The organism is Pseudomonas sp. CH61 (assembly GCF_059429415.1).
On record NZ_CM182098.1, the window covers coordinates 2,467,430 to 2,924,693 of the forward strand.

Genomic DNA, 457,264 nt, shown 5'->3' on the forward strand with positions numbered 1-457,264 from the left:
CTGGAAATCAAAGTCTCGGAATTTTCATTGGGGGGCGCTTGCACACAAGAGTATTTGACGGGGTTGAGTTTTGGTTTGATTCCGAGCTGGTGCACAAGGCCAGACCTGTTCAAGTTTGATTTCATCCTGAATAAAGAAAACGGCGTTTGCAGGCAAAAAACCTATTCAGTAAACGCCACAACGGTTTCACATCTCGTTGTGATTCCATTTGCACTGTCGCAGCCCGACAATCGACCACTGACCCTTTATCAGGCTTCGCTAAAAGATTTCCTTCAAGCCGATCAATGTTCCAAAGGCTTGTGACCAGCGCATCAGGCCTTCAAAAATCTTGCGGCGTAGCTGACAAACAACAACAGGAAAACCAAGCCACCCAAAGCGACCACCAGCGTACTGAGATGCGCAACCATGCCGATAAACGCCGGGCCCATGAGAATGCCGGCGTAGCCCATGGAAATGATCGCCGGAATCGCCGTGCGCTGGGGCATGCGCTGTTGCCGACCCGCCGCGGTAAACAGCACCGGGACAATGTTCGAGCAGCCGATGCCGACCAATGCATAGCCCAGCAAGGACGCCTGCCAACTCTCGAACACCAGCGAAACCAACATGCCGGCCGCCGCGCAGATCCCGCCCAGCGCCACCACGCGAATGCCACCCAGTCGGCTGACAATGGCATCTCCGGTCAGGCGCCCGAGCGTCATCGCCGCCGCAAAACTCGCATAGCCCAAACCGGCGTAGCTGGGTTCCACTGCGCGTTGCGAGGCGAGGAAAACCGCGCTCCAGTCGAGCATGGCGCCTTCCGTCAGGAAAACAATGAAACACAAGCTGCCCAACAGCAGCACGATCCCCCGTGGCAGCGCCAACAACGGGCCGTCTCTCTCGGTGCCATAGGGCAACAAACTCGGCGCAGCCTTGTACAGCGCGGCGAGGATGATTGCCACCAGACACAGCACCGACAACAGCGGATCCAGCCCCAAGCTGAGCATCGCCGTCATGGCCCCGGCACCGGCGATACCGCCGACACTGTAGAGCCCGTGGAAGCCGGATTGCAGGGTTTCGCCGCTGTTCTTTTCAACGATGATGGACTGGATATTGATCGCGCAATCGAGCATGCCCATGCTGGCGCCGAACCCCAGCACCGCAAGCGCCAGCCCCGGCAGCCATGTCAGATGGCTCAGCATCGGCAGCACTGAACACAACGCGACAGTCGAGCAGATGATCACCGGTTTGCAGCCAAAACGCGCGGTCAGGTAACCGGCAAACGGCATGGCGACGATCGAGCCGATACCAAATCCCAGCAACAACAGGCCCAGTCCGCCGTCGTCCAGTCCGGTACGCGCTTTCACCAACGGAACGAGCGGTGCCCAGGCCGACATCACGATGCCGGTGATCAAAAATACGATGCGCGTGGACACGCGTTCGCCGTGGTTTGCATAAGCTGCCAAAGATGACGTCGAGGTGTTCATTGAGGCGGACATCCTTATCGGTGTCTCACGGCTTTTTTGGCGACGAGCCGGAATAACAGCTTTTCGGGACGAAAGATTCCCTTCCAGCATCCGTCGGGATGCTGGCAGGGAGCAGGGTTAACGCAGATCAGCCAACAGACTTCAACGGAATGGGGCCTTTGAGCCGATCCATCATGGTCGCGCAGTACCAGTCATCGAACTGGCAAACGCCGGTCTCGGCGGTTTCCGAATAAGGCCCCGGCTCATACGAAGGCGAGGTCACGCCACGCTGAGTGCCCTCGACCAGCGTGCGGTCCTGATCGTTGGTGGCAATCCAGACTTTGGTCAGGCGCTCGATATCGTAATCAACGCCTTCCACTGCGCTGTCAGGTACCAGCCATTTGGTGGTGACCAAGGTTTCGGTGGCGCTGATCGGCAGCACGCGGAAGCTCAGCGCATGGTCACCGAGGAAGTGATTCCAGGTGGAGGGATAGTGGAAGTACAGCAGCGCGCCGATGTCCGCTTCAGCTGTCTTGTCCAGGCGACCGGCAACGGCCGGTTTGCCATCCATGGTGTAGCTGACCGCACCGGATGACAGCGGAATACGGGTCATGCGGAACTGGCCGTTGATGTCCATCACCAAACGGCTTGGCAGTCCGGCGCTCTCGCACTTGGACCAGTAAGCCGACAGCTCTGGATCATCTTCGCCACTGACGCCGCCCACCGAAAGGTTATCGACGAACGAATGCAGCAGCTCCGGGTGTGAGCCGTCGCAGTGGTAGCACTCGCGATTGTTTTCAAAGACCAGTTTCCAGTTGCCTTTCTCGACGATGTTCGACTCGAACGCCACTTTGCAGTTTTCAAGGTAATGCGGCGCGATGAAAGGGCTGACGGCTTTGCGAAAGCCTTCGAAGTCGGGAGCCTTGGCGGCCACGCAGACATAAATGTAGGTATCAACGATCTCGCAGTGAACGTTTTTCAGACTGTATTGGGATTTGTCGAAATCCTGGCCCATGTTGCCGGCGAACAACAAGTTGCCATCCAGCTCGTACGTCCACTTGTGATACGGGCAAACCATCTTCGCCACTTTGCCGTGATCGGCCTCGCAGATTTTCGCGCCACGGTGACGGCAGGCGTTATGGAATGCCCGGACCTCGCCGTCTTTGCCGCGTACCACTGCGACGGGATAGTCACCGATCTGCAGCGTGAAATACTGCCCCGGCTTGGTAATTTCGAAGGTGTGGCCGGCGAAGATCCAGTCCTTGTGCCAGATCTGCTCAAGGTCCTGACGGTAAACACTTTCACTGCTGTAAAGAGCGCCTGGCAGCGAGTGCCAGGGTTTGCGCTGAGCGATCAAGTCAAAAACGCTTTCTTTATTGTTCATTTTTATCCTCCCAAAGGCGACATGGTTCTCAGCCTATATGGCCCAGGACAGACGTCACAAACGACATTTGCTGTGGGCAATTCATGCGTTGGCGTTATCGATGAGCACCTGGCTAGAGTGCCGGAACCGGGTGAAAAATCGGTTCCAGGGCGGTAATGGCGCAGCTGGATTGAGCGATGTGATTGATCGCCGCTTTCACCTCGGCACTGCGCTCTACACCGAGACCGCTGGCGAACAAATCAAACTTTTGGCTCAATTCTTCAGCGCTGAGGGCTGTTTCGGGATCCCCGCGCGCGGCGGTGACCGGACTCACCAATACGCCACCGTTCTTTAGGGTGATGGTCAATCGCGAGAGGATTTCGTCGGGGAATCGGGCCGAGATATCGGCGGCTTCGACGATTTCGATACGGCGGCTCAATGCCAGAATATCTTCGGCAAAAATCGCCGCCCCGGTGACCTCTTGCGGGCCGACCTTGCCGCGGACAATCAGTGCGGCCAGCGGAAAGGCGAGGGCGTACTGCGCCTGATCGGCATCACTCGGCGTATGCCCTTGCAAACACATCGACTCGTAGAACGTTTCCACCCGAACGCTTTCAATCGAGTCGGCATCGAGTGGCGGATTTTCCCGCTGCAGTTCGAGCATGGCGGTCAGCGCCGGTTGTGCCCAGCGGCAAACTGGCCAGGGTTTGAAGTACTGACTGTCGATCTCCCAGCGCGTACCGATGTCGCGCCAGTATTCAGCGACGGTGACGTCTTCAACCGTTTCTGCCGGCGCGCCGGTGATGCCTTCCCGGGCCATGAACAGCGCGTTCAAACCCGCAAATGCGCCTGCACCGTGGGCATCGCGCAGCATCGTCGGCGCTTGCACCACGCGCATCATCGGGCAGCGTGCGCTGAAGTACTCGGCGATGCCCAAGGCATGGCGAAATGTCGGTTCATCGAAGTCCAACAAGCGCGCCCCAGCGCAGACCACACCCAGCGCCGAAAACCCACCTGAGGCGTGATACGTCGGCGAGGTCGCCATCAAGGCAGAACCGGCCCGCAGCGCCGTTTCATAACCGATGCACAGAGCGGTGAGCAGGTCGTGGCCGCTGACTGAGTGGCCTTGATAATGCAGCGCATCGGCGAGGGCGAGCACGGCGGGAACCACGGTGGCACCGGCGTGACCCTTGGATTTGAAGTGGCCTTCGTGGGCGTCGAGGCTGTCAGCGCTGAACCCTCCGGCCCAGGCTGCGCCGAGCACGTTGACACGCTGACCGGCAAAGATCAGGCGACTGCTGTAAGCGCCCGCCGGGTAATGCCGTTCGGCAAAACGTCGCATTGCGCTGCTGGTGTCATTGCTGGCCGCACCGGCCATGACGCCGACGATATCCAGCAGACTGTCCTGCACAATTGCGCGGGTCTTGAGCGGGGCATCGAGGAAATCAAAGTCGCGACAGAATTCGAAGAGTGACATTCAACAATCCCTTCCTGTGAGTTGACCCGAACCGATCATGGCCGGCGCGGCTCAACAATGAGCCACGGGGAGGGTGCCGCTCTAGCAACATTTTCGTTGGGCTATTGATAACCAAATCGCCCGAGGCTTGTGCAGGCTGGATTAACGGCGGGGAAACTTCGCCAGAATCCATTCGCGAAAACGCCGCAGCTCGTCTTCGTTTTCGGAGCTTTCGCGACAGCTCAGGTAGTGCCAGCTGTTGCGCAATTGCACCTGTTGCTCGATCGGTCGCACCAGCAGACCTTGCTGCACCAATCCCGTGACCAAGTGATTCCAGCCCAACGCAATGCCCTGATGGGTCAGGACCATGCTGATGAGCAGGTTGTAGTCGTTGGCGTTGAAGATCTGCGGGCTGTTGGCCGGACGGTCATCGATATCGATGGCCTGAAACGCCAGCCACACGCCCCAGTCGACATGCTCGGCGACCTGCGAGCGGCCGTAGGGGCTCAGGTTGAGCAGGGCCGAATCGCGCACGCCTTCGATCGTCGAAATCTCTGGGTGCTTCTCCAGATACTGCGGGGTGCACACCGGGTAAATCACGTCGTGGCACAACGGGTAGCTTCTATAACCATCACGGATGCGCGAAATCTTGGTGATGAAGATGTCCGGCTGGACACCGGGTTCCATGGTCAGAAAGTTCTGCGTGGTGATCAGGTTGAGTTCGATGTCCGGGCACTGCGCGAAGAACTCTTGCAGATGATTCGACAGCCACAGTGCGGAAAAGGCCGGCGAGCAACAGACGGTGAGGACCTTCTTGGTCGACTGGCTGCTGCGGATGCGTTCGGCGGCCTGCGCGATGTTGACGAACGACAGTTGCGCGGCATCGAAGAACACCGCGCCGGCGGCCGTCAGTTCCACCGCCCGGCCGACGCGGGTAAACAGTTGTGCGCCCAGGTAGCTTTCCAGCTCTCGGATCTGCCGGCTGATGGCGGCTTGCGAAACGCACAACGCCTCGGCCGCACGGGTAAAGCTTTCGTATTTGGCGGCGGCCACAAATGCCTTCACAGCCCTCAAGGACGGCATTTTCAGCAGGATGGTGTCAGGGTCGACATGCTTGCTCATTCGTACACTCTCCTAACGATACAGCTCCCCAACGAAGCGCGAGGAGGGTAACGGAACCGTGCGGGGAGGGCTACGCGAGCGTCGCTGTGGGGATAGACCCGGTCGCTCATGGTGCTGACGCGGCACTCGGCAATGGCTGTCGTCGCAACCGATAACCCGACGTTATCGAATTGCCCCTGTAAATGTAGTTGGATTAAGCGGGGTGATGCTAATAGATTTGAAACATCCCTTTTTCCTGGGACCTCAAAAATAATAAAAGGAAGCCCGTCGTGAAGACATCTATTCATTACCGCTGCCGCTTACAATTATTTTTGCTCGTTTGCCTGTCGCTTAATGCGAAAGATGCACGATGCGAAGGAGGCAAGGTATGACAAGTTCCGACGAGATCATTTGCGTAAAGAATGTTTTCAAAGTCTTCGGTACGCAGCCAGCACTTGCCATGAAAATGGTTAAAGAAGGCGCATCAAAAGCTGAAGTGTTCAAAAAGACCGGTCAGGCGATTGGTGTTTTTGATGCCAACTTCTCGGTTCGCCGTGGTGAGATTTTCGTCATCATGGGTTTGTCCGGTTCGGGCAAATCGACCATGGTCCGATTGTTTAACCGGCTGATCGAACCGACCTCCGGGCAGATCTTTCTCAATGGCAAGGAAATCACCGGCCTGGGCGACAAGGACTTGTTACAGGTTCGCCGCAAAGACATGGGCATGGTCTTCCAGTCGTTTGCCTTGATGCCGCACATGAGTGTCATCGACAACGTCAGCTTCGGCCTGGAAATCAGCGGTGTCAGCGAAAAAGAACGCTATTGCCGCGCGATGGGCGCACTGGAGCAGGTCGGGCTTTCGGGGCAGGAGCTGAGCTTTCCTCACCAACTCTCCGGCGGCATGCAACAACGTGTCGGCCTGGCCCGCGCGCTGGCCAACGATCCCGCCATTCTGCTGATGGACGAAGCCTTCTCGGCACTCGATCCGATGATTCGCAGCGAAATGCAGGGCGAACTGATCAAGCTGCAGGCCGAGCAGGACCGCACGATCATTTTCATCTCCCACGATATAGAAGAAGCGGTTCGCATCGGTCACCGCATTGCGATCATGGAAGGCGGGCGGGTGGTGCAAATCGGCACGCCGCGTGAACTTCTGTGCAACCCGGTGAATAAATATGTTCGCGATTTCTTTAATGGCTTCGACACCAGTCGCATTCTGAAAGCGGGCGATATCGCGCAACAGGATGGCAATGTCGCTTATATACCGGGCGGGCAAACGCCGATTAAAGCGGAAGCGTCTCTTCGCGACATCTTTCATCTGGTTGCGGCCTCGGCAACTCCCATGCCGGTGGTGGATGAAGTTGGGCTTTATAAAGGCTCGATTTCGCAAGGCCATCTTCTGAGTTGTCTGTGTAACAGCTGAACTGCGAATAATCAGCATTGATATGCCGTTTCTGAGTGCGAGGTAGCATCATGTCAGACTTCAACTTTTTAGATCCCTTTCAAAGTCTCAATATTCCTTTGGGATCCTGGGTGGAAACCGCCCTTAAATACCTGGTGCATAACTTCAGGGAAGTGTTTCGCTCGATCCGCTGGCCGGTCGATCAAGTGCTCGACGGTGTGCAGTGGGGACTGCTGTCGGTTCCGCCGACGGTGTTCATCATCATCGCCGGACTGATCAGTTGGCAGATTGGCGGCAAACGCATCGCCATTTTCAGCGTCGTCACCCTCACCGGGCTTGGACTGATCGGTGTGTGGAGCGATGCGATGGTCACGCTGGCCCTGGTGCTGACATCGCTGTTGTTCTGCGCAGTGATCGGCATACCGCTGGGCATCCTGTGTGCACGCAGTGATCGCACGGAAATGATCATCCGTCCGGTACTGGATGCCATGCAAACACTGCCCGCGTTCGTCTATCTGGTGCCGGTGGTGATGCTCTTTGGTATCGGCAACGTCCCCGGTGTGATCGTCACCATCATCTTTTCCGTCGCGCCGCTGGTGCGGCTGACCAACCTTGGTATTCGCCAAGTCCCTGCAGACAAGGTCGAAGCTGCCCGCGCGTTCGGCTGCACGGCTACGCAAATGCTGATGAAAGTGCAGTTGCCGTTGGCGGCGCCAACGATGATGGCCGGCCTCAACCAGACATTGATGTTGTCGCTGTCGATGGTGGTCGTCGCTTCGATGATCTCGGTGGGCGGTCTGGGCTTGATGGTGTTGAGCGGCATCGGCCGCCTCGACATGGGCCTGGCTAGCGTCGGCGGCGCGGGGCTGGTGCTGCTCGCGGTATTCCTTGACCGACTGACCCAGGCAATGGGTGAGCGCAGCAGCGACCTGGCTAGCGGTCAGCGCTGGTATGAAAGCGGCCCGGTGGGGCTGGTGATGAAACTGAAGAAAAAGAAGAACGTTGCACGTCCAGTGACGAATTGAGTTGGCCTGCTCACCCCATTAAAAACTCCAAGCGTGGTGAAACATGAAACTGACAAATCTCAAGAAAAGCGTGGTTGCGAGCCTCGTGGCTTCAGTGTTTGGCACCTTGTTGTGCTCGGCGGTCTACGCGGCCGATGCCAACAAACCCGGTGCCGGCGTTTCGATTACGCCGATTTTCCCGACCATTGCTGAAGAACGCTTTCGTGGTGAGGTGGTGATCGCCGGCCTTAAGGAGTTGGGCTACGACGTCAAACAGCCGAAAGAGGTCGACTACCCGGCGATGTTTCTCGCGCTGTCTTACGGCGATGCGGACTTCACCGTGCATGAATGGGAACACCTGCACCAAGCGTTTTATGAGAAAGCCGGCGGCGATGACGTGATGGTCAAAGTCGGGCAAGTCATGAAAGGCGTGCTCCAGGGCTACATGATCGACAAGAAAACTGCCGACGCTTATCAGATCAAGGATCTGTCGGACCTGAAGAAACCCGAAATCGCCAAACTCTTCGACAGCAACGGTGACGGCAAGGCTGACCTGACAGGCTGCAACCCGGGTTGGGGCTGCGAGATCATGGTCGAACACCACATGAAAGCCTATGGCTTGGGCCCAACGGTGGTCGACAACCGCGGTTCGTACTTCGCGTTGATGGCAGACACCATTGCGCGCTTCCAGCAAGGCAAACCCGTGCTGTTTTTCACTTGGGTTCCGCAGTGGATTGCCAGTGTATTGGTGGAAGGGCGTGACGTGGTCTGGTTGCCGGTGCCGTTCACCTCGCTGCCGGATGGCAAGGAAAGCAAGGACACCTTCCATGACGGCAAGAACCTCGGTTTCCCGGTGGACACGATCAATGCCGTCATGAACAAAGAGTTCGCCGAGAAGAACCCGGTGGCGCGCAAGTTCCTCTCTGAAGTCAGCATCCCGACGGCCGCTGAAAGTGCGCAAAACCTGCGCATGCAGAACGGTGAAAAGTCGCTGGCTGACATCAAGCGCCACGCTGCGGAATGGATCAAGGCCAACCAGCAAGCCTATGACGGCTGGTTGAGTGATGCCCGGGCGGCAGCGAAGTAATCGGTTCGACCACGGTTTGGCGGCGGGCTGTGCCAGTCGCCAAGCCAAAAGGTTGTCGTTTCAAGTGAAGGCGAGCGGGTGACGCAAGATGGAAACGTTCCAGAGTCCGTTGAAGCAACAGAACATCGGCTTTCGCCCATCCACCGTGATGTCGGGTCATGAACATGTCGTGCGGGTGGCGTTCATCCTGCTCGATCATTTTTCGTTGACGACCCTTTCAACGACGATGGATGCCCTGGCCACCGGAAACCTGATCAATGGCGAAACGATTTACAAGGTGTCGACCTACTCACTGCCGGGCGGGCTGGTTGAAAGTGATATCGGCGTGTCGCTGGCCTCGCAAAGGCTGGTCGCAGAAGGCTTCAATCATGATGCGGTGATTGTCGTCGGAGGCCAGCGTGTGAGGCTTGCCACGCAGCCAGTGCTGCGCCGAGTGCTCAAGAAGTCGGCGAGCAAAGGGATTGTCGCCGGTTGCTGGAATGCCGCGTTTTATCTGGCCGATGCCGGTTTGCTCGAGGCTCAGGAGTTCGCCTGCCACAGCGACAGTTGCGGTCTGCTCCATGAATATTTCCCGCAGTTGAAGGTATCGACTCGCGAGTTTATTTGCACACAGCGCCGAGCCACTTGCGCCAACGCTCATTCGGCGCTGGATATGACCCTGGCAATCATGCAGGAACTGGGCGCGCGCAACGATGCGGCACTGGTCGATGAAATAAAACGGGTTCACCAGTCTGGACATCTTCAACCGAAGACTGCCGACAGCCTTCGCTGTTCAGCGATTTCCAAGCCTTTGAACATCGCGCTCGACTTGATGGAAAAGAACATTGAGGAACCGTTGGAAATCGACGTAATCGCCAGCCAGGTCGGCGTGTCACGCCGGCAACTGGAAAGACGGTTTGCCCGCTATCTGAATGCGGCACCGAATCGCTACTACCTGGAACTGCGTTTGACTCGGGCCCGGCAATTGATTGTGCAGAGTGATCGCTCGTTGACGGATGTCGCTCTGGCCACCGGGTTTGTCAGCTATCCGCACTTCTATAAACGCTTCAAGGACCTGTTCGGCTTACCGCCCATGACCTTCAGGGATTATTACTACGCCAACGACTATGCCAGCAGCGGCCGTTATGCCGTGGCGGCCGGTTTTTAAAACAAACAGTCAATCGTCACTGTTTGCGCAAGTGCCAGTTTTGCAAGTTTCCGGATCAACGCCACTGCGTGCGTTTGCTTTGTGCCGCGTGCGTTTTGCAACTTCAACGATTAACGGTTCAACACTATGAAAGTCAGTTCATTACCCGCCGATGATGATAGTTGTGGCTGGTTTCATTTGAGCAAGCCACGCAGTCCCGAGCCGGCGCACCGTGGGCACCGTTCCGCTCGCTGGGTGATCATCGGTGCCGGCTTCACGGGACTGGCGTGCGCGCGGCAACTGGCGTTGAATTTTCCCGATGACGAAGTGGTGCTCATCGAAGCGCAGGAAGTCGGGCTGGGGCCATCGGGGCGCAATGCCGGTTTTGCCATTGATCTTCCCCATGACATTGGCGCTGAGGATTACATCGGTGACATCGCGCTTGCCCGGACCAGTTTGAAACTCAATCTGGCCGGCCAATCGATACTTCGCGAGCTGGTCGATCAATACCGCATCGACTGCCAGATGAAAGCCTGCGGCAAATATCAGGCAGCGGTAGAAAACCGTGGGATCGCCGTACTCGATGCCTATCGCCGGGGCCTGGAAAAACTCGATCAGCCTTTTCAAATGATTGATGGCGATGAGTTGCCGGAACATCTGGGCACGCGGTTTTACCGCAAGGCGTTGTTCACGCCGGGCGCAGTGTTATTGCAACCGTCCGGACTGGTGAAAGGCCTCGCCGACAACCTGCCATCGAACGTCACGCTGTATGAGCGCACCCCGATTCTGGAAGTGGAATACGGCGCCAAGACGATCCTCAAACACGCTCACGGCAGCATCACCGCCGACAAGCTGATTCTGGCGAACAACTCGTTCGGCATGCGCTTCGGTTTCCTGCAAGGGCGCATGTTGCCGATCTACACCTACGCCAGCATCACGCGGCCACTGACCGAAGAAGAACAGGCACGGCTGGGCGGCAAACCGTTCTGGGGCGCGATTCCGGCGGATCCGTTCGGCACCACGGTGCGCCGCACCCCGGATAACCGCCTGCTGATCCGCAACAGTTTCACCTTCAACCCGGATGGCCGCAGCAACAGCAAATACAACGAACGTTTCGTGCGTCGGCACAAGGCTTCATTCGATCAGCGGTTCCCGATGTTGCCGGACGTGACGTTCGAATACACCTGGGGCGGCGCCTTGGCCATGTCGCGCAACCACAACGGCTTCTTCGGTGAACTGGCGCCCAACGTTTATGGCGCGCTCGGATGCAACGGTCTGGGCGTCACGCGCGGAACCGTCACCGGCAAGTTGCTCGCGGACTGGCTGGCGGGGCAGCGTGACCCGCTGATTGATTTCTTGTTGCAGGCGCCGGGGCCCAACAGCAACCCGCCAGAACCGTTTCTTTCGCTTGGGGTGAACATGAACCTCAAGTGGGGGCAGTACCGCGCCGGGAGAGAAAGCTGAGGCTCCGTTGACTAGTCGCTGAAACCTCGTCGCTCTGCTGCCGTCCTGAAGGCTTGCGCCGCCAATAACCACAGTTTGCCCGGCATGCCGTCGGGTGTACGGATTGAACATTGAACCACTGGAGAAAACGCTATGAACTTTGACGGAATCTTTACCCCTGCCATTACCCCGTTGTCCGCTGATGGCCAGATCGATTATTCGGCGTTCTCCGACGTGCTCGAATATCTGATCGAGTCCAAGGTTCACGGCATCGTTATTGGCGGCTCCACCGGCGAGTATTACGCGCACACCGCCGAGGAGCGCGTGGCCGTGGCCGAGCGGGCCAAAGAGGTGATCCGCGGACGTTTGCCACTGGTCATCGGCACCGGCGGCATTCGTACCGAAGACTCGGTGTACTTCGCCGAAAAGGCCAAGTCACTCGAAGCGGACGCCATCCTCGTCGGTTCGCCACCGTATGCGTTGCCGACGCAGAAGGAAATTGCCGCCCATGTGTTCGCCGTGGACAAGGCGGCCGGGCTGCCGATCATGCTTTACAACTATCCGTCGCGAATGGGCGTGGCGATGGGCGACGAGTTTTTCGAAGCCATCGCTGGCTGCAAGAACATCGCCGCGATCAAGGAAAGTTCGGGCGAGATGAGTCGCCTGCACCGCCTGGCTCACGCTCATCCGTCGATCCAGTTGTCCTGTGGCTGGGATGATCAGGCGCTGGAGTTCTTCGCCTGGGGCGCGCGCAGCTGGGTTTGCGCCGGCTCGAACTTCATCCCGCGTGAACACATCGCGCTTTACGAAGCCTGCGTGCTCGAAAAGAACTTCGATAAAGGCCGGCGGATCATGTCGGCGATGCTGCCGTTGATGGATTTCCTCGAGAGCGGCAAGTTCGTGCAGTCGATCAAACATGGCAGCGAGCTCAGCGGCCTGCGTGCTGGCGGGGTCCGTGCGCCACTGCAAGCGCTGGAGCCTTCCGAGAAGCAGACGCTGGAAGACGTGATCAAAGCCCTGCAGAAAAACGTCGCGCGTATCGTCGAGGAGGTTTGAAATGGCAGACCTGCTGAGTCAAGAGCAATACCGTGAACTGGCTGCGAAGCTCGAGTTTCGCAATCAAGCGTTCATCAACGGCCAGTTTTGCTCGTCGCGTTCAGGCAAGACATTCACCACGACCAACCCGGCTACCGACCAGGTGCTGACTGAGGTTGCCGCGTGCAACGCCGATGATGTCGACGAGGCCGTAGCGGCGGCGAAGGAAGCCTTCGACGACGCACGCTGGCATTCACTGGCGCCGTCCGCACGCAAATCGGTATTGCAGCGCTTTGCCCAATTGCTGGAAGACAACGCCCATGAACTGGCAGTGCTGGAAAGCCTGGACAGTGGCAAGCCGATTCGTGAATGCCAGAACATCGACGTGCCGGAGACGATTCATACGTTGCGTTGGCATGCCGAGCTGATCGACAAGATCTACGACGCCACGGCGCCGGTCGGCTCGGGTGCGGTGACCATGGTCGTGCGCGAACCGATCGGCGTTGTCGGCCTGGTGTTGCCATGGAACTTTCCGCTGCTGATGCTCGCCTGGAAAATCGGTCCGTCGCTGGCTGCAGGCTGTTCGATCGTGGTCAAACCGGCCAAGGAAACCACCTTGAGCACTTTACGCGTCGCCGAACTGGCGCATCAGGCGGGGATTCCCGCCGGCGTGTTCAACGTCGTGCCTGGGGGCGGGAAAGAGGCGGGCGAGCCACTGGGCCGTCACCCGGATGTGGCCATGGTCAGCTTCACCGGTTCAACTGACACCGGGCGACTGTTCCTCAAGTATTCCAGCGAATCGAACCTGAAACGCATCGTGCTGGAATGTGGCGGCAAGAACCCTGCTGTGGTGATGAATGATGTCGAAGACATCGACCTTGTGGCCCAGCATGTGGTGAATGGCGCGTTCTGGAACATGGGTGAAAACTGCTCGGCCTCATCGCGGCTGATCGTCCACGCCGACGTCAAGGAAGAACTGTTGCAGCGTGTGCAGGTTCATTTGGGTGACTGGAAAATGGGCGATCCACTGGATCCTGAGAACCGCCTGGGTTCGATGATCAGCAAGGCGCATTTCGATAAGGTGCGCTCGTACCTTGACGTGGCCCGCGACGAAAACCTGCGCGTGCTGGTGGGTGGCAAGACACGCAACGAGATTTTCGTCGAACCCACTATCGTTGACGGTGTGAGTCGCGATAGCCGTTTGTTCCAGGAAGAGATCTTCGGCCCGGTACTGAGCGTCACCACGTTCCAGACCGTTGACGAAGCCATTGCGCTGGCCAACGACACGGCCTACGGCCTGGCGGCATCGGCTTACACCGGCAACCTGCGCCACGCCCTGAAACTCTCACGCGGGATTCGCGCCGGGATCGTCACGGTGAACTGCTTCGGTGAGGGCGACGCCTCCACGCCTTTTGGCGGCTACAAGGAGTCGGGGTTCGGCGGGCGCGACAAATCGATCTGGGCACACGACCAATACACTGAAATCAAAACCATCTGGATTGATGCTTCCTGATAGTGCTTTGACGGCAGAAGTCGCATCGCCCCGACACTGGATTCAGTGGCGGGGCGAGTTACCCATTCCATGAGCTGATTTTGTTGGTGGCCACGCCAGCAAAAACCAATAGCAGCACAACTCGACCGTGAACAACCGCTGGCGAGAACCCCTCACGCACTGGCTTTAACCTCAGCCTTGACCACTGATTTACGATAGGTCAGCAAAACGATGCCCGTGACCACGATCACCCCGCCGAGAATCTGTCCGTTGCTGAGCATTTGGTCCAGCACAATCCAGCCCATCAGCAGCGTTGCCAATGGCTCGATGTTCATGACCGGCGCATTGCGCGGCATGTCGAGTCGCGGCACGGAAATGAACAGGACGATAAAACCTGTGCCGTACAGCACCACCAGAGTGGCGAGGGCCAGCCATCCGGTCGAGGTGGCGGGAAGGTTCAAGCCGCCGGGAAGGGCGCCCGTCAGCCCTGCCAGGTTGACGCTGCTGAACACGATGAAAATGGTCAGCAGACTGCGCACCGAGCCACGTACCTGAGACAACTTGTGGTCGGTGATCCACAGCGCGCAGGCGAACACGCTGGCGGCGCAGAACGCGAGCGCGACGCCCGTCAGCCATTGCGCACTGACGTCTGTCGTGGTCGAGAGACGCCCGGGGACGTCCAGCACAAACACCAGGCCCAATAGAATCAACCCCATTAACGTCGCAGTGCGTGCGCTTGGTCGCGGGCCACCCAGCGCCCAGGTGAGCAATGCCAGCAGAATAGGGAATACGTTCGCCACCAGCAGGGCCAGCGCCACCGGCACCCGTGCGACAGCGGAGTAAAGGCACAGACTCTGCGCAGTGATCAGCAGGCCCAGCAACAGTTGCCAGCGCCAGGCACCGGCCGGCAAGCGAAGGCTTTGTCTTTGCCACAGCACCAGGATGGCGAGCACCAGCAAGGTCCCGCCGGAACGCATCAGAATCGCCAGCAGCACACCCGCACCATCATCAAAGGCAACTCGCGCCGCCACATGATTGCCGGCAAACGCACAGCCCATGCACAACAGAATGATCACAGCCAGATAACGGGGGTAGGGCGGCGGTACGGTTTGCGTAGCGGTAGGGCGAGGCATGGCAGATCTCAGGATTGTTAGCCGTTCGAACGACTTGGTTTTTATTTGGTTGTCGTACAACTAGCCCGTTTTATCGCATTCAGCGACGTCGGGCAATAGACATGAAAGCGCACAGCTACGCATATTCTCTGCGTTAAGGTGGATTTTTACGTATTTGATTAAGCGTAGAGATCGTATGACTTAATAGGGCAGGGGCGTATCGGCCCCTGCTTCCAGGGATTTACACATTCATGACAGGCGGGTGGTCTGATTCTGCTCAAGCATGAAATGGATAATCGATATAGCCCCGCTGATCCCCACCGAAAAAGCTGCTCGGATCCGGCGCGTTGAGCGCCAGGCCATCATGCAGCCGACGCGGCAAGTCCGGGTTGGCCAGGAACGGCCGGCCAAACGCAATGATGTCGGCACGATCAGCAATCAGCGCCTGTTCGGCAGATTGCGCATCGTAGCCGCCCGCCAGAATCAGCACGCCGTTCCACGTCTTGCGCAACTGGGCAATGATCGCGTCCCAGCGCGGGTCGAAGTTCTCGTCTTTGACTGTGCCGACCATCGCCGGCTCGACCAGGTGCAGATAGGCCAGGTTCCATTGGTTGAGCGCCTCGACCAAGTGGCCGAAGGTCGCCTCCGGGGTGTCATCGCCCATGCCCATGAAGCGCCCCATCGGCGTCAGGCGTACGCCGACCCGTTCGGCGCCGACTTCTTCAGCCACGGCCGCAACCACTTCCAGCAGAAACCGCGCGCGATTCTCCACGCTGCCGCCATAGGCATCGTCACGCTGATTGCTGTTGCTGTTAAGAAACTGATCGAGCAGGTAACCGTTGCCGGCATGAATCTCTACACCGTCCATGCCTGCCTGCAATGCGTTGCGCGCAGCCACGCGGTAGTCCTCGACGATGCCGGCGATTTCCGCGGTTTCCAGCGCACGCGGCACCGGCACATCACCCCAGACGCCGTTACCGTTTTCATCGACGATAAACGTCTTGCCCGGTACCGGCAGCGCGCTGGGCGCAACCGGCAGGCCGGCATCGGGTTGAAAGCTGGGATGGGAAACCCGACCGACGTGCCACAGCTGCATAAAGATCAAGCCGCCGGCCTCATGCACCGCCGCGCTGACGTCACGCCACGCCTCAACTTGCTCTGGGCTGTAGATGCCCGGCGTCCAGGCGTAACCCTGAGCCTGCCGGGAGATTTGCGTGGCCTCGGTGATGATCAGCGCGGCACTGGCCCGCTGGCGGTAGTACTCGGCGTTCATCGGCGTCGGCACATCGCCCGGCTGGCCGGCGCGTGAACGCGTCAACGGCGCCATCGCCACGCGGTGGGCGAGGGTGTAAGGACCGAGTGCGAGGGGTTGGAACAGACGACGAGTCATGGGTAGCTCCAGATTTCAATAGAAGGAATTCAAGCGCGGCAGCGGTGCCGCAAACCAGTGCCGCTAACTTAACCGCGCTCAGCGGAGCTGATAATCAGTGACCGGCGCTACGCTGTTTTGCGCACGGCGCAATGGCGCCCGTGCTCATCAACGATGAACACGGGCGTGACTCAGGCGGGTGGGTTGGAACGGGTCAGCGGCAGGTTCAGCCAGCGCCGGCCGGTGGCGTTGGCGACGGCGTTGCCAAGGGCGGCGGCCATCGGCCCCTGAACGATTTCAGCGGCACCGAGGAAGGGTTCTCCCGGCTGGTCGAGCACATGCACATCGACTTTTTTTGGCAGTTGGGTGAAACGCAGAATCGGATAACCGCTCCAGTCGTAACTGCGAATGCCCCCCGCGTCGTAGGCGACTTTTTCGTACAGGGTCCAGCTCGCGGACTGCACGATGCCGCCCTCGACCTGATTGCGCAGGCCATCGGGGCTGACGATCTGGCCGACATCCACCGCCGTCACTACGTGATCGATGCGGATCTCGCCGGTCTGCGGATGCACCCGAAGTTTTACCGCGATGGCGCAGTAACCCATGATGTTTTTGTAGCGGGCAAAGGCGAAACCGATACCGGCGCCGGGCTCGCTGCTTTTTTGCGGCCAACCGATTTCATCACGCACACGTTCTACCACCGCGCGAGCACGCGGGTCGCTGAGATGGGCCAGACGCAACGCGACCGCGTCGAGGCCGGCCCTGATCGCCAGCTCGTCGATACTCGCCTCGATGGCGAAGATGTTGATGTGCGCACCCAGCGAACGCATGGCCGAGGTGCGAAAGGGCATTTCGGTGACGAAGGTCATGTTGATGCGCGTCGAGTTCAACTCGTACAGCGGCACCGCATTGCGATCACCATCGCCTTCGGGCTGGGCGATCGGCACGGAGGGCGCCGAGGCGAAGGGCCGCGCGAGCAAGCGTGCCGGCAGCAGACGCCCGGCATTGACGATGCGTTCGTTGTGCGGCGTGGTCCAGAGTTCGTAGGCCCAATCCTGCAAACGACCTTGGCTGAGGCCGGCGTCAACTTCGGTGACCATCGCCGAGCTATATGGCTCCCAAAGATTTTCCTGTTCGCGCATCCATTGCACGCGCACCGGCGTCCCGGGCACGCGCAGGGCAATCAATGCCGCATCGGCGGCGGCATCATCGGCGCCGTTGTGCCCGTAACACCCTGAGCCTTCGGTATGAATACAGCGCACCCGCTCAGGTGGCAGGCCGAGCATTTCGGCAATGCCAGCGCGCAGCGGGTAAACGCCTTGGGTGTGGGTCCAGACGGTGAGCGTGCCGTCCTTGAACCAGGCCACCGCACAGGACGGGCCGATCGAGCCATGCATCAAATACTGCTTGGTGATCCGCGCCTGAAAACGCGTGTCGGCCGCGCCACTCGGCGTGCCGCTGTGGCTGATCGGATAGCGCCGTGAGGGCAGGCGTTTGAGCAGGTCATGAATCTCGCTCGCCTCGGGAATCGCTTCGCCCTCGCTCCATTGCATCACCTCGTTGGCACGGCGCATGGCTTTGATCGCTTGCCACTCATCACGGGCGACCACCGCCAGATAGTTGCCGTCGCGGATCACCTTGACCACCCCAGCCAGCGCTTCGATGGACGCCGCATCGAATGCTTGCAACGTGCAGCCCGGACGGGGCGGGCGGATCACCCGCGCATGCAACATGCCCGGCAGGCGCATGTCCTGGACGAATGCTGCGCCACCGCTGACCTTCGCCGGAATGTCGAGGCGCGGCAACGAATGGCCGATCAGTTTGAAGTCAGCGGCGGCCATCGCCGGTGACTGCGCCTTGGCATATTTGTGCACATAGACATGCTTGACCGCGTCGGCATAACTCATCCGCTGAGCGGTCGGGCCTTCGATCACACCGTTGCGGGTGCTGAGCAGCGCCGCATCAACCTGCCAACTACGCGCGGCGGCATCGACGAGCATTTCGCGTACCTGCGCGGCGGCGTTGAACAACGCGGTGCCGCTGTCGAAAATGCTGTGGCTACCGGCGGTGTAGCCTTCGTTGGGCGTGAGCGCGGTGTCGGCAGTGAGCAGGTTGATGGAGGTGGCCGGCACCTGCAAACGCTCGGCGGCGATTTGCAGCAGCGCGGTTTTTACCCCGGTACCCAATTCGACCTTGCCGGTGTAGACGGTAATGCCGTCGGCGCCGATGCGGATCCAGGCGTCGAGAAACGGGTTGGTGCGCAGGCTTCCGGGCAGGTCGGGCGCGAGGACCACGGTGCCGAGCGTATCGACTTCCGTATCCGCCAACACACGTCGCGCGACCGGCATCAGGGTGAACGCCATCAGCAACGCACCACCACGCAGGAAGGCGCGTCGGCTCGGATTCAGTTCATTCGACTCGCTCATGTCAGGCTCCCGTTGTGCCCGGCCACCTGTTTGATCGCCTCGATGATCCGCAAGTGCGTACCGCAGCGGCACAGGTTGCCGGCCATGTGCTCGCGAATGGTCGCCTCATCCGGGTGGCGATTACGCTCAAGCAACGCTTGCGCGCGCATCAGCATGCCGGCGATGCAGTAGCCGCATTGCGCAGCCTGTTTCTCGATGAACGCCGCTTGCAGAGGGCCAGGTTGTTTCGCGCTGCCGAGGCTTTCCACGGTGCGGATTTTTTTGCCTTCGAGGCCGGCGCAGGGCGTCAGGCAGGCGAACACCGGTCGATCATCGACGATCACCGTGCAGGCGCCGCATTGGCCGAGACCGCAGCCGTATTTGGCGCCGTTGAGGTTCAAGTGATTGCGCAGCGCATACAGCAGCGGCATGTCCGGCTCCAGCTCAAGCGCTTGTGCGGCTCCGTTGACGTTGAGGGTGATCTGGCTCATTTCGTCTCCTGACGTAACGCTTCAATAGTGGAAGAGAGGTCGGCCCACGGCTGATCGGGCCTGGCTTGCTGACGCAGATACGCGGCCAGTGCGCCGAGCTGCACGTTGTCCAGGCTGGCGGCGAATGGAGGCATGACCGGGCCGGGCGATCCGGGTGTGGCGGGCAAGCCTTCGAGCACGGTTTTGAGGAAGTTGCGCGAACTGGCCGCTTGCAGCGCCGAGGTGATTTGCAACCCCGGGCGACCATCGATGGTGCGCATCGGCGCCGCCGGGCCATGGCAGCCGGCGCAGGCGCTGCTGAAGAGCAGGGCGCCGGTCGAGTGGTCTGCCGCTTCACTGGCAGGCGTCTTCGGTGGCGTCTCTGTCACCGAAGGCGGGTTTTCCAGACTGAGCAGGTATTCGGCAATCGCCTCGGCTTCACTGGCCGGCAAGCGGGCCAGACTCAAGCTGACCGGACGCATAGGGCCGGCGGGTGTGCCGTGGCCATCGACGATCTCGGCGCGCAGATAGCCGACCAGTTGCTCGCGACTCCGCGGGTTGCCGCGCTGGCCCATGCCGACCAGCGCGGGCGCTTGCCAGCCATCGACGCTGCCGCCCTGCAGATATTCCGAGGATTTTTCCGCGCCGATCAGGTTCAGCGGCGAATGGCAGCCGGCGCAGTGCCCCGGGCCGTCGACCAGATAACGCCCGCGATTCCACGCCTCGCTGCGCTGTGCCAGCGGCGTCAATGGCTCACCGTGTAGAAACAGCAAGTTCCAGAACGACACCAACGGACGAATATTCATCGGAAAATTCATCCGGTTCAGCTCGGCCGGCGCGTGCACGGCAGGGCCGCTCATCAAGTAGGCATAAGCGTCGGCGATGTCTGCTGCACTCATGCGCCGGTAGTGCACGTAGGGGAACGCCGGATAAAGAAAGTGACCATCGCGAGCAATGCCCTGACGCATCGCCCGCTCAAAGGCTGGCAGTGACCATTGGCCGATACCGGTTTCTACGTCCGGGGTGATGTTGGTGCTGTACAGCGTGCCGAACGGCGTTACCAGCGGCAGCCCGCCGGCCAGATGTTCGCCACCGGGACGGGTATGGCAGACCGCGCAATCGCCGGCCTCGACTACCCGCGCCCCGCGCTGCAACTGCGCAGTATCGAACAGCGTCGGGCGCTCGATCGGCGCAATTGCCGGGCGCCACATCAGCCAAACGGCGCCGATCAGACCGAGCACGGCGACGACTGCCACGCTGACCCATAGCGTTCTGGACTTCAGTAAAGAGCTGTTCATGGGACGGAGAAAAACGCGGCAGGCAATGGCAGAACGGATGGGATACGGGTCATGACAACGCTCCTTGTAACAGCCGGGGAAGGGCGCCGCTGGGGACGACGGCGCCAGAGGCCAAAGCGTAGAGAAACCACCAGCGCCGGAGAATCAGCGGCGCACGCAACAGCGCGTTGCGCGAGAAGCAACGCCTGCGCCGTTGCGCCGGACGCATCACTGCGTTGCCCACCGCGTGGATTCTGCGCATCGCCACAGGGCCGTAGCCTTGGCCGCACTTTCCTGAACTCAATGAGGTGTCATCATGCTCACGGGCAATCCGGCCGTTGCGGCAAATGCCGAACAGCCAACTTCACTTTCCGGCCTGATGGTCGCGTTCCTGGCATTCTGCTGTGGCGCGGTCGTGGCCAATCTTTATTACGCGCAGCCGATCGTCGAACTGATTGCACCGCAGATCGGTCTGTCCAGCGCCAATGCCAGCCTGATCGTTTCGCTCACGCAGTTTGGTTACGCGCTGGGCCTGTTGCTGTTGGTACCGCTGGCCGACCTGATGGAAAACCGCCGGCTGGTGGTCGGTTTCACCCTGGCGGCGAGCGTCACGCTGTTGTGCGCCGGGCTGACCCATTCGCCGTCACTGTTCCTGGTGTTGTCTTTGCTGATCGGCCTGACGTCCGTGGCTGTGCAGATCCTCGTGCCGCTGGCGGCGCACCTGGCGCCCGAGGCCAGCCGTGGCCGCGTTGTCGGCAATATCATGAGCGGTTTGTTGCTGGGCATTCTGTTGTCACGGCCACTGTCGAGCCTGTTGGTTGAAGTGTTCGGCTGGCGCGGGGTGTTTTACAGCGCAGCGGCCCTGATGGCGGTCATTGCGCTGATCACTGCGGTGGCGCTGCCGCGTCGGTTGCCGACGCATAAAGCTTCGTATGCTGCGCTGATCGGTTCGGTGTTTGCCTTGGCCCGGCGCTATCCGCTGTTGCGTCAGCGCTCGCTGTATCAAGGGCTGCTGTTTGCCAGTTTCAGCCTGTTCTGGACCCTCGCACCAATTGAACTGATGCGTCACCACGGCTTCACTCAGGCCCACGTGGCGATCTTCGCGCTGGTGGGTGCAGTGGGTGCCATTGCAGCACCGATTGCCGGGCGTCTGGCCGATGCCGGGCATGGTCGTCGCGGCACGCTGGTCGCACTGTTGCTGGCACCGGTTTCGCTGTTGATCGCCGCGCTCCCGGGCAGCGGTTATGTCTGGCTGGTGGTGTGCGCGGTGCTGCTGGATTTCGCCGTGCAATTGAACATGGTGCTCGGCCAGCGTGAGGTATACGCCCTCGATCCCCACAGCCGTGCGCGTCTAAACGCGGTGTACATGACCAGTATTTTCGTCGGCGGCGCCGTGGGCTCACTGGTCGCCAGTCCGCTGTACGAGCACTTCGGCTGGAACCTGTCCGCCGTCGCGGTGGCGCTGCTGCCAGCGCTCGCGCTCGGCTTGTTTCTGAGTCGCAAGGCCGATGCCTGAACACCCGGCGAGCGTGTTCAAGCACGGCGGTACAAGACGTCGGGGGAACAGTGATGCACAATCATCCGCGTTCCCTATCGACCGGACCCCGCTTATGGACAAGTTGCTGGCACTGAAGATGTTTGTGGAAACCGTGCGCTGCGGGGGCTATTCCTCGGCAGCGCGCAAACTCGGGATATCAACGTCGTCAGTGACACGGCAAGTCGCGGGGCTGGAACACGAGCTGGGCGCGAGCCTGCTCAATCGCACCACGCGCAACACAAGCGTGACCGTTGCCGGCCAGACCTATTTCGAAAAAGCCGTGGCGATTCTCGACGCGATCGACGAAGCCGATGCTGTTGTCGCCGATCGTGGCGCCGAAGCCCAGGGCCGTCTGCGCATCAGCGTGCCGGTGGAGTTCGGCCGACGCCTGATTGCGCCCCACCTGAGCCGCTTGCTTGAGCGGCATCCGGGTCTGGAGATCAGTCTGTCGCTGAGTGATCAGGTCAGCGACCTGCTCAGCGAGCAGATCGATGTTTCGGTGCGGTTGGGATCGTCGGTGGTCAGTGAAGACATCGTCAGCAAACGCGTAGGGCAGTTCGAACGCTGGGTGGTGGCCAGCCCGGATTATCTGGCGAGTAGCGCGGCGCTTGGTCACCCAAGGGATTTGCTGGAGCATCAATGCCTGCGTTTCGATTACGGCGTCACCCACCAGCACTGGACCTTCCAGAATGAAGACGCGCCCATTCAACTCAACGTCCACGGGCGCCTGCAAAGCAACAACGCCGATATCCTGCGCGAAGCTGCCATCGGTGGCGGCGGGGTGACGCTGCTGGCTGACTGGCTGGTGCGCGACGACGTCGCAGCCGGCCGGTTGACCCGCTTGCTTGAGCAGTACGAGGTCAATCCCGGCAGTGCCAGCACGTGCATCAACGCGTTGTATTTACCCAATCACCGTGGGTCCAGCCGGATCAATGTGTTTATCGATTTCCTGATGGAAATTCTCAGCCCGGCGCCCGCGACCACGCCCGCAGCGTGATGCTTGCGGCTCAACGGCGCCCGGTCCGCGTACTGACATCCACCCAAACCGCCAACACCAGAATGCTGCCCTTGACGATCATCTGCCAGTAACTGTCGACATCGAGCATGGACATGCCGTTGTCCAGACTGGTGATGACCAGCGCGCCGAGGAGGGCACCGTACACCGTGCCGGAGCCGCCGCGCATGGAGGTGCCGCCGATAAAGCACGCGGCGATGGCGTCGAGTTCGCCCATGCTCCCGGCCGAAGGCGAACCGGCGGCGAGGCGCGCGGTATTGACCACGCCGGCGAGGGCGCACATTACGCCCATGACCCCGAAGATCCACAGCTTCACCGCCTGCACATTGATCCCGGACAGGCGCGTCGCTTCCATGTTGCTGCCCACCGCATAAACGCGGCGGCCGAACACGGTCTGACTGGTCACGTAGCTGAACACGCCCAGCAGAATCAGCAGCAGCAAGACCGGCACCGGAATGCCGTCGTAGCTGTTGAGCGTCTGCACGAAAGCGGCGAGCACGGCGCCGATCACCACCACGCGGATGACGTCGCGCACCAACGAATGCGCCGCGAGGCCGTGCAGGGCGCGATTGCGCCGTTGTTTCCAGGTCAGGAATACCGTCAGCGCAAACAGCAGAACGCCAAGGCCAGCGCCGATCGCGTGGGGCAGGTAACCCTGGCCGATGTAAACCAGCTCCGGCGATACCGGCGCAATGGTCGTGCCACCGGTAATCCCCAGCAGAATCCCGCGGAACGCCAACATGCCGCCCAGACCGACGATGAACGAAGGAATGCGCAAGTAAGCCGTCATGTAGCCGTTGGCGAGGCCAATCATCAGGCCACACAGGGCGACCAGACTAAGGTTGGCCAGCAGCGGAATGTGATAGACCACATCAAGAATCGCCGCGAGGCCACCGAGCAGGCCGAGAAATGAACCGACCGATAAATCGATCTCGCCGCTGATGATTACCAGCACCATGCCGCAGGCGAGAATGCCGGTAATCGACATCTGCCTTAGCAGATTGGAAAGGTTGCGCGGGGTCAGAAATCCGCCTTCGGTCTGCCAGCTGAAGAACAGCCAGATCAGCACCACGGCAAACACCAGCGCGAGCATTTTGTAGCGGGTGAACAGTTGTTTGACCTGATTCATTTACGCGGATTTCCGATCATTATTGTTATGGCTGCCGGGCTGGCTGAGGGCGGCGGCGAGCACCTGTTCCTGGGTGAGCTCGTGGTTGACGAAGTCGCCGCGCAACTGGCCTTCGCCGATCACCAGCACGCGGTCGGACACGCCGAGCACTTCGGCCAGCTCCGACGAGACCATGATGATCGACACGCCAGCGGCGGCCAGCGCGCCCATCAACTTGTAAATTTCGTATTTGGCGCCGACATCGACGCCTCGGGTCGGCTCATCGAGAATCAGCACCCGGGGTTTGGCCAAGAGCATCTTGGCCAGCACGGCTTTTTGTTGATTGCCGCCCGACAGGCTGGTGATCGGCAGGAACGGGCTGGCGGTCTTGAGGTGCAGGCGTGAGATTTCCTTATCGATGCTGCCCAGTTCGGCTTCGGCATCGATGCGGGTCAGTTTCGAGTAGTTGTCGAGCACGGCGAGGGTGATGTTCTGGCCGACGCCCAGATCCGGAATGATGCCCTGGCGCTTGCGGTCTTCCGGCACCAGGCACAGGCCGGCACGGATTGATTTGAGCGGCGTGCGCGTGTCGATGGCTTGCCCGTCGAGCCAGACTTCGCCCTCATAGCGGCCGGGGTAAGCGCCGAACAGCGCGGTCACCAGTTCGGTACGGCCGGCGCCGACCAGCCCTGCGATGCCGAGGATTTCGCCGCGTTTGAGCACGAAGGAAATGTCGTCGACCCGTTTGCGCTTGGGGTTGTCGACGTCGTAGCAGGTGATGTGACGGGCCTCGAAAATCACCTCGCCAATGTCGTGTGGTTCGGTGGGATAGAGGTTGCTCATTTCTCGCCCGACCATCTGCGTGATGATCTGCGCAATGTCCATGTCGGCCATGGCGGTGGTGGCGATGTGTTTGCCATCGCGGATCACCGAAATGGTGTCGCACACGGCGGCCACTTCATCGAGTTTGTGTGAGATGTAGACGCAGGCAACGCCCTTGGCTTTGAGGTCGCGGATGATGTCCAGCAACACCTCGATTTCCGAACGGCTCAAGGCTGATGAAGGCTCGTCGAGGATCAGCAGGCGGGCCTTTTTGTTCAGGGCTTTGGCGATCTCCACCAGTTGCTGGTAGCCGCCGCCGTACTGCGAAACCGGCAGCGATACGTTCATGTCGGGGACTTTCAGTTCGCGCATCAGGGCTTCGGCGCGGTGGATCATCGCCGGGTAATTCATGCGTCCGCCGGGCAGCGTCAGTTCATGGCCCATGAAAATGTTTTCGGCCACCGACAGGTCGGGCACCAGCGTCAGTTCCTGGTGAATGATGACGATACCGGCGGCTTCCGTTTCACTGATCGATTGCGCCCTGAGCGGCTGACCGTCCCAGAAGATTTCGCCGTCCCAGGTGCCGTGCGGGTAGACCGCCGAGAGGATCTTCATCAGCGTCGACTTGCCGGCGCCATTCTCGCCGCACAGGCCAACGCATTCACCCGGCCTGACCTTGATGTCGATGCCGTTGAGGGCTTTGACACCGCCGAAGGTTTTGACGATGCCGTTCATTTGCAGCAGATAGTCGGACATGGACAGGGCTCGTATATCAAAGACTCACACACCACGAAACCTGTGGGAGTGAGCCTGCTCGCGAAAGCGTCAGTTCAGACAATGCTTCGTTGACTGACAAGCCGCATTCGCGAGCAGGCTCGCTCCCACAAGGGTTTTCGCATCACCGGAGATTTGTGATGTGATCACTTCCCGGCGATTTGCGCCTTGGTGTAGAAGCCGTCCTGTTCGAGCAGGTCGATGTTGTCCTTGGTCAGCGGGGTGGGCGTGAGCAGGATGGTGTCGACTTTTTTGCTGCCGTTGTCGTACTGCGAGCTGAAGGCGGGTTTTTCGTTGCGCGCCAGTTGCACCGAGAGCTTGGCGGCTTCGCTGGCGATGAGTTTCAGCGGTTTGTACACGGTCATGGTTTGCGTGCCGGCGATCACGCGTTTGACCGCGGCCAGGTCGGCGTCTTGCCCGGAAATCGGCACCTTGCCGGCCAACTGCTGCGCCGCCAGCGCCTGAATGGCGCCACCGGCCGTCGCGTCGTTGGAGGCGACGATGCCGTCGATTTTGTTGTCGTTGCGGGTCAGGGCGTTTTCAACAATGCTCAGCGCTTCGGTCGGGTTCCATTCCTTCACCCACTGTTGGCCGACGATCTTGATATCGCCCTTGTCGATGGCCGGTTGCAGCACTTTCATCTGGCCTTCACGCAGGATCTTGGCGTTGTTGTCGGTGGGCGCACCACCGAGCAGGAAGTAGTTGCCCTTGGGCGCGGCATTCAGCACGCCGCTGGCCTGCATCTCGCCGACCTTTTCGTTATCGAAGGAAATGTAGGCGTCGACATCAGCGTTAAGAATGAGCCGATCATAGGAGACGACTTTGATCCCGGCTTTCTTCGCTTCGGCCACCGCGTTGGTCAGCACCGTGGCGTTGAACGGCACGATGACGATGACATCGACGCCCCGGGAGATGAGGTTTTCGATCTGGGAAATCTGCTTCTGCTCGTTGGCATCGGCCGACTGTACGAAGACCTTGGCGTCCATTTTTTCTGCCGCCGCGACGAAGTAATCACGGTCACGCGACCAGCGCTCCAGGCGCAGGTCATCAATGGAAAAACCGATTTTCGGGTGGGCAGCGTCAGCCATCACCGGCAGTGACAGCAGCGCCAGGGCAGAGGCCAACAGCGTGCGTTTTACGTTCTTCATGGTGGGGCGTCCTTTTATTGTTTTTGGAAAGACACGGCCTGACGATGAGTATCGGGCTGGTAAAACTGTAGAGAATCCGCAGACGCCGCAGGCACAGATTTGTCGTAGAAATGTCACCGCGTGGATGCGCCCGCAGACTCCCTGTGTGATCAGCGATAGATGAACCGGTTAACGACGTTCTCGAGCATTTCCTGGCGGCCGCTGACGGCTTGCGGGTTCAACTCGTTGGTGAACGCGTGCTCGGCCAACGATTCAAGGTTGAAGTCGCCGGCCATCACCGCTTGCCCGAACGGCTGCTGCCAGCCGGCGTAGCGTTGATCCTTGAGCCGTTGCAGTTCGTCGTTCTGGACCATGGCGGCTGCCCGCTCCAGAGACAGGGCGAGCACATCCATCGCGCCGACGTGGCCATGGAACAGATCGATCTGATCCAGGCTTTGCCGGCGCACCTTGGAGTCGAAATTGAATCCGCCATTCTTGAAGCCTCCAGCCTTGAGGATTTCATAGGTGGCCAGGGTCATGTCTTCGACGCTATTGGGGAATTGATCGGTGTCCCAGCCGTTTTGCGGATCACCGCGGTTGGCATCGATGCTGCCGAAAATCCCCAAGGAAACGGCCGTCGCAATCTCATGATGGAAGCTGTGCCCGGCGAGGGTCGCGTGGTTGGCCTCGATGTTGACCTTGATTTCGTGCTCCAGCCCGAACTGCTGAAGAAAGCCGAACACGGTGGCGCTGTCGTAATCGTATTGGTGCTTGGTCGGCTCCTGCGGCTTGGGTTCGATCAGCAGATCACCGGTGAAGCCGATCTTGTGTTTGTGCTCGACCACCATGCGCATAAAGCGGCCGAGCTGTTCGCGTTCACGCTTCAAGTCCGTGTTGAGCAGGGTTTCGTAGCCTTCGCGGCCGCCCCACAACACGTAGTTGGCGCCTTTCAGGCGCTGGGTCGCGTTCATGGCGCTGAACACTTGGGCTGCGGCGCAGGCGAACACTTCCGGGTCCGGGTTGCTCGCGGCGCCGGCAGCGAAACGCGGGTTGCTGAAGCAATTGGCGGTGCCCCACAAGAGCTTGATGCCGCTGGCTTCCTGGTGTTGCTCGAGGTGATCAACCATCTGCGCGAAGTGGTTGCGATACTCCTTCAGAGAGCTGCCTTCGGGGGCGACATCGGTGTCATGGAAGCAGTAATAGTCGATACCCAGTTTGGAAAAGAATTCGAAGGCAGCGGCTGCTTTGCCGATCGCTAACTCCATGGGATCGCCGGCATGCTGCCAAGGCCGCTTGAACGTCCCCGCACCGAACACATCGGAACCCGGCCAGACGAACGTGTGCCAGTAACAGGCAGCCATGCGCAGGTGTTCGCGCATGGGTTTGCCGAGGATGAGTTTGTCGGCGTCGTAGTGACGAAAGGAGAGGGGAGAATCGCTGTCTGGACCTTCAAAGCGAATCGGCTCGATATCGGGGAAATACTGCATGGACCTTGTCCTTGTTGTTCTTGGCGGTGTCTCGATACTAGCAACGGCCCCGACCCTGCTGATTATGAAAAACATCAACACCGAGTGCGATTTTGCGTATTGAGCTTCTTCGGCCAGGCGCCTAGTCTGTGCCAATCGCCTCTGTGAAAAGGGGCCTGGGACAAACATAAGAACAATGAAAACCGTACCGCCTGTTCACCGCATCGCTCTGTTGTTCAACGGCAGCAAGATCTATGACCGTGGGATCATCAGCGGCATCGGCAACTACCTGAGCAGCACCCGTGCCTCTTGGGACCTGTTTCTCGAAGAGGATTTTCTCTGTCGCTTGAAAGGCATCGAGCGCTGGCAGGGGGACGGGATCATTGCCGATTTCGACGATCCGCTGATTGGCGAGGCGCTGGCCGATATCCAGATGCCGGTGGTAGCAGTAGGGGGCTCGTACGAGGATAAACGCGCCTATCCGAAAGCGATTCCCTACGTCGCCACCGATAACAACGCGCTGATGACACTGGCTTACACGCATTTGATAGAGGCAGGACTGCAACGTTTTGCCTGCTTCAGCCTGCCGGAAGCGCAGGCCAATCGTTGGGCTCAGGAGCGCGAAAAAGCCTTTCGCAAACTGATGAAACGCGACGGCCTGCACGGCGAAATCTATCGCGGCATGGGCACCAGCGCACCGCTGTGGGACAGCGCCGTCGAACAACTGATCGCCTGGCTGCACAGCCTGCCCAAACCCATCGGCATCATCGCCGTCAGCGACGCCCGCGCCCGCCAATTGCTGCAAGCCTGCCTGACCGCCGGCATCGCCGTGCCGGAGCAGGTGGCACTGATTGGCATCGACAATGATCCGCTGACCCGCAGCCTGACTCGAGTGCCGCTGAGTTCGGTCATTCAAGGTACCGAAACCATGGGCCGCACCGCTGCGCAACTGCTGCATCAGATGCTGCACGGCATGCCGTCCACCGGCACGCAGATACTGATTCCTCCGGATGCTGTCAACGTGCAGGTGTCGAGCTTGCACCAGCCGTTGGGCAATCCGTACGTCATGCAAGCGCTGCTGTTCATTCGCCAATATGCTTGCCAGGGCATCAAAACGGCACAGGTCGCGGCTTATGTCGGTGTGTCGCGTTCGTCACTTGAAGCGCATTTTCGTGCTGAGCGAGGCTGTAGCGTGCATGACGAGATTTTGCGTTTCAAACTGGCAGCGGCTACCAAGGGCCTGACAAGTACCGACTCGGTGATTGCCGACGTTGCGCGAAGTTGTGGGTTTAAATCTGCGCAGTATTTGCACACGGTGTTTCGACGGGAGTTTGGTTGTACGCCTCGGGAGTATCAGCAAGGCGCAGAGACGCGCTGATGTTTAAGCACGCGGTTGCAGATCACGACCGGGTTTTATGTCGTAACGAGGGAACGATTGAAGATGCGAAGAGGCAGGTGGTTGATGAGATCTACAAGGTGCTGGGGTGTTTGTCGAAATGGAGACAGGCGTTGCTGCTAAGGCGCATAGCGCAATACATAATTTAACATAATATACATTACACGTAACAAGATATTACGAGACCAGCCCGGTTGCACCGTGGATTTCAACCTGCAGAATTGCCCTGAATCCGATCCACCGCTTTTCCTTGAATTCGACGGCGCTCAACCCTCATCACGCGTCAGCTTTTCAATCAGCGTTCGATGCTGTGGAAATTGTTGCGTGAGTTTCTGCCGATCACCCATTTCCATATCGGCAAAATCAAATCCTGGCGAAACGGCTTCGCTGATCAGCCCAAATCCGTTTTCGCCTTCGAGCAACCGCGAAGCTTTCCATAGTCCACCCGGTACGTGTAATTGCAAAAATTGTCCTGCCAGAATGTCGGTGCCCATTACCAATGTCTGCAACGAGCCATCAGCATGAATCAGGCTGTACTCAATGGCGTCGCCCAGGTGGAAATAATGCAGGATGTCGGATCGATTGAAATGAAACTGGCCCACCGGTGATTGCTGATCCAGCAGATAGTAAATCGAGGTCATCAGATACCGTGGGCCGCTAGGAGTTTCGAGTGGGTCGCGATGATCGGCCTGATAGGTTCTGCGGAAGTAGCCACCTTCGAGGTGAGGCTGCAGATCCAATGTTCTAATAATGTCTCCAGCTTTGGCTTCATGTTTGATCATGGGCTCTTCTCCGCCGAATATGCTGCTAATTTACGTTAACTCGACTAAACGACCATTTAGTGTAGTTAAACATGAACTGCAAGCTTTCTAGTAAATATAGGGCCACGCTCGCGCCACTGCTTTTGAATTACGGACCAGGATGGGGGCTAAGTTCGATTGGTGTGGTTTCAATCAAGCGCTTCGACAGAATCATCGACTGCGTGGTAACGGCGTACTTTTTGAAGTGCGGCGATTCGATATGGCTTCGGTATGCCGAATCGCTGGCGTAGATTTCGAAGAAATGAAACCAGTTCGGGCGGTCGACTTCGGCGACAGCATAGATTGATATAACGCCCGGCTCTGTTCGAGTCGATTCTGAGATCTCTTCTTTGACTGCGGCTTAATAGGCCGCAACCTGTGCAGGATCGATTTCGAGTTGCGCGATGCGCACCACCAAGCCATTTTCCTCGTCGGCCACGGCTCCTCCTGCAAGTAATCCTGCCAATGCGACCATACCTAATAAACGTTTACCTATCATGTTTCCCCTCCTTCACTGCGGCAGCGCATACGCCCGCATTTCGTTTGTCGAGCGCTTCGAGGCCGCAGACTGACAGATTAACAACGCAGGCTGAAAATCCGCTTCATATCGCTATTTCCCACCGAGACTCCCTCCCCCATCGACGCTGATCACTTGGCCAGTAACAAAGGAAGCTCCCTCGCTCAACAGGAAGTTAATCAGCGAGGCCACTTCTGATGGCGTGCCCAGTCTTTGCATCGGAATCGTGGACAATATCTGACGCTCACCCTCGCTTCCCACGGGGCGGTTTTTTCGCAAAAGCTCGGTGTCTATAGGGCCCGGTGCGACTGCATTGACCGTAATGCCAATGGGCGCCAACTCAAGTGCCCACGTACGCGTGATACCCACCAATGCGCTTTTTGCGGCAGCGTAAGCGGTTCTGTCCCGAGCTCCAAAAATGGCACGGCTGCAGACATTCACGATGCGTCCTGCAGAAGATCGCTTCAGAGAAGGCAGGCAAGCCTGGGTGATTTGTACCGAGGCTCGGACATTCAGGTCAAAAACGTTTTGGAGTGTTTCAAGTTCAAGCGTTTCCAGGCTTTGCGGAGACGCAACGCCTGCGTTATTGACGACGGCATCAATAGAGGTTCGCTCCAGGAGTTTCTCAAGCATTTCCCTCGTTTGCTGAGCATCGCTTAAATCACAGAGCAACAGCTTTCCGGGAAAATCATCAACCGGATGCCTGGCGATGCCGACCACATTCCAGCCTGCCTGATTCAACTGAGTACTGAGTGCAAAACCGATCCCTTTGGTTGCACCAGTGACCAGTGCAGTTCGGCTGTTGTTCATGGTTACCCCTCTCATCAAAGATCATCTGCGCCGCTAGAAGCAGACGTTCCAGATAACTCACTCCAAGCAATATGACCGCCCTTCAGTGTCGGTGAATTTCAATCCATATCCCCTCATTCGTATCTGGAGCACGAAAGTAGCTCGTTATCAAATCGAACTCAGCGTCGCTTGCTCTAAACTCATGCTCGGCGCGGCCATTGCGCCGATGTAGCCTGCCCCGACAGGTCTCATCATCCACTTCGATGTAATGGAAACAGTGGGGAATTTCGGCAGCGTCAGCCAGACCGCGTAACCACTGCCGATCCTCTGGAGTGTTGGCCGGGAAATCCAGAACCACAGTCACGCCAGCCTTCAGCACATCGATGACAAGCGGGCCCACCAGTGCCCGAATCTGACGCGCAAGCCTCACGTAATCGGCCACTGACTGGATCTGATCAGGGTAAAGCCTTGAGAGCCAATAATCCTCACTCATCAAAATGGCCGACCGTTCAGACGCCAAGGACTTGGCCAACGTCGATTTACCGGATGCAATCTTGCCTGACATCAAATGAAGCATTGGCTTGGTCATGGGGGACGTCTCCTTGTCGAGTTCTGATGACGTTCATTGAAAAGCATCGAAGCAACCGCATACCCACCACTGTCAGCTTTGGACTGGGCCCCAGTTTTTCCAGCCAGAACTTCAGCCTTTCTTGCTTTTCTCTTCATCGTATTCTTCTTGGACCGCACGTAATCAGGATCCGAATAGCCTCACTCGGTCGAAGGGACGGAAGCTTTGCTGCCCAAGCGTATGAGTTCATTGGAGAAACACAGGCCGACTATGATCAGTACCGCTCCCGCGTAGAGGCTTTCGCGCGGTACTTCATTGAGCGCCACAAACGCCAGCAGCGCGGCAAACAGTGGCTCGGTCAATTCCAGCGCTTGTACTTGGGATGGCTTGAGATACTCGATGGCCTTGGTCGTGCAGAAGAAGCCCAGGATTGTCGGCAGCGTGGCCAACGCCAGCAGCGCGGCGATCGCCATCGGCGACAACTCGCCTATTACAAAACCATCGGCGGCAGCCGGCATCAGTAAGTACAGGCTGCCAAAGAACAGCAATTGGCGGGTGAAGTGCAGTCCTCCCGACACCCCCATACGCTTCATGGCCACCGAAAAGGCTCCATAGCCGGAACCGGCCACGGCGGCGAGCGCAGCACCTTGCAGTGTAAAGCCCTGCTGCAGGTCGCCGCCGAAGATTACCGAGATTCCGGCGATAGCCAGTGTGGCGCCAACAGTAGCGTTCGCGGTGATCGCGTCCTTGAGGAAAATGCGCCCCAGAATGATCGAGGAAATTGACGCGCTGGCCATCAGCACCACCACAACACCTGCCGCAGCGTAGTGTCGATAGGCGGACGTTTCGAAATGGAACAGCACAAAGATGCCAAGAAACGCGCAGATAGCCGCCTGCGTCCATTTGGTCGATGTCGCCGGGCGCTTGAGGAAAAACAACAGAATCGAGAGAAGCACGCAACCCAGTACGGTCTTGATGACAGCAACACTGGTAGAGGTGAAACCATTACTCATGAGTATTTTGCTGAGTACCCCGATCGTTGCGTTCAGTGCCGCAGCGGAGAGTGCAAATATGACGCCTTTCCTGAAAGTCGATTGCATGGATGACGATCCCTGTCGCTGAATGGTCGTTCGATAGAAAGCCGCCCTGTATCGACGGCGCAAAGTTTGAGGACACGAACAGCCGACTAATACCGATAGAGTGCTATTCGCCGTCATGTCGCCAACGGTCAGAGGGCCTGGCCTTTGGCGATGCAATACGAGTTGACGAACATGGCAGTGTGCTGCAGAGACTGACGTATATCCGGTTTGGCTATTCCATGTCTGTTGGCAAATTGCTCAACCGCCGCCGTATTAAAACGAGTGGTCTGGATAAAATCCAGGGCTTCGGGTTTTGAATTCAAGAACCTCGCTACGGGAGGAATACTCAGTAGCAGCTTCAGTAATCGAAGTGAAATGTGATGCTTGGGAGACTTTAATCCCAACGGTTGTGCAACCTGTGCCAGGAGCTCTCGCAGGTTTGGCGTCTGGTCATCAAGCGCCAGCAGTTCCTGACCCACCATGGCAGGATCAAACGCACAAACTGCCACCAGTTCAGCCAGGTAATCCACGGTCACCAGTGGCAGCCAGTGCCTGGCGGTGCCGGGCACCGCAGTCAACTTGCCGTGCACAAGGTTGCGTATCAGCTCCACCAGCGGCTGACCGTCAAGGATATGCCCCGTGCCGCTGTGGCCACAGACCGTCGCAGGGTGGACAACAGTAATCTCCCCGCCCTTGGCTGACATGACCTCCAGGGTCGCAAAATGCGCCTCCAGCTTGCTTCCCTCGTAACCACCGACACGCCGGTAGACGGCAGGCCAATTCGTCCGTTCCGGATAGCAAGGGTCAATGCCGATGCGTTGTAGATGTTCATGATTTTTCAGCATGTAGCCGCCGATCATCACTAAACGGCTTTTTTGCTCAGCCGCCAACAGCGCCACGCGCTTTGCCCCTTCTACGTTCACCGCACGAGACTGCTCCACTGAAAGCCCCCATGCGAAGTGCGCGCCCAAGTGGAACATGACGCTGGCGCGCCTCAGCACTTCTCGGTCAGCAGCGCTCAGCCCGAGGTTGTCGTGTTCCATATCGCCAGCGACGGCGAATACGCGGTTTGCGCACCCGCCCAAATGATCGACTTGCTCGCGCAAGGCAGCCAGTCGCTCCGGGCGACGCATCAACACCCGAACGGTGTGACCTTTTGCACTCAGGTTCGCCACTAAATGTTGACCGACGAAACCAGTCCCGCCTGTGACAAAGCACTCCACGCTCATTTCCCTGTTCCTTGTTGAAGGTGAGAAATCAAGCGTAAAGTATCGACCCCACTCTACAGTCAAGCGGTGTTTCCATGAAAATCGGCGAACTCGAAGCGCGCAGCGGCGCCAGCCGTCATACGTTGCGCTACTACGAGCAAATCGGCCTGATCTCTCCCCTACGGCAAACCAACAACTATCGCGTTTACAACGAGCAAACTCTGCAGGATCTGGACTTTATCCAGCGCGCGCAAAGCATGGGATTTTCTCTGGGGGAAATAGGCGAGATTCTGGATGCTCAGCGGAACAAGCTGATCGATTGTGCTGAAGGCGCGAAGCTGATTGAAAAGAAGATGGCAGACATCAAACAGAAAATCGCCAACCTCCAAAGCGTTTATCGGTATCTGGATGAAGAGCGCGCCACTCTGGAAGCCAGTGCCGCCAGGCAACTTGAGCTTCAGCAACTGAGCAACGCTACCAATCTTTAAACCAGCACGTTTTCCCGGCGCATCACGGTGACCTTCTCAGAGGAAGTTTGCGTTCACTCAGATTGAGCGCCTCCTTCCAGAATCTCGAACCCATCATCAATGGGAGCATATCCGACAATTTTTCTACTCTGATCAATAGAGAGGCGCTTATAGCGGTTATCTGAGACCCCATGAATAACGTGGAATCCCTTTAGCTCGGCTTCAACGCAATTATTGAGTAGCGCGACAACATCTCTAAAACTGATGAAGGCCGCGACGTCTCTCGGACTGTGGGTCTGCCCCTGTTGAAATTTGGCTACGTTGGCAATACGGACTGCGATGGTTGTCATCTGTCCATCGTTTGCATACATCGAAGCCAAAGCTTCTCCAAATGCCTTGCTGACGCCGTAAAGATTGCCTGGTTTAGGTGCCATGCATTCCTGTATCTGAACATCCGTTGGATATCCTTCGATCACTTGGGCACTGCTCGCAAATATGAAGCGCTTGCAGCCTTGTGCCTTTGCGGCGAACAGCATGTTGTAAGTGCCCACAATGTTCACTGGAAGCAGTGAGGCCATGAAATCGGCGTCCGGATTTGGGTCAGCAGCTAGATGGATGACGGTATGGATACCTTCGCAAGCTCGAAGGCAACTGGCTTGATCCGTGACATCGAGAGTGAAACGCTGTGCCGAGCCCGGAAGTGCTGTTACGTCTAGATCGGCCAAACGCAAATCGGATTTATCGTCGCGCTCTTGCCAAAAAGCATTGCCGATCTTTCCTGCCGCACCTGTGACGAGGATTTTTCCTGAGCTCATTTCGGCATGTCCGTATGGTAAATGTCACGCTAGCCTCCCAGCCTTTTGGGCGGTCTACAACCTCTGATCCAATGACCAAATATCAGCCGCCCGCCAACTCGCGTCGGGCAGCAGCCCTCAACGCCGATTTCACGCTAGTCTGCCGCGACTCACTCCTCACTCGGGTCGTAACTGTTCACATTAGGCACTTGCAAATGCAGGCGCCCAAGCAAGTCAACCAACGTATCAACTTCAGCCGGGGTCAATCCGCTGAGCAGACGCGACTCTCGCTCAAGTGCAACTTTGAGCACGCGGTCATGCAGTTCTTTGCCGCTGGCCGTCAATCGCACGGTGTAACGCCGTGCATCCTTGGGATCCAGCTGACTAGTGATCCGCCCCGCCGCTTCCAATGTCTGCAATGAACGACTGACCGCGCTCTTGTCGAGACCGATCGCCTGGCAGATTCGATTGGCGGTGATGTCGGATTCAACGGCGAGCATTGAAAGCATCCGCCATTCAACAACGCCAATTCCGAAGTGTTTGCGATAACACTGGGAAGCCCCGGTGGCGAGTTTGTTCGCCAGGAATGTCACCAGGCCAGGTACATAACGCGACAGGTTCAGTTGTGTATCGGTAGGCATCAAGAAACACCGTAGATCGAAGATCTTGCAATTTGGTTGACACCGCAACTAATTTATCTGAGGATTCACTCAGCCTGGCATTGCGGACGATGCGCCGCATGATACGCCGTAGCACAACCTCAAAAAAATAATTACAGGTCTTGCTTATGAACCCTCGCCAACCGTGCCCTTCCCTGGCGCCCATGATTAGCCACTCCTCCTGCTTCTTCGCGCCCGGCTGATTCGTCACCCGCTCGCACCCTTTTTTGCCGTTCGTTTTTCAGCAGCCACTTCAATGTGGAGGGAGAAGTCATGCTTCAAGTCAACGTCACCCGCAAAGTCGTTGAGGCCGAGGGTATTTGCAGTTTCGAGCTGTGCGCAGCGGACGGTCGCCCATTACCACCGTTCAACGCCGGTGCTCACATCGACATCCACATTGCCGGCGGCCTCACCCGGCAATACTCGCTGTGTAATGACTCCCGAGAACGTCATCGCTACGTCATCAGTGTGCTGAAGGATCCTGCCTCCCGCGGCGGTTCTGCTGCAATGCACGACACCATCAGTCAGGGACAGATTCTCAGCATCAGCGAACCACGCAACCTCTTCCCACTCGCCGATTCAGCGGAGCGTCACTTGCTGTTCGGCGGCGGCATTGGCATCACACCGATGTTGGCGATGGCCCATGAACTTCATCATCAAAGCGCAGATTTCGAGCTGCATTACAGCTTCCGATCCAGCGAGCGTGCCGCGTTTATCCAATGGCTCAAGCAAGCGCCCTTCGCCAGCCACGTGCATTTGCATGACGACAGCGGATCGCCCGAACAGAAACTCGATGCAACCGCCCTCCTCGCCGCGCCAGGTACCACGACGCACCTTTACGTGTGCGGCCCCGCCGGCTTCATGAATTTCATCCTCGACACCGCGCAGACCGCTGGCTGGCCGGAAGATCGCGTGCACAGAGAGTTTTTCGCCGCCGCACCTGTCGATGCAAGCGCGGATTCGCCCTTCGAAGTTCAACTGGCGAGTACAGGACAGATTTTTTACATCCCCGCCGATCGCACCGTTTTCGAAGTGCTCGATGAGGCCGGGATTGCCATCGAATCATCGTGCGAGCAAGGCGTCTGCGGCACCTGTGTCACGGGCTTGCTCGAAGGCATTGGCGATCACCGTGACCAGTTCATGACCGCCGCCGAACACGCTGCCAATGACCGTTTCACCCCGTGCCGCTCACGTGCCAAATCGCCCCGTCTGGTATTGGATCTTTGACCTGAACCGAGCATCGACCGCTCGCCGGAGAACATCATGACAACTGCTGCCCAACCCCTTGCCCATGAAATCGCCCCGGCCACCGTGCCGAGTTTCCCCCTCGATCAATGGTACGTCGCGGCCTTGAGCCGGGAACTGAAAGACCAGCCCCTTGGCCGTACGTTACTGAATAAACCCGTGGTGCTTTTTCGCACGGCGGATAACCAGGTCGCCGCGCTGGAAGATCGCTGCTGCCATCGAGCACTGCCGCTGTCCGGCGGCACGGTGGAGGAACGTGGTTTGCGCTGCGGTTACCACGGTCTGCTGTTCAATGAAGGCGGTAAATGCATCGAAATTCCGGGCCAGGACAAGATCCCGAGCAAAGCCAAAGTCCCTGCCTACCCCGTCCGGGAGCAGGATCAGATCATCTGGATCTGGTTTGGCAGCGCAGAGCACCAAGAGCCGACATTCGCACCACCGGTCTACGACGTGCACAGCAGCGGTAAATACCTGTTCGACGGTGATGTCTACCACTACGACGCGCCCTATCAACTCATCCACGATAACCTCATGGATCTCAGCCATCTGGGCTATGTCCATCTGCACACCATTGATGGCAACGCCAGCATTCACATGAACGCGCAGATGAACGTCGATGGTGATGACTCGATGGTTCGTGTGGTTCGCCACATGCCCGATTCCGTTCCGCCGCCGACCTACACCGCCGCCTACCCGTTCAAAGGCAACATCGACCGCTGGCAGGAAATAGAATTTCACTTCAATCACCTGCGCATCTGGACCGGCGCGACAGACGCGGGCACGGACGATCTGAACAACCCCGATCGAGGCGGTTTTCATATGCGCGGCTTTCACGGCGTGACACCGGAAACAGACACCACAAGCCACTATTTCTGGACCATGGCCACCAACCCTGAACATGATCCCGAGGCCGTCACAGCCAAAGTTCTGCATCAGACGCGATTGACGTTCGACGAAGACAAAGTGGTGATCGAAGCGCAGTACCAGAACATGTGCCGGTTCGGTACGCGCCCGATGATTGATATTCATGTCGACGTCGGAGCCAATCGTGCCCGCAGAATCATCGAGCGACTGCGCAATCCAACGGGTTGATGGCCTCAGAACAGTGGCGGCGGCAAACGCCGTCCACTGTGTTCAAAGCCTGCCGTTCTCTTACTGTCGTTAAAGGAATGCTTCAAACAGCCCGATCACTCTTCGAAAATGGCCACTGCGCGCACAAAACCTGCTGACGCATGCCGGATCTTGTAAGGAAAGCACGACACCGTGAAGCCGCTCGCTGGCAGGGACGCAAGGTTGGCCAGTTTTTCCATTTGCCCGTAGCCGATATCGCGCCCGGCCTTATGCCCTTCCCAGATGATCGAGGCATCGCCGCTGGCGGCAAAACGCTCACGGGTGTATTTGAACGGCGCGTCCCAGCTCCAGGCGTCGGTGCCGACCACGCGCACGCCACGTTCCAGTAGATACATCGTCGCTTCGCGCCCCATGCCGATGCCGGCATCGAGGTAACCCGGCTGACCGAACAGTGCCCCGGCGCGGGTGTTGATCAGCACGATATCCAGCGGTTGCAACGTGTGCTCGATACGCGCCAGTTCCGCTTCGACCTCTTCTGCCGTGACCACGTGACCGTCGGGCAAATGGCGAAAATCCAGTTTGACCCCCGGCTGCAAACACCAGTCCAGCGGCAACTCATCGATGCCAAACGCCGGCTCGCCGCCATCGGTGGTCGAGGCGTAGTGCCAAGGCGCATCCATGTGGGTGCCGCTGTGAGTGGTGATCTGCAAGCGCTCAGCGGCCCACGATTCATGCCCGGGCATCTGCTCAAGCTGCAAACCCGGAAACATCGCCGCCATCTCGGGCCAGCCTTGTTGGTGATCCATGTAATCGATTTTCGGCAACAGCGGTGGCGGATCTGTGTACGGGTTGTTATCGAGGGTCACCGAAAGGTCGACCAGACGACGTTTACGCTGGATGGGCTGTGACATGAGGCGTATCTCCGTTCAACGGCAGAGGCCGATAAGGGGCCGGATTGAGGGCGTTGCGAATAAGCGTGGCGACGTTGCCGTCATGGCAGAAACCGGCAGCGCGGGCCTGCGGGGTTTTCAAGGGCGGCATGCGCCCGAACAGTGTTTCGAGGTCACGGTCAGCGGCGAAACTGATCAGCGCACGGCGTTGCTCGCCGTAAGTTGCCGCCAGTGCATCGATGACCTGGGCGATGGACAACTGCAGCACCGGCAGTTGCCAGACCCGCTGTTGCGCGGCGGCGTTATCCAGTTCGGCAGCGTGGATCAAGTTGTTCACGCAACAGCGCGCCGACATCCACCACGCCGTAGCCTGCGGCGACACCGGGCAGCAATAGTCAGCGCCCTCGGCAAAGGCACGCATCAAGTCGCTCATGAAGGCCGAGCGCAAGCCGTTGGGTTCGCGCGGGCGCGCGACAATGCCCGGCAGGCGCACCGCGCGGCTGTCGACTTCACCGCGCCGACCCAGATCGATCAGCGCGCGCTCAACCATCATCTTGTGTGTGCCGTACGACAGTTGCGGGTGCAGTTCAGCCTGCTCGTTCATCTTCGCCGGCAGATCCGCGCCGTACACCGCGACGCTGCTGGCATACACCAGCACCGGTGGTCGCGCCTTGTTGCGCAGTTGATCGAGCAGTTCGAGGCTGGCCAGCAGGTTGACCTGATAACCCAGTTCGTAATGCGCCTCCGCCGCTCCGCCGGGGACGCTGACCAAGTGAAACACCACATCGATGCCATCGGCGAGGACACGGCGCATCAACGCCGCATCCGTTACGCTGCCGCTGTGCCGACGCAGGCGCGGATCGTCTGGCAGGTCTTGGACATCAGTGTCGAGCACCAGCAACGAACGAATGACTTGCCCGCGCAAACTGCCGCGCGCGAGCAGACAACGCAGCAGTTCGCGACCGACAAAGCCATTGGCTCCGGTAATCAGTACACGCATGGGCGTTCCTTAGCCGTTGGCTTTGACGACGCGTTGATCGATCGCACCAAACAGTGACCGGCCATCGCTGCCGGTGACGTCCATGCGCACACGATCATCGAAACGCATGAAGCCTGTCACCGGCGCGCCTTGCTCGATCATCTCGATGGCCCGGCGTTCGGCGATGCACGCCGAGCCGACGTTGCGCTCGGCGTTCGACACCGTGCCGGAACCGATCAGCGTACCGGCGCGCAGGCGACGGGTCAGGGCCGCGTGGGCGATCAGCTCGCCAAAATGAAAGTTCATCTGCGCGCCGTGCGGCTGGCCAAACCACTCACCGTTCCACTGCACTTGCAGGGGCAAATTGACGCGACCGTCTCGCCAGGCTTCGCCGAGTTCATCCGGGGTAATCGCCAGCGGGGCAAAACTGGAGGACGGCTTGGCTTGCAGAAATCCAAAACCGGTGCGCATTTCACGCGGTGCCAGCGCACGCAGGCTGACATCATTGATCTGCAGGATCAGCTTGATGTGTTGCAACGCGTTTTCCGCCGAACAGCCCATCGGCACATCATCGACCAGCACGACAAATTCGCCTTCGAAATCGATGCCCTGGCTTTCGCTCGGCAGTTCGATGTCATCGTGTGCGCCGATGAAGTCATCACCGGCGCCCTGATACATCAACGGCGTACGGTCAGCGCCTTCAATCGGGTCGAGGTTGAACGCCTTCTGCATCAGCGCGCCGTGGCTGAGAAACGCCGAGCCATCGCACCATTGGTAAGCACGCGGCAACGGTGCCATCGCCTGCGCGGGGTCGAAGGCAAAGGCCTCGCGGCAATCGTGGTTTTCAAGCTCACGCGCCAAGGCCTGCAAACGCGGCTCGGCTTCGCGCCAGTTTTCGATGGCGTGCTGCAAGGTCGGCGCTACCGAACGGGCGTCCAGCGCCCGGGCCATGTCGCGCGAAACCACCACCAATTGGCCGTCACGGCTACCGTTTTTCAGGGTCGCAAGCTTCATGATTTTTCTCCCGGGCAGTTTTGCAGTTCAGCGGCGAAACGCCCGTCCAGCAGAATAAACACCATGCGCGCCATGGCCTCGGTACGGTTGCTCCACGCGTGATTGGTGCCGCGCTGAACCACCACGTCGCCGCGTTTGAGGTGGACCTCTTCATCGTCGAGCACCAGCCAGACTTCGCCTTCGGTGACGATGCCGTAATCGAGGGTTTCGGTGCGGTGCATCAGTTTGTGCCGCGAGTTCGCTTGGCCGGTGCCGGCATGCGCCTGGCAAATCTCGGCGAATGCGGCCGCTGCATCGGCAGCGCTGACCTGGTTCTGCACGCTGTCTGGCGGAATATCGACGACGCGAATCACACTGCCCTGCGGGTCGGGGCTCAGCTGTAAAGGTTTGCTGGTTGGATCATCGGCATTGTCGAGCAGTGCCGGACTGCCGCTGCTGTTCCATATTTCATGAAACACCGTGCCCGGCACCGATTGCAGCGCGAAAACGTTGGCCGTTGCTGCGTGACTGGCGACGACGGCGCGGCCGTGGGCATCATGCCCGGTGACCACGCGCTTGAATGGGGGAAGCGCTTGCATGGAAAATCCTCGTTCAATGGCCGTTGCTGATGGAGTCGTGCCCGCCAACATTCGTGCGGATCAATAGACCACCGAGCCTCGGCACGGACAGACAAAACAGCGCCACGACCAGTTGCAGCCAACCGATCATGGCCAACGCTTGCGGCAACGCCGTGGAAGCCCCGGAAGTGATGGCGAGCACCACCAGCGGACTGATGAACTCGCCTGCGAAAATCGCGGCGGTGAAGCACCCCGCCGCTCGCCCACGCTGAGCAAACCCGACTTGCGCCATGATCCAGGTGATCAACGTCGGCAACATCAGGCCGATGCCCAGACCATTGACCAGAACCGCCACCACCACTTGCGCGTGGCTGCCGGCGGCGGCCATCAACAAGCCGCCAATGCCGGCCAGGCCATAGGCAATCAGCAACACATGCTGGCTGCGCAGACCGCTCAATAAACGAAAACTCAAGGCCCCGGCGAGCACACCGAGTTGATTGGCGCCCATGGTCATGCCGATCTGCTGCGGCGCATCCACGTGCAACAAGTTGAGCAAGTAGCCGGCCTGCACCGGCACGATGAACAGGCTCAGGCCCGCGAGCAGCGACAACGCATACAGGGGTGTCAGTGCGCGCCACGGAAACAGGCGCGGGACTGGCGTCGGCACCGTTGCTGCCGGTTGCACGCGGGGTTGCGGTTCCCAGAGTTTCCACGCCATCAGCGGCAGGAAAATCAGTCCGACTGCGTACAACGCAAACGGCGTGCGCCAGTCGTCCTGACCGAGAAACCCACCCAGCGCGATAAACACCGCAGCGGACAGTGAGGTCGCGACCATCTGCAAGGCGAACAAGCGCTCGCGTCGGGCGCCGCTGTAGTAGTCGCCCATCAGCGTGGTGCAACAGGTCATGATCCCCGCCTCTGCCAGACCGATACCAGCGCGGCTGGCGACAATCGCCGGCAGCGAATCCAGCCACAGCGGCAACACACCGCAGAGCGTGTACAGGGCCATACTCGCCAACAACAGCGGTTTGCGCCCGAGCCGATCAGCGATGACCCCGGCAAACGGCGCCAGTACTGCAATCATCAATGCTGGCAACGTCAGCACGATCGGCACCAGCACCGCGCTGCCTGCAACATCGGCAAAATGTGCCTGCATGCGCGGTAACACCGGTGCGAGCAATACCGCGCCGAGCACTGGCAGACAGCTGCCGAGCAGCAACAGCAACGATTGCGTCAAACCGGCGCGACGGCCGCTGTTTTCCAATGAAGACTCAACGGCCATGACAGGTCTCCCGATAACGCGCTTGATGAATATCTACCGCCACGGCTCGCGATGGCAGGCTCAGATCGATGGCCTCCGCCGGCGTTTCTGCGTCGGTGTTCGTGCGCCGTGCAGGCAGCAGGAAGTACGCCAGCGCTGGCAACAGCAGCAGCGCGCCGACCATGTTCCAGACGAACATGAACGCCAGCAGCACGCCCATGTCGGCCTGGAATTTGATCGGCGAGAAGATCCACGTGGCCACGCCAATGGCGAGCGTGATGCCGGTAAGCATCACCACTTTGCCGGTGGACACCAGGGCGCGGTAATAGGCTTCTGACAGGCTCGCGCCCTGGCGCAGATGACCAAGCAGGATGCTCATCACATACAACGCATAGTCGACGCCAATGCCGACACCCAACGCGATCACCGGCAACGTCGCGACCTTCACGCCGATGTTCAGCCAGACCATCAACGCTTCGCAGAGGATCGAGGTGACCATCAGTGGAATCACCGCGCACAGCGTGGCGCGCCACGAGCGGAAGGTCATCAGGCACAGGACGATCACCGCTCCGTAAACCCAGAACAGCATCTCGCGATTGGCTTGCTTGACCACGATATTGGTCGCCGCCTCAATGCCGGCATTGCCCGCTGCCAGCAGGAACTGCACATCCTTGTCGTTATTGGCTGCGGCGAATTGCTCGACGTGTTCGACCAGCCGCGTCAGCGTTTCAGCCTTGTGGTCGGTGAGGTAGGCGTACAGCGTGAGCAGGCTGCAATCCTCGTTGTACAAGCCGCGTGGCGCACTGGCGGTGATCATGTTGAGCATCGCCTGATTGTTCTGCAGCTCGTACCACTTGGCGCTGCCTTCGCTGAGGCCAACCAGCATGCGGCGGTTGAGCAAGGCCAACGAGTTGGTCGAATCCACCCCCGGCAGCGCGCGCAGTTGCCAGTCCAGCGCATCGACCTTGGCGAGGATGTCGTAACGCGCACACTGCCCGGCCGGGGTCTTCACCATCACTGCGAACAAATCACTGCTGGCGCCGTAATGCCGGGTCAGAAACGCATCGTCCTGGTTGTAGCGTGAGTCGGCCCGCAGCTCCGGTGCGCCGGCATCCAGATCACCGATCTTCAATTGCAGGCTGACCACAAAACCCAATGCCGCCAACGCCAGGCTGATGGCAATGCACAGGCTGGCCCAGCGACGTCGGGTAAACAGATCGAGAAAACGCCAGAAGCCATGACGCCGCGCGCCGGTCTGGTCGTTCTGCTCGCTCTTCAGGCTAAGTTGCGCCGCACGCGGCGTTACGCCGACATAGGACAGCAACACCGGCAGCAGAATCAGGTTGGTGAAAATCAGCACCGCCACACCGATACTGGCGATCACCGCCAGATCCTGAATCACCTGGATCTTGATCAGCATCAGCACGGCGAAACCCACCGCGTCGCAGAGCAATGCCGTCAGCCCGGCCAGGAACAGTCGGCGGAAGGTGAATCGCGCCGCCACCACCCGGTGCATGCCGCGACCGATGTCCTGCATGATGCCGTTCATCTTCTGCGCACCGTGGCTCATGCCGATGGCGAACACCAGAAACGGCACCAGCACCGAGTACGGATCCAGTTGATAGTCGAGCAACGGCAACAGACCCAGCTGCCAGACCACCGCCACCAGCGAACAGAACACCACCAGCACCGTGCTGCGCAGGCAGCGCGTGTACCAGAACAGCACGGCGGTGGTGATCAGGATTGCGACGGCGAAGAACAACAGGATCTGCTTGAGCCCGGCAATCAGGTCGCCGACCTTTTTCGCGAAACCGGTGATGTGAATGTCGATCCTGTCGTTCTGGTACTCGCTGCGCAACGCTTCCAGTTGCTCCGACAGCACCGAGTAATTCAGCGCCTGGCCGTCGGCCGTCGTCGCCAGCAACGGCACGTAAATGATGCTCGAGGTTTGATCGAACGCTACCAGTTGGCCGAGCTCGTTGGAGCGCTGCACGTTGCGGCGCAAGGCCTCGAGACTGGTCGGGGTGCCGGCATAATCGTCCGGAATCACCGGGCCGCCATCCAGTCCGTCTTCAGTCACTGCGACCCAGCGTGTTGCGGGCGTCCACAGCGACTTCATGTAGGCACGGTCGACGCCGGGCAGCAGGTAAAGCTTGTCGCTCAAGGCCTGCAAGGTTTTCAGATATTCAGCGTCGTAGATATCGCCGTGGCGATTGGCGACGACGATGCGCAAGGAGTTGCCCAGACCGCTGAGCTGCTTTTGATGTTGCAGATAATTGGCGATGTAAGGTTGCTGCGTGGGAATCATCTTTTCGAAACTGGCGTTCAGCTCGACGCGCGTGGCCTGATAGCCCAGGAAAAGCGTGGTCACCAGGCACACCAGCAACACCCACAACCGGTGATTGAACAAAGAGCGTTCCACGACCGAGCCGGAGCGCGGGTCGAAACTCGCCAGGCTGGCCGTGGCGTTGTCGAATGGTTTCATAACCTCACTCCGAAGCTGTAGCAGTGGGCGACGCCAGGCGCGTCACCCCGGTGAAACCGGCCAGCACCAGGCTGCCATCGGCGGCCTGCACGACGCTGGCAATCGGTTTGCCCAGCGGTTTGCCGAAAGGCTGCAGGGTGGGTGCGTCGCCCGTGGTGCGAAACATTGCGCCCGCCTGATTGACCAACAACAGCTGGCCGTCAGCGCTGCGGATCGCATCACTGAAGGACACCGGCATCGGTACGGGCGCGGGCACGAAGCTGTTGCCGTCGTCGGTGGAAATGAACGCGTTGCCTTTCAACCCAGCCGCCAGCAGCGCGCCGTCATCGCGTACTTGCAGGGCGAAAAAGCTGCCGCTGTACGGGCTGTCGAGCGCGACGAAGGATTGTCCACCGTCCTCGGAACGCGCCACATAGCCTTGCTCGCCGGCGATGAACCAACGCTCGCCTTGTTGCGCGATGGCATACAGGTGCGCGCCCATCGGATTGTCGATATGGCCCATCAGCGACTGCCAGCTCACGCCGCCGTCTTCGGTGGTAAACGCGAGGCCGTAGGCGCCGACGATCAGGCCGTGACGCGCATCGGTGAACTTGAGGCTGAGAAACGGTTTGTCCGCACCTTCGCTGACCATCCGTTCGGCGGTTTGCACGCGTGCCGTCGCTGCGTCGGGGTCAGTGGCTGTCGGCAGTTGTTCGCGTGCGGTGTCCAACTCCAGTTGCGCAGCGCGGTTGCCGTCCAGCTGCAACGCCCAGTTTTCCCCACCGTCGTGGGAGACCAGCACCGCACCGGCATGGCCGACCGCCCAACCCGTGCTGGCATCGACAAATTGCACCGCCGTAAGGCTGACGGAGACCGGTACCTGCGCCTGCCGCCAATTGATGCCGTTGTCATCGGAGAGCAAGACGATGCCGCGTTCGCCGACCGCCACCAACCGCGCACCTGCCCGCGCCAGATCAAGCAAGACCGCTTGGCGGGCCTGTGGCGCGCGCATCGCCGGGGTGTGCAATACATCGCCGACGGCAGCGGCCTGAGCCTGACTCACGGGTAATACGCAAGGCAGCGCCAGCAGCGCCAACAACCGCCCGAGCACCTGACAGATTCTGTTCATACCGACCTCGAAACCACCTGTGAAACCGGATCGCCACAGCGTGTGGCGATCCGGCCCGATTCAACGAACCCCGGCACCCGCCATCGCCGCCGGCGAGAATTCCGACGCCTTGTAGCGATCGACCACGCCGTATTGCTCAGGCAGACCGGTGTAGACGTTCTGGATAAACCAGGCGCCGGAGGTCAGGTCGTAGAAACCCGAAGACAGCTGTGCTTGCGCTGGCAGATCCGGCAGCACTGCTGGCAGCGACCACAAGGTTTTGGCGAGTTGGCCGTTGGCGTCCCAGCGATCGCCGAGCATGGCTTGCCAAGTATCTTCGTCGAGGTAGTAGCGGCCCTTCGGCAACTGGTGACGCTTGCCCGGCGCGAGTTCGGCGTCTACCACCCATACGCGGTGCAGTTCCCAGCGCACGTAATCGGGATTCATGTGGTGGGCCAGAAACAGGTCTTCCGGTTTGCCTGCCGTGAGGACTTTGTTGGTGTTGTAAGGGATGTACATTTCCTGCTTGCCGACCAGCTTCCAGTCGAAGCGATCGATGCGTCCCTGGAAAACGCTCAACTCATCGAACGACATCACCCCGGCGGTGGCCGGCGTCGGTGTGTCGCAGCAGGCATTCGGCAACTTGCGCACGCGGCGCTGGCCGGTCAGATAGACGTGGGCCTGGGACTTGTCGCCGTTGATGTTGGTGCGGCCCATGATCTGCTCGCCAGCACGCAACGGCGGGCCGACGTTAAGCAGGCGGAACAGCCAGTAATCACCGGCGAAACTTTCCGGCGTGCCGTCCTGGTAGTAATACGGCATGTCCTGAATCGCCTGGCCGTCGGTGGTCATCACCTGTTTGCCGTCTGCGGTCATCAGGTAATGGCGAAAGTGCATGGCCAGTGACGTGCCGCGCCAGTTGAGGATGTGGTTCCACATGGCTTCGGCGCCGTTATGCGGGATCGGGAATGGAATACCGCCAAACGCACCTTCGGGCACCGGTCCAGCGCTGCTCTCGACCAGCTTGGCGCGGGTGGCATTTTTCAGGGTGTTGTCATACACCCATTGCGGTGCGGCGGCGGTGCGACGGGTCGGATAGACATCGATGCGATAGGTGTCGGGAAAACGCTTGAACATTTCCTTGGTGCCATCGCTGAGCTTGGCGGCGTATTGCGCCAGATTCTTTGAGGTGATGCTGAACAGCGGCTTGTCGGCCGCAAACGGATCGTTGCGTTTGCCGCCCGGTTTGTACGCCGGGTCGACCTTGGTGTAACCGCCCTGCCAGGCCGGAATGCTGCCGTCGGCATTGCCTGCGCGCTCGGCACCCATTGGCGTGAGACTGCTCGACAGTTTGGCCGCCTCTTCTGCGGTGGCCGCCGTTGCAGCCTGACTCAGGACGGTCAGCGTTCCGAGCAAGGCAAAGCACAGGGCCGTAAGGCGCGGGACACGATTGTGGTGGTGAGAAGTCATGCGCAAGTCCTCTTAAAACGTGGTCTTGACGGAGAAGGCGAGGTAATCCCGATCCTTCAACGATTGCTTGTAATTGAACTGGCTGAGGCCGTTGAGGTTGGTGTCCTCGGCGCCGTAGTAATGCGTGTAGGTCAAGCCGGCCGTGACACGATCGAGGTAAGTGGCGGTGATGCCGATGTTGATGTCGCCACCGTTGTCCGGGCCGAACGAGCTGACCACCGCTGATTTGCCCAGCGGGAAATAACTGACGCCGACTGGAATGCTGATATCGATGCCGGAGAAGAACTGGCGGTAGGTCGGCGTGTAGACGACTTTGAAACCGAGGCCATCATCGGTGGCGTTCGGGTCCAGCGCGGCACGATTTTTAGTGACGCTGAGCAGGCGGTTCCACGCCACTTCGCCAACCAGTCCGGACTCGCGGGCGATGAAGTTCGGGCCAAACGAAGCCAATACGTTCAGGTTGACGTGAGCGGTGCGCCCGACCGCGTAGAGCGCGTCATCATCGTTGTCGGCAATGACGCCGGGCAGCACGGTCTGACCGTTCGAAACCAGCGGCATGTTCCAGCGCATCGACGCTTCACCGGCGAAGCTGTACTCGTCCACGGTGGTGGAAAAACTCGCGCCCAGCGCGCGAATGTCTTCGGGGTAAACCCAGTAGTACTCGCCGATCTGGCCGGTGCTGAAGTTCGGCGCCGCCGTCGACGGTTTCAGATACAGCTTCGGCGTCTTGTCGTGGTACTGAATGGCGTAGAGGCCGTATTCGACGGTCTCGGCGCTGTATTTCAGTTGCAGACCGCCCTGCCCCGAACTGCGCGCTTCCTTGTCATTGCCGTGGAAAAACGCGGCAGGACTGGCCGGGTTGCCGCCAAGAAATGCTGGAAACGGCGCACCGACGATCAAGCGCTCATTGCCTTCGCCAATGGTGTCGCTGGTGGAGAAATAACTGCCAGCGGCGGGCAGTCGGGTTTCTTCCCATTCGAGTTGGTAGTAGGCACCGAGCGATACGTCGTCAGTCAGTTGGAAGGTGCCAGACAGTTGATTGACCGGACGGGTGATTTCCTTGAACTGCGTGTTAGGCACCGACTGCGCCTTGACCACGTCAACCGGGGCCATGCCACCGGCAATACCGTTGGCGCCGAAGAACAGGCTTTCGCCCCAGATCAGCCCATGACGGCCGGCGCGCACCGAGGTTGCACGGTCGGCCAGTTCACCGTTCCAGTAGACGAACGCGTCGAGGATTTCGCCGTCGCCACCGTGCAAATGACGGGTGTCGTCGGTGAACTCGTCGTAGCCCACCGAACGTGCGTTGGCGCGGGACGGATCGTTATTGTCGTTGTTGCCCTGGTACTCGCTGTCGTACCACGCTGCACCGCTCAAACGTGCGCCGAAATCCTGAAACGACAGATCCAGCTCCGAGAGGATGTCGGTGCGATTGGAGATCAGGCCTTTTTTGAACGCGCGATCACCATCGTCCTGATTGAGCGCTACCTGACCCTCGGTCAATTTGCTGCTCGGATTCTGCGTGCGCCAGGCAGCGCTGTACTTGATCGTGTTGTCCCAGCGCAGCTTGAAGTCCGGGTTGCCGGTATCGATGTCGAAAGCCTGAGCGGCCTGGCTGCACAGCACCAGCAGCGCAGCAACGCTCAAACCAAAGGGTGCAGACGAGCAGACCGGGCGACGCGTGAGCGCCGCAGTCGTAGAACTAACCATCGCGTTAACCTCTTGTTTTTATAGTGGTAACTGCTGTGGATGAGTCGCAGGTGGGGCTTAGATTGGCTCGGCAGTGCGCGCGAGCATTTGCTTGACCAGGCCAATGCGATCGAAGGCGCGGTCGTGTTGCATTTCCTTGTCGCCGGCCAGCACCGAGCTTTCGCTGATGTATTTGCAACGTTCGAAGCGCCGCGCCATGAAGCGCTGCAGCTGCTGCTCGACGCTGCTGGAGGCGGGCTGCTCGCGAGTCAGTTCTTCGCTGAGCACAATCGCATCTTCGATGGCCATGCCGGCGCCTTGACCGAGGTGCGGCGTGGTCGCATGGGCCGCATCGCCAATCAGCAGGACGCGTCCGCGATGCCACGGCTCATCGACGAACACCACTTCCATCGGCTTGTAGACGACCTGGCTGTTGTCGGTGATTTGCTCGCGCAGTTCGCCGATCAAACCAGTAAAACCTTGCAGGCGCTGGCGCATCTGCGCGGCCAGATCGGCAGGATCCATCCACGGATTGGACGGTTCGTGGGAGGTCAGAAACAGGTACATCAAGTTGCCGGCCAGCGGCACCAGCCCGGCGTTGCCGTCAGCGCTTTGATAGTTGGCCAGATGGTCGATTTGTGGCGCGCGGGGAAAGTTGTAGCGCCACACCGACTGGCCAGTGAAACGCGGGGTGTAGGCATCGCCGAAGACCAGGCTGCGCACTTTCGAAAACAGTCCGTCGGCGCCGACCACCAGGTCGTAGCGGCCGCGACTGCCGTCGGTAAACAACACGTCGACCTCTGTGCCGTTGTCGTCCAGCGCTTCCACACTCAGGCCCAAACGCACGTTGGCACCGAGTTGCAAGGCGGTTTCGCTGAGGACCTTGTGCAGCGCCAAGCGGGAAATGCCGACGTTGGCAGGGTATTGCGGGCCGGCCAGTCGCTGACCCGGAATGCGCGCCAGTTGTTGCCCGCCCGGGCCGTAGATGGCGACGTCTTCGAAGGCATAAGCGGCGTCCAGATAACCGTCGAGAACGCCGAGCTTGGCCATCTCACGGACGACGTTGCTCTGTTGAATAATCCCGACGCCATAGACTGTCCATTCGGACTTGAGCTCGATCAGGTCGACCTCGATACCTTTACGCCGCAAGGCGATGGCCGCACACAAGCCGCCGATACCACCGCCCACGATCAGAACGTTGTTCACTGCACTCATGGTGTTCTCTCTTTTTATTCTTGTGATCGATGCTGCGTCGGGCACGGCATCGTTGGATGAAGCTTCCCGGCAAAGCAGGGATTTGACTAATCGCGAGTAAGGATGCGATGTATCGCCGTACGCGATACCTCGATTTATCCCTGCAGCGGCAACCCTTCAGGCATTTGCACCAGCAGCCAGCCATCCTTCTCGCAGAACGGCAGCGCCTCCAGTCTCTGGCCCAGGCACGGGCCGTAGATGCACTCGCCCGTCGCCGGCAGAAATTGCGCACCATGGGCGTAACAGACGATCAACTGGCCATCGGCGGACAAGAAGCGGTCCTTGCGATACTCCAGGCGCACGTCCAGATGCGGACAACGGTTGCGATAGACCCGCACCTGATCGTCATGACGCAGAGCAAACACGCTGTCGCGTCCCTGCGCCAACGGGTCGAATCCGCGCGCCCGGCCCTCCTCCAGTTCGTCCAGCCGACACAATGGCTGCGCAATAGCGCTCATGATCAGCGTCGCCCTCAACCGAGTTTTGGCGGCGGGCCACCGGGGGCCCATTTTTCTTTGGCACTGAACAGGAACAACTGCGAGTTATCCGCCGACAGCGGCGCGCGACGGGCCTCCCAGGCGTCATCGTGCTTGTCCATGTCAGCGTCATATTCGATGTGGCAGCCCAACGGACTGTTGAAGTACCAGAACCAGTTGGAGCCAAACAGGTGACGGCCCGGGCCCCAGAAACTGGTCCAGCCTTTTTGCTCGAAACGCGTCCCGGCCAGCAGCACTTCGGTGCCACTGCCCATGTGGAAGGTGAAATGTTCGCAGCCTTTCATGTGCGGCGGGGTCTGGATCATGAACAGGCAATGGTGATCATCAGAGCCTGCCGGTCGCATGAACGGCCCGGCGCCAATGAAGGTGTCGGTGGTGCGAAAACCCAAGCGCTCGGCGTAAAAAGCTTCTGCTTTCGCCGCATCGGGCACGAAATACACCACGTGGGACAAAGTGCGCGGAACAGCGCCCATATCGAGGGTAATGCCTGGCTGGTTAAGCGGCCGCTGTGGCGCATGGCCGGCGGCGTTGGTCAGGTCATCCGGTGCGCTGTACGGCTTGCGCACGCTGACCTGAAAAGCGATGGCGAAACCCATGTCGTCAACGCTGTGCAGCACGCCGTGTTGATCACGACGGACGATACGATCACGGGCCAGCTCATCTTCGATGGCATCCAGATCGCTGATCGCGCCGACCCCGTAGACCGTCTCGCGAATCGACGGCGCCGGGCCGATTGCCGCCGGCAAGTCAGGATCGTCGGCTCGGCGGATAATCACGGCGGTGCCGTCCAGCGCTTCGAAACGCCCGCCGTTGCTGTCAACGCCGACCGGCGCAAGGCCGTAGTCGCGCAGGCAATCGGTGCAGGCTTGAATGTCATCGACGCCAAAAATCAGGGCATCAAGGCCAATGATGTTCATGGCTTACCACTCCATTGAAATTATGATCCGGTGACTGTCGCCATGGACGCCTTGCAGCGCGCCGGGCCTGACTGGAAACCGGTGGTGGTGTCGGCGGCAGGGCCGACTGCGGCGAAGATTGGCGCAAGGGTTGGCAGCTGACTAATCGCGAGTCGGGATGCGACCTATCGGCAAACGCGATACCTGTGACGAAGGTTGACGCGCCGATGGATTCGTTCGAATGTATTGCGAAAATAAATACAAAAACGGACCTGCCCATGCGTTTCAACCATCTGGACCTGAACCTGCTGGTCGCGCTTGATGTATTGCTCGAAGAGCAGAACATCACCCGCGCTGCCGAACGCCTGCACATGACCCAATCCGCCACCAGCGGCGTGCTTGCGCGTTTGCGCACCTACTTCGAGGATGAGTTGCTGGTCCAGGTGGGACGCAAGATGCAGCCCACGCCTTACGCCACGGAACTGGCCAGACCGGTGCGTGAAGTCCTGCTGACGATTCAGTCCTCGATTACCGCCAAACCGGTGTTCGACCCGGCCACCAGCAAGCGCCATTTTCGCTTGGTGACTTCGGACTATCTGATCAGCGTGCTGTTCGCCCAGGTGATCCAGAACATTCACCAGCAAGCACCCAACATCACCTTCGAAATGCTTGGCCCCAGCGACAACTCCGGCGAGTTGCTGGTGCGTGGCGAAGTCGACCTGATGATTGTTCCCGAGCGCTACATCATTGAAGGCCACCCTTCGCGCCTGCTGTTCGAGGAAGAACACGTGTGCGTGGTGTGGCAAGGCAATACGCAAGTCGGCGACACCCTGACCCTTGAGCAGTACATGGAGATGGGCCATGTTTCGGTGGGCTTCGGCCGTACCCGGCACATGAGCATCGAAGAATGGTTCATGAATCAATACGGCTTCAATCGGCGCATTGAAGTGATCACCAGCGACTTCAATACCCTGCCGCAACTGATTGTCGGCACGCAGCGCATCGCCACGATGCACCAGCGCCTGGCGAACCTCTACGCGCACTATCTGCCGCTGCGCATCCTGCCGCCACCGGTGAAAATCCCGGTCATGCGCGAGTACATGCTGTGGCACCGCAGCGTTGACGGCGACCCGATGCACCGCTGGCTGCGCGAACGCATCAGCGAATCCATCCAGCATCTGCAACACGTGCCCATCGTATCTCGCGATACCTCGTATCCGCCGTCACGATTGGCCAATTAGTCGGGTGATCCTTAACGTGCCTTGGGAATGCCAAGGCAACCATAAGGACAACAATAATCATGTTTCGCTATTTCCCGACCAACTACGTTTGGAATCTCTCTGTCGACCTGGCCATTGAAATGGGCGCGCGTATGGGAGAAATCGAAGAGATGTGCGCCCCGCTGCAAGAGGCGGCCAAGCAGCCGGACGCGGCCGGCACCCGCGCCTTTCGCGAAACCTGGGCGAAAATGGCCGACAAGCTTTGCGGTCTGGCCGAGGAAGACGAAGGCAATGGCCGGATGCTCTCGGCTGGCGAAAAATACAACCGCGCCGCCACCTATTATCTGACCTGCGAGCGCCTGCAAGCCCACGGTGCGCCGGGCCGCACTGAGCTCTATCAACGTTTCCTGCAGACCTTCAAGCGCGGCGTCGAACTGTCGCGTGAAAACTGTGAACGGGTGGAAATCCCGTACGAGGGCAAACATCTTTCCGGCTTGCTCGTACGCGCCGAAGGCGTCGAGGGTCCGGCGCCGATACTGGTGCAGGTCAACGGTCTGGACTCGACCAAGGAAATGAAATACCGCGTGGGCCTGCCAGCCTGGCTGGCGAAACGCGGCATCTCTTCGCTGATCATCGACCAGCCCGGCACCGGCGAAGCGCTGCGCCTGCATGGCCTGACTGCACGATTCGACAGTGAACACTGGGCCAGTCGTGTGGTGGATTGGCTGGAAACCCGAAGCGACGTTGACGCTGCACGCATTGGACTCGAAGGTGTCTCGTTGGGCGGTTATTACTGCCCGCGTGCAGTTGCATTCGAACCGCGCTTCGCTTGCGGTGTTGTATGGGGCGCCAACCACGACTGGCGTGATGTGCAAAAGCGTCGACTGGAAAAGGAAGGCAGCTTCCCGGTACCGCATTACTGGGCGCATGTGTGCTGGGTGTGGGGCGCCAAGGACGTCGAAGAGTTCATGAGCATCGCCGAAAACGTCCACCTCGACGGCGTGCTCGACCGCATCAAGGTGCCGTTCCTGGTGACCCATGGTGAACAGGATTCGCAGATTCCGTTGAAATGGGCGCATCGCACCTACGAACAACTGGTCAACAGTCCAAAATGTGAACTGAAAATCTTCACCGAACGTGAAGGTGGTGTGCAGCATTCGAGCTTCGACAACAGCATCAATGCCGGGCAATACATTGCCGACTGGGTTGCCGAAACCCTGGGCGGTCGCACCGCCTGATCACTGAAAAGCACGCATAAAAAACGCCGGACAATCTTTCGATTCTCCGGCGTTTTGCATTAACGGATTCAAGCGCTGGCGCACCTATTGACGCCGTCAATACTCAGCCATCGATACAATCTGCTGGTCGTCCCCTCGCCTGCTCTCTAGCCTCTCTTTGCATAACAATCACATAGCGAAGACGCCATGACTGCCCTGCACCTGAAATGCCAGACCCTGTTTGACGGCACCGGACTGCAAACCCGCCAACAACAGACATTGATCGTCGAAAACGGTCTGCTCAGTTACGTCGGGCCCACCGCGTTGGCACCCGCTCCCCAGCCAGGCGATACACAGGTGGATGCGGGGGATGATTTCGTGATGCCGGGGCTGGTGGATGTGCACACGCATCTGGCCTTCGGTAACGCGCAGAGCGAAGAAGATATTGATCTGTGGACCAGCGACGAATTTCGCGCGTTGCGCGGGATGTTCTTTGCGCAACACGTGCTGGCCGCCGGCGTCACCAGCATGGTCTGCCCCGGCGACAGCGGCCAGCTCAGCATCGCCGTGCGCAATGCGGTGACCGCTGGTTTGTTCGAAGGCCCGAGGATCGCGGCCAGCAGCCGCGTCATCACCAATCGCCAGAGTCTGAACGATTGGTTCCCGAGTCGGGTGGGCGCCCCGGAATACTTCACCGCGCAGTTGGTCACCAGCCGTAGCGATGCGCTCGCGGAGATCCGCAAGCAGGCCAAGGACGGCGTTGACCTGATCAAGATCGCCATGGACGGCACGCACCGCCGCCCCAACGGCGAAATCATTGCGGCCTTCACTGCCGACGAAACCTTCGAAATGGTTGAGGAAGCGCATCGTCTGGGCTGCAAGGTCGCCACGCATGCTTACGGTCGCGAAGCCGTGATGTACGCGGCGCGCGCAGGCGTTGATCTGGTTTTCCATGCCTTTTACATGGACGACGCATGCATCGAAGCGTTGCTCGAGGCCGGCAGCATCCTTGCCCCTACCATGACGTTCCCGCAGAACACCGTGGATTTCTGCCAGCCCCATGATCCGGCGATCAGCACCGGTTATGCCGGTTATTGTGCTCGCACATTGGAGGTCGGTTCGGCGGTACTCAAACGCGCCAAAGCGGCCGGCGTACCGTTTGCCTGCGGCAGTGATAGCGGGTTCGCGGTAACGCCTTACGGCGAGTGGCACGCCCGTGAGCTGGAGCTGCTGGTGACCCGGCTCGGATTCACCCCGGCCGAAGCGTTATACGCGGCGACCGCTGTCGGCGCGCGCTGCATGCCGCGCGGTGAAACCCTCGGCTCGCTGCAGGTGGGCAAGCAGGCAGACTTTCTCTTGATCGATGGCTCGCCGCTGGATGACATCCGCATCCTCCAGGATCGTTCGCGCCTGAAGGCCGTTTACAAGGCCGGCCAACCGGTACGCATGGATCGCAGCCCCTACAACCCCAAGCAAGTGTCCGATTTCAACTCGCTGAAATGGACGGATCTTTACACCCGCGACCGCGTGGCCCAACTGGGCAAGTGGGCTGTATGAGGACTGAGGCCATGCAACGACTTGATTTACAGACTGCGACGAACATGGCCAGCGATGCCATCCGCATCGCTCGGGAAACCGGGATCAAACCGCTGGGCGTCGCCGTACTGGATGCCGCCGGCCATCCCTTGGCGGTTCTGCGCGACGAACACGCCACTTTCCTGCGCCCGCAAATCGCCATCGGCAAGGCGCGTGGCTGCTTGGGCATGGGTTTTGGCGGACGTGAGCTGGCGCGGCGCGCGCAGGCCATGCCGGCGTTTTTCGACGCGATCAACAGTTTGACCGGCGGCGAGGTGATTCCCGTGGCGGGAGGTGTATTGATCCGTAATGCCGAGGGCGTGGTGCTCGGGGCCATCGGCATCAGTGGCGATACCTCGGACAACGACGAGCGCTGCGCATTGCTGGCCATCGCCAAGGCCGGATTGGTCGCCGACAGCGGCGATCAGACAGAGGGTTGATCGAGCAACGCGGCCTGTTCCAGCAGCAGGCCGCGAAACCATTGCATGGCCGGGTCATGTTCTTGATAGGGATGCCATTGCAAAACTTGAACGGCCTCGGGAAAAGCCACCGGCGCCGGATGGACGCGTAATGGATAACACTGGGCGAAGCGTTGCGCCTGTCGTCGAAACACCGTGGCAATGCGTGCGGTACCGACAATGAATTGCGGCATCAGCACAAAGCTTTCAACGGTCACGGCCACTTGTCGCTCAATGCCGAGTTCATGCAGGTGCATGGCATCCATCGCCAGGTTGTGCCCGTCGGCAAACTCACGCACCACGTGCGCTGCCGCGCGATAGTCAGCCATGCTCAGTTGCTCGGCAAACTGTGGCTGTTGCGCGCAGACGATGCAACAGAGCTGGTCAGTCATGAGCGGCACATGGGGATAGGCCGGGTTCAGCCGTCGCTGCGGCACGATCACGCAATCACTGCGCCGATAATCCAGCGCTTCGCTGACGACATCACCGTCGCGCGGGACAGGCATGTCGCGCAGGCTCAAGCGAATATTCGGAGCGATACGCGCCAATGCATGGCTGACCGCAGGGAGCAGCACATCGGCGACGTAATCGGAGGCTACCAGAGTGATGTGTCGGTCGCAGTTCGCCGGGTCAAAGTTCAGCGGTGCGTTGACGATCTCCCGGGTCAACGCCAACGCTGCACGCACTTTTGGCAGCAACTCCAGACCCAGCGCAGTGGGTTCCAGGCGGCGGCCCACTTGTACCAGTAACGGGTCGTTGAAATGTTCACGCAGGCGGCCCAATGCCGAACTGGTCGCTGACTGTCCCAGGCACAGGCGCTCGGCCGCCCGGCTGACACTGCATTCGCTCAACAAGGCGTCGAGCGCAACCAACAGATTAAGGTCGAGGCGTCGATATCGCATGTGGGTTCCGCTGAAGGTGATGATGACGTCTTTGCCACTGTTTACGGGCAGGATCAAAAACGAATCATGACCTTAGCGAGCTGTGTATCAATGCGCCAATCGCGTGTTTGGTTGTGAGGTATCGTTTACGGAGATACCAAGCGCCACTGCGCGTAGTTAGTTACTCATGGGAAGCCACTTATAGAAGGGTCTACACCATCAAGTATCTAGCAGGTAAGCAAAAGCCCTGCGTTCACTTTTGATCGAGAGCAACTTATAGGTTGCTCGAAAATTGGTGCTCGTGGACGGCAATCGGCCAAAAGCGGCCCTTGGACAACCTGATTGCGAAACAGTAGCTTATGTAGCGAGACTGACGAAAAATACTCGGCGGTGGGGTTCCTTCCCATACCGTGATTCACCTTGGACGATGTCAAGAAATGGGACCTAAAACCGAAGAGCTGATCTGCGTTCTTGATCAGCTTGCAGCAATGCTTGAGAGCGATGGAGATACTCACTGGAGCCTGTGGATGCGTAAGGCAAGAGCACGCTTAATGGATTCTGATTACTCCGGAATTGAGTACCTACAGTCAGCCTATGGTGGAATGGGCTCATTCAATGATCTCATTCTTGGTCAAAGTGATGAGAATGGCGTCCTTTGCTGGAAGCCGGGTCATGTTGAGCTAAACGAAAGATTCGATGAATTGCGCAATGAAGCCGCGAAGCTCGTCGAGCTCATAAAGCGAACTACATAAAGGGGCGCAGTTATCAAACTACGGTATTCAAAAGGGTTAGGCCTGCCACCGACGCATCTCACTTTGATCAGCTCCGTCGACTCCGTTTCCGGCAGCCTGGTGTTTGCCTACACAGAAGTCGGGGATTACAGAGTGCATTACACATCACGTGCCGAGTTGTTGAGCATGCTCAACAGCCTTTTGCATCAGCGCGTGCCCATTGCTGTCGGAGGCATGCTCCCGGGACCTGCCGACGAAGTCGACATGTTAATAGCGAACGAAGTACTTGAAGGCCCCTACATAGAACTGTCATGGTCCGGCCCCCAGCAATGGACTCTGCGCGAAATCGACTCCTCCACTGATGAATGGCAACCCGTACCTGACACTCGAAGTATGGCCAATATGTCATTCGATCCGAAGTCCCTGAAATGCTCTGGCTGAACTGGCTAAGAAATTAATACAAGTTCAGGCGGTTCTTCGTATCTAGCACCAATCACCTACGGTCGCGACCAGCGGCAATCGGCCAGAAGCGGACGTAATTGCGTTTGTGTAGTATCTGCCTCTCTTCCATCCTATATGAGATGCCGATGTCTAGCCGACACTCCCCATCCCCTACAAGAGCTGTCCTAGACCTGCAAAACGCACGTTCGCTTTTGGGAAAACGGCTGAGCGTGCTGCTGCACGACCAGTACTATTTCAACGACGAGAAAGATCTGGGAGACACAGGCTCTCTAGAGTGGCGTTTTGGCGAAGGAGAAGTTCTATCCATGTATCTCTTGAGTGATGGCGAGAGAGTTGGTGCGGACTTGTTTCCTTCTGATACGCCGACTCCCTTCGAGATAGAGCCAAACGTGACCTGCTCCTGGAAGAGGGAAAACCTGCTTGCGGATCTGTCAGCAACCCACCTTGAGAACACAAAAATTTGCGCAGTTGAGGGAATTCTTGACTCTTTCAACGGACAAGAGCCTTGGCTGGCCGGATTCAGAGTTACGTTCGAGACCGGTGACTCGTTGGTCTACCTTAACCAGGGCGACGATGCCGTCGTATTGATTAATGCGCTACCGCCAGTAAGTGTAGGCCTCGAAACCCGCTTCGTTACCTCAATTTAATGACAGCTATGGGTCGACTGCGGACCTTCCCAAAGGCAGCAATCGGCCATAAGCAGCCATTCGTAAATATCCGTTTTCGACCCAATGCAGACGCTGACCAGAATTTGGCTAAGGGGCGGGCTTTAGCCCGTCCCAGCGAGCGAAGCGAACGGTTTGAACCAGTTGCTATGCATGTTTTACTAGCCGTTTCTTTAAATGGTACAAGTTAGTCCCGATTGGGCGGTCCTCAAGAACACCATAAATCTCATACCCATGCCGCTCATAGAACTGTTTCGCATCAACGGTTTTTAAGAATGCAACTACTGCCCCATTGTCGGCACCAATAGCTTCTGCTTTCTCCAAAAGCATAGAACCTACTTTTTTACCGCGATGAGATTCCTTAACCCAAAAAGTGTCAATTTCTAAGCCATCCCAGTAATAATTACAGCTTATTGCACCGATGTAGTCGCCTACTTCATCGTGTGCAACCACCATAAATATTTTATCTTCCGACTCTGGTGGTAGATTTGGATATTGAATTCGAAGATATTCTGAAAACCTGTTATTCAGAGCTCCTTTATCCTTTTCTGTTGGAGAACCCAATATATCAATCCTGATTTCCACTTTATTGCTCCTTAAATTCAACTTTTAGGTGCCGAACCGCTTTTGACATACATTCCATGTTCATGCGTAACCCCTTGAGCAATCAAAAAATCGAGTCTGTAAACGCGACATCCAGAAGGGGGGGGGGGGGGGGGGAGCGAAATATTACTTTGCACATTACTGACGTATTAGCTGCGTGTCGATGGTCCGCTTTTGGCCGATTGCTGCCGGTCACCAAGGCCGCAATCGCCCATAGCTCCCGGTGAGAAACGGTAGATTTTGGCCACAACCGGATACTCGACAGCCCCCCAAACGTTTGTTGAGTCCGTCTGATCATCTATGAAAGAAGCGCTCGCAACGGAGCTGGAATGGGTACAACTTCCTTACTTTCCGGTGAGACACAAACGTGTGTGACATTCGCGGTAAATGCCAGCACGCCTTCGCCTATAAACCCCTCAACCAAAAAAGTAAAAGAGTGCTCGCCCAACCTGGCCACGCCAACTTTAATAATCATTTCGTCATCCCACGTCACCGGAGCCAGCAACTCGATCGACATCGCACGCACCGGCGGCAATATATTAAAACTCATCACCGCTCTAAGCCCCGGACCCCCTACCCATCTGTCGAGTGCTACACCAATGGCCTCTACAGCAAAATATGAGAATCGCGGGGTGTAAACCACCCCTGCCGGATCACAATCTCCGAACAAAATAGTTCTGCTTACAAAAACCGCATCAGGCATTAACTCCCCCCTACTCGCCAGCGTCAGGCCGATATCGACGAGTTCTTCTCGCTCGGCCATCAAGGGCTTCTGCCTTTGATGGCGGCGATTGTCCCCACATCGGCGACTCAAAGATCTTCGCTTGGAACCTAAGCACTCAGCTGCTTGAACCAGTCAAGACTCTCAACGGTAGTTCCAGAAGGACGGTACTCACACCCAATCCATCCCGCGTACCCGCGCTGCTCCAGCGCCGCGAACAACGCAGCAAAGTCGATACTCCCCGTTCCCGGCTCGTGACGACCCGGGCAATCGGCGATTTGCACATGGACGGTTCTGTCATAAAACCGCGCCAGCACATCGGCTGCGTCTCCGGTCAAAAGCTGGGCATGGTAAAGATCAAGAATCAGCCCGACACTCGGGAAGGTCTCCAGTACCTGTTGCGCCTTGCTGAAGTCAGACATGTAATAGCCCGGCATCGCCTCCGCGCTGATCACTTCGATCAGCGGCCGCAGCCCCTGGTCTTCCAAGTACTTGACCGCATATTCCAGGTTGCCCGCGTAGGTTCGCTCAGCGTCATTCTGCGTGGTAACGCCCGACATGATGTGGACATCCGCACACGCCAAGGTCTTTGCGTAGCGGGCGGCCTGGAGCAACCCGTCACGAAACTCCTCGCCCCTGCCCTGTAACGCGGCGATGCCTTTGGTCACGCCAGCCGGGGCGGCGAACTGAATCAACGGCAAACTGTATTGGGCTAGATGGTCGGCAAGCAGACTGGCGTCGAATTCATACGGCGACGGGAATTCAACTGCCCGGAAACCGGCGGCTGCGGCGGCTTCGATGCGTTGCAGAAAAGGCAATTCATTGAATTGAAAACCGAGATGAGCATTGAACTTGAGCATTGGTAATTATCCATCCTGGGAAGAAACGACATCATCAGCCTGGAGCATCCTTCGCCGCTCCAGCACTGCACTATCGCAAGTACGTTCAACGATTAAAACCAGGTTTCCATCTGTATGCCGTATTGCCACACCCCTCCTGCCTGGAAATCGGACATGCCAAAGGCGTCTGTCGTACTGAACCGGTCCAGATCCGAAGACCAGTTCATGTAGCTGGCGAACACTCGCAATTCCGGACGCGTGAGGAGATCGCCAACATCCAGTTTGAATGTAGGGGCGACAGTGAACTTCCAGAAGTTACCGTCGACCGCATTGCGTTGTAGATAGCCCTTGGGGTCGAGGTTCATGGTTTGCCAGCTCATTTCGTAGGCCATTTCGAAGTTGCTGTTGATTTTGTTGGCCAAGCGCACGTTCAGGGTCAGCCAGCGGTAGTCGTCGCCTTTAACGTATCGATCCTTGCTCTGTTCAGCCAGCAAGCTGGGCCCGATGCGCCAGTCAGAGGTCAGCGGGGTCTCACCGTAAAGCGCCAGACGCAGCGCGCGGGCGTCGTCGATCAACTCACCGTCCGAGCCAACGTTCTTGACCTCAGCCCCCAGACCCTGGCCATAGAGCAGCGCCGTTTTGAAGAAGCCTTCCCTTCCGAAAAAGGTCTTCTGGTGATTGGCCAGCATGCTGTGCACGCCGGAATCCGCAGGCGTCAAACCGGCTTTATTGGTGCGGGTGCCGAAATCGTTTTTCTTGGCGCCGATGGCGTTGTACATCCACTGCCACTGGCCATCCGCAAAGAACTGGTTGGAGGTCAGGATGTAACTTTCCACATCGGCGTTAATACCGCCCTGACTGAAATCCCCGTAGCTACGCCCAATCAAGGAGTAATTCGAACGCCAATGCTTGTTCATCTGCACATCGTAAATTCCACCGCCGGTGCCGGCCAGGTAAACGACGTCCGAGTCCAGCCAGTGGATATCGAAATTATCTCTATCGAAGCGCTTGCCCGCCCACAGCGTAGCGTTCTCGAAGACTGAATTGCCTTTGAACGCAGCGACATGGTCGAGCGTTGTGAATACCTGGCGTACGTTGAGTTTGCTTTCGTCGGCCGTCCAGTCATTGGAGCTTTCCACACCGTCGGCGATGGAGACCGTGAATTTTGATCGGGTGCCGTTTTGCGCATAGATCTCTTTCGACAGGTCGATGCGCATGTAGGTGTCGTCCTCGTTGCCGAGTCGCCCGACTGCCCCGCCCACCGAACCGGCCGGCGTTGTGTAAGGGCCGCCACGGCCACCACCCAGCCCCTCGTCGACCAGTAACCCGGAGCGCGCATAGCCGTTGAAGCTGAATCCATCGGTGAGGTGTCCGGCACCGCCCTCCTTCTCCAGGCTTTGCTGACGGGCTTCGAGTTTTGCCAGTCGGGTATCCAGAGCCGGCGCCGAAATGGCTGTTGCGGTAGCCGCGACGGACTGCGAGGGAGGCGTCGCGAATTTGATCTGCTGCAATTCCCGGGCGAGTGCCTGGGTCTGCTGTTCGGCCGTGGCTGCACGCTTTTCCGCTGCACTGGCACGCGCTTCAAGTGCGGCCATGCGCTCTTCCAGCGTCGCGCCCTGAGAAGCCGCCGCCGATGTGCCGAGCACGCCGACCAGTAGCCAGCTTGATCCTTTCTGCATGTTGATTCCCTGTTTTGTTTTTATTTTTGGTTGCCGCGATTGCCTTTTTTTGCATGAGTCGCGAGTTGTCACAAACGACAAAAAAAGGATGCCTCCTCGCAAATACGCTGCTACATTTGGCGATGTTAACGTTAACTTTTCTAAAAACAAAAATAAAGGACGCTCGATGAAACACCTGAAATCGCTCCTGCCAATCGCATTCATCAGCCTGTCTGCCGCACTGCCATCCGTGTCGAACGCAACCGATCTGACGATCTCGTGCGGTGCGGTGGGTGCGGAACTGCAGCTGTGCAAGGAGGCTGTCGAGGAATGGTCGAAACAGACCGGCAACAACGTCGAGGTGGTCTCCACGCCTAACTCGGCGACCGAGAGGTTGTCGTTCTACCAGCAGATCCTCAGTGCGCAGTCCACCGACATCGACATCATTCAAATCGATATGGTGTGGCCGGGGATGCTGGCCAAACACCTGATGGATCTGCGTGAGGTGCTGCCCGCCAACGCGACCCAAGGCTACTTCCAGGCCCAGGTCGATAACGCCACGGTCAACGGACGGCTGGTGACAATGCCGTGGTTCACCGACTCGGGGCTGCTGTATTACCGCAAAGACCTGCTTGAGAAATACACCAAGCAGGTTCCTCAAACGTGGGAGGAAATGACCGCTACCGCCAGGGCTGTGCAACAGGCCGAGCGCGACGCCGGCAACGCCAATCTCTGGGGTTATATCTTTCAGGGACGTGCCTACGAGGGGCTGACGTGTAATGCGCTGGAGTGGATCAGCAGCCAGCCGCAAGGCGGACTGATCAATCAACGCGGCGACATCGTGGTCAACAGTCAGGCCTCAAGAGCGGCGTTGACCCTGGCGAAAAGCTGGGTCGGCGACATCTCCCCGCGTGGCGTGCTCAATTACACCGAGGAAGAAGGACGTGGCGTATTCCAGTCGGGCAATGCGCTGTTCATGCGTAACTGGCCTTATGTCTGGGCCCTGGTGCAAAGCCAGGACAGCGCCGTAAAAGACCAGGTCGGCGTCGCTCCCCTACCCCGCGGCGGCGAGACCGGCGAGCATGCTTCCACCCTCGGTGGCTGGGGCTTGGCGGTATCGCGTTACAGCGCTCATCCCAAACTTGCCGCCGAGCTGGTGAGCTACCTGAGCAGTGCCCAAGAGCAAAAACGTCGAGCGCTGAAAGGCGGCTATAACCCGGTGATCGAGTCGCTGTATCAAGATCCCGAATTGCTCGCGGCCATGCCTTATTACGCTCAGTTGCACAGCATTCTCAACGCTGGGGTCATGCGCCCCGCCGCCATCGCCGCCGATCGCTATCCACGAGTCTCCAATGCCTTCTTCGATCGGGTGCATGGCGTGCTGGCGGGCGAGTTGCCCGTCGATCAGGCACTGGCCGAACTGGAAAGCGAACTCACGCGCATCAAACGCCGGAACTGGTAAGCCACAAGGAAGGAAATCACCATGTCTGTCTCTACGACCCATGCCCCCTTTGACGAGCTGCTGCTCACGAGGGAAACGCCTGTACAACGTCGCCGAGTGCGCGCTGCCTGGCTGTTTCTGACGCCGATGCTGGTCTGCCTGGCTCTGGTGGCTGCGTGGCCGCTGCTGCGCACATTCTGGTTCAGTCTGACCGACGCCAGCCTGGCGGACACCGGTGGCGCAACCTTCATAGGCTTGAGCAATTATCTGTTGTTCAGCGATGCCGGCTGGTCGGGCATCCTCGTCGATCCACAGTGGTGGAACGCGGTGCGCAACACGTTGTATTTCACGGTGGTCTCGGTGGGACTGGAGGTCGTGCTGGGGTTGTTGGTGGCGTTGCTGCTGAACATCAAGTTCACCGGCCGTTCGCTGGTGCGGGCGTTGATTCTGATTCCGTGGGCGATTCCGACGATTGTCTCGGCGAAGATCTGGTCATGGATGCTGAACGACCAGTTCGGCATCATCAATCACCTGATGCTCAGCCTCGGCCTGATTGACGCCCCCCTGGCCTGGACGGCAGATGCCGACCTGTCGATGTGGGCGGTGATCATCGTTGACGTCTGGAAGACCGTGCCCTTCGTCACGCTGCTGATGCTGGCGGCCTTGCAGATGTTGCCGAGCGATTGCTACGAAGCGGCCAGGGTCGATGGCATTCATCCGCTGAACGTATTCTGGCGTGTCACGCTGCCACTGTTGATGCCTGCGCTGCTGGTAGCGGCGATCTTCCGCATCCTCGATTCCCTGCGGGTATTCGACGTCATCTATGTGCTGACCTCGAACTCGTCGAGCACCATGAGCATGTCAGTGTATGCCCGACAGCACCTGGTGGAGTTTCAGGACGTCGGTTACGGCAGCGCGGCGTCGACGCTGTTGTTTCTGGTGGTCGCGGTGATCGCCATGCTTTATCTCTACCTCGGACGCCGTCAACTGGAGGTCCGCGCATGAGCCCGCGCCTGCTGAAAAAAGCGCTGTTGCGCCTCGGATTCTGGTGCCTGATCGGGGTGTTGCTGCTGTATGCGGTCTTCCCGTTCTACTACGCCATCGTGACCTCGCTGAAGCCCTCCAGCGCCTTGTTCGAGGTGAGCTACTGGATCGAACATCCCGACTTTTCCAATTACGCGGCGGTCCTTCACCAGGCCTCATTCCTGCGAGCGATCGGTAATTCGCTGGTGGTTGCGCTGTGCGTGGTGACATTGGCGCTGTTCCTCAGCCTGACCGCTGCCTATGCCTTGGGCCGAGTGAAATTCCGTGGGCGTGGCACGGTGTTGATGATGGTCCTTGGCGTGTCGATGTTTCCTCAGGTCGCGGTGCTGTCAGGACTGTTCGAAGTGATCCGCGCCTTGGGTCTGTACAACACCTCGTGGGCGTTGATCCTCAGCTACACGATTTTCACCCTGCCCTTCACCGTCTGGGTGCTGACCACGTTCATGGGACAACTGCCCCATGAGCTGGAGGAAGCGGCAATCATGGATGGTGCTTCGCCCTGGGTAACGCTGACTCGCGTGCTGTTGCCGCTGCTCTGGCCCGCATTGGTCACCACGGGCTTGCTGGCCTTCATCGCCGCGTGGAACGAGTTTCTGTTTGCCCTGACCTTCACCCTCACCGACAGCCAACGCACGGTGCCGGTGGCCATCGCCTTGATCTCCGGTGGTAGCCCCCATGAGTTGCCTTGGGGCTTGTTGATGGCTGCCTCGGTGCTGGTCACCGTCCCACTGGTGATTCTGGTGCTGATCTTCCAGCGCCGAATCGTTTCCGGTCTCACTGCCGGCGCGTTAAAGGGTTGATGCCCAACAAAGACAAGGAACAGCATCGTGATCAAATTGAAACTGGACAACGTCAACAAACAATTGGGCGGCGCGCGGATTCTTCGCGACATCAACCTGGAGATCGCTGCAGGTGAATTCGTGGTCTTCGTCGGCCCTTCGGGCTGCGGAAAGTCGACACTGCTGCGACTGATCGCCGGACTGGATTCGATCTGCGCCGGTGATCTGTTGATCGACGGGCGCCGGGTCAACGATCTGGAACCGCGTGAGCGTGGCGTCGGCATGGTATTTCAATCCTATGCGCTGTACCCGCACATGAGCGTCTACGACAACATCAGTTTCGGTCTCAAACTGGCCAAGACTGAAAAGAGCAGCCTGCGCGAGCGGGTGCTGAAAACCGCGCAAATCCTGCAATTGGACAAACTGCTGCAACGCAAACCAAAAGAACTGTCTGGAGGGCAGCGTCAGCGTGTGGCCATGGGCAGGGCCATGGCGCGGGAACCGGACATTCTGTTGTTCGATGAGCCGCTGTCCAACCTGGATGCCTCCTTGCGGGTGCAGATGCGCAACGAAGTCGCCCGACTGCATGACCGATTGGGCTCGACCATGATCTACGTCACTCACGATCAGGTGGAGGCGATGACCCTGGCCGACAAAATTGTCGTGCTCAATGGCGGCCATATAGAGCAGGTCGGCTCACCGCGCGAACTCTATGAGCGCCCGGCCAGCCGCTTTGTCGCCGGTTTTCTCGGTTCGCCGAAAATGAATTTCCTGGCGGCCCGCCTACAGGCGCCGGGCGAAACCAGCCTGGTCGATGCTGCCGTTTTGGGGATGACCACCCTGCCCTTCGACAGCTCGAACCTGGCGGCAGACAACGCGCTGAGCCTGGGCGTTCGCCCGGAACACCTGTCGCTCAAAGCGGCGCCGGGAACGGCTGGCGTTGTCGTGACCGGTGTCGAATACCTCGGCAGTGAAACCTATGTGCACCTCGATACCGGGCAAGACGAGCCGCTGATCTGTCGTTGTGAAGTCAACGCCGGTTGGCAGGCAGGCGATCGGGTCGAACTGCAACTGGACATCGACAAGATCCACCTGTTCGACACTGACGGCACGGCATTGAAGCGCCAGCCGCACGCCATTGAATCCGTAGCGGATGACCTCTCTCCACGCTCAATCCGAGCACACGCCCTATGACCTTGTCTTTGAATACCGCGAGCGATCCCATGTCTTCGTCCCTTGACCTTGCGCAGCGCGCCCTGGCTGACAGCCAGTCTCGCCTCATCGAGGATTATCGACCCGGTTATCATATTGCCCCGCCGGCAGGCTGGATGAACGATCCGAACGGGGTCGTGTACTTTCGTGGCGAATATCACGTGTTCTATCAGCATCACCCCTTCGACGCGAAATGGGGCCCGATGTATTGGGGCCACGCCAAGAGTGCCGATCTGGTGCATTGGCAGCACCTGCCCATTGCGCTGGCACCCGGCGATGACTGCGACCGCGACGGCTGTTTTTCCGGGAGCGCCGTGGTCTGTGGCGATACCCTGGTGCTGATCTACACCGGGCACACGTGGCTGGGCGAGGTGGGTGACGAACGCTTGATCAAACAGGTCCAGTGCCTGGCAACCAGCAACGACGGCATCCGCTTCGTCAAACACGGCGCGGTGATCGACAGCGCGCCGCAAGACACCATCATGCACTTCCGTGACCCCAAGGTCTGGCAGGAAGATGGTTATTGGTACCTGATTGCCGGCGCACGTCTGGGCGACAGACCGCTACTGCCGCTGTACCGCTCCACGGATCTGCACGTCTGGGAATTCCTCGACTATGTGTCCGCCGGCAGCGAGGGTGATGGTTATATGTGGGAATGCCCGGACCTGTTTCGACTGAATGGACGCGATGTGCTGCTGTACTCTCCGCAAGGCATGCAAGCCGACGGTTACGACCGGCTCAACAAGTACCAGACCGGTTATCGAGTGGGCCAACTCGACAACCAGTGGCACTTCACGGGCGGGCCTTTTATCGAGCTGGATAACGGCCACGATTTCTATGCGGCGCAAACGCTGTTGGCCGCCGATGGTCGGCGCCTCGTCTGGGCGTGGCTGGACATGTGGGAAAGCCCGATGCCGAGCCAGGCCCATCACTGGTGCGGCATGCTCGGATTGCCACGCGAACTTGAGCTGTGCGCCGATCGTCTTTGCGTGTATCCGGCACGGGAGCTCAGCGCGCTGCGAATGACGCAATTGCCGGGGACGCCGTGGTGGGAAGCGTCGGGAGCCCGCTGGGTGCCGGAGTTAAACGGCGACATGCTCGAACTCCATGTGCATCTGGATCTGCTCGGCTGCACTGACGGCCACGTGGGAGTCGCTTTGCGTTGCAGCGACGATGGACGTGAAGAAACCCTGCTCTATTACGATGCGTCACTGCAGCGCCTGGTGCTTGACCGCAGCCGCTCGGGTGCGCAAGTCACCGGCCAGCGCAGCGTCTCGATAGACCCGACGCTAGAGCGTCTTGAGCTGCGCGTGTTCCTCGATCGCTCATCCATTGAGGTGTTCGACGAAAACGGCCGCTTCAGTCTCAGCAGTCGCCTCTATCCGCGCTCCGACAGTCTCGGCGTGAAGCTGGTGGCAAGCGGAAGTGGCGGGCGCGTCTCGATCCCCAAGGCATGGCCTCTGGGTTCTGGATGGTCATGAGCGGCCTCATTCGGGTCGCGAGAGGCCCGGGCCCTGTGTCATGATTCTGCGTCAACCTGACCGGCCGCACTTCGCATGACTTCAGTGAAAGACGTTGCACAACTGGCCGGCGTGTCCCTGATGACGGTGTCTCGAGCGCTCAATACTCCGGAAAAACTGAGCCCCGAAACCCTTCTACGGGTGCGTCGTGCCATTGATGAACTGCAATTCGTACCCAGCCTGTCAGCGCGCAAGATGCGCGGTGACAACCTCCAGTCGCGCACCATCGGTGTGTTCGCGCTGGACACCGCGACCACGCCCTTCGCGGTCGAGCTGCTGCTGTCCATTGAACAGACCGCGCAGCAGGCCGGCTGGAATGTCTTTATCCTCAACCTGCTAAGCAATCCGCCCACCGACCAGAACATCGACCTGATGCTGTCGCACCGTCCGGACGGTTTGATCTTCAGTGCCATGGGATTTCGCCAGGTCAGCATTCCCGAGCGCTTGAAGAGCAAGCCTCTGGTGCTTGCCAATTGCCTGGCAGATGACAGCAGCCTCGTCAGCTATGTACCCGACGACGAAATGGGCCAGTACCGCGCCGTACACCACGCATTGAGCCTCGGCTACAAGCGTCCTCTGTGTATCAATCTGCCGAAACAGAGTCTGGCATGGGGGCTGCGACAAAAAGGCCTGCAGCGTGCTTGTCAGGCATTCGGACTGGCGCCTGACACGCTCCTGCAATACGACCTTTCCGATCATGATGCCTACAGTGAAACAGCCGCTATCCTCGATCGGCATGTCATTGATGGTCGTCCCCAATTCGATATTCTGATCTGTGGTAACGACCGCATTGCCTTTTGTGCCTATCAGTTGTTGTTGGGGCGCGGCCTGAAAATTCCCGACGATGTCGCCGTGCTCGGCTACGACAACATGATCGGCATTGCCGAGTTGTTCATCCCGCCGCTGACCACCGTGCAACTGCCGTACTACGAAATTGGGTGCCAGGCTGCACGTCATCTGATCGAGACCCTGGAGCTATCGGGAACTCAGCGAGTTGACTGTCCATTGGTGGTCAGGACATCACTCTGAGAGTCGGTCAGCTCGCTGATAGCACTCCCGATTGCTTTGGATTTGCCGAGTGGAATCAGAAGTCCACCGTCGCTGAAAGCAGGTAGGTTCTCGGTGTCGACAACGTCAATCCCGGCTCACTGTCATCCGAAGCGCCTGCCGAACTCCAATAACGCTTGTCCAGCACGTTCTCGATATTCCCGCGCAAGGTGATGGTTTTGTCGTCAACCTTGAAGGCATAGCGCGTCCCTACGTCGAAGCGCTCCCAGGAATCGATTTCCTTCTCGTTCGACTGATCCAGGTACTGCGAACTCGAATAGATGCCACGGGTTGTCAGCGTCAGCCCCTGCACAGTCGGCACGTCCCACTCGGCGCCCAGATTGACATTGTATTTCGGCGTCGCCGGCGCGCGATTGCCGTCGAAGGTGCCATTGGTGGTCTTGGTCAATTCGCTGTCGATGTACATCACGCCACCGAGCAAACGGAAGCCTTTAAGCGGTTCGCCGAACACGCTCAACTCCACGCCATTGTTCTCGCGCTTGCCATTGGGCCCGAAGACTCGCGTGGTGGCGTTGGTTTCGTACGCCGGTTGCTTGATGCGAAACACCGCAGCGGTCAACGCGTAGGCGCCGGCATCGTACTTGGCGCCGACTTCAACCTGACGGCTGATAAATGGCGGGAAGATTTCGTCTTCGTTTATGGAAGTCGACGGCGCGATCTTGCCCTGGCTCAGGCCTTCCATGTAGTTGGCGTACAACGACAGTTTGTCGGTCGCCTTGAACAGAATCCCGCCCGATGGCGAAACCTTTTCTTCGTCGTAAGCCGTGTCGCCTTTGACGTCATCGCTCCAGTCATCAACTTTCACCCGTTGCCAGCGCGCACCGAGGGTCAGCAACAGTCGATCATCGAAAAAGCCCAGCGTGTCGGACAAGGCCACGCCGCTGAAGCGGTTTTCCGTGTAGACCTTGGCGTCATTGCGTGTCGGCGTGCCGGGTTTAGCCGTTTCCACCGGTTCATACAGGTTGCTGCGCCCTGCCGCGTAACGTGCGCCGCCGTTCTCGAAATCCATGTAGAAGTAGCTGGCCGCGAGGTTGACCTCATGGCTCACAGGCCCGGTATGGAACCAGTTGCGCACGCCTGCCGTGGCGGTACGGACATTCTCGTCGCGGGTGAAGTCGCGCGGCAGTACGCTGAAATCACCGGCATCGTTGGTGACGGAAACGGCGTGGCGCAAGAAGTCATGATTACTTTTGCGCGCGCCGACGCCGCCGTACAGCATCACCGAGTCATTGACGTCGAACTCGGCGTTGACTGTGCCGAATGTGTCCTCGGTTTTCGCCTGGCTCCACGGTTGCGCGTAGTTGCGATGCACCTTATTGGCGCTCGGAACCTTGGCATTGGCCGCAACCTGCACGCGCTCTTGCGGCGCGTCGGTATCGCGCTCGGTGTGGCCGATGTCGGTCGAAAGTCGCAAGCGCTCACCGCGAAAATCCAGGCCGAGCACGGCCATGTCACGGTCGACACTTTGATGATCCCACTCGGTATCACCGGATTGTTTGACGCCGTTGAAGCGCAGGCCGAACTGATTGTCTTCACCGAACCGCCGACCGACATCCACCGCGCCGCCGACCTGATTGTTCGACGCATAATTGGCCGTCAGCGAGGTGATCGGTTTGTCGGTGGCTCGCTTGGGCACCACGTTGATCCCCCCGCCGACACTGCCCCGCGGCGAGATCCCGTTAATGAGCTGGCTCGGGCCTTTAATGATATCCACACGATCGGCCATTTCCATGTCAATGGTGTACGTCGGCAGTACGCCATAGAGCCCGTTGTACGCCACGTCGCTGTTGAACAGACTGAAACCACGGATAGTGAACTGCTCGTAGCGACCACCGGCCGGGTTGGTCGCGCGAACCGACGGGTCGCTGGAAATCAGATCGCCCAAGGTGCGCGCCTGCTGATTCTTCACCGCATCGCTGGTGTAGGTGGTCATGCTGAACGGGGTTTCCATGAAGTCTTTCGACCCCAGCAAACCCTGTGAGCCGCGACGTGCAACCTGGCCGCCGGCAAACACATCGGCATCACTGGAACCGGTGGCACCAAGAATCGACGTCGGCGCCAGTTGCAGGCTGCTGCCCTCGGCGGCTGGAATCAGTGTGTAGGCCTGCTCGCCCAGGGGTTGCAGTTGCAGACCGGAACCCAGCAACAGGCGAGCAAACCCCTCCTCCACAGCGAATTCGCCGGACAAACCGTTGCTATTGCGGCCACTCACCAGTGCCGGATCGACCGACAGATTGACCCCGGCCAAACCGGCAAATCTTGTCAACGCTGCACTCAGGCTGCCAGCCGGCACCTGATAGCTGCGCCGGGCGTCTTCGGCCCAACTGGATTGAATCAACACAGGGCTGGCACTCAGGCTCAGCAGGAGGCTCAACTGCAACAACGGACGCAAACGACTTGGGAATACTGCGGGCATTGGAAGAAGCTCTCGATTTTGTTCACTTACCTGCAATGACCGGTGAGGCGAAAAAAAGGGACAGGCTTCAGACGATATTTTTTCGCGGCGCCAGCGTTACCCAGAAACGCGTGCGCGAATGCACCTCCAACGGCAGGCTCGCCGCCAGCAGGGCCAGCACTTTATCGGTGTCGTCGAGACGGAAACTGCCGGTGACACGCAGACGTTCAAGTGCCGGCTCCCAGCGCAGAAGCCCCGAGCGATAACGGCTCAACTCGCGCAGGAAATCCCCCAACGGCTGGTTTTGCGCCATCAAAACACCGTCACGCCAGCCCGGCATTTTGGCATCGAACAGCGCGACCGGTCCGGCGCCGGAGGCCTGCAAACTGACCTGTTGCCCTGCGTTCAACTGCAGCGCCGCCCCGTGCAACGGCTGCAATTGCACCGAGCCGCTGACCACCGACACGTTGCAGTCACGCTCGTTGAGGCGCACGCAGATTTCGCTGTGGCTGACAATGATCCGACCGTACGGCGCGTTGACCGTCAATGTCGTGCTACCCGGAACGTTGAGCGCCATTTCGCCGCGCACCAGCGTCAACTGACGGCTGGCCAGATCAACGTTCACCGCACTGGCGGTGTTCAGCTGCAAGGTGCTGCCGTCGGCCAGCCGTGTTCGCGTGTGCTCGCCGGTGGAAGTCTGCAAATCTGCGCGCCAGACGTCGAGCGGCAACTGGCGACTGATCAACCACGCCGCAGGCACCAAAGCCGCCAGACCCAGCGCCCTTTTCAGAGCTGCACGCCGCGCCAGATCCGGGCGATCGAGTGTGGCCATGGCCAATTCTGCTGGCAGACTGGAAAAGCGCTGGCGCAGCAATTGAATCTTCTGCCAGGCGTTTTCATGGCGGCTATCGCTGTCGCGCCAGTGCTTCAGTCGCACGTGATCGGCTTCACTGGCCTCGCCGGATTCGAGCAATGCCAACCACTGTGCGGCGGCACGTGCAACTTCGCGCGCTTCGGTGTTGGGTGCGACGCGCATCATAGATCCAGCATCAAACAATGCTCATAAGCCATTGCCATGTAACGTTTTATGCTGCGCTCCGAGACCTGCAACCGTTCGGCGATTTCACGGTAACCGAGGCCTTCGAGTTGACTCATGAGAAAGGCACGACGCACCGCTCGCGGCAAACCATCGAGCAGCTCATCCAGCGCTTGCAGGGTTTCCAGTAGCAGCCAACGTTGCTCGGGCGACGGCACGCATTCTTCAGGCAATTGCGCGAGGGCTTCGAGGTAGGCTTTTTCCAGGCTGCGGCGGGTGTAGAAGTTGCTCAGCAGGCGTTTGCCGACGGTCAGCAAATACGCCCGCGGCTCGCGCATATCGGCAATCGGCTGAGCGCTGCACAGCACGCGCAGAAAGGTGTCCTGACTCAAATCCGCCGCATCCCAGGCATTGCCCATGCGCCGCCGCAGCCAGGTTTCCAGCCAGCCCCGGTGATCGCGATACAGTTCGTGCAGGTGCTGCGGCGATGGCGTCGCTGCTTCAGTCATCTCAAGAGTCCTGCGCGAAGTCAGTTTCAAATGAGAGTGATTCTATTTAACTTGCGCGCCGACACAAAGCCTTTTTATCCACGACGGCATTCATGAGCGCTTCAAGGTCTCGCTCGGCAACTCCTTGAACAATGCCCGGTAACTGCTGGAAAACCTTCCCAAATGCCAGAACGACCACTGCATCGCCACTTCGGCGACGGTGGTTTCGGCGGGCCGACGTTTGAGCAATTCACGGTGTGCACTGTTCAACCGGCGCAGGCGCAGCCAGTGACTCGGGGTCATCCCGGTGTAGGCCTTGAACGCCTGCTGCAATTGCCGCAACGGCACCCCGGCCACTTGCGAAAGCTCCAGCAGATTGACCGTGTCTTCCGGCGAATCCGCCGCCCACTCTCCAACCCGTTTCATGATCATCCGTTCTTCGGTGCGCCGCTGTAAGCCACCACGATCGAGGCTGGCGTGAGCGTTGTCGAGAATAAACAGACAGTCTTCCAGCAGCTGTTTCGTCAGAGCATCTTTATCAAGAAGATCAATAGCTTGCGACACCTTCGTGAGAGTCGAGCTTAACCAGCGACTGAACAAGGCGTTCTGCCCGCAATTGAGTTGCGTCATGAACAACCCTTCGAGTTTCGCCACATCCAGACCGTGCTGACGGACAAACTCCGGACCGAACACCACGGCGATTTCCTGATAGTTCTCCGGGGTGATCCAGATGTTGCGGCTCTCTTCATTGAGCAGGTACAGCGCGTTGTCGCTGCGATCAAAACAGAACGCCAGAGCACCCGATGGCGCACTGAAATTCTGCTCGACCCGGGTGTTCATCTGCTCTTCATAGACCTCGACACCCTGCAGATCCAGATAGCGGATCTGCCCGGCGAAATGGCCCGGCGACATCTGTTGGTAATGCTGGACCCAGCCCGGTGTGGCGCGGACTTGCTCGGCGACATCGGCGGTGTTGAATGCTTGAACCTGGAGCGGATTGCACGTCGTCATGGGGTGACCTTGCGCACTCTTTTGGTGCGCTTTGGTGCTGCTTAAAGTGGATAGATGGAACTGCAAGGCTCGCCCAAGATAGTCGTCAACGCGCCACAGGGGAAGGGGCGGAAGATGAAACCCGCCCTCCCCGGCGTCTATAAAACCAATAACGAGGTCTTTATGAATGCCCCTTTCGATCAGCTGTTCACGTGGCTGAAAGATCACAAGATTACCGAAGTCGAATGTGTAGTCAGCGACCTGACCGGCATTGCCCGCGGCAAGATCGCACCGACCAACAAGTTCCTGCATGAGCGAGGCATGCGCCTGCCGGAAAGTGTGCTGCTGCAAACGGTAACCGGGGATTTTGTCGACGACGACATCTACTACGACCTGCTCGATCCGGCCGATATCGACATGGTCTGCAAGCCAGTGGCTGACGCGGTCTACGTGATTCCATGGGCGATCGAGCCGACCGCCATCGTCATCCACGACACCTTCGACAAGTTCGGCAACCCGATCGAACTGTCGCCGCGCAACGTGCTGAAGAAAGTCTTGCAGCTGTACACCGACAAAGGCTGGAAGCCGATTGTGGCGCCGGAAATGGAGTTCTACCTGACCCAACGCTGCGAAGACCCGGACTTGCCGCTGAAGGCACCGCTCGGCCGCTCGGGCCGTGCTGAAAGCGGTCGTCAGTCGTTCTCCATCGACGCCGCCAACGAATTCGATCCGTTATTCGAAGACGTCTACGACTGGTGCGAACTGCAAGGCCTGGACCTCGACACGCTGATCCACGAAGACGGCCCGGCGCAGATGGAAATCAACTTCCGTCACGGCGACGCGCTGGATCTGGCCGACCAGATCACCGTGTTCAAACGCACCATGCGTGAGGCTGCACTCAAGCACAACGTTGCGGCGACGTTCATGGCCAAGCCGATCGGCGATGAGCCGGGCAGCGCCATGCACATTCACCAGAGTGTGGTGGAGATCGCCACCGGCAAACCGATCTTTGCCAATGCTGACGGGCAGATGAGCGAGCTGTTCCTGCACTACATCGGTGGTTTGCAGAAGTACATCCCGAAAGTGCTGCCGATGTTCGCGCCGAACGTCAACTCGTTCCGCCGCTTCCTGCCGGACACCTCAGCACCGGTCAACGTTGAATGGGGCGAAGAGAACCGCACCGTGGGTTTGCGTGTGCCGACTTCCAGCCCGGAAGCCATGCGCGTGGAAAACCGCTTGCCGGGGGCCGATGCCAACCCGTATCTGGCGATCGCCGCGAGTCTGCTCTGCGGTTACATCGGCATGGTCGAAGGTATCGCGCCGAGCGCTGCGGTCCAGGGCCGCGCCTATGAACGCCGCAACCTGCGCTTGCCGATCACCATCGAAGAAGCACTGACGCAGATGGAAGAGTGCGAAACCGTGGCGCAATACCTCGGCGACAAGTTTGTCCGTGGCTATGTCGCGGTAAAGCGTGCCGAGCATGAAAACTTCAAGCGCGTGATCAGCTCGTGGGAGCGTGAGTTCCTGATGCTGAGCGTCTGAGCAAAGCCAAAAGATCCCCTGTGTCGATCGTTCCCACGCTCTGCGTGGGAATGCAGCCCGGGACGCTCCGCGTCCCATCCAAAGCCGAACGCGGAGCGTCCGTTGAGGCATTCCCACGCAGAGCGTGGGAACGATCATTATAAGAAGAGGTGTCGAAATGCGTCTGTTGAAATCCGTACTCCCGGTCGCCCTGAGCGTGCTGTTCAGCGCGGTAGCCCAAGCCCAGCCCCAGGTCAGCGTCTACAACTGGACCGACTACATCGGCGAAACCACCCTCGCCGATTTCCAGAGCCAAAGCGGGATCAAGGTGATCTACGACGTTTTCGACTCCAACGAAACCCTCGAAGGCAAACTGCTCGCTGGTCGCACCGGGTATGACGTGGTGGTGCCGTCCAACCACTTCCTCGCGCGTCAGGTGAAGGCCGGCGCGTTCCTCAAGCTCGACCGTGCGCAACTGCCGAACTTCAAGAACCTCGACCCGAAGCTGCTTGAACTGCTGGAGAAAAACGACCCGGGCAACCAGCACTCGGTGCCGTACCTGTGGGGCACTAACGGCATCGGCTACAACGTCGACAAGGTCAAGCAGGTGCTGGGCATCGATCACATTGATTCGTGGGCCGTGCTGTTCGAGCCTGAGAACCTGAAAAAACTCACCCAGTGCGGCGTGTCGATGATGGACTCCGCCGACGAAGTCTTCCCTGCCGTGCTCAACTACATGGGCATGGACCCACGTAGCGAGAACCCGGAAGACTATAAAAAGGCGGAAGCGAAGCTGCTGAGCATCCGCCCGTACATCACCTATTTCCATTCCTCGAAGTACGTGTCGGACCTGGCCAACGGCGATATCTGCGTAGCCTTCGGTTATTCCGGCGACGTGTTCCAGGCCGCCAACCGCGCCAAGGAAGCCAAGAATGGCGTGAACATCGCCTATGCGATTCCAAAGGAAGGCGCCAACCTCTGGTTCGATCTATTGGCGATCCCGGCCGATGCGAGCAACACCAAAGAAGCCCACGCCTTCATCAATTACCTGCTTGATCCAAAAGTGATCGCCAAGGTCAGCGCCTCGGTGGGTTACGCCAACCCGAACCCGGCCGCCAAGCAATACATGGATCCGGAGCTGGTCAACAATCCTGAGGTCTATCCGCCTCAAGAAGTCCTCGACAAGCTCTACATCTCTACCACCCCGCCCCAGGCGATCATGCGTCTGATGACCCGGTCCTGGAGCAAAGTGAAGTCGAACAAATGAATCAGTACACCCAGGAACACGCCCGCTCCTACTACGCCGCTTCGGCCCGGGCGAGCACACCGTATCCGTTGCTGGACGGTGACCTGAGCGCCGATGTCTGCGTGATCGGCGGCGGCTTCACCGGGGTCAACACCGCTATCGAACTGGCCCAGCGCGGACTGTCGGTGGTGTTGATCGAAGCCCGGCGCATCGGTTGGGGCGCCAGCGGGCGCAATGGCGGTCAGTTGATTCGCGGGATCGGTCATGACGTCACCGGGTTCGCCAAGTATGTCGGACAGGACGGCGTGCGTTATTTGCAGCGCGCCGGTATCGATTCGGTGGAGCTGGTGCGGCAGCGCATCGGCGACAACGCCATCGATTGCGACCTGCGCTGGGGCTTCTGCGATTTGGCCAATACCCCGGCGCAGTTCGCTGCCTTCAAGGATGAATTGGTCGACCTCGCCGAACTCGGTTACGCCCACGAAACCCGGCTGATCGGCCCGGAGCAGGTCCGCCAGCAGGTGGTCAACTCCGAGATCTATGCCGGTGGCCTGGTGGACATGGGTTCCGGTCATCTGCACCCGCTGGATCTGGTGCAAGGCGAAGCGCGATTGGCAGCGGCGCTCGGCGTGAAGATTTTCGAGCAGAGCGAAGTGCTGGAAATCATCCACGGCTCGACCGTGCAGGTGCGTTGCGCAAACGGCACGGTGCGGGCTGGCAGTCTGGTGCTCGGCTGCAATGCGCATCTGGACGAGCTCGAACAACAACTCAGTGGCAAGGTGCTGCCGGCCGGCAGTTACATCATTGCCACCGAGCCGTTGTCCGAGGCGCGCGCCGCGCAACTGATCCCGCACAATCTGGCGGTGTGCGACCAGAAAGTTGGCCTCGATTACTACCGGCTCTCGGCGGACCGACGCTTGCTGTTCGGCGGTGCCTGCCACTATTCCGGGCGCGACCCGGCGGACATCGCCGCTTATATGCGGCCGAAGATGCTCAAGGTCTTCCCGCAACTGGCGGACGTGCGCATCGATTACCAGTGGGGTGGCAAGATCGGCATCACCGCCAACCGCTTCCCTCAGGTTGGCCGGCTCAAGCAGCACCCGAACGTGTTTTACGCGCAGGGCTATTCCGGCCATGGCCTGAACGTCACGCACTGGTGCGCGAAACTGCTCGGCGAGGCGATTCATGCCGGCCACAGCCAGGGCATGGACGTGTTCAGCGGCGTGCCGCACATGACCTTCCCCGGCGGCCCGGCCTTGCGCTCGCCACTGCTGGCACTGGGCATGTTCTGGTATCGCCTGCGGGAAATGCTCGGCTGAACGCTCCTCCTCCCCTGTCTGATCGTTCCCACGCTCTGCGTGGGAATGCAGCCCGTGACGCTCCGCGTCACTGGACGCAGAGCGTCCCTTGAGGCATTCCCACGCGGAGCGTGGGAACGATCATCTGGCGCAGGGTCGCTATTCACATTTGCTCTATCGCCAAGCACTTCTATATTGATGAGGTGCTTTTGCGTTCCTGACGCTCAGTGCCCATTCAATCGAGGAGACATGGATGAAGTCGTCAGCCACCGACGAGCCGCGAGCACCAGGCCAAGCCCCAGTCAAAACCCGCCGTTTCGGCATTTCACTCGTCTGGATTGTGCCGATTGTGGCAGTGCTGGTGGGCATTTCGCTGGTGGTGCACAACCTGATGCAGGAAGGCCCTACGATCATCGTCAACTTCAAGACCGGCAGCGGCTTGACGGCGAACAAGACCGAGGTCAAATACCGCAACGTGGTCATCGGTCAGGTGACGGATGTCGAGTTGAGTGGCGACCAGAAAAGCGTCGACGCCACCATCAAACTGTCCAAACAGGCGGAAACCTTCACGCGCGAAGATTCACAGTTCTGGGTGGTGCGCCCGCGCATTGGCGCCGGCGGCGTTTCGGGCATCGACACCCTGCTTTCCGGGGATTACATCGGCGCCGACGTCGGCCAGTCCGATAGCCGCGCAAAGAACTTCAAGGGTCTGGAAAATCCGCCGCCGATCACCTATGGCGAACCCGGCAAGCGCTTCATGCTGCATGCGCCGGATCTCGGTTCACTGGACATCGGTTCACCGGTTTATTACCGCAAGATTCCGGTCGGCCAGGTCGTCACTTACGCCCTCAACCCGGAAGGCAAAGGGGTCGATATCGAGGTGTTCATTCACGCGCCGAACGACGCATTCGTCACCGAAAACACCCGTTTCTGGAATGCCAGCGGCATCGACATCAATGTCGGTGCCAACGGCTTTGCCGTGAAGACCGAATCGCTGTCGACCCTGCTGGTGGGCGGTATTGCGTTCCGTGCTCCGGATTACAGTCCCAACGATGTGGCCGCCGCCGACGACAAGGATTACGAACTGTTCGCTGACCAGCAGAGCGCCCTCGCCCCGCCGAATGGCAAGGCGCAATACATGGTGTTGCGTTTCGAGCAGTCACTGCGCGGACTCAAGGTCGATGCGCCGGTCGAGTTCCTCGGTATGGAAATCGGCCGGGTCGTGGGCATCAACCTGGATTTCGACGCAAAAAAACGCACCTTCCCGCTTAACGTCGGCATCGTCATTTACCCGCAGCGTCTCGGTCAGGCCTACAAAAAGATGCTCACCGAATTCAAGCACGACCCCAACGACGAAGCCGCCGGCATCCGCCTGCTGGGCACCTTCATCGATAATGGCCTGCGTGCCCAGGCGCGCAGTGGCAACCTGCTGACCGGCCAGTTGTACGTGGCCCTGGATTTCTTCCCGAAAGCGGAGAAAGTCGCGTTCGATCCGAGCGTTCGCCCGGTCGTTCTACCCACCGTGCCGGGCAGCCTCGAACAGTTGCAGGAAAAACTCGAAGCCGTGGTCGACAAGCTCAACAAGCTGCCGGTCGATCGCATCGCCAACAACCTCGACAGCAATCTGATCGAGCTGCGCAAAGGCTTGACCCAGTTCAACGCCAAGACCCTGCCGGGCGTGCAGAGCACCCTCGCCGACGTCAGCAAGACCTTGCAGTCCGCCAGTTCCACGTTGGCCGAAGATTCGCCGCAACGCGAGAAACTCACCGAGACCCTCGACGAACTCGGACGCATGTCGCGTTCGCTGCGTGAGCTGTCGGATTACCTGGGCCGGCATCCGGAATCGCTGATCCGCGGTCGCCCCGACAACGCCGCGCCTATCGATCTGAAAGGCCCGCCACGCAACTGAGCACAGGAGCTGAACCATGGCTGTACCGCTGAAAATCACCGTGCTCGCTGCGTTCATGCTGCTGGGCGCCTGCCGCAGCGACCCGATCAGCTTTCACACGCTGACGCCGGTGCAGATCGCCAACACACGGACCGGCGCGCAGATTCCGATTGAAGCGCTGAGCGTGCCGCCGCAGGTCGACCGGGCGCAAATCGTTATCCGCCAAGGCAACAGCGGCCTGGCGATTCTGGAAACCGATTGGTGGGGGGCGACACTGGCGGATGAGTTGCGCGGTGCGTTGGCCGATCAATTGAGCAATACCAGTGGCCAAGGCAATGTTTCGGTGCGCATCGAAGTGCAACGCTTTGACTCGATCCCCGGTCAGTACGGCCTGATCGATGCGAAATGGCGCTTGCGTCCCGTCGGCGCCACTGACAATGGCTCGCTGACCTGCCGTTCGACCCTGCAATCACCGTCCGGTCCGACAATCGATGATCTGGTGGGCGCCCAGCAGAACAACGTCAAACGCCTGGCTGCGGCGATCAGTCAGGCCGCCGGCAATTCGCGCGGCTGTCCGCCCTCCTCCTGAATCAGCGTCACCGTGAAACGACAGCCATTCGGCTCACGGGTGGTCAGTTGCACTTGCCAGTGTTGCTGGCTGCAGATCCGCTGCACCAGCGAAAGCCCCAACCCGAGCCCTTCGCCGCGTTGTTCATCACCGCGCACGAAGGGCTGGAACATCGCATGGCGCTGTTCTTCCGGGATACCAATGCCGCTGTCTTCGACCACGAAGCTGTTTTCGAGCAGGGTCAGGCGCACGTAACCGTGGTCGGTGTAATGCCAGGCGTTGCGCAACAGGTTGCCCATCACTGATTGCAGAAAGGTCAGGTTGAAGCGTCCGGCGCCGGCATGCAGCGGATCGTAGACAAACTCCAGGCCTTTTTCGCGGATCAAGCGGCCCCACACCTCTGTCTGCGCATCGGCGATTTCTTTCAGCGTGCACGTAGACTGCACGCGAACCTCTTCAGGCTTGCGCGCCAGCATCAGAAAGGTTTCGACCAATTGACGCATCTCGTGGCTGGCCCGGGCGATCCGGCTGACCTGTGCGCCTGAACGGGCATCAAGCGACGGGTTGGCCAACAGCAACTCGCAGGATGTCGTTAGCACCATCAAGGGTGTGCGCAGTTCATGGCTGACATCGCTGGTGAACAGTTTCTCCCGGCTCAAGGTCGCGCGCAGGCGTCCCAAAGTCTGATCGAACGACAGCGCCAGTTCGCCGACTTCATCGGCGGCGTAATCAGGGTGCAATGGCGGCGCGACCTCGATGAGCTGATCGCGATGGCGCACTTGTCGGGCCAGGCGAATCACCGGCGCCATGACCCGTCGTGCGAGCAAGCGGCCGAGGACCAGCGCCAGAACGATGCTGAGGATGAATCCGACGATCACCACAATAAACAGCAGATGCTCACGCTGTTCGAGGCTCTCTTGATCGCGCAGCAACACGTATTTGCGCCCGCCGACGGCTTCGACCATGGCGTAGAAGGCATCACCGTGGAAGGTGATTTCCTGAAAACCCAAGGGTAACTCGGCCAGTTGTCGAGTCAGTGCCAATGGCCCCTGCCCGCCCTCGAAGAAAAACAATTCGCTTTTTTCCGGTGTATGGCTCCAGAGACGGATGTCGTCCATTGCCAATAACCGGTGTAGCCCCCCGCTCAATGTGGTGGTGGTCAACTTGCGCTCCACCACGTGTACGGTCGCGACGATCCCCAATGCAAAGACACCGGCGACTAAAGCGCTCATCAACGCAAACACGATCACGATCCGTTTCGTCAGGCTTTGCTTGAGATCCATGCGCTTGAGTGGCTCCGTTGTTTGGCAGCATCGAGCTTCACCGCAAGAGTGGCGTCCTGGTAAGCCCCTGGACAAACAAAAACAGTATTTGAGTTTACTTATCAAATAGCCGCTTTAGTTGCCCCTCTCAACTTCTGGCAATTTTTTCACATGTTCTTCACCGCGACCCGACGAGCTTGAACGTAGTGTTCAGCCAGCCTTCAAGTAAACAGTCGTAAAGTTGCTCGCTGCCCAAGCCTTGCGTTGCACTGAATGAACTATCTGGCATTTAAAGAGGCAACATTGTGGCGCAATCATTTCAGTTGAAACATTTATTCCGCTACCGGCGCACGCCGCGCTTTCGGCTATGGATTGCACTGGTGTGTGTCGTGCTTGTGGCCATTCTGGTCAGCGGGTTTGTCTGGTGGCCACGCTCGCCGACCGACCTCGATCATGCCGGGCGCAGCACCACCGCTGAATGGATAAAAGCCTGGCGGGCCGGTGAAGTCGTTGCGCTGGTGCGGCACACCGAACGTTGTGACCGCTCAAGCAATACCTGCCTGGGCCCGGCGGATGGCATTACCGAAGTGGGCAGCACTGCGGCGCAAGCGGTCGGCCAAGGCTTTGTGAAACTGGGCATGCAACAAGCTCTGGTGTTGAGCAGCCCGCTGACCCGTACAGCGCAAACCGCGCATTACATGTTCGGCCACGATGCCCTTGCCGAAGACTGGCTGGCCACATGCGGGCCGACACTTCGCGATGAAATCGTCGCGCGCAAAGTGGCGCAGCAGAATCTTGTGCTGGTCACTCACAGCGGCTGCATCAGTGATTTTGAAAAACAGACCGGTTTTCCTCATGCGATTGCTGCCGAGTATGGAAGCACCTTACTTGTAAGAATTGATAACCGGAAACAACTTACAGTGTTGGGCATTATCAATACGCCGTTCTGGCAGATATTAGACGTTACACATAACCAATGAAAAAACCGCCACGGTTTCTAGTGTTTTAAGCCAGATACTTTTTATTCGTCACAAGGCTCAGTCATGACGTCCGATACCCTTCCGTTGCGCCACGCTGCCCGCCATTTGATACAACCTCCTTCGCTGATCGAACGCTGGGCGATCCCCGGGCTGATCCTGGCCTTTGTGCTGTTTTATCTGTTGCCGCTGATGACCCACGGTTTGTGGATCCCCGACGAAACCCGTTACGGCCAGATCAGCCAGGAAATGCTCCTGAGCGGCAACTGGGTCGCGCCGCACTTCATGGGCATTCGCTACTTCGAGAAACCGATTGCCGGCTACTGGATGATCGCCATCGGTCAGGCGATTTTCGGCGACAACCTGTTCGGTGTGCGCATCGCTTCGGCGCTCAGTACCGGGGTCAGCGTCTGGCTCGCGTACCTGTTGGCGCGCCGGCTCTGGAACAACCCGCGCATCAGCGCTGCCTGTGCCTTGCTGTACATGAGTTTTGGCCTGATCGCCGGTCAGGCAGGCTACGCCAACCTCGATCCGCAGTTCACCTTGTGGGTCAACCTCAGTCTGGTGGCGGTGTGGTTTGCCATCGACAGCAGCACCACAAAGGCCCGCCTCGGCAGTTGGGCATTGCTCGGCGCCGCTTGTGGCATGGGCCTGATGACCAAAGGCTTTCTCGCCCTGCTGCTGCCGGTGCTGATCGCCCTGCCCTACATGGTCTGGCAACGCCGCTTCGGCGAACTGCTGCGCTACGGCCCGGTGGCGGTGCTGGTCGCCGCATTGGTCAGCGTGCCGTGGGCATTGGCGGTACACGTGCGCGAGCCGGACTTCTGGCGGTTTTTCTTCTGGCATGAACACATTCGCCGTTTCGCTGCGGGCGATGATGCCCAGCATGCGCGGCCATGGTGGTTCTATCTGCCGTTGCTGTTTGCTTCGACGTTGCCATGGGCGCTGTTGTTGCCGTCGACGCTGATTCGTACCTGGCGTGAAAAACACGAGGCAAAAACCGCGTTTCTGGCGCTGTGGTTTGTGCTGCCGCTGATCTTTTTCAGCCTGAGCAGCGGCAAGCTGCCGACCTACATCATGCCGTGCCTGTTTCCTCTGGCCCTGCTGATGGGCTACACCGTGGTCAACTGGCTGGAACAGCACAACACCCAGGTTCTGCGCCTGAACGGGGTGATCAACACCGTGCTGGGCAGCGCTGCCCTGATCGCGCTGATCTACCTGCAAGCGAGCAAAGAAGTCTACGCAAACACCGAGATGTTCAGTCTGTCGCTGGTGTTTATCGTGCTGATCGGCTGGATCATCGCCAACGCCTTGCAGATCATGCGGCCGCTGACGATGTGGGCCATGCCCGCGCTCGGCATTGGTCTGTTGATTGCCCTGCTGCCGGCCGCCATGCCGGCGCAGATCGTCGACAGCAAAATGCCCGACCAGTTTATTGCCGAACATCAACAGACCTTGAGCGAGGCATCCTCGCTATTGAGCAATGACCTTGGCGCAGCGTCGGCCTTGGCGTGGCGTCTGAAGCGGCCGCAAGTCGATCTGTTCAATACCGTCGGTGAACTGAAGTACGGCCTCGACGATCCGGCCATGGCTGCCCGCAAGGTCGGTCTGGACGACGTCGGCCAATGGATGACCGACGCGCGCAAAAAAGGCTCGGTGGCGGTGGTGATGCGCGTCAACAGCACTCAGGAAGCGCAGGAAATCGAACTGTTGCCGGCAGATGGCAAGCATTACCAGCGCGGCAATCTGCAGATCTACATTTTCGCCAAGCGCCAGCCATGACTTCAACGGCCATAGAACGCACGGCATTATGGATGCTGCTGGCAGCGACTGCGCTGAGGCTGCGTTGTTCACCTGGCTGGAGCACCGCAGCGGTCAGCATTGGGATGCGCAACGCACCATCATCGTCGCGCAATACCGAAATGGCGATCCGCTGCCGCGGGATTATCTGAGCGCAGACCACCGCATCATCACCACCACGCCTACACGCGGCGAACAGGTTTTCCACGGCCACCCGGACCAGAGCGTCGCCTACCTGCCCAATCCCTCCTGAACACCTGACGCGGAATGACGCACGGCAACCGCGCGTCACCGAGTCGCTGCTAATCTGAATGGCAATGACATGTATTAACGGTTTGTTTGACGTTTTTTTCTCATTTGCCTCTCTACATTGCCTGCGGCTGAATATCTGCAAATCATTCGCATTGAAGACTGCCCGCGAATGCCTGCCCATAACGTCTAAAAAATCAGGAGCGTCACCGTTATGAATTCAAAGGTCCCGCCCTTTCTGAAACGCGCATTGCTGGTCAGCACCCTGCTCAGCGCAGGCTCAGCCGTTGCGGCTGACGGTGTTGGCTTGCTGGTTTACAACGCCCAGCACGAAAGCCTGACCAAGGCCTGGGTGGCCGGTTTCACCGAGGAAACCGGGATTCCGGTGACGATTCGCAACGGCGACGACACTGAAATGGGCAACCAGATCGTGCAGGAAGGCGCGGCCTCGCCGGCAGACGTGTTCCTCACCGAGAACTCCCCGGCGATGGTGCTGGTCGACAACGCCAAGCTGTTCGCGCCGATCGCTCCGGCGACGCTGCAACAAGTGGACTCTGCCTACCGCCCGGCCCATGGCCAGTGGATCGGCATCGCCGCCCGTTCGACCGTGTTCGTCTACAACCCGGCGAAACTGGCGGAAAAAGACCTGCCGAAATCCCTGCTCGATCTGGCCAAACCGGAGTGGAAAGGCCGCTGGGCTGCCTCACCGGCCGGTGCTGACTTCCAGGCCATCGTCGCCGCCGTGCTCGAGCAGAAAGGCGAAGCCGCCACACTCGACTGGCTCAAAGGCATGAAAACCAACGCCACCGTGTATCGCGGCAACAGCGCCGTGCTCAAAGCGGTCAACGCCGGGCAGATCGACAGCGGCGTGATCTATCACTATTACAGCTTCGTCGATCAGTCCAAGACCGGCGAAAACAGCAAAAACACCCAGCTCCATTACTTCAAACACCAGGACCCGGGCGCGTTTGTCAGTACTTCCGGCGCCGGCGTGCTGGCCTCCAGCAAACATCAGGAAGAGGCGCAGAAGTTCGTCAAATACATCACCGGCAAAGAAGGCCAGGAGATTCTGCACAGCGGCACCTCGTTTGAGTACGCGGTCGGCAAAGACGCTCCGTCGAACCCGAAACTGACGCCGCTGAAAGATCTCGACGCACCAAAAGTCGATGCGTCGAAACTCGACAGCAAAAAAGCCGTCGAGTTGATGACCCAGGCGGGAATCCTGTAAGTGCTCCCCGAAACCCTTCCTGCGCAGGTCGCTGCGGCCTCCTCCGCCAGCCTCAGGCTGAAACCCCGAGCCCTGACCGGGCGCGGTGGTTCTTGGGTGGTCGCGCTGGCCGTCGGTGTTTCACTGTTGTCGTTGCTGCCGATCGCGTTTGTGCTCGGTGTGTCGTGGGCGACTGGCTGGGCGACTATCGAAGCCTTGGTGTTTCGCCCACGGGTGGCGGAGTTGCTGATCAACACCGTGCTGCTGGTGTTGATCACCTTGCCGCTGTGCATCCTGCTCGGCACCGCATTAGCCTGGCTGACTGAACGCACCAACCTGCCCGGTCGACGCCTGTGGTCATTGCTGGCCGTGGCGCCATTGGCAGTGCCGGCGTTCGTTCACAGCTATGCGTGGGTCAGCCTGATTCCTTCGATTCACGGATTGCCGGCGGGCGTGCTGGTGTCGGTGATTGCGTACTTTCCATTTCTCTATCTGCCGGTTGCGGCGACATTACGCCGCCTCGACCCAGCAATTGAAGACGTCGCCGAATCCCTGGGTCTAAAGCCTTGGGCGGTGTTCTTCCGGGTGGTGTTGCCACAGTTGCGTCTGGCGATCTGCGGCGGTGCATTGCTGGTCGGCTTGCACTTGCTGGCCGAGTACGGCCTGTACGCAATGATCCGCTTCGACACCTTCACCACGGCGATTTTCGACCAGTTCAAATCGACCTTCAACGGCCCGGCAGCGAACATGCTGGCGGGCGTTCTGGCGTTGTGTTGTCTGGCCATGCTCACCGTCGAATCCGCCGCCCGGGGCAAGGCGCGCTATGCCCGCGTGGGTTCCGGCAGCGCGCGCGAACAACGCACGGTGCGGCTCGGTCGTGGCAGCGTGATCCTCGGGCTCGGTCTGCAAGGACTAACCTGTCTGCTCGCTCTCGGCGTGCCGTTGCTGACGTTGAGTCGCTGGTTGATTGCCGGTGGCTGGGACGTGTGGGGCGGTGATGAACTGGTGCCCGCGCTGTTGCAAACCCTGTCGTTCGGCGTCGCCGGTGCGCTGTTGACCAGTCTGGCGGCGATTCCGATTGCCTGGCTGTCGATCCGCGCGCCGGGCAAATTGCAGCGCTTGCTTGAAGGCTGCAACTACATCACCAGTTCGCTGCCGGGCATTGTTGTGGCACTCGCGTTGGTCACCGTGACCATCCATTTCGCCCGGCCGATCTACCAGACCACCATCACCGTGTTGCTCGCCTATCTGCTGATGTTCCTGCCGCGCGCATTGGTCAGCCTGCGTGCCGGTTTTGCCCAGGCGCCAGTGGAGCTGGAGAACATTGCGCAAAGCCTCGGTCGATCGCCGTTGCGTGCCTTATGGCTGATCACCTTGCGCCTTGCCGCGCCGGGTGCTGCCGCCGGCGCCGCGCTGGTGTTTCTGGCGATCACCAATGAACTGACCGCCACTTTGCTGCTCGCCCCCAACGGCACCCGCACCTTGGCCACCGGTTTCTGGGCCATGACCAGCGAAATCGATTACGCCGCCGCCGCGCCTTACGCACTGTTGATGGTGCTGCTTTCGTTGCCGCTGACGGCCATTCTCTATCACCAATCCAGGCGCACCGCTGGCCGATGAACGCACTCGAACTGATTTCCCTGAACAAGTCCTTCGGCGCGCAGAAAGCGCTGGATGACATCTGCCTGTCGGTACCGACCGGCAGCCGCACGGTGATTGTCGGCCCGTCCGGCTCTGGTAAAACCACACTGTTGCGGATGATTGCCGGTTTCGAATTCCCCGACGCCGGTAGCCTCACACTCAATGGTCAGGTGCTGGTCGACAGCACCCACGCCGTGCCCGCTTATCAACGGCAAATCGGTTATGTCCCTCAGGATGGCGCGCTGTTTCCGCACATGACCGTCGCTGCCAACATCGGTTTCGGCCTGACGCTGACCGGCACCGCCAGAGAGGAACGGATCAGGGAATTGATGGACAGCGTTTCGCTGGACGCCAACATGGCCAACCGTTGGCCGCATGAATTGTCCGGAGGCCAGCAGCAACGGGTTTCCCTTGCTCGGGCATTGGCGCAACAACCACGACTGATGCTGCTCGATGAACCGTTCTCCGCCCTCGACACCGGCCTGCGCAGCGCCATGCGCAAAATGGTCGCGCGCCTGCTCGAGGACGCTGGCGTCACGACGATTCTGGTGACCCACGATCAGGGTGAAGCGTTGTCATTTGCCGATCAGTTGGCAGTGATGCGCGGCGGGCGGCTGGTGCAATCCGGGCATCCGATGGACCTTTACCGCTTTCCCCACGACGAGCAGACCGCGCATTTTCTCGGTGAAGCCGTGGTCATGCCGGCGCGGATCGAATCCGGTCTGGCCCACTGCGATCTCGGCCAGGTGCCGGTGAACAGCAACGGCTTTATTGGCAATGCGCAGATCATGCTCAGGCCCGAACAGTTGCAGTTGTCCGGCGCCGTATTCGGCACGCAAGGCTGTCCCGCCGTGGTCACCGAACGCGACTTCGCCGGCAACACCTGCACCCTCACGGTTGAACTGCGCTCGCCGATCAATCAGGATCCCGGCCGCTCGCTATTGGTACGCAGCTCCGGCATGCACGCGCCACCCGCTGGCAGCGACGTGCAGTTATCGGTACTCGGTGCGGCTCACGTCTTCGCGATTCCCTGATCACAGATCGAAGCGATCCACCGCCCGCCGCCGCTCGTTGTCATCGCGCACATCGTAGTTGGCGGTGGTCTGGATGTTGCTATGGTGCGCGAGTTTCTGCGCGATCGACAGATCATGTTCCTCGATGACCCGCGTGATGAACGAACGGCGGAAGTCGTGGGGCATGATCTTCACCCCGACCTGCGTGCCACGTTGACGGGCGATGTAGTAAATCGCGTGCTTGGTGATGCGCTCGCGGGTGATATGGCTGCCGCGACGGATGCGGTTGAACAGAAAGGCATCGTCGCTCTCGCCTTCCTTGAGTTGTGAGCGTCTCAGTTCCAGCCACGCATCGAGTTTGGCGAACGCCCAGGCCGGCGCGTACTTGATCAGTTGTTTATTGCCTTTGCCGGTGACGGTCAGGCTGCGCTCAGTAAAGTCGACCTGATTCAAGTCCAGATCCACCGACTCTGATTTACGCATGCCGGTGCCGTACAACAACGCAATCACCGCCGCGTCGCGCAGCCCCTGCGGGCGCGGATCGGCAGCGCACACTTCCATCAATTCATGGATCAAAGTGCGCTTCAAGTTGCGCCCCTGCGACAAGCGCGTGCCGGCAATGGCTTTGACCGAACGCATCTTCAACAAATGATCCTGAGAAATCAGGCTCATGCGCCAGGCTTCATTCATCACACCGCGCACAGCATTCACATACAGCGAAGAAGTGTTCGGCGCATAGTTGTCTTCGCGCAAAGCGGCAACCAGCGCAACAACATCTTCAGGTTGTAATGCATGCCAGGGAATATCCTCGACATTCATGTCTTCAAAGCCGAGACGGTCGGCCGCATCCTGCAAAACATAGCGCATGGTCAGCTGGCTGGAGGGAGCCAGGCGCGCCAGATACAGGGTCATCGGATTGGTTTGGCGGGTTTGCAGCGGTACAACGGACAAGTCAGTCAAACGTAAAGGCCTTGAGTAAAAACAATTCAACACAGCAACTAACAACTGCAACATTTACCCTATAAAGGGAACACTTCTGTAGGACTTTTCTACTAAAAACGACGATAAACGGTAGAAGTCTGAACAGCGGCTGTATGAGTTCTAGATAAACGATTCGCCGACCGGTTTTTCATGTTCCTTTCACAAAAACGGGCATAACCTTAATTCCAACAGATCCCGTGCCGGCGCCGTCCAAACTGCCGCGCGAAGCCACAAAAGTCAACCGAACCCCGACGGTAAGTCGTATCAGCAACTTATTGATGCAAAGGTATTTTTTGCGTCTACGCTGAGATTGGATCCTGTTTGGTGACTTGGTTTTCTTCTGATTGTTTGTGATGAGGTGTTCATGAGTCAGGCGTTTCTCCCCTTCTCTCGCCCGAGTATCGGCGATGAAGAAATTGCAGCCGTTGAGCAAGTATTGCGTTCCGGCTGGATCACTACCGGACCGAAAAATCAGGCACTCGAAGAACAATTCGCGCAGTACGTTGGCTGTCGGCATGCGGTGGCACTTTCGTCCGCCACCGGCGGCATGCACATCACCTTGCTGGCCCTGGGTATTGGCCCGGGTGACGAAGTCATCACTCCGTCGCAGACCTGGGTTTCGACCGCCAACATGATCTCGCTGCTCGGCGCCACACCAGTGTTCGTTGACGTTGATCGCGACACCTTGATGACCGACGCCGCGCGTATCGAAGCCGCCATCACCCCACGCACCAAAGCGATCATCCCGGTGCATTACGCCGGCGCCGCATTTGATCTTGATCCGCTGTACGCGCTGGCCGACAAACACGGCATTGCAGTCATCGAAGACGCCGCCCACGCCGCTGGCACCCGTTACAAGGGCCGCCACGTCGGCTCGCAGGGCACGGCGATTTTCTCCTTCCATGCGATCAAGAACATGACCTGTGCCGAAGGCGCGATGTTCGTCACCGACGACGAAGCCTTGGCCAGCCGCGTGCGCATGCTCAAATTCCACGGTCTGGGCGTTGACGCCTACGATCGCCTGACCGGTGGCCGCAAGCCGCAGGCGCAAGTGATGGAACCGGGGTTCAAGTACAACCTCGCCGACATCAACGCCGCGATTGCGCTGGTGCAACTGGAGCGTCTGGACGCGATCAACGCGCGCCGCACCGAACTGGCCGCCGCCTACCGGCAAAAACTCGAAGGCCTGCCGGTGCAACCGCTGGCCGTACCTGCCTACGCCCAGACCCACGCCTGGCACCTGTTCATCCTGCGCATCGACAGCGAGCGCTGCGGCATGGATCGCGAAGCCTTCATGAAAGGCTTGCAGGACCAGGGCATCGGCACCGGTATCCATTTCATCGCCACCCACCTGCACACCTGGTATCGCCAGCGTGACCCCGATCTGTATCTGCCCAACACCGAATGGAACTCGGCGCGGCTGTGCTCGATTCCGTTGTTCCCCGACATGAGCGATCAAGACCTTGATCGCGTGGTCGGTGCCATCGCCACTCTTATGGACAAACGCCTGTGAAACCTTATCCGATCCGCTGTGTGTCGATCGTCATCCCGGTCTACAACGAACAGGACAGCCTGCCGGAACTGCTGCGCCGCACCGAGGCAGCCTGCCGGATGCTGCGTCACGACTATGAAATCGTCCTCGTCGACGATGGCAGCCGTGACGAGTCCGCCAACCTTCTGGAAGAAGCTGCGAGCCGTGAGGACAGCCCGTTTGTTGCCGTCATCCTCAACCGCAACTACGGCCAGCACGCGGCAATCATGGCCGGTTTCGAGCAGTGCAAAGGCGATGTCGTCATCACCCTCGACGCCGACCTGCAGAACCCGCCGGAAGAAATCCCGCGCCTGGTCGCCGAAGCCGAAAAAGGTTACGACGTCGTCGGCACCGTGCGCGGCAACCGTCAGGATTCGGCCCTGCGCCGCTATCCGTCGAAGCTGATCAACCTCGCCGTGCAGCGCTCTACCGGCGTTGCCATGAGCGACTACGGCTGCATGCTCCGCGCTTACCGGCGGACGATCATCGACGCGATGCTCGCCTGCCGTGAACGCAGCACCTTCATCCCGATTCTTGCCAACAGCTTCGCCCGCCACACCACCGAAATCGTCGTCGCCCACGCCGAACGTGAGCACGGCGATTCGAAGTACAGCCCGATGCGTTTGATCAACCTGATGTTCGACCTGATCACCTGCATGACCACCACACCTTTGCGCCTGCTGAGCATCGTCGGTTTCACCATGGCCGGTTTGGGTCTGCTGTTTGCTTTCGCGCTGATCGTCATGCGCCTGGCGTTCGGTTCCGGATGGGCCGGTGACGGCATGTTCGTGCTGTTCGCGGTGCTCTTTGTGTTCACCGGCGGCCAGTTCATCGGCATGGGCCTGCTCGGCGAATACCTGGGCCGCATGTACAGCGACGTGCGCGCCCGCCCGCGTTTCTTCATTGAAAAAGTCTTGCGCAGTCACGCCGCCGAACCGGCGCCTGCAGTCACCGTTGATGGTCTCTCCACTACTACTTCTACTACCGGTCAGGTTCACTCATGAGTGCAAAAACTGTTGTCTTCGCTTACCACGATATTGGCTGCGCCGGCATTCAAGGCCTGCTCGACAGCGGCTACGACATCGCGGCGGTGTTCACTCACGCCGATGACCCGAAAGAAAACGCGTTTTACGGATCGGTCGCGCAACTGTGCGCCAGCAAAGGCATCCCGGTGCACGCGCCGGAAGACGTCAACCATCCATTGTGGATCGAGCGAATTGCCAAACTCGCGCCTGAGTACATTTTCTCCTTCTACTATCGCAACCTGCTCAGCGAGTCGTTGCTGGCCGTGGCCAAGAAAGGCGCGTTCAACCTGCACGGCTCGTTGCTGCCAAGCTACCGTGGCCGCGCCCCGGCGAACTGGGTGCTGGTCAACGGCGAGACCGAAACCGGCGTGACCCTGCACCGCATGGTCAAACGTGCCGATGCCGGCGCCATCGTTGCCCAGCAGCGCGTGGCCATCGAACGCAGCGACACCGCGCTGAGCCTGCACGGCAAATTGCGCATCGCCGCGACGGATCTGCTGCGCGACACCTTGCCAGCCATGCTGCAAGGCAAGATCAGCGAAACCCCGCAAGACGAATCCAAAGCGACGGTATTCGGTCGTCGCAGCGCAGCGGACGGCAAACTGCTCTGGGCGCAACCGGCCGAGCAACTGTTCAATCTCGTGCGTGCCGTGACCCAACCTTACCCGGGCGCGTTCTGCGCTGTGGGCGAGCACAAACTCATCGTCTGGAGCGCCGAAGTCGTCAAAGGCAATGACGGCCAGGCGCCGGGCCGGGTAATCAGCGTCGACCCGCTGCGCATTGCCTGCGGCGAAGACTCGCTGGTGATCCTCTCCGGCCAACGCAACGACAACGGCCTGTTCCTCAGCGGCCCGCAACTGGCCAACGAACTGGGCCTGGTCGACGGCTCGCTGTTGCGCGGCGCTGAATCCGGTCGTGCGCCACGTCGCACCCGTGTGCTGATCCTCGGCGTTAACGGTTTTATCGGCAATCACTTGTCCGAGCGTCTGCTGCGTGACGACCGCTACGAAGTCTATGGCCTGGACATCGGTTCCGACGCCATCGACCGTCTGCGCAGTCACCCGCACTTCCACTACGTCGAAGGCGACATCAGCATTCACTCCGAGTGGATCGAGTACCACATCAAGAAGTGCGACGTGGTCCTGCCGCTGGTGGCCATCGCCACGCCGATCGAATACACCCGCAACCCGCTGCGTGTGTTCGAACTCGACTTCGAAGAAAACCTCAAGCTGGTGCGCTACTGCGTCAAATACAACAAGCGCGTGATCTTCCCATCGACCTCGGAAGTCTATGGCATGTGCCAGGACAAGCACTTCGACGAAGACACTTCGAACCTGGTGGTCGGCCCGATCAACAAGCAGCGCTGGATCTACTCGGTGTCCAAACAACTGCTGGATCGGGTGATCTGGGCCTATGGCGCCAAGGGTTTGAATTTCACCCTGTTCCGTCCTTTCAACTGGATGGGGCCGCGCCTTGATCGTCTGGATTCGGCACGCATCGGCAGTTCGCGCGCCATCACCCAATTGATCCTCAATCTGGTCGAAGGCACGCCGATTCGTCTGTTCGACGGCGGCGAGCAGAAACGCTGCTTCACCGACATCGCTGATGGCGTCGAGGCGCTGGCACGGATCATCGATAACGACAACGACGTCTGCAACGGCCAGATCATCAACATCGGCAACCCGGACAACGAAGCCAGCATCCGTCAGTTGGGCGAAGAGCTGCTGCGTCAGTTCGAAGCGCATCCGCTGCGTGACAACTTCCCGCCGTTCGCCGGTTTCCGCGACGTGGAAAGCAAGGCGTTCTACGGCGCCGGTTACCAGGACGTCGAGCACCGCAAACCCAGCATTGCCAACGCCAAGCGTCTGCTCGACTGGACGCCGACCGTGGAAATGCGCGAGACCATTGGCAACACGCTGGATTTCTTCTTGCGCGAGGCCATGCTCGAAATCGCGGACAAGAAGTAATGCAGGCAGGCCTTCGTATCGACGTCGACACCTACCGCGGCACCCGTGAAGGTGTGCCGCGGCTGCTGGAAATGCTCGACGAGGCGCAGATCAAGGCAACGTTCTTCTTCAGTGTCGGCCCGGACAACATGGGCCGGCATCTGTGGCGCCTGATCCGCCCGCAGTTTCTCTGGAAGATGCTGCGCTCCAACGCCGCCGGCCTGTATGGCTGGGACATTCTGCTGGCCGGCACCGCGTGGCCGGGCAAACCGATTGGCCGTGATCTCGGACACCTGATGCGTCAGGCCCGCGATGCCGGTCACGAAGTCGGCCTGCATGCCTGGGATCACCATGGCTGGCAGGCCAACGCCGGGCGCTGGAGCAACGCGCAACTGATCGAGCAGATCCGTCAGGGCGTCGACACCTTGAGCGACATTCTCGGCGAAAAAGTCGAGTGTTCCGCCGCTGCCGGTTGGCGTGCGGACGAACGCGTGATCGAGGCCAAGCAAGCCTTCGGCTTTCGCTACAACAGCGATTGCCGTGGGCAACGCCTGTTTCGCCCGTTGCTGGCCGACGGCACGCCGGGTACACCGCAGATTCCGGTGGATTTGCCGACCTTCGACGAGGTCGTCGGCCCGATCGTAGCGGCGCGGGACTTCAACGGTTTCATCCTCGATCACTTTCGCCCGCAACAGCTCAACGTCTACACCATTCACGCCGAAGTAGAAGGGATTCTGATGGCTGAAGATTTTCGTCAATTGCTGGCCGATGCGCGCCAGCGAGATATCGATTTCAAACCGCTGGGCGATTTGCTGCCCGAGTTCTTCAACACCTTGCCCGTGGGTCGCGTGCAACGCGGCGCCCTCGACGGCCGTGAAGGCTGGCTGGGAGTGCAAGGCGCATGACTAAACGCTGGACGCTGCCACTGCTGTTGCTGGTCATTTGCTTGCTGGCCTATCTGCTGCCGCTGGGCACACACGGCTTGTGGATTCCCGACGAAACCCGCTACGCACAGATCAGTCAGGACATGCTGCTGAGCGGCAACTGGGTGTCGCCGCACTTCATGAGCCTGCGCTACTTCGAGAAGCCGATTGCCGGTTACTGGATGATCGCGCTGGGTCAGGAGTTGTTTGGGCAAAACCTGTTCGGTGTGCGTTTCGCGTCGGCGCTGAGCACCGGGTTGAGTGTGCTGCTGTGCTATCTGGTCGCCCGACGCTTGTGGAACGAACCGCGCAAAAGTTTCGTCTGCGCCCTGCTCTACATGAGTTTTACCGTGGTCGCCGGCCAGGCCGGTTACGCCAACCTCGATCCGCAATTCACTTTCTGGGTCAACCTCAGTCTGGTGGCGCTGTGGTTTGCCCTCGACAGTCAAACCGGCGGCAAGCGCATGGCGGCCTGGGCGGTATTGGGCCTGGCCTGCGGCATGGGTTTCATGACCAAGGGATTCCTCGCCTGGCTGCTGCCGGTGTTGATCGCCCTGCCGTGGATGCTCTGGCAAAAACGCTGGCGTGAACTGCTGATGTTCGGCCCGGTGGCGATTGCCGTGGCGATCCTCGTCAGCCTGCCGTGGGTGCTCTCGGTGCATGCGCAGGAGCCGGACTACTGGCGGTTCTTCTTCTGGCACGAACATATTCGTCGCTTTGCCGGTGATGACGCGCAACACGATGCGCCGTGGTGGTTCTATCTGCCGCTGTTGGTGGCGTTCAGTCTGCCGTGGGTAGGCTTGCTGCCGACGGCATTCAAGCAGGCATGGCAAACCCGCGTTCAGCCAAAAGTCGTGTTTGTGTTGCTGTGGCTGCTGATGCCGCTGGGGTTTTTCAGCCTGGCCAACGGCAAGCTGCCGACTTACATCCTGCCGTGCCTGCTGCCGATGGCGTTGTTGCTGGGCAATGCGCTGGCCGACCGCTTGCGTCTTGAGCAAGGTCGCGCGCTGAGCATCAATGGTCTGCTCAATCTGTTGCTGGGCGTCGTCACGTTGATCGCGCTGGTCTATCTGCAACTGACCAAACCGGTCTACGACCACGAACTGCACAGCATGGTGCTGGTGTTTATCGCACTGATCGGCTGGATCATCGCCAACCTGCTGCAAGCCTTTCTGCCGCTGCAATGCTGGGCCGCGCCGGCGCTCGGCAGCCTGTTGCTGATCGCCGTGTTGCCGGCGGCGCTGCCGAAATCGGTGGTCGCCAACAAGATGCCGGATCAGTTCATCAAGCATCACGTCAGCGAACTGGCGCAAACCACCCACCTGCTGAGCAACGATCTGGGTGCCGCTTCGGCGCTGGCCTGGCGCCTGAAAACCCCGCAAGTGGCGTTGTACAACACGATAGGCGAATTGAAATATGGCCTTGCCTATCCTGACGGCATTCAACAGCGGGTCGACAGCAAAGACGTGCAACAGTGGATGCGCGAGGCGCGCCGCAGCGGTTCAGTCGGCGTGGTGATGCGCGTCAAGGGGCAGGACGAACTGGACGAAATCGACAAGTTGCCAAAGGACGGCGTCCGTTACGAGCAGGGCAACCTGGTGATCATGATCCTGCCCAAGGAGGCGTCATGAGCCTGTTGCTGCTGTTGGCTGCGTGCCTGCTGACCTGCCTGGGCCAAGTAGCGCAGAAATACGCCGTGGAGAGCTGGCGCGGCGTCGAGTCGGGCTGGGCCGCCAAACTGCGCTCGCCGTGGTTGTGGCTGGCCCTGCTCGCCCTCGGCTCGGGCCTGTTGGTCTGGCTGTTGGTGCTGCAGCGTCTGGAAGTCGGCATCGCCTACCCGATGCTCAGTCTCAATTTCGTCCTGATCACCCTGATCGCGCGCTTCGTCTTCCGTGAACCCATCGACCGCCAGCATTGGCTCGGCGTGGCGTTGGTGATCGGCGGCGTGGTGTTGCTGGGGCAACAGTCATGAATCAACGTCGTGGCATCAGCTTCGCACTGGGCAGCGTGTTCCTCGTCAGCGCTGCGCAACTGGGCATGCGCTGGAGCATGACCCGCCTGCCCGCACCGGAACAATGGCTGCACATCGACAGCCTCGATTGGCGTGCGCTGGCCGTGGTCATCGCGGCGATTTTTGCCTACGCGCTGTCGATGCTCTGCTGGCTCGCCGCCCTGCGCGATCTGCCGCTGGGCCGGGCTTATTCGCTGCTGAGCATCAGCTATGCGCTGGTGTATCTGCTGGCGGCCAGTCTGCCGCTGTTCAACGAATCCTTCAGTTTCACTAAGTCACTGGGCGTGGCGCTGGTCATGCTCGGGGTCATCACCATCAACACTCGTCCGGCTCGTGCGCCCGAATTCAGGAGTGCTCCATGAAAATCACAGTATTTGGCAGCGGTTACGTCGGTCTGGTGCAAGCGGCTGTGTTGGCCGAGGTCGGCCATGATGTCGTGTGCATGGACGTCGACCAGAAGAAGGTCGACCTGTTGCGCCAGGGTCATGTCAGCATTTTCGAACCGGGGCTGGCCAGCCTCGTTCGTGAAGGTCTGGATTCGAAACGCCTGCAATTCACCACCGATGAAAAGCTCGCGGTGCAGCACGCGCGGGTCGCGTTTATCGCCGTGGGTACGCCGTCGCGTGAGGACGGTTCGGCAGATCTGCGCTACGTGCTTTCGGTCGGTGACGCGATTGCCCGCCATCGTGAGCAGCCGTTGATCATCGTCGAGAAATCCACGGTTCCGGTGGGCACTGGCGACACCCTGCGCACGCACATCGAAAAGGCCTTGATCAAGGTCGGCCGCCTGCTGCAATTCGATATCGTCTCCAACCCGGAATTCCTCAAGGAAGGCTCGGCGGTTGCCGACTGCCGCCGTCCGGACCGTATCGTTATCGGTTGCGAAGGCGATGAAGTGCGCGACGTGATGCGTGATCTGTACTCGCCGTTCAACCGCAACCATGACCGCATCATGTTCATGGATCTGCGCAGCGCCGAGCTGACCAAGTACGCCGCCAACTGCATGCTGGCGACCAAGATCAGCTTCATCAACCAGATCGCCGAACTCGCCGAACACCTGGGCGCCGACATCGAATCGGTGCGTCAGGGCATCGGTGCCGACACGCGCATCGGTTACCACTTCATCTACCCCGGCTGCGGTTATGGCGGTTCGTGCTTCCCCAAAGACATGCGCGCGTTGATCCACAGCGCCGAAGAGGCGCACTGCTCCAGTGATTTGCTGCAAGCGGTCGAGGCGATCAACCAGCGCCAGAAACACAAGTTATTCGAGCGCATCAACGCGTTCTACAAGGGTGATCTGCGCGGCAAGACCTTCGCCCTGTGGGGCCTGGCATTCAAACCCAACACCGACGATATGCGCGATGCACCGAGCCGGGTGTTGCTGGAGGAGTTGTGGGCGGCCGGTGCCAGCGTGCGCGCCTTCGACCCGGAGGCCATGCAGGAAACCCAGAACCTTTACCCGGACGAATCGAAGCTGATGCTGATGGGCACGCCGGAATCGGTATTGCCAGGCGCCGATGCCTTGATCATCTGCACCGAGTGGCAGCAGTTCAAGGCGCCGGATTTCGACCTGATCAAACAGCGCCTCAACACCCCGGTGATCTTCGACGGCCGCAATCTGTACGACGCCGAGCGTCTGGCGCGCAACGGCTTCCAGTACTTCCCGATGGGCCGTGGCGAATCGCGCAAGTTGCCGATCCCGCTGCAGCAGTGGCCACACGCGTCCGACGTCGCTTGATCACGTTATCGCCTGAAATCCGCCAGCAGTCCCTGATCGCAGGGCTGCTGGCGTTTTTATTGTTCATGGCCGGGGTCCACGGGCAGGCCCCGATCGGTTTCGATTCGCGGTTCGTGTTGTTTGCGCAGGAAATGCTGCGGCATGGGCCGACGATGTTTCCGACCACCTATGGTCAGCCGTATGCGGATTATTCAGCGGTCTCGACGCTGTTCATCTGGCTGCTGTCGCTGCCGTTCGGCGCGGTGAATGCGTTTACTGCGTGGGCGCCAAGTGCCTTCGCCGGTGCGCTGATCGTAACGTTGATGTATCGCCTGCTGGCGCCGTACTCACGGCGTTGGGCGTTGATCAGTATTGCCTTGCTGATGCTCACCAGTGGCTTTGTCACTGAAGTGCGCGCGGTGTCGCAGGACTTGATGCTCGCGGCGGTGGCCTTTGCGGTGTTCTATCTGGGTTATGCCCACGATCATTTTGCCGGCAGGCGTCACTGGCCGCTGATCTTTGCTTTGCTGTTACTCGGTTTCGGCATTCGCGGGCCGATTGGTCTGGTGGTGCCGACCGGCATGCTGTGCAGCTATTACCTGCTCAACCGTGAGTGGACGCGGCTGCTGGTGTTCGGCGTACTGGCTTCGATATGGCTGGCCGCGTGTGTCGGGTTGTTGTTATGGCTGGCGCAGGTCAGCGCTGGCGCGGTGTTCCTGCAGGACGTGATTCGCATGCAGTTCATGGGGCGCATGGACGGCAGCGAAGGCGTCAGCGGCTCGCTGTATTACTTCACCAGCTCGCTCGGCAACTATGCGCTGGCCTATCCGCTGGCATTGCTGGTGCTGGCAGCGGCCTGGCTGAGCAGACCGCAGCAGCGTGGCCCGGCGCTGCGCCTGGTGCAGTATTGCGCGGCAGCCGGGCTGATTGTGATGGTCGGCCTGTCGATTCCGCAGGCGAAGAAGGCGCGGTATCTGCTGCCGATGCTACCCATGGCGGCGATCATTGCGGCGTATCCGTTTCAGGTGGTGCATGGGCGGGTGTTCCGCTGGTTACGCGGCTTGATCATGGGCTTGTGGCTGGTCACGCCGGGCTTGTTGCTGGTGGTTTTACTGGTCGCGCAACGGCGCTTTCCCGAGCAATTGGGTGAGGTTTCCATTGTTTTGATCGCGTTGGGCGTGCTGCAGCTTTTGGCGTTGTCGCGATTATTGATCCGGGGTTGGCGCACCGAGGTATTGGCGTTGTCAGCCGTATTGGCGTTGTGGACGGTGTACTCGGCGGTGTTCGAGCCGGTGGAGCGGCGTTTGTACGACACCCAGACGTTCAGTCGCGCGGTGTTCGCCCAGGTGCAGCAAAACCCCGCGCCACTGGTACTGCATGGCATGGGCAAGGACGCGAAAGCGATCAAGTTCATGGTCAATATCGGGCAGGATCTGCAACCGCAGTTCAGCGACTCGATCCAGCAACTGGAGACGATCAAAGGCCCGGTTTGGCTGATGATGGATCGCAGTGATCTGCCCTCCCTCAAGGGCACGCCGCTGGAAAGCGCGCAGCCAGTGTTGGACGGGCGTTTTGATAAAAACGACTATGTATTGCTGTGGCTGAAACCTTAATCTGTCGAGCTCTCGACCGGCAGGATGCGCCTCAACATGACTTTCGACGTACGCCGCGCCAGCCTTGCTGACGCGGCAGCCCTCCCCGCGATCGAGCGTTCGGCAGCGCAATTGTTTCGTCTTGATCCGCCGTTGGCTTGGCTGGCTGATGCCGAGGTGCCCGATGCTGCCCGACATCGGCAGGCCATCGAACAGGCATACGTGTGGGTTGCTGAAAACAGCGAAGGGCAACTGACTGGATTTGTTCGTGCTGTCGACATCGATCAGCACCTGCACATCGAGGAGCTATCCGTCAGTCAGGCTTTTCAAGGACAAGGCATGGGCCGCGCACTGGTAGCGGCAGTCATTGAACAAGCGCGCGCGATGCGGTTGAACTCAGTGACGCTGACCACGTTTCGCGATCTGCCGTGGAATGCGCCGTTTTATCAGGGGATGGGGTTTGTCGAGCTGATTCCTTCAGCAGCCGATCACCATCTGCGCGAAGCACTGCAAGCCGAAATCACCCACGGCTTTCCCCCGGAACGTCGCTGCGCCATGCGCCTGCCCCTTTCCTGAAGACAACACAAATCCCCTGTAGGAGTGAGCCTGCTCGCGATAGCGTCTGCACATTCAACACTTCATTGGCAGATCTACCGCTATCGCGAGCAGGCTCACTCCTACAGGGGAATGGTGTTATGGCGGCTTGACCGGTGATGATTGCCCGGTAAGGATGACGCACGCCCGCCAAGCATTTGAAATAAGGACATTGACCCTTCGTGGCTACCTACTCGCGCCTCATCCGCCGGTTGATGATCAGTTCACTGACCGTCGTCATCAGCCGTGCGCTGATCAGCCCGCTACTGACGCTGTTCCTCAGCAACAAGCTCGGCCTCAACCCGCAAGACGTCGGTCTGCTGTTGGGCATCGCAGTGTTCAGTGCCACATTGTTGTCGCTGTACGGTGGTTACATCATCGATCGGCTCGACAAACGCCAGTTGCTGATCCTGACCATGCTCTCCAGCGGCATCGGCCTGATCCTGCTGACCTTCGCGCAGAACCTGTATCTGGTCACCCTGGTGCTGATCATCAGCGAAACGGCGTCGGCGCTGTTCCTGATTTGCTCCAAAGCCATCCTCAGTGAAAACCTGCCGGTGGGCCAGCGGGTCAAGGCGTTTTCCCTGAACTACACGCTGACCAACATCGGTTACGCCGTCGGCCCGATGATCGGCGTGGTGATTGCCGGCGTTCAGCCGTCAGCGCCGTTTATCGTCGCGGGCGCGATTGCCATCGGCAGCATTTTTCTGCTGTTCGGTGCCGCGCGCGAAGTGAGCCCGGTCGCCGCGGTCGCTCAGCCACAAAGCTTTCTGAAAACCCTGATCATCCTGAAAAACGACCGCACGATGATCCTGTTTACCCTGGGCTGCCTGCTCAGCACGCTGGTGCATGGACGTTTCACCCTGTACCTGTCGCAATACCTGCTGGTCACCCACACTCAACAACAGACGCTGGACACCATGGCCGCCCTGCTCGCCTGCAACGCAGTCACGGTGATTCTGTTGCAGTACCAGATCGGCCGCTTGCTCAGCCGTGAACACCTGCGTCACTGGATAGCCGGCGGCACCGCGTTGTTCATCGTCGGGCTGATCGGCTTCAGTCTCGCCGACAGCCTGGTCGGTTGGTGCGTAGCGATGTTCATCTTCACCCTGGGCGAGATGATTATTTACCCGGCAGACTTTCTGTTCGTCGACACATTGGCCCCGGAAGACCTGCGCGGCAGCTATTACGGCGCGCAGAATCTGGCGGCACTGGGTGGTGCGGCCAGCCCAGTCATGTGCGGATTTCTGCTGATGCACACACCGGCGCCGAGCATGTTCTATGCCTTGAGCGCCTTGGCCGCAGTGGGTGGCTATTTGTGCTTTGTCAGTGGCCGTCGAGTTGCTTCAGTTCAAAAATAATGTACTAAAGCTGCATTAATATGAATTTGTCAGCATCGAGATTGATCGGCAAACTGTGCACGTTCCTCCCCCAATGTTGGAACGCTTCGAGGGCTTTCCGGATATGCCGGACAGTCCTTTTTTTTGCCTCGAATTTGCTGCAAGGATCGGATTCACATGCTCGCTCGCTGGTTGCCCGCCGCCATCAATACCCGCCCGACCGAATGGAGCCGTGCCGCCATCGGCATGGCCTTGGGCACGTTGTTCAGTGTGTGGTTGTGTGCGCAAGTATTCGGCCATGAAGTCGCCTATCACCTGATCGGTCCATTGGGTGCTTCGGCGGTGTTGCTGTTTGCCGTGTCGTCCGGCGCTCTCGCCCAGCCTTGGTCGATTCTCGGCGGCTACTTGTGTGCCGGCGTTGTGGCGTTGCTGGTGGCCCATGTGCTCGGGCGCACGCTCGGCAGCGCCTGTCTGGCGGCGGGCATGGCGCTGATTCTGATGTGCTGGCTGCGTTGCCTGCATCCGCCCGCTGGCGCCTTGGCCCTGACGCTGGTGCTGGCCGATCCGGCGACTATTGCCCTGGACTGGAAAGCCATGGAACCGGTGATGCTCGGCGCGGCGTGCATGCTGCTCAGTGCTCTCGCCTACAACAACCTGACGCGCATTCGTTATCCGAAACGCCCGGCTGAACCGGCGCCGATCGTTGCGCCCGTCGACAGTCTCGCGATCACCGCCGAAGACCTGAAACTGGCGCTGGCGGATATGGAGGCCTTCATCGACATCACCCCCGAGGATCTGGAACAGTTGATCCACGCCAGTGAACTTCACGCAAAACGCCGCAGCATTACCCAAACCTTCCGCTGACTCCGTGTAGCAGCTGCCGCAGACTGCGATCTTTTGATCTTTAAAATCAAAGTCAAAAGATCGCAGCCTGCGGCAGCTCCTACATGAGCGCGCACATTTTCGACCAAGGTAAAAACGCAAACTCCCCCTGCGAATATCCCGGTTGTACACGGCAAATTTGCACTGTTACGATCCGGTAACGCTCGCGCGCGAGCTTCTCGAATAAAGACAATAAAAGCAGGGAGTTACTGATGACAGCTCAGGCTTCATCCCAGCGGACACCGTCCATGGATGCCACGCAACACGAAGTGCTGGCCGACGTTCGCAACCACATCGGTCACCTGACCCTCAACCGCCCCGCCGGTCTCAATGCCATCACCCTCGACATGGTGCGTTTGCTGCAACAGCAACTCGATGCCTGGGCGACTGACGCCAATGTGCATGCGGTGGTTCTGCGCGGTGCCGGTGAAAAAGCCTTCTGCGCCGGCGGCGACATTCGTTCGCTGTACGACAGTTTCAAAAGCGGCGATACGCTGCACGAAGATTTCTTTGTCGAGGAATACGCCCTCGACCTGACGATTCATCACTACCGCAAACCGGTGCTGGCGCTGATGGACGGATTTGTCCTCGGCGGCGGCATGGGCCTGGTGCAAGGCGCCGATCTGCGCGTGGTCACCGAGAGGAGCCGCCTGGCGATGCCGGAAGTGGCCATCGGTTATTTCCCCGATGTCGGTGGCAGCTATTTCCTGCCGCGCATTCCCGGCGAGCTGGGCATTTATCTGGGTGTCAGCGGCGTGCAGATCCGTGCCGCCGATGCGCTGTATTGCGGCCTCGCCGACTGGTACCTGGACAGCAGCAAACTGGCGCTGCTCGACGAAAAACTCGATCAGATGGAATGGCAAGACACGCCGCTCAAGGCCCTGCAAAACCTGCTGGCCAAACACGCCGTGCAGACCTTGCCCGATGCGCCACTTGAGACCTTGCGCCCGGCCATCGATCACTTTTTCGCCCTGCCGGACGTGCCAAGCATGGTTGAGCAGTTACGCGCGGTGACCGTCGCCGACAGTCATGAGTGGGCGACCACCACCGCTGACTTGCTGGAAACCCGCTCGCCGCTGGCCATGGCCGTTACGCTGGAGATGCTGCGTCGTGGCCGCCACTTGAGCCTGGAACATTGCTTCGCTCTGGAGCTGCATCTGGATCGTCAGTGGTTCACCCGTGGCGACCTGATCGAAGGCGTACGCGCCCTGCTGATCGATAAAGACAAGACACCGCGCTGGAACCCGCCGACCCTCGCTGCGCTGAACGCAGAGCATGTCGCGAGTTTCTTCCAAGGCTTTGATGAGAGCGGGAGCTGAGCCATGCACGATCTCGAATTGACTGAAGAACAAGTAATGATCCGCGACATGGCCCGGGACTTTGCCCGTGGTGAAATCGCACCCCATGCGCAGGCCTGGGAAAAAGCTGGCTGGATCGATGACGCGCTCGTCGCGAAAATGGGCGAACTCGGTTTGCTCGGCATGGTGGTGCCCGAGGAATGGGGTGGCACTTACGTCGATTACGTGGCCTACGCCTTGGCCGTGGAAGAGATTTCCGCCGGTGACGGCGCGACCGGCGCATTCATGAGCATCCACAACTCGGTCGGCTGCGGCCCGGTGCTCAATTACGGCAGCGAAGCACAGAAACAGACCTGGCTGGCGGATCTGGCCAGCGGGCAAACCATCGGCTGCTTCTGCCTGACCGAGCCGCAGGCCGGCTCCGAAGCGCACAACCTGCGCACCCGCGCCGAACTGCGTGACGGCCAGTGGGTGATCAACGGCGCCAAGCAATTTGTCAGCAACGGCAAACGGGCGAAGCTGGCGATCGTGTTTGCGGTGACCGATCCGGATCTGGGCAAGAAAGGCATTTCGGCGTTTCTGGTGCCGACCGACACAGCGGGCTTCATCGTTGATCGTACTGAACACAAGATGGGCATCCGCGCTTCTGATACCTGCGCGGTGACGCTGAACAACTGCAGCATTCCCGAGGCCAACCTGCTCGGTGAACGCGGCAAAGGTCTGGCGATTGCCCTGTCCAACCTTGAAGGCGGACGCATCGGCATCGCCGCGCAGGCTTTGGGTATCGCTCGGGCAGCGTTTGAAGCGGCGTTGGTGTATTCGCGCGATCGCATCCAGTTCGGCAAACCGATCAATGAGCACCAGAGCATCGCCAACCTGCTGGCCGACATGCACATGCAGATCAATGCGGCGCGGCTGATGATTCTGCATGCGGCGCGACTGCGGACGGCGGGCAAGCCGTGTTTGTCCGAGGCCTCGCAGGCCAAGCTGTTTGCGTCGGAAATGGCCGAGAAGGTGTGTTCGTCGGCGATTCAGATTCATGGCGGGTATGGGTATCTGGAGGATTATCCGGTCGAGAAATACTACCGCGATGCGCGGATCACCCAGATCTATGAAGGCTCGAGCGAGATCCAGCGGATGGTGATTGCGCGGGAGCTGAAGAACTATCAGTTGTAATGGTGTTGGCCCCTTTCCCTCACCCCAGCCCTCTCCCGGAGGGAGAGGGCTGGGGTGAGGTGTCTGGCGTTATACATCGACCTGAAAGAACAGGTCGATTATGGATTCGCTAAATCAGAATCAGGTCGGCGCAGATCATCAATATCCCCCAATCAGTCCCCTCTCCCAGAGGGAGCTGACCGAGGTGTCTGGCGTCCTGCATCGACCTGAAAGACCGGGTCGATTATGGATTGGATAAACCAGGTCAATTAAGGATTCAGTAAAGCTCTTTCAGGTCGGAGTACATCTAAAGCATCCCCCAATCAGTCCCCTCTCCCTCCGGGAGAGGGTTAGGGTGAGGGGCTTTTGATTTTGATGTACATCAAGCCTTAAAAGCTTCGCGAGCCTGCTCGCTCCCACAGAGTTCTCCAGCGAACACAGGTTTTGTGAGCGCCGAAAACCTCATGTGGGAGCGAGCCTGCTCGCGAAAGCGTCAGTCAGACCCGCGCGTTACTTGCCTTTGAACGCAGCCTCACGCTTGGCAATAAACGCCGCCATCCCTTCCTTCTGATCCTGCGTGGCGAACGCCGCATGGAACACCCGACGCTCGAAGCGCACGCCCTCAGTCAGGTTCACTTCAAAGGCACGGTTCACACTTTCCTTGACCATCATCGCAATCGGCAGCGACTTGCTGGCAATCACCGCCGCCACCTTCAGCGCTTCGTCCAGCAACTCATCGCTCGGCACAATCCGCGCAACGATGCCGCAACGCTCAGCCTCCACCGCATCAATCAAACGCCCGCTCAGGCACATCTCCATGGCCTTGGCTTTACCAACGGCGCGGGTCAGGCGCTGGGTGCCGCCCATGCCCGGTAACACGCCAAGGTTGATTTCCGGTTGGCCAAATTTTGCGTTGTCACCGGCCAGAATAAAGTCGCACATCAACGCCAGTTCACAACCACCGCCAAGGGCGAAACCGTTAACGGCGGCGATGATCGGCTTACGGCGATTGGCCACGCGATCGCTGTCACTGAACAAGTCGTCCATGTAGATCTGCGGGTAAGTCAGCTCGGCCATTTCCTTGATGTCGGCGCCGGCGGCAAAGGCCTTTTTCGAACCGGTGAGGACGATGCAACCGATGTTCGCATCGGCTTCCAGCGCATCAAGGGCCTGGTTCACTTCACGGACCAGTTGCGCATTCAGCGCATTCAACGCCTGCGGGCGATTGAGGGTGATCAGGCCAACGCGGCCATGGGTTTCCAGCAAAATCGTTTCATAAGTCATGAATAAAAATTCCTTCTTAAAGATTGCGCGAAATGACCATGCGCTGAATGTCGCTGGTGCCTTCGTAGATCTGGCAGACGCGCACGTCGCGGTAGATGCGCTCCAGCGGGAAGTCGTTGAGGTAACCGTATCCACCGAGAGTTTGCAACGCCATCGAACAGACCTTTTCGGCCATTTCCGAAGCGAACAGTTTCGCCATGGAGGCCTCGACCAGCGCCGGTTGGCCGCTGTCGCGCAGGGCGGCGGCGTAATGCACCATCTGCCGGGCGACGGCAATTTGCGTGGCCATGTCGGCTAGGCGGAATGCTACGGCTTGATGCTCGATGATCGGCTTGCCGAAGGTGTCGCGCTCACGGGCGTAATCGCGCGCCGCTTCAAATGCGGCGCGGGCCATGCCCACCGATTGCGAGGCGATGCCGACGCGCCCGCCTTCAAGGTTGGCCAGAGCAATCTTGTAGCCCTCGCCCTCTTCACCCAGGCGGTTAGCCACCGGCACCTTCACATCCTCGAAAAGAATCTGGCAGGTGTCGGACGCGTGTTGACCGAGCTTGTCTTCGACGCGAGCGACTTTGTAGCCCGGCGAATCGATCGGCACGATAAACGCAGTGATGCCGCGTTTGCCGGCACTCGGATCGGTCACCGCGAACACAATCACGATCCCGGCGTTCTGTCCGGAGGTGATGAACTGTTTGCAGCCGTTCAGCACGTAGTGATCGCCCTCCAGCCGTGCGCGGGTTTTCAGGCTGCTGGCGTCGGAACCGGCCTGCGGTTCGGTCAGCGCAAAGGCGCCGAGCATGGCACCGCTGGCCAACGGTTTGAGAAAACGCTCGCGCTGATCGTCATTGCCGAACTTGAGGATCGGCACACAACCCACCGAGTTGTGCACGCTCATGATCGTCGAGCAGGCGCCGTCGCCGGCGGCGATTTCTTCCAGGGCCATGGCGTACGCCAGATAACCGGTGTCGCAACCGCCCCACTGCTCCGGCACGAGCATGCCAAAGAAGCCCAACTCAGCCATCTGGCCGATGGCTTCCTTGGGGAAACGGTGCTCGCGATCCCACTCGGCGGAGAACGGCTTCAAGCGTTCCTCAGCGAACTGCCGGGCCATGTCGCGGATCTGGGTTTGGTCTTCGTTGGGAATCATGGTGAATCCTTAAATGTCAGTCGCACCGCTTTCCCTGTAGGAGTGAGCCTGCTCGCGATAGCGGTGGGTCAGACAGATCATTATTGGCTGAAAAGACGCTATCGCGAGCAGGCTCACTCCTACAAAGGAACTGCGTGAATCAGTAGACGCATTCCACGGCCATGGCCGTGGCTTCGCCGCCGCCAATGCAGATCGCTGCGATGCCGCGTTTCTGCTTTCTCTGGCGCAAAGCCGAGAGCAACGTCACCAGAATCCGCGCCCCCGACGCGCCGATCGGATGGCCCAGGGCACAAGCACCGCCATGCACATTCAACTTGTCATGGGGGATTTCCAGATGCGTCATCGCCGCCATGCCAACCACGGCAAACGCCTCGTTGACCTCAAACAGATCGACATCACCCAGCGACCAACCGGTTTTCTTGATCAGTTTCTTGATCGCACCAATCGGCGCCACCGGGAACAGGCCCGGGGTATCAGCGAACGCGGCGTGGCCATGAATTACGGCCAGCGGTGTCAGCCCGAGTTTCTGCGCCTGCGACTGACGCATCAGCACCAGCGCCGCCGCGCCGTCAGAAATCGAACTGGAGTTCGCCGCTGTCACCGTGCCGCCTTCGCGGAACGCCGGTTTCAGCGAGGCGATCTTGTCCAGTTTGGCTTTCGGCGGTTGCTCGTCATGGCTGATCAGCACCTGCTCTTTGCCGACGGTCACGGTCAGCGGGACGATCTCGTCCTTGAAGCTGCCGTCCTTGATCGCCTGCTGCGCGCGGGTGGTCGAGGTGATGGCAAAGGCGTCTTGCGCTTCACGGCTGAAGTGGTTGGTCTCGGCGCAATCCTCGGCGAAGGTGCCCATCAAGCGGCCTTTGTCGTAAGCGTCTTCGAGGCCGTCGAGGAACATCGAGTCAAGCACGCGGCCATGGCCCATGCGGTAACCGGCGCGCGCGCGATCCAACAGATACGGTGAGTTGGACATGCTTTCCATGCCACCGGCAATCACCACGTCGGCACTGCCAGCGATCAGCATGTCGTGAGCGAGAATGGTGGTTTCCATGCCCGAGCCGCACATCTTGTTGACCGTGGTGCAACGGGTCGATTTATCCAGCCCGGCGCCCAGTGCAGCCTGCCGCGCAGGCGCCTGACCAAGGCCGGCCGGCAACACGCAACCGAACAACACTTCATCGACCGCATCGCTGGCGACACCGGCGCGCTCAACCGCAGCCTTGATCGCCGCAGCACCGAGTTGCGGTGCGGTAAGACTTTTCAGTTCGCCCTGAAAACCGCCCATTGGCGTGCGCACAGCGCTGACGATAACAATCGGATCGTTGGAAATAGTCATGACAAATCCTCCTTACTTGGCGGCCATGCGCAAGGCGCCGTCGAGACGGATCACCTCGCCGTTGAGCATGCTGTTTTCGATGATATGCCGAACCAGTGCGGCGTACTCGGCAGGCTTGCCCAGACGCGGCGGGAACGGCACGCCGGCGGCCAGCGAATCACGCACTTCCGGGGTCATGCCGGCCATCATCGGGGTTTCGAAAATGCCCGGTGCGATGGTCATCACGCGGATGCCGAAACGCGCCAGTTCGCGGGCGGCCGGCAGGGTCAGGCTGGCGATCGCACCCTTAGAGGCGGAATACGCTGCCTGGCCGATCTGGCCGTCGAACGCTGCGACCGACGCGGTGTTAATGATCACGCCACGCTCGCCATCTGCGTTGGCCTCGGATTCGGCAATCGCCGCAGCGGCCAGACGCAGCATATTGAAGCTGCCGATCAGGTTGACGTTGATCACCTGAGCAAAACTGCTCAGAGCATGCGGGCCGTTCTTGCCGAGGATCTTCTCGCCACGCACGATGCCGGCGCAGTTGACCAGACCATTGAGGCTGCCGAAGGCCTTGACCGTCGCCTGCACAGCGGCTTCGGCAGCGGCTTCGTTGCTGATATCGGCAACCACGCTTTGCGCGCCCAAACGCTGAGCCTGTGCGGCGACAGCTTCGGCATTCATGTCCACCAGCATCACTTTGGCGCCGGCACTGACCAGCAATTCAGCGGTAGCCGCACCGAGGCCGGATGCGCCACCGGTGACGATAAAAACCTTGTTCTCGATCTGCATGACGGTATTTCCTGATTCAAGCTGAAACGTTATGCGCCGCGGCCTCTTGAGCCTTGGCGATTTCCTGGTTGCGCAAGATAAAGCGCTGCAATTTGCCACTCGGGGTCTTGGGCAATTCGCTGACAAATTCGATTTCACGCGGGTACGAATGCGCCGCCAGACGCTTGCGTACGTGTTGGCGCAGCTCTTCGGCCAGCTCCGGCGCGGCACGGTATTGCGCGCTCAGCACGACGAAGGCTTTGACCAGTTCGGTGCGCTCTGGATCAGGTTTGCCGACGACTGCCGCTTCGACCACTGCCGGGTGCTCAATCAATGCGCTTTCAACATCGAACGGACCGACGCGGTAGCCGGAGGTGGTGATGACGTCATCGCTACGACCGACGAAGCTGATGCTGCCGTCCGGGTTCCATTCCACGGTATCGCCGCTGAGGTAGTAATCACCGACGAAGGCTTTGGTCGGCGCGCCTTCGTAACCGCCGAACCAGCACATCGGCGATTGCGGACGATCGATGGCGAGAATGCCCGGCTGGCCGACGCCGAGTTCGTTGTACTGCTCATCCAACACAACGATACGGTGGCCCGGCGAGGCGAAACCGGCGGCGCCGACGTGCACCGCGTGGTTGAGGCCGTGGTGGTTACACAACACCATGCCCAGCTCGGTCTGGCCGTAATGGTCGTGGATCACCACGTTGAGGTTGTCGGCAAACCAGCGGATCACTTCCGGGTTCAGCGGCTCACCGGCACTGCTGACGATGCGCAGCTTGCCTTTGATCGACTTGGCGAACTCGTCCCCGCCGGCAATCAGCAAACGATAAGCCGTTGGCGATCCGGTGAGATTGGTGATGCCGTATTTGTTGATCACCCGGCAGGTGCTTTCGAGAGTGAACGGGCCATCGTAGAAGGTGATCGGGTGGCCCATCGACAACGGACCGGTCACACCAAAATAGATGCCGTAAGCCCAGCCCGGATCGGCGACGTTCCAGAATGAATCTTCCGGGCGCAGATCGACGGCATCGCGGGTGTAGCTCTGGAACGCGACGATGGCTTTTAGCGGTACTGACAGGGCTTTCGACGGGCCGGTGGTGCCCGAGGTGAACATCAGCAGGAACGGGTCTTCGCCGGTCAACAGTACCGGTTCGCACACCTTGGAATAGTTGGCCAGTTCAGCCCAGAAGCTGAAGTCGCCCCGGACGATGCCCTGGCCTTTCGCGCCGCCAACGGTGACGAGTGTCGGGCAATCGGCGACTTCAGCGAGTTTCGGCCGGTTGACGGCGTCGGTCACCACGACTTTGGCGCCGGAACTGTTCAGGCGATGTTCGAGGGCTTTCGGGCCGAACGCGGTGAACAGCGGCTGATACACCGCGCCGATGCGCCAGGTGGCCAACACGGTGATGAGCAATTCGACGTTGCGCGGCAACAGCCCGGCGACTTTGTCACCTTTCTGCACGCCTTGGGCGAGAAGGAAATTGGCGAAACGCGCGGCTTTATCCTGCAGCTCGCTGAACGTGTACGTCGCACTGGTGCCGTCGCGGCCCTCCCAGAACAGCGCAATGCGCCCCGGCAAGGCATGGCGGTCGCAGCATTCGACGCAGGCATTAAGCGCCGCAAGCGTACCGCTGAGCGCGGCATCCACGGTGTGCTGATAGTTGAACTGTGCGGTGGCAGACAAGTAATCGCGCATTGCCAGAATCCCTCTGTTTTTTATTAGGCTGGGAAGCGTAAACAACACAGGGATAGTCGCGCTGTGCGGGGACTGGGGCAATGGTCAAAGCTACCAATGTGGCTGACTGGTTTGGCCATGCCTCAAGTTTTTTGTTGCATGGACTGGCGTTATCGCGAGCAGGCTCACTCCTACAGGGGAACGCATTTCAAATGTAGGAGTGAGCCTGCTCGCGATAGCGCCAGATCAGACAACCTCATTCAGAATCAGCGTACGATAGTGGCCCGGATTCGACCCCGACCACTTGCGAAACGCCTTATAGAACGAACTCGCATCGGCAAACCCCAATCGACTGGCGATCTCGACAAAACTGATCGAAGGTTCCGCCAGCCAGACAATGGCCAACTCCTTGCGCACACTGTCCTTGAGGCCTTGATAGGTCTGCCCTTCCTCCGCCAGGCGCCGGCGCAACGTCGAAGCGGACATACACAGTTGCTGGGCCAACGCTTCGGTTTCCGGCCACTGCTCGGCCGGCAGTTGCCGCAAATCCTGCTTGATCCGACTGGCAAGACTCTCCGGATCGCGGTACTTCACCAGTATGTTGGCCGGGGCGTGGGCGAGAAAGCGTTTCAATTCCTCGGTGGTGCGCTTGATCGGCAGATCGAGGCAATCCGCCGAGAAGATCATCCGCGTACGAGGCCGATCAAAACGCAGGTTTTCCGAGAACATCACCCGGTAGTCATCGGTGAAGTCCGGCGCCGCACAGCGCAATTCAATCGCCAGAATCGGTATCCGCCGCCCGGCCAGCCAGCAGGCTACGCCGTGGACAATCATCCAGTAGGTGAAATAGGTAAAGGCGCGGCGCGGCTCGGGGTCGTCTTCGAGCAAGACGATTTCCGCCAGACTTTGCTGATGCACCAGTTGCGCCGGCATGCGCTCCAGCATCAGTGAGAGAAAACTCAACCCCGTGCTCAAACCCGCTGCGAGTGTCGGTTGCGCCATCGCACTGCGACAGAGGAACTCAAGGCTGCCGGACTTGAGCTTGCGCGGGTCCATGCCGAAAAACTCGTCATCACCACGGCGGGCCAGCAGGCGCCAGAGTCTGGCGTATTGCGACGCCGGTACCCGGCCGTGCTCGGTTTGCAGCAACGCCGGATCGATCCCGACCTTGTTCAAGGCTTCTTCCGTGGCCACGCCCGGGGCACAACTTTGCAGCAGCGCTTCACGCACCAATTGCACGGCGATGGTGTCTTTTTCCGACATGGAGCGCGGTGAGCCTTGTTGTTTTGAGTGGCAGGCATCTTACCGCAGGTGGCGAATTCAACACGAACCCCCTGTAGGCCTTCGCCTGCTCGCGATAGCGGTGGGTCTGAAAAATCAGCGCTGACTGACGCGACGCCATCCCGAGCAGGCTCGCTCCCACAGGGTTCTGTGCTGGGGCAAAAAACAGGTTGTTCAGCTTGTGTTCAGGTTTATGTCAATCAATGTCATGTGAGAATGACTTTCATTATGTTACAACTTGTAACCTCTTCGAATGACTTGTTGGATACCGAATGCTCGTTCCCTTCCTGATCATGCTGCGCGAAGGCATTGAAGCCGCGCTGATCGTTGGCATTATCGCCAGTTACCTCCAGCAAACCGGCCGTGGTCAATGGATGCCCGCCGTGTGGATCGGCGTGTTTCTCGCCGCCGCCCTCGCCCTGCTGGTCGGCGGTGGTCTGGAACTGGTCAGTGCCGAGTTCCCGCAAAAGCAGCAGGAGTTGTTCGAAGGCATCGTCGGCCTGGTGGCCGTGGGCATTCTCAGCTCCATGGTGTTCTGGATGCGCAAGGTCGCGCGTTCGATCAAGCATTCGCTGCAAGCCTCACTGGATCAGGCGCTGACTTCTTCGAAGCATCAAGTGATCGCCTTGATCGCCATGGTCTTTTTCGCCGTCGCCCGGGAAGGCCTGGAGACGGTGTTTTTCCTGCTTGCGGTGTTCCAGCAGAGCGAAGGCCCGGGCGCGCCGATCGGTGCCCTACTCGGGTTGATTCTGGCGATCATCGTCGGTTTCCTGATCTACAGCGGCAGCATGCGCCTCAACCTTTCGGCGTTCTTCAAGTGGACCGGCCTGTTCATTCTGGTGGTCGCCGCCGGGATTCTCGCCAATTCCGTGCAAGCCCTGCATGAAGCCGGGTTGTGGAATCACCTGCAAACCGTGCTGTTCGACTTCAGCGCGACGCTGCCGATGGATGGCCCGTTGGGATCGGTGCTGGCCGGCATGTTCGGTTACCAGGATGCGCCGACTGTCAGCACCCTTGGGGCCTATCTGGTCTATCTGCTGGTGGCACTGGTGATGTTCTTTTACCCGGCTCCCGCGCCGAAGCCCTCCGCACAATCGTCTTCCGTTTCCAGCCAATAAGGGCATTCATGTCAAAGCCTAACTCTCCTCAGGCCTCCCCTCCTCGCGCCTTGCGCTGGGCGGTGGCGGGCTCGGTGGTGGTGATGATCGCCGCCGGTGGTCTGTTTTATTACGCCTCGAAAATGGCTGCGGCCAAGCGTCAGCACAACCACGATGAAGTGGTGGTGAATATTCATCCGGGCAGTTGCGAGCCGAACGCGCTGACGGTTCCGGCCGGCCGCGCCAGTTTCCGCATCGTCAACCGCTCCGAGCGGGCCGTGGAATGGGAAATCCTCGACGGCGTGCTCGTCGTTGAGGAGCGCGAAAACATCGCGCCGGGCCTGAGTCAGGTCATCAATGCCAACCTGCAACCGGGCGATTACGCGATCACCTGCGGCCTGCTGAGCAACCCGCGCGGCACGCTGCACGTGACGCCGACGGCCGCTTCTGATGCTGCCGCGAAGGCCAAACCGTCGATGGTCGCTTTCGTCGGGCCGCTGTCGGAATTCCGCGTGTATCTGGCCAGCCAGGGCAGCGCGCTGATCAAAGCCGTCACGGCGCTTAATCAAGCCATCGAAAGCGGCGACTTGAGTCAGGCGCAGGCGTTGTACCTGCCGGCACGAGCGGCTTATCAACGTCTGGCCCCAGCCGCGCAGCGCCTGGCCGAACTGGACAACAGCATCAACGCTCGCGCCGACTATTTCGAAAAACGCGAACAGGATCCGGCCTTCGTTGGTTTCCATCGCCTCGAATTCGGCCTGTTCCAACAGCGCAAACTCGACGATCTGACGCCGGTCGCCCAGCGTCTGCTCAGCGATGTCACCACGCTCAAACAACAACTGCTCGCGCAGAGCCTGCCACCCGAACAACTGGTCAGCATCATCGTGCGCAACCTCAACACCCTGGCCGACGTGCGCGCCGCCAGCGGTGAAGAAGAACGCTACAGCCACAGCGACCTCAACGGTTTCGCTGCCAACGCGCAAACCGCACACAAAGTCGTCGACCTGCTGCGGCCAATGCTGAGCAAGTCGGCGGCCGAGCTGTTGCCGAACATCGACAAGGCACTGGCGGATTTCGACAGCGAACTCGACAGCTACAAGATCAAGGACGGCTACGCCAGCTACGACGCCATCAGCGGCGCACAACGCAAGCAGATCGCCGACAAGGCCCAGGCTCTGGCCGACGCATTGGATGGCATCGATCCCGCCCTCGGCCTCTCCGGCCTGTAAGCAGAAGACGAATTCCCGATGAAAGATATCGAACCACTCAACCTGCAACGTCGCCGTGTCCTGATGGGCATGGGCGCCGCCGGTGTCGCCCTCGCCGGGTCCGCCTTAAGCTGCCCGGCCATGGCTGCCGCGCCTGCGCAAGTCACCGAAGCACCGAGCAGCGACAAAACCGAAGACCGCCACGATTTCCACGGCGTGCATCAGACCGGCATCGTTACCCCGCGCCCGGCCTCGGGCATGCTGGTGTCGTTCGATGTGTTGGCCAGTGATCGTGAAGACCTGGAGCGGCTATTCCGCACCCTCAACGAGCGCATCGCGTTTCTGATGAAGGGCGGCCCAGTCGCGCAGATCGATCCGAAACTGCCGCCGCCGGACTCCGGCATCCTCGGCCCGAACGTCACGCCGGACAACCTGACCATCACCGTTTCCGTCGGTGAGTCGCTGTTCGACGAGCGCTTCGGTCTGGCCGACGCCAAACCCAAACGGCTGATCCGTATGGTCGGCTTCCCCAACGATGCTCTGGAGGCCGATTGCTGCCACGGCGACCTGAATTTGCAGTTCTGCTCGAACACCGCTGACACCAACATTCACGCCCTGCGCGACATCGTCAAAAACCTCCCTGATCTGTTGCTGGTGCGCTGGAAACAGGAAGGCAGCGTACCGCCGCAAGCCCCGGCGAAACCCGGTGTGCCAGCGCAATCGGCGCGCAACTTCCTCGGCTTCCGTGATGGCTCGGCCAACCCCGATTCCAACGACAGCAAAGCCATGGATCGCCTGGTCTGGGTGCAACCGGGCAGTGACGAACCGGCCTGGGCCGCCCACGGCAGTTATCAGGCTGTGCGGATCATCCGCAACTTCGTCGAGCGCTGGGATCGCACGCCGCTGCAGGAGCAGGAAAGCATTCTTGGCCGGGTCAAAACCACCGGTGCACCGATGGGTGGCCAGCATGAAAGCGAAGTCCCGGACTACAGCAAGGACCCGGCGGGCAAGCTGACCAAACTCGACGCGCACATTCGTCTGGCCAACCCGCGCACCGCCGCGAGCCAGGCCAACCTGATCCTGCGCCGGCCGTTCAACTACTCCAACGGCGTGAACAAGAACGGTCAGCTCGACATGGGCCTGCTGTTCATCTGTTACCAGGCCGATCTGGAAAAAGGCTTCATCACCGTGCAGACCCGCCTCAACGGAGAACCGCTGGAGGAATACCTCAAACCGGTCGGCGGCGGCTACTTCTTCACCCTGCCGGGTGTCACGGGCGACAAGGACTTCATCGGTCGCTCGCTGCTCAACGCCACACAACCGAAAACCGCTGCCTGAAACAACATCCCAACACTGGAGCCGCCCCCATGAAAAAGACGCCACTCGCGCTATTGCTAACCCTTGGTTTGCTCAACACCCCGCTGTCGGCATTCGCCGCGACGGCACCGCTGGATCTGGTCGGGCCGGTTTCGGACTACAAGATTTACGTCACCGAGCAATTGGACGAGCTGGGCAGCCACACCCAACAGTTCACCGATGCGGTGAAAAAAGGTGATCTGGCCACCGCGCAAAAACTCTACGCACCGACCCGCGTTTACTACGAGTCGATCGAGCCGATTGCCGAGCTGTTCAGTGACCTCGATGCGTCCATCGACTCCCGCGTCGACGACCACGAGAAAGGCGTGAAAGCTGAAGACTTCACCGGTTTCCACCGCATCGAATACTCGCTGTTCTCGGAGAAAAGCACCCAGGGTTTGAACGAGTTGGCGGACAAACTCAACAGCGACGTCAAAGACCTGCAGACTCGCGTGGCTGGCCTGACTTTCCCGCCAGAGAAAGTCGTCGGTGGTGCCGCTGCGCTGCTGGAAGAAGTCGCCGCGACCAAGATCTCCGGCGAGGAAGATCGCTACAGCCACACCGACCTGTATGACTTCCAGGGCAACATCGACGGCGCGAAGAAAATCGTTGATCTGTTCCGTCCGCAAATTGAAAACCAGGACAAGGCGTTTGTCGCGAAGGTCGACAAGAACTTTGCCACCGTCGACAAGATTCTGGCCAAGTACAAGACCAAGGATGGTGGTTTCGAGACGTATGACAAGGTGAAGGATAACGACCGTAAAGCGCTGGTCGGGCCAGTGAATACGCTGGCGGAAGACCTGTCCACGTTGCGTGGCAAACTCGGTCTCAACTGACTCACGAGAAAAGATGCTCGCATCGGCTCAGAGGAAATCAGCCGATGCGGGCACTTCGAGGATTGCGCCATAATGCGGCCCGATAAGGTCTCGGGAGCGGCTCGCGGCAAATAAATGGATTTAAACGAATTTTGAACAAAAGATTGATTGGCCTGATCGAGTTTGCAATCAGTTGGATCGAAGCATCGTTGAGCATAAAGCTCTACAGCCTGGGGCTGGCTTGCGGGATCGCTATGGTGATCCATGCCTTGACCGATCCTCAGCGACTGCTGACCAGCACGGTGAATCATGCGCTTACCGGGGTCGTAATGACCTTGTCAGGGTTGGGTATGTTGCTGGAAATCCACGCCTGGGCTTCCCGCATAAAAACCTGGCAAGAATCGTCTTGGGCCCTTCGCGGTGTATTGGCCGGATTACTGACCATGTCTCTGGCCTTCTCGGCTGCTTATGCATCGACAATCGTCAACGAAGTCACTGAGGCGCCCCCCTCGCTTTTCCCTTATACCGTCGCGTTTTTGACGCCTCTTTCAGCATTGGCAATTTTGTTGATTGTGCTGATGGTCGTCTACGTTGCTGTAATGAGCCATGCGTTTCTGGCAGGTATTTATTCATCGCTCAAAAGCGTGATTACGATCGTTGTGCCTGGCCTCAAAAGTAAGCCTGCACGCTGGGTTCAGATGGTAATCCTAATGCGCGCTTTAGGTATCGCTGCACTGGTTCTGGGTTGTTTTCATATCCAGCCGTGGTATGGGTCGGGTCTTAAATCCGTTGGCTGGATATTTGCCAGCCGATTCGAAATGTATGCACATGATCCCTGCATCAAGCCGGGTGCCGAGGAACACATTATTCGAAGGGATGACGACTCTGTGCTGGTGTTCAGCAAACACCAACCGTTCATGACACCCTTTGAACGCCGACGTTGTGCGAAGGACTACGGGCTACCTCCTGCGAGTGCTGTGCCCAAGTAAGGGTGATGTATGTCCAGTTCTGGCAAAAAGTGGAGTCTCATCAGCGCTTTGTAGCGATTTAAGAGGCCCTGTCGCGAGCAGGCGAAGGTCTGCATTTGGAATGCATTCCCCTGTAGGCCTTCGCCTGCTCGCGATAGCGGTTGTATGACCGCCACAAATGTTAAGCCTTACAGAATCCGGTAGAGCAACCGCTCAATCCGCACCCGGCTCACCCGCTTGAGAAACTTGGCCACCCCGGCCGGGTATTCCGGCAGCGTCTCCAGCGTCTGAAAGCTGTCTATCCGCGTGGTATGGCGGAAAATCTGTTCCAGCTCCTTCGCCCGCGGCTCCAGCCATTCGCCTTTCGGGTCATCGATCAACAACGCGTTTTCAAGATCCAGACGGAACGCCCGTGGATTGAGGTTGTTGCCGGTCAGCAGCGTATAACGCTGATCGATCCACATGCCCTTGAGGTGATAGGTGTTATCGCCGTCGCGCCACAGGTGCAAGTTCAACTGACCGCTGTCGATGTTGCGCTGATGCCGTTTGGCGAAGCGGCGCAGGCTGATCTCGTACAGATACGGCAGCGCCGCGATCACCTTGAACGGCTCGCTCGGCGGGATATAAAAGTCATTGGCGGTCTTGTCGCCGACGACGATGTCGATCTTCACGCCTCGGGCCAGCGCGCGGTTGATCTCACGGATCACGCCCAGCGGCAGGTTGAAGTATGGCGTGCAGATGGTCAGTTGCTTTTGCGCGCTGGCGATCAACTCAAGAATCGCCCGGTTCAACGGGTTTTTCTTGCCCACACCGAGCAAAGGTGTAACCGACAGACCGTCTCTGGCGGTGGTGCCCGTGGCGGTGTCGTAAGTGGCGTACTTCAGACGGCTGCGCAGATCACCGATGTCGTTGCGCAGGCTACGCGTGGTCGGCAGGTTCGGCAGGTCGAGGCGATGCACCGCTTTCGATTCGATCAGGCCGTGCTTGACCAGGTGATGCATCGAGTCGGCCAGTTCGCGGCTTTGCAGGACGTGATAACGGTCGAAACGGTACTTGTCGAACTTGTGCAGGTAAACGTTGTTCAGGCTCGCACCGCTGTAGACCACGCAGTCGTCGATCACAAAGCCCTTCAGATGCAGCACGCCGAACAGCTCGCGGGTCTGCACCGGCACGCCGTAAACCGGCACTTCGCTTTGGTGCGTGCGAGTCATTTCCTGATACCACGCCGAGTTGCCCGGCTGCTTGCCGGCGCCGATCAGCCCGCGCTGGGCACGCAACCAGTCGACCACCACGGCGATTTCCAGCTCGGGACGCTTGAGCTTGGCGGCGTGGAGTGCATCGAGGATTTCCTGACCGGCTTCGTCTTGTTGCAGATACAGCGCAACGATGTAGATGCGCTGGGTCGCGGCCGCGATTTTCTCGAGCAGGCAACGGCGGAACTCGGCGGCGCCGGACAGAATAGTCACGGCCTCGGCGGTCAGCGGAAAGCTGCGCAGTTTAGGCAGCAAGGAACGTTTGAAAAGCAACGGCATAGGGCTCGCAATGGGTCGAATCCGAAGAACCCGAGAGCTTACACCATCGCATCCTTCGGGTCTTGTTAGTGTCTGTAATGCCCCCTTCGCGAGCAGGCTCGCTCCCACCTTTGAAATGCATATCCCTGTGGGAGCGAGCCTGCTCGCGAAGGCAATTTCACAGCCGATAAAAATACCCGCTTGACCAAGGAGAACAATCGTTCTACTGTTCGCCACATGAACGAAATCACTAGCAACGACACACGCGACATCATTCTGGATGTCACCGAAAAGTTGATCTACAAAAGTGGCATCGCTGCCACCAGCATGGATCTTCTGGTGAAAACCGCCGGCGTCTCCAGAAAAAGCATCTACCGTTACTTTGCCGACAAAGACGCCCTGACCGTTGCCGCCCTGCAACGCCGCGACGTGCGCTGGATGCACTGGTACCGAAACGCTGTCGATCAGGCCGAAACCCCGGCCGATCGCCTGCTCAACCTGTTTACCGTGCTCAAAAGCTGGTTTGCCTCGGAAGGCTTTCGCGGCTGCGCCTTCATCAACACCAGCGGCGAGACCGGCGATCCACAGGACCCGGTGCGCCTGGTCGCCAAAGAACACAAACAGAAGCTGCTCGACTACGTGTGCGAGCTGTGTACCGAACATGGTGCCGAGGATCCGCAACTGCTGGCCAAACAGCTGCTGATCCTGATTGACGGCGCCATTACCGTAGCGCTTGTGATGGGTGATCACAGTGCCGCCGATAATGCGCAATGCATGGCGCGAAAGTTATTGGACCTGTAATGCCTTAATAAGCCGGACTTGTTGTTCAATTATTAATTAGATCGGGAGACTGAACATGTCTACTGCAGCCCAGGTACGTCCGCCATTGCCGCCCTTTAACCGCGAATCGGCCATCGAGAAAGTTCGCTTGGCGGAGGATGGCTGGAATTCCCGCGACCCGGAACGGGTATCGCTGGCCTACACCCTCGACACCCAATGGCGTAACCGCGCCGAGTTCGCCAGCAACCGCGAAGAAGCCAAGGCCTTCCTCACCCGTAAATGGGCGAAAGAGCTGGATTATCGTTTGATCAAGGAGCTGTGGGCTTACTCGGATACCCGCATCGCCGTGCGTTACGCCTATGAATGGCACGATGATTCGGGCAACTGGTTCCGCTCTTATGGCAATGAAAACTGGGAATTCGATGAACAGGGCCTGATGTTCCAGCGCTACGCGTGCATCAATGACATGCCGATCAAGGAAAGCGAACGCAAGTACCACTGGCCACTGGGCCGGCGCCCGGATGATCATCCAAGCCTGTCTGACCTCGGTCTCTAAGCCAACACAGATCCAATTGTAGGCCTTCGCCTGCTCGCGATAGCGGTGTGTCTTTCAACATATAAGTTGAATGTTCAGACGCCATCGCGAGCAGGCTCACTCCTACAGGAGATGTGTGGGGTTCAAGCTACGGCGGCAGTCTTTTCGGCCTCCAGCTCGCGAACGAGCGGCAACACCTGCCGCCCGAAATATTCCACCTCTTCCTGAAAGTGCAGAAACCCCGCCAACACCAAATCCACACCCACCGCTTTCAACGCCACGATCCGTTCGGCAATCTGCAGTGGCGTGCCAATCAGATTGGTCTTGAAGCCATCGTTGTACTGCACCAGATCCTCAAACGTCGATTTCGCCCAGTTGCCCTCACCCTCTGGCGATGCCCGGCCCGCCTGTTTCGCCGCATCGCCAAAGGCGTTTACCGCTTCCGGATCGGCCTGATCGATGATCTGCGCCAGTACGGCTCTGGCCTCTTCTTCGGTATCACGGGCGATGACAAACGCGTTGACGCCAACTTTCACCGAATGATTATTCGCCGCTGCTTTGGCACGAATATCGTCGACCTGCGCCTTGATCCCTTCAACGCTGTTGCCATTGGTGAAATACCAGTCCGAAACCCGCGCGGCCATGTCCCGCGCCGCACGGGAACTGCCGCCCTGGAAGATCTCAGGACGACCCAGCGGTTTCGGTTTCAGGCTGTAATTGTCGAAGCGGTAGAAGTCGCCGCGAAAGGTGAAGTTGTCCTGACTCCACACGCCGCGCAATGAACGAATGAACTCTTCGGAACGACGATAACGCTCGTCGTGCTCCAGCCAATGCTCGCCGATGGCCTGGAACTCGCCTTTGAACCAGCCACTGACGATGTTCACCGCGATGCGGCCGTTGGTGAGTTGATCGATGGTCGCCAGCTGTTTTGCGGCCAACGCTGGTTGCCACGGACCGGGCAAGATTGCCGCGATCACTTTGAGTTTGCTGGTGGCTGCGAGCAGTGCATGACTGAACGCGACGGACTCGTGTTGAAACTCGGCGCCGTAACCGGCGGTGAAACGGATCTGCGTCAACGCGTATTCAAACCCGGCCGCCTCGGCGATCTGCGCCAGTTTGCGGTTGTAGTCGATGCCCCAATCGGTGCGCTGTTCGATCTTGCTGACCACCAGCCCACCGCTGACGTTCGGCACCCAGTAGGCAAATTTAACGGCTTGCTGACTCATTGGCGTGTCCTCGGGACATTTGCGGAGATGGGAGTGGTAGAGCAGCAAGCGTGCCAGGGTTGGAATACCCGGTTTTGTTGGTTTTTTCGATTGTGCAGATGTTTTACACAAGGAGATTTGTTGTCTGGGTGTCGGGTGGGCAACAGTGGGTGATGGGGTGGCCGGACTGGCATCATCGCGAGCAGGCTCACTCCTACATTTTTGAATGCGTTCCCCTGTAGGAGTGAGCCTGCTCGCGATTGGGCTTTACGGGTCGCCGCAACAGTTGGAAATGAGTAACATGACCGCCCTCCCCGCAGCCAAATCTGCGCCCTGCCGAATAAGCCGATTCCATGCCTTTCGAACTCAGCGTTGACCTCACCACCCTCGCCATTCTGGCCCTTGTCGCTTTCATTGCCGGTTTCATCGATGCCATCGCCGGCGGTGGCGGTCTGTTGACCACGCCTGCACTGCTGACGGCTGGCCTGCCACCGCATCTGGTGTTGGGCACCAACAAGTTGAGTTCGACCTTCGGCTCGGCCACCGCCAGTTTCACCTTCTACCGCCGCAAGCTGTTCCACCCTCGGCAATGGGTGCACGCGATTGTCGGCACGCTGGTCGGCGCACTGACCGGTGCCGTCGTCGCCCATTACCTGCCGGCGGAATGGCTGAACAAGATGCTCCCGGTGATCGTGTTCGCCTGTGGCTTGTACCTGCTATTCGGCGGCACGCCAAAAGCGCCGCTCGACAGCGACGCCCCGATCAAAAAGAAATGGCAATCGACCCAAGGCTTCAGCCTCGGTTTCTACGATGGCGTGGCCGGTCCCGGCACTGGCGCATTCTGGACGGTGAGCAGCCTGTTGCTCTACCCGATCGACCTGGTCAAGGCCAGCGGTGTGGCGCGCAGCATGAACTTCGTCAGCAACATTGCGGCGCTGTCGGTGTTCGTGTTTTCCGGGCAGGTGGACTGGATCATCGGCCTGAGCATGGGCCTGTCGGTGATGGTTGGCGCGTTCTTTGGCGCGCGCACCGCGATCAGCGGCGGCGCCAAGTTCATTCGCCCGGTGTTCATCACCGTGGTGCTGGGTTTGACCGTGCGCCTAGCCTGGCAGCACTGGTTCAGCGTGGCCTAAGCGCCGCGCCACGTAGACGTCGATCAGGTAACGGGCAATCGACTTGGACGCCGGCAACGGCGGCAGGTCGTGCACGTTGAACCACTGGGCGTCTTCGATCTCGTCTTCCTGACAGACAATCTCGCCACCGGCGTATTCGGCATGGAAGCCGAGCATCATCGAATGCGGGAACGGCCAGCACTGACTGCCCAGGTACTGAATGTTCTTGACCTCGATCTGCACTTCCTCGCGCACTTCCCGAATCAGGCAATCCTCGGCCGACTCGCCCGGCTCGGCGAACCCGGCCAGCGTGCTGTAAACCCCGGTGACGAAACGCGGCGAGCGCGCCAACAGAATCTCGTCGCCACGAGTGATCAGCACGATCATGCTCGGCGAAATGCGCGGATAACTGCGCAGGTCGCACGGCTGGCAATACATCGCCCGCTCACGCGGCACCTGCGTCATCGCTTGCCCGCAATTACCGCAGAAGCGATGTTCGCGCGCCCAAGTGCCGATCTGCGCGGCGTAACCGAGCACTTTGTAGATGGTGTGATCGCCATCAAGCATGAACGCCCGCAGGCCTTTCCAGTTGCAACCCGGCACCTCACTGGCACTGCGCAGCTCCAACAGGTACACCGGCTCGCCATCGAGATGGCCAATGCCGTGCTCGGCGAGAACTGACAAGTCCTGACGCTTGAGCCATTCCCGTGGGAACAGCGCGCCGTTGTCGTCGAACAAAAAGCCTTCCGGGCTGCGCGCCACGGCCCAGCCGCCGGGTTGATCGGTGTCCAGTACTGCAGTGGTCCAGCGAGATGTCATGGTTTCTCAGTCCAGAAATTCGGGTTTCTGTTTGCTCATATGGGCGGCCATGGCCACGCGCAAGTCGGTGGATTGCAACATGGCGGCGTTCCAGGTGGCAACGTATTCGAGACCGTCGTCGATGCGATGGTCGCGCATGTAGCTGATCATTTCCTTGGTACCGGTGACCGCAATCGGTGACTTCGAAGCGATCTCGCGAGCGATGTCCAGCACGCCTTCGAGCAGCGCGTCCTTGTCGCTGTAGACGCGATTGACCAGGCCAATGCTGCGCGCTTCGTCAGCGCCGAAAGTGCGACCGGTGTAAGCCAGTTCACGCAGCATGCCGTCACCGATGATCCGTGGCAACCGTTGCAAAGTGCCAACATCGGCGGCCATGCCGATATCGATTTCCTTGATCGAGAATTGCGCGTCTTCGGCGGCGTAGCGCATGTCGCACGCCGCGATCAGATCGATCGCGCCGCCCAGGCAGTAACCCTGAATGGCCGCGAGTACCGGTTTGCGGCAGTTGTCGACGGCGTTGAACGAGGCTTGCAGGGTGAGGATCTTGCGGCGCAGCAGGCGCGCATTACGGCCGACGTCCTTGCCCAGTTCATTGGCGACGCCGGCGAGCATCATCAGGTCAATGCCGGAGGAAAAGTGTTTACCGTTACCGCTGAGCACCACCACGCGCACTTCGTCGGTGTCGTCGATCCACTGGAAGATCTCGACGATCTCGCTCCAGAACGCGGCGTTCATCGAATTGATCTTTTCCGGGCGATTGATCTGCACATGGGCGATGTTGTCGGCCAGTTCGACGCTGAAGGCGGAGTATTGAGTCATGGCAGTGATCCTTTACCGGGCTGAAAATGAGGCCCGAACTATAACAAGGCATCACAGTGGCGGTTCGGCCAAATGCGGGACTGTCCTGAGTTTTACTTTGCCTGTACTGACCTCTTCGCGAGCAGGCTCGCTCCCACCCTGTTGAAATGCATTTTCCCCTGTGGGAGCGAGCCTGCTCGCGAAGGCGTCCGATCAGGCACTGCAAATCATCTGGCCAAACGCCGCAACCCAAACAACATCCCCCCCGCCCCCAGCAACATCACCGCCAGAAACAACGGATAGGAAACCCACCACGGCGTCCCCGCCGTCATCATGCTGAACTCCGACATCCCGCCAATACTGGCTATCAGGTTTAACGGCAGAAACACCACGTTGATCAAGGTCAGCTTGCGCAGCAGGTTGTTCATGCTGTTGTTCATCAGATTGCCGCGCGCATCGATCAGTCCGGAAAACACCGTGGAGTAGATTTCCGCCTGCTTGTAGCACTGGTTGTTTTCGATGATCAGGTCGTCGATCAGGCCAATCGCCTCACTGCCGAAATGCTGCTTCTCGGCATGATTGCGCAGGCGCGTGAGGACCGCGCCGTTGCTGTGCAGCGCGTTGATGTAATAGATCAGGCTTTCGCTGAGGTTGAACATCTGCACCAAGTGCTGGTTCTGCATCGATGCATTGAATTTCTGCTGCAGCTCGCGGGCGACCAGTTTGATCACCTTCAGGTGCCCGAGGTAGTGATGGATGTTGTTGAACAGCAGATCGAGCAAGACATCCAGCGGCGTATTCAACGGCTGGCGGGTGCCGAGGCCGTGCAGCGGCGTGTCGTCGGTGGCGATGACCAGCAATTGCCCCGGTGCGAACAGCAATCCGCAGGACGACACTTCAAACGCGAGACTGCCGCCGCCGGAATAGTTTTCCGGACGCTTCCAGATCAGGAACAAATGGTCGGGGTGAAACTCGATGCGCGACACCTCGTCCGGATCCAGCGCTGACTCCAGTGCATGCTCATCAACCTTGAAATGACTGTGCAGCAAGTCGCGTTCGGCGGCGTCGGGGTTGCTGAACAGCATGACCTCGGCGTCCAGTCGTTCGACCCGCTGCAGGGCGCCGTGGCTCAGTGCAAAGCTATTGATCATCGGCGCCTCACCAGGCCTGACCGCGACGCTTGAGTTCCAGGCGTCGCACGAACTCCTCCAGCACCAGTGAATACAGATCGTCATGCAAATAGGCGTCTTCAATACCGGCGTCGAGGTTGGGGTTGTCGTTGACTTCGATCACCACCACTTTGTCGCCGGCCTGTTTCAGATCAACCCCGTAGAGGCCGTCGCCGATCAGGTTGGCGGTCTTCACCGCCAGTTCCACCACCGCACGCGGCGCCTCGTGGATCGCCATCGTCCGGCATTCGCCATTGACGTCCTGACCCTTGGCCTTGTGGTTGTAGATTTGCCAGTGGCCCTTGGACATGAAGTATTGGCAGGCGAAGATCGGTTTGCGGTTGAGCACGCCGATGCGCCAGTCGTATTCGGTGTAGAAAAACTCCTGAGCGAGCAGCAACACCGAGTGTTCGAACAGTTCGGCGGTCGCTTCGAGCAGCGCCTGCTGGCTTTCGACCTTGATCACCCCACGGGAAAAACAGCCGTCGGGAATCTTCAGCACCAGCGGAAAGCCAAGCCGCTCGCCGACCCGTTCGAAGTCTTCGGGTCGCTCCTTGTAGAGAATTTCGGTGGCGGGCATGCCCAGTTGATGGCTGTTGAGCAGATCGGTCAGGTAGACCTTGTTGGTGCAGCGCAGAATCGACGTTGGGTCATCCATGACCACCAGTCCTTCACTTTCGGCCTTCTTGGCGAAGCGATAAGTGTGATTGTCGACGCTGGTGGTCTCGCGGATCAGCAAGCCGTCGTACTCGGCGAGTCGTGCGTAATCCTTACGTTCAATCAGTTCAACATCGATACCCATGGTTTTGCCGACCCGGACGAAATTCGCCAGTGCCTTGGCGTTGGATGGCGGCAAAGCTTCTTGTGGATCGTGCAGAATCGCCAGGTCGTAGCGCGCTACTTGCGGCGAGCGCGGTACACGCCAGACTTTACGGCTGAAGCCGTCCAGCGCATTGGCGAACTGATCTTCCTGATCATCGCGCAACTTGTGCAAGGCGCCGGACTTTATACCTTCGATGTGCCATCCGTTAGTTCGACGGAACTCAACTAACAGAATCGGACAGGGAAACACTTCAAACAACTGCCGCGCCAGATCCTGTAATGGCTCAATATGTGTTCGACCGAAATACAGGGTCAGAGTAAACCCTTCGGTATCACTGTAGAGGTGATGACTGAGGGCTTTTTCCAGGGTTTTATCGAGATCGTCCAGCGCCAGGCCGTAGAGTGATTTTTTCGTCAGCTCGCTGATGGTCCGCACCGACGGAATCACCTTGTGCCCCCGCGCTTCGGCGAGCAACGAGCAGTAGTAACCGTGGCCCAAGTATTTGTAGCTGCGGCACAGGTTGATCACCTGCACTCGTTTGCCCGGCTCGCTGTCACGGCTGCGTTCGAGATATTCCTGCGCCGTCAGGATGTCCTCACTGGGGAAATAGGAAGCCCAGTCTTCCTTGCGCTCGACAATAATCAACACTTGACTGGATGCCTTAATCGCCGAACTTAAATAAGTTGCCGCCGGCAAACTTTGCTCGGATACTTCGCGCCAATGACCCTGTACCGCTGACATAGAGATTGATCCGTTGGAGAACAAGACCTTTTCTATTAAGCACGAAGTTTTTTGAAAGTCTCGTTTCGTTACGCAACTTTTACGGTGGTCATATGAAGGCTGTTTTTCGTTTGGCGGTAGTTGAAGACTTGCCGGCGCTGCTGGCATTGGAAAAGCAATGTTTCACCACGGACCGGCTCACCAGTCGCAGCTTTCAGTGGATGATCACTCGTGCTCACGGGCAGTTGCTGGTGGCCGAGTGCGACGGCCAACTGCTGGGTTACGCGCTGGTGTTGTTCCATCGCGGCACTTCACTCGCGCGGCTGTATTCCATCGCACTCGCCGTCGAGGCGCGCGGCACCGGCCTGAGCAAACAGCTGCTGCAACGCATTGAAGCGATGGCGCTGGAGCACGACTGCGCATACCTGCGCCTGGAAGTGCGCATCGACAACCCTGCAGCCATTGCACTGTACGAACGTAGTGGCTACCGGCGTTTTGCGCTGATTCACGATTACTACGAAGATCATGCCGACGCGCTACGCCTGGAGAAACGCATTCTTCAGCACCGCGACTCGCGCAGCATCAAAGTGCCCTACTACCGGCAAACCACCGATTTCACCTGTGGGCCGGCGTGTCTGTTGATGGCCATGGGTGCACTGCAATCGGAACGTTTATTGGAGCGGCGCGAAGAATTGCAGATCTGGCGGGAAGCGACCACGGTGTTCATGACCTCCGGCCATGGCGGGTGCAGCCCGCAGGGATTGGCGTTGGCGGCGTGGCGTCGGGGTTACAGGGTGGGTTTGCAACTGAGTCTGGCCGGGCCGTTGTTCCTCGACGGTGTGCGTGATGCGCATAAAAAAGACGTCATGCGCCTGGTACACGACGAGTTCACGGCGCAATTGCAGGAGACCGATGTTGAGTGTTTGATCGGTGCGTCTCTGGATCTGCCGCGACTGCTGGACGCCGGTGGACAGCCACTGGTATTGATCAGCAGCTATCGACTGACGCGCTCCAAGTCGCCGCACTGGGTGGTGGTGACCGATTGCGACGAAGATTTCGTTTACCTGCATGATCCGGATGTCGATCACAGCCAGCATCGACAGCCCATGGATTGCCAACATGTGCCAGTCAGTCATGGTGAATTCGAGAAAATGTGCCGATTTGGCCGGGGGAAGCTGCGCGCGGCGGTGGTGCTGTATTCCCGCGAAACGTGAGAACTCACCTGTAGGGGCTGCCGAAGGCTGCGATCTTTTGATTTTGAAAAACAGGATCAAAAGATCGCAGCCTCGTTGCACTCGACAGCTCCTACAGTGGAATACCCGTCAAGGTGTGGGCTTCAGGCCGATCTTGTACAGCGAGCCGTTCTCTTCATCCGTCAGCACGTACAAGTAACCATCCGGCCCTTGCCGTACATCGCGAATTCGCTGCTTGAGTTCGCCCAGCAAGCGCTCTTCATGCACTACCTTGTCGCCATCGAACTGCAAGCGGATCAGCTCCTGAGTCACCAACGCGCCGATAAACGCATTGTGTTGCCACGGCTTGAAGCGGTCGGCATCGTAAAACGCCATACCGGTGACGCCCGGCGACTTCTCCCAGACATGGTGCGGTGCAACGGTGCCTTCGGCGGTTTTACCCTGGGCTTCCGGGATCGGCTGCATCGAGTAATTGATGCCGTGGGTCGCCAGCGGCCAACCGTAATTCTTGCCGCGCTCAATGATATTCACCTCATCGCCACCGCGCGGGCCGTGTTCGTTTTCCCACAACGTGCCTGTCCAAGGATTGAGTGCCGCGCCCTGCGGGTTACGCAGGCCGTAGGCCCAGATCTCCGGCCGTACGCCAGACTGACCGACAAAGGGGTTGTCATCCGGCACCTTGCCGTCCGGATAGACGCGCACGACCTTGCCTTGCAGCTTGTCGAGATCCTGTGCGGTCGGCCGGTCGTTGTTTTCACCCAGGGTAATGAACAGATAGCCGTCACGGTCAAACACCAGTCGCGAGCCGAAATGGTTGCCAACCGAAAGCTTCGGTTCCTGACGGAAGATCACTTTGAAATCCTTCAGTGTCTTCAAGTCATCCGAAAGCCGCCCACGCCCGACGGCGGTGCCCGCCTTGTCGCCGGCCCCACCCCCTTCGGCATAGGACAGATAGACCAGACGATCCTGTTTGAAGTCCGGCGACAGCACGACATCCAGCAACCCGCCCTGCCCCTTGGCCCAGACCTGCGGCACACCGGAGATCGGCGCCGACAGCTTGCCGTCGGCCGCGACTACACGCAGATTGCCGGGCCGTTCGGTCACCAGCATGCCTTGGCGATCCGGCAGAAACGCCAGCGCCCACGGATGCTCAAGGCCTGCGGTGATGGTCGTGACTTCGAGGGTGCCCTGTTCGCTTTGCAGCTCTTTGGGGGCTGCGGCGAATGCCGGAGCGCTGATCAGCGCGCCGGCACACAGTGTGGCTAGAAGGGTTTTACGCAACATGCACGATTCCTTTTGTTCGTTTCAAGGGTCGACAGAAGCTCAGTCCTGCCGCTCAACGGTTGCTGTCTCCGCTGCGCGAAGGTGGATTGGGAATGAACGTCGGTGGCGTGCTCGGCACCGAGCGGATCGGTTGGCCATTGCCAATGCCACGGTTCTCGACCGTAGGCTGACGTGGCGTCGGTACCGTGCTCGGCCCGCGGATGGGTGGAGCGCTGGGCTGGGTGCCCTGCATGCTGTTGGGGTTGGCCCGGCGTATCGGGCTGTTGTAGGGGTTACTGCTGTTGCCGGTCGGGCTTTGCGCCAGCAAGACGTCAGCATGAACCAGACCGCCACTGAGGGTCAGGACGACGATGCCAAGCAGAATTCGGTTCATGACGCTGCCTCTCGATGGGGCCGGGGATAGAGCCTTCGAGTCCACGCTACGCCGAGGGTTCGGATTTGTTAACCCACAAGCCTTAAACAACATGTAACACGACTTGACCGAGTCCCCGAAACCCCGTGCATTGCGGGGAAACTTTCAGTCACAGCCGCAGGTCATCCGATCATCACTCGGAGAACTCACCATGGCTCGGGCAATCTGGAAAGGCGCGATCAGTTTCGGACTGGTTCACATCCCTGTCGCACTGGTCTCGGCGACCTCGTCGCAGGGCGTGGATTTCGATTGGCTCGACAGCCGCAGCATGGATCCGGTGGGTTATAAACGGGTGAACAAAATCACCGGCAAGGAAGTCACCAAGGAGAATATCGTCAAAGGTGTGGCCTATGAAAAGGGCCGCTATGTGGTGCTCAGCGAAGAGGAAATCCGCTCGGCTCACCCTGTTTCAACGCAGACCATCGACATCTTTTCCTTTGTCGACGCCGAACAGATTCCCTTGCAAAACATCGACACACCCTACTATCTGGCACCCGACAAACGCGGTGGCAAGGTCTATGCGCTACTGCGCGAAACCCTGAGCAAAACCAATAAAGTCGCCCTCGCCCGCGTAGTGCTGCATACACGCCAGTACCTGGCGGCGTTGATGCCGCTGGAGTCTGCACTGGTGCTGGTGAAACTGCGTTGGCCGCAGGAGGTGCGTGGTCTAGACGAGCTGGAACTGGGCAGCGAAGTGACCAAACCGCAACTGGCCAAGGGTGAACTGGACATGGCCAAACGGCTGGTGCAGGACATGAGCGCGGACTGGAAACCCGAAGACTACAAGGATGAATTTGAAGACAAGATCATGGCCCTGGTCGAGAAAAAGGCCCATGAAGGCAAGATCGAGGATGTTGAGTCGGTGGGTGGCGAGGAAGAGCGCAAAACCGCTGATGTGATCGACTTGACCGAGCTGCTTAAACGCAGCCTGGGTGGGAAAGCGACGGCCAAGCCGAAGGCGAAGGCTGAGAAACCGGCGAAAGCTGCGCCGGCAAAGAAGACCAAGAAGGCTTCCTGATAGTAATCGGTTGCCCTTGAGATCGTCATCGCGAGCAGGCTCACTCCTACAGGGGAACGCATTTCAAATGTAGGAGTGAGCCTGCTCGCGATGGCGTCAGCAGCGTCTGCTTTGAATTCAGATCAGAATGAACACCGCCAGCAAACCACCGAAGATCGCCCACTTTTCCATGTAGTAGCGCTTACGATTACGCTTTTTCAGCTCTTTACCACGCAGACGAATCTTGTAGATCCGGGTGAACAAACGGTTGATCCCGCCAGTACGATCACCGGCATCGTTCGGCGCACCTGCCGCCGACATAACGGTACGGCTGAACCAGCTGTTGAACGCTGCGGCCCAGCGATACTTCATCGGCCGTTCAATGTCGCAGAACAGGATGATGCGGTTCTTGTCAGTGGTGTTTTCGGCGTAATGAATAAACGTCTCGTCGAACATCACCGCTTCGCCATCGCGCCAGTGGTAGCTCTCACCGTCGACGTTGATATAGCAGCCAGCGTCGTTCGGCGTGTCCAGGCCCAGGTGATAGCGATAGGAACCGGCATACGGGTCGCGGTGACGCACCAGTTTCGAACCCGGTGGCAGCTCGGCAAACATCGCAGCCTTGATCGAACCGATGCTCTGCACCAGCTCGGTAGTGCGCGGGCACAGCTTCATCGCCGACGGATGGCTCTCGCCGTACCACTTCAGATAAAAACGCTTCCAGCCGCTTTTGAAGAACGAGTTGAAACCGACATCGTCGTACTGGTTAGAGCGCTTGATCTCACCGGCACGCAGCAGGTTCTGCCCTTCTTCGCGGATTTCTTCCCAGTGCGCCTGCAACGGGCTCAAGTCAGGAAACTCGCTCGGGTCCAGGTACGGCTGGTTCGGCTTTTTCGAGAACAGATAAAGGAAGCAGTTGATCGGCGCGAGAAACGTCGAATGGTCACTCAGTTGTCGACCGAGCTTGTGGCGCACACGCCCACGCAAATGAACGTATGCAATGGAAATGACATAAATAGCAGCAATGATGAGTTTCACGGAAATCGTCACACGTCAGAAAGTGAACAAACTGCGCACCCGGCGGCCTGAGGCCCAGCGTCTTATGCAGTGGTCTGAATACACATGGCACGTCCCTGGCCCGCGCCGTAACCGGACGCTCGGTGAAAGATGGCATTTTAGCCACAGTTTGTAACCGATAGTGAATCTTCAACTGTGAAAAACTGTCCCGTGATCATGCCAATCGGCGATCGTGGCGTGATCGCCCTATCGTTTAAAGAGCCAGACCAGTACAATCGTCGCCAAACTTTACGCGCCCCCTTGGTTGATGACGGGACTCTCCCGCTTCAGCGCACTTTGACTCGGGCCAAGCGCTGCAGCCGCACCCTCGCTTTTTAAGAATGCTTCGCAGGAAAAACTCTTGATTTCTACAGCTAACATCACGATGCAGTTCGGCGCCAAGCCGCTCTTCGAAAACGTTTCGGTCAAATTCGGTGCGGGCAATCGCTACGGCCTGATCGGCGCCAACGGTTGCGGCAAGTCGACCTTCATGAAAATCCTCGGCGGCGACCTCGATCCGTCCGGCGGTCAGGTCATGCTCGAGCCGAACGTGCGTCTGGGTAAATTGCGCCAGGACCAGTTCGCTTACGAAGAATTCACCGTGATCGACACCGTGATCATGGGTCACGAAGAGCTGTGGAAGGTCAAGGCCGAGCGCGATCGTATCTACTCGCTGCCGGAAATGAGCGAAGAAGACGGCATGGCCGTGGCCGAGCTGGAAACCGAATTCGCCGAAATGGACGGCTACACCGCCGAGTCCCGTGCCGGTGAACTGTTGCTGGGCCTGGGTATCGGCATCGAGCAGCACTTCGGCCCGATGAGCGAAGTCTCGCCAGGCTGGAAACTGCGCGTATTGCTGGCGCAGGCGCTGTTCTCCGATCCGGAAGTGCTGTTGCTCGACGAACCGACCAACCACCTGGACATCAACACCATCCGCTGGCTGGAAAACGTGCTGACCCAGCGTAACAGCCTGATGATCATCATCTCTCACGACCGTCACTTCCTGAACAGCGTGTGCACGCACATGGCTGACCTGGATTACGGCGAGCTGCGTCTGTTCCCGGGCAACTACGACGAGTACATGACCGTGGCGACCCAGTCCCGCGAGCAACTGCTGTCGGACAACGCCAAGAAGAAAGCACAGATTTCCGAGCTGCAATCGTTCGTCAGCCGCTTCTCGGCCAACGCCTCGAAAGCCAAGCAGGCCACTTCCCGCGCCAAGGCGATCGACAAGATCCAGTTGGCCGAGGTCAAGCCTTCGAGCCGAGTCAGCCCGTTCATCCGCTTCGACCAGAACAAGAAGCTGCACCGCCAGGCGGTCATCGTCGAAAAAATGGCCAAAGGCTTCGACGGCAAACCCCTGTTCAAAGACTTCAGCTTCCAGGTTGAAGCCGGCGAGCGCGTGGCGATCATCGGCCCGAACGGTATCGGCAAAACCACCCTGCTGCGCACCCTGGTCAACGAACTGACCCCGGACGCCGGCGCCATCAAGTGGACCGACGCCGCGGAACTGGGCTACTACGCCCAGGACCACGCGCACGACTTCGAAGACGACGTTACCCTGTTCGACTGGATGGGTCAGTGGACTCAGGGCGAGCAGATGATTCGCGGCACTTTAGGCCGCATGCTGTTCTCCAACGACGAGATCCTCAAGTCGGTCAAAGTGATTTCCGGTGGTGAGCAAGGTCGCATGCTGTTCGGCAAGCTGATCCTGCAAAAGCCGAACGTGCTGATCATGGACGAACCAACCAACCACTTGGACATGGAATCGATCGAGGCGCTGAACCTGGCGCTGGAAAACTACCCGGGCACGCTGATCTTCGTCAGCCACGACCGTGAGTTCGTATCGTCCCTGGCCACGCGCATCATCGAGCTGAGCCCGGATGGCGTGACTGACTTCAGCGGCACTTACGATGACTACCTGCGTAGTCAGGGTGTGGTGTTCTAAAAAAGCAGCTTCTAGCTGTTAGCTTCAATAAAAAGCCCCGTCCTGTGTGACGGGGCTTTTTGCATGTGTTCGGTTAGAAATTCATTGGTTCAGATACCATCGCGAGCAGGCTCACTCCTACAGGGGAATGCATTTCAAATGTAGGAGTGAGCCTGCTCGCGATAGGGCCATCAGCAACGCGATCAATCCTCGGGGAAAGTAGTTAGCCTGCTTTCTTTTATCTGACACCCACGCCATGATGCGAACTCTCCCACCGCCGCCCGCGAACGAGCCCTCATGTCTGCGCAGCAAATGCCACCGCAAAGCTCCATGGCGATCACCCTGCAGATCGTTTCCATCGTGTTCTACACCTTTATTGCCTTCCTCTGCATCGGTCTGCCGATCGCGGTGTTGCCCGGATATGTGCATGAACAACTGGGTTTCAGCGCGGTGGTTGCCGGGCTGGTGATCGGCTCGCAGTACCTGGCCACCCTGCTCAGCCGGCCGATGGCCGGGCGCATGTCGGATACGGTCGGGACCAAACGGGCGATCATTTATGGCTTGTGGGGGATTGTCCTCAGCGGCCTGCTGACGCTGCTCTCTACGCTGCTACAGGACTTTGCGCTGACCAGCCTGATCATTCTGATTATCGGCCGTTTGCTGCTCGGTATCGCGCAGGGCTTGATCGGCGTCGGCACCATCAGTTGGTGCATGGGCCAGGTCGGCGTCGAACACACGGCAAAATCGATTGGCTGGAACGGCATCGCTTCCTATGGCGCGATTGCCATTGGTGCGCCATTAGGGGTGGTGATGGTCGCCGAATACGGCTTCACCAGCCTCGGCATCGCGCTGGCCGTGCTGGCGGCCGGTGCACTGCTGCTGATTCGCAACAAGCCGTCGGTACCGGTGATACGCGGAGAACGCCTACCGTTCTGGGCGGTGTTCGGGCGGATCGCCCCGTATGGCGCCAGTCTGACCCTGGCTTCAATAGGCTACGGCACGCTAACGACGTTCATCACCCTCTATTACCTCAACCGTGGCTGGACCGGCGCGGCGTACTGCCTGACGGTGTTTGGCGTGTGCTTCATCCTGTCGCGGCTGATGTTTATCTCGGCGATCAGTCGGTTTGGCGGGTTCAGGTCCGCTATCGCCTGCATGACCATCGAAACCTTAGGGCTGGTGCTGTTGTGGCTGGCGCCGTCGACCGCGTTCGCCTTGATCGGCGCGGGGCTGGCGGGTTTTGGCCTGTCGCTGGTGTACCCGGCGCTAGGTGTCGAAGCGATCAAGCAGGTGCCCAGTTCAAGTCGTGGTTCCGGGTTGGGCGCTTATGCGGTGTTCTTCGATCTGGCGCTGGCGATTGCCGGGCCGTTGATGGGCGCGGTGGCGTTGAATCTGGGGTATTCGTGGATATTCTTCAGTGCGGCGTTGTTGTCGGTGATTGGGTTGGGGCTGACTCTGCTGCTGCAGCGCCGGGCGATTTCCTGAGCCTTGAACCAAACCCTGTGGGAGCGAGCCTGCTCGCGAAAGCGGTGAATCAGTCAGCACATATATTGACTGACACTACGCTTTCGCGAGCAGGCTCGCTCCCACAAGGGATCTGCACCTGACTATTGATCCGCGGTTTGCATGCCGGCCCGGGTTGGTCTGCCCAGTGTATGCGAGAAGAACCGCCCGGCCTCGGAGATGAGGTTGCGGTGAATATCCTCGCGATCCACGCCATCCGCATCGGTACACAACGCCGGCATCGCGCGAATCTGCTCTTCGTTGCATGGCGCCATAAAGACGAAGTGCCCTGCCCCGGCCAGTAATTTGAAATCCGGCGCTGTCGGCAGTTTGCGCGCCAGCGCCGCAGCGTTCTTGTCGAAGGCCACCAGTTTGTCGCCATCGCCGCTGTAGAGCAGCACCGGCACATGCACATCGGCCAGGGTGTGCCGGCCGAATTTCAAGCTTAGCGGCGCCATCAACAGCAAGGCATGCACGCGCGGATCGGCCACCGGTTGCAGGTCATCGCGATCGACGATCAATTCACCCTGTGTATTGCAGGCATCACGATCATCCGGACGCTCCTGACAGTAACGACGCAGACGATCCAGATCCGGTTGCGCCCCGGACAGGATCAACGCGGTCTCGCCGCCCGCCGAATAACCGATCACCCCGACTTGATCGGCGTTGACGTATGGCGCAAGCATGCGATCGCCAAGGGTCGCGGTGATGGCTTCGGAAATCTGGATCGGCCGCCCGTACAGATTGCTCAGGGTGCCCAATCGGCTGTGGTCTTTGGAGTTGTCACCGGGGTGAATCACCGCCACCACGACAAAGCCTTTGCGTGCCAGCGACGTTGCGAGATCGTGCAACGCCAGCGGCGTGCCGGTGTTGCCGTGGGAAAGCATCAGCATCGGAAAACGGCCAATGGCGACTTTGGTGTCTTCGCCGGCCTCGACTGAATAGCCTTCGAGCAGACTCATGTGCTCGCGGTCGCTGGACGGATAGAAGGCAATGGCGCGCATCGGTTGCAGGTCCAGCGGATCGAGAAACGTCATCTCGTGGTAGCCGACGCTCCACACCGGGTGCCGCCCAGGCGCAGCGTGCACTGTGTTAAAGCTGCCCAGCAGGCAAATCAGTAACGTTGCACAAAGACGCATCATGGGATGCCCCACCCTGTTGTGACTCAATCGAAAGTTCCGTTGCGTTGCGGGCCTGAAACGCCGGGGATTCGGTGTTTCGGTACGACAATGCACTCAGACGCTGATTGTGTGACTGCATAACCCGGGCCAGATTATGTAACAGCCAGAAACAAAAAACTCCGTATTCGCCCCTTGCGGAACCAGAATACAGAGTTTTTTGAGTGTTACCTGAACAACAGCTGTTCTTTACGCAAGCCTTACGCCGCGGCGAACAGTTGCTCGCTGATCTTCGCTTGGGCAGCGGTCATGGCGTTGTTGCGCACTTCGTCGCCATACGCCAGGCCTTCGGCACGGACAATTTCGATGTCGGTGATGCCGAGGAAGCCCAACACCAGCTTCAGGTATTCTTCGTGAGCGATGCCGCTGGCCTGACCGGCATGAATACCGCCAGCGGTGGAAACGATCACCACTTTCTTGCCACCGCACAGGCCTTCAGGGCCGGCTTCGGTGTAACGGAAGGTTTGACCGGCGACGGCAACGCGGTCGATCCACGCTTTGAGTTGGGTCGGTACGGTGAAGTTGTACATCGGTGCGGCGATGACGACGGCGTCGGCAGCGATGAATTCGGCCAGGGTCGAAGCGCTCAGTTCGGCTTCGTGCTGTTGTGCGGCGTTACGCAGCTCAGCGGTGGTGCCGGCGGCGACCAGCGTGGTCGACGAGAAGTGGCTGATGGCGTCGGCGGCCAGGTCACGGTAGGTCACCACGGCGCTTGGCTCGGCGGCTTGCCAGGCTTTGACGACTTCGCTGCTCAACTGACGGGAAGCCGAGTTGTCGCCCAGAATGCTCGAATCGATATGCAGCAGTTTCATGTGGAATCTCCTGGAAGGAATCGCCGGTGGCGACGGAATGGAGACAATCCTACGCAAGAAACCAATGGATGATTAGCCGCCTGAAATGCGATAGTTTGTCCCACTGATAGAACAGTTGGATTTCCCTATGCAAGACCTCAACGATCTCTACTATTTCGCCAAAGTCGTCGAGGCCGGCGGTTTTGCCGCGGCCGGGCGATTGCTCGGGATTCCCAAGTCACGCCTGTCACGGCGCATTGCCGAACTGGAAGAACGCCTTGGCGCGCGTTTGCTGCAACGCACCACCCGGCAACTCAATCTCACTGCCGTTGGCGAACGTTATCTGCGTCACTGCCAGGCCATGTTGCTCGAAGCAGAAATGGCCGATGAGGCGGTGGCGAGCATGTCGAGCGAGCCGCGTGGACGTTTGCGGGTGTCATGCCCGACCGGTCTGGCCCGGGAAATGTTGCCGTGGGTCATCAGCGAATTTTTAGGCAAATTCCCGCAGGTGCAACTGGAAGTCGTCCTGCTCAATCGCCGCGTCGATCTGGTCGGCGAAGGTTTTGATGTGGCGCTGCGCGTGCGTGAACACGGTGATGAAGACCCGTTGCTGGTCACTCGACGCTTGCGTCAGGCGCAAATGGTTGTAGTAGCCAGTCCGGCGTTTTTGCAGGGCCAGACGATCAATCATCCGCAAGACCTGAAAAATCTGCCGGTGCTCGGCGCGCTGGAGGCGGATCGCATGGTGCATGTGCGCTTGCTTGATCAACAGGGTGAAAGCTTCGAGTTGAACATGGAGGCGCGCCTGGGCATCGATGACTTTATTGTGCGCAAGGCCTGCGTGCTGGCCGGTCAGGGTTTCACCTTGCTGCCGATGATGTATTGCGAAGAGGAACTGAGAAACGGCACGCTGGTGCAGATGCTGCCAGAGTGGTCGCTGCCAGGCGGCTGGCTGCAAGCGGTGTATCCGCATCGACGCGGAGTGATGCCGGCAGTGCGCGCGTGGATCGATCATCTGGTCGAATCGTTCAATGCCTGTGGGGAGCGGTTGTTATGAGCAAGGGAAAGATGAACGAAGCCGACGTTGCGGCGTTCTGCCTGGCATTGCCGGGCGCTCGGGAAGATTACAAGTGGGGTGGCGTGCGGGTGTTTTCGATTGCCGGCAACAAGATGTTTGCCTTGCAGGGGCTGCGCGGAGACTCACTGGCGTTCAAGGTCGACAAGGATCTGTTTCTCGGCCATTGCGACCGCCCGGGCATTCACCCGGCGCCGTATCTGGCGCGGGCGCAGTGGATCATCATGCACCCGCCCTACCCGTTGGCTGCCGAGGAATTGCAGGGGTTGTTGCAGCGTTCGCATCAGTTGGTCGTGAGCAAGTTGCCAAAGAAAACCCAAATCGGTTTATTGCTGTAACCCCAATCCCTGTAGGAGTGAGCCTGCTCGCGATAGCGGAGTGTCAGTCAAAGAAATTCCAACTGACACTCCGCTATCGCGAGCAGGCTCACTCCTACATAGGGAATTGCGGTGTATTCAGAACAGCGTCAGCAGATTCGAGCCGAGAAACAGCTGGTCGATCCAGAACACCTGATGCAACACGACAATCACCCAGAACAGAATCTGAAACGACACCTTGCGCGTCTTGTGCCGGAACACCTGCTGGGCAATCAACGCGCCCGGCCAGCCGCCGGCCAGTTCCACGGCGTGCAGAACGTTCTCCGGGGTGCGCCAGGCATCGGTGCGCGCCTTGCGCTTGTCGGCCCAGTACATGAAGAACGCCAGCACGCTGACGACGCCATAAGCGGTCAGCGGCACCAGTGAAATCCCGCGCAGCCACATCGCCACTGAGCCGAACAATGGCAGCGCGCAGACGATCAGCAGAACCAGCAGTTTCAGCTTCAGGTTCTGGATGTTGTTGCCGCCCGAAGGTCGTCCTTCGGGCCGGCGTGCGCGGGAATCACTCATGGTTTGGCCGCTGCCCAATCGATCCAGCCAAACTGCCACGTCGCCAGAATCACCAGACCAAACACGATCCGATACCAGGCAAACGCCGCATAGCTGTGGCTGGCAATGAACTTGAGCAGGCCGCGCACGGCAATCATGGCGAAGATGAACGCGGTGACGAAACCGATGGCGAACACCGGGAAGTCTGCCGGGACAAACAGGTGGCGATACTTGTAACCCGAGTAAACCGCCGCACCGACCATGGTTGGCATCGCCAGAAAGAACGAAAACTCGGTGGCAGTCTTGCGCGACAGGCCGAACAGCAATCCGCCAATGATCGTCGAGCCGGAGCGCGAGGTACCGGGGATCATCGCCAGACACTGGGCGAAGCCGACCTTCAAGGCATCTTTCCAATTGATCTCGTCGACCGTTTCGGCATGCACTTCATGCTGACGCTTTTCCGCCCACAACATGATGATGCCGCCCACCACCAGTGCAGTCGCAACGGTGATCGGATTGAACAGGTATTCGTGGATCAGGTCGGCAAAGATCACGCCCAGCACCACGGCGGGCAGAAACGCGATCAGCAGGTTGGCGGTAAAACGCCGTGCGCTCGGCTGCGTCGGCAAACCGATGACCACATCAAGAATCTTGCGTCGAAACTCCCAGACCACCGCGAGAATCGCGCCGAGCTGGATGATGATATTGAACGCCATGGCCCGTTCGCCGCCGAATTCGAGCAAGTCGGCAACAATGATCTGGTGTCCGGTACTGGAAATGGGCAAAAACTCCGTCAGCCCTTCTACAACTCCTAGTATCAGTGCCTGCAAGGCCGTCCAAAGATCCATCAATCCCCCAAAGAGCGATGCGCGCCGGCATGCCCCGATAGTATTTTTCTAGCGTTCACTGCGATCAGCGTAGCTGGTTATGGCTGTACCGATTCCGCGCGCACAGGATCCACACGAAACGGTCAAAATTCCGTGAAATATCAATTTGGATTCAGGTTTTCACGCGCGGGGCCGAAATCCTAACAGACAAGCCTTAATAGCGCTGCCGCGTTATACGACTTGGGTCGCGTATGCCCGCTCACGAAATCGTGGTTGGATGCTGGCGGTCGTTTATTACAAGAGAAAAAGAATCCGGAGTGACAGCGTTATGAACAGCTTGCGCAGTGTGTCGATCAGCCGACGCTTGTGGCTCATCTTGATTGTGGCGGTGGTCATGTTGCTGACCTTGGGCGTGTTGATGCTCAAGCAGATCCACGACGATCTCTACCATGCCAAGGCCCAGAAAACCCAGCACGTGGTGCAGACCGCCAGCGGCCTGCTGACCTATTACCATGACCTCGAAACCGCCGGCACGCTGACAAAAGACGCCGCGCAGAAACAGGCCCTCACCGCCATTCGTGGTCTGCGTTACGACCAGAGCGATTACTTCTGGATCAACGACCTCACGCCCGTGATGGTCATGCACCCGACCAACCCGAAACTGGAAGGCCAGAACCTCTCGGCGATCCGTGATCCGGACGGTTTTGCGGTGTTCAACGAAATGGTTGCCATCGCCAAGGCCAAAGGCGCCGGCATGGTCGATTACCGCTGGCCGAAACCGGGTGCCAGTGAGCCGGTGGCCAAGACTTCTTACGTGAAACTGTTCGAACCGTGGGGCTGGGTGCTCGGCTCCGGGGTTTACGTCGACGACGTCCAGGCGGAATTCCAGGGGCAAATGATCAAGGCTTCGCTCATCGGCCTGGCGATTGCCGTGATCATGGCGTTGCTGGTGATCCTGATCGCACGCAGCATTGTGCGCCCGCTACAGGAAACCGTGAACGCCATGGCCAACATCGCCAGTGGCGAAAGCGACCTGACGCGCAGCCTCGATACCCATGGCAAGGATGAGGTCACTGAACTGGCGCATCACTTCAACGCCTTTACCGCCAAACTACGCCGGGTGATCGGTGATTTGCAGGTGTCGGCCAGTGCGCTTGGCCAATCGTCGAGCGAACTGGGCAACGATGCTTCGCAGGCCCAGCAACGCAGCCAGCAGCAGTCGCAGCAGATGGAACTGGTGGCCACCGCGATCAACGAAGTGACCTACGGCGTGCAAGATGTGGCGAAAAACGCCGAACACGCCGCCGCGGAAATGCGCGACGCCGAAGCGCAGGCGCAACAGGGCCAGATCAACATCGATGGCAGCTTGCAGCAGATCGACAAGCTGTCCGGGACCATTGATCAAGCGGTTGAAGTGATTCGCACCCTGGCTGCCGAAAGCACCCAGATCGGCAGCGTGCTGGAGGTGATCCGTTCGATTGCCGAGCAGACCAACCTGCTCGCGCTCAACGCCGCGATCGAAGCGGCCCGGGCCGGTGAGCAAGGTCGCGGGTTTGCCGTGGTGGCGGATGAAGTGCGCTTGTTGGCGCAGCGTACGCAGAAATCGACCGCGGAAATCCAGTCGATGATCGAGCGTTTGCAGAATCACTCCGAAGCGGCGGTGAAGGTGATCGGCGACAGCAGCAAGGCGTCGCAATTGACCATCGAACAAGCCGGGCTGGCCGGCGCCAGTCTGAATGCGATTGGCCAGGCACTGCGCAATCTCAATGGTCTGAATGCGTCGATTGCCAGCGCTACGTTGCAGCAGGCGCATGTGGTCGAGGACATCAATCAGAACGTGACGCAAGCGGCCGGCCTCTCGCACAGCACGGCGATCGCGGCCGAGCAGTCGAGTGCGGCCAGCGTACGGCTCGGCCAATTGAGCGAACAACTGAACGCCCTCCTGCGCCAGTTCCGCGTCTAGACACCACCCCCTGTAGGAGTGAGCCTGCTCGCGATAGCGGTGTTTCAGCCGGTATAAATTTCGCTGACACACCGCTATCGCGAGCAGGCTCACTCCTACACGTTTTTGGGTACAATCCGCCCCCTTCTTTCACTCCCCCAAGGAACCCCCATGTCCGGGCTTGAACTGTTTGCCGCCGCACTCGGCGTGATCGCCGTCTGGCTGACGGTCAAACAGAATCCGTGGTGCTGGCCGATCGGGCTGGTCATGGTCTTGCTCTACAGCTGGATCTTCTTTGAAGTGAAGCTGTACTCGGACATGTTGCTGCAAGTGATTTACGCCGCGCTGCAAGTCTATGGCTGGTGGCAATGGACCCGCGCCGGGACGATGCATGACGGCCGCGAGGTCACCCGCCTCGATCGCCGCACTCTGTTGCACGGCCTCAGCGTTGGCGCGGTCGGCAGTGTCTTGCTCGGTGCAGCCATGGCCCATTGGACCGACGCCGCGCAACCGTGGCTCGATGCAGCGCTGACCGGTTTCAGCCTGGTGGCGCAATTGTGGATGGCGCAGAAACGCCTGCAATGCTGGGCGCTGTGGTTCGTGCTCGATGTGATCTTTGTCGGCTTGTTCGTCTACAAAGGGCTGTACCTGACCGCGGCGCTGTACGGGCTGTTTACCTTGCTGGCGATTCAAGGCTTTCGTGAATGGCGCGCCGACCCGGCGTTGCGCACATGAAGGTCGTGGTGCTGACCGGGCCCGAATCCACCGGCAAGAGCTGGCTGGCGGCGGGCCTGCAACAACGCTTTGGCGGTGTGCGCGTGGATGAGTACGTGCGCCGCTTTATCGAACTCAATCCCCGTGACACCTGTCTGGCAGACATCCCTGGAATCGCTCGGGGCCAGTTGCAGTGGGAAGATGAAGCGCGGGCGCAACAGCCGTCGTTGCTGATTCTCGACACCCATTTGCTGAGCAATATGCTGTGGAGTCAGACGCTGTTCGGCGACTGCCCGGACTGGCTGGAATCGGAATTGTCGGGGCGGCATTACGACCTGCACCTTTTACTCTCGCCAGAGCAGATCGACTGGACCGATGACGGTCAGCGCTGCCAACCGGATCTGCACGAGCGACTGGCGTTTTACCAGGCCACGCAAACCTGGCTTGAAAACCATCACCAGCGTTTTCAGATCATTCAGGGCAATTGGGGCGAACGCCAGACTCAGGCATTTGCCGCCGTCGAGCAATTACTGGCCCAGTGACCCAGCCAATGGGTCACCTTCCCCGGCGCTTTCCCCTGTTTTGGGGAGAAAGTGTCCGTTCCTGAAACACTCACCCGCGTGCAAAGTGGCCGTTTCAGCACTGTTCATCGCTTTGTCATCCCGGTTGTTACAAGGCTGATACACACCGCTGCAAACCCTTGTTCCAGAGCTTTGTTAAGCCAATGGACAGGTCGGCCCAGCAATGCGTGTTTCAAGATTGAAACAGGTTGTGTATCGAACGTGCACGCTTATTCTGCAACTCATTGAAACCCAAACACTTTTAAAAAGCGGCACAGCTTTCGCTCTCTCCTTCACAACGCTGACTCGGGCCAGCCCACTGAAGAAGGAATTGCAGCCGTGGGGAATATCCAAAAAGGTTTGACCTGCCTTCTGCTGATCGGATCAGCAGCCAGTACGTTGATCAGCTTCAACGCGCAGGCAGAAGGCAACGGCGTGATTGTCCTCAATCGCGATGTTCAGCCGATTCCTATTGGTCGCAGCGGCGGTAAAGACCCTTATCCAACCACCGTCAATGCCAACCCTTCAGGCCGCATCAATCAAGCGATGAGCAGCACTGAGCTCAATGACGGCGAGTTTGCCAGCGTGGCCAGTGGCTCTTCGATCCGCGGCAACATCAGCACGCCGACGGCGAATCTGCCCGGCATGAACACCCTGACCAATACCAACGGCCTGCCCGGCATGAGCAGCGGCCACGGCGGCGGCGCCGGCGGTTCTATCTCCAATACCGTCAACCGCGCCATGGGCGCAGGCCTTGCGCCGCTGACCCGCATGGCTGGAGGCCAATAAGATGAATCGTTGCCTGCTCCTGCTTGCCCTCTTCGGCTGCGCCAGTGCCATGGCGGCCGACCCCAGCTCAGTGAACAACGCGAACATTCAGGACACCGGCATTCAGTACCGTGGCAACTACAACGTCAACCAGGCCGCTGGCGACCAGATGCAACAGACCAACACCAAGGCCATCGCCATTGGCACCGCGGCCAGCGCCACCACCACCGTCCGCCAGCACATCGACACACCCGGTAACCCCTCGACGAATGCCAGCGCCACCATCGGCGGCAACTCTTTCAGCAATGGCAACGGGATCCTGGGCGTGAACCAGGGCGCCGGTGCCAACAACCAGATGGCCAACGTCACGCGCATCAGCATCAGTGCTGGCCCGCAGAGCGTTGACGACAGTGCCCTTTCACAACAGAACGTGGCGCTTTTACCGAGCTCAGGAGCAACTGGTACCTCACCCGGCAGTCGCCAGGTCACGACAAGTGATCAGGCCTTCACCGGCAGCCGCGGGGTAATCCAGGTGAACCAGAGTGCCGGGGTGGGGAACCGAATGGCTAACACCCTGAGCATCCGGGTCGCTGACTGACCCAAACAACAAAAGCAGTGCAATTAGAAAGTACCAACACTTAACCAACTAATAAGCACGATGGAGAAACACCATGAAACCTACAATGGCTCTCAAACCACTGGTTTTCGCACTTGCAGCAGTGATGGCAATCGCAGCACAGGCAGGCGGTCGTGATGACGATCATGGTAACGGGCACGGCAATGGTCATGGCAACCATGAACCAAAAGGCCCTACCCTGGAACAACTTCTGCAAATCGGCGCCGGCGCTGGTGCTGCCGTACTCGACACGCAGAACAGCGATGGCAACCTGGTGGGCAACCAAGGCACCAAAAATGATGCCTCCGTTCGCGACTCGGCCAATGGCACCAACGGCAACGTCGGCATGAACAACACCGCCGGCGATGGCAACCAGCAAGACAACGCCGCTGCACTGGCGACTGCCGACGAAAGCTTTATCTTCGGCACTGCCGTGTCCGTTTCCAGCGCGACTCAAGTCAACAACAACAACGCGGTTGCCAACTACTCGACAACCAACAACGCCAACCTCAACAACGTGGGTAACGGCGGTTCCGGCAACATCGGTGTGAACAACAGTGCCGGCAACTTCAACCAACAGAAAAACAACCTGGCCATTGCTGTATCCGGTGGTCGTGTCGCTAACGCCGCTGCCGCCGCCAACCAAAGCTCCACTGGGTTGACTGTGTCCAACAACGGCACACAAACCTACAAAACCGATACTCTGAGAGGTACCTTCACCGCTGCTGGCGCATTCGTGGCAGCTGGCAAAGCGACCATCGAAGGCGACAAAGGCCATGGTGGTGGCGGTTATGGCGACAACGACCGTGGTCATGGCGGCAGCGGCGGCAGCAAAGATCAGAAAGCGACCTTTGAAGCTGTCGGCATCTTCGGTCTCGCCGGTGTAACCACGCAACAAGTGCTGACCCCAGACGGCTGGAAAAACCCTGTGACCAACAACGCAAGCATCTCCAACGTTGGTAACAGCTTCTCCGGCAACGCTGGTTACAACAACGCCGCCGGTGTTGGTAACCAACAAAGCAACTCGCTGTCCATCGCTGCAGGTTGCAAAGCCTGCCTGTAGTCGCGATCGAAACGAAAGCCCCGGAAACGGGGCTTTTCCTCAGTCCGCAAAGGCGTATCGATCATGCGTAAGACTGCCCTCCTCCCTCTGCTTCTCGTCTGTGGCCTGACTCAGGCCGGCCAGATGCCCGTGGCTGCCTTGCCGGGTGGCACGCTCATCTACAAGAACGTGCAAAGCATTCGTGAGCGCAAGTTTGCCGACATCGTCGAACAGAAAACCGATTTCAGCTGCGGCGCTGCTGCACTGGCCACGGTGTTACGCCAGGCCTATTGGCTCGACGTCGATGAGGAGCACATCATCAAAGGCATGCTGGTCAACGCTGACCAGAACCTGGTTCGTACTCAAGGGTTTTCCATGCTGGACATGAAGCGCTACATAGAAAGCATCGGCATGCGCGCCAGGGGTTACAAGATTCCATCGGAGAAGCTCGACGCAGTCACTATTCCGGTGGTGGTACTGATGGAAATTCGCGGCTACAAGCATTTCGTCGTGCTGCAGCGTTCGGACAAGGATTGGGTGTACATCGGAGACCCGGTTCTCGGCCATAAACGCTACAAACATGATGACTTTGTCAAAGGTTGGAACGGCATTGTCTTCGCCATCGTCGGTCCCGGATATGACAAGGCCAACGCCTTGCGCAGCCCTCCGGTGCCTTTGACGGCCAAGAACAAGCTGGATGGATTCAACCCGGTCAAAGATGCTGAATTGATGGATTTCGGGTTCATACAGAGCGACTTCTTTTAATCGCCGATTATAGAGAATGGGACTGGATGTCCCGGGAGCAGCAGATGAAAACCTCATACTGGCTGGCCGCCGCCTGCCTGGCAGCGAGTGCGTCAGGCTATGCCAATGCAGGATTCAAACCTATAGAAATACAAGACAAGGAGTTGTCCGAGTTACGTGGTCGTTATGTCATGCCGGGGCGGATTATCAGCTTCGGCATTGTCATGAGCAGTACCTGGCGCAACGCCAGTGGCGATTTGATCGGGGCTTCGACCTCGATGCAACTTCAGGCTGCAACGGTAAAACCTGAATTCTATGTTCAAACCATCAAGGAACACGGCAACGGCGGCACCCTGTCAGCGGGTACTGGCACGATCACCGGTGGCGCCGGCCTTGATAGCAGCCAAGGCGTGACACAAAGCGTGCGTGCCGCTGGCGACAGCAATACGGCCTACAACAACGTCGCCATCAACGTCAAAGAGGCCAATCAGGCGCCAGCACTGGCTCCCGCCCAAGGGCAGGCCTTGATGGCCGGCCAGACAATCGGCGGCAGCAATGCGGCAGGCAGCGTCGCCGTCTCGGCAAGCGGAGGCGGCGTGCAAATGGCCATTCAGGCCTCCGGCAATCAGGGCACGGCCCTGCAACAAGTCGCCCAGGGTGGGTTGCTGCAGAACACCCGTTTGCTGGGCAGTGCCAACGTGGTCAATAACATGACTCAACTCAACGTCGTCCTGAACAATAACGGCATGAGCGCCGGCGCACTGGATTGCAACCTGACTCAACTCAGGGCACTACGCAATATTGGATATTGAACTACGCTGAGTCTCGATCATTGGGCTTAAAGGGACGGCTTATTCATGTATCGATCAGTATCACTGCGTGCCGCTGTTTGTTTGAGCACTCTTCTACCTGCAGCGATGCTGCAAGCGGCACCGGACGCCGACGTAGAAGTCCTGAAACAAGAACTTCTGGAGCTGAAGCAACGTTACGAAGTACAACAAAAAGCCCTGGCGGTACTCGAACAACGGGTTCGCCAGGTCGAAGATCAACCGGCGGCGCCGCAACCGAAACGGTTGGCCAAGTCGCCATCGGATTTGAAAGGCAATCCAAAAGTGGCCACCGGTACCGGGGCCGCAGCAGCGTCGGGGGGCGCAGCCGGAGGTAGTGGGGCTTCTTACGGGCAATCGCTTGCAGATGATTCGCAACCGGCACAAAGTGTGTCCAACCTGTACGACGAGGCCAGTGGCTTCTTCGGCGGTGGCAAATTCAGCTTCGAAACCGGTATCACCTACTCGCGCTACGACACCCGTCAGTTGATCCTCAACGGCTTTCTGGCACTGGACTCGATTTTTCTCGGCAACATCAACCTGGACCGGATCAAGGCTGACACCTGGACCCTCGACCTCACGGGGCGCTACAACTTCGACAATCGCTGGCAGTTCGACCTGAACGTGCCGGTGGTCTACCGCGATTCGACTTATCAATCCGGCGGCGGCAACGGCGGTGCGTCCAACGTCACGACCGAGCAAGACGTAACACGCGATCCAACCATTGGCGACGTCAATTTCGGTATCGCCTACAAGTTCCTCGACGAGTCGGTCAATACGCCGGATGCGGTGGTCACCTTGCGGGTCAAAGCGCCAACCGGCAAGGATCCGTTCGGCATCAAGTTGCGCCAGACCGACGCCAACTCCAACCTGTTCGTGCCTGACACCCTGCCTACCGGCAACGGCGTCTGGTCGGTCACTCCGGGCATCTCGCTGGTCAAGACGTTTGACCCGGCGGTGCTGTTCGGCAGCTTGTCCTACACCCACAACCTGGAGGAGTCGTTTGACGACATCAGCTCGACGGTCAACCAGAAAAACCCGGGCAAGGTACAGATTGGCGACAGCTTCCAGATCGGCGCCGGTATCGCGTTTGCGCTGAACGAGAAGATGAGTATGTCGTTCTCGATGTCTGACCTGGTGCAACGCAAAAGCAAGCTGAAACAGGATGGCGGCGATTGGCAATCGGTGGTGTCCAGTGACGCCAACGCCGGTTATTTCAACGTCGGCATGACCATTGCGGCCACCGACAACCTGACGATTGTTCCGAACTTGTCGATCGGTCTGACCGACGATGCCCCGGACTTTTCCTTCAGCCTGAAATTCCCGTATTACTTCTAGGCAAAAGCAAAAGATCGCAACCTGCGGCAGCTCCTGCATTGGGAATGTGTAATCCCTGTAGGAGCTGCCGCAGGCTGCGATCTTTTGATCTTCAGCTATCTAGCGAATCTGGTGTTTATGCAGCAGGCGATAAAACGTCGGCCGTGATACGCCCAGCACTTTCGCCGCAACACTGAGATTATCGCTGTGCCGGTTCAACACATCGCACAGTGCCTGGCGTTCGGCGCGGGTCTTGTAATCTTCCAGCGTGCCCATGGGGGTAGCGATCGAGTGCTGGCTGATCAGCCCCAGGTCTCGGGCCTCGATCTGCCGGCCTTCGGCCAACACCAGCCCGCGCCGCACACGGTTGGCCAGCTCACGGACGTTGCCCGGCCAGTCATGTTTGCCCATGGCAATCAGCGCGTCTTCGCTGAAACTGCGTGGGCGTCGGCCGGTTTCGTGGCTGTAAAAGTGGGAAAAATGGTTGGCCAGCATTGAGAGATCGCCGTGGCGTTCGCGCAAAGGCGCGGTGACCACTTGCAATACGTTGAGCCGGTAATACAGATCTTCACGAAAACGCTTCTTCTCGATGGCGGCCTCAAGGTCGACGTGGGTCGCCGCCAGAACGCGCACATCCACCGGAATCGGCTGGCTGCCGCCGACACGTTCGATGTGCCTTTCCTGCAGGAAACGCAGCAGATTGGCTTGCAATTCCAGCGGCAGATCACCGATTTCATCGAGAAACAGCGTGCCGCCATTGGCCGCTTCGATGCGCCCGACCTTGCGTTGATGCGCGCCAGTAAAGGCACCCTTTTCGTGACCGAACAGCTCGGACTGAATCAAATGCTCGGGAATCGCCCCACAGTTGATCGCCACAAACGGTTTACTGTGGCGCTGGGATTGTCGATGCAGCGTGCGCGCAACCAGTTCTTTACCGGTGCCGCTTTCACCGCGAATCAGAACCGGCGATTCGGTGGGTGCCAGTTTGCTCAGTAACTTGCGCAGTTCACGGATCGGTTTGCTGTCGCCAAGCAGTTCATGTTCGGGCTGATCCACGTGTATCGTGCCCTGCCCGCGCAACCGCGCCATGCCGAATGCCCGGCCGAGGGTGACCTGCACCCGCGACACGTCGAACGGCAAGGTGTGAAAATCGAAAAACCATTCACAGACGAAATCACCGACATTTTGTAAACGCAGGACTTCCTGATTGAGCACAGCGATCCATTCGGTGCCGCTGCGACTGATCAGCTCCTTGACGGCTTCGGGACGTTCGAGGTGAAACGGCTGCAATCGCAGCAAACCGACATCACAACTTCTATCGCCGGCGTTTTCCAAAGTACAGCTGTCGACATCCCAACCTACGCCGCGTAATCCGGGCAATAAGCGGTGGCAATCGTCGCACGGATCGACCACCAATAAACGTCGTAACGCAGGCGCTTCGCTCATGACTGTTCCTTGGCGCCAAATTATTAGAAATGATTGTAAAAACAGTCATTTGGCAGACCCGACTGTAACATTAGCAAGATTTTGACAGCGCCTTGTATCGATTGCTTATAGGTGTACAAGCAAACCCGTTATAAGAACGGAAGTTGTTAGTAAGCTATCGACTAATTCCAGCCTTAACCTTTCAGGGAGCTTTCAAAAACCTCTCTGCAAAGCAACGCTATGAAAGAAAGTTGAAATTTCTTTGTTTCATGTGTGACCTGCCTGCGGGTTCGGTGCATCAGTACAAGTACCAGCCGCACGGTAAGCCCAACCGACGGCGCATCACTTGATTGGGCACGACAGAGAGAAAACCCCATGACCGCCCCGCTCCGTATCAACGAAGCACTTTTGATTGCCAACCACGCGTTCAAACCTTTCCAGTGCGTGGCCTGGGCGCCACAAGACGGCAATGGCGAACTGAGCCTGACCGTCGTCGACCGGACCAATTCCCATATCGGTCGCAAACAGATCCCAAGCAGCGCCTATTCCGATCCGGCGCAACTCGAGCAACTGCTGCAGCAGGCTCGCGCTGAACTCAGCGAAGAAGGTTACAGCCTGCAATCCTGGTCGATGCCACACTAAGACTCGGGCAATGCGGATGACACTCAGGTCATCCGCCCTCTTCTATTAGTTGTTTTCTTTTTAACCCTTCGTACTTTTGTACAACTATTTGCAACTTCCTCAGGCTTAACTGCTTGGCCGGCTTGCTATTGGTTCAAAAAGACACTGTTCTGGCACAGTGCGACTCTCCACCTGTTAGTTCTTACAGTTGTACTTCTCCCGGTTCAGGGATTGAATGTTTCGCTCATGCAGTTACCCGCCCGGCTCCCGGTACGGGTCAACTCGCAAGGAGATGCGTGCATGTCCACTCTGAACACTTTTGCGCTACCGGCGTTATCAGCGACGTTATTGAACCGGACCGGTCAACTCGACAGGACATTTGCCGGGACTGGCGTTGCCCAAGTGTATTTCGCTGGCAGCGTGTCGAGCCTGACGGTGGATGTCGCCGTCGATGCGCAGGGTCGGATTCTGGTCGCGGCGAAAGTCGGCGTCGCCGCCGGCAGCCGATTCGGACTGGCCCGCATGCTCGCCGATGGCTCCGCCGATCTGTCCTTCGGTGTTCAAGGCAGCGTGATCAATACCTTCGCCCTTGGCTTCGAAGCCACCGCCGGCAAAGTCCGGATACTCCCCGACGGGCGCATCCTGCTCGCTGGTCTGCATTATGAAAACGCTCATCGCACCTTGCCGGCGCTGGCCTTGTTCGATGCACAGGGCAAGCCGGATCCGAGTTTCGGTGACAACGGTCGTCAAGTGGTGGGCCTGCCCGGTGATCTGTCCATGGGCAGCCGCGACAGCTGGCTGCCGCCCGGCGTACCGGGTGCCGAAGCCTGCGACTTCGTCGTGCAGGACGATGGCCATATTCTGCTGATCGCCAATCACCACTTCGAACTCGCCGACCATGCCGGCATGCTGATCCGCCTCAAGCCCGACGGCAGCCTCGATGAAACCTTCAACGGCCGTGGCTTCGTGATGATTCGCCACTTGCTGCTCAACACTTGGCTGAGCAGTCTGATGTTGCAAAAGGACGGGCGCATCGTGGTGGCAGGTTCAATCGACTTTCCGCAGGAGGGTTTGCTGGCGCGCTATGAGCCCAATGGCCGTCTCGACGAGCGTTTTGCCGTAGACGGATTCATGGCCTTCAGGGCCCACGGCAAAAGCGCCCAAGTCAGTCGGGTGATTGAATCTTCAGATGCACTGCACTGCTTCGGCAGCAGCCGCGACCCAATCCGTTGCATGGCGTACAGCCTGCACGCCAATGGCCGTCCGAACCTGCACAACCATGGCGGCCAGCCACAGCTGTTGGAAATCGGCCCCAGCGGCTGTCAATGGAGTGCCGCGCAACGCATGGCGGACGGCCGCATCATCGCGGTCGGCGCAACCATTGGTGGAATCGAAGCGGATTTTATCGTTGCCCGTTATTTGAGTGATGGCGGCCTGGATCACAGTTTCGGCGAAGGCAAAGGTTGGCTGCGCACGCGCTTGGGCCGCTCCCTCGATACGGCTAATTCGCTGGCCGTGCAGGCGGATGACGCCATTCTTGTGGGTGGTTATTCGCTGGATGGCAACTATCGGGCGATGGTCGCGCGATATTTGAATTCATAGGTGAGCCGTATTAACCGTTCGTCGGGAATGGGGCTGTACCTGTAATTTCTGACAGTAGACGTCAACCTTGATCGGGCATCAGATAGCAAGGCACGCAGAACACTGCGTGCTCTACCCGAAAAAGGAATTTTGATATGAACGATCTCGTGACACCTTCCAAACAGCGCACGTCGGTTGAACTGTCCTCAGGAAGCACAGAGCTTGTAGCGCCCAAGATTCTCTCAATCACCAATGGTGACGGTATCTCCATTCCACCTTACGGCACTACCACGAACGGCAATCTGTCTTTCGTCGGTTCGGCGGAGCCGAATCAGCAAGCAGTGATACGGGACTTTGGGATTTCTGCTCACGGTCCCGTGAATGTAGACAACAGTGGTCATTTCAGCGCCCTGCTGCCTGATCAGACACGGGGTCCTCACGAATACAGCGTGGAAACCTCCAATGGTCAAGTGTCAGCGACGTGGACTGTCGAAGTGGATGTCAGCGAAAAGGTCTCAATCGACTCGGTATTCGATCCTGATGGTAAGCCCGTCGGAAACGGTGAGACTACATTTAAAAATGAACTGAATTTTGTTGGCAAGGGCACACGCGGCAGAGTAGTGGAGTTGGTGAATAACGATAAAGTGCTCAAACTCCTGAATATCGATACAAACGGGCATTGGAGCGCCAACATCAAGGATCTCGAAACAGGAACCCAAAACTTCAGCGCTCGGGAAACCAATGGGCAGCAATCCTCTTCATGGCAGGTCCAGGTAAAGAACCCCGCACCGCTCAGCATTCAATTTGTCTTGGGCAATGAAAATTATCAATTGATCCCGAACCAATACCCCACGTCCGATACATCGGTGACATTGGCGGGCACAGCAAACCCCTTTGAAACTGGCTGGATTGTCGACTATCACAATAACCTGGTGCGCTTCGCGGCAGATGCTCAAGGCGTCCACTCCGCAACGATCTACGGCCTGGAAAAGAACAAGTTTCACACCTTCAGGCTCCAATCCGATGTGGGTCGAATCTCAGAGTCCTGGGTAATCAAGGTGACTTCGTCGAAATTGGACTAAACGTTTCCTGCAGCAGGCAAAGGCCCACCGAGTCGATGACTCGGTGGGCCTTTGCCGTTGGCTGTCCTTTTCACGAGAACACCAGTTAAATCCAGTTACACCTTGAACTTGCTCGACACATCCGGCAACTTGCGCGCTTCAATAAAACAAGGAGCAACCGATGTCCGGTTCAATGGCCCAGGCGTTCGCGCACAATTTTCTCGGGCAGTCGCCACGCTGGTACAAGGCGACCATCGTCGGTTTTCTGATCCTCAATGCGCTGGTGCTGTTCACCGTTGGCCCGGTCGCGGCCGGCTGGCTGTTGGTGATCGAATTCATCTTCACTCTGGCGATGGCGCTCAAGTGCTATCCGCTGATGCCCGGCGGCTTGCTGCTGATCGAAGCCCTGCTGTTGAAGATGACTACACCGCAGGCGCTTTACGATGAACTGGTGCACAACTTTCCGGTGATCCTGCTGCTGATGTTCATGGTGGCTGGCATCTATTTCATGAAGGACTTGTTGCTGTTTCTGTTTTCGCGGCTGCTATTGGGCGTGCGTTCAAAAGCGGCGCTGGCCTTGATGTTCTGCTTTCTTTCCGCGTTTCTGTCGGCGTTTCTCGATGCTCTGACAGTGACTGCAGTGATCATCAGCGCGGCAGTCGGTTTCTATTCCGTCTATCACCGCGTTGCGTCCGGTAACGATCCGCGTCAGGACAGTGAGTTTGCCGACGACCAGAACCTGCCGGCACTGCACCACGAAGACCTGGAACAATTCCGCGCGTTCCTGCGCAGCCTGTTGATGCACGGCGCTGTCGGTACGGCGCTGGGTGGCGTGTGCACACTGGTGGGCGAGCCGCAGAACCTGCTGATCGGCCATGAAATGGGCTGGCACTTCGGCGAGTTCTTCCAGAAAGTCGCTCCAGTGTCGATGCCAGTGCTGGCGGCGGGTCTGGTCACCTGCGTGTTGCTGGAAAAGCTGCGCTGGTTTGGTTACGGCACGCTGCTGCCGGACAACGTTCGCACTGTGCTGGCCAACTACGCCGCCGAAGACAACGCCGAACGTACGGCGCGTCAACGCGCGGCATTGCTGGTGCAAGGCGCAGCAGCACTGATCCTGATCGGCTGCCTGGCCTTTCACATCGCTGAGGTCGGCCTGATCGGCTTGATGGTAATTGTGTTGATCACCGCGTTCACCGGCATCACCGACGAACATCGTTTGGGCAGTGCATTCAAGGACGCCATGCCGTTCACCGCATTGCTGGTGGTGTTTTTTGCCGTGGTGGCGGTGATTCACGATCAACAGCTGTTTGCGCCGTTGATTCAATGGGTGCTCGCCCTGCCGGTCGAGCAACAACCGGGCATGCTGTTTATTGCCAACGGCCTGTTGTCGGCGATCAGTGACAACGTGTTTGTCGCGACGATCTACATCACTGAAGTGAAACAGGCATTCCTCGCCGGGCACATGAGCCGTGAGCATTTCGAGACGTTGGCGATTGCGATCAACACCGGTACGAACCTGCCAAGCGTGGCGACGCCGAATGGTCAGGCCGCGTTTCTGTTCCTGCTGACTTCGGCGATTGCACCGTTGGTGCGCTTGTCGTACGGGCGGATGGTGTGGATGGCGTTGCCGTACACTTTTGTGATGGGGCTGTTGGGTTGGTATGCGGTCAGCTACTGGCTCTGATCAACACCGCTTAAAAACTGTAGGAGTGAGCCTGCTCGCGATAGCGGTGTGTCAGCCCCAGGAAATGGTGACTGATATATTGCTATCGCGAGCAGGCTCACTCCTACATTTGGTTTTGCGTGCTCTCAGCGAGGCAGGATGTAGTTTTCGATCGCCAGGGCCACGCCGTCTTCGGTGTTCTGCGCTGTGACCACGTCGGCCTGGCGCTTGACTGCCTCCTCCGCCTGGCCCATGGCGATCGACAATCCCGCGCAATGGAACATTGCCGGGTCGTTGCCGCCATCGCCTATCGCAGCGGTCTGTTCCAATGGAATCCCCAGATGCGCGGCCAGGGTCGCCAGCGCGGTGCCCTTGTTGGCTTCCAACGCTGTCACGTCGAGATACACCGGTTGTGAACGCGACACCTGCGCCATGCCGTTGACCTTGGCCAGCAGTTGCGCCTCCAGTTCGATCAACAGATCAGTGTTGTTGCTGGTCGCGACAATCTTGTCGATGCGTTCCAGATACGGCTCGAAACTCTCGACCACCACCGGCGGATAACCGAGGCCATGCTGTTCGCGCGGCACCATCGGCCCGTGCGGATCCTTGAGCAGCCAGTCACCGCCGCTGAACACCCAGATTTCCACATCCGGCTGATCGGCAAACGTGGCCAGCGCAATCAGCGCAGTGGTGGCCGGCAGGTAATGCGCAACCAGCAAACTGCCATCCGGATTGACAATGGTTCCACCGTTAAACGCCGCTGTCGGCAGATCAACGCCCAGGGCTTCGATCTGCTGCAGCATGGCTTTCGGCGGTCGGCCCGTGGCGAGGCTGAACAACACGCCCGCCTCACGCAACGAACGCACCGCATCAATGGTGCGCTGACTCAGCGTGTGATCCGGCAGCAACAGCGTGCCGTCCATGTCGCTGAGCAGAAAACGGACAGGTTGTTTCGGCAATTCACTCATCCCAGGCCATGCCAGACGCGGCCATCGCGAGTCAGCAGATCTTCGGCAGCTTGCGGACCGTCTTCACCGGCGGCATAGGTCTGCACGCTCGCGTCCTGTTGCCAGGCGTCGAGGAACGGCTGCACGGCGCGCCAGCCGTTCTCGATGTTGTCCGCACGCTGAAACAGTGTCTGGTCGCCGGTGAGGCAGTCGTAGATCAGCGTTTCATAACCGGTCGACGGCTGCATTTCGAAAAAGTCCTTGTAGGCAAAACCCAGTTCGATGTTGGCCATGTTCAACGCCGGCCCCGGCCGCTTGGCCAGCAGGTCGAACCACATGCCTTCGTTGGGCTGGATCTGGATACGCAGATAGGTTGGCTGCAATTCGTCGACTTCGGTGTCACGGAATTGCGCATACGGCGCTGGTTTGAAGCAGATGACGATCTCGGTATCGCGCACACTCATGCGCTTGCCGGTACGCAGGTAGAACGGCACGCCGACCCAACGCCAGTTGTCGATCATCACCTTCAGTGCAACGTAGGTTTCGGTGCTGCTCTCCGGCGAAACGTTAGGCTCTTGGCGATAACCGTTCAGTGACTTGCCGTCGACTTCGCCGGCGCTGTACTGGCCGCGAACCGAGTTGGCCCGCGCCTCTTCAGTGGTCCACGGACGAATCGCCCCGACCACTTTGGCTTTCTCACCGCGAACTGCGTCGGCGCCGAACGCCGCCGGTGGTTCCATCGCCACCATGGCGAGCAACTGGAACAGGTGATTGGGCACCATGTCACGCAGTGCGCCGGTGTGTTCGTAAAAACTGCCACGGGTTTCGACGCCGACGGTTTCGGCGGCGGTGATCTGCACGTGGTCGATGTAGTGATTGTTCCAGAATGCTTCGAACAGGCTGTTGGAGAACCGGCTGACCAGAATGTTCTGTACGGTTTCCTTGCCCAGATAATGGTCGATCCGATAGATCTGCTTCTCGGACATCACCTTGAGCAAGCAGGCGTTCAACGCTTCAGCGGTTTGCAGATCGGAGCCGAACGGCTTCTCGATCACCACCCTTCTGAACGCTTCAGGGGTTTCTTCCAACAAACCGGCGCTGCCGAGTCGGCGCACCACTTCACTGAAGAAACGCGGCGCGGTGGCCAGGTAGAACACCGCATTGCCGGTGCCGCTGTCGGCGATTTTCGCCGCCAGGGCTGAATAGGTGCTGTCGTCCAGAAAGTCGCCCTGAACGTAGCTGATACCTTTGGCGAGCTTGGCCCACAAGGCCGGATCAAGCATCTGATCGCCCTTGCCGACCTTCGCCGCCACTTCGGTACGGATGAAGTCTTCAAGCTTCTGCGCGAAGGCCTCATCGGTAATGGCGTTGTGGTCAACGCCAACGATCCGCAGATTTTCGTCAAGCAAGCCGTCGCGACTGAGGTTGTACAGCGCTGGCATCAGCAAGCGCTTGACCAGGTCGCCGTGGGCACCGAACAAAAACAGCGTGGTCGGTGGTGCGGGTTCTGCCTTGGATTTTCTGCGGATCGTATGGGTCATTTCTTCGGTGTCTCCACGTGGCCGCCGAAGCCGAAGCGCTGGGCCGAAAGAATCTTGTCGCCAAAGGTGCCCTGACCGCGCGAACGGTAGCGCGAGAACAGCGAGTTCGACAGCACCGGCACCGGCACCGCTTGTTCCATGGCCGCTTCGATGGTCCATTGACCTTCGCCGCTGTCGGCAACAGAGCCGGAGAAACCGTCGAGCTTCGGATCGCTGGCCAGTGCATCGGCGGTCAGGTCGAGCAACCACGACGACACCACGCTGCCACGACGCCAGACTTCGGCGATGTCAGCCACGTTCAGATCAAAACGCTGATCTTCCGGCAGTCGCTCGCTGGATTTGGTCTTGAGAATGTCGAAGCCCTCGGCGAACGCGGCCATCATGCCGTACTCGATACCGTTGTGAATCATCTTCACAAAGTGCCCGGCACCGGCAGGACCGGCGTGGATGTAGCCGTGTTCGGCGCGGTGGTCGTCGGACTTGCGATCCTTGGTGCGCGGGATGTCACCCATGCCCGGCGCCAGTGCGGCGAACAGCGGGTCGAGGCGCTGCACGGTTTCAGCGTCGCCGCCGATCATCATGCAATAGCCGCGCTCCAGGCCCCAGACGCCGCCGGAAGTACCGACGTCGATGTAGTGCAGGCCTTTTTCGGCCAGGGTTTTGGCCCGGCGAATGTCATCCTTATAGTTGGTGTTGCCGCCGTCGATGATCGTATCGCCGGCTTCAAGCAGTGTGCTCAGGGTGTTGATGGTGTCTTCGGTGGGTGCGCCGGCCGGCAGCATGACCCAGACCGCGCGCGGTTTGGCCAGGCCGGCAACCAGTGCCGGCAAGTCGGCGACGCCGGTGGAGCCCTCGGCGACCAGGTTATCGATGAAAGCGGTATTGCGGTCGTAAACAACGGTGGTGTGACCGTTGAGCATCAGACGTCGCGCAATATTGCCGCCCATGCGGCCCAGTCCAATAATCCCGAGTTGCATGTGCTGATGCTCCTTACTACAAATAAATGTGTGTCATTGGTTATAGCCCAACGCGACTGATGGAGGTTAGTCCAGAGCGTTGCGATGAAGTTTCCGGGCATTGTGCCCGATCCAGACTGATAACGCCCCGAATCATGCAGAAGACACACCGACCATGAAAAATAAAAAAGTTCCATTCACAAGCAAAAGAAATCAAAATCGGCGCCGATAGTAAGTCAGCGACCCAAATAGGGCGCGACCTACAGTTGATGCACGCCATTTGCGAGGTGAGCAATGGGCACAGTACACACAGCAATGCCGCCACAAACCCTGTACGTGACGATTCGTCGCGATGAATTGCGTCAGTTGAAAGACGAACGCGACCAGTTGAAGCAGGAGCTGGCGCAGCTGCGCCTGTTGACCCAGGGTGCGCAACCGCAACCTTTGCCGGTCGTTCAGCGTCACCCCCACGCCTGATCCCCCGCCCGATTCGGGAACAGCCGCCGCTGTTCCCGACATGATGCACCGCTGCCCGCCTGGCAAAAGCCAAAAAGCGGCAACTCACAAACTTTTCACATTCTCTTCGTAATACTCCGCCCCATTCTGGCCGTACCTGCGTGTACGGCCTCCGTTCGTCGGCTTCATGGATGTTCCGGCGGTGGTTGTAACGAGTGAGCTGGAGCGCCGAATGGCATTGTTCAAACGCAGCAAAACGACTGCGACAGGTTTCGACTGGGCCGGACTTCTCTGGCTGTTTGTATTCTTCTGGTACTTCTCGGGTATCACCCAACTGCTGATCCAGCTGACCGGCACCTCCGGCTTCAGCGGCTTCCGTCAGGCGTTCTTCATGAGCGCACTGTGGCTGGCGCCAATGCTGCTCTTCCCCAAACGCACCAAAGTCCTCGCCGCCGTGATCGGCGTGGTGCTGTGGGCCTGTTCGATGGCCAGTCTGGGTTATTTCTTCATCTATCAGCAGGAATTCTCGCAAAGCGTCATCTTCATCATGTTCGAGTCGAACATCTCTGAAGCCGGCGAGTACATGACCCAGTATTTCGCCTGGTGGATGGTCGCGGCGTTCCTCGCGCATACCGCCTTCGCCTACTTCCTGTGGACACGTCTGCGCCCGGTGTACATGCCCCGAGGTCGTGCATGGGTAGCCGCCGCCGCAATCGTGATCGCCGTGGTCGGCTATCCACTGGTCAAGCAAACCCTGCGCATGGGCTCCTTCGCCCAAGGCTTCGAGAAATTCGAAACCCGTATCGAACCGGCGGTGCCATGGCAGATGGCTGTGGCTTATCACCGTTATCTGGACACCCTCGCTGACATGCAGGGCATGCTGCATAACGTCAGCAAGATCCCGCCGCTGAAAAACCTCAAGGACGCCTCGGCCGACCAGCCGAAGACCCTGGTGCTGGTCATCGGTGAGTCGACCAACCGTCAGCGCATGAGCCTTTACGGCTATCAGCGCAACACCACGCCGGAACTGGACAAGCTCAAGGATCAACTGGCGGTGTTCGACAACGTCGTCACCCCTCGCCCGTACACCATCGAAGCGTTGCAGCAGGTGCTGACCTTTGCTGACGAAGAGCATCCGGATCTGTACCTGTCGACCCCGTCGCTGGTCAGCATGATGAAACAGGCCGGTTACAAAACCTTCTGGATCACCAACCAGCAGACCATGACCAAGCGCAACACTATGCTCACGACCTTCTCCGAACAGGCTGACGAGCAGGTATACCTGAACAACAACCGCAACCAGAACGCCGCGCAATACGATGGCGATGTGATCGAGCCGTTCAACAAGGCGCTGGCTGATGCGGCACCGCGCAAACTCATCGTTGTGCATTTGCTCGGCACGCACATGAGCTATCAGTACCGCTATCCGCCGACGTTCGACAAGTTCCAGGACCGCACCGGCGTACCAGCCGGCGTGCGTGACGACCAGGTCCCGACCTACAACAGCTACGACAACGCCGTGCTGTACAACGACTTCGTCGTGTCGAGCCTGATCAAGGACTACGCCAAATCCGATCCGAACGGCTTCCTGCTGTACCTCTCCGACCACGGTGAAGACGTGTTCGACTCGGTGGGCCACAAGACCCTGGGCCGCAACGAAAACAAACCGACCGCGCCGATGTACACCATCCCGTTCATGGCTTGGGCATCGCCGAAGTGGAAGGCCAATCACGACTGGAACTTCGCCGGTGATCTGGATCGCCCGTACAGCAGCTCGCACCTGATCCACACCTGGGCCGACCTCGCCGGTTTGAGCTTCGATGAACTCGACCGCAGCAAGAGCCTGGTCAGCGACAGCTTCAAGGCGCGCCCGCTGCTGATCGGCGACCCGTACCAGACCGAGCAGCGCGCGCTGATCGACTTCAGTTTGATGAAGCCGAAAAAGCCCGACGCAGCACCTGCGGGCGTCGCGCAGCAGTAAAGCTGCTGTGGATCTCTCTAGGTGAACGCAACCGAAGTGCGTTTTGCCTGATCCATTGAAAAGCTCTGTATCGAAAGATGCAGAGCTTTTTTTATTCCAAGGGCCGGAAACATGGGTACCGTACGTCGGATTTCAGCCCGCACCTGTCAGATCTGACAGGTGCGCAAACTGCCGTTTAGCCGTTCAATCACTCCATCGCTCAAACCCACGGAGTGCCACGCCATGTCCGCCAACGCCCCATCCAACAACGCCCCGCGACTGCTCAAGGAGCTCAAAATCCCCGGCCGTACAGGTCCGGTGACGCAGACGCCTCTGACGTGGGGCATCAATCTCGCCGCACTGAAGCTCAACTTCCCTCGTCAGGGTCTGCTATGCCAGGCCGGGCCTTGGGGGACGATGGATATCGGCGACTCGCTGCGGATCTGGCGGGGTTCCGACCAGCTGATAGGGCTGGAAATCGTTGATAAGGATGAGGTCAACACCGAGCTGCAAATATTCGTGCAGGCCAAACACTTTCCCGAAGGTATGCACAAAATCTCCTACGCCGTCACCCGCCTCGGCGGTACGCCCGAACACTCGGAAGTGATGCAGGTGCTGGTCAAAACCACCCTCCCCGGTGGCCCTGACCACAGCGAAACCCCGGGCCATCCAGCTCTGGTCATGTCCATCCCCAAGGAGATTTTGGAGGGTGGCATCAACATGGAGAACGTCAAAAACGGCATACCCGTCACCCTCGGCAAGGGCGACGGCACGCCGCCTTATCCGTTCGCTTCCGCCGGCGATAAGCTCCAGTTCACCTGTGGCGGTATATTCTACGAAGCCCCGGAGCTGACCGAGGAGCAGGCAAACGGAACGACGCCGCTCGTCGTGACCATCCCCGAGGAGACGATAAGAAAAGCCGGCGACTCCGACGCTACAGGTATGGCCATAGCCTACGAGGCCTACGACCGAGTCGACAACCGTTCCGAAGACTGGAGTAGAGAACAACGGGTGGTGGTGACACTTGACACGACGTTATTGGTCGCACCGTTGCTCAAGGAGGCCATCAACAATGAGCTGGATGTCGATAAACTGGCCGGCGCCGTCGGTACGGCCCAGGTCTGGGTCTCAGGCAACTCGTTTAAAGTCGGCGACCGGCCCGTCCTGCGAATCAGGGGGACTCCGCGCGAAGGCCAACCGATTGATCTCGAAGTACGTGGTGAAGTGTTGGTCAGCGTGCCAACCACTCATGAAACCAGTATTCCCAACGCCGTACTGCGCCAGTTGGTGCAAACCCAGATTGCTCTCTCTTACCGCTTGGAGAAGGCCGACGGCTCAACTGAACTGAAATCCAAGACCCAATTCATCAGCGCCATCGGCGAGATCCACCGGCTGGCCGCCCCCGTGGCCCTGGACGCGGAGCAAGGCGCCATTGACCCTCTGGACCCGGATCTGAAACAGGTGCGTATCGAGATACCGTTCGATGCCTCGTTCCTGCCCGGCCAGGCGATCAAACTGTTCTGGCTCGGCACCCGCCCCGACTTGAGTACCTACTTGCCGACCCTGCCATCACGGCCGATTAGCCAAGGCGATTACGAGGCCAAAGATCCGCTGCTGATCATCGTCGACATGCAGCACCTGACACCGATCATTGGCGGAAAACTGGAGCTGTATTACCACTTGCTGATCGAAGACCCTGTGCTCGGCACCATGACCCAACTCAACCAGACCCACGCCATCCGCGAATCGATCCACGCCGACATCCTGCAGATCGGCGAACCACGCAAGGAATTGCCCGAGCCTCAAGTGGACGGCGTAGTCGACGGCATGCTGCCGCCCGACACCAACGGCACCACGCTGACCGTGAACTACCTCAAGACTTCCGTTGGCGACATCGTCACCCGCTTCTGGAGAGGCTCAAACACTGGCGTAAACAGCGACTGGGTCAAACTGAGCTCCTTCACCGCCGGCCAGCCTGTGCCGTTCCCGATCAAGGCCGAACTGATCAAGGACAACGAAGGCGGGACGGCGGAGGCGGATTACCAGATCGAGCGGGCGGCGGGCGGGACGAGTTATTCGAATACGTTGAAGTTCAGTGTCGGGGTGGCGCTGGACCTTAAAGATCCCGAGATCAAAGAGGCACCTAACAACATCCTGCAACCCATCGCCGCCAAAGACACCCTGACTGCTGTTGTCCGGGCTTATCCGGACATGATCGGTACACAGGTGAGCGTGACGTGGACAGGCACGCCGGGCGAAGGCAGCAAGACGGAAGGCCCGATAGAGGTGACCGCACAGCAGGATTTAGAGGTCGCACTGCCCAATTCGCTGGTTGCGTTCAACCTGGGTAAAACGGTCAAGGTCATTTACATCGTCACTCACAATGGTGTGCCGCAGGACTCGGACGAGTTATCTCTGACTGTGTTGCCGATTGCCGATGGCGACAAGAATCTGCCGACGCCAACCATCGATGGTGCGGTGGGCGATGAGCTGGATGTGACACGGCTGGAGGACGGTGCGCAACTGCGGATTGAAAAATGGATGTTGCAGGCTTTGAATCAGAATATCTGGCTGCGTTACGACGGGACTGACAAGAACGGTGACGCTGTAGAGAAATTGTTTTGGGCAGGTGCAGCGCATCAACAGTCGGAAGGGTTGGTGACGGCTGCACAGGTTGCGTGGTTACGGGAGCTTAAGGATGGAAGTCCGCTGACGATCACCTTCAAAGTAAACTTCGACAAAGTGAAGAATGCTGATACGGCAGTTTGTTTTCCAGTGAGAACCTATACTGTAAAAACAGCTCCTGCATTGGAAATTGATACTAAGCCAATGATACTGGATGGTGCTCACTTATATCTCTCACCCGCCCCACTAACTCCCCTACTTGAACCAACGGGATACTTACCGGAGAACGCCCATCAAACGCGCCAAGCACAAGGTGGCTCTCCTCCTTATCAATATTCTTCATCTAATCCAGAAATTGCTGCTGTTGATCCTTCGACCGGCCGCGTTGTTTCAACGGGAAATGGAGAAGCCTTGATAAGTGCGAGTGACTCGAATCAACAGAGCGTCAGTTACCAAGTTACATGTGAACATGTATATGAGCTTGCACACTATAACTCGTTTGACATGAGCGGGCTTAACAAATGGCTGGAAAGCATCGGAGGTAGTTTATTCAATACAACTGATGAGAGCCCACTGAACAAAGAACTTAATCAATCCTTATTTTTCGGTTTTCAGTATTTACCAAATAAGTCTCCTGATTATTATTGGCAGATTGATACTGCTGTGGGTCGGAGGCTGATAAGGTCTACTCATCAGCCCGCACAATGGACTACTCCGCCATTACAACAAGGACTCATGATGGATCCCAGCACTGCAAGTTGGGTTGCCACATGGATAGCTTACCGGTCTCGATCAGTTCTCCCTTCCCACGCGACGCAAACAAATTAAACGGGGCCAGACTACTTCTCCTGAATTTTTCTTAAAAGATAGCGACCTTCGGTAACTCCTAAACAATTTATTGTAGGAGCTACCGCAGGCTGCGATCTTGTGTGTTGGAGAAACTTGGCAGACTGTCAACGCGCATAGCATGGCCCCCTGCAAAAAATCCCGCCAAACTCCGGCAGACTGCAGCGGTTGACTGCCCTGCCCTCACTCCCTATCCTCGCGCCCTGTCACGACTCATTCGTGATCGGGTTTGACGGCCCGGAAAATCCAAGACGCACATTGTTCTCCAATGCGTGCGCACTCCTGTGTCCGACGCACTGCTCAATGGTGACTGTGTGCGGGGCATCTTCGGGTGCGCCGGGTGTCTTGGACCGGTCCGTCAACCTGCACACAGTTGCCACCTATTCGTTTGACGGCGATGAAGTGGCGGTTCTCTGACTTCCAAGAGGCTGCACCCATGACCGATCCAACCACAAAATCCACCCCCTTCGCCCCCTGCGACCACGTCGCCCACCATCTCTTCACCGTCCAACCCGACATCCCCCTCCTCGACGCCCTCGAACACGCCACCGTCTACCTCAACTGCGCCGAAGCCCTCGCCCATCAAGCCCCCACCGCCACCCGCCCGGAACACTGCGGTTCGCTGCACTGGGCCAGCCAGCAAATGCTCGCCACCGCCCGCGCGTTGGTGCTGGCATCGGTCGCCGGTTTACACGCCGCGCAAGCCGGAGGTGAGGCATGAGTTCGCACATTTCGATGACTCACAACGAAGACAGCATCCCCGTGTTGCTGGTCTCCAGCGAAGCGCCGCTGGATGTCTTGCACAGCAGCGCGGCGAGTCGTTTTCTGGCGGTGACGCAGATGATGGAAAGTCTGGCCAGCCTGGATATCTCGTCAGCGAAAGGCGCGGATGTGCAGCAACTCGCGCATGCGGCGGCAATGTTGTTGCGCGATGGCTGTGATGTGATGGATGTGTTGGGGCGGCAGATTCTTTTGCGCGTCTGATACCGGCAAGATCAAAAGATCGCGACCTTCGGCAGCTCCTACAAAGGTTGGTGTAGGCGCTGCCGAAGGTTGCGATCTTTTGCTTTAGAGGCGTAGGGCAACCAGTGCATTAAAGGCTCCAATGCTCGTTGGCGCACCAATCGTATGATCGGTTGCGCTCAGTCGACCATCCGCAGGAGGCCTGATCAATGGGAACCGTACGAAAAACCAACACCGTGACTGACCTGCAGGACCACTGGATCAAAGCCCAGACTGAAGCAGGTCGCTACCATCCGTCGGATTTCGGCCCGCACCTGTCAGATCTGACAGGTGCGCAATCCGGGTTTTAGCCGTTCAATCACTTCGTCACTTTCCAGGTACGGAGTCAAGCCCATGTCCACGACCGCCCCGCAAGCGCTCAAACCGCTGTACATCCCCGCCATGACCACGCTCAAACCCACCGAACACTATGCGGGCGGTATCCCCATTCGTGCGGTGGAAAACGGTTTGCAAATCATTGTGCAGGCGTATCTTTCCATGGCCCTCGGCGACAAAATCGAGGTGTTCTGTTTCGGCACGGTGTTGAGCAAAACACTCGAATTCGCGTCCGAACTCAATCGCGATGTGATCTTCACCCTCGCCAAAGGTTTTGTACTCGACGGTGACGCCGCCGACATCTACTACAAAATCACGATCAAGAACCAGGATCCCGAAGAATCGACACCGCGCTGGACATTGCTCGTCAAGCTCACACGCCCCGGCGACTACGATGACATTGGCGGCGATGACGGCCACTCCGACTTCAACTTCACCCTCGACCGTTACGTCATCGACGACAAATTTACGAAAGACGACGTGGTCACGATGCGGATCGTGACCTACCGCAACCTGACCAAATACGACCGCATCCACTGTCGCTGGGGCAGCCAGGCGGTGTTTCATGACGTCACGCCAGAACAAGCACTGGATCCGCTCAACCATCCGATCGACATTGTTTTCGATTACAACCTGATCGCAACCGCGGGTGACGGTCCCAAAGTGGCGGTTGCCTTTCAGGTCGTCGACCGGTGCGGTAACTACCCGGACGAACGCGCCCCGTGGTCAGCTATTACAAACGTGTTGGTGGACATGGCGGGTAATCGCCTGGACGAACCGGTGGTACTGGTCAACGGTCAGCCGACCCTGCGCATTGACCTCGACCAGCTCGGTGGCAACGACGTCAACGTTCGCGTGTACACAACGAGCAAAGACTTTGCCGTGGGCGATAACGTATTCCTGACCTGGACCGGCACCCCCGCACAAGGTCCGCAAATCATCGTTGGCCCGCTCCTGATGACGGTGGAGTTCGTGCCCTTTCAACTCGACTTCACCATCCCTAACGAAGCCGTGCGGGCCATCGCCAAGGGCAGTGCGTCGGTAGGGTTTATACGTCGACGCGGGGATGATGACCGACTCTCGAAAAATGCCAGCGTCAGCGTTGTGGGTGATATCCGCGAGCTCGAGGCTCCTTCCGTCAAGGAAGTCGTCGGTGGCACCTTGCCGCCTGAGACCAACAGTGCAACGGTCAGTATTCCGTGGTATTTCGGCCGCAAAAGCAGCGATTTGCAGAACCTGATCTGGGTCGCCGCGAAACCCGGCGGCGGTAATGAGTATTACGAAGACCCGCGCACGGTCGGCAGCGTTCCGGAACATGAACCTACCCTGCGCAGCGTCAGCAACGCCAATATCCGGCGTTTCGACGGGCTGAGCGTCAAGGTCTATTACGTGGTGACCAACAGCGAAGCCCAACTGTTGAGCGTGCGCGAGTCGCTGCCGTTCACGATGCCGGTGGGCGTGGCACTCCCGACCTTCGATGCTCCGGAAGTCGAAGAGGCCAGCGCGGATGGCACGTTGAACCCGGATAACGTACCGGCTACCGGCGCAACGCTGGTGCTGACGGAACTCAATACCCGGGACAAGGACACGTTTTACTTCGACTGGATCGGTCTGGCCAACGGCGGTAGCTACAGGGACCATATCGACCTGATTCCCGCCACCGCCGGCAAGCGCGTGCGAGTGACCGTGCCCAAACAGTACGTCACCAACAACCTCAACGGTACGGTGGTGGTGAAATACCGTCTTCAGCGCAATGGCAAAACGTTGGGGCATTCGCGGGAGTTGACGTTGCGGATCGGCGTGGCGCTGGATCTGAAGGATCCCGAGATCAAGGAAGCAGTCAATAATGTCCTTCAGCCCTTCGCCGCCAAAGACACACTGACCGCGATTGTTCGCGCGTTCCCGAACATGGTCGGTACACGGGTGAGCGTGACCTGGGCTGGCACGCCCGGTGAAGGCAACATTACAGTCGGCCCGGTCAACGTGACGGCACAGCAGGATCTGGAGATTCCGCTGCCTAATTCGGTGGTGCCGCTCAACTTGGGCAATAAAGATGTGAAGGTCAGTTACATCGTTACTCTTAATGGAACACCGCAGGGTTCGAAAGAGTCGACGCTGCATGTAGCGGCGATTGTCGATGGCGATAACAATCTGCCGACGCCATCAATCGATGGAGCGGTCGGTAATGAACTGGATGTAACACAACTGAAAGATTCGGCGCAGTTACGCATCGTCAAATGGTTGCTGCAGGCTTTGTACCAGTGCATCTGGTTGCGCTATGACGGTACTGACAAAAACGGCAAGCCCGTAGAGTACGTGTTCTGGGCAGGTGAGGCGCATCAGCAGGCGGAGGGGTTGGTGACAGCTGCGCTAGTTGCATGGTTACGGGAGCTTAAGGATGGAACTACGCTGACGATTACGTTCAAGGTGAACTATGACAAAGTGGCGAATGCTGAAAAGGCAGTGGCTTTTCCGGAGCAGGCTTATACAGTAAGGGCTGTACCAGAATTAATTATCGACGATCGTGACGTATTTCTGACCGGGCCAAAATGGGTATTTCATAATCCGTTCTATGTCACCGTACCTTCTCTTCATCAGGGTGACTATGCAGATCGGTATCCTGACCAAGGAACTCCACCCTATACCTTCACCTCAGACAACGACGGAATCGCCACAGTACTTGAACAAGGCATTGGCCGGATTCAAGGCACCGGGAACGGTACAACTTACATTACCGTATCAGACATGTGCGGACAGAAAAAACGAATCAAAGTGACAGTGGAAGGAGTACGAATTATTCACAACACATCCACAAGAATGTTGCCCCTCCAAGCCCACACATGGCGTGAGATCAACTCACTAAGACCATTAACCGACGACATGTTCGCATCTTTTAAGGCCGCTTTTCCAGCGATCAATCAACCCACTCTTCATCAAAGTTTCTGGGTAAACAGATTTAATTGGTATTACATCGAAAGGGATGAGGGACCCGCTTTTTGGAGAAACGTCCGCGAGACTCTAAACCAGGGTTATAGCATCGGGATCGGCTGGACAGACACTCCATCATAGTCCGAAACACAGGCGAGAATAGGCCACAATTTCTTAATCGCTGAATTAAATATCCAATGGTCGCAACCTTCGGTAATTCCTAAACAATTCAACTTAGGAACTGCCGCAGGCTGGGATCTTTTGCGCTGGAGAAAACTGGCGGTATGCCAAAGCACTTAGCTTCGCACCTACAAGAAATCTCGGAGAACTCCCGCAGACTGAAGCGGTTGACTCCCCTCCCCCCACTCCCTATCCTCGCGCCCTGTCACGACTCATTCGTGATCGGGTTTGACGGCCTGAAAAATTCAAGACGCACATTGCTCTCCAATGCGCGCGCACTCCTGTGTCCGACGCACTGCTCAATGGTGACTGTGTGCGGGGCATCTTCGGGTGCGCCGGGTGTCTTGGACCGGTCCGTCAACCTGCACACAGTTGCCACCTATTCGTTTGACGGCGATGAAGTGGCGGTTCTCTGACTTCCAAGAGGCTGCACCCATGACCGATCCAACCACAAAATCCACCCCCTTCGCCCCCTGCGACCACGTCGCCCACCACCTCTTCACCGTCCAACCCGACATCCCCCTACTCGACGCCCTCGATCACGCCACCGTTTACCTCAACTGCGCCGAAGCCCTGGCTCATCAAGCCCCAACCGCCACCCGCCCAGAACACAGCGGCTGGCTGCACTGGGCCAGCCAGCAAATGCTCGCCACCGCCCGCGCGTTGGTGCTGGCATCGGTCGCCGGTTTACACGCCGCGCAAGCCGGAGGTGAGGCGTGAGTTCGCATATTTCGATGACTCACAACGAGGACCGCATTCCGGTTTTATTGATCTCGACTGAAGCCCCGCTGGACGTCTTGCACAGCAGCGCAGCCAGTCGGTTTCTGGCGGTGACACAGATGATGGAAAGTCTGGCCAGCCTGGATATTTCGTCCGCCAAAGGTGCCGATGTGCAGCAACTGGCCCATGCCGCGGCGATGTTGCTGCGCGATGGCTGTGACGTGATGGATGTGTTGGGCCGGCAGATTCGTTTGCGCCTCTGATACTCGCAAGAGCAAAAGATCGCAGCCTTCGGCAGCTCCTGCACCGACCTTTGTGGGAGCGGCCGAAGGCTGCGATCTTTTGATTTTCAAGCGAGGTCGAGACCTACCGCTGAAGCACCTACAAATAACAATATTTCTCGTTTGACACTAAATCCCAACGCCACCCTTCGTCTTTGAACAAACGGAATTTTTCCCTCGAAGACAAGGAGTCGGCTGCGATGTTCGCGCCCATTACCCGTTCCATGACCCTCACCCTGGGTCTCTGCGGCGCTGCTTTCAGCGCGGATCTGCTGGCTGAAAGCGAAGCCGAAAAGCAACCGGAGCCAGCCGCGCCGGCACTGGAGCTGGCCACCACCAACGTCAGTGCTCAAGGCCTGGGCAGCACCACCGAAAACACCGACGCCTACACCACGGGCGCGATGAGTACGGCGACGCGGCTGAATCTGTCGATCAAGGAAACCCCGCAATCGGTGTCGGTGATCACGCGTCAGCAGATGGACGATTTCAAACTCGGTACATTGTCCGAGGCCATGCGCCAGACCACGGGCGTGGTGGTTCAGCACCTCGACTCGGATCGGGTGAGCTATTCGTCACGCGGCTATACGATCAAAAACTTCCAGATCGACGGGATGCTCAACACCTTCGATCGCATGCAGTCCGACGCTGACACCATCATTTATGACCGCATTGAAGTGGTTCGCGGCGCCACCGGACTGACCACCGGTGCGGGCGATCCCTCGGCCACCATCAACATGGTGCGCAAGCGTCCGACCGCACAATTGCAGGCGCTGGCGGGCGTCAGTGGTGGCAGCTACGACAATGACTACAGCTACGTCGACGTGGGTGGCCCGCTGGCGTTCGACGGCCGCTTGCGCGGTCGCACGGTGCTGGCCTACCGCGACAACAAGTCGATCCGCGATCACTATGCGCTGCAACGGGAGGTCGGTTACGGGATTCTCGAAGCGGATCTGACGGATAGCACGGTGCTGGCGGTCGGCTACGACTATCAAAACAAGCACGTGCAAGGCTCATCGTGGGGCACGGTGCCGTACTGGAATGCCGAGGGCGGCAAGGCCGGTCTTGGCCGGTCGACCAACATGGCGACATCCTGGAGTTCGTGGCCGCTGAAGGACAAAACCGCGTTTGCTACCGTCGACCAGCAGCTGGCTGGAGGCTGGCATCTGAAGGCCGCCTACACCCATCGCAAAAGCGAGACCGACGGCAAGATCTACTACGGCGGTGGCGGTTTTCCCGAGGCCGATCGCAGCGGCATGAGCGCTTACATGGGCCATATGCTCGGCGAGCAAACCATGAAAGTGTATGACTTCAACGTCGCCGGCCCCTACTCGCTGTTCGGGCGCGAGCACGAAATGATGTTCGGCTATGGCGAAGCCGAACGCGGCGCCGAGTCGCCTTATATGATCGATGGCCCACAGGCGGCGGATTACGGCAGCATCCGTGACTGGAAATACATGAGCGACATCGGCAAGTTTTCCGATACCGTCACGGACCGCAATGGCTCACGAAGCAAGACCCGGCAAAAGGCCGGATACCTGGCTACTCGCCTGAGCTTTACCGACGAACTTCACGCCGTGCTCGGTAGCCGTTATGGCAGTTGGGAAGAGTCCCAACGCGACAATTACTACGACAGCCAACTGCAGTTGAGCAGCTTCGACGCAACCAGCCAGCGCCAGAATGACATCTGGACACCCTACGCAGGCCTGCTCTACGACCTGACGCCGGAATACACCGCGTACGTCAGCTACACCGACATTTTCAAACCGCAAAGCAATCGCGACAGCAGTCGCAAATACCTGGAACCGGTGGTGGGCAGCAATTACGAGCTGGGCCTCAAGGGCAGCTTGCTGGACGAACGCCTGAATGTGGCGACCGCGCTGTTCTGGAGCAAACAGGACAATGTTGCCGAGGTGGACGATTCCGTGGCGCCAGATCCGGTGACCGGAGAGGAGTTTTACAAGAGCGGTGGCAAGGGCAACAAGGTCAATGGTTTCGAAGCCGAAGTGTCTGGCGAACTCCTTGATGGCTGGAACATGACCGCTGGTTACACCTACACCCACTCGGCCACTGGCGACAAGGAACGCAGCAACACCAACCAGCCGTTGAACATGTTCCGGCTGTCCACGGCTTATCGCCTGCCCGGCCACTGGAACGCGTTGACCGTGGGTGGCGCCGTCAACTGGCAGAGCGACGTCTACGGCAACTCCAACCGCCCGGTCGGGCGCGGCGCCAATGGACGCATCATCACTGAACGCACACGCATCAGTCAGGACGCCTACACCGTGGTCAACCTGATGTCGCGCTACGAGTTCGACCGACACCTTTCGGCCTCACTGAACGTCAACAACCTGTTCGACAAGAAGTATTACGACAACGTCGGCTTCTATAACGGCGTGTACTGGGGTGACCCGCGCACCGTCACCCTGAGTCTCGACTGGAAGCTCTGAGCCCTGCCTCTCGTGCGCGGCGCACCTTCGCATGGAGGTGCGCCGCATCTGTCTGATATCGCCCCGCAACATGCTGCAAAACCTACATTGAATCGCCGTTAACCCCGTGTTAATTCATGCCACCCAGACTCTCTTCCGAGATCTGCTTCATGGACGAACGGCTCCCACTTGTTCAGTAGGAGGCACCATGAAAATCACTACCGTAATCCTTGCCGGGCTGTTTGCCCTGGGTTCTGCCAGCGTGTTCGCCGAGGGCGGCGCTGAGCGTATGCGTTATTACTACGACAATTTCCCGGCTCACCAGAGCGCGCAGAAGAGCGACGCCAACGCGAAAGAAATTCGCGTTCCCGCCGATCAGACTGCGCAGGTGACCGAGTCTTACCGCGACTGAGATTGACCGAGCAACCGATGGACCTTCCGTGGCTCCGCTCTGGCCTGGAAGAAGACAGTTTGGCGCCCTGATTGGGGCGCCTTTTTTTATGGGCGTTGAGTTGGGTGTTCGACCTTATGCTGTCGCGAGTTCGCAGATTGGGTTGGGTCAGCAAGATCCAACCCCCTCACCCCAGCCCTCTCCCCAAAGGGGCGAGGGGGAAAGGGAGCCGATTTTCATGCTTTTCAAAACCTACGTTCGGCTCGATGTTTCAGGTCGGCGTACCTTGCCCAAACACCTCGGTCAGTCCCCTCTCCCTCCGGGAGAGGGTTAGGGTGAGGGGCTTTTCAGGCTTTCAGGCTTGGAGATCCTTGATCCAGAACAGCATGCGCCCGTGATCGGGGTCGAACATGCCCGGCGCGAAGCCGAACTTACGGTAGGAACCCTGCGCCACAGCGTTGCCTTCGAGCACTTCGAGGGTGATCTTGCAGCAACCGCGCTGGCGAGAAATCTCCTCGACTTTCTGCAGCATTTTCTGGCTCAGACCGAGACCGCGGAATTTATCCACTACCGCCACGTCGTGGACGTTGACCAACGGTTTGCAGGCAAACGTGGAGAACCCTTCAAAGCAGTTCACCAGCCCCGCCGGCTCGCCACCGACAAAGGCCAGCACACTGAACGCATGCGGGCGTCGGGCCAGTTCTTCGGGCAGTCGACGCAACAGCTCAGGGTCGAGCGAATGACCGCCGCCCATGGGGTCTTCTGCGTAATGATTGAGCACGATACCGATGGCCTCGGCGTGCGTTGGATTGCTGTAGCTGGCTTGAAGCACAAGAATTTCTGCGGAATCCATTTCCATCCCCGAACACACAAAAGCCCCGGCGCGCAAAGTGCGTGCTGAAAGGCTGTCTGACCTTAGCGCGGGGGTGATCGGGCGGGCAACCCGCAAATGCAAAAGATCAAAAGATCAAAAGATCAAAAGATCAAAAGATCAAAAGATCAAAAGATCAAAAGATCAAAAGATCAAAAGATCAAAAGATCGTCCGAAGGCTCGGGCCGCGATCGGACGATCTTTGGCTTTTTCAGTGGCCCCAAATCAACTCTTCAGTCCAGCCCAGTTCAGCAAAGTCCTCGGCGCGTAGACTGCTCTCGCCGACACAGAAAAACTCATCCAGTTGCGGCGGCTTCACCGCGGTGCCGCTGAGCATCGCGTGCACCTGGCCACGGTGATGAAGCTGATGTTCAAACAGGTGCGACAGCATGCGCAGACGACTGTCGTGCTGCGGCGTATCGCGCGCGATGGTGACGATGCGGGCCAGATCGGCATCGCGCAGTTGCTCGCAATAAGCAATCAGCCGCCGATCAACGTGAGCCTGCTCTTCACGCAACTGCGCGCCCTCGGTAAACGGCTCATCCGCGTTGAAAAACACATAGCAATCGGGATGCGGCTCGTCCCCACGCAACTCGCGTTCCAGCGCATCGACGTAGAACCAGTCGCAGGTGAGGATGTGATTGAGGGTCAGACGAATGCTCGGGAAGAAACTCACCCGGGGCGCGACCAGATCTGCCGCTTCGAGCTGGCTCCAGGCCTTGGCCAGACGATGATTGGCCCAGGCATTCTGATAAGCCATGGTCAGCAGATGATGGGAAAGCGGTTGGCTCATGTCGGCGCCCTCTTCACTCAAGTTTCGGCAAAGCGCTGCAGTTGCATCTCCTGCAAGCGACTGAGGGTGCGGCGGAACGGGAATTCCAGATAACCCTCGGTGTACAGCGCAGCCATTGGCACTTGCGCCTCGATGTACAGCGGCACCTTGCGGTCGTAGCACTCGTCGACCAGCGCGATGAAACGCCGCACGCCGTCGTCGTGAACCGACAATTGCGGCAACTCGCGGTCACCGGCCACCACCCGTTCGGCGCCATCTTCGGTACCGCGCGCGATGCGCCCCTCACGTTTCTGTGCGCTCAGATTCGGCACTTCGCTCAACAGAATAGCCGTGTAGCGGTCACACAGCGCGATGAAATCCATGGCGGCGAACGGTTGCTCGCAGAGATCCGCATAGCGACACCACACCACCGTTTCACTGGCCTGCACCACGTTCAACCGGCGATGCCCGACCGACACCGGTTCAGCGCTGGCCGATTGCCCGGCGGTCAGTGCCTGAAACACTTCATCCAGCGCACTGACCACAGAGGTGGCCACAAAGTAGCGTTGCAACCCCGCGCCCGGATGCAGTCGATGATCCTCGGCGCCATTCACCGCCACTACCTGCATATGCGCCTTGATCGCGGCAATCGCCGGTACAAAGCGGTCGCGATTGAAACCATCGGCGTACAAGTCATCCGGCGGCAGGTTGGACGTGCACACGATCACCACGCCTTCATCGAACATCACCTGAAACAGCCGACCGAGAATGATCGCGTCACCGATGTCGTTGACGAACAGCTCATCGAAACACAGCACCCGCACCTCGGATGCCAGCTCCCTGGCCAGCGCGCGCAATGGATCGGCAATCCCGGTCAACTGGAACGAGCGCTGATGCACCCAGCCCATGAAGTGATGAAAATGTTGGCGTCGCGCCGGCACGCGCAGGCTCTGATAGAACTGATCCATCAGCCAGGTCTTGCCGCGTCCGACCGGCCCCCACAGATAAACGCCGGTGACCGAACGGGCACCGGCGTGCAGGGCTTCGTGGCATTTTTGCAGCGCCCAGACCGCGTGTTCCTGAGCTTCATCCTGGATGAAGCCCTTGTGTTGCACGGCGTGTTGCCAGGCGCTGAGGGGAGAGTCGAAAGTCATGCGCGGCAGTATGCCACGCCGATTACAGGGAAATATCCAGTCGGGCGATTTTCCCCTGTTCGTTCAATCGAAACGTGTAGCGCAGTTGCGCCGGACTGCCGGGGAAGGTGGATCGGCGCGCCGAGGGCGGTCAGTTCCGCGATATCGCGATAAAGCGTGCGTTTGGACACTTCCAGTTCGGCAGCCAGAGTCGCCGCCGTCACCGGGCGCTTCTTGCCACGCAACACTTGCAGCAAAGTCAAAAGACGAGTGGTACGCGACACGATGTTCAGGCTCTGGACGGGAAGGATGGCGGAGCTTAGCAAAGGCTAGTGTCAGAAACTGGCAGGAGCAATGTGCGAGCGAGCCTGCTCGCGAAAGCGCTGTGTCAGGCAACAATGATGTTGGCTGAGCTGACGCCTTCGCGAGCAGGCTCGCTCCCACAGGGGTACGCCGTGTTGCGTCAAATATCGACTTTGTGGCGGGCGGCGTAGAGGCAGAGCATTTCCATCGCCAGTGTCGCGGCGGCCAATGAGGTGACCTCGGCGTGATCGTACGCCGGGGCGACTTCCACCACGTCCATCCCGACCAGATTGATCCCGCGCAGACCACCGAGAATTTCCAGCGCTTGCACGGTGCTCAAGCCTCCACAGACAGGTGTGCCAGTGCCCGGTGCGAAGGCCGGATCCAGACAGTCGATGTCGAACGTCAGATACACCGGGTTATCGCCCACCCGCGCGCGGATCGCTTCGACAATCGCTTCGCAGCCACGGCGATGCACCTGACGGGCGTCCAGCACCTGAAAACCCATGTGATCGTCATTGGTGGTGCGCAAACCGATCTGCACCGAACGCGCCGGATCGACCAGACCTTCGCGCGCCGCGTGCCAGAACATGGTGCCGTGATCGATGCGTTTGCCCTCCTCGTCTGGCCAGGTGTCGCTGTGCGCATCGAAATGAATCAGCGACAGCGTGCCGTGTTTGCGCGCGTGGGCCTTGAGCAGCGGGTAGCTGATGAAGTGGTCGCCGCCAAACGTCAGCATCGCGCTGCCGGCGTTGAGAATGTGCTCGGCGTGAGCTTCGATGCTTTCCGGGACGCTGTGCGGCGAGCCGAAATCAAAGTCGCAGTCGCCATAATCGATGACCGCCAGATGATCGAACGGGTCAAACGTCCACGGCCAGTGGCGTTCCCAGGCAATCCCGGTGGACGCGGCGCGTATCCCCCGTGGTCCGAAACGGGCGCCGGGGCGGTTGCTGGTGGCGGTGTCGAACGGCACGCCGCTGACCGCAACATCCACGCCGCGCAGGTCTCGGCTGTAGCGCCGGCGCATGAAACTGGTGATGCCGGCGTAGGTGCTTTCGGCAGCGGTGCCGTAGAGGCTGTCGCGGGTCAGAGCCTGGTCGTTTTGCATGGGCACATCCATCGTGGTGCTCCTGTTGTTATTGATGGCTACGGAAAGTGGTCCACAGACGCGTGCGCTGACGCATGTCCTTGAGGCTCATGCTGCGGTCGGCGTAGAGCCGCGCACGCACGTCGCTCGGCGGATAGATGTCGGGATCGTTGCGCACCGCTTCATCCACCAGCGGCGTCGCGGCCTGGTTGGCAGTGGCAAAAAACAGCGTATTGGTCAGTTCGGCCACCGAGTCCGGGCGCAGCATGAATTCGATGAACGCCCGCGCGGCTTCGGGGGGCGGCGCGTCTTTGGGGATGGCCAGATTGTCCTGCCATACCAGCGTGCCTTCCTTGGGAATGCGGTAGGCCACTTCGTACGGTTTATTGGCCTTGTGCGCCTGATCTGCGGCCATGCTCGCGTCGCCGTTGTAGGTCAGCGCGAGGCACACGTTGCCGCTGGCCAGATCATTGATCTGCCGACCGCTGGCGACGTACAGCACCGATGGCTGGAGTTTCTGCAACAACGCCTCGGCGGCGGCCAGGTCGTTTTTGTCGGTGCTGTAGGGATCCTTGCCCAAATAATGCAGGGCCAGACCGATGACTTCTTGCGGCGAATCGAGGATCGCGATGCCGCAGTCCTTGAGCTTGCTGGCGTTCTCCGGTTTGAACAGCAGATCCAGGCTGTTCAGCGGCACATCGGGCAACCGTTTCTTCACGGCCTCGACGTTCATGCCAAGCCCCAACGTGCCCCAGGTGTAGGGCACACCGAAGCGATTACCGGGGTCGACGGCAGCCATTTTCTCCAGCAAATCCGGATCAAGATTGGCGTAGCCCTTAAGGCCCTCGTGAGGGATTTCCTTCAACGCGCCGGCCGCGAGTCCCCGTGCCAGAACGCTGGACGACGGCACCACCACGTCGTAACCGCTGCCACCGGTGAGCAACTTGGTTTCCAGCACCTCGGAGGTATCAAAAGTGTCGTAACGCACATGTATGCCGGTTTCCTGTTCGAACCGTTGCAGGGTTGGCGGCGGCACGTAATCGGCCCAGCTGTAGAGGTTGAGGGTTTTGTCCTCGGCCTGAGCCTGAACAGCCACGGACAACAGCAGCGCGGGGAAACACAGCTTGAACACGGGAGCCATGACGAACACCTGACCGAGGAAAGTGGTTGCAGGATGCGCCGTCGGATACATTAGAAAAATAGCCGAATAATTATCCTGACTTTATCCCGGAGTAATGTGATGTTGGGTCAACTGCACGACGTCGATTTGCAGCTGTTGCGCCTGTTTGTGCGGGTGGTCGAGTGCGGTGGCTTCAGCGCTGCCCAAGGTGATCTGGGCCTGAGCCAGTCGAGCATCAGCCAGCAAATGGCCAAACTGGAAACCCGCCTCGGTTACCGTTTGTGCAGCCGTGGTAAGGGTGGCTTCAGCGTTACGCCCAAGGGCGAGCAGTTGCTGATCGCGGTGCGCACGTTGTTTGAATCGATCGAAACCTTCCGCCATCAATCCAACGGCGTCGCCGGGCGTTTGATCGGTGAAGTGCGTCTGGGGATTTCCGAGTCGGTCGATCAATCGGTATTGCAACGGGTGGCTGAGGCGATCCGGCGTTTTCGCGAGCGCGATGAGTCGGTGCGCATCGAGCTGATCAGCGCCATGCCCGGCGAGATGGAGCGCCTGCTGCTGCAACAGCGGCTGGATCTGGCCATCGGTTATTTCTCGCAAGTGCAAAGTGCCTTCGACTATCAGCAGTTATTCAGCGAAACCCAGCATCTGTACTGCGCTGCCGGCCATCCCTTGTTTACCGATGAGAAGCCCAGCGATGCCGCCTTGCAGGCCTGCGACCGGGTCGATCACCCCTATCGTTTTTTTCGCAGTGACGAGCCGTTTCAGGGCAAGGTCTGCTCGGCGCGGTCGGAGCAGGTTGAGGGTACGCTGACGTTTATTCTGTCCGGCAAACATGTGGGTTATCTGCCGGATCACTATGCGCGGAGCTGGCAGGAAAAGGGCCTGCTGCGGCCAATTCGTGAGGGCGAGTTGAGTTTCGAGGTGGCGTTTCATCTGGCCCGGCATCGGGCGCAGGTGCCGGGGGATGCGCAAAAGGCGTTTGAAGAAGATCTGCTCCGCGCATTTGCATGAATCGATTTAGCGGGCAACACCCGAAAAACCTGACCTTTCAGGCAGTTATTGCTCGTTGCCCTCGCCGCCCTCTTCCGGCATCCTGCGCCTCCATTTTCTGACCCGGCCCCGCCTCGCGGCGCGCAAAACACCATGACCGCCTCTGAAAAAGCCCCGCGCAACAACGATCTGATCTACGGCCTCAACGACCGCCCACACCTGACTGCCACCGTCTTTGCCGCGCTACAACACGTGCTGGCAAGCTTCGTCGGCATCATCACCCCGACCCTGATCATGGGCGGCGCCCTCGGTCTGCACAGTGAAATCCCTTACCTGATCAGCATGGCGCTGTTCGTCTCCGGCCTCGGCACCTTCGTCCAGGCCAAGCGTTTCGGCCCGGTCGGTTCGGGATTGTTGTGCCTGCAAGGCACCAGTTTTTCCTTTATCAGCGTGATTCTCAGCGCCGGCTTCATGGTCAAGGCGCGCGGTGGCGGCACCGATGAAATTCTCTCGACGATCTTCGGCGTGTGCTTTTTCGCCGCCTTCATCGAAGTGGTGCTGAGCCAGTTCATCGGCAAACTGCGCATGCTGATCACCCCGGTAGTGACCGGCACTATCATCACGCTGATGGGCCTGTCGCTGATCAAAGTGGCGATGACCGACATTGCCGGTGGTTTCGGCGCGCCGGACTTGGGCGCATCCAGCCATATCTTTCTGGCAGCGCTGGTGATCGGCACCATCGTCGTGTTGAACCGCGTCGACGTGCCGTTTCTGCGTCTGGGCGCAATCGTTATCGGCCTGACTTTGGGCTATGTGGTCGCGTGGCTGATGGGCACCGTGGATTTCGCCTCGATGCCTGAGGTGCCGCTGGTCAGCGTGCCGGTGCCGTTCAAGTACGGTTTCAACTTCGACTGGGTGGCGTTCGTACCGGTCGCGGTGATTTTCCTCGTGTCGCCACTGGAAGCTGCGGGTGATCTGACCGCCAACTCGATGATCTCCCGGCAACCGGTCAAAGGCCCGCTGTACATTCGCCGGATCAAATCCGGCCTGCTCGCCGACGGCCTCAACTCGGCCATGGCGGCGGTGTTCAACAGCATGCCGATGGTGACCTTCGCGCAGAACAACGGCGTGATTCAGCTGACCGGCGTGGCCAGCCGTTACGTAGCCTTCTTCATCGCCGGCTTGCTGGTGCTGCTGGGGCTGTTCCCGATGATTGGCGCGGTACTGCAACTGATGCCGAAACCGGTGCTGGGCGGTGCTGAACTGGTGATGTTCGGCACCGTCGCGGTGGCCGGGATCAAGATCCTCGCCGAAGCCGGCCTGCACCGACGCAACATGCTCATCGTGGCGATTTCGCTGGGCATGGGCCTGGGCATCGCGGCTGTGCCGGAAGTCCTGCGCGAGTTGCCGCAAGCGCTGCGCAACATCTTCGAATCGCCGATCACCGTCGGTGCGTTGTGCGCTATCGTGCTGAACATCTTCCTGCCGGAAGAGTTCATCGAACTGGAAGAAGACGATTTCGATCCGGAAGCTTCAATTCTTCAGGTCATGGAAAACCCGGACATGCCGGCCAAAGGTGAACCTGCCCCAGCGGCGGCTGTCGCACAGTTGAACCGCTAACGTCTGGCCTTTGAAAAAGGGCTGAGCCGGTGACGGTTCAGCCCTTTTTTGTTGAGAGACCGTTTATGCGCCGCTTCCAAGCCGTCATTCTGTCACTGCTCCTGCTGTCCCTCAGCGCCTGCGCGCTGTTTCCCAACCGTGATCCGGTGAACATCAACGTGGTCGGCCTCGAGCCGTTGCCGAGTCAGGATCTGGAAGTGCGTTTCGCCATCAAGATTCGCGTGCAGAACCCCAATGAGACGGCCATCGACTACAACGGCATCGCCCTGGACCTTGAGGTCAACGGCCATTCACTGGCCTCGGGTGTCAGCGATCAGAGCGGCTCGATCCCACGGTTTTCCGAAACCATCGTCAGCGTACCGGTCAGCATCTCGGCGTTTTCGGTATTACGCCAGACGCTGGGCCTGAGTCAGACGCAAACCCTCGATAACCTGCCCTATGTGCTGCGCGGCAAGCTTGCCGGCGGTCTGTTTGGCACCATGCGCTTTGTCGACAGCGGCAAGCTCAGTCTGCCCAAGGCCACTGCCGCGACTTGGTAAAAATGCGTTAGCCTGCTTCGTTCATTAAAGACATTCAGGGAGGCTGCAGGTTTATGGAAGACATACCGACGCTGTACACCGAACGACTGATCCTGCGCCCATTGCAACTGGCCGATGCCGAAGCGGTGCAGCGCGAGTTTCCGCATTGGGACGTGGTGCGTTATCTGAACGCGGCAGTGCCATGGCCGTATCCGGAGGACGGTGCCTTCGCCTACCTACGCGACATTGTCTTGCCGGCGGTTGCGGCGGGCAAGGAATGGCCGTGGACGATTCGCCTGAAATCTGCACCGGAACTGTTGATCGGCAAGATCAGCCTGATGGATCAGGCGGACAACCACCGCGGCTTCTGGCTGGCGCCGGCGTGGCAAGGTCAGGGGTTGATGACGGAAGCCTGCGCGGTGGTGACCGATTACTGGTTCAACGTTCTGCAACGCCCAGTGATGCGCGTGCCGAAAGCGGCGCCGAATCTAGGCTCGCGCAAACTCTCGGAGCGTGCGGGGATGCGCTTGATCCGGACAGATGAAGGCGATTTCGTCGGTGGGCGTTTCCCGCGGGAGCTTTGGGAAATCACCCGTGAAGAATGGCAGCAACGGCACTGATTTCCAGACACACCACCGATCCATTGTAGGAGTGAGCCTGCTCGCGATAGCAATCTGTCAGTTAACGATTATGGTGTCTGGCAGACCGCTATCGCGAGCAGGCTCACTCCTACAGGTTCGGTGTCAGGCAGTACCCTATGTGTTGAAACGCACCCCGGGTTTGGCGCGTTCATCGACCGACAACTCAAACACATCCGGCCGCGCATAGTGGCCGACCACATCGTAGTCATACCGCGCGCGGACCAGTTCATCGGTGTCGATTTCAGCCGTCAGCAACCCCGCCTCCCCACGCAACGGCCCTGCCAACACATCACCCATCGGCCCGACAATCACGCTGCCGCCAGCAATCAACGGACGCTCCGCCGGCCAATTGGCGATTTCAACGCCCAATGCCTGAGGCGAAGCCTGCACCTGACAGGCACTGACCACAAAGCAGCGGCCTTCATGGGCGATATGACGCATGCTGACCTGCCACATCTCGCGCTCATCGACGGTCGGCGCGCACCAGACTTCAATGCCTTTGGCATACATCGCCGTGCGCAGCAGCGGCATCATGTTTTCCCAGCACACCACCGCGCCAAGCTTGCCGACCTGTGTGTCGAACACCGGCAACGTCGAGCCATCACCCTTGCCCCAGATCAACCGTTCGGTGCCAGTGGGCATCAGTTTGCGGTGTTTGCCGATGAGGCCGGCCTGCGGGTCGAAATACAGCGCGGTGCAATACAGCGTGCTGCCGGAGCGTTCGATCACACCGATCACCAAATTGGCGCCGGTTCGTGCCGACATTCCCGCCAGCGCTTCCGTTTCAGCGCCAGGCACATCGATCGCGTTGGCGAAGTATCGGGCATAGGCTTCGCGCCCTTCTGGCAAGCGATAACCCAGTTGCGTGCCGAAACTTTCACCTTTCGGATAGCCGCCCAGCAGCGCTTCGGGCATCACCACCAATGCCGCGCCGGATTCAATGATCGCGCCTTCCCAACTGAGAATCTGCTCCAGGGTCGCGTCTTTGCCTTCGGGCAAGGCGCCGATCTGCAGCGCAGCAACGATTGATTTGGCCATCGCGGTAACTCCATCAGGTTCAGTGGTTGCCGATTCTGCGGCGTCACGCGATCATGAATAAAGCCCCGCTCGCTGCTGAATGATATGAGCCAAATGAATATCGCCACCGTCGACCTCAACCTGCTGAAAGTCTTTGAAGCCCTGCATGAAGAATCCAGCGCCAGCCGCGCGGCGTTGCGTCTGGGCGTCACGCAATCGGCGGTCAGTGCGGCGTTGCGCCGGTTGCGCGAGGTCTACGGCGATCAGTTGTTCGTGCGCACCGGACGCGGACTGGCGCCGACGCTCCAGGCCAATCAATTGAAACCGGTGGTCAGCGAAGCGCTGAACAAATGCCGGCAGAGCCTGGCGATGGTCGACCCGGCGGCCAACCAATACGAGGGCCGTTCGGTCACGGTGGGGCTGTCGGATGACTTCGAGATTGCCTACGGTCGCCGCCTGATCGAGGAAATTGCCCGTAGTGCACCCAAGCTGCGCTTGATTTTCCGACAGACCCACAGCCAGATCGTCGCCCGCGCGCTGATGGAGCGCAGCATCGACCTGGCAATCACTGCCGGTGGCTTTGCCGAGCGTTTGCTCAGCCGTCAGGTGTTGGGCGAAGGTGGATATGCGTGTCTGGTCGATCCAGCAAGCCTTGCGCCCGCTCAGCAGCACATCGACCTCGACGAGTTCGTCGCCCGCGAGCACATTCTGGTGTCGTCCGGCGGTTTTATCGGGATTACCGATGAGGGTTTGGCGGCGCTGGGCCTGAGTCGACGGGTGTGCGCCTCGACTACGCATTTCGCCGCGTTGCCGTATCTGCTCAAGGGCAGCCGGGCGGTGGCGACGATTCCGGCGCATGCCGCCGAAAGCATCGCAGCACTCAGCGGTCTGGCGCTACTGCCCTGCCCGCTGAAGTTGCCGCGCTATCCGATCGAACTGGGCTGGCGCACCAGCACGCAGATCGATCCGCTGGTGGTCAAAGTGCGCGAGGCGATTGCCGCAACGTTCACCTGAGACTTTACTTGTTGGCGGCCATCAGGCGATTGACTTCACTGCGCACCATGTTGGCGAACTCTGGCGGCGACATGCCGTCCAGTTCCGCGCGGACCCACTCGGCCCATTTGCCTTTGCGCTTGCCGCGCTCACCGAACAAACGCGCGGCTTCGCCTTTGGCTTTGCCCAGATTGTTCTGCCAGAGTTCGAACAGACGGGATTTCTCGTCTTCCAGCGCAGCGCGCTCTGCGAGGGATTTGTCGGCCAGATTGAAACTCATGGGGAATTATCCTGCTGCGTAAAATGGCGACATCTTACACGCTCGACGGAAATCTCCCGCGCAGGTTTTTCTTTCTGACCTAAATTCAGTGCAACTTTTCAGCAAGCGCCACACTCCATTGATCACTGTCCATTCAACTGCAAGGAGTCACCCAATGGCCCGCAAATCCGCCGTGCAAGCCGCCGAAGATCAAATCAAGGATCAGGCCTTCAGCGAACTTCAGGCTCTGATTCAAGAGTCCGACAAACTGCTCAAGAGCAGCGCCTCACTGGTCGGCGAAGAAGCGGAAACGCTGCGCGGACAGATCGCCCTGAAACTGCAGCAGGCGCTGGATTCGGTCTCGAGCGTACGTGACCGCACCAAACCGGCAGTCGATGCCACCGAAAGCTATATCGGCGGCCACCCGTGGCAGACCGTGGCGATCTCCGCCGGTTTCGGTCTGGTGGTCGGTTTACTGCTCGGCCGTCGCTGAGTCAAACGCACACAAAAAAGGCGAACCCCTTGGGTTCGCCTTTTTTATGCCTGCATGTTTTTGCCGGTTTTGAACCAGTTCTGGGCTTTCAAAACCCGAGCTCAGCTCGATCTCTCACGCCGGCGCACATCTCCCATTCACCTCGGTCAGTCCCCTCTCCCTCCGGGAGAGGGTTAGGGTGAGGGGCCTTTGCTCTTTGCTCACACCCCCGCCAACTCACGCAACTGCGCCAACGTCTGCGCCTCCAGCACAATACCCTCAGCCAACGATTTACTGCGCTGCCAATGCCGACGATCCCCCGGCAAACGCTTGAGTCCGACGCCATGCATCTGCCGCACCAGCTCGCCACTGCGCTCGGCAAAACTCTGCCCGGCGGCTTTGCTCGGATCGATGACGATCAGCAACTGCCCGGTCCACGGCGTTTTCGCACCGGGATGATTGGACCAATCGAATTCGAAGGAAAAATTGCCTCCCGTCAATGCTGCCGCCAACAGCTCGACCATCATCGACAGTGCCGAACCTTTATGGCCACCGAACGGCAGCAACGCCCCGCCTTCAAGAATCGCCTTGGGATCCTGAGTCGGCTGACCGAGGCTGTCCACGCCCATCCCGGCCGGCAACCGCTCACCTTTGCGCGCAGCGATCTGCACGTCGCCATGGGCGATCGCGCTGGTGGCCAGGTCGAAGACAATCGGCGCAGCACCGGCCCGTGGTGCGGCGAACGCAATCGGGTTGGTGCCGAACAGCGGCCGGTCGGCGCCGTGGGGCACCACGCAGGTCATGCTGTTGACCACACTGAGCGCCACCAGACCTTCATCGGCGAACGGCTCGACGTCCGGCCACAGTGCGGCGAAGTGATGCGAGTTACGAATCGCCAACACGGCAATCCCGGCGTTGCGCGCCTTCTCCACCAACAACGGCCGAGCGGCGGCGAGTGCCGGTTGCGCGAAACCGTTACCGGCATCGACACGGACAAATCCCGAGGCGACATCTTCGACGTGCGGCACCGCCTGTCCGTTGACCCAGCCGCTGGCCAGCGTCGAGACATAGCCGGGAATGCGGAACACACCGTGGCTGTGGGCACCATCGCGTTCGGCCCCGGCGCAGTTGGCGGCCAGTACTCGCGCGACTTCGACAGAGGTGCCGTGGCGCAGAAAAATCGTTTCAAGCAGTTGCGTCAGCGCGTCGAGAGACAACGAAGACGAGACAGCGGAAGACACATGATCGTGTGGCGCAGACATCTGAAGCTCCAGAATGATTATTGGAGGGAACAACAGCGTACGGACGACTTGCCTATCGATTAACCATGGCGGAGCTGCCGGCTGTCAACCCTTCGATCATTCAGGAGTGACTGACGCCCTTCCCTGCACATTTCGACCGGGCGTGTGCGGTAACTATGTACCGCCTGTGCGCTGAACTGCGCACCTATTCTTGAGCCTCCCGCCCAAGGCGCCTGCATTCAGAGCTCGATGATGTCTAGTCCCACTGCACCTTTACTATTCCCCGAAATACTCAAATTCCCGGGTCTGCATGACGACTTACGTCTGACCCACGGCCTGAACAGCAAAGATTTCCCTTGGCTCGCCAATGTGCAACTGGCAACCCATGCGCTGCGCAGCGAACAAACTCCGCCCATGCTGGCCGAACGCATTCTGTTAAACGCCGACAAGCAATTGGCTGTGCCGCTGGCCGGCAGCTTTATTCTCAGCGCCGGGCCGGATGACAACGGTGTGTTTCTCTACACCCCCTACGATGGCCTGAAAAAATACGGCGATCACAAGGCGCTGACCGAGGCCTTGCAAACGCGCCTCGACAACGCTGACGAAAAGGATGATCTGTTCGCCTTTCTCACCGTGTCGCTGCGCAAGGAATTGGTGGAGAAACGCAGCTTTACCCTGACCCGTGAAACGATCGAAGGCGATGTGCTTGACGATCAAAGAGCCGCCATCAGCCAATCTCAGGACGCCTGCGCGCGCGACCTGCTGGATGAACTCAAACGCCTGCCTTCGCTGACCACCCTGCTGGAAAAGATTCTTGATGAACTGCTCGAACCTCACTTTGCCGGTTTGCAGCAGTCGCGCACCCGGGTCAGTTTTTTTGCCGACACCGCCCCACTCTCCGGCGATGTCAGGCAATGGGTCGATTCGCTGTCGCTGAGTGAAGCGCTATTGCTGTACTTCCGCCGTCAAGGCTGGCCGCGTGGTCAGATCGCTGAGTTTTCCCATCCCGCCCGCGCAAGCCGGGATGCTGACCAGATCGCGTGGGCGGAAGCGATCAAGTCCGCGTCGGGTAATCTGACCATGCTGTTGTTTCGCCAGCTCGAGGCCTACTGGAACGCCGCCTCATTCGAGGGGTCGCCCAGACGCGCATTCTTCAGCCAGACACTGCAGGATCAGGTGCGTGCGGATTTGATGATCAAGCGCGAAACGCAAATCCTCTCCGCCGCTGAGTTCGACGCATTGCACTGCTTGATTCGGGAACCGAATGTCGCTTTCCAGCGACCCACCTTCGAAACCGTGTGCTTGCGCGAGGAGACCGCTTATGTCGAGTTGGCCGGTTCGCTGATGATCAACCATGACAAGGCCTATCTCTACACCCCCACTCAAGGCTTTCAGGTCCTCACCAACTACGCCGATCTGAGACAGACTTTGACCGCCAAACTCAATGCCGCCGGACATGAGGACGAGCTATACGGCCTCATGAGTCTGGAGGAACGCAATCGCTATCTTGGTTTTGCCAACGCCCAGGTGGCCGGCGAAAACATGGGCGGCGAGATCATTACGACGCTGTTTGAGGCAATCCTCACCAAACAACGCCAAAACGTTGAATACGCCTTGCAGCTGTTTCGCCAAAGCGAACGCACAACTGACATCCATGCGCTTTTCGACAAGGCGCTGGATATTCGCTCGATGATTCACGAGCGCTTGCTCAAGCTCGACGTCAACGAGCGTTGGAGCACCCGCCCGTTGTTTTCCAGCGCTCCACCGTCCTCGCTCGTGCAGGCCGACAAGGCTGGGCAATTGGCGACAAAGCTGGAACGCACCCTGGAGAATCTCACCAGCCACTTCAAAGACCAGCCGACCACGAGCAGCGCTGAACAACGCGCCTTTCTCGAAGGTATTCGATGGAAACTGGCGCAGGCTTTCGAGGACGGAGTGCGTGGTGAGGCACAGATGAGAAACCTCAGCGGTTCCTGGCTGACGGCCGAGCGAAAAATAGTCGAAGCCGTGTTCGACGCAAAACACGCAACACGCATGGATCGCCAGTCCCTCAACGGCTTCCGGCCGGATGCATGGTCGCTCACCCTTACCCGCGCCGGCCAAAGTGAGGTGATGTCGCTTGCCCACTGCGTACTCCTGACCGAACGCGGAGGCATGGATGTCGAGCATTCCGGGCGCGCCATCCTCTGGACCCCAGCCATGGGCCTGGAATCGTTCGACGACATCGCCATTGCGCAAAAGCAAATGCAACGACGGCTCGACGACAACAACCAGAATCAGACGCTGCTGGAAAACCTGCCATCGCAGCAACGCCAACTCGATCAGCAATACACCCTCGGCACCTTCCAACTGATTGAAGGCAATGTGTTGAACGATCGCATGCAATCGGCCATTGAACATTTCCTCGACCATTGTCAGGTGTTACGCGTTTGCATCAAGGACCAGGACACACTCGCAAACTTCCTGAGCCAGATGAAAAACACCGTCATCGATACCAACTTGCGCCGGGCCATTGAACTCGCGCGGGCCGTCGTCAGTCGGCTCGACTATCCAGACTGGTTGCGCATGGCCCCGGTCACCGAACAACGCACGCAACTCGCCCTGCTGGATGAACTGCGGCGCAGCTTTATCGATGGCAAGGATTTTCTCGAAGGCATCCCTGCGTTAACCACCCATGTCAAGGAGACGCTGCAGACCCTGCTCGACGCCAGATTCCCGAACAATGGACTCAAGCCACAGGATATCCAGATCACCCCGAATCTGACACTGGCAGGGCCTGCCTGCAATTTGCTCGATTTTGCCTTGCATCATTACAACATCGTGCAGGGCACCAGTTTCAAGGTTGCCTCGAACACAGCCACCGCGTTACCGAAGAACCTCAATCAATCTGCCGTGCAGCAATTGCTGCAATCGCTCGATATCACCACCACCTACACGCAGAAAGTGGCCGAAGCGCTGTCAGCTGACAGTGACTCGGCACGCCTCAGCAAAACACGTTTTTTACGTCAGCTGCCCTGGCAGTTGATGCAGCACGCGCACTCGTTGAAGTTGCAGCAACAGCTGTCGGAAAACGGCTACGACTACATTTGCCAGGTTCTGGACATGCCGGACGGAGTGGCGCGTGCCACGGTAAAAGACGCTCACGCCATTGTTTGTCCGCTGTCATTGAACAAGACCATGGGCGCCGCTGTTGTCGACGCTCTCGGACTTTATGTGATCGGGCCGGGGGCGGGACAAACCGGCCCACGGGTGCTCTACGCGCCCTACTCCAAATACGTTTTTCGCGAATTCGAGAATGAAACGCAGTTGATTGATGCGTTGAATACACCCGGGCATTTGCAGGATTTGCTCATTCGACGCTTGCCCTCAGGGCAACAGGCAGGCTTCAAGAATCTCTTGAAAACAACGATCGGCAAACCTACTGAAATCAAGCTGCAAAGCACTGCCATTAACGGCAATCTGCTGGAGCGATTGCACAAGGACACGCTCAGCCTGTTGCCGCAGTTGCTCGGTTGCCAGCCGCTGATCAATGCGCAAGCCGACTGGGAAGCGGCGAAGTTTCTATTCAGCCACGGTGTGCGTCTGGTTCCGCACCTGTTGCCGGGGAAACTCGCCTCTTTGTTTTTCCTCTGGACGAGTTACAAAGACTTCAAAGCGTCTGCCGAAGCCTTTCAGGATCATCATTGGGCGAACGCCGTGAAAAGCTTCATCGCAGGCGCGATCTCCCTGTTCAGTCTGGGCCGTTTATCCTGGGAAACAGAAGTGGGAGAGGAAACAGCCGAATTTGCCTCTGAAGCACAGACGCCTGGATCAACGGCTGCCGAAAGCGCCGGGATCACAACGGTAAAAGCCGCCGCTCGCTGGGCAAAAGTCGCCCCCGTTACGGCCTCTCGCATTGATCTGCAACGCTTTGAAACCACCACCGCTCTCGAGAAGCTCAAGCTTGAGGGCAATAAACTTGTTTATGGGAATTCGTCGACGGCACAAAAATACGCGGCGATTGCCGGCAAGGTCTACCCGGTGATCCAGTCTGAAAAAACCTGGTATCTGCAAATAAAAGGCGGGGGCCAAGGGCCGGCGCTTGAACAGAAGAACTCAAGACTTGTGGTTGCCGGCGCCGACAAGTCGACTCGTCGTTGCCGGTCAAAGCAGCGCAGCCGCGTGCAAACCGACGTCGAGCGCAGCCGCTCGATAATGATGTATATCCAGGCTAAAGGGATGGCACAAATCAACCGTCGCTATCCCGCCAGAGCCTTCGTGATCGAGCAAGCTGTCGGTCGGGCGAGAAACTATGCGCTGAATTGCCTGCACAACTTCGTCATACATCGCGACAATCTGGGCGGCACCCGGGTTGAAACAATACTCAAAGATTTTTTCGAAGTATCGCAAATCACACCCAGGCTACTCAGAAGATTCGAACAGGTGATCATCCCCCTTTGCCGTGAGTTGACTGATCCAAAAGATGACTTGCTTTATACGGAACGCTTTTTCGCGGGTCTGAATGCGCGGTATGGCGACGATACGGTTGCATTTGTTTTCAAGGAAGACAGGCGAAAGGTCGTCCACTTCACCGAACTGTTTTTTAATCCGGGGCTGCATGCCTACACCGCTTTTCTGCCGCCCAGGTTCAATGTTGACTCTCATGCTCGCGCGGTCACGCTGATCCATGAACTGTCGCATTTAGTCTGCGACAGCGAAGACTTCGCCTCCCTCGAGGCGATGGGGCCATTTCCCCAACTTATCGATACATCGACCGCGAACGGGCTACTTCTCAAGACTGATATTGATCGTCTGCGTAAGTCCTTGTCCCGTTCCACCCCACTTTCGCAGTTGTTCGCAGAGAGGAGTACGAATGGGGTGTGGGTGGATATGGATCAGTTGCCGGAGCGCGCCAATGAGTACAAAAAAATTCTCAGTCTGACAAAATCCAAAAATCTTGCGGATGCACGTAACGCCTTTCGTAGTGCGGTCTCTGATGAAGCCCGCGTTGAAGTAATGTTGGCCAACGCTGACTCGATCGCGTTGCTCATCAGCGAAATGGGCCGGGAGCTGGACCCGCTTCCGGCCCCCATACCTTTACCGGCGCCAACTTCAAGCCAGACAGGATCCTTATCGGCTTTGCCTTGACGACTGCAACAAAAAAATACGCCGGCTGGAAGCCGGCGCATTTTCACAAGCAGCATTCGGGTTGGTTAATCCTTCTGATCCCGCAATACATTGCCCGACGCCCCGTCGATACGGAACTCGTAGACAACACCATCAGCCTTGCGCCCTTCGCCCTTCCAGTAGCCGTCGTTGTCGGCCTCGATCTCATAGACCTCGACGTAACCGGCCTTGGTTTTGACGATCTCGATGGCTTTTTCGATGGTAATCCAGCCTGCGCCCGGCCGGTCAGCCAGCGCGGCGCCTGCACTCAGCAAACCGGCAGTAGCGATCAAGGCTGCGAATGTCTTTTTGATCATTTTTTCACTCCATTTGTGGATAGTGGTCATTGGCGTCCTGCTTTTTGGGTGCCTGAGCGAAAAATAAGTTCCACTTTGATGGGCAAATGCCATGACGGATGTTCTCGGTAACTTCCCGACAAGGTTAGAATGTGCGAAATCAGGACGAGTCAATGACCCAAGACACCCTTTCGGAAGCCGAATACGATGCGATCACCGATGCCGCTGCGCATTGGTGCATGCGTGTGCACGCCGCCGACTGCACGGAAGAAGAGCGTCGCGCGTTCAAGCAATGGCACGACGCTCATCCACTGCACGCGTTCGAGTATGAAGCCATGCTGGAAATCTGGGACGTGGCCGAACACCTGCCGCGCCCCGAATCGCCCTCGGTCGTGACACCGCGGCCAACTTCTTCGCGCTCGTGGCGCCAGTTCGCTGTAGCCGCAGGTGTCTTTGCACTCGCACTGCCGCTGGCGGCTTATACCGGCTGGAATCTGGGCTGGTTGCCGAACAGCTACCAGCATTTCGCTGCCACCGATAATGTCCGGCAGGTTACCTTGAGTGATGGCAGCCAGCTCGAATTGAACCTGAACACCGATCTGACCTTCAGCAATTACAAGGACGAACGCCGCGTCACCCTGAAAAAAGGTGAAGCGTTCTTTACGGTCAGCCATGACATGGCCCACCCGTTTGTCGTTCGCGCAGGCGAAGGCAGGATTCGCGTCACGGGGACGCGTTTCAATGTCTGGATGTATCAGGACCAGGTGCGCGTGAACCTGATCGAAGGTTCAGTGCTGGTCACCAGCAATCGTTCATTACCAGGCGACGGCTTGCGCCTCGGCCCATCGATGCAGGCACGTTACAAACAAGGCGACTACATGCCGCAGATCAGCCAGACCTACGCCGATGACAGTTCACTGGCCTGGCGCAACGGCAAACTGGTGCTGGATAACCTCGCGCTGAGCGACGCCCTGCCACTGATCAATCGATATCTGAGCAATCCATTGGAGCTGGCTGATACTCACACCGGTTCGATTCGCGTGGGTGGCATCTACAACATCAAAGAGCTGAGCAACCTCGCCAACAGCCTGCCCAAGGCGCTGCCGGTCTACCTGAGCCGTAACAAGGAAGGTAACCCGGTGATCAACTCGATACCGCAACAGCCGCCAAAAAGCTGAAGGCCGCACCCTTTGCAGGATGCGGCCTTCAGACTCGTCGACACTAGCGCTCGGGTTTATTGAGCGGCAACGTTCCCCGCCTTGTCCAACGTCTCGCGAACAGTCTGCACCTGATACTGCGGGTCTGCCTGAATCTGCTGTTCGGTGAACGGCAGCACACTCCACTGTTTCTTCGAGAACGCTTCGGTCTGGTCCCGCGAATACTTCGACGCCGGATCGCTCGACAGCGAGAATGCCAGCAGCCCTTGGGCGTGCGGGCCCTTGTCGTCGAACGTCACGACTTGCAGGTAGCTGGTGCCACTGACCACCTCGAGTTTGCCGTCCTCACGGGGCACGCTCTGGATGGCGTTGTAGATTCCCAGCGTCGCCGGCCCGCCATGAATCGGCGTCTGTTGCCCGCCACTGCTGACCACCTGGATATCACCCCAGCGGGTTTGCGGCTTGAGACCCATCTTTGTGCCCAACTCGAGCGAGGCCAGCATGGCCTCACGCAGTGCCTTGGCCACCGCCGGCTGCTCGACGGCCAGGCCACGCGGGGTGTGTTGCGCATCTTTGGGATCGAACGCAACGCGCCAGACATCCGGCGAAGCCTGCAAGGCCTGCATGATGTTCTGGAAGTGCACCAGGCCCACGCCCGAATCGAGATTGGCCCGGCCATCCCAGGCCTTGAGGCTGGTGCAGACCGGCTTCAGGGATTGCGCGTCGGCGCCAAGGTCAGAGGCACAGAACTTCAGCAGATCCGGTACAACCTGAGTCGCCAGATACACCTGATCGTCCATCACCATCTGCTGCAGATCCTTCACCGCCAACGGACCTTTTTTACTCAGCGTGCTCAAGCGGTCCAGCGCGAAACGGGAACGCAAGCCCAGCGGTTGACCTTCCTGACTGATCAGCGGCGAGAAACCGGTCAGCGGTTGCGCCGGGTTGGCCAGCCACGCAGAGTCGTTGGAATGCTGGACAAAATCCTTGCGCAACAGCTGCGGCAACTGGCTGGAGGCATAGATGCCCTTCTGCGCCGCAGTTGGGTCGATGTCCCACGCGCAGGCGCTGTTGGAGCCATCCAGCACAATCATTTGCGTGCCAATACGCGGGTCACTGCACTTGGCCAGCTTCTCGGCGTTGACGTTTGGCACCACCGACAGGTTCATGTACAGCGTCTGGCCCTTGTCATCGACGGCCAGGGTGTTGACCCACGGAATACCCTGAATCTTGTGCACTGAATCCTGCAGTTCCGAAAGCGTGGACGCCTGATTCATCGTGTACCACTGGTTCAGCACCCGATCATTGTCGATATTGGCGTCGCGCAAACTGTAGGCAAACTGATTGTCCCAGTCGAGCTTGCCGGGCCATTGCACGATCGGTCCGAACTGCGAGCTGTAGACATCACGCGAGACCGGCACTACCTGCCCGTCGGCCTGTTTCACCTGCACGGTGACCGTCTGCTTGTTCAGCGGCAATGATTTGCCATCGAGCAGATAGCGCGTGGAATCCTTCGGATCGAGTTGCAGACGATAGAGTGTGAAATGTTTCGACGAATCGACCGTGTGCGTCCAGGCCAGGTGCTGGTTGAAGCCGATATTGATCATCGGCAGTCCCGGCAAGGCGGCGCCCATCACATCGAGTTTGCCGGGAATGGTCAGGTGCATCTGATAAAAGCGCATGCCGCCAACCCAAGGGAAGTGCGGGTTGGCCAGCAACATCCCACGCCCGTTGAACGAGCGCTCGCTGCCCACCGCGACAGCGTTACTGCCACGATCCAGGGCAAAACGCTGCTGACGGGCATCGGCCAACTGATAGGCCTGCGCGTTCTGTTCGATTGCGGCGCTCGCATGCGGCGGAGTAGCACCGGCCAAAGCCTCGGCGAACTGACCGACACCCCCCTCGACCAGCAAACGGCGGGTCAGCTTCACCAGATCTTGCGCAGCGATGTCTCGCACCCACTCACCCTGACATTGTTGCGGCAAGCCCTGCGGGCGGCGCTCAGCGAGATAACGGTTGTAGCCGGCGGCATAGCCTTCGACCAAATCACGCACCTGCGCAGGTTGCGCCTGCCAGAAAGCCTTGACCGCCTCGGGCGTATTGAGCCAGGTGAAGAACACGTCGCTGACACGGTTTTCGCGTTGTTCGACGGTGAACTGATCCGGGCCGAAATAACGTGAACGCTGGCCGTTGACGGTCACGATCTCGTTGGCCAACAGGCACAGGTTGTCCTGCGCGTAGGCGTAACCAATGCCAAACCCGAGCCCGCGCTCGTCTTGCGCACGAATATGCGGCACCCCAAAAGCGGTACGGCGGATATCCGCGCTGACATCAGTGGCCGGGCTGAACGCATGGGCTGAGCAACTCAGTCCGAAAAACACGCTGGCCACTGTAAGTTGCAAGCTACGAGCGACAAGCTTCGAGCAAAAGCCATATTTGACATTCGAACCGAAGTTTTCAACTTGCCGCTCGAAGCTCGAAGCTTGCAGCCGCCTCAATCCGGTTAACTGTCTGGAAATAATCACGCTCGCTCCTGATCGACATGCCAAAGAGCGGATCTGGCGCTAACGCGGACCCGCCCTGGAAACACCCACGCGTCCACGCGCAATGAGCCTGTCGAAGAAACGAAGTCAGAGGAAAAAATTTAAGTTCTCCACGCAATCCCCCAAAGCAGAATCAAAAGCCCCTCACCCTAGCCCTCTCCCGGAGGGAGAGGGAACTGACCGAGGTGATGGCGAGAGATACACCGACGTGAAATACCGAGCCGCACTCAAATTCAGAAATAAATCAAAAGCCCCTCACCCTAACCCTCTCCCGGAGGGAGAGGGAACTGACCGAGGTGATGGCGAGAGATACACCGACGTGAAATACCGAGCCGCACTCAAATTCAGAAATAAATCAAAAGCCCCTCACCCTAACCCTCTCCCGGAGGGAGAGGGAACTGATCGCGGTGATTGGTAGAAGTACGCCGACGTGAGATACCGAGCCGTACTCAAATTCAGAAATAAATCAAAAGCCCCTCACCCTAGCCCTCTCCCGGAGGGAGAGGGAACTGATCGCGGTGATTGGTAGAAGTACGCCGACGTGAGATACCGAGCCGTACTCAAATTCAGAAATAAATCAAAAAGCCGCCCCCCCGCCCGCTACTCACCACTCAACAGGATGAGCGTTAGCTCGACTGCAGCTCTTGATCTTGCCGTGCTGGCCCCTTCGGCAGGCTGAGTGGAGGGATTTATCCGGGGGTGGGAGCGCAGCGACCGTTTGGCGGAGCCAAATGCATCGAGAGGAGGTGCAGCGAAGCAAACCGTAGGCGATGCCCCCGGATAGATCCCGTAACGAAGGAACCCGAGCCACGGCGAGGGCCGAACGCCGGGGCCCAGCCTTTTGGTTACTTTTTGGCGTCTGAAAAAGTGACCCGCCGTAAGGGCGGAACCGCCAGCCGCAACCCCCAAAAAAACGGATATCCCCCCAAAACCCCAAGAACCTGGTCGGCCCAAAGGCCGCCACGGCCAACACCCCCCCCAACCCGAAATCACAAGAAAAAGACAAACCCCCAACAAATTTTCTACATATTTTCTTTCATGATTTGTCGTGCTGATACGTCTTGTTTAGAGAGAGCAAAAAAACCCTCCCCGATCAGACTCTGAAAAGGAGTAATCGCATGTACAACTCGCAACTACCAACGGACGGTAGCCAGGCACCCAAAGGAATTTCCATGAGCCCACACGCGAGCGATTTCGGGCAACGCGTCGAGCGTCACGGAAACGAACGCATCCGCTTGCTGCTGAAAAGTTTCGGGCTGCGCACCAGCCTGATTCGTCTGAAAGTCATTGACGCCCTGCTGGTTGCCGCACAAAGCGAGCGACGTCTGGGCGTGCGCGGTGTCCACAGCCAATTGCTGGACCTGGATATTCCGCTGTCCTTTCTCAGTGTGCGCGAAGTGCTCAAGCGCCTGTGCGCCGAAGGTGTGATCACCTTCAATGAAGACAAGAGCTACAGCCTGCATCCACAGGCTGCGGCCGTCCTCAACAACGATTGAAGCGTACGGCAATCGCCGTCAAGGCTTGACCTTGCGGCGCATGACGCCGTTGATCACCACCACGATCACCGCCACACCGATGGCGACGAACTGGAACGTCTTCTCCGAAATCATGCCGGCGTTTTGCAGCCAGGACAGGCCGAGCATGATCGCCAGGACCGACACGGCGATCAGAATCGAATAAATCAAGCGTTGCTTGTGGGTCATTACGGCTTCCTGAAACGTTGAAATGTATCCGGTTTGTATCCGTTTGCATGCCATGCACTTACCGTTCTACGGGGATGCGCTGCTGCAATCGGGGTCTCATGTTACAGCCGATGAAGAGTTTTGGCTTCATGACGGCGTAACCATGAGGAATTTTCAAAATGCTGCGTCGAATCACTTGGCTGATTCCCGTTCTTGCCCTGCTGACCCTGAGTGGCTGCATCATCTTCCCCCACGGCGGCTGGCACGGTGATCATCATCGCTACTACCAGGGTGGCCCTGGCTATTACCAACATCGATAGAACAGGAATGTTCATCCCACTCGCTTGTCGATGAACAAGCCGAGGCGGGAAACTCACCAGCCCGACCCACTTCAAACAAAGCCCGCCGTGTAGCGGGCTTTTCTGTTTTTGCCGCCAGCGTCTGCCACGCAGATGTAACAAGTGTTCCTCCGCAAAGTGCAAACCCCTAAACAAGTTGCAAGTATTTGAAATCTAATGTCGCAGCAAAAAAGTAGGTCGCACAAGCCTCTGCAACTAGTCTCTGGCAACTTTCTTCCACTCACCAACAGGGACGTATATGCAGAGAACACTCATACCAATCGGGCCACTCCAAGTGCTCGGGTTTTGTTTGGCCATCAGCGCTTTTGAACTTCTGACTTACCTGGCCAGCGACTTGATCATGCCGGCCATGCTGACCGTTACAACAGAACTTCAAGCGGATGTACGGCATGTTCCCAACGCCTTCAATCTCTATCTGCTGGGCGGCGTCTGCCTGCAATGGCTGATCGGGCCGCTGTCCGATCAATGGGGTCGAAGGCGAGTATTGTTGAGCGGTTGCGCATTGTTCGGTGTCGCCTGCGCGGGAGCATATGCCAGCCACAGCATTGAAGCCTTCAATCTGCTGCGACTGCTGCAAGGCATGGGCCTGGGGTTTGTCGTGGCGGTCAGTTATCCCGCCCTTCAAGAAGTGTTCTGCGAGGCCGATGCGGTGCGTCTGATGGCACTGCTCGGCAATATCGCCCTGCTGTCACCGTTGGTGGGGCCGCTGCTGGGCATCCTGCTCCTGCAATGGCTGTCCTGGCGTGAGTTGTTTCTCGGTTTGGGTGTTGCCGCATCAATGGTCTGGCTGGGGCTTTTCGTCTGCATGCCGGAAACAGTCGGGACCGTGCGTCGCGATGGACGCCTGCAACCAGCGGTGCGTTTTTCCTGGCGCCAGACCGGCCAGCGTTACCGCGCGCTGTTTGGCAATTGCCGGTTTCTCGCCGCAAGCCTTGCGCTGGGGCTGATGAGCCTGCCGCTGATCGCGTGGATCGGCCTGGCGCCGTTGCTGCTGATGCAGTCGCTGGGGCTGCCGCCAGTGGAATATGCCTTGTGGCAGATGCCGATTTTCTCCGCCGTTATCGTCGGCAATCTGATCCTCGACCGCTTGCTGGCCACGCACTCGTTACCGCGGCTGATTCGCTTGGCGCTCTGGCCGTTTTGCCTGGGACTTCTGGCGTTGATCGGCTGCGCACTATCTGGCGCCGGTCTTGGTCCGGTGGTCGCGAGCCTGGCGCTGTATGCGGTAGGGCTGGGCATGAGCAACGCCGCAATGTATCGGCTGGCGCTGTTTGCCAGCGATGACAGCAAGGGCCTGGTCTCGGCACTGGTCGGGATGATTTCGATTGCGGTGATGGGCCTCGGCGGTTCGCTCATTGGCGCCATCGGTGGTGGCGCACGCCTCGAACTCTTTGCGCTCTACGCCGCCTTAAGCGGCCTGATGTGCCTGCCTCTGGTCCAGGGACTGTTGCAACGCAACCGACCTGACTCCGCTTCTGCTCAATAAAGGAATATTGAATGAACCACTTCCCCGCCAGCGATGCGCTCTGCGCGTTGCCGCATCCCTATTGCCCGGAGGCCGTGCCTGCCGGCCTGTTCGATCAGGCCATGGCCGAGATCAGTCGGTTTCATTGCCAGCACACCCCCGGCTACGCACATTGGCTGAACGCGAATGGCTTTGACGTACAGGACCTGGACGGTCTCGATGACTGGTCGCGACTGCCGCCGATTCTGGCCAACTTCTTCAAACGGCAACTGCTGCTCAGCCCGACCGGAGAAACCGCTCTGGAACTGACCTCGTCCGGCACCAGTGGCCAGAAAAGCCGCATGCGCTACGACCCACGCAGTCTGTCGAGCGCGCAGTTCATGGTCGAACGGATCTTTAGCCACTACGGCTGGAATTCACCGGACACGCCGTGCAACTACCTGCTGCTGAGCTACGAGCCGCAAGGCGCGATCACGCTGGGGACGTCCTACACCGACCAATTCCTCTGCCGCTTTGCCCCGGTCAATCGGGTCGTCTATGCCTTGCGCTGCAACGGCGACGGCCATCAGTTCGATGTGTTTGGCGTCATCGCGGCCCTGCAATCGTTCGCCGAAGAAGGCCTGCCGGTGCGCATTTTCGGTTTCCCGGCATTTCTCTGGCAGACCCTGCAGCAGATGCAGGCCACCGGCGTGCCTGCCCGGCAACTGCCGGCCGATTCGCTGGTGTTTTTCGGCGGTGGCTGGAAAACCCGCGCCAGCGAGGAGATTCCAAAACAACAACTGTATGAGCACATCGCCCGGCAATTGGGCATTGAGATGTCGCGATGCCGAGACGGTTACGGTGCGGTCGAGCACGCAGTGCCCTACATCGAATGTGCCCGGCATCATTTTCATGTCCCGGTTTACGCCAAGGCCTACGTGCGCAATCCGCGCGACTTTTCCGTCCAGCCCTACGGCCAGCAAGGCTTGCTGGGTTTTGTCTCGCCTTACATTTCATCCAGCCCGGCGCACGCGGTGGTGATGAGCGACCTGGCGACGCTGTATCCCGGCTCGAGTTGCGGCTGCGGTCTGGCCAGTGACTGGTTCGAACTGCATGGCCGCGCGGGCACTACCGTCGGCAGAAGCTGCGCGATGGCGGCATCTGAATTATTGGGGAAGCACTGATATGTACCTGATCAACGGAGAACTGCACGCGGACTTCGATCTCGACACCGCACTGACGCTGCTGCATCAGACCTTAGCGCAACACCTGAGCACACCGCTGCAGCGCGCCACTGTGCTGACCGCCGCGGCAAACCTTGCGCAGCAACTGCACTGCGTCGAGTTGCCGCTGGATGACGAACAACGCCAGGCCCTGATCGATTTCTGTCAGCCTCACGCCCTGCAAAACAAACTTGAACGCGAACTGGGTGATCACGCCGATTCGCTGCGCCGCTTCGATTGTCGGCAATCGCGTTTCGAGCGCTGGAGCCCCTTGGGTCTGGTGGTCCACGTGACACCGGCCAACGCGCCATTGCTGGCCTGCTGCGCGATGATCGAAAGCCTCTTGGCCGGCAACATCAACTGGCTACGCCCCAGCCGCAGCGACCAAGGTCTGACTGCACGTCTGCTGCATGCGTTGGTGCAATGCGACCCCAGCGGTCAACTGCGCCATTACGTGGCCGTGCTACCAGTGGCAACCGCGCAAATCGGCCGCTTGTGCAAAATGGCCAATGGCGTATCGGCGTGGGGTGGCGAAGCCGCGCTGCAAGCCATCCGCCAACAGTTGCCGCCCGGATGTCGCTGGATCGATTGGGGCCACCGCGTCAGTTTTGCCTACCTGACGCCGGACGCTGCCACGCCGCAAACGCTGGAGGCGATAGCCGATGAGGTTTGCCGACTGGATCAGCAGGCCTGTTCCAGCCCGCAATGGTTACTGGTCGACAGCGACGAACCGGCCGTGCTGCACGAAATCGGCTCAGCGTTGGCCACGGCGTTCGAGCGCCGTGCCGGGCAATGGCCGGCGCTGACCCCGACGGTCCAGGAAGCCAGCGAGATCACCACCCATACCTTGATGACGCGCCTGGCCCAGAGCTTTTCTGCTGTGACGGCGCACGTCTGGAGCGCGCCGGGCTGGCGAGTTGTCTGGCGCCATGACCAAGTGTTCGCGCCCTCGCCACTGTTTCGCACGCTGCTGCTCAAGCCCCTGCCACGCGCGCGTCTGGCCCAGACGCTGCTGCCCTGGCGCAACGTATTGCAGAGTTGTGCACTGGTGTGTGCCGAGCCGCAGATCGCTGAACTGTCGCGCACGCTGATTGCCGCGGGCGTCAGCCGCATTACGCCCGTCAATGCCATTCATGACGGCTACGACGGCGAACCTCACGACGGCGTTTACGCACTGCAACGCCTGAGCCGACGTGTCTCGGTCAGCATCGCGCCAACGCATTTGCCTAGCCATATGACCCTCGACCGGCCGCCTCGCGCGCCGTCGCTGTCGGGCCTGCCGATCACCGACAAAGCGGCGTTTATCGCGCGGCCGACGACAGCGGCCGCACAACTGTTTTTCCGCTCTGGCGGCAGCAGCGGCACACCGGCGCTAGCGGGGTTCAGCTACCGCGACTTTCAACGCCAGATGCGCGCCGCCGCCGATGGTCTGTTTGCGGCAGGACTCGATCCGGGTCGCGACAAGGTCATGAACCTGTTCTTCAGTGGCAGCCTGTACGGCGGCTTCTTCAGTTTCGCCAAAGTACTGGAACTGTTGGGCGCGACTCACCTGCCCATGGGCGCACCCGCCGACGATGACTACAGCGACATTGCTCAAGTGATCATCGAGCAGCGCGTCACCGTGCTGATCGGCATGCCCAGCACCCTGCATCGATTGTTCCTCAACGAACAGCTACGTTTGAGCCGTTACGGCGGCATTGAAAAAGTCTTTCTCGGCGGTGAACACATCAGTGATGAGTGTCGCGAGCTACTGCAGCGCTGCGGCGTCGCCAGCATCCGCTCGGCAGTGTATGGCAGCGTCGATGCGGGGCCGTTCGGGCACGCCTGCGCGGCAACCGCTGATGGTGTGTTTCACCTGATGGACGACATCCAGCATCTGGAAATCGTCGCAATGGAGCAGGACGTGCCTGTCGTCGGTGATGAAGTCGGCCGGTTGCTGTTCACCTCGAAAGCTCGCGAGGGTCAGCAGGTCCAGCGTTATGACGTCGGCGACACCGGTCGCTGGCGACCTGGCGACTGCCCGTGCGGGCTGAGTTCGCCACGCTTCGAGTTGCTGCAACGGCACGGCAGATTGCTGCGTATCGGCAGCGACTTCATCTGCCTGAACGAACTCGCACGGCACCTGCAAACCGCGTTTCAGTTGCACCTCGATCAAGCACCCGATGGCCTGGAACGAATGCTGATTCGCAGCCCAGGCAACCCCGCCGACATTCTCGACCGAGTGCAAAGTTACTCGACGCTGGCCACTTTGCTGCGCAGCAGACTGCTCACGGTAGAAGCGCAAATCTGCGAGCCCCAGCAGTTCAGCAGAAACAAACACAGCGGAAAGATTCCATCCGTCATCGATGCGCGCCGTTAAAACATTTATCGCCCACGGTCATAACAATTAAAGAGAACACCATGAACGCAACACTCGAACTCAATCAGTTGGTCACTTTTGCCCGAGCGCATTCAAAGTATTACGCCAGACAGTTGCATAACGTTGCACCACAGTTCACTGCACTGGATCAACTTCCAGTGACGGACCCACAACACTATTGGGCAAACAGCCAGAACTTCGAACAATGGCCGGTGCTGACTTCTACCGTCGAACGCGCACTGGTCTTCAAAACCGGTGGAACCACCAGAGCCGGTAAACTTTCAGTATTTACCCGCGAAGAATGGCAGACCCTGGTGCGGGACTTCGGCAGCCAGCTCGGTCATCAACTCAATCCCGGAGACCGGGTCGCCAACCTGTTCTTTGTCGGCGACCTGTATGCCAGCTTCATCTTTATCCACGATGCACTGGCGCACGAAACAGCGGGTGTTACCGAATTTCCGTTCACCGGTGATGTGGCGAACGGGGTGTTGGCTGACGCTATCCGTCAGCACCGGATCAACGTACTGGCCGGGGTGCCCGCGCAATTGCTGACGTTCGCCAGTGAGCTGCAGCGCCAGGCGCAAACCCTGACCGAGGTCGAGACCCTGCTGTATGGCGGGGAAAGCCTGTTTGACGGGCAATTGCAGATGTTGCGCCGGGTGTTCCCCAACGCACGGATCGCCTCCATCGGCTATGCCAGTGTCGACGCGGGACTCATCGGCACCACGGGTCGCGATTGCGCCTTGGGCGAGCACCGGATGCTGCCCGGTCACAGCGTGCTGGAAATCATCGATGAACACACCGGTGAAGTGATTGAGGAATGCGACCGCACCGGGCGGCTGGTGATGACCAACCTCACCCGCCGGCTGATGCCGTTGATCCGCTACCCCGTGGGCGACCTCGCCTGTTGGCGAGAACCTGGCACGGCGCCGATGCGCAAGTTTGCCTTGATGGGGCGCAGCGCGAGCAGCCCGCGCGTGCGGGTAGGCTCGCTGACGCTGATCATCGAAGACATCAGCGCAATGGTCCGGCGTGCCACTGGCAGTGATGACTGGCAGTTGGTCATCAGCCAGCCGGCGAACGTCGACATCTTGCAGCTGAAGTGGGTACCCGATGTGCTGACGGCGGAAACCGCACCGGCCAGCTCAACATTGCACCGTGACTTGATCGAGCACTACCCGCTGATCGCGCGCCTCAACGCTGATCGGCAACTTGAATTGCAGGTTGCCCATTGCACACACGATGAACTCGCTCGCCATCCACGCTCCGGCAAACACCAACGCGTCGTCGACCTGCGCCGCTATGACAACCTGCGGTCGGAGCAATGCCCATGGACAACTTGACGCTGCGCAGCTATCGCCGTACCGACGCCGGGGCGGTCAGCCGCCTGTTCAGGGAAATCTATGGTGACCATTACGTGCAGCCGCATGTGTACTTGCCTTTGATGATCAACCAGAACCACGGCGATGGCAGGTGGCATTCATTGGTAGCGGAATCCGGGAAAAAAATTCTCGGGCACGCGACGTTGTGCAGAAACAGCGGATCGCACACAGCCGAACTGGCTTTGAGCGTGGTACACCCGTCGACACGCGGACAGAACATCGCCACGCAATTAGGCACGCGCTTGTTGATCCATGCGCAAGCACTGGGGTGCCATGGCGTGACCATCAAACAAGTGACGCAGCATGCCTACACGCAACGCATGGCTGACCGGCTCGGCTTTTGCAGCACGGGATTGTTGCTCGACTATGTCCCCTCGCCATTTGGTGAACCGTTGCCCGAGACCATCGTCATTGGTTTCACCGCTATCGACGGTTATCGGCACCCGCTTCCGGCACTGCCCTGGCCGCCCGGCTGCCGCGACTTCATGGAACATTTGTCCGGCGTTTACGGAACACAGGAAAAAGAACCGCTTTGGGTCGGACCGCCCATACATGTCGAACAATGTTCCGGGCGCTATGAGGTGCTGCTGAAAAAACTCGACAGCTGTTTGCTTAAACAGCTACGACAATTGCCCCGGCATTGGATGATCTCGATCAGGCTCAGGCTGGCAACAGGTTTTGCCAGCGCCGTGGACAGTCTGTCGGCGATGGGATTCATCTTCACCGGGATTGCCCCGAATGATCGTTGCGCGGGATGGCTGGCGTTGTTTCATCGGGGTTATCGCCCACGTACGCTGGAGTTGCGTTGCCCGCATATCCAGCGCCTGCACGATCAGGCGCAACAGCAGATCGCAGCGCGTGCCAGCGAGGCAGCGCCGCATTCTTGAGTCAAAACCAGTGCCCGCTCACACATTGAGCGGGCTACAACGCTCGAACTCAGGCCTTGGCCTTGACGCCCTGGTCGACAGGTTTGGCGACGTTGCCGTCACCGTAGGTCTTCAGGTTCTGCAGGACATAAATCGCTTTCTTGAACTCGGGAATAAGGTTCTTGCCGTAGGCGTTGCCATTGAGGCCATTGCTCTGGATCGCATCGAGCTGGGTCGCGAAATACTCCAGGGCGTTGAATTTGGCATCAATATCTTTGGTCACGCCGAAACGGTCGAACTTGTCACCCGCGTTCTTCAACGTGAAGGAAGTGATCTCGGAGATCAGCCCGCGGCTACGCAGCATCTCGCTCAGATTGCCCATTTGTTTGACTGAAACGTTCGCCGGATCGAAACCCTTGATCGCCTTGCGCAAACCCTGCTTGTCCATTTCGGCGGTATTCAGCGCGGTGGGATCATTACCGACCAGGGTCAGCATCTGCTGCACCTTGACGCTCTGGGACACTTGTTTCTTTGCGCCGGTGTCGCGCACCAGTAGTCCTGCCTTGGCCTGCCAGCCGCCGACATTACCGATCGTCATGAAAAGACTCCCTGTGAAATGACCTGAAATATCCGAGTGAACGGCATTAATGGCCGCGAGTATCGGCGGGCGAACTGATGGCACCAACCTCTTTCTGCACTTTTTTACAATTCTTGTACATTCTCGATACAAAAGCGCAACGCCCCGCAAACCCTGACCCAGAGCCGTCATCACAATGAAATGAAAATGGCTTTTTCAGCTGGTCGCAGGCGATGACCAGCGCTTGTGTATCGAAGCCGATACCGACCAGTCATCGGCGCTCAGGTCTATTAGGACGCAAGTACCTAAAGCTTCGCGATGTAACGACGATACGCTGTGGACACCCGCACTGTTTTGCCCCTGCCCCCTAATAAGAAACGCTGCTCAAGGACCGGTCTCCATGCCCGCATTCCGTACCATTCAGGCTCGCTACACGCTGTTTCTGGTTCTGTTCATTTTGCTGTTGTCGGTGTTGACCGTGGTCGGCATCAGCCAACTGGTCGCCCCCAAGCTGCGGCATACCGAAGAACAAGTCGTCCTCAACCGCATCGCCGAAGTGGCCGAGCAGATTCAGGGCGAGTTGAACAAAGTGCAGGCGCAACAGCGCAGCATCACCCAGACCATCCCACTGCTCGACAGCGCCGCCATCGACACGGTACTGCCAGGCCTGGTCGATCAGTACGGTGAGTTGAAGGTATTCGGTGGCGGGATCTGGCCGCTGCCGGGGCAGCGTGAAGCCGGGCGCAACAAATCCAGTACCTTCTGGCACCGCGACGCGTCGGGCAAACTGGCCGTGAACACGTTCTGGAACAGCGACGCAGCCCCCAACTATTACGACCAGAGCTGGTACAAGGGCGGCATGGCCACACCGCGTGGCCAATGCGCGTGGGCGGCGGCTTACAAGGATGATGCCAGCGCCGAGCCGCGCACCAACTGCGCCATGGCCATCCAGAAAAACGGCAATGCCTGGGGCGTGTCGACCATCGACGTCACTCTCGGCTTCTTCAACGATCTGGTGGCGCGCAAGGAAAAAGACCTCAACGCCGAGATGCTCATCGTTGAAGCCGACGGCAAGATCATCAGTAACAGCTCGCGCATCAGTGGCCCGATCGTGTTGAAGAACATCAGCGAACTGGCCGGCACGTCGACCTTCGCCAGCCAGGTCAAAGCCGGGCTGCAGAATCGTGATCAGGCGCAGCGCATCGAGTTCGACAACAACGGTGAAGCCAGCACCTTCTTCATGCGCCCGATTGAAGGCACACCGTGGTTCCTCGCCACCGCCCTGCCGACGAAAATGCTCACCGCCCAGCGTGATGACGTCCTCAGCACCTTGAGCCTGTTGCAGATTCCACTGGTGATCCTGCTGGTGCTGTTGCAGGTCTACGCGATTCGCCAATTGGTGCAGCGCATGAAAGCGTTGAAAGCCAACATCGATTTGCTGTCCAGCGGCGATGCCGACCTGACCCGCCGCATCACCATTCGCGCCGAAGATGAACTCGGCGCCATCGGTCATTCGATCAACACCTTTATTGCCTACTTGCAAAACATGATCGGCGAAGTCACTCAGGCCACCGGTGCCATGGCCTCGAGCCTCGACAACCTGCAGCGCACTTCGGCGCACACCAGCCAGATCCTGCTGCGTCACGCCTCGGAAACCGATCAGACCGTTACCGCCATCACCGAGATGAGTTCGACGGCAGAAAGCGTTGCGCAGAATGCCGCCGAAACCGCCGCGTTCACCCAGCGTGCCAATGAAAACGCCGACCGCTCGCGCGTAGTCGTAGGCGAAGCGACCAACAGCGTCGTGGCGCTGATCGATGAAGTGGCCAGTGCCACACACAAAGTCGAAAACATGCAGCAGGACGCCCAGCGCATCACCGAAATCCTCGGGGTGATCGGTGCGATTGCCGGGCAGACCAATCTGTTGGCGCTCAACGCCGCCATCGAAGCAGCCCGCGCCGGTGAACAGGGTCGTGGTTTTGCCGTGGTCGCCGATGAAGTCCGCGCCCTCGCCGCGCGTACGCAGGCCAGCACCTCGGAAATCAACGAAATGTTGACGCGTCTGACTCAAGGCGTGAGTTCGTCGGTCAGCGCCATGGAAAACACCCAGGCCAGTTGCCAGTCCGCCGCCGATGCCACCGCACGGGTCAACTCGGGTCTGGATGAAATGGCCGGCTCGGTCAGCCACATCAACAGCCTCAGCACCCAGATCGCCACCGCCGCCGAACAGCAAAGCGCTGTAACCGAAGAGATCAACCGCAGCATGGTGCAGATCCGCCACATGGTTGATGAGCTGGTGCAAAGTGGCAAAGCCAGCGAACTGAACACCCATCAATTGCTCGAAGCCAACAGCCGGGTGAGCGCAATCATGGGGCGTTTCAAAGTCCGCTGATCGAAGCTCCCATAAGGGTTTTCTGCCCAACAGATAACCCTTGTGGGAGCGAGCCTGCTCGCGAAAGCGTCCTGTCAGTCACTGCATCCAGTGCCTGACACACTGCCTTCGCGAGCAGGCTCGCTCCCACAGGTTGGTGCTGCGTTTTGCAACAACTGGAAACATTGCGTTGATGCCGCGCAGGAAAAACCGGTCAAAATGCGTTCTTTTCTGATCGTCAGCCGAGCCGAGAATCCGCTATGCGAACCCACCTGCGTCTGGTCGCCCTGAGCGCCCTGTTCATTTCTTCCCTGGCGCAAGCCGCCGACCTGATCCCGATCGAAGTGCACCGCGACGCCAATTGCGGTTGCTGCAAAAAATGGATCAGCCACCTCGAAGCCAACGGTTTCAAAGTCGAAGACCACGTCGAAAGCGACATGAGCAGCTTCAAGCAACAACATGGCGTACCGCCGCGTCTGGCGTCGTGTCACACCGCGATCATCAACGGCAAATTCGTCGAAGGCCATGTGCCAGCAGAACAAGTGCTGGCCCTGAGCAAGCGCGATGACCTGCTCGGCGTCGCCGCACCGGGTATGCCGATGGGTTCGCCGGGCATGGAAATGGACGGCATGAGCGATGCCTATCAAGTGATCGGTCTGAAAAAGGACGGCGCTGACGTCGTCGTGGCGGACTACCCGGCCCATTGATCGGCGCCGCTTACTTCGGGCTGTTCTTTGCCGCGTTCGGTGCGGCCACCTTATTGCCGTTGCAGTCCGAAGCAGTGCTGGTCGGCTTGATCGTCAGCGAGCGTTACTGGCTGTGGGGCCTGCTCGCCGTGGCAACGCTGGGCAACGTACTCGGTTCGCTGGTCAACTGGTGGCTGGGCCGTGGCCTCGAGCGTTTTCAGGATCGCCGCTGGTTTCCGCTCAGCCCCACGCACATGGCCAAGGCGCGCAAACACTATGAGCGATACGGGCATTGGTCGTTGCTGCTGAGTTGGTTGCCGATCATTGGCGACCCGCTGACGCTGATTGCCGGCGTCATGCGCGAACCGCTCGGGCGCTTTCTATTGATCGTCACCCTGGCCAAAGGCGCACGTTACGGCGTGCTGGCCATGCTGACGCTGGGCTGGCTGGGTTGAACGTTTGGCTGCGGGCATTGCCTGTGTTTAACGTCGGCATAATCCAGCCGTTTCAGCATCGGCCGATTTCAAACGGAGTTTGACCTTATGTCTGTCACGTTTTCCCGTTGGCTCCCCTCCCTGCTCCTTTGCGCCGCCCTGCCCCTGTCAGCTCAGGCTGCCACGACAGGCGAAGCCGCGCCGGAAGGCCCGGCCTACGGCCCGGAACTGCAAGGCTTCGAATACCCTTACACGCTTAAACACTTTGCCTTTCAGTCGCAGGGCAAATCCCTGCAAATGGGTTACATGGACGTCGCCGCCCACGGCAAGGCCAATGGCCGCACCGTGGTGCTGATGCACGGCAAGAATTTTTGCGCAGCCACCTGGGACAGTTCGATCAAGGCCTTGAGCGAGTCCGGTTACCGGGTGATCGCGCCGGATCAGATCGGTTTCTGCACCTCCAGCAAACCTGACAACTATCAGTACAGCTTCCAGCAACTGGCAACCAACACTCAGCAGTTGCTCAAAGCGCTGGGCATTCAGAAATCCACGTTGCTCGGTCACTCCACCGGCGGCATGCTCGCCACCCGCTATGCCTTGCTGTTCCCCGAGCAGGTCGAGCAATTGGCACTGGTCAACCCGATCGGTCTGGAGGACTGGAAAGCCCTCGGCGTGCCCTATCGCACGGTAGATCAGTGGTATCAACGTGAGCTGAAAGTCAGCGCCCAAGGCATTCGAGATTACGAACGCACCACCTACTACGATGGCCGCTGGAAACCGGAGTTCGACCGCTGGGTAGACATGCTCGCCGGCCTGAGCAAAGGCCCGGGCAAGACCCAAGTGGCGTGGAACTCGGCGCTGATCTACGACATGATTTTCACCCAGCCGGTGTACTACGAGTTCAAGGACTTGAAGATGCCGACCCTGCTGCTGATCGGCACCTCTGACACCACCGCCATCGGCAAGGACCTCGCACCACCAGAGGTGAAAGCGAAAATCGGCCACTATGATGTGCTCGGCAAACAAGTGGCCAAGCTGATCCCGCAGTCGACGCTGGTGGAATTTCCCGGCATGGGCCACGCGCCGCAAATGGAAGAACCGGCGCAGTTCCACAAGGCCCTGCTCGACTGGCTGAATACATCCAATCCCGTTCGTTGATGAGGTAAGGCTGATGGCGGTGCAGATTGCAGTAATCGATGACTGGCAGGACGTGGCCCGCGACGTGGTCGACTGGTCAGTCCTCGATAGCCTTGGTGAAGTGACGTTCGAGCATGATTACCCGGCCGACAACGCGACACTGGCCGAGCGCCTGGGCCGCTATCAGGTGATTTGCGTGATGCGCGAACGCACGCGGTTCGACGAAGACTTGCTCAAGCGCTTGCCCAATCTGAAGTTGCTGGTCACCGGCGGCATGCGCAATGCCGCGCTGGACATGCAGGCGGCGGCAAAACTCGGGATCAAGGTCTGCGGCACTGACAGTTACAAGCAAGCCGCGCCGGAACTGACCTGGGCGCTGATCATGGCGGCGACACGCAATCTGGTGAAAGAAGCCAACGCCCTGCGCGCCGGCCAGTGGCAGCAAGGGCTCGGCGGTGATTTGCATGGCAAGACCCTTGGCATTCTCGGTCTGGGCAGCATCGGCCAGCGGATTGCACAGTTCGGTCAGGTGTTCGGCATGAAGGTGATCGCCTGGAGCGAAAACCTCACCGCCGAACGGGCTGAACAGGTTGGCGTGACGTACGTGAACAAGCAGCAACTGTTCGAGCAGGCCGATGTGCTGTCGGTGCATCTGGTGCTTAGTGAGCGCAGTCGCGGGCTGGTCGATGCGCAGGCGCTGGGCTGGATGAAACCGACGGCACTGCTGGTCAACACCGCGCGCGGGCCGATTGTCGATGAAGCGGCACTGATCAAGGCCTTGCAGAAACAGCAGATCGCCGGGGCGGCGCTGGACGTGTTCGAGCAGGAACCGCTGCCGGCCATGCACCCGTTTCGCACACTCGACAATGTCTTGGCCACGCCGCATGTGGGCTATGTCAGTCGGCAAAACTATGAGCAGTTCTTTTCGCAGATGATCGAGGATGTTCAGGCTTGGTCGGCTGGGGAGGCGGTTCGCCTGTTGAATTAAGCCAATGCGGTAATGATCGGGTGAATTCACCATCGTCATCGCGAGCAGGCTCACTCCTACAGGGGAACGCATTTCAAATGTAGGAGTGAGCCTGCTCGCGATAGCGACATAACAGTCACCCCATCAACAAACTGCCCGCACCACAACAGTGCAACCACCCTTCCCGCTAGCACAAAATCGTGACCGGCCAGTCACCGTTTTGGCCCTTCCCCGCAGAAAAACCTGCACTTCGTCGGTGCGTTTGCCCCGCCAAAGTACGGTTTGCTCAGACTGCCAACCGATTGTCGAACAATTTACCCATTTGCTCTGGCCCGCTCTAGGATCTGGCCTAGACTGACTTTCGCGGGGTAAAACCGACCAGTCACATTGCCGAAAAAAACTCGAAACTTTTGCGCGCAGCGACGGGTCATCAGAAAGACTGGGCCAAAGCGACTGGTGCAATCCTTGCAACGGCCCGATCACCCATTCTGCTTGCGCGTGTTGGGTAGCGTTTGCTCACCGATGCGTGGCGCGTTTGCGCCCGGCCACAGGACTTGGCCATGGACATCGCTTGTTCAAGACAAGAATCAGATCAACGAGACGGGAGATTCATATGATCAGTGCGGCATTGGATATTCAGGGAGAGCGTGCTCAGCAGGCGGTTGGAGAATCGAGCACCGTCAGTGTTCCCGGCAGCCGACAGATCAACGTCCCCGGCACCAAAACGCTGACTCCAGTAGCGAGCCAGAACCCCAACAAGAAAAAAGTGTTGTTTGTCACTTCGGAAATCGCCGACCTGGTCAAGACCGGTGGTTTGGGTGACGTCTCAGCCGCCCTGCCCCGGGCCATGGCTCATCTGCACGATGTGCGGGTGTTGATCCCCGGTTACCCGCAGGTGATGCACAGCGAAAACCCGATTCACATCATCGGCGAACTCGGTGGCCATGCCGCGCTGCCACCGTGCAAGATCGGCCGTATGGACATGCCGGACGGGCTGGTCATCTACGTGTTGATCTGCCCTGAACTTTACGAGCGTGAAGGCTCGCCCTACGGCGCCAACAACGGTCGCGACTGGCCGGACAACCACATTCGTTTCGCCCGTCTGGGCCTGGCCGCTGCCGACATCGCCGCCAACCTCGCGCAAATCCACTGGTGCCCGGATCTGGTGCACGCCCATGACTGGCCGGCCGGTCTCGCCCCGGCCTATATGCACTGGCGCGGGCAGCGCACGCCGACCCTGTTCACCATTCACAACCTCGCCTATCAAGGCGTGACCAGCCTCGGCTCCTGCCCCGAGCTGGGTATTCCCAACCATGCCCTGCAACAGGAAGGCATGGAGTTCTACGGCAAGATGTCGTTTCTCAAGGCCGGCATGGCCTATTCGAGCCATATCACCACGGTCAGCGCCACCTACGCGCAGGAAATCACCACCCCGGATTTCGGCTGCGGCCTCGACGGCTTTCTCGCCGCCAAGACCCAGCAAGGTTTGCTCAGCGGCATCCCCAACGGCATCGATGAGAGCTGGGACGCCGCCACCGATCCGCACCTGTTCGCACCGTTCGCCATTGGCGACTGGGAAGGCAAAGCGGTCAACGCCGCGCATGTGCGTGAGCTGTTTGAATTGAATGACTCTGCAGGCCCGCTGTTCGCCGTGGTGTCGCGACTGGTCTATCAGAAAGGTCTCGACCTGACGATCGCGGTATCCGAGTACATCGTTAAAAACGGCGGACAGATCGCCATCATCGGTCGCGGTGAGCCGGAAGAAGAACAAGCCATGCGCGAGCTGGCGCTGCGCTTTCCCGGGCAGATCGGCGTGCGCATCGGCTTCAATGAAACCGACGCCCGGCGCATGTTCGCCGGCAGCGATTTCCTGCTGATGCCTTCGCGCTACGAACCTTGCGGTTTGAGCCAGATGTACGCCCAGCGTTTCGGCTCGCTGCCGGTCGCACGCAATACCGGCGGGCTGGCCGACACCATTGAAAACGGTGTCACCGGGTTCCTCTTCGACGAATCCACCGCTGAAAGCTATCAAGAGGCCCTGAGCCGCGCGTTCAAGGTCTTCGCCTTCCCCGAACTGCTCAATGCCATGCGGTGCCGGGCCATGGCCGCGCCGTTCAACTGGTGCAAAGCGGTTGAACCGTACGCCGAACTCTACGAACAACTGGTCGCCAAGGCGCTGGGTAAAGCTCACCACAAATAACCAGGGAGGTTCACCACGATGCCGTTACGGTCTACTGAAACCTGGCCCCACGGCGCGATCATGCTGGACGCCGAACACACACAGTTCGCGCTGTGGGCACCCGATGCGTTTTACGTCAGTGTCGAGCTTGAAAATGGCCAGTCGCTGCCGATGCTGTCTCAGGCAGACGGCTGGTTTGTGATCGAGGCCCGCTGTCCGGCGGGCACGCGTTACCGCTACAACATCGACGGCGAACTGGAAGTGCCCGACCCGGCCTCCAGAGCACAGGATGGCGACCTCGACCGCCACAGCGTGGTGGTCGATCCGCTGGCCTATCAATGGCGCCACACTGCCTGGCAAGGTCGGCCGTGGAGCGAAGCGGTGATCTACGAGTTGCACGTCGGTGCGCTCGGCGGTTTCGCTGAAGTCGAGCAACATCTGGCGCGCCTCGCGGGCCTGGGCATCACTGCCATCGAACTGATGCCGCTGGCGCAGTTCCCCGGCGATCGCAATTGGGGTTACGACGGTGTTTTGCCCTACGCACCGCAAGCCTCCTACGGCACCCCGGAACAACTCAAACACCTGATTGACAGTGCTCACGGCCACGGTTTGGCGGTGATTCTCGACGTGGTCTACAACCACTTCGGCCCTGATGGCAATTACCTGCACCGCTACGCCAAAGGCTTTTTCCGCGAGGACAAGCACACGCCGTGGGGCGCAGCGATCGATTTTCGCCGCAGCGAAGTTCGCGAATTCTTTATCGAAAACGCCCTGATGTGGTTGCTCGAATACCGCTTCGACGGTTTGCGCCTCGACGCGGTGCATGCCATCGAAGACCCGGATTTTCTCACCGAGATGGCCCAGCGTGTCCGCGCGCAGATCGACCCGAGCCGGCATGTCTGGCTGACCGTGGAAAACGAACTGAACCAGTCGAGCCTGCTCGAATACGACTACGACGCGCAGTGGAATGACGACGGTCATAACGCCTTGCACGTCTTGCTCACCGGCGAAACCGACGCCTATTACGCCGACTACGCCGCTCAACCCACTGAACAACTGGTGCGCTGCCTGAGTCAGGGGTTTGTCTTCCAGGGCCACATCACCCGTCACGGCGAACCGCGCGGCGAGCCCAGCGAACATCTGCCCTCCACCGCGTTCGTGCTGTTCCTGCAAAACCACGATCAGATCGGCAACCGCGCTTTCGGCGAGCGCCTGCATGATCTGGCCGATCCGCGCGCCGTGCAGGCCGCGACCGTTTTGTTGCTGCTGTCACCGATGATTCCGCTGATGTTCATGGGCGACGAGTTTGCCGCCGAGCAGCCGTTCCTGTTTTTCACCAGTCATCACGGCGAATTGGCCGAGTTGGTGCGCGAGGGTCGACGCAATGAGTTCGCGGCCTTCAGCGCCTTCACCGATCCGCACAAGCGCGAGCAGATTCCCGACCCGAATGGCGAAAAAACCTTCCACGCCTCACAGCCAAGGTTGATCGGCCATGGCAGTGCAAAACAGCAGGAAACCCTCGCGCTGTACCAAAAGCTCCTGCAATTTCGCCATCAATACATCATTCCCCATCTGTCCGGCACCCAAGCGCTCGGCGCGCATATGCTCGGTTATGGCGCGGTCAGCGCACGCTGGCGTCTGGGCAATGGCAGTGAGCTGCGAATTGACCTGAACCTCAGCGACACGCCAGTGGTCAACCCTCCACAGACCGAGGCCGTGTGGCTGTTTCAGCAGCCACCCAGCGCCGATCTGTCGGAATCGGGCGTACTGCCCGCGTATTGCGCGCTTGTCAGCCTCACGGCCGCAACCCCTTTGCAACCTCTGAATGGAGAGCGCCTATGAGCGATGCGCAACTGGAAATTCTCGCCAGCCGAGCCGGCCTCGCCGTCGACTGGATCGACGCCAACGGCCGCCCGCAGAAAGTCGCCCCGGCGGTGCTGCGCAATATCCTGATCGGACTCGGCCACCCGGCCAGCACGGCGCAGGAAATCGACGCCAGCCTGCTGGAACTGCAAGCCGTGCAACAAGACCGCCACTTGCCGCCGCTGTTGACCGCCGATGTCGGTGTCGGCGTGGATCTGGCGCGTTATTTCGCTCCGGAGACGCCGTGTGAAATTCACCTTGAAGACGGCTCGCGGCTGAACCTGAAACTCGATTCCGAGGCGATATTGCCGGGGCTGATCCCGGTCGGCTATCAACAGGTGCACATCAGCGATCAGTATTTCACCTTGGCCGTGGCGCCGGAGCGCTGCTTCAGCGTTGGCGATGCGGTGGATAATCCGATTCCCCGCGTCTGGGGTCTGAGTGCGCAACTGTATGCCTTGCGCCGCGCCGGCGACGGCGGCTTCGGCGACACTCAAGCACTGGAAGACCTGGTCCGCGTGGCCGGTGAGCGCGGCGCCGATGCCTTGGCGATCAGCCCACTGCACGCCATGTTCAGCGCCGATACCGGGCGCTACAGCCCTTATTCGCCATCCAGTCGGTTGTTCCTCAACTCTCTTTACGCCGCACCCGGGGCCATTCTCGGTGAACGCGCCTTGCGTGATGCCATCGACGCGGCCGGCCTGGCCGAGCAGTTCGCGCAACTGGAAGACCTGACGCTGATTGACTGGCCGAGCGCCGCCGACGCCAAGCAAAAGCTCCTGCAAGCGTTGTACGAAGGTTTCATCGCCGGTGACCATCCGTTGCACCCGGACTTCGCCAGTTTCCGTCACGCCGGTGGCGAAGCACTGGAAAATCACTGCCGTTTCGAAGCGATTCAGGAGATGCGCGCCGCCCGTGGCGAAAACCTCGACTGGCGGCAATGGCCGGAACACTGGCACGACCCACGCGGCGCGGCGCTGGAAGCCTTTGCCGAAGAATACGCAGAGCGCATCGGCTATTTCGCGTTTTGCCAATGGCTGATCCACCGCTGCCTGGAACGTGCACAAACTGCCGCGCGCAGCGCCGGCATGGGCATTGGCCTGATCGCCGATCTGGCGGTGGGCGCCGACGGTGCTGGCAGTCAGGCCTGGAGTTTTCAGGATGAACTGCTCGCCTCGCTCACCGTCGGTGCGCCGCCGGACATTCTCAATCGCTCGGGCCAGGGCTGGGGGATTTCCGCGTTCTCGCCGGAAGGCCTGATCCGCAACGGTTTTCGCGCCTTCATCGACATGCTGCGCGCCAACTTCGCCCACGCCGGTGGTTTGCGCATCGACCATGTCATGGGCCTGCAACGCTTGTGGGTGATCCCCAATGGCGCCGCGCCGGCCGATGGCGCGTACCTGTATTACCCGGTCGATGACTTGCTGCGCTTGCTGACCCTCGAGTCCCATCGTCATCAGGCGATCGTCCTTGGCGAAGACCTCGGCACCGTGCCAGATGGCTTGCGCGAGAAACTCATCGCCCGCTCCATGCTGGGCATGCGCGTGTTGTTGTTCGAACAGGACAACACCCATTTCAAGCCGATTCTCGATTGGCCGGATAACGCACTGGCAACCACCAGCACCCACGATCTGCCGACGCTCAACGGCTGGTGGCATGGCCGCGACATCGACTGGAACGCGCGGTTGGGTTTTGTCGATGCCAACGGTGAAATCGAATGGCGCCACCATCGTCAGCGTGAACGTGAAGGCTTGCGCAGTGCCTTGAGTCAGGACCCGCAGAATTTCCGCGAGGAATCCCACGAGGCCGATCAAGTGGTCGATGCCGCTGTGCGTTTCCTTGGCCACACCCGCGCGCCGCTGGTGCTGCTGCCGCTGGAAGATGCGCTGGGCATCAACGAACAGGCGAATCTGCCGGGCACCATCGACACCCATCCGAACTGGTCACGGCGCTTGCCCGGCACCAGTGAGGCGTTGCTCGACGGCGCCGATGCAGCGCGACGTCTGGAATTGCTGGCGTGCGCGCGTCTTCAGGCTGCCGAGCGTGACCAATGAATCAAGCGCTCATCCAGCCCCTGCGCGCGACACTGCGCCTGCAATTTCATAAAGGTTTTACCCTCGAACAAGCCGTGCCACTGGTGCCGTACTTTGCCCGGCTCGGCATCAGCCATATTTACGCCTCGCCGCTGCTCGCGGCACGGGCCGGTTCCATGCACGGTTATGACGTGGTCGACCCGACCCAGGTCAACCCGGAGCTTGGCGGTGAGCCGGCGCTTCGGCGCTTGGTCAGCACCCTGCGTGAACACAACATGGGGCTGATCCTCGACATCGTCTCCAACCACATGGCGGTCGGTGGCAGCGACAACCCGTGGTGGCTCGACCTGCTGGAATGGGGGCGACTGAGCCCTTACGGCGAGTTCTTCGATATTCAGTGGCACTCGCCGGACCCGTTGATGGAGGGCCAGTTGCTGCTGCCGTTCCTCGGCAGCGATTACGGTGTGGCGTTGCAGGAAGGCACGTTGAAGCTGCTGTTCAAGGCAAACACCGGCAGCTTTTACGTCGAGCACTACGATCATCATTTCCCGATTTGCCCGAGTGACTATGGTGAGATCCTCAAACACCAAGAGACGCTGAAATCCCTCGCTGACCGGTTCAGCACGCTCAGTTATCAGACCGATGCACATTCGCTGGCGATGCCGCTGAAGGAAGAGCTACGCGAACTGGCGAGCGATCCGCAAACGCTTGAAGCGATACACAGCAACCTGCAGCATTTCGACTCAACGACCGAAGCAGGCTTCCAGGCGCTGCATCAGTTACTCGAGCGCCAAAGCTATCGCCTCGCCAGTTGGCGCACCGCAGCGGACGACATCAACTGGCGGCGCTTTTTCGACATCAACGAACTCGGCGGCCTGCGTGTCGAACGTCCGGCGGTGTTCGAAGCCACCCACGGCAAAATCTTCCAGTTGATCGCCGAAGGCTTGGTCGACGGTCTGCGCATCGACCATATCGACGGCCTCGCCGACCCGCGTGGTTACTGCCGCAAACTGCGCCGCCGGGTCGATCTGCTGGCACCCGGCAGGCATTTGCCGATCTACGTCGAGAAGATCCTTGGCGCCGGCGAAACCCTGCACCGCGACTGGGCGGTGGACGGCACCACCGGTTATGAATTCATGAATCAGCTGTCGTTGCTGCAGCACGATCCGGACGGCGAATTCGTCCTCGGTGACCTCTGGCAACGGCGCACCGAACGCCCCGCCGCGTTCATCGAAGAAGCGCAACTGGCGCGTCAGCAGATCCTCAACGGCTCGCTGGCCAGTGATTGCGAAAGCGTCGCCCAGGCCCTGCTGCAAGTGGCCCGCGATGACCTGATGACCCGCGATTTGACCCTCGGCGCGATCCGCCGGGTGTTGCAGGCGTTGATCGTGCACTTCCCGGTGTACCGCACTTACATCAGCGCCATGGGCCGCTCGGCGCAGGACGAGGTGTTTTTCCAGCAGGCCATGGACGGTGCCCGGCAAACGCTGAGCGAAGCCGATTGGCCGGTGCTCGACTGTGTCGCTGCGTGGCTCGGTGGCACACCGTGGCGACGCAAACCGCGCGGGCGTTCACGCAAAATCCTCAAGCATGCCTGCGTGCGTTTTCAGCAACTGACCTCACCGGCAGCGGCGAAAGCCGTGGAAGACACCGCGCTGTATCGCTCGGCGGTGCTGCTGTCGCGCAACGATGTCGGCTACAACACCGAGCAATTCAGTGCCCCGGTCAGCGACTTTCATGCAGTCAATCAGCAACGGTTGAATGAATTCCCCGACAACTTGCTGGCCACTGCCACCCACGATCACAAACGTGGCGAAGACACCCGCGCGCGTCTGGCGGTGCTTAGCGAGCGCAGCCATTGGTACGCCGAGCAGATCGAGTTGTGGCGCGCCCTCGCCCGCCCCGTTCGGGTTGACGAGCAAATGCCGTCGAGCGGCGATGAGCTGATCCTCTATCAAGCATTGCTCGGTAGTTGGCCGCTGCAACTGCGCGATGACGATCAGGCCGGGTTCGCCGACTACGCCAAACGTATCTGGCAATGGCAACAGAAAGCTCTGCGCGAAGCCAAGCTGCAAAGCAGTTGGAGCGCGCCGAACGAAGCCTATGAAAACGCCGCGCAAGCGTTCACGGAAAAGCTGCTCACCGGTGAAGAAGGCGAACTACTGCGCGCCGCGCTGAGCAAGACCGTCAACAGCATCGCCGCTGCCGGCGCCCTCAATGGTTTGGCGCAAACCTTGCTGCGCATGACCGTGCCGGGGGTGCCGGATCTGTATCAGGGCAATGAGTTCTGGGACTTCAGCCTGGTCGATCCGGACAACCGCCGGCCGGTGGATTACGCCGCTCGTGAGCACGCTCTGCAGGAGCCATTGCCACCTGTGGAGTTGCTGGCGAACTGGCGTGACGGACGCATCAAGCAAGCCTTGATCGCCGAAGTGCTGAACCTGCGTGTCGAGCATGCCGAGCTGTTCCGCCGGGGCACTTACCAGGCCTTGGAAGTGCTCGGCAGTCAGGCGCACAACGTGCTCGCGTTTGCCCGTGAGCACGAGGGCAAGCAGGCCATCGTGATCGTGCCGATCCGTTGCGCAACCCTGCTGGAAAACAGTGCTGTACCTCAGGTCGATGCGCTGCGCTGGGGCGATACGCGGGTGGTTTTACCGTTCGCCGCCTCCGAAACAAACCTGAAGGGACTTTTTTCAAGCAGCGCAGTCACAAAAAACAGGGAGCTGAATATCAGCGACGCGCTGGGGGATGTCCCGGTCAATCTCTTTATCCAACACTTAACGTAAGCATGAGTTCAGTTCAGGAGCATTGCGATGAGTACCGACGATAAACGCATCCGCGAATTCGCCTATCAAATCTGGGAATCGGAAGGCCAGCCTGAGGGTCAGGAGGCGCGCCATTGGGAGATGGCGCGCAAACTGGCCGAAGCCGAAGCCCTGGCACCGAAGAAACCGCCAAAAGCCGCTGGCAGCAAAACCGCTGGCAAGGCTACTGAGGCCAAGGCCCCGGCCGCCAAGCCGAAACCTGCGGCCAAAGCCAAACCGGCCAGCGCCGCCAAAGTGATTCCCCCGGGCGAAAAAGCCGCCGAGAAAAAGCCTCGAGCGCCAAAGAAGCCTTCGGCGATCTGACGCTTACCGGACTATTGAACTGAATGACCGTGTGGCGGGTTCGCTCGCCACCGAGGACGCGTTCGTCCTCAAGAAACACACAAAACCCCTGTGGGAGCGAGCCTGCTCGCGAAAGCGGTGGGTCAGCTAACAGAGATGTCGGATGTGCCGACGCCTTCGCGAGCAGGCTCGCTCCCACAGGGGAAACAGTGTTAACCGAACTACCCCCGATTTTTGCAGGAGCAATCATGACCCGTCCAAAGAAAGCCGAACCCACCGCGCACGCCGAGCCATCCAGAATCCGTGAAGGCCTGCCCTTCCCGCTCGGTGCGACCTGGGATGGTCTGGGGGTGAACTTTGCTCTGTTTTCCGCCAACGCCACCAAGGTCGAACTGTGCATCTTCGATGATGCCGGCGAAGTCGAACTCGAACGCATCGAACTGCCGGAATACACCGACGAGATTTACCACGGCTACCTGCCCGATGCGCATCCGGGACTGATCTACGGCTACCGTGTCTACGGCCCGTACGACCCGGCCAACGGTCACCGCTTCAATCACAACAAACTGCTCATCGACCCGTACGCCAAGCAGTTGGTCGGCCAATTGAAATGGTCGGAAGCACTGTTCGGCTACACCATCGGCCACCCCGACGCCGACCTCAGTTTCGATGAACGTGACAGCGCGCCCTTCGTGCCCAAGTGCAAAGTCATCGACCCGGCGCACACCTGGGGCAACGACCACCGTGTCAGCGTGCCGTGGGACAAAACCATCATTTATGAAACCCACGTGCGCGGCATCAGCATGCGTCACCCGTCGGTGCCGGAGAACGTGCGCGGCACTTTCGCCGGGCTGATGGTCGACGACGTGCTCGAACACATCCGCAAGCTTGGCGTGTCTACCGTCGAGTTGCTGCCGATTCATGCCTTCGTCAACGACCAGCATTTACTGCACAAAGGCATGACCAATTACTGGGGCTACAACAGCATCGCCTTCTTCGCCCCGGACCCGCGCTATCTGGCCAGCGGCAAGATCGCCGAGTTCAAGGAGATGGTCGCGCACCTGCACGAAGCCAACCTCGAAGTGATCCTCGACGTGGTCTACAACCACACCGCCGAGGGCAACGAGCAAGGTCCGACCCTGTCGATGCGCGGCATCGACAACGCCTCGTACTACCGCTTGATGCCCGACGACAAGCGCTACTACATCAACGATTCCGGCACCGGCAACACCCTCGACCTGAGCCACCCGTGCGTGCTGCAAATGGTCACCGACTCGTTGCGTTACTGGGCCAGCGAGATGCACGTCGACGGTTTCCGTTTCGACCTGGCAACCATTCTCGGCCGCTATCACGATGGTTTCGACGAGCGTCACAGCTTCCTCGTCGCTTGCCGTCAGGACCCGGTGCTGCGTCAGGTGAAGATGATCGCCGAGCCGTGGGACTGCGGCCCCGGCGGCTATCAGGTCGGCAACTTCCCGCCGGGCTGGGTCGAGTGGAACGACAAGTTCCGCGACACCGTGCGCGCCTTCTGGAAAGGTGACGATGGCCAGGTTGCCGATTTCGCCAGCCGCATGACCGCCTCCGGTGAGATGTTCAACCAGCGTGGGCGGCGTCCGTATTCCTCGGTGAATTTCATCACCGCGCACGACGGTTTCACCCTCAACGACCTGGTCTCGTACAACGACAAACACAACGAAGCCAACGACGAGAACAATCAGGACGGCAGCAATAACAACCTGTCGTGGAACCATGGTGTCGAAGGTCCGACCGACGATCCGGAAATCAACGCCCTGCGCCACCGGCAGATGCGCAATTTCTTCGCCACCCTGCTGCTCGCCCAAGGCACGCCGATGATCGTCGCCGGCGACGAGTTCGCCCGCACCCAGGACGGCAACAACAACGCCTATTGCCAGGACAGCGAGATCGGTTGGGTCAACTGGGACCTGAGCGAGGACGGCAAGGCATTGCTGAAATTCGTCAAGCGCCTGATCAAGCTGCGCCTGGCCTATCCGATTCTGCGTCGCGGCCGTTTTCTGGTAGGCGAATACAACGAGGACATCGGCGTCAAGGACATCACCTGGCTGGCGCCGGATGCCACCGAGATGACCACCGAGCATTGGCACGATGCGCACAACCGCTGCCTGGGCATGTTGCTCGACGGTCGCGCACAGGAAACCGGGATTCGCCGCAAGGGGGCGGATGCGACGCTGCTGCTGGTGGTCAACGCCCATCACGACATCGTCAATTTCACTTTGCCGGAAGTACCGGAAGGCAGTTTCTGGACGTGCATGATCGACACCAATCAGCCGTCGATCCGTGGCCAGGAACGCTTCGATTTCGGCCACGAGTACTCGGTGACCGGCCGCTCGTTGCTGCTGTTCGAACTGCAACGTGATGAAGAAGATTGATATGGACCTGCACCGTTATCTCGCCCGGCGTCCGGCGGATTATCCGCACACCGTAGCGCTCGGCAATTGCCTGCGAGCGCTGGTCGAAGCCGGGCTGGATCGTTTGCCGTTGCCGGGCAGTGGCCACACGCTGGAACGTTTTCAGCAATTGGCGGAAGTCGGCGGGCATGATCTCGGTTTGTGCAAGCTGTTCGAAGGCCACACCGACGCACTGGCGATCATCGAGCAACTGGGCGGTTCGCCGACACCGGGCAGCACCTGGGGCATGTGGGCAGCGGAACCGCCGCAAGCGCGGGTCAAGATCAGCCCGGCCGGGCACATGGTCGCGTTGCACGGGCGCAAGGCTTGGTGCTCCGGGGCCGCTGTGCTCAGCCATGCCTTGCTCACCGCGTGGGATGCCGATGATCAGCAACAATTGGTCGCCGTTGCCCTCGACCAACCGGGCGTGACTGTCACCGAGCAAGGCTGGCAAGCGGTCGGCATGGCCGCCACCGGTAGCGTCGAGGTGCTGTTCGACGGCGCCGAAGCGCAGGCCATCGGCAACCCCGGCGACTATCTGCAACGACCCGGTTTCTGGCAGGGCGGGATCGGTATTGCCGCGTGCTGGTACGGCGCCGCGCGGCAAATCGCCGAAGCGTTGCGCGCGCAGTGTGGACAACGCCCGGAACCGCACGCCCTCGCCCATCTCGGCGCGGTCGACAGCGCGTTGCAGGCGGCCGCCGATGTGCTGCGGTTCAGCGCGCTGCACATCGATGCCCATCCCGAGGACGACGCCGAGTTGCTCGCCCGTCGGGCCCGCGCGGTGGTCGAACAGTCGGCCGAACAGGTGATGCGTGAAGTCGGTCGCGCCCTCGGCGCCGGGCCGTTTTGCAAGGATCGGCACTTTGCCCGGCTCAGCGCCGATCTGCCGGTGTTCTTGCGCCAGAGTCATGCCGAACGCGATCTGGCTGCGCTCGGTCAGTTGATTGCCGAACAAAGCGGCGAGGCATGGACGTTATGAAAACCAACCCGATTGTCGGCCAGGGCACGAGCCTGCATCAATGGCAGGCTTCGCGGCATCTGGCGGAACTGGACAGCATCGACATCCTCAGCCTGGTGCCACCGGGTGCGCGGGCGGTGATTGTTGCGCCGCACCCGGACGACGAAGTGCTGGGGTGTGGCGGCCTGCTGCAATTGCTCGCCGAGGCCGGTCGGCCTCTGCAACTGATTTCTGTGACCGACGGCAGCGCCAGCCACCCCGGTTCCAGTCGTTGGCCGGTCGAACGTCTGAGCGTGGTGCGCCCACAGGAATCTGCCGAAGCGCTGCGCCGACTTGGTTTGCCGATGCATCGGGTGAAGTGGCTGCGCGGCGGTTTTACCGACACGCAGGTCGCGGCTCAGGAAGCCGAGCTGGTCGATTTCATCGCGCGTCATCTGCGTCCCGACGACGTGCTCTTCACCACCTGGAGCGAGGACGGCCATTGCGACCACGAAGCCGTCGGCCGCGCCAGTGCCGAAGCTGCGCGTCGGGTCGGTGCGAGCTGCCACGAACTGCCGGTATGGACGTGGCACTGGGCAACCCCGGAAGACGCTTTCGTACCGTGGCAACGGGCACGCAAGATTCTCCTGACGCCGGCGCAAGTCGCACGCAAGCGCCACGCGGTGTACGCCTTCGCCAGTCAACTGGAGGGCGATCCTGACGCCGGACTCGGCCCGGTGCTCGCGCCCTATGTGCTCGATCGCCTGCTGCAGCCTTTCGAAGTGGTGTTTCTATGAGTGTCGAAGATCGCTATTTCGATGGCCTGTTTGCCGGCAACGACGACCCCTGGGCCTTCCGCGAGCGCTGGTACGAGCAGCGCAAACGCGCAATCACCCTCGCCGCCCTGCCGCGTCCGCGCTATCGGGCAATCTTCGAACCGGGCTGCGCCAACGGCGAGTTGAGCGCCGAACTCGCCGGTCGTTGTGATCGGTTGTTGTGCTGCGACACCGCCAGTGCGGCGGTTACGTTGGCGCGCACCCGTTTGAGCCTGTTCGATCACGCCGAAGTGCGGCAAAACCGTCTTCCCGGCGACTGGCCGGAGGAAAAATTCGACCTGATCGTATTTAGCGAGATCGGCTACTACCTCGATGGTGAAGATCTGACAGACGTGATCCGTCGGGCCAGTGATTGCCTGACTGCCGACGGCCAGTTCCTCGCCTGTCACTGGCGTCCGCCCATCGACGGCTGCCCGCTGAATGCGCGGCAGGTGCACGACCTGATCCACGAAAAACTGCATCTGCCACGGCTGGTTTTGCATCAGGAAGCGGACTTCATTCTTGAGGTGTGGAGCCGCGAACCGCGCTCGGTGGCGGCACTGGAGGGCTTGCGATGATCGGCATTCTGATCCCGGCGCACAACGAGGAAGACTTGCTTGACGAATGCCTGAGCGCGGCCGTGCGCGCCAGCCGGCACGGCTTGCTGGCCGGCGAGCGCGTCGAAGTGCTGGTGGTGCTCGACAGTTGCACCGACCGCTCGGCGCAGATCGTCAGTCGCTATCCGGTGCTGAGCCTGCACATCGACGCGCGCAATGTCGGCCAGGCGCGTGCGGCCGGCGCACAGTTGTTACTGGAGCGTGGTGCGCGCTGGATCTCCTGTTCGGACGCCGACAGCCGCGTCGCCGACGACTGGCTGGTGGCGCAGCTGGGCTTGGGTGCGGACGCCGTCTGCGGTACCGTCACCGTCGAGCGCTGGCACGAGTCGTTCGATGCAGCGGCGCAAATCCGCTACCACCGGCATTACCGGGCCTGCGATGGCCATCGGCACATTCACGGCGCCAATCTGGGCATCAGCGCCGACGCCTATCGCTGGGCCGGGGGCTTTAAACCGCTGGCGTGCGACGAAGATGTGCAGTTGGTGCGGCAGCTGGAGCGGGATGGCGCCAATATCGCCTGGAGTCATCGCCCGCAAGTGCTCACCAGCGCTCGCTTCGACAGCCGTGCGCGCGGTGGCTTTGGTGACTATCTGCGAAATCTGGCACAGATGGAGCAAAAAAAAGCGGATCAGATTGATCTGTGACGCGACGAACTTCGCTTCATGAGCAATACTCTGCTGCGCGGCAATCCAAGGTTCGGAGCGTCGCAAGGCATTCAACCAGCCTTCACGGGTCGGTAGCGTTGGGCAATTACTGTCATGCGCGCGACTGAGGGCGAGACAACACAAGGACGTCATATCATGAAACCGTTATCCCTCAGTGACAGCAGTTCGTCAGCGCAAATCTGGAACAGCGCCGCGCAACTGGACAATATTCCCGTGATCAATACCCGCAGTCTGGTGCCCGACGGTGCCCGCGCCGTGGTCATCGCGCCGCATCCCGGCGATGAAGTGGTCACCTGCGGCGGCCTGCTGCAATTACTTTCCAGCCTCGGTCATCCGCTGCAACTGCTCTCGATCACCGATGGCAGCGCCAGCCATCCGGGTTCGCGGCAATGGTCGGAAAAGCGCCTGAGCGTATTCCGCCCGCAGGAAAGCGTCGAAGCCCTGCGCCGCCTCGGCCTGCCGATGCACAGCCTGAAATGGGTGCGTGGCGGCTTCACCGACAACGCCCTGTGCGACCAGCAAGCGCAAGTGACCGAATTCATCAGCCGCTACCTGCGCCCCGGCGACGTGGTGTTCAGCACCTGGCGCGGCGATGGCAACGACGACCACGAAGCGGTGGGCCGGGCCAGTGCGCAAGCGGCGGAACAGGCTGGCGCGACCTTCCATGATGTACCGGTGTGGGCCTGGCATTGGCCCGAGCGCGACCAGCAACTGATCCCCTGGGAACGCGCGCGCAAACTGCGCCTCGACACCTGGACCGTGGCGCGCAAAAGCCACGCCACCCACGCCTATGCCAGCCAGCTCAAGGGCGAACCGGCGATCGGCATTGCGCCGATGCTGCCGCCGGTGCTTCTCGAAAGAATGCGTTTGCCCTACGAAATCGTCTTCGTCTGACGCCGTTTCGGGTGGGAGCGAGCCTGCTCGCGAAAGCGGTGGTTCTACCAACTCATGTATTGGATCTGCCGACGCCTTCGCGAGCAGGCTCGCTCCCACAGGAATCGGGTTGTCATCAGCCATGATTTGCAAGGAACTGCCGCCCCTCGCCATCAGTCGCATGAATAAGCGGCCCGCAATCCAGAGGAGTAACCGTGTCCAGCGATCCCAAGCGTCATGTTGTCGACGCGCCCGTCATTCATCGTCTCCGGGTGTTGACGGTCAACACCCACAAAGGCTTCACCGCGCTCAACCGGCGCTTCATCCTGCCGGAACTGCGTGAAGCGGTGCGCAGCACCTCGGCCGACCTGGTGTTTCTCCAGGAAGTGGTGGGTGAACACGAGCGACATTCGAATCGTTACAACGAATGGCCGCAAACCTCGCAATACGAATTTCTCGCCGACAGCATGTGGAGCGACTTCGCCTACGGACGTAACGCCGTTTACCCCGACGGTCACCACGGCAATGCGCTGCTGTCGAAATACCCGATTCGTGAATACCGCAACCTCGACGTCTCGATCACCGGCCCCGAACGCCGTGGTCTGCTGCACTGTGTGCTGGACGTGCCGGGGCATGCCGAAGTGCATGCGATCTGCGTGCATTTGAGTCTGCTCGAAAGCCATCGGCAATTGCAGCTACAGCTGCTCTGCCAGTTGCTCGAATCCCTGCCCGACGACGCCCCGGTGATTATCGCTGGCGATTTCAATGACTGGCAGTTGCAGGGCAATGTCGCCCTCGCCCGGCGCGACTATTTGCACGAAGCCTTCGAGCGTCACCACGGGCGGCCGGCCAAGACTTACCCGGCGCGTTTTCCGTTACTGCGACTGGACCGGATCTACCTGCGCAATGCCAGCAGCCATGACCCGCAGATCCTCGGCAACAAGCCGTGGACACATCTGTCGGATCATCTGCCACTGGCCGTCGAAGTGCACCTGTAGCCGCAATAGTGACAGTAATGCAGGACGCGATGGATCAACTCATTCGGCGGTTCAACGTTACCGACAGACCATCTGTCGGTAACTGAACGCCTCTGAGTCGGGGCTTTCGCTGCGTTTATCCATGCAAACAACCACTTAGTTATGTGCAGAAAAACAAACGCTTGCAAAGCCTGTTTTGCTACTACCGCTCATCGTTCAATTTCTTGACGGGCACGCTCGACTCTTCTTATCTCTACCTTACTACCCCCGGAATCACCTACCCGGGACGAGCCTTCGGACACTCGCGAAATCGAGCGGTTACGGTTCGCCCCGCTCCATTCGGTCGCCCCTCGTTCGGGGTAGGAGAGACGCCACATAGAGAGAATGCATGCGCCTGCAAGGTAGACCTCCATGAAAATTTCCATCACCCCACACGAGATCAAAATCACTTTCTGCACAGTGTCGAGTTCTATCTTGCTGTGCTCATCCATGGAGGCGCAGGCCGGTCCTGCGGCGGATGAAACCACCCCGTGGTATCGCGCGGATGTGCCGGTCATGACACTGCCCGTCACCGTCATTACCCCCGGCCCGCAACGCTTGAGCCCTCGCCCGGACTTGCAGGGGGCGAACCTGATCACTGAAGACCTCGCCCCGTCAGCCTGGGATGAGTTGTACGGCAGAAGTGCGCGTCAGGCACAAACCGATGTGCTGTCGTCGGGTTACGCAACACCCGGCAGCGGCGACTTCAAAGGGCCAGCCGTACTGACTCTGCAAAGTGGCAGCCATACCCAGACCATCGGCCTGATCGGCGGCGTCAACCAGATTCAAGCCAATGGCAACGGCGTGCTCACCAGTCGCGCTTTGGCCGATCCGAACAGTGACACCCTCAATCTGCAAGGCCAGAGCCTCGGTGCCTACTACAGCCTCAGCGGTGGCCAAGGCTGGCACGTTGATCTGTCGGCCAGCGGTGGTCGGGTCAGTGGTTTCAGTCGCAACGGCCAAGGCGCCCGCCAAGCCACCGAAGGCAGTGCCATGACCTTCTCGGTCGAAGGCGGCTTCCCGATTGGCCTGAGTGAAAACTGGGTGGTCGAACCGCAGGCGCAATTGATCAATCAGCGCATCACCCTCGACACGCCCTACGCCGGTTCGGGCAATGCCTCTTCCTCCGATCTGACGGCGTGGAGCGGCCGCGTCGGTGCACGTTTGAAAGGCAGTTACGATTTGAATGGCTTGCCGGTCGAACCCTATGTGCGCACCAACCTGTGGCACACCGTTTACACCGGCAATACCGTGACACTGGATCAGGTCGACAAGATCAGCAGCAGCCGCAAGTCATCCACCGTCGAGTTGGGATTGGGCCTGGTGGCACGGGTGACGCCGGCGGTGAGTCTGTATGTCAGTGCCGATTACAGCAGTGATGTCGATGACAATGATTTGAACGGGATCATTGGCAGCCTTGGGGTGCGGATGCGTTGGTAGCGTTTGGCTTGGCGGCGATAGTGTTTGTGCTGACGCCATCGCGAGCAGGCTCACTCCTACAAGGGGAACGCATTCCAAATGTAGGAGTGAGCCTGCTCGCGATGGCAGCAACTCGGTACTGGATCAGCCTTCCGGTTTAAGGATCAACACCGCCAACGGCGGCAGGTTCAGCTCCAGCGACAACGACTGGCCATGGCTCGGCACTTCCTCGGTAAACGCCCCGCCGCCATTGCCGTAATTGGAACCGGCATAGGTGTCGGCATCGCTGTTGAGCAATTCAGTCCAGCGCCCGGCAAACGGCACACCGACGCGATAAGCCTGACGCGGCACCGGCGTGAAGTTGGCCACCACCAGCACCGGTTTGCCGTCCTTGCTCCAACGCAGCCAGGCATAAACGCTGTTGATCGCATCGTCGCCGATCAACCACTGGAAACCCTGCGGCGCGTCGTCCTGATCGTGCAGCGCCGGTTCTTCGCGATACAACCGATTGAGGTCGCCGACCAGTTTCTGCACGCCTTTGTGCTCGGAGTATTGCAGCAGATACCAATCCAGCTGTTGATCGTGATTCCACTCGCGCCACTGGCCAAACTCGCAGCCCATGAACAACAGTTTTTTGCCCGGATGCGTCCACATGAAACTCAGATAGGCGCGCAAGTTGGCGAATTTCTGCCAGCGATCGCCGGGCATCTTGTCGATCAGCGAGTGCTTGCCGTGCACCACTTCGTCGTGGGAGATCGGCAGGATGAAACGCTCGGACCAGGCGTAGACCAGGCCAAAACTCAACTCGTTGTGATGATGCGCGCGGTACACCGGGTCCTGCTGGATGTAATGCAGCGAATCGTGCATCCAGCCCATGTTCCATTTGTAGGCGAAACCCAGACCGCCCTGCTGCGTACTTTGGCTGACACCCGGCCACGCGGTGGATTCTTCAGCGATGACCAGCGCACCCGGCGCTTCCAGTTCAACCACGTCGTTCAAGTGCCGGAGGAAGTCGATGGCTTCCAGATTCTCCCGTCCGCCATGACGGTTCGGTACCCATTCCCCGGCCTTGCGCGAATAGTCGCGATAGAGCATCGAAGCCACCGCATCGACGCGCAAACCGTCGACATGGAAATGCTTCAACCAGTGCAACCCGGAAGCCAGCATGTAGCCATGCACCTCGGTGCGCCCGAGGTTGTAGATCAGCGTGTCCCAGTCCTGGTGGAAGCCTTCCAGCGGGTTGCCGTATTCGTACAGTGCGGTGCCGTCGAATTGCGCCAGACCGTGGGTATCGGTGGGGAAATGCGCCGGCACCCAGTCGAGAATCACGCCGATCTCGGCCCGGTGGCAGGCGTCGACAAATTCGGCAAACTGCGCCGGCGAGCCATAGCGCGCGCTCGGTGCAAATTGCGACAGCAACTGATAACCCCATGAACCACCAAACGGGTGTTCCATGATCGGCATCAGTTCGATGTGGGTGAAACCCAGTTCTTTCACATACGGAATCAGCCGCTCGGCCAGTTCCGGCCAGGTGTACTGGCGCGCCACTTCGCCGAGATCATCCAGCTCGCATTGCCAGGAACCTGCGTGCAGTTCGTAGATCGACAGCGGCGCCGAATGCTTGTGACGGTCACGGCGGCTGCTCATCCAGTCCTGATCCTGCCAGTCGATTTGCAACGGCTCAGCGACTTTCGACGCGGTGTCCGGCGGCAGGCTGGTAGCCAGCGCCATCGGGTCGGCCTTGAGCGGCAGAATCCCGTGGGCACCGAGAATCTCGTATTTGTACAACTCCCCCGCTTGCAAGCGCGGAATGAACAACTCCCAGACCCCGGACGGATGACGCAAACGCATTGGATGCCGGCGACCGTCCCAGACGTTGAAATCCCCCACCACTGACACGCGTCGGGCATTCGGCGCCCACACGGCGAAACGCACGCCGTCGACGCCATCCACGGTTTTCAGTTGGGCGCCGAGGCACGCACTGAGGTCGCGGTGATTGCCCTCGGCGAACAGATACAAATCCATTTCACCGAGCAGTTGACCGAAGCTATACGGGTCTTCGGCGACTTGCTCGCCGCCGGCCCAGCGCGTGCGCAACTGGTACGGCCGCGCCTGATCGAAATGGCCGACAAACAGCCCCGGTGTTTCGGTCTGTTCCAGTGGACCGCGTTCTTCGCCGCTGTCCTTGTCCAGCACCACGACACTCAACGCACCGGGTAGATAGGCGCGAATGAACTGCCCGCCAGCGCCATCGCCGTGCGGGCCAAGAATGGAAAAAGGGTCGTGATGTTCAGCGCGGACCAAGGCATCGATATCTTTCGCCGAGGGCAGCAGTGCTTCTTTGACCTGACCCTGTTCCTTGTTTGAGAAACTCATGACTACTCTCCACCAAGATCGGAAAAGGGTTTAAGCCCCGTCAATAACCCGTACAAACCGTGCAACGGCACGGGCAGCCACGTGGGGCGATTTTCGGCTTCATAGGCCACTTCATAGGCCGCCTTCTCCAGGCCGAACAGCGCCAGTGCTGCGTCGGCACCTTCAGGATCTTGCCAAGCATGATCAAGACTAGCTGCCGCACGGCGATATGCCTGAACAAATGCCTCACGGGCCTCACGCAGATAACGCTCGGCGACCAGACGCCGCGCGGTTTCAGACTCAGCGCTGTGGTCAACGTTGTGAACGTTGATGGTCATCGCTGCCGCATAATCGAACGAGCGCAGCACCCCGCTGACGTCTTTGTACGGGCTGTGTTTGCCACGCCGCTCACTCAATGGCCGCGCCGGTTCGCCCTCGAAGTCGATCAGATAGGCATCGCCCTTGATCACCAGCACCTGGCCCAAATGCAGATCGCCATGGACGCGAATGCGCAAACCGCCGACGGCTTTCTTCGCCAGCTCCTGCACATGGGCGAGGATGGTTTTCTTCTCGTCGACCAGACGTTTGACCAGTTTCTGATCCGCTGCGCTGAGTTCGCCCTGATGCTGCTTGAGCAGTTTCAAGGCGTGCTCGACCTGGGCCACAACATCCTTGCCCGTCGCCTGCATGTCCTTGGCCGTCGACACCTGCGGCGCGAAGTCGGCATTGTCGGTTTTCGCGGCGAGCACCTTGTGCATCTCACCCAGACGCTGACCGAGCATGCCGGCAAAATCCTTCAGCTCACCGAGGGCGTTGTAATGCTGTTCCTGCTCGGACATGGCGTCGGCCAGTTCATCGCGCAGCGCCCGTTCGAGGTTGTTCTGCGTCCATTCCCACGCATCGCCCTGATTGCTCAAGTAACCCTGAGCGATCATCAGCAGATTGTCTTCGCCCTTGCCATCGCGGCGGATTACCGAGCCGAGCAGCGGAGAGATATTGGCAAATCCGGCCTCGGTCAGGTAAGCGCTCATCTCCAGTTCCGGGTGTACGCCAGAAGCGACTTTACGTATCAGCTTGAGCACCAGGCTGTTGCCGATCACCACCGAACTGTTCGATTGCTCAGCGGACAGATAACGCACTTCCGATTCGGCACCGAGGCCGAGTTTTTCCAGATGTGGGGTCGGCGCAAAGCGGATTTCACCCTCGGCCGACTCCAGCACCGTGTTGTTCTGCATGCCTTGCAGCACTGCGCGAACAAACGCTTCAAGGCTGAACGCGTCGGTGATCAGGCCGACCTGTCGCACTCGTCTTACACGGGACAGAGCCAATTGCTGCGGCAACGCCGGGCCAACCTGATCTTCGGCAATAAAGCCGAAAGGCAGTTGATAGCGACTGGTCTGCCCAGCGCTGGTGACTTCGATTTCGCTGAGCAGCACCGGATGCTGCGCATCGCCGAAGCGCACGCCATAGGCCAGATGCACCTTGTCGATGGCTGCATCCTTGCCGGCAAACCAGCGGCGATTCTGCAGCCAGCTCGGCAGAATGCTCTGCTCCAGCGTCGTGCGGGACGGCGCTTCGAGCAGTTCTTCCATGCGTTTCTTCAACACCAGCGTGGTGAAGTCCGGCAGGCTCTGCGCCGGTTCCACGTGCCAGCTCGGCATCTGGTTTTCCGCGGCCAGCGCAAACCAGTAGAAACCGTACGGCGCCAGGGTCAGGAGGAAATTCAACTGACCAATCGGCGGGAACGCATTACCGCCAAGCATTTCCACCGGCACCATGCCGACGTAGGCCGACAGGTCCAGTTCCACCGCTTGCGCACTGCGCGAGACGTTGGCCACGCACAGAATGATTTCGTGTTTGCCGTCGACATCGGTGAATTCGCGGGTGTAAGCCAGCACGCGACGGTTGTTCGGCGAGAGCATTTTCAAGGTGCCACGGCCAAAAGCCTTGGATTGTTTGCGCACCGCCAACAGACGGCGCGTCCAGTTCAACAGCGAATGCGGATCGCCGGACTGGGTTTCGACGTTGACCGACAGATAGCCGTACTGCGGGTCCATGATCGGCGGCAGTACCAGACTCGCCGGGTCGGCGCGGGAAAAGCCGCCGTTGCGGTCGATCGACCATTGCATCGGCGTACGCACGCCATCGCGGTCGCCAAGATAAATGTTGTCGCCCATGCCGATTTCATCGCCGTAATACAACGTCGGCGTGCCGGGCATCGACAGCAGCAGGCTGTTGAGCAATTCGATGCGGCGGCGGTCGCGCTCCATCAATGGCGCCAGACGCCGACGAATACCGAGGTTGATCCGCGCACGGCGGTCAGCGGCGTAGTAATTCCACAGGTAGTCACGTTCCTTGTCGGTGACCATCTCCAGCGTCAGTTCATCGTGGTTGCGCAGGAAAATCGCCCACTGGCAGTTGGCAGGAATTTCCGGGGTCTGGCGCAAAATGTCGGTGATCGGGAAGCGATCTTCCTGGGCCAGCGCCATGTACATGCGCGGCATCAGCGGAAAGTGAAAGGCCATGTGGCATTCATCACCGTTAAGGCCCGCGGCATCGGTATCACCGAAGTACAGCTGGGTGTCTTCCGGCCATTGGTTGGCCTCGGCGAGCAGCATGCGATCGGGGTAATTGGCGTCGATTTCCGCACGGATCTGCTTGAGAACGTCGTGGGTCTCGGGCAGGTTTTCGTTGTTGGTGCCGTCGCGCTCGATCAGGTAAGGAATGGCGTCGAGGCGCAGACCATCGATGCCCATGTCCAGCCAGTAGCGCATCACCGAGAGCACGGCTTTCATCACTTGCGGATTGTCGAAATTCAGGTCCGGCTGGTGCGAATAGAAGCGGTGCCAGAAATACTGGCCGGCGACCGGGTCCCAGGTCCAGTTGGATTTTTCCGTGTCGAGAAAAATGATCCGCGTACCGTCGTATTTCTGATCGTCATCCGACCACACATAGAAGTCCCGCGCCGCCGAGCCGGGCTTGGCCTTGCGCGCCCGCTGGAACCAAGGGTGCTGGTCCGAGGTGTGATTGATGACCAGCTCGGTGATCACTCGCAAACCGCGTTTGTGCGCCTCGGCGATAAAGCGCTTGGCGTCGGCCATGGTCCCGTAATCGCTGTGCACGCCACGGTATTCGGCGATGTCGTAGCCGTCGTCGCGACGTGGCGAGGGATAGAACGGCAACAGCCAGATAGTGTTGACGCCGAGGTCGGCGATGTAATCGAGTTTGGCGATCAGGCCAGGAAAGTCGCCGATCCCGTCGTTGTTGGAGTCGAAAAACGATTTGACGTGAACTTGATAGATCACCGCGTCCTTGTACCAGAGCGGGTCTTTGATGAAGGTGGCTGCCTTGGGTTTCTTCGCCATGTGAAACTCCTGCTGAATGCTTTAAAAGCGCCCCACGATGATCGTTCCCACGCTCTGCGTGGGAATGCCGCCATGGACGCTCTGCGTCAGTTTCTGGGACGCGGAGCGTCCCGGGATGCATTCCCACGCAGAGCGTGGGAACGATCATTACGTAGCGGTGATTCGCCAGATGCCAAACGGCTGGTACGCCGGGTCCAGGCGCATGAACTGGTATTTGCCGTGCCAGTCCCAGCGATGCCCGTTCATCAAGTCTTCGCCGTGGGTCGTCGCATCGTCGGGCAGGCCCATTTCCCACAGCGGCAGTTCGAAATTCGCCTCCTGCACGTTATGCGGATCGAGGCTGACCGCGACCAGAATGAAGTTGCTGCCGTCAAAACTGCGCTTGCCGAAATACAGAATATTGTCGTTCCACGCGTTATAGATCTTCAGGCCCAGGTGCGTGTGCAGCGCCGGGTTCTGCCGACGAATGCGGTTGAGCTGGGCGATCTCGGCAATGATGTTGCCGGGCGCGGTGAAGTCGCGGACGCGGATCTCGTACTTCTCCGAGTCGAGGTATTCCTCTTTGCCCGGCACCGGCGCCGACTCGCACAGCTCGAACCCCGAATACATGCCCCACAGGCCCGAGCCCATGGTCGCCAGCGCCGCGCGAATCAGAAACCCCGGGCGCCCGGATTCATGCAGGAACGCCGGGTTGATGTCGGGCGTATTGACGAAGAAGTTCGGCCGGTAGCATTCGCGCCACGGCGACTCATTCAGTTCGGCGAAATACGTCGCCAGCTCAGCCTTGCTGTTGCGCCAAGTGAAATAGGTGTAGCTCTGCGTGTAGCCGACCTTGCCCAGCCGCGCCATCATCGCCGGCGTGGTAAAGGCTTCGGCGAGGAAGATCACTTCCGGGTACAGCGCCCGCACATCGGCGATCAGCCATTGCCAGAACGGCAGCGGTTTGGTGTGTGGATTGTCGACGCGGAAGATTTTCACGCCCTCCTCGACCCAGCCAATGACGATGTCACGCAGCTCAATCCAAAGGCTCGGAATCGCGTCCGGCGCATAGAAGTCGACGTTGACGATGTCCTGATATTTCTTCGGTGGGTTTTCGGCGTATTTGATCGTGCCGTCCGGGCGCCAGTTGAACCAGCCCGGATGCTGTTTGAGCCACGGGTGATCCTGGGAACACTGAATGGCGAAATCGAGAGCGATTTCCAGGCCGTGATCGGCAGCAGCGGCGACCAATCGGCGGAAGTCTTCGCGGGTGCCGAGTTGCGAGTGAATCGCCTCGTGCCCGCCCTCCTCGCTGCCAATCGCATAAGGGCTGCCGGGGTCATCCGGACCGGCACTCAGGGAGTTATTGCGGCCCTTGCGATGGGCGCGACCGATCGGGTGGATCGGCGTGAAGTACAGCACGTCGAAACCCATGTCTTGAATCATCGGCAAGCGCGCGTGCACGTCATTGAAGGTGCCGTGACGGTGTGGATCGTCGGTGATCGAACGTGGAAACAATTCATACCAACTGGCGAACTCGGCCAGTTCGCGTTCGACGTCCATGGGGAATTCAGGACTGACGCTCAAGTAGGCGCGGTGATCGGCCTCAGCCATCAATTGCGCACTGCGCGAGTGCAGAAACAGCGCGACCTGCTCGGTTTCGAGCAACCCGGACAATTCGTGGTGCAACGCGGCGAGCTGTTCGCTGAGCTGCCCTTCGCTGCGTTCGGCGGCCTGTTGCACCATGCTCCGGCCTTCCTGCAATTCCAGCGAAACCGGAACAGCAGCGGTGTGTTTCTTCTCCAGTTCATACTGAAAACTGGCGAATTGATCGATCCACGCTTCGATGCAATACAGGAAGCGCCCCTGCTGCTCAGGGCGAAACTGGCCTTGCCAGCCATTGTTGCCCTGATCGGTCATGACCTCGCTTTGCCAGGTTTCTTCGCCTTCCTCACGCCAGCGGATGCGCACGGCGAGTTTGTCGTGACCGTCAGCAAACACTTTGCTGGTAACCACCACTTCACGGCCGGCAATCGACTTCACGGCGAACTGTCCGCCATCGAGCGTCGGCATGGTGTTTTCAATGACAATGCGCGGCAGCAGCAAGGCCTGCGACAGCGGCATGTGCGGGTTGTAGCTTTGCTCAGAGGGTTTTTCAGCAGTCATTGAGCATCTCTCCTTAACGCCCCAAGGACGCTCTTGTGCCGGATCAGTGTTCACAACGAAGCACCTGCCCCGAAATGAACTCACTTAGGTTCCGAGCGACCGGCGCCGGGAAAAGTTCAGATGAAATTACCGTGTCAGAAAAGCGGATCGAATTGCGCGCAGGGTGGTCAATCCACTTAAGCACTTCTTACGCCATGTGCCACACGGAGGTCATCAGATGAACATCCCGATCCCGGCCGAAACGCCTGATCCGAACATCGACAAACCCACCCTGCCCGAGACTGAGCCGCAACCGATCCCCGAGCAGGAACCGCCCGGCACCACACCACCGCCTAAAGAGGAACCGCCGAGCACCATGCCCCCGGTCATCGTCTAACTGATCGTTCCCACGCTCTGCGTGGGAATGCAGCCCGGGACGCTCCGCGTCCCAAAGCGGACGCGGAGCGTCCATTGAGGCATTCCCACGCAGAGCGTGGGAACGATCAACGTGGCAACGATCAGTCAGTGGTCATCAGTCTTCTCCTCTTCTTTTTCGAAGAGCTTCACGATCCGCGGCATCACGCTGAAAATCCCCAGCGCGAGAAAGGTACTGAGCAGCGCCGTGGCTTCCCTGCCAAGGCCGGCCGCGACACCAATGGCCGCGGTCATCCACAGCCCGGCCGCCGTGGTCAGGCCTTTTACGTGGCCTTCATCGCCCTCCTTGTTTTTCAGGATTGTGCCGGCACCAAGAAAGCCGATCCCGGCAATCACCCCTTGCACTACCCGGCTCATCGCGTCGGATTCCGCGCCTGACGTCTGCGGCACCAGCACAAACAGCGCCGCCCCCAGCGCCACCAACATATGCGTGCGCACCCCGGCAGCCTTGCCTTTGTGCTCGCGTTCGAACCCGAGAATGCCGCCCAGAATCGCCGCCATCAGTAGGCGCACGGTAATCCGCGTCAATTGCGAAGCATCGCCGACGTCGGCGAACTCCGCTTGCAGGGTTTCCCACACTTCATGCCACCACGCGTTCATCGTGCAGTCCTTGTTATTGGGTCTATAGAGGATGGACAGCAGCGACCATTAATCAGTTGCGCAGAACGATCCGCGCAGCGTGCGCCCTAATCTTGTAGACCTCCCTGAAAAAAGGACTGCCCCTATGCCTCTTCGAGTCGATGAATCCAACCCCGAGCAAAAAGTGTGTTTTTTCACCGTCGAACATGGCGAGGAAATTCGCATTTGCGACACCCTGGAAGTCATGACGGATAGCGAAAAATCCATGTCATTCGTGGAAATAGAAGGCCGCCGCGTTCACATCAGCGAAAAGGAAGCCGATGCACTGACCGTTGCAGGTGCCAAGGATGGTAGGAAACACCTGAAAGCCGACGAGAGTGATTCGGTGATTTGACTGACCTTGATCAACACCACGCGCAAACGTCTGCGATAGGCGTTTGCGCCTTTACCTACGGGTTGCTTCAAGTTGTCGCAGGCATTGCGCAAAATCACATCTGATCCGCTTTTTATTGAAATACCTGAGTCTGTTATGCAAACAGATCGGCGCTCATAGTGCTCTGGCCTGATGGAGGCTGATGAGCGAATAACCATGAGCGAACAAATCCCCGTCCGAACCGTAGAAGCATCTCCAACTATCAAAAGTGTGCCCGCACGCCCAATGAAGGCGACGGCCAAGTCCAGCGACAACCAGATCCACACCCGCAGCTTCACCGGCCTGTTCCGTACCCTGCGCATGAGCGGCGCGGGTTTTCTGTTCGTGTTGTTTTTCGGCACGGTGTGGCTCAACTGGGGCGGACGTCAGGCGGTGCTCTGGGATCTTTCCGAAAGCAAATTTCACATCTTCGGCGCGACGTTCTGGCCACAGGATTTCATTCTGCTTTCGGCGCTGCTGATCATCGCCGCGTTCGGCCTGTTCGCCATCACCGTGTTTGCCGGCCGGGTCTGGTGCGGCTACACCTGCCCGCAGAGTTCGTGGACATGGATCTTCATGTGGTGCGAGAAGATCACCGAAGGCGAGCGCAACCAGCGGATCAAACTGCAAGCCGCGCCGTGGGGATTGAACAAACTCGCCCGACGCGCCGCCAAGCACACCTTGTGGCTGGCGATCAGCGTGCTGACCGGCCTGACTTTCGTTGGTTATTTCACGCCGATCCGGCCATTGGCCGAAGAACTGCTGACCCTGCAAATCGGCGGTGTCAGTCTGTTCTGGGTGCTGTTCTTCACTGCCGCCACTTACATCAATGCCGGTTGGCTGCGTGAGGCGGTGTGCATGCACATGTGCCCGTATGCGCGGTTCCAGAGCGTGATGTTCGACAAGGACACCCTGGCGATTTCCTACGATGTGGCCCGTGGCGAGAACCGTGGCCCGCGCAAACGCGACGTGAAACCGCTCGAGGCTGGCCTCGGTGATTGCATCGACTGTCAGTTGTGCGTGCAGGTCTGCCCGACCGGCATCGACATCCGCGATGGCTTGCAGATGGAGTGCATCGGTTGTGCCGCGTGTATCGACGCCTGCGATTCGATCATGGACAAAATGAACTACCCGCGCGGTTTGATCCGCTACAGTTCCGAGCGCGAATTGCAGGGCGGCAAGACCCACCTGCTGCGTCCGCGTTTGATCGGCTACAGCGTGGTGCTGGTGGCGATGATTGGCGCGCTGGCATGGGCGCTGGTCGAGCGGCCGATGGTCTCGCTGGACGTGACCAAGGATCGCGGCTTGTTCCGTGAAAACGGTCAGGGCCAGATCGAAAACATCTATAGCCTTAAAGTCATCAACAAGACCCAGCAACGCCAGGACTACAACCTGACACTGGTCGAGGGCGATGGCTTCCAGTTGCAAGGCAAGACCGAGCTGAGCCTGGCCCCGGGTGAGATTGTCGATGTGCCGGTGTCGGTGGCGATGACCACAGAGCGCCCGGCCAGCAGCTCGCAGACCTTGAGCTTCAAGATTGCCGACAGCGATGAGCCTGAGGTTTACAGCGTGGCGAAGAGCAGGTTTGTTGCGCCGATGAATCGTTGAGCCGTTAGAATCTTTTCCCCTCACCCCAGCCCTCTCCCGGGGGTAGAGGGGGCCGACCGAGGTGTCTGTCGCTATACATCGACCTGACAGACCGAGTCGATTATGGATTCACCAAAACACTTTCAGGCCGAGTCGATTATGGATTCACCAAAACACTTTCAGGCCGAGTCGATTATGGATTCGGCAAAGCACTATCAGGTCGAGTCGATTATGGATTCGGCGAAGCACTTTCAGGTCGAGTCGATTATGGATTCGGCGAAGCACTTTCAGGTCGGTGTATTTAGCAAGCATCCCCCAATCAGTCCCCTCTCCCTCTGGGAGAGGGTTAGGGTGAGGGGTAGTTCTCCTGACACACCTCATCATCAACCAGCACCAAGGCTCCTCGATGAAACGCTACGAAAAATTCGCCGACGACATCGCTGAACTGATCCGCTCCGGCGTCCTTGGCCCCGGCCAGCGCGTGCCTTCGGTGCGTTACGCCAGCCAGACCTACGGGGTCAGCCCGTCCACGGTGTTCCAGGCCTATTACCTGCTCGAACGCCGCGGCCTCATCCGCGCGCGGCCGCGCTCCGGCTACTTCGTCAACACCCATGCGCCGAGCCCGTTTTCCGAACCGGTGATCAGCAGCCACGTCAACGACTCGACCGAAGTCGACGTCAGCGAACTGGTGTTCTCGGTCCTGGATTCGATCAAAGACCCGAGCACCATCCCCTTCGGCTCGGCATTCCCCAGCCCGACGCTGTTCCCGCTGCAGCGCCTGTCGCGCTCGCTGGCCAGCGCTGCCCGCGAGATGGACCCGCGCATGGTCGTCACCGACATGTCGCCGGGCAATCCGCAACTGCGCCGGCAAATCGCTCTGCGCTACATGGTCGGCGGCCTGATGCTGCCGATGGAAGAATTGCTGATCACCAACGGCGCCCTCGAAGCGCTGAACCTGTGCCTGCAAGCCGTGACCGAACCCGGCGATCTGGTGGCCATCGAAGCCCCGGCGTTCTACGCCAGCCTGCAAGTACTGGAACGGCTGAAACTCAAAGCCGTGGAAATCCCCGTGCACCCGCGCGACGGCATCGACCTCGGCGTCCTCGCGCAAACCCTCGAACGTCACCCGATCAAAGCCTGTTGGTGCATGACCAGTTTCCAGAACCCGATGGGCGCCACCATGCCCGAGGCGAAGAAACAGGAACTGGTCGAACTGCTGCGTCGCCATCAGGTGCCGCTTATCGAAGATGACGTCTACGCCGAACTCTATTACGGCCAACAGGCACCGAAACCGGCCAAGGCCTTCGACACCGAAGGTCTGGTGATGCACTGCGGCTCGTTCGCCAAGAGCCTGGCCCCCGGTTACCGAATCGGCTGGGTCGCCGCCGGGCGCTATGCGCAGAAAATCGAACGACTGAAACTGATGACCTCACTGTGCGCCTCGATGCCGGCGCAAGCAGCGATTGCCGATTATCTGCAACACGGCGGCTACGATCGACATCTGCGCAAACTGCGCTACGCACTGGAAGAACAGCAGAGCGCGATGTTAGCGGCCATCGCCCGTTACTTCCCGGCGCAGACGCGGGTCAGCCAACCGGCCGGTGGCTACTTCTTGTGGCTGGAACTGCCACCGCAGATGGATTCGCTGAAGTTGTTTCAGATGGCACTGGCGCAAGGCATCAGCATCGCCCCGGGGCCGATTTTCTCGCCGACACAGCGGTTCAGGAATTGTATTCGGTTGAACTATGGCAGCCCTTGGACTGAGGATTCGGAAAAGGCCATGGAGACGTTGGGGCGGATTGTGCGGTCGTTCTGACAGTCCTGTGTTGTCTGGACTATTGCTTTCGCGAGCAGGCTCGCTCCCACCCTGGATTTGTGCAGGACACAGAACCAATGTGGGAGCGAGCCTGCTCGCGAAGAGGACCGACCTGACAGCGAAATGTTCAGGACTTAACGTCCACCACCCAAATCAACAAACGTCCCCGTCGCATAAGAAGCCTTGTCCGACAACAACCAGACAATCGCCTCCGCCACCTCATCCGGCCGCCCGCCACGGGCCATTGGAATTGCCGACTCCAGCTTGCTGACCCGATCCGGATCGCCGCTCAAGGCATGGAAATCGGTATAGATGTAACCCGGGCGCACCGCGTTGACCCGAATCCCTTCGCCGGCCACTTCCTTGGACAAACCGATGGTGAAGGTATCGAGTGCGCCTTTGGAGGCGGCGTAATCAACGTATTCGTTTGGCGAACCAAGACGCGAGGCCACCGACGACACATTGACGATGCTGCCGCCCTGCCCGCCGTGCTTGGGCGACATGCGCAGGATCGCGTGCTTGGCGCAGAGGATCGGCGCCAGGACATTGGTTTTCATGATCTTGAGAATGCGGAATTCGGACATTTCGTCGACTCGCGACTTTTGCCCGACGGTGCCAGCGTTGTTCACCAAAGCGGTGACGCGGCCCAGTTCGCTGTCGACGCGATGGAACAGCGCGATGACTTCGTCTTCGATGCTGACGTCGGCGCGCACGGCGATGGCTTGTGCGCCCAATGCGCGGACTTGCTCCAGCACGCTTTGCGCGGCTTGTTCATCCGACTGATAGTTGATGCAGATCCGATAGCCTTGCTCGGCAGCCAACAACGCCGTAGCGGCGCCAATCCCGCGCCCGCCACCGGTGATCACAATGACTTTATCCATGCTGGCCTTTCCCCCAAATGCACACGTAACAGTCGGGGGGAAGAATAACCGCCATTGGCGGGTTTTGCATGAGGTCTGTTGTGTCGGGCCGGACGCCTTCGCGAGCAGGTCGAATCGTCGCACCGTCGCTCCCACAGGGGTACGCATTCCAAATGTGGGAGCGAGCCTGCTCGCGAAGAACGATAACGCGGTCGATCAGACCGCCGCTAACTGCTCACCCCGCGCAATATCCTGCATGAATTTGTCCGCTGGCATCGGATGCCCCAACAGATAGCCCTGCAACGAATCACAACCCAACTGCGTCAGAAATTCCTGCTGCACACCGGTTTCCACGCCTTCAGCGACAATGCGCAAACCGAGCGCCTGCCCCAACGCGACAATCGCCGAGACAATCGCCGCGTCGTCACTGTCATGTTCCAGATCGCGCACAAAGCCACGGTCAATCTTCAGCTCGTTGGCCGGCAAGCGCTTGAGGTACATCAGGCTGGAATAACCGGTGCCGAAGTCATCGATCGACAGATCGACGCCCATGTCCGACAACTCCTGCAATACCGTCATGCTCGCATCGGCATCGCTCATCGCCGTGGTTTCGGTGATTTCCAGGGTCAGGCTGTTGGCCGGCAAGTGGTGCGTGGCCAGCGCCTTGGCCACGCTGCGGACCAGCCCGGTGTGGCAGAACTGCAACGCCGACAGGTTCACCGCAATGCGCCAATCGGTATAACCGAGCACGTACCATTCGCGCATCTGCCGGCAGGCTTCATTGAGCACCCATTCACCGATCGGAATGATCAGCCCGGATTTCTCCGCCAGTTCGATGAACTTGTCCGGCATCAGCATGCCGTGAATCGGGTGCTGCCAGCGCAACAGCGCTTCAGCGCCGACCGGTCGGCCATTGGCGGCGTCGAACTTCGGCTGGTAATACAGACTGAACTGGCTGTGCTCCAGCGCCGCACGCAGGTCTTGCAACAATTGCAATTGCTTGCGCGCGTTGTTGTTCATCGACGCGTCGAAAAAGCTGTAACCGTTTTTGCCGCCGCCCTTGGCGTGGTACATCGCCGCGTCGGCGTTCATCAGCAACTCCTGCGCGTTCTGGCCATTGCCCGGATACAGGGCGATGCCAACGCTGGCGGAGATCTGCAAGTCATGCTCGGCAACACGGAACGATTGCGCGATCAGACCGACCTGACGTGCCGCCAGCCCCAAAGCGTCATTGGGTTCGGTCAGACGCACCAGCAACACGAATTCATCGCCACCGATGCGCGCCAGTGTGTCCGGGCCGCGCAAGTCTTCACGCAGACGCACCCCCACTTCGCGCAACAACTGGTCGCCCATATGGTGACCAAACGCATCGTTGACCGGTTTGAAGCCGTCCAGATCGATGAACATCAAGGCAAAACAGCCGCCCTGCTCGTGGACCTTCTTCATTGCCTGATTGATGCGGTCGTCCAGCAACATGCGGTTCGGCAGGCCGGTCAAGGTGTCGTGCAGGGCCAGTTGCGTGAGTTCGCGATTGGCCACGGTCAATGAGTGCGCCAGATCAGCGGTGCGCGCTTCGAGGCGCGCGTCGAGAATCGAGGTCAGCAAGGCAATCGACAGCACCGCCAACGTGGTGATCAACACCAGGCTGTCGAGGCCATTGCCCTTCAAGCCATTGACGGTGGCGCCACAGAAACTGCCATCAGGGAATTGCGCGGCGGCCATGCCGGTGTAATGCATGCCGACAATGGCGATGCCCATGATGATTGCTGCGCCGCCACGAATCAGCCGCACGTACGGCGAGTGCTGACGCAGGCGGAAGGCGATCCACAACGCCGCAGCCGACGCGCCGACGGCAATCAGCAACGAAGCGCCAAACAGCGTTGGATCGTAGTCGATCCCCGGTGTCATGCGCATCGCCGCCATGCCGGTGTAATGCATGGCACTGATCCCGGTGCCCATGATCAGCGCACCGAAGGCCAGTTGCAAAACCGGCAGTTTCGGCTGGCTGACCAGCCACAAGGCAAACCCGCAGGACAACACGGCAATCAACAGTGAGAGCGCGGTCAGGGTGATGTCGTAGCCGAGGTCGATCGGCAGTTTGAAGGCGAGCATGCCGATGAAGTGCATCGACCAAACGCCGATGCCCATGGCAAACGCACCGCCGGCCGTCCAGAAATGAACAGCTCGGCCCTTGGCCGTGGCAATGCGACCGGTGAGATCGAGGGCGGTGTACGAGGCTAGAATCGCCACGCACAACGAAATAAAAACCAGGGTGGAGGAATAACTACCGATGAGCATGGGATTTCTCGTGGCCACCCAACGCGGACTGCGTCCATTCTCGGTCGGGCAAATGCGGCGATTGTACTGATTGCACAGAAGAACGCACTGACAAAGTAAGCAAATGGCCATCAAGCCGATGAAACGCTCGTTTGATCGGCAGACGAGGCTCTGGCGCGGCGCTCACGGCTTTACCCGATCGTTCCCACGCTCTGCGTGGGAATGCCTCAGCGGACGCTCTGCGTTCGGCTCTGGATGGGACGCGGAGCGTCCCGGGCTGCATTCCCACGCGGAGCGTGGGAACGATCAGTGAAGCCAACCTTCAGCGGGTGTTATCGCTGACATCCAGTTGCCCATCCCAACCGCCGCCCAGCGCCGCAATCAGTTGCACGCTGGCGATCAAACGGCTTTGCAGAATGTTCAGCACGCTGCGCTCGTTGCTCAGCGCCGTGGCCTGCACCACCACGACGTCGATGTAAGCAATCAACCCGGCCTTGTACTGATTTTCCGTCAGGCGCAGGGAGTCGCGGGCGGCATCGAGGGCTTCCTGGCGCACCGCCGCTTCATCCTCGTAGACCTTGAGCTGCACCAGGTAGTTTTCCACCTCGCGGAAACCGTCGAGCACGGTCTGGCGGTACTTGGCCACGGTCTGGTCATATACCGCCTCGGTGCGGTCGACCTCTGCCGAACGAATGCCACCGTCGAACAGCGGCAACGCCAGTTTCGGCCCGACCGACCAGAAGCGGTTCGGCAGGCTGATCAGGTTCTGCGAAGTACTGCTGCTGTAGCCGCCGCTCAGACTCAAGCTCAGATCCGGGTAATACGCGGCTTTGGCCACGCCGATGTTGGCGTTGGCGGCAATCACCGAACGCTCCGCCGAGGCGATGTCCGGGCGCCGTTCCAGCAACTGCGAGGGCAAGCTCAACGGCACCTGCGGCAACTTCGGAATGGTCTGCACTTCAGCAATGTTGAAATCCGCCGGTGCTTGGCCGGTCAGCACGGCAATCGCATTTTCGAACTGCGCACGCTGCCAGATCAGGTCAACCAGATCGGCCTGGGTGCTTTTCAGTTGCGTCTGCGCCTGTGCTACCGCATCGCGCCCGGAAACGCCCGCGCGGTATTGGTTCTGGGTCATTTTCAGCGAGCGTTCGTAAGCAGCAACCGTGGCTTCGAGCAGACGTTTTTGCTGATCGATCACGCGCAATTGCAGGTAGTTCTGCACCAGCTCCGACTGCTGACTCAGGCGCATCGCCGCCAGATCGGCAAAACTGGCCTGGGCACTGGCCTCATCGGCTTCCAGTCCACGGCGCAACTTGCCCCACACATCGGCTTCCCAACTGACGCCCAGCTCAGCGTTGTAGGTGTCGCGGATACCGCTGGAGGAACTGCTCAGACTGGAACTGCTGCTGCCGGTGCCCTGGCTGGAGCGGGTTTTACCCAAGCTCAGATCGACACTCGGGTAAAACGCCCCGCGCGCGCTGCGCACCAACGCCTGCGCTTGTCGGTACTGGGCTTCCGACTGCGCGACGGTCTGGTTGGAATTGTTGAGTTTTTCGATCAAGCCGTTGAGCTGCTGATCGCCGTACAACTCCCACCACGCACCCCGGGCCAACGAATCACTCGGGTTGGCCTGAGTCCAGCCTTCGGCCTCCTTGTACTGGGCGATTTCCACGGTTTGCGGGCGCTGGTAGTCCGGGCCGACAGCGCAGGCACTGAGCATCGCCACGCACAGCGACAGGCTCAGCAGACGCGAGCCTCGTACAGTGGCCAGATTGATAAGCGAACGGTCAGTCATAGCGGAGTTTCCAGAGCGGCGTCAGTGCGCACGCCACGCCATTTGTTGAAACGATGGCGCAGCTTGTCGAGATAGAGGTAAACCACAGGCGTGGTGTAAAGCGTCAGCACCTGGCTGAAAATCAGCCCGCCGATGATGGTCAGGCCCAGCGGCTGGCGCATTTCCGCGCCTTCGGCTCGGCTCAGCAGCAACGGCAAGGCGCCGAGAATCGCCGCCAGGGTGGTCATCAGAATCGGTCGCAGGCGTTGCAGACAGGCGCTGCGAATCGACTCCAGCGGCGACAGTCCCTGATGCCGTTCCAGTTGCAGCGCGAGGTCGATCATCAGAATGGCGTTTTTCTTCACCACGCCAATCAGCAGAAACAACCCGAGCAACGAGATCAGGCTGAACTCGCCGCCCAGCGCATAGATCGATAGCAACGCACCGACACCGGCCGACGGCAGGGTCGACAGGATCGTCAGCGGATGGATGTAGCTTTCATACAGCACGCCCAACACCAGATACACCGCCAGCAGTGCGCCGAGAATCATGAACGGCTGGCTCTTCTGCGTCGCGGCAAAAGCGTCGGCGGTACCGGCCATTTTCGCGATGACATCTTCCGGCAGACCCAACTTGGCAATTGCCCGCTCGATCGCGGCACTGCCCTGCTCCACCGTCACGCCTTCGGCCATGTCGAAGGAAATGTCCTCCGAGGCGAACTGGCCTTCGTGGCTGACGCGGTCATCTTCCAGGCTGCTCTCATAATGAGCGATCGTCGACAGCGGCACCCGCGCACCGTCAGCGGTGATCACCTGCACCTGCTTGAGCGTCACCGGGTCCTGGGCGTATTTCGGATTGACCTCCATCACCACCTGATACTGGTTGAGGCTGTCGTAGATCGTCGAAATCTGCCGCTGGCTGTAGGCGTTGTTCAACACTGAGGTGACCATGTCCATGTCGATCCCCAGGCGCTTGGCCTGATCACGGTCGACAATCAACGTCACTTGCTGGGCACCCTTGCCTTCGCGCGCGTCGATCGCGGTCAGCTCAGGCAACGCCCTTAACGCGGCAACCACTTTTGGATACCACTTGCGTAACTCGCCCAGATCGCCACTTTGCAGGATGTAGCTGTACTGCGAGGTAGTCTGTTCGCGGCCGCCGCCAAACTGCAGATCCTGATCGGCCATCAGCATCAGTTGCGCACCGGGCACCTTGGGCATTTCCTTGCGCAGGCGCTCGATGACTTTCTGTGCATTGAGCTGACGTTCCTTGATCGGCTTCAGACGTACCAGCATGAAAGCGTTATTGGTGCCGTTGGAGCCACCGATGAATCCGGCGACACTCTCTACCGCCTCGTCCTTGAGCACGGCACGGCGGAAGATTTCCATTTTCGGCTGCATCACGCTGAACGACAGACCGTCGTCACCGCGCACGAAACCGATCAACTGGCCGGTGTCCTGCTGCGGCATGAAGGTTTTCGGCACCACCACGTACAGCGCGACGTTGACGCCAACGGTAATCAGCAAACTGAGTAACGTCAGACGCCGGTGGCGCAACACCCAGTCGAGGCTGGTGGCGTATTTGCCGACCATCCAGTCGTTGGTGCGGCGGCTCCAGCGTTGCAGGCGGTTTTCCTGCCCCGGCGTGTGCGGCTTCAGCCAACGGGCGCAAAGCATCGGCGTCAGCGTCAGGGAAACCACCAGCGAGACGACGATGGCCGCGGCCAAGGTGATGGAGAACTCGCGAAACAGGCTTTCGACAATCCCGCCCATGAACAGAATCGAGAGGAATACCGCCACCAGCGAGACGTTCATCGACAGCAAGGTGAAACCGACTTCCTTGGCCCCGAGGTACGCGGCCTGCATCGGTTTGACGCCTTCGTCGATGTGCCGGGAAATGTTCTCCAGCACCACAATGGCGTCGTCCACCACCAGACCGGTGGCCAGAATCAGCGCCATCAGCGACAGGTTGTTCAGCGAGAAGCCATAGAGGTACATCACCGCAAAGGTGCCGACCAGCGACACCGGCACGGCCAATGTCGGAATCAGCGAGGCGCGGAAGTTACCGAGGAACAGGAACACCACCAGAATCACCAGCGCCACGGCAATCAGCAGGGTCATCTCGGCTTCATGCAAAGTGGCCTTGATCACCGGCGAGCGGTCCATGGCCAGGTTCAATTTCACGCTGGCGGGCAACACCGCTTGCAGGGCCGGTAATTGCGCCTTGATCTCGTTGACCGTCTCGATGATGTTGGCGCCGGCCTGGCGGTTGATCACCAGCAGCACGGCCGCGTCATCGTTGAAGAAGCCGCTGTTGTAGCGATCTTCGACGCCGTCGCTGACCTTGGCCACGTCCTTGAGGCGCAGCGCGGCGCCGTCGGCGTAGTGGATGATCAGTGATTCGTAATCCTTGGCTTTTTCCAGCTGGTCGTTGGCCTGGATCTGCCATAGACGCTGACCGTCCTCGACCGAACCTTTTGGCCGGCGCACGTTGGCATCGGCGATGGTCTTGCGCACATCGTCGAGCGCCACGCCGTACTGGTTCAGCGCTTGCGGTTCTAGTTCGATACGCACCGCCGGCAACGAACTGCCGCCGATCTGCACTTCACCGACGCCCTGCACTTGCGACAGGCTCTGGGACAGAATGGTCGAGGCCAAGTCGTAGAGCTGACCTTTCTCCAGTACATCGGAGGTCAGCGACAGCACCATGATCGGCGCTTGCGACGGGTTGACCTTCTTGTAGGTCGGCATGCTGCGCATACCGCTCGGCAACAGGTTGCGCGAGGCGTTGATCGCCGCCTGCACTTCCCGCGCGGCGCCGTTGATGTCGCGATCTAGGTCAAATTGCAGTATGACCCGGGTCGAGCCCTGACTGGAGCGGCTGCTCATGGTGTTGACGCCGGCAATCGCGCCGAATGAGCGCTCCAGCGGCGTGGCCACGGTGGACGCCATGACCTCCGGACTGGCACCGGGCAGGCTCGCCTGCACGACGATCACCGGGAAATCCATTTGCGGCAGCGGCGCCACCGGCAGCAGACCGAAGCTGACACCACCGAGCAGCATGATCGCCAGGCTCAGCAGCATCGTCGCCACCGGACGTTTGATGAAAGGACCGGAGAGGTTCATTGACCACGATCCCCAACGTCACACCCATCCCCTGTAGGAGTGAGCCTGCTCGCGATAGCGGTGTGTCTGTTTACATTGATGTTGCAGGTGCTGGCCTCATCGCGAGCAGGCTCACTCCTACAGGGGTTATGTGTATGGACAGTCATACCGACACCTCTTCGGCGTCAGCATTGGTCTTGCCAAAGCGTCGCCCGAGACGGTCGAAATACAGGTAGATCACCGGAGTGGTGAACAGCGTCAGCACCTGACTGACCAGCAGACCGCCGACCATCACCAGACCCAGCGGCTGACGCAATTCAGCACCTGAGCCCGTGGCGAGCATCAACGGCACCGCGCCGAACAGCGCCGCCAGCGTGGTCATCAGAATCGGCCGGAAGCGCAGCAGCGCGGCCTGATAGATCGCCTGTTCCGGTGCCATGCCTTGTGTGCGTTCAGCATCGAGGGCGAAGTCGATCATCATGATCGCGTTCTTTTTCACGATACCGATCAGCAAAATGATGCCAATGATCGCGATCATGCCCAGGTCATTGCCGCTGAGCAGCAGCGCCAGCAAGGCACCGACTGCCGCAGAGGGCAAGGTCGACAGAATAGTGATCGGATGAATGTAACTTTCGTACAACACGCCGAGCACGATGTACATGGTCACCACCGCCGCCAGAATCAGCAGCAAGGTGCTCGACAGCGACGCCTGGAAAGCTTCGGCCGCGCCCTGGAACTGGGTCTGCACGCCGACCGGCATACCGATCTCCTTCTGCACCTGCTCGATAATGTCGACCGCATGCCCCAGCGCCACGCCGGGCGCGAGGTTGAACGACATCATCACCGCCGGGAACTGGCCGATATGGGTGATCGCCAGTTGCGCCTGACGCTCCTCGATATGCGCCAGACTCGACAGGCGTACCTGCGCGCCATCGGTAGTTTTGACGTGAATCTGGTCCAGCGCCTGCGGGCCGATCCTCTCTCCGGCCTGGGCTTGCAGCACTACGCGGTACTGGCTGGCCTGGGTGTAAATGGTCGAGATCTGCCGCTGGCCGAAAGCGTCGTAAAGTGCATCGGTGATGTTTGCCACCGAGACGCCAAGGCGGGATGCCGCATCGCGGTCGATCACCAGATAGACCTGCAAACCCTTGTCCTGCAAATCACTGGCAACGTCGGTCAGTTCCGGACGCTGCGCCAGCGCTTCGACCAGACGGCCGCTCCACTGGCTGAGCAGTTCGGAGTCCGGCGAAGACATGCTGAACTGATATTGCGTGCGGCTGACACGGTCTTCGATGGTCAGGTCCTGCACCGGCTGCATGAACAGGCGGATGCCGACCAGTTTGTCCAGTTGCGGCTGCAGGCGCGCAATCACTTCAGTGGCGCTCAGATCGCGATCGCCATGGGGCTTGAGGTTGATCAGCAAGCGCCCGCTGTTGAGCGTGGCGTTGTCGCCGTCGACGCCGATGTAGGACGACAGGCTCTGCACCGCCGGATCTTCGAGAATGATTTTCGCCAGTTCCTGTTGGCGCTCGCCCATGGCCGCAAAGGAAATCGACTGTGGTGCTTCGGAAATGCCCTGAATCACCCCGGTGTCCTGCACCGGGAAGAAGCCCTTCGGCACGACCATATAGAGGAACACGGTCAACCCGAGCGTAGCGATGGCCACCAGCAAGGTCAGTGGCTGGTGCTTGAGCACCCAACGCAGCATCCGACCGTATTCGGCAATCATCCAGTCAATCACCGCACCACTGGCGCGGTAAAAACGGCCTTGCTCATGTTCTTCCGGCTCACGCTTGAGCAGACGCGCGCACATCATCGGCGTCAGGGTCAGTGAGACTACCAGCGAAATCAGGATCGCCACCGCCAGGGTGATGGCGAATTCGCGGAACAGGCGCCCGACCACATCGGCCATGAACAGCAGCGGGATCAGTACTGCAATCAGCGACAGCGTCAGGGAGATCAGGGTGAAGCCGATCTGTTTGGCGCCCTTGAGCGCGGCCTGCATCGGGCTGTCGCCCTCTTCGATGAAGCGCGAAATGTTTTCCAGCATGACGATCGCGTCGTCGACCACAAAACCAGTGGCAATGGTCAGGGCCATCAGGGTCAGGTTGTTGACCGAGAAACCGGCCAGGTACATCACGCCGAACGTGCCGATCAGCGATAGCGGTACGGCCACCGACGGAATGATCGTGGCACTGGCGCGGCGCAGGAACAGGAATGTCACCATCACCACCAGAGCGATGGCGATCAGCAATTCATGTTGTACGTCGGTGACCGAAGCACGGATGGTTTGCGTGCGGTCGGTCAGCACGGTGACATCGAGACCGGCCGGCAGGTTGTCGGTGATGCTCGGCAGCAAAGCCTTGATGCGGTCGACCACCTCGATGACGTTGGCACCCGGCTGACGCTGGATGTTCAGCAATACCGCCTGATTCTGGTTGGCCCACGCAGCGAGGCGCTCGTTCTCGGCGCCATCGACGATTTCCGCGACATCCTTGAGCCGCAGCGGCGCGCCGTTCTTGTAGGCGAGGATCAGGTTGGCGTAATCCTTGGTCGAAGTCAGCTGATCGTTGGCGTCAAGCATCGACACCCGCGTCGGGCCGTCAAAGTTACCTTTCGGCTGGTTGACGTTGGAGGCGCTGATCAAGGTGCGCACGTCCGACAGGTTCAGACTGTTGGCGGCCAACGCTTCCGGGTTGACCTTGATGCGCACAGCCTGACGCTGACCGCCGGCAATGCTGACCATGCCGACGCCGCTGATCTGGGCGATTTTCTGCGCCATGCGCGTATCGACCAGGTCATTGAGTTTGGGCAGCAACATGGTTTTCGAGGTGATCGCCAGGGTCAGTACCGGGGTGTCCGCCGGGTTGACCTTGTTGTACACCGGTGGCGCCGGCAAATCGGTTGGCAGCAGATTAGTCGCGGCGTTGATCGCGGCCTGCACCTGCTGTTCGGCGACGTCCATGTTGATGTCGAGGCTGAAACGCAACGTCAGCACCGACGCACCGCCGGAGCTGGTCGAAGCCATTTGTGTCAGGCCCGGCATCTGCCCGAACTGGCGTTCAAGCGGCGCGGTCACGGCACTGGTCATCACATCCGGGCTGGCGCCGGGATACAAGGTCATGACGCGGATGGTCGGGTAGTCGACCTGTGGCAGCGCAGAAACCGGCAGTAAGCGGTACGCGATCAGGCCGGCCAGGACGATGGCCAGCATGCTCAGGGTAGTGGCTACCGGTCGGAGGATGAACAGCCGCGAAATGTTCATGCGCCCTTCTTGGCCTTATCGGTGACAGCAGCGTCAGTCGGTGTGGCGGCAGATTTGCCTTGCAGGTGTTCGGTCGGCGTGGTCGGCACTTGGTTGCTGTCGTTGACCACCTCCACTTCGCTGCCTTCCTTGAGGCGGTCGGTGCCTTCCAGTACCACACGATCGCCGGCAGTCAGGCCTTCAGTGATGACGGTGTTTTCGCCATCACTGGCGCCGATCTTCAGTTGGCGAATGGTGACTTTCTTGTCGCCGTCCAGCGCATAAACGAAGGTACCGTTGGTACCAAACTGGATGGCCGCCGACGGTGCCAGCACCACGCCTTTCAGCGTGTCAGCCAGCAAGTGAACGTTGACGAACTGGTTGGGGAACAGCGCCTGATCGCGGTTTTCGTAGCGGGCCTTGAACTTCAGAGTGCCGGTGGCAACATCGATCTGGTTGTCGAGGCTTTGCAGCACACCGGTGGCTTGCAGTTTGGTGTCCCCGCGATCCCACGCTTCGGCCGGCAGCTTGGCGCCGCTGCGATAACGCGCCAGCACGGTTTCGAGGCTGTTTTCCGGCAAGGTGAAAGCGACGCTGATCGGTTGCGTCTGGGTGATCACCGCGAGAAACGTGGTGTCGTTGGCGGTGACGAGGTTGCCGACGTCGACCTGACGCAGACCGACGCGACCGGCAATTGGCGCGCGGATCTTGGTGAATTCGAGATTGAGCTTGGCGTCATTGACTGCGGCCTGGTTGGTCTTGACCGTGCCCAGATACTGACCGACCAGTGCTTCGGCGGTGTCCAGCGTCTGTTTGGCGATGCTGTCCTCTTTGTACAGACCGCGATAACGCTCGACGTCGACCTGAGCGTTTTTCAGTTGTGCCTGATTCTGCAGCAACGTGCCTTCAGCCTGCAGCAAGGCATTCTGGTACGGGCGCGGGTCGATCTCGGCCAACAGGTCGCCAGCCTTGACCATCTGCCCTTCTTCGAAATTGATTTTCACCAGTTCGCCGCCCACCCGGCTGCGCACGTTGATCGTGTTGAGCGCGGTCACCGTGCCCAGTGCCTTGTAATACAGCGGGAAGTCGCCGGTGACCGCCGGCGCCACGCGCACCGGAATCGGTCCGGTGCCGCCACCGAAGCCCGGACGCATCATCCCCGAACGCCCGGTGTGCCCGGCCGCCGCCTTGTCAGCGCCCTCTTTGTGGGCTGAACCGGCGGGCCAGAATTTCCAGCACAGGACGGCGATCACCAACAAGACAAGCAGGCTGATCAGCCAGCGACGGGAGTTACGAGGGGACGATTGCATGGAGTCATTAACCATTGGGCGCGTGGGCTTCTTTTACGGGAGGCTGAACGATAAGCACTGATGGGGAATTAGCAAAGCAGCTTTACCGGCAATTTACTTACACCTTACGTTTCAAGGTGTGAGGCAAAACACTGATACACAAATGAAAACGGCCTGGACAGGGCCAGGCCGTTAACAATTGTAAAAGCGCTTACTTGAGAACGGACAGCGCCGCTTCGTAGTTAGGCTCTTCGGCGATTTCCTTGACCAGTTCGCTGTGCAGGACGTTGTCGTTTTCGTCCAGAACCACGACGGCGCGAGCGGTCAGGCCTTTCAGCGGGCCGTCAGCAATGGCCACACCGTAGTTCTCGATGAACTCGGCACCGCGCAGGGTCGACAGGTTCTGTACGTTTTCCAGACCTTCGGCGCCGCAGAAACGCGCTTGAGCGAACGGCAGGTCAGCGGAGATGCACAGCACTACGGTGTTGCTGATGTCGTTGGCCTGAGCGTTGAACTTGCGTACCGAAGTCGCGCAGGTCGGGGTGTCGACGCTTGGGAAGATGTTCAGCACTTTGCGCTTGCCGGCAAAGTCTTTCAGGGTGACGTCGGACAGATTGCCGGCAACCAGAGAAAAGGCTGGCGCCTTGGAACCGGCTTGTGGCAACTGGCCGTTGACTTGAACCGGATTGCCTTTAAGGGTGACTTGAGCCATGACTTGAGTCCTTCTGATGTTTTGATTGGAAAGCATGCAAGAGGCCGAAGTTAACCACGAAATTGTCCGACGACCTATGCCCTGACTGAAATTGTTGGGTGCCTGCGCGAAAAATTGTATACAAAACCACCGCCGCTCCCCTGTAGGAGTGAGCCTGCTCGCGATAGCGGTCTTTCATATACGCAAATGTTGACTGACACACCGCTATCGCGAGCAGGCTCACTCCTACAATGGATCTGCGGTGTGAAAAATTCTCCGCACTTTTACCTGAGACCTTGTCGATTCACCGCTGGCTCGTTCGACTAAGCAATGAATCCCAACAATCCACGGAGTACCCGCCATGCGATTCATGATCCTTGTAAAAGCCAGCGTCGACTCGGAAGCCGGTATCATGCCCAGTGAAGAGCTGATCACCGCGATGGGCAACTTCAACGAAGAACTGGTCAAGGCCGGTATCCTGATCGATTGCGATGGCCTGCACCCGAGCAGCAAAGGCGCTCGCGTGCATTTCTCCGGTGATAAACGCACGGTAATCGACGGGCCGTTCATCGAGACCAAAGAATTGGTGGCGGGTTACTGGATCTGGGAAGTGAAATCCAAAGAAGAAGCCATTGAATGGGTCAAGCGCTGCCCTAATCCAATGTCAGGCGATTCTGATATTGAAATCCGCCAGATATTTTCTGCCGAAGACTTCGGCGCCGAATTCACCCCCGAAGCGCGTGCCCAAGAAGAACGCGTTCGCGAACAGGCCAAGAAAAACAGCTAAACCGGATATCCCATGTAGGAGCTGCCGAAGGCTGCGATCTTTTGATCTTGAAAAGCAAAGTCAAAAGATTACAGCCTCGTTTCATTCGACAGCTACAGAATCGATCACTCGGGCATAGAGCGGATCTTGATCATTCCCACGCTCTGCGTGGGAATGCCTCAAGGGACGCTCTGCGTTCCAGCTTGCGAATTTGACGCAGAGCGTCAAGGGCTGCATTCCTTTGCTGCGCGTGGGAACGATCATTCAAGAGAGATCAGTTCTTGAGTTCGACGTGATCCAAGGCTTGATTCACCGCCAGTTCTCCCAACATGACAACCTGTGCGATACCCAGTGCAGTCTTGCGCTGCGAGGTTTCCAGCGAGGCGGCGAAGTTGATCAGCATCTCGCTGGCCGAGCCGAGGGTTTCGCTGGCGTTGGCTAGAAGGGATTCGGTGTTGTACTTGGGATTGGCGAGGTACATGGGTTCCGGCTCGTTGACGCTGGACATGATGCAGGCGGCGGGGTTGAGGTAGTAGTCGAGGGCGCGGTCGGCGGCTTCGTGGAGTTTTTTACTGTCGACTGAGGCGTAGGGGGATGTGCTGTTGGCGTCTGATTCTGGAGGGTTGGGTGTTGGCTTTTTCATGATGTTTTCTCTATCCGAACGGTGGAGCTGGCCCATTCGGCTTCCGGTCGAATGGGTGGCAGCTGTACGCAGGCTGGAAACCCGGGGGACAGAGAAACCCGGACGACCCGAAGGTCCCCCACGCACAGCCGCCATAACTAAGTACGCACCAAAAAAGGTGCGCAAGCATACGTCATGAACGGTGCTGTTGCGTTCAGTTTTCCCCCGGGGTTTCCAGTCCCGGTCGCTGATTTGGCAGCGACGAACACAGGCTAGAGACCCGACGTCCGACGGACAACCTGAAAACCTTGTGGGAACGTTCCGCAAATTCAAAACAACCTTAAACATCCCGAATTGAAATACGCACAGGTAGGAGCTGCTGAAGGCTCGGGCCGCGATCGGACGATCTTTTGATTTTGCATTTAAAAAACACGATCAAAAGATCGCAGCCTCGTTTCATTCGACAGCTCCTGTCGCCACTGCGCCGCCCCCTTGCAGGGTCAGTTGGCGGGTGATGCGCGGCGATGGCGGCAACCCGTATTTCCGCTGGTTCGTCGGCAAATAAACCACGGCTGAGGACTTTTCCACGCGAAACAGGTAGGGTGCGCAAAATCAAAGTGCCATCACTGGACCGCGTCGCAGGTTTTCATGGAGTTGTACACGCAATGAGTTGCTGGACCGTCCTTGGCCTTACCGCCGACGCCGATACGCGCAGTATCAAACGCCAATACGCTGCCCTGCTCAAACAGACCCGTCCGGACGAAGACGCCGAGGGCTTCCAGCGCCTGCGTGACGCCTACGAGCAAGCCCTGAATTACAAGGAATGGGCGCAGGCCAACGAAGACAACGAAGCGCAGGACGACACTTGGGACTTGACCGGCCTGACCGTGGTCGAAGTCGATGCCTTGCAACAGGCAACTCGCTCGCTGCACGGCACCAGCCTTGCGCAGTTGCAACAGCGCCATGCCCTCGCCGTTGAGCAGGGTTGCGCGCATATCCTCGAAGAGACCCTGCTGCAGCACTGCATCGAGAACCCGGATACATCGGCGCTGATGGTCGATTGGGCGGTGCAGACTTATCACTGGTTCAGTGCCTGGCAGCGCCTGGAACTGGACGAGGAATCCATCGAACATTTGCTCGATCAGCAGCGCGAACGCATGACTCGACCGCTGCGTGATGCCCTCGATCGTGAGGACAGTGCGGCCTTTTTGCAGGCCTACGCACAGTGCGCGCAATGCCTCTGGCTCGACGCTGAAGTACACCGACTGTGGTTCAACCTGTTCCTCAGTCGATTGCTGCTGGACAGCGAATACTGGTCCTGCGCTATTTTCGAACAGGTGTGCGTTGGCCAGGGCTGGCACTCCGGCCCGTCAAACCTTTGCCCGAAAGATGAATGGAAGCGTCTGACCGCGCGCCATGAGGCACCGATTTTTATCGCGCAACAGCGTCAACTCGCGCAAGAGCCGCCCGCCACTGCCGAACACCGCGCCGCGCGCCTGTTGCTCGGCAGCGGCCCATTCAGCCAGCGTCGCGCATTGGCTCGGCGCCTGCGTGAGAAAGATTGGGAGCATTGCCGACATTTGAGTTCGGCGCTGTACGCCAATCATCCGAAGGTCTGCGCTGAGTTGCCCGGTGGCACCGCGTTCTTCTGGCGCGACTGGGAACTGAAACGCGGCGAATGGCCGACCTACGTTGCCGTGGTGCTGGCCTGTCTGATCGGTGCGTTTACTCATTTCATCCCGCTGGGGCTGCGCGTCACCGGGCTGATCAATATCGTCATGACCTCAACGATCGTGTTTGGCGTGATCGCTGCGGGCATCAACTGGCTGACGCACGAACTGGCGCACACCCATTGGCAGCTGGATGACCGCCTCAGCGCACGGTTGTGGCCGGGTTTCGCCAAGGACGCTGCGCCGTTCGGCGTGCTGCGCGACCTGATTCCCTGCGCACTGATGGTGGCCGGGCTCAGCTGGTTTTTCGGCCCCATCGCTGGCGTCGTCTATGCCGCGACACTGGCCTGCGTGGGTTTGATCCGTCGCCGTCAGGTCAAGCCACACACGTCCTGGGAAAAGACCAACCTGCCGGCGAAAATCGGCCTGACGCTACTTGGGGTTGTCGCCCTGGTGCTGGTGCTGGGCGTGTTCAAAGTGGCCGCCAGCCAAGGCACGGTCAATCGCAATCAGGGCCTGCAACCCTGGGCGGAGCGTTTGTGTAGCCGGTTGCCGGCGAGTTCTTTCGATTGCGGCGCTCCGGCCACCCGCGAGCAGTGGTATCCCGCGGAGGCACGACCATGACCTCAAGATTCATGTTTGTCAGCGGCGTAGTGGTCGTTCTGGTGGTGATGGGGTTGGCGAGCGCGACCCGACCGCTCCTGAAGCTCGACCTGTGGCTTGATCAGCGCGAATCCCCCGTGACCGCGCAGGCCAACGCGTTGAGCCCGATCATCGCCTGCGTCAACCGTGTCGATGTGCACTGGCGCAACGCCTACGACAAAAACCAACATCAGCGGCCAACCGCTGATGCGTTCGGAAAGTATATTTCCGAGCCTCAGGATTTCGATAACAGTGATGCATTCACTGTGCGTGACATCCAGGAAGATACCTGCCTGCGGGATATCAACGAAAAGCTCAAGCTGCTGGCCTACCAGCCAGCGCTGTCGCAGAAAGTCCGTGACTACGCGCAAGCACTGAAGTGGGCATCGGTGATTTCGCCACCGACTCGACTCGATAAAAGTGCGAGCTTCTTTGTCGTCCCGTTCAACCAGACACCGCGAGTTCTGGCGCAAATTCAGACCGCCAGCAATGCCTATATCAGCGCATCGACTGCCTTGAGGGATGAACTGCTGCCACTGGACGTCGCGCAGCGCCTCGCACAGCTCAAGCTTCTTGAAGCACGCGTAGGCAAGGAGATCCACTGGTCGCTGCTGGCGTACATGATTCAGGCCCGGGAGACCTTGGAGCGGCTGGAAGACGGGATGAAGCACCGTACTCTGACCCCACAAGCCGTGGCCGAAACCACCGCTGATCTGCAACAGGCTTGGAATCGCGGTGGGCCTTTCATCGGCCCGCGTGAGCCTGGTTTTCGTAACAAAGACGATGATGCGCGCGAGCTGTGGCGACACATACGTGAGCCTGCGCAGCACTATCTCGACGCGCTGAACACCCTGCACAAGGACTGGCAGGACCACGCCGAACCGCAACGCTTGAGCGACGACTATTACGCCGTCACCCGTGGTTACGACGCCCTGCTCAGCCACTACAACCGCCAGGCACGCGCCAATTTCTGAGGGTGTGCACAGGCCGGACGGTCCTCGCGGACAATCCGGCCTGGTGCGCTTACTTGGCTTTCTTGAGCTTCAGATACGACTGACGCAGGTCTGAGGCCCAGCCATCAATGACGGGTTTGACGTCGTTAGTGCTCATTGCCTGCGAATCATTTTCCAGTGGCTTGCCGGTGCCTTTGCGCACCACTTGCGCGACGACCTTGTTATTCGCGCCATCGAGGAACACCGCTTCGGTGGCCAACGTAGTTTCCTGATCGCGAATACCGCTGGCGGTGCTGACCGCAGCGGCAACCAACGCAATCGGAATCACCTCGTAAGCGTGCAGTCCTTCGGTGGAACTGCTCACGGCGGTGATTGCCGCACGCACCACAATCACGCCAGGGCCTGGGCCGGTCGCCAACGGCAAGTCTTTGCCGATTTCACGCTTGAGCGCCTGATCGTAGTAGGAAGTGATGCCATTAAGGGTTTGCTGGGAGATCTTCGCGGTCGGTTGCGGTTTCGGGTAGAGCTGGGTTGGCTCGATATAAACGCTGGTGAATTTCCTGACGTCGACCTTCGGATCGATCCAGCGCATGACCTCGGCACCGGACGGCGATTTGGCCTCCTTGAGTTGGCTGTAGTCCTTGAGGAAGCCTGAGTACTCTTTCGGGTCGACGGTTTTGCTGGAACAACCTACCACTGCGAGGGTGGCAAAACACAGTGTGCCCATCATCACTGCTAGCTTCATGCTGTAACTCCTGTCAGAAGGCCGAAAACTTTGCCCGGGGGAACTACAGGTATAGCTAAAACCTCAGTAATTGCGATTGCACAGCACAATATTCACGCAAGGCTGCGCGGCGGATCACAAGCGTCATTTGAAAGACGTCGATCATCCGGCAACGCTGCATCGAGCTCTTGGCCATTTGTGAACTTCAAGAATCCGCTGCATTGGAGCAATCTGAGCCAGAACGCTGCAGATGCTGTTGCAGGGCTGGAAGAAAATGAACATGGGCGATCCGGCGCTTAAGTGACCGGCTGGAAATTGTCTTCCCTCACCCTAGCCCTCTCCCAGAGGGAGAGGGGACCGATTGGGGGAGATTCGAGAGTTCCGCCGACTTGAGCGATTGGCTTTGAATCCATAATCGACTCGGTCTTTCACGTCGGTCCAGGACGACAGCCAACTCGGTCAGTCCCCTCTTTCAGAGGTAGATAGAGGAGACTGATTGGCTTTGAATCCATAATCGACTCGGTCTTTCACGTCGGTGCAGGACGACAGCCAACTCGGTCAGTCCCCTCTTTCAGAGGTAGATAGAGGAGACCGATTGGCTTTGAATCCATAATCGACTCGGCCTTTCACGTCGGTGCAGGACGACAGCCAACTCGGTCAGTCCCCTCTTTCAGAGGTAGATAGAGGAGACTGATTGGCTTTGAATCCATAATCGACTCGGCCTTTCACGTCGGTGTCACTCGCCAGACACCTCGGTCAGTCCCCTCTCCCTCCGGGAGAGGGTTAGGGTGAGGGGCTTTTAAGGATTCACCCGATTACCAGGATGAAGTCTCACCACTACGCAACGCCATCTCCCGCCGGCTGTTGATGTGCATGGCCTTGATCAGCGACACCGTGCCCACCAGCAAAATCGCCGCGCCCAACAGGAAGTCGATGTTGTACAGCTGAAAATCCTGCACCGGCCCGATCAGCAGCACCCGTACGATCGCCGCGCCCAACAGCGTGGCGAGGAAGTCGATCCCCGGTTCATTACGGTAAAACACCAGCAACAACGGCAGGCACAACACCAACAGCAGCAACAGCACGACAGCCTTGAACGAACCCTTGCGCTCGACGCTGAACGCGCATTCGTGCGGCCCGTAAGCCTTGTAATCCTCGTCACGAATCATCGAGGTTTTCTCGTTGATGTAGTCGACGCGGTTGTACTTCTGGATCGGCGTGAAGGTGTTGGACATCTCCATCAGCGTGGTGATGTTCTTGAAGCGCAGATCAATGCGTTCGCTGCCCTTGAGGTAATAAAGCACCGGTTTGTAGCCGTAGCGATAGGTGTCGAAAGGAAATTCGGTGACCTGACCCTGCACACCGATCGGGCGCGGTTCAAGTTCGGCATAGGCGCTTTTGTTGGTGGCCGACAGGTTGCGGCTCAGGGGCTGCACCTTGACCTGCTCAAGGAAGATCGGCGTGACGCCGAAGGACCACTGCAACGGTTCCAGACGCAGGCGCAATTCGTTGCGAGCGAGGTCGTAGCGGTTGAAGGTGCGCTCCGAGACCACCAGCGAACCACTGAGCATGAACTCGCCGCGCAGGTTGTTGGTGACGCGCAAGGTCAGTTGGTCCTTGCCCAGCAACGCCGCTTCCGTGGACGGTGGCGTGCCGCACCACGCGGTGCTTTCGCCGACGCCGCCGAGCTGGCCGTCGCGGTTTTCCTTGAATACATAAAAGTAACTGGCCCACAGCGTCACCATTAACAACAACGCTGTGAGGCCGAGGATTTTTTTGCCCGGACTCACTGATCAGACTCCCTTCTTCGGTTCCATCGTCCAGCCGAAAACCCGCTGGCGACGGCGACTCTACCAAAAGGCCACCACTGACCCAAGGAGAAATGCCCGATTCATCAGGTTTCTAGGGGTTTCCCCGGTGGTAAAAGCCAGATCAAAAGATCGAAGCCTTCGGCAGCTCCTACATGAGGTCAACTGTAGGAGCTGCCGAAGGCTGCGATCTTTTCAAGCGTCAGCGCCGACGGAACAGCGGACGTGGCTCGATCACCGAACGCCCATACAACACGCTCATGCCGGCCAACCCCTTCAGCGCATCCTCGGCAGACTTGTCCTCGCGCACCGCGAAACTGTCGAACCCGCACTGGCGCATATGGCTGAGCTGATCGCGCAATACATCGCCAATCGCGCGCAACTCCCCTGCCCAGCCGAACCGGCTACGCAGCAGATACGCCTGGCTGTAAGCGCGGCCGTCGCGAAAACTCGGGAAGTCCAGCGCGATCAGTGGCAACGAGGCCAACCACGGCACCAGGCTTTCAACCTCATCGTCCGGGCCGAGCCACACCGCATGAGTCGACGGCGATTCCAGCCAATGCGTCAGCGGCAGCATCAACAAACCATCAGGGCTTGGCGTCGATGGCTCGCGCACCAGCGTCCACGGATCGTCCGTCACAATCCGCGCGACACCCAGCTCCAGCCGCAACAAATTATTCATACCGCGGCCTCCAGCGTTTTCGGATAGACCCGCTCCTTGAACGGCTCCAGGCCGATCCGCGCCACGGTGTCGACAAACAATTCCTCGTGCTCGCGATAGCGCACGAAGGTGCCGATGATCCGCTCGATCACCTGCGGTACCTCAGCGGCGCTGAACGACGGGCCGATGACTTTGCCCAACGCGCTGTTTTTACCTTGGGCGCCACCGAGGGTGATCTGATACCACTCGCTGCCGTTCTTATCGACGCCGAGGATGCCGATATTGCCGATGTGGTGGTGGCCGCAGGCGTTCATGCAGCCGGAGATGTTCAGGCTGATATCGCCCAGATCGTGCAGGTAATCGAGATTATCGAAACGCGCCTGAATCGCCTGGGCGATCGGGATCGATTTGGCGTTGGCCAACGCACAGAAATCGCCACCGGGGCAGGCAATGATGTCGGTCAGCAGGCCGACGTTGGCGCTGCCCAGATCGTGTTTGCACGCCAGTTGCCACAGCGCGTAGAGGTCGGTTTTCGCCACGTCGGGCAGGACGATGTTCTGCTCATGGGCGATACGAATCTCGCCAAATCCGAAACGCTGCGACCAGTCGGCCACCGCCAGCATCTGCACAGCGGTGACATCCCCCGGTGGCGAAGCCATACCCGGTTTGGTCGATAGCACCACACTGGTGTAGCCCGGCACTTTGTGCGGTTGCACATTGCGCGCGACCCAGCGGGCGAACGCCGGGCTCTCCGCCAGGCGCGTGCCGAAGTCAAGATCGGTGTCGGCCAGGGTGTGATAAACCGGCGGCACGAACGCGCTGGCGACCCTCTGATATTCGGCCTCGGTCAACTGCGCCGGGCCGTCCTTGAGGTGTTGCCACTCCTCCTCGACTTCCTTGGCAAACGCCTCGATGCCCAACGCCTTGACCAGAATCTTGATCCGCGCCTTGTACTTGTTGTCGCGCCGACCGTGGCGGTTGTACACCCGCAAAACGGCCTCAACGTAGGACAACAAATGCTGCCAGGGCAAGCCTTCACGGATCTGCAAACCGAGAATCGGCGTGCGCCCCAGACCTCCGCCGACGATCACTCGCAGCAGCATCTGCCCGTCACGGCCGGGGTAAAGGTACAGACCGATGTCATGCATCATGATTGCCGCGCGATCCTGTTTGGCCGAGCAGATGGCGATCTTGAATTTGCGTGGCAAAAAGAGGAATTCCGGGTTGATCGTCGACCACTGCCGCAGGATTTCGGCCAACGGGCGCGGGTCGATCAACTCGTCTGCCGCGACCCCGGCGAAGGCCTCGGTGGTGATGTTGCGCACGCAGTTGCCGGAGGTCTGGATCGCATGCATGTTGACCTGCGCCAAGCGTTCGAGGATGTCCGGCACCTCGGCCAATTCGATCCAGTTGAACTGCATGTTCTGCCGTGTGGTGAAGTGGCCATAACCGCGATCGTAGTCGCTGGCGATGCTGGCCAACGTGCGCATCTGCTCGGTGCTCAAGGTGCCGTAGGGAATCGCCACACGCAGCATGTAGGCGTGCTTTTGCATGTACAGGCCGTTTTGCAGGCGCAGCGGCAGGAACTCCTCTTCGCTCAACTCCCCGGCCATGAAGCGCTCGACCTGATCGCGGAATTGCGCAACGCGCTCGAACACCAGCGCCCGGTCGTAATCATCGTATTGATACATGCCTGCCACCTCATCAGTTATTCCTGTGGGAGCGAGCCTGCTCGCGAATGCGGTGTGTCAGCCAACAATGCAGTTGCCTGACACACCGCATTCGCGAGCAGGCTCGCTCCCACAGTTTTCTTCAGAGCACTATGACGAAGCAGCGCAGCACGTTACAGATTCACCTGAAGCGATAAAAACCATATCAGGGCGCGGCAGAACGCCGCAGTCAGCCCGTCAATCTGATCCGCACAAATCTAAGATTCCTGAGCCTGTTTTGTTTCTGGCGGGGTTTCTACAGTGCAGCTCATGCCAGACCGGGTGGCCTGGCAAGACTTTGCAACCGTGGATGAACTGACCATGAGCACAGCAACAATCGGACAGGCTTACAACTACAAGGTCGTCCGCCAATTCGTCATTGCGACGATCTTTTGGGGTGTGGTGGGCATGGCGATGGGGGTTTTTATCGCCTCGCAACTGGTGTGGCCAGAGATGAACCTGGACCTGCCATGGACCACCTTCGGCCGACTGCGACCGCTGCACACCAGCCTGGTGATTTTCGGATTCGCCGGCAGCGCGCAATTCGCCGCCAGTTACTACGCGGTGCAGCGCACCTGCCAGGTGCGGCTGTATTCAGACAAACTCGCCGCGTTCACCTTCTGGGGCTGGCAATCGGTGATCGTGATCATGCTGATCACCCTGCCAATGGGCTACACCACCACCAAGGAATACGCCGAGATCGAATTCTCCGGCGCGGTGTGGATGGCCGTGGTCTGGGTCGCCTACGCCGTGGTGTTTTTCACTACCGTGGTGCAGCGCAAGACCAAGCACATCTACGTCGGCAACTGGTTTTTCGGCGCGTTCATTCTGGTGATCGCCATGTTGCATGTGGTCAATCACCTGTCGATTCCGGTGGACTGGTTCAAGTCCTATCCGGTGTATTCCGGGGCTACCGACGCGATGGTGCAGTGGTGGTATGGGCACAACGCGGTGGGCTTTTTCCTGACCACCGGCTTCCTCGGGATGATGTATTACTTCGTGCCGAAACAGGTCAATCGGCCGGTGTATTCGTATCGTTTGTCGATCGTGCACTTCTGGGCGCTGATCACCCTGTACATCTGGGCCGGCCCGCACCATTTGCACTACACCGCGCTGCCGGACTGGGCGCAGTCACTGGGCATGGCCATGTCACTGATCCTGCTGGCGCCGAGCTGGGGCGGGATGATCAACGGCATGATGACCTTGTCCGGTGCCTGGCATAAGTTGCGCACCGACCCGATTTTGCGCTTCCTGGTGCTGTCGTTGGCGTTCTACGGCATGTCGACGTTCGAAGGGCCGATGATGGCGATCAAAACGGTCAATGCCCTCTCCCACTACACCGACTGGACCATCGGCCACGTCCACGCCGGCGCCTTGGGCTGGGTGGCGATGATCACCTTCGGCGCGACCTATCACATGGTGCCGAAAGTGTTTGGCCGCGAGCAGATGTACAGCACGCCGCTGATCAACCTGCACTTCTGGTTGGCGACCATTGGCACGGTGTTGTACATCGCCTCGATGTGGGTCAACGGCATCACCCAGGGCCTGATGTGGCGGGCGATCAACGAGGACGGCACGCTGACCTATTCGTTTGTCGAAGCGCTGCAGGCCAGTCATCCGGGGTTCATCGTGCGCTTTGCCGGCGGGGTGTTTTTCCTCACCGGGATGTTGCTGATGGCTTACAACGTGTGGCGTACGGTGCGGGTTGCCGACGTGGCATTGGCCCACCGTGAAGCGCAGATCGCCTGAGGCAGGGAGCCGCTCGTGATGGAGATTTTCTTTGATGTGTTGGGCGTGGTGTTTCTGTGGCTGGCCGTGGAGTACTGCTTGCGGCGGGAGACGGCGGACAGCCTGGATGAAGCGAGCATGGTGCCGTTTGCCGATGACCCGGAGGTGGCGCGGCGGGTGGAGCTGGCAACCGGTAAAACCGTGAAAGCGGTGGCGCCGGAGGTGGCGAAGCCGGGGTGGGTCAATCTGGAGATGTGAGGGGTGCCAGGTGGGCTGCCCTCACCCTAGCCCTCTCCCAGAGGGAGAGGGAACTGACCGAGTGGTTTGTTCGAGTTACGCCGACCTGAAATATCTCGGGTGAATGCAATCTCAAAAACAACGAAGATCGGCTCCCTTTCCCCTTTCCCCTCTCACCCGGAGGGAGAGGGAACTGACCGAGTGGTTTGTTCGAGTTACGCCGACCTGAAATATCAAGTTGAACTCAGGTTTTGAACAGCACTCGGTCTGCTCCCTTTCCCCCTTGGGAGAGAGCGAACTGACCAAAGTGTCTTTTCGGGTACACCGACCTGAAATATCCAGTCGAACTCAGGTTTTGGCCATCCCCCAATCGGCTCCCTTTTGATCTGGCTTAATGATTCTGGACACCCCTAAAGGGCGTTAATCTACGCCCAACGACGAGGTGTGATTTGACCAGACGATATTTTTCGACAGATTTCAAACGGGATGCGGCTTGCCTGGTTTTGGATAAAGACTATTCGGTGAGTGAAGCCTGCGAAGCAATGGGCGTGGGCCCTACAGCTCTGCGTCGCTGGGTTGAGCAACTGCGTGCGGAGCGCAGTGGCAAGACGCCTGAGAAGTCCAAGGCCATGACCGTTGACCAACAACGCATCCAGGAGCTGGAAGCAACAATTCGACGGATTGAGCGCGAGAAGGAAATTTTAAAAAAGGCTACAGCTCTCTTGATGTCGGATTCCCTCGATCGGTAAGGCTGGTCGAGGAGTTAAGCGAGCAATATCCAAGATCCGAGTTGTGTGGCGTGTTTGGTATCAACCGCAGCAGTTATTACGAGCGTCTGAAACAGCGGGCGAAAGTGCATGTCGGGCGCGATCGCCTAAAGATCAAGGCTGCCGAATTACATGAGCAAAGTCGCGGCTCAATGGGCGCGCGCAGCCTGTCAAAAGCGCTGTGTAACGAAAAAGAGTCGGTAGGTCGTTACATGGCTCGTAGCCTGATGCGCGAGCTCGGTTTGAAGAGCCAGCAACGGCGCAGGCATCGGTACAAACCCAGCGGTGCGGAGGCGCAATACGCCCCCAATCATTTGGAGCGTAAATTCAAAGTCGAGGCCCCCAATCGAGTGTGGTGTGGCGACGTGACTTACATTTGGGCCGGTACTTACTGGGTTTATCTGGCTGCTGTACTTGATCTGCATGCCCGCCGCATCGTCGGCTGGGCGATGTCCAGAAGTCCGGATTCAGCTCTGACCTGTCGAGCGTTAAAGATGGCTTTCGAGTCGCGAGGACGCCCTGAAAACCTAATGTTCCATTCGGATCAGGGCTGTCATTACAGCAGTAAAGTGTTTCGTGAAACGCTGGCGGACATGCGCATAAAACAAAGCATGAGTCGACGAGGAAACTGCTGGGACAACGCCCCGATGGAGCGTTTCTTTGGCAGTTTGAAATCTGAATGGATACCCAAGGCTGGCTACCGAAACGAAGATGAGGCCAGTACCGATGTATTGCGCTACCTGACCCATTATTACAATCGGATCAGGCTGCACAGTCACAATGGCTACCGAACTCCGGTGGACATGGAGGCCCTGGCGGCATGAAAAAGGGTAAAACCCTATAACCGTGTCCAGTATCGTTTGACCAGATCACTTTCCCCCTCGCCCCCCTGGGGGAGAGGGCTGGGGTGAGGGGGTAAGCTCTTGATCTTAACTACGGTCGCGAGGAATCAGGCTTTGCAGTTGTTGGGCTAGGAAGTTGGCGTCGAAGGCAAACGTATCCGGATCCTTCAGCCCATTGGTCTTGCGCCACTGCCACTCACCGTTCGGCAGCCCTACCAACGAAATGCTGCCATAACGCGCCGCCGTCAGCCCCATCACCGCCAATGAAATCTGCCCCGCGCTGCCCATCACATCCGGCACGAACTCCACCGGTTTGCCGGCAATCACAATGCTCAGCTTTTCTGTTTTGAAGGTCGAGGTTTCCACTGGCGTGCTCGGCCCGAACGCGACATAAGCCTCACGACTCACCTCCAGCAGGTTCGGTGCCTGCACCGGTTCCAGCCATTGCTGAATATCGCCGAACAGCGCAGTAATCCGCGATGCCCAGGCGGCCGATTGCGTCTCGAACAGTTGCTTCTTGTGCGCTTCGCTCTCGGCGTAATGACGAAGCATCTCGCCCAGTTGTTGTACGTCGTCCATAGCGGTGTTCCTCGGAAAGGAGCTGCAAAGGTCGATAGTGGCAGATACCAACCCCGGCGTACGTTTAACCTGCACCAGGCCCGATGAAGCACCATGACACTTGCGTGAAAGATCAGCAGTACAGTCACTTGCTGCTGGCATCGAATGTTGAACAACAGGAAACTCCGGACACACCTGAACGCTCGACACTGTCATTTGCCTGAGGACATCCAATGCGCACCATCGGCCTGATCGGCGGCATGAGCTGGGAATCCAGCGCCGAATATTATCGACTCATCAATCAGCAAGTCCGTGATCGTCTCGGCCCGCTGCGCTCAGCGCAATTGCTGATGTACAGCGTCGACTTCGGCCCTGTCGAACAGGCCCAGCACGCCGGGCGCTGGGACGATGCGGCAGCGATTCTGGTCGATGCCGCGCGCAGGCTCGAAGCCGGCGGCGCGGAATGTGTGGTGCTGTGTACCAACACCATGCACAAGGTGGCCGAACAGATTCAGGCGGCTATCAGCATTGCGTTTCTGCACATTGCCGAACCGGCCGCACGCGCTGCGCTGGAGATTGATGCTCGCACCGTCGGCTTGCTCGGCACGGCATTCACGATGGAACAGGACTTTCTCAAGCAACGTTTGATTGCTCAGGGTTTGACGGTATTGGTGCCGGACGAAGCCGAGCGCAAGGACGTGCACCGAATCATCTACGACGAACTCTGTGTTGGCGTGATCAGCGATCAGTCGCGAGAAATCTATCAGCGGGTCATCGAATCCCTCACCGCGCGCGGCGCTCAGGCAATCATCCTCGGCTGCACGGAAATCGGCCTGTTGCTCAAACCCGAACACAGCGCCCTGCCCCTGCTCGACACCACCGAGCTGCATGCGCAGTCGGCGGTGGCGTTCGCCTTGGGCGACTGATTCAGGTCTTCGGACGACTGCGCAGGCGGGCCATGCTCAGGGTGTCGACCCATTGCCCGTCGCGCACTGCGTAATCGCGAAACAAGCCTTCGGTTTCGAAACCGAATTTGCGGTAGAGCGCGATGGCGGCCTCATTGTCGGCGTAAACCGAGAGTTCGACGCGGTGCAGATTCATCCAGTTATCGGCAACCTCCAGCGCCGCTGCCAACAGCTTCGAACCGACGCCTTTGCCCTGCCACGCCACCGCAACGCCCATACCGAAACTGCCGGCATGCGCCCGGCGCATCCGTGAATGAGCCTCCAGCCCCAGATTGCCGATCACCACACCCTGATGCAGCGCCACCAGCTTCACCGCCCGTTCGTTGTCCGCCAGCAGGCGCTGGCGCCAGACCTCAACGGACTGAAACGGCATCTGCAGCACCTGGCGAGCCACGGCTGGATCGTTGTACAGCGCGGTGACGGCCTCTACGTGTGATTCGTTGAAACGTTCGAGGTGGATGGCGGGGTTGTGGTCGGGCATGGCGGATCCTTCCTTGATCGATGAGTGGCTGATGACTCTAGACCGCACCTGACCCGTATGGCGAGAGCAAAAATGGTGGGAGCGAGCCTGCTCGCGAAAGCGATTTTTCAGTCGCCGACTCATCAAATGACAAGAACACGTGACCGCCTCACTCCCTTACCATCCGTCGGATTTCGGTCCGCACCTGTCAGATCTGACAGGTGCGCAATTCCTTTTAAAGCGCTTTGATTGTTCCTGTCCAAACACAATGCAGGAGCTTGAACATGACGACTAACAATGAGCCGCAAACATCTGCCGTCGCACTAACGCTAACGTCGACCAAAGTTTTGCCCAACGGTATCGAAGTTCGCCAGCTAGAAGCCACATCAGAAAAAGCCGTTGTCATAGGCGATACCACTGCCGACGGCTCGGGCGCAGAATCGGAAGCAAGATCACTGACCGGGGTTTCCGAACTCGTAGTGGACATCTCCCCGATCAAATTATATTGGATAACACTGTCGATCGCTGGCACCGGATTACCGTGGACACCGACCGGCGCAATACCTTCTCTATCCCGGACGGTCAGAAAAGCTACAGGTGGTACACCCCCTATCACCTACACATCATCCAGGCCTGAAATTGCAACGGTCAATGGTAATGGCGACATCAGAGGACTCCTCACAGGTACTGCCACGATCACGGTTCAGGATTCAGTGGGTCAAACCAAGGTGATCGATATTACAGTCGACAACCCGAGACGCAGGGTGCTTTGGAATAAAACGCAGATGACCCATGCACAGGCCCTGGCATGGGCAAAAACAAACCCCGGATTTACCCCGTTCTTCCGCGCATCAAACACAATAGACGATTATGACGGATACGAGGATATTCATAATTTTTATGCGGGATTCGAGCCTAACCCTGCTGGATGCGATGGTGTTACGACAAGACAAATCATATGGTATCTCCTGGATGGGTCGATGTGGGGCGGTTGCGTTTCACCGTCAACTTTGGGCACTTGCATTATTACCGTCCCCGACTGAAAACCCTGGCTGGACGAAGACGCCCCCTGAGAGATCTCCGATTTTTCGTGAACAAAATCAACAAGCTGGAATATTTGAAGAGACCTGCATGAGAAGGTACTGGACGGCGGATCCCGTTGCGGGTTTGAGGCTGGATCTGAGAATTCTACCTTGCGCCCTTTCATTCAGGTTTCGCAGCGGTTGATCGGGCGGTTTCGCTAGCAGGTTAGCTCCTACAGTTTTCCAGGGTGCTCACAAAATCCGGACTCATTACAAATCCCTGGGCGAGCTGGCTTGCCAGCGATGGCGGCGGATCAGTTGATATCAATACCGGTGGCCAGACCGCTTTCGCGAGCACGCTTGCTCCCACAGGAAAATGCGTCAGGACTGAAACCATTCTTGACGCTCATTGAAGGTATGGTGGATGAGGTCGGTCAGGGTTTGGACTTCGCTGATATTTTGTGAGTCCGCGTTGACCGCCAGCCACGCCTGCAATTGCATAGGCTCTTCGAACAACCCCGGTAGCGCAATCAGGCCTCGATCAAACCGGCTCATATACGCCGGCAATAAACCGATGCACGCGCTGCAGCGAATCATCTCCAGCATCAATTCATAGGACTGCATCTGCACCACCCCGGCCAACCGCTGTGCAACCAACTCATTCCACGGGCGAAAGCTGTCGATCTGGCGGTCGTGTTGCCATTGCACCAGCATGAAATCGGCGAGGTCGTCGGGGGTGTCCGGGCGGGCGGTGACGCGGGAGTAGCGTTTGGCGATGTGCGGCAGGTAGTCGAGGCGTGCCAGCGCTTGCGGTTCGCTGGTGGCGAAGGTCGGGCCGGGGTGTGGGGTTTCGCCGTTGGCCAGCCAGAGGACAACGTCGGCGCTGACGGCGCGCAGGGACAGTTCGCTGTCCAGCGCGATGATTTCCAAACGTACGCTGGCATTGCGGCGCAGCAGTGCGATGAGGTCGCGGCCGAGGATGTCGTGGAGGATAGATTCGGCGACGGCGAGGCGAATCAATGGTTGTTCGATCACCGGGAGTTTGCGTTCGTTGGCCAGTGCTACCAGTTTGGCCTGCAGTTGCTGGCCTTCGCGGGTCAGGCTCAAAGCACTGCCTTGAAAGCTGAACAGCGTGTGTTGCAGTTCTTGCTCAAGCTGCGCCAGTTGTTTGCGTAGCAAGGTCGAGCGCACGTTGAGGCTGCGTGCGGCTTGCATGAAGCAGCCGCAGCGGGCGCTGACCAGGAAGTATTGGGCGACGTCGGCGTCGATGGTCGCGGCATGTGCGAGCCACGGTTCGCCGTTTTCGTGTGGCCAGCGGTAATCGGTACTGCCCTGTCGTCCTGCGGGTTCGGTGAATGACATCGATGACTCCCTGTCGATCTTTGTATTTGTCGTTACGCAATTCCCCTGTAGGAGTGAGCCTGCTCGCGATAGCGGTGTGTCAGTCGACATTTCTTAACCTGACACACCGCTATCGCGAGCAGGCTCACTCCTACAGGGGGTTTGTGGTGAAACCGAGATTAGTGTTTTTCCTCGAGGACTTTGTTGAGTTCGGCGCCGTCGATGCTCAGCGTGGCGGTGTTGAGCATGCCGTCCAGATAGGCTTGGGCGATTTGTTCCTGGCGCTGCGCACGCAGGGCCTGGGTCAGTTGATCGCGCAGTTCATCGAGGGTTGCGGTGCGTGCAGGCTGTTGCTCGGTGAGTTTGATCACGTGGAACCCGGCGGCACTTTGAACGGGATCGGAAACCGCGCCGACCTTGAGCCGCGCCACGGCGCCACGCACTTCCGGCACCAGTTGCTGCAACGGTTGCAGGCCGCTATCGCCGCCGCGTTCAGCGGTGACGCGATCCTGTGAATATTGAGTCGCCAATGCAGCAAATTCTGCCGGCGTCGTCTGGGCTTTTTTGCTCAGTTCGAGCGCCTGTTTGCGCACCGATTCAAGATTCTGCGGATCATTTACGCCGAGGAAAATCTGACTGACCCGATACAACGCCGGCGTCTGCCAGTTCGTCTTGCCGGCGTCATAAGCCTGCTGCAATTCAGCCGCACTCGGATAATCCGCCGGCACTTGACTGACCGAACGCAAGTAATCACGGAACACGATCTGCTCAGTCGCCGCCCGGGTCTGCCGCGCAACCTCGGGGCGCTGCGCCCAACCCTGCGCATCAGCCTGCTCCAGCACCGCTTTCTCGGCGAGACGCGTGCGAATCCAGCGCTCCAGCGCCTCACGATTGCCGCGCAATTGTTCGCGGGTTTCCGCTGGCACCGTCGCGAGCAGGGTCTGAAGTTCCGCAGGGGTTACCTGCTGATTACCCAACCGCGCCAACGCCGGCCCCGTTGCAACCGTCGCCAGCGTTGACGATTGCTGGGCGGCGACCGGGTCACTGCCCGGCCGCACCACCAGCGCCACGGCCACCACCAACAGCGCCACAGCGGCGGCGCTGATCACCATGGCAGGCTTTTTCACAGCGCGACTTCCTCTTGCTCGGCGACGGCGACTTTGGTGGTCTGCGCGCTGCCGTTCTGGGTGAAGTCACGCAGATAAACGATGAACTCCTGCAGCAGACGATCCCACAATTCCAGGTTGCCACGCAGGTGATCGTTGCTCACGCCCGCCGCCACCACGACGTCCATTTCCATCACCAGAAACTCGCCCTGCAACGACAACCGCGCAAAGCGACGGCTGGCGTTCCACTGCTCGGCCACACCCTGTGGCAACTCACCCTGCACGCGCAGCGCACAGCTGAAGGTGAAATCGACGTAGCTGCCCTGCTCCACCGCCGGATTACCAAAACGCACGGCGTAACCAATGCCCTGACTGGCGCTGAGCAACTGGACGATGCCGTTCTGTTCGGTCTGGTTCACGCGATAACCGGCGGCTTGCAGGACGTCGGTCAGGGATTGTGGGGAAACATGGCTGATCAATTGAGTCATTACTTCTTCCTTGTCTATCAGTGCGAAAGCGCGGCTTGCGGCGCGTCGAATTGAGTCTTGTAAAGGTCATCACCGAACCCCTGGGCCAGTTCATCGAACTTGACCCGGGCGCTGCCCGCGAAGGGCTGGCGGATCTTCATCACCTCGGCCACGTCGATGTTTTCGTAGGCAGTGAGGATCTGCTTGGCGACGCCGTACATCTGCTGATTCTTGACTGAACATTGCTGCACTTGTGTGTCACGTTCAGCCAATTGCGCTTGAAGCTTAGACCGTTCTGCCTCTTTGGCACGGGCCATGACCAGCAACTCGTCATAGGCCTTTTTGAACTTGCCGGTCTGCTCGGCGCTGGCCGCCACTTGTGCCTGCGCCTGGCTGTGCAGGCTTTGTTGCTGTCCGGCCAGTTGCTCGGCGACGCCTTTGGTCTTGGCCAGTTCGGCAGTCAACTGCTTGATTTGCGCCTGCGCAGCCTTGGCCTCGTTCTGCGCCGCCAGTTGCGCGGCGCTGGCCTGGGCCTGCTGACTTTGCAGGGCCTGCAACTGTTGCGTGGTGCTGCGCAATTGCGTGCGCAGGCGTTCTTCCATGCCTTCGGCATGCGCTCCAGTGGCGATCAAAAGCCCGAGCCCGAGCCACACAAATCGCGTTTTCATAACCCTCTCCCGGCGCCTTAGAAGCGCGTGTTGATCTCAAGCTGCAAGACGTCGATGTCGAACGGCGCGCCGTACACCGCTTCGGTGCTCATCCAGCGACCAGTGGCGTAAACGTTTTTCGCCAGACCGTAGTTGCCGCCAATGAAATAACCCTTGGCGTTGGTGCCGCCGAGGTGGAACGACGAGTCGTTGAAGCCATCAGGCAAGGCATCCGGCTGGATGTACTTGTAGCCAGCGAACATGTTCCAGTCGCCTTGCTTTTTCAGGTCCAGCGCGCTGCCGAGGGTGAACTGCACCATCCACGCATTGGCGCCGCTTTCGATGTCGCCGTTGCTGTCGAGGTTGTTGACGATCTGCCCGGCCGAACGCTTGCGCATGTCGCCTTCGTCGTACGCGAGGTTGTGGATGTAGTTGCCCTGGCTGCGCAGTTTGAAATCTTCTGGCAGGTCGGCGTCCCACACCACGTTCAGATCAAGCAGGTTGAATTCCGAAGCGAGACCAACAAACTGCGGCTGCGGCGTGGTGGTCGGGTTGAGCGGGTTCGGCGTGATGTCGCGCAGCAGGAACACGCTGTTGCCCTTCTGCATGAATGCCGCACGGCTACCGTCGCTGTCGCAGCCCGGTGCGCCGGCCCACGGTTCGCAAGGGCTGGAACGCTGGCCTTGAATGTCGTCGAAACGGTAGTAAGCCAGCGCACCTTTCAAGCGGTTGTTGCTGTTGATCGCCCATTTGGCGCCGATCTGCGCGCCGTACAGCCACTTGTTGTCGCTCTCTTCCTTGTCGAAGCCGTTGCTGCTGGCGGTGTCGTTGGTGTAATCCACCGGGAACGCACCGACGGTGCCGAACACGCCCCAATCGCGGTTGAGTTTGTGGTCGAAAATCGCCGCGACACCGTCGAAGTTCAAATCGTTGGAATAGAGCATGTCGGTGGACATGAACGGGTTGGCGAAGCGCCCGCCGGTCAGGGTCAATTCATCCGTAGGCTTCCAGTTCAGGTAGCCCTGATCGAGCCAGATGTCCTTCTTGGCGAAACCGCCGCCGAGGTTTTGCGTGGTCGACACCGGGTTGTTGTCCGAACCGGTGCCGATGCGAATGCCGGCAGTCCATTGCGGCGAGATCTCGGCTTTCATGCCCAACCGTGCGCGGATGCGAAACTGATTGGTGCGGTCTTCGCGGGTGTTGAGCAACGGCGGCAGATTGGTGCTGCTGTTCGGGTTTACGTCGTACGGGCCGTTGTTGTTGAGCTTGGCGAAGTCGACGATCTCGTTGCTGTTGCTGTCCGAGTAGTAGCGCGACTCGTCGCGCAGACGAATGTCGCCGTCGAAACTGATGCGCGCAGCCCATTCCGGGAAGCTGTTGGGCGCGGCCCAGTTTTCCTGTTTGGCGGTGGCCATGACTTCGGCTTTGACCTGATCGCGGATCTGGTCGCGCACCGCTGCCGGCACATATTGCACGCGGACATCGCCCGGCGCCGCCACTGGCCCGGCCGCCACAGCGGTGGATGCCGCAGCCTGTTTCGCCTGCGCTGCTTCGCTCTGCGCCTGAGCGATCAGCGCGTCAGCCTTGTCCTGTTTCAAAATGCCCTGCTCGACCAGCAAGCGGATCAGATTGATCGTGGCGTTCTCCGAGGGCGCAGGCGCAGGCGCTGCCACGGCCTGACCGACCAGGGTCGCAATGACCATGCCGACCGCCAGGGACAATCGATTCACGTTGGAAATCATCTGCACACAACTCCTTTTGCCAAAGCGTAAATAAATGAATTAACCCGGACGCCGCCCTTGCAGGGACAGGCGCACAGGCAAAGTGATGGAGGCCGGTGGCCGTTCGCTCAGCGCCGGTGCGCCACGCAGCGCGGCCAACACTTGCGTATCAATCTCGGGGTTGCCGCTGGACTTGATCAGCTCGACGCGGGTGATCTCGCCGACGCTGCTCAGCCAGACATCGGCCTGCAGCGAAAACGCGAGGTTGCGCAGCTCGGGGTTCTCGCGCAGCAAACGCTGGAAGGTGAACGCCAGAAACTGGCTGTACGTCCCAGTGCCCAGACGCCCACCGCCAGCACCGGCCATGCCGCCACCCTTGCCCGCGCCGATGTTGAAAGCGTCATTGCCGCTTTGAGCATCACCGTCCATTTGCATCGGGTTGGCCAGATCGTCCGCCGGCGATGGCGGCGCTTCTTCCTCGGGCTTGACCTCTTCCGGCTCCGGCGTTGGCTCCGGCTCGACGACTTTCTCTTCCACCGGGGTTTCCGGCTCCGGTGGTTTTTCTGGCGGCGGAGGTGGCGGTGGCGGCAACGGAATGATCGTCGGCACCTTCGGCGCTTCGCGGCGGATGCCGCTCATGTCATTGGCCCACTGCCAGAGGAACCACGCAGCGAGCACGCCGATGAGCAATCCGGCGCCCCACTTTGCATAACGCAGCGCTGGCTTTTTCACCGGCAGCGGCTCGATCGGGAGTTGTGCGGTCATGACTCAGCCCTGACTCGGTTTGCCGGTCACAAGACCGACCTGGGACAGTTCGAGCCGGCGCAACAGATCCAGCACTTCAATTACTTTCTGGTACTGCACCGTCGCGTCGCCGCGCACGATCACCGGGAAATCCGGGCTCTGAGCCTTCTCGATGCGCAGGCGTTCTTCCAGCTCGGCCAAGGTCACCGGATAGGCGTCGAGGAACACCTGGCCGCCGTCGTTGACCGAAATCGCCTTGGTCTTGGCCTCGGACAGCGACACCGAGGCGCTGGCCTTGGGCAGGTTGATCTGGATCCCGGAGACCTGCGCGGTGGCGGTGAGGATGAACATCACCAGCACCACCATCAGCACGTCGACCAGCGGGGTGATGTTGATGCTGTCTACCGCGGCATCTTCGTCATCGTCGTGGGAGGCATTTACGGACGCCATGTCAGTGCTCCTCAGGCCGGTACGGAGTGGTTGGCGTGATGGCCGCGATGCGCCGACTCACTGAACTGGCTCTCGCCGTGCATCTCCGCCAGACGGGTGATGAACTCGTCGACGAACACGCGCATGTCGGCGCTGACTTCCTTGTTGCGGGTGATCAGGCGGTTGTAGCCAAACAGCGCCGGGATCGCGACGAACAGACCCATTGCCGTGGCCAGCAACGCAGCAGCCATACCCGGTGCGATGGCGTTGATATTCACGTCACCGGCCATTGCGGTGCCGAGGAACACCACCATGATCCCCAGCACCGTACCGAGCAGGCCGATGTACGGGCCGCCGGCGATGGCGTTGGACAGGGTCGAGAGTTTCGAGCTCAGTTGCTGGTTTTCGCGGGTGCGCACGCCGTCCATGGAGCAGCGGATGGCTTCGATGGTGGCGGCGGATACCGAGGAGGTATCGGCGCCCTGCTCGCGACGGGTGCGGATCTCTTTGACCGCCACCAGATACAGGCGCCACAGCGAGGAATGCTGCAAACGCTGGGCGAGTTGCGCGTCGTCGGCGAACATCTCCAGACGCGTGCCGACCTTGGCGAATTGCACGCGGAAGTCTTCGTTGGCAGCAGACACGCGGCTGAGGGAGCGGTTCTTGCGCAGCATGATGATCCACGACTGGAACATCATCAGCACCAGCACGGCGATGATCACCCAGGCGTCGATTGGCACCGCGTTGAGCAGAAAGCCGAGGCTGCCGAAACCGAAACCGGATTGCTCTTCATCGACGCCGTAAGCGACCAGTTTCGACTCGGCGCCTTGCGAGGTGGCGTCGGCCAGCAACAGCGCTGCCGGACGAGAAACTTTCGACAGCCGCAATTCATCGATAGCGCCCACAAACGGCTGGAACGGGCCTTCGTGCAGGTCAGCGCCGATGGCCATGACCGAGTTGAAGGCCGGCATCGCCTGGGCGAGCGTGGCAGCTTCGCGACCGTTGATGAACAGGGTGACTTTCGCCCCTTCGGCGGTCAGCGCGACGTGTTGCCATTGGCCGGGATTCAGCGCTTGTGTGGCGACGGCGCGTTGGCCATCGATTTCTACAAACGGTACGCCTTGATTGGCACCGACCAGCAGACCGTTGGCGCCTTCGCGACGGGCGAGAATCATTTGTTCGCCATTGGCCTGATCCAGACGCAACCACGCACTGAAGGTGAACGCACTGCCGGCGTTGTGTTGCAGCGAAGGACTGGCCGGTAGCAGCAACGGCTGGCCGCTGAACTGCAACGCGCGCCCGACGACGCCGTCAATCGCCGCGCCGGTGGCGCTTTGCGCAGTGTTGCCGTAGGCGGTGGTGTCTTTGGCCGGGGTGCCGGTGGCGCCGTCGAAGTGATACAGCGCGGTGTAATTCGGATCAAACGTCAGTTGGCCGTTGCCGGTCGCCGGGGCCTTTTGATTGCCGTAATACATCCAGATGTCCTGGCGCTGACCGCCCTCAACATTCGGCACATCGACCCAGATCAGCGCCATGCCCATCAGTGCGTCGAAACTCTCGATCTGGTGGTTGAGCACGGTCTTGTCATCGGCAGCGACGAAGCGCAGATCCGAACCGTCCTCTTTCACGCCATCAAAGGTGAAATTACCGGTGTGCAGGCGTACCAGTAACGCGGTGCGGCCGAGAGCCTGATTGATCGCCGCGCCTTGGGGCGTGGTGTCGACGGCGATCTGTTTGCGATAGTGCCAGTCGTCCTGCCACCAGGCCTGAGCCGTGGCCGGGAGCACGAAGCCCAGGCAGATCAACAACGAAAGGAAGAGGCGCTGCATGAACGTGCTCCTTGTCAGAAAGTGGCTTGAAGGTTGAAGTGCAGGCGCGATTCCTGCTTCGAGGTGTTCGGCCCTTCGAGTAGCGGGTAGCCCCAGTCGAGGCTGCCGGACAGCCATTTGCTCAGGCTGGCGCGGGTGCCGAGGCCGACGCTGGCCAGGGCGTAATTGGCGTCCTGATCCGGCAGTTCGTCGCGCAGGTAAAGTTGTGCGCCTTCGGCAAAGGCATAGAAGCGCCAGTCCTGCATCCACGTGCCGGCGTACTTGGCCAGCGACGGCGTGCGCACTTCCTGACTGAGCAGCACGCCGTCATCGCCGGTGCGTTCGGCAGCCAGATAGCCGCGCACCGAAGTGGCGCCGCCGGCGGAGAATTGTTCGTTGGAAACCAGTGGCCCCGAGGCGAGTTGGAATGCGGCTTTGCTTGCGCTCTGCCAGTCGCTGTCGAAGGTCCAGGTGTAATTGGTGTCGCCCTTGAGTACGGCGAAGCTCGGTTTGGCGCGGTAGCGTTTGTAGTCGAAGTCTTCGTCGGAACTGCCGTAACCGAAAATGCTGCGAGTGGCGGCGACCAGGCTCAGGCCGAGTCCGAGCTGGCTCTTCTCGGTGTAGCGATAGCCGTTGTAGGCGAAGGTAAACGGCGCGTATTGCAGTGGGACTTTGTCGCTCTCGCCGGACAGGGTCAGGCGTTCGTCGAAGTCTTTGAAGTCGATGCCGGCGGACAGCGAGTTCGACCAGTTGCCGCTCGATGGCAACGTGTAAATCGCCGAGACACCATAGGAATGGCCCTTGCCGAGTACGTTGCTGCCACCGATGGTGGCGACGTTGCTGTCGGACTGGTAACCGGAGAACTGCACGCTCCAGCGCTCGGTCAGCGGCGCGGTGTACGAACCCGACCAGACTTTGGCGTTGTCGGTCTCTTGCGGTGCGGTGAAGAACGTCAGGTTGACGCTGTGGCCGAGCTGCCAAAGGTTGTTGTAACCGAGGCTGGTGACCGTGCGCAGCTTTTCCGTGTCGGCGCTGTAGTCGTTGTTGAGGCCGACGCTGGCGGTCCACGGGTTTTGATCTTCGACCTGCAAATCGACGTCCATGGTGCCGGGGCGCTGACCTTCGCGCACCAGCGGCATCACCTGGCGGCCCGGGGTTTTGTTCAGTTGTGCGAGTTCGCCCTGAACCTTGGCGAAGTCTGGCACCTCGCCTTCCTTCAGCGCCGGGACGTCGTCGCGGATGTCCAGCGGCGAATAGTGTTTGGCGCCGACCACACGCACCCGGCCGACCTTGGTTTCGCTGACTTGCAGGTAGACGATGCCGTCGGCCACCGCTTGCTCCGGCAGCTCGACGAACACTGACTGATAGCCACGTTGCTGATAGGCCTTTTGCAACGCGTCCCGAGCACCTTCGATATCCGTGAGGGCTTTTTGCGGACCGAGAAACGGGTACACCGCCTCTTCGATCGCCCGCGCATCGAGCACGGTGTTGCCGCGCACGAAGTATTCGTTGACGTCGACCAGACGCTGCGCTGCTGCGTTTTGCGCAGCCTCTTCGGCCAACGCCGGCTGCGCGCCCGCCGTCACCAGCAGCCAGCCCCACAGCGCCAGCCGTGACTTGAAAATCGGTTCCACACTACCCCCTGAATTCGCGATGACCTGTTGGCGTTTCGAACGCCGCGTGTATGGCGTCAATTGCTGGCTGTCGAGGCGCAGGCGTGTTTGCCCAGCCACGTGTGCAAAAGCGCGAAGTTCAGCGAGAACTCGGGCATTTGCAGCAACGCGCCGCAGAACACTTCGCCAATGATTTTTTGAATGAGCAGCACCGCACGCGGCTCGTTGAGCAGCGTGGCGATGTCGCGACTGAGGGCATTGAAGCTCCAGACTTTCTGGTTCAGGCCAAGACCGACGAACCAGCGAAACAGCAGGTTGTAATTGAGCTGTTCGTAAAGCTGCTGCTCGCTGGGCACCGAATACAGCAGTTGCAGAAGCAGGATGTGCATCACGGTTTGCGCGGGGATCAGCATGCCGGGTTCGGCATTGAGGTCGTACAGGAGCTCGCGGTGGGCGTCGAGCAAATCGTCGATCTGCGGGCGCAGCAACACCAGCGAATGGCCCGGCGGAATGTAGCTGGACACTTCTTTCAAGGCGCCCTGCCAGTCATCCTGCGAGACGATCCAGACCCACGGCGCGCCGTAGCGATACACCGAAACCGGCTTCTTGCGCGCGGCTTCGACGATCTTCGACAGGCGTTGATCGAGTTCCTGCATGCCCACTTTCGAGTAGCGTTCCATAGTCCCCATTGCCTCACTCCCGGCGTCCCGCCTCGGCTTGTGAAAAGCGCCCCGTTGGGCCCCTCAAGCGCGTTACATAGGCATGACCGGACTGGCGATGTGCTACCGAACTTTTGTCATAAAAGCTTCATTACGGCGTATGGGTGTACACACATCCAATGCAGGAGTGAGCCTGCTCGCGATAGCGGTGTGTCAGCCAAAGAAATATCAACTGACAGGACGCTATCGCGAGCAGGCTCACTCCTACAGGGGATTTGTGGTGATTTTGGGTCAGGTGTAGACCGGCCAGGTGTCGACGATCTTGCCGCCGCGCACGGCCAGCAGGTCGCCGAATTGCAGGAGCACGGCTTCGGTCTGGGTCGGGCGCAGGAAGACTTGATCTTCGATGGTCAGGCCCACGGCATTGGAACCGTTGACCATCTCTTGGTTGGAACTGCGCCCGTAAACGCTGTTGCTTTGCAAACCGGCCGGCGATTCGAACTCGGCCATCCAGTTACCGCCATAGATGAAGAAGGTCTGACGCTGATTCTGGTCCCACCACGAAAACAGCTTCGACTTGTCATCCAGCGCCGGGATATTCACCGCGCCAGTGCTTTTCAACACGGGCGTGGCGATATAGGTCGCGGGCACATGCTCGTCCAGCGATGGCAAATCGTAGTGCGTCGGTTTGAGCATCGCCGTGCCCACCGAAACCTCGCTGCTGAGCTTCTCGTTTTCATGAATGCGATAACTCGGGCTCCCGGCAGTGTTCAGGCACAAACCGTCATGCCACAACGCGGGAAACTGCTGGTGGGTGAAATCAACACAGCGCTGATAAATCACCATGACCTTGGCGAACAGCTCCTCCGGCGAGCCAAGAATCCCCGGCACGCCCATGCCCACGAACGGGTCGTAACCCATGAATCCGGCGAATTCCAGATGTTTGGGGTTGGCGCTGATCAGCGTGAGCATCTGCCCAAGGACATTCACATCACTGACGCCGCCGCGATGCAGGCCGACGTCCAGTTCGATGTTGATGCGCATCCTTGTGCCTAACCCCTGAGCCAGCGCGAGGTATTGCTGCAAACGCTGCGGCCCGTCGAGCAGCCATTGCAGTTGCTTCGCGGGATCAAACGGGCCTTTGTGGGTTTGGTAGAACAGCGCTGCCGAGCGCACCGGTAACGGCTTGCCGAGCAAAATATCCGACTGCGGAAACACCTGCGCATCGTGATTGAGAAACGGCTGATGGAACGACATCAATTTTTGCGTTCCGGCACGTTGGGCGATGTAGCTCAACAATCCCGGGGCAGGCAGTGATTTCTCGACCAAACGCAATTGCTTGCCACCGCGTTTGACCGATTGCATCACCACATCGATGTTGTGATCGAGCCGATCCAGGTCGATCAACAGCACCGGGCGCATTGGCCCGTTGTCCTTCAATTCTTTGTTCAGCGCGCGGAAATAGTCGCTGTACGGCGCGCCGTGATCCCCCGGGCGCAACCACGCGCCAACACCGACCAAGAGAGCGCCGACACCCAACGTACCGAGAAGAAAGTTACGTCGATTGACCGCCATCAGCTCACCCCCAAAATCGACGACAAATGCGCATTGAGAAACCGTCCGCTGGGATCCAGCGCCTGGCGCACATCGGCAAATTCGCGCCAGCGCGGATACAGCGGTTGCAGGTTCTTCGCGTTGAGCGTGTGCAACTTGCCCCAATGCGGCCGTCCGTTGTACTTCCAGAAAATCGGCTCGACCGCTGCGAAGAAGTTGTGATGATCCATCTGATAATGCTGGTGCACCGAGATCGAACAGCTGTCGCGGCCCTCGAACATGCTCAGCGGGATATCGTCAGCCTTGACGTAGCGGTACTCGATGGGAAACCAGGTGCGCAGATCCTTGTCCTGAATCAGCTTGAGAATCTCGCGCAGGCACGCTGGGCCATGCTCGGCGGGCACTGAGTATTCCATTTCGTTGAAGCGCACCGTGCGCACATTGGCGTAGATGTCGAACGAGTCGCCGACGCGATCATCGAAACTGGCCAGATGACGCAAGTTGTTGAGCAGCGTGCGGCGCAGGTCGGGGAAGTCGCTGCCGTACTTGTCGATCTTTTCGATCAGAGTGACGAACTCGTTGCCACCTTCCTCTTCGGGCGGAATCGGTGGTGTGGCCGGGTCATCGGTTTCGTTGAGGGCGATGGACAAGGCGTAATCGGAATGGGTGACGACGAGCATTTCCCAGTGCTGGTTTTCTCGGGTGTTGTGGTCGATGTCCTCCAGCAGTTCTTCGGTCTTGGCGATCCATTGGCGCTCGCGCAGGCGATAGGCCGGGCGGTTTTGCAGGCGGATTTTTGTTGCCACACCGAGGGCGCCGAGGGAGACGCGTGCAGCGTTGAATACTTCGGGATGGCGTTGGCTGTCGCAATCCAACACCTCGCCACTGGCCGTGACGAGTTGCATGCCGCAGACGTGCGCCGAGTAGGACTGGAAGTTTTTGCCGGTGCCGTGGGTCGACGTGGCAATGGCTCCGGCGAGGGTCTGGTAATCGATGTCGGCCATGTTCTGCAAAGCCTGGCCGATGTCTTTCAGCGGCTGGCCCATGCGTGACATCGGTGTGCCGGCGGCGAATTCGGCTTGCAGGGTTTTCGCATCGTGATCGAGCAGACCGTTGAAGTAGCTCAGCGACAACAGCGTGCCATCGGTGGGCACCAGCGCGCTGAAGGAATGCGCCGAACCGACCGGGCGAATATTGCCTTGTGCCTGCTTGATGACCGTCGTCAGCTCATCAAGATTCTTCGGCGCCAGTCGCGCCGCCGGCAGGCAACTCTGCCCGCCTGACCAGTTGCGCCACGGAATCAAACGCGGCGCACGCATCAACTGGCCCAGTGCCGGGTGGCTCGCCAGCGCACTGAACGCGCCGACAATACTTGCCCGTTGCAACAACTGACGCCGTGTCAGATCCATGGTCATGCCGGGCACCTTATTCTGGGAGCGGCTGGTCGGCCATGAAGCCGATCAACTGCAGGAATTGTTCTTCCGAACACTCGACGCACTGGCCCATCGGCGGCATGCCGTTGTAGCCGTTGATGGCGTGGTCGAGCAGCGTGTCGGCGCCCTGCCGGATGCGCGGTTCCCAGGCTTTGCGGTCACCGGTCAGTGGTGCGTTGGCGGCCGGGTTGGCGTGGCAGAGCTGGCAGCTGTTGGCGTAGATCTGCGCCAGTGCCGGGTCTTTGGGCGTGGCGTTATGATCGGTGGTGGCCGGGGGTTTGGGGTCTTCGCCGCAGCCATGCAGCGCCATGGCCAACGCCATGGCCAACGCCAGCAGTAGAGTGAGTCGGATTGCCCGCATAACGGCCTCGCTTATTGTTGTGCTCACACCTTAAGGCAGCGGCTGCAAAGGCTTGAGGGCATTGCGGGACAGCGAGGGGGGCAAACGGGGCCAGCCCTCTCCCCCGATGATCGTTCCCACGCTCTGCGTGGGAATGCCTGAAGGGACGCTCTGCGTTCCAATGGGACGCAGAGCGTCCCGGGCTGCATTCCCACGCAGAGCGTGGGAACGATCATCAAAAGATCGCAGCCTTCGGCAGCTCCTACAGGGTTTTCGGTGGGATCACCGCTCTGCTGTGCGCCTTTGCGTGACATTCCGGTGACATTTGCGGGTTTAAATTCCGGCGCATTCAGGCGTATAACCTGTGAAGGCTTTTTGATCTGCATACGGACATCAACACGGGGTAGCGACATGACCACAGCAAACATCCTTGGCAATCTGTTCCCTTCTGTCAGCGACATCCCGGAAAAATACCGCCTCGACGCTCAGGTCGAGCAACGCGAATACCTGGTCGACGGCCAGTTGCGCCGCTGGGACGGCCCGCTCGCCACCGTGCGCAGCCCGGTCTATCTCAAAGGTGACAATGGCGACGAACAAGTCATCCTCGGCAGCACGCCGTTGCTCGATGCCGAGACCGCCCTCACCGCCCTCGACGCCGCCGTCCGCGCCTACGACCGTGGCCAGGGCCTGTGGCCGACCATGCGCGTGGCCGAACGCATTCAGCACGTCGAAGCCTTCCTCGGCCGCATGCGCCAACAGCGCGATGCCGTGGTCAAGTTGCTGATGTGGGAAATAGGCAAGAACCTCAAGGACTCGGAAAAAGAGTTCGACCGCACCTGCGACTACATCGTCGACACCATCAACGCGCTCAAGGAACTCGACCGCCGCTCCAGCCGTTTCGAGCTGGAGCAGGACACCCTTGGGCAGATCCGCCGCGTGCCGCTCGGCGTAGCGCTGTGCATGGGACCTTACAACTACCCGCTGAACGAGACCTTCACCACGCTGATTCCGGCGCTGATCATGGGTAACACCGTGGTGTTCAAACCGGCCAAGCTCGGTGTGTTGCTGATCCGTCCGTTGCTCGAAGCGTTCCGCGACAGCTTCCCCACCGGCGTGATCAACGTGATCTACGGCAGCGGCCGCGAAACCGTCAGCGCACTGATGGCCAGCGGCAAGATCGACATCTTCGCCTTTATCGGCACCAACAAGGCCGCCAGCGACCTGAAAAAACTGCACCCGAAACCACACCGTTTGCGCGCCGCACTGGGCCTGGATGCGAAAAACCCGGGCATCGTTTTGCCGGAAGTCGATCTCGACAACGCGGTCAGCGAGGCCGTGACCGGTTCACTTTCGTTCAATGGTCAGCGCTGCACCGCACTGAAAATCCTCTTCGTGCATGAAGACGTGGTCGACAGTTTCATCGAAAAATTCAACGCCAAACTGGCCACGCTGAAACCGGGCATGCCGTGGGACAGCGGTGTGTCGCTGACGCCACTGCCGGAGTCGGGCAAGGTCGATTATCTGCATGGCTTGGTGGCTGACGCGCGTGCAAAGGGGGCCGAAGTGGTCAACCCCCATGGCGGCGAATCCCGCGAATCGTTCTTCTACCCGGCGGTGCTGTACCCGGTGAATCCGCAGATGCGCGTCTATCAGGAAGAGCAATTCGGCCCGGTCGTGCCGATCGTGCCGTACCGTCATCTCGATACCGTGATCGACTATGTACTGGAGTCGGATTTCGGCCAGCAGTTGAGCATCTTCGGCACCAACCCGGTGGCGGTCGGCCGTCTGGTTGACACCTTTGCCAACCAGGTCGGGCGGATCAACCTCAACGCGCAATGCCAGCGCGGCCCGGATACTTACCCGTTCAACGGCCGCAAGAATTCGGCGGAAGGTACGCTGTCGGTGCACGATGCGTTGCGCGTGTTCTCGATCCGTACGCTGGTGGCAACCAAGTTTCAGGACAGCAACAAGGACCTGATCAGCGAAATCATTCGGGGGCGTGATTCGAGCTTCCTGACCACCGATTACATCTTCTGATCGACTGTCAGCGGGATCGTGAACAAGCAAAAAGGCGACGGCATCCGCTTCTGATCCAAAGTCGTCAAGCGCCCGGCAAATCAGTGTCTACACTGATGCCAGCACTGTGCTGGATGCCGGGAGCTTGACCATGCTGGATTACTTTGCGCTAGGGGTTTTGGTGTTTGCCGGGCTCGTACTGTTTTACGGGATCATCGTGTTGCACGACATTCCCTATGAGATTGCTGTTCATCGTAAACACCCGCATCAGGATGCGATCCATGCCACTGGCTGGGTCAGTCTGTTCACATTGCATGCGCTCTGGCCTTTCCTGTGGATCTGGGCGATGGCCTATCGAGAAGATCGCGGCTGGGGGTTCGGTGACGGTAAATCTGTGCAAAACCATGTGGTTCACCTGGAGCAACAGGTGGTCGAACTGCAAGGTCGCATCGAACGACTCGAAGCACTGAACGCCCCTGCCCCCCACAACAGGGAGGGCTGAACGCCATGGACCTGCTGCTTATCCTGACTTACGCCGCGTTCTGCGTCGCAGTATTCAAGATCTTCCGTATCCCGCTGAACAAATGGACGGTACCCACCGCCGTACTGGGCGGCATCCTGCTGATCGGCGCCTTGATTTTCACCATGAACTACAACCATCCCTACTCCGAGGTGGCGCGCACTTACTTCGTGTCTGTGCCGGTGATTCCCATCGTCAGCGGCCAGGTGATCGACGTGCCGGTGAAGGGTAACGAGCCACTGGAAAAAGGCGATGTGCTGTTTCGCATCGACCCCACACCGTTTCAAAACCGGGTGAAATCGCTCAAGGCGCAATTGATCGCCGCCAAGGGTGACCGCTATCGCATCACCGAACTGATCCGGCGCAACTTCGGCACCCAGCGTGAACTGGATGCCGCCATCGCCCGCACCGACGACCTGCAAGCGCAACTCGACAACGCCCAGTTCGAGCTGGACAACACCACCGTTCGCGCGCCGAGCAAGGGCTTCGTCACCCATGTTTCGCTACGGCCGGGGATGATGGCGAGCAAGTTGCCATTGCGTCCGTCGATGGTGTTCATTCCCGAGGAAGGCCAATACTTCGCCGCGTGGATGCGCCAGAACAGCCTGCTGCGTTTGACCGTAGGCGACGAGGCGGAAGTCGCGTTCGATGGCATTCCCGGCAAGGTGTTCGCCGGTCGGGTGAAGAATGTCATCGGGGTGATTGCCGAAGGCCAGGTGCAACCGTCAGGCACGTTGATCGGCTATACCGGTTCGCCACCGGCCGGGCGCGTGCCGGTGATCATTGAGATCACCGATCCGGACTTCGCCCAGTACAGCAAATTGATGCCGGGTGGTGCCTACGGACAGGCGGCGTTGTACAGCCAACACTTCCACCATATAGGCACGATGCGCAAAATCCTTCTGCGTATGGCAGCATGGATGAATTACATTTTCCCTTTCCATTGACCTGAAGCCCAATCACGAGAGGCCCGCACTGAGTACTTACAGCACCCATCGACTTCCGCCCCTGCTGCGCCGTGTCCTGCGTCCGTTGCTTGATCCTTATCGACGTTACCGGCACGCGCGGCTGATTCATGCGGTGCGCGTGGCCCTCGGCTTGCTGGCAACGATCCTGCTGACCACCGGCATCAACCTGCCCCACGGCGAATGGGCCTCGGTGACCATGCTGGTGGTGATCGGTGGTTTGCAGCACCACGGCAACATCGGCAAAAAAGCTGCCGAACGCGCCACCGGTACCTTGATCGGTGCCGGCGTCGGATTGCTGCTGGTGGCGCAGCAGGCATGGCTTGGCATGCCGTGGTTGACGTATTTTGCGATGGCGGTGGTCTGCGGTTTCTTCTCCTATCACGCCATCGGCAAGGGTGGCTACACCGCCCTGCTTTCGGCGATTACCGTGTTCATCGTCGCCGGGCATGGCGACAATCCGATCACCGACGGCTTGTGGCGTGGGGTCGACATCCTCATCGGTATCGCCCTCGCTCTGGCCTTCTCTTTCGCCCTGCCGCTCTACGCGGTGTATTCGTGGCGCTACAACCTCGCCGATGCGCTGCGCGATTGCGCCACGGTGTATGGGCGGATCATCAGCGGCCAACCGGTCAGCGCCGACGAGCATTTGAAGTTGATGGGACGACTCGGCGCGGTGATGGTGCAATTGCGCTCGCTGATGCCGTCGGTGTCCAAGGAAGTGAAGATTTCCATGACCGAACTCGATGCGATTCAGCGCAACCTGCGCATGTGCATCAGCACATTGGAGATCCTTGGCAACACGCGACCGGATGCCAACGATCCAGAAGCCATGGCGCATTTGCAATCTGCGCTGAAGGCCGAGCACCGGCAGATTCGCGTGCAACTGATCGGCATGGCCCGGGCGTTGAAAACCGGCGCTTCGCAACGCCTGGACAAGCCGCTGGAGTTGCCGGAAGTCAACCTCGATGCGCCGGTTTACAGCACGCTGGATGGCTACCGACTGTTGACCCGGCAACTGGCGGCGAACATCGGCGAGATGCGCCAGCGCCTGGCGAAAACCGCACCGCGCTGGAACATCTGAGGGTTACTGCGCGGCCAGTCGCCGGCGCTTCAGGCCCCAGCCCTGTTGCATGCCGGCAGCGGCCAGCAGGATTGCCGCCACGCCGAGCCATTGCAGGGTTTCCAGGCGATGGCCGAACGCGAACCAGTCGACGAAGATCGCCGCAATCGGGTAGATGAATGACAGCGCGCCGGTCAATGCCGTCGGCAATTTCTGGATCGCGCCGTACAGCAGAACATACATCAGACCGGTGTGAACGATGCCCAGCGTCACCAGACTGGCCCAGGCACTCGGCGCTTGCGGCAACGCGCTGAAATGCGCGAACGGCGCCAGCAGCAAAATCCCGGTGCAGACTTGAATCAATGCAATCAGATGCGGCGGCGTGCCGGTCAGGCGCTTGATGATCAGTGCGGCAATGGCATATAGAAACGCCGCACCCAAGGCTAATGCAATGCCCATCAGATAGTCGTTGCCGCTCTCACCCTGAGTGCCATGGGCGCTGACGATCGCCAGCATGCCCATGAAGGAAATCGCCAGCCAGAACAGCTTTTGCAGAGTGATTTTTTCGCCGAGAAACAGCGCCGCCAACCCGACCAGCATGAACGGCTGCACGTTGTACACCGCCGTGCCGATGGCAATCGAAGCGCGGGAGTACGAGGCAAACAACAACACCCAGTTACCGACAATTGCCATCCCGCTCATCACCGCGAGCAAAAATGTGCTGCGGGTCAGAATGCCCGGGCGCAGAAAGCCGAAAGCGGCACAGATCAACAACAAGGTGCCGGCACCGAACACGCAGCGCCAGAACACCACGTCCAGCACCGGTTGCCCGGAGACCAGCACGAACCAGCCGATCGTCCCGGATATCAGCATGGCGGCGGTCATTTCGAATGAGCCGCGACGGATTGTGTTGTCCATCATCTATCTCCAGAGTTTGTGTGAAAAGTATGCCAAGCGAACATCCTGTCACTCCAGAGCAAAAGGCAGGCTAAACTGCTGATCTGCCTTTTTTATCAAGGGTGATTATTTGAAATCACCTAATTCTGGAGTTACGCCATGACCGACGATATCGACCAGATTCTTATCAGCGCCCTCATGGAAGATTCTCGGCGTTCACTCAAAGCACTGGCGCAGATCAGCGGATTGTCTTCACCGAGCGTGGCCGAGCGTTTACGCCGACTGGAGGAGCGCGGTGTGCTCAAGGGCTACACCGTCGAGATAGATCCGAAGTGCTTCGGTTATCAGTTGCAGGCAATCGTGCGGGTGCGCCCACTGCCAGGGCAGTTGCAGGAAGTCGAACGGCAGATTCAGGCAATTCCCGAATTCACCGAGTGCGACAAGGTCACCGGCGAGGACTGCTTTATCGCTCGCCTGCACGTGCGCTCGATGGAACAACTGGACACCCTGCTCGACCGACTCAATACCTTGGCCGAAACCAACACTGCAATCGTCAAGAAGACGCCGGTGAAGCGTCGTTTGCCGCCGATGGCCTAAGTGCATTTGCTGCACGTTCAGCGTAGATTGAGGTTTTTCCGGCGAAGGATTGGCGGTATGAAAGTTCAGGCAATGATGCTGAGCGCATTAGTGTTGAGTGGTTGCGGGACAGTGCAAACGGTCATGCGCGACGACCAGGTCGCCGTGGACGATTTGAGATCGAACAAATCCTATTGCGGGGCGGTGCCGAGGATCTACAGCGGTGTGATGTATGACTTTTGTAGCCTGCATGCGCCGATAGACGAAGGTAACAAGTACAACGCCGCCCTGCCTGGCTGGGCGATTGATGCGGTGGCTTCCGGGGTGCTCGATACTTTGTTGCTGCCCTACACCGTCTACAAGCAACAGACTGACGGCAGCATCGTGATCAATTGAATAGCTCCAGGCACACGCATTCCTGCAGACAACAAAAAACCCGCCGTAGCGGGTTTTTTGTTATTTCACAGCCAGCGATCAGTCGTCGCGGCTCATGATGCCGAAGATCTGCAACAAGCTGATGAACAGGTTGTAGATCGATACATACAGGCTGATGGTCGCCATGATGTAGTTGCGCTCGCCGCCGTGGATGATGGCGCTGGTCTGGAACAGGATGCACACCGACGAGAACAGCACGAAACCTGCGCTGATCGCCAGTTGCAGGCCGCTGATCTGGAAGAAGAAGCTCGCCAGCGTTGCACCCAGCAACACGAAGAAACCAGCGGTGATGAAACCACCGAGGAAGCTCATGTCCTTGCGGGTGATCAGCACGTAGGCCGACAGACCACCAAACACCAGCGCGGTCATCGCAAACGCCGAGCTGACCACTTCAGCGCCGCCCTGCATGCCCAGGTAACGGTTGAGGATCGGGCCGAGCAGGAAACCCATGAAACCGGTCAGCGCAAAAGCGGACACCAGGCCCCACGCGGAATCACGCAGCTTGTTGGTGAGGAAGAACAGCCCGTAGAAGCCAATCAGCACCACGAAAATATTCGGGTAGCCAACACGCATCTGCTGTGCGACGAAAGCCATGACGCCGCTGAATGCGAGGGTCAGAGCCAGTAGGCCGTAAGTGTTGCGCAGGACGCGGCTAACCTCTAGCTGCTCAGCCTGCACGCTGTTATTAACTGCGTAATCCTGTTCGCGCATGGCGACACTCCTGTTGGTTTGAAACGTTCAGTCGCAAAGATCATAACAGACGCTCTGTAACAAGCCATGCAGAGAGTTTGACAGTGTGTTTCATTCAGGTATTATGGCGCCCGCAACGCAACGGAGGTGTGGCCGAGTGGTTTAAGGCAACGGTCTTGAAAACCGTCGACTGTAACAGGTCCATGAGTTCGAATCCCATCGCCTCCGCCATCTTATGTACGACAAAGCCCTGATTATTCAGGGCTTTGTCGTTTCTGGCATCCTGAAAAATTTCCGCCTAGCCGAATGCGTTCCATAATTTTTGTGGACGCGCTCCATAACTCGACCGAGTTTTCCCCTCTCCGGCGTCCTGCCAATCGTTAAAACACTCTTCATGTAAAACGGTGCTGCGGTGATTCCTTGGCTGCCAAGGACACCAAAAATGCCCAACTCCGACCTACTCCCTTCCCTGCTCTTCAAAATCAACGAAAACCAACTCGCCCTCGAAGCCGCCATCATGGAATTGTTGAACTGGGTCGAGCAGCGCGGGTCCGCCGATGTAGCCGAAAACGTTCGCGGCGCCCTCTGGACAATCGACAAAAACGAGGAGTTCATCAAGATGACACTGGTCGTGTTGATGACGCCTGACAGACGCCCAACGGCTGTGGATTCCACCAGATAGGGTTTGCAGGGGCGAAGACGACGAAATCAGGCCTCGTTTCCGGATACTGCCCCTGTCAAGCGCACCGCCCCAGTCGAATCGCCGAGTGTAAGGAGGAGTGCCAAGAGTTAGCCACTTGATTTTTAGCGGCTTTTCAACCACTTTAATTAGCACAATCTCAAGCCAGAAATGTAGGCTTGAGCAATTCACTGATAGAGAATTTGGCTCGTCAGTTACGTCCCACATAATTATAGGTAATGGAATGCCATATTATAATGAATATAATAATGTTTTTTCTGCATATGATGAATGGGACAGGATTAGGTCGCAGAATCTAAAAGTAGCGTCCCTAATGTTTTTTCAGGATCATACAGGAAATATTTCTAGCCCATTTTTTGTCTGGGGGAGCGAGGAGGGAGAAGCCGTTCATATTGCGAGGGCCGAGACATTTCCTGGGCAGCAATTCCAGCAGAATATGGCTAATAATCGGTCGTTTCAGAATGCATCTTATAAACTTCGAAATTTTCTCGCCGATCATGTGGCTTCTTCTAGGGTAGGAACTCCAGGGTATCGGCAAAAAGGGCATTCGGAAGAATTTTTAATTCAAGATTTCCCCATCTGCTTAACCATCGCGGGGGGGATTTCAAATGTAGCGACTGCTCAAATTTCTGTTTCTTGGAGCCCCTGTGTGGCTGAAAGAGATTCCAAGGCAAGTAATAGTCTAGGCCCAGGGGTAGGTTGTTTTGGCAAGTTGGTTCATCTTGCTCAGCAATACCCATCCATACACTTTGAAGTTAATTTCAAGGAGGGTTTTGGGAGCTTTGCTCACAATGGCCGTGGTGCAGAGCAGTATATGAACCAAAACTCACCCACTAATAATATTTCCTTTAGCTATTTTCCGCAACTTGGTTGAAAAATTGCAATCAGCTTAGTTTTCCGGGTCTATAAAATATCTTCCGTAAATAATTGGGGTGGCGCTGCGGATGTTCTGACAGTGCCGATTCGTCAAGTAGGGGTGCTCCGTAGCGTTAGAGCACGCGCCTTAGGATCCGCGCAAGCTGTATCACGCAAACCCGAGTGGGGGCGGCATCGCAATGGTACTTAGCCATGACTTCAATTTACTTTGTCGAAACTGATTTCGGACTTTGGAAGCTAACCGTTACAAACCTGGCTGGACCCGAAAGCCGCCGAGAAGCGGATCGAGTACGAGGAAAAGGAGTTGCGGCACCGGCAACGGCTGGGCACCCGGGAGAAGCTTGAAGAATGATGACCTGGAACGGTATCGGGCAAATCAGCGAAGCGGTGCAGAACCTAATTCTGAACGCTCATGCGCTCGGGCCAACGCTGTCGTATCAGGCAATTGGCAGTCCGCGCCACAAAGTGCAGATAGGCGAAAACGTGGCGCGGATGATTCCAGAAGCAGGAAAACGAATGGCGGCAAAGCTTGACTCGCATGAGTCATGATCCAGCTAACTGCAAAAACCTGACGCGCCAGCTTTTGAAATATCGCGAAAGCAAGCGCGACAACTTGACGAGCTAAGCCTCGAGCACATGCGCTATGCGGGTGAATGCAAAGCAGCCTCCCATGCCACAAGGAACTCGTCCACGGCCCCCTGAATGCTAATCATCGAATCCGTCGCAAAACGGTAGTTGATGTGAAAATCGTCATGAGTGAGCTCTAACTCCTTGCAGATAAACTGCCGACAACGAATCAACGCAGAATGAACACGGCGAAGTTCAAGGTGAAGTTGCTTGTTTGCATCAGTTTGCTCGGCCCGTTCAAGTTTTTCTAATACCCGCCACACCTCATCCACTTTCTCACAAACCGCGATCTTTCCAATGTACTCGCCGTGAAGGTCATAGATACGCGTCCACTGATGATCCACTTCTGCTCTAGGCATGGTTCCCCCCGGAATCAGCCAACCCAGGCTGATCTTAAAGTCAAATTATGCAATTGAGACCGGCTCCGTGGCCGGCACCTCACTCGTCACTCATACCCTCAGAAAGTAGCACCATACTGCAGCCGATCACAGAGAGTGGTGCATGCATGGAGAAATCTGCGAGCAACTACAACCGCAAACACGTGCGCGAGCATTTGGTCAGCGTCTTGGCCGCAACTCAAGGTCAGCCCAAATACATGGCCTATGAACGGCTTGAAGATTACTGCCACAGCATCAAGGTGACGCTCTATTTCAAAGTTCGACGCGCGTGACCCGCCCTCACCTATTGCGCTGAGGGCAGGACAAATCCTTATGCTTAAATGTCAGCCTTTTTTGCTAGGTGCAGATGGAGCATTACCTCTATTGTTTCCAGATACTCCACCGGTGGTGCTTGGCCAATTACCACCCGGGCCGGGATGACTGGACGGGCCTCGGGAGGAGCCGCCTGCCCCCTTACCTGACCCACCACTACCGCCAGCGCCTTTACCGCCGCCACTTTTTGACATGATGACCTCCTTGTATACGGGAACCGCCCTTGAAGATTAGGTTACTCCACGCCGACACCAAGACCATTTGTCAGTTTGCACTACACCCCTGCTCTACGAATCAAATCAGCCGGCGAGTCAGACCGAAAGCTAGACCGCAATCAGTTGATGGGCTGCAACCTCAGCTCTTGAGATTACCGCTGGAAGCCCAGCATCCGAAAAACTGGTGATACAGGCCCTGGTCTTTGCGACGTCTAACCTTTGCCTTTTTTTTGCCATCTCAGCCAAAAGCGTTTTGTTAATCAGGTATCTGCCACAAGCAGGGCATTCCCTGTCGTGGAAATCTCCGGTCGACGGATGATTAACGTCAGTCCCTTTGCAGATAAAACAAGTCATCTTCAGACCTCCCTATGAATGACCTTTTAACAGTAGCTGGTGCCTCACCGCCCTCCACCCGCTTGGCGTAAGACGCTACAGACCCTAACAAAGCAAACGCTAGACCGGCCAGCGAAATTGAAAAGGAAGGCCATGGCCGAGGAAAAGGAACTGACGGAGGAAGCCAAGAAGCAGCGCAGGAAGCACGAGAAGGCTGCAGCAAAGGACGCTGCATTGGGTGTCGAGAAGTTTACGGTTGAAGTCGTCGGGGTGTTCAAGCCTGACTTAAAGAAGGTGATGAAGGATCACGGCTTCAACAATCAACAGGAGATCCACCAGAACCTGATCCGAAACCTGATCGCCGCCGACTTCGAAACCCAGGCTTGGATGCTTCGGAATGTCACGACACCTTACGAACCTAGCGAAAAGGTGTTGCGACAATTGAGAGCTGCGGGCTGCAGGCTGCAGCATTTGGCGAAACATCTCGGCGATCCAGAAGACGAGATACTGCTGCCCTAAAATGCGCTCATACCAGCATTAGCGCATTTCAGACTGCGCAATCATATAAATGAAATAGGCTTGTGAGTATCCAGTTGCTGTCCAGTACAAAGGGTAAATGTTTTCTTTATCTGCACTTCAGCTGAATTTATTATCTCAACCAAATCTTTGACCACCACATTACTTACTGAACTATATAGAGGATCCTTGCAAATTGCCAAAGTTGAAGAAATGGAAACTTTAGCCTCAGCGATTTTTTGATAGGTCTCCTTCACTCGCAAAAAAAACATCTTATCCAGAACTGCCAAATCAACAATATACTTGTCGAATATGGATGAGTAAAAAGGAAGAATGATACCGGTCGTATATTCATCTCCCTTAGAAGTCTTAACGTGAATGGATCCGTCCGATCCTTTTAGCACTTCTACTGTAAGGGTTGGATCACCAAGTCTATCAACAGCTTTTCGCAAAATAAAAATAGTCCATGCATTTTTAGACATTTCCTCCGCAATCAGAATTTTGTATGCGGATATTTTTCGTGCTTTTTCTGACTTTTTTTTGAAAAATTCAACAACTTCTTTAGTAACAAATAGAAAAATGGCAACGACCACTGTTATAGGAAATAATTTACTCAGATCAATCACGTATCGCTCCTCTCCGGCCCCATGCCGGGCCCAACACAAATACCCACCTCTACGAACCACGCCAGCCGGCGAGGAATCAACCACGCTCACCTACTCAGTTGGGCAGCCTGCTGAAAGACTCTCCAGTTTGACTCCACAAATCGGACTTGCTTGAGGGTCTCATCGCACATATAGAAATATTCCATAACCTGAAAAGCATCCGCCGAGACATACGCGTTCACCTTTCTTACAATATCAGTAAGCGCGCCCATAACACCGCTGTAGGCTCCAACCGCCTCGTAACCACCCAATTCGTGAGCTGGGAGCCTGCTTAGCGAGTACACAGAGGACTCCAAGCGTTGTCTATAGACCAAGTTCCAATTTTCCTGAAAAACAATCTCAGCTGGTTGAGACTGCAGTAATTCACCAAATGTTGTTGCAGTTTTCACTGCGTTTTCGATTACAGCGTAGAGAGATTCAGACTTTTCCTTCGCAGCCTTTTCAGCAAATTTGATCTGTGCTTTTTGTTGCTTGTTGCTGATTGCAAATGCCCCCCAGATTGAAGCAATCGATCCCACGGCCTGAACCCATGACGCTAATCCTGGGTGATGCTCAATCCAGTACGAAACACATTCCCAACTCATAAGCCACTCCCCAGTAGATCCCGGAACTATACCGGCGAGGATCCTCTATGTCCGCGCAACAGATCGACGAAAAGAAACTCGAGCCCGCAATTCGTAAGGTCAAGCACTGCTTGGCACTGGCCCAGAGCGCCAACTAAAACGAGGCCGTCACGGCGCTCCGGCAGGCACAGGCACTGATGCGCGAGTATCGCCTGACCGAAATGGATGTGAAGTTGAGCGACGTCGGTGAAGTTGAGTCGGACCTCTACCGCGGCAAGCGTCGACCGGCATGGGATCAGCAACTGAGCATCGCCGTAGCGGATGCATTCAACTGCACGACCCTGCGGCGCATGAAGTGGAGCTCTGCTAACGAGCAGGTATCGAGTGCGCGACATTCGTCGGCGTGTCTCCTGCTCAGAACATCGCCCTGTATGCGTATGAGTCTTTGCACAGAAAGCTTACCCAGGCGCGCAAGGTGTACTGCTCAGCAGTCAGATCTGGAATTCGACGCAGTGAGTACTCGGCAGAAACATCCGGCGACCACTTTGCATCCTCCGCCATATTCTGTACCGACAAAGCCCTGATTATTCAGGGCTTTGTCGTTTCTACGGTTCACGAAAGCTTCCGCCCTTCTCATGCCCTCCATGACTTTAATGGACGTGAAAGTGATCGCACGATGCACCAGACGTGTTTTCAGCCCAGCACCCGCTATCACTCCGCCGAACGCCGCATCTCCTCCCGTGTAGGCATGGTCCAGTCCGAGGCGCGTCGTTCATAAATAGAGTCGGGCTTCTGCTCTTCGTAGCTGAACATCAATAAGTAAAGCCCCAGCGCCACTGCAGCCAACAGTGCCCTGCCGATCGGGTTGGCATCCCTCTGCAGTCCACCGGGGCCGATTGCTACCCAGCCTCCGCGAAGGTAAGCAAACACGGCATGGGTAAACCACGCTTGTGCCCCTACGCATGTCCAGAACTGACTCCACCCGCCGGTAAAGCGCCAGAACGCGTTTACCAGGGACGCGATCACCATGACCGCCAGGATCAAATAACGAAAACGTTTGAGAGCGCTCAGAGTGCGGCTGTCCTGCTTCATGTCTGCCCTGTTTTCACTTCAAGAAAAACGATTTGATTATACCGTTGAGACTGCAAATATCGGCCAGCCGCCGGCAAACAGCTCGTTAAAATTGCAGTCACTCAACCGGCTTTTTTTTCTTGTACTCGACCAACACGATCGTCATTACCTACGCGGGGGCAAGGAGCAAGACCTGATCCTCGCCAGCGTATTCAACCCGCCCAAGCGCAGGGATGAGCGACATAATCTCAATGACAGCCTAGGATCGGCATACTGAAGCACAACTGGCCGCGCGGCCTGACCGTCGATAACAAGGAGTTCACATTGCACAAGGACTACCTCGCCTTTTTCACCTCGCTGTTTCTGTCCCGGCTGGCGGATCAGATCCTGCTGTTCATCGTGCCCTTGGTGGTGTTCCAGACCACCAACAGCGCCTCTTGGGCAGGTCTGGCGTTTTTCGTCGAATCGCTGCCACGGTTTCTCGCGTTTCCGCTGTGCGGAGCCTTGTGTGACAAGTTTTCGCCCATAAGGATTCTGCACATCAGCCAGGTTTACCGAGCACTGCTCTGCCTGATCGCGGTGGCAATGTTTGCCCTCTTCGGCGGTATCGCTTGGGTCGTCGTGCTGTCAGCGCTATGTGGCGTGCTGACCACCCAGGGCATCATGGCCCGCGAGGTGCTGATGCCACACATTTTCCAACACTACAGCTACACCAAGACCTTGTCCTATTCGCAGATCGCCGATCAGACCGGGCTGGTGCTCGGGCCTCTGGTGGCTGCACTGCTGTTGGAAATCTGGGCGTGGCATTGGGTGGTGCTGTGGGTCGCCGGGCTGTTCCTGCTGGCGGACCTGAGCATGCTGGTATGGCAACGCCTCAGCCGTATCACCCTGGAAGTGTTCGAGCAGCATCAGGACATCTGGCTGCAACCGCTGCGTATCGCTTTCGGGCATATACGTGAACTGGCGGAGCTGAAAAAAATCATTCTGCTGGCGGTCGGGGTCAACCTGATCGTCGGCGTCACTCTGGCGACGTCAGCGGCGATGGTGATCGGCGAGTACAGCGCCGGCAAAGATGCGTATGCCGGACTGCAGGCTGCCGGCGCGGTCACCACCATCGTGATTCTGTTCTTCCTCGCCCGGGTTGAAATCCCGCAGCGGTTACTGGGTGGGCTGGCTTACTCGATGATCGCCGCTGGCGCCCTCATCAGTGCACTGAGCCCGAACCTGACTGGCTATGTGGTCGGTTTCCTGCTGATCGTCGGCTTCGACAAGATGTTCAACATCTACATGCGCAGCATCCGTCAGCGGGTGATTCCGGCCAAGGACTTCGGCAAGACCGTGGGCGTGATCACGTTGCTCAATAATCTCTCGCAACCTTTGGCGGGGTTGCTGGTGGCGCTGTTGGCCTCAAGCCTGGGTACGCAAGGAGTGATCCTGATTCTGGCCGTGCTGACTATGCTGTTGGGCGCCGCAGCGGTATGGTGGTTTGCCGTCAGCAGAGGAACCCTGAATGCCGAAGAAACCACCGGCCCCTAAAGAGCGCGCAACCGCCGCAGACATCGAGCGCTCGATCCAGGCCCTGAACAAAATGGCCGAGCGCTTGTGGGGCGAAGGCCGGGAAGCCGAGGCCAAAGCGCTGCTCGATGCCCTCGATGCGTTGAACCGGGCGCTCGATCGAATCAGGATTGGAGAAAGTCGCCGAGCGGCGACGCTCCATTGAGGCGTGGGCCTATGGTTTGAGGATCAGCAACGGCTCGCCCTTTTTGACGATGTAAGTCGCCAGCTCCGAGCCTTTGTCTGCGCCAACATTCTTCGCAACATGCGCCACCCCTTCCGGAATGAACAACGAATCCCCCGCCTTCAACGTCACCGGCGCCCGGCCCTCCAGTTGATATTCGAACGTGCCGCTGATCACATACGCGACCTCAACACCGGGATGCGCGTGTCTTGGCGAAGTCACGCCCGGTTCGAAATCGACGCGTGCCTGGATCACTTCTCGCTCGGCCGTACCGAGATCCTGGCGAACCAGGTCCGTGCGGCTCAAGCCTTGTTGCCAGCTCTTGGCCGGTGCGTCAGCCGCGTGGGTGACGCTGATGATTGAAGCGAGTAGCGCAGCGCTGGCCAGTAACAATGGACGATGCATGGTGAAGCCCTCTCAAACGTAGTGGTGGGTGACCTCTACTGTGGGAGTCGCCTGTATCGCTGATGTGTCGTAAACCCTGACTTTATTGTGCGCATGTGTCTGCGCGACAGCTTGATACACGCTTATACAAAGGTGTCTGCGCCCGCCAGCAACGCCAACAGCCATGCCCTGAACGCCACGATTTTTTTCGATTCCGCCGTTTCATCGGGCGTCACCAGATAGAAGCCCAGTTCATCTTTCAAGCGCAGACCAAAGGGTGCGACCAAACGCCCGGCCCGCAAATCGTCCTCGACATAGGTCGAACGGCCAATGCACACGCCCTGTCCGTCAACAGCGGCCTGTACCGCCATCATCGCCAGGTCGAAGGTCATGCGCGGACCTTCTGCGAGTTGTAGAGGTTGGCCCGCTGCGCGTAGCCAGGCGCCCCAGTCACCGGCCGTCACACCGCTGACTTGCAGTAACGTGTGATTGGCCAGATCCGCCGGCGCGCGCAACGTCTTCGCCAGTGCAGGACTGCACACCGGAAAGACCTCATCGGACATCAAAAAATCGGCACGCAGCCCTTTCCAGTCACCACGTCCGTAACGAATCGCCGCATCAATCGCGTCTTTGCGAAAGTCGACCCGCTCAGTGGACGCGCTGATGCGCACATCGATAGCAGGAAACGCCTGCTGAAAGGACGGCAAACGCGGCAACAGCCACTTCGACGCAAAGGACACCAAGGTGCTGATGGTCAGTACGCTTTTATCGCGCGATTCGAGCAACTGTTCAGTGGAATAACGCAGCGCTTGGAACGCTGCACGCACGCCCGGCAAGTAGGCCTGTCCGTCTTCACTCAGCGCCAAACCACCGTTGAGCCGCAGAAAAAGAGCCACACCCAGTTCGGCTTCGAGTCGGCGAATCTGATGACTGACAGCGGTTTGGGTGACGTTGAGTTCCTCGGCAGCCTTGGTAAAACTCATGTATCGGCAGACCGCTTCAAAAGCACGCAATCCATTAAGTGAAGGAAGTCGGACGGACATGGGATGATGATTGCTCATGAGATTTTGTCATACGCTAACACCCGAAATGACCTTTGCGAAAGCCACCACGGCAATGGAATCTGGCGCCTTCTCTCTCCAAGGAAGTGCCATGAAACTGTATTTCGCCCCCATGACCTGCTCGCTCTCCCCGCACATTGTGCTGCGGGAACTGGGTTTGCCGTTTGAACTGGTTCGCGTAAACAACCAGAGCAAGCGCACGGCTGACGGGCAAGACTTTCGCGACATCAACCCCAAAGGCTACGTCGCAGCGCTGCTCCTGGATAACGGCGAAGTGCTGACAGAAGGCCCGGCGATCTTGCAATACCTCGCCGATCAGGTCCCCCAACGCGCACTGGCGCCGGCACTTGGCAGTTGGGAGCGGACACGGTTGCAGGAGGATCTGAATTTCATCAGCACGGAGATTCACGGCGGCTGCGCACCGCTGTTCGATGCGCAGATTCCACAGGCGACCAAAGCGATTTTCACCCACAAACTGTTCAAGCGCCTCGACTACCTGAGCCGCAAACTGGTCGATCAGGACTATTTGCTGGGCACGTTCGGTGTCGCCGATGCCTACCTGTTTACCGTGTTGACGTGGCTGCCCAGCTTCAATATCGACCTGCAGGACTGGCCGTCGCTGGCCGCCCACTCCCGGCGGGTCGCCGCCCGCCCCAGCGTCCTTGCGGCGATCGCGGCAGAAGCGGCGACGCAACCGGTTTGATCGCCCTCTACGCTTTCACTGCGGTGGCGGCTGATCATTTGTCCGTTAGCCGTGAATCTGTAAACTGGCGCGATTTACTCGCTCAGACAAGGGATCCGCATGGCTAACCAAGACATCACCTTTACCCCCGATCCGGACGCAGACTCGATTTCGTCGGACGTCACCACGTTCAACGGGATCATGATGTCCACGCAAATCCCGACCCGTGCCGACGGCAGCCTGGAACTGGGCGATATCACCCTGCAAAGCGAATGCACCCTGCAAGCGTTGAAAGTTGCGCTGGAACGCGCCGGCAGCTCGATGGACCGGGTCATGCACCTGACCATTTACCTGACCGACATGGCTGATCGCGCGGCATTCAACGAGGTTTACAAGCGCTACTTCGCCAAGCCATGGCCGGTGCGTGCGGCGGTGGGTGTGGCGTCGCTGGCGGTTGAAGGCATGCGCGTGGAAGTTACGGCGATGGCGGCCAAGGCCTGACTTCACACCGCCAAGCCCTGTGGGAGCGAGCCTGCTCGCGAAGGCTTCCGTTCAGCCGACATTGATGCTGAATGTGCTGGCCCCTTCGCGAGCAGGCTCGCTCCCACCGGGGGTTGCGCGGTGTCAGCTGCCATCGGGCAGCACGGGCGTGCCGGGCGCGCGTTTCACGGGTAGAATGCGCGCCTAACCGTGACAGCCTGACTAAAAAAACTATGTCCTTGCCCAAGCATCATCTGGAATTGCTCAGCCCTGCCCGCGATGTCGCCATCGCCCGTGAGGCGATCCTGCACGGCGCCGACGCCGTGTACATCGGCGGCCCGAGCTTCGGCGCGCGCCACAACGCCTGCAACGAAGTTGGCGAAATCGCTGAACTGGTGGAATTTGCCCGCAAGTATCACGCGCGCATTTTCACCACCATCAACACCATCCTGCACGACAACGAACTGGAGCCGGCGCGCAAGCTGATCCATCAGTTGTACGACGCTGGGGTCGACGCGCTGATCGTTCAGGATCTGGGCGTGATGGAGCTGGACATTCCGCCGATCGAGCTGCACGCCTCGACCCAGACCGACATCCGCACCCTTGAGCGAGCGAAGTTCCTCGATCAGGCAGGTTTCTCGCAACTGGTATTGGCCCGTGAGCTGAACCTGCAGGAAATCCGCGCGATCGCCGACGAAACCGACGCCGCCATCGAGTTCTTCATTCACGGCGCGTTGTGCGTGGCCTTCTCCGGCCAGTGCAACATTTCCCACGCGCAGACCGGGCGCAGCGCCAACCGTGGCGATTGCTCGCAAGCCTGCCGTTTGCCGTACACCCTCAAAGATGAAAAGGGTGGCGTGATCGCCTACGAAAAACACCTGCTGTCGATGAAAGACAACAACCAGAGCGCCAACATCCGCGCGCTGGTTGAAGCCGGTGTGCGTTCGTTCAAGATCGAAGGTCGCTACAAGGACATGGGCTATGTGAAGAACATCACCGCCTATTACCGCCAGCGCCTCGACGACGTGCTCGAAGACCGCCCGGACCTGGCCCGCGCCTCCAGCGGCCGCACCGCGCACTTCTTCTTGCCGGACCCGGAAAAGACTTTCCACCGTGGCAGCACCGATTACTTCGTCACCGATCGCAAGATCGACATCGGCGCTTTCGACTCGCCGACCTTCACCGGTCTGCCAGTGGGTATTGTCGAGAAAGTCGGCAAACGCGACATGCAGGTCGTCACCCAGGAGCCGCTGTCCAACGGCGATGGCTTGAACGTGCTGGTCAAGCGCGAAGTGGTCGGTTTCCGCGCCAACATCGCTGAAGCAAAAGGTGAATTCGAAGAAGACGGCGAGAAGCGCTACCGCTATCGCGTCGAACCGAACGAAATGCCCGAAGGCCTGTACAAGCTGCGCCCGAATCATCCGTTGAATCGCAACCTCGATCACAACTGGCAGCAAGCGCTGCAAAAGACCTCTTCCGAGCGTCGCGTGGCCCTGAGCTGGGTCGCGCGCCTGCGTGAAGAACAGCTGGAAGTGACCGCCACCAGTGAAGAAGGCATCAGCGCCAGCGTCACCCTGAGCGGTCCGTTCGGTGTGGCCAACAAGCCGGAGCAGGCGCTGGAACAGTTGCGCGATCTGCTCGGCCAGCTCGGCACCACGCAGTACCACGCCACCGACATCAAGCTGGATGCGCCACAGGCGTTTTTCATCCCTAACTCGCAGCTCAAATCCCTGCGCCGTGAAGTGATCGAAGCCCTGACCGCCGCCCGTGTCGCCGCTCATCCGCGTGGTGGCCGTAAAGCCGAAACCAGCCCGCCGCCGGTGTACCCGGATTCACACCTGACCTTCCTCGCCAACGTCTACAACCAGAAGGCCCGCGATTTCTACCACCGTCACGGCGTGAAGCTGATCGACGCGGCGTATGAAGCGCACGAAGAGCCGGGCGAAGTGCCGGTGATGATCACCAAGCACTGCCTGCGTTTCTCCTTCAACCTGTGCCCGAAACAGGCGAAAGGCGTGACCGGCGTGCGCACCAAAGTCGCGCCGATGCAGTTGATCCACGGCGATGAAGTGCTGACGCTGAAGTTCGATTGCAAGCCGTGCGAGATGCACATCATCGGCAAGATGAAAGGCCACATCCTCAACCTGCCGCAACCGGGCAGCGTGGTCGGCCACATCAGCCCTGAAGACCTGATGAAAACCATTCCGCGCGCACCGCACTGAGTGGTTGGGGTGCGCGGTGCTTCGGCGCCGCGCACGTCTGCTGTACCAAGCCTGGCCAAATCGCAGGCATAAAAAAACGCCAACTTCTTGCGAAGTTGGCGTTTTTTCGAATATGGCAGGGGCGGCTGGATTCGAACCAACGCATGGCAGGATCAAAACCTGCTGCCTTACCGCTTGGCGACGCCCCTACTGCTCTTTCCAGCTACTTCGTTAGGTTCGCTGTGAGAACGGGGCGCAATTTACCAAGGTTTTTTTACTTTGGGAAGCGCGAAGTGAAATATTTTTTGTTTTAAAACAGCGACTTATTATTTTGGCTTGAATAAGGTCCAGGGTGAGTCGGTTTAACCGCCGTGTATCACACTGTGTACGAACCCCACCGCGACACATCGACTTTCAACAAAGCCGTTCTTCGACACAGGCCAGATACGTCTCCGCGCTCAAATGCACTCAAGGTTTCAGGTGTTCATTCAGAACCCTTGGCCAAAGGCTCGCAAAGGAGACGTCACCATGAAAAAGGCACTGCACACCCGCAACACCGCGTTCGGTTTGTCGATTCTGGCTTTGTCGTTGTTCGGCGCTTTTGGCAGCGCTCAGGCGCAAACCACTGAACCTGCGGCCGCCAGTTACTCCGCGCCCTCACCTTTCGGCCCGCTCAAGCATGTGAAGGCCGGCGTGCTCGACGTCGCCTACGCCGAAACCGGTCCCGCCGACGGCCCGGTGGTGATCCTGTTGCACGGCTGGCCCTACGACATTCACAGCTACGACCAAGTCGGGCCGTTGCTGGCGACCAAGGGTTATCGGGTGTTGATGCCGTATGCGCGGGGTTATGGCGATACGCAGTTCCTTTCCAAAGACACCCTGCGCAACGGTCAACCAGCGGCGCTGGCCAGTGACGTCGTCGACTTCATGGACGCGCTGAAGATCAAGCAAGCGGTGCTCGGCGGTTATGACTGGGGCGCGCGCTCGGCGGACATCGTCTCGGCGCTGTGGCCAGAACGTGTGAAGGCGCTGGTCTCGGTCAGCGGTTATCTGATCGGCAATCAGGCCGCCGGGCAGAACCCGCTGCCGCCCAAGGCTGAGTTGCAGTGGTGGTATCAGTTTTACTTTGCGACTGACCGTGGCCGTGCCGGTTACGAGAAGAACACGCATGATTTCGCCAAGCTGATCTGGCAAACCGCTTCGCCGCAGTGGAAGTTTGATGACGCCACGTTCGACCGCAGCGCCAAGGCGCTGGAGAACCCGGATCACGTCGACATCACCGTGTTCAACTACCGCTGGCGTCTGGGCTTGGTGCAGGGTGAAGCGAAATATGCGGCGCTGGAGCAGAAACTGGCCACCGCACCGTCGATCAGCGTGCCGACCATTACCCTTGAAGGCGACGCCAACGGTGCGCCGCACCCGGCGCCGGAGGATTACGCCAAGCGCTTTACCGGCAAGTATCAGTTCCGTTTGATCAACGGCGGGATTGGCCACAACCTGCCGCAGGAAGATCCGCAGGCGTTTGCCAAGGCTGTGATTGATGCGGATCACCTGTAGAAACAAAAAGGCAGTCAGCCGCTCAGGCTGACTGCTTGATTATTTGAGGGTGGAGGGATGGTCACCTTTTGCAGATGCTTTGCCTGAACGGACGCCATCGCGAGCAGGCTCACTCCTACATTTGAAATGCGTTCCCCTTGTAGGAGTGAGCCTGCTCGCGATCACGCCCGACCAGACACCCTCAATCCCAACTAACGTGCACGATCACTCGGTTGGCACAACCAGATCCAACGCCTTGTTGACCGCCAACTCCCCCAACATGACCACTTGCGCAATGCCCAGCAGCGTATGGCGGTTTGCGCCCTCCAGCATTCCGGCAAAATTACCGAGCATGACCGACGCGGACGCCAACGAGCCGCAAGCATTGGTCAGCAACGCCTCGGTATCGGCTTGCGGGTTAACCATGAACATCGTGCTGGGCGTATAGGGCGTGGCCATGATCGCGGCAGGCAACAGGTAATGGTCGAGCGCACGCTCTGCCGCTTCGTGCAGCTTTCTTGAATTGGGCGAGGCGTACGGCGATACCAGGTCTGTGACCGGTGGTTCGGGTGGCTGAGACATCAGCTGAAACTCCAGACAAGAACCGTTGACGGCTCTTTGATAGAAGGCGTGAAGCGCCGCGAGCACGGACGCTTCTGTGCAAATGAGGGGGCACGCCCCCTCACCCATCTGCACCGCGACTAGTGCGGCAAGCGCTGGTTATCCAGGACTCGGCCGACTACCAACTCACTGAGCATGATCACCTGTTGCAGGATCAGCATCTTTTTGCGCTGTGAAGGGTCAATTGAATCGGCTAGATCGCGGGCCATGTCAGTGGCGGAGGACAAGGTTTCAGTGGCTTCGACGAGCAGGGTTTCGTTATCCACTGTGGGGTCGATGAGGTAGATCTTGCCGGTTTTGCGGGTGGGTATTGAGGTCTTCAGCGCTGAGGGGTTGAGGTAGAAGTTGATCGCGCGGTCGGTGGCCTCTTTGATGTTTCGAGGTTCGAGCGCGGCGTCGTAAGGGATTGGATCGGTTTCTGGCGGGTTTGGCGTGACTTTGAACATAGATGACACTCGCTTAGCAAAGAATAAGGAGCCATCACTCGCGCTACCAAACGAGGGTGGTGACCATTGCGCGGGTTGGTAGACCGGTCTAAGCGAGTAAACCCCGGCGCTCCCGAAAGAGCCCCACGCATGGCCACCATATAAAACCGAGCCCCGAAAAGAGACTGCATATAGCGGCGCATTACGCTTAGAAGACGGGCTACCAAACCCGATCACTGTTTTGCAGTGACAGGGAAACGATACAGCCCGCCTCAAGGCGCGTAAGCCGGCGGATTCTGGCGTACGCGTAGGCAACGGCGCAAGGTGTTGTAGCCGTTATGGCGTAACAGTGCGTGTAAGTTAAACGTGTGTGGGTGATGGCGTTTAAAAGCCCCTCACCCTAGCCCTCTCCCCGAGGGAGAGGGGACTGACCGGGGTGTTTGGGGGAGGTACGCCGACATGGGATACCGAGGTGAACTCTGGTGAGGAAGCGGTTGGTGCCACCTGCAAATTCCCTCACCCTAGCCCTCTCCCAAAGGGAGAGGGAACTGACCGGGGTGTTTGGGCGAGGTACGCCGACGTGGGATACCGAGGTGAACTCAGGTGGGTGACGGCTTGGGTTATTTGACCAGGCGTTTTTCTTTTGATGGGCGATAGCCGAAATATGAGCTGTAGCATTTGCTGAAATGGCTCGGCGAGACGAAGCCGCAAGCGACCAGCACTTCCACTTGTGACAGCTCAGTGTGCTGCAATAACCGTCGCGCTTCGGTGATGCGCAGTTCCAGGTAATAGCGCTGCGGCGTGGTGCCCAGTTGTTCCTTGAACAGACGCTCAAGTTGCCGACGGGATCGGCCGGCGTACACCGCCAGTTGCTCCAGCTCCAGCGGCTCTTCCAGATTGGCGTCCATCAGCTTCACCACTTCACGCAGCGGCGCGCTGACGCAGATGTTCTCGTCTGGTTTGATCCGGCGGTAGCGCGATTCTTCGAACGCGAGGATGTCTTCAATGCCTTCGACCAAGGCCTTGCCGTGTAAGCCTTTGATCCAGTCCAGCGCCATGTGGAATGCGCCGGACGGACTCGACGCCGTCAGGCGGTCGCGATCAATGACGTAGGGCTCACTGCTAACGTGGGTGGACTTGGCGATTTCGGTCAGCGCCGGGCGATGCTCCGGGTGGATTGCGCAACGGTAGCCATCGAGCAGCCCGGCCCGGCCGAGAAACCACGAGCCGTTCCATAACCCGGCAAGCGAGATGCCGCGCTCCGCTGCCGATCTGAGCAAGCCGATGAACTCATCACTCGCGCGCAGTTCGGTGCGATACCCGCCACACACCACCAGCAGATCCAGTTGCTGAAGCGCAGCCAGATCCAGACGTGCATCAGGACGAATAACCAGCCCCAGGTCACTGATGACTTCACCGTCGCCCAAGCCAAACGTGCGCGACGAAAACAGCCCCGGGCGCAGCAGGTTGGTGGTGACAACGGTATCCAGCGCTTGGGTAAACGCCGGCAGTGAAAAGTGTTCGAGCAGCAGAAAACCGGTGCGGGTGATGCGCGTGTCATCCGCGCTTTGCTCATTCAGATAGCGGAGGTTTTTCCCCTTCATGCCTCCGCTGAATTGGCGTCGTTCGATCAAGTTCGGGTCCATCGGTCATGTTGTTGTGCGCCGATAGTTGGCTTGATCCGCGTCAGAGTCAATCACCTGTCGTTGATCGCAACCCCAGCCGATCAATCACCGGTGCATGCTGCGCCATCACCTCGACAATCCAGTCTATGAACACCCGCAGTTTGAGACTCACATGCCGGTTCGGTGGATAAGCCACATAGAGCGGCATCGGCTCGAGTTGCCAGTCCGCGAACAGTGGCAGCAGTTCGCCGCGCGCCTCGTGTTCGGCAGACATGTATTTGGGCAGCCACAGCACACCCAAGCCTGCCAGCCCTGCCGCGAGATAGGCATTACCATCATCGACGGCGAGCACGTGGCGCCCTTTGATTTGCAGGTTTTCACTGGCGTTGTGCAAGGCATACGGCACCGGTTTTCCGGTGCGCGCCCAGAGGAAACCGACCACGCGATGGTGGCTGTTTTCCAGCTCCCGTGGATGCACCGGCGTACCCGCGCGCGCGAGGTATTGCGGCGCGGCGAACACACCCAACTCAAGGTCGGCGACCTTGCGCGCCATCAGCGACAGGTCCATCAGTTCACCGCCACGCACCACGCAATCGACATTCTCATCGATGATGTCGACGATGCGGTCGCTGACGCCCATGTCGATCTGGATATCCGGATAACGCGCGTGAAACGCAGGCAGGGCCGGCACCAGAATCAGCCGTGCCAGCGGACTCGGCACGTCCACGCGCAGCCGGCCCTTAGGCAATGCCGCCGCGCCGGGCAGGCTGGTTTCGGCATCGTCCATATCCGCCAGCAACTTGATCACTCGCTCGTAATAAACCGCTCCATCGGCGGTGACGTTGACCTTGCGCGTGGTGCGGTTGAGCAGCTTGACCCGCAGCCGTGCCTCCAGTTGTTGCACGAGTTGGGTCACGGTGGTCTTGCTCATGTGCAGGGTTTCCGCCGCTTTGGTGAAGCTCCCCGCCTCGACCACCCGGGCAAAGGCCTGCATTGCGTCAAAACGGTCCAAGGTGCGCCCTCGATTGTTTGGATTTCACAAACAGTGAACGCCAAGCTTGCGCGTTTATAGCCCGCCTGCAAATACCTAAAGTGGCTCCATCAACTCACTGATGGAGACACCCCATGACCCAGCGCGATGTTGTTTTCCCGCCTGCCCGCCGCGCACTTTACGAGCGCCATCGTTACTCGCCGGCGGTGCGCTCCAACGGCTTTCTGTTTGTCTCGGGACAAGTCGGCAGCACCGAGGACGGCACGCCTGAGCCGGACCTGCAAACCCAGGTGCGCCAGGCGTTCAGCAACCTCAATGCGATCCTCCATGAGGCCGGTTGCACGTTCGACGACGTGGTCGACGTCACCGTGTTCATCGTTGATCCGCAGTCGAAGTTCGAAACGATCTGGAATCTGGTGCTGACCGAATTCTGGGGCGAGGCACCGCACCCAACTGCCACCGCGATTGGCGTGACCTGGCTGTATGGTTTTGATTTCGAGATCAAGGTGATCGCCAGGTTGCCGTAAATATCCGGACACACCCATTCGTTTGCCATTTCAGAGGTCGTCTGTTTGCATGCTGTCCCACATCAGCATTCAGATCAGGGAGAGGATCGATGAACATATTGGTGGTGGGTGCCAGCAAGGGCTTGGGCAGGGCTTTGATTGATGGTTTGGGGAGCGCGGGAGACACGCTGATTGGTGTGTCCCGCACGCGCCCCGAGGACTTGATCGTCGATGCCGAGCGCAACGTACGCTGGGTAGAGGCCGACCTGATGTTTCCGGCGAAAGCGGCGCACACCATTGAGCAGGCAGTCGCCGAGGACGGTCTGGATACATTGATTTACAACCTCGGCATCTGGGAAACCTTGGCCTTCGATCCAGCCTATGCGCTTCTCGATTCCCCGGACGAGGAAGTGCAAGCCATCGTCAGTTGCAACATCACCTCAACAATCCTGCTGATCAAACGTCTGCTCCCTCTGCTGCTGAAAAGCGCCCAACCCAGAATCATCCTTACCGGGTCAACCTCGGGCCTGCCACAAAGCGGGCGCCCGGAAGTCGCTTTCGGTGCCTCGAAATTCGCTCTGCGCGGGATTGCCGATTCATTGCGCGAAGGCTACCGACACCAGCGTCTGGCAGTGACCTGCCTGAACCTTGGGTATCTGAATACAGAGGATCCACTGAGCACCCCGCCAGATCTGGCGGCGCAGCGTGGCGAGGGTCAGCTGATTCCTGTTCACGACGTCGTCCAGGTGGTGCGTATGATCTTGAGTCTGTCTGCGGCCAGCTATGTCAAGGAACTCACCCTCCCAGCAATTCTCGACGAGCGATTTTGACTGCGCTATCCCCATGGCGCTGGCCTTTGCGCGTGTGAGTACGTATAACCTCGCCGATTCGTCTACCCTCACGTAGCGCCCTATTTCAGCTCTTCACACCTTTTGACACCCCTGAAACGGAGATTTCCATGTTCAAGCGAACCCTGGCACTGACCGCCGGCCTGGCCCTGTCCTTTTCTGCCCTGATGACGCAAGCCGCCGACGTTTTGCGGGTCAGCGCGATTCCCGATGAAGCGCCGACCGAATTGCTGCGCAAGTTCGAACCGTTGGGTGCCTATCTGGAACAGCAACTGGGCATGAAAGTGCAGTTCGTGCCGGTGGCCGATTACCCGGCAGTGGTTGAAGCCCTGGCGACCGATCGCCTCGACATGGCCTGGCTCGGCGGCTTCACCTTTGTGCAGGCGCGCTTGAAGACCGACGCGACCACACCGGTGATCCCGCTGGTGCAGCGTGAACAGGATGCGCAATTCACCAGCAAATTCATCACCGCTGACCCGAATGTGCATAGCCTCGCCGACTTGAAAGGCAAAACCTTCGCCTTCGGTTCGGTGTCGTCCACCTCCGGCAGCCTGATGCCGCGTTACTTCATGCTGAAAAACGACAACATCAAACCTGAGGCGTATTTCAGCCGTGTCGCCTACTCCGGCGCCCACGACGCCACCGTGGCCTGGGTGCAGGCCGGCAAGGTCGACGCCGGCGTGCTGAACGCCAGTGTCTGGCAGAAACTGGTGGATGCCGGCAAGGTCGACACCAACAAGGTCAAAGTCTTCGCCACCACGCCGACCTACTTCGATTACAACTGGACCGTGCGCGGCACCCTCGACCCGGCACTGGCAGCGAAGATCAAAAAAGCCTTCCTTGATCTGGACCCGGCCAACCCTGAGCAGAAGAAAATTCTTGATCTGCAGGCCGCCAGCCGCTTCATCGACACCAAGCCCGAGAACTACAAGGGCATCGAGGAAGCCGCCCGCGCTGCCGAACTGCTGAAATGATCCTGAGCCTCAAACAGGGCAGCCTGCGCCACGCCAATGGAGTCGATGCCCTGCGCGGTGTCGACTTGCAGATTGGCGTTGGTGAACAGGTCGCCATCATTGGCCCGTCCGGGGCCGGGAAATCAAGTTTGCTCAACCTGCTGGCCACCGCGTTGCGGCCCAGCAGCGGTGACATCGAAGTGCTCGGCGAACGTGCTTGGCACTTGTCCGCCCGCCAGCGTCAGCGCCTGCGCGCGCGCATTGGTCTGGTGCATCAGGCGCCGCCATTGCCACCGCGTCAGCGCGTTGTCACCGCCGTACTGGCCGGCAAGCTGGGCCAATGGAGTCTGGGTAAAAGCCTTTTGAATCTGCTGCATCCACTGGATGTGGCCGGTGCGCGAGCAGCGTTGGCGCGGCTGGATCTGGGCGACAAACTCTTCGCCCATTGCCAACAATTGTCCGGCGGCCAGTTGCAGCGCGTCGGCATTGCCCGCGTGTTGTATCAGGCGCCGGCAATTCTGCTGGCCGACGAACCCGTGTCGGCGATGGACCCGGTGATGGCCGGGCACACGCTGTCGATCCTCTCGCGCCATGCCCGCGAACATAACGTCACGCTGGTGGCGAGCCTGCACGCGGTGGATCTGGCGTTGTCGCATTTCCCACGGATCATCGGTCTGCGCGACGGCCAGATCCTGTTCGACAGCCCTTCCGAGCACGTCAGCCACGCGATGCTCGACGCGCTGTACGCCAACGAAAAATTGCAATCGCCGACCGCTGTGGTGGCGCCACTGACTGTGCAGATTCCGCGATGCTGAAAGCTGATTCACGCGATCCGGCGGCGTGGCCACGGCTGCTGCTGACGTTGCTGGCGATTGCCTTGCTGTGGCCGGGCATTCAGCTCAGTGAGCTGGATCTGGGCGTGTTGCTGCCCGACAGCCAGAATGAAATGGGCCGTTTCGTCGCGCAATTCTGGCCTCCGGCGCACGACGAAGCGTTTCTCCAGCTACTGCTCAAAGCCACCCTGCAAACCCTGGCCATCGCCACCGCCGGCATGGCCTTGGCGCTGTTGTTGGCGATACCGGCCGGCCTGCTTGCCAGTCGCGCGCTGTCGCTGTCCGCCGCCTCGCACGGTGGCGTGCCCAGCCGACTGGGGCGTCTGCTGCGCTGGCCGGTACGTGGTTTGCTGATTTTTTTGCGCAGCGTGCCGGAAATCGTCTGGGCGCTGTTGTTTGTCCGCGCTGTTGGCCTTGGCCCGGCGGCAGGAGTGCTGGCCATCGCCATTACTTACAGCGGCATGCTGGGCAAGGTTTACGCGGAGATTTTCGAATCCACCGACCAGCGCCCGGCGCACGCGTTGTTACAGGCTGGCAGCGGCCGGCTGGCGGCGTTTGCCTACGGCACGTTGCCCAATGTCGCGTCGGAACTGCTGTCGTATACGGTCTATCGCTGGGAATGCGCGATCCGCGCATCAGTGGTGATGGGGTTTGTCGGCGCCGGGGGCCTGGGTCAGCAGATCGACCTGTCGATCCGCATGTTCGCCGGCGGTGAAGTCGCCAGTATTCTGCTGTGCTTCCTGGTTCTGGTGTTGGCCGCCGATCAACTCAGCCGCTTGCTGCGCTGGAGGCTGACATGAATCGCTTGATCAACATGCTGCTGATCGCCGGCATTGCGCTGGCGGTGATCGCTTCCTTCGTTTATCTGGGGCTGGATCTGGGCGAACTCGGCAGCGCCACCAGCCTCAGGCAGATGGGCGCTTACGTGCAGCGCTTTCTCAGCCCGGACCTGAGCGCCGATTACCTCAAGGCAATCTTCCACGGCTCACTGGAAACCTTGGCCATGTCGGCCCTCGGCACTCTGCTCGCCGCCGTGTTCGGCATCGTCCTCGCGCTGCCCGCCGCCGGGCGTTTCGGCTGGCCGCTGCAAAGTGCCTCACGCTTGCTGCTCAACGCCTTGCGGGCGATTCCGGAACTGGTCTGGGCGGCGCTGATGGTGCTTGCCGCCGGCCTCGGCCCGAACGCCGGCACCCTCGCCCTTGCCCTGCACACCACCGGCGTGCTCGGTCGATTGTTCGCCGAAGCCTTGGAAAACACCCCGCCGCAACCGGCCGAAGCCATTCGTTTGCAGGGCGGCAATCCGCTCCTTGCCTTCTGTTACGGCACGCTGCCGAACCTTGCGCCGCAACTGCTCGCCTACATTCTGTACCGCTGGGAAAACAACATCCGCATGGCCAGCGTGCTGGGTTTTGTCGGTGCCGGCGGGCTTGGGCAGATGCTCTATGTGAGCCTCAGCCTGTTTCAGGAAGCGCAAGCGAGTACGGTGATTCTGGCAATGCTGGTGCTGGTGTTTGTGGTCGACTGGCTGAGTGCGTGGAGTCGTCAGCGCTGGGTCAAGGCCTGATGCGCGGGCCGGCGGCTGGATATCTGGCAGAAGCTGATTATGCTTCAGGAAAGCTTGCACAAATGCGCGATGGCGACACTGTGCAAGCTTCACGCGACAGCGCTTCCGGCATATGCCACAAGGCCAGAGTGAGACGAGCAATAACGGGGGACTCCGGCCTACAACAATAAGCACGACGGAGAACACCCATGGCCACAATCGACACAGCATCCACCGGCAGTCCACCGCGCAGCGGCGGCATCACCAAGGAAGAGCGCAAGGTCATCTTCGCTTCGTCCCTTGGCACGGTTTTCGAGTGGTACGACTTTTATCTCTACGGTTCACTGGCGGCGATCATCGCCAAGCACTTCTTCGCCGGTGTCAACGAAACCACCGCGTTTATCTTCGCCCTGCTCGCCTTCGCCGCCGGGTTTGCCGTGCGGCCGTTCGGTGCCATTGTGTTTGGCCGGCTCGGCGACATGATCGGGCGCAAGCACACGTTCCTTATCACCATCGTCATCATGGGTGTGTCGACAGCGATTGTCGGTATTTTGCCCGGCTACGCGACCATTGGCGTCGCCGCGCCGGTCATCCTTATTACCCTGCGCCTGCTGCAAGGTCTGGCGCTGGGTGGCGAGTATGGCGGCGCCGCGACCTACGTGGCCGAGCACGCGCCACGCAACAGACGCGGGTTCTTTACCTCGTGGATTCAAACCACCGCGACCCTCGGTCTGTTTCTGTCGCTGTTGGTGATCCTCGCCTGCCGCACGGCGCTGGGCACTGAAGCCTTCGAAGCGTGGGGCTGGCGGATTCCGTTTCTGTTGTCGATACTGCTGCTGATCGTCTCGGTGTACATCCGCCTGCAACTGAGCGAGTCGCCGGTGTTCCAGAAAATGAAGGCCGAAGGCAAGGCGTCGAAAGCGCCGCTGACCGAATCCTTCGCGCGCTGGGACAACCTCAAAGTGGTGATCATGTCGTTGCTTGGCGGCACGGCCGGGCAAGCGGTGGTCTGGTACACCGGGCAGTTCTATGCGCTGTTCTTCCTGCTGCAGACGCTGAAGATCGACCCGCAAACCGCCAACCTGCTGATCGCCGGTTCGCTGCTGATCGGCACGCCGTTCTTCGTGATTTTCGGCAGCCTCTCCGACCGCATCGGGCGCAAGCCGATCATCATGGTCGGTTGCATGCTGGCGGCGCTGACCTACTTCCCGATCTTTCATGCGCTGACCCAGTACGGTAATCCCGACGTGTTCATCGCCCAAGAGAAGAACCCGGTCAAAGTGATCGCCAACCCGGACCACTGTTCGTTCCAGTTCGACCCGGTGGGAAAAGCCAAATTCACCAGTTCCTGCGACCTGGCGAAGACCCTGCTGGCAAAACGGGCGATCCCGTATGAGAACGTGATCGCCGAACCGGGCACCGTCGCACAAGTGCGCATTGGCGATAAAGTCGTCGAGAGTTTCGAAGGCAGCGCCCTGCCGGCCGCCGACTTCAAGACCCGCAACGATGCGTTCACCGCGACACTCGGCACCGCGCTCAAGGAAGCCGGTTATCCGGAGAAAGCCGACCCGGCGAAAACCAACTACCCGATGGTGTTGCTCCTGCTCACCGTGCTGGTGATCTACGTGACCATGGTTTATGGCCCGATCGCGGCGTGGCTGGTTGAGCTGTTCCCGACCCGCATCCGCTACACCTCGATGTCACTGCCCTATCACATCGGCAACGGTTGGTTCGGCGGCTTCCTGCCGACGGTGGCGTTTGCCATGGTCGCCGCGACCGGGGATATCTACTACGGGCTGTGGTACCCGATCGTGATCGCGGTGATGACGGCGATACTGGGCACGTTCTTCCTGCCGGAAACCAAGGATCGCGACATTCTCAAAGACTGAAAACCGTCAGCGCGCCCTCTCCACCGCGGGAGGGCGCCATTCGGCACAACCCGGCAAAAATATCGAACGCCTGCCGCACTGCCTGCCTCCAATGTTTACACCACTGGAGGTCACCCACATGAACAGCAACGATAAAACCCCGAACGCCCCGCCAACCGACACGTCCGGCAAACCGGTGAATGTGGTCGAGCGCGATCTTGCAGACCGGGACGATGACAGCGAAGCCGTGGATGAGGTCATCACGCCTTCGTCCACCCGAGTGAAGGAACAGGACGCCGAGACGCTGCAGCGCAAGATCGATGAAATCGAACGCAAAGTGGCCGATGGTAATTAGTGTTTTTTCAGGCGATCGCAACAGTCTGCTGGCTCTACCCCCTCAACCCCAGCCCTCTCCCCCAAGGGGGCGAGGGGGAAAGGGAGCCGATTTGTGCGCCTTTCAAATCTTGCATTCAACTCGGTATTTCAAGTCGACGTAACTTGCGCGAGCAACGCGGTCCCTCTCCCCACGGGGAGAGGGGTAAAGGGAGCCGATTTGTTAGCTTTTCAAATCTTGCGTTCAACTCGGTATTTCAAGTCGGCGTAACTTGCACAAACGACTCGGTCAGTTCCCTCTCCCCACGGGGCAAGTGGGAAAGGGAGCTGATTTGTGTGCTTTTCAGATCTTGCGTTCAACTCGGTCTTTCAAGTCGGCGTATTGCGCGAGCAACGCGGTCAGTTCCCTCTCCCCACGGGGAGAGGGGGAAAGGGAGCCGATTTGTTAGCTTTTCAAATCTTGCGTTCAACTCGGTATTTCAAGTCGGCGTAACTTGCACAAACAACTCGGTCAGTCCCCTCTCCCCCTGGGAGAGGGTTAGGGTGAGGGCTTTTTCGCCAGGTTGAGTTTCACGGCCGCCTGAATCTGCGCCAGCGTCAAGGCGTTGCCCAGCGCTGCGCCGCTGGCGGTGTTGTCGAAAATGCACCAGCTCGCGGCACCTGCTGCGGCCGCTGACTGCAGGGCTTGTGCAAGGTTTTGCAGATAAGTGGAATCGTAGGCGCTGTGGTAAATGCGCGGTGAGCCGTGCAGGCGCCAGTAACGGGTTCCCGCCCAGCCACTGGGCGCTGCATCACTGCTGATGCGCGAGGGATCGACGGCCGCTTGGGCGATCTGACAAGCCTTCAACATTCGCTCGGCGCTGACCCACGACTCATGCCGTGGCTCAAGCACTACGGGGCCGGAGAACCGCTCGCGCAATGTTGTGAAAAAGGCTTCGGCGATGTTTTCGTCAAACGCCAGTGATGGCGGCAATTGCACCAATAGGCAGCCCAGCCGATCGCCCAACCCACCGCACTCAGCCAGAAATGTGTCCAGCGCTGACTCGCAGTTAGCCAGACGCAATTCATGGGTGATGTGTTTGGGTATTTTCACCGAAAAGCGAAAGTCCTCCGATACGCCATCGGCCCAGCGCTCATAGGTTTGCCGACGATGCGGGCGGTAGAACGAACTGTTGATTTCCACGGCGTTGAGGCGCCCGGCGTAGCGCTGCAAGTGCGTGCCCTCCACCGGAAATGCCGGCCAGTGTTCGCGTCCAAGATTCCAGCCGGCACAGCCAATGAAAATCAAAAACATACCTCCTGACCGGTAGGAGCTGCCGCAGGCTGCGATCTTTTGATCTTGATCTTGAAAAGCAAAATCAAAAGATCGCAGCCTTCGGCAGCTCCACAGTGGTCTGTCGATTAACCGGTCATTTTTTGCCGGGCAACACCGCGCCGAGCACCTGCTTGGCGGTTTGCATGATCACCCCGGCCTCATCCGGATCGCCCTTGATCAACGTCGTGGCGAACTTCTTCGCCTGCTCAAGTTTGATGTGCGGCGGCAATGGCGGCACGTTCGGGTCGGTCTTGAACTCGATCACCACCGGTACTTCCGAGGCCAGTGCCTTTTCCCAGGCAGCAGCGACGTCTTCTTCGCGATCGACAAAAATGCCTTTCAGGCCAATGGAAATGGCGAACAAGTGATACGGCACGTCCGGGATACTTTGCGAAGCTTCGAACTTCGGATCGCCCTCCATCACCCGCTGCTCCCACGTCACCTGATTAAGGTCCTCGTTGTTGAACACCGCACAGATCCATTTCGGGCTCGCCCATTGCCGCCAGTACTTGGCGACGGTGATCAGCTCGGCCATGTTGTTCATCTGCATCGCACCGTCGCCCACCAGCGCGATCACTGCACGTTCCGGGTAGGCGAACTTGGCGGCAATCGCGTAAGGCACAGCGGCGCCCATGGACGCGAGGCCACCGGACAGCGAGCACTGCATGCCACGGCGGATTTTCAGATCGCGGGCAAACCAGTTGGCGCAGGAGCCGGAGTCGCTGGTGATGATTGCCTCATCGGGCAAGCGCGGCGACAACTCATACACCACCCTTTGCGGGTTGACCGGGTCAGCCTTGGCCATCGCGCGTTTTTCCAGAGTTTTCTCCCAGCTACCGCGCCAGCCCTCGACTTTCTTGCGCCACTTGTTTGAGGTTTTCTGTTCAAGTAGCGGCAACAACGCGGCGAGGGTTTCCGCAGAATCGCCGACCAGATTGACCTCCATCGGATAGCGCAGGCTGAGCATGTCGGGTTGCAAATCGATCTGCACACCGCGCGCCTGGCCTTCCTTGGGCAGAAACTCAGCGTAGGGAAAGCCTGAACCAATCATCAGCAAGGTGTCGCATTCGTTCATCAGTTTGTAGCTCGGTTCGGTGCCGAGCAGGCCGATGCTGCCGGTAACCCAAGGCAGATCATCAGGCAGCACGGCTTTGCCCAACAGCGCCTTGGCGACGCCGGCGCCGAGTTTTTCCGCCACAGCGATGACTTGATCCGTCGCCTGCAATGCCCCGGCGCCAACCAGAATCGCGACCTTTTCGCCCGCGTTCAAAACCTCGGCGGCTCGCTGCAGATCCACGTCATAAGGCAACACTTTGGGTTTCGTGTAACCGACCCCGGAATGCGCCGTGCCATGTTCGCGAGCCGGCGCTTCGTATTTCAGCTCCTGCAAATCGTTGGGCAGAATCAGCGCGGTCACCCGACGCTCACCCACTGCCGTGCGCACGGCTCGATCGAGCAGGTGCCGCACCTGCGAAGGCGCCGACGCCTGCTGCACAAATGCCCCGGCGACGTCTTTGAACATCGACACCAGATCAAGCTCTTGTTGATAGTGACTGCCGAGCGCGGTGCGTGCTTGCTGACCGACGATGGCCAACACCGGCATGTGATCCAGGCGTGCATCGTAAAGGCCGGTGATCAGGTGCGAGGCGCCTGGCCCGGAGGTGGCGATGCACACCCCCAATTCCCCCGTGAACTTGGCATGCGCCGAGGCCATGAACGCGGCCATTTCTTCATGCCGTGCCTGGATGAATTCGATTTTTCCCTTGGCCCGACTGAGCGCGCCGAACACGCCGTTGATGCCGTCACCCGGGTAACCAAAAATCCGCGTAACGCCCCATTCGCTGAGCCGCTCAACCAGAAAGTCTCCCACTGTCATCGTCATCTCGATCCTCGTCTTTCTCCGCTGCATGGAGCTGTCCCGACAGAACATCCGCCGGGACGTGTAAGGGTCTGGACAGTTGGGTTGTTGGCGAAGTTTCGATGGATTTCCTGAACCGATCCGTGTTTGCGCACCAAACCGCCAGAACGGCACAATGCGCGCTTCGATAATCGCAAGGACAAAAGACATGGATTTCCCCGCAGCATGGCGCAGCCAATTTGCCGGTGCGGCCATTGAACAGCAGACCATTGGCGAGTCGCGCGCCGATGTATGGCGGATTACACCTGCCGGGGCGGCGCCGCAGTTCGTCAAAACCGAACAAGTGATGACCTGGGGCGAGTTGCCCGGTGAAGTGCAGCGCTTACGCTGGCTGGCGACGCAGGATTTACCGGCGCCGCGTGTGCTCGACACCACCACGCAAGCGCAACACAACTGGCTGTTGATGACCGCCGTGCCGGGCCGGGATCTTGCCAGCAGCGAGCACCTTTCGCCGGAGCAGATCGTCGCGCTCGCGGCGCAGGCACTGCGCACACTGCACGCGGTGGCGATCGACAGTTGTCCGTTCGATCACAGTCTGGAGCAGAAGATCACACGGGCCCGTGAACACCTGCTCGCCGGGCTGATCGACGAAGAAGACTTCGATGATTCGCGCCTGGGACAATCCGCCGAAACCGTGTTCCAGCAGTTGCTCGCCACACGTCCGACGCAGGAAGATCTGGTGGTGACTCATGGCGATGCGTGCCTGCCCAATCTGCTCGCCGACGAGGGCCGCTTCAGTGGGTTTGTCGACTGCGGGCGACTCGGCGTCGCTGATCGTTATCAGGATTTGGCGCTAGCCGCGCACAGCATCACGGACAACCTTGGCGAGCAGTGGCTGCCGTTGTTTTTCGAGGTGTATGGCGTGGAGCCGGATCTACAGCGGATCGCCTTTTATCAGCTGCTCGACGAGTTTTTCTGAGGCACCCCACAAGACCTGTCGATCGGCGCTGAGGCCATTCGCGAGCAGGCTCGCTCCCACAGGGGATCGCGGTCTAAATGTGGGAGCGAGCCTGCTCGCGAAGTCGTCAGAACAGTCACTGCCGAGACGGGGCCTTTCAACAATGCGGATGCACCGTCCACGCCACCAGTTTGATCACGATCGGCCGCACGACCAGGATGCACATGAACGCCGCGGGCATCGCCAGCTTGTAGGCATGCAAGGCATTACTCAGGTAGTCGTTATCAATGCCGGAATTGGCGGCGGTGATCACCAGCGACATCAGAAACGCCATGATCGTCGCCATGTACAGTGCAAACACATACGGCGTGGCACGCGGCGACAGCTTGCGGCGGCTGATGATCAAGGCTTCGGCGTTGGTTCTTTGATTCATATGACTTTTCCATCCAGTGACAGGGAGACCGCACGTTAGCAAGGCCGCCCCCCCGTAACTAGACGATCAACCGCAGGTACTTTATAAAGCAGAACTTACGAATCAACCCTCAGCGGGACATGAATGAACCTGTTAGCGGCGATTGCCAGTTTTATCAAAGTGGTGGAATCGGGCTCGATTGTCGGCGCCGCGAAGATTCTGGGCGTCAGTGCGGCGGCGGTGAGCCAGACGATCAATCGGCTGGAAGCGCACCTCGGCGTGCGGTTGTTGCAACGCACCACGCGCAGCATGGCGCTCACCGAAAACGGCGCGGTGTATTACGAAAAAGTCCGCCGAATTGCGGCAGATCTGGAAGCCGCGCAAAGCTCGATCAGCAGCGATGACAGCGAGTTGCAGGGCCGACTGAGCATCGCCTCGACCTCCGCGTTCGGCCGCCATGTGCTGGCCGCGCTGATCGCCGGTTTCGCCGCCCTGCACCCGCGCCTGCTGATCGAACTGTCGACCAGCAATGGCAAGATCAATCACATCCAGGACGGCATCGATCTGAGCCTGCGGATCACGCCGCAACTGGAGGACGGCATCGTCGCGCGCAAGATCGTTTCGCTGCCCTTCATCATGTGCGCCGCGCCGGCTTATCTTCAGCGCGCCGGGTGGCCGCAATCGCCGGATGATTTGCAAAACCATGCCTGCCTGGCTTTTCGTTATCCCCTGGACGGACGTTTTCTGCGCTGGACGTTTACTCGCGACGGCGAGCGTTTCGACGCCCCTATCAATGCCACCGCCATCAGTGATGACATCGATGCCCTGGCGCAAATGGCGGTTCACGGTGCCGGGGTCACGCGACTGGCGGAGTTTGTTGCGGCACCTTATCTGGCGAGCGGGCAGTTGGTGCCGCTGTTTGAACACAGCGTTGTCGAGCCGATGGACATCTACGCCTGCGTGCAGGAACGTGCGGCGATGACGCCGAAGGTCAAAGCCTTTCTCGATTACCTGAGCGCGCATCTGGCCACGCGATGGCCGCTGGAAAATGTTTAAGACGCAGGGCTCGCTGAAGCGCGAGAATTCGGGCAAAGTCCATCTCGCCCAAACGGCCCATCACGGAAGATAACAACAATGAAAAAGTCTCTCGGCGCTCTACTACTGATCTGCTTGAGCAGCCACGTATTCGCTGACACCCAACCCGTCGGTTTCCAGTACGCCACGCTGGCCGATCCGCGCAACGAGCGCCCGCTGGAAATGGTCGTCTGGTACCCGAGCGCGACCACCGACGCGACGCCACAATTGTTCGGCGACAACCCGGTCTTCGTCGGCGCCCCTGCCGTGCTCGACGCCCCGGCCGCCAGCGGCGCGCATCCGTTGGTGGTGCTTTCCCACGGCTATGGCGGAAGCTGGATCAACCAGACCTGGCTGGCCAGTGCGCTGGCGCATCAGGGTTACATCGTCGCTGCAGTCAACCATCCCGGCACCACCAGTCGCGATCGCAGCCCACAAGCGGCGGCACAACTGTGGCAACGCCCGGTCGACCTCAGCCGGGCCATTGATGCTGTGACGGCGCAACCGGAAAAATTCGGCGCGGTGACCAAGGATCGAATTGCCATTGTCGGCCATTCACTCGGCGGCTGGACCGTGCTCGAAGCCGGCGGCGCGCGCTTCGACCCCGAACGTTTTGCCAAAGACTGCAAGGTCCACACGCAACTGGCCAGTTGCACCGCCTACCAACAAATGAACACTGCAAGCACCGCGCAAGCGAAAGCTCAATTGGCCGCCGACTGGCGTGACAAACGCGTCACCGCCGTGGTTTCTCTGGATCTGGGCCTGTCGCGCGGGATGACCGATGCAAGCCTGGCGACCTATCCCGTGCCGATTCTGGTAATCGCTGCCGGCGTACCGTCGAAAGAACTGCCCGCGCAACTGGAATCGGTCGACCTCGCCAAACGCCTGCCGAAAACCTCGTCGCGGTACGTCGAAATCAGCGATGCCAGTCACTTCACGTTCATGGCGATCTGCAAACCTGGCGCCGTGGCCATGCTCGACAAAGACGTACCGGGCGACAGCATTATCTGCACCGATGGCGACGGCGGTCGTCCACGTGCAGTGATTCAGCAGCAGGTGATCTCCCTGATCAGCGGGTTTCTGGCGCAGTCACCTGCCCCCTTGAAACAAGCCATCACCTACAAGGATCCGCAATAACAATGCTCACGCCCTCCCCTCAGACCTTCCGGGGCAGTTGCCTGTGCGGCGCCGTGAAATACCAGATCCGCTCACGGCCCAAGGCGCTCTCGCACTGTCATTGCAGCCAATGCCGCAAAAGCCATGGTGCGGCATTTGCCAGCTATGGCAGCGTGCAGCGCCAGAACCTGGAATTGTTGGAGGGTGCCGACCATCTGAAGTCGTATCAATCTTCGCAATCGGTACAACGCCAGTTCTGCACGCACTGTGGCTCGTCGCTGTTCTGGGCAAGCAATCAAGGGGAGTTCAACGGCTGGATCTCGGTCGCACTGGGCACGCTCGACACGTCGTTCACCACCGAAAAACAGCAGCATGTGGAGGTCACGTCGAAGGCGCCTTGGTTTGAAATCAAGGATCAATGGCCGCAGCGCTGAGGCTGATCGTGTGCCAACCGGTACTGAACGCCCAACAGCGCCTCGCTGCCGTTGCGTTTGTACGCGTTCGTCTATCAAGGCAGCTGCGCACAGCCTGGGCCGGTGGCGTACGCGATGAACGGCATTGAACGTCAACGGAGGGATTGCAAAAAACACCTTCGACTCATCGGGCTGTGGAATACAAAGCGGGTTCTGTGATGTCCTGTCTATGATCAGCGAGGTATTTTTTCCACTTGCCAAGATGAGGCCCCTTAAATGAGCAAAGCGCCGTACGTTCCACCCCAGGTCTGGAAAAACGAAGCCCCGTCCGGTGGCCAGTTCGCCAGTATCAATCGGCCGATTGCCGGCCCCACCCATGACAAGACCCTGCCAGTCGGCAAGCATCCATTGCAGCTGTACTCGCTGGCCACGCCCAACGGCGTCAAAGTGACGATTCTGCTGGAAGAGCTGCTGGCGCTGGGGCACAGCGCTGCCGAGTACGATGCCTGGCTGATCCGCATTGGCGAGGGCGATCAGTTCTCCAGCGGGTTTGTCGAGATCAACCCGAACTCGAAAATCCCCGCGCTGCTGGATCGCAGCGTCGAGCCGCCGATCCGCGTGTTCGAATCCGGCTCGATCCTGCTGTATCTGGCCGAGAAGTTCGGCGCCTTCCTGCCGAAAGACCCGGCCGGCCGCACCGAAACGTTGAACTGGCTGTTCTGGCAGATGGGCTCGGCGCCGTACCTGGGCGGCGGTTTCGGACATTTCTACGCCTATGCGCCGGAGAAAATGGAATACCCGATCAACCGCTTCACCATGGAAGCCAAGCGGCAACTGGACGTGCTGGATCGGCGTTTGGCCGAAAGCGCCTATCTAGCCGGCGACAGCTACACCATCGCCGACATCGCGGTCTGGCCGTGGTACGGGCAACTGGTGCGCAACAATGTTTATTCGGCGGCCGAGTTTCTTGCGGCTCATGAATACACGCATGTGCAGCGCTGGGCAGAGGACATTTCCAAGCGGCCGGCGGTCATCCGTGGGCAGCGCGTCAATCGCACATGGGGCGATGAAGCGACTCAAGTGCCCGAGCGGCACCAGGCCGAAGATCTGAAATAACACGCCCTAATTACCCTCATCAGCGAGCCGATCACACGCTTCTGTGATCGGCCCGCCATGCCTCGATTCGCCCCTCTCTCCTCCCCCAAAAAACCAGAACCCTGCGCCAACCCGCGACGCAGAGCGCCCAGGCAATTGTGAAAAATTCGTTAACTAACTGAGCCGTACGGCTTTCTTCACCCGGAATGATCTGACACACTAATGCGAATAATTCCTACACGCACTCGCACTGGATTCGTTTTCGTATCATTTGGGGAAGCAGATTGATGTCGTTTCGCACCATTTACCGCCGCTCAAACCGTTCACCTAACCTGTTGGCGCTCGCCATCTGCATGGCCAGCATCACACCGGCACTGGCCGACGAGACAACGCCCGCCACGCCTGAAAAAACCGCGCCGGCCACACTGGAACTGGATGCGACAGAAATCGGCGCCACCCAGATGAGCAGCACCACCGAAGACACCCAGTCCTACACCACTGGCCCGATGCGGACGGCGACCAAGCTGTCGCTGACCATGCGCGAAACGCCTCAGGCGGTGACGGTGATCACTCGCCAGCGCATGGACGACCAGAACATGACCAGCATCAACGACGTGGTGAAAGGCACGCCGGGGTTGTTCCTCAGTCAGGCCAGCGGCCCGGGTCGGCAGACGTACAGCTCGCGCGGTTTCGACATCGACACCATCATGTACGACGGCCTGCCGAGTTCATACTCGCCGTTCTCGATGGCAGTGCAACCGAACCTGGCGATGTTCGACCGCGTCGAAATCGTCCGTGGTGCGACCGGTCTGGTCACCGGTGCCGGCAACCCTTCGGCGGCGATCAACCTGGTGCGCAAACGCCCGACTGCCGACCAGCGCGTCACCCTCACCGGCGCCGCCGGCAGTTGGGATGACTACCGTGGCGAAATCGACGCCTCCAGCCCTTTGAACGAAAGCGGCACCTTGCGTGGCCGCGTGGTCAGCTCCTATCAAGGGGCTGACAGCTTCCGCGACAAGGAAGAAAACGACCATGGCTTGTTCTACGCCATCGGTGAAGCCGACCTGAGCGACAGCACCACCGCGACCCTGGGTTTCTCGCGGCAGAATGAGCAAACCAACTATTTCTGGGGCGGCCTGCCGATCGGCACCAACGGCCACCACCTCGATCTGCCCCGCTCCACCTACCCGGGCACCGACTGGGAAAACCGCAAGCTGCAAATCGACACGGTGTTCGGTGAAGTCGAGCATCGTTTCGACAACGACTGGAAACTACATGTCGCCGGTTCGTCCTCGACCCTTGACGGCGAGTTCTCCGGGACTTACCTGTCGCGCTACGCCGGCCCACTGGAAACCACCGCCTATCAATCCCATCACACCGACAAGCAGCGCTCGCTCGACGTGTTCGCCAGTGGCCCGTTCGAAGCGTTTGGCCGCAGCCACGAACTGGTCGTCGGCGCCAGCAACCGCGTATATGACGCGACCACCAAGGAATACGACCCGTACACCACGGCCTGGCCGATTGGCGCACCAAAACCTGACTTCGTGCGTGACGGCAAAACCCGCACCGTCACCACTCAGGATGCCGTTTACCTGACCACCCGCCTGAGCCTGGCCGATCCGCTGACACTGATTCTCGGCGGCCGTCTCGACTGGTATGACAACGATGATCGCTCTGGCGATGGCGACTACAAGGTCACCCGTAATCTCACCCGCTATGCCGGTCTGATCTACAAACTCGACGACCACCACTCGGTGTACGCCAGCTACACCGACATCTTCACCCCGCAAACCCAGAAAGACCTCGGCGGCAAGGTGCTCGAACCGATCGTCGGCGAAAACTACGAGGTGGGCATCAAGGGCGAGTACTTCAACGGCGCCCTCAACGCCAGTCTGGCAGTGTTCCAGATGGACCAGACCGGCCGCGCCACCCAGGCCGACACTCAGTTCGGCTGCCCGGTCCTGACCTGCTACGGGTCATCGGGCAAGGTGCGTAGCCAAGGCGTCGACATGGAACTGCAAGGCGCCCTGACCGACAACTGGCAAGTCGGCGCCGGCTATACCTACACCCGCGCGCACTACATCAAGGATGAAAACCCGGCCAACAACAATCAGCGTTTCGACACCGACACGCCTGAGCATCTGTTCAAGGTCTCCACCGTGTACCGCTTCCAGGGCCCGCTGCAACACCTGCGTGTAGGTGGCAACGTCTACTGGCAGAGTCGCATGTACAACGACATCACCCTGGCCAATAACGGTAGCTACCGTCTAGAACAGGGCGGTTATGCCGTCACCGATCTGATGGCCGGGTACGAAGTCAACAAACACCTGGATCTGCAAGTCAACGCGAACAATATCTTTGACCGCGTCTATTACTCCGCCATCGGCTCCGATGTTACCTGGGGTTCCAACGACAACTACGGCAACCCGCGCAGTTACATGCTGACCGCCAAATACAAGTTCTGAGTCGTTGACGTTCGAACCTGCGATAAAAAAGGGCGCCCGGGAAATCCGTGGCGCCCTTGTTCTTTGTGGCTAGCGCATTAGTCATGTTCGGCAATAACAGATAGTCTCTGAGCGAACTCTTCACGAAGCATCACACCATGACCAATCCGGCATTTACCCCCGACATCGACGCGATCCGCAGCATTGACGCGGTGCCGGTCATCCTGAGCATGGTCAAACACCTCACCGGCATGCGTTTCGCGGCGGTGGCGCGAGTCACTGAAAGCAACTGGGTGGCGTGCGCGGTTGATGACTCGATTGATTTCGGGCTCAAACCCGGTGGCGAACTGGTGCTTGAATCAACCATCTGCCACGAGATCCGCCAGCATCAACAGCCGGTGATCTTCGGACACGCCAGTGCGCACCCGGTCTTTTCGCTTCACCACACGCCGAAAACCTATGGCCTGGAAAGCTACATCTCCATTCCCATCGTCAAAGCCAATGGCGATTTCTTCGGCACGCTGTGCGCCATCGATTCGGTCCCGGCCAATATCGATGAACCGGCCATTACCAAAACACTGACCTTGTTCGCTCAATTGATCGCCATGAACCTGGACACGCAACGCCATCTGGAAGCGACCCAAATCGAGCTGAACAACGCCAATGAACTCGGGCGCCTGCGCGAGCAATTCATCGCCGTCCTGGGTCACGACTTGCGCACACCGCTGAGCGCCATTCGCATGAGCGCTGACCTGCTGGAAAGCAAAACCGAAGAAAAGCGCTCACTCAATCTGATTTCGGCGATTCGCACCAGCTCGGTGCGCATGGGTGTGTTGATCGAAAACATCCTCGACTTCGCCCGAGGACGACTGGGCGGCGGGATTCCGGTGCAGCGCAAGTTGGTGGATGATTTGCAGCACACCCTGCAATTGACCCTTGCCGAGGTACAAGCCTCCCATCCCCAAGCGGTGTTTATCCATGAGCTGGATGTGCCGGCAGGCATCTATTGCGATGCGCTGCGCATCAGCCAATTGCTCTCCAATCTGCTGGGCAACGCCGCGACCCATGGCTCGAACAGCGCGCCGATCGTTCTCAAAGCCTATGCAGAAAATGACGAGATCGTGATTTCCCTGACCAATCAGGGCACGCCGATTTCAGCGCAATTGATGCCACTGCTGTTCGAACCGTTTTCCCGAGCCGAAGCCGGGCAGCGTTGCGAAGGTTTGGGCTTGGGACTTTACATCGCGTCGCAGATAGCGACAGCGCACAACGGCACCTTGAGCGTGACCTCAACTGCCGAGGCGGGAACCTGCTTTGTGGCGAGATTCCCGGCCCGATTCAAATGGGTTTAAGCCGCCTGCCGACGCATCGTCAGAATCGCTGCACCAAAACCGATAAAGGTCGAACCGACCACACGACTGACCCAACGGGACAAGGCCGGACGAGTCAACACACCCTTGGCCCGGGACGCCAGCGCCGCGTAAATGCTCAGTGAAGACACCGACAACGCCATGAAAATCGAAGTCAGGATCAGAAACTGCGGCAACAGCGCGGCGCCCTGATCAATGAACTGCGGAAACAGCGCGGTAAAAAACATCGTCGCCTTGGGATTGGTCACCGCCGTCAAAAAGGCCGATTTGTACAGCTTACCGCGGGTCGGTCGCACCGTACTCGCCGCTCCCTCGACACCCTCCGGCAGCATCGGCCCCTTTTTGAACAGCTGCTTGACCCCGAGATAGAACAAATACCCGGCCCCGATGATCTTCACCGCATTGAACAGAATTTCGGAACTGGCCAACAACGCCCCCAACCCCAACATCGCCGCCGCCGACAGACAGAACAAACCACTGGCATTGCCCAGCGACGACCAGATCGTACTGCGCTGCCCATGCGCGAGACTGTTATTGATCGCCATCAACGTCGCCGGCCCCGGGCTGGCGATGGCAATTGCGGCGACCAGAGTGAAGGTCAATATCGAGTGAGAATCCATTTTCGCTGCTCGCAAGATTGAAGATGCTGCATGTTACAGCAACCGCCCGCATAGCCCAGATCAAAAGCCCCTCACCCTAGCCCTCTCCCGGAGGGAGAGGGAACTGACCGAGGTGATGGCAAGAGATACACCGACGTGGAATACCGAGCCGTACTCAAATTCAGAAACAAATCAAAAGCCGCCCCCGCCCGCTACTCACCACTCAACAGGATGAGCGTTAGCTCGGCTGCAGCTCTTGATCTAGCCGTGCTGGCCCCTTCGGCAGGCTGAGTGGAGGGATTTATCCGGGGGTGGGAGCGCAGCGACCGTTTGGCGGAGCCAAATGCATCGAGAGGAGGTGCAGCGAAGCAAACCGTAGGCGATGCCCCCGGATAGATCCCGTAACGAAGGAACCCGAGCCACGGCGAGGGCCGAACGCCGGGGCCCAGACCTTTGGTTCCTTTGGGGCGTTTGCCAAAGGGACTCGCTGTAAGAGCGAAACCGCCAGCCGCAACCCCAAAAACAACGGATATTCACACAAAACCCCAAGAACCTGGTCGGCCCAAAGGCCGCCAAGAACCAAAAAAAAGCCCCGCAACCAAATAAGGGCGCGGGGCAAAAAATTGGTTGGTTGCGGCCAACCAAAGGAGCTCAGTCAAATCCGTACAAAAGCCAAAATCAGATGCAATCCTGCGCAGCCCGCTCAAAACTCGAAGGCAAAAGATTCGAAGCCAACAAATGCCGCTCGTAGATAAACACCTTGCCGCCAGCGCCAGCCTTGTAAGCCTCCAGCACGTTGTCAGCCGAAACCTTGCTCGGCACCACAATCCGATAACTGCGCTGAGTCTGCGAAACCGTCGGGTTCAGCGCACTGCCCTGCAACTTCGGCACAACACAATCGGCGTACTGCGCAGGCGTCTTGCTGGTCTGCAAGGTCAGGCTCGGGTTATTCGGCGCCGAAGCACAACCAGCGAGCAACAAAGAGGCAACGGCCAGAGCAGGCACAAAGAAAAGACGCATCGGTGTCATCCTGAAAATAAAGGTTCGATTCAACCGGCAACGGTTCAGCCTCACGGAGCCGCCGTTGCCATTTATGTTTTAAGTGTTCAGCTCGACGCCACCAACGCCTTGAGCGACACATCGAATTGCTTCAAGGCGTTGAGTTGCAAGTCACGCTGCCTGTCGATCTGCGCAGCGATGACCGGTGCGGCCTGGTTATGCACCCACACCGAAGGCAACTGTTTCTCGACGGCGCCTTCAGCCTTGCCGATGTATTGCAGGTCGGCGTCGTAGAAGCGTGCGGTGAACCGCGCTTCGACCAGACTGTTACGCTGGGTCAGCAGCCGATTGAACGTGTCGAGCTTCACCACCACGTCCGGATGAGCCTGCACCAGCGCATCCAGGTTGTCGTAAACGGTCACCGACAAGAACTGTTGTTGCAGCGAACTCACCAGCCAGTCGATGGCCAGCTCCGGATCGGAACTGCTGACAAAGGCTTCACGAATCCGCGAGTCGAGCGCATCTTTCGCGCCGTTGACCGCCATGTCGTGGTAACGCTCAAGGTATTGCAGGTTGTCCAGAGTGTTCTCGCTGAGCAGCACGCCGACCGTCTGTGAATGCTGAAGGGTGGCGCTGCTGCCTGTGAGGGTCTGGAAGTGACACGACCCGGCGTCGGCTGCGTAAGTCGGAGCTGTGAACAGTGCGCCGCCTGTCAGCAGGGCGACCAAAGCCAGTCGGGTCAGGGTGTTCATCGCGCAAATTCCTTGAGTGCGTGTTCGATGAAGGCGATTTTCCGCCGTTTACCGACAAAGCAGAACTTGCGTTTCTTGATGGTCACTATTACTTCTAGCAATAGTTGCGCGATGTGCAGACTGATACACACTCAACTACAACGAGAAAAACATGAAATGAGGAGTTCGCCTTGAGAACGTTTGACCTGATCCGTGACGCCGTTCTGCCCGATTTTCGCGAGCGTGTGGCCGAGTATCTGGTTCAGTACGAAAGTGTATTGCTGGACAAAGGCATCACCGACCCGCAGATCATCACCGACACTGCCAATCAGTTGCGCGGTTACCTGCGCGGGCTCAACACCACGCGCGTGCTGGGCATGGCGTACTGGGAGGAGCTGGATCGTCGAGTCGTCGACACCTGGCTCGCACCACAGCAATGACCGATCGGCACCGTGGTCAGGGGGGCGACTAACGACCGCGCCCTCCCCGCTGCCAATGGTCTGCGCGGCAATAAGGCCTCTGCGAAAAAACCGCCCGAACGCTTACAATCGCCGGTCTCACTGCCAATCAGACAGGCTCATCCAGAAATGCCGCTCGACCCACCTACGATGTTGACCCTTTCCATCGCCCTCGCAGCCGCTGCCGCGCTGTATCTGGCGATCGAATGGCGCAGCATTCGTGAGCCTTCGCTACTGTTGTGGAGCGCCGGTTTTGCCACCATCACCGTCGGTTCCACCCTCGCCCTGTTGCGCAGCAGCGGCTTTCTGCTGATCGGTATCTGGTTCGCCAACGGCTTGCTGGTGACCGCGCACTTCCTGTTCCTGCTCGGTGTGGCACGTTTTACCCAGATACGGCTGTCGCCGGCCTGGTATCTGATCTTTGTCACTTGGCTGGTCATGCTGTTGCTGCCGGACGGGCCGCTGTGGTCCAAGGTCATGCTGGCGGCCAATTCGTTGCTGGTGGCGCTGGCGACCCTCAAGGCCAGCTCATTGCTGCGCCCCCACGGCAAGTCGTTGAGCGTCGGCGCGGTGCAGTTGCGTTACGTTTTGCTCGGCCACGGGATCTTCTATGTGGCCAAAGCCCTGACCGTGGTGATCCCCGGCACGCTGATCGATCTGGCGGCGTTTCGTGGCGAGATCATCCAGATTTCCCTGGTCGAAGGCGCGATGGCAATCATGTTGATCGCCCTGTCGATGACCGGCACCGAACGTTATCGCCGGGAAAAACAGATCGCCCGCCTCGCCGAACGCGATCCGCTGACCGCCCTGTACAACCGCCGCGCCCTCGAAAAGCGCGCGCCGCGCCTGCTCGAACAGGTTTCGGCGGAGCATCCCGGCGCCCTGCTGCTGATCGACATCGACAACTTCAAACTGGTCAACGACCAGTACGGCCACACCGCCGGGGATCGTTTGCTGATCGCCCTGAGCGAGATGATCCGCTCGGTACTGCCGCGCAATGCGCTGACGGCGCGTCTGGGCGGTGACGAGTTTGTCATCCTGTTAAACAACACATCAGGCGAGCGCGTCATGGAACTGGGCAACGCCTTGCGCGAGCAGTTTCTCAGCACCACTTCACAGACATTCCCCACCACCGCGGCCGTGACCCTGAGCATCGGCGCCAGCCTGTTCGACAACCCGCCTGCCAACCTGACGACACTGATCGAGCAAGGCGACGCGGCACTCTACGAATCGAAACGCGGCGGGCGCAATCGCCTGTGCCTGACCGGACTCACCACGCCAGGATAATAAAAACCATGTCCAGCCTCGATACTCCTCTGCAAGACCTCGCCGCGCCCGAAGGCGTCTGTTACGGCTGCGGCGGCCGCAACCCGCACGGCCTGCACGTCAAAAGCCATTGGCATGAAGACGGCGTGCACGTTATAGCCGAACACCTGCCGGAGGCCAAATACTGCGGCTGGCCGGACCTGGTCTACGGCGGCCTGATCGCGATGCTGGTCGACTGCCATTCCAACTGGACAGTCATGGCCTACCACTACCGCGCAGAAAACCGCGAGCCCGGCAGCCTGCCGCGTATTGACTGCGTTACTGGCAACCTCGGCATCAAGTTCATCAAACCGACACCGATGGGCGTACAGCTGGTTTTGCGGGCGACCGTCGAGGGTGAGGTTGGGCGCAAGACGCGGGTGATTTGCGAGGTGTATGCGGGGGATGTACTGACGGCGGTGGGTGATTCGGTGTTTGTGCGGGTCGATACAGGGCAACTGGCGGATGCGGCGCATGGGCGAAAAAGCCAAAGCCCCTCACCCTAACCCTCTCCCAGAGGGAGAGGGGACTGACCGAGGCGTCTGGTTGAAATACGCCGACCTGAGATATCGAGTCGAACTCTGGATTTGAAAAATCCTCACCTCAGCCCTCTCCTTGGGGAAAGGAGACTGACCGAGGCGTCTGTTCGAAATACGCCGACCTGAGATATCGAGTCGAACTAGGATTTTGAAAAGCCCACAAATTAGCTCCCTCTCCTTGGGGAGAGGGCTGGGGTGAGGGGTGAATCCACCGCCGAACTCAATGTGAAACCGGCTTAAACCTGCCTCACATTCGCCCGCGCCGTATGCAGCTTTTTATAGCTCTCGATCAAACGCAAATGCCGATCCAGCCCTTCCAGCTTCATGCTGGTCGGCGTCAAACCATAAAACCGCACGCTGCCATTCACCGAACCAATCGCCGCATCCATACGCTCGTCGCCAAACATCCGGCGGAAGTTGGCTTCGTAGTCTTCCAGCAGCAGGTCTTCATCCAGTTCCATCTCCAACACCACGTTCACTGCTTGATAGAACAAGCCGCGCTCAACGGTGTTGTCGTTGTACTGCAGGAACGCTTCAACCAGATCCTTGGCCTGCTCGTACTTCTGCAGCGCGAGGCAGATCAGCAGGCGCAGCTCCAGAATAGTCAACTTGCCCCACGGCGTGTTGTCGTCGAACTCGACGCCGATCAGCGTGGTGATCTCGGTGTAATCGTCCTGCTCGCTGTTCTCCAGGCCTTGGGCGAGGTTACGCAGGCCGACTTTGCTCAGGTTGTGCAGGTTGAGGATGTCGGCGCGGAACTGCAGGGCTTTGTTGGTGTTGTCCCAGATCAGGTCTTCGACCGGGTAGATCTCCGAGTAATCCGGCACCAGAATCCGGCAGGCCTTGGCGCCGATGTGCTCGTAGACCGCCATGTAGACTTCCTTGCCCATGTCTTCGAGGATGCCGAACAGCGTCGCGGCCTCTTCGGCGTTGGAGTTTTCGCCCTGGCCGGAGAAGTCCCACTCGACGAATTCGAAGTCCGGTTTGGCACTGAAGAAACGCCACGACACCACACCGCTGGAGTCGATAAAGTGCTCGACAAAGTTATTCGGCTCGGTCACGGCCTGACCGGAGAAGGTCGGCTGCGGCAAGTCATTGAGACCTTCGAAGCTGCGGCCCTGCAACAGCTCGGTGAGGCTGCGTTCCAGCGCCACTTCCAGGCTCGGGTGCGCGCCGAACGAGGCAAACACGCCGCCGGTGCGCGGGTTCATCAGGGTCACGCACATCACCGGGAATTCACCGCCCAGCGACGCGTCCTTGACCAGCACCGGGAAGCCCTGCTCTTCCAGGCCTTTGATGCCGGCGAGGATGCTCGGGTATTTCTCCAGCACTTCTTGCGGCACGTCCGGCAGGGCCATTTCGCCTTCGAGGATTTCGCGCTTGACCGCGCGCTCGAAGATCTCCGACAGGCACTGCACCTGCGCTTCGGCGAGGGTGTTGCCAGCGCTCATGCCGTTGCTGAGGTAAAGGTTTTCGATCAGGTTGGACGGGAAGTACACCACTTCATTGTCAGACTGGCGCACAAACGGCAGCGAGCAGATGCCACGCTGGGTGTTGCCGGAGTTAGTGTCGAACAGGTTCGAGCCGCGCAACTCGCCGTCACGGTTGTAAATCTTCCGGGTGTATTCGTCGAGGATCTCGCTCGGCAACTCGTCTTTCGGGCCCGGCTTGAACCATTGCTCGTCCGGATAATGAACAAACTCGGCATTGGCGATTTCCTCGCCCCAGAACTGGTCGTTGTAGAAGAAGTTGCAGTTCAGGCGCTCGATGAACTCGCCCAGCGCCGAGGCCAGTGCGCCCTCTTTGGTCGCGCCCTTGCCGTTGGTGAAGCACATTGGCGAATGCGCATCGCGGATATGCAGCGACCAGACGTTGGGCACGATGTTGCGCCACGAGGCGATTTCGATCTTCATGCCCAGGTCGGCCAAAATCCCCGACATGTTGGCGATTGTCTGCTCCAGCGGCAGGTCCTTGCCGGCGATGAAGGTGCCTGCGTCGGAGCCGGCCACCGGCATCAACAGCGCCTGGGCATCGGCGTCGAGGTTCTCGACTTCTTCAATGATGAATTCCGGGCCGGTCTGCACGACCTTCTTCACCGTGCAGCGATCGATGGAACGCAGGATGCCCAAACGATCTTTCTCGGAGATGTCCGCCGGCAACTCGACCTGGATCTTGAAGATCTGGTTGTAGCGGTTTTCCGGGTCGACGATGTTGTTCTGCGACAGACGAATGTTTTCCGTGGGGATGTTGCGCGTGTCGCAGTACAACTTCACAAAGTACGCCGCACACAACGCCGACGATGCCAGAAAGTAGTCGAACGGCCCCGGTGCCGAGCCATCGCCCTTGTAGCGGATGGGCTGATCGGCGATCACCGTGAAGTCGTCGAACTTGGCTTCAAGTCGAAGGTTGTCGAGAAAGTTGACCTTGATTTCCATGCGGGATTACCAGAATACGGCTAAACGAATGGGCGCCATTATCCGGTTTTTGCGCGGGAAGTCTTGCCCTTTCGGGATTGGCCGCTGATCGGCGTCCTGCACTTGGGAAGACAAATCACGCGGGGTTCACTACGCTTTCAGAGCAGTCGCCGAGAACAATCTGAACATTGCGCCCACGCCGTGGTTCTAGATTCAGAAGACAGCGGATCAAGGACGAGCACATGGACCTTTCCAGCTATGCAGCCCCGCTTCCACCGCGCCAGAGCGCCGTCACTCGCCGCCTGGCCTTCGCGGTCGGAGCACTGTTTGTCAGCGGCGTGATTGCCGCGACCGTGGCCTTGCTCGGCATTGCCGAACGCCTCGACAACGACGAGATCAACAAAACCCGCTTTTACTCGGCTCGCGCGCTGGAAAACCGCATCACTGCCTCGAAAAACTACATCACCAGCTACGCCTACTGGACCACCGCCTACGAGCATTTGAGCGGTCAGGTCGACACCGATTGGGCCTACACCGAGCAGAACCTCGGCAAAACCCTGTTCACCAGTGACGGCTATGACGGCGTGTTCGTGCTCAACCGCGAAGGCACCCGTTACGCGGTGGTGCGCGGGCAAATGGTCGATGCCGAGCTGTCCGCGTTCGTACAGGTGAGCGCCACGGAGTTACTCGATCAAGTGTTGGGCCAAGGTGATCTGACCAAACCGGTCAGCCGCTACTCACTGTTCGAAGGCTGGCCGGCGCTGGTGTCGGCGGCGGCGATCATTCCCAACGATGAGCGGCCCCTTGGCGATCCGCAGACCTCATCGGTGCTGGTGTTCGTCGACAAACTCACGCCGACCAAGTTGCGCTTGATCGGCAGCGGTTACGGCTTGAACAACCTGACCCTGGCGCCGGACGAGACCATCGACCCGCAGCGCCCTCGGGTGCCGCTGGACAGCACCGGTTACAGCCTGGTCGCTGATCTGGAGCGACCCGGGCAACATTTATTGTGGTCATTGCTGCCGCCACTCGGCGCGACGATTGTGGTGCTGATGCTGCTGACCGCGTACTTCTTCCGTCATGCCTTGCGTTCATCGCAGTACGTCGACCAGAGTTTTGCTGTCATGCAAACCTCCAATCAAGCACTGGAAAACGCCAACCGCGAGCTGGAAGCCAGTGAAGAACGCTTTCGCGCCGTGGCCGAAGCGGCTTCGGACTGGATCTGGGAAGTCGATCGCGCCCTCGCGCTGACCTACCTGTCGGCGCGCTTCAGCGAAGTGACCGGTTACCCGCAAACCCTGTGGCTGGGGCAAGACATCGGCCACCTGTTGAGTTGCGATACCACGCCGCTGGAACTGTGGCTGAGAAACCTGACCGAGGAGAACAGCGCCAGTGATTTGCGTTGCACTTACCGTGACCACGCCGGCCAGCAACGCCACTGTCGACTGTCGGCCCGGCCGATTTATCAGCAGCACACAGTCATTGGCTATCGTGGTACCGCCAGCGACATCACCGACGAAGTCGCCGCCCATGCGCAGATCCAGCATTTGTCGATGCACGACGCCCTCACCGGCCTGCCCAATCGCAACAAACTCGCGCGTTATCTGGATGAAGCGCTGCTGCTCAAAGAGCACGCGCCGCCACTGTCACTGCTGATGATCGACCTCGATAACTTCAAGCCGATCAACGATTCCCTCGGCCACCCGGCCGGTGACGCCGTGCTGCAGGAAGTCGCCGTGCGCCTGCGTGAGTGCACTCGCGAACACGACATCGTCGCGCGACTGGGCGGCGACGAATTCATCGTGGTGCTCAACGGTATGGACAGTCCGCACGAAATCGACAAATTCTGCACCCGCCTGATCGGCAGCCTGCATCAACCGGTGGTCTTCGAACACCATCCGCTGCACATCGGCGCCAGCATCGGCATCTCGCTCAGTCGCCACCACGGCTATGTGCCCAGCGACCTGATCCGTTACGCCGACATAGCCCTCTATCAAGCCAAATCCGAAGGCAAAAACACTTGGTGTTATTTCGAAGCGCACATGAGCGATCAGATCCAGACGCGCCGGCAAATGGAAGATGACTTGCGTCACGCGCTCACGCACAACGAATTCATCCTGCACTATCAGCCGCGCTACAAGATCGATGGCAAGCACATCGTTTCGGTCGAAGCGTTGGTGCGCTGGCAGCATCCGACCAAGGGATTGCTCGGCCCGGACTTGTTCATCCCGTTGGCAGAGCAGACCGATCTGATTGTCCCGCTCGGCCGCTGGGTGCTGCGCGAGGCCTGCGAAACCGCGTTGGGCTGGCCGGAGGACATTCTGCTGTCGGTCAATCTGTCGCCCGCGCAGTTTGCTGTCAGCGATGTGGTCGAGGATGTTCGCGAAGTGCTGGTGCAAAGCCGTTTCCCGGCCAGTCGCCTGGAACTGGAGATCACCGAAAACGTGATGCTCAACGACACCGACGGCGCCCTGACCACCATGAATGCCCTGAAAGAACTCGGCGTGCGCCTGAACATGGACGACTTCGGTACCGGGTACTCATCGCTCGGTTACTTGCGCGCCTACCCGTTCGACGGGATCAAGATCGACAAGCGTTTCATTGCCTCGATCAGCAGCGGCACCAATGATCGCGCGGTGGTGCAGGCAATCATCGGGTTAGGCAAAGCCATGGGCCTGACCGTGACGGCCGAAGGCGTCGAGACCGAAGAGCAACTGGATATTCTCGGCGTTGATCAATGCAATGAGGTGCAGGGTTACTTCATGAGTCGGCCGATCGACAAAGTCGCGTTTGCGCAATTGCTGCACGATTCCAGGGGCGCACAGCTGAAGGCAAAGAAAGGTCGCGTGACCTGAAGGACTTAACCGTTTGTACGACCCAAATCGGCGGTAAACAAATTGCCTGCATCGCGCACTAACTGCCGCCACTCGGCGCTGGTGATCAGCCCCTGCTCCTCCATTTCATCGGCGGCCTTGAGCAGTTCGTCGTACTGCTGTTCCGGGTCCAGACGCATCTGCGCTTGCGTCGCCAGTTTTCGCCATGCCGCCAGTTTTTCTTGTTTGCGCTGATCGAACATCGGGAATGATCTCGTGAAGGACTCCACGGGTAGAAAGAAACGAGATCGCGATGGTTCAGCGCAGTCGACGGATGGACTGCTCACTTCTAAGGGGTAGTACTGATCAGCAATGCAGGAAACGCCACCAAACCCTGTGGGAGCGAGCCTGCTCGCGAAAGCGGATTGTCTGCACCGAAAATATTGGCTGACCCACCGCCATCGCTTGCAGGCAAGCTCCCACAGGGTTTGTGCTGATCCGCCATGACGGATGATCACCGAATACTGTAGGAGTGAGCCTGCTCGCGATAGCGGATTGTCTGTGACGGATGTGTTGGCTGACACACCGCTATCGCGAGCAGGCTCACTCCTACAGGGATTTGTGCGGGCCAGCTGTCAGAACTTTGTCGCTACGCGTTTATACGGATAATCCGGATCCCGGTACTTGCCCGGCTTCTGCCGTTTGGGCAACTCGACCTTGTCGCGCTTCACATCCTCATACGGAATGCGACTGAGCACATCGGTGATGATGTTCAGCCGTGCGCGGCGCTTGTCGTTGGAGTCGGCGACCAGCCACGGCGCGTGTTCGGTGTCAGAGTGTTTGAACATTTCGTCCCGCGCCCGTGAGTAGTCGTACCAGCGGCTGTAGGACTTCAAGTCCATGGGTGTCAGTTTCCAGGTCTTGCGACCATCGTTGATTCGCGCTTCGAGCCGGCGGGTCTGCTCTTCGGGGCTGACTTCCAGCCAGTACTTGAGCAGGATCACTCCGGACTGGACGATGGCGTGTTCAACCAAGGGAATCGATTTGAGGAATTTGTCGGCCTGCTCGTCGGTGCAGAAGCCCATCACCCGCTCAACACCGGCGCGGTTGTACCAACTGCGATCGAAGATCACCACTTCGCCTGCCGCCGGTAGATAAGGCAGATAACGTTGCACGTGCATCTGGCTTTTCTCGCGATCGGTCGGCGCCGGCAACGCCACCACGCGAAAGACACGCGGGCTGACGCGCTCGGTCAATGCCTTGATGGTCCCGCCCTTGCCGGCGCCATCGCGCCCTTCAAAAACGATGCAGACCTTGACGCCCTTGGCGATCACCCATTCCTGCAACTTGACCAGTTCGACGTGCAGTTTGCGCAAATGCTCGAGGTAATCCTTGTTTTTCAGTTTCAGACTTTCAGGCGCCGTGGCGGCCTTCTTTTTGCCTTTTGCCATGACCTTGGCCTCTCTCCAATAAATGCAGAAACAGAGTGTTGATTGACGGGGTACACCAGACACGTGAGGTTAGTTCATGCCGTGCTGTTTGCCATTGCCGGGCAAAAAGCAAAATTGCCATGTGTTTCGTTCGTTCTTTCTTGCGTCGCACTGTTCATTGCCCTGCCCTTGTCTGCCTGGAGTTTTCTCGATGCCCGCGTCCAAATCCCTGCCCACCGCCCTGCTCGGCCTGGCTCTAGCCTGCCCGGCGATGGCCGAGACTCAAGGTCTGGAACTGGGGCAAGTGCTGATTTCGGCCGAGGATCGCAACGGCAGTGATGTCTCTGTTGAGGAAGCCAAGGCCCGCCTCGATCAGGTGCCCGGCGGCACCGGCGTGGTCGACATGCGTCAGCCGCTGCAGGGCCGCGTGGCGAGCAATCAGGATGTGCTGGCGTATCAACCTGGGGTTTATGCGCAGTCGGCGGGCAACGAAGGCGTGAAAATCTCGGTCCGTGGCTCGGGCATCAACCGTGCGCCGGGCGCCCATGCGTCGGGGCTATACACCCTGCTTGATGGACTGCCGCTGACCGGCCCGGGCGGCACGCCGTATGAATTGCTCGAACCGCTGTGGGTCGACCACGTTGAAGTACTGCGCGGCGCCAACGGCTTCGATCGCGGCTCGCTGGCCCTGGGTGGCGCCATCGATTACGTCAGCCACACCGGTTACAACGCACCGAAACTACAGGTGCGCTACGCCACCGGCAGCCACGGTTATCAGCAGCGTCAGATCAGTTCCGGGCAGGTGCTCGGCGACTTCGATTACTACGTGTCGCTCACCGATTCCAACGCCGACGGCTATCAGGATCACACCGCCAGCGAAAGCAAAGGCGTGATCGCCAACTTCGGCTATCGCTTCAACCCGAACCTGGAAACGCGCTTCTATATCCGCTACCGCGAGACCGACAACGACCTCGCCGGCCGCGTGACCAAGCACTCCATCGAGCACTCGCCTCGCGCGGCCAATCCGTCCTATGTGGCACGCGATGACAGCCGCAAACAGCCGGGCAGCACCTTCATCGGCAACAAGACCACGTTCTATATCGACGACGACTCGAGCATTCAGACCGGCCTCGTCTACCACGACTACCCGATGGACCTGCGCGAAGGCCCGAACCGCTTGAAGGTCGCCTATACCGACGTCAGCGGCACGTTCGACTACAAACGCCGCGACACGATTTTCGGCATGGAAAGCCGCAGCAACGTCGGCCTGCGCGTGACCAAACACCTGCCCAACGACGGCGCCAGCGAGTTCGTGCGCATTCCCACCGCGCCCAACACCGCCAGCTACGTGCCCGGCACGCGCATGCGCAACTTCACCTATCAGGGTTCGGACACCGTTCTGCACTTTGGCAACGATCTGGAAATCGCCGACGACCTCTGGCTGACCACCGGCCTCGCCGCTATCTACACCCGCCGCGAAAGTGCTGTCACCTACCCGCAGAGCGGCGGCAAAACCAGCATGAACGACTGGGACTACGCGCCACGCCTCGGCCTGCGCTACCAGATCACCCCGGACCTGCAAGTGTTCGGCAACCTCAGCCGCTCGGTTGAGGCGCCGCATCCGTGGTCGCTGATCTACAGCTCCAACGTACGCTTTCCGTTTGATAGCGGCGCTGCGACCGGTACGCAGAAAGACCCGATCAAACTGCAGAACCAGACCGCAACCACACTGGAACTGGGCGGCCGGGGTGACAGCGTCGTCGGTGAATGGAGTCTGGCGTGGTACTACGCGCAGGTGCGGCATGAATTGTTGTCGGTGTTGCCGGATGCCAATGCCGTCACGCCGTATGAACTTAACGCCAGCCCGACCGTGCACCAAGGCGTGGAAGCCAGCCTCAACAGCAAACTCTGGTCGGCTGATGATGGCCGTCAGTTGAGTTTGCGTCAGGCGTATACCTTCAGTGATTTCCACTATCGCGATGACGATCGTTTTAGTGACAACCGCCTGCCCGGTCTGCCGATGCATTACTACCAGGGCGAGTTGCGTTACGACTGGCCGCAGGGGTTCTTTGCGGCAGTGAATACACAACTGGTGTCTAAAGTGGCGGTGGATTACGCCAACAGTTATTACGCCGATCCTTACGCACTGTTTGGCGCGACGCTGGGTTACAACGCGCCGAAGGGTGACTGGCAGACGTGGGTGGATATGCGTAATTTGACCAACAAGCACTATGCCGCCACGGTCACGCCGGGGTATGACGACAAAGGCCTGGATGCCGCGCGGTCTACGCCGGGTGAAGGGATGGGGGTTTATGTCGGGGTGTCGTGGAGCCTGCTCTGACACCTGGACCTGTGGGAGCCAGCCTGCTGGCGATAGCGGCGTATCTGTTGCGAAGAAGCTAACTGACCCACCGCCATCGCTTGCAGGCAAGCTCCCACAGTGATTTGTGCTGTACCGCGATTTTGCGGGCAACACTTAAACCTGTGGGAGCGGGCTTGCCCGCGAAGACGGTAGTCCATTCAAGATTGAAACAACTGAAAGAACACGGAGACCCCGTTTTCTCCGCAGCCTCAACCCAACCGCATCGACAACTCAATATCATCCGCAAACGGCACAGACAGATATCCGTTCTGCGGCGCACGAACGTAAGCCAGATAATCAGGGCAATAATCGGTGTTGTCCGCCACAACCAAGGCACCCGGCTTCAAGTGTTTTTCAACCAGATTCAACACGTCGCCATACAATGCCTTGGCCCCATCGAGCAGGAGCAGATCCACCGTTTCCGGCAGATCCGTTGCCAGCGTCACCATCGCATCTCCCTGGCGAATCTCGACCAGATCGCTGACGCCACCTTCAACGAAGTGATGCCGCGCCAACGCGATCTTCGACGGTTCGAACTCACTGCCGATCAACACTCCGCCCCCGTTATCGCGCAGCGCCGCCGCCAGGTGCAGGGTGGACAGGCCGAACGAGGTGCCGAACTCGACAATGGCTTTGGCCTTGGTGTTGCGCGCCAGCATGTACAGCAGTTTGCCGGTGTCGCGAGAGACCGGCAGCCACAGATCTTTGAGCAGTTCATAGAGCTTCAGGTACTCGGTTTTGCTGTGCATCAGGCGCTCGCGTTCTTCGCCTGATACCGTTTCCAGCACCGGGCTGGTGGCGGCGCCGGCTTGGGCGTAGAGGCGTTCGATCAGGCTTGCGAGGGTTTCAGTGGTCAAGGTCGTCATGATTGCTTTCCGTCAGTCGGGAACTAGAATGCGAGCAATTCGTCGCGTTTAAATGATGCGAGCGATTCGCTTCTTGCGCTATTCGCATTCCCCCGGACGCCAGAGTTGCCGATGACCAAGCCCCAGACTGTCCGTATTTCCTCACGCAAACAGCCGCAGCAGGCTCGCTCCAGCGAACTGGTGGCGGCGATTCTGCAAGCGGCTATTTAGGTTTTGAGCGAGCACGGCGCCACCCGTTTCACCACCGCACGGGTCGCAGAAAAGGCGGGGGTGAGCATCGGCTCGCTGTATCAGTACTTCCCCAACAAAGCGGCGATCCTGTTCCGCTTGCAGAGCGATGAGTGGTTGCACACCACGCAGATGTTGCAGCGGATTCTGCAAGACTTTGAGCAGCCGCCACTCACTCGCCTGCGCACCCTGGTGCAGGCATTCATTCGTTCAGAGTGCGACGAAGCGCAGATGCGCGGCGCACTGAACGACGCCGCCCCGCTCTACCGCAACGCCCCCGAAGCCCACGCAGTGCGCGCTGCCGGGCGGCAGATTTTCGCCACGTTCATGGACGAATTGCTGCCTGAGGTCGGTGAACAAATCCGCACGTCGGCGTGCGATTTGATCCTGACCACGCTCAGTTCGGTCGGCAAAGACTTTTCCTCCAGCCCACGTACCGAGGAGGAAATCTCGGTATGCGCCGACGGGCTGGCGGATATGTTCAGCGCCTATGTGCTGGCGCTGAATGAGCGGAGTGCACCGCTCACCCGCGTTTCGGCAGCTTCCAGTTCGGGCGAATGAAATGGCAGGTGTAGCCATTCGGAATGCGCTCCAGGTAATCCTGATGCTCCGGCTCCGCTTCCCAAAACGGCCCCGCCGCTTCGATCTCGGTCACCACGCGGCCCGGCCACAGTTTTGAGGCGTCGACATCGGCAGCCGTGTCCTCGGCGACATCGCGCTGCGCTTCGTTGAGGTAATAAATCGCCGAGCGATAGCTGCGACCGAGGTCGTTGCCCTGACGGTTGGCCGTGCTCGGGTCGTGAATCTGGAAAAAGAATTCAAGGATCTGTCGGTAGCTGATCACCGCAGGATCGAAGGTGATCTCGATGGCTTCAGCGTGGTCGCCATGGTTGCGATAGGTAGCGTTCGGCACATCACCGCCGGTGTAACCGACGCGGGTCTGCAACACGCCGGGATAGCGCCGCAGCAAATCCTGCATGCCCCAGAAGCAGCCGCCAGCGAGGATGGCGGTTTCGGTTTGAGTGGTCATGGCGTGTCGTTCCTCTTCGGGGTGTTGGGTATAGCGATGGTTATGAGGGCGGGTTGGCGGATTCCAAGGGGCTGAGCCAATAGAACTACATCAAGCACCTGCAGCGGAATAAAAAACGCTCGCAATCAGCGAGCGTTTTTCGAGCCTGGCCACAAGGTCGGACTCACTTACAAACCTACTTGCTTCAAGCCATTACGCATGCCTTGATCCGCCTGTTCGCACCACTGCTTGAGACTGAGCGTCGGCGGCAGGTTACCCTCGAGCTTTTGGTATTCACCGTTCATAAACATCTCACCCTTGCGTCCCTGAGCTTCGATTTTGTCGCCGTCACTTTTGTCCACTGGCCCAGGCATGCCCTTAATAAAGTCGCTCATCTTCTTGGCGTTCTCAGTACTGTCAGCTTTCAAGAATCCCTTGTCGACGCAGTGGTTGATCAAACCCACCGAGTTGCGCCCCATGTCGTAGGCATTTTTCAGCGCTGCAGGATCCATCTCTTCCGCATGGGCGAGACTGGCGGTGCCCAGGGCTGCGGTCATGGCGAAGATCAAAGCGGTGTATTTCATGTTTAGTCCTTTAAGGTTTACAGCGGGGGTATTGATTGAATCCAGAATGTTTGATGCCTAGCTGATCACGGCGCCTTTCGGCCCACTCGCAATCAACGCAGCGCCGCAGGCGGTTTTCATGCCGTCGCGATGGGCGTGCCATCGACGGTGTAGGTGCTGCTGCCCTCGGCGATCGGGAATATGCCTTTGCACAATGGGCAACTAACCTTGTGACCGACACCGGCAATCGGCTTGCCGTTGAGGTCGGTCTGAGAGCCTGCAAATCTCGCAAGGCGAGTTAATCGGCGTTGTGACTGCATGGAAAGACCCGCTTAAAAGGCTAGAAATGGTGTCCACTTAAATCAGGTGTACACCATCGCCTTTGGCGTCGGGGTCAGGAAGGTGAGTTGGCCGGACGGTTACCCTCCGCCTACTAGGTAGGCGTCTCTACTGTCGGACCAATCCATACTCGAAATCCAACCAGTCTTTAGCTTTTCCCTCAGCAAGCAGGTCTATCGCCTCATCGAAGGAAACCTCCGCAGGAATGTTGATGGAAAAGAATTTCTTACTCATTCCTTCCCACTTGCAACCTATATTGACTAGGGAGTCCAGCACGGGCGAGATGTAAGGTACTCCTTCAGCAAAGAAAATTATACGAATGGTGCTGTTACCACTGCTCGTGACGACCTTATCGAAAAGGTGCTCACCGTCTGCACCGGCGATGACAGCAACCTCATCATGAAGACAAGCATCTCTCGAATAAAACGGTATGTTCTTCACAATGAATGTGTCGGATGCCGTTTTTTCGCCCCAAACGCTTTCGCTCGATACAGGAGGGTAATCGTCTTCGACGATCAAGTTAAAAAATACCTTTTCCATTTCAGGTCCTTAAGGAGTGAGTATTAACAGGGACAGACTACGATTAATAAACTCCAGCTCACGGCCTGTCTCCATGCCCCCTTAGGGCTTACTCAATCAATGAGCTAGTAGTGGTAAAGAAGCCAATGACAGGCACTCCCCTAGACGAGATGACTCAATATCTGAGTGCTGCAGACAAGCATCCTCATATGCAGTATTTTCCCCATCAGCAATATCAGACAAATATCTGTCGATTGCGAAAAAATCACAATCCGAGGGAATATCCACTGTAAACAGCGACACTTCCTGACTAACTGAGCACGAGGCACCTAACTGATGAAGATGAGCGATTATTTTTCTTTTCTCTTCAGTATCAGTGGCAAAAACTCTGACAGTCGAATGGCCACCCTGTTTTGCGACACGCACAGCTATCATCTCATCGCCACTGGACTTTAGCTGCACGGAATCTCCCTTACTCACGCCATAAACGTAATAGGGAGTATTGTCTAAGATATAGGTGCCATCACCGGCATAGATGCCCCAGATCGACTCAGCAGATACAGGAGGATAATCATCCTCGTCAGGCGTTAACTCAAAGACAATCTTGTGAAAGGTACCTTTCATTCTATACGCTCAGGGTGATAAGCCGACTAGACTTTATTAGGCAAACCACGTTTAAAAACCTTCAGAAACGTGGTCTGTCCCAGAGCAGTTTTCATCAACTCGTGCACAGGTGATTTTCTTCAGAGACCGGTTCAGGGCTAAATCGCATGACGACGCTCCCATTTCTCACTGCTAGCGCGCCAAACGCTAACCCCATCAATTTTTGGTTCATCACGCTCTCCGATCACGGTGTATCGATAACGTTGTTTCAGCCCTTTTTTTCTGACTGCCTGAATATTCGTTACCTTATCTAGCTGTTCTTCGGTATCAGTCAAAATGGTCTGTTCATACTCCGGAGGCTGTCCAGTACCTAATGTATCGAGCCTTGCTGATCCAAGGGCAATTAAAGCTTTCACACTCAGATTTTCAGAGAATATCGCTTCCAACCTTGATTTTGCTGCTTCATTCGCCTTAGTCCGATACCCCGAATCCGTCTTATATGCGTCGCATCGCTTCTCGGCATGAAATCCCACCTCCCACTCATGCATCTGCGAAAGAAAATTTTGTAATCGCTCACTAGGTGACATAAAACGATCCTATCAACAATCGCACGAACAAGGGTTCTGGAATAGCCGACTTTCAGTATCCCCGTCAACTCTCGCCTGGTACAAAACAGAATGGGGTCGAGTGGCACCTTCATCGTACTGAGGGTGACACGTACTATTACGTTACTACCGCCTTTAACAGCGTCGGCAATATCTCCCTCAAAGTCACGGAACTCACCACGGTTAACACTAGGGGCTTGAGGAAAAATGTTCCCCTTACCACCGCTTCCACCCAATCGATTTCTGATGGCATGGCCAGCGTCGTCCGTATTACAGTCAAAGTTACGCCCCCCGTTTTTTTATCAGGACAGACTACGTTTAATTAATTATAAAAACGCAGCCCACCTCCGAGAACGCTCTTTATCCCGACCTATCTCCATGACCCACAGAAAACGGAGCAAAGAAACCTTGCACTACAAATTCAAGCGACCAAGCTATCCCTACTCAGGGAAAACAAATCAATCGATGTTTCTTCAAGCAACACTTCAAAAGCATCCGCACCTTTTTTTTCAATATATTTAAGTTCCGAGTCAAATACTGGAACAATCCACGCAAAAACGCATGTAAGGCCATGCGTATCAGGCCCAGCATAAGAAAATGATTCATCTCCAAAAAAAACCGGAGGCTTGATCCATACAGCAGAGAGCGAGTAATCATCGAAAACAACTCCCCCCCTCTGTATTAACTGATTATTCAACAAGGCGTAAGTGGAGCCAATAGCATCATCTGCAAGTTGCTTTACGATTGCCACTGCATTCTTGGGAATCTCATTCTGATCAATAGACAATAACAATTCGTGGTGTATTACTTGTGCAGACACCGAAGACTTAAGCCCTACATGTGAAAGGCCTAGCGTACAAAATGTGACAACACCTTCCACACTACCATCCCGACACTCAACTACTTGATAAGAATGTGCACCTTCAGAAAAATCCCACCCTTGGTAAATTTTCCCAAAGTGCTTCTCTATATGTTCAATAATGCTCATTTTCGATTTCCTTCTCTACGGTTGCAGGATGGGCATTTTAGAATAACGCCCGTCTGGTAATTGTCGAGAACCTCTTTTCGACTTACGCCGTCTGGGAAATCTCTTTTGCTCCACGGATCGGGATGGTGATCCATATCCCAATCTCGCGGACCTGTTCCTGGGGCAACGTCTACTTCTGTTTCGCACACAGGACAGATTTTGCCTCCGTTCGGTCCGGGAAGGGCACTATTCCATGCGTCCCTTACAGATGCCTTTCTCCATCCTCCACGACTCGTGACCTGACCTTTTTCATTTGTACCTTTAACCAATCCAAGCGGATCAATCCAACCATTGGCGTTTGGCGCATACTGGTAGATGTTAATGCCGCCCGCGAAGCCAATAGGATCCTGCGAAATAAACCGCCCAACCCTCGGATCATAGTATCTATATCGATTGTAGTGCAGCCCAGTCTCATGATCGTGATACTGCCCCTGGAACCGTATCGGATTCGTCACACCATGCTGCCGCGCCCATTCTGAACGCTGCTCCGTCACCTGCCCCCACGCCTTATACTGCGCGGTCCAAGCCATATTGCCGTGTGAGTCCGTCAGTTCCTGCGGTGTTCCCAGGTGATCGCACTGGTACCAGGCCAACGCATCAAACGGTAATGCCGTGGCTTTGTGATTCCACAACGGATCCTCATCAAGGCTGTATTCACCGCTGTAATCCGGCTGGCCCATGAGGTTGATCGGCGCGTGGCGCACAGTTTGAGCGACAGGTATGAAGGTGCCCGGTTCAAAGATGTAATGCACCGTGCGTCCCGGCTCGCCATCGCCCTGCGCAAGACTGCTTTCCCACGCGAGATTGTCGCCGTCCCATCCGTAAAGCGTAAAACCGCAGCCCAGTTCACGCTGTTTGCGGGCGTGCTCGTTTCTGTTCCAGAGGGAACCGGCTTCCGGGCGCTGTTTGTAGTGCGCTCGGGAGTTTTTGTGCAGGCGTCGTCCCAGTGCGTCGTAAGCGAAATCCACGCTCAGGCGCGGATCTTCGAAATGCACCAGTCGATCAAACAGGTCCCAACGCAGATCACTGCGTTGGCCGTTGTGCCAGCGCTGGATCTGATTACCGCGTTCGTCGTAGTCGTAGTGGGTGCCGGCGTATTCGCGCAGCAGGTTGTCGACCAGTTTGCTGCGCGGTGGGGTCAGATCCAGTGGGCGACGGATTTCGGCAGTCTTGTCATCCAGCAGGTTACCGGCCGGGTCGAAGGCGAAAGTTTCAACGCCTTGACGTGTCACGGCGCTGAGCAGTCGGCCGACGGGATCGTAGCGATAGGCGAGCGGGCCGCGGCGACTGTCGTTGATGTCAGTCAGTTGGCCGGCAGCGTCGTATTTGTATTCGCGCTTGAGCAGAGTGCTTTTGTCATCGCTGCGCCCCAGCAGTTGCTCCTGCAAGCGACCGGCCGGGTCCCAGCTTTGAGTTTGCAGCAAATGGTTACCTTGATGACGGGCAACTTCGCGGTGCAGGTCGTCGCGTTCATAACTGATCAGCTCATGCTCGTCCAGGCGCATGCCCAGCAGATGGCCGCTGCCGTAAGTGAGCCAACTGACGCGGTGGCCGTCGGGGCGAACGGTGGCAACACGCTGGTTGAGCACGTCGTACTCGTGCTGCCAGATCGCGACGGTGGGCTTTTCCAGTCCGAGGTAATGTTGGTGCTCGCGCAGCAGATTGCCGGCCGGGTCGTGGAACCATTGCAGGCGGCTGTCGGCGTTGTCGGCCAGCACCATATTGCCGTTGCCGTCGTAGGCAAAAGTCTCGCTTTGCGACTGCTCGCCCAGGGTAGCGCGACGCTCAATCAGGCGGCCCATCGGGTCAAAGCTCGCCGAGATGATGCGTTTGCCATTGATCAATTGGGCGAGGCGACCAGTTATCGGGTCGTACTGATAGCGAGTGCTGCGCCCGTCAAATCCGCTTTCCTCCAGCAGTCGACCGACCGGGTCGTAGTGGAAGTGCGCGCGTTGTTCGTTTTCGTTTTCCAGGGCCGTTAACCGTCCGAGGCGGTCCCAGCGATAACGTAGGGTTTGTTCGGCGGCATCGACACGCTCGGTGACCAAACCGGCAGCGCTGTAGCTCCAGGTGGTGCAACGATCGAGACCGTCGACATGCGTCAACAACCGGCCTTCGGCGTCACGTTCAAAGCGTTCTTCAGTCTTGTCCGGGTGCTTGATAAGCACCCGTTGGCCGGCCTTGTATTCGTATTCGGTGGCGTTTCCAGCAGCGTCGGTGAAGCAGATCATCTGCCCCAGCTCGTTGTATTCCCAGGCGCTGGTATTGCCTGAGCAGTCGACGTACTCGACCAGTTGCCCGGCGTCGTTGTAGTCGAGGGCTTTTTCGTTACCGTTGGCATCCTTGATCGCCGTGGGCTGACCGGCCTTGTTGTAGCCGTATTCGGTTTTGTTGCCCAGCGGATCGAGCGCTGCGACCAGATTGCCTTGGTCGTCATAGGCGCGTTGCCACTGACCGCCCTCGGCATCGCTGATTTTGATCAGCATGTCTTGGTCGTCGTAGGCGTAATGCATCACGGTGTGATCGGCGCGAATATGTTCGAGAAGATTGCTGCGCTCGTCAAAGCTGTAGCGATCCGTGCTTCCATCGGTATGCACGTGGCGCACAACGTTTTTCGCCTCGTCGCGGAAGAACCATTCCGAACGGTCGTCGGCATGGCGAATGCGATAGGTGTAGCCAAGAATGTCGTAGTAGTGCCAGGTCTCATTGCCTAGAGCATCGGTGACGTACGTCAGGCGGATGTTTTCGTCCCACTCCAGATGCGTGTCAAAGCTGCCGTCGTCCGCCCATTCACGCACGGCTCTGGCCTTGGCGCCCTGACCATCCCACTCCAGATTCATGCCACGCCCGGTACGGTCGGTGTAACGAGTGATCAGGTGATACTGGTACTTATACGACCAGACTGCACCGTTCTCGTCCTGAGCCTGAATCAGATCGCCGAAAGCATCGTACTGGTAGGCGCAAAGTTGTCGCTGCGGTTCACCGTCGCGGATTTCCCAGAGACCGGTCAGTCGGCCGTGATCGTCGATCAGCGTGCCGAGGTGCAGGTGGACTTTGGTGAAGTCGTTTTCCTGATAAGTGATCAAGTCCGAAAGCACCGACTGTTCATCGTGACGATGCTCGTAGTGCAGCATGATACCGGCGCCATTTCGCAGCGAAATATTGGTCAACACATAGCGCTGGCCACGCCGGACGTAGGTTTCCTTGCGCTCGAAACCACGGCACACCAGCAACTGATCTTCGCTGGCACGAACGAGGGTGATATTTTCGATGGCGTCGTAGTGGAACAGACCGACTTTGGGCAACGGATAGCTGTGATCGCGGCCATCGGCGCCGTAGAAGGTCAGGCCATCATCCACGCAATCGAAACGTGTGGTGAACTCGTTGATCCAGCGGGCGCCGAGTTCGTTTTGGTCGTATGCGCCCAAACGTGAATTGTAGGTACGCATCCACACAACCGGAAAAGCCCCGGGTAAACTGAAATCGGTATGGCTGAGGCTTTCCGAACCCAGGGCAAAGTTAATGCTGTGACGGGTGCTGGAGCAGGCACAGTTTCTTTTCGGATTAGGGGCGTGAGTCGCCGGAGCCTGTCGGCCCGTCGCTCCCAGCGCCCCTTCCGAGGCAGTGCGCTTGGCCTGACTGGTCTGATCTGGTTTGACACCGGCCCCTTGACCATGGGCATTGCGCTTGCGCCACAGAGCCACGGCACTGGACAGTATCAACAGCAACCAGCCGATGGAGTTCTGAACGGACTCGTCGTCCAGCTTACTCAACTGGGTGCGCAGCTCCGGGCCCATCGCTCGCAGTTTTGCGGTTTCCGAAGCAACCCGCTTCTTCACGTCATCGGGCAGCAGGTGATCGGCTGCACTGTTGGCCAAACCTTTGCCTGCGGCTTTATAAGCGCTGCAAGCGGCGCCGAAGATGTTGCCGAACGATGCAAGAGGATCATTCTTGAATTGATCGACCGCCGCACTCGCTTGTACGCCGGCCGCATTGAGATCGCCCTTGGCATCAAGCTTGCCATTGGCCACCGTCTCGAGGCCTTTGGCAATCTCGTTGATGACGTCCTCGCCCAGCTTGCCAGCGTCCGCCAGAATCCCCGGCAGCTTACCTTTGGCCTGTTCAACGAAGTCATCGAGGGTGCCGATGATGGACTCGTTCAAGTGGCCGATCAGGACTTCGATGACCGATGAACTGAGCAGCATCTTGCTGCTGGCCTTCATCTCCTGACGTACCAGAAACAGAGTCGGGCGCAGGGTCATCCGTGCTGCCGCCATCGCTGGTGGTAGCGGCAAAACACCGATCAGATTGATGCCCAGACTGGCCCAGGCAAGCAGATCACGCTTCTGCGCCTTCGACAGCGTGACGATGTCACCCAGCGCATCGACCAGCGCCATGATGTTGCCCACCACCGGCAAGGCGCCGGCGACGTTCTTGATCCGGTCGAGAGTGACCACACCGCCACTGGCGGATTGCAGCCAGCCGTCGAAGGTTGCCGCACCGCTGGCGACATCCTGAATGTCGATGGCATTCAGGGGAACGATGGCAACCTGGGGTTCACGTTTTACAACAGCATTTTCAGTGGTCATGACAGCATCTCACCCGCCAGCAGGCCCGGGGTTTTCACGGAGGTTTTTGGAGGCGTCGGCTCCGGCAGACTCGGTAACTTGCCACTCTTGCTTGCCGCCCCAAGAACCCCCGACGCACTCGGCAACGCCGCACTCGCCAGCTTCGGCAACCCAGCCACCCCGCCCTGCACCACGCCTTTCACTTGCTGCGCCGTTTGCATCGCACCTTGCGCCGTCTGCATTGCACTCATCCCTGTTTGCGCCATGTCCTTGCCCTTCTCCAACATCTCCCAACTCTTGCTCGGCAAAACCTGCGCGACCATGGCTTGCACCTGGCTCGGCACCTCTTCAGGCCCCGGTGGATTCAACGGCCATTCCGGTTTGCCGATGTAACTGCCATCGCTCCACGTATCCGCCGGGTCCTTGCCGAACAGCACCCGCGCCGGCCCCGGGGCAGCGCCGGCGACGCTGGCGAAACCCTTGCCGTCGAGCTTGCCCTTGATGCTTTTGCCCAGCGCATCGATGACTTCGTAATCGCCTTCCTTGATGCCCTGACGCCCGGCGTATTGGTTGAACAATTCCAGATTGCCCTTGCCCGGTTTCGGTGGTTCCGGGAATACCCCGGCGAGACTTTTCGCGCCGGTGTAGGCGAAGTTCGACGCGTGCGCGGTGTAAGGGCCGCTGGTGGCGTGGGTGATGCCGCCGGCGTTGTAGGTGGTGGCGCTGCCGCCGCCCTGAATCACCAGTTCGGTTTTCGCGGTGATGGTGATGCGGTCGGCGTTGGCGGTAATGTTGAGTTTGGCCAGCAGGTTGATGCTGTCCTTCAGCGCACGCACGTCGATGTCGCCGGACGCTGCGACCAGCCGCCAACCCATGCTTTGCACGAACAGGCGCATGCCACGACTGGCGCTAGCCAGCAGGCGTTTGCCGATCGACAGGCTGGTGTGGCCGGTGCTGCTCAATGCTAGGTGTTCGCCGGTGGCGATGTGGCTGGAGCGCGGAGTGGTCAGGGCGATGCCAGCCGGGCTGGCGAGGACCAGATGCGGTTCGGTGAACTCGGGGAATTCGTTGGCGGTGAGGTTGGCCGGACCCGAGCCGAGCACGCCTTGATGCTGGGCGTGCAACGCTTTGGCGACGTCGTCCTGATCGCCCGCCTCCTGAGCCTGAAGCTCTTTGGCCTGCACCGCAAAACCGTCTTGCTGATCGCTGGCGGTAGCAAGACGTTCAGCGGTTTCCGGCAGATCTTTGTGGTGCTTGGATTCGTTCGGACGCGGCTCCGTGGTGATGAGCAGACCGGCCGCCGCACGCACCGCACCGTGGCGGTCGGTTCTTAACTCAAAACCTTCACCCCGTGGTTGCCCACCTGAAGGACGCGGATGGGTCAGGTAGCCGAGGTTGATCGCACTGGCACCGTGGTCGCTGCGCAGCGCGATGCTGATCTCGCTGGTGGTGTCGTCGATGCGTAATTCGTTGGCGCGGCTGCCCTTGTATTCCTTGCTCTTGACCGTGGCCAGGGTCTTGAAATCCGGCAGTTTGTACGGCGGCAGATTCGCGCCGTGGTACAGGCAACCAGTGATTAGCGGCTGATCGGGATCACCCTCAAGGAAGGTGATCAACACCTCCATGCCGACCCGTGGAATATTGATCGAGCCAAAGGTTTCGGCCGCCCAGCTCGACGCGACGCGCATCCAGCAACTGGTCATGTCGTCGTGCTTGCCTTCGCGGTCCCAGAAGAACTGCACCTTCACCCGGCCGTACTGGTCGCAGTAGATCTCTTCACCTTCAGGGCCGCAGACCACCGCGCTTTGTGTGCCGAGGACTTTCGGTTTCGGGTGATCGAGCGGCGGACGGTACGGCACGTCCCACGGGATCGCGCTGAAGCGGTTGCGGTAGCCCTGGTGAAAATCGTCCTTGAGGTCGGTGGTGTCGCTGGTCACCGACTCTTCCAGCACCTGCGGTTGTTTGCCTTCGTGAAAGATCTCGGTGAGCAGCCAGAGATCGTTCCAGGTCGAGTTCGCGTGGTCGGTCAGGGCGAGGAAATGCCCGCTGACCAGAATCGGCTGATCGCTATTACCCTCGGCCAGACGGTAGTCGCTGCGATGGCGTTCCAGCGCGCGATTGGCCAGGTGTTTGCCGCGCTCGCGATCAACGAAACGGCCCGGGTAATCGTAGTCTTCGAGGTCCGGTTGCGCGCTGCTTTTGGCGTCGCTTTCCAGCTCGATCTTCGGTTTGACGAAGTCGTAATCACGGCGCGTGGTGCGGCTGCTGCGGGTGGCCAGACGCAGGCCGAAACGCTTGACCACCGGTTTGTCGGCGACCAGTCCGGAGTCCTGCTGATAGGCCACGGGCGCGAGTTTCGGGAAAACCGTCTGGTCATCGCCGAAGGTCAGTTTGTGGCCGCTGGACGTGTGCTGGAAGTGGTAATGAATCCCCTCCTCCTCGCACAGGCGCTGAATGAAATCCAGGTCCGACTCGTCGTACTGCACGCAGTAGATCCGCTCCGGGTAAATCGCGCTGAGCTGGAAGTGGTAATCGCTGGCGAGGATGCCGTGTTCTTCCAAGACCTTGCTGATGATCTGTTGCACGGTCATCTGCTGGAAGATGCGCTGGTTGACTCGATGCGCGAGGTAGGCCAGTTGCGGGCGCAGGGAAATCTTGTAGCGGGTCAGGCGCTTGCCCGCCTCGCCTTGGGCAATGCTGTAGACCAGCCCGTGAATGCCAGTGCCGGTTGGCGACAGCTGCAGAAACGCCAGTTTGTGCAGCACGCTTTCGAGGTTGATCGAGGCCTTTTCGCTGACCAGTTCCAGCTCGAATTCGAACGGCGTGTTGAGGGCCTCACGACCGGTGAACGACAGCACTTGAAAGTCGCTGTCGATGCCATCGACGGTCAGATTGAAATGAGGCTGGTTGGCCGGTGAGAACATCCCTTGTTCCTCGCGCAGTGCTGCGACGCGCAACAGCCCTCAAGGGGCTATTGGCAAAAAATTCTTTAGAAGTGAATCCGCCCCGACCAGTCATGCCGGCCGAGGCGGTACAACCATCAGCCGTGGTTAAACGACTGGAGCACGCCAGTCATCGGAACCCGAAGTACCGGAGACTTCGTGGGTCCAGGTGATTTTGCGGTAGGTGAATTGCACTTCTTCCAGGTGGGTGAAGTGCGCGTTGCCTGGATCCTGGCAGTTGTGCATTTTGTTGTTGATGGCGACGATGATCGCGTCTTCCAGTTTGGTGGTGTAGTAGTGCTCTTGGGTGCCTTGAGCAGAAGTACGGAACCACTGGATAACGATTTCGCTCATGCGCTCGCCGGAGGTCAGAGCGGCTTGCAGCAGAGGCGAAGCCTTGTCGTAGACCTTGGTGATCACAACTGGCTTGTGCACGCGCTGACCGGTTGGCTGACCGGATTGTGGGTCACGCGGGATGATCACGTCGTGGGTGAAAGCCTGCACCATGACCTGGTCTTCGTGGCCTTCCTGGTAGGTGTTGCCTACGGAGTCAGCGGTGAAAGCGCCTGCAGTGATCAGGCCTTGTTTTTCGCCAGTGACGGACATGTACGCTGGTGTTGCCATGGGGATGCTCTCCTTGCTTGAAAGACATACCTCTCAGGCACCATTGCCTGAAAGGATGGCTATGCGCCATCAAAGTTCATGCCAGCTTTTGTGCAACCCATACAGATCAAGGCCCCGAGCTCATCGACTGATCTTTTCCTGTGACTAAGCCAATGAAAAACAAGGGAAAGTGCGCAACTTCTTGCGCAGTGGTGTGCAAGAAGTTGCGCACTTGGCTGGAGGCCAATAACGACGTGGGCTACAGAGCATTCACCCGAGAAAAAAAGAAAGTCACTGCGCAACTTCTTGCGCACTTCAAAAAATGAGCGGCGTTGAAAAACCTTCAGTGCCCACCCACGGCCGCCGCTCCCGCCCCACGCGGCCCCGGTCTGAACCCGTGCGCCCGAGCACTCCAGGCAATCACAAACCCCACCGCCACCAACACCATCATCGCCCATGGGAAAGCGGCAACTCCCCATCGATCCAGCAGCACCCCGCCGACCACCCCGCTGCCTGCAATCGCGCTATTCCACGCCACCACATTCAACGACAACGCCACGTCTGCGCCATCCCCCGCCGCATCCGCCAGAGCCGTCTGCAACAGCGTCGCCGCACCGCCAAAACTCAATCCCCACACCAACACGCCCAGATAAATCACCTCCGGCACTCGTCCGTAAAAGCCGAACCCTAAGCACACCAGTGCAAACGTGGCCAGACTCACCAGAACGGTCTTGCGCAACAACGGCTCAACCAACTTGGCCGTCAGCCAGATCCCCGCCAACGCTGCGAGACCAAACACCAACAACACCAGGTCCACTCGATCCGCCAGCCCCGCCGGCGCCACAAACGGCGCGATGTAGGTGTAGAGAATGTTGTGCGCCAGCATCCAGCTGATCACCACCGCCAGCACCGGCCGCACACCCGGCGTGGTCAACACGCGGCGCAGCGACAGACGCTGATGCGCAGGCTGCGGCGGATAATCCGGCACCTTCACCAACACCCAAACGATCAGCATCAAAGTCAGGGCCGACATCAACCCGAACGTCGTACGCCACCCGACCAAGCCACCCAGCCAAGTGCCGAGCGGCACGCCCAGTGACAGGGCAATCGGCGTACCGACCATCGCCAGTGCCAACGCCTTGCCCTGCTGATCCGGCTCGACCATGCGTCGCGCATAACCAGCCAACAGACTCCACGCCAAGCCTGCCGCCACCCCGGCGAAGAAACGCGCCACCAGCGTCACGCCATAGTGCGACGACAACGCCGTAATCGAGTTGAACAGCAGAAAACCAACGATGGTCAGCAACAACACATTGCGTCGACGCCAGCCGCGCGTGGCGATGGTCATCGGGATCACCGCCAGCACCGAGCCCAGCGCGTAAGCGGTGACCATTTGCCCGGCCATCGAAGGCGAAATCGCCAAGCCTTCGCTGATCAGCGGCAACAGCCCGGCGGGCAGGGTTTCGGTGACGATGCAGATAAAACCGGTCATGGCCAGCGCCAGCAGCGCGCCGATGGGCAGGCGTTTGGGCGCCGCCGTTAGAGTCAATGAAGGTGTCACGGGAAACTCCTTGAGTTTGGAAATTCAGACTTGCATACCGATCGATATAAAATACTGGCGGCAGCCGAGGCAAGTTGTCAACGACTTATGTATCGACTAGTATCCAAATCACTTTCCGAGGAGTTTCAGCTATGGCCAGAACCGGCCGCCCCCGCGCATTCGATCGCGACGACGCCGTCGACCAGGCCATGCAATTGTTCTGGCAACACGGCTACGACTCGACATCCCTCGCCCTGTTGAAAGCTGAACTGGGCGGCGGCATTTCCGCGCCGAGTTTCTACGCCGCATTCGGCTCAAAAGAAGCCTTGTTCGATGAGTGCGTGCAGCGTTACCTCACCACCTTCGCCCAAGTCACCGAATGCCTGTGGGACGAAACCCTGCCACCACGCCAAGCCATCGAAACCGCACTGCGCCAGTCAGCACGCATGCAGTGCGACGACGGCCACCCGAAAGGCTGCATGGTCACCCTCGGCGTCATGAGCGCACCCAGCCCGGAAAATGCCCATGTCGCTCAAGCCCTCACCCACTCCCGCGCCCGAACCCGCGCCGGGATTATTGCGTGCGTCGAGCGTGGTGTGAGTGAAGGGCTGTTAGCGGACGACACGAACGCGGCGGCCATGGCGACGGTGTTCGACAGTTTCCTGCAGGGGATTTCCATCCTTGCTCGGGATGACACACCGATTGAGAGCATTGATGCGGCGATTACGCAGGTGATGCGGACGTGGGATGTGATGGCGAAGAGTTGACGTCTACATTGCCCCCACTTAATCTGCTCCCATCTCACCCAAGGCAGTACGCGGTCCTAACCATCCAGGACACGCCAAACCCTTGGGCGTTTTTTACCAAAAAAATGCAGGCCTAAAGCGGATGATCTGCGAGCCTCACTCGTAAAACTTCCCAGCCAACAAAATCTCCGCGCACCGTTGCCAGACATTAGAAACGGCAGCATCCGCCTGAGCATTCCTCGAAGTAGCCATCGCCCAAGCAGCCGCAGCATCAAGAAACGTATCGACCGATCCATTTTCCCAGCCTAACGCACCCGCCTGATAAGCAGATGATGGTGTCGCCTTCTCCAGTGCCCGCTCACGGGAGAAATCAACGCTCAGCGCCGCGACGAAATCGATGAACGATTGCTCATCGGTGACACGTTCCAGCAACTCATCAAGATCTACAGACATAGCCATCCTTGCGTTGAAAGATTAGTGCCGAGCAGCACGCGATAATCACAAGATGCCCCATCGCTAAGCGACCACCTCAACATAACTCGATTCCCCGCCCCCCTCGGCCCCCGACAACCAACCCCACACAAACCGCAACGTCGTCCGCCCCGCCTCATCAATTCCCACCACACCCCGCGACCAACCCGCGCGGATCTCGCCATCCGTGGTGATGCACTGATAAAGCAGCTCGATACTGTCAGCCCCGGTCACCCGCCCGACCTGGTTGCCCATGCGAATATGCCCACCCGCATAAGTCCCCCAAACCGCCTCGCCTTCGACGAGGTAGTGAAACACCGTGCGTGCATCGGACAACCCCTGAGCGTTGTTCGCCACGGAAAACCGGCGGTTGTTCAAACGCTCGGTGACTTGCGAAAAAACAGATTGCATAAATGCTGCGTCCCTGGATGTAAGAATCGGTTCCTGTTGCCGGTCATCCTGCCCCGGCGTTCACCAATGGCTAGAAGGTGCATGCCACTTAAAAGTGGCGCTTGCAAACTACAACGTTGCAGGCAATCCCCTACAACCACCTCGGATCTCACCGACTTGTGTGGCGTGAAGGCAAAATCTATCGTAAGGCAGCTCGCAATCACCCGATCAAGAATGAATTCATATGAACTGGGTCAGCCATTATCTGAAAAGCTTCAAAATAATCTCGAGCAACTACCGATGGTTTACCGCCAGTTTCATCTCCGTATCCGCACTGTTCATACTCTGCAGCGCTCTTAACTCCCTTCTTCCGGTGCTACTCAGAAATGCCGCAAACACGTTTGACGGAGCTTCGGACGCAACCACCCATTTTCTACTATTTGCAGGTTGCTACGCCCTACTCTGGACAGCCTCACAAGTTCTTTCCAGCGTTCGTGGTGTTTTTTCAGCGTGGGTACTCGCCAAGTGCGACGCAACCCTTCACGAAACCATCCTCACAAGGATATTTCAGTACTCACACAGCAAACAGCAGGGGCTCGACCCTGGGTATGTAGCGGCTGACATCAACAGGTCTGCGAGCAGTTTCAGCTTGGTGACCGTAGGCGTTTTTTGGACAATCGTTCCCATTGCGGTCGAGATCCTTGTCGCCATCAGCGTGCTCTACACCATCATGGGCGCGGCATACGCGATGCTGTTTCTTGTTGCTTGCGTTGCGCTTACCTCCTTGGCCATCTACGTCGCCAAAGCCAGCTCAAGTATTCATCGAGCCTTGTTCGAAGCTGATAACAATCTTTCAAGCTATACGGTTGAAAGGCTTGGCAGGGTGTATGACATCAAGATCAACAACAGCCTTCCCAAGGAACTCACCCTTGGCAGGAGCTTTTTTGACAACTACGTCAAAACCATCAGAGACGCCAACCTTCGCATGGGCATCCGAATTGCCTGCCAAGGCTTGGCGATTGGCGCAGTACTGACATTTTTCATACTGCTATCCGGCCTGTACTACCGCGCGAATTTCACTGCCGGCGATTTCGTCATGATCGTTGGATACATCACCCTGTTCACCATGCAGTTACATCTGCTGGCGGGCACTCTGTTCAACCTTCAAGCCCACCTCATGTCATTGAACGACGGCATCAAATACATCGAGGAAGATATCAAAGAGCAGTATCACCCGGAGCATCACGAAAACGTCGAAGGCTTCATGCTTACCGGCGTATCACTGGCCAAGGACAACAAAACAATCCTGAACAACATCAGCGGCCAGCTGATTTCTGGCGTAAATATCATCTCCGGAAAGTCAGGCGCGGGAAAAACCACGCTGATAAACATCCTTTTGGGTCTTGAAGAAGCTGATACAGGGACAGCCTTTTACAGGGGGCACCCGATCAGTGAGGCAGTCAGTGAACACATACTGTCAGAGGTTTCCGTCGCGCCACAGAAACCGGTTCTTCTGTCCGGTACGCTCGAAGACAACCTGCTGTATGGCGCTGATAGCGTTTGCCAAAAGAGGCTGAAGGAGATTGTCGAACTGCTCGGGTTCACGCGCCAAGGCGCGGACGGTGATGCTTTGCTTGCAACACAGATAGACGTTTCAGGCAGCGGCATGAGTGGTGGTGAACGACAGCGAATCGCTATCGGCCGAGCGATTTTAAGAGAAAAACCCACGCTGATACTGGATGAACCCACGGCGGCGCTTGATGAACGAACCGCACACAAAATCGTTGAATGGCTGGCTCTTCGCACACCCAACTTGATCATCGTCACTCATGACGAAAAGCTGAAAAGGAAATACGGCATAAAAATAGAACTGAGTGAGGCCACCGTCGATTCTGTTCACGTGTAACAGGCGTTGTTCAAAAATCGAGATTGCCGGGTGTGACAGTCCCTTGCTCAAACGCGTTTCCACGCTAGGTTTAAGGTCAAGTGGCAACAAAGCCTTCCTGACCTAGTCGGCAAACCCCCTCACCCACGAGTTCACGGGAGGCAAGATGAGCAACTTCCCAATCGTCGCCACCGTCCTCTCAATGATCCTCGGGCTCTCCGTCACCCGCCTGCTGCTCGGCGCATTAACGGTATTCCGCATCCGCCGAGTAGCCAAGCCAGATTGGGTGGCGCTGGTCTGGGCGGTGATGCTGTTTACCATTCAGCTGCAATTCTGGTGGGCCGTCAACGCACTGTCGGCGGTGAAACAGACCTTCTCGTTTCTCGAATTTCTACTGTTGGTGATGCTGACACTGTCGCTGTTCGTCACGGCGGCGTTGTTGCTGCCGAGCCGTAGTGAGGATGAGCAGAACGGGTTGCGCGTGTATTTCGAACAGGACGGGCGCTATGCATTGCTGTCGCTATCCACGTACCTGTGCCTGGGACTGATCGTCAATGTCACGTTGTTTCAGGCATCGCCAGTGGCGCTTTGGGGATTGCTGGATGTGATCATGATTGTGTTGCCGATTGGCGCGTTTGTGGCTCGGTCGCGTAAAGCGTATGTGGCGATTACGCTGATTTATGTGCCGATTAATGTGATCGATACACTGATTTCGCTTACGACCTGACGATGCCGCCATGCAAACGAAATTGGCGACAGCGTCATTCTTGAAAAAAACTGTCCCCGTTCTTTTTGTACATGTCCCAGAAGCAGCCGCCGGCGAGGATGGCGGTTTCGGCTTGAGTGGTCATGGCTTGGGGCTCCTTTCGGAGGATTGGGTGTAGGTATTGTTATGTAGGCGTGTGGGCTGATTCCAAGGAGTTGCGCACAGGTAACTCGCGCGAATAAAGGGGCGTTCAGCGAACGCCCCTTTTCATACGTTTTTCCATGTCTTCAGGAGCAGCATTTTTCACACGCATGCTGACCGTCTGGTTTCACTGCAACGCCAGATCGCAAGACTTCAGATTGACGACTTTTTCCGCAGCTGATTTCTTCTGACGCTCAGTGATTGAGGACAAACTGATCATTCTTGAAGCGAACTTGATAATCAAATCTTCGTCCACGTCGTTATGACCTGTAATCAGATCTCCCGACACGCTGACGTTGAGAAAGGGTGAACGTTCGGACAACTGATCCCTTTCCAGGATAAGCCCACCAAAAATATGTCTGTTACCTTTGCGATCGCCCGAATACCAGGAATGAGCGATTGTTGCAGGGTCATTAAAGCAATCCGCATATTGAGGAGACTTCAGCAACTCCGGCGTAGGCGTATTTAAAGTATGTGTTACGAAGGACTCGTAATGCCCGATGGTTTGCAGATTCTTCGATGCCCAGCCCTTCTTCTCAAAGGCACTGGAAAATGCCCTGCCCACTGGAAACGCGAATTTCGTTGCGTAGTCACGACGCGACGTCAGGACCAACTCGACGGGCAGTTGGTCGTCAAAGTAAGTCTTGCGCTCATCTTGCAGTTTGAACATGGAATTGAACCGTTGAGCCTCAAATGCCGGGTTGATCAGAATTACCAGATTTCCGAAGCCTTCTATAGTGCCCTGATAGCCCGCGCCGGCTCCGCCCGTCCTGATCGCTCTATCAATAAGGACTCGGTCTATTGCCGACTGCACCACCAAACCACCGAAGCTGTGGCCAATGACGACTAGTCGAGTATCACTTTTGGCTGCTTTTGCCTTATCAAGTTCGTCAATACATGGGTGGTCTCTGCACGAGGCGATGACTGACTCCGTTGCTTCCTGAGCTTTGATCGCATCACGCGTACGCTTCACCAATTCGATACGGCTGAGCAGTTCGGTCACATCCCCTGCCCCTACTTTGGCGGCAGTATTCTTGCGGTCCCAAAATGTCAGAAACTCCAGCACCGGAACCCTTAGAGACAGTCCTCTCCAGCCAAGGTAAATGCCAAACACCTCCCTGCGCGGCCTCTGTTTTTTCTTGGCGTCTTTGGCCTCGGTGAGCGATACGTTTTCCAATACTTTCCTGAATGTATTGATGTTTCCATCGCCTTCTTTTGCCCGGTGATTCCATCCATGTGCGAAGACAACCATGAGCACGTCTCCCCTACCAGCCTTCTCTTGCAAGGCGCCCAGCACGTCATTCATCTGCTGCCTACTGAACAGTTCTCCTTGATCGTTGAACTCGACGTATCCAATCGTATATTCCCCGGGACCTTGCCGCTTCTGCAGTTGCGCCCGTTCGCACTGGTCGCTCCCTTCCTCCGATTGATCTATTACACAGACCTGCTTTTCGTCTCTCCATTGTTGATGAAAAGTGCAGCCCGAAATAAACAATAAAACCAGCATGACTGCTGCCACGCGGACGATGCCCATGATTGATCCCTCTGTCCTTTTGTTGATGTGTGCGGACTTTGCGCTCCAACGCCGAGCGAGCGGTTTCTTCCGTTCATTGAACAATTTGCGGTAACTAGCTGAATCGATCGGCAGCAAACAGGATGGGGCCGAGTAACAGGCTCATGCGCTGTCCTCCATGATGCACATTGGAATTAGCCCGCCCTCGCTATCTCAGTGGGCTCCACTAGCGACGGTCGTGGCGCTCTCAATAATTGCACTTTGATATTAGCTTGCACCTGAAAAACTGCCTGATCACGTGCCTGTCAAAATGATCAATACACGTATGGATACGCGGTGTTCCGGCAAACCCGCCACGCCTCCAGCAGAAATGCAGACGTGGTAACGCTCACATTGGGCGATGGCATCTTGTCGAATGAACCGAGGCGTTGGGGCTCGGAAAAATGATGACCTATGAATACGTGCTGACGTTTCAGAGCGCGCCGTATGCACTGAAGACTATGGCGACGTTGGTGGGAATGCGTTGATTTTGTGGAGAAGTTGAAGCGTTTTTACGGGTGTCAGGCCTCGGACTTCTGGCATTTCAAACGACCTGTTTAAAAGCATTCCTAAATACTTCCTACAGGCTACAACGCCTTGCGCCGTTGCCTACGACTAAGCCAGAATCCGCCGGCTTGTGCGCCGGGTGGGCGGGTTCTATCGTGGGTCGGTCACTGAATAGCAGTGATCGGGTTTGGTAGCCCGACTTTCCCAGGCGCATTGCGCACCTTTCGCAGAGATCGCTTTTTTGATCTCCGCTTTATGGTGGCCATGCGTAGGGCGTCCTCGGACGCGCCGGGCTCCTGGGCCGGTCTACCAACCTGTGCATGGCCGCCACCCCTCGTTTGGTAGCGAAGTGTGATGGCTCCTTAATCGTTTCCCAGGAGTTTCATCTATGTTCAAAATTACGCCAAATCCACCAGAAACCGATCCAATCTCAGGCGACGAATCCCCAGACGCCAAAAAATTCAACGAAGCCGTCGACCGCGCCCTCTCCCATTACCTCGGCCCTGCCCCGGAAATCATGCTCACCCCGTACCAAACCAACAAGATGTTTATCGCCAACCCGAACACCAAGACTGAGGAATTGCTGGTGAATGCCAGTGAATCACTCGGCTCGGCATCGGTGATGCTTGGGGATGTTATCGGGCTGGTGCAGGGACCGGCACGCAAGACACTGCAAGGCATTGCGCAGGTGGTGATGCTTGGGGAGTTGGCGGTGAATCGGGCGTTGGATAACGTGGTGCCGACGGAGTAACGAAAATTCCTCCATGACGGTTGGGATGCCGTCATGGAGGTTGATCAGACATACGTACAAAGACAGAATGATTACCACCACTCAAGCCAAGGCCGGTATGAGATATTTGATGTTCGCTTCTCTAATTTCACTTTTGCTTATCCTGAATATAGGCTTCTATAACGAAGTTTCAGACAGCGAAATCACTCGAATACATTTCATCAAAAAGCATCCGACCTTTCGAATGCAGTTTTTCAACATTCATGCGAATGACGGAAATTATCGACGTATAGAAAAACTCACGAACGAGCAGCGACAAGACATCATCGATTATTGTAAATACAGATTAGGTATCGACTCAGAGATAACCACCCAAGCCGACATCGAAACGTGCGCAAAGCGATAACACCAAAAAATAGGCACAGATGAAATACGGAAAATTCGGAACAGGACCATTTCTTAACTATGTTTGGCATCGAGATATTGCCTCTGTGAACCCACCTTGTTCTGCAAGCTACAGCCTACTGGCGATCTCCTTCCAGATGTAGGCGTAGTTGTATTTCAACCAACGCACCAGCACCTTGTCGAACTGCCGGCGAAACCAATTACGCTCTCTCGCAGCCAACCTTTCCTCAATCGACTCTCTGAGAGTTTCGGGGTCGAAGCCTGTCCACACCGGAGGCACAGCGGCCACAAGATTGGTGAAACACACCGGCGCGACCTCTGAATAGAGGATTTCGTAAAGGACGTCAGGGTCGACGCCTCTAACCTTCCTCGCCAGATAGTCATATTCGACCGGAAAATCGTTGAATGGCTCGGAGAGTGCCGCTCTGACCTTGGTCAGTTGTGGCTCAGTCAGAAGATGTCCCAATGCGTGAACTCCTCAAGCTCTTCATCCAATGAGCTCGCAACAGCTTCGCCTGCAACACCGCCTGCGACTGTTCCAGCAAAAACCACTGCGATTGCACAAATGGGAGCACCGGGTCCGCAAAATGCGCTGACGCCCAACCCCGCAAGAATCCCACCAAATGCCCCAGCACCGACAATGATTCCTTGGCGCGCAGCTTCCTTAGGTTTGTTTTCAGCATTCAATATCTGATATGTCGCCAGAGCCGCCGTCACAACAACTCCGAGCTTGCCCATGATCAGCATCTTTTTTGTACCGGCCGAGAACTTGGCATTATCCCGGCCCGAAGATTCCAGAATGGTGTAATGGACTTTGTTCTTCTCTACTTCCGAAAGGCTGTCGTAACCTTTTTGGAATAGGTTTTCAGAGTACATATTTAAAAGCGTTTTGAGCTCCGTCCCACCCTTTTTCTTCCTCTGGGCGATTGCCAGCCCCTGCGCAGAGGTGAACTTGCGATGCTCAACCATGATTTTGTTGCGCATCTCGTGACTGAACTTCACTCCCTCTTGCGCCGTAATCTTTCCAGCTTTCACGTCATCGCGTGTTTGCTGAGACATGCGCTGGATGTTCCTGATGTAGCTCGCTCGAGTTTTTTCATCAGATATCGCATCCAGTGAAAACCTCAGCGCAGAGCCCTCCATCAGTTCTAAAGCCCGATCAAGAGGCGAGTCTTGCAAGGCGTGCTCACGCTGGACGACATAGCTGCCGGTGACGATGTACGGCTCTGTCATAGGATGGTCCTTATCCCAAAATCGAATTCAACAGACTTTCGGTGAGAGATGCCGCTTCTTCGGATGCTTGCTCTTCAAATTGAAGCATCACGCACGCCTTCCCCGATAGGTTCGAAAATTTAATGGCGTTGTCTTTATCAAATACACCGGGCAACGATGAGCCGTCATCAAAATGCGCGGTGCACGATAGGCCTTCGTAGCTCTCGTCCGCAGGTATTCTGAAGCCGATCCAGCGCGCATACCCCGCTAACGGCGCAGGAGGTACAAACTCACAGGGCGAATGGGTATCACCGATTATCACCGTCCCGGATCCGCCAACAACGACGCCGCCGTGAGTGCCACCCGTGTCGATGGTTGCGGCATTCTTACCATTGATGAATACAGTCGAAGACAGTCCAGATGCAAGCGCACTCCCGCATGTGCACGCGTCACCCTGTCGTGCTGCGGCGAGTCCGTCGAAAAACACGTCGGGAGAGCCGCCCGCAATTGGGTTGGTGCCGTGCCCTGGCAATGGGCAACTGTATGGATCACTTTTTCGCGCCGCTGGCTTGGCCATAATGACTTCCTGTCAAATCCTTGTGAGCGTCGTAAGCTACCAGAACAGGTCACTTGTTAAAAATCTATGTGCTGTTGGGCGTTGCCTAACGCCCTCCAATAGCCGCACGCATTAACTGATCAGCATTTGAATCGAGACGTCACAACCCGGATGGAAAAGGCTGCCTCTGATTGCATTCACAGGCAGCAATCGGCCAATAGCTGCCTGTCGTAATCGACTAAAATAGACCCTAAGCGCCCGTTGGGTCCTCGCCGAATATGAGCCCAAAGCAGTCAGATCTGCTCCAAGCGGAACAGAGGTCATGGCAGCTCTTTAGCTTGCTCGCGCTGAGCGACGCTGGCGAGACACTGTTCAATGAACTGAAGCTCCTGGTCGAGCTCGACCGCGCGTTTTTCCAGAGCTTTCAACGCCGCCTGGTGCTCCTTCTGCACCTCTTTTGGCGCCTTGGCGAGTTTGGCAAGCTTGCGCTGCCTCCACGCGATATCATCGTTCAGGTCGGCAAGACATTTGACGCCTGATTCTCTCTTCTTAGCTGTAAATAGCTGGCACTCCAAATAGCGGATGGCGTCGTAGATTTTAACGACCTCACTGCTAGTCTTTGAGTGCACGAAGTTCAGGCTGCCCTCGTCGAAGGCGTGGTGCTCCTGGTTCTGCCCACCCCAGTTGACCAGGTCATTCTTGATGAAATTGAAGTATGACAGGTCATAGTCAATGAACGGTTCCACCAGCGAAAAGGTGTGTTCCAGGCTGACCTGCAGGTACATGCTCTTCTTGAGCTGTGATTTATTAAAGTGCGCGGTCACTTTGACTTCATTTTCTATGCAGAACTCAAGCACCATGGATTCGAACCAGATACGACAATAGAGCAGCGCTTGACGCACATCGAATACCGAAAGCGCGGCAAGAATTTTCTCTTGAAAGCTGCCCACGTGATCAATGACTAGAATGCCTTTGTTCGTATAACTGAGAACATTACTGGTGTACTGAACCTGCTGAGCATGACGCTGGGCAATAATACAGAAACGCTCCCAGAAAAGACGGTCATGGGTGGTGACGACCATTTGGATCCGGCGCAGGTAAGCATCGCTGAAGAATAGGTCGATGATGTTCGATCGGTGATCGGTGTCGATCGCATTGACGACGTCATCGAATACGATGAGCGGGAAATTGTTCTTCTCAGCCATCGCCAAGAGGATGGACAAACCCAGCGCTCGCAGATGCCCTTCGCTGAGCACCGCAAACGCATCAAGGAATGATCCGTCCACGCTGGTGATCTTGATCCGATAGCTATCCGCCTGACGGTCGAAGGTCAACGACGCAATCTGCTCATGGTCATCGTCGTGGTTGTTGATCGCGCGGTAGTACTCGGCAGCCTTGGCTTCGATCCCTGTTATTCGCGCTTTCTCCAGCTCAAGCTTGTAATCCAGCAAGTCGCGGTACAGCGTTCGGTACTCAGCTTCCAGATCCTTGAGCAACTGGTTGAAGTGGCTATTGTCGACCGCATCGTTGAGCAATGCCGCTTTTTGCTTTATCAGGTCTGTCATCTGGTCGTTGGCGACCTTGAACTCGCTTATCGCGAGTTTTTTTCGGTCGAACTGCAGCTTCAGCAATTCGTCAATTTCTTTCAGCTGCGTCACTCGTTCTTCGAGGCGGGCTGCCTGGGCGTCTGCCTGGCCAACCTCTCGAAGCTTGCGCTCACAGGCGCGCAAGTAGTCCTCAATCTGATCTGCACTCCGCGCGCAGAGCTTCATAAACGAGTCGAGAACGGACGGCGCCACTTCCGAGCGGTCGGTAGCGGCATGGAACTTTGCAAGCTCCGCCTCCAATTCGTCCATGTTCAGTGGGCAGGGAACATCGGCGTGCTCATTGCCTTTCACCGCGCCGATTCCGGTCGCGACTCGTGAAGCCCAGAGCGCGATCCGGGCGTCATTTCTCTGCCTGGATTGCTTGAGGGACTCCAGTGCACCCAACACCTTGATCTGCTCTCGCGCCCTCTCGAACGGGTTCATCACCACCTGGTCGAGGGGCGTCAGGCATGCGGGACAAGTTTCCCCGACCTGCAACTGTTCGATGGCCGACAATGCCTCATATACGGCGCGATAATTGACCTCGCTGGCCCTCTGCAGAAACACCTTCTCGATATCGTCTCTGCGGTGGAGCAAACGCTTAGCGATGGTACAGATACGCCTGACCTGCTTTAGCGGTATAGCGAACGGGGCCTTGGCGGCTCGCAGGCGCTCAGCGCCACGAATATGTATTTCAACCGTGTCGCGCAGCCGCAAGACCTTTCGGCGCACATCGAAGTCTTGGTCGGCCCTCAGCCCCAGCAGCCTACAACTCTCGGAAATCGATGCATGAAGGTCTGCCCTGCGATTACGCCGCAGCTGGCCCAGGCTGACCCGAGAACGTTCCAGGGTGTCCAGTGCCTCGGCTTGATCAGCGCGCAAGAAGGCTTTGAGCGAGAAGCTTTCAGGTCGGACGAACCGAGAAATGACTTCCTGGAGTTCTTCCAAACCAAACAAGGTGGCCAAGACATCACTCTCTGCACTGCCAGTATCCTTGGAGCCCAGCAATGAAAATTCTTGAAGACGGTTCCGATCAATGAAGCAGCCCGACCAGCTGATGCTTCGCTTGACTGGTAACTTGTCTGTTCCCATCAGCATGAGCTTGGGCTTCACCTCTCCCCGGGCGATGTACTGATTGACCTTAGTCTTGCGCCTGGCCGCTTCTTTGATATCGCCAGTGGTGCCGATTTCCAACGCCTCGCACAACGATGATTTACCGCCGCCATTGGGTGCGTAGAAAATGTTCTTCAGCTTGCTAAAGCGAATGAAGGTGCCTGTGTCGTCAGGGCCAAATTCTCCAAAGCCTCGGAAGTTTTTCACGCGAAGGTAATCCAACGTGCCAAGTCCAGACGGCGGTATTCGATCCAGTTCCGGCTTGCTGTCGAGCACCTTTTTGAAGCGTGCGGCGATGCGCTGATAGTTGCGCCCCAGCAACTGGTCAGCTGCCGCTGTGATGTGCGTTTTGATGTGGTCGGAATAGCGGCCCTTGCCTTGGTTCGCCTGGTACATGCACCAGAGCAGCACGAGGTAAGCGTCACTGCGTCCTTCAAGATTCTGCCTGGCAAAACTCAAAAGGTACTGGCTCATCGCGCCTCCTCCCTGATACGCATGAGCGTAGCCGGACTGAAATCAGAAAGCCATTATCGCCAAGCCAAGTGTCGGGGCTCTTTGCTATTCTTGAGCTCTGCCGATCTGGGTCTGGTACCTCATAGGATTCAGCTCTACTTCTTCATCACGTTGATCGTTCCGTTCGGCATGGAGGAAGTGCTGCTAACACTGGCAACGCATCCTCAGCTCCTGCCTTGATCCCCACGCGACGCTCAACGCTGGATTTTTGACAAGGAATAATTCTTGAAACGCATGCCAAGAGATCCATTAAAATTCGACCCGGTTGAACTATTTACCGCCGTAAGCAGGGATAATAATTACAGAATCGAAGCAGAAGAGGATATCGAAGACTTCCTAGATAAAGTTGGCAAGTCTCTCAAATCATCTCTTAAAAACCAGAACCTGCTGAACGGTAAGCGAGTCGAAGCTTTATTTGCTCATGTTGCCGGAGCTTTAGGCAAGTGCGCAATGGTGAAGCAGGAAGACAGTGGTGCAATATTCGCCGCAGGAATGAATGTTCAGGCGCCCGATTACTCTATTGCCTTGAATGACGGAACAAGATTTCTTGTAGAGGTGAAGAACTGCCATCATGGCGATCCCAAAGATGACTATGAGTTTCGGAAGGACTACGTAGTACGTTTGGAGAATTATGCAAAGCTACAAGGTACAACTGTAAAGTTTGCGATTTACTTCTCCAGAATCAGAAAGTGGGTGCTCTTATCCAAAGAATCAATGACTGAACATCGGAATAAATATACGACCAACTTCATTGAAGGCTACGCCAAGAGCGAAATGATATCGCTGGGGGATAGAATTATCGGCACTAAGCCGAATTTGAGCATCGAGTTGATTGCAAAGCCCGAAGAAGAGTCAGGAGTCAACGAAGACGGACAAGCCTCAATAACAATAGGTGATGTCAAGCTGTACTGCCATGACAATGAGATTTTGACGGAGAATGAAAAGCATATTGCCTTTTATCTCATTAGATTCGGAGATTGGACTACCGACGATCCTTTGGCTGAGATGGATGGACAAAGAGTTAGGTCTATACGGTATGATTTTTACCCTGACGTACCATGGGAAGAAGACCAGGGATTTGCAATGCTAGGTTCACTGAGCTCAATGGTCACTAGCGCTTACAATGAGCATACCGTATACGAAAGTAAGATATATGCCCTTGATGCCAAGGTTAACCCTGAGGTGTTTTCAGTGCATATTCCTGACGAATACAAAGGCGACAAGCTTCCACTCTGGCAGTTTTGTATTCAGCCGAACATGGATTTCAAGATATAAAAAGGGGCCAGATGGCCCCTAACCTTATAACTGACCACCCTTCGACTACATGCTCTTCCTTGAACAATTTCAACACTTCAGTACCTGTTACAATCCTGGAAACCTTAAGGGTGTCATTTGGTCAGGGTTTATCTGCGTGTAATCCTGCGAGCATTACAATAACTGATGCAGTCATGTGTAGCGCATAAGCCACAACATCATCCCTCACGTGCCTAACCTCCGGGCCCTGACCGTGGGCACTTTCATTGTTTCTTAGCGAGACAACCCCCTCCATCAGACTCACAAGGGCGGAAAGGTGACTCTGATAATACGCAGGAAACAATTGCTCATTCTGTAATATTACTATTAGACGCTTGGCGTTATCTGATGACTTGTAAGCCCAGCCACGGGCGCTGCAGATAGCCCTCATAGTGCTCTCGACGGTCTTCAGGGCTTCGTTCAAGGCCTCTTTATGCCGCCCATGCCTGTAATGCTCATAAGCAAGGATGAACTCTTGCTGAGCGCCCTCGAATCCCGGTTGCTTCAAGAACTGGATCGCAGGCTTAACTACAACCGCATGATGAAACCTTGAGTCGATTCGGATAATCTCGCCATTGATGAGCTCATAACCAACACCGTGCTCTCGAAATCTTATATTGAGATCATTGATAAAGTCACGGCACTGTTCATCATAATCAGGGTATTCACGTGCCTGATTAATGATCAGCTCTATGGCATCCATGACTCTTTCAATATCTTCCTCTTTTCGAAGAAACAGAATCAGCTCATGATAATCATCGTTTTCAGAGTCAGTCGCGATGTGATGCTTTCCGTATTCGAGACGAAGAGTCTTAACGACATAATGTACAATTTGATTGCATGTACTTAAAGTCTTGTAGAACTCGTGTTCGTCGCCGATGAGCTCGTTGAGCATATAAAGCATCTGAATGCGAAGAGGCATTGGGAGCTTGTCGTATACATAGACGTCTGGGCCACCACCGCGTAGCCGCTTCTGACGCTTTGAAAATAGATCTGTGACTGCCATGTACCGTTCCCTGCGATCTTTGATAGCAGCATGCTAGCAGATAGCCTTGATCTTACGCCTGCGGTTGAATCTCCTGAGTGGTCAACCAAGCTGAAACCTTATCGCTCTTGCTCATATCCCGAAGCTCGGCCGTGCCTGCCGCCAGGAGATCAAGGAAGCGCTGCCGATCCTCGTCAGAAGGAAACCAGTCCTCTATCTCCACACTGCAATGCTCTGAGTCGCTGAGAGCTCACTTGGCGACTAGATCCGCTGCAGCCCTGAAGTGATCAGCCATCCAGACCGTTTTTCCGTCAGCGTGCAATCCACGCTTTGCCAACAATTCGGTGGCATCCGAGATCTCCGCATCACCAAAGAACGCCGTTCTATCGGAAAAATAAATCCCCGCGAGTGACACCTTGCCCCCCATCTCGATTCCAATACGAGGTGAAGTGCCACCCACCGGTCGTCACGACAGGAAACGGGAAGTAAATCGCGGCTTTACCGGGTATGTAGTGCTCACGCCATGGCTGGACTTTGTTTGACGAGTGACAGCCTCAGCTTTAGCTTTCGGCCCAGCGCATTTACTGAATCGACCTAGTTGTCGTGGAGCGGGGCTCGGATCCGCTTCTGGCCGAAAGCTGAACCACCACCAGTTGCTACCACCCAGTCAAAAAAAAAATGCTGCTTCCCTGATTACGCAACCTCCTCACCCCTTCTTCTTAAACAATTTATTCAAGTAATACCCCAAACTCCACCGATCCTTCGGCCGCGGCTTATAGTGCGTTTTATTCCTCTGCCCCGGCTCCCCACCCACCCCACTCGCCGTGTAGTAATAAAGCGCAATCGACCGCCGAGTGATGTGTTCCGGCGTAGTCAACGGCTCCGGATGCCCGTGATTGCTGTCCTTATCCGTATTAAAAATCACACACCGGTTATAAACCGGTAGCACCTTCTTCAGACACTTCTTCATCCCCACATCCCAAAGCTCCAAGTTGCCGCCGTACGCCTCCTGCCAGTCCTCGGTCAGGTAAATGATCACGTTCAGCCGCCGCTCAACATTGAGTTTTTTGTTCAGCCGAAAATCCGAGTGCACGCCGAGGAAGCCGCCGGTTTTGGTTTCGTGTAATCCGCCGCCGGCGAAATAAGGATCGGGAATGAGCCCTTGAATGCCGGTGAGTTTTTCTAGGAACTCCAGCATGGGTGCGGAGTTGAAGGTATTGAAGACGTTTTTCAGGTACGGGCTGCAGGCGTTGGGGCTGATCTGGCGTTTGAGTTGGCCTTTGTAGCCGCGCTCGTAGGTCTGTTCGTTGTTGGTCGGTTCGACCGGGAAGTGTTCGCGGATGCTGGCGATGACGTCTGCTTGCAGGAAGTTGTCGATGACGATGTGTGGGAATGGCGTGGCTTGGGTGTATTCGTGGGTCAGCGATTCGCCGAAGGCGCTGGCGGCGTTTTGGTCGAAGTCGAGTTCGGGGGTCAGGGTGATGGGGAGTGTTTGTGTGTTGGCTTGCATTGCCGCTCCAATTAACTTGAATGCTTTCAGGTCATGTCAAACAGGGCCAAGCGCTGGAGGCGTCGCCGCTATTTGTTTGCTGAGTACAGTTGCGAGCAGGTTGCCATGTTGGCCTTTGCCTGCCGAGTGTCCTTTTTCCTAAACGTGGTGCGGTGCTGTAACGGCATGTTTCTAGCTGTCACAAACGCGTCATATTACGCCTGCTAATCTCCTTGGCGCCCTACCCTTCACCCCTGTCCTAGAGCCCCCAACCGAAGGTGCCGCCAAGGTGTTTCCGTCTCCTGTTCGCCAGCAAATTATCCTGCGTTCCGACAACCTCCGTTCGGACGACTTCGGTGCACTGTTTTCCAGATTGTTTGGCAATCGTTATGCCGACAATCCGCCGCTGCCGTCGAACATCATTATCGGCGGCGTTTACGGGCGGCACGATGGCGTGAGTTTTCGGCGGATGCATTATCACGGTGATTTCACCGTCGCTTTCCCCGATCCACAGGATGAGATCACGTTCGTTATCCCCACTGCCGGCAAGATCGTTTTCAACCATGCCACCGAGTCTATCGGGGTGTCGCACGTTGGGCTGGCGATTGATAAGGCGGATATCCGTTCGATGCGTTTTCTGGATGATCACGCGCATCACGGGATGTCGATCAATCGCCATCAGCTCACTGAGCGGTTGTCGGCGCTGTTGGATAAACCGATTCTGCAGAAGATCGTTTTTGAGCCGAGCGTGGATCTGAATTCGGCGGCGTTTCAGGGGATCAAGGCGTTGATTGATCTAGCCACGGGGACGGAGTTTGATTTGTTGCTCAACAGCGGGACGTTGATGCCGTCGCGGTTGCGCGAGATGTTGGTTGATGCGGTGCTGGAGGCTTGGCCACATAACTTTTCCGAGGAGTTGCGGCGGCCGACGGCGATGGTTGCGCCGCGACATGTGAAGTTGGCGGTGGAGTTTATTCAGGCGCATCCGGAGCAGTTGGTCAGTGGTGTGGATCTGGCGCGGTTGAGCCATGTCAGTCAGCGGGCGTTGCAGGAGGGGTTTCGGCGGTTTGTCGGGATGTCGATTGTGGCGTATCAGCGGCAGGTGCGGCTGGAGCGGGCTTATGAGGTGTTGAAGCAGCGGGGTTCGGGGTCGGTGACCGAGGTGGCGTTAAGGTTTGGGTTTAGTAATGTGGGGCGGTTTTGTCGGTATTTTCAGGGGGCTTTTGGGGTGAGTCCGGCGGAGTTTCGGGCTCGGGGGCGATTGGGTAACAGGTTTGCAAGGTAACTTGTGGTGAGAAGATTTAGCTAAACGTCGCACCGCGCCGATGGGTTGCTAAGCGTGGGGATGGCACGCCGGCGCGGTTGATCGAGGAGTGGGCGCGGGGGCGTTTGACCGAGTTGGCCAGTTGATTTTGCGGTGACTGCTTTCCCCTCATCGGAACGCCGCCCGCCTAGCCCTCTCCCCAAGGAGAGGGAACCGAGCCGGGGATATTGAAGATCTACACCGACCTGAGAGTCTTGCTTTGAATCCATAATCGCCTCGATCTTTCAGGTCGATGCATGACGCAAGACGCCTCGGTCAGTCCCCTCTCCCACAAGTTCATATACAAGCGCAAGGGACACTCGCAGGCTTTGTGGTGGGGTGCCCCTCATCGGAACGCCGCCCGCCCATCCCTCTCCCGAGGGAGAGCGAGCCGATTGGTGGGCTTTTCAAAATTTGAGCTCGACTCGGTATGCCACGTCGGTGTAACTCCTCCAATCCACGCGTTCAGTCCCCTCTCCCTTCGGGAGAGGGTTAGGGTGAGGGGCTTTTGTGGGAGCGGGCTTGCTCGCGAACGCGGTGGGTCAGTCGATTTGATGTTGGCTGATCTGGCGCTTTCGCGAGCAGGCTCGCTCCCACATTGGTTTTTGGGGTGTTTGTTGGATTGGGGGTCATCCTTGATCCCGCGTGTGTTTTAGAAGGCGTAGCTGGCTTTTAGACCGCCGTTGAAGCCGTGGCTGTCGCCGCCGCCATTGGCGCCGACTTCTGCGCCCAGGCTCAGGGCGCCGAGGTTGGCCATGACGTTGGCGCCGCCGCTGAACTGGTCGCGGTTGTCGAAGGCGGCGCGTTGTTCGATGTCGAGGCCTAGCAGGTGGCTTTGGCTGTCGACTTCGCTGTCGCCCAGTGTGCGTTCGTAACCCACTTGTACGCCCGGCACCAGTTGCCATGCGCCCATCGTCACCGGGACAAAGGCGACGTTGAGGTTGGCGACGGCGCTGCGGCGGGTGGCGCTGTTGTCGTCGACGTCGAGTGAGAGTTCGCTGCCCTTTTCTTTGAAGCCGTTGAGGTCGAGGTGGCTGATGCGGAAACCGAGGCTCGGCTCGAAGGTCATGCCGTTGACAGGGGCGCGGTAGCCGAGGGCGACTGTGGCGCCGCTGAGGTTACCGTGGGTATCGCCCTTCGCGGTGCCGAGGCCGCCGCCGAGATCGCGTTTGCTGTCGTAGTCGATGTAACCGGCGCTGGCGTTGGCGTCTAGGAACAGGCCTTGTTCAAGGCTGGTGAAGCCGTAGCGGGCGCCGATGTTGACGAAGGTGAAGTCGGTATCGGCTTCACCACCCGCTCCGCCGACCGTGCCTTTGCTGTAGCCGAAGCCGCCGCGTGCACTGAGTTGTTCGCTGAAGCGCTGGGTGATGCCGACCATCAGGCCTTGGCTGTGTTCGTTGCTGCTTTCGGCGTGGGCCGAGCCGTCGGTGCCGAGGTAGCTGGCGAGCGCGGTGGTCCAGAGGCGGTATTGGCCGACCTTGAGGTCAGTGCCGCTGGCGAACGGTGCGGCGGCTTGTTCGATCATCGCGTTTTGCCGCAGCAGGTAGCTGGCGGCGTCGGCGTGAACCTGGCCGCCGACCTGGGATTCGACACCGCCGAGGGTCCCGGCGTCGATGGCCGATTGCAGGTAATAGTTGTAGGCGCTGTAGGTGCCGGACAGGTTTGTGTTCTGCAATTGGCGGAGCAGTTCGGCGCCGGCGGCGGCGTTGCCGATCAGCCCGGTTTGGCCTGGGAGGCTGTTGTATTCGACCAGTTTGCCGCGCAGGACGTAAATGGTTTCTTGCGACAGGCCGAGGCCTTGTTTGAGGTAGTTGTCCATGCTGCCGTATTGCGCGGTGACTTCGTCGAGGCCGGCCTGAAGGTAACTGGCCTGCACGCCGAGCAGCGGCTCGTAGATGGCGGCCATGCTCGGCGGCAGCGCTTTGAGCGTGGCGGCGACTCGGGCGGCGGTGTAGTCGTTGGTCGCCAGATAATTGGCCATGATGGTGGCGTTGTCGACACCGGCGATGCTTTGCAACACAGCAGCGGTCCAGCCGGTGCGGTCCTTGCCGGCGGTGCAGTGGAACAGTTGGGCGCCGTTGGTGCTGGCCAGTTCGTTGAACAGTTGGTTGAACTGGCCGCGCATGCCGGCGTCGCTGACGAAGGCGCGGTTGGTCTGCTCCATCATGGCGATGGCGTCGGCGGCACTTTTGAAGGAGATGTTGGTGATATTCGCGCCGGAGGTGGTGGAGCCGATAATGTCGATGTTCTGGTAGGTCGCTCCGCTGATCATTGTGTCCGGGGTCGCGGCGATTTCGCTGGGGGTGCGCAGGTCGTAGACGGCTTTGATGCCGAGGCTGTTGAGAGTCGCCAGGTCGGAGGCCGTCGGAGTTACCGCGTTGGCGCGGTAGAACACGCCAGTGCGCATGGTGCCGTCGTGGGCGGTGGAATACGCGGTGGTGGTGCCGGCGACATCGCGGAAATTATCCATGCCTTGCAGGCGCGGCGTGTCGAGCGGCAAGGGCTCGGCAGCATGGGCGGCGGCGATGGACAGGCTCAGTACGGACAGCGAACACAGAAGACGTTGAAACACGGTGCAGCCTCATTGTTTAAGCGTTGGGCTGGTCACTATGGGTAGGCAAGTGATACTGAATATGACAGTTTTGCTTTGAACGGAAATGGCTGCGCGATCGGGCCGTGGGGTGCGTGATTGGTCCATCCACCGGCAGAGAAAGTCTCAGGGATTAACGAAAATGGAAGATCTGATTCGAATGGCAACACGCGAAGATGCCGCCATGATCAGTGAGCTCATCGTGAATACTTTGCGTGAGTCCAATGGGCGCGACTATTCGCCAGACGTTATTGCGCAGGCGCAGCGTAGCTTTTCACCGCAGGCGATTCTGGGCTTGCTGGGCAAACGTCAGGTTTATGTGGCGACTTTCAATCAGCACATCATCGCCACCGCCAGCCTTGATCAGGACGTGGTTCGCAGTGTGTTCGTCGCGCCGGCCCGTCAGGGTAAAGGGTTGGGCAAGCGGCTGATGGAAAAGCTTGAGTCAGTCGCTGTCAGCCAGGGTTTCACCACGCTGCATGTGCCCTCTTCGATCACCGCTGAAGGTTTTTATCGATCGCTTGGGTTCGACAGGGTTCGGGATGAATATCACGGGGCCGAACGCACGATCATTATGCGGAAGCTGTTGTGACCGCAGCGGCAGCCCCCTGTAGGAGTGAGCCTGCTCGCGATAGCGGAGTGTCATTTCGCACATCAACTGTCTGACCCACCGCCATCGCAAGCAGGCTCACTCCTACACGGGTACTTGGGTGTTCGCAGAATCGGCGGTTGAACATAACCACCCGCGCAGTCCGCTGGGTTGATCTACAGCAATATTTGCCCCACACAGCGGCGTTATTCTGTAGTGGCTGAAAACAGCCGTGCTGTGCGCACGTCACAGGCCTTGTGGCCAAGGTGGCGCCATGAACAAAAAACGCATTGTCTGGGGGAGCGTTCTCCTGGGCCTTCCGTGTGTCTTGCTTCCGGTACTTTTGATTGGTTATGTCGCCTGGATGTTGAATCTGGCGGCGGCGCAGCAGCGCCTGGAAACCCTCGCTTCCGTCGCTTCCAGTCGCGCCCACGGGACTTTCAGTGAAGCGGCCGGTGCACTGAAATCCATCGCGGGTTCGCGTCTCGCGCCGTGCACGCCGGAAAGCATCGACGAGATGCGTCTGCTGACCATCAACACCCTCTCCGTGAAGTCGATCGGCTACGTCGAAGAAGAGATTTACGCCTGCGGTTCCTGGGGCCCGGTCGGGCAGCACGCGACGCCATGGCGCGAGGACTTCACCACCGCGGATGGCGTGCGTGTGTCGCTCGGCGTGCAGTCGCGCATCGTTGCGGCGAAACCGATGATGGCGCTGCAGTACGCGGCGTTCAACGTGCTGGTCGATCCCGAGCAGTTTCTGCATGTGATGCTCGATGAGGATTTGCACCTGGCGGTCGGCACCGCGTCCGGGCAATTGATCAGCGCCTCACGCCCGGGCGCGGAACACTTTCTTGCTCGCGTGCATTCCGGCCCGCACTCGGGCCTTGCCGACGGCTACCTCTACACCCTCGTACACAGCGGCGACTGGGTCGCCATCGCCGCGCTGTCGCGCCATGAGCTGATGCAAGGCTTGATCCGCCGGGAGTTACTGCTGTTGCCCATCGGTTGTTTGCTCGCGGGGGTGCTGGTGTTGCTGATCGTGCGCCGCACCCGGCAACGTCTGTCGCCGCTGGCGGAACTGCAACTGGCGGTGCGCAATCGTGAGTTCGTTGTTCACTATCAACCGATCATCCGCCTCAGCGACGGTGCCTGCGTCGGTGCGGAGGCACTGGTGCGTTGGCAGCACTCTGACGGCACGCGGGTCTGCCCCGATGCGTTTATCCCACTGGCCGAGCGCAGCGGTTTGATTCTGCCGATTACCGATCAAGTGATTGACCACGTGATGGACGACCTCGGCCCGTTGCTGGTCAAGGAGCGCAGTCTGCACGTGGCGATCAACCTGGCGGCGAAGGACGTCAGCAGCGGCCGTTTCCTGCCGATACTCGACGCTGCGTTACGCCGCGCCGACGTGCAACAAAAGCAGATCTGGCTAGAGGCCACCGAGCGCGGCTTCGTTGAGATTGATGCTGCCCGCGCCACCGTCAATCGCGCCCGTGAACTGGGTTATCTGGCGGCCATCGACGATTTCGGCACCGGGTTTTCCAGCCTCCAGCATTTGCAGCAATTGCCGCTGGACGTGCTGAAGATCGACAAGTCGTTTGTCGACAATATCGATCAGGATGCCGCGACCGGCACCGTGACCGGCCACATCATCGAAATGGCCAAGAGTTTACGTTTGCAGATCGTTGCTGAAGGTATCGAGACCGAAGCCCAGCGCGATTACCTGCGCAGTCACGGCGTGCATTTTGGTCAGGGCTGGCTGTTCGGCAAAGCGATGCCGGCGGATGAGTTTTTGCGGTTCTATCGAGACCGGGCAAACGTGCTTGTCGACCATCCAGCGCTAGAAAGCGTGTAACTATCGACGAGCCCCGGACAAGCCACCCGCCAGCCGATCAAGAATCTGCCCGAGCTCAGGTCGCGTCCATTTTTCCCACGGTACGACCTCCTCGTTATCACCGGTGTGCCAATGCTCTCCGGAATCAAACGCGAGGTAGATGGAAAAAGCCGGCTCGGGCATTTCGGCATCCATGCCGAGGTTGACGATATCGCCGAACAACAGATTCATCACCGCGTCGCATGCGTGAAAGTCGCGTGCACCGCTAAGGAACTGATCGGCCATGGCAATCGCGACTTGATTCAACAGGTCGCGAGGATTCATCTGCACGGCCTGAGAAATAAGGCTCAAGTCGTGAATCGTGTCTTGCTCCAGGATTTGCAGAACGTAAGCAAGATCAGCGCGGCTCAGGGTCGGCAAGGCGTGCCCTCCGGGCGTACAGTGAAGTGTGCGCGCAGCATGCGATGGATCGCCGCCAATGCCAACGTCTGCTGCACACTTCAATTGGTTTTGCTGACAACCTTGATGTCTGTAATCCCTACCCGCTTGGCCTGCTCGAGAATCTCCTCGGCCGTCGAATCCGCAGTGGGCATGATCAGGCCGTTTTCCGCGTCGCCCAGATGTAGTTCCAGCAGATGCATCGCGGCTTCGTGCTTGGCCAACTGCTGCTCCTTGAGTTCAAGCAGAAAAGTCCGAGGCTCGCCGTTGAATCGGTAATCGATGTGATAGGTGTACATGATGTCATCCGCGTCAGTAGAGAAAGGCAACTGACTATCCTGACGCAGTGGTCAGTTTTTAGTTCAAATTGAATCGCCCCTCAGACCAATCTGGAATTCATGGCAAACTTTTCGCGCGCCGGGGCGTCCTTTTCTTAAACCCCTTAGCGGCTGATTTCAGCCAAGGATCGGCGATGACCTTCTTCATTTTTCTTCTGGCCTGCGCAGCAGCGGCAACCACCGGCGTGATGTTCAAACCGGGGCCGTGGTACGAAGGGCTGAACAAACCCCGCTTCACCCCGCCTAACTGGGCGTTTCCTGTGGCCTGGACGATTATCTATCTGCTGCTGGCCTGGGCCGGTTACCGCTTGAGCCTGATCCCTGGCAGCCAGACTGTGCTGGCGCTGTGGGCGGCGCAGATTGCGTTGAACACACTGTGGACGCCGGTGTTCTTCGGCGCGCATCAGGTGTTGGCGGCGATGGTGATTCTCACGGTGCTGTGGCTGGTGGTTGCGGCGATGGTGGTGCTGGCGATACAACTGGACCTGATCACTGGCTTGATCCTGTTTCCCTATCTGGCGTGGCTGTGTGTGGCCGCCGCGTTGAATTTCTCCATCCTGATCAAGAACCGCTGATGAGCAATGCCAATTGGGGTACTCCAACACCGTGGCCGCAAGGCGAACGCGAGTTGGATGAGGTGCGCGCCTTCAACAGGAAGCTCGCCTGGCTGCCACGTTTCAAGATCCGCAATCGCCTGACGCCGCGTTTGATTCAGGCGCTGTTACGCGTCAGCCAGATCGGCGGCTCAGGCGCGCTGCGCAAGTGTGGCCTGACGGCCGAGCGCAAGCTGATTGATAACGTGCCGGTGCGGATCATTCGCCCCAAGGGCCCGGCGAAAGGCGTGGTGCTGGACTTTCACGGTGGCGGCTGGGTGATCGGCAATGCGCAGATGGACGACAACTTCAACGCGGCCATCGTCGACAGCTGCCAAGTAACGGTGGTCTCGGTGGATTATCGACTGGCCGTGTCCACGCCCATCGAAGGCTTGCTGGAGGATTGCCTCAACGCCACTCGTTGGTTGTTACAAGAGCCTGAGTTCACCGGCCTGCCCGTCGTGGTAGTCGGTGAATCGGCGGGCGGCCATCTCGCGGCGGCGACCCTGTTGGCGCTGCAACAATGGCCCGATCTGCTGCAAAGAATCAGCGGCGCATTGCTGTATTACGGCGTCTACGACCTCACCGGAACATCCAGCGTACGTAACGCGCCCGCCGACACGCTGGTGCTGGACGGCCCCGGCATGGTCGAGGCGTTGCGCCTGCTCACGCCCGACCTGACTGACGAACAGCGCCGCCAGCCACCACTGTCGCCGCTGTACGGCGACTTCGCCGGTTTCCCGCCCGCGCTGCTGTTTGCCGGCGAACTCGATCCGCTGCGCGACGACACTCTCAACATCGCCAAACGCTGGGCGCAATCGGCGCTGGTCGAGATGTACTTGCTGCCCTCCTCGCCTCACGGTTTCATCCACTTTCCCACGGCCATTGCTCAGGGCGTTCTGGCCTACAGTCGGCAATGGATTTCGGCGCGTGTCGAGGCCGTTAAGGTGCCTGACGAACTGGCGTAAACGTTCAGACTCAGGCGAGGTAAAAGAAGTACAGCGCCAAACCCAGCAACTGCATGATCAGCAGGATCGCAAGCACGTGATTACAGCCCTTCCACGCCTTGCTCACCGGTTTGTTTCTGGCGACTCGGTAGCGAAGATAACTGTCGAGTGAAAGCGACGCCGTGGGGATCAGCACGAACAGGAACATCAAAAAGAAATTAAACATTTCCCTTGCCCATCGACTCCCAACATGAAACCGGATTTGTTCGCTGCATCGTGCACTGCTCAAGGCGTCTGAGCAGACAGCTTAGCTGATCGGCATGTACCCGGAATCCTTGGGGTTGTGCACCGCAGTGATCCCGGGCGATAACACTTGGTGGGGACAAGTCAGTGACATGCAAACCCGCAACACCGCCATTCAATGGCAGAATCCCCTGACCCTGATGATTTCGGAGACCACAATGCTGCGCGTGTTTGAACAACGGCTCGACCCATTTCCTCCCGACGAAACACCACCCCCGCCGGTCGGCCTGATGCGGTTCCTGTGGGCCTGCACGCGCGGCGCACGCGGTTATATCCTCGCACTGGCGCTGCTGAGTGCCGGCGTGTCGATCTACGAAGCCTGGCTGTTTTCCTTTCTCGGCCAGGTCGTCGATCTGCTCTCGACGTGGCAGGCCGGCGGTGGAGTCAACGCGCAAGAGAGTCGTGTGCTGTGGGGCATAGGCATTGTGTTGTTCATCAGCATCGGCCTGGTGGCGCTGCGCACTATGGTTCAGCACCAGATCCTCGCGATCAATCTGCCGTTGCGGCTGCGCTGGGACTTCCATCGGCTGATGCTGCGGCAAAGCCTTTCGTTCTTTTCCGATGAGTTCTCCGGGCGGGTCACGACCAAGGTCATGCAGACCGCACTGGCCGTGCGAGAAGTGTTGTTCACCCTCATCGAAATTGCACCGGGCATCGGCGTTTACTTCATTGCGATCATCGCCCTGGCCGGTGGCTTTGCCTTGAAACTGATGTTGCCGTTCATTGCCTGGCTCGCGCTGTTCGGGCTGGCCATGCTGTACTTCGTGCCGCGCTTGGGGAAGGTCGGCCAGGAACAGGCCGATGCGCGATCATCGATGACCGGGCGCATTGCCGACGCCTACACCAACATCACCACGGTCAAACTGTTCTCACACTCCAAACGCGAAGCGCACTTCGCACGCGCAGCGATGGAGGATTTCAAGCTCACCGGTTTCCGCCAGATGCGTCTGGTCAGCCAGTTCGAGATCGTCAATCAGGCGCTGGTGGTCGGGCTGATTATCGGTGCCGGCGGCTATGCCCTGTGGCTGTGGCACCTCGGCCAGGTCGGCACTGGTGCGGTGGCGGCGATCACCGCCATGGCATTGCGCATCAACGGCATGTCGCACTGGATCATGTGGCAGATGACGTCGCTGTTCGAAAACATCGGCACCGTACAAGACGGCATGGCCACCCTCACCCGTGGCCCCAAAGTGCAAGATGCGCCGAACGCCGCCGTGCTGGTGCCGGCTGGCGGTGCGGTGTCTTTTGACAAGGTGAATTTCAACTACAACGGCGAACGCCAGGTCCTCGACAACTTGAGCCTGCACATTCGCCCCGGCGAAAAGATCGGTCTGGTCGGCCGTTCCGGCGCGGGCAAATCGACTTTGATCAACCTGCTGCTGCGCTTCTATGATGTCGACAGCGGTGAGATCCGCATCGACGGCCAGAACATCGCGCACGTGACGCAAGACAGTCTGCGCAGCGCGATCGGCATGGTCACCCAGGACACGTCGCTGCTGCACCGCTCGATACGCGACAACATCGCCTACGGCCGCCCGGACGCCAGCGACGAAGACATCCGCCGCGCCGCCGCCAATGCGCAAGCCGACGGTTTCATCAGCCAACTCAGCGACAAGCAAGGCCACAGCGGCTACGACACCCTGGTCGGCGAACGCGGCATCAAGCTCTCCGGCGGCCAGCGCCAACGCATCGCCATCGCCCGAGTGATGCTGAAGAACGCACCGATCCTGCTGCTCGACGAAGCGACCAGTGCGCTGGACTCGGAAGTCGAAGTGGCCATTCAGGAAAGTCTTGATGAAATGATGCAGGGTAAGACCGTCATCGCTATTGCCCATCGGTTGTCGACGATTGCGGCGATGGATCGACTGATTGTCATGGACGAGGGGCGGATTATCGAACAGGGAACGCACACTGAATTGCTCAACAGAAACGGCATTTATGCGCGGCTCTGGCAGCATCAGAGTGGTGGGTTTCTGGGTGAGGATCAGGGCGTGGCGGCGGCGATGGATCAGGCTTGATGGGGCTGAGCCCGAATGGGAGCGGTCGTACAAGAGCGACTGCTTCCCGTAGCCTCCCGACTCTCAAAACTTCCAACGATATGGTTGACACTGATGCTCATCATCGCGCTGCGCGGCGAAGGCTCAAGGCCGACAATTTCAACGCTGGCTTGGGGCAATCTGCAGCTAAGATATAAGTCCGATTTCGCCACATAAGGTTTTTTTGCGAATGAGCAGAGGTATCAAGATGCTGTCCGCACTGGATGCTGCCAACCGGCCGCAATCACTCCAATCCTTGCAGCAATTGTCTGACAAAAAACAGCCAATACCCCCGCTCAGGTGCGACGGGAAAGATTGCCTGACGCCCGTTCGGTTCGTGCCGCAGCGCATAGACCCGAAAAAAGAGAATTCGGTGAGGTCGGCCTACATAGGGTTGACGGCAAGTGTATCGTCAGATCACAACGTGACCTGTCAATACAATGCTCTCGCGCAGCTCAATGCCATTCTGGCCGCTCAGTCGGATCCTAACTTCATCGGCGCGCTGGACAAAGGAGCGAAGGAACTGCGTCTATTGCTGATGCACAATAAAATCGGGGGGGAGAATCAGCCAGCAATTACAGGAGTAGATTCAACGGCTGACGGGCGCTCCGCGCAACGTAAATCAAACAACTACAAACCTACCAGTACTCAACTGGATAGCTATCTGCGAACGACTGCCGATATTCTCAAATTACGTAAGCGCTGTGAGGACGACAAACTGCTTGCGCAGACCCTCATCTTGCGTTTTGGGCAGCAAAAAATTTCCTGGAGTGATTTTTATTTTGAGCATGGCCGTTACGAAGAGGCGTGGAGGATGGCAAATCAACAAGGGGATAAATGTCACCCTTTCGCAATAGTGGGAACAGTAGAACAGTTCCGAGAACCCGACGATGAGGCGAAACACCAGATTGGCTGGCTAGATCTTGGATCGGAACGCGACAAGTCGAACGCAGATAACGCCGCGAACTCGTTTTCAATCAGTGTTGGCGCCTGGAAATGGGCTTGGTTACAAGCAATCCCTGCTGGCACAGAGATCATTATGTTTGGCGTCTGGAAGGCATCGAAACCAGCAAAGAATATTTATAACGTTCCCAGCGACCCACCTAGGCAAATCACCTACTCCAATCACGGCTTAACTCTCTATCCTAAATTTCACTCCCAGCTCTTTGAGGTAAGTTAGTCGCCTCTAGGTTGCCAAGAAAAACGCAGTGCACAGCAGGCGAGGTTAGTCAGGCTCCTTTGCGTCTGCGCCCAGGGCCGGAATAGCGAAGCCTGGTGTCGCAAATCAGCGTTTTCAACACCGCCCCCCGGACGAATTAACCTTCAAATACTCGCTGTGCATCAAGATGCGCTCTACCGACGGCCAATGCCGTAATAGGCAGGCACAGCTCAACTCGCTGGCACCGCAAACACCGCACTGGCCCGCGCAACCGTTCGCTCACCAACATGCAAACTAACAGCAGCAAACGCCAGTTGCCGGCCTTTTTTCGAGTATCCAAGACGCACTTCCAGCCACTCATTCATTTTCACCGCGCCAAGATAATCCAGTGTCATGCTCGCGGTGATCAATGGCTGTGGAGGGTCGCTGGAAAAGGCCATGGCGTAGCCCATACCGACATCGGCCAATGTCGCCAATACACCGCCATGCAAAGTGCCCCGGCCATTGGCGTGACGTGAGTCAGTCAACAAGCCGAGCTCCAATTGCAGCCCGCTACCTCTTGCGTAGATCGGGCCCAGCAAATCGAGCAACGGGCTGCTGCGGCTGAATGGGGTGAATCCTTCGGGAATTGCGGTGATGTCCATGATCCCTCCGCGTGCCGGCGACGGCGTCATTAACCTGAATACTTCGATTCAGTCGGAAGGTTTATGGGGAATCATGTAACGGGGGAAGCACTATACGGATGCGGAATCTGCACTGATAAACCGTGCGCCCTGAATGGGCGGCACTGACACCTGGGCAGCTATCTTGATACCTTGCCGAACCCGAAACAGTCTCTTGTTCAAGGAGGAGAATTGCGTATCTACATAACAGGCGCTTCGTGTGCAGGCGTCACTACATTGGGGCAGAACCTGGCCCTTTTGCTCGACCTGCAACACGTCGATGTCGATGATTATTACTGGATGCCCACCAATCCTCCGTTCACGACTAAACGACCGCCCAATGAACGCGTTTCATTGATGCACCGAGAACTCGGCGACGACGATTGGGTGCTGAGCGGCTCGTGTATCAATTGGGGAGATGCGCTGATTGCCCATGCCGATCTGATTGTGTTCGTAGTCACACCGACACCCATTCGCCTTGAGCGACTGGCAGCACGGGAAAAGCAACGCTTTGGAGAGCGGATTGCACCCGGCGGTGATATGCATGAGATACATGTGGCCTTTCGAGAGTGGGCCTCGCAGTACGACAATCCGGGCTTTTCAGGACGCAATCGAGCGTGGCACGAGGCATGGTTATCGGCGCAAACGGCCCCGGTCTTGCGAGTCGACGGGATCAGTAGCACTGAACAAATGGCTGCGGATGTCATTCACGCTTTAGCGCAATAGCTCAAAACCGCGTTGCAACAACAGCTTCAGCGCAGATAACTGCGGCCTTACCCCACCGACGTGACCCTCGCCGCTGGCGCAGGATGACGCGACGTCAAAAGACCAATAAAGGAAATCGCCAGCGCCAAGCCAATGGTGGTGGTGACTTCGGTGCGGTGTTGCGGGGTGATCATCATCACCGCCAGCGCCGCGCAGATAAACACAATCACCAGCCACGTCAGCCAGGGAAACAGCCACATGCGAAAGGTCAGCTCGACGTTGCGCTGTTGCAATATCCGCCGCATGCGCAACTGCGACACCGCGATCGCCAGGTACACCAGCAAGGCAATTGCACCGGAACTGGCGAGCAGGAACTCAAACAACCCGGCGGGCATGAAATAGCTCCACACGGTGATCGACGCACCGAGCACGGTGCTGGCGATAACGGCTGCCCTTGGCACGCCTGCAGCGGACGTCGCCTTCAGCGCTTTCGGCGCATCGCCACGACGACCGAGCGAAAACAACATGCGCGAGGCAATGTAGATCGAGGAGTTCATGCAACTGGCTACGGCGATCAGTACGACGATGTCGACCATAAACTTGGCATGGGGAATGTTCATGATTTCCAGGGCCCGCTGATAGGAACCTACCGAGGCCAGCAACGGATCATTCCAAGGCACCACAGAGATGACCACGAAAATCGACAGCAGGTAAAACACGCCGATACGCCAGATTACCGAACGCGTGGCTTTGGCAATGTTGCGCGACGGATCATTCGATTCGGCAGCGGCAATGGTCACCGCTTCGGTACCGATGAAACTGAACATGATGGTGATGAAAGCGCCGACAACCGCTGACAGGCCGTTGGGCGCAAATCCGCCGTGGTCGGCCATCAACCCGCTCAACCCGCTGACCTCCCTGTCGGGAACCCAGCCCATCAACACCGCAAAACCAACACCGATAAAACCGATGATCGCCACGACCTTGGCCATGGCGAACCAGAATTCGAACTCACCGTATTTGGATACGCTGAACAGGTTGGTCACCACCAGCGCAATGATCGAGCCCAAGGCGAACAGCCAGGCATCGACCTGTGGAAACCATTGGTTGAGGACATGCCCGGAGGCCAGCGCTTCGATAGGAATCACCAAAACCCAGAACCACCAGTACAGCCAACCGATGGTAAAACCTGCCCAGCGCCCGATGGCCTGGTCGGCATAGGTCGAGAACGAGCCGGTGTCCGGATTGGCCACCGCCATCTCACCGAGCATGCGCATGACCAGCACGACGAGCAAACCCGAAAACAGATAAGCCAGCAGAACCGCCGGCCCCGCCGCCGCAATGGCGTGCCCTGAGCCTACGAACAATCCGGCGCCGATAATCCCGGCAATGGACAGCATGGTGACGTGACGAGGCTTGAAGCCCTGCGCCAATTGGCTACTCGAATCCATGGAGTTAGGGCTGATCATTGGTTTTTTTATTCTCTGCTGAACGACATTCAAGCAAGTTGACTGGGCAAACGAGCACGATCGTTGCCTGCTGGACTTCCCGAAAGAAGCCGTTCAACCGCCGCAGTTCTTATCAACCCCATGATCTGGATGGGATTATTTTGATGTGAAGACGCGTCACCTTACCCGGCCTGCCGGATGACTCAATAGCCTGATTGCGCCATGGTTGTGTCTGATATCGACATACCAAGACCGAATGGTCGAGATGGATACCCACAAGTCAGCGAGAAGTCTCTGAATAGCTTGCGGGTTCGTTGTGCCTGCTCGTCTGATAGCATCCTTGCTAGCGAACCCACTCTGCGAGTCAGTTACTACGACAATGGCCATTCTCTACCCTCCTCGATCCTTGCTTGCCAGAGAGCGACTCGACTATTGGAGCGAGGTGGTGTGCGCCACCTATGGCCTGACCACTCAGCGCACGCTGTCCGACACGCCATTCGATGGTCGCCTCAGCGCTAACACGCTAGGCGATATTCTGCTGACGCACATCTCATCTGCGCCCATCGAATACCAGCGCAGACAGACAGATTCAGGCGTTGAGCAGTTTTTTCTTTGCCTCACCCTCAACACAGAAGCCGAACTGGAACAACGCGGGCGACGATCGGTACAGGCTCGCGGCGATATCGTGCTGTTCAACAGTGCCGAACCCTACCAGTGCCGTTTCCCCAAGGGAGACGATCAGATCGTCATTGCGATCCCTCGCGAACGGTTGATCCAGCACTTGCCCAGACCCGAAGCCCTGGTCAGTCGCACGCTCGACAGCCATTCGGCACTGGCAAGGCTGGCCGGCAACATGATGGTTGAAGTGCTCGATGCCGGCCCTCAGGAAACCCGTGCAGGCGAACGCTTGAGTGGCGCGTTGCTGGAAGTGCTGGCCACAGCTTTCGAAGGCGCGTTCGACCTCGCGGATCTTGGCCATTCCAGCCGTCATGACGCGCAACTGATGAAAGCCAAAGACTTCTTGCTGGCCAACCTTGAGGACACCGGGCTGGACCTCGCGGCCATCGCACAAGCCATTCATGTCTCCCCGCGCGCACTCAGCCGCCTGTTCGCCATGGAGGGCACAACGGCCACTCGCTGGCTGTGGCAGCAACGCCTTCAGGCTTGCCGGGCGGCGCTGATGAAGGGCCCGTCTCGCAGCGTCAGCGAAGTCGCACTCGGCTTTGGTTTCACCAACATGGCGCACTTCAGCCGCGCCTTCAAAAGCGCTTTTGGCGTTTCCCCCAGCGTCTTTTCGAAACAGCAATGACCGCTTGGCCAGTCAGGCGAAGTGTCTGGCCAGCTCAGCAAAGCGCGCGATAGCGGTCATCGTCACCATGACACGGCTTAAGCGCGTCTCGAATCACGCCAAGCCAGCGGCACCGTACTTTTTCGCCTCTGAGCCGTCTGCTCGCCCCCTTCAGGAATCTCGACATGACCCCTTCGAACGATAAAACCCTGCGCCTGCTTTTCCCCCAGTGGCAGGGTGGCAACAACCCGCCTTATCATTTCGGCGCGCAACTGTTGGCCTGGCTGGCACCCGATCCGCACGGGCCGGTGGCTGAGGTGCCGGTCGCAATCCCAAGCGACGAGCCGTTACCGATGGAAAGCGGGATCCGCGGGCGTAGCGCGTTGTTGCAACAACTGCGCAGTGCGCGGGCGATTATCGATGAGCATGCACCGGATCGGATGGTCATTCTCGGCGGCGACTGTCTGGTGGATCTTGTACCGTTTGCCTACCTCAACGAGCGCTATACAGGCGACCTTGCCGTGCTCTGGGTCGATGCACACCCCGACATTCTGACGCCCGCAGACTTCCCCAATGCCCACGCCATGGTGCTGGGCAATCTGTTAGGTGAAGGTGATGCGGATTTTGCTGCTGCAGTCGAATACCCGCTCAAACCTGCAAACGTGATGTATGCCGGCTTGATGGAAACAATGCCCGTAGAAAGCGCATTGATTGAACGCCTGGGACTGCAACACGCCAGCCCCGCGCAATTGGCTCAGAGCAGCGAACCGGTGCTGAAATGGTTCCGATCTACCGGTGCGAAACACCTGGCCATTCACCTGGATCTGGATGTACTGGATCCGAACGGTTTCCGCTCGCTGCTGTTCGCCAATCCAGAAGCGCCACCGGGAACGTTTGACGGCGTCGCCCAAGGCAAAATGTCCATCGCCCATGTAGTGCGCCTGCTGGCCGACATAGCCAGCATTGCTGACGTTGTAGGCATCGGCATCGCCGAACACCTGCCGTGGGATGCACTGGCGTTGAAAAACATGCTGGCGCGTCTTCCGCTGCTCGGTACTGCCTGAGCCACACACCTGTAATAGCGTTTGGTGGCGTGCCTCAAACGTCACCTCGGGCCTGACGGACATAGAAAAGCCCTGGCACCCGGTGAACCTGTAGCGCTGCTGCTTCGCCCGGCCATCACCGGGCGAAGTTGTTTTCACCGTTTACAGGTCCGTTCCGGGACAACGGCTACCGCTCCTCCTTTACATGGAACGACGGTCGATCCTTGTTCTCTACCGCTGAACCTACAGCGGAGGGATTGACCATGATTGCCCCTGAAACCGGTATGAAACCGGGTGAGCGTTATCGCATTGAAAGCGTCGAGCGCGCGCCGCAATTTTCTGGATTTTTCCTCGACGGCAAGTATTACCTGGGCCCCGAGTTGCAAACGGCCGTGGGCTGGCTCGAAGGGCAGAAGTTCCTGTATGACCAACTCGATCCCAATGGCGAGCCGGTTTATCCGGACAGAATCGTTGGCACGATCACCGCGCGGACACTGGAGCTGACAGACGGCCTGCGTCTGAGCATCGACGAAATGCCGTTTCAGGCAGAAGCCGTTACCCCATTGCGGACGTTTGACGAAGTGACCGTTGAAACCCGACCACTGGCGATATCGCAGCGGCATACAGCAGCAGGCTTGCGCCAGCCGATGCAACCTTCTGCGCTATTCGTTGCAGGCGCGGCATTGCTGGTAGGGCTGTGCTTGTTGGCGATCAATCGTTCTGGCGGTCGAGTCAAATAGGCTTTACCCGACGCGGGCGGTGGCCGTGTTTTTGTCATGGCCCGCGCTCAAAGGCCAAGCATAGCGCTTGCTTCACGCATGAAGATTTCCACGGTCTTCGGGCCGATGCCGTCGAATTCCGCCAGTCGCTTCTCAAACGCCGGACGGTCAGCGCTGGCCTCGACCATATGGCTGACCTTGCCCGCGTACTCGTCGTTAAGTTTGCGCGCCAAGGCGTGCAGGCGCACGGCGGTGGTCTCGTCGTAACGCACGTAATGCGCCTCCCCGAGCATCGCCACCAGCTCACGATGGCTGGACGCAGCCAGTTTGCGCGGCGTATCGCGCCCGTGTTTATCGGCAATCACCCGATAGGCTTCGGCGGCGATTTCGGCCTGTATCCGCTTGCCCATGAGGAAACTGGCAAGCAGCCATTTGAACAGTGCAGCGTCATCGTTGTGCTTGAGCTGAATGTTCAAATCCTCGGCGCTGATCGTCTTGTTCACCGGGTACCTCCGGGGTTGAAATCGTGAGGATTTTTCATGCTCTGTCTGCGTGGCAGAGGCTTGATCTTTAGGTCACCACCGGTTCCAACCGTTCAAAGCAAAACAATTGCCAGCGGCCTGAAACAAACCCCGAAAATCCTTTGAATTTTTTTCGTCGGCAAAACTCATTTGCGTATGAGCGTAAGGAGGAACTCATGAGCAACGTCGACATCTTCGTCATCGAATACAAACTTCACGGCCAGCCAAAATCATTCGTCATCCGCGCAAAAACCATGCGCAACGCTGACGCATGGCATTGGGCGAGTTGCGATGCCGGCATTGCGCCGATTCCCAAACCTGGCAAGCCACCGTTGAAAGTCATCTCCAAACCCCAGGCCGAGCGGTTCGGCATCACCGAGGTGAAATGGCGCGAAACGGCAACGGTGGACTGGATGGAGGCTTAGTCATGCTCAAACAGATCGGCAACACGCTGATCCGCCGTGACCACCGCGCCAGTTGCCATTGCGGCGCCGTCATTCTCGAAATCCACCTGCCCGAAGGCCTGCCCACACCGCACCGCTGCGACTGCTCGTTCTGCAAACGCCGAGGCGCGATCGTTGCGGCGGTGCCGGCGGCTGACCTGAAGGTGATTCGCGGAACATCGGCGTTGTTGAAGTACAGCTTTGGCCAGCAGGTGGCCGAGCACTTTTTCTGCGGCAACTGCGGCATCTACACCCATCACCGACGTAGCAGCAATCCGCAGGAGTTTGGTTTCAATGTTGGCTGTCTTGAAGGGGTCAATCCGTATGATCTGGGCGAGGTGCCTGTAGCAGATGGTGGGGCTTGGCAGTCGCCTTAGAGCAAATGACCGCTGGCGAGCGCATCGAGGCTCGCCAGCGGTTCAATGAGCAAGATCGGCATTACCAAAAGAAACCTGCCTTACTGCACTTTCAGCTCAAGCAGCTCACCGCCCTCCTTGCTCAGACGCTCCAGATACGCGCCGGCCTCCAGCAACTGATAAGGAAAGTAAAGACCTGCCGGCGTCGGAGCTCGACCGTCGAGCCCAAGCAATCGCTCCAGCAGCATCGCGATACTCAAACCCGTGAGTGCTGCGGCGCCCTTCGGGTGAACAAGAGCATGCCGGGTGTGCAACGGCCGCCCGTTGCGATCCTCGCCAAGCATTTCGATAAGAATTTCGGTCGACATCGGCCGACCCGCGCGCCGCGAAGAACTGACCCCGCTGGCGAGATTGAATTGCACATTCGGCGCATCGGTGGCCGCCGCCAGCCCAGTGACGTCGATGGATGAAAAACCGGTGGCTGGCATTTTTGTTCCGTCCAACGCGCGGAAGCTGACATTCGAATACTCGCCTTCGCGCCAAATGTAATCCCCGTCGCGCCGAGTCAGGGCGGCGGGCAGCATCTTGTTCAGGTGTTCAAAATCCTCGGCCACGGCCGGCCCGCCGCCGTCCTCCTCGTCGACCAGCGCATCAATGCGGATATCGCGCACCCGGGAAAACGCCTCAGCAATGTGCAGCGCCGCCACCGTCGTCGCGCCCACCATCCACTCATAACCCAGCACGATGGGCGCCGCGTCAGGGCGATGAATGAAGCTCGCGATTTGCGGCGCAATCTCGAAAATGCCGGACGAAATGCTCAAGTGCGGCACCTTGCGTTGCTGCGCGAAACGCAGTCCGGCCAGGGAATGATCCATATAGAAAACCGCCACGCCGCTGACCGGGCGATCACCCAGCCCCAAGTCATCGGCAGAAGGATCAATGACTACGCCCTGCGCCCCGCCCATTTCCTCGGCGGCTTGTTGAGCCTTGGCCAGGTCGCGGCCGCCGATCAGTAACGGTACGTCGGGGTGCGCGGCGCGCAACGCTTCGGCAGAACGGTGGCCGATGGCGCCGGAACCACCCAGAAACAGAATCGGATGAACTGACATCAGTATCCCTCCTCGTCTTTTTGGGTTGCAACTTAGTATTGGTGCGTGCCCTGTCATGAGGGTTCCACACCATTGCCTGAGCTGGAGGACGGACCGACGAATGTCATTTTGGATGGCGCGTTGATGAGGCGTGTTTAGGAGTTTTCCCTGACTGTTTAAAAGACACGTCGCGTTACCTGCTTAAGGCTACAACGTCTTGCGCCGTTGCCTACGACTACGCCAGAATCCGCCGGCTTGTGCGTCTGGGGCGCGGGTTTTATCGTTTCCGGGTCACTGAAAAACAGTGATGGGGTTTGGTAGCCCGCTTCCATATGACGCATAACGTCACTGTGCGCAGATGTTTTTTCAGCATTTGTCTTATGGTGGCCATGCGCAGGGCGTCCTCGGGCGCGCCGGATTTTCCATATGGGCCGGTCTACCAACCTTCGTATGGCCACCACCTTTCGTTTGGTAGCGAAGGCGATGGCTCCTTAAGTCCCATATGGAGTTTCATCTATGTTCAAACCAACGCCCAACCCACCAGAAACCGATCCAGTCTCGCCCTACAAATTCCCGGACTCCCGAACCCTCAACGACGCCGCCGAGCGCGCCCTCGATTACTACCTGACGCCAACCCAACGCATCATGGGCAGCGAGCAGAAACACGCCCCCATGTTTCTGGCCAACGCCGACTACGACAGCGAGTCCCTGCTGGTTAACGCCAGCGAGTCCCTCAGTTCAGCCACCGAAATGCTCTGCAACTTCGCCGCCCTTCTGGACCCAGGCCACCGCAAAACTGCGCTGGGCATTGCGCAAGTGGTGATGCTGGGGGAATTGGCGGTGAATCGAGCGCTGGATAAGGTTGTGCCGGTGGATTGAGGGGTGATCCCTTTGTGGCGGTCATGTCGCAGCCACAGAGGAAGAATATCTAACGCGTCTGCTATCGGCCAAGGACTGCGACTCCTGGCCGATAGTTTTCGAATAAAACCAACCGGCCAAAAACATGAACCAAGATCGTTCCTAAAGACTCGCCGCAGCCGGTGCGGTAATCTCCCGAAGTCTACAAAGCACTTTCAGCCTTCATGCTTTGACATTTTGATTACACGACAAGGATGCCGTATGACTCCCTCCGCTCGATTGGGTGACAAGCATGTCTGCCCATTGCCCGGTCACGCCACTACACCGATTGCTTCCGCCAGTGGCGACGTAAACATTAACTTCATGGGATCTGCTCGCGTTGGCGATACCTGTGGCTGTGGAGCTGTGATCACCACAGGATTCCCATCCATTCAGGTGAACGGGCGCCCCATGGCCCACTTGGGCAGTCCGACTAGCCACGGCGGGACGATCATTTCCGGGTCAGGCGATGTAGGTGGTGGTTTTGCCATGGGTGATGCGGGTGGTGCGACCATCATCAACTTCATGACGCTCGGCGCGTTCCGTCCAGATGGCACTGTGGATGATGAGAAAATGGCCACGCTCCTCGCTGACCCGAAATTAAAAGAGAAAGCAGTAGCCGCAAACGCTCTTGTAACGCCCAAACCTACCCCGAAAAAGCCCAGGTCAAAGCCTGAGCCTAAAGCTGCCGTCACGTGCAAAGACCCTGACATGATGGAACAGGTGGCCAGCTATATTGCAGGGGAAATAAACCGCAACATCACCCATCCGTCCGTGCTCAAAATGAAGAAGCTGTTGAGCTACGACGCAGCAGCCGAAAACGCAGAATTTCAAAAGCTACCTTTGTATGCACGCCTTGCCCCACCTAACTTCCAAGCAATTGCACTTGCTAACACTGTCACTGCAATGGGCCTTTGGGCTGAGCGGGTAGGTCAAAATCGGCCTTGGGATCATAAGGTGACAATTGGGCAAAAGTTCGGTGGTCCTTGGCAGAAGCAAGGTCAGGTCGATTACTTCTACGACATCTGGTCGAACATCCACTATGGCTACGTGGGGCGCTACGGTGGGCTTTCTGAGGAGGTTCTTCTGGACGGCGCCGGTCTTGAGCAAGTGGCATCTGACTCCCTTCGTAAAATTCAGAAGTGGAACGAACGTAAAGGGCCTCACCGCTCAGCGGATATCGAAGGCATGCGGGCTTGGGACGACATAGGCGACCGAGTCTCGATCAGCATTGGCGTCAAACTCTACAAGCAGCACCCCAACGGAGGGATTACGGCAAAAATGGTAATGGGCGAAGTTTTAGCACTACCACGTTCAAGCTGGGGGGACGGCACACGTGACCACGTCTGCAAATAAACCGAAACGGCATTTCTGGCGCTGGGCGGTGGCGTTGTTGCTCGCCCCCATCGTCTTTTGGTATGTCGCCACACCACAAGTGAGCTTCCACTTCTCAGAGAAGGGACAGGGTCGCCTCGGTTACATTTTGAATGTTCAACACGACATCTCAAAGGGCGAGATCTATCCGGGTGAAGTCACGGGTGGTGCAGGACATATTTTCCCGAACAGCCAGTTTTTTATGGAGTTTGACTGGAACAACGGTGGGAAATCACATTGCATCCGGGTTAAGCCGAAATGGCCGAATACTGATGTTTACATCGGGGAGGATGGGGCTATCGATAGCCGAACCGATGGCAAAGCGATTGAAGCCTGTGGGGCGTTTCCAGAGTAGATAAGGTCGAAGGGATCATGCGAGACCAGACCATGTATCACCGCGTGGTCTGCCCCAAACCCTTCCCCGGGTTCTAGAAATAAAACCTACTGTTTTTTGTTGCAGAACAGACCGGCGAGCGTCATTTTGAACGACATGTTTAGGATTTTTCCGTCACTGTTTAAAAGACACGTCGCGTTACCTGCTTAAGGCTACAACGTCTTGCGCCGTTGCCTACGACTACGCCAGAATCCGCCGGCTTGTGCGCCTTGAGGGCCACCGGTAACTTGGCTCGCATCACTGATTCCCAGTGATCGGGTTTAGTAGCCCGTGGTAAATGAAAGTGCACAAGCGTCCATCAAAAGGTATTCACGTACCTGCACTTGATGGCGGCTGTGCGTAGGGCGCCCTCGGGCGCGCCGGCTTTCTTCTTTTCCCCGGTCTACTAACCTGCGTACAGCTGCCACCCCCTGTTTAGTAGCTCGGTGCGGCGGCCACACCACAGGAAAAAGAAGAAGATGTTCAAGATCACGCCGAACCCGCCGGAAACAGATCCGGCCTCCCCCTACGAGTCACCCGACTCCAAGAAATTCCACGAAGCCGCCGAACGCGCCCTCGACTACTATCTAACGCCCACCCAACGCATCATGGGCAGCGAGCAGAAACACGCCCCCATGTTTCTGGCCAACGCCGACTACGACAGCGAGTCCCTGCTGGTTAACGCCAGCGAGTCCCTCAGCTCAGCCACCGAAATGCTCTGCAACTTCGCCGCCCTCCTGGACCCAGGCCACCGCAAAACTGCGCTGGGCATTGCGCAAGTGGTGATGCTGGGGGAATTGGCGGTGAATCAAGCGCTGGATAAGGTTGTGCCGGTGGATTGAGGGGTGATCCCTTTGTGGCGGCGGTCAGGTATCCGCCACAGAGGGATCAAGAACGCTTAATGCGCCTGCTTTTGGCCAAGAGCCGACAGTCTCTGTCATTGCGAGCAGCTCATCGGCCGACAATGCCTTGGCCGGTGTCACTCCTTGGTCAGATCAACCAATGGCGTCTGCCGCACCTCGGTCTCGCGTCCACCCTGGATTTCGCTCACCTGCTTCAAGGCCTTATCCACTGCCGCCTTATCCGCCAACAAGCTGTAGCTGATGCGGAACTGCTTGTGTTCCTTCGGCCCGATTGTCGGCACCAGGTTCAGTGGCCGCTGATAACGGCGGTTGTAGGAAAAACTTGTCCCCGGCTCCAGCCCTGTGACATATCCCTGGCCTTGGGTATCGGTGTTTTTCCACAGGGAAAACACCGGCAGTGTTTGCGTATTGAAGCCAACCGAAACGCCCAGGCTGCCGGCTTTGTTATGCAACACGGTCAACGTATCGCCCTTGGCATCGGCGTACGGCACCACGTTGTAAACCGTTTCGTCGTAGTCCTTGGTCGGTGCGCGGTAGGTTTGCCATTCGGGCAGATCGCCCTTGGCTTTGTCGTTGAACGGCGACACTTGCTTCACTGGCGCGGCGAAACGAGCGCCCTGCTCCAGGAACGGGGTGCTGAAGTTACTGTGATACAGCGCCTGGTATTCCTTCGGATAGTCGCCGTTGTTGGTCAGGGTGTCGTTGAGGGCGAACACGACGCTGCCGGGTTCGGTGAGCAGTTCCGTCGCGACGGAGAAGTCGACCTTCTTGAACGCCTGCTCTTTCAGTTCGCCGCGCAGGGTGATGGCGTACGGTGGTGTTTCATCGATGTGCAGGGTGACTTTGTTCGCAGGAATGTTGGCGGCTCGACCGTGCAGGGTCAGCAGTTCGCCGTTGTCGACGCCGGGGTGGCCGACCCATTCGTACCCGCAGCGGGTGACCAGCTCATTGAAACCTTCCAGCCAGCCCAGACCACCGCGGCCATTGAGTTCGATGAAGGACGGATTGACCACTTCCTTGACCGGCGAATCCCAGCCCATGCGCACATTGCCGACCGAGGCCTGCAGGACATTCATTCCCCGTGTCGGCACTACCGAGAGTTTCATCGTACCGTTATCGATGTCGACAATGCTGACGCCCTCCTGCCGACCGCCATGCAAGGTGCGCAGGGTAACGCTGAAGGGTTTGTCGGTTTTTATGCCGAGTTGCTGGCTGGTGATCTGCCAGTTCTGGGCGGCTTTGTCGGTGTCGAGCAGAACGTAATCCCAGGCCATGGCGTGGGAGGCAGCGGACAGTGCGCTGAGGGCAACAACGAGTTTGAGCGGGGTCATGGCAGCAGCCTTTCTTGGAGTTGTGCGCTTTTTATAAACTGGGTGAAACGTTTCAGCAAGCTTAAATGGTGACGCTACGCTGGTGTATGTCGAGAAAGATTTTGGATAACCCGGAAAATCGAATCGACCCACTGTCGCAAATCCGCCGCTAACTTCTCACGCTCTCTGGAAACCACCGCCACCGGCCCATTCGCCGACGGTCAGCAGATAGTGGCCGCTCAGGGACGTCCGATTTCGGCCAGAAGCGACCGGTCTGCCTGATAAATAAATCCGTCCCCATTCCAGCCGGCAATGAGTTCCCCTTCCTTGAACCGTGAAGGCAATGTGATAGCATGCGTTCGCCCCCCGGAGAGGGGGAATTTTTCTACATCCTGCAAGGAATATGCCCCCGTGAAAGACTTCGTTATCAGCGTCAACAACACCGTCCTCTATCTCTCCCTGGCGTTCATCTGGCTGGTCGCTATCGTCGCGATTTTCACCAGCGGGTTCCTCCCGGCGCTGGGTATCTTCGTGGCCGGCACCCTGTGCTGGTGCATCATTTCCGGCTTCTGGTTCGTCCAGTCGGCGACCTACGAAGAACTGCGCAAGCTAAACGCAAACAAAGGCTGAAACGTCAGGGTGGAGCCGTAAGTGTCCCGCCCTACCCTGAGCGCTTGGTTCCGTGCCGAGCGCTCTCGCCCACTGCGAATGACTCGCATAAATCCCGCATTCTCCGAAATCCTGAAATTCCCTAGCCCCGAGCGCAGAGAAAAACCTGTCATCCCCCCAAAAACCATCGTAATTTACCCGCCATAACTACAAGGTCGTTTGGGGATACACGTGGGAGCCTTCCGTTTGCTTTTGGCCGTCCTGGTCGCTGTTTCGCATATGGGCAAGACGTTCATGGGGTTCAACCCAGGAGTGGTTGCCGTGATTTCCTTCCTGCTCATCAGTGGTTTCGTGATGACCTCACTGATCGAGCGCAACTACAAGGCCCCCGAGAAAGTCGGCCGGTTCTACCTGGACCGAGCCTTGCGTCTTTATCCGCAATTCCTGTTCTATTTCTTCGTCTCTTGTGCGGTGATCTACTTCCTGCTGCCCGGCACGCCACAGTGGGCCGAACTGACCTTCAGAAACATCGCCGCGAACCTCGCGATCGTGCCCCTCGGTTTCTATATGTTCGGCGCGAGCGGAACGTGGATTTTGCCTCCGGCCTGGTCGCTCGGGCTTGAGGTGTGCTTCTACCTGGTGATCCCGTTCCTGCTCATCTACCGAGCACGGGGCGTTGCTTTCGCGTTGTCCGTCGCGGTGTTCATTCCCGCGGTCTTGGATTCATCAACACCGACTACTACGGCTACCGCCTGTTGCCGGGCGTCCTGTTTATATTCCTGTGTGGCAGCTACCTCTACAAACCGCAGGCGAAGGGTCTGGCAATCGCCACAGGCACCGCCGTGGCGGCGGCCATGATCGTCGTGGCGATCATGGCGGGCTGGATCGACCGCCGACCGTTCAACGCCGAAGTGGCCGCAGGCATTGCCCTGGGCATCCCTGCCGTGTACTGGCTGACAAAACTGAAATTTCACCGGTTTGACGAATTTCTGGGAAACATCAGCTACGGCGTGTTCCTCAATCACTTCATGGTGATTTACTTCCTGCACGGCTTTTGGCCGATCACCTCATTCGATTGGGCCAGGATTGCAACGGTATTGGTGCTGTCATTCTTGTTGAGTGGTGTTTCCTACTATTGCGTCGAGCGGCCGGCGTTGAAGTTTCGGCATACGCTTCGGGCCGGTTCCAAGGATCGAGTCAGGGACATTCACGGGGGTGAAGCAGCGGTTTGACATCGTCGGGAGGCAGATCACGCGTCTAAACGGGGTCTGTCCCTTATATCCACGGCTCTGCCTGAGGCAGTTATTCGCGAACAACTGCTTGCGGCGCTATGATCGCAACACCCGACCTCTCGAACACAAACCCTATGCCCTCCGAAAAAAACCGACCGACCCCCGCCCCGTTCCTCAACCCCGGCGAATCCGTGGTCTTGTTCGATGGCGTGTGCAAACTCTGCAATGGCTGGGCGCGTTTTTTGATTCGCCACGATCATCAACATCGCGTACGTCTGGCAGCGGTGCAGTCACCAGAGGGGCAGGCGTTGCTCGCGTGGGCCGGCCTGCCCATAGATCAATTCGACACCATGGCCGTTATTCGTGATCGTCACTACTGGGAACGTTCGGACGCGTTCCTCGAAGTCATCAGCCAACTACCCGCCCGTTGGCAGCCATTGCGCCTGCTGCGCGTATTCCCTCGTGGACTGCGCGACTGGGCCTACGATCGCATTGCGCTGAACCGCTATCGGCTGTTCGGCAAGTACGACATTTGCCTGCTGCCGAACCCTGATCATGAACAGCGCTTCCTGAAAGCCACCGCACCTACACCAGAAAGTTAAACAACTGCACCGGCGTCATCTTCGTGACCATCATCAGTACGATGACAAACATTCCGGCGAAACCCATCACACCCATCCAGAACCATTTCCGGTAGACGGCTTGATACTGCTCATCCAGCCCCGCCCCCACTTCGCTCGCACTCGTCGCCATCACACACAGCCGCTTCTGCAGGAGCAACACCGGCAACCACAGCGAGCCGACGCAGAAGAAGATGATCAGCGAGGTCAGCACCCACTCGGTGCTCATGCTCAGCCCCGACAGGCGCATCAGCAGATACCCCGTGATGATCTGCACGAACCCGGCCGGCGTGGTGATCCAGGTGTCAAAGCCCACGACCATGCGCGCAACGTGGGCAATCACTTGCGGGTTGCGCGTGCGACTGGCGGCGATCAGGTAGAGGTAGGAACCCATGCCGAAGCCGAACAGGAAGATCGCGGCGATGATGTGCAGGTACTTCAGGCACAGGTAGAGCATGTCAGCGCTGCCCGTCCGAGAACTGCACGGCCAGACTCAGGTTGTCAGGATCGTTGATCGCGGCCATGTACTCGGCGACGCTGATTTCGCCCACGCACGGTCGGGCGCCGGCCGCCGGCACGTAGCCTGAAGCCATTTTTGTCGTCAGTGCCACGGCGGCGCAGCTGGGGATTTCCGGGCCTTTGTCGTTCAGGGCAGTGAGTTGCGCGGTCATCGACAGCGGTTTGCCGTCAATGCCGAGGCCCTGCACGTCGATGTACATCGCACTTTTGCCATCGCCGAAACGCTCGAACCGCGTGCCCAGTCGATGCAGCCTGGCAGCCCACAGGGCATGGTCGCGCACCAGTCCGACTTTCAGCGCCTGAGCCAGCAGACCGTTGGCAACGCCGCCAAGTTTAAGCCCGGCGCCAGCCTTGAACTTCAGGGTCTGCGCGCCATAACGACCGGCGAAGATGTCCATGTCCGGCACATCAACGTTGGCCAGCAGCCGCGTGCCCATCTGCGGCATTTTGCGCAAGGTCAGGTCCAGCCAGCCGGACACTTCATGCACCTTGCCGTTTTTCAGTTGCTTGATCGGTTTGCCGGCGTAAGCGAGTACACCTTCGATGGTCGACAAGCCCGGCATTTTCGCCGATGAGGAAATGCCGTGTTCGATCGAGTCGATGCGGGAAAAACGCTGACGCTGTTCATCGATGATTGCCGACGACAACGTCGGCACCGAGCTGCAACCGCTGAGGATCGCCACGCCGGCCTGCTTCGCTCTCGCGTCGAGAACGTGAATGCCGTTGACGAACGTGCGGCAGTCAGCCAGGTCGCAGTAATTCACACCGGCGTCGATGCAACTTTCGGCGAGCGCATAGGATTGCCCCTGAAACGGCCCGCCGGTGTGCACGACCAGTTGAATATTCATCGCCCGCAATGCGGCTTTGAATTCGCTGCCCATGGCATCACCGCACCAGCCTTCGCAGACGTTACCCGATTGGCTGTTCAACTCATCGAGTTTGCGCTGCAATTTGCGCGGGTCACGACCCGAAAGCACCAGGCCGATGTCCGGCATCAGCGCCAGATGTCTGCACACGATGCTGCCGAAATTTCCGTAGCCACCGACCACCATCACCCTGAACGGCATGCAATTCTTCCCTAATTCAATCCTTCAAACAGGCGTGAAGGATATAGGGCCGAGCGTCAGCAAGCCATTCAATGTAGGCCTTCGCCTGCTCGCGATAACGGTGTGTCAGAAGCAAATGAACACCTGACACACCGTTATCGCGAGCAGGCGAAGGCCTACAAGGGTTTGCGGTGGAGCCGAAAGCCCTAGAAATTGATCTTGAACCCCAACATCGCGTCATACCCGTGGCTGTCACCGTCGAACCCCTGGCGATAGCCGGCCGACGCGGTAAATGTGGTGCGCTGATTGGCCTGGTAATCCACCCCGACATTCACTTCACCCCACGTGCCCTGAATGTCGGATTCGAACGGGATATACCCCGACTCGGAGGAAAACTCGGTTTTCGGCTGCCCCTTGAATTCATGCCAGATACTCGGCCGGATCCACCCATTGGTGCGCCGTGCGCTCTTGTCGACGCCTTCGGTGTCCCAGTCCTTGGCGATGCGCACGCCGGCGCGGCCGATCAGTGAATCGACGTCCTTGAAGCGAACTTTCGCGCCGACGTCATCACTGCTGTCCAGATCGACGTAGCTGTAGATCGCCTGCAATTGCGGCTCGATGTACCAGTCTTTGTCGACTTCGTACGGGTAGCCGTTTTCCAGCGATGCGGTGTAGCCCCAGCCGCGGGTTTTCAGTTTGGCCATGTCGTTGGGTTTGGCTTCGATGTCGAAGCGGTTGACTTGCAACACTCCATCCAGATACCAGCCGGAGGTGCCGAAGTGCGTCCAGTAGGCGCCGACGCCGTAAGCGCGCAAGGTGTCTTCGCCGGCGGCGCGCCGGGTGTAGTGGCTGACGCCAGCGTCGATGGTCCCGGCGGACAACGACAGCCCGGCCCGCTCGTGACTGCCGTCGGGCCGGTCCTTGCGGTAGAGGTCGGTGCCGACTTGAAACGCGGTCAGGTCATAGTTGTATTCGGGCGTGTTGCCCAAAGCGTTTTTGCGATCACCCTCCTGTTTGCCGCTGCGGTAGATCACCCGGCCCCAACCCATCGACGGCGCCAGGGTCGACTCGTCTTCCTTGGGCAACGGATCACCGCGATTCAGACGTTCCTCACCGACCCGCTCGTGAAGGGTATCGACCATCGTCCGGCCGTAAACCAGGGCCAGCGCCGGGACGGCGCCGTACAGCGACACTTCCGGGCGGTAATTCGGCACCGGGGATGGATCGGGATCAGGACCGGGAGGACCGTCCGGAGGGCCATCCGGGGGCACCGCGTCCGAACGCAGATACCAGGTGTCCTTGCCGCTACCATCCTCGGCACCTTGTTGCAGGCGATATTCGTAGGGGCCGGCGACGACACGCCGGGCCAGTTGAAACGCATTGGCGTCACTCGCGGCTTCGGATTTATTGAGCAGTTCGACCACCGCAATGCCATTGCCCTGAGTCAGTTCGCCCTGCCCGCCGACGTTGCTCACGATCACGCCGGTGGTGCGGCCACTGGCGGTGGTCGTCGAATCCACCACGAGCATGTCGGAGAGACTGTTCGTGCCGCCGCCATTCAACGTGGTGTTAAGCAGCAGCCGGCCGCCATTGGACACGAACACCCCGCCGCCATCGGTGCCAGCGGTGTTGGCCCCGCTGATCAGCAACACATTGCCGACCGTGTTGCTGCCGGCGGCGAGGTCAAGCGTGCCGCTATGGGTGAATCGGTTCACACCGAGCAACTGCCCCTGCACGGCACCGCCCAACGTTGGACTATTGGCCGTTTGTCCCAGAGGCAGATAGGCGCCGCTGGCGTTGAAGTTGACGATGCCCGTCGCCGGTTGCGCCGCCAGACGAAGCACACCGCTGTTATCGATGCTGTTGGCACCCGATGAGCCGAGATCACTGACGGCAACGCCCCAGGTATCGCGAGTACCACTGCCGCTGCTGTCGGTAAAGTTGCGCAGTGTCCAGGTGCCACTGTTGGCCAGTGAACTGGCCGCGCTGACGGCATTCACGGCGCCGGTCATTTGCCCGGTGTTGTTCAGCGTAAACGTCGTGCCCGGTGTGGTCGCATCGGCGCGTACGGCGACATCACTCAGCGCACTGATCGCACCTGAGTTGTTCAACGTCTGGCTCGCACCGCCGAGGGCGACGCCGCTGCTGTCACCTCGCCCGCCCTGAAGGGTTGCCGTGTTGGTCACGGTGGCGCTGCCGCCCTCGGTCAACGCGTCGATGGCCGACGAACCAATGCCACGAGTGGTGATCGCGCCGCTGTTGCTGACTGTCAGATCCGCTGCACCCGAGGCCGCGGCGAGAATGCCCTGACTGTTGCTGGCGCCGAGTGTCTGGATCGCGCCGCTGTTGACCACGCTTTGCGCGCCAGTGACCGACAGCGTACGGATGCCGCGCTGTTCATTGCCCCGCGCAATCAATTCCCCGCTGTTGCTGACATTCAATGTGCCCAGCCCGCTGCCCGAGTTGAAGGCATTGCCGGCCAGAATCGCCGCGCCCTGGCCGTTGACGTCGATCAGCGGGCCGTTGAACACGACACCCACGTCGCCGCCCAGCGTCAGCGCCTGGATACCAAAGGCGCCAATGCCCGTGCCGTCGCCCGAACCGGCGTTCGAGTGGGTGATGATCGTGCCGCCGGAATTGACGTTGACCGTGCCCGTCGGCGACTGCGTCGAGGCATAGATGCCGTTGGCGTTGCTGTGCAGGGTTTCGATACGGTCGCCGCGATAGTTCACCTGAACATTACCCCCGGTCGAGTCGACCCGAATGCCGCCCGCGCCGAAACCGCTGGCGAACAGATCGCCCGAGTAATCGATCAAGACATTGTTGTTTTCGGCGCTGACGATGATCGCGTAAGCCCGGGTGGTGTTGATGTCGCCGAGGACGTTGATATTGCCGCTACCGGTGATCGCGACATCACCGGTGCCGCGCTTGATCACGTAGATCGCCCGCGAACCGGCGGTATTGGCCGTGCTGCCGACGTTGATGGCGGCATTGTTGTCGATGCTGATCGAACCACTGCCGCCGACGTTGTCGTTGGCATAGATGCCGTGCGCGGCGCCGCCCGTCGTCGTGATAGCGCCACTGTTGACGATGGCGATGCTGCCGACCGTGGCAAACGAACGAATGCCGAAACCGTTGAGGCCGCTGGTAGTCAGCGTCCCGCTGTTGGTGAGGCGGGTAATACCATTGCCGCCTTCGGTGAACAGACCAAACGCGTTCATGCCGATGCTTTGAACGTTCGCTGCATTGATCAGTGTGGTGTTGCCATTGACTGCGCGGGTATGCACGCCGGCGTGGTTGCCAATGCCTGCCGTGGGCAACGTTTCATCGCCGATCGGAGACCCGGCCGACAGTGCATCATCGTTGTTGACCAGAATGCTCACGCCACTCCCGACACTAACGTTGGTCTCGCCGCTGCCCGTGGCTTTGCTCCAGATACCGTTGCCGCCGAGCAAGGTGATCTGGCCGCTGCCCTGATGGTTCAGATTGATCGCGCCGCCGCCGCTGGCATTGATGTCGATGCCGTCGTGTTCATTGCCGACCACGGTGTTGAGGATGTTCAGCGTGGTACCGGAACTCACTGAAAACGTCGACGACCCGGCGCTGGCGTTGGTCATTGCCATCGCGTCCAGGCCACTGCCGCCGACATTCACAGTGTTGGTCCCGCCGTTGACGCTAAGGCTAGCGTTGCCAGTGGCGCCGATGACATTGGCAAACACCGCGTTGGCAGCCGTCGGGGGTGTGCTGTCCACCGTGGTGCCACTGAGTGTCAGCGTGGTGTTGGCATTGTTGCCGCGACTGTTCAGCGAGGAGCCGGCGGTGGTGCTGATGGTGGTGCCCGTCTGAGTGCTGATCGACGCATCGACACCGGAGGCAGGCAAGCAGGTTTGCGAGACGTTATAGGCACCCGCCGCCAATGGCCCGCACGCGGCCTGCGCATCTGCGAGCATCAGGGTGTTGGCCATGGCGACCAGTAACGCATTGCGGATGAAATGCGGGGCGTGCCCGCCGTAAGAATGGCCGCTGGCACCTTGCATGAAAACCTCCCTGTTCAGCGTGTCTGGCGTATCCCTCACGCCTGTCGACGCCGCGCGATATTGCGCTGTGATGACCGCTATAGACCTTAGTAGTTATTTCCAAAGTTGGTAATTCGCGGACCAAGAGTCGGCACCGGCAAGTTGACGAACGGTCTGTCGAATGTTCAGATGCCGCCCAGTTTCAGGTGTCCCATGCCGCCGTGCATGGGGTGAAACGGGAAACCGGTACGTTCTTTTCGAACAAGTCCGGTGCTGCCCCCGCAACGGTATGCGCGTGATGCTTTCGATACACCACTGTGGCCAGACGGCCATGGGAAGGTGAAAGCCTCGATACGCGCGAGCCCGGAGACCGGCCTGAAATTTTGTTTGGCAAAATCCTGCGGTGGGCGGGCATGGGCCGGTATTGGCTGTGCGCGATGCCTTCTCCTGCATGCTCTTCTGCGAAGATCCTTTTCGAGAAGACAATGATTCGACCTTTCAACACTTCTGCTCCAACCCTGTTCCTTGGCTGCCTGTTCAGCCCGCTGCTACTGGCCGACGACGCGCCGCTGGAACTCCATCAACAAATCGTTTCTGCACCGTCTGTGGAATCCACCACCGTCGCCGAGATGGCGAAGTTCGGCAGCAAGGTCGAGATCGTCAGCCGCGAACAGATCGAACGTGCCGGCCCCAGCGCCGATGTCAGCCGCGTCATGCAGATGTTCATTCCCGGTCTGTACGTCGCACCGAAAAACGGTCCGTTCGACTACGGCACTTATTCACTGCTGGGCGGGCGCAACGACGACACGTTGATCCTGCTTGACGGCGTACGCCTGAACAATCGCCTGTACGGCGGCCTCTATCTGGACACCCTGCCGGCCAACGCCATCGAGCGCATCGAAGTGCTCAAGGGCGGCCAGAGCCTGTTGTTCGGCACGCAGGCCGTGTCGGGCGTGATCAACATCGTCACCCGCAGCCCGCAATCGCGCAAAGCCTCCGGCGAGGTGAATCTGGGCGTCGACAGTTTCGGCGGCACCACCGAAGACGCCCGCGTCGAGAACATCTTCACGAACGGTTTCGGTGATCTCGGTTTGCTCGCGTACATCAGCCATAACGTTTCTGACGGTTACCAGCCCTATCGCAACCGCGATATGAAAAACGTCAGCGAGAAGAACCGCGCCTACGAGGTCACCACCTTCGGCGGCAAGGCGATTCAGTCGTTTGGCGAGGATGCGCGGCTGGAACTGTTCTACCAATACGCCGACGCCAATCTCGACTTCGCCCGTCCGATCGACAATCACAAGACCACCAACGACCGCGTGCAGCAGATCGCCACAGCAACGTTCGAGCAGAACATCAACGAACGCCTGAGCTACTTCGTCAAAGGCCATATCAACGACTGGGACACCCGCTACACGCGGGTCAACAACGTCGCCGGCGGCGGCACCAAGGTCATCAACCACAACGACTATTGGGGCTTCACCGATTGGGGCGTGCAGGCCGAAGGCAAAGCAGAATTGCCCGGTGGCCATGTGTTGGTGTTCGGTACCGACAACCAATGGTTCAAGGGCCAGGACGATGTGCTGATCATCGACAACGACAAGGCCGAAGCCCATGCGTTCTACACGCAACTGCGCCCGCAGATCGACGCTCTTCCCGACTGGCATCCAAGCATCGGTGTGCGCCACGAAGCCATGAGCGGCGGCGACAGTGCCACGGTCGGCATGCTCACTTCGATGTATGACCTCAATGACAATTGGTCGGTGCGCGGCCAATACGGCAGCGCTTACAAACTGCCGAACGCCGAGCAACTGTTCGTCAACGAGCCGGGCGACGAGATCGGCAACCGCAATCTCAAACCGGAAAAAAGCCGCAACGCTGAACTCGGTGTCGACTACAAAGGCTTTCTGCTCGATCGCGAATTCAGCGCCAGCGTGACCTTGTTCAAACGCAAAATCGACGACCTGATCACCCTCGACGGCATTCAGTGGGTCAACGGTGAAGGCACGATTCAGATGCGCGGTTTCGAGGCCGACGCCAAACTGGCGCTCAACGATCAGTGGAGCCTGCAAGCGGACATGACCCGCAACCTCACCGAATCGCGCACGGGGGCGACGATCAATGACATCCCGAGCTTCTTCGCCCGTTCGCGCGTGGGTTATGAATCGGAAAATCGCCTGTGGGGCATTGGCGGTGCGATCCGCTATATCCGCGATATCAAAAGCTCGAAGCAGGTCGAGTACGGCAATTATTCAGTGGTCGACGCCGACGCTTATCGCTATCTCGACAACGCCCACCAACACCGCGTTAGCCTGCTGGTGGAAAACCTTTTCGACCGCGATTACGTCACCAGCCGTTCGAGCAACGTCGACAACCTCGGCCGGCCGTTCACCTCCGAAGTGCGCTACACGTACCGCTTCTGATGAGTGAGATCAAAACCGTCGACGGCGTCGACACGCACCCGGACTGGTCGCACGTGCCCGAGCATGCGCGCCATGTGTTCCTCTGCACCGGCCCGCGCTGCACCCAGCGTGGTGCCTTGCAGTTATGGAAAACCTTGCGCCGGCATTTGCTCGCGCACGATCGCATCGAGACGCCGGGTGGCGTGCTGCTGACCCGTACGCACTGCCAGTTCCCGTGCAATCTGGGGCCGATTGTGACGGTGTATCCGGAGCGTTGCTGGTATGGCGTGCACAGCCATGAAGAGGTGCAGCGGCTGGTCGAAGGGCATCTGGTGGGCGGTGAAGTGGTTGCGGATTTGCTGATCAAGGCGCGGCCATGAGCAGGTTGTGGATGTTGTTGAGTGCCCTGCTCTGCGCCGCGCCCGCGCTCGCCGACACTTACCGTAATTGCGGCGAAGACTGGCGCGCCGCTGCGCCCTCACGCATCGTCGCGCTCAATCAGCATGCGGCCGATCTCGTACTCGCCCTGGGTGCCGGGCCAGCGCTGGTCGGCGTGGCGTATCTGGATGACACCGCTGCCGGGCAGCGACAGTCCGTGTATTTCGGCGTACCGGTAATCGCGCGGCAGTACCCGGCCAGCGAGGTGCTTTACGCACAGAAGCCGGATCTGGTGATCGGCGGGTTTGCCACGGCATTCGGCGACGGGGTGACTTCGCGCTCGGGGCTGGCGCGTAATGGCGTGGGTTCGTATCTGCTGGAGTCCGCCTGCAACGGGCATTCGCTGGATTATTTCGCGCATGTACGCAATGACTTGCTGACGCTGGGCAAGCTGCTGCACCAGCAGCAAAAAGCCCAAGCGTTGATCGTCTCCATGGAAAAGGACATTGCCAGCGCCCGAGTCCTGGCCGGTGCGGGTAAACCGTTGTCCGTGTTCTATCTCGACAGCGAAGTCAAAGGCCTCGACAGCGAAGGCCGACGCGGATTTGTCACTCCGCTGCTGGCGGCTGCCGGGGCACGCAATGTGTTCGCCGACATCAACCTCTATCGAGTCACCGTCAACAGCGAAACCCTGCTGGCCAGCGACCCGGACGTGATCCTGCTGGCCGACGCCGAATGGTCGCCCGCCAGGCGCAAACGCTATCTGCTGACCCACGACCCGGTGTTGTCGCAACTGCGCGCGGTGCGCGAGAACCGAATGATCGACATCCCTTTCACTCACCTGCTGCCGACCTTTAACAGCGGTCGGGTGGCACTGGAGCTCGCTCGCCAGCTCAATGCCCTGAACAAAAATAAATGAACCCGTCGCACCGCACGCCACCTAACGCACAGACCATCAGGAGGTAGCCAATGCAAATCGAAACCGTGTGGATCGTACTGGCGGCAGTTCTTCTGCTAATCGAACTCTGGGCCATCAATCGGGTGCGCAAGAGCGAGGGGAAAGCGAGCAACAAAGGCGTGTGGATCGTGCTGATCGTGTTTGTGCCGTTGTTCGGCTTGATTGCCTGGGCGTTGGCGGGGCCCAAGCATGTCAGTCATTCAGCGTCGTAATCCGATTGACTGCCCGGCACGCGGCGCTTGTCATCTGACGAAGCCGTGATCTGCAATGCCTGCAATGTCCTCTTCATGCAGGCTGCACGAAGGCTTTTTGCCCGTGTCGGCGCAAGCCCTTGATCCAGAGCGATTGAGCATTCGCCACGGCCTGGCATGGCAAATGCGACTGAATCAGGGCATTCACAGCGCCGTGAAACAACGGCCTGTGTTCACTCCGTGACAGCAGAGGCAACGCCATGAACGCCATCGACCTTCTCAAAGCCGATCATGCAAAAGTCAAAGACATCCTTAGCCAACTCAGTGATTCAACCGAGCGCGCGCTGAAAAAACGCGTCGAGCTGTTGGGCAAACTGGAAATGGAAATCTCCATCCATACCCGCCTCGAAGAGGAAATCCTCTACCCCGCGTTCAAGGCCGCCGGCAGCAAGGAACAGGACGTCATGTACTTCGAAGCCAAGGAAGAACACCGCACCGTGGACTCACTGGTGCTGCCCGATCTGAAACTGACCGACCCGGGCACTCCGGAATTTTCCGGTCGGGTGAAAGTGGTCAAGGAACTGCTCGAGCACCATATCGAAGAGGAAGAGACGGAAATGTTTCCTCAGGCGAAAAAGCTTCTGGGCAAGGAAAAACTCGAAGAACTGGGCGCGCAGATGGAAGCCATGAAGGCCAGCTGCAAGAAGGAAATGGCGGCGGGGAATATGGCTGCTTGATCCGTTGCAAGTGGACGAGCCCGGCTTTGGCCGGGCTTTTTTCTGGTTGCTCGCAGCGTCCCCCCTGTTGCAGGATCGGCACCTCGAAAACAGGGAATGTTGCAATGGAAAAGACAGCACATCGGCGAATTGTGGTGGTGGGTGCAGGCATCATCGGTGCCTCTATTGCGTATCACCTGTCCGGCAAAGGTGCGCACGTCACGCTGATCGAGGCTGACGAGATCGCGAGCGGCGTGACGGCAAGCTCTTTCGCCTGGATCAATACTACGCACGCCGGCGCTGATCCGATTGCGCAGTTGCGCGGTATGGCCATAGAAGCCTACCGACGACTCGAAACCGAGCTGCCGGATTTGCAGATTCGCTGGACCGGAGCGCTGTCGTACAGCGAATCAGCAGAGTATCCGGCGTCGGCGACATTGTTATCGTCGGCCGAGGTGCTTGCCCGCGAGCCCAACCTGAAAAATCCCCCTCCCCGCGCGTTGTATCGCGCGGAAGAAGGCGCACTCGACGCCGTGCAGGCCACCCACGCCTTGATTGCCGGCGCCCGGGCGCTAGGGGCGCAATTGCTCACGCAAACCCGAGTGACCGCTTTCAAAACCTGCAACGCAGATGTCACCGGCGTTGAAACCACAGCGGGCACGTTTGATGCCGACCTTGTTGTGCTTGCCGCCGGGACTGGCACCCGGCAGTTGACGCAGTTGCTGAACGCCTCCCTGCCCATCGACGCCTCGCCTGCCATTTTCATCCGCTACAAAACCCAACCGGGCCTCGTTAAAGGAATCATCTCCAGCCCCGAAATGGAAATTCGGCAAAGCGCCGACGGCACGTTGCTGGCCGCTGAAGATTATTGGGGAGAGACGCCAGGCAACTCGCCGACTGACATCGCCCGGCAAACCGCCGAAGCCATACGCAAAGAACTTCACGGGGTGGTTTCCATTTCGCCGCAAACCGTCGCCGTCGGAATCCGCCCCATGCCCGCTGATGGCATCCCCGTGGTCGGTTACTTGCCCGGTGTCGGCGGGGTCTACGTTTGTGCGATGCATCCCGGCGTGACGCTGGCGGCAATCGTCGGGCGCCTCGCCAGTGAAGAGCTGCTGGATCAGCAGTCGTCCGCAGCACTTGAGCCATGCCGCCCTGAGCGTTTTTTTCAGAATTCCGGCAAAGTGACAAACAACGCTGCTCTTACCCACTGACAACCCGCCGCAATATCAACAACAACTCGAGAGGCTCAGACGCACATGGACGTCATCAACACGTTACAACCCACCGACTGTGCAGACATGCAAGATATTCGAAATGAAATCGACCGGCTCGATCAAGCGGTGATCAAACTGCTGGGCAAGCGCTTTCAGTACGTACTCGCTGCCTCGAAGTTCAAGACCTCGGCGACCTCAGTGCGGGCACCGGAGCGTTTTCAGGCGATGTTGGCAACCCGTCGCGACTGGGCCGAAAACGAAGGTTTGAATGCAGATGCCATTGAGAAAATGTACAGCGACCTAGTCAATCACTTCATTGCTGAAGAGATGAAGCACTGGGCGGCGGCGCAAACGGACAGCTGACTGCTTTGGCACAATCTTCCGTTTGCTTCGTAGGCTGACAATCAAGGAGAACAGCATTGACGCCCCCCAACGACACCGCGTTCGCCTATCAAGCGGTCTACCACTACCTCATCGGATTGATCGAGGCGGCCAGTGGCACGACTGAGCAGAAACTGCCGTCCCTGCGACAACTGGCCCTGCGCCTCGGCGTTTCGGTGTCGACGACCAAATATGCCTATGCACTGCTCGAAGACGAGGGCCGAATTTACGCCAAAGCCAGGTTCGGCTATTTCACCCGGTCGATGCCGGTGGCGCCTGTGACAGCCAGCTCCGGCAATCTTCTGGACAGCGTCTTCGCCAGTGCCCGTCAGCCCGGCATGCTGGCGCTGAGCAGCGATGCGCCGGCGATGCTGCTATCGCTTCAAGGCCCGTTGTTGACGATGGAGCGCGAACTGACCCGCCAATACCCGCGCTCGCACGCGCCGCTCTATCAGCCCCTCGGCGAGCCGGAATTGCGCGCAGCTCTGGCCGAACGCTACACCCGTTCCGCACATAGCCATTGGCAGGCCGAGCAGGTGTACATCGGCGCGGACCTGCGTAGCGTCCTGGAGTTATCACTGAGTGCCTTGAATCTCGGCGGCAGCGTGGCGCTGGTGGAATCGCCTTGCTCATGGGCGATACTGCGCCAGTTGCAGGCGGCCAATATCCGCGCCATCGAAATGCCCCTCGGCGATGACGGCCGCTTCGATCTACCCGCATTGAAGGCGTTACTCACGCGCGAACCGGTGCGCCTCGCGGTGCTGTCCTCCACGGTGAATGTTCCCCAAGGCCAGTTGATGCCGGCGCACGATAAACAGCAGATATGTGACTGGCTGGCCGAGCGCGATATCTGGCTGTTCGAAAACGAAACATGGGGCGAGTTGTGTTTCTCCGATTCACCCGCGCGCTATCGCGATTTTGCCGACCCGGACAAGCTGCTGGTGTTCTCGACGTTCGACAAGATTATTGGCGGCGAAGCGCCGTACGGCTATGTGCTGTGTCGCCAGCAGGCCGCGCAATTTCATCGATTGTTTATGCAACGCGGATTTCGCCTCTCGCCAATTCGGCAGAAAGCGATTGCCAGACTTTACAGCTCCAGGCGCATCGATCAGCACCTGACCACCCTGCGAGCACTGTTGCGCAAGCGCATGCAACAGCTACAGGCCTTGCTGGAAGAACACGGTAACGGTCAGTGGCAGGTAGTCGCCCCACAGGGCGGTGCGAGCTTCTGGCTCAAGGCTGTGCGGCCGATCGACATGCAACGGGTGTTCGAGCGCCTGCTGGCCGAGCGGATCGTGGTCGCCCCCGGCGAGATCTTCAGCCAGCAAGGCGCCTGGAAGCAGTACCTGCGCCTGAGTTACACCCTCGACTGGGACAAGGACATCGGCCACGCAGTGGAACGACTGGCGCAGGCGCTCAACGAAGAAAACCGCGCTTAAAGTCCATAGCAATGCCGCGCTTCAGGAAACCGCCCATGCCGCACATCCTCAGCAAACTGCGCGCACGCCTCGCTGATCACCGCGCCGACATCGGCGTAGCGTTTGACGAAGCGCGGCAGATGCTCACCGCCCAGGCCAAGCACATCTTCGGTGACCAGCACCTGGCCGTCGCAGGCCGGTGAAGCGCCAATGCCGATGGTGGGCATTTTCGAGTCCAGCGTAATCTGCCGCGCCACGCCCTCCGCCACACCTTCAAGCAATAGGCTGAAGGCACCCGCGTCTAGATTGGCCCGGGCATCTTCGGCAATCACTGCACCGGTTTCGGCCGTCAGGCCCTGAGCCTTGAAACCGCCCATGACATTGACGAACTGCGGCATCAAGCCGACATGGGCCATGACCGGAATCCCGCGCGCCACGAGAAACTCGACCGTCGGCGCCAAGACCTTGTTGGCTTCCAGTTTGACCGCGTCGCAACCGGTCCGCGCCAATACCTGAGCGCAATTGCGAAAGGCCTGTTCATTGGATTCCTGATAACTGCCAAAGGGCATGTCGGCCACCACACAGGCCAGGCGCGTACTATCGACCACCGCCCGCGTGTGGCCGATGATTTCTTCGAGCTGCATGCTCAGCGTCGAGGCGCGGCCATAACCGACCATGGCCGTGGAATCGCCGACCAGAATAAAGTCGACGATCGGGTCGATCAGCTTGGCGATACTGCTGGAGTACGCCGTCAGCGAGACGATTTTCTGTTGACCTTTCATCGCGACCAGTTGCGGCACGGTCAAGCGTTTGGTGCGGGTATGCAAGCTCATGGCCGACTCTCCGAGGCAGCCGTCCGTGAACGATAAATGTCGCCAGATTGAATGCGTAACGCTTCCATACAGTGCCCAACTCCAAAAGATTCGAGCGCTCGATTATTCGTTTAACGCAGAAACATTCAATGCACAGATTTGCCTGAAAAAGCGACCCAGGTGCGCCCGGCTTCGTTGAAATGCCTGCAGGATCCGGGATGCATACTTTCGCCGTTTACCGCAGGATGCGAAGCTTGCGAAGGATTCAACCGATCGATTTTGATCACGGTTTACAACTCGAAACGGAAGTCACCTTATGCTCGAACGCAACAAAATGGTCCCGGAATTGATGGTGACCAACCTGCAAAACAGCCTGCGGTTCTGGGTGTCTTGCCTGGGATTCAGCATCGCTTATCAGCGCCCCGAAGACGGTTTCGCCTATCTCGACCTGAATGGCGCACAGGTCATGCTCGAACAAGTTGATCCAGATGCCGGCCAATGGTTGACGGCACCGCTGAGCAAGCCGTTCGGACGCGGCATCAACCTGCAGATCGACGTTGCTGAAGTCGCTTCGATCATCCGTCATCTCGGACAGGCCGGTTTTGCGCTTTACCGTGATTGCCAAGATACTTGGTATCGCGCTGACAACATTGAAGTCGGCCAGCGCGAATTCATCGTTCAGGATCCCGATGGGTATCTGGTCAGACTGGTAGAGCGCTTGGGTGAACGGGCAATTTGAGCTTCACCCGGACGTAACGCAACGATTCCCAAACAACACAGGAGCGCCATTCATGGAAGAAATCATTAGCTACCGAACCGCTACCGCCGAAGATGCTCTGGCGATGTGCGAACTGGGCCAATTGCTCAATTCGGTACACCACGCCGCCCGCCCCGATATCTACGCCGCCGCCACCGAAGATTTCGCCCGCGACTTGCCGCACTGGGCCGGGGTATTCGAAAAACCCGGGCAGATTGTCTTCATCGCCAGCGCCGGTGAACGGCCCGTGGCGTTCATTACGGCCACCCTGTCCGCCAGCTCCGGCCCTTTGATGCAGCCGCAGAATGTGGTGCGCATCGGTTCGGTGTGTGTCGCCGAACCGTTCTGGGGCAAAGGCATTGGCCGCGCGCTGATTCAGCGGGTTAAAGACTGGGCCATTGAGCAGAATGCACAGGACTTGCGCCTGACGGTCTGGCCTTTCAACGAGCGCGCGGTGCGCATGTATGCCGAGTTCGGCTTCGAGACCCGTGCCCTGGAGATGGGCGTTCGATTGTGAGGAACGGCCAACTCCGATCATGGAATAACCCCTGCGAAATATCAGCACGGACCCTATCGAATGGTTTGATCCTGCCGACAACATCCCGGTGGACAGCGCAAGGTTGAACGACGCAAGTCCAATCCCTCATTTTTGATTCAAGAGGCTGCACCCATGAGCAATGCCTGGAACGAAGGTTATTTCACCGACGAAGGCTACACCTACAGCTATAGCCGGGAAATCAATCCGGTATTCCAGCGTTACTGCCTGTTGTTGCGCGGCTTTGCCGGCCTGGACAATCCCGACGGTTATCACTGCGAACTCGGTTTTGGTCAGGGTGTGTCGATCAATATCCACGCCACGGCCAACCCGGCAGGCTTCGTCGGTACGGACTTCCACCCGGGTCAGGCAGCCCATGCCATTGAGCTCGCGGCGCTGGGCAACAACGGTGCGCGACTGTATGACGACAGCTTCGAGCAACTGCTGGCGCGCCATGATTTGCCGCAGTTCGACAGCATCAGCCTGCATGGCATCTGGACCTGGGTCAGCCGTGACAACCAGAAGCTGATTGTCGAATTCGCCCGGCGCCACCTCAAACCGGGTGGTCACCTGTACGTCAGCTACAACGCCTTCCCGGGCTGGTCGCCTTCAGCGCCGTTGCGCCAATTGTTCAGCCTGCACGACCGCTTTGCCAGCCACTCGACGCGGCCGGATCAGCGCATCGATGCTGCGTTGCAGTTTTCCGAAGCGCTGCTGGCGGCCAACCCCAAGTACGCCATCGCCGCGCCGAGCCTGGGCGCGCGACTGCAGACCATCAAAGGTCAGGATCGCCAATACGTCGCCCACGAATATTTCAATCGCGACTGGAACTGCATGTATTTCGCCGACATGGTGGATGCGCTGGCCCCGGCCAAGCTCGATTACGTCACCACAGCGGTGCCGCTGGATTCGGTCGATGCACTCAACCTGAGCGCCGAAGGCCTGGCCTTTCTCGACGGTATCGAGCATCCGGTGATGCGCGAGCAGGCGCGTGACTACTTCGTCAACCAGGCTTTCCGTCGCGACCTGTACGTGCGCGGTGCCAACCGACTGAGCGCCACCGAGCGCCGCTCGCGCATGCTCAATACGCGATTTGTCCTGATGCAACCGGCAGAAAACGTAGCGTCCAGCGTCACCGGCCCCGCTGGCGAAGCGTCACTGCAAGCGGAAATTTACCGCCCGCTCCTCAATGCACTCGCGGGTCAGACCTATGAAGCCAGAACGATGCAACAGTTGCTCGATGCGGTGTCGCCAATGGCCTACGACGATCTGGAACAGGCCATCGCCATCCTGGTCGGCATGGGCGCGGTAGCCCCTTGCCAGAGCGAAGCCGCCGAGGCGCTGGTGTACGAACGCTGCGCCGCGTTCAACTTGCAACTGTGCAAGCGCGCGCTGTTCAACGCTGACATTCAGGTGTTGAGCAGTCCGGTCACCGGTGGCGGCGTCACGGTCAGTCGTTTCCAGCAACTGTTCCTGATTGCAATCCGCCAAGGCAAACAGCACCCGGCGGAGTGGGCGCAACTGGTGTGGAGCGTCATCGCCGAACAAAACGAAGTGTTGCTCAAGGACGGCAAACCGCTGACCACTGCCGAAGCCAACATTGCCGCGCTGACCGAACAGGCTCAGGCTTTTGCCGAGCAATCGCTGATCGTGCTGAGTGCTTTGAAAATCGTCTGATCGGCGTGGGTGGTGCGCAACGGGCTGGAAAGCTTAATCAAACGCCCCGTTGAGCACCTCGTAAATCAGGCCGGTGGCCAACGCGACCAGGATCAGATCCGTGCCCACCTGCTGCCATTCGTAGCCATCGTAATGCGGCAGGTGACCGACCAGGCGTCCATCGAGCTTTTTCGCGATACCGGGTGGCAATGCTTTGCCGCGTGCAAGATTCTTTTGAATGCCCGGTGGCAGCGCAGGCCCCGGGCTCCAGTAGTCGCGGTAGCCGCCAACAATCCCGAGCACATTGCCGTGATCGATGCTTGGGCCATGACTCCAGTCACCACCCGAGTTGTTGCCCTTGTTGCCGTTACCTTTCTGGTTACCGTGGCCCTGCACATTCTGCGAATTTCCCTTGCCATTGCCCTGCCCCTGACCTTTTCCGTTACCGGGATCGGCCAGTGCCATCGCCGAACTGAAAACCAGCGCAAGGGACGAAATCGTTGCAATCAACGTGCGTGACTTGATCATGCGGCGCGCCTTCATGGTGGGATGCTCCTGTGTCATCTTGACGTTACACATCAGCTTAGTTTATCCCGGCTGGCCGATCGTCGATTACGCCCAGCCCATCGACACCCGTCCGCAATGCGCATCATCTGGCTGCCGAAGCGCTTCGGCCACTTCTCTATCGAGATTCTTGAGGAGATGGCGCTGGGCGCGTTTATCGAGGCGGCGTTCGCTTCCAAGTGAAACTCCTGCGGCCCTGATCGATACGTCTACGCTCTCTCCATCCCCCCACGCTTGGAGACTTCGTCATGACTCGCCCGCTACTGACCGCCCTCGCCCTTCTTGCCCTGAGTTTCCAGGCTCTTGCCGACGTCGTCCCCTTCCCGCCGACCTTCCACACTCAGGAGATCAAGGTCGAAGGCGCGACAATGCACGTGCGGGTCGGTGGCAAGGGTCCGGCCGTGGTGCTGTTGCATGGTTTCGGTGATACCGGCGACATGTGGGCGCCGCTGGCGGCGGATCTGGCCCGCGACCACACCGTGGTGGTGCCGGATCTGCGCGGCATGGGGTTGTCGTCGATTCCCGAGGGCGGCTATGACAAAAAGACTCAGGCCGGCGACATTCGTCAGGTGTTGAGCGCGCTGAAGATCGAACATTCGGTGGTCATCGGGCATGACATCGGCACCATGGTCGCGTTCGCCTATGCCGCGCGCTATCCCGAACTGACCGAGCGCCTGGTGGTGATGGACGCGCCCGTGCCCGGCATCACCCCGTGGAATGACATCGTTCGTTCGCCGATGCTCTGGCACTTCGACTTCGGCGGTGCGGACATGGAGCGCCTGGTCGCTGGGCGCGAACGCATCTACCTCGACCGTTTCTGGAACGAGTTCGCCGGCACCCCGGCCAAAGTCGATGAAGGCACCCGCCAGCACTACGCCAAGCTCTACGCCCGCCCCGGCGCCATGCGCGCTGCGTTCGCGCAGTTCCGCAGCATTCGTCAGGACGCCCTCGACAACGCCCCCGTCCTGCAGAAACACTTGGGCATGCCGGTGCTGGCCGTGGGCGGTGAAAAGTCCTTCGGCAACAATGAAGCGATCGTCATGCGCAATGCTGCAGACAACGTCACCGAGGTGGTGATTCCGGCGGCGGGACATTGGTTGATGGAAGAAGCCCCGGCGCCGACCATCAAGGCTGTGCGCGACTTCATCGCAATGTGAGGAATGGCATTGCCTTGGACGGAGGCTTACGTCAGGATTCGCCCCTTTTTGAGGGCAAAGTGCAGCCTATCTTGTGGCTCGTCCATTGATGCGTACGTTTACGCCCTTCGCTAACCGACATTCAAACTTGCAGACCGGGTAGAAAACATGAATCGCCAAAAGAAACTCAAGCAGTTGTTCAAGGAAAAGGCCAAAAAGGCCAGCGCCAAACTGGCACCGAAAAAGCCCAAGTACATCAGCAAGGCTGACCGGGCGAAACTGGAAGCTGAAACCGCAGAGCCAGTCGAAACCAGCGAAAGCTGAAATCCCCCTCAGCTTCCCCTTGAATGGCCGGAAACAGACTTTGAGCCTTGCCAGCCCTTCTTTCTTCAGAAGTGCTGGCCGGGTCTACTGATTAATCAGAGACGATCGTTAATCCACGTTATCTCTCGATTCATTGATAGCTGAGATGCTTTTAAATTCTACTTCCGGTCGAGTACTCACATAACCGTAATAGGTTTTGACCGCTTCGGATTTTCCGGGATATGGCTGTTCATGGGCGACGGTTTTCAAGCTCAGGCCCATGCTGCTGTGGAACGTTCCGCTGGCCTGAGCAGTCACTCCGCCGCCCTGTACGATGTAGCCGGAAGTGCTGATGATGTTATGTTGAATACACTCGGAGAAAACCTGTTGAACCGGGATGAACCACAAATAGTGGTAATCACCGTTATTGTTGATTGCCACTTTATTATTGAACCAGATGGCAACGTATCCTTGCAGCCAGACGTTCCCGACCCACTGGGTGTTTAGTTCGGTGAAACTCAAGTCAACCTCACCCCAACCGTGGGTGTGGGGAGAAATTGGCACTTTGGTCGACGCACCATAGTTGGAGGCCTTGGACTCGCTCGCGCCCTGCGTAGAAGACAGGGTCATTTCAACGGTACTGCTTGTCTCCGCGCCACCTACAAGTGGAATGCCCGCGTTGGCTTTTACCGTGACGCCGACTTTGAGTTGTTCCGTAACGCTCCAGGTAAAGGTATCCGTCAACCCTTGTTGCAAGCTCACCACATGTTCTATGACCTGACCGCCGTCATTGACAGTGTCGTATTTACCTAACAAAGCGCTGCCACCATCTTTTTGCACAAAACTCGAGTACACCAGATCTTTTGGTGGCGTCACATTGGTTTGATATTGCATGTAGTTCTTGGTGTCTTTGTTACGGGCATATTGTGTGCTTTCAGTAAACCAGCAGGTTGTTCCGTATTGAGCAGTTTTCCAGCGCCCCCATGCGTTAGTGATCGTGTCGATATCATTCATGATAGTTTTCTCCATTATTTTAGGCAGATTCTTCAGCGTACTCGGCTGCCCATCAACGGCAGCCACGATCAGGGTGGTTGAAAAAAACGCCCTATCACTACTAATGTTGATAGTTTTTCAACATATTCATGTGCTACGCGACCTTGTCCCTGAGTCGACTTGCGCCTGTCTGGTTGAAAACTCTGCAACCTCTAGCTAGCCTGACGGTTCGCCCCTGATACCGAATCAAGGATAGATATGGTCGTGGCTAAACATAACGTTGATTTTCGACAAGCATTTGACTACGCGCGAGTTTCATTCGCGGGCACGTTTCAAAGGGAACTAACAAGGAGGATCCTGCTAAAGACAAACTGCAGCCATTACGCAATTTTCTACAAGGCGGCGGTACCTGTATCACTTCCGAAAGTCTATCTCACCGACAACTTTGACTTTTCCTGTCGGGTTATCTACGACCAGGAAAAAATCTGGATGATGGACCCGGTTCTGGATATAGCCAGTGACGTAGAAATACATCACTGGAGCAGCGGGCTGCCCGTGTCCTCGCCGAGCATTGTCACATTGATAAAAACGTCTGCAGCCAAACGCGTGGCAGATGCTTCGACGTTAATTTATCCCATGCGTAACGGCAGCGTGGCGTCATTGACTCTGATTTGGGCGAACACAGACCGACCCGACATTGACTTCAATGAGACCTACGAAACATTGTTCTCGGAATCACGAATGGTCGCCCAAAAAATAAGTCACCTGTCGAAATGCAGCCAATCCGTAGCAAGTAGTCAGCTAAATATTCGTGAAGTACGCATCATGCGCTTGCTCGCTGATGGCCTGACATCCAAGCAGGTGGCCGACACCATCAACGTCACGCGTGCGACCGTATACTTTCACGTCAAACAGTTCACCCGAAAAATGAATTCTTCAACACGTTCAGAAGCCATTATCAAAGCGGCGTTGCTTAGAATGATATAAGGCAGATTATTTGCCGGATAATCCCCCCACTCATCAGGCCGAGCTCCTGGACCGAGTGGCCCCACAAATCCTCCTCGAATTGGATCTTTCCTTAACCTCTTGCCGCCCTAAACTGGTCGCATTCCCCAGTTCGACCAGGAACGCAAACCATGCCTGTAGGCGACTTCGACTGCCAACCCGCTCTGTACGCAAGCACGCTGAAGCTGCGGGCATTGGCTGCCAGTGACTTTGAAGCGCTGTTCCTGGCCGCCAGTGATCCACTCATCTGGGCCGGCCACCCCGCCAGCGATCGCTATGAACGGCAAGTGTTTGAAGCGTACTTCGCCGCTCGGCTCGCCAGCCAGAAAGCACTTGCCGTCATCGATATCGAGTCGGGGCAGATCGTCGGTATGTCGAGCTACTACACGCCGCCCGATCAACCCGAGAGTATCGCCATCGGCTACACCTTTCTGGTACGGGAAAAATGGGGTGGCGCTGCCAATCGTGAGTTGAAGCGATTGATGCTGGAACATGCATTCAAGGTCTACGACACCGTCTATTTCCACATCGGCCCCGCCAACCTTCGTTCGCAAAAAGCGCTGTTGAAAATCGGCGCCGGGCACTTGTATGACGCCGAGCTAAACCTCTCAGGTGCACCTGCCCTGTGCAAGTGCTACAGGTTATCCAGGGCAAAGTGGCTGGCATCCACTGCTGAACATTAGTGCCGTACCCGAAGGCGCAAAAGCATTCCGTGCACGTACCCTGCCCCCAAGGGGATCGCCAGTAACACCAGCGAGATCGAAAGCCAGTCAAAGAGGCTTGGATACTGGCCGAAGATCGCCATCGAGCTGAAGATCCCGAACACAGGAATCAACAGCGACAACGGTGCCACTCGCGATATCGGGTATTCGCGCAACAGCAAGTTCCATCCCCAATAACTGAAGTGCGTCGCGGCATAGACCTGAAACGCCAGCGAAAACACGGTTATCGCGTTGAGCTGCGACGGCAGTGCAGTGAACGGTGCGGTGCCATGCAGCAGCCACGTCAGCAGCATGAGCGGGATGGGAGGAAACAGGCTCGCCCACACCACAAACGCGAAAATCTCACGCACCTTCGAGACCTTGATCACGACGTTGCCAATGCTCCACGCCAGGGCGCTGCCAATGACCAGTGCCAAACCCGCCACCGATGCGTCGCCGGGGCGGCTCATTACGATGCCCATCAGGCCCGCGGCGGCCAACAAAGTGCCAAGCCATTGCAGCCGTCCCAGACGTTCGCCGAAAAAAACCACGCCCCAACCCAAGGTAAAAAACGCACTGAACTGGATCAGCAGCGATGCCGTTCCGGGGTGCACGCCCCAAGCGATACCGAGGTTGATCAACGCCCACATCGCCACGCCGAAAATCAGTCCGTAAGCAGCCAGCCAGTGGAACGCCACACGTGGACGTTCGACGAAAAACACCCAGGGCAATGCGGCCAACGTGAAACGCAGTGCGGTCAGCAGCAGCGGGTCGATAGCGGCCAGTCCGAGTTTGGTCACGGGGAAGTTCAATCCCCAGACAGCCGTCACCAGAACGGCGAGTACAAGATGTTTCTTTTGCATGGTCAATCTTTCCCGGCGCCGAGCGGAAGTACTCGGGCGCGGAGAAATATGCCGGCAATCGGCTTGGCCTGCTTTCAGTCACAGGCCAACTTTCATTAGAATCGGGCCATGCGAGAAATCTCCAGCCATCCCTATCAGAACACCCCGCGCGACGCCGTCGTGACCGCCATTGATTACGCGGACGGCACGCTGTTCCCGCTGCACGATCACCAGCGCGGCCAATTTGCCTACGCGGCCAGCGGCGTCATCACCGTGTTTACCGATGACGGCAACTGGGTCGTACCGCCGCAGCGCGGCATCTGGGTTCCCGCGCGATTGCGCCACTCCATGCAAATGCGCGGGCCTGTCACGCTGCACAACACCTATATCCGCCAACAAGCGGCGCAGCGCCTCGGACTGCCGGGGCAATGTCAGGTGCTGGAGGTGTCGCCGTTGTTGCGCCATTTGCTGTTGAAAGCCATCGATGTCCCCGCGCGCTATTCCACTCAAGGGCATGACGGCCATTTGATGGGCTTGCTGCTGCATGAAATCGCCAGCATGCCCGTGCTTTCGCTCAATGCGCCGTTACCGGCAGAACCTAGACTGGCAATGGTGTGCCGCGCGTTTCTGCAGCAGCCTTCGCTGGAGGTCGGTATCGACGACATGGCGCAACGGGCGGGCATGAGCCGACGCACCTTCACCCGACACTTTCGGCTGCACACCGGGATCAGCTATATCGAATGGCGGCAGCAAGCCTGTCTGCTGGCGGCGATTGTCATGCTCGGCAAAGGTCAGTCGGTCACACAGGTCGCCATGGACTTGGGCTACAGCAGCTCCAGTGCGTTTGCGACGGTGTTCAAGCAAGTGTTGGGGGAAGTGCCGAGTCGCTACTTTTAGCGGCGTCCGTTTTACACGTCAGCCACGCGCCCCAGAACAGACTGCTGAAAAACCGCGTCGCCTCGCCAAATCCGGCCTCATGCAACAGCGCCTGAACCGCCGCCTCGGAATGCGGCGGATCGGCGCCTTGCAGAATCTTGCCCAGCTTGGCTTGCACCTCCTCTGCGCTCGCACCCTGCTGGCGCCAACGCTGCCCCCACGCCTGGAGCAATAATGGTTGGCTGGCGTAGGCGTAATGATTGCCCGCGACAATCAGCGGCGCGCCCGGCTTGAGACGTGCCTGAATCGTTTGCAGGATCTGGCGCTTGGGATCGTCACCGTTCAGATGATGGAGCACGCCGATCAACGTCGCCGCGTCGAATTGTGCATCGCCCGGCAAGTCCTCGACATGCCCGAGATGAACCTGCGTCCGATGCAGCAAGTCGTTGGCCTCCAAATGCTGCACGGCGGCTTCAAGCATCGGTGCGGAAGGATCGACCGCGATGAAACGCCACTGCGGTTCCAGCGCCGCCATCGCAATGATTTCCTGTGCCGTACCGCCCGCGCCGACCACCAGTATGTTCGCCGGGCGCGAACCGAGACTGGCGGCCAACATGCAGGCCGCCAGATCGTGACAGGCGTCGTAGCCGGCCAAGGCGATGCGGCTTTGCCGGGCGTACTCGCTGGCGCGCGAGGTGTCGAATTTTTCTGCTGATGTTGGGTTCACGACGAGACTCCTTTCTGTTTCAGAAGAAACTACGCCGAGACATCAGATAAGAAAAATTCATTAATTTTATGCCCTGCATTCCTTGCGGGAATGAGGGCGTGTGAACCGTGTGTTGTTAATGCTGGGCGAGCAACGCCTGCAGCCCATTGTGACCCTCAACGATCAGGCTTTGAATCAGTGCCTGATAGTGCTCAGCGGTATTCAGCTCTTGAGGATCGAAACTTGCCGACCAACTGATGAGCGTTTTGTTCTGCCCCGTCAAAGCGACCAACTTCACGCTGGCCACGTAGTTATCCAGCGGTAAAGGTGCCTCTTCAAAGCGGTAGGACAGCGATAGTGCTGAGTCATCAAGCGCCAACAAGCGTTCTCTGACAACCGCGCCATCGGTCAGCGTGAGGGTGCGAATACAACCCACCCTCTGCGCTGCGCCGCCTTCGATCTGGCTGCTCACGATCGAAGGATGCCAGTTCTGAATCTGGCCAAACTGCTTCAACACGTTCCAGACCTGTTGTGCATCGCCGTCCACGACAGCGTCAAACTCAACCATCGGCATGACATAAATCCTCTTGTGTTGATCCCCGGCAGCGAACTGCCGGGAGCGGTCGGTATTCAGACCTCGAACTGGTGATAAACCTTGGCAATGACCTTCCAGACACCGTCGATTTTGATCAGGGTCAGGTAGTCGTTGTAGTCGGCACCAATGGCATCCGTTTCCATGTCCACACGCACCACCGCAGTGGTCGGGGTGATCGCCAGCACGTCGAGTCGCGTGCTGATTTCGGGGGCTGCGCCGTTCTTCTCGACAAAGTCGAACAGGTTCTTGATCGGGCCGCCGAGCAGTTCGCCGTTGGTGAAACCGTACATCACTGCCTCTTTATGGAAGGCTTGAGCGACGCCTTGCGCGCTGCCAATGCGCAGGCCTTCGACGTATTGATTGGCGGTCGCGATGACAGCGTTGTATTCAGCCGTCGGCACGGCTTTGATGTTCTGGGACATGGTTGTTTCCTATCGTTGGGGGTGAGTGACAAGGGCTGCCGGGAGCCAGGATTGACACCCGGCAGCAGGAACAGCCGACGGTTACCAGTCCTGGCGCGTCGGCGAAATGATCAGATCGTTGACGGTGACGTTTTCCGGTTGGTTGAGCGCGTAGATCACGGCACGAGCGATATCGTCCGCTGCGATGGCGATGCGGTTCAGTTCCTGGGCGGCCTTGCGCCCTTCTGGGTCACTGACCTTGTCCGCCCAACCGGTATTGATAACGCCGGGGCTGACCGTGTTGACGCGGATGCCGTGCTGCACGCCCAGCTCCTTGCGCATGGACTCGGTCATGGCCTGCACGAAGAATTTGGTGGCGCTGTAAACACCCGCCGCCGGCCCGACCTGATGACCGGCCACCGAGTCCATGTTGAGGATCTGCCCGGACTTCTGCTCGAGCATCATTGGCAGCACGGCTGCTGTGGCATTGAGATAGCCCTTGATGTTGACGTCGATCATCTGGTCCCAATCCGCCACGGCCAGATCGACCCAGTTGGAGAACAGCATCAGCCCGGCGTTATTCACCAGAATGTCGACAGCGCCATAGGTGTCCTGAGCGAATCTGGCGAGCGCCCGGGTTTGATCCGGCCGGGTCACATCAGTGGTAAATGCACACACGTCATGACCGGCATCACGCAACTCGGCGACGAACGTATTCAGACCGTGTTCATCCAGCGCGGCGGCAACGACGCGAACGCCGTGTGCTGCCAGCGCACGTGTGGTTGCCGCCCCGATGCCGGAAGATGCGCCGGTGACGATGGCGACTTTGTTGTGCAGATAGTTCATGTTCCGTTCCTCTTTACAGTGAATGCGATTGCGTCCGGGCAGTCATTCAGGCGTTGGCGGTTGGCCAATCGATGTAGCCTTTGGCGCCTCCGCCGTAGTAACTCTCACGCGGCGCAATGGTCAGTTCGAGACCGCGCCGCAGACGCGCCACCAGGTCGGGGTTGGCAATAAACAAGCGTCCAAACGCCACCGCGTCGATACGCCCCTGCGCCCGACGCTCAAGCGCCATCGCCAGGTCATAGTTGTTGTTGCCAATGAACGCGCCTTCGAACTGCGCACTCAGCGCGTCCAGGTCCACGCCCGCGGGCACGGTTCGAGATGTGGCGGTGGCGCCTTCGACGAAATGCAGGTACGCCAGATTGAATTGATTGAGTTGCTGGATCAGGTACCCGTATGTCGCCATGACGTTGCTGTCGGGCGGCGTATTGCCGGCATCGGGGGTTACGGGCGACAGTCGGATACCGACGCGGTCGCTGCCCCAGATGGACACCACCGCTTCGGTGACCTCCAGCGTCAGCCGCGCACGGTTTTCGATGGAGCCGCCGTACTGATCGGTGCGCTGATTGGTCGAATCGCGCAAAAACTGGTCGAGCAGATAACTGTTGGCGGAATGCACTTCCACGCCATCGAAACCGGCGCGCTTGGCATTCTCGGCGGCAAGCGTGTACTGCTCGATGATTCCCGGAATTTCCGAGGTCTCAAGCACACGCGGCATCGACACTTCGACAAAACCTTTCTCGGTGTACGTGCTGCCCTCAGCCTTGATCGCCGAAGGCGCGACCGGTGCCTGGCCATTGGGCTGCAACTCGACACTGGAAAAACGCCCGACATGCCACAACTGGCTGACGATTTTTCCGCCCGCGGCGTGTACGGCATCGGTGACTTTCTTCCACCCGGCGACCTGCTCTTGCGACCAGATTCCCGGGGTCATCGCATAGCCGCGTCCCTGAGCGGAAATGTTCGTCGCTTCGGCGATGATCAAGCCTGCACTGGCGCGCTGGGCGTAATAGGTCGCGTGCATTTCATTTGGCACGCCATCTTCGGCCATCCGGCTGCGGGTCACCGGCGCCATGACAATCCGGTTGGCTAACTGCAGCGCGCCCATGGCCATGGGCGAAAAAAGGTCGGTATCAACAGCGTTATCAATCATAAGAACTCCAAATCAATAGACCGGTCGTCTAGTAAAAAGACCCAAAAAAACGCCCCTGTGCCAGCGGGCGTGCACGCGTTAAAAGTGCGATTGCAAAGCGAATGTCCGCGAAAAACTCACACTTCGGCTGCGGTACGAGCACGTGAGGGTTCAAGCACAGCCCTTTCCCACTTGGCAATCACCAGCGGTGCGATGGCATTGCCCAATACATTCAGCGTGGTCGTGCCGCTGTCGATGATCCTGAAAATACCCGCGATCAATGCCACACCCTCCAAGGGCAAACCGGCCGAAGCCAACGTTGCGGAGAGGATGATGATGGCAAACCCGGGCACACCCGCCGCGCCTTTCGAGGTCAGCACCATCGTCACTACCAGCAGGATCTGCTGCGACAGCGACAGGTCGATGCCATAGAGTTGCGCCACGAAAATCGTCGCCACGCCGAGGAAAATCGAGGCACCGTCCAGATTGAAGGCATACCCGACCGGTACCACGAAACTGACAATCCGACGCGGTACACCGTAGCTCTCCAACCGAGTCATCAACTGCGGCATGACGGCGGCGGATGCGGCACTTGAGAACGCCAGAATCAATTCACTGCGGAAGTAGCGGATCAATTTGAAAATGTTCTCGCCAATCAAGTAGCAAATGCCACCGAGTATCACCAAGGCAAAAACAATCAGCGCCAGGTAAACCACACCAATCAACTTGAGCAGCGGCAACAAAGAGGCAAACCCAAACGTCGCGACCGTTGCGCCAATCATGCCGAAGACCCCAATCGGCGCGTAGGCCATGACCATTGAGACCACTTTGAACATCGCGTCGGAAATGCTCTGAACCAGCGCAATGGCCGGTGCACTTTTCTCTCTCGGCAGCGCATTCAGGGCGAGGCCGAACAGCACGGCAAAGAACAGCACCGAGAGCAATTTCGCTTCCGACATCGCCAGCAGAACATTGTCCGGCACGATGTTCTGCAGGATCACCAGTGCGCCTTTTGATGGCTCCATGTTGATCGACGCCGTGCCGTGGGACAGGCCGGAAATATCGGTGCCGGTACCCGGCTCGAAGATATTTGCGAAACACAGGCCGACCACAATCGCCAGCGCGGTTATCGCAAAGAAATACCCCAGCGACTTGATGCCCATGCGGCCAAACGACTTGTTATCGCCACCGCCGGCAATGCCCAGGATCATGCAACAGAACACAATCGGTACCACCACCATCTTCATCATCTTGATAAAGATGTCGCCCAGAGGCTTCAGGATCTCCGCACTAACCCACGTTTGATACTGCGGATGGGTATTGAAATACCAACCGACGAGCACGCCAAGCAACAGCCCGGCAACGATTTGCCACACCAAGGGAATACGTTTCATGTCTAGCCTTTTTGTTGGAATGAAAGGTCTGCGTTTTGGGCAGTTGCTAGAGTCATGAGCTTCCAGCTCACTTGAGACCGAATGGCACAACCGGGTTGTGCCATGACGTTTGTCACTTGGCGAAGAGCTGGCTCATATCCTTGAAAGCCTTGAATTCCAGAGCGTTGCCGCATGGATCAAAGAGAAACATGGTGGCTTGCTCGCCAACCTGCCCCTGAAAGCGAATATACGGTTCGATCACAAACTCGGTGCCAAAGGACTTCAGCCGTTCGGCCAAGGCTTCCCACTGTTGCCAGCCCAGAATGATGCCGAAGTGCGGAACCGGTACGTCGTGACCGTCGACCGGGTTGCTGTGAACACTTTCCTGGGACGCGGTTTTCGGGTGTTCGTGAATGACCAGTTGGTGGCCATAAAAATCGAAGTCGACCCACTGAGTACTGGAGCGCCCTTCTTCAAGACCAAAGACTTCACCGTAAAAGGTGCGCGCTGCAGCCAGATCGTAAACGGGGATAGCGAGGTGGAAAGGCGAGAGGCTCATCAGAACTCCGATCATATTGTTGTGGGTTGGCGAACATTCCTGCCGTCATCGGCGCCTTGGGTTCAGCCGCTGCCGGGGAATGGGAAACATCCTAGGACGGAAAACCAAACATAAAAATCAATATATATTTCTTAGAAACACAATTAATATTTGTGAATGATCAAAGAACTGAAGACACTTATCGCCGTCGCGCGCGAAGGTACTTTCGCTGCAGCAGGCAACAAAATCGGCCTCACGCAGGCCGCCGTCAGCGCACAGATCCAGCGCCTGGAAGCTGAACTCGGCTTCGAGCTTTTCGACAGAAAAGGGCGCTCGGCACACCTCAACAAAATGGGCCAGCAGATCCTCCTGCAGGCGCAAGAACTGCTCAGGCTCTACGACAGCCTCGGCTCGACGACGGTGGGATTGCCGCCCAGCGTGCTGGTCAACATTGGCGCGATTGCCTCGGTGCAGCGCTCTTACTTGCCTGACGCGCTGGCAAAGTTTCACCAGCACTGCCCGCAGTGCCGATCCCGGGTAGTGCCAGGTTTGTCGATGGAACTGGTCAACCTTGTGGATGCTGGCGAGATCGACATGGCCGTGATCATCCGCCCACCCTTTTCACTGCAAAGCGACCTGCGCTGGACAACGCTGGCACTGGAGCCTTACCGATTGATCGTGCCCCGTGACGTGCCGGGCGATGACTGGTCCCAGTTGCTGTGCAGCCAGCCGTTCATTCGATATGACCGATCTTCCTTTGGCGGCAGGCAGGTCGACCGCTTTTTGCGGCAGATGCATTTCACACTGCGTGAGGTCTGCGAACTGGATGAGCTGGAAGCAATTATCAAACTGGTCGAAAACGGTGTCGGGGTGGCGTTGGTGCCGCAGACGGCGCCCGATTTTGCATGGCCCGACGGTGTAAGGGTACTCGACCTCGGCCAGCACACCTTCCATCGAGATATAGGTTTGGTGCACCGATCTCGCCAGACCTTCACCGAACCTGTGCGGATGTTGGCCGAGCTGATCAGTGCTCAGGTGAGTCCCGGCGCTATCCCCGATGCGTTCAAAAAGAACAACCATTAACCGCATCAATAACAACCATTGATTCAATGAAGTTCTCTTATCAGGCTCGCGGCGTAAGATCGGCTCCAGACCTAACCACTACCCCACGGAGCACACACTCATGAAACGCCAAGCCCTTTTCAGCATCGCTTTCTCATTGTTCGCACTGAATGCTGTTGCCGCTCCCGCGACTCAGACCGATCCGCTGTTCAGCGACGCGGTAGCCGCCGCCACCCAGACTGATCCGCTGTTCAGTGATGCCGTAGCCGCCGCAACCGAGACCGATCCGCTGTTCAGCGATGCAGTCGCCGAAGGCGGTTCAGACCGTCTGCTCGAACGCCGCGCCGTCTGAATGCAGCGCTTCAGCGCAGTCACCGAAGAAAGGCCCGACCTCACCCGTCGGGCTTTTTTCGTTTGGCAGCGCTGCGCACCTGCCCTGCTCTGCCGGAAAGTTTTCCTCCTCGATCGGCTCGATCACCTAACCTCATAGACTGTGTGATCCATTCGAGCCGCCTCACCCATGCGCAACACATTGAAGTCGTTGTTTTTTGTCGTGTTCATGCTGCTTGTTGGCGGTAGCCCGACGCTATTGGCTGCCGACTTGCCGGCGCCGGTAACCACCGCCGCCGCGCCGTTGCCGGTGATTTCGCAAAGCGATCTGCAGGCGCTGCAACAACGCCTCGACGGGCTCAAGCAACAGATTTCCGCCGCGAACAACTACAACCAGCTCGAAGGCCCGCAGGATCGGGTGCAGGCATTCATTCTGGATGTCGATCGGTTGTCGGCGGCGTTGTTGCCGCAGCAGGCGCAACTGGCCGTGCAGCTAGGGGTGCTGGGGGCCGCGCCGGACGCTGATCTGGCGGCGGAGCAGGCAGACATCGTCGCGCAACGGGCATCGCTGGCCGAGCAGAAGAGCAAGGTCGACGGCACGCTGAAGAGCCTGGCGGCGTTGAAGCAGAGCGCGGCGGATCTGATTACGCAGATCGCCGGCATCCGTCGCACACTGCTGGAAAGTGAGCTGACGCTGGGCACTGACAGCGTGCTGAGCCCGAGTTTCTGGTCGCCGCTGGTGAGTCCGACCGAGGATGATCGTCAGCGTCTGCGCTTTTTCGTCGCCCAGGTGCGCGACACCTGGGCCACCGTGTGGGCGCCGGGAGAGCGGTTCTACACCAGTGTGTTGGTGTTAGTGGCGCTGATCATCTGGACATTTGGACGCCGGTTGGCCGAACGCGGTCTGACCTGGGTGTGCATTCACCGCGTGCCCGAGGGACGTCTGCGCCGCAGTGCGCTGGCGTTCGCCTCGGCGCTGGCGACCATCGCCACCACCGGCATTGCCTTGCAGTTGCTCTTCTACGCCTGCACCCGCCATCAACCCTTGCCACCCGTGCTGGAAACCTTCTCCGAAGAGTTCGAGAAGGTGGTGTATGCCTGCGTGCTGCTCACCGGGTTGAGCCGCGCGCTGCTGTCGACCGAACATCCCTCGTGGCGCCTGCCGGCAATTGCCGATCAGGTGGCGCTGGCGCTCAGGCCCTACCCGCGCATCTTGTCCTGCACGTTATTGGTGCTGGTGACGCTGGTGCAGGTCAGCAATGCCACCGGCATGAGCAGCCAGATCGTGATCGCCGGGCGCGGGGTCATTTCCATCGTTGTGCTGGCGATCGTGACGGTCCTGCTGTTGCGCGTCGGCAAGGTGCGCAAGGCCTTGGTCGCAGCCAATGATGCTGCGGCGGCGAACAGCACGTTCGCCGGGGTGATCTACACCCTCGCCAGTGTCTCGATGCTTGTCTCGGCGATTGCCCTGCTCGCCGGCTACGTATCACTGGCGCGGTTCATCAGTTATGAGCTGGTGTGGGCGTACATTGTCCTGTCAGGTTTTTACCTGCTGATCCAGTTGATCAAGGACGTCTGCGAGCACGTTTTTTCACCCAGACATGCGAGCGGCAAGGCGCTCAAACAGCTACTGGGTATCGGTGACCGGCGACTCGATCAGATCTCGATTCTGCTGTCCGGTTTCAGCCGTGCAGCGTTGTTGCTGCTGGCGGTCATCGCCCTGTTTGTCGGCGGCATCGGCACCACGCTCGGGCAACTGGCGAGCAACATCATGGCGATCCTCGGCGGCGCCGGACTGCGCAAGCTGAACATCGTCCCCGGCCATCTGCTCAATGCCGTACTGGCGCTGATGATCGGCATCTGGCTGATCCGCGCCCTGCGTCGTTGGCTCGACAACGAGTTCCTGCCCAAGACCGACATGGACCCGGGCATGTGTGCCTCGCTGAGCACGCTGTTTTCCAACATCGGGTACGCCTTCGTGATCCTGCTGACGCTGTCGTCGCTGGGCGTGCAGTGGACCAATCTGGCGTGGATCGTCAGTGCGTTGTCGGTGGGCATCGGTTTCGGTCTGCAGGAGATCGTGAAGAACTTCGTCTCCGGCCTGATTCTGCTGACTGAACGCCCGGTGAAGGTCGGCGATTTGATCAGCATCAGTGGCGTTGAAGGCGATATCCGTCGCATCAATGTGCGCGCCACGGAAATCCAGCTCAGTGACCGCTCGATCGTCATCGTGCCGAACTCGCAACTGATCTCGCAGAACCTGCGCAACGTCACCCTGGGCGGCAGCGCGCAAGGCGTGGCGGGACTGGAGCTGGTGTTCCCGCTGGACATCGATCCTGAAGAGGTCAAAGAGCTGTTGCTCAACACCTACCGGGAGAACGAAACGATCCTTGATAAACCGGCACCGTTCGTGCGCTTCAGCAAATTGTCGCCGGACGGGATTACCTTGTCGGTGACCGGTTATGTGGGCAGCCCGAGGATTGTCGGGGTGACCAAAAGTGATTTGTTGTTTGAAATTCTCAAGCGGCTGGGGGCGGCAGAGATTGCGTTGGCGAAACCACCGGCGAGTGGGTAATGAATCGGTAAGGCCCTGGCATGGAATATTTTCGCTGTCTGAAAAATCGCTTTCGCGAGCAGGCTCGCTCCCACATTTTTTGCGCGGTGAAGGGTTATTCCCGAAGCGCCTAAATGCCTGCTTTTTAGGTCTTTATTGGCGGTCAGACAGCAACCTTATACTCGAGCGGTTTACTCATCGTTCAATAAGGATGTTCCATGCCTCAACGTCTTTTACTGGCGGCCTTGTTCTTGGCCGTCGCCGGTTGTGCCAATCCTCCTCCTGCGTCCGTTCACACCCATGATCCTGCCAGTTCGACCTTGCAAGGCGATGCCTCGCGGCCGGCGCAGGCGCAGTGGATTCGCACCGAGTTGTACTTCTCCGTGGGGTCGATTGATGGCAAGGAAGGCGCGGTCAGCCCGACGCGCTGGCGTGAGTTTCTTGATCAGGAGGTTACGTCGCGGTTTCCTGATGGCTTCAGTGTGCTTGATGCTTATGGGCAGTGGCGGGATAAAGGCGCAAAAGAGCCTGAACGCTTGAGCACCAAGGTGATTGTGATCCTGCATGAGAACAGTGCGAAGAATGCGGGCAACATCGAAGCGATTCGTTTGGCTTACAAGCGTATTACGGGGGATTTGTCGGTGCTGCGGTTGTCGCAGCCGGCGGAGGTGTCGTTCTAGAATCAGAAGCCCCTCACCCTAACCCTCTCCCAGAGGGAGAGGGAACTGATTGGGGGATATTGGAGAAGTACGCCGACCTGAACTTGCTTCACCGAATCCATAATCGATTCGGTCTTTCAGGTCGATGTATCCCCCAAGACACCTCGGTCGGCCCCCTCTCCCTCCGGGAGAGGGCTGGGGTGAGGGTTCGCTTTTAAACGGCTCAACCCGGCCAAAAGCACAGCCCCCACCAACAACACCGCAATCCCCAAAAACGCCCCAAACCCCACCACCGTCACGCTGGAATACAGCATGTACAGGCACAACCCGAAAAACAGCAGCGGCAACAGCGGATACAACGGCACCTTCACCGGCCGCGACACCTCGGGAAAACGCCACCGCAGAATAATCAGCGCCACGCTGCTCAAACTCAGAAACAGCCAATAGACCGGTGTCAGGTACTCGACCATTGTGTTGAAACCGCTCTGGGTAAAACTGCCGAACAGCACCAGCAACAACGCCACCGCACCTTCCGCCAGCAACGCTTTGCGCGGCACACCATGCCGGTCATCCCATTCGCCGAATCTGCGCAGCTGAGGTATATCGCGCGCGGCGGCGTAGGTGGTGCGCGCGCCGACCAGAAGGGTCGAGTTGATGGTCGCAATCGCGGCGATGCCGACCATCAGCAAAATCAGCATCACACCCGGCGCACCGAATGCGCGGTTCAACAACTCAACCGCCGGCGCATTGCTGGCCGCTAATCCAGCGAACCCCAAGCCCTGAACGAACGCCCAATTGAGCGCCAGATAGATCACCATCAACACGCTCAGCGCACCGAGCATGGCGATGAAAATCCCCCGCCGGCCATCACGCACTTCTGCCGATAATGTCGCCGCATCGCTCCAGCCGCCGAACGCCAGAAAGACGAAAATCATCGCCGCCGAAAATCCGGCCATACCGGTGTTTTCCGCGACGGGCGCAAGACTCGGCGCAGGCGCTTCGATACCTTGGCAGGCCAAAAAAACGCCGGCACTGGCGATGCTCAAAAAACCCAGCGCCAGCAACCCTACCAACAAGGTCTGGGTGAGAAAACCAATGTGCTTGCCGGTGAGATTAAGCAACACCAACGCGGCAATCACCGCCCCGGCAAACAACCCCGAGCCGTACTGCCCCAGCGGCACCACCGCATTGAGGTAATCGGCAAACATGAACGCCGACAACGCTATCCAGCCGGTGTGCATCACCGAAAACCGCGACCAGGCGAACAGGAATCCCATGCGCTCGCCATACGCCGTGCGCAGAAAGTGATAGTCGCCGCCCGGGTGCGGAAACGCCGTGGCCATCTCGGCAAAACACAGCGCGCCGATCATTGATGCGACGCCACCCAGCACCCACACCAGGTAGAAATATTCCGGCCCGACGTTGAGGGCGACGGTCGGCGCGGTTTTCAGGATGTCGGTGGTGATCACCATACCCAGCGTGATCAGCAACGCTTGAAACACCGGTAGATGCCGCCCCGGCCCCGCGTCAGAAACCATAGGTAGCGCGGGCGTAGTAGTAGGCGCCGTTGGTGCCGATTGGCGAGAGCACGTCGTACGGCAGGTTGCCGCCGTAGTTGATCGCCGAGCCAGAACGTTCCGGGTAGTTGTCGGTGAGGTTGTTGCCGCCCACGGCAATGTTGAATTTCGGAGTGAATTTGTAGGCCACCTCGGCGTCCAGTTGCCACACCGCGCCGTAGGTTTGCTCTGGTTGCGAGTCGCCGAAATCGAACACCCGGGTGGTCTCGCCCTGGCGCGTCAACCGCCCAAGCAAGCCCCAGTGTTCACTGGCCCAGTTGGCGGAAAAGATGAAGCGATCCTTCGGCGCCGCGTCGGTCAGGGTGTTGGTTTCCTCGACACCAACGAGGGCGTCATTACCAATGCCCAGCGCCGTCAGTTGCGACGGTGTGCCTTTGGTGCTGGTGACTTTGGTGTGGTTGTAGGTGTACGCGGTGGTCAGGCCCAGTTGCCCTTCGTAGAACGGCTGGTGGTAGTTGAGCACCAGTTCGGCGCCGTCGGTGTTGGTGTCGGCGGCGTTGGTGAAGAAATTGACGTCGTGCACGCCAGCAACGCCGAAGTTGTCATTGATGTAGTTTTCCAGAGCATCGCTGCCAATGCGTTGCGACAGGGTGATGCGGTCTTTGACGTCGATGCGGAACACGTCCAGGGAGGCATCGAAGCGTTCGTTCAACTGAAAGGTCAGGCCGAGGCTGAAGTTCTTCGAGGTTTCCGGATCGAGCTTCTCGGCGCCGAGTGCACGGGCGATCGGATCGTTGACCGAGAGCACGCGGATGTCAGTCAGCGTACCGCCATCGCCGAAGTTGCTGGTGGTGTTCTGGAAGCCGCTTTGGGCCAGAGACGGCGCGCGGAAGTTGTTCGAGACCGCACCGCGCAAGGCCCATTGCTCAGTGAGTTTGTAGCGACCGCTGAGTTTGCCGGTGAGTTTGCTGCCGGCATCGTCGTAATGCTCCCAGCGGGTGGCGGCGTCGACGAAGAAGCGGTCGGTGAGATCGCCGGACAACTCGGCGTAAGTACCGAACACGTTGCGATCCAGATCCGACTCTTCGCTCGGGCGCAGGCCATTGGCGCCGTCGGCTCCGGAGCCGATGTAGGAGGCCTCGTCACCGGCATAGGTCAGGTAGTTTTCATAGCGGTATTCGCCGCCAACCGCCAATACAAAGGAGCGCTCGCCGAGACGCAGTTCGCGGCTGAAATCGAGGTTGCTGGTGGTCTGGCGCAGCTCGTAATCGCCGGTGTCAAACTTCGTCGGCGAGTCTTCGCCGAGGCTGACGTTAAGCGTGCGCCGGGTCGATCCATCGAAGCGGTTGCGACCGTGGGTGACGCTGCTGTCGAAGTCCCACTCGTCACCGATCAGGCCCTTGAAACCGGCGGTGGCGGAGACGTCTTTATTGTCGCCGAGCGATTGCGGCAAGTAGCCGTTGGGGTAGAACTGCGGCTGTTCGTACGGGTAGCGATAGAACTCGGCGCCGGTGGTGTGACGCTGGTTATAGGTACCGAAGCTGTAGGCCTTGCCGCCGGCCAGCGGCAGTTCACTGTTGAACCAGAGGTTGACGTCGCGCGCGACGCCGTCGCCCATTACATAGTTGCGCTGGCCGGGGGTATCGGCAAAACCGTCGAAACCGGCGCGGTTGGTCGGGTTGCGATCCTTGTATTCGGTGCCGCCACGGATAAACCCGCCCTCCTCACCCAAACGCGTGCCGATCTTCGCGGTGGTCACGCTGTTCTGGCCGTCGGTGGTGGTCTTGCCGATGGCGTCCTGATGGGTGTGATAAGCGCCATAACTGGTCGACACTTCGCCGCCCTCGGGCGCGTCGTCGAGGATGATGTTGATCACCCCGGCAATCGCGTCTGAACCGTACTGCGCACCGGCGCCGTCACGCAGCACTTCAATGCGTTTGATCGCGCTGAGCGGGATCGAGTTGAAGTCCACCGGTGCGGTACCGCGACCAATCTTCGAGGAATCGTTGACCACCGCTGATGTATGGCGACGCTTGCCGTTGACCAGCACCAGCACCTGATCCGGGCTCATGCCACGCAGTTGCGCGGCGCGCACATGGTCGGCGCCACCGGAGTTGGATTGGCGCGGCAGGCTGAAGGACGGCAACAGCGTCTGCAACGCCGCGCCCAATTCACCATCAGCGGCGCCGGCGGATTTGAGGTCTTCGGCAGTGAGCACGTCGACCGGCACCGGCGAATCCAGCACGGTGCGCGAAGTACCCCGGGTGCCGGTGACCAGCACGGTACCGAGGCGGGATTCGCTGTCGGCGCTTGCCGAAGTTTCTTCGGCATTGGCCGGAAGTTGCCAGATGGCGCACGCGACAGCGGCCGCCAGTAATGAACGGGAACGGTAATGCATGTAACAGCTCCTTGAATCGCAGTTAATACCCGGCCGTTACCGACAATAAAGTTCGGCAAGCAATGCGCGGCAATGTCTGCTGTAGTTTTGGATTTCCGGAAGGCAGTGAAGGCTTTTTTACGGTGAGTTGCAGTTTCCCCAGCGTGAGATGTTTCCCCTTGAAGCCAGATGCTAGACGAGCTGCCGCAGCTCGTAAAAGAACCAATAACGCTTAGGTTAGATCGCTCTAAAAAGTTGTTCTTAGTTCAACAGAAGTGTTGCTTAGCCAACACCTGAACCAACTAACACCAATTTTTTATATTGAAATGCAGTCCCCCTGTAGGAGTGAGCCTGCTCGCGATAGCGGTACATCTGTCGACATCACCGTTGAATTTAAAACCGCTATCGCGAGCAGGCGAAGGCCTACAGTTTTGATCTGCGTCGGGCACTACTTAGTCGAACTCTTTTTCCAGCCAGGCATCCTCGGCAATATCCAGTTCATCACCACTGAAACGCTGTTCAGCAAACGGATCGGCGTGCAGATGAAAGCCGTTCTGCTCCCAGAACCCCGGTTGTTCCTGCTCGACGAATTCAAGCCCGCGCAGCCACTTCGCGCTCTTCCAGAAATACCGCCCCGCCACCACCAACCGTAGCGGCCAGCCATGTTGCGCGGTCAGCGGCTGGCCGGCGTAGTGGGTGGCCAACAGACTGTCGGGGTGCAACAGATCATCAAGTCGCAAGTTGGTCTGGTAATCGTGGTCGGCGTGGGCCATGACGAACGCCGATGTCGGTTGGATATCGAACGCCTGCAACAAATCCCGCAGATGCACCCCGCTCCACTCGGTGTCGAATTTCGACCAGCGTGTCACGCAATGGATGTCGCAGCGCAATTGCCGTTGCGGCAGTGCCTGCAGGTCGGCGTAACGTAATTCGATAGGCTGTGCGAGCGTGCCGAACAGGCGCAGCGACCAGTTGGCGAGGTCGTATTCCGGTATTTCGCCTTCGTGGAGGATTGGAAAACGCTCCGTCAGCACCTGGCCTGGGGGTAGTCGTTCCCCGAGCACCGGATCGGCTTTCGGCGAACGGCTTTTGCGTATGCGTGCAGCTTTGTTGTGCATGTAAGCTCCAGAACTCCCTCAGTTTGCGCAACTACGCGTTACCCCTGTGGGAGCGAGCCTGCTCGCGAAAGCGCTGGGTCAGTCAACAGAGATATCGACTGATCGGACCTCTTCGCGAGCAGGCTCGCTCCCACATGGGCGATGTCGTGGCAAATGTTCTAGTTGGCCACTGGAATCCACGCCGCCCGTGCGACATTCGCGGTATCACCGAAGCTGGGGAGCTTCTGCGCCAGATCTCGAACATTCTTCACATCCAGATCCAGCAACTGCTGACGGGTAATCAGCGTCGGCGGCACCAGTACCTGATGCCCCGGATTTTCCCCGGCAATCAACATCGCCAGGCTGCGCACACTGATCGCCCCGGCCACTTGCGGATTGACCGCTGCCGTCGCCGCCCAGGCGCTGTCCGGCTCTTTCATGATCTGAATATCGGCGGTGGAAATATCGGCGCTGTAGATCTTCACCTTGCTCGTCAGCCCTGCCTCATCGACGGCAATTTTCGCCCCTTTGGCGAACTCGTCGAACGGCGCAAAAATCACGCTGATGCCTGGATTGGCGCGAAGCACGGCGCTGGCCTGATCCGCCACCGAATTGGCGATCGGCGGATTCAGCGTGCCAAAGCGTGCCTTCTCGACGATCCCCGGATTGGCTTTCTTGACCTGACTCCAGATCTCGTCGCGGCGCTCCATCGGCGTAAAACCGCTGATGTACACGTAGCCGGCATCGAACTTCGTGCCGTTGTCCTTGACGGCCTGATCCAGCGCCAGACGTGCCAGCGCATGGTGATCCTGCTCGACCTGGGTCACTTGCGGCGTGTTCAGATCGACATCGAAAGCGACGACCTTGATGCCTTTGGCGATCGCCCGATCGATCGGTGCTTTCAGGGTTTCGGCCAAGCCGAGCTGGACGATGATGCCGTCGACGCCGAGATCGATAGCCTGATCGATCATCTCGCCCTGACTCGCCGCTTGCTGCCGGGCATCGAATACCCGCAGGTTGGCACCCAGCGCTTCGGTCTGCTTTTCGACGCCACGCAAATAAGCCTCGGGGAAGTCCCCAGAGAACAAATAACCGACCAATGCAATCTGCACCTGACCTTTATCGAACGGTGCGGGTGCGCCGGGCAAGGCTTTGGCCTGCGCGCTCAGCGCCAATGCCGAAAGCAACGCACCGGCGAGGCAATGACGGGCGAACTGTGTGATTGAACCGTGCATACAACTTCCTTGCATAAAGCGGCTCAACGCGCCCGATGCGCGAGGCCGAACGTGAACATCAGGGCCAGCACCAGCACCAGTCCCTTGACGAAATCCTGCGCGTAATACGGCGCGTTGAGCATGGTCAGACCGTTGAGCAGCGCCGCCACCAGCAGCGCGCCGACCAGGGTGCCAAAGGCGTTGGGCTTCTTCGCGCCGAGTACGGCAAAACCGATCAGCGCCGCGCCGAGGGCATCCAGCACCAGACCGTTGCCCGAACTGACGTCGCCACGACCCAGGCGCGCCGCCAGCAACAATCCACCCAGCGATGCAAGCAACGCCGAGAGCACGTAAGCCAATAACTTGAAGCGCTGCACCGGTGCACCGGCCAAGCGCGCCGCTTGCTCGTTGCCGCCGATGGCATAGAACAGCCGACCAATGCGCGTGCGCTCGAGAAACAGCCACACCGCCACCGCTACCACCGCCGTGATCAACACCGGAATCGGCACCACCTCCCACAACCGCCCACGTCCCAGCGCCAGAAACGCAGCACTGAACGTACCTTCGGTTTCCTCACCGCTGGGCAAGGTCATGCCCACTGCAATCGAACGTCCGCCCGTGGGAATCAGTTGCACACCGATCACCAGAAACATGCTGCCCAGCGTCGCAAGAATGTCCGGCACCCGCAGTTTGACGATCAGCCAACCGTTGAGCAGGCCGACCAGCGCACCGCCCGCCAGACTGATCAACACCGCCGGCACCGCGCCCCAGCCGAGCACGACCATCACGTAACTGGCGATCATCAGGCTCATCGCCGCCACCGCGCCAATCGACAGATCGAGACCGCCGACCGCCATGGTCAGCGTCACGCCCAACGCCAGCAGCGCAACAATCGACACCGATTGCAGGATGCTGAACAGGTTGCCGACACGCAGGAATGCCGGCTCGGCCACACTGAAAAACACCACGATCAGCGCCAGCAGCCATAACAGGCCATAGCGGATCAACCCGTGCAGCAGACGTTCGGCGCGTGCCGGCTCGGTCGATAACAGTGAACTTGAATCAGGCACTCGCTCTGCTCCTTGGCGTGGCTTGAGGGGAATGTTCGGTCACGTCGCTGCCGGCCAGTGCAGCGACCAGATCAGCACGATTGAGGCCGGCGCGCGGGTACTCGGCGACCACCGCGTGATCGCGCACCAGCAGAATGCGGTCGGCAATTTCCAGGGCTTCATCGACATCGGCACAAATCACCAGCGTCGCCCGGCCCTTGGCGCTGTCGCGGAGCAATTGGCCGATGTCGCGGCGGGCGCGCACGTCGACGCCTTGAAAGGGTTCATCGAGGATCAATACCCGCCCTTCACCGAGCAGCCAGCGGCCGAGCACGACTTTCTGTTGATTGCCGCCCGAAAGCGCGGACATGGGCACATCGATACCGACAGTCTTGATCCCCAGTGCTGCTACTTGTGCCTCGACCGCTGCCGCTTCGGCGCGGTTGCGGATGAAACCGCCGCGGGTAAAGCGTTCAAGAAACGGCAAAGTCAGGGTGCGACGCAAAGTGAAATCGGCTACCAGCGACTGACTGGCGCGATCTTCGGCCGCGAAGAACACCCCGCTTTGAATGGCCTGACGCGGTGAGTCCGCACGCCAGTCCGCGCCATCCAGTTGCACGCGGCCCGAGGTGGCTTTACGCAGGCCGAACAGCGCCTCGGCGATTTCACTTTTGCCGGCGCCCAGCAGCCCGGTGAGCACCACCACTTCGTTTTCGTGCAGGGTCAGGTCGAACGCGGCGGAGCGCGGCAGAATTTGCATGGCGTTGAGTTTCAACACCTCGCGCCCGGCCACGCACGGCTGATAAACATGCTCGGCCAGCGCCTGCCCGAGCATGGCGCTCACCGCTTCGGGTAATTGCCGCGCCGTGAACTCGCCCGCGAACTGCCCATCCCGCAACACAATGGCGCGATCCGCCACCCGTTGCAGGTCGGAGAGTCGATGGGAGATGTACAGAATCGCCACGCCGCGATTGCGCAAGGTGTCGATCAATCCAAACAGCCGCTGCGCCTCGGCATCGGAAAGCGCCGCCGTCGGCTCATCCAGAATCAGCAGGCGCGGCTGCAAAGCCAAGGCCCGAGCAAGCACCACCAATTGCCGTTCGGCCTGACCGAGATGTTCGATTGGCTGCTCCAGCGGCAAGGTCAAACCCAGCCCGGCGGCGATGCTCGCAGCGCGCTCCAGCAGGCGTTTACGATTGAGCCAGAAGTCCGCGTCCGGCTTGCACAATTCATCGAGCAGGAGGTTTTCCGCGACACTCAACCCCGGTGCAATGCCCTCGTTGATCTGTTGGTGCACCGCGACAATACCGAAGCGCCGCGCCGACAGCGGCGAACTGAAATGGCGTGGCGCGCCCTCCAGCCAGATCTCGCCAGCGTCGGCAGTCTGGCTGCCTGCGAGGATCTTTACCAGGGTCGACTTACCCGCGCCATTGGCACCAAGCAGCGCCACCACTTCGGCGGGATAGATGTCCAGGCTGACGGCGTTCAGCGCCCGGCTCGCGCCAAATATTTTGCTCAACTCACGTACACGAATCAGCGGCTCACGGGCCACAGCGACCGGCACACTCATACAAATCCTTAGCGACGATGCGCCAGCGAACGAACCAATCGATCGCCCAGGCTTTGCACGCCTTGGACGAGGATCACCAACACCACCACCGTGGCAACCATCACTTCATTGTTGAACCGCTGATAGCCGTAACGGATCGCCAGATCACCGAGCCCGCCACCGCCGATCACCCCGGCCATCGAGGAAAAACCGATCAGCATCACCAGCGTCAAGGTGATCCCGGCCAGCAACGCCGGCAGCGCTTCGGGCAACAGCACTTTGAAGATCACATGACCGATGTCGCCGCCCATGGCGAGGATCGCTTCGATGCGCCCCTTGTCGACTTCGTCCAGAGCGTTTTCGACGATGCGCGCGAAGAATGGAAACGCACCGATGGTGATCGGCACCACGGCGGCGGTGCTGCCCAGCGTTGTGCCGACCACTAGCCGCGTCAGCGGGATCAGGGCAATCAGCATCACCACGAATGGCAGTGAACGGCCGAGGTTGACCACGCCACCCAGCACGGCATTCAAGCGTGGCATCGGCAACAGTCCGTCGCGACGACTGATGAACAGCAACACGCCCAGCGGCAAGCCGATCAGCAGCGTGAACAGCCCCGCGAGCAGGACCATGTACAGGGTTTCACCGGTGGCGTTGAACAGCAGTTGCAGGATTTCATCCCAATTGACCGTGCGGTTCATGAGTGCGCCGCCCGTACGCCGTATTGTTTGAGAAAACTCAGGCCCGGCTCAGCGTGGCCCAGCGGCAAACCGCAGGTCGGTCGCAGCGAAGCGCCGAGTTGCGATTGCGCATCGGCCAACAGCCTTGGTACCGGCCCGGCTTCGACCAGACGTCCGTTGGCCATGAACGCAGCGTGATCGCAGATCGACTTGACCACCTCCAGTTCATGGGTGATCAGCACGATGGTGACGCCCAGTTGCCGATTGATGTCGCGCAGCAGTTCAAGGATCGACGCGGTGGTTTCCGGGTCGAGTGCACTGGTGGCTTCGTCCGACAACAGATAAGCCGGTTCAGCAGCCAGGGCGCGGGCAATGCCGACACGCTGTTTCTGCCCGCCGGACAATTGCGAGGGAAAGGCCTGCGCCTTGTCACTCAAGCCGACCAGTTCCAACAGCTCGCGAACCCGCACATGACGCCACGGCTTGCCCACCTTGGCGATCTCCAGCGGCACCGCGATATTGTCGAAAACGGTGCGCGAATGCAGCAGGTTGAAGCCCTGGAAGATCATGCCGATGCGCTGACGCTGCTGGCGCAGTTCGCTGACCGACAGCGTTGTCAGGTCGACGCCATCCAGCAGAATGCGTCCGCTGTCCGGTCGTTCGAGCAGGTTGAGGCAGCGCAGCAGCGTCGACTTGCCCGCCCCGCTACGCCCGAGAATCCCGTAGACCGCGCCGTCGGGAATGCTCAACGAGACCTGATCGAGTGCCGGTTGCGCGGCCGAAGGATACGTCTTGCTCAACTGCTCGACGGCGATCATGGCTTGCCGCCCGCCACCGGAATCACCGAACCGGCGAAGTTGTCGGTGATGTATTTGGCGACCTCTGGCGAGGTCAGGTCCTTGGCCAGTTGCGCGATACGCGGGTCGTGTTCGAGCTTGGGCGTGGTCACCAGAATATTGGCGTAAGGATTGTGCTCGGCTTTTTCCAGGCCCAAGGCATCCTTGGCCGGCACCAGGCCTGCGTCGAGCGCGTAGTTGCCGTTGATCACGGCCAGATCGACGTCGTCCAGCGAGCGCGGAATCTGCGGCGATTCGATCTCGAGAATCTTCAGTTGTTTCGGGTTTTCGGCGATGTCCTTGGGCGTCGCCTGATCGGCCGCCGGGTCGTTGAAGCCGGGTTTGAGCTTGATCAAGCCGTTGTCTTGCAACAGGTACAGCGCGCGGCTCAGATTGGTGACGTTGTTGGGCACGGCGACGGTGCCTTTTGCCGGCACGTCGGCGAAGCTTTTGTGCCGGTGCGAGTAGATGCCCAAAGGCTCGATATGCACCGTGGCGGCCACCGCGAGTTTTTCGCCAAGGGCCTTTTCCTGGGATTTCAGGTACGGCAGGTGCTGGAAGTAATTGGCGTCGACATCACCGTGCACCAACAGCTCATTGGAGTTCACCCCGTTGGGGATCTCGATGACTTTGAGATTGAGTTGCGGATCGATTTTCTGGATGTACGCCAGAATCTGCGCGTGGGGCACCGGGTCGGCGGCGACGCGCAATGGCTCCAGCGCCTGCGCACCGAACGACGTCACCAGCGCGCCGAGCACGGCCAGGGTCAAACCTGCTTTCTTGATCATGTGCGGAGTCCTTGAGCGGTGGTTGAGTCAGGCGGATTTACGAGCGGGCGGTGGCGGCAGCAACGCATCGGCGTAGAAGCGCTGCGCGACATCCGGATGCGAGCGCAAACGACCCTTGAGGTAGTTCCAGCCGACATCGCGAAACAGTGGGTTGAGCGGATCACTCGCCGGCCCGCGCGCCTCGCGCAACAGTGCGGTGGGCAGCGGATACAGCGGCACCACGGCATCCAGTTGCGCACCGAGGAAGAACGCGACAGACAGGCGTTCACTGCCCGCCGGAGGCGAAACCACGCGATGCACCGTGGCACGCAGATAACCGTTGCTGGCCAGTTCGAGCAGTTCACCGATGTTCACCACCAGGGTGTTCTCGCGCGGCAACGCATCGATCCAGCGCCCCTCTTCGATCTCGACCTGCAGACCGGCCTGTTGGTCTTGCAGCAGGAAGCTGAGGAAACCGGAATCCTTGTGTGCACCGACACCTTGATGGCTCGACTCGCTGGACTGGCCGGGATAGCGCATCAACTTGATGTGTTCGTTGGGCTTGTCGCCGTAGAGCTGATCAAACGCATCGGCGCGCAGCGACAGTGCCTGAGCGAACGCACGCAGCAGGCGCAACGACATCCGCGTCATCGCCTCTTGCCATTCGAGCAACAGCGGTTTCAGTTCCGGCAGTGCCGCCGGCCATTGGTTGGGGCCTTGCAGCCGCGCCCATAACGGGCTATCCGCGTCTAATGGCAACGCCTCGCGTTCGGCACCCAGATCGAACTGTTCACGCAGATCGGGCTGGCCACGGGTGATCTCCGAGGCGGCACGGTTGTAACCGCGAAAGTGCGGTGAATTGATCATGCCGACGGCGGTTTTTTCGCTGTCGGGTAAGGCGAAGAATTGCCGGGCGTGGGCCTGCACCTGCTTGAGCAAGTCGCTGTCGATACCGTGGCCGGTCAGGTAAAAGAAGCCGACGTCGCGCGCGGCGTGGCGCAGGTCTTCAAGAAATTCGTAACGCTGCTGCGCCGTGCCTTCGAACAGCGACAGGTCCAGCGTCGGTAATGCGGTGATATCGAGGGTATGCGGCATGATTCACTCCCGTGTGAATCAAACCTGAAAAACCTGTGATCGATTCAGCGTGTGCCGTCATGGCAATCGGGGGTCTATCGGTTTGATGCGTTTTGATTCGTCGTTGCGACAAAACTAAACGATCTTAAAAATGCAGAGCCAATATCTTTTTCGCATTACCTTAGGCCTGTTTTCCCCTCACCCCAGCCCTCTCCCGGAGGGAGAGGGAGCCGACCGGGTTGTTTTGCGGTATGCATCGACCTGAACAACCGGGTTGGATTCGGTAAATATCGTTCAGGTCAGTGCAACGCTCAAGATCACCTCGGTCAGTACCCTCACCCCAGCCCTCTCCCAGAGGGAGAGGGAGCCGACCGAGTTGTTTTGCGGTATGCATCGACCTGAACAACCGGGTTGGATTCGGCGGATATCGTTCAGGTCGGTGTAGCACTCAAGATCCCCCCGGTCGGTCCCCTCTCCCTCTGGGAGAGGGTTAGGGTGAGGGAACCAGACGACTCGGTATCAAGCGTCCTGCAACGCACGCGGCCGTTGGCTGCGTTGTTCGGCACTGGCGTCCGGCGCCTGCTGCAACTGGAAGTCGAACTTCAGCTCGGCATAACGCCCCGACACCGCGTCCTCACGGAACACCACCTCCCCGACCAAGCCTTCACGGGTCGCATAGGCGAAGTCATCCCACAAATACTGATCACCCGACAGATTGATCTGCGTGGTCAGATGCCGATGCCCCGGCGCGCTGATAAAGAAATGCACATGGGCCGGCCGCTGGCCATGGCGGCCGAGTTGGTTCAGGCATTCCTGGGTCGGCCCCTGCGGGTCGCAGCCATAGCCGGATGGCACGATACTGCGAGCGTAGTAGCGGCCTTCGGCGTCGGTAATGATGCGTCGACGCAAGTTGTACTCGGATTGGCTTGGGTCGAAAAACGAATAGGTACCCTTGGTGTTGGCGTGCCACAGGTCAACGGTGGCACCGGCCAACGGTTGGCCATGCAGATCGAACACCTGACCTTCTAGGTGCATAACGGTGGCGATGCCCTCCTCGCTGCCATCATCCATCCGGCACTCCCCTTCGCACAGGGGCGCGCCGGCCACGTACAGCGGGCCTTCGATGGTGCGCGGCGTGCCGCCGGTCAAGCCGATTTGTGCGTCCTTGGCGTCCTGCAACAGGTCGAGAAAATGCTCGATTCCGAGGCCGGCAACCAGCAGTCCTGCCTCCGAACGCACGCCCAAACGGTTGAGATAGTCGACCGCTTTCCAGAACTCGTCCTCGCTGATCTCGAGGTCTTCGATGATCTTGGCGCTGTCCTGCAAGATGCGCAGGACGATGGTTTTCAGCCGGGAGTTGCCGTCATCGTTGGCAAAACCGGCGGCTTCTCTGAAGAATTCCTGCAGTTCGGCAGTGTGGGCAATTTTCACGGTCATGGTGGTTACCTCATCTTGTTGTTTTGTCGACGCAGTTCTTGAGTTCCAGCACCGTCCCTTGTAGGAGTGAGCCTGCTCGCGATAGCGGTCTGCCAGTTGCCATCGATGCTGAATGACACACCGCTATCGCGAGCAGGCTCACTCCTACAGGGACCGGGTTGGGTCAGCGGTCGTCGCTGTGGATCGACGACGGATGCCGGCAGAGGCCATCGACCTCAATGTCCATGTAGGGAAACAGCGGCAAAAGCATCAGCGTGTCGTGCAGGGCCTCGACGCTCGGCACATCGAACACGCTGTAATTGGCGTAATGCCCGGCGATGCGCCACAGGTGCCGCCAGACGCCTTCGCGTTGCAGCCGTTGCGCCAGTTCCTTTTCGTCCGCCTTGAGCCGGGAGGCCAGCGAGGGGTCCATGTCGACAGGCAATTTCACGGTCATTTTTACGTGGAACAGCATGGTGACTCTCCTGATTCAGTGGCGACGAAAACGCGCCAGACGCTCTTCGTCCAGCGTCAGGCCAAGGCCCGGGGTTCGCGGGATGTGCAAGTGGAAATCGCGGTACTGCGGCGTTTCAGTGACGATGTCTTCGGTCAGCAACATCGGGCCAAATAGCTCCGTGTCCCAGGTCAGCTGCTTGAGCGTGAGGAAGGCGTGCGCCGAGGCCAGCGTGCCGACGGAGCCTTCGAGCATCGTGCCGCCGTACAGCGCGATGCCGGCGGCCTCGGCGATCTGCGCGGTTCTGAGCACGGCACGCGGGCCGCCGTTCTTGGCGATTTTCAGGGCGAACACACTGGCAGCGCCGTCGGCGGCAAGGCTGAAAGCATCCTCGACGCTTTCGATCGATTCATCGGCCATGATCGGTGCCGGGCTGTGCTGGTTGAGGCGAATCTGCCCTGAGCGGTTGACCCGCGAGATCGGCTGTTCAATCAGGTCGATGCCGTTGTCACCCAGTACCTGACAGCCGCGAATCGCCTGGGATTCGTCCCAATACTGGTTAACGTCAACCCGCACACTGGCGCGCTCGCCCAAGGCTTTTTTGATCGCCACCACATGCTTGAGATCCTGCTCCAGCGGGTTGGCGCCGATCTTCAATTTGAAGATGCGATGGCGACGCGCTTCGAGCATCTGCTCGGCTTCAGCGATGTCGCGGGCGGTGTCGCCGCTGGCCAGGGTCCAGGCCACTTCTAGGCTGTCCCGTACGCGGCCGCCGAGCAGTTCGCTGACCGGCAGACCGAGGCGTTTGCCTTGCGCATCGAGCAGTGCGCTTTCGATGGCGGACTTGGCGAAAGTATTGCCCTTGGCAATTTTGTCGAGCCGCTGCATCGCCGCGTTGATGTTGTTGGCGTCCATACCCACCAGCGCCGGAGCCAGATGTGCGTCGATATTGGCTTTGATGCTTTCCGGGCTTTCATAACCGTAAGCGAGACCGCCGATGGTGGTGGCTTCGCCGATGCCTTCAATACCATCGCTGCAACGTAGGCGCAGGATTACCAGGGTCTGCCTCTGCATCGTGTGCATCGCCAGTTTGTGCGGGCGAATGGTCGGCAGGTCGACGATGATAGTCGTCAGGTTTTCAATCAGGATTCGCTGCATTTCAATGTCCCTTGAAAAGTAATCAACCGAGGTCGCCACCACCAACCGGCAGAGTTACACCGGTGATGTAAGAAGCATCGTCGGAGGCGAGAAAGAGGATCGCGCCGACCTGTTCGTCGAGGCTGCCGTAGCGTTTCATCAGGCTGCTGTCGAGGGTTTGCGCGACGATTTCCTGATACCAGGCCTGCTCCTGCGCCGACGGTTCGGCGGCATTGCGCGGGATCCTCCGGGGCGGTGCTTCGGTACCGCCCGGTGCGGTGGCATTGACGCGAATACCGCGCTCGGCGTTTTCAAAGGCCAGGCACGCGGTCAGCGCATTGATGCCGCCCTTGGCCGCGCCGTACGGCACGCGATTGACGCTGCGGGTAGCAATCGATGAAACGTTGACGATGGCGCCACGACCTTGCTTGAGCATGTACGGCAGCGCGGCGTGGCAACACCACAGGGTCGGGAACAGCGAGCGGCGCACTTCAGCCTCGATCTGTTCGACTTCGTAATGCTCGAAGGGCTTGGCCCAGATCGTGCCGCCGACGTTATTGATCAGGATGTCGAGTCGGCCGAAGGTGTTGATCGCATCGGCCATGACCCGTGCGCAATCGGCGTATTGCTCAAGGTCGGCGGTCAGCGCGAGAACGCCCTCGCCTTGCAGCTCGTGAACCAGCTCGGAGCGGTCGACGGCGACCACTTGCGCGCCTTCGCGCAACAGGCGTTCGCACACACGGCGGCCGATACCCTGCGCCGCGCCGGTGACCAGCGCGACCTTGTTGGAGAATCTGTTGTTCATGACAACCTCGAAAAAGGATTTCAGGCAGCCGCAGCGGCAAATTTTTCGTAGTAGAAATTCGCCGGGGTGATGCCCTGCTCGCGGATGTATTGGCTGACCGCATCAACCATCGGCGGCGGCCCGCACAGGTACACGTCGACGTCGCCTTCATTGAGGTGGCGCGGCTCGATGTGCTGGGTGACGTAGCCCTTGAGCGGATGCGCGCTCTGCGGATTGGCCACGCACGCGCCGAAGCTGAAATTGGCGATCCGTGCGGCAAAGGACTCGAGACGATCAAGTTCGACCAGATCGAAATCGTTGGTCACGCCGTAGATCAAATGCACGGGATGATCGCTGCCCTGCTCGGCGATCTTTTCCAGCATCGCGGTGAACGGTGCCAGGCCGGTGCCGCCCGCCAACAACAGCAGCGGCCGTTTGATTTCGCGCAAATAGAAGCTGCCCAACGGGCCGGCCAGACTCATACTGTCGCCGGCCTTGGCCAGACCGGTGAGGAAGCTGCTCATCAGGCCACCGGGCACGTTGCGGATCAGGAAACTGACCTCGCCGTCCTTCTGCAATGAGCTGAAGGAATAAGCGCGGGTCTGTTCGCTGCCGGGCACTTGCAGATTGACGTACTGGCCCGGCAGAAACGCCAGTTTGCTCAGCGCTTCGCCCTTGATCGACAGCGCGATAGTGCTTTCGGACAACTGCCGGACAGCGCTGATCGATGCCTGGAAGTTCGCTTGTTCGGTCTTGCACACCTGCGAGCCTGCCGGCACTCGCACCACACAATCGCTTTCAGCGCGCATCTGGCAGGTCAGCACATAACCTTGTGCGAGTTCGTTGGCGCTCAAGGCGTCTTCGATGAAGTTGTCGCCCATGTCGTACCGCCCGGCCTCGGCGAAACATTTGCAGGTGCCGCAGGCGCCGTCACGGCAGTCCAGCGGGATGTTGATGCCTTGGCGATACGCCGCGTCGGCCACGGTTTCATGGCCGCCGGCTTCGATGAAACGGGTGACGCCGTCTTCAAAATTAAGCGCAATCTGGAAATTCATGGTGCACCTCGCCGTGTCGACTAGATGTGGTAGATGTCGATGACCTGACGGACGTAATCGTTTTTCAGCACGACTTTCTTGGCCTTGATCAGCGGCTGTTCGCCACGCAGATCGAGGGTGTAGAAACTGCTGCCGAAGTAGCTGTCGGTGACCTGATAGCGAAAGCTCAGGGTGTGCCAGTTGAAGCGCACCAGACACTGGTCTGCGCTCTGCTCGACGATTTCGATGTTGCTCAGGTTGTGCGAGGTGCGGGTGTCGGGAATGGTCGCGCTGGAGCGCTCGGTCTTGATCCGGAAGATGCGGTCTTCGAGGCCGCCACGGTTGCCGTACCAGATCAGCGAGATTTCGCTTTGCGGGTCTTCGGTGAGCGTGTCGTTGTCGTCCCAGGCCGGCATCCAGAAAGTGGCGTCGGCGGCGTACAGTTCCAGCCATTGATCCCACTGGCCGTCATCGAGATAACGCGCCTCGCGGTAGAGAAAATCGCGCACGCTGTCGTAGAGGTTGCTCATCACACGGCCTCCACGGGGATCAGTTGTGGTTCGGTGGCAGCGGCTTTGAGCATGGTTTCCTGCCAGTACTTGTGTTGCAGCACGAACAGGCCTTCGTCTTCGGTGCGCATGCCGGAGAGCAGAGGTTTCAGATCGATTTCTTCGGCGGCTGCGTCGGCGCCTTCAACCCAGTGGGTCGCGCCCCGGGACATGTCGTTCCAGCCACGGCCAGCGCCGTAACCGGTCTGGCACGAGCGGAACTCTTCGAGGTCATCCGGCGTAGCCATGCCGCTGACGTTGAAGAAGTCTTCGTACTGACGAATGCGCTTGGCCCGCGCTTCAGCGCTCTCACCTTTGGGAGCGATGCAGTAAATGGTGATTTCGGTCTTGTCGACCGAGATCGGCCGGGCGATGCGGATCTGCGAACTGAACTGATCCATCAGGTACACGTTGGGGTACAGGCACAGGTTGCGCGAGTTTTCGATCATCCAGTCGGCACGGGCCTGACCGAAATCCCGCGCCAGTTCGTCGCGACGCTCGTAGGCGGGACGGTCTTCGGGGTTGGCCCAGCGGGTCCAGAGCAGCAGATGGCCGTGATCGAACGAGTAGAAACCGCCGCCTTTCTTCGCCCAACTGCCGGCGCTCATGGTCTTGATCGCCTCACCTGCTTCGCGCTGCTGGCGCTGGTTCTGGGTGGCGGCGTAGTTCCAGTGCACCGAGCTGACATGGTAGCCGTCGGCGCCATTTTCAGCGGTGAGTTTCCAATTGCCTTCGTAAATGTAAGAGCTGGAGCCGCGCAACACTTCCAGGCCTTCTGGCGACTGATCGACGATCATGTCGATGATCTTGGCGGATTCGCCCAGATGTTCAGCAAGGGATTTCACATCGGCATTCAGGCTGCCGAACAGGAAGCCGCGATAGGACTCGAAACGCGCGACTTTGCTCAGGTCGTGAGAGCCTTCGCAGTTGAAACCTTGCGGGTATCCAGCCTCGCTCGGGTCTTTGACCTTGAGCAGTTTGCCGCTGTTGTTGAACGTCCAGCCGTGAAACGGGCAGGTGTAGCTGGAGCGGTTGCCGGACTTGTGCCGGCACAACATGGCGCCGCGATGGCTGCAAGCATTGAGGAAGGCGTTGAGCACACCGTCCTTGTTGCGCGCGATGAAGATCGGCTGGCGCCCCATGGTGGTGGTGAGAAAATCGTTGTTGTTGGGCAGCTGGCTTTCGTGGGCGAGGTAAATCCAGTTGCCTTCGAAGATGTGCGCCATTTCCAGTTCGAACAGCCGCGGATCAGTGAACATCTCCCGCTTGCAGCGGTAGGCGCCCTTCTCCTTGTCTTCTTCAAGCATGGCATTGAGGTAGTCGATTCCCAGGGACATGGCCGGGGCCTCCATTGTTATTGTTCAGGCCAGGTCAGATTAGGGAGGCGAAGCACGGGGCAATAGCCGAATCCTGCAGATCGCTATCCGTTTTGTGCAGGATGGCGCGGCAGATGATTCGGCGTGTTTCGGAAGGGGTTTAGCGCTGTGTTTTAGTGGCGGCGTTTGAAGGTCTGCGACGGCAGTTCGCCGAACTGTTGGCGATAGCTTTCGGAGAAACGGCCGAGGTGCAGGAAGCCGTAGTCCAGGGCCAGTTCGGTGAGATTGCGTACCGGGCAGCTCGGATCGCTGAGGCA

General features: G+C 58.9%; 408 protein-coding genes, 2 tRNA genes, 10 pseudogenes and 1 riboswitch (2 of these 421 cut by a window edge). Of the genes and pseudogenes, 222 read left to right on the forward strand and 198 right to left on the reverse strand.

Annotated elements, in window-relative coordinates; all coding sequences use genetic code 11:
- On the forward strand, nt 1–303 hold the 3' portion of the coding sequence (locus AC5SEM_RS11015; protein ID WP_495472967.1) for a hypothetical protein. 261 nt of this gene lie to the left of the window's left edge; 303 of the gene's 564 nt are visible here — the last part of the coding sequence; its start codon lies off the left edge, out of view; the stop codon is at nt 301–303.
- An 8-nt stretch (nt 304–311) separates the two neighbouring features.
- Here AC5SEM_RS11015 and AC5SEM_RS11020 read toward each other — a convergent pair whose 3' ends face one another.
- From AC5SEM_RS11020 to AC5SEM_RS11035, 4 genes are all read right to left on the reverse strand, one after another.
- Nucleotides 312–1,463, reverse strand: a complete 1,152-nt coding sequence (locus AC5SEM_RS11020; RefSeq protein WP_495472968.1) for an MFS transporter — start codon at nt 1,461–1,463, stop codon at nt 312–314.
- Nucleotides 1,464–1,590: 127 nt separating this feature from the next.
- The gene (locus AC5SEM_RS11025) at nt 1,591–2,826 is read right to left on the reverse strand and encodes an aromatic ring-hydroxylating oxygenase subunit alpha (RefSeq protein WP_495472969.1); all 1,236 of its coding nucleotides are present in this window, start codon (nt 2,824–2,826) and stop codon (nt 1,591–1,593) included.
- A gap of 112 nt (nt 2,827–2,938) precedes the next feature.
- Nucleotides 2,939–4,282 carry an MmgE/PrpD family protein gene (locus AC5SEM_RS11030; protein ID WP_495472970.1) on the reverse strand — a complete coding sequence of 448 codons (1,344 nt, stop codon included), beginning with the start codon at nt 4,280–4,282 and terminating at the stop codon, nt 2,939–2,941.
- A gap of 141 nt (nt 4,283–4,423) precedes the next feature.
- The gene (locus tag AC5SEM_RS11035) at nt 4,424–5,383 is read right to left on the reverse strand and encodes a LysR family transcriptional regulator (protein ID WP_150706698.1); all 960 of its coding nucleotides are present in this window, start codon (nt 5,381–5,383) and stop codon (nt 4,424–4,426) included.
- Between the two features lie 367 nt (nt 5,384–5,750).
- On the opposite strand from AC5SEM_RS11035, the gene AC5SEM_RS11040 reads away from it, so the two are divergent.
- The 7 genes from AC5SEM_RS11040 (at nt 5,751) to AC5SEM_RS11070 (ending at nt 13,972) form a co-directional block, all read left to right on the forward strand.
- Complete coding sequence (locus tag AC5SEM_RS11040; RefSeq protein WP_160057837.1) at nt 5,751–6,785, forward strand: quaternary amine ABC transporter ATP-binding protein; 1,035 nt, start codon at nt 5,751–5,753, stop codon at nt 6,783–6,785.
- Nucleotides 6,786–6,835: 50 nt separating this feature from the next.
- Nucleotides 6,836–7,789 carry a glycine betaine/L-proline ABC transporter permease ProW gene (proW, locus tag AC5SEM_RS11045; protein WP_495472971.1) on the forward strand — a complete coding sequence of 318 codons (954 nt, stop codon included), beginning with the start codon at nt 6,836–6,838 and terminating at the stop codon, nt 7,787–7,789.
- 43 nt (nt 7,790–7,832) lie between these two features.
- The gene (gene proX / locus AC5SEM_RS11050; protein ID WP_495472972.1) at nt 7,833–8,855 is read left to right on the forward strand and encodes a glycine betaine/L-proline ABC transporter substrate-binding protein ProX; all 1,023 of its coding nucleotides are present in this window, start codon (nt 7,833–7,835) and stop codon (nt 8,853–8,855) included.
- 88 nt (nt 8,856–8,943) lie between these two features.
- Entirely contained in the window at nt 8,944–10,002 is a 1,059-nt protein-coding gene (locus AC5SEM_RS11055; RefSeq protein ID WP_495472973.1) for a GlxA family transcriptional regulator, read from the forward strand.
- 126 nt (nt 10,003–10,128) lie between these two features.
- Entirely contained in the window at nt 10,129–11,445 is a 1,317-nt protein-coding gene (locus tag AC5SEM_RS11060) for an NAD(P)/FAD-dependent oxidoreductase (RefSeq protein ID WP_495472974.1), read from the forward strand.
- A 132-nt stretch (nt 11,446–11,577) separates the two neighbouring features.
- Nucleotides 11,578–12,480, forward strand: coding sequence for a dihydrodipicolinate synthase family protein (locus AC5SEM_RS11065; RefSeq protein WP_495472975.1), 903 nt, complete (start codon nt 11,578–11,580; stop codon nt 12,478–12,480).
- Between the two features lies 1 nt (nt 12,481).
- A complete protein-coding gene (locus tag AC5SEM_RS11070) occupies nt 12,482–13,972 on the forward strand; it encodes an aldehyde dehydrogenase (protein WP_495472976.1) in 1,491 nt (496 codons plus the stop codon).
- Between the two features lie 152 nt (nt 13,973–14,124).
- Here the strand turns inward: AC5SEM_RS11070 and AC5SEM_RS11075 are convergent, their stop codons facing one another.
- From AC5SEM_RS11075 to AC5SEM_RS11095, 5 genes are all read right to left on the reverse strand, one after another.
- Complete coding sequence (locus AC5SEM_RS11075; RefSeq protein WP_495472977.1) at nt 14,125–15,084, reverse strand: EamA family transporter; 960 nt, start codon at nt 15,082–15,084, stop codon at nt 14,125–14,127.
- Nucleotides 15,085–15,340: 256 nt separating this feature from the next.
- A complete protein-coding gene (locus AC5SEM_RS11080) occupies nt 15,341–16,453 on the reverse strand; it encodes an alkene reductase (protein ID WP_095112156.1) in 1,113 nt (370 codons plus the stop codon).
- A 170-nt stretch (nt 16,454–16,623) separates the two neighbouring features.
- Complete coding sequence (locus tag AC5SEM_RS11085; RefSeq protein WP_495472978.1) at nt 16,624–18,858, reverse strand: xanthine dehydrogenase family protein molybdopterin-binding subunit; 2,235 nt, start codon at nt 18,856–18,858, stop codon at nt 16,624–16,626.
- Entirely contained in the window at nt 18,855–19,328 is a 474-nt protein-coding gene (locus tag AC5SEM_RS11090) for a (2Fe-2S)-binding protein (protein WP_495472979.1), read from the reverse strand. Before AC5SEM_RS11090 ends, AC5SEM_RS11085 begins: the two co-directional genes overlap by 4 nt.
- The gene (locus AC5SEM_RS11095; protein ID WP_495472980.1) at nt 19,325–20,605 is read right to left on the reverse strand and encodes a c-type cytochrome; all 1,281 of its coding nucleotides are present in this window, start codon (nt 20,603–20,605) and stop codon (nt 19,325–19,327) included. Before AC5SEM_RS11095 ends, AC5SEM_RS11090 begins: the two co-directional genes overlap by 4 nt.
- A gap of 295 nt (nt 20,606–20,900) precedes the next feature.
- On the opposite strand from AC5SEM_RS11095, the gene AC5SEM_RS11100 reads away from it, so the two are divergent.
- Nucleotides 20,901–22,100: an MFS transporter gene (locus AC5SEM_RS11100; protein WP_495472981.1), complete on the forward strand. Its 1,200-nt coding sequence runs from the start codon at nt 20,901–20,903 to the stop codon at nt 22,098–22,100.
- Nucleotides 22,101–22,194: 94 nt separating this feature from the next.
- Nucleotides 22,195–23,118, forward strand: a complete 924-nt coding sequence (locus tag AC5SEM_RS11105; RefSeq protein ID WP_495472982.1) for a LysR family transcriptional regulator — start codon at nt 22,195–22,197, stop codon at nt 23,116–23,118.
- A 10-nt stretch (nt 23,119–23,128) separates the two neighbouring features.
- Here the strand turns inward: AC5SEM_RS11105 and AC5SEM_RS11110 are convergent, their stop codons facing one another.
- From AC5SEM_RS11110 to xylA, 4 genes are all read right to left on the reverse strand, one after another.
- Complete coding sequence (locus tag AC5SEM_RS11110) at nt 23,129–24,265, reverse strand: sugar ABC transporter permease (protein WP_495472983.1); 1,137 nt, start codon at nt 24,263–24,265, stop codon at nt 23,129–23,131.
- Nucleotides 24,266–25,822, reverse strand: coding sequence for a D-xylose ABC transporter ATP-binding protein (xylG, locus tag AC5SEM_RS11115; RefSeq protein WP_495472984.1), 1,557 nt, complete (start codon nt 25,820–25,822; stop codon nt 24,266–24,268).
- A 164-nt stretch (nt 25,823–25,986) separates the two neighbouring features.
- Nucleotides 25,987–26,988, reverse strand: coding sequence for a D-xylose ABC transporter substrate-binding protein (gene xylF, locus AC5SEM_RS11120; protein WP_034154039.1), 1,002 nt, complete (start codon nt 26,986–26,988; stop codon nt 25,987–25,989).
- A gap of 149 nt (nt 26,989–27,137) precedes the next feature.
- Nucleotides 27,138–28,454, reverse strand: coding sequence for a xylose isomerase (gene xylA, locus AC5SEM_RS11125; RefSeq protein WP_495472985.1), 1,317 nt, complete (start codon nt 28,452–28,454; stop codon nt 27,138–27,140).
- 175 nt (nt 28,455–28,629) lie between these two features.
- Between xylA and AC5SEM_RS11130 the strand changes: the two genes are divergently transcribed.
- Nucleotides 28,630–29,811: a XylR family transcriptional regulator gene (locus AC5SEM_RS11130; RefSeq protein ID WP_495472986.1), complete on the forward strand. Its 1,182-nt coding sequence runs from the start codon at nt 28,630–28,632 to the stop codon at nt 29,809–29,811.
- 284 nt (nt 29,812–30,095) lie between these two features.
- On the opposite strand, the gene AC5SEM_RS11135 is transcribed toward AC5SEM_RS11130, so the two are convergent.
- The 7 genes and pseudogenes from AC5SEM_RS11135 to AC5SEM_RS11165 form a co-directional block, all read right to left on the reverse strand.
- Entirely contained in the window at nt 30,096–30,611 is a 516-nt protein-coding gene (locus tag AC5SEM_RS11135) for a cupin domain-containing protein (RefSeq protein WP_495472987.1), read from the reverse strand.
- A 127-nt stretch (nt 30,612–30,738) separates the two neighbouring features.
- Nucleotides 30,739–30,975, reverse strand: a pseudogene (locus AC5SEM_RS11140) (putative quinol monooxygenase); the annotation flags it as partial.
- 15 nt (nt 30,976–30,990) lie between these two features.
- Entirely contained in the window at nt 30,991–31,128 is a 138-nt protein-coding gene (locus AC5SEM_RS11145; protein WP_495472988.1) for a hypothetical protein, read from the reverse strand.
- Between the two features lie 111 nt (nt 31,129–31,239).
- Complete coding sequence (locus AC5SEM_RS11150; RefSeq protein ID WP_495472989.1) at nt 31,240–31,956, reverse strand: SDR family oxidoreductase; 717 nt, start codon at nt 31,954–31,956, stop codon at nt 31,240–31,242.
- Between the two features lie 82 nt (nt 31,957–32,038).
- Nucleotides 32,039–32,524 carry a P-loop nucleotide/nucleoside kinase family protein gene (locus AC5SEM_RS11155; protein WP_077572850.1) on the reverse strand — a complete coding sequence of 162 codons (486 nt, stop codon included), beginning with the start codon at nt 32,522–32,524 and terminating at the stop codon, nt 32,039–32,041.
- Between the two features lie 179 nt (nt 32,525–32,703).
- Nucleotides 32,704–33,603: a DMT family transporter gene (locus AC5SEM_RS11160; RefSeq protein WP_316916383.1), complete on the reverse strand. Its 900-nt coding sequence runs from the start codon at nt 33,601–33,603 to the stop codon at nt 32,704–32,706.
- Between the two features lie 128 nt (nt 33,604–33,731).
- Nucleotides 33,732–34,811, reverse strand: a complete 1,080-nt coding sequence (locus AC5SEM_RS11165; protein WP_495472990.1) for an SDR family oxidoreductase — start codon at nt 34,809–34,811, stop codon at nt 33,732–33,734.
- Between the two features lie 74 nt (nt 34,812–34,885).
- Between AC5SEM_RS11165 and AC5SEM_RS11170 the strand changes: the two genes are divergently transcribed.
- Entirely contained in the window at nt 34,886–35,278 is a 393-nt protein-coding gene (locus tag AC5SEM_RS11170; protein WP_495472991.1) for a MerR family transcriptional regulator, read from the forward strand.
- A gap of 53 nt (nt 35,279–35,331) precedes the next feature.
- On the opposite strand, the gene AC5SEM_RS11175 is transcribed toward AC5SEM_RS11170, so the two are convergent.
- Nucleotides 35,332–36,072 carry an NAD-dependent epimerase/dehydratase family protein gene (locus tag AC5SEM_RS11175; protein ID WP_495472992.1) on the reverse strand — a complete coding sequence of 247 codons (741 nt, stop codon included), beginning with the start codon at nt 36,070–36,072 and terminating at the stop codon, nt 35,332–35,334.
- 149 nt (nt 36,073–36,221) lie between these two features.
- Nucleotides 36,222–36,692, reverse strand: a complete 471-nt coding sequence (locus AC5SEM_RS11180) for a MarR family winged helix-turn-helix transcriptional regulator (protein ID WP_077572848.1) — start codon at nt 36,690–36,692, stop codon at nt 36,222–36,224.
- A gap of 291 nt (nt 36,693–36,983) precedes the next feature.
- Between AC5SEM_RS11180 and AC5SEM_RS11185 the strand changes: the two genes are divergently transcribed.
- Together AC5SEM_RS11185 and AC5SEM_RS11190 are read left to right on the forward strand one after the other, a co-directional pair.
- On the forward strand, nt 36,984–37,937 hold the full coding sequence (locus AC5SEM_RS11185) for a PDR/VanB family oxidoreductase (protein WP_495472993.1): 954 nt from the start codon (nt 36,984–36,986) through the stop codon (nt 37,935–37,937).
- Between the two features lie 36 nt (nt 37,938–37,973).
- On the forward strand, nt 37,974–39,047 hold the full coding sequence (locus AC5SEM_RS11190; protein ID WP_495472994.1) for a Rieske 2Fe-2S domain-containing protein: 1,074 nt from the start codon (nt 37,974–37,976) through the stop codon (nt 39,045–39,047).
- A gap of 95 nt (nt 39,048–39,142) precedes the next feature.
- Here the strand turns inward: AC5SEM_RS11190 and AC5SEM_RS11195 are convergent, their stop codons facing one another.
- The 12 genes from AC5SEM_RS11195 to AC5SEM_RS11250 form a co-directional block, all read right to left on the reverse strand.
- Nucleotides 39,143–39,937, reverse strand: coding sequence for a cyclase family protein (locus tag AC5SEM_RS11195; RefSeq protein WP_495472995.1), 795 nt, complete (start codon nt 39,935–39,937; stop codon nt 39,143–39,145).
- Nucleotides 39,915–40,916 (reverse strand): NAD-dependent epimerase/dehydratase family protein, encoded by a 1,002-nt coding sequence (locus AC5SEM_RS11200; RefSeq protein WP_495472996.1) that lies wholly within the window; start codon nt 40,914–40,916, stop codon nt 39,915–39,917. The genes AC5SEM_RS11195 and AC5SEM_RS11200 overlap by 23 nt, the downstream gene beginning before the upstream one ends.
- A 9-nt stretch (nt 40,917–40,925) precedes the next feature.
- Nucleotides 40,926–41,909, reverse strand: coding sequence for a fumarylacetoacetate hydrolase family protein (locus AC5SEM_RS11205; RefSeq protein ID WP_495472997.1), 984 nt, complete (start codon nt 41,907–41,909; stop codon nt 40,926–40,928).
- Entirely contained in the window at nt 41,906–42,487 is a 582-nt protein-coding gene (locus tag AC5SEM_RS11210) for a cupin domain-containing protein (protein ID WP_495472998.1), read from the reverse strand. Before AC5SEM_RS11210 ends, AC5SEM_RS11205 begins: the two co-directional genes overlap by 4 nt.
- 13 nt (nt 42,488–42,500) lie before the next feature.
- Nucleotides 42,501–43,748, reverse strand: coding sequence for an MFS transporter (locus AC5SEM_RS11215; RefSeq protein WP_495472999.1), 1,248 nt, complete (start codon nt 43,746–43,748; stop codon nt 42,501–42,503).
- Nucleotides 43,738–46,212 (reverse strand): efflux RND transporter permease subunit, encoded by a 2,475-nt coding sequence (locus AC5SEM_RS11220; RefSeq protein ID WP_495473000.1) that lies wholly within the window; start codon nt 46,210–46,212, stop codon nt 43,738–43,740. Before AC5SEM_RS11220 ends, AC5SEM_RS11215 begins: the two co-directional genes overlap by 11 nt.
- Before the next feature lie 4 nt (nt 46,213–46,216).
- On the reverse strand, nt 46,217–47,320 hold the full coding sequence (locus AC5SEM_RS11225) for a WD40/YVTN/BNR-like repeat-containing protein (protein WP_495473001.1): 1,104 nt from the start codon (nt 47,318–47,320) through the stop codon (nt 46,217–46,219).
- A gap of 60 nt (nt 47,321–47,380) precedes the next feature.
- Nucleotides 47,381–48,769 carry a DUF1329 domain-containing protein gene (locus AC5SEM_RS11230; RefSeq protein WP_495473002.1) on the reverse strand — a complete coding sequence of 463 codons (1,389 nt, stop codon included), beginning with the start codon at nt 48,767–48,769 and terminating at the stop codon, nt 47,381–47,383.
- Between the two features lie 12 nt (nt 48,770–48,781).
- Nucleotides 48,782–50,479, reverse strand: a complete 1,698-nt coding sequence (locus AC5SEM_RS11235) for a DUF1302 domain-containing protein (RefSeq protein WP_495473003.1) — start codon at nt 50,477–50,479, stop codon at nt 48,782–48,784.
- Between the two features lie 57 nt (nt 50,480–50,536).
- Nucleotides 50,537–51,673, reverse strand: a complete 1,137-nt coding sequence (locus AC5SEM_RS11240) for an FAD-dependent oxidoreductase (RefSeq protein ID WP_495473004.1) — start codon at nt 51,671–51,673, stop codon at nt 50,537–50,539.
- A 134-nt stretch (nt 51,674–51,807) separates the two neighbouring features.
- Complete coding sequence (locus tag AC5SEM_RS11245; RefSeq protein WP_495473005.1) at nt 51,808–52,170, reverse strand: Rieske (2Fe-2S) protein; 363 nt, start codon at nt 52,168–52,170, stop codon at nt 51,808–51,810.
- 14 nt (nt 52,171–52,184) lie between these two features.
- On the reverse strand, nt 52,185–53,126 hold the full coding sequence (locus AC5SEM_RS11250; protein WP_495473006.1) for a VOC family protein: 942 nt from the start codon (nt 53,124–53,126) through the stop codon (nt 52,185–52,187).
- A gap of 257 nt (nt 53,127–53,383) precedes the next feature.
- Here AC5SEM_RS11250 and AC5SEM_RS11255 point away from each other — a divergent pair, with 257 nt between their 5' ends.
- From AC5SEM_RS11255 to AC5SEM_RS11270, 4 genes are all read left to right on the forward strand, one after another.
- Nucleotides 53,384–54,346: a LysR family transcriptional regulator gene (locus AC5SEM_RS11255; RefSeq protein ID WP_150729173.1), complete on the forward strand. Its 963-nt coding sequence runs from the start codon at nt 53,384–53,386 to the stop codon at nt 54,344–54,346.
- A gap of 59 nt (nt 54,347–54,405) precedes the next feature.
- Complete coding sequence (locus AC5SEM_RS11260; RefSeq protein ID WP_212622041.1) at nt 54,406–55,563, forward strand: alpha/beta hydrolase family protein; 1,158 nt, start codon at nt 54,406–54,408, stop codon at nt 55,561–55,563.
- A gap of 186 nt (nt 55,564–55,749) precedes the next feature.
- Nucleotides 55,750–57,099 carry a metal-dependent hydrolase family protein gene (locus AC5SEM_RS11265; RefSeq protein WP_495473007.1) on the forward strand — a complete coding sequence of 450 codons (1,350 nt, stop codon included), beginning with the start codon at nt 55,750–55,752 and terminating at the stop codon, nt 57,097–57,099.
- Between the two features lie 11 nt (nt 57,100–57,110).
- Complete coding sequence (locus AC5SEM_RS11270; protein ID WP_495473008.1) at nt 57,111–57,557, forward strand: GlcG/HbpS family heme-binding protein; 447 nt, start codon at nt 57,111–57,113, stop codon at nt 57,555–57,557.
- On the opposite strand, the gene AC5SEM_RS11275 is transcribed toward AC5SEM_RS11270, so the two are convergent.
- Entirely contained in the window at nt 57,542–58,477 is a 936-nt protein-coding gene (locus AC5SEM_RS11275; protein ID WP_495473009.1) for a LysR family transcriptional regulator, read from the reverse strand. The genes AC5SEM_RS11270 and AC5SEM_RS11275 overlap by 16 nt on opposite strands.
- A gap of 416 nt (nt 58,478–58,893) precedes the next feature.
- On the opposite strand from AC5SEM_RS11275, the gene AC5SEM_RS11280 reads away from it, so the two are divergent.
- Both AC5SEM_RS11280 and AC5SEM_RS11285 read left to right on the forward strand, forming a co-directional pair.
- A complete protein-coding gene (locus AC5SEM_RS11280; RefSeq protein ID WP_042705006.1) occupies nt 58,894–59,208 on the forward strand; it encodes a DUF6966 domain-containing protein in 315 nt (104 codons plus the stop codon).
- A gap of 650 nt (nt 59,209–59,858) precedes the next feature.
- Nucleotides 59,859–60,296 carry a hypothetical protein gene (locus tag AC5SEM_RS11285; protein WP_495473010.1) on the forward strand — a complete coding sequence of 146 codons (438 nt, stop codon included), beginning with the start codon at nt 59,859–59,861 and terminating at the stop codon, nt 60,294–60,296.
- 165 nt (nt 60,297–60,461) lie between these two features.
- Here AC5SEM_RS11285 and AC5SEM_RS11290 read toward each other — a convergent pair whose 3' ends face one another.
- From AC5SEM_RS11290 to AC5SEM_RS11305, 4 genes are all read right to left on the reverse strand, one after another.
- On the reverse strand, nt 60,462–60,899 hold the full coding sequence (locus AC5SEM_RS11290; RefSeq protein ID WP_495473011.1) for a GNAT family N-acetyltransferase: 438 nt from the start codon (nt 60,897–60,899) through the stop codon (nt 60,462–60,464).
- Nucleotides 60,900–61,215: 316 nt separating this feature from the next.
- Nucleotides 61,216–61,620, reverse strand: coding sequence for an acyl-CoA thioesterase (locus AC5SEM_RS11295; RefSeq protein ID WP_331695828.1), 405 nt, complete (start codon nt 61,618–61,620; stop codon nt 61,216–61,218).
- Nucleotides 61,621–61,748: 128 nt separating this feature from the next.
- Nucleotides 61,749–62,498, reverse strand: a complete 750-nt coding sequence (locus AC5SEM_RS11300; RefSeq protein WP_095112206.1) for a hydroxypyruvate isomerase family protein — start codon at nt 62,496–62,498, stop codon at nt 61,749–61,751.
- A gap of 92 nt (nt 62,499–62,590) precedes the next feature.
- The gene (locus AC5SEM_RS11305) at nt 62,591–64,156 is read right to left on the reverse strand and encodes a carbohydrate porin (protein ID WP_495473012.1); all 1,566 of its coding nucleotides are present in this window, start codon (nt 64,154–64,156) and stop codon (nt 62,591–62,593) included.
- 166 nt (nt 64,157–64,322) lie between these two features.
- Here AC5SEM_RS11305 and AC5SEM_RS11310 point away from each other — a divergent pair, with 166 nt between their 5' ends.
- The 6 genes from AC5SEM_RS11310 (at nt 64,323) to AC5SEM_RS11335 (ending at nt 71,160) form a co-directional block, all read left to right on the forward strand.
- Nucleotides 64,323–65,597, forward strand: a complete 1,275-nt coding sequence (locus AC5SEM_RS11310; RefSeq protein WP_495473013.1) for an ABC transporter substrate-binding protein — start codon at nt 64,323–64,325, stop codon at nt 65,595–65,597.
- A 21-nt stretch (nt 65,598–65,618) separates the two neighbouring features.
- Complete coding sequence (locus tag AC5SEM_RS11315) at nt 65,619–66,581, forward strand: carbohydrate ABC transporter permease (RefSeq protein ID WP_077572821.1); 963 nt, start codon at nt 65,619–65,621, stop codon at nt 66,579–66,581.
- A complete protein-coding gene (locus AC5SEM_RS11320) occupies nt 66,578–67,420 on the forward strand; it encodes a carbohydrate ABC transporter permease (RefSeq protein ID WP_016986707.1) in 843 nt (280 codons plus the stop codon). The genes AC5SEM_RS11315 and AC5SEM_RS11320 overlap by 4 nt, the downstream gene beginning before the upstream one ends.
- 27 nt (nt 67,421–67,447) lie before the next feature.
- Complete coding sequence (locus AC5SEM_RS11325) at nt 67,448–68,593, forward strand: ABC transporter ATP-binding protein (protein ID WP_495473014.1); 1,146 nt, start codon at nt 67,448–67,450, stop codon at nt 68,591–68,593.
- Entirely contained in the window at nt 68,590–70,092 is a 1,503-nt protein-coding gene (locus AC5SEM_RS11330; RefSeq protein ID WP_495473015.1) for a glycoside hydrolase family 32 protein, read from the forward strand. The genes AC5SEM_RS11325 and AC5SEM_RS11330 overlap by 4 nt, the downstream gene beginning before the upstream one ends.
- A gap of 75 nt (nt 70,093–70,167) precedes the next feature.
- Nucleotides 70,168–71,160: a LacI family DNA-binding transcriptional regulator gene (locus AC5SEM_RS11335; protein WP_495473016.1), complete on the forward strand. Its 993-nt coding sequence runs from the start codon at nt 70,168–70,170 to the stop codon at nt 71,158–71,160.
- A 55-nt stretch (nt 71,161–71,215) separates the two neighbouring features.
- Here the strand turns inward: AC5SEM_RS11335 and AC5SEM_RS11340 are convergent, their stop codons facing one another.
- The 4 genes from AC5SEM_RS11340 to AC5SEM_RS11355 form a co-directional block, all read right to left on the reverse strand.
- The gene (locus AC5SEM_RS11340) at nt 71,216–73,615 is read right to left on the reverse strand and encodes a TonB-dependent receptor (protein ID WP_495473017.1); all 2,400 of its coding nucleotides are present in this window, start codon (nt 73,613–73,615) and stop codon (nt 71,216–71,218) included.
- Nucleotides 73,616–73,682: 67 nt separating this feature from the next.
- Nucleotides 73,683–74,630 (reverse strand): FecR domain-containing protein, encoded by a 948-nt coding sequence (locus tag AC5SEM_RS11345; RefSeq protein ID WP_495473018.1) that lies wholly within the window; start codon nt 74,628–74,630, stop codon nt 73,683–73,685.
- The gene (locus AC5SEM_RS11350; protein ID WP_495473019.1) at nt 74,630–75,139 is read right to left on the reverse strand and encodes a sigma-70 family RNA polymerase sigma factor; all 510 of its coding nucleotides are present in this window, start codon (nt 75,137–75,139) and stop codon (nt 74,630–74,632) included. The genes AC5SEM_RS11345 and AC5SEM_RS11350 overlap by 1 nt, the downstream gene beginning before the upstream one ends.
- A gap of 90 nt (nt 75,140–75,229) precedes the next feature.
- On the reverse strand, nt 75,230–76,129 hold the full coding sequence (locus tag AC5SEM_RS11355; RefSeq protein WP_495473020.1) for a helix-turn-helix domain-containing protein: 900 nt from the start codon (nt 76,127–76,129) through the stop codon (nt 75,230–75,232).
- A gap of 162 nt (nt 76,130–76,291) precedes the next feature.
- Here AC5SEM_RS11355 and AC5SEM_RS11360 point away from each other — a divergent pair, with 162 nt between their 5' ends.
- The 5 genes from AC5SEM_RS11360 to AC5SEM_RS11380 all read left to right on the forward strand — a co-directional run bounded on the left by AC5SEM_RS11360 (nt 76,292) and on the right by AC5SEM_RS11380 (nt 82,650).
- The gene (locus tag AC5SEM_RS11360; protein ID WP_495473021.1) at nt 76,292–77,650 is read left to right on the forward strand and encodes a glutamine synthetase family protein; all 1,359 of its coding nucleotides are present in this window, start codon (nt 76,292–76,294) and stop codon (nt 77,648–77,650) included.
- Between the two features lie 157 nt (nt 77,651–77,807).
- Nucleotides 77,808–78,896: a polyamine ABC transporter substrate-binding protein gene (locus tag AC5SEM_RS11365; RefSeq protein WP_123594551.1), complete on the forward strand. Its 1,089-nt coding sequence runs from the start codon at nt 77,808–77,810 to the stop codon at nt 78,894–78,896.
- Nucleotides 78,893–80,194 (forward strand): NAD(P)/FAD-dependent oxidoreductase, encoded by a 1,302-nt coding sequence (locus tag AC5SEM_RS11370; protein ID WP_495473022.1) that lies wholly within the window; start codon nt 78,893–78,895, stop codon nt 80,192–80,194. Before AC5SEM_RS11365 ends, AC5SEM_RS11370 begins: the two co-directional genes overlap by 4 nt.
- Before the next feature lie 232 nt (nt 80,195–80,426).
- Complete coding sequence (locus tag AC5SEM_RS11375) at nt 80,427–82,082, forward strand: PqiB family protein (protein WP_123594549.1); 1,656 nt, start codon at nt 80,427–80,429, stop codon at nt 82,080–82,082.
- 16 nt (nt 82,083–82,098) lie between these two features.
- Nucleotides 82,099–82,650 carry a PqiC family protein gene (locus AC5SEM_RS11380; RefSeq protein WP_077572810.1) on the forward strand — a complete coding sequence of 184 codons (552 nt, stop codon included), beginning with the start codon at nt 82,099–82,101 and terminating at the stop codon, nt 82,648–82,650.
- Here the strand turns inward: AC5SEM_RS11380 and AC5SEM_RS11385 are convergent.
- The gene (locus tag AC5SEM_RS11385) at nt 82,608–83,912 is read right to left on the reverse strand and encodes a sensor histidine kinase (RefSeq protein ID WP_077572809.1); all 1,305 of its coding nucleotides are present in this window, start codon (nt 83,910–83,912) and stop codon (nt 82,608–82,610) included. The two genes, AC5SEM_RS11380 and AC5SEM_RS11385, sit on opposite strands and share 43 nt — an antisense overlap.
- Before the next feature lie 359 nt (nt 83,913–84,271).
- On the opposite strand from AC5SEM_RS11385, the gene pmrG reads away from it, so the two are divergent.
- From pmrG to AC5SEM_RS11415, 6 genes are all read left to right on the forward strand, one after another.
- The gene (gene pmrG / locus AC5SEM_RS11390) at nt 84,272–84,871 is read left to right on the forward strand and encodes a lipopolysaccharide core heptose(II)-phosphate phosphatase PmrG (RefSeq protein WP_077573063.1); all 600 of its coding nucleotides are present in this window, start codon (nt 84,272–84,274) and stop codon (nt 84,869–84,871) included.
- Between the two features lie 63 nt (nt 84,872–84,934).
- Entirely contained in the window at nt 84,935–86,650 is a 1,716-nt protein-coding gene (gene arnT, locus AC5SEM_RS11395; RefSeq protein WP_495473023.1) for a lipid IV(A) 4-amino-4-deoxy-L-arabinosyltransferase, read from the forward strand.
- Between the two features lie 28 nt (nt 86,651–86,678).
- Entirely contained in the window at nt 86,679–86,921 is a 243-nt protein-coding gene (locus AC5SEM_RS11400; protein WP_495473024.1) for a hypothetical protein, read from the forward strand.
- Between the two features lie 210 nt (nt 86,922–87,131).
- The gene (locus AC5SEM_RS11405; RefSeq protein ID WP_495473025.1) at nt 87,132–88,145 is read left to right on the forward strand and encodes an iron ABC transporter substrate-binding protein; all 1,014 of its coding nucleotides are present in this window, start codon (nt 87,132–87,134) and stop codon (nt 88,143–88,145) included.
- Nucleotides 88,146–89,744: an ABC transporter permease gene (locus AC5SEM_RS11410; RefSeq protein ID WP_077572805.1), complete on the forward strand. Its 1,599-nt coding sequence runs from the start codon at nt 88,146–88,148 to the stop codon at nt 89,742–89,744.
- Nucleotides 89,741–90,799, forward strand: a complete 1,059-nt coding sequence (locus AC5SEM_RS11415; protein WP_495473026.1) for an ABC transporter ATP-binding protein — start codon at nt 89,741–89,743, stop codon at nt 90,797–90,799. The genes AC5SEM_RS11410 and AC5SEM_RS11415 overlap by 4 nt, the downstream gene beginning before the upstream one ends.
- On the opposite strand, the gene AC5SEM_RS11420 is transcribed toward AC5SEM_RS11415, so the two are convergent.
- Nucleotides 90,800–91,690: a site-specific integrase gene (locus tag AC5SEM_RS11420; protein WP_150649579.1), complete on the reverse strand. Its 891-nt coding sequence runs from the start codon at nt 91,688–91,690 to the stop codon at nt 90,800–90,802.
- A 433-nt stretch (nt 91,691–92,123) separates the two neighbouring features.
- Between AC5SEM_RS11420 and arnB the strand changes: the two genes are divergently transcribed.
- The 14 genes from arnB (at nt 92,124) to AC5SEM_RS11490 (ending at nt 107,794) form a co-directional block, all read left to right on the forward strand.
- On the forward strand, nt 92,124–93,272 hold the full coding sequence (gene arnB / locus AC5SEM_RS11425; protein ID WP_454563712.1) for a UDP-4-amino-4-deoxy-L-arabinose aminotransferase: 1,149 nt from the start codon (nt 92,124–92,126) through the stop codon (nt 93,270–93,272).
- Nucleotides 93,269–94,294, forward strand: a complete 1,026-nt coding sequence (gene arnC, locus AC5SEM_RS11430) for an undecaprenyl-phosphate 4-deoxy-4-formamido-L-arabinose transferase (RefSeq protein WP_016986762.1) — start codon at nt 93,269–93,271, stop codon at nt 94,292–94,294. Before arnB ends, arnC begins: the two co-directional genes overlap by 4 nt.
- Nucleotides 94,291–96,282, forward strand: a complete 1,992-nt coding sequence (gene arnA, locus AC5SEM_RS11435) for a bifunctional UDP-4-amino-4-deoxy-L-arabinose formyltransferase/UDP-glucuronic acid oxidase ArnA (protein ID WP_495473027.1) — start codon at nt 94,291–94,293, stop codon at nt 96,280–96,282. The genes arnC and arnA overlap by 4 nt, the downstream gene beginning before the upstream one ends.
- A complete protein-coding gene (gene arnD / locus AC5SEM_RS11440) occupies nt 96,282–97,166 on the forward strand; it encodes a 4-deoxy-4-formamido-L-arabinose-phosphoundecaprenol deformylase (RefSeq protein ID WP_150649413.1) in 885 nt (294 codons plus the stop codon). The genes arnA and arnD overlap by 1 nt, the downstream gene beginning before the upstream one ends.
- A complete protein-coding gene (gene arnT / locus AC5SEM_RS11445) occupies nt 97,163–98,815 on the forward strand; it encodes a lipid IV(A) 4-amino-4-deoxy-L-arabinosyltransferase (RefSeq protein ID WP_495473028.1) in 1,653 nt (550 codons plus the stop codon). The genes arnD and arnT (AC5SEM_RS11445) overlap by 4 nt, the downstream gene beginning before the upstream one ends.
- A complete protein-coding gene (gene arnE / locus AC5SEM_RS11450; protein WP_495473029.1) occupies nt 98,812–99,156 on the forward strand; it encodes a 4-amino-4-deoxy-L-arabinose-phosphoundecaprenol flippase subunit ArnE in 345 nt (114 codons plus the stop codon). The genes arnT (AC5SEM_RS11445) and arnE overlap by 4 nt, the downstream gene beginning before the upstream one ends.
- Complete coding sequence (arnF, locus tag AC5SEM_RS11455) at nt 99,153–99,557, forward strand: 4-amino-4-deoxy-L-arabinose-phosphoundecaprenol flippase subunit ArnF (protein WP_077572797.1); 405 nt, start codon at nt 99,153–99,155, stop codon at nt 99,555–99,557. The genes arnE and arnF overlap by 4 nt, the downstream gene beginning before the upstream one ends.
- On the forward strand, nt 99,554–100,933 hold the full coding sequence (locus AC5SEM_RS11460) for a UDP-glucose dehydrogenase family protein (protein ID WP_077572796.1): 1,380 nt from the start codon (nt 99,554–99,556) through the stop codon (nt 100,931–100,933). The genes arnF and AC5SEM_RS11460 overlap by 4 nt, the downstream gene beginning before the upstream one ends.
- On the forward strand, nt 100,930–102,525 hold the full coding sequence (locus tag AC5SEM_RS11465) for an ArnT family glycosyltransferase (protein WP_495473030.1): 1,596 nt from the start codon (nt 100,930–100,932) through the stop codon (nt 102,523–102,525). Before AC5SEM_RS11460 ends, AC5SEM_RS11465 begins: the two co-directional genes overlap by 4 nt.
- Nucleotides 102,526–102,561: 36 nt before the next feature.
- Nucleotides 102,562–103,080 carry a GNAT family N-acetyltransferase gene (locus AC5SEM_RS11470; RefSeq protein ID WP_495473031.1) on the forward strand — a complete coding sequence of 173 codons (519 nt, stop codon included), beginning with the start codon at nt 102,562–102,564 and terminating at the stop codon, nt 103,078–103,080.
- Nucleotides 103,081–103,280: 200 nt separating this feature from the next.
- Nucleotides 103,281–104,459, forward strand: coding sequence for an MFS transporter (locus AC5SEM_RS11475; protein WP_495473032.1), 1,179 nt, complete (start codon nt 103,281–103,283; stop codon nt 104,457–104,459).
- Nucleotides 104,460–104,615: 156 nt separating this feature from the next.
- Complete coding sequence (locus AC5SEM_RS11480; RefSeq protein WP_495473033.1) at nt 104,616–105,302, forward strand: HPP family protein; 687 nt, start codon at nt 104,616–104,618, stop codon at nt 105,300–105,302.
- Nucleotides 105,303–105,532: 230 nt separating this feature from the next.
- Entirely contained in the window at nt 105,533–106,639 is a 1,107-nt protein-coding gene (locus AC5SEM_RS11485) for an enoyl-CoA hydratase/isomerase family protein (RefSeq protein WP_495473034.1), read from the forward strand.
- A gap of 3 nt (nt 106,640–106,642) precedes the next feature.
- Nucleotides 106,643–107,794 carry an acyl-CoA dehydrogenase family protein gene (locus AC5SEM_RS11490; protein ID WP_003224706.1) on the forward strand — a complete coding sequence of 384 codons (1,152 nt, stop codon included), beginning with the start codon at nt 106,643–106,645 and terminating at the stop codon, nt 107,792–107,794.
- A gap of 489 nt (nt 107,795–108,283) precedes the next feature.
- Here AC5SEM_RS11490 and AC5SEM_RS11495 read toward each other — a convergent pair whose 3' ends face one another.
- From AC5SEM_RS11495 to AC5SEM_RS11520, 6 genes are all read right to left on the reverse strand, one after another.
- Entirely contained in the window at nt 108,284–109,057 is a 774-nt protein-coding gene (locus AC5SEM_RS11495; RefSeq protein ID WP_495473035.1) for an enoyl-CoA hydratase, read from the reverse strand.
- A gap of 16 nt (nt 109,058–109,073) precedes the next feature.
- Nucleotides 109,074–110,201, reverse strand: a complete 1,128-nt coding sequence (locus tag AC5SEM_RS11500; RefSeq protein WP_495473036.1) for an acyl-CoA dehydrogenase — start codon at nt 110,199–110,201, stop codon at nt 109,074–109,076.
- A 139-nt stretch (nt 110,202–110,340) separates the two neighbouring features.
- Nucleotides 110,341–111,534, reverse strand: a complete 1,194-nt coding sequence (locus tag AC5SEM_RS11505; RefSeq protein ID WP_495473037.1) for an acetyl-CoA C-acyltransferase — start codon at nt 111,532–111,534, stop codon at nt 110,341–110,343.
- Between the two features lie 12 nt (nt 111,535–111,546).
- The gene (locus tag AC5SEM_RS11510) at nt 111,547–112,308 is read right to left on the reverse strand and encodes an SDR family NAD(P)-dependent oxidoreductase (RefSeq protein WP_007918867.1); all 762 of its coding nucleotides are present in this window, start codon (nt 112,306–112,308) and stop codon (nt 111,547–111,549) included.
- A 16-nt stretch (nt 112,309–112,324) separates the two neighbouring features.
- A complete protein-coding gene (locus AC5SEM_RS11515) occupies nt 112,325–113,989 on the reverse strand; it encodes an AMP-binding protein (protein ID WP_495473038.1) in 1,665 nt (554 codons plus the stop codon).
- A 225-nt stretch (nt 113,990–114,214) separates the two neighbouring features.
- Nucleotides 114,215–115,231, reverse strand: a complete 1,017-nt coding sequence (locus AC5SEM_RS11520; protein ID WP_495473039.1) for an AraC family transcriptional regulator — start codon at nt 115,229–115,231, stop codon at nt 114,215–114,217.
- Between the two features lie 290 nt (nt 115,232–115,521).
- Here AC5SEM_RS11520 and efeU point away from each other — a divergent pair, with 290 nt between their 5' ends.
- From efeU to AC5SEM_RS11545, 5 genes are all read left to right on the forward strand, one after another.
- A complete protein-coding gene (gene efeU / locus AC5SEM_RS11525) occupies nt 115,522–116,367 on the forward strand; it encodes an iron uptake transporter permease EfeU (RefSeq protein ID WP_495473040.1) in 846 nt (281 codons plus the stop codon).
- 8 nt (nt 116,368–116,375) lie between these two features.
- On the forward strand, nt 116,376–117,575 hold the full coding sequence (gene efeO, locus AC5SEM_RS11530) for an iron uptake system protein EfeO (protein WP_495473041.1): 1,200 nt from the start codon (nt 116,376–116,378) through the stop codon (nt 117,573–117,575).
- An 18-nt stretch (nt 117,576–117,593) separates the two neighbouring features.
- The gene (efeB, locus tag AC5SEM_RS11535; protein ID WP_495473042.1) at nt 117,594–118,892 is read left to right on the forward strand and encodes an iron uptake transporter deferrochelatase/peroxidase subunit; all 1,299 of its coding nucleotides are present in this window, start codon (nt 117,594–117,596) and stop codon (nt 118,890–118,892) included.
- Nucleotides 118,893–118,921: 29 nt separating this feature from the next.
- On the forward strand, nt 118,922–119,746 hold the full coding sequence (gene efeO / locus AC5SEM_RS11540; RefSeq protein ID WP_137216952.1) for an iron uptake system protein EfeO: 825 nt from the start codon (nt 118,922–118,924) through the stop codon (nt 119,744–119,746).
- A 131-nt stretch (nt 119,747–119,877) separates the two neighbouring features.
- Complete coding sequence (locus AC5SEM_RS11545) at nt 119,878–120,714, forward strand: hypothetical protein (RefSeq protein WP_077572781.1); 837 nt, start codon at nt 119,878–119,880, stop codon at nt 120,712–120,714.
- A 167-nt stretch (nt 120,715–120,881) separates the two neighbouring features.
- Here AC5SEM_RS11545 and pssA read toward each other — a convergent pair whose 3' ends face one another.
- Nucleotides 120,882–122,225, reverse strand: coding sequence for a CDP-diacylglycerol--serine O-phosphatidyltransferase (gene pssA, locus AC5SEM_RS11550; RefSeq protein ID WP_471896647.1), 1,344 nt, complete (start codon nt 122,223–122,225; stop codon nt 120,882–120,884).
- A gap of 216 nt (nt 122,226–122,441) precedes the next feature.
- Between pssA and AC5SEM_RS11555 the strand changes: the two genes are divergently transcribed.
- Nucleotides 122,442–123,005, forward strand: coding sequence for a TetR/AcrR family transcriptional regulator (locus tag AC5SEM_RS11555; protein WP_495473043.1), 564 nt, complete (start codon nt 122,442–122,444; stop codon nt 123,003–123,005).
- Nucleotides 123,006–123,060: 55 nt separating this feature from the next.
- Nucleotides 123,061–123,540: a nuclear transport factor 2 family protein gene (locus AC5SEM_RS11560; RefSeq protein ID WP_495473044.1), complete on the forward strand. Its 480-nt coding sequence runs from the start codon at nt 123,061–123,063 to the stop codon at nt 123,538–123,540.
- A 122-nt stretch (nt 123,541–123,662) separates the two neighbouring features.
- Here AC5SEM_RS11560 and sfnG read toward each other — a convergent pair whose 3' ends face one another.
- A complete protein-coding gene (sfnG, locus tag AC5SEM_RS11565) occupies nt 123,663–124,745 on the reverse strand; it encodes a dimethylsulfone monooxygenase SfnG (RefSeq protein WP_495473045.1) in 1,083 nt (360 codons plus the stop codon).
- Between the two features lie 332 nt (nt 124,746–125,077).
- On the opposite strand from sfnG, the gene AC5SEM_RS11570 reads away from it, so the two are divergent.
- Nucleotides 125,078–125,857, forward strand: a complete 780-nt coding sequence (locus AC5SEM_RS11570) for a TSUP family transporter (RefSeq protein ID WP_116030382.1) — start codon at nt 125,078–125,080, stop codon at nt 125,855–125,857.
- Here the strand turns inward: AC5SEM_RS11570 and nudC are convergent.
- From nudC to AC5SEM_RS11590, 4 genes are all read right to left on the reverse strand, one after another.
- Nucleotides 125,825–126,655 carry an NAD(+) diphosphatase gene (nudC, locus tag AC5SEM_RS11575; RefSeq protein WP_108224693.1) on the reverse strand — a complete coding sequence of 277 codons (831 nt, stop codon included), beginning with the start codon at nt 126,653–126,655 and terminating at the stop codon, nt 125,825–125,827. The genes AC5SEM_RS11570 and nudC overlap by 33 nt on opposite strands.
- 6 nt (nt 126,656–126,661) lie before the next feature.
- Nucleotides 126,662–127,474: a crotonase/enoyl-CoA hydratase family protein gene (locus tag AC5SEM_RS11580; RefSeq protein WP_077572777.1), complete on the reverse strand. Its 813-nt coding sequence runs from the start codon at nt 127,472–127,474 to the stop codon at nt 126,662–126,664.
- 206 nt (nt 127,475–127,680) lie between these two features.
- Nucleotides 127,681–128,604 carry a magnesium transporter CorA family protein gene (locus tag AC5SEM_RS11585; protein WP_495473046.1) on the reverse strand — a complete coding sequence of 308 codons (924 nt, stop codon included), beginning with the start codon at nt 128,602–128,604 and terminating at the stop codon, nt 127,681–127,683.
- Nucleotides 128,605–128,611: 7 nt separating this feature from the next.
- Nucleotides 128,612–130,186 carry a RimK family ATP-grasp domain-containing protein gene (locus tag AC5SEM_RS11590; protein WP_495473047.1) on the reverse strand — a complete coding sequence of 525 codons (1,575 nt, stop codon included), beginning with the start codon at nt 130,184–130,186 and terminating at the stop codon, nt 128,612–128,614.
- 92 nt (nt 130,187–130,278) lie between these two features.
- Between AC5SEM_RS11590 and AC5SEM_RS11595 the strand changes: the two genes are divergently transcribed.
- Complete coding sequence (locus AC5SEM_RS11595; RefSeq protein ID WP_495473048.1) at nt 130,279–131,379, forward strand: peptidase C39 family protein; 1,101 nt, start codon at nt 130,279–130,281, stop codon at nt 131,377–131,379.
- A gap of 108 nt (nt 131,380–131,487) precedes the next feature.
- Here AC5SEM_RS11595 and AC5SEM_RS11600 read toward each other — a convergent pair whose 3' ends face one another.
- Both AC5SEM_RS11600 and AC5SEM_RS11605 read right to left on the reverse strand, forming a co-directional pair.
- Nucleotides 131,488–132,642 (reverse strand): PQQ-dependent sugar dehydrogenase, encoded by a 1,155-nt coding sequence (locus AC5SEM_RS11600; protein ID WP_495473049.1) that lies wholly within the window; start codon nt 132,640–132,642, stop codon nt 131,488–131,490.
- 52 nt (nt 132,643–132,694) lie between these two features.
- Nucleotides 132,695–133,015: a hypothetical protein gene (locus tag AC5SEM_RS11605; protein WP_495473050.1), complete on the reverse strand. Its 321-nt coding sequence runs from the start codon at nt 133,013–133,015 to the stop codon at nt 132,695–132,697.
- Between the two features lie 190 nt (nt 133,016–133,205).
- Between AC5SEM_RS11605 and ku the strand changes: the two genes are divergently transcribed.
- Complete coding sequence (gene ku, locus AC5SEM_RS11610) at nt 133,206–134,072, forward strand: non-homologous end joining protein Ku (RefSeq protein ID WP_495473051.1); 867 nt, start codon at nt 133,206–133,208, stop codon at nt 134,070–134,072.
- Nucleotides 134,073–134,189: 117 nt separating this feature from the next.
- On the opposite strand, the gene lpxO is transcribed toward ku, so the two are convergent.
- Nucleotides 134,190–135,089, reverse strand: a complete 900-nt coding sequence (gene lpxO, locus AC5SEM_RS11615) for a lipid A hydroxylase LpxO (RefSeq protein ID WP_077572770.1) — start codon at nt 135,087–135,089, stop codon at nt 134,190–134,192.
- Nucleotides 135,090–135,468: 379 nt separating this feature from the next.
- Here lpxO and AC5SEM_RS11620 point away from each other — a divergent pair, with 379 nt between their 5' ends.
- Together AC5SEM_RS11620 and AC5SEM_RS11625 are read left to right on the forward strand one after the other, a co-directional pair.
- Nucleotides 135,469–137,055: an ABC-F family ATPase gene (locus AC5SEM_RS11620; protein ID WP_077572769.1), complete on the forward strand. Its 1,587-nt coding sequence runs from the start codon at nt 135,469–135,471 to the stop codon at nt 137,053–137,055.
- A 276-nt stretch (nt 137,056–137,331) separates the two neighbouring features.
- Nucleotides 137,332–138,519 carry an MFS transporter gene (locus AC5SEM_RS11625; RefSeq protein ID WP_495473052.1) on the forward strand — a complete coding sequence of 396 codons (1,188 nt, stop codon included), beginning with the start codon at nt 137,332–137,334 and terminating at the stop codon, nt 138,517–138,519.
- 122 nt (nt 138,520–138,641) lie between these two features.
- Here AC5SEM_RS11625 and AC5SEM_RS11630 read toward each other — a convergent pair whose 3' ends face one another.
- Complete coding sequence (locus AC5SEM_RS11630) at nt 138,642–139,679, reverse strand: alpha/beta hydrolase family protein (protein ID WP_077572767.1); 1,038 nt, start codon at nt 139,677–139,679, stop codon at nt 138,642–138,644.
- Between the two features lie 236 nt (nt 139,680–139,915).
- Nucleotides 139,916–140,527, reverse strand: a complete 612-nt coding sequence (locus tag AC5SEM_RS11635) for an FMN-dependent NADH-azoreductase (RefSeq protein WP_077572766.1) — start codon at nt 140,525–140,527, stop codon at nt 139,916–139,918.
- A 127-nt stretch (nt 140,528–140,654) separates the two neighbouring features.
- On the opposite strand from AC5SEM_RS11635, the gene AC5SEM_RS11640 reads away from it, so the two are divergent.
- Both AC5SEM_RS11640 and AC5SEM_RS11645 read left to right on the forward strand, forming a co-directional pair.
- The gene (locus tag AC5SEM_RS11640) at nt 140,655–141,563 is read left to right on the forward strand and encodes a LysR substrate-binding domain-containing protein (protein WP_212621993.1); all 909 of its coding nucleotides are present in this window, start codon (nt 140,655–140,657) and stop codon (nt 141,561–141,563) included.
- A complete protein-coding gene (locus AC5SEM_RS11645) occupies nt 141,560–141,919 on the forward strand; it encodes an MmcQ/YjbR family DNA-binding protein (RefSeq protein ID WP_495473053.1) in 360 nt (119 codons plus the stop codon). Before AC5SEM_RS11640 ends, AC5SEM_RS11645 begins: the two co-directional genes overlap by 4 nt.
- A 117-nt stretch (nt 141,920–142,036) precedes the next feature.
- Here AC5SEM_RS11645 and AC5SEM_RS11650 read toward each other — a convergent pair whose 3' ends face one another.
- The gene (locus AC5SEM_RS11650) at nt 142,037–142,468 is read right to left on the reverse strand and encodes a DUF1294 domain-containing protein (protein WP_331691100.1); all 432 of its coding nucleotides are present in this window, start codon (nt 142,466–142,468) and stop codon (nt 142,037–142,039) included.
- A complete protein-coding gene (locus AC5SEM_RS11655) occupies nt 142,465–143,295 on the reverse strand; it encodes an undecaprenyl-diphosphate phosphatase (RefSeq protein ID WP_495473054.1) in 831 nt (276 codons plus the stop codon). Before AC5SEM_RS11655 ends, AC5SEM_RS11650 begins: the two co-directional genes overlap by 4 nt.
- 307 nt (nt 143,296–143,602) lie before the next feature.
- On the opposite strand from AC5SEM_RS11655, the gene AC5SEM_RS11660 reads away from it, so the two are divergent.
- The 9 genes from AC5SEM_RS11660 (at nt 143,603) to fapF (ending at nt 151,825) form a co-directional block, all read left to right on the forward strand.
- Complete coding sequence (locus tag AC5SEM_RS11660; protein ID WP_495473055.1) at nt 143,603–145,237, forward strand: methyl-accepting chemotaxis protein; 1,635 nt, start codon at nt 143,603–143,605, stop codon at nt 145,235–145,237.
- Nucleotides 145,238–145,387: 150 nt separating this feature from the next.
- Nucleotides 145,388–145,951 (forward strand): nicotinamide riboside transporter PnuC, encoded by a 564-nt coding sequence (gene pnuC / locus AC5SEM_RS11665; protein WP_495473056.1) that lies wholly within the window; start codon nt 145,388–145,390, stop codon nt 145,949–145,951.
- On the forward strand, nt 145,948–146,472 hold the full coding sequence (locus AC5SEM_RS11670; RefSeq protein WP_495473459.1) for an AAA family ATPase: 525 nt from the start codon (nt 145,948–145,950) through the stop codon (nt 146,470–146,472). Before pnuC ends, AC5SEM_RS11670 begins: the two co-directional genes overlap by 4 nt.
- A gap of 357 nt (nt 146,473–146,829) precedes the next feature.
- Nucleotides 146,830–147,279 carry a functional amyloid chaperone FapA gene (gene fapA / locus AC5SEM_RS11675; protein ID WP_495473057.1) on the forward strand — a complete coding sequence of 150 codons (450 nt, stop codon included), beginning with the start codon at nt 146,830–146,832 and terminating at the stop codon, nt 147,277–147,279.
- Between the two features lies 1 nt (nt 147,280).
- On the forward strand, nt 147,281–147,856 hold the full coding sequence (fapB, locus tag AC5SEM_RS11680; RefSeq protein ID WP_116030400.1) for a fibril amyloid subunit FapB: 576 nt from the start codon (nt 147,281–147,283) through the stop codon (nt 147,854–147,856).
- Between the two features lie 73 nt (nt 147,857–147,929).
- Nucleotides 147,930–148,937 carry an amyloid-like fimbrin subunit FapC gene (gene fapC / locus AC5SEM_RS11685; RefSeq protein ID WP_077572757.1) on the forward strand — a complete coding sequence of 336 codons (1,008 nt, stop codon included), beginning with the start codon at nt 147,930–147,932 and terminating at the stop codon, nt 148,935–148,937.
- 63 nt (nt 148,938–149,000) lie between these two features.
- Nucleotides 149,001–149,681, forward strand: a complete 681-nt coding sequence (gene fapD / locus AC5SEM_RS11690; protein ID WP_495473058.1) for a fibril amyloid maturation endopeptidase FapD — start codon at nt 149,001–149,003, stop codon at nt 149,679–149,681.
- A 44-nt stretch (nt 149,682–149,725) separates the two neighbouring features.
- On the forward strand, nt 149,726–150,472 hold the full coding sequence (gene fapE / locus AC5SEM_RS11695) for a fibril amyloid subunit FapE (protein WP_077572755.1): 747 nt from the start codon (nt 149,726–149,728) through the stop codon (nt 150,470–150,472).
- Between the two features lie 45 nt (nt 150,473–150,517).
- Nucleotides 150,518–151,825 (forward strand): fibril amyloid transporter FapF, encoded by a 1,308-nt coding sequence (fapF, locus tag AC5SEM_RS11700; RefSeq protein WP_495473059.1) that lies wholly within the window; start codon nt 150,518–150,520, stop codon nt 151,823–151,825.
- A 99-nt stretch (nt 151,826–151,924) separates the two neighbouring features.
- Here fapF and AC5SEM_RS11705 read toward each other — a convergent pair whose 3' ends face one another.
- Nucleotides 151,925–153,250, reverse strand: coding sequence for a sigma-54 dependent transcriptional regulator (locus AC5SEM_RS11705; RefSeq protein WP_371043672.1), 1,326 nt, complete (start codon nt 153,248–153,250; stop codon nt 151,925–151,927).
- Nucleotides 153,251–153,604: 354 nt separating this feature from the next.
- Here AC5SEM_RS11705 and AC5SEM_RS11710 point away from each other — a divergent pair, with 354 nt between their 5' ends.
- The 4 genes from AC5SEM_RS11710 to nhaB all read left to right on the forward strand — a co-directional run bounded on the left by AC5SEM_RS11710 (nt 153,605) and on the right by nhaB (nt 158,176).
- Nucleotides 153,605–153,871 (forward strand): hypothetical protein, encoded by a 267-nt coding sequence (locus tag AC5SEM_RS11710; RefSeq protein WP_116030401.1) that lies wholly within the window; start codon nt 153,605–153,607, stop codon nt 153,869–153,871.
- Between the two features lie 279 nt (nt 153,872–154,150).
- Nucleotides 154,151–155,452: a hypothetical protein gene (locus tag AC5SEM_RS11715; protein WP_495473060.1), complete on the forward strand. Its 1,302-nt coding sequence runs from the start codon at nt 154,151–154,153 to the stop codon at nt 155,450–155,452.
- Nucleotides 155,453–155,586: 134 nt separating this feature from the next.
- Nucleotides 155,587–156,513, forward strand: a complete 927-nt coding sequence (locus AC5SEM_RS11720; protein WP_495473061.1) for a hypothetical protein — start codon at nt 155,587–155,589, stop codon at nt 156,511–156,513.
- Nucleotides 156,514–156,673: 160 nt separating this feature from the next.
- On the forward strand, nt 156,674–158,176 hold the full coding sequence (gene nhaB / locus AC5SEM_RS11725; protein ID WP_495473062.1) for a sodium/proton antiporter NhaB: 1,503 nt from the start codon (nt 156,674–156,676) through the stop codon (nt 158,174–158,176).
- A 125-nt stretch (nt 158,177–158,301) separates the two neighbouring features.
- On the opposite strand, the gene AC5SEM_RS11730 is transcribed toward nhaB, so the two are convergent.
- Genes AC5SEM_RS11730 through gnd form a run of 3 tightly spaced genes read right to left on the reverse strand, consistent with a single transcriptional unit; the run spans nt 158,302 to nt 161,620 of the window.
- Complete coding sequence (locus AC5SEM_RS11730) at nt 158,302–159,123, reverse strand: HAD family hydrolase (protein ID WP_495473063.1); 822 nt, start codon at nt 159,121–159,123, stop codon at nt 158,302–158,304.
- Nucleotides 159,120–160,643, reverse strand: a complete 1,524-nt coding sequence (zwf, locus tag AC5SEM_RS11735; RefSeq protein WP_077572749.1) for a glucose-6-phosphate dehydrogenase — start codon at nt 160,641–160,643, stop codon at nt 159,120–159,122. Before zwf ends, AC5SEM_RS11730 begins: the two co-directional genes overlap by 4 nt.
- Nucleotides 160,640–161,620, reverse strand: coding sequence for a phosphogluconate dehydrogenase (NAD(+)-dependent, decarboxylating) (gene gnd, locus AC5SEM_RS11740; protein WP_007914838.1), 981 nt, complete (start codon nt 161,618–161,620; stop codon nt 160,640–160,642). Before gnd ends, zwf begins: the two co-directional genes overlap by 4 nt.
- Before the next feature lie 273 nt (nt 161,621–161,893).
- Here gnd and AC5SEM_RS11745 point away from each other — a divergent pair, with 273 nt between their 5' ends.
- The 11 genes from AC5SEM_RS11745 to AC5SEM_RS11795 all read left to right on the forward strand — a co-directional run bounded on the left by AC5SEM_RS11745 (nt 161,894) and on the right by AC5SEM_RS11795 (nt 175,771).
- Nucleotides 161,894–162,076: a DUF6026 family protein gene (locus AC5SEM_RS11745; protein ID WP_016983768.1), complete on the forward strand. Its 183-nt coding sequence runs from the start codon at nt 161,894–161,896 to the stop codon at nt 162,074–162,076.
- A 211-nt stretch (nt 162,077–162,287) separates the two neighbouring features.
- On the forward strand, nt 162,288–164,036 hold the full coding sequence (locus AC5SEM_RS11750; protein WP_495473064.1) for a phosphoethanolamine transferase CptA: 1,749 nt from the start codon (nt 162,288–162,290) through the stop codon (nt 164,034–164,036).
- Between the two features lie 222 nt (nt 164,037–164,258).
- Nucleotides 164,259–167,468, forward strand: coding sequence for an immunoglobulin-like domain-containing protein (locus AC5SEM_RS11755; protein WP_495473065.1), 3,210 nt, complete (start codon nt 164,259–164,261; stop codon nt 167,466–167,468).
- 454 nt (nt 167,469–167,922) lie between these two features.
- On the forward strand, nt 167,923–168,207 hold the full coding sequence (locus AC5SEM_RS11760; RefSeq protein ID WP_495473066.1) for a DUF3077 domain-containing protein: 285 nt from the start codon (nt 167,923–167,925) through the stop codon (nt 168,205–168,207).
- On the forward strand, nt 168,204–168,470 hold the full coding sequence (locus tag AC5SEM_RS11765) for a short-chain dehydrogenase (RefSeq protein WP_495473067.1): 267 nt from the start codon (nt 168,204–168,206) through the stop codon (nt 168,468–168,470). Before AC5SEM_RS11760 ends, AC5SEM_RS11765 begins: the two co-directional genes overlap by 4 nt.
- Before the next feature lie 188 nt (nt 168,471–168,658).
- Nucleotides 168,659–168,799: a hypothetical protein gene (locus tag AC5SEM_RS11770; protein ID WP_495473068.1), complete on the forward strand. Its 141-nt coding sequence runs from the start codon at nt 168,659–168,661 to the stop codon at nt 168,797–168,799.
- A 43-nt stretch (nt 168,800–168,842) separates the two neighbouring features.
- Nucleotides 168,843–171,893, forward strand: a complete 3,051-nt coding sequence (locus AC5SEM_RS11775; RefSeq protein ID WP_495473069.1) for a hypothetical protein — start codon at nt 168,843–168,845, stop codon at nt 171,891–171,893.
- A 474-nt stretch (nt 171,894–172,367) separates the two neighbouring features.
- Nucleotides 172,368–172,652, forward strand: a complete 285-nt coding sequence (locus AC5SEM_RS11780; protein WP_495473070.1) for a DUF3077 domain-containing protein — start codon at nt 172,368–172,370, stop codon at nt 172,650–172,652.
- Complete coding sequence (locus AC5SEM_RS11785; RefSeq protein WP_495473071.1) at nt 172,649–172,915, forward strand: short-chain dehydrogenase; 267 nt, start codon at nt 172,649–172,651, stop codon at nt 172,913–172,915. The genes AC5SEM_RS11780 and AC5SEM_RS11785 overlap by 4 nt, the downstream gene beginning before the upstream one ends.
- Before the next feature lie 218 nt (nt 172,916–173,133).
- Complete coding sequence (locus tag AC5SEM_RS11790) at nt 173,134–175,380, forward strand: TonB-dependent siderophore receptor (protein WP_495473072.1); 2,247 nt, start codon at nt 173,134–173,136, stop codon at nt 175,378–175,380.
- Nucleotides 175,381–175,567: 187 nt separating this feature from the next.
- Nucleotides 175,568–175,771, forward strand: coding sequence for a hypothetical protein (locus AC5SEM_RS11795; protein ID WP_495473073.1), 204 nt, complete (start codon nt 175,568–175,570; stop codon nt 175,769–175,771).
- Between the two features lie 334 nt (nt 175,772–176,105).
- Here the strand turns inward: AC5SEM_RS11795 and AC5SEM_RS11800 are convergent, their stop codons facing one another.
- The 7 genes and pseudogenes from AC5SEM_RS11800 to AC5SEM_RS11830 all read right to left on the reverse strand — a co-directional run bounded on the left by AC5SEM_RS11800 (nt 176,106) and on the right by AC5SEM_RS11830 (nt 181,057).
- On the reverse strand, nt 176,106–176,603 hold the full coding sequence (locus AC5SEM_RS11800) for a GNAT family N-acetyltransferase (RefSeq protein WP_495473074.1): 498 nt from the start codon (nt 176,601–176,603) through the stop codon (nt 176,106–176,108).
- A 229-nt stretch (nt 176,604–176,832) separates the two neighbouring features.
- Nucleotides 176,833–177,414, reverse strand: coding sequence for a DinB family protein (locus tag AC5SEM_RS11805; protein ID WP_137216766.1), 582 nt, complete (start codon nt 177,412–177,414; stop codon nt 176,833–176,835).
- Nucleotides 177,415–177,431: 17 nt separating this feature from the next.
- Nucleotides 177,432–178,547 (reverse strand): cell division protein ZapE, encoded by a 1,116-nt coding sequence (gene zapE, locus AC5SEM_RS11810; RefSeq protein WP_495473075.1) that lies wholly within the window; start codon nt 178,545–178,547, stop codon nt 177,432–177,434.
- Between the two features lie 22 nt (nt 178,548–178,569).
- Nucleotides 178,570–178,656: pseudogene (locus AC5SEM_RS11815) on the reverse strand (nuclear transport factor 2 family protein); the annotation flags it as partial.
- Nucleotides 178,655–178,810: pseudogene (locus AC5SEM_RS11820) on the reverse strand (helix-turn-helix transcriptional regulator); the annotation flags it as partial. The pseudogenes AC5SEM_RS11815 and AC5SEM_RS11820, both read right to left, overlap by 2 nt.
- Before the next feature lie 179 nt (nt 178,811–178,989).
- Complete coding sequence (gene speB, locus AC5SEM_RS11825; RefSeq protein WP_137216768.1) at nt 178,990–179,949, reverse strand: agmatinase; 960 nt, start codon at nt 179,947–179,949, stop codon at nt 178,990–178,992.
- Nucleotides 179,950–179,965: 16 nt separating this feature from the next.
- Nucleotides 179,966–181,057, reverse strand: coding sequence for a polyamine ABC transporter substrate-binding protein (locus AC5SEM_RS11830; protein ID WP_495473076.1), 1,092 nt, complete (start codon nt 181,055–181,057; stop codon nt 179,966–179,968).
- Nucleotides 181,058–181,156: 99 nt separating this feature from the next.
- Between AC5SEM_RS11830 and AC5SEM_RS11835 the strand changes: the two genes are divergently transcribed.
- The 4 genes from AC5SEM_RS11835 to AC5SEM_RS11850 all read left to right on the forward strand — a co-directional run bounded on the left by AC5SEM_RS11835 (nt 181,157) and on the right by AC5SEM_RS11850 (nt 184,787).
- The gene (locus AC5SEM_RS11835) at nt 181,157–182,050 is read left to right on the forward strand and encodes a LysR family transcriptional regulator (RefSeq protein ID WP_495473077.1); all 894 of its coding nucleotides are present in this window, start codon (nt 181,157–181,159) and stop codon (nt 182,048–182,050) included.
- Between the two features lie 132 nt (nt 182,051–182,182).
- A complete protein-coding gene (locus tag AC5SEM_RS11840; RefSeq protein ID WP_471896454.1) occupies nt 182,183–183,649 on the forward strand; it encodes a nucleobase:cation symporter-2 family protein in 1,467 nt (488 codons plus the stop codon).
- A 65-nt stretch (nt 183,650–183,714) separates the two neighbouring features.
- Nucleotides 183,715–184,188 carry an LEA/WHy family protein gene (locus AC5SEM_RS11845; RefSeq protein WP_093432857.1) on the forward strand — a complete coding sequence of 158 codons (474 nt, stop codon included), beginning with the start codon at nt 183,715–183,717 and terminating at the stop codon, nt 184,186–184,188.
- A gap of 53 nt (nt 184,189–184,241) precedes the next feature.
- Nucleotides 184,242–184,787 (forward strand): GNAT family N-acetyltransferase, encoded by a 546-nt coding sequence (locus tag AC5SEM_RS11850; protein ID WP_095118761.1) that lies wholly within the window; start codon nt 184,242–184,244, stop codon nt 184,785–184,787.
- 135 nt (nt 184,788–184,922) lie between these two features.
- Here the strand turns inward: AC5SEM_RS11850 and AC5SEM_RS11855 are convergent, their stop codons facing one another.
- On the reverse strand, nt 184,923–185,846 hold the full coding sequence (locus AC5SEM_RS11855; RefSeq protein ID WP_495473078.1) for a carbon-nitrogen hydrolase family protein: 924 nt from the start codon (nt 185,844–185,846) through the stop codon (nt 184,923–184,925).
- Nucleotides 185,847–185,930: 84 nt separating this feature from the next.
- Here AC5SEM_RS11855 and AC5SEM_RS11860 point away from each other — a divergent pair, with 84 nt between their 5' ends.
- Nucleotides 185,931–186,839 (forward strand): LysR family transcriptional regulator, encoded by a 909-nt coding sequence (locus AC5SEM_RS11860; RefSeq protein ID WP_495473079.1) that lies wholly within the window; start codon nt 185,931–185,933, stop codon nt 186,837–186,839.
- Nucleotides 186,840–186,843: 4 nt separating this feature from the next.
- Here AC5SEM_RS11860 and AC5SEM_RS11865 read toward each other — a convergent pair whose 3' ends face one another.
- Entirely contained in the window at nt 186,844–187,098 is a 255-nt protein-coding gene (locus AC5SEM_RS11865; RefSeq protein WP_007917411.1) for a hypothetical protein, read from the reverse strand.
- A gap of 154 nt (nt 187,099–187,252) precedes the next feature.
- Between AC5SEM_RS11865 and AC5SEM_RS11870 the strand changes: the two genes are divergently transcribed.
- Nucleotides 187,253–187,570, forward strand: a complete 318-nt coding sequence (locus AC5SEM_RS11870; RefSeq protein WP_007917413.1) for an ElaB/YgaM/YqjD family protein — start codon at nt 187,253–187,255, stop codon at nt 187,568–187,570.
- A 200-nt stretch (nt 187,571–187,770) separates the two neighbouring features.
- Here the strand turns inward: AC5SEM_RS11870 and AC5SEM_RS11875 are convergent, their stop codons facing one another.
- Complete coding sequence (locus AC5SEM_RS11875; RefSeq protein ID WP_495473080.1) at nt 187,771–188,811, reverse strand: Ldh family oxidoreductase; 1,041 nt, start codon at nt 188,809–188,811, stop codon at nt 187,771–187,773.
- Nucleotides 188,812–189,042: 231 nt separating this feature from the next.
- Here AC5SEM_RS11875 and AC5SEM_RS11880 point away from each other — a divergent pair, with 231 nt between their 5' ends.
- On the forward strand, nt 189,043–193,917 hold the full coding sequence (locus AC5SEM_RS11880; protein WP_495473081.1) for a dermonecrotic toxin domain-containing protein: 4,875 nt from the start codon (nt 189,043–189,045) through the stop codon (nt 193,915–193,917).
- Between the two features lie 65 nt (nt 193,918–193,982).
- Here AC5SEM_RS11880 and AC5SEM_RS11885 read toward each other — a convergent pair whose 3' ends face one another.
- Nucleotides 193,983–194,252, reverse strand: a complete 270-nt coding sequence (locus AC5SEM_RS11885; protein WP_077572729.1) for a PepSY domain-containing protein — start codon at nt 194,250–194,252, stop codon at nt 193,983–193,985.
- A gap of 152 nt (nt 194,253–194,404) precedes the next feature.
- On the opposite strand from AC5SEM_RS11885, the gene AC5SEM_RS11890 reads away from it, so the two are divergent.
- Nucleotides 194,405–195,409 carry a FecR family protein gene (locus AC5SEM_RS11890; RefSeq protein WP_331691121.1) on the forward strand — a complete coding sequence of 335 codons (1,005 nt, stop codon included), beginning with the start codon at nt 194,405–194,407 and terminating at the stop codon, nt 195,407–195,409.
- A 56-nt stretch (nt 195,410–195,465) separates the two neighbouring features.
- Here AC5SEM_RS11890 and pvdQ read toward each other — a convergent pair whose 3' ends face one another.
- Entirely contained in the window at nt 195,466–197,790 is a 2,325-nt protein-coding gene (pvdQ, locus tag AC5SEM_RS11895; protein WP_495473082.1) for a bifunctional acylase PvdQ, read from the reverse strand.
- 1,259 nt (nt 197,791–199,049) lie between these two features.
- Here pvdQ and AC5SEM_RS11900 point away from each other — a divergent pair.
- Nucleotides 199,050–199,427 carry a fe2+ zn2+ uptake regulation protein gene (locus AC5SEM_RS11900; protein WP_150649485.1) on the forward strand — a complete coding sequence of 126 codons (378 nt, stop codon included), beginning with the start codon at nt 199,050–199,052 and terminating at the stop codon, nt 199,425–199,427.
- 18 nt (nt 199,428–199,445) lie between these two features.
- Here the strand turns inward: AC5SEM_RS11900 and AC5SEM_RS11905 are convergent, their stop codons facing one another.
- Nucleotides 199,446–199,634 (reverse strand): hypothetical protein, encoded by a 189-nt coding sequence (locus AC5SEM_RS11905; RefSeq protein WP_038363103.1) that lies wholly within the window; start codon nt 199,632–199,634, stop codon nt 199,446–199,448.
- A 158-nt stretch (nt 199,635–199,792) separates the two neighbouring features.
- Here AC5SEM_RS11905 and AC5SEM_RS11910 point away from each other — a divergent pair, with 158 nt between their 5' ends.
- From AC5SEM_RS11910 to AC5SEM_RS11935, 6 genes are all read left to right on the forward strand, one after another.
- Complete coding sequence (locus AC5SEM_RS11910; RefSeq protein ID WP_008077622.1) at nt 199,793–199,933, forward strand: hypothetical protein; 141 nt, start codon at nt 199,793–199,795, stop codon at nt 199,931–199,933.
- Between the two features lie 277 nt (nt 199,934–200,210).
- Nucleotides 200,211–201,458, forward strand: a complete 1,248-nt coding sequence (locus AC5SEM_RS11915; RefSeq protein WP_495473083.1) for an MFS transporter — start codon at nt 200,211–200,213, stop codon at nt 201,456–201,458.
- Between the two features lie 11 nt (nt 201,459–201,469).
- Entirely contained in the window at nt 201,470–202,600 is a 1,131-nt protein-coding gene (locus AC5SEM_RS11920; protein WP_495473084.1) for a LuxE/PaaK family acyltransferase, read from the forward strand.
- A 1-nt stretch (nt 202,601) separates the two neighbouring features.
- Nucleotides 202,602–204,998 carry an acyl-CoA reductase gene (locus AC5SEM_RS11925; protein WP_495473085.1) on the forward strand — a complete coding sequence of 799 codons (2,397 nt, stop codon included), beginning with the start codon at nt 202,602–202,604 and terminating at the stop codon, nt 204,996–204,998.
- 41 nt (nt 204,999–205,039) lie between these two features.
- The gene (locus AC5SEM_RS11930; RefSeq protein WP_495473086.1) at nt 205,040–206,341 is read left to right on the forward strand and encodes an AMP-binding protein; all 1,302 of its coding nucleotides are present in this window, start codon (nt 205,040–205,042) and stop codon (nt 206,339–206,341) included.
- A complete protein-coding gene (locus AC5SEM_RS11935; RefSeq protein ID WP_495473087.1) occupies nt 206,329–207,267 on the forward strand; it encodes a GNAT family N-acetyltransferase in 939 nt (312 codons plus the stop codon). Before AC5SEM_RS11930 ends, AC5SEM_RS11935 begins: the two co-directional genes overlap by 13 nt.
- A gap of 49 nt (nt 207,268–207,316) precedes the next feature.
- Here AC5SEM_RS11935 and AC5SEM_RS11940 read toward each other — a convergent pair whose 3' ends face one another.
- Complete coding sequence (locus AC5SEM_RS11940; RefSeq protein ID WP_077572720.1) at nt 207,317–207,844, reverse strand: hypothetical protein; 528 nt, start codon at nt 207,842–207,844, stop codon at nt 207,317–207,319.
- A gap of 379 nt (nt 207,845–208,223) precedes the next feature.
- On the opposite strand from AC5SEM_RS11940, the gene AC5SEM_RS11945 reads away from it, so the two are divergent.
- The 18 genes from AC5SEM_RS11945 (at nt 208,224) to AC5SEM_RS12030 (ending at nt 231,392) form a co-directional block, all read left to right on the forward strand.
- Complete coding sequence (locus AC5SEM_RS11945) at nt 208,224–210,215, forward strand: methyl-accepting chemotaxis protein (protein ID WP_495473088.1); 1,992 nt, start codon at nt 208,224–208,226, stop codon at nt 210,213–210,215.
- Between the two features lie 239 nt (nt 210,216–210,454).
- Nucleotides 210,455–210,901 carry a DUF411 domain-containing protein gene (locus tag AC5SEM_RS11950; protein ID WP_077572718.1) on the forward strand — a complete coding sequence of 149 codons (447 nt, stop codon included), beginning with the start codon at nt 210,455–210,457 and terminating at the stop codon, nt 210,899–210,901.
- Nucleotides 210,901–211,335 carry a YqaA family protein gene (locus AC5SEM_RS11955; protein WP_116033031.1) on the forward strand — a complete coding sequence of 145 codons (435 nt, stop codon included), beginning with the start codon at nt 210,901–210,903 and terminating at the stop codon, nt 211,333–211,335. Before AC5SEM_RS11950 ends, AC5SEM_RS11955 begins: the two co-directional genes overlap by 1 nt.
- A gap of 87 nt (nt 211,336–211,422) precedes the next feature.
- Nucleotides 211,423–212,472 carry an alpha/beta fold hydrolase gene (locus tag AC5SEM_RS11960; protein ID WP_495473089.1) on the forward strand — a complete coding sequence of 350 codons (1,050 nt, stop codon included), beginning with the start codon at nt 211,423–211,425 and terminating at the stop codon, nt 212,470–212,472.
- Between the two features lie 13 nt (nt 212,473–212,485).
- A complete protein-coding gene (locus AC5SEM_RS11965) occupies nt 212,486–213,439 on the forward strand; it encodes a D-2-hydroxyacid dehydrogenase family protein (RefSeq protein WP_495473090.1) in 954 nt (317 codons plus the stop codon).
- A gap of 592 nt (nt 213,440–214,031) precedes the next feature.
- A complete protein-coding gene (gene glgA / locus AC5SEM_RS11970) occupies nt 214,032–215,618 on the forward strand; it encodes a glycogen synthase GlgA (protein ID WP_495473091.1) in 1,587 nt (528 codons plus the stop codon).
- Nucleotides 215,619–215,636: 18 nt separating this feature from the next.
- Complete coding sequence (gene treZ / locus AC5SEM_RS11975; RefSeq protein WP_495473092.1) at nt 215,637–217,439, forward strand: malto-oligosyltrehalose trehalohydrolase; 1,803 nt, start codon at nt 215,637–215,639, stop codon at nt 217,437–217,439.
- Nucleotides 217,436–219,514 (forward strand): 4-alpha-glucanotransferase, encoded by a 2,079-nt coding sequence (gene malQ, locus AC5SEM_RS11980; RefSeq protein WP_495473093.1) that lies wholly within the window; start codon nt 217,436–217,438, stop codon nt 219,512–219,514. Before treZ ends, malQ begins: the two co-directional genes overlap by 4 nt.
- Nucleotides 219,511–222,279, forward strand: coding sequence for a malto-oligosyltrehalose synthase (locus AC5SEM_RS11985; protein ID WP_495473094.1), 2,769 nt, complete (start codon nt 219,511–219,513; stop codon nt 222,277–222,279). Before malQ ends, AC5SEM_RS11985 begins: the two co-directional genes overlap by 4 nt.
- Nucleotides 222,280–222,306: 27 nt before the next feature.
- Nucleotides 222,307–222,621: a DUF2934 domain-containing protein gene (locus tag AC5SEM_RS11990; RefSeq protein WP_495473095.1), complete on the forward strand. Its 315-nt coding sequence runs from the start codon at nt 222,307–222,309 to the stop codon at nt 222,619–222,621.
- 227 nt (nt 222,622–222,848) lie between these two features.
- Nucleotides 222,849–225,008 (forward strand): glycogen debranching protein GlgX, encoded by a 2,160-nt coding sequence (gene glgX / locus AC5SEM_RS11995; RefSeq protein WP_077572710.1) that lies wholly within the window; start codon nt 222,849–222,851, stop codon nt 225,006–225,008.
- Between the two features lies 1 nt (nt 225,009).
- The gene (locus tag AC5SEM_RS12000) at nt 225,010–226,008 is read left to right on the forward strand and encodes an acyl-CoA dehydrogenase family protein (protein ID WP_495473460.1); all 999 of its coding nucleotides are present in this window, start codon (nt 225,010–225,012) and stop codon (nt 226,006–226,008) included.
- A complete protein-coding gene (locus tag AC5SEM_RS12005) occupies nt 226,005–226,763 on the forward strand; it encodes a PIG-L deacetylase family protein (protein ID WP_495473461.1) in 759 nt (252 codons plus the stop codon). The genes AC5SEM_RS12000 and AC5SEM_RS12005 overlap by 4 nt, the downstream gene beginning before the upstream one ends.
- Nucleotides 226,760–227,359 (forward strand): SAM-dependent methyltransferase, encoded by a 600-nt coding sequence (locus tag AC5SEM_RS12010; RefSeq protein WP_495473096.1) that lies wholly within the window; start codon nt 226,760–226,762, stop codon nt 227,357–227,359. The genes AC5SEM_RS12005 and AC5SEM_RS12010 overlap by 4 nt, the downstream gene beginning before the upstream one ends.
- The gene (locus tag AC5SEM_RS12015; RefSeq protein ID WP_495473097.1) at nt 227,356–228,042 is read left to right on the forward strand and encodes a glycosyltransferase family 2 protein; all 687 of its coding nucleotides are present in this window, start codon (nt 227,356–227,358) and stop codon (nt 228,040–228,042) included. The genes AC5SEM_RS12010 and AC5SEM_RS12015 overlap by 4 nt, the downstream gene beginning before the upstream one ends.
- A 156-nt stretch (nt 228,043–228,198) precedes the next feature.
- Nucleotides 228,199–228,957 (forward strand): PIG-L deacetylase family protein, encoded by a 759-nt coding sequence (locus AC5SEM_RS12020; protein WP_495473098.1) that lies wholly within the window; start codon nt 228,199–228,201, stop codon nt 228,955–228,957.
- A gap of 194 nt (nt 228,958–229,151) precedes the next feature.
- Nucleotides 229,152–229,934, forward strand: a complete 783-nt coding sequence (locus AC5SEM_RS12025) for an endonuclease/exonuclease/phosphatase family protein (RefSeq protein WP_495473099.1) — start codon at nt 229,152–229,154, stop codon at nt 229,932–229,934.
- Between the two features lie 390 nt (nt 229,935–230,324).
- Complete coding sequence (locus tag AC5SEM_RS12030; RefSeq protein WP_495473100.1) at nt 230,325–231,392, forward strand: autotransporter domain-containing protein; 1,068 nt, start codon at nt 230,325–230,327, stop codon at nt 231,390–231,392.
- Between the two features lie 123 nt (nt 231,393–231,515).
- On the opposite strand, the gene glgB is transcribed toward AC5SEM_RS12030, so the two are convergent.
- The 3 genes from glgB to AC5SEM_RS12045 form a co-directional block, all read right to left on the reverse strand.
- A complete protein-coding gene (gene glgB / locus AC5SEM_RS12035) occupies nt 231,516–233,747 on the reverse strand; it encodes a 1,4-alpha-glucan branching protein GlgB (RefSeq protein WP_212621948.1) in 2,232 nt (743 codons plus the stop codon).
- A 2-nt stretch (nt 233,748–233,749) separates the two neighbouring features.
- A complete protein-coding gene (gene treS, locus AC5SEM_RS12040; RefSeq protein WP_495473101.1) occupies nt 233,750–237,091 on the reverse strand; it encodes a maltose alpha-D-glucosyltransferase in 3,342 nt (1,113 codons plus the stop codon).
- 147 nt (nt 237,092–237,238) lie between these two features.
- Nucleotides 237,239–239,236 carry an alpha-1,4-glucan--maltose-1-phosphate maltosyltransferase gene (locus AC5SEM_RS12045; protein ID WP_495473102.1) on the reverse strand — a complete coding sequence of 666 codons (1,998 nt, stop codon included), beginning with the start codon at nt 239,234–239,236 and terminating at the stop codon, nt 237,239–237,241.
- A gap of 217 nt (nt 239,237–239,453) precedes the next feature.
- On the opposite strand from AC5SEM_RS12045, the gene AC5SEM_RS12050 reads away from it, so the two are divergent.
- Nucleotides 239,454–239,612 carry a hypothetical protein gene (locus AC5SEM_RS12050; RefSeq protein WP_016985118.1) on the forward strand — a complete coding sequence of 53 codons (159 nt, stop codon included), beginning with the start codon at nt 239,454–239,456 and terminating at the stop codon, nt 239,610–239,612.
- 125 nt (nt 239,613–239,737) lie between these two features.
- Here the strand turns inward: AC5SEM_RS12050 and AC5SEM_RS12055 are convergent, their stop codons facing one another.
- A complete protein-coding gene (locus tag AC5SEM_RS12055; RefSeq protein WP_077572699.1) occupies nt 239,738–240,250 on the reverse strand; it encodes an MgtC/SapB family protein in 513 nt (170 codons plus the stop codon).
- Nucleotides 240,251–240,374: 124 nt separating this feature from the next.
- Here AC5SEM_RS12055 and AC5SEM_RS12060 point away from each other — a divergent pair, with 124 nt between their 5' ends.
- From AC5SEM_RS12060 to mapR, 3 genes are all read left to right on the forward strand, one after another.
- Nucleotides 240,375–240,623 carry a DUF3203 family protein gene (locus tag AC5SEM_RS12060; protein WP_495473462.1) on the forward strand — a complete coding sequence of 83 codons (249 nt, stop codon included), beginning with the start codon at nt 240,375–240,377 and terminating at the stop codon, nt 240,621–240,623.
- A gap of 195 nt (nt 240,624–240,818) precedes the next feature.
- The gene (ccoG, locus tag AC5SEM_RS12065) at nt 240,819–242,249 is read left to right on the forward strand and encodes a cytochrome c oxidase accessory protein CcoG (RefSeq protein ID WP_495473103.1); all 1,431 of its coding nucleotides are present in this window, start codon (nt 240,819–240,821) and stop codon (nt 242,247–242,249) included.
- Between the two features lie 385 nt (nt 242,250–242,634).
- Nucleotides 242,635–244,044 (forward strand): GntR family transcriptional regulator MpaR, encoded by a 1,410-nt coding sequence (mapR, locus tag AC5SEM_RS12070; protein ID WP_034155962.1) that lies wholly within the window; start codon nt 242,635–242,637, stop codon nt 244,042–244,044.
- 134 nt (nt 244,045–244,178) lie between these two features.
- Here mapR and AC5SEM_RS12075 read toward each other — a convergent pair whose 3' ends face one another.
- The 7 genes from AC5SEM_RS12075 to tpx all read right to left on the reverse strand — a co-directional run bounded on the left by AC5SEM_RS12075 (nt 244,179) and on the right by tpx (nt 257,304).
- Entirely contained in the window at nt 244,179–244,925 is a 747-nt protein-coding gene (locus AC5SEM_RS12075; protein WP_495473104.1) for an SDR family oxidoreductase, read from the reverse strand.
- A 195-nt stretch (nt 244,926–245,120) separates the two neighbouring features.
- The gene (locus AC5SEM_RS12080) at nt 245,121–247,202 is read right to left on the reverse strand and encodes a putative bifunctional diguanylate cyclase/phosphodiesterase (protein WP_495473105.1); all 2,082 of its coding nucleotides are present in this window, start codon (nt 247,200–247,202) and stop codon (nt 245,121–245,123) included.
- A 301-nt stretch (nt 247,203–247,503) separates the two neighbouring features.
- Nucleotides 247,504–248,976: an efflux transporter outer membrane subunit gene (locus AC5SEM_RS12085; RefSeq protein ID WP_331691144.1), complete on the reverse strand. Its 1,473-nt coding sequence runs from the start codon at nt 248,974–248,976 to the stop codon at nt 247,504–247,506.
- Entirely contained in the window at nt 248,973–252,080 is a 3,108-nt protein-coding gene (locus AC5SEM_RS12090) for an efflux RND transporter permease subunit (protein ID WP_116032998.1), read from the reverse strand. The genes AC5SEM_RS12085 and AC5SEM_RS12090 overlap by 4 nt, the downstream gene beginning before the upstream one ends.
- Nucleotides 252,081–252,222: 142 nt before the next feature.
- Nucleotides 252,223–255,324, reverse strand: coding sequence for an MdtB/MuxB family multidrug efflux RND transporter permease subunit (locus AC5SEM_RS12095; RefSeq protein WP_495473106.1), 3,102 nt, complete (start codon nt 255,322–255,324; stop codon nt 252,223–252,225).
- Nucleotides 255,321–256,628 (reverse strand): MdtA/MuxA family multidrug efflux RND transporter periplasmic adaptor subunit, encoded by a 1,308-nt coding sequence (locus AC5SEM_RS12100; RefSeq protein WP_077572692.1) that lies wholly within the window; start codon nt 256,626–256,628, stop codon nt 255,321–255,323. Before AC5SEM_RS12100 ends, AC5SEM_RS12095 begins: the two co-directional genes overlap by 4 nt.
- A 175-nt stretch (nt 256,629–256,803) precedes the next feature.
- Nucleotides 256,804–257,304 (reverse strand): thiol peroxidase, encoded by a 501-nt coding sequence (tpx, locus tag AC5SEM_RS12105; protein ID WP_007955056.1) that lies wholly within the window; start codon nt 257,302–257,304, stop codon nt 256,804–256,806.
- 340 nt (nt 257,305–257,644) lie between these two features.
- Between tpx and AC5SEM_RS12110 the strand changes: the two genes are divergently transcribed.
- On the forward strand, nt 257,645–258,070 hold the full coding sequence (locus tag AC5SEM_RS12110) for a YciI family protein (protein WP_236431833.1): 426 nt from the start codon (nt 257,645–257,647) through the stop codon (nt 258,068–258,070).
- A 253-nt stretch (nt 258,071–258,323) separates the two neighbouring features.
- Here the strand turns inward: AC5SEM_RS12110 and AC5SEM_RS12115 are convergent, their stop codons facing one another.
- The gene (locus AC5SEM_RS12115) at nt 258,324–258,692 is read right to left on the reverse strand and encodes a DUF6124 family protein (RefSeq protein ID WP_495473107.1); all 369 of its coding nucleotides are present in this window, start codon (nt 258,690–258,692) and stop codon (nt 258,324–258,326) included.
- A 644-nt stretch (nt 258,693–259,336) separates the two neighbouring features.
- Here AC5SEM_RS12115 and AC5SEM_RS12120 point away from each other — a divergent pair.
- Nucleotides 259,337–260,965 (forward strand): J domain-containing protein, encoded by a 1,629-nt coding sequence (locus AC5SEM_RS12120; RefSeq protein ID WP_495473108.1) that lies wholly within the window; start codon nt 259,337–259,339, stop codon nt 260,963–260,965.
- Nucleotides 260,962–261,957 carry a DUF3829 domain-containing protein gene (locus tag AC5SEM_RS12125; RefSeq protein ID WP_495473109.1) on the forward strand — a complete coding sequence of 332 codons (996 nt, stop codon included), beginning with the start codon at nt 260,962–260,964 and terminating at the stop codon, nt 261,955–261,957. The genes AC5SEM_RS12120 and AC5SEM_RS12125 overlap by 4 nt, the downstream gene beginning before the upstream one ends.
- A 49-nt stretch (nt 261,958–262,006) precedes the next feature.
- On the opposite strand, the gene AC5SEM_RS12130 is transcribed toward AC5SEM_RS12125, so the two are convergent.
- The 4 genes from AC5SEM_RS12130 to AC5SEM_RS12145 all read right to left on the reverse strand — a co-directional run bounded on the left by AC5SEM_RS12130 (nt 262,007) and on the right by AC5SEM_RS12145 (nt 266,820).
- Entirely contained in the window at nt 262,007–262,681 is a 675-nt protein-coding gene (locus AC5SEM_RS12130; protein ID WP_077572687.1) for a DUF3313 domain-containing protein, read from the reverse strand.
- A 794-nt stretch (nt 262,682–263,475) separates the two neighbouring features.
- The gene (locus tag AC5SEM_RS12135) at nt 263,476–264,450 is read right to left on the reverse strand and encodes a hypothetical protein (RefSeq protein WP_495473110.1); all 975 of its coding nucleotides are present in this window, start codon (nt 264,448–264,450) and stop codon (nt 263,476–263,478) included.
- Nucleotides 264,451–264,670: 220 nt separating this feature from the next.
- On the reverse strand, nt 264,671–265,150 hold the full coding sequence (locus AC5SEM_RS12140; RefSeq protein ID WP_495473111.1) for a DUF934 domain-containing protein: 480 nt from the start codon (nt 265,148–265,150) through the stop codon (nt 264,671–264,673).
- A complete protein-coding gene (locus AC5SEM_RS12145; protein WP_495473112.1) occupies nt 265,147–266,820 on the reverse strand; it encodes a nitrite/sulfite reductase in 1,674 nt (557 codons plus the stop codon). Before AC5SEM_RS12145 ends, AC5SEM_RS12140 begins: the two co-directional genes overlap by 4 nt.
- Before the next feature lie 339 nt (nt 266,821–267,159).
- On the opposite strand from AC5SEM_RS12145, the gene ccoN reads away from it, so the two are divergent.
- The 3 genes from ccoN (at nt 267,160) to AC5SEM_RS12160 (ending at nt 270,394) form a co-directional block, all read left to right on the forward strand.
- On the forward strand, nt 267,160–268,587 hold the full coding sequence (ccoN, locus tag AC5SEM_RS12150) for a cytochrome-c oxidase, cbb3-type subunit I (RefSeq protein ID WP_116033033.1): 1,428 nt from the start codon (nt 267,160–267,162) through the stop codon (nt 268,585–268,587).
- An 18-nt stretch (nt 268,588–268,605) separates the two neighbouring features.
- On the forward strand, nt 268,606–268,824 hold the full coding sequence (locus AC5SEM_RS12155) for a cbb3-type cytochrome c oxidase subunit 3 (RefSeq protein WP_123375400.1): 219 nt from the start codon (nt 268,606–268,608) through the stop codon (nt 268,822–268,824).
- A 428-nt stretch (nt 268,825–269,252) separates the two neighbouring features.
- Nucleotides 269,253–270,394 (forward strand): IS3 family transposase gene (locus AC5SEM_RS12160; protein ID WP_320413090.1). Its coding sequence is split into 2 segments (ribosomal slippage): nt 269,253–269,514 and nt 269,514–270,394, totalling 1,143 coding nucleotides; the frame shifts between segments, so codons are not numbered across the junction.
- Nucleotides 270,395–270,499: 105 nt separating this feature from the next.
- Here AC5SEM_RS12160 and AC5SEM_RS12165 read toward each other — a convergent pair.
- Nucleotides 270,500–270,991 carry a hypothetical protein gene (locus tag AC5SEM_RS12165; protein WP_495473113.1) on the reverse strand — a complete coding sequence of 164 codons (492 nt, stop codon included), beginning with the start codon at nt 270,989–270,991 and terminating at the stop codon, nt 270,500–270,502.
- A 212-nt stretch (nt 270,992–271,203) separates the two neighbouring features.
- Between AC5SEM_RS12165 and AC5SEM_RS12170 the strand changes: the two genes are divergently transcribed.
- The gene (locus AC5SEM_RS12170; protein WP_495473114.1) at nt 271,204–271,896 is read left to right on the forward strand and encodes an aspartate/glutamate racemase family protein; all 693 of its coding nucleotides are present in this window, start codon (nt 271,204–271,206) and stop codon (nt 271,894–271,896) included.
- 1 nt (nt 271,897) lies between these two features.
- On the opposite strand, the gene AC5SEM_RS12175 is transcribed toward AC5SEM_RS12170, so the two are convergent.
- Entirely contained in the window at nt 271,898–272,416 is a 519-nt protein-coding gene (locus tag AC5SEM_RS12175; RefSeq protein ID WP_495473115.1) for a GNAT family N-acetyltransferase, read from the reverse strand.
- A 263-nt stretch (nt 272,417–272,679) separates the two neighbouring features.
- Between AC5SEM_RS12175 and AC5SEM_RS12180 the strand changes: the two genes are divergently transcribed.
- Nucleotides 272,680–273,438, forward strand: coding sequence for an Ig-like domain-containing protein (locus tag AC5SEM_RS12180; RefSeq protein ID WP_116033028.1), 759 nt, complete (start codon nt 272,680–272,682; stop codon nt 273,436–273,438).
- A gap of 360 nt (nt 273,439–273,798) precedes the next feature.
- On the opposite strand, the gene AC5SEM_RS12185 is transcribed toward AC5SEM_RS12180, so the two are convergent.
- The 13 genes from AC5SEM_RS12185 to AC5SEM_RS12245 all read right to left on the reverse strand — a co-directional run bounded on the left by AC5SEM_RS12185 (nt 273,799) and on the right by AC5SEM_RS12245 (nt 287,300).
- Complete coding sequence (locus AC5SEM_RS12185) at nt 273,799–274,779, reverse strand: LysR family transcriptional regulator (RefSeq protein ID WP_495473116.1); 981 nt, start codon at nt 274,777–274,779, stop codon at nt 273,799–273,801.
- Nucleotides 274,780–274,937: 158 nt separating this feature from the next.
- Nucleotides 274,938–275,885, reverse strand: a complete 948-nt coding sequence (locus tag AC5SEM_RS12190; protein ID WP_495473117.1) for a peptidylprolyl isomerase — start codon at nt 275,883–275,885, stop codon at nt 274,938–274,940.
- Nucleotides 275,882–276,352 carry a YbjN domain-containing protein gene (locus AC5SEM_RS12195; protein ID WP_495473118.1) on the reverse strand — a complete coding sequence of 157 codons (471 nt, stop codon included), beginning with the start codon at nt 276,350–276,352 and terminating at the stop codon, nt 275,882–275,884. The genes AC5SEM_RS12190 and AC5SEM_RS12195 overlap by 4 nt, the downstream gene beginning before the upstream one ends.
- A 17-nt stretch (nt 276,353–276,369) precedes the next feature.
- Nucleotides 276,370–276,999: a DNA repair protein gene (locus tag AC5SEM_RS12200; RefSeq protein WP_495473119.1), complete on the reverse strand. Its 630-nt coding sequence runs from the start codon at nt 276,997–276,999 to the stop codon at nt 276,370–276,372.
- Nucleotides 277,000–277,016: 17 nt separating this feature from the next.
- Complete coding sequence (locus tag AC5SEM_RS12205; protein ID WP_495473120.1) at nt 277,017–278,720, reverse strand: putative porin; 1,704 nt, start codon at nt 278,718–278,720, stop codon at nt 277,017–277,019.
- 39 nt (nt 278,721–278,759) lie between these two features.
- Entirely contained in the window at nt 278,760–279,464 is a 705-nt protein-coding gene (locus AC5SEM_RS12210) for an energy transducer TonB family protein (protein ID WP_495473121.1), read from the reverse strand.
- Nucleotides 279,465–279,467: 3 nt separating this feature from the next.
- On the reverse strand, nt 279,468–279,893 hold the full coding sequence (locus tag AC5SEM_RS12215; RefSeq protein WP_007915482.1) for an ExbD/TolR family protein: 426 nt from the start codon (nt 279,891–279,893) through the stop codon (nt 279,468–279,470).
- A gap of 11 nt (nt 279,894–279,904) precedes the next feature.
- Nucleotides 279,905–281,701 carry a DUF2341 domain-containing protein gene (locus AC5SEM_RS12220; protein WP_495473122.1) on the reverse strand — a complete coding sequence of 599 codons (1,797 nt, stop codon included), beginning with the start codon at nt 281,699–281,701 and terminating at the stop codon, nt 279,905–279,907.
- Between the two features lie 14 nt (nt 281,702–281,715).
- Nucleotides 281,716–283,314: a ShlB/FhaC/HecB family hemolysin secretion/activation protein gene (locus AC5SEM_RS12225; protein WP_495473123.1), complete on the reverse strand. Its 1,599-nt coding sequence runs from the start codon at nt 283,312–283,314 to the stop codon at nt 281,716–281,718.
- A 56-nt stretch (nt 283,315–283,370) separates the two neighbouring features.
- The gene (locus tag AC5SEM_RS12230) at nt 283,371–283,982 is read right to left on the reverse strand and encodes a transposase (protein ID WP_495473124.1); all 612 of its coding nucleotides are present in this window, start codon (nt 283,980–283,982) and stop codon (nt 283,371–283,373) included.
- A gap of 261 nt (nt 283,983–284,243) precedes the next feature.
- Nucleotides 284,244–285,452: a DSD1 family PLP-dependent enzyme gene (locus tag AC5SEM_RS12235; RefSeq protein WP_495473463.1), complete on the reverse strand. Its 1,209-nt coding sequence runs from the start codon at nt 285,450–285,452 to the stop codon at nt 284,244–284,246.
- Between the two features lie 74 nt (nt 285,453–285,526).
- Nucleotides 285,527–286,855: a D-arabinono-1,4-lactone oxidase gene (locus tag AC5SEM_RS12240; RefSeq protein WP_495473464.1), complete on the reverse strand. Its 1,329-nt coding sequence runs from the start codon at nt 286,853–286,855 to the stop codon at nt 285,527–285,529.
- 76 nt (nt 286,856–286,931) lie between these two features.
- On the reverse strand, nt 286,932–287,300 hold the full coding sequence (locus tag AC5SEM_RS12245) for a c-type cytochrome (protein WP_495473125.1): 369 nt from the start codon (nt 287,298–287,300) through the stop codon (nt 286,932–286,934).
- 390 nt (nt 287,301–287,690) lie between these two features.
- On the opposite strand from AC5SEM_RS12245, the gene AC5SEM_RS12250 reads away from it, so the two are divergent.
- The 4 genes from AC5SEM_RS12250 to AC5SEM_RS12265 all read left to right on the forward strand — a co-directional run bounded on the left by AC5SEM_RS12250 (nt 287,691) and on the right by AC5SEM_RS12265 (nt 291,864).
- Nucleotides 287,691–289,316 (forward strand): NADP-dependent glyceraldehyde-3-phosphate dehydrogenase, encoded by a 1,626-nt coding sequence (locus AC5SEM_RS12250; RefSeq protein WP_495473126.1) that lies wholly within the window; start codon nt 287,691–287,693, stop codon nt 289,314–289,316.
- Between the two features lie 130 nt (nt 289,317–289,446).
- Nucleotides 289,447–289,797: a DUF3302 domain-containing protein gene (locus AC5SEM_RS12255; protein ID WP_116032458.1), complete on the forward strand. Its 351-nt coding sequence runs from the start codon at nt 289,447–289,449 to the stop codon at nt 289,795–289,797.
- 5 nt (nt 289,798–289,802) lie between these two features.
- On the forward strand, nt 289,803–290,762 hold the full coding sequence (locus AC5SEM_RS12260; protein ID WP_077572665.1) for an HlyD family secretion protein: 960 nt from the start codon (nt 289,803–289,805) through the stop codon (nt 290,760–290,762).
- Nucleotides 290,763–290,823: 61 nt separating this feature from the next.
- Nucleotides 290,824–291,864 (forward strand): FUSC family protein, encoded by a 1,041-nt coding sequence (locus AC5SEM_RS12265; protein ID WP_495473465.1) that lies wholly within the window; start codon nt 290,824–290,826, stop codon nt 291,862–291,864.
- Between the two features lie 3 nt (nt 291,865–291,867).
- On the opposite strand, the gene AC5SEM_RS12270 is transcribed toward AC5SEM_RS12265, so the two are convergent.
- On the reverse strand, nt 291,868–292,761 hold the full coding sequence (locus tag AC5SEM_RS12270) for a DMT family transporter (RefSeq protein WP_495473127.1): 894 nt from the start codon (nt 292,759–292,761) through the stop codon (nt 291,868–291,870).
- Nucleotides 292,762–292,899: 138 nt separating this feature from the next.
- On the opposite strand from AC5SEM_RS12270, the gene AC5SEM_RS12275 reads away from it, so the two are divergent.
- Together AC5SEM_RS12275 and AC5SEM_RS12280 are read left to right on the forward strand one after the other, a co-directional pair.
- Nucleotides 292,900–293,337 (forward strand): Lrp/AsnC family transcriptional regulator, encoded by a 438-nt coding sequence (locus tag AC5SEM_RS12275; protein WP_116032466.1) that lies wholly within the window; start codon nt 292,900–292,902, stop codon nt 293,335–293,337.
- A 57-nt stretch (nt 293,338–293,394) separates the two neighbouring features.
- Nucleotides 293,395–293,712, forward strand: a complete 318-nt coding sequence (locus AC5SEM_RS12280) for a YceK/YidQ family lipoprotein (RefSeq protein ID WP_495473128.1) — start codon at nt 293,395–293,397, stop codon at nt 293,710–293,712.
- Nucleotides 293,713–293,790: 78 nt separating this feature from the next.
- Here the strand turns inward: AC5SEM_RS12280 and AC5SEM_RS12285 are convergent, their stop codons facing one another.
- On the reverse strand, nt 293,791–294,462 hold the full coding sequence (locus tag AC5SEM_RS12285; protein WP_008081508.1) for a Bax inhibitor-1/YccA family protein: 672 nt from the start codon (nt 294,460–294,462) through the stop codon (nt 293,791–293,793).
- Between the two features lie 122 nt (nt 294,463–294,584).
- Between AC5SEM_RS12285 and AC5SEM_RS12290 the strand changes: the two genes are divergently transcribed.
- From AC5SEM_RS12290 to AC5SEM_RS12305, 4 genes are all read left to right on the forward strand, one after another.
- A tRNA-Ser gene (locus AC5SEM_RS12290) sits at nt 294,585–294,672 on the forward strand.
- A gap of 211 nt (nt 294,673–294,883) precedes the next feature.
- Complete coding sequence (locus tag AC5SEM_RS12295; protein WP_495473129.1) at nt 294,884–295,123, forward strand: hypothetical protein; 240 nt, start codon at nt 294,884–294,886, stop codon at nt 295,121–295,123.
- A gap of 241 nt (nt 295,124–295,364) precedes the next feature.
- A complete protein-coding gene (locus AC5SEM_RS12300) occupies nt 295,365–296,015 on the forward strand; it encodes a hypothetical protein (RefSeq protein WP_495473130.1) in 651 nt (216 codons plus the stop codon).
- 350 nt (nt 296,016–296,365) lie between these two features.
- Nucleotides 296,366–296,566 (forward strand): hypothetical protein, encoded by a 201-nt coding sequence (locus tag AC5SEM_RS12305; protein ID WP_495473131.1) that lies wholly within the window; start codon nt 296,366–296,368, stop codon nt 296,564–296,566.
- Between the two features lie 92 nt (nt 296,567–296,658).
- Here the strand turns inward: AC5SEM_RS12305 and AC5SEM_RS12310 are convergent, their stop codons facing one another.
- Nucleotides 296,659–297,003: a hypothetical protein gene (locus tag AC5SEM_RS12310; RefSeq protein WP_495473132.1), complete on the reverse strand. Its 345-nt coding sequence runs from the start codon at nt 297,001–297,003 to the stop codon at nt 296,659–296,661.
- Between the two features lie 146 nt (nt 297,004–297,149).
- Here AC5SEM_RS12310 and AC5SEM_RS12315 point away from each other — a divergent pair, with 146 nt between their 5' ends.
- Complete coding sequence (locus tag AC5SEM_RS12315) at nt 297,150–297,314, forward strand: hypothetical protein (protein ID WP_495473133.1); 165 nt, start codon at nt 297,150–297,152, stop codon at nt 297,312–297,314.
- Between the two features lie 741 nt (nt 297,315–298,055).
- Nucleotides 298,056–298,421: a hypothetical protein gene (locus AC5SEM_RS12320; protein WP_495473134.1), complete on the forward strand. Its 366-nt coding sequence runs from the start codon at nt 298,056–298,058 to the stop codon at nt 298,419–298,421.
- 41 nt (nt 298,422–298,462) lie between these two features.
- Here the strand turns inward: AC5SEM_RS12320 and AC5SEM_RS12325 are convergent, their stop codons facing one another.
- Nucleotides 298,463–299,044 (reverse strand): hypothetical protein, encoded by a 582-nt coding sequence (locus AC5SEM_RS12325; protein ID WP_495473135.1) that lies wholly within the window; start codon nt 299,042–299,044, stop codon nt 298,463–298,465.
- 86 nt (nt 299,045–299,130) lie between these two features.
- On the reverse strand, nt 299,131–299,667 hold the full coding sequence (locus AC5SEM_RS12330) for a hypothetical protein (protein ID WP_495473136.1): 537 nt from the start codon (nt 299,665–299,667) through the stop codon (nt 299,131–299,133).
- Nucleotides 299,668–299,714: 47 nt separating this feature from the next.
- Between AC5SEM_RS12330 and AC5SEM_RS12335 the strand changes: the two are divergent.
- A pseudogene (locus tag AC5SEM_RS12335) lies at nt 299,715–300,229 on the forward strand (DUF2786 domain-containing protein); the annotation flags it as partial.
- 128 nt (nt 300,230–300,357) lie between these two features.
- Here AC5SEM_RS12335 and AC5SEM_RS12340 read toward each other — a convergent pair.
- Nucleotides 300,358–300,738 carry a hypothetical protein gene (locus AC5SEM_RS12340; protein WP_495473137.1) on the reverse strand — a complete coding sequence of 127 codons (381 nt, stop codon included), beginning with the start codon at nt 300,736–300,738 and terminating at the stop codon, nt 300,358–300,360.
- Between AC5SEM_RS12340 and AC5SEM_RS12345 the strand changes: the two genes are divergently transcribed.
- The 3 genes from AC5SEM_RS12345 to AC5SEM_RS12355 are packed head-to-tail and all read left to right on the forward strand — an operon-like array spanning nt 300,737 to nt 302,437.
- Nucleotides 300,737–300,994: a hypothetical protein gene (locus tag AC5SEM_RS12345; RefSeq protein ID WP_495473138.1), complete on the forward strand. Its 258-nt coding sequence runs from the start codon at nt 300,737–300,739 to the stop codon at nt 300,992–300,994. The two genes, AC5SEM_RS12340 and AC5SEM_RS12345, sit on opposite strands and share 2 nt — an antisense overlap.
- A gap of 47 nt (nt 300,995–301,041) precedes the next feature.
- Nucleotides 301,042–302,253, forward strand: a complete 1,212-nt coding sequence (locus AC5SEM_RS12350) for an MFS transporter (RefSeq protein ID WP_495473139.1) — start codon at nt 301,042–301,044, stop codon at nt 302,251–302,253.
- Nucleotides 302,228–302,437: a hypothetical protein gene (locus tag AC5SEM_RS12355; protein WP_122597898.1), complete on the forward strand. Its 210-nt coding sequence runs from the start codon at nt 302,228–302,230 to the stop codon at nt 302,435–302,437. The genes AC5SEM_RS12350 and AC5SEM_RS12355 overlap by 26 nt, the downstream gene beginning before the upstream one ends.
- Before the next feature lie 9 nt (nt 302,438–302,446).
- Here AC5SEM_RS12355 and AC5SEM_RS12360 read toward each other — a convergent pair whose 3' ends face one another.
- Together AC5SEM_RS12360 and AC5SEM_RS12365 are read right to left on the reverse strand one after the other, a co-directional pair.
- Complete coding sequence (locus AC5SEM_RS12360; RefSeq protein ID WP_495473140.1) at nt 302,447–302,860, reverse strand: cupin domain-containing protein; 414 nt, start codon at nt 302,858–302,860, stop codon at nt 302,447–302,449.
- 122 nt (nt 302,861–302,982) lie between these two features.
- On the reverse strand, nt 302,983–303,882 hold the full coding sequence (locus AC5SEM_RS12365; protein ID WP_495473141.1) for a transcriptional regulator GcvA: 900 nt from the start codon (nt 303,880–303,882) through the stop codon (nt 302,983–302,985).
- A gap of 109 nt (nt 303,883–303,991) precedes the next feature.
- Between AC5SEM_RS12365 and gstA the strand changes: the two genes are divergently transcribed.
- The 3 genes from gstA to AC5SEM_RS12380 all read left to right on the forward strand — a co-directional run bounded on the left by gstA (nt 303,992) and on the right by AC5SEM_RS12380 (nt 307,284).
- Nucleotides 303,992–304,603 (forward strand): glutathione transferase GstA, encoded by a 612-nt coding sequence (gene gstA / locus AC5SEM_RS12370; RefSeq protein ID WP_495473142.1) that lies wholly within the window; start codon nt 303,992–303,994, stop codon nt 304,601–304,603.
- A gap of 99 nt (nt 304,604–304,702) precedes the next feature.
- Nucleotides 304,703–305,083 carry a RidA family protein gene (locus tag AC5SEM_RS12375; protein ID WP_007919637.1) on the forward strand — a complete coding sequence of 127 codons (381 nt, stop codon included), beginning with the start codon at nt 304,703–304,705 and terminating at the stop codon, nt 305,081–305,083.
- Nucleotides 305,084–305,295: 212 nt separating this feature from the next.
- Nucleotides 305,296–307,284 (forward strand): peptidase U32 family protein, encoded by a 1,989-nt coding sequence (locus AC5SEM_RS12380; protein WP_495473143.1) that lies wholly within the window; start codon nt 305,296–305,298, stop codon nt 307,282–307,284.
- A gap of 113 nt (nt 307,285–307,397) precedes the next feature.
- Here the strand turns inward: AC5SEM_RS12380 and AC5SEM_RS12385 are convergent.
- A tRNA-Gln gene (locus AC5SEM_RS12385) sits at nt 307,398–307,472 on the reverse strand.
- Nucleotides 307,473–307,791: 319 nt separating this feature from the next.
- Between AC5SEM_RS12385 and AC5SEM_RS12390 the strand changes: the two genes are divergently transcribed.
- Complete coding sequence (locus tag AC5SEM_RS12390; protein ID WP_495473144.1) at nt 307,792–308,820, forward strand: alpha/beta fold hydrolase; 1,029 nt, start codon at nt 307,792–307,794, stop codon at nt 308,818–308,820.
- Nucleotides 308,821–309,024: 204 nt separating this feature from the next.
- Here the strand turns inward: AC5SEM_RS12390 and AC5SEM_RS12395 are convergent, their stop codons facing one another.
- The 4 genes from AC5SEM_RS12395 to AC5SEM_RS12410 form a co-directional block, all read right to left on the reverse strand.
- Nucleotides 309,025–309,381 carry a DUF6124 family protein gene (locus tag AC5SEM_RS12395; protein ID WP_495473145.1) on the reverse strand — a complete coding sequence of 119 codons (357 nt, stop codon included), beginning with the start codon at nt 309,379–309,381 and terminating at the stop codon, nt 309,025–309,027.
- 119 nt (nt 309,382–309,500) lie between these two features.
- Complete coding sequence (locus tag AC5SEM_RS12400; protein WP_495473146.1) at nt 309,501–309,866, reverse strand: DUF6124 family protein; 366 nt, start codon at nt 309,864–309,866, stop codon at nt 309,501–309,503.
- A 599-nt stretch (nt 309,867–310,465) separates the two neighbouring features.
- Entirely contained in the window at nt 310,466–311,491 is a 1,026-nt protein-coding gene (locus tag AC5SEM_RS12405; RefSeq protein WP_137216858.1) for a GlxA family transcriptional regulator, read from the reverse strand.
- Between the two features lie 46 nt (nt 311,492–311,537).
- Nucleotides 311,538–312,482 (reverse strand): LysR family transcriptional regulator, encoded by a 945-nt coding sequence (locus AC5SEM_RS12410; RefSeq protein WP_495473147.1) that lies wholly within the window; start codon nt 312,480–312,482, stop codon nt 311,538–311,540.
- A 113-nt stretch (nt 312,483–312,595) separates the two neighbouring features.
- On the opposite strand from AC5SEM_RS12410, the gene AC5SEM_RS12415 reads away from it, so the two are divergent.
- From AC5SEM_RS12415 to AC5SEM_RS12450, 8 genes are all read left to right on the forward strand, one after another.
- Nucleotides 312,596–312,988: a RidA family protein gene (locus tag AC5SEM_RS12415; protein ID WP_495473148.1), complete on the forward strand. Its 393-nt coding sequence runs from the start codon at nt 312,596–312,598 to the stop codon at nt 312,986–312,988.
- Between the two features lie 89 nt (nt 312,989–313,077).
- A complete protein-coding gene (locus tag AC5SEM_RS12420; protein ID WP_495473149.1) occupies nt 313,078–313,797 on the forward strand; it encodes an SDR family NAD(P)-dependent oxidoreductase in 720 nt (239 codons plus the stop codon).
- Nucleotides 313,798–313,925: 128 nt separating this feature from the next.
- Complete coding sequence (locus tag AC5SEM_RS12425; RefSeq protein ID WP_368967614.1) at nt 313,926–314,789, forward strand: putative selenate ABC transporter substrate-binding protein; 864 nt, start codon at nt 313,926–313,928, stop codon at nt 314,787–314,789.
- Complete coding sequence (locus AC5SEM_RS12430; RefSeq protein ID WP_495473150.1) at nt 314,786–315,583, forward strand: phosphonate ABC transporter ATP-binding protein; 798 nt, start codon at nt 314,786–314,788, stop codon at nt 315,581–315,583. Before AC5SEM_RS12425 ends, AC5SEM_RS12430 begins: the two co-directional genes overlap by 4 nt.
- Nucleotides 315,577–316,401 (forward strand): PhnE/PtxC family ABC transporter permease, encoded by an 825-nt coding sequence (locus AC5SEM_RS12435; RefSeq protein WP_495473151.1) that lies wholly within the window; start codon nt 315,577–315,579, stop codon nt 316,399–316,401. The genes AC5SEM_RS12430 and AC5SEM_RS12435 overlap by 7 nt, the downstream gene beginning before the upstream one ends.
- Entirely contained in the window at nt 316,398–317,165 is a 768-nt protein-coding gene (gene phnE / locus AC5SEM_RS12440; protein WP_495473152.1) for a phosphonate ABC transporter, permease protein PhnE, read from the forward strand. Before AC5SEM_RS12435 ends, phnE begins: the two co-directional genes overlap by 4 nt.
- 188 nt (nt 317,166–317,353) lie before the next feature.
- Nucleotides 317,354–319,033, forward strand: coding sequence for an MFS transporter (locus AC5SEM_RS12445; RefSeq protein ID WP_495473153.1), 1,680 nt, complete (start codon nt 317,354–317,356; stop codon nt 319,031–319,033).
- Nucleotides 319,034–319,151: 118 nt separating this feature from the next.
- Entirely contained in the window at nt 319,152–319,367 is a 216-nt protein-coding gene (locus AC5SEM_RS12450; RefSeq protein ID WP_116032551.1) for a hypothetical protein, read from the forward strand.
- Nucleotides 319,368–319,883: 516 nt separating this feature from the next.
- On the opposite strand, the gene AC5SEM_RS12455 is transcribed toward AC5SEM_RS12450, so the two are convergent.
- Together AC5SEM_RS12455 and AC5SEM_RS12460 are read right to left on the reverse strand one after the other, a co-directional pair.
- Nucleotides 319,884–320,633, reverse strand: a complete 750-nt coding sequence (locus AC5SEM_RS12455) for a DUF72 domain-containing protein (protein ID WP_495473154.1) — start codon at nt 320,631–320,633, stop codon at nt 319,884–319,886.
- Between the two features lie 121 nt (nt 320,634–320,754).
- Nucleotides 320,755–322,542 carry a thiamine pyrophosphate-requiring protein gene (locus AC5SEM_RS12460; RefSeq protein WP_495473155.1) on the reverse strand — a complete coding sequence of 596 codons (1,788 nt, stop codon included), beginning with the start codon at nt 322,540–322,542 and terminating at the stop codon, nt 320,755–320,757.
- A gap of 184 nt (nt 322,543–322,726) precedes the next feature.
- On the opposite strand from AC5SEM_RS12460, the gene AC5SEM_RS12465 reads away from it, so the two are divergent.
- A complete protein-coding gene (locus AC5SEM_RS12465) occupies nt 322,727–323,497 on the forward strand; it encodes an APH(3')-II family aminoglycoside O-phosphotransferase (protein ID WP_331691194.1) in 771 nt (256 codons plus the stop codon).
- 136 nt (nt 323,498–323,633) lie between these two features.
- Here AC5SEM_RS12465 and AC5SEM_RS12470 read toward each other — a convergent pair whose 3' ends face one another.
- Complete coding sequence (locus AC5SEM_RS12470; RefSeq protein ID WP_077572627.1) at nt 323,634–323,909, reverse strand: DUF2798 domain-containing protein; 276 nt, start codon at nt 323,907–323,909, stop codon at nt 323,634–323,636.
- 123 nt (nt 323,910–324,032) lie between these two features.
- On the opposite strand from AC5SEM_RS12470, the gene AC5SEM_RS12475 reads away from it, so the two are divergent.
- The 6 genes from AC5SEM_RS12475 to AC5SEM_RS12500 all read left to right on the forward strand — a co-directional run bounded on the left by AC5SEM_RS12475 (nt 324,033) and on the right by AC5SEM_RS12500 (nt 331,382).
- Nucleotides 324,033–324,944 carry a LysR family transcriptional regulator gene (locus tag AC5SEM_RS12475; RefSeq protein ID WP_123595954.1) on the forward strand — a complete coding sequence of 304 codons (912 nt, stop codon included), beginning with the start codon at nt 324,033–324,035 and terminating at the stop codon, nt 324,942–324,944.
- Between the two features lie 78 nt (nt 324,945–325,022).
- On the forward strand, nt 325,023–326,099 hold the full coding sequence (locus AC5SEM_RS12480; protein WP_123595956.1) for an alpha/beta hydrolase family protein: 1,077 nt from the start codon (nt 325,023–325,025) through the stop codon (nt 326,097–326,099).
- 2 nt (nt 326,100–326,101) lie between these two features.
- A complete protein-coding gene (locus AC5SEM_RS12485; RefSeq protein WP_077572624.1) occupies nt 326,102–326,512 on the forward strand; it encodes a GFA family protein in 411 nt (136 codons plus the stop codon).
- Between the two features lie 255 nt (nt 326,513–326,767).
- On the forward strand, nt 326,768–327,607 hold the full coding sequence (gene yghU, locus AC5SEM_RS12490) for a glutathione-dependent disulfide-bond oxidoreductase (RefSeq protein ID WP_212621823.1): 840 nt from the start codon (nt 326,768–326,770) through the stop codon (nt 327,605–327,607).
- Between the two features lie 266 nt (nt 327,608–327,873).
- On the forward strand, nt 327,874–330,051 hold the full coding sequence (locus AC5SEM_RS12495; RefSeq protein WP_123595962.1) for a TonB-dependent siderophore receptor: 2,178 nt from the start codon (nt 327,874–327,876) through the stop codon (nt 330,049–330,051).
- A 137-nt stretch (nt 330,052–330,188) separates the two neighbouring features.
- Nucleotides 330,189–331,382 (forward strand): GAF domain-containing sensor histidine kinase, encoded by a 1,194-nt coding sequence (locus tag AC5SEM_RS12500; protein ID WP_116032593.1) that lies wholly within the window; start codon nt 330,189–330,191, stop codon nt 331,380–331,382.
- Here AC5SEM_RS12500 and AC5SEM_RS12505 read toward each other — a convergent pair.
- The 3 genes from AC5SEM_RS12505 to AC5SEM_RS12515 form a co-directional block, all read right to left on the reverse strand.
- On the reverse strand, nt 331,379–332,020 hold the full coding sequence (locus AC5SEM_RS12505) for a LysE family translocator (RefSeq protein WP_137216874.1): 642 nt from the start codon (nt 332,018–332,020) through the stop codon (nt 331,379–331,381). The two genes, AC5SEM_RS12500 and AC5SEM_RS12505, sit on opposite strands and share 4 nt — an antisense overlap.
- A 657-nt stretch (nt 332,021–332,677) precedes the next feature.
- Nucleotides 332,678–333,019 (reverse strand): hypothetical protein, encoded by a 342-nt coding sequence (locus tag AC5SEM_RS12510; protein WP_077572619.1) that lies wholly within the window; start codon nt 333,017–333,019, stop codon nt 332,678–332,680.
- Nucleotides 333,020–333,105: 86 nt separating this feature from the next.
- On the reverse strand, nt 333,106–333,750 hold the full coding sequence (locus tag AC5SEM_RS12515; RefSeq protein WP_116032600.1) for an ATPase: 645 nt from the start codon (nt 333,748–333,750) through the stop codon (nt 333,106–333,108).
- Between the two features lie 170 nt (nt 333,751–333,920).
- Here AC5SEM_RS12515 and AC5SEM_RS12520 point away from each other — a divergent pair, with 170 nt between their 5' ends.
- The 3 genes from AC5SEM_RS12520 to AC5SEM_RS12530 all read left to right on the forward strand — a co-directional run bounded on the left by AC5SEM_RS12520 (nt 333,921) and on the right by AC5SEM_RS12530 (nt 335,998).
- Complete coding sequence (locus AC5SEM_RS12520) at nt 333,921–334,169, forward strand: hypothetical protein (protein WP_077572617.1); 249 nt, start codon at nt 333,921–333,923, stop codon at nt 334,167–334,169.
- A 147-nt stretch (nt 334,170–334,316) separates the two neighbouring features.
- Nucleotides 334,317–335,474, forward strand: a complete 1,158-nt coding sequence (locus AC5SEM_RS12525; RefSeq protein WP_495473156.1) for a GGDEF domain-containing protein — start codon at nt 334,317–334,319, stop codon at nt 335,472–335,474.
- 8 nt (nt 335,475–335,482) lie between these two features.
- Nucleotides 335,483–335,998 carry a PaaI family thioesterase gene (locus AC5SEM_RS12530; RefSeq protein WP_495473157.1) on the forward strand — a complete coding sequence of 172 codons (516 nt, stop codon included), beginning with the start codon at nt 335,483–335,485 and terminating at the stop codon, nt 335,996–335,998.
- Between the two features lie 269 nt (nt 335,999–336,267).
- On the opposite strand, the gene AC5SEM_RS12535 is transcribed toward AC5SEM_RS12530, so the two are convergent.
- Nucleotides 336,268–338,466, reverse strand: coding sequence for an OsmC domain/YcaO domain-containing protein (locus AC5SEM_RS12535; RefSeq protein ID WP_495473158.1), 2,199 nt, complete (start codon nt 338,464–338,466; stop codon nt 336,268–336,270).
- Nucleotides 338,467–338,687: 221 nt separating this feature from the next.
- Here AC5SEM_RS12535 and AC5SEM_RS12540 point away from each other — a divergent pair, with 221 nt between their 5' ends.
- The gene (locus AC5SEM_RS12540) at nt 338,688–341,300 is read left to right on the forward strand and encodes a bifunctional diguanylate cyclase/phosphodiesterase (RefSeq protein WP_495473159.1); all 2,613 of its coding nucleotides are present in this window, start codon (nt 338,688–338,690) and stop codon (nt 341,298–341,300) included.
- A 5-nt stretch (nt 341,301–341,305) separates the two neighbouring features.
- Here the strand turns inward: AC5SEM_RS12540 and AC5SEM_RS12545 are convergent, their stop codons facing one another.
- Nucleotides 341,306–341,521 carry a hypothetical protein gene (locus AC5SEM_RS12545; protein ID WP_495473160.1) on the reverse strand — a complete coding sequence of 72 codons (216 nt, stop codon included), beginning with the start codon at nt 341,519–341,521 and terminating at the stop codon, nt 341,306–341,308.
- Between the two features lie 372 nt (nt 341,522–341,893).
- On the reverse strand, nt 341,894–342,709 hold the full coding sequence (ppk2, locus tag AC5SEM_RS12550) for a polyphosphate kinase 2 (RefSeq protein WP_495473161.1): 816 nt from the start codon (nt 342,707–342,709) through the stop codon (nt 341,894–341,896).
- Between the two features lie 190 nt (nt 342,710–342,899).
- Between ppk2 and AC5SEM_RS12555 the strand changes: the two genes are divergently transcribed.
- A complete protein-coding gene (locus AC5SEM_RS12555) occupies nt 342,900–345,029 on the forward strand; it encodes a TonB-dependent receptor family protein (protein WP_495473162.1) in 2,130 nt (709 codons plus the stop codon).
- Between the two features lie 230 nt (nt 345,030–345,259).
- Here the strand turns inward: AC5SEM_RS12555 and AC5SEM_RS12560 are convergent, their stop codons facing one another.
- Nucleotides 345,260–345,916, reverse strand: a complete 657-nt coding sequence (locus AC5SEM_RS12560; RefSeq protein WP_495473163.1) for an O-methyltransferase — start codon at nt 345,914–345,916, stop codon at nt 345,260–345,262.
- A 111-nt stretch (nt 345,917–346,027) separates the two neighbouring features.
- On the opposite strand from AC5SEM_RS12560, the pseudogene AC5SEM_RS12565 reads away from it, so the two are divergent.
- A pseudogene (locus tag AC5SEM_RS12565) lies at nt 346,028–346,705 on the forward strand (TetR/AcrR family transcriptional regulator).
- On the opposite strand, the gene msrA reads toward AC5SEM_RS12565, so the two are convergent.
- The 12 genes and pseudogenes from msrA to AC5SEM_RS12625 all read right to left on the reverse strand — a co-directional run bounded on the left by msrA (nt 346,668) and on the right by AC5SEM_RS12625 (nt 360,483).
- Nucleotides 346,668–347,174: a peptide-methionine (S)-S-oxide reductase MsrA gene (msrA, locus tag AC5SEM_RS12570; protein ID WP_495473164.1), complete on the reverse strand. Its 507-nt coding sequence runs from the start codon at nt 347,172–347,174 to the stop codon at nt 346,668–346,670. The pseudogene AC5SEM_RS12565 and the gene msrA overlap by 38 nt on opposite strands.
- A gap of 167 nt (nt 347,175–347,341) precedes the next feature.
- Nucleotides 347,342–347,737, reverse strand: coding sequence for a hypothetical protein (locus AC5SEM_RS12575; protein WP_077572605.1), 396 nt, complete (start codon nt 347,735–347,737; stop codon nt 347,342–347,344).
- Between the two features lie 57 nt (nt 347,738–347,794).
- Nucleotides 347,795–348,036 (reverse strand): annotated as a pseudogene (locus AC5SEM_RS12580) (PAAR domain-containing protein).
- Nucleotides 348,037–348,163: 127 nt separating this feature from the next.
- Nucleotides 348,164–348,595: a DUF4265 domain-containing protein gene (locus tag AC5SEM_RS12585; protein WP_495473165.1), complete on the reverse strand. Its 432-nt coding sequence runs from the start codon at nt 348,593–348,595 to the stop codon at nt 348,164–348,166.
- Between the two features lie 96 nt (nt 348,596–348,691).
- On the reverse strand, nt 348,692–349,198 hold the full coding sequence (locus AC5SEM_RS12590; protein WP_495473166.1) for a DUF4265 domain-containing protein: 507 nt from the start codon (nt 349,196–349,198) through the stop codon (nt 348,692–348,694).
- A 137-nt stretch (nt 349,199–349,335) separates the two neighbouring features.
- Entirely contained in the window at nt 349,336–349,764 is a 429-nt protein-coding gene (locus AC5SEM_RS12595; RefSeq protein WP_137216888.1) for an NTF2 fold immunity protein, read from the reverse strand.
- Nucleotides 349,765–349,895: 131 nt separating this feature from the next.
- Nucleotides 349,896–350,042 (reverse strand): annotated as a pseudogene (locus AC5SEM_RS12600) (DNA/RNA non-specific endonuclease); the annotation flags it as partial.
- 161 nt (nt 350,043–350,203) lie between these two features.
- Entirely contained in the window at nt 350,204–350,770 is a 567-nt protein-coding gene (locus tag AC5SEM_RS12605; protein ID WP_137216889.1) for a suppressor of fused domain protein, read from the reverse strand.
- Nucleotides 350,767–355,398 carry an RHS repeat-associated core domain-containing protein gene (locus AC5SEM_RS12610; RefSeq protein WP_495473167.1) on the reverse strand — a complete coding sequence of 1,544 codons (4,632 nt, stop codon included), beginning with the start codon at nt 355,396–355,398 and terminating at the stop codon, nt 350,767–350,769. Before AC5SEM_RS12610 ends, AC5SEM_RS12605 begins: the two co-directional genes overlap by 4 nt.
- The gene (locus AC5SEM_RS12615) at nt 355,395–358,301 is read right to left on the reverse strand and encodes a type VI secretion system Vgr family protein (RefSeq protein WP_495473168.1); all 2,907 of its coding nucleotides are present in this window, start codon (nt 358,299–358,301) and stop codon (nt 355,395–355,397) included. Before AC5SEM_RS12615 ends, AC5SEM_RS12610 begins: the two co-directional genes overlap by 4 nt.
- Before the next feature lie 126 nt (nt 358,302–358,427).
- Nucleotides 358,428–358,943, reverse strand: a complete 516-nt coding sequence (locus tag AC5SEM_RS12620; RefSeq protein ID WP_016983993.1) for an Hcp family type VI secretion system effector — start codon at nt 358,941–358,943, stop codon at nt 358,428–358,430.
- A 322-nt stretch (nt 358,944–359,265) separates the two neighbouring features.
- Nucleotides 359,266–360,483, reverse strand: coding sequence for an MFS transporter (locus AC5SEM_RS12625; RefSeq protein WP_495473169.1), 1,218 nt, complete (start codon nt 360,481–360,483; stop codon nt 359,266–359,268).
- Between the two features lie 131 nt (nt 360,484–360,614).
- Here AC5SEM_RS12625 and AC5SEM_RS12630 point away from each other — a divergent pair, with 131 nt between their 5' ends.
- Nucleotides 360,615–361,229 (forward strand): TetR/AcrR family transcriptional regulator, encoded by a 615-nt coding sequence (locus AC5SEM_RS12630; protein WP_495473170.1) that lies wholly within the window; start codon nt 360,615–360,617, stop codon nt 361,227–361,229.
- 135 nt (nt 361,230–361,364) lie between these two features.
- Here the strand turns inward: AC5SEM_RS12630 and AC5SEM_RS12635 are convergent, their stop codons facing one another.
- Both AC5SEM_RS12635 and AC5SEM_RS12640 read right to left on the reverse strand, forming a co-directional pair.
- Entirely contained in the window at nt 361,365–361,661 is a 297-nt protein-coding gene (locus AC5SEM_RS12635; protein ID WP_495473171.1) for a DUF7660 family protein, read from the reverse strand.
- Between the two features lie 63 nt (nt 361,662–361,724).
- Complete coding sequence (locus AC5SEM_RS12640) at nt 361,725–362,090, reverse strand: avidin-fold protein (protein WP_495473172.1); 366 nt, start codon at nt 362,088–362,090, stop codon at nt 361,725–361,727.
- Nucleotides 362,091–362,313: 223 nt separating this feature from the next.
- Here AC5SEM_RS12640 and AC5SEM_RS12645 point away from each other — a divergent pair, with 223 nt between their 5' ends.
- Nucleotides 362,314–363,975 carry an ATP-binding cassette domain-containing protein gene (locus tag AC5SEM_RS12645; protein WP_495473173.1) on the forward strand — a complete coding sequence of 554 codons (1,662 nt, stop codon included), beginning with the start codon at nt 362,314–362,316 and terminating at the stop codon, nt 363,973–363,975.
- 145 nt (nt 363,976–364,120) lie between these two features.
- Nucleotides 364,121–364,681 carry a hypothetical protein gene (locus tag AC5SEM_RS12650; RefSeq protein WP_495473174.1) on the forward strand — a complete coding sequence of 187 codons (561 nt, stop codon included), beginning with the start codon at nt 364,121–364,123 and terminating at the stop codon, nt 364,679–364,681.
- A 307-nt stretch (nt 364,682–364,988) separates the two neighbouring features.
- Here AC5SEM_RS12650 and AC5SEM_RS12655 read toward each other — a convergent pair whose 3' ends face one another.
- Entirely contained in the window at nt 364,989–366,395 is a 1,407-nt protein-coding gene (locus AC5SEM_RS12655) for a hypothetical protein (protein WP_495473175.1), read from the reverse strand.
- Between the two features lie 294 nt (nt 366,396–366,689).
- Between AC5SEM_RS12655 and AC5SEM_RS12660 the strand changes: the two are divergent.
- Nucleotides 366,690–366,901, forward strand: a pseudogene (locus tag AC5SEM_RS12660) (acetoacetate decarboxylase (ADC)); the annotation flags it as partial.
- A 407-nt stretch (nt 366,902–367,308) separates the two neighbouring features.
- Nucleotides 367,309–367,671, forward strand: coding sequence for a DUF6124 family protein (locus AC5SEM_RS12665; RefSeq protein WP_095118579.1), 363 nt, complete (start codon nt 367,309–367,311; stop codon nt 367,669–367,671).
- Between the two features lie 493 nt (nt 367,672–368,164).
- Here the strand turns inward: AC5SEM_RS12665 and AC5SEM_RS12670 are convergent, their stop codons facing one another.
- The 4 genes from AC5SEM_RS12670 to AC5SEM_RS12685 all read right to left on the reverse strand — a co-directional run bounded on the left by AC5SEM_RS12670 (nt 368,165) and on the right by AC5SEM_RS12685 (nt 372,996).
- Nucleotides 368,165–368,521 carry a DUF7079 family protein gene (locus tag AC5SEM_RS12670; RefSeq protein ID WP_150774762.1) on the reverse strand — a complete coding sequence of 119 codons (357 nt, stop codon included), beginning with the start codon at nt 368,519–368,521 and terminating at the stop codon, nt 368,165–368,167.
- Nucleotides 368,506–369,288: a hypothetical protein gene (locus tag AC5SEM_RS12675; RefSeq protein ID WP_495473176.1), complete on the reverse strand. Its 783-nt coding sequence runs from the start codon at nt 369,286–369,288 to the stop codon at nt 368,506–368,508. Before AC5SEM_RS12675 ends, AC5SEM_RS12670 begins: the two co-directional genes overlap by 16 nt.
- A gap of 10 nt (nt 369,289–369,298) precedes the next feature.
- Complete coding sequence (locus tag AC5SEM_RS12680; protein WP_495473177.1) at nt 369,299–369,844, reverse strand: PAAR domain-containing protein; 546 nt, start codon at nt 369,842–369,844, stop codon at nt 369,299–369,301.
- Between the two features lie 299 nt (nt 369,845–370,143).
- On the reverse strand, nt 370,144–372,996 hold the full coding sequence (locus tag AC5SEM_RS12685; RefSeq protein WP_495473178.1) for an AAA family ATPase: 2,853 nt from the start codon (nt 372,994–372,996) through the stop codon (nt 370,144–370,146).
- A gap of 264 nt (nt 372,997–373,260) precedes the next feature.
- On the opposite strand from AC5SEM_RS12685, the gene AC5SEM_RS12690 reads away from it, so the two are divergent.
- The gene (locus AC5SEM_RS12690) at nt 373,261–374,310 is read left to right on the forward strand and encodes a hypothetical protein (protein ID WP_495473179.1); all 1,050 of its coding nucleotides are present in this window, start codon (nt 373,261–373,263) and stop codon (nt 374,308–374,310) included.
- A 121-nt stretch (nt 374,311–374,431) separates the two neighbouring features.
- On the opposite strand, the gene AC5SEM_RS12695 is transcribed toward AC5SEM_RS12690, so the two are convergent.
- Nucleotides 374,432–375,334 (reverse strand): abortive infection family protein, encoded by a 903-nt coding sequence (locus AC5SEM_RS12695; RefSeq protein WP_495473180.1) that lies wholly within the window; start codon nt 375,332–375,334, stop codon nt 374,432–374,434.
- Nucleotides 375,335–376,019: 685 nt separating this feature from the next.
- Entirely contained in the window at nt 376,020–376,823 is an 804-nt protein-coding gene (locus AC5SEM_RS12700) for a 2OG-Fe(II) oxygenase (protein ID WP_495473181.1), read from the reverse strand.
- Nucleotides 376,824–377,091: 268 nt separating this feature from the next.
- Here AC5SEM_RS12700 and AC5SEM_RS12705 point away from each other — a divergent pair, with 268 nt between their 5' ends.
- Nucleotides 377,092–378,087 (forward strand): AraC family transcriptional regulator, encoded by a 996-nt coding sequence (locus tag AC5SEM_RS12705; protein WP_495473182.1) that lies wholly within the window; start codon nt 377,092–377,094, stop codon nt 378,085–378,087.
- Nucleotides 378,088–378,757: 670 nt separating this feature from the next.
- Here AC5SEM_RS12705 and AC5SEM_RS12710 read toward each other — a convergent pair.
- Nucleotides 378,758–380,677 carry a tyrosine-protein phosphatase gene (locus AC5SEM_RS12710; protein ID WP_495473183.1) on the reverse strand — a complete coding sequence of 640 codons (1,920 nt, stop codon included), beginning with the start codon at nt 380,675–380,677 and terminating at the stop codon, nt 378,758–378,760.
- A 160-nt stretch (nt 380,678–380,837) separates the two neighbouring features.
- Between AC5SEM_RS12710 and AC5SEM_RS12715 the strand changes: the two genes are divergently transcribed.
- On the forward strand, nt 380,838–381,287 hold the full coding sequence (locus AC5SEM_RS12715) for a GNAT family N-acetyltransferase (RefSeq protein WP_495473184.1): 450 nt from the start codon (nt 380,838–380,840) through the stop codon (nt 381,285–381,287).
- A gap of 271 nt (nt 381,288–381,558) precedes the next feature.
- Entirely contained in the window at nt 381,559–383,139 is a 1,581-nt protein-coding gene (locus tag AC5SEM_RS12720) for an EAL domain-containing protein (RefSeq protein WP_495473185.1), read from the forward strand.
- Here AC5SEM_RS12720 and AC5SEM_RS12725 read toward each other — a convergent pair whose 3' ends face one another.
- A complete protein-coding gene (locus tag AC5SEM_RS12725) occupies nt 383,140–383,538 on the reverse strand; it encodes a hypothetical protein (protein WP_495473186.1) in 399 nt (132 codons plus the stop codon).
- A gap of 80 nt (nt 383,539–383,618) precedes the next feature.
- Nucleotides 383,619–383,885, reverse strand: a complete 267-nt coding sequence (locus AC5SEM_RS12730; protein ID WP_495473187.1) for a DUF6555 family protein — start codon at nt 383,883–383,885, stop codon at nt 383,619–383,621.
- 143 nt (nt 383,886–384,028) lie between these two features.
- On the opposite strand from AC5SEM_RS12730, the gene tspO reads away from it, so the two are divergent.
- Together tspO and AC5SEM_RS12740 are read left to right on the forward strand one after the other, a co-directional pair.
- The gene (gene tspO, locus AC5SEM_RS12735; RefSeq protein ID WP_495473188.1) at nt 384,029–384,469 is read left to right on the forward strand and encodes a tryptophan-rich sensory protein TspO; all 441 of its coding nucleotides are present in this window, start codon (nt 384,029–384,031) and stop codon (nt 384,467–384,469) included.
- Nucleotides 384,469–385,455 carry an alpha/beta hydrolase gene (locus tag AC5SEM_RS12740; protein ID WP_495473189.1) on the forward strand — a complete coding sequence of 329 codons (987 nt, stop codon included), beginning with the start codon at nt 384,469–384,471 and terminating at the stop codon, nt 385,453–385,455. Before tspO ends, AC5SEM_RS12740 begins: the two co-directional genes overlap by 1 nt.
- 10 nt (nt 385,456–385,465) lie before the next feature.
- Here AC5SEM_RS12740 and AC5SEM_RS12745 read toward each other — a convergent pair whose 3' ends face one another.
- Nucleotides 385,466–385,660, reverse strand: coding sequence for a hypothetical protein (locus AC5SEM_RS12745; RefSeq protein WP_212621793.1), 195 nt, complete (start codon nt 385,658–385,660; stop codon nt 385,466–385,468).
- Nucleotides 385,661–385,895: 235 nt separating this feature from the next.
- On the opposite strand from AC5SEM_RS12745, the gene AC5SEM_RS12750 reads away from it, so the two are divergent.
- Together AC5SEM_RS12750 and AC5SEM_RS12755 are read left to right on the forward strand one after the other, a co-directional pair.
- On the forward strand, nt 385,896–387,755 hold the full coding sequence (locus AC5SEM_RS12750; protein WP_495473466.1) for an ABC transporter ATP-binding protein: 1,860 nt from the start codon (nt 385,896–385,898) through the stop codon (nt 387,753–387,755).
- 208 nt (nt 387,756–387,963) lie between these two features.
- Entirely contained in the window at nt 387,964–388,953 is a 990-nt protein-coding gene (locus tag AC5SEM_RS12755; RefSeq protein WP_495473190.1) for a hypothetical protein, read from the forward strand.
- A 209-nt stretch (nt 388,954–389,162) separates the two neighbouring features.
- On the opposite strand, the gene AC5SEM_RS12760 is transcribed toward AC5SEM_RS12755, so the two are convergent.
- Nucleotides 389,163–389,576: a PaaI family thioesterase gene (locus tag AC5SEM_RS12760; protein ID WP_495473191.1), complete on the reverse strand. Its 414-nt coding sequence runs from the start codon at nt 389,574–389,576 to the stop codon at nt 389,163–389,165.
- 210 nt (nt 389,577–389,786) lie between these two features.
- On the opposite strand from AC5SEM_RS12760, the gene AC5SEM_RS12765 reads away from it, so the two are divergent.
- Entirely contained in the window at nt 389,787–390,320 is a 534-nt protein-coding gene (locus AC5SEM_RS12765; protein ID WP_495473192.1) for an ATP-binding protein, read from the forward strand.
- Nucleotides 390,321–390,367: 47 nt separating this feature from the next.
- On the opposite strand, the gene gabP is transcribed toward AC5SEM_RS12765, so the two are convergent.
- Nucleotides 390,368–391,768, reverse strand: coding sequence for a GABA permease (gene gabP / locus AC5SEM_RS12770; RefSeq protein WP_495473193.1), 1,401 nt, complete (start codon nt 391,766–391,768; stop codon nt 390,368–390,370).
- 424 nt (nt 391,769–392,192) lie between these two features.
- On the opposite strand from gabP, the gene AC5SEM_RS12775 reads away from it, so the two are divergent.
- The 3 genes from AC5SEM_RS12775 to AC5SEM_RS12785 all read left to right on the forward strand — a co-directional run bounded on the left by AC5SEM_RS12775 (nt 392,193) and on the right by AC5SEM_RS12785 (nt 394,818).
- Nucleotides 392,193–393,056 carry a helix-turn-helix domain-containing protein gene (locus AC5SEM_RS12775; RefSeq protein WP_495473194.1) on the forward strand — a complete coding sequence of 288 codons (864 nt, stop codon included), beginning with the start codon at nt 392,193–392,195 and terminating at the stop codon, nt 393,054–393,056.
- 164 nt (nt 393,057–393,220) lie between these two features.
- Complete coding sequence (locus tag AC5SEM_RS12780) at nt 393,221–394,099, forward strand: arginase family protein (protein WP_495473195.1); 879 nt, start codon at nt 393,221–393,223, stop codon at nt 394,097–394,099.
- Nucleotides 394,100–394,341: 242 nt separating this feature from the next.
- The gene (locus AC5SEM_RS12785) at nt 394,342–394,818 is read left to right on the forward strand and encodes a short chain dehydrogenase (protein ID WP_495473196.1); all 477 of its coding nucleotides are present in this window, start codon (nt 394,342–394,344) and stop codon (nt 394,816–394,818) included.
- A 47-nt stretch (nt 394,819–394,865) separates the two neighbouring features.
- On the opposite strand, the gene AC5SEM_RS12790 is transcribed toward AC5SEM_RS12785, so the two are convergent.
- On the reverse strand, nt 394,866–395,300 hold the full coding sequence (locus AC5SEM_RS12790) for an HhH-GDP family DNA glycosylase (protein ID WP_495473197.1): 435 nt from the start codon (nt 395,298–395,300) through the stop codon (nt 394,866–394,868).
- A 194-nt stretch (nt 395,301–395,494) separates the two neighbouring features.
- Here AC5SEM_RS12790 and AC5SEM_RS12795 point away from each other — a divergent pair, with 194 nt between their 5' ends.
- Together AC5SEM_RS12795 and AC5SEM_RS12800 are read left to right on the forward strand one after the other, a co-directional pair.
- Nucleotides 395,495–395,743, forward strand: a complete 249-nt coding sequence (locus AC5SEM_RS12795) for a DUF6555 family protein (protein WP_016984867.1) — start codon at nt 395,495–395,497, stop codon at nt 395,741–395,743.
- Between the two features lie 2 nt (nt 395,744–395,745).
- The gene (locus AC5SEM_RS12800; protein WP_495473198.1) at nt 395,746–396,138 is read left to right on the forward strand and encodes a GFA family protein; all 393 of its coding nucleotides are present in this window, start codon (nt 395,746–395,748) and stop codon (nt 396,136–396,138) included.
- A gap of 80 nt (nt 396,139–396,218) precedes the next feature.
- Here AC5SEM_RS12800 and AC5SEM_RS12805 read toward each other — a convergent pair whose 3' ends face one another.
- Entirely contained in the window at nt 396,219–397,226 is a 1,008-nt protein-coding gene (locus AC5SEM_RS12805) for an NAD(P)-dependent oxidoreductase (protein WP_495473199.1), read from the reverse strand.
- A gap of 495 nt (nt 397,227–397,721) precedes the next feature.
- On the opposite strand from AC5SEM_RS12805, the gene AC5SEM_RS12810 reads away from it, so the two are divergent.
- The 4 genes from AC5SEM_RS12810 to AC5SEM_RS12825 all read left to right on the forward strand — a co-directional run bounded on the left by AC5SEM_RS12810 (nt 397,722) and on the right by AC5SEM_RS12825 (nt 400,691).
- On the forward strand, nt 397,722–398,084 hold the full coding sequence (locus AC5SEM_RS12810) for a DUF6124 family protein (protein WP_495473200.1): 363 nt from the start codon (nt 397,722–397,724) through the stop codon (nt 398,082–398,084).
- A 240-nt stretch (nt 398,085–398,324) separates the two neighbouring features.
- Nucleotides 398,325–399,458, forward strand: coding sequence for a polymorphic toxin type 44 domain-containing protein (locus AC5SEM_RS12815; protein WP_495473201.1), 1,134 nt, complete (start codon nt 398,325–398,327; stop codon nt 399,456–399,458).
- Nucleotides 399,439–399,831 (forward strand): hypothetical protein, encoded by a 393-nt coding sequence (locus AC5SEM_RS12820; RefSeq protein ID WP_495473202.1) that lies wholly within the window; start codon nt 399,439–399,441, stop codon nt 399,829–399,831. Before AC5SEM_RS12815 ends, AC5SEM_RS12820 begins: the two co-directional genes overlap by 20 nt.
- A gap of 497 nt (nt 399,832–400,328) precedes the next feature.
- On the forward strand, nt 400,329–400,691 hold the full coding sequence (locus tag AC5SEM_RS12825; protein WP_495473203.1) for a DUF6124 family protein: 363 nt from the start codon (nt 400,329–400,331) through the stop codon (nt 400,689–400,691).
- 137 nt (nt 400,692–400,828) lie between these two features.
- Here the strand turns inward: AC5SEM_RS12825 and AC5SEM_RS12830 are convergent, their stop codons facing one another.
- Nucleotides 400,829–402,043, reverse strand: a complete 1,215-nt coding sequence (locus tag AC5SEM_RS12830; RefSeq protein ID WP_495473204.1) for an aldose 1-epimerase family protein — start codon at nt 402,041–402,043, stop codon at nt 400,829–400,831.
- A 390-nt stretch (nt 402,044–402,433) separates the two neighbouring features.
- On the opposite strand from AC5SEM_RS12830, the gene AC5SEM_RS12835 reads away from it, so the two are divergent.
- The 3 genes and pseudogenes from AC5SEM_RS12835 to AC5SEM_RS12845 all read left to right on the forward strand — a co-directional run bounded on the left by AC5SEM_RS12835 (nt 402,434) and on the right by AC5SEM_RS12845 (nt 404,465).
- Entirely contained in the window at nt 402,434–402,652 is a 219-nt protein-coding gene (locus AC5SEM_RS12835) for a hypothetical protein (RefSeq protein WP_007916145.1), read from the forward strand.
- A gap of 210 nt (nt 402,653–402,862) precedes the next feature.
- Nucleotides 402,863–403,863: pseudogene (locus AC5SEM_RS12840) on the forward strand (acyltransferase family protein).
- A gap of 134 nt (nt 403,864–403,997) precedes the next feature.
- The gene (locus AC5SEM_RS12845) at nt 403,998–404,465 is read left to right on the forward strand and encodes a thiol-disulfide oxidoreductase DCC family protein (RefSeq protein ID WP_495473205.1); all 468 of its coding nucleotides are present in this window, start codon (nt 403,998–404,000) and stop codon (nt 404,463–404,465) included.
- On the opposite strand, the gene AC5SEM_RS12850 is transcribed toward AC5SEM_RS12845, so the two are convergent.
- From AC5SEM_RS12850 to AC5SEM_RS12860, 3 genes are all read right to left on the reverse strand, one after another.
- Complete coding sequence (locus AC5SEM_RS12850) at nt 404,449–404,940, reverse strand: DUF2269 family protein (protein ID WP_212621783.1); 492 nt, start codon at nt 404,938–404,940, stop codon at nt 404,449–404,451. The genes AC5SEM_RS12845 and AC5SEM_RS12850 overlap by 17 nt on opposite strands.
- Nucleotide 404,941: 1 nt before the next feature.
- Complete coding sequence (locus AC5SEM_RS12855; RefSeq protein ID WP_495473206.1) at nt 404,942–406,069, reverse strand: saccharopine dehydrogenase family protein; 1,128 nt, start codon at nt 406,067–406,069, stop codon at nt 404,942–404,944.
- A gap of 185 nt (nt 406,070–406,254) precedes the next feature.
- Nucleotides 406,255–410,085 carry an autotransporter outer membrane beta-barrel domain-containing protein gene (locus AC5SEM_RS12860; RefSeq protein ID WP_495473207.1) on the reverse strand — a complete coding sequence of 1,277 codons (3,831 nt, stop codon included), beginning with the start codon at nt 410,083–410,085 and terminating at the stop codon, nt 406,255–406,257.
- A 166-nt stretch (nt 410,086–410,251) separates the two neighbouring features.
- A riboswitch (cobalamin riboswitch) is annotated at nt 410,252–410,457 on the forward strand.
- 92 nt (nt 410,458–410,549) lie between these two features.
- Here AC5SEM_RS12860 and AC5SEM_RS12865 point away from each other — a divergent pair.
- The 8 genes from AC5SEM_RS12865 to AC5SEM_RS12900 all read left to right on the forward strand — a co-directional run bounded on the left by AC5SEM_RS12865 (nt 410,550) and on the right by AC5SEM_RS12900 (nt 417,746).
- Nucleotides 410,550–412,487 carry a TonB-dependent receptor plug domain-containing protein gene (locus AC5SEM_RS12865; protein ID WP_495473208.1) on the forward strand — a complete coding sequence of 646 codons (1,938 nt, stop codon included), beginning with the start codon at nt 410,550–410,552 and terminating at the stop codon, nt 412,485–412,487.
- Nucleotides 412,487–412,846 (forward strand): (2Fe-2S) ferredoxin domain-containing protein, encoded by a 360-nt coding sequence (locus AC5SEM_RS12870; RefSeq protein WP_495473209.1) that lies wholly within the window; start codon nt 412,487–412,489, stop codon nt 412,844–412,846. The genes AC5SEM_RS12865 and AC5SEM_RS12870 overlap by 1 nt, the downstream gene beginning before the upstream one ends.
- A complete protein-coding gene (locus AC5SEM_RS12875) occupies nt 412,843–413,763 on the forward strand; it encodes an ABC transporter substrate-binding protein (RefSeq protein ID WP_495473210.1) in 921 nt (306 codons plus the stop codon). The genes AC5SEM_RS12870 and AC5SEM_RS12875 overlap by 4 nt, the downstream gene beginning before the upstream one ends.
- 50 nt (nt 413,764–413,813) lie before the next feature.
- The gene (locus AC5SEM_RS12880; protein ID WP_077572531.1) at nt 413,814–414,014 is read left to right on the forward strand and encodes a PLDc N-terminal domain-containing protein; all 201 of its coding nucleotides are present in this window, start codon (nt 413,814–413,816) and stop codon (nt 414,012–414,014) included.
- Nucleotides 414,015–414,253: 239 nt separating this feature from the next.
- The gene (locus AC5SEM_RS12885; RefSeq protein ID WP_034155440.1) at nt 414,254–414,730 is read left to right on the forward strand and encodes a PA2171 family ribosome-binding persister protein; all 477 of its coding nucleotides are present in this window, start codon (nt 414,254–414,256) and stop codon (nt 414,728–414,730) included.
- 104 nt (nt 414,731–414,834) lie between these two features.
- A complete protein-coding gene (locus tag AC5SEM_RS12890) occupies nt 414,835–415,923 on the forward strand; it encodes an NAD(P)/FAD-dependent oxidoreductase (RefSeq protein WP_495473211.1) in 1,089 nt (362 codons plus the stop codon).
- Nucleotides 415,924–415,968: 45 nt separating this feature from the next.
- Nucleotides 415,969–416,289, forward strand: coding sequence for an isochorismate lyase (locus AC5SEM_RS12895; RefSeq protein WP_495473212.1), 321 nt, complete (start codon nt 415,969–415,971; stop codon nt 416,287–416,289).
- Between the two features lie 56 nt (nt 416,290–416,345).
- The gene (locus tag AC5SEM_RS12900) at nt 416,346–417,746 is read left to right on the forward strand and encodes an aminotransferase-like domain-containing protein (protein WP_495473213.1); all 1,401 of its coding nucleotides are present in this window, start codon (nt 416,346–416,348) and stop codon (nt 417,744–417,746) included.
- Here the strand turns inward: AC5SEM_RS12900 and panB are convergent.
- Nucleotides 417,743–418,558 carry a 3-methyl-2-oxobutanoate hydroxymethyltransferase gene (gene panB / locus AC5SEM_RS12905; protein WP_495473214.1) on the reverse strand — a complete coding sequence of 272 codons (816 nt, stop codon included), beginning with the start codon at nt 418,556–418,558 and terminating at the stop codon, nt 417,743–417,745. The two genes, AC5SEM_RS12900 and panB, sit on opposite strands and share 4 nt — an antisense overlap.
- 295 nt (nt 418,559–418,853) lie before the next feature.
- Between panB and AC5SEM_RS12910 the strand changes: the two genes are divergently transcribed.
- The 3 genes from AC5SEM_RS12910 (at nt 418,854) to AC5SEM_RS12920 (ending at nt 421,506) form a co-directional block, all read left to right on the forward strand.
- On the forward strand, nt 418,854–419,276 hold the full coding sequence (locus tag AC5SEM_RS12910; RefSeq protein ID WP_471893988.1) for a bleomycin resistance protein: 423 nt from the start codon (nt 418,854–418,856) through the stop codon (nt 419,274–419,276).
- A 52-nt stretch (nt 419,277–419,328) separates the two neighbouring features.
- A complete protein-coding gene (locus AC5SEM_RS12915; protein WP_495473215.1) occupies nt 419,329–419,811 on the forward strand; it encodes a GNAT family N-acetyltransferase in 483 nt (160 codons plus the stop codon).
- A 153-nt stretch (nt 419,812–419,964) separates the two neighbouring features.
- Entirely contained in the window at nt 419,965–421,506 is a 1,542-nt protein-coding gene (locus tag AC5SEM_RS12920; protein WP_495473216.1) for a methyltransferase regulatory domain-containing protein, read from the forward strand.
- Nucleotides 421,507–421,539: 33 nt separating this feature from the next.
- Here AC5SEM_RS12920 and AC5SEM_RS12925 read toward each other — a convergent pair whose 3' ends face one another.
- Nucleotides 421,540–422,013 (reverse strand): anti-virulence regulator CigR family protein, encoded by a 474-nt coding sequence (locus tag AC5SEM_RS12925; protein ID WP_176091721.1) that lies wholly within the window; start codon nt 422,011–422,013, stop codon nt 421,540–421,542.
- Between the two features lie 105 nt (nt 422,014–422,118).
- Between AC5SEM_RS12925 and AC5SEM_RS12930 the strand changes: the two are divergent.
- The 3 genes and pseudogenes from AC5SEM_RS12930 to AC5SEM_RS12940 all read left to right on the forward strand — a co-directional run.
- A pseudogene (locus AC5SEM_RS12930) lies at nt 422,119–422,232 on the forward strand (VOC family protein); the annotation flags it as partial.
- A gap of 65 nt (nt 422,233–422,297) precedes the next feature.
- Complete coding sequence (locus tag AC5SEM_RS12935) at nt 422,298–423,206, forward strand: alpha/beta fold hydrolase (RefSeq protein ID WP_495473217.1); 909 nt, start codon at nt 422,298–422,300, stop codon at nt 423,204–423,206.
- Between the two features lie 147 nt (nt 423,207–423,353).
- A complete protein-coding gene (locus AC5SEM_RS12940) occupies nt 423,354–423,509 on the forward strand; it encodes a DUF2986 domain-containing protein (RefSeq protein ID WP_150750981.1) in 156 nt (51 codons plus the stop codon).
- A 108-nt stretch (nt 423,510–423,617) separates the two neighbouring features.
- Here the strand turns inward: AC5SEM_RS12940 and AC5SEM_RS12945 are convergent, their stop codons facing one another.
- Nucleotides 423,618–424,502, reverse strand: a complete 885-nt coding sequence (locus AC5SEM_RS12945; protein WP_077572519.1) for an ETX/MTX2 family pore-forming toxin — start codon at nt 424,500–424,502, stop codon at nt 423,618–423,620.
- A gap of 243 nt (nt 424,503–424,745) precedes the next feature.
- On the opposite strand from AC5SEM_RS12945, the gene AC5SEM_RS12950 reads away from it, so the two are divergent.
- Together AC5SEM_RS12950 and AC5SEM_RS12955 are read left to right on the forward strand one after the other, a co-directional pair.
- Nucleotides 424,746–425,468: a helix-turn-helix transcriptional regulator gene (locus tag AC5SEM_RS12950; RefSeq protein WP_176091719.1), complete on the forward strand. Its 723-nt coding sequence runs from the start codon at nt 424,746–424,748 to the stop codon at nt 425,466–425,468.
- Between the two features lie 149 nt (nt 425,469–425,617).
- A complete protein-coding gene (locus AC5SEM_RS12955; protein WP_495473218.1) occupies nt 425,618–426,169 on the forward strand; it encodes a GNAT family N-acetyltransferase in 552 nt (183 codons plus the stop codon).
- Here AC5SEM_RS12955 and AC5SEM_RS12960 read toward each other — a convergent pair.
- Nucleotides 426,166–427,050 carry an EamA family transporter gene (locus AC5SEM_RS12960; protein WP_495473219.1) on the reverse strand — a complete coding sequence of 295 codons (885 nt, stop codon included), beginning with the start codon at nt 427,048–427,050 and terminating at the stop codon, nt 426,166–426,168. The genes AC5SEM_RS12955 and AC5SEM_RS12960 overlap by 4 nt on opposite strands.
- A 108-nt stretch (nt 427,051–427,158) precedes the next feature.
- On the opposite strand from AC5SEM_RS12960, the gene AC5SEM_RS12965 reads away from it, so the two are divergent.
- Nucleotides 427,159–427,926, forward strand: coding sequence for an AraC family transcriptional regulator (locus AC5SEM_RS12965; RefSeq protein ID WP_495473220.1), 768 nt, complete (start codon nt 427,159–427,161; stop codon nt 427,924–427,926).
- Here the strand turns inward: AC5SEM_RS12965 and AC5SEM_RS12970 are convergent.
- The 7 genes from AC5SEM_RS12970 to AC5SEM_RS13000 form a co-directional block, all read right to left on the reverse strand.
- Complete coding sequence (locus AC5SEM_RS12970; protein WP_495473221.1) at nt 427,886–428,632, reverse strand: class I SAM-dependent methyltransferase; 747 nt, start codon at nt 428,630–428,632, stop codon at nt 427,886–427,888. The genes AC5SEM_RS12965 and AC5SEM_RS12970 overlap by 41 nt on opposite strands.
- A 115-nt stretch (nt 428,633–428,747) precedes the next feature.
- Nucleotides 428,748–429,185, reverse strand: a complete 438-nt coding sequence (locus AC5SEM_RS12975) for an SRPBCC family protein (RefSeq protein WP_495473222.1) — start codon at nt 429,183–429,185, stop codon at nt 428,748–428,750.
- A gap of 56 nt (nt 429,186–429,241) precedes the next feature.
- Nucleotides 429,242–429,628 (reverse strand): nuclear transport factor 2 family protein, encoded by a 387-nt coding sequence (locus tag AC5SEM_RS12980; RefSeq protein ID WP_495473223.1) that lies wholly within the window; start codon nt 429,626–429,628, stop codon nt 429,242–429,244.
- A gap of 81 nt (nt 429,629–429,709) precedes the next feature.
- Nucleotides 429,710–430,453 carry an SDR family oxidoreductase gene (locus tag AC5SEM_RS12985; RefSeq protein WP_495473224.1) on the reverse strand — a complete coding sequence of 248 codons (744 nt, stop codon included), beginning with the start codon at nt 430,451–430,453 and terminating at the stop codon, nt 429,710–429,712.
- Nucleotides 430,454–430,499: 46 nt separating this feature from the next.
- Entirely contained in the window at nt 430,500–431,603 is a 1,104-nt protein-coding gene (locus AC5SEM_RS12990; RefSeq protein WP_495473225.1) for an alkene reductase, read from the reverse strand.
- Nucleotides 431,604–431,719: 116 nt separating this feature from the next.
- Nucleotides 431,720–432,976: a cation:dicarboxylate symporter family transporter gene (locus tag AC5SEM_RS12995; RefSeq protein WP_495473226.1), complete on the reverse strand. Its 1,257-nt coding sequence runs from the start codon at nt 432,974–432,976 to the stop codon at nt 431,720–431,722.
- Nucleotides 432,977–433,088: 112 nt separating this feature from the next.
- Nucleotides 433,089–433,514 (reverse strand): VOC family protein, encoded by a 426-nt coding sequence (locus tag AC5SEM_RS13000; RefSeq protein ID WP_026000724.1) that lies wholly within the window; start codon nt 433,512–433,514, stop codon nt 433,089–433,091.
- A gap of 156 nt (nt 433,515–433,670) precedes the next feature.
- On the opposite strand from AC5SEM_RS13000, the gene AC5SEM_RS13005 reads away from it, so the two are divergent.
- The 4 genes from AC5SEM_RS13005 (at nt 433,671) to AC5SEM_RS13020 (ending at nt 438,119) form a co-directional block, all read left to right on the forward strand.
- Nucleotides 433,671–434,576, forward strand: coding sequence for a LysR family transcriptional regulator (locus AC5SEM_RS13005; protein WP_495473227.1), 906 nt, complete (start codon nt 433,671–433,673; stop codon nt 434,574–434,576).
- A gap of 100 nt (nt 434,577–434,676) precedes the next feature.
- On the forward strand, nt 434,677–434,907 hold the full coding sequence (locus AC5SEM_RS13010) for a hypothetical protein (RefSeq protein ID WP_495473228.1): 231 nt from the start codon (nt 434,677–434,679) through the stop codon (nt 434,905–434,907).
- A 168-nt stretch (nt 434,908–435,075) separates the two neighbouring features.
- Nucleotides 435,076–437,460, forward strand: a complete 2,385-nt coding sequence (locus AC5SEM_RS13015) for a DUF3772 domain-containing protein (RefSeq protein WP_495473229.1) — start codon at nt 435,076–435,078, stop codon at nt 437,458–437,460.
- Nucleotides 437,461–437,657: 197 nt separating this feature from the next.
- Nucleotides 437,658–438,119 (forward strand): DUF3574 domain-containing protein, encoded by a 462-nt coding sequence (locus AC5SEM_RS13020; protein WP_077572506.1) that lies wholly within the window; start codon nt 437,658–437,660, stop codon nt 438,117–438,119.
- 116 nt (nt 438,120–438,235) lie between these two features.
- Here AC5SEM_RS13020 and AC5SEM_RS13025 read toward each other — a convergent pair whose 3' ends face one another.
- The 18 genes from AC5SEM_RS13025 to AC5SEM_RS13110 all read right to left on the reverse strand — a co-directional run.
- A complete protein-coding gene (locus AC5SEM_RS13025; protein WP_495473230.1) occupies nt 438,236–439,636 on the reverse strand; it encodes an APC family permease in 1,401 nt (466 codons plus the stop codon).
- Nucleotides 439,626–442,013 (reverse strand): TonB-dependent receptor plug domain-containing protein, encoded by a 2,388-nt coding sequence (locus AC5SEM_RS13030; RefSeq protein ID WP_495473231.1) that lies wholly within the window; start codon nt 442,011–442,013, stop codon nt 439,626–439,628. The genes AC5SEM_RS13025 and AC5SEM_RS13030 overlap by 11 nt, the downstream gene beginning before the upstream one ends.
- A gap of 431 nt (nt 442,014–442,444) precedes the next feature.
- Nucleotides 442,445–443,110, reverse strand: a complete 666-nt coding sequence (locus tag AC5SEM_RS13035) for a sulfite oxidase-like oxidoreductase (protein WP_495473232.1) — start codon at nt 443,108–443,110, stop codon at nt 442,445–442,447.
- 158 nt (nt 443,111–443,268) lie between these two features.
- Nucleotides 443,269–444,324, reverse strand: coding sequence for a substrate-binding domain-containing protein (locus AC5SEM_RS13040; protein ID WP_495473233.1), 1,056 nt, complete (start codon nt 444,322–444,324; stop codon nt 443,269–443,271).
- A gap of 23 nt (nt 444,325–444,347) precedes the next feature.
- The gene (locus AC5SEM_RS13045) at nt 444,348–445,373 is read right to left on the reverse strand and encodes an ABC transporter permease (protein ID WP_016987731.1); all 1,026 of its coding nucleotides are present in this window, start codon (nt 445,371–445,373) and stop codon (nt 444,348–444,350) included.
- Nucleotides 445,366–446,922: a sugar ABC transporter ATP-binding protein gene (locus AC5SEM_RS13050; protein ID WP_495473234.1), complete on the reverse strand. Its 1,557-nt coding sequence runs from the start codon at nt 446,920–446,922 to the stop codon at nt 445,366–445,368. Before AC5SEM_RS13050 ends, AC5SEM_RS13045 begins: the two co-directional genes overlap by 8 nt.
- An 8-nt stretch (nt 446,923–446,930) precedes the next feature.
- On the reverse strand, nt 446,931–447,602 hold the full coding sequence (locus tag AC5SEM_RS13055; RefSeq protein WP_077572499.1) for a methionine ABC transporter permease: 672 nt from the start codon (nt 447,600–447,602) through the stop codon (nt 446,931–446,933).
- A complete protein-coding gene (locus AC5SEM_RS13060) occupies nt 447,599–448,399 on the reverse strand; it encodes a methionine ABC transporter ATP-binding protein (RefSeq protein WP_116029694.1) in 801 nt (266 codons plus the stop codon). The genes AC5SEM_RS13055 and AC5SEM_RS13060 overlap by 4 nt, the downstream gene beginning before the upstream one ends.
- Nucleotides 448,396–449,205, reverse strand: a complete 810-nt coding sequence (locus AC5SEM_RS13065) for a MetQ/NlpA family ABC transporter substrate-binding protein (protein ID WP_495473235.1) — start codon at nt 449,203–449,205, stop codon at nt 448,396–448,398. The genes AC5SEM_RS13060 and AC5SEM_RS13065 overlap by 4 nt, the downstream gene beginning before the upstream one ends.
- A 27-nt stretch (nt 449,206–449,232) precedes the next feature.
- Nucleotides 449,233–450,279 carry an isopenicillin N synthase family dioxygenase gene (locus tag AC5SEM_RS13070; RefSeq protein ID WP_495473236.1) on the reverse strand — a complete coding sequence of 349 codons (1,047 nt, stop codon included), beginning with the start codon at nt 450,277–450,279 and terminating at the stop codon, nt 449,233–449,235.
- Nucleotides 450,280–450,777: 498 nt separating this feature from the next.
- Complete coding sequence (gene catA, locus AC5SEM_RS13075) at nt 450,778–451,695, reverse strand: catechol 1,2-dioxygenase (RefSeq protein WP_495473237.1); 918 nt, start codon at nt 451,693–451,695, stop codon at nt 450,778–450,780.
- A 163-nt stretch (nt 451,696–451,858) separates the two neighbouring features.
- Entirely contained in the window at nt 451,859–452,149 is a 291-nt protein-coding gene (gene catC / locus AC5SEM_RS13080; protein ID WP_123593305.1) for a muconolactone Delta-isomerase, read from the reverse strand.
- Between the two features lie 15 nt (nt 452,150–452,164).
- A complete protein-coding gene (locus AC5SEM_RS13085) occupies nt 452,165–453,286 on the reverse strand; it encodes a muconate cycloisomerase family protein (protein ID WP_495473238.1) in 1,122 nt (373 codons plus the stop codon).
- Between the two features lie 22 nt (nt 453,287–453,308).
- Complete coding sequence (locus AC5SEM_RS13090; protein WP_077572493.1) at nt 453,309–454,070, reverse strand: 1,6-dihydroxycyclohexa-2,4-diene-1-carboxylate dehydrogenase; 762 nt, start codon at nt 454,068–454,070, stop codon at nt 453,309–453,311.
- A 20-nt stretch (nt 454,071–454,090) separates the two neighbouring features.
- On the reverse strand, nt 454,091–455,104 hold the full coding sequence (gene benC, locus AC5SEM_RS13095) for a benzoate 1,2-dioxygenase electron transfer component BenC (RefSeq protein ID WP_495473239.1): 1,014 nt from the start codon (nt 455,102–455,104) through the stop codon (nt 454,091–454,093).
- 20 nt (nt 455,105–455,124) lie between these two features.
- The gene (benB, locus tag AC5SEM_RS13100; protein WP_137216584.1) at nt 455,125–455,613 is read right to left on the reverse strand and encodes a benzoate 1,2-dioxygenase small subunit; all 489 of its coding nucleotides are present in this window, start codon (nt 455,611–455,613) and stop codon (nt 455,125–455,127) included.
- Complete coding sequence (gene benA / locus AC5SEM_RS13105) at nt 455,613–456,968, reverse strand: benzoate 1,2-dioxygenase large subunit (protein ID WP_123593310.1); 1,356 nt, start codon at nt 456,966–456,968, stop codon at nt 455,613–455,615. Before benA ends, benB begins: the two co-directional genes overlap by 1 nt.
- Nucleotides 456,969–457,120: 152 nt before the next feature.
- On the reverse strand, nt 457,121–457,264 hold the final stretch of the coding sequence (locus AC5SEM_RS13110; RefSeq protein WP_495473240.1) for an AraC family transcriptional regulator. 813 nt of this gene lie beyond the right edge of the window; only the last 144 of its 957 coding nucleotides appear in the window; its start codon lies off the right edge, out of view; it ends in the stop codon at nt 457,121–457,123.

Excerpts from the sequence above, each read along its gene's own strand:
- AC5SEM_RS12595 (WP_137216888.1), bottom strand. The coding sequence starts at position 349,764 with ATGTCACCTAGTGAGCGATTACAAAATTTTCTTTCGCAGATGCATGAG.
- AC5SEM_RS11225 (WP_495473001.1), bottom strand. The coding sequence starts at position 47,320 with ATGAACAGAATCTGTCAGGTGCTCGGGCGGTTGTTGGCGCTGCTGGCG.
- AC5SEM_RS12985 (WP_495473224.1), bottom strand. The coding sequence starts at position 430,453 with ATGAACTATCTGCACAACAAAGTCGCCATCGTCACCGGCGCATCTTCC.
- AC5SEM_RS12280 (WP_495473128.1), top strand. The coding sequence starts at position 293,395 with ATGAAAGTTCAGGCAATGATGCTGAGCGCATTAGTGTTGAGTGGTTGC.
- AC5SEM_RS13085 (WP_495473238.1), bottom strand. The coding sequence starts at position 453,286 with ATGCAGCGAATCCTGATTGAAAACCTGACGACTATCATCGTCGACCTG.
- AC5SEM_RS12400 (WP_495473146.1), bottom strand. The coding sequence starts at position 309,866 with ATGTTCAAAGTCACGCCAAACCCGCCAGAAACCGATCCAATCCCTTAC.
- AC5SEM_RS12095 (WP_495473106.1), bottom strand. The coding sequence starts at position 255,324 with ATGAACATTTCGCGGCTGTTCATCCTCCGACCGGTAGCCACTACCCTG.
- AC5SEM_RS11060 (WP_495472974.1), top strand. The coding sequence starts at position 10,129 with ATGAAAGTCAGTTCATTACCCGCCGATGATGATAGTTGTGGCTGGTTT.
- AC5SEM_RS11215 (WP_495472999.1), bottom strand. The coding sequence starts at position 43,748 with ATGGCCGTTGAGTCTTCATTGGAAAACAGCGGCCGTCGCGCCGGTTTG.
- AC5SEM_RS12165 (WP_495473113.1), bottom strand. The coding sequence starts at position 270,991 with ATGGACGACGTACAACAACTGGGCGAGATGCTTCGTCATTACGCCGAG.
- AC5SEM_RS11330 (WP_495473015.1), top strand. The coding sequence starts at position 68,590 with ATGACCTTGTCTTTGAATACCGCGAGCGATCCCATGTCTTCGTCCCTT.
- AC5SEM_RS11070 (WP_495472976.1), top strand. The coding sequence starts at position 12,482 with ATGGCAGACCTGCTGAGTCAAGAGCAATACCGTGAACTGGCTGCGAAG.
- AC5SEM_RS11020 (WP_495472968.1), bottom strand. The coding sequence starts at position 1,463 with ATGAACACCTCGACGTCATCTTTGGCAGCTTATGCAAACCACGGCGAA.
- AC5SEM_RS12250 (WP_495473126.1), top strand. The coding sequence starts at position 287,691 with ATGACCACAGCAAACATCCTTGGCAATCTGTTCCCTTCTGTCAGCGAC.
- AC5SEM_RS12845 (WP_495473205.1), top strand. The coding sequence starts at position 403,998 with ATGCCCTCCGAAAAAAACCGACCGACCCCCGCCCCGTTCCTCAACCCC.
- AC5SEM_RS12860 (WP_495473207.1), bottom strand. The coding sequence starts at position 410,085 with ATGCAAGGTGCCAGCGGCCATTCTTACGGCGGGCACGCCCCGCATTTC.
- AC5SEM_RS12510 (WP_077572619.1), bottom strand. The coding sequence starts at position 333,019 with ATGCGTCTTTTCTTTGTGCCTGCTCTGGCCGTTGCCTCTTTGTTGCTC.
- AC5SEM_RS12205 (WP_495473120.1), bottom strand. The coding sequence starts at position 278,720 with ATGATTTCCAACGTGAATCGATTGTCCCTGGCGGTCGGCATGGTCATT.
- AC5SEM_RS12055 (WP_077572699.1), bottom strand. The coding sequence starts at position 240,250 with ATGAACGCGTGGTGGCATGAAGTGTGGGAAACCCTGCAAGCGGAGTTC.
- AC5SEM_RS11200 (WP_495472996.1), bottom strand. The coding sequence starts at position 40,916 with ATGCGTGTACTGATTACCGGAGCCAATGGCTTTGTCGGTCGCGAACTG.
- AC5SEM_RS12990 (WP_495473225.1), bottom strand. The coding sequence starts at position 431,603 with ATGATTGATAACGCTGTTGATACCGACCTTTTTTCGCCCATGGCCATG.
- AC5SEM_RS11625 (WP_495473052.1), top strand. The coding sequence starts at position 137,332 with ATGTCTGCGCAGCAAATGCCACCGCAAAGCTCCATGGCGATCACCCTG.
- AC5SEM_RS12825 (WP_495473203.1), top strand. The coding sequence starts at position 400,329 with ATGTTCAAGATCACGCCGAACCCGCCGGAAACAGATCCGGCCTCCCCC.
- AC5SEM_RS11500 (WP_495473036.1), bottom strand. The coding sequence starts at position 110,201 with ATGATTCCCAACGAAGACCAAACCCAGATCCGCGACATGGCCCGGCAG.
- AC5SEM_RS12345 (WP_495473138.1), top strand. The coding sequence starts at position 300,737 with ATGTCTGCCCTGTTTTCACTTCAAGAAAAACGATTTGATTATACCGTT.
- AC5SEM_RS11080 (WP_095112156.1), bottom strand. The coding sequence starts at position 16,453 with ATGACTCGTCGTCTGTTCCAACCCCTCGCACTCGGTCCTTACACCCTC.
- AC5SEM_RS11180 (WP_077572848.1), bottom strand. The coding sequence starts at position 36,692 with ATGCCTACCGATACACAACTGAACCTGTCGCGTTATGTACCTGGCCTG.
- AC5SEM_RS12530 (WP_495473157.1), top strand. The coding sequence starts at position 335,483 with ATGTCCAGCCTCGATACTCCTCTGCAAGACCTCGCCGCGCCCGAAGGC.
- AC5SEM_RS11310 (WP_495473013.1), top strand. The coding sequence starts at position 64,323 with ATGAAACACCTGAAATCGCTCCTGCCAATCGCATTCATCAGCCTGTCT.
- AC5SEM_RS12320 (WP_495473134.1), top strand. The coding sequence starts at position 298,056 with ATGGCCGAGGAAAAGGAACTGACGGAGGAAGCCAAGAAGCAGCGCAGG.
- AC5SEM_RS12050 (WP_016985118.1), top strand. The coding sequence starts at position 239,454 with ATGAACATCCCGATCCCGGCCGAAACGCCTGATCCGAACATCGACAAA.
- AC5SEM_RS13060 (WP_116029694.1), bottom strand. The coding sequence starts at position 448,399 with ATGATCGCCGTCGAGCAGTTGAGCAAGACGTATCCTTCGGCCGCGCAA.
- AC5SEM_RS11320 (WP_016986707.1), top strand. The coding sequence starts at position 66,578 with ATGAGCCCGCGCCTGCTGAAAAAAGCGCTGTTGCGCCTCGGATTCTGG.
- arnA (WP_495473027.1), top strand. The coding sequence starts at position 94,291 with ATGAGTGCAAAAACTGTTGTCTTCGCTTACCACGATATTGGCTGCGCC.
- AC5SEM_RS11870 (WP_007917413.1), top strand. The coding sequence starts at position 187,253 with ATGGCCCGCAAATCCGCCGTGCAAGCCGCCGAAGATCAAATCAAGGAT.
- AC5SEM_RS12995 (WP_495473226.1), bottom strand. The coding sequence starts at position 432,976 with ATGAAACGTATTCCCTTGGTGTGGCAAATCGTTGCCGGGCTGTTGCTT.
- AC5SEM_RS12875 (WP_495473210.1), top strand. The coding sequence starts at position 412,843 with ATGAGCAGGTTGTGGATGTTGTTGAGTGCCCTGCTCTGCGCCGCGCCC.
- AC5SEM_RS11965 (WP_495473090.1), top strand. The coding sequence starts at position 212,486 with ATGGCGGTGCAGATTGCAGTAATCGATGACTGGCAGGACGTGGCCCGC.
- AC5SEM_RS12075 (WP_495473104.1), bottom strand. The coding sequence starts at position 244,925 with ATGGATAAAGTCATTGTGATCACCGGTGGCGGGCGCGGGATTGGCGCC.
- AC5SEM_RS11040 (WP_160057837.1), top strand. The coding sequence starts at position 5,751 with ATGACAAGTTCCGACGAGATCATTTGCGTAAAGAATGTTTTCAAAGTC.
- AC5SEM_RS11505 (WP_495473037.1), bottom strand. The coding sequence starts at position 111,534 with ATGACTATTTCCAACGATCCGATTGTTATCGTCAGCGCTGTGCGCACG.
- AC5SEM_RS11255 (WP_150729173.1), top strand. The coding sequence starts at position 53,384 with ATGCGTTTCAACCATCTGGACCTGAACCTGCTGGTCGCGCTTGATGTA.
- AC5SEM_RS11265 (WP_495473007.1), top strand. The coding sequence starts at position 55,750 with ATGACTGCCCTGCACCTGAAATGCCAGACCCTGTTTGACGGCACCGGA.
- AC5SEM_RS11355 (WP_495473020.1), bottom strand. The coding sequence starts at position 76,129 with ATGACGACGTGCAATCCGCTCCAGGTTCAAGCATTCAACACCGCCGAT.
- AC5SEM_RS11865 (WP_007917411.1), bottom strand. The coding sequence starts at position 187,098 with ATGAGTTTCAATCTGGCCGACAAATCCCTCGCAGAGCGCGCTGCGCTG.
- benC (WP_495473239.1), bottom strand. The coding sequence starts at position 455,104 with ATGAATTTCCAGATTGCGCTTAATTTTGAAGACGGCGTCACCCGTTTC.
- fapC (WP_077572757.1), top strand. The coding sequence starts at position 147,930 with ATGAAACCTACAATGGCTCTCAAACCACTGGTTTTCGCACTTGCAGCA.
- AC5SEM_RS12645 (WP_495473173.1), top strand. The coding sequence starts at position 362,314 with ATGAACTGGGTCAGCCATTATCTGAAAAGCTTCAAAATAATCTCGAGC.
- pssA (WP_471896647.1), bottom strand. The coding sequence starts at position 122,225 with ATGCCGTTGCTTTTCAAACGTTCCTTGCTGCCTAAACTGCGCAGCTTT.
- AC5SEM_RS11185 (WP_495472993.1), top strand. The coding sequence starts at position 36,984 with ATGCTTCAAGTCAACGTCACCCGCAAAGTCGTTGAGGCCGAGGGTATT.
- AC5SEM_RS12120 (WP_495473108.1), top strand. The coding sequence starts at position 259,337 with ATGAGTTGCTGGACCGTCCTTGGCCTTACCGCCGACGCCGATACGCGC.
- fapE (WP_077572755.1), top strand. The coding sequence starts at position 149,726 with ATGAAAACCTCATACTGGCTGGCCGCCGCCTGCCTGGCAGCGAGTGCG.
- AC5SEM_RS12680 (WP_495473177.1), bottom strand. The coding sequence starts at position 369,844 with ATGGCCAAGCCAGCGGCGCGAAAAAGTGATCCATACAGTTGCCCATTG.
- AC5SEM_RS12800 (WP_495473198.1), top strand. The coding sequence starts at position 395,746 with ATGCTCAAACAGATCGGCAACACGCTGATCCGCCGTGACCACCGCGCC.
- AC5SEM_RS12920 (WP_495473216.1), top strand. The coding sequence starts at position 419,965 with ATGAGCAATGCCTGGAACGAAGGTTATTTCACCGACGAAGGCTACACC.
- AC5SEM_RS11470 (WP_495473031.1), top strand. The coding sequence starts at position 102,562 with ATGACTTTCGACGTACGCCGCGCCAGCCTTGCTGACGCGGCAGCCCTC.
- AC5SEM_RS12110 (WP_236431833.1), top strand. The coding sequence starts at position 257,645 with ATGCGATTCATGATCCTTGTAAAAGCCAGCGTCGACTCGGAAGCCGGT.
- ccoN (WP_116033033.1), top strand. The coding sequence starts at position 267,160 with ATGAGCACAGCAACAATCGGACAGGCTTACAACTACAAGGTCGTCCGC.
- AC5SEM_RS13000 (WP_026000724.1), bottom strand. The coding sequence starts at position 433,514 with ATGAGCCTCTCGCCTTTCCACCTCGCTATCCCCGTTTACGATCTGGCT.
- AC5SEM_RS12630 (WP_495473170.1), top strand. The coding sequence starts at position 360,615 with ATGGCCAGAACCGGCCGCCCCCGCGCATTCGATCGCGACGACGCCGTC.
- AC5SEM_RS12940 (WP_150750981.1), top strand. The coding sequence starts at position 423,354 with ATGAATCGCCAAAAGAAACTCAAGCAGTTGTTCAAGGAAAAGGCCAAA.
- AC5SEM_RS11730 (WP_495473063.1), bottom strand. The coding sequence starts at position 159,123 with ATGAGTGAATTGCCGAAACAACCTGTCCGTTTTCTGCTCAGCGACATG.
- AC5SEM_RS11245 (WP_495473005.1), bottom strand. The coding sequence starts at position 52,170 with ATGAGCGCTATTGCGCAGCCATTGTGTCGGCTGGACGAACTGGAGGAG.
- AC5SEM_RS12815 (WP_495473201.1), top strand. The coding sequence starts at position 398,325 with ATGACTCCCTCCGCTCGATTGGGTGACAAGCATGTCTGCCCATTGCCC.
- ppk2 (WP_495473161.1), bottom strand. The coding sequence starts at position 342,709 with ATGGCAAAAGGCAAAAAGAAGGCCGCCACGGCGCCTGAAAGTCTGAAA.
- AC5SEM_RS12195 (WP_495473118.1), bottom strand. The coding sequence starts at position 276,352 with ATGACTCAATTGATCAGCCATGTTTCCCCACAATCCCTGACCGACGTC.
- treZ (WP_495473092.1), top strand. The coding sequence starts at position 215,637 with ATGCCGTTACGGTCTACTGAAACCTGGCCCCACGGCGCGATCATGCTG.
- AC5SEM_RS11350 (WP_495473019.1), bottom strand. The coding sequence starts at position 75,139 with ATGACTGAAGCAGCGACGCCATCGCCGCAGCACCTGCACGAACTGTAT.
- catC (WP_123593305.1), bottom strand. The coding sequence starts at position 452,149 with ATGCTGTTCCACGTAAAAATGACCGTGAAATTGCCTGTCGACATGGAC.
- AC5SEM_RS11420 (WP_150649579.1), bottom strand. The coding sequence starts at position 91,690 with ATGACCCTGTATCTGGCGCGCCTGGCTCCCTCCAGCCAGCTGACCATG.
- panB (WP_495473214.1), bottom strand. The coding sequence starts at position 418,558 with ATGAGCTTGCATACCCGCACCAAACGCTTGACCGTGCCGCAACTGGTC.
- arnE (WP_495473029.1), top strand. The coding sequence starts at position 98,812 with ATGAGCCTGTTGCTGCTGTTGGCTGCGTGCCTGCTGACCTGCCTGGGC.
- AC5SEM_RS11600 (WP_495473049.1), bottom strand. The coding sequence starts at position 132,642 with ATGTTGCGTAAAACCCTTCTAGCCACACTGTGTGCCGGCGCGCTGATC.
- AC5SEM_RS12080 (WP_495473105.1), bottom strand. The coding sequence starts at position 247,202 with ATGCTCATCGGTAGTTATTCCTCCACCCTGGTTTTTATTTCGTTGTGC.
- AC5SEM_RS12740 (WP_495473189.1), top strand. The coding sequence starts at position 384,469 with ATGAGCAATGCCAATTGGGGTACTCCAACACCGTGGCCGCAAGGCGAA.
- AC5SEM_RS11520 (WP_495473039.1), bottom strand. The coding sequence starts at position 115,231 with ATGTCGGAAAAAGACACCATCGCCGTGCAATTGGTGCGTGAAGCGCTG.
- AC5SEM_RS12355 (WP_122597898.1), top strand. The coding sequence starts at position 302,228 with ATGCCGAAGAAACCACCGGCCCCTAAAGAGCGCGCAACCGCCGCAGAC.
- pnuC (WP_495473056.1), top strand. The coding sequence starts at position 145,388 with ATGTCCGGGCTTGAACTGTTTGCCGCCGCACTCGGCGTGATCGCCGTC.
- AC5SEM_RS11950 (WP_077572718.1), top strand. The coding sequence starts at position 210,455 with ATGCGAACCCACCTGCGTCTGGTCGCCCTGAGCGCCCTGTTCATTTCT.
- AC5SEM_RS11745 (WP_016983768.1), top strand. The coding sequence starts at position 161,894 with ATGGGCACAGTACACACAGCAATGCCGCCACAAACCCTGTACGTGACG.
- AC5SEM_RS12700 (WP_495473181.1), bottom strand. The coding sequence starts at position 376,823 with ATGCAAGCCAACACACAAACACTCCCCATCACCCTGACCCCCGAACTC.
- AC5SEM_RS11805 (WP_137216766.1), bottom strand. The coding sequence starts at position 177,414 with ATGAGCCAACCGCTTTCCCATCATCTGCTGACCATGGCTTATCAGAAT.
- nudC (WP_108224693.1), bottom strand. The coding sequence starts at position 126,655 with ATGACATCTCGCTGGACCACTGCAGTACTGGACACCGATCAACCCGGC.
- AC5SEM_RS11760 (WP_495473066.1), top strand. The coding sequence starts at position 167,923 with ATGACCGATCCAACCACAAAATCCACCCCCTTCGCCCCCTGCGACCAC.
- AC5SEM_RS11170 (WP_495472991.1), top strand. The coding sequence starts at position 34,886 with ATGAAAATCGGCGAACTCGAAGCGCGCAGCGGCGCCAGCCGTCATACG.
- AC5SEM_RS11485 (WP_495473034.1), top strand. The coding sequence starts at position 105,533 with ATGACAGCTCAGGCTTCATCCCAGCGGACACCGTCCATGGATGCCACG.
- AC5SEM_RS11905 (WP_038363103.1), bottom strand. The coding sequence starts at position 199,634 with ATGACCCACAAGCAACGCTTGATTTATTCGATTCTGATCGCCGTGTCG.
- AC5SEM_RS12285 (WP_008081508.1), bottom strand. The coding sequence starts at position 294,462 with ATGCGCGAACAGGATTACGCAGTTAATAACAGCGTGCAGGCTGAGCAG.
- AC5SEM_RS12475 (WP_123595954.1), top strand. The coding sequence starts at position 324,033 with ATGAACCTGTTAGCGGCGATTGCCAGTTTTATCAAAGTGGTGGAATCG.
- AC5SEM_RS12685 (WP_495473178.1), bottom strand. The coding sequence starts at position 372,996 with ATGAGCCAGTACCTTTTGAGTTTTGCCAGGCAGAATCTTGAAGGACGC.
- AC5SEM_RS11920 (WP_495473084.1), top strand. The coding sequence starts at position 201,470 with ATGAACCACTTCCCCGCCAGCGATGCGCTCTGCGCGTTGCCGCATCCC.
- AC5SEM_RS12675 (WP_495473176.1), bottom strand. The coding sequence starts at position 369,288 with ATGACAGAGCCGTACATCGTCACCGGCAGCTATGTCGTCCAGCGTGAG.
- AC5SEM_RS11800 (WP_495473074.1), bottom strand. The coding sequence starts at position 176,603 with ATGGATTCCGCAGAAATTCTTGTGCTTCAAGCCAGCTACAGCAATCCA.
- AC5SEM_RS11755 (WP_495473065.1), top strand. The coding sequence starts at position 164,259 with ATGTCCGCCAACGCCCCATCCAACAACGCCCCGCGACTGCTCAAGGAG.
- AC5SEM_RS12785 (WP_495473196.1), top strand. The coding sequence starts at position 394,342 with ATGATTGCCCCTGAAACCGGTATGAAACCGGGTGAGCGTTATCGCATT.
- AC5SEM_RS13025 (WP_495473230.1), bottom strand. The coding sequence starts at position 439,636 with ATGGTTTCTGACGCGGGGCCGGGGCGGCATCTACCGGTGTTTCAAGCG.
- fapF (WP_495473059.1), top strand. The coding sequence starts at position 150,518 with ATGTATCGATCAGTATCACTGCGTGCCGCTGTTTGTTTGAGCACTCTT.
- fapD (WP_495473058.1), top strand. The coding sequence starts at position 149,001 with ATGCGTAAGACTGCCCTCCTCCCTCTGCTTCTCGTCTGTGGCCTGACT.
- ku (WP_495473051.1), top strand. The coding sequence starts at position 133,206 with ATGGCTCGGGCAATCTGGAAAGGCGCGATCAGTTTCGGACTGGTTCAC.
- AC5SEM_RS11670 (WP_495473459.1), top strand. The coding sequence starts at position 145,948 with ATGAAGGTCGTGGTGCTGACCGGGCCCGAATCCACCGGCAAGAGCTGG.
- AC5SEM_RS13005 (WP_495473227.1), top strand. The coding sequence starts at position 433,671 with ATGATCAAAGAACTGAAGACACTTATCGCCGTCGCGCGCGAAGGTACT.
- AC5SEM_RS12085 (WP_331691144.1), bottom strand. The coding sequence starts at position 248,976 with ATGACTGACCGTTCGCTTATCAATCTGGCCACTGTACGAGGCTCGCGT.
- AC5SEM_RS12100 (WP_077572692.1), bottom strand. The coding sequence starts at position 256,628 with ATGGTTAATGACTCCATGCAATCGTCCCCTCGTAACTCCCGTCGCTGG.
- AC5SEM_RS11890 (WP_331691121.1), top strand. The coding sequence starts at position 194,405 with ATGACCCAAGACACCCTTTCGGAAGCCGAATACGATGCGATCACCGAT.
- AC5SEM_RS12465 (WP_331691194.1), top strand. The coding sequence starts at position 322,727 with ATGGATTTCCCCGCAGCATGGCGCAGCCAATTTGCCGGTGCGGCCATT.
- AC5SEM_RS12340 (WP_495473137.1), bottom strand. The coding sequence starts at position 300,738 with ATGAAGCAGGACAGCCGCACTCTGAGCGCTCTCAAACGTTTTCGTTAT.
- AC5SEM_RS12505 (WP_137216874.1), bottom strand. The coding sequence starts at position 332,020 with ATGGATTCTCACTCGATATTGACCTTCACTCTGGTCGCCGCAATTGCC.
- AC5SEM_RS12910 (WP_471893988.1), top strand. The coding sequence starts at position 418,854 with ATGCTCGAACGCAACAAAATGGTCCCGGAATTGATGGTGACCAACCTG.
- xylG (WP_495472984.1), bottom strand. The coding sequence starts at position 25,822 with ATGTCCGACTATCTGCTGCAAATGAACGGCATCGTCAAAACCTTCGGC.
- AC5SEM_RS12330 (WP_495473136.1), bottom strand. The coding sequence starts at position 299,667 with ATGAGTTGGGAATGTGTTTCGTACTGGATTGAGCATCACCCAGGATTA.
- AC5SEM_RS12365 (WP_495473141.1), bottom strand. The coding sequence starts at position 303,882 with ATGTCCGTCCGACTTCCTTCACTTAATGGATTGCGTGCTTTTGAAGCG.
- AC5SEM_RS11345 (WP_495473018.1), bottom strand. The coding sequence starts at position 74,630 with ATGCGCGTCGCACCCAACACCGAAGCGCGCGAAGTTGCACGTGCCGCC.
- AC5SEM_RS12445 (WP_495473153.1), top strand. The coding sequence starts at position 317,354 with ATGGCCACAATCGACACAGCATCCACCGGCAGTCCACCGCGCAGCGGC.
- efeO (WP_137216952.1), top strand. The coding sequence starts at position 118,922 with ATGAAAAAGACGCCACTCGCGCTATTGCTAACCCTTGGTTTGCTCAAC.
- AC5SEM_RS11910 (WP_008077622.1), top strand. The coding sequence starts at position 199,793 with ATGCTGCGTCGAATCACTTGGCTGATTCCCGTTCTTGCCCTGCTGACC.
- AC5SEM_RS12855 (WP_495473206.1), bottom strand. The coding sequence starts at position 406,069 with ATGCCGTTCAGGGTGATGGTGGTCGGTGGCTACGGAAATTTCGGCAGC.
- AC5SEM_RS11150 (WP_495472989.1), bottom strand. The coding sequence starts at position 31,956 with ATGAACAACAGCCGAACTGCACTGGTCACTGGTGCAACCAAAGGGATC.
- AC5SEM_RS11515 (WP_495473038.1), bottom strand. The coding sequence starts at position 113,989 with ATGCGCGATTACTTGTCTGCCACCGCACAGTTCAACTATCAGCACACC.
- AC5SEM_RS11055 (WP_495472973.1), top strand. The coding sequence starts at position 8,944 with ATGGAAACGTTCCAGAGTCCGTTGAAGCAACAGAACATCGGCTTTCGC.
- malQ (WP_495473093.1), top strand. The coding sequence starts at position 217,436 with ATGAGCGATGCGCAACTGGAAATTCTCGCCAGCCGAGCCGGCCTCGCC.
- AC5SEM_RS11660 (WP_495473055.1), top strand. The coding sequence starts at position 143,603 with ATGAACAGCTTGCGCAGTGTGTCGATCAGCCGACGCTTGTGGCTCATC.
- AC5SEM_RS12255 (WP_116032458.1), top strand. The coding sequence starts at position 289,447 with ATGCTGGATTACTTTGCGCTAGGGGTTTTGGTGTTTGCCGGGCTCGTA.
- AC5SEM_RS11335 (WP_495473016.1), top strand. The coding sequence starts at position 70,168 with ATGACTTCAGTGAAAGACGTTGCACAACTGGCCGGCGTGTCCCTGATG.
- AC5SEM_RS12610 (WP_495473167.1), bottom strand. The coding sequence starts at position 355,398 with ATGACCACTGAAAATGCTGTTGTAAAACGTGAACCCCAGGTTGCCATC.
- AC5SEM_RS11915 (WP_495473083.1), top strand. The coding sequence starts at position 200,211 with ATGCAGAGAACACTCATACCAATCGGGCCACTCCAAGTGCTCGGGTTT.
- phnE (WP_495473152.1), top strand. The coding sequence starts at position 316,398 with ATGAATCGCTTGATCAACATGCTGCTGATCGCCGGCATTGCGCTGGCG.
- AC5SEM_RS11260 (WP_212622041.1), top strand. The coding sequence starts at position 54,406 with ATGTTTCGCTATTTCCCGACCAACTACGTTTGGAATCTCTCTGTCGAC.
- AC5SEM_RS12140 (WP_495473111.1), bottom strand. The coding sequence starts at position 265,150 with ATGAATAATTTGTTGCGGCTGGAGCTGGGTGTCGCGCGGATTGTGACG.
- AC5SEM_RS13055 (WP_077572499.1), bottom strand. The coding sequence starts at position 447,602 with ATGAACCGCACGGTCAATTGGGATGAAATCCTGCAACTGCTGTTCAAC.
- AC5SEM_RS12555 (WP_495473162.1), top strand. The coding sequence starts at position 342,900 with ATGCCCGCGTCCAAATCCCTGCCCACCGCCCTGCTCGGCCTGGCTCTA.
- AC5SEM_RS12780 (WP_495473195.1), top strand. The coding sequence starts at position 393,221 with ATGACCCCTTCGAACGATAAAACCCTGCGCCTGCTTTTCCCCCAGTGG.
- AC5SEM_RS11085 (WP_495472978.1), bottom strand. The coding sequence starts at position 18,858 with ATGAGCGAGTCGAATGAACTGAATCCGAGCCGACGCGCCTTCCTGCGT.
- AC5SEM_RS11655 (WP_495473054.1), bottom strand. The coding sequence starts at position 143,295 with ATGGATCTTTGGACGGCCTTGCAGGCACTGATACTAGGAGTTGTAGAA.
- AC5SEM_RS11985 (WP_495473094.1), top strand. The coding sequence starts at position 219,511 with ATGAATCAAGCGCTCATCCAGCCCCTGCGCGCGACACTGCGCCTGCAA.
- AC5SEM_RS11795 (WP_495473073.1), top strand. The coding sequence starts at position 175,568 with ATGAAAATCACTACCGTAATCCTTGCCGGGCTGTTTGCCCTGGGTTCT.
- AC5SEM_RS12090 (WP_116032998.1), bottom strand. The coding sequence starts at position 252,080 with ATGAACCTCTCCGGTCCTTTCATCAAACGTCCGGTGGCGACGATGCTG.
- AC5SEM_RS12915 (WP_495473215.1), top strand. The coding sequence starts at position 419,329 with ATGGAAGAAATCATTAGCTACCGAACCGCTACCGCCGAAGATGCTCTG.
- AC5SEM_RS11845 (WP_093432857.1), top strand. The coding sequence starts at position 183,715 with ATGCGCCGCTTCCAAGCCGTCATTCTGTCACTGCTCCTGCTGTCCCTC.
- AC5SEM_RS12895 (WP_495473212.1), top strand. The coding sequence starts at position 415,969 with ATGGACGTCATCAACACGTTACAACCCACCGACTGTGCAGACATGCAA.
- AC5SEM_RS11560 (WP_495473044.1), top strand. The coding sequence starts at position 123,061 with ATGTCTACTGCAGCCCAGGTACGTCCGCCATTGCCGCCCTTTAACCGC.
- AC5SEM_RS11570 (WP_116030382.1), top strand. The coding sequence starts at position 125,078 with ATGCCTTTCGAACTCAGCGTTGACCTCACCACCCTCGCCATTCTGGCC.
- AC5SEM_RS11205 (WP_495472997.1), bottom strand. The coding sequence starts at position 41,909 with ATGAAGCTTGCGACCCTGAAAAACGGTAGCCGTGACGGCCAATTGGTG.
- AC5SEM_RS12795 (WP_016984867.1), top strand. The coding sequence starts at position 395,495 with ATGAGCAACGTCGACATCTTCGTCATCGAATACAAACTTCACGGCCAG.
- AC5SEM_RS11220 (WP_495473000.1), bottom strand. The coding sequence starts at position 46,212 with ATGAAACCATTCGACAACGCCACGGCCAGCCTGGCGAGTTTCGACCCG.
- AC5SEM_RS11595 (WP_495473048.1), top strand. The coding sequence starts at position 130,279 with ATGAAGGCTGTTTTTCGTTTGGCGGTAGTTGAAGACTTGCCGGCGCTG.
- AC5SEM_RS12010 (WP_495473096.1), top strand. The coding sequence starts at position 226,760 with ATGAGTGTCGAAGATCGCTATTTCGATGGCCTGTTTGCCGGCAACGAC.
- AC5SEM_RS11900 (WP_150649485.1), top strand. The coding sequence starts at position 199,050 with ATGTACAACTCGCAACTACCAACGGACGGTAGCCAGGCACCCAAAGGA.
- AC5SEM_RS12870 (WP_495473209.1), top strand. The coding sequence starts at position 412,487 with ATGAGTGAGATCAAAACCGTCGACGGCGTCGACACGCACCCGGACTGG.
- efeO (WP_495473041.1), top strand. The coding sequence starts at position 116,376 with ATGTCAAAGCCTAACTCTCCTCAGGCCTCCCCTCCTCGCGCCTTGCGC.
- zwf (WP_077572749.1), bottom strand. The coding sequence starts at position 160,643 with ATGACCCATACGATCCGCAGAAAATCCAAGGCAGAACCCGCACCACCG.
- AC5SEM_RS11190 (WP_495472994.1), top strand. The coding sequence starts at position 37,974 with ATGACAACTGCTGCCCAACCCCTTGCCCATGAAATCGCCCCGGCCACC.
- AC5SEM_RS12545 (WP_495473160.1), bottom strand. The coding sequence starts at position 341,521 with ATGTTCGATCAGCGCAAACAAGAAAAACTGGCGGCATGGCGAAAACTG.
- AC5SEM_RS11195 (WP_495472995.1), bottom strand. The coding sequence starts at position 39,937 with ATGTCACAGCCCATCCAGCGTAAACGTCGTCTGGTCGACCTTTCGGTG.
- AC5SEM_RS11275 (WP_495473009.1), bottom strand. The coding sequence starts at position 58,477 with ATGCGATATCGACGCCTCGACCTTAATCTGTTGGTTGCGCTCGACGCC.
- AC5SEM_RS12760 (WP_495473191.1), bottom strand. The coding sequence starts at position 389,576 with ATGGACATCACCGCAATTCCCGAAGGATTCACCCCATTCAGCCGCAGC.
- AC5SEM_RS12175 (WP_495473115.1), bottom strand. The coding sequence starts at position 272,416 with ATGCCCGACCACAACCCCGCCATCCACCTCGAACGTTTCAACGAATCA.
- AC5SEM_RS13010 (WP_495473228.1), top strand. The coding sequence starts at position 434,677 with ATGAAACGCCAAGCCCTTTTCAGCATCGCTTTCTCATTGTTCGCACTG.
- AC5SEM_RS12525 (WP_495473156.1), top strand. The coding sequence starts at position 334,317 with ATGCCGCTCGACCCACCTACGATGTTGACCCTTTCCATCGCCCTCGCA.
- arnF (WP_077572797.1), top strand. The coding sequence starts at position 99,153 with ATGAATCAACGTCGTGGCATCAGCTTCGCACTGGGCAGCGTGTTCCTC.
- AC5SEM_RS12360 (WP_495473140.1), bottom strand. The coding sequence starts at position 302,860 with ATGCATCGTCCATTGTTACTGGCCAGCGCTGCGCTACTCGCTTCAATC.
- AC5SEM_RS11770 (WP_495473068.1), top strand. The coding sequence starts at position 168,659 with ATGGGAACCGTACGAAAAACCAACACCGTGACTGACCTGCAGGACCAC.
- AC5SEM_RS12180 (WP_116033028.1), top strand. The coding sequence starts at position 272,680 with ATGACGACTAACAATGAGCCGCAAACATCTGCCGTCGCACTAACGCTA.
- yghU (WP_212621823.1), top strand. The coding sequence starts at position 326,768 with ATGAGCAAAGCGCCGTACGTTCCACCCCAGGTCTGGAAAAACGAAGCC.
- AC5SEM_RS12435 (WP_495473151.1), top strand. The coding sequence starts at position 315,577 with ATGCTGAAAGCTGATTCACGCGATCCGGCGGCGTGGCCACGGCTGCTG.
- AC5SEM_RS12590 (WP_495473166.1), bottom strand. The coding sequence starts at position 349,198 with ATGAAAGGTACCTTTCACAAGATTGTCTTTGAGTTAACGCCTGACGAG.
- AC5SEM_RS11630 (WP_077572767.1), bottom strand. The coding sequence starts at position 139,679 with ATGATGCGTCTTTGTGCAACGTTACTGATTTGCCTGCTGGGCAGCTTT.
- AC5SEM_RS12720 (WP_495473185.1), top strand. The coding sequence starts at position 381,559 with ATGAACAAAAAACGCATTGTCTGGGGGAGCGTTCTCCTGGGCCTTCCG.
- AC5SEM_RS11775 (WP_495473069.1), top strand. The coding sequence starts at position 168,843 with ATGTCCACGACCGCCCCGCAAGCGCTCAAACCGCTGTACATCCCCGCC.
- AC5SEM_RS12395 (WP_495473145.1), bottom strand. The coding sequence starts at position 309,381 with ATGTCTCAGCCACCCGAACCACCGGTCACAGACCTGGTATCGCCGTAC.
- AC5SEM_RS12155 (WP_123375400.1), top strand. The coding sequence starts at position 268,606 with ATGGAGATTTTCTTTGATGTGTTGGGCGTGGTGTTTCTGTGGCTGGCC.
- AC5SEM_RS11030 (WP_495472970.1), bottom strand. The coding sequence starts at position 4,282 with ATGTCACTCTTCGAATTCTGTCGCGACTTTGATTTCCTCGATGCCCCG.
- AC5SEM_RS12865 (WP_495473208.1), top strand. The coding sequence starts at position 410,550 with ATGATTCGACCTTTCAACACTTCTGCTCCAACCCTGTTCCTTGGCTGC.
- AC5SEM_RS11160 (WP_316916383.1), bottom strand. The coding sequence starts at position 33,603 with ATGCAATCGACTTTCAGGAAAGGCGTCATATTTGCACTCTCCGCTGCG.
- AC5SEM_RS12830 (WP_495473204.1), bottom strand. The coding sequence starts at position 402,043 with ATGACCCCGCTCAAACTCGTTGTTGCCCTCAGCGCACTGTCCGCTGCC.
- AC5SEM_RS11360 (WP_495473021.1), top strand. The coding sequence starts at position 76,292 with ATGAATGCCCCTTTCGATCAGCTGTTCACGTGGCTGAAAGATCACAAG.
- AC5SEM_RS11365 (WP_123594551.1), top strand. The coding sequence starts at position 77,808 with ATGCGTCTGTTGAAATCCGTACTCCCGGTCGCCCTGAGCGTGCTGTTC.
- AC5SEM_RS11645 (WP_495473053.1), top strand. The coding sequence starts at position 141,560 with ATGAGCAAGGGAAAGATGAACGAAGCCGACGTTGCGGCGTTCTGCCTG.
- AC5SEM_RS12460 (WP_495473155.1), bottom strand. The coding sequence starts at position 322,542 with ATGACGATGACAGTGGGAGACTTTCTGGTTGAGCGGCTCAGCGAATGG.
- AC5SEM_RS12615 (WP_495473168.1), bottom strand. The coding sequence starts at position 358,301 with ATGTTCTCACCGGCCAACCAGCCTCATTTCAATCTGACCGTCGATGGC.
- AC5SEM_RS12310 (WP_495473132.1), bottom strand. The coding sequence starts at position 297,003 with ATGCCTAGAGCAGAAGTGGATCATCAGTGGACGCGTATCTATGACCTT.
- AC5SEM_RS12885 (WP_034155440.1), top strand. The coding sequence starts at position 414,254 with ATGAACGCCATCGACCTTCTCAAAGCCGATCATGCAAAAGTCAAAGAC.
- AC5SEM_RS11835 (WP_495473077.1), top strand. The coding sequence starts at position 181,157 with ATGTTGGGTCAACTGCACGACGTCGATTTGCAGCTGTTGCGCCTGTTT.
- AC5SEM_RS11840 (WP_471896454.1), top strand. The coding sequence starts at position 182,183 with ATGACCGCCTCTGAAAAAGCCCCGCGCAACAACGATCTGATCTACGGC.
- AC5SEM_RS11635 (WP_077572766.1), bottom strand. The coding sequence starts at position 140,527 with ATGAAACTGCTGCATATCGATTCGAGCATTCTGGGCGACAACTCGGCT.
- arnT (WP_495473023.1), top strand. The coding sequence starts at position 84,935 with ATGACGTCCGATACCCTTCCGTTGCGCCACGCTGCCCGCCATTTGATA.
- AC5SEM_RS12935 (WP_495473217.1), top strand. The coding sequence starts at position 422,298 with ATGACTCGCCCGCTACTGACCGCCCTCGCCCTTCTTGCCCTGAGTTTC.
- xylF (WP_034154039.1), bottom strand. The coding sequence starts at position 26,988 with ATGAAGAACGTAAAACGCACGCTGTTGGCCTCTGCCCTGGCGCTGCTG.
- AC5SEM_RS11315 (WP_077572821.1), top strand. The coding sequence starts at position 65,619 with ATGTCTGTCTCTACGACCCATGCCCCCTTTGACGAGCTGCTGCTCACG.
- AC5SEM_RS12295 (WP_495473129.1), top strand. The coding sequence starts at position 294,884 with ATGCCCAACTCCGACCTACTCCCTTCCCTGCTCTTCAAAATCAACGAA.
- AC5SEM_RS12000 (WP_495473460.1), top strand. The coding sequence starts at position 225,010 with ATGGACCTGCACCGTTATCTCGCCCGGCGTCCGGCGGATTATCCGCAC.
- AC5SEM_RS11305 (WP_495473012.1), bottom strand. The coding sequence starts at position 64,156 with ATGCAGAAAGGATCAAGCTGGCTACTGGTCGGCGTGCTCGGCACATCG.
- AC5SEM_RS12805 (WP_495473199.1), bottom strand. The coding sequence starts at position 397,226 with ATGTCAGTTCATCCGATTCTGTTTCTGGGTGGTTCCGGCGCCATCGGC.
- AC5SEM_RS12185 (WP_495473116.1), bottom strand. The coding sequence starts at position 274,779 with ATGTCATTCACCGAACCCGCAGGACGACAGGGCAGTACCGATTACCGC.
- efeU (WP_495473040.1), top strand. The coding sequence starts at position 115,522 with ATGCTCGTTCCCTTCCTGATCATGCTGCGCGAAGGCATTGAAGCCGCG.
- AC5SEM_RS12850 (WP_212621783.1), bottom strand. The coding sequence starts at position 404,940 with ATGCTCTACCTGTGCCTGAAGTACCTGCACATCATCGCCGCGATCTTC.
- AC5SEM_RS12115 (WP_495473107.1), bottom strand. The coding sequence starts at position 258,692 with ATGAAAAAGCCAACACCCAACCCTCCAGAATCAGACGCCAACAGCACA.
- proX (WP_495472972.1), top strand. The coding sequence starts at position 7,833 with ATGAAACTGACAAATCTCAAGAAAAGCGTGGTTGCGAGCCTCGTGGCT.
- tpx (WP_007955056.1), bottom strand. The coding sequence starts at position 257,304 with ATGGCTCAAGTCACCCTTAAAGGCAATCCGGTTCAAGTCAACGGCCAG.
- AC5SEM_RS12585 (WP_495473165.1), bottom strand. The coding sequence starts at position 348,595 with ATGGAAAAGGTATTTTTTAACTTGATCGTCGAAGACGATTACCCTCCT.
- AC5SEM_RS11155 (WP_077572850.1), bottom strand. The coding sequence starts at position 32,524 with ATGACCAAGCCAATGCTTCATTTGATGTCAGGCAAGATTGCATCCGGT.
- zapE (WP_495473075.1), bottom strand. The coding sequence starts at position 178,547 with ATGACTTTCGACTCTCCCCTCAGCGCCTGGCAACACGCCGTGCAACAC.
- AC5SEM_RS11375 (WP_123594549.1), top strand. The coding sequence starts at position 80,427 with ATGAAGTCGTCAGCCACCGACGAGCCGCGAGCACCAGGCCAAGCCCCA.
- speB (WP_137216768.1), bottom strand. The coding sequence starts at position 179,949 with ATGGATGTGCCCATGCAAAACGACCAGGCTCTGACCCGCGACAGCCTC.
- AC5SEM_RS11370 (WP_495473022.1), top strand. The coding sequence starts at position 78,893 with ATGAATCAGTACACCCAGGAACACGCCCGCTCCTACTACGCCGCTTCG.
- AC5SEM_RS12745 (WP_212621793.1), bottom strand. The coding sequence starts at position 385,660 with ATGTTTAATTTCTTTTTGATGTTCCTGTTCGTGCTGATCCCCACGGCG.
- AC5SEM_RS11765 (WP_495473067.1), top strand. The coding sequence starts at position 168,204 with ATGAGTTCGCACATTTCGATGACTCACAACGAAGACAGCATCCCCGTG.
- AC5SEM_RS12605 (WP_137216889.1), bottom strand. The coding sequence starts at position 350,770 with ATGAGCATTATTGAACATATAGAGAAGCACTTTGGGAAAATTTACCAA.
- AC5SEM_RS12955 (WP_495473218.1), top strand. The coding sequence starts at position 425,618 with ATGCCTGTAGGCGACTTCGACTGCCAACCCGCTCTGTACGCAAGCACG.
- AC5SEM_RS12315 (WP_495473133.1), top strand. The coding sequence starts at position 297,150 with ATGGAGAAATCTGCGAGCAACTACAACCGCAAACACGTGCGCGAGCAT.
- gabP (WP_495473193.1), bottom strand. The coding sequence starts at position 391,768 with ATGATCAGCCCTAACTCCATGGATTCGAGTAGCCAATTGGCGCAGGGC.
- AC5SEM_RS12420 (WP_495473149.1), top strand. The coding sequence starts at position 313,078 with ATGAACATATTGGTGGTGGGTGCCAGCAAGGGCTTGGGCAGGGCTTTG.
- AC5SEM_RS11105 (WP_495472982.1), top strand. The coding sequence starts at position 22,195 with ATGGACAAGTTGCTGGCACTGAAGATGTTTGTGGAAACCGTGCGCTGC.
- AC5SEM_RS12975 (WP_495473222.1), bottom strand. The coding sequence starts at position 429,185 with ATGCCGATGGTTGAGTTTGACGCTGTCGTGGACGGCGATGCACAACAG.
- AC5SEM_RS11930 (WP_495473086.1), top strand. The coding sequence starts at position 205,040 with ATGAACGCAACACTCGAACTCAATCAGTTGGTCACTTTTGCCCGAGCG.
- AC5SEM_RS12125 (WP_495473109.1), top strand. The coding sequence starts at position 260,962 with ATGACCTCAAGATTCATGTTTGTCAGCGGCGTAGTGGTCGTTCTGGTG.
- AC5SEM_RS13050 (WP_495473234.1), bottom strand. The coding sequence starts at position 446,922 with ATGAGTGTGCCGGTCGCTGTGGCCCGTGAGCCGCTGATTCGTGTACGT.
- AC5SEM_RS11130 (WP_495472986.1), top strand. The coding sequence starts at position 28,630 with ATGAAAACCGTACCGCCTGTTCACCGCATCGCTCTGTTGTTCAACGGC.
- AC5SEM_RS12130 (WP_077572687.1), bottom strand. The coding sequence starts at position 262,681 with ATGAAGCTAGCAGTGATGATGGGCACACTGTGTTTTGCCACCCTCGCA.
- AC5SEM_RS12500 (WP_116032593.1), top strand. The coding sequence starts at position 330,189 with ATGACCAATCCGGCATTTACCCCCGACATCGACGCGATCCGCAGCATT.
- AC5SEM_RS11935 (WP_495473087.1), top strand. The coding sequence starts at position 206,329 with ATGGACAACTTGACGCTGCGCAGCTATCGCCGTACCGACGCCGGGGCG.
- AC5SEM_RS12300 (WP_495473130.1), top strand. The coding sequence starts at position 295,365 with ATGCCATATTATAATGAATATAATAATGTTTTTTCTGCATATGATGAA.
- AC5SEM_RS12405 (WP_137216858.1), bottom strand. The coding sequence starts at position 311,491 with ATGGACCCGAACTTGATCGAACGACGCCAATTCAGCGGAGGCATGAAG.
- AC5SEM_RS11960 (WP_495473089.1), top strand. The coding sequence starts at position 211,423 with ATGTCTGTCACGTTTTCCCGTTGGCTCCCCTCCCTGCTCCTTTGCGCC.
- AC5SEM_RS11250 (WP_495473006.1), bottom strand. The coding sequence starts at position 53,126 with ATGAACATCATTGGCCTTGATGCCCTGATTTTTGGCGTCGATGACATT.
- AC5SEM_RS11510 (WP_007918867.1), bottom strand. The coding sequence starts at position 112,308 with ATGCAGATCGAGAACAAGGTTTTTATCGTCACCGGTGGCGCATCCGGC.
- nhaB (WP_495473062.1), top strand. The coding sequence starts at position 156,674 with ATGTCCGGTTCAATGGCCCAGGCGTTCGCGCACAATTTTCTCGGGCAG.
- AC5SEM_RS12005 (WP_495473461.1), top strand. The coding sequence starts at position 226,005 with ATGAAAACCAACCCGATTGTCGGCCAGGGCACGAGCCTGCATCAATGG.
- AC5SEM_RS12965 (WP_495473220.1), top strand. The coding sequence starts at position 427,159 with ATGCGAGAAATCTCCAGCCATCCCTATCAGAACACCCCGCGCGACGCC.
- AC5SEM_RS12045 (WP_495473102.1), bottom strand. The coding sequence starts at position 239,236 with ATGACTGCTGAAAAACCCTCTGAGCAAAGCTACAACCCGCACATGCCG.
- gnd (WP_007914838.1), bottom strand. The coding sequence starts at position 161,620 with ATGCAACTCGGGATTATTGGACTGGGCCGCATGGGCGGCAATATTGCG.
- AC5SEM_RS12470 (WP_077572627.1), bottom strand. The coding sequence starts at position 323,909 with ATGAATCAAAGAACCAACGCCGAAGCCTTGATCATCAGCCGCCGCAAG.
- AC5SEM_RS11640 (WP_212621993.1), top strand. The coding sequence starts at position 140,655 with ATGCAAGACCTCAACGATCTCTACTATTTCGCCAAAGTCGTCGAGGCC.
- AC5SEM_RS11210 (WP_495472998.1), bottom strand. The coding sequence starts at position 42,487 with ATGCAAGCGCTTCCCCCATTCAAGCGCGTGGTCACCGGGCATGATGCC.
- AC5SEM_RS12535 (WP_495473158.1), bottom strand. The coding sequence starts at position 338,466 with ATGGAAATCAAGGTCAACTTTCTCGACAACCTTCGACTTGAAGCCAAG.
- AC5SEM_RS12210 (WP_495473121.1), bottom strand. The coding sequence starts at position 279,464 with ATGACCGCACAACTCCCGATCGAGCCGCTGCCGGTGAAAAAGCCAGCG.
- AC5SEM_RS11790 (WP_495473072.1), top strand. The coding sequence starts at position 173,134 with ATGTTCGCGCCCATTACCCGTTCCATGACCCTCACCCTGGGTCTCTGC.
- AC5SEM_RS11295 (WP_331695828.1), bottom strand. The coding sequence starts at position 61,620 with ATGCCTGATGCGGTTTTTGTAAGCAGAACTATTTTGTTCGGAGATTGT.
- AC5SEM_RS11235 (WP_495473003.1), bottom strand. The coding sequence starts at position 50,479 with ATGGTTAGTTCTACGACTGCGGCGCTCACGCGTCGCCCGGTCTGCTCG.
- AC5SEM_RS11090 (WP_495472979.1), bottom strand. The coding sequence starts at position 19,328 with ATGAGCCAGATCACCCTCAACGTCAACGGAGCCGCACAAGCGCTTGAG.
- AC5SEM_RS12380 (WP_495473143.1), top strand. The coding sequence starts at position 305,296 with ATGTCCTTGCCCAAGCATCATCTGGAATTGCTCAGCCCTGCCCGCGAT.
- AC5SEM_RS11230 (WP_495473002.1), bottom strand. The coding sequence starts at position 48,769 with ATGACTTCTCACCACCACAATCGTGTCCCGCGCCTTACGGCCCTGTGC.
- AC5SEM_RS11280 (WP_042705006.1), top strand. The coding sequence starts at position 58,894 with ATGGGACCTAAAACCGAAGAGCTGATCTGCGTTCTTGATCAGCTTGCA.
- AC5SEM_RS11405 (WP_495473025.1), top strand. The coding sequence starts at position 87,132 with ATGAATTCAAAGGTCCCGCCCTTTCTGAAACGCGCATTGCTGGTCAGC.
- AC5SEM_RS11650 (WP_331691100.1), bottom strand. The coding sequence starts at position 142,468 with ATGAGTGATTCCCGCGCACGCCGGCCCGAAGGACGACCTTCGGGCGGC.
- gstA (WP_495473142.1), top strand. The coding sequence starts at position 303,992 with ATGAAACTGTATTTCGCCCCCATGACCTGCTCGCTCTCCCCGCACATT.
- AC5SEM_RS11860 (WP_495473079.1), top strand. The coding sequence starts at position 185,931 with ATGAGCCAAATGAATATCGCCACCGTCGACCTCAACCTGCTGAAAGTC.
- mapR (WP_034155962.1), top strand. The coding sequence starts at position 242,635 with ATGAAACGCTACGAAAAATTCGCCGACGACATCGCTGAACTGATCCGC.
- AC5SEM_RS12515 (WP_116032600.1), bottom strand. The coding sequence starts at position 333,750 with ATGAACACCCTGACCCGACTGGCTTTGGTCGCCCTGCTGACAGGCGGC.
- AC5SEM_RS11110 (WP_495472983.1), bottom strand. The coding sequence starts at position 24,265 with ATGAATCAGGTCAAACAACTGTTCACCCGCTACAAAATGCTCGCGCTG.
- glgB (WP_212621948.1), bottom strand. The coding sequence starts at position 233,747 with ATGAGTTTCTCAAACAAGGAACAGGGTCAGGTCAAAGAAGCACTGCTG.
- AC5SEM_RS13020 (WP_077572506.1), top strand. The coding sequence starts at position 437,658 with ATGCCTCAACGTCTTTTACTGGCGGCCTTGTTCTTGGCCGTCGCCGGT.
- AC5SEM_RS11025 (WP_495472969.1), bottom strand. The coding sequence starts at position 2,826 with ATGAACAATAAAGAAAGCGTTTTTGACTTGATCGCTCAGCGCAAACCC.
- AC5SEM_RS11855 (WP_495473078.1), bottom strand. The coding sequence starts at position 185,846 with ATGGCCAAATCAATCGTTGCTGCGCTGCAGATCGGCGCCTTGCCCGAA.
- benB (WP_137216584.1), bottom strand. The coding sequence starts at position 455,613 with ATGAGCAACCTCTACGACAGCGTGCGCGATTTTCTCTACCGCGAGGCG.
- AC5SEM_RS12415 (WP_495473148.1), top strand. The coding sequence starts at position 312,596 with ATGACCCAGCGCGATGTTGTTTTCCCGCCTGCCCGCCGCGCACTTTAC.
- treS (WP_495473101.1), bottom strand. The coding sequence starts at position 237,091 with ATGGCGAAGAAACCCAAGGCAGCCACCTTCATCAAAGACCCGCTCTGG.
- efeB (WP_495473042.1), top strand. The coding sequence starts at position 117,594 with ATGAAAGATATCGAACCACTCAACCTGCAACGTCGCCGTGTCCTGATG.
- AC5SEM_RS11850 (WP_095118761.1), top strand. The coding sequence starts at position 184,242 with ATGGAAGACATACCGACGCTGTACACCGAACGACTGATCCTGCGCCCA.
- AC5SEM_RS12485 (WP_077572624.1), top strand. The coding sequence starts at position 326,102 with ATGCTCACGCCCTCCCCTCAGACCTTCCGGGGCAGTTGCCTGTGCGGC.
- AC5SEM_RS12635 (WP_495473171.1), bottom strand. The coding sequence starts at position 361,661 with ATGTCTGTAGATCTTGATGAGTTGCTGGAACGTGTCACCGATGAGCAA.
- AC5SEM_RS11780 (WP_495473070.1), top strand. The coding sequence starts at position 172,368 with ATGACCGATCCAACCACAAAATCCACCCCCTTCGCCCCCTGCGACCAC.
- AC5SEM_RS11270 (WP_495473008.1), top strand. The coding sequence starts at position 57,111 with ATGCAACGACTTGATTTACAGACTGCGACGAACATGGCCAGCGATGCC.
- fapB (WP_116030400.1), top strand. The coding sequence starts at position 147,281 with ATGAATCGTTGCCTGCTCCTGCTTGCCCTCTTCGGCTGCGCCAGTGCC.
- AC5SEM_RS13030 (WP_495473231.1), bottom strand. The coding sequence starts at position 442,013 with ATGCATTACCGTTCCCGTTCATTACTGGCGGCCGCTGTCGCGTGCGCC.
- AC5SEM_RS12220 (WP_495473122.1), bottom strand. The coding sequence starts at position 281,701 with ATGCAGCGCCTCTTCCTTTCGTTGTTGATCTGCCTGGGCTTCGTGCTC.
- AC5SEM_RS11710 (WP_116030401.1), top strand. The coding sequence starts at position 153,605 with ATGACCGCCCCGCTCCGTATCAACGAAGCACTTTTGATTGCCAACCAC.
- AC5SEM_RS13065 (WP_495473235.1), bottom strand. The coding sequence starts at position 449,205 with ATGATCAAGAAAGCAGGTTTGACCCTGGCCGTGCTCGGCGCGCTGGTG.
- AC5SEM_RS12390 (WP_495473144.1), top strand. The coding sequence starts at position 307,792 with ATGAAAAAGGCACTGCACACCCGCAACACCGCGTTCGGTTTGTCGATT.
- AC5SEM_RS12925 (WP_176091721.1), bottom strand. The coding sequence starts at position 422,013 with ATGATCAAGTCACGCACGTTGATTGCAACGATTTCGTCCCTTGCGCTG.
- AC5SEM_RS11705 (WP_371043672.1), bottom strand. The coding sequence starts at position 153,250 with ATGAGCGAAGCGCCTGCGTTACGACGTTTATTGGTGGTCGATCCGTGC.
- AC5SEM_RS13035 (WP_495473232.1), bottom strand. The coding sequence starts at position 443,110 with ATGCACAACAAAGCTGCACGCATACGCAAAAGCCGTTCGCCGAAAGCC.
- AC5SEM_RS11925 (WP_495473085.1), top strand. The coding sequence starts at position 202,602 with ATGTACCTGATCAACGGAGAACTGCACGCGGACTTCGATCTCGACACC.
- AC5SEM_RS12145 (WP_495473112.1), bottom strand. The coding sequence starts at position 266,820 with ATGTATCAATACGATGATTACGACCGGGCGCTGGTGTTCGAGCGCGTT.
- AC5SEM_RS11490 (WP_003224706.1), top strand. The coding sequence starts at position 106,643 with ATGCACGATCTCGAATTGACTGAAGAACAAGTAATGATCCGCGACATG.
- AC5SEM_RS12450 (WP_116032551.1), top strand. The coding sequence starts at position 319,152 with ATGAACAGCAACGATAAAACCCCGAACGCCCCGCCAACCGACACGTCC.
- AC5SEM_RS11380 (WP_077572810.1), top strand. The coding sequence starts at position 82,099 with ATGGCTGTACCGCTGAAAATCACCGTGCTCGCTGCGTTCATGCTGCTG.
- AC5SEM_RS11175 (WP_495472992.1), bottom strand. The coding sequence starts at position 36,072 with ATGAGCTCAGGAAAAATCCTCGTCACAGGTGCGGCAGGAAAGATCGGC.
- sfnG (WP_495473045.1), bottom strand. The coding sequence starts at position 124,745 with ATGAGTCAGCAAGCCGTTAAATTTGCCTACTGGGTGCCGAACGTCAGC.
- AC5SEM_RS11415 (WP_495473026.1), top strand. The coding sequence starts at position 89,741 with ATGAACGCACTCGAACTGATTTCCCTGAACAAGTCCTTCGGCGCGCAG.
- AC5SEM_RS12665 (WP_095118579.1), top strand. The coding sequence starts at position 367,309 with ATGTTCAAAATTACGCCAAATCCACCAGAAACCGATCCAATCTCAGGC.
- AC5SEM_RS12305 (WP_495473131.1), top strand. The coding sequence starts at position 296,366 with ATGATGACCTGGAACGGTATCGGGCAAATCAGCGAAGCGGTGCAGAAC.
- AC5SEM_RS12375 (WP_007919637.1), top strand. The coding sequence starts at position 304,703 with ATGGCTAACCAAGACATCACCTTTACCCCCGATCCGGACGCAGACTCG.
- AC5SEM_RS12020 (WP_495473098.1), top strand. The coding sequence starts at position 228,199 with ATGAAACCGTTATCCCTCAGTGACAGCAGTTCGTCAGCGCAAATCTGG.
- AC5SEM_RS12650 (WP_495473174.1), top strand. The coding sequence starts at position 364,121 with ATGAGCAACTTCCCAATCGTCGCCACCGTCCTCTCAATGATCCTCGGG.
- AC5SEM_RS11580 (WP_077572777.1), bottom strand. The coding sequence starts at position 127,474 with ATGACTCAATACTCCGCCTTCAGCGTCGAACTGGCCGACAACATCGCC.
- AC5SEM_RS11750 (WP_495473064.1), top strand. The coding sequence starts at position 162,288 with ATGGCATTGTTCAAACGCAGCAAAACGACTGCGACAGGTTTCGACTGG.
- ccoG (WP_495473103.1), top strand. The coding sequence starts at position 240,819 with ATGAGCGAACAAATCCCCGTCCGAACCGTAGAAGCATCTCCAACTATC.
- AC5SEM_RS12215 (WP_007915482.1), bottom strand. The coding sequence starts at position 279,893 with ATGGCGTCCGTAAATGCCTCCCACGACGATGACGAAGATGCCGCGGTA.
- AC5SEM_RS12060 (WP_495473462.1), top strand. The coding sequence starts at position 240,375 with ATGCCTCTTCGAGTCGATGAATCCAACCCCGAGCAAAAAGTGTGTTTT.
- AC5SEM_RS11300 (WP_095112206.1), bottom strand. The coding sequence starts at position 62,498 with ATGCTCAAGTTCAATGCTCATCTCGGTTTTCAATTCAATGAATTGCCT.
- AC5SEM_RS12260 (WP_077572665.1), top strand. The coding sequence starts at position 289,803 with ATGGACCTGCTGCTTATCCTGACTTACGCCGCGTTCTGCGTCGCAGTA.
- AC5SEM_RS12200 (WP_495473119.1), bottom strand. The coding sequence starts at position 276,999 with ATGAAAACGCGATTTGTGTGGCTCGGGCTCGGGCTTTTGATCGCCACT.
- AC5SEM_RS12960 (WP_495473219.1), bottom strand. The coding sequence starts at position 427,050 with ATGCAAAAGAAACATCTTGTACTCGCCGTTCTGGTGACGGCTGTCTGG.
- glgA (WP_495473091.1), top strand. The coding sequence starts at position 214,032 with ATGATCAGTGCGGCATTGGATATTCAGGGAGAGCGTGCTCAGCAGGCG.
- AC5SEM_RS11075 (WP_495472977.1), bottom strand. The coding sequence starts at position 15,084 with ATGCCTCGCCCTACCGCTACGCAAACCGTACCGCCGCCCTACCCCCGT.
- tspO (WP_495473188.1), top strand. The coding sequence starts at position 384,029 with ATGACCTTCTTCATTTTTCTTCTGGCCTGCGCAGCAGCGGCAACCACC.
- AC5SEM_RS13090 (WP_077572493.1), bottom strand. The coding sequence starts at position 454,070 with ATGAACAACAGATTCTCCAACAAGGTCGCGCTGGTCACCGGCGCGGCG.
- msrA (WP_495473164.1), bottom strand. The coding sequence starts at position 347,174 with ATGACCACTCAAACCGAAACCGCCATCCTCGCTGGCGGCTGCTTCTGG.
- AC5SEM_RS12480 (WP_123595956.1), top strand. The coding sequence starts at position 325,023 with ATGAAAAAGTCTCTCGGCGCTCTACTACTGATCTGCTTGAGCAGCCAC.
- AC5SEM_RS11495 (WP_495473035.1), bottom strand. The coding sequence starts at position 109,057 with ATGACTTATGAAACGATTTTGCTGGAAACCCATGGCCGCGTTGGCCTG.
- AC5SEM_RS12170 (WP_495473114.1), top strand. The coding sequence starts at position 271,204 with ATGCGCACCATCGGCCTGATCGGCGGCATGAGCTGGGAATCCAGCGCC.
- AC5SEM_RS12750 (WP_495473466.1), top strand. The coding sequence starts at position 385,896 with ATGCTGCGCGTGTTTGAACAACGGCTCGACCCATTTCCTCCCGACGAA.
- AC5SEM_RS12640 (WP_495473172.1), bottom strand. The coding sequence starts at position 362,090 with ATGCAATCTGTTTTTTCGCAAGTCACCGAGCGTTTGAACAACCGCCGG.
- AC5SEM_RS11555 (WP_495473043.1), top strand. The coding sequence starts at position 122,442 with ATGAACGAAATCACTAGCAACGACACACGCGACATCATTCTGGATGTC.
- AC5SEM_RS12230 (WP_495473124.1), bottom strand. The coding sequence starts at position 283,982 with ATGGGGACTATGGAACGCTACTCGAAAGTGGGCATGCAGGAACTCGAT.
- AC5SEM_RS11830 (WP_495473076.1), bottom strand. The coding sequence starts at position 181,057 with ATGGCTCCCGTGTTCAAGCTGTGTTTCCCCGCGCTGCTGTTGTCCGTG.
- AC5SEM_RS11240 (WP_495473004.1), bottom strand. The coding sequence starts at position 51,673 with ATGAGTGCAGTGAACAACGTTCTGATCGTGGGCGGTGGTATCGGCGGC.
- AC5SEM_RS12880 (WP_077572531.1), top strand. The coding sequence starts at position 413,814 with ATGCAAATCGAAACCGTGTGGATCGTACTGGCGGCAGTTCTTCTGCTA.
- AC5SEM_RS11145 (WP_495472988.1), bottom strand. The coding sequence starts at position 31,128 with ATGATAGGTAAACGTTTATTAGGTATGGTCGCATTGGCAGGATTACTT.
- AC5SEM_RS11940 (WP_077572720.1), bottom strand. The coding sequence starts at position 207,844 with ATGACGATCGGTAATGTCGGCGGCTGGCAGGCCAAGGCAGGACTACTG.
- AC5SEM_RS13015 (WP_495473229.1), top strand. The coding sequence starts at position 435,076 with ATGCGCAACACATTGAAGTCGTTGTTTTTTGTCGTGTTCATGCTGCTT.
- AC5SEM_RS12275 (WP_116032466.1), top strand. The coding sequence starts at position 292,900 with ATGACCGACGATATCGACCAGATTCTTATCAGCGCCCTCATGGAAGAT.
- AC5SEM_RS11135 (WP_495472987.1), bottom strand. The coding sequence starts at position 30,611 with ATGATCAAACATGAAGCCAAAGCTGGAGACATTATTAGAACATTGGAT.
- AC5SEM_RS12980 (WP_495473223.1), bottom strand. The coding sequence starts at position 429,628 with ATGTCCCAGAACATCAAAGCCGTGCCGACGGCTGAATACAACGCTGTC.
- AC5SEM_RS12715 (WP_495473184.1), top strand. The coding sequence starts at position 380,838 with ATGGAAGATCTGATTCGAATGGCAACACGCGAAGATGCCGCCATGATC.
- AC5SEM_RS12810 (WP_495473200.1), top strand. The coding sequence starts at position 397,722 with ATGTTCAAACCAACGCCCAACCCACCAGAAACCGATCCAGTCTCGCCC.
- AC5SEM_RS11385 (WP_077572809.1), bottom strand. The coding sequence starts at position 83,912 with ATGGATCTCAAGCAAAGCCTGACGAAACGGATCGTGATCGTGTTTGCG.
- benA (WP_123593310.1), bottom strand. The coding sequence starts at position 456,968 with ATGTCCCTGGGAATCGACTACCTCAATGCCATGCTTGAAGAAGACAAG.
- arnD (WP_150649413.1), top strand. The coding sequence starts at position 96,282 with ATGCAGGCAGGCCTTCGTATCGACGTCGACACCTACCGCGGCACCCGT.
- AC5SEM_RS12890 (WP_495473211.1), top strand. The coding sequence starts at position 414,835 with ATGGAAAAGACAGCACATCGGCGAATTGTGGTGGTGGGTGCAGGCATC.
- AC5SEM_RS12270 (WP_495473127.1), bottom strand. The coding sequence starts at position 292,761 with ATGGACAACACAATCCGTCGCGGCTCATTCGAAATGACCGCCGCCATG.
- AC5SEM_RS11880 (WP_495473081.1), top strand. The coding sequence starts at position 189,043 with ATGTCTAGTCCCACTGCACCTTTACTATTCCCCGAAATACTCAAATTC.
- glgX (WP_077572710.1), top strand. The coding sequence starts at position 222,849 with ATGACCCGTCCAAAGAAAGCCGAACCCACCGCGCACGCCGAGCCATCC.
- AC5SEM_RS11340 (WP_495473017.1), bottom strand. The coding sequence starts at position 73,615 with ATGCCCGCAGTATTCCCAAGTCGTTTGCGTCCGTTGTTGCAGTTGAGC.
- AC5SEM_RS13070 (WP_495473236.1), bottom strand. The coding sequence starts at position 450,279 with ATGCCGCATACCCTCGATATCACCGCATTACCGACGCTGGACCTGTCG.
- AC5SEM_RS12030 (WP_495473100.1), top strand. The coding sequence starts at position 230,325 with ATGAAAATTTCCATCACCCCACACGAGATCAAAATCACTTTCTGCACA.
- AC5SEM_RS11605 (WP_495473050.1), bottom strand. The coding sequence starts at position 133,015 with ATGAACCGAATTCTGCTTGGCATCGTCGTCCTGACCCTCAGTGGCGGT.
- AC5SEM_RS11585 (WP_495473046.1), bottom strand. The coding sequence starts at position 128,604 with ATGATCAATAGCTTTGCACTGAGCCACGGCGCCCTGCAGCGGGTCGAA.
- AC5SEM_RS13040 (WP_495473233.1), bottom strand. The coding sequence starts at position 444,324 with ATGCACGGTTCAATCACACAGTTCGCCCGTCATTGCCTCGCCGGTGCG.
- AC5SEM_RS11100 (WP_495472981.1), top strand. The coding sequence starts at position 20,901 with ATGCTCACGGGCAATCCGGCCGTTGCGGCAAATGCCGAACAGCCAACT.
- AC5SEM_RS11875 (WP_495473080.1), bottom strand. The coding sequence starts at position 188,811 with ATGTCTGCGCCACACGATCATGTGTCTTCCGCTGTCTCGTCTTCGTTG.
- catA (WP_495473237.1), bottom strand. The coding sequence starts at position 451,695 with ATGACCGTGAAAATTGCCCACACTGCCGAACTGCAGGAATTCTTCAGA.
- AC5SEM_RS12575 (WP_077572605.1), bottom strand. The coding sequence starts at position 347,737 with ATGAAATACACCGCTTTGATCTTCGCCATGACCGCAGCCCTGGGCACC.
- AC5SEM_RS11715 (WP_495473060.1), top strand. The coding sequence starts at position 154,151 with ATGTCCACTCTGAACACTTTTGCGCTACCGGCGTTATCAGCGACGTTA.
- AC5SEM_RS12015 (WP_495473097.1), top strand. The coding sequence starts at position 227,356 with ATGATCGGCATTCTGATCCCGGCGCACAACGAGGAAGACTTGCTTGAC.
- AC5SEM_RS12655 (WP_495473175.1), bottom strand. The coding sequence starts at position 366,395 with ATGGGCATCGTCCGCGTGGCAGCAGTCATGCTGGTTTTATTGTTTATT.
- AC5SEM_RS12495 (WP_123595962.1), top strand. The coding sequence starts at position 327,874 with ATGTCGTTTCGCACCATTTACCGCCGCTCAAACCGTTCACCTAACCTG.
- proW (WP_495472971.1), top strand. The coding sequence starts at position 6,836 with ATGTCAGACTTCAACTTTTTAGATCCCTTTCAAAGTCTCAATATTCCT.
- AC5SEM_RS11065 (WP_495472975.1), top strand. The coding sequence starts at position 11,578 with ATGAACTTTGACGGAATCTTTACCCCTGCCATTACCCCGTTGTCCGCT.
- AC5SEM_RS12695 (WP_495473180.1), bottom strand. The coding sequence starts at position 375,334 with ATGGCAGTCACAGATCTATTTTCAAAGCGTCAGAAGCGGCTACGCGGT.
- xylA (WP_495472985.1), bottom strand. The coding sequence starts at position 28,454 with ATGCAGTATTTCCCCGATATCGAGCCGATTCGCTTTGAAGGTCCAGAC.
- AC5SEM_RS12620 (WP_016983993.1), bottom strand. The coding sequence starts at position 358,943 with ATGGCAACACCAGCGTACATGTCCGTCACTGGCGAAAAACAAGGCCTG.
- arnB (WP_454563712.1), top strand. The coding sequence starts at position 92,124 with ATGAGTCAGGCGTTTCTCCCCTTCTCTCGCCCGAGTATCGGCGATGAA.
- AC5SEM_RS12560 (WP_495473163.1), bottom strand. The coding sequence starts at position 345,916 with ATGACGACCTTGACCACTGAAACCCTCGCAAGCCTGATCGAACGCCTC.
- AC5SEM_RS12755 (WP_495473190.1), top strand. The coding sequence starts at position 387,964 with ATGAGCAGAGGTATCAAGATGCTGTCCGCACTGGATGCTGCCAACCGG.
- AC5SEM_RS11165 (WP_495472990.1), bottom strand. The coding sequence starts at position 34,811 with ATGAGCGTGGAGTGCTTTGTCACAGGCGGGACTGGTTTCGTCGGTCAA.
- AC5SEM_RS11885 (WP_077572729.1), bottom strand. The coding sequence starts at position 194,252 with ATGATCAAAAAGACATTCGCAGCCTTGATCGCTACTGCCGGTTTGCTG.
- AC5SEM_RS12245 (WP_495473125.1), bottom strand. The coding sequence starts at position 287,300 with ATGCGGGCAATCCGACTCACTCTACTGCTGGCGTTGGCCATGGCGTTG.
- AC5SEM_RS11990 (WP_495473095.1), top strand. The coding sequence starts at position 222,307 with ATGAGTACCGACGATAAACGCATCCGCGAATTCGCCTATCAAATCTGG.
- AC5SEM_RS12425 (WP_368967614.1), top strand. The coding sequence starts at position 313,926 with ATGTTCAAGCGAACCCTGGCACTGACCGCCGGCCTGGCCCTGTCCTTT.
- AC5SEM_RS12945 (WP_077572519.1), bottom strand. The coding sequence starts at position 424,502 with ATGAATGATATCGACACGATCACTAACGCATGGGGGCGCTGGAAAACT.
- AC5SEM_RS11590 (WP_495473047.1), bottom strand. The coding sequence starts at position 130,186 with ATGTCAGCGGTACAGGGTCATTGGCGCGAAGTATCCGAGCAAAGTTTG.
- AC5SEM_RS12430 (WP_495473150.1), top strand. The coding sequence starts at position 314,786 with ATGATCCTGAGCCTCAAACAGGGCAGCCTGCGCCACGCCAATGGAGTC.
- AC5SEM_RS11460 (WP_077572796.1), top strand. The coding sequence starts at position 99,554 with ATGAAAATCACAGTATTTGGCAGCGGTTACGTCGGTCTGGTGCAAGCG.
- AC5SEM_RS11400 (WP_495473024.1), top strand. The coding sequence starts at position 86,679 with ATGGATGCTGCTGGCAGCGACTGCGCTGAGGCTGCGTTGTTCACCTGG.
- AC5SEM_RS12540 (WP_495473159.1), top strand. The coding sequence starts at position 338,688 with ATGGACCTTTCCAGCTATGCAGCCCCGCTTCCACCGCGCCAGAGCGCC.
- AC5SEM_RS11945 (WP_495473088.1), top strand. The coding sequence starts at position 208,224 with ATGCCCGCATTCCGTACCATTCAGGCTCGCTACACGCTGTTTCTGGTT.
- AC5SEM_RS11035 (WP_150706698.1), bottom strand. The coding sequence starts at position 5,383 with ATGAGCAAGCATGTCGACCCTGACACCATCCTGCTGAAAATGCCGTCC.
- AC5SEM_RS11095 (WP_495472980.1), bottom strand. The coding sequence starts at position 20,605 with ATGAACAGCTCTTTACTGAAGTCCAGAACGCTATGGGTCAGCGTGGCA.
- arnT (WP_495473028.1), top strand. The coding sequence starts at position 97,163 with ATGACTAAACGCTGGACGCTGCCACTGCTGTTGCTGGTCATTTGCTTG.
- AC5SEM_RS11480 (WP_495473033.1), top strand. The coding sequence starts at position 104,616 with ATGCTCGCTCGCTGGTTGCCCGCCGCCATCAATACCCGCCCGACCGAA.
- AC5SEM_RS11720 (WP_495473061.1), top strand. The coding sequence starts at position 155,587 with ATGAACGATCTCGTGACACCTTCCAAACAGCGCACGTCGGTTGAACTG.